Source organism: Klebsiella sp. 141203 (assembly GCF_032601985.1).
Taxonomy (GTDB): Bacteria; Pseudomonadota; Gammaproteobacteria; order Enterobacterales; family Enterobacteriaceae; genus Klebsiella; species Klebsiella aerogenes.
Genome location: NZ_JAQIRL010000001.1, coordinates 797,250 through 1,258,622, shown reverse-complemented (window position 1 = coordinate 1,258,622; position 461,373 = coordinate 797,250). Strand labels below are relative to the sequence as shown.

The 461,373-nt window shown below is 52.4% G+C and carries 416 protein-coding genes, 9 tRNA genes, 11 pseudogenes, 2 riboswitches and 1 other annotated feature (2 of these 439 running past the window's edge); of the genes and pseudogenes, 263 read left to right on the top strand and 173 right to left on the bottom strand.

The genetic code is table 11. The features are described from left to right. The 4 genes from dusC to PGR29_RS06040 form a co-directional block, all read left to right on the top strand. Positions 1-568, top strand: the 3' portion of a protein-coding gene (gene dusC, locus PGR29_RS06055; RefSeq protein ID WP_316424241.1) for a tRNA dihydrouridine(16) synthase DusC. It extends 365 nt beyond the left edge of the window; 568 of the gene's 933 nt are visible here — the last part of the coding sequence; its start codon lies beyond the left edge, outside the window; the stop codon is at positions 566-568. 209 nt (positions 569-777) lie between these two features. After that, positions 778-1,611 (top strand): transcriptional antiterminator BglG, encoded by an 834-nt coding sequence (gene bglG / locus PGR29_RS06050; protein ID WP_032712035.1) that lies wholly within the window; start codon positions 778-780, stop codon positions 1,609-1,611. A 28-nt stretch (positions 1,612-1,639) separates the two neighbouring features. After that, a complete protein-coding gene (bglF, locus tag PGR29_RS06045) occupies positions 1,640-3,607 on the top strand; it encodes a PTS beta-glucoside transporter subunit IIABC (RefSeq protein WP_213794387.1) in 1,968 nt (655 codons plus the stop codon). A gap of 15 nt (positions 3,608-3,622) precedes the next feature. Beyond that, on the top strand, positions 3,623-5,017 hold the full coding sequence (locus tag PGR29_RS06040) for a glycoside hydrolase family 1 protein (protein WP_087860170.1): 1,395 nt from the start codon (positions 3,623-3,625) through the stop codon (positions 5,015-5,017). 38 nt (positions 5,018-5,055) lie between these two features. On the opposite strand, the gene PGR29_RS06035 is transcribed toward PGR29_RS06040, so the two are convergent. Beyond that, positions 5,056-5,790 (bottom strand): class I SAM-dependent methyltransferase, encoded by a 735-nt coding sequence (locus PGR29_RS06035; RefSeq protein WP_113374370.1) that lies wholly within the window; start codon positions 5,788-5,790, stop codon positions 5,056-5,058. Between the two features lie 124 nt (positions 5,791-5,914). Here PGR29_RS06035 and mdtQ point away from each other — a divergent pair, with 124 nt between their 5' ends. Continuing rightward, entirely contained in the window at positions 5,915-7,354 is a 1,440-nt protein-coding gene (gene mdtQ, locus PGR29_RS06030; RefSeq protein WP_113374371.1) for a multidrug resistance outer membrane protein MdtQ, read from the top strand. Between the two features lie 27 nt (positions 7,355-7,381). Here the strand turns inward: mdtQ and PGR29_RS06025 are convergent, their stop codons facing one another. Next, positions 7,382-7,975: a DedA family protein gene (locus PGR29_RS06025; protein WP_087860173.1), complete on the bottom strand. Its 594-nt coding sequence runs from the start codon at positions 7,973-7,975 to the stop codon at positions 7,382-7,384. Between the two features lie 154 nt (positions 7,976-8,129). Here PGR29_RS06025 and PGR29_RS06020 point away from each other — a divergent pair, with 154 nt between their 5' ends. Both PGR29_RS06020 and pbpG read left to right on the top strand, forming a co-directional pair. Continuing rightward, complete coding sequence (locus tag PGR29_RS06020) at positions 8,130-8,717, top strand: Yip1 family protein (protein WP_087860174.1); 588 nt, start codon at positions 8,130-8,132, stop codon at positions 8,715-8,717. A 174-nt stretch (positions 8,718-8,891) separates the two neighbouring features. Continuing rightward, positions 8,892-9,842 (top strand): D-alanyl-D-alanine endopeptidase, encoded by a 951-nt coding sequence (gene pbpG / locus PGR29_RS06015; protein WP_161799877.1) that lies wholly within the window; start codon positions 8,892-8,894, stop codon positions 9,840-9,842. 43 nt (positions 9,843-9,885) lie between these two features. Here the strand turns inward: pbpG and PGR29_RS06010 are convergent, their stop codons facing one another. Both PGR29_RS06010 and dld read right to left on the bottom strand, forming a co-directional pair. Next, positions 9,886-10,440 carry a GNAT family N-acetyltransferase gene (locus PGR29_RS06010; protein WP_015365736.1) on the bottom strand — a complete coding sequence of 185 codons (555 nt, stop codon included), beginning with the start codon at positions 10,438-10,440 and terminating at the stop codon, positions 9,886-9,888. A 91-nt stretch (positions 10,441-10,531) separates the two neighbouring features. Next, positions 10,532-12,265 carry a D-lactate dehydrogenase gene (gene dld / locus PGR29_RS06005; RefSeq protein WP_113374372.1) on the bottom strand — a complete coding sequence of 578 codons (1,734 nt, stop codon included), beginning with the start codon at positions 12,263-12,265 and terminating at the stop codon, positions 10,532-10,534. 201 nt (positions 12,266-12,466) lie between these two features. Here dld and bglX point away from each other — a divergent pair, with 201 nt between their 5' ends. The 5 genes from bglX (at position 12,467) to PGR29_RS05980 (ending at position 18,654) form a co-directional block, all read left to right on the top strand. Next, positions 12,467-14,764: a beta-glucosidase BglX gene (gene bglX / locus PGR29_RS06000; protein WP_316424239.1), complete on the top strand. Its 2,298-nt coding sequence runs from the start codon at positions 12,467-12,469 to the stop codon at positions 14,762-14,764. 146 nt (positions 14,765-14,910) lie between these two features. Beyond that, complete coding sequence (osmF, locus tag PGR29_RS05995) at positions 14,911-15,828, top strand: glycine betaine ABC transporter substrate-binding protein OsmF (protein ID WP_045391246.1); 918 nt, start codon at positions 14,911-14,913, stop codon at positions 15,826-15,828. A gap of 6 nt (positions 15,829-15,834) precedes the next feature. Then, positions 15,835-16,992 (top strand): ABC transporter permease, encoded by a 1,158-nt coding sequence (locus PGR29_RS05990; protein ID WP_316424238.1) that lies wholly within the window; start codon positions 15,835-15,837, stop codon positions 16,990-16,992. Beyond that, positions 16,985-17,920: an ABC transporter ATP-binding protein gene (locus tag PGR29_RS05985; RefSeq protein ID WP_113374375.1), complete on the top strand. Its 936-nt coding sequence runs from the start codon at positions 16,985-16,987 to the stop codon at positions 17,918-17,920. The genes PGR29_RS05990 and PGR29_RS05985 overlap by 8 nt, the downstream gene beginning before the upstream one ends. Next, positions 17,917-18,654 carry an ABC transporter permease gene (locus PGR29_RS05980; protein ID WP_087860180.1) on the top strand — a complete coding sequence of 246 codons (738 nt, stop codon included), beginning with the start codon at positions 17,917-17,919 and terminating at the stop codon, positions 18,652-18,654. Before PGR29_RS05985 ends, PGR29_RS05980 begins: the two co-directional genes overlap by 4 nt. Here PGR29_RS05980 and PGR29_RS05975 read toward each other — a convergent pair. Together PGR29_RS05975 and PGR29_RS05970 are read right to left on the bottom strand one after the other, a co-directional pair. Next, entirely contained in the window at positions 18,629-18,742 is a 114-nt protein-coding gene (locus tag PGR29_RS05975) for a protein YohO (RefSeq protein WP_015365743.1), read from the bottom strand. The two genes, PGR29_RS05980 and PGR29_RS05975, sit on opposite strands and share 26 nt — an antisense overlap. 59 nt (positions 18,743-18,801) lie before the next feature. Continuing rightward, complete coding sequence (locus tag PGR29_RS05970; protein ID WP_087860181.1) at positions 18,802-19,533, bottom strand: MerR family transcriptional regulator; 732 nt, start codon at positions 19,531-19,533, stop codon at positions 18,802-18,804. Positions 19,534-19,732: 199 nt separating this feature from the next. Here PGR29_RS05970 and PGR29_RS05965 point away from each other — a divergent pair, with 199 nt between their 5' ends. The 3 genes from PGR29_RS05965 to PGR29_RS05955 are packed head-to-tail and all read left to right on the top strand — an operon-like array spanning position 19,733 to position 22,655. Further along, a complete protein-coding gene (locus tag PGR29_RS05965) occupies positions 19,733-21,421 on the top strand; it encodes a sensor histidine kinase (RefSeq protein WP_087860182.1) in 1,689 nt (562 codons plus the stop codon). Then, positions 21,415-22,134: a two-component system response regulator BtsR gene (gene btsR, locus PGR29_RS05960; protein ID WP_087860183.1), complete on the top strand. Its 720-nt coding sequence runs from the start codon at positions 21,415-21,417 to the stop codon at positions 22,132-22,134. Before PGR29_RS05965 ends, btsR begins: the two co-directional genes overlap by 7 nt. A gap of 53 nt (positions 22,135-22,187) precedes the next feature. Further along, the gene (locus PGR29_RS05955; protein ID WP_015706088.1) at positions 22,188-22,655 is read left to right on the top strand and encodes a DUF1456 family protein; all 468 of its coding nucleotides are present in this window, start codon (positions 22,188-22,190) and stop codon (positions 22,653-22,655) included. 43 nt (positions 22,656-22,698) lie between these two features. Here the strand turns inward: PGR29_RS05955 and PGR29_RS05950 are convergent, their stop codons facing one another. After that, positions 22,699-23,163, bottom strand: coding sequence for a YehR family lipoprotein (locus tag PGR29_RS05950; RefSeq protein ID WP_015365748.1), 465 nt, complete (start codon positions 23,161-23,163; stop codon positions 22,699-22,701). Positions 23,164-23,302: 139 nt separating this feature from the next. Next, positions 23,303-25,336, bottom strand: a complete 2,034-nt coding sequence (gene metG, locus PGR29_RS05945) for a methionine--tRNA ligase (RefSeq protein WP_045377042.1) — start codon at positions 25,334-25,336, stop codon at positions 23,303-23,305. Between the two features lie 151 nt (positions 25,337-25,487). On the opposite strand from metG, the gene apbC reads away from it, so the two are divergent. Beyond that, positions 25,488-26,597, top strand: a complete 1,110-nt coding sequence (apbC, locus tag PGR29_RS05940; protein WP_015365751.1) for an iron-sulfur cluster carrier protein ApbC — start codon at positions 25,488-25,490, stop codon at positions 26,595-26,597. Here the strand turns inward: apbC and PGR29_RS05935 are convergent. Both PGR29_RS05935 and PGR29_RS05930 read right to left on the bottom strand, forming a co-directional pair. Then, on the bottom strand, positions 26,594-27,046 hold the full coding sequence (locus PGR29_RS05935; protein WP_316424342.1) for a GNAT family N-acetyltransferase: 453 nt from the start codon (positions 27,044-27,046) through the stop codon (positions 26,594-26,596). The genes apbC and PGR29_RS05935 overlap by 4 nt on opposite strands. After that, positions 27,039-27,356 (bottom strand): RcnB family protein, encoded by a 318-nt coding sequence (locus PGR29_RS05930; protein WP_087860184.1) that lies wholly within the window; start codon positions 27,354-27,356, stop codon positions 27,039-27,041. The genes PGR29_RS05935 and PGR29_RS05930 overlap by 8 nt, the downstream gene beginning before the upstream one ends. A gap of 183 nt (positions 27,357-27,539) precedes the next feature. On the opposite strand from PGR29_RS05930, the gene PGR29_RS05925 reads away from it, so the two are divergent. Next, complete coding sequence (locus tag PGR29_RS05925; protein WP_087860186.1) at positions 27,540-28,439, top strand: LysR family transcriptional regulator; 900 nt, start codon at positions 27,540-27,542, stop codon at positions 28,437-28,439. Here the strand turns inward: PGR29_RS05925 and PGR29_RS05920 are convergent. Together PGR29_RS05920 and PGR29_RS05915 are read right to left on the bottom strand one after the other, a co-directional pair. After that, positions 28,429-29,772, bottom strand: a complete 1,344-nt coding sequence (locus tag PGR29_RS05920; protein ID WP_045364254.1) for an NCS2 family permease — start codon at positions 29,770-29,772, stop codon at positions 28,429-28,431. The two genes, PGR29_RS05925 and PGR29_RS05920, sit on opposite strands and share 11 nt — an antisense overlap. A 2-nt stretch (positions 29,773-29,774) precedes the next feature. Next, complete coding sequence (locus tag PGR29_RS05915; RefSeq protein WP_316424237.1) at positions 29,775-31,586, bottom strand: adenine deaminase; 1,812 nt, start codon at positions 31,584-31,586, stop codon at positions 29,775-29,777. Between the two features lie 124 nt (positions 31,587-31,710). Between PGR29_RS05915 and PGR29_RS05910 the strand changes: the two genes are divergently transcribed. Further along, the gene (locus PGR29_RS05910; protein ID WP_316424236.1) at positions 31,711-32,622 is read left to right on the top strand and encodes a LysR family transcriptional regulator; all 912 of its coding nucleotides are present in this window, start codon (positions 31,711-31,713) and stop codon (positions 32,620-32,622) included. On the opposite strand, the gene PGR29_RS05905 is transcribed toward PGR29_RS05910, so the two are convergent. Together PGR29_RS05905 and PGR29_RS05900 are read right to left on the bottom strand one after the other, a co-directional pair. After that, positions 32,619-33,041, bottom strand: coding sequence for a universal stress protein (locus PGR29_RS05905; protein ID WP_113374381.1), 423 nt, complete (start codon positions 33,039-33,041; stop codon positions 32,619-32,621). The two genes, PGR29_RS05910 and PGR29_RS05905, sit on opposite strands and share 4 nt — an antisense overlap. Positions 33,042-33,182: 141 nt before the next feature. Further along, positions 33,183-35,159 carry an alkyl/aryl-sulfatase gene (locus PGR29_RS05900; protein ID WP_113374382.1) on the bottom strand — a complete coding sequence of 659 codons (1,977 nt, stop codon included), beginning with the start codon at positions 35,157-35,159 and terminating at the stop codon, positions 33,183-33,185. A 214-nt stretch (positions 35,160-35,373) separates the two neighbouring features. Between PGR29_RS05900 and PGR29_RS05895 the strand changes: the two genes are divergently transcribed. After that, on the top strand, positions 35,374-36,009 hold the full coding sequence (locus PGR29_RS05895) for a helix-turn-helix domain-containing protein (RefSeq protein ID WP_113374383.1): 636 nt from the start codon (positions 35,374-35,376) through the stop codon (positions 36,007-36,009). Between the two features lie 45 nt (positions 36,010-36,054). Here the strand turns inward: PGR29_RS05895 and PGR29_RS05890 are convergent, their stop codons facing one another. Further along, on the bottom strand, positions 36,055-38,031 hold the full coding sequence (locus PGR29_RS05890; RefSeq protein ID WP_316424234.1) for an alkyl/aryl-sulfatase: 1,977 nt from the start codon (positions 38,029-38,031) through the stop codon (positions 36,055-36,057). A gap of 282 nt (positions 38,032-38,313) precedes the next feature. Then, positions 38,314-38,739: a hypothetical protein gene (locus PGR29_RS05885; RefSeq protein ID WP_087860192.1), complete on the bottom strand. Its 426-nt coding sequence runs from the start codon at positions 38,737-38,739 to the stop codon at positions 38,314-38,316. Positions 38,740-39,051: 312 nt separating this feature from the next. Between PGR29_RS05885 and PGR29_RS05880 the strand changes: the two genes are divergently transcribed. From PGR29_RS05880 to fbaB, 5 genes are all read left to right on the top strand, one after another. After that, the gene (locus PGR29_RS05880) at positions 39,052-39,510 is read left to right on the top strand and encodes an STM2901 family protein (protein ID WP_087860204.1); all 459 of its coding nucleotides are present in this window, start codon (positions 39,052-39,054) and stop codon (positions 39,508-39,510) included. Beyond that, positions 39,504-39,833 carry a DUF1493 family protein gene (locus tag PGR29_RS05875; protein ID WP_316424233.1) on the top strand — a complete coding sequence of 110 codons (330 nt, stop codon included), beginning with the start codon at positions 39,504-39,506 and terminating at the stop codon, positions 39,831-39,833. The genes PGR29_RS05880 and PGR29_RS05875 overlap by 7 nt, the downstream gene beginning before the upstream one ends. 106 nt (positions 39,834-39,939) lie before the next feature. Then, a riboswitch (TPP riboswitch) is annotated at positions 39,940-40,036 on the top strand. A 34-nt stretch (positions 40,037-40,070) separates the two neighbouring features. After that, positions 40,071-40,844, top strand: a complete 774-nt coding sequence (thiM, locus tag PGR29_RS05870; protein WP_087860193.1) for a hydroxyethylthiazole kinase — start codon at positions 40,071-40,073, stop codon at positions 40,842-40,844. Then, positions 40,841-41,641, top strand: coding sequence for a bifunctional hydroxymethylpyrimidine kinase/phosphomethylpyrimidine kinase (gene thiD, locus PGR29_RS05865; RefSeq protein ID WP_087860194.1), 801 nt, complete (start codon positions 40,841-40,843; stop codon positions 41,639-41,641). The genes thiM and thiD overlap by 4 nt, the downstream gene beginning before the upstream one ends. A 148-nt stretch (positions 41,642-41,789) precedes the next feature. After that, the gene (fbaB, locus tag PGR29_RS05860) at positions 41,790-42,842 is read left to right on the top strand and encodes a class I fructose-bisphosphate aldolase (protein WP_087860195.1); all 1,053 of its coding nucleotides are present in this window, start codon (positions 41,790-41,792) and stop codon (positions 42,840-42,842) included. Between the two features lie 62 nt (positions 42,843-42,904). Here fbaB and PGR29_RS05855 read toward each other — a convergent pair whose 3' ends face one another. From PGR29_RS05855 to PGR29_RS05845, 3 genes are all read right to left on the bottom strand, one after another. Continuing rightward, positions 42,905-44,188 carry an RbtT/DalT/CsbX family MFS transporter gene (locus tag PGR29_RS05855; protein WP_316424232.1) on the bottom strand — a complete coding sequence of 428 codons (1,284 nt, stop codon included), beginning with the start codon at positions 44,186-44,188 and terminating at the stop codon, positions 42,905-42,907. 82 nt (positions 44,189-44,270) lie between these two features. Beyond that, a complete protein-coding gene (locus PGR29_RS05850) occupies positions 44,271-45,878 on the bottom strand; it encodes an FGGY-family carbohydrate kinase (protein ID WP_316424231.1) in 1,608 nt (535 codons plus the stop codon). Between the two features lie 32 nt (positions 45,879-45,910). Further along, positions 45,911-46,660 (bottom strand): SDR family oxidoreductase, encoded by a 750-nt coding sequence (locus PGR29_RS05845; RefSeq protein ID WP_045398225.1) that lies wholly within the window; start codon positions 46,658-46,660, stop codon positions 45,911-45,913. 288 nt (positions 46,661-46,948) lie between these two features. Between PGR29_RS05845 and PGR29_RS05840 the strand changes: the two genes are divergently transcribed. Then, positions 46,949-47,962, top strand: coding sequence for a LacI family DNA-binding transcriptional regulator (locus PGR29_RS05840; RefSeq protein WP_087859656.1), 1,014 nt, complete (start codon positions 46,949-46,951; stop codon positions 47,960-47,962). 13 nt (positions 47,963-47,975) lie between these two features. Here PGR29_RS05840 and PGR29_RS05835 read toward each other — a convergent pair whose 3' ends face one another. Next, a complete protein-coding gene (locus tag PGR29_RS05835; RefSeq protein WP_113375075.1) occupies positions 47,976-48,917 on the bottom strand; it encodes a sugar-binding transcriptional regulator in 942 nt (313 codons plus the stop codon). Between the two features lie 196 nt (positions 48,918-49,113). On the opposite strand from PGR29_RS05835, the gene dalD reads away from it, so the two are divergent. The 3 genes from dalD to PGR29_RS05820 all read left to right on the top strand — a co-directional run bounded on the left by dalD (position 49,114) and on the right by PGR29_RS05820 (position 53,296). Continuing rightward, positions 49,114-50,499 carry a D-arabinitol 4-dehydrogenase gene (dalD, locus tag PGR29_RS05830; RefSeq protein WP_316424230.1) on the top strand — a complete coding sequence of 462 codons (1,386 nt, stop codon included), beginning with the start codon at positions 49,114-49,116 and terminating at the stop codon, positions 50,497-50,499. Beyond that, on the top strand, positions 50,490-51,953 hold the full coding sequence (gene xylB / locus PGR29_RS05825; RefSeq protein WP_316424229.1) for a xylulokinase: 1,464 nt from the start codon (positions 50,490-50,492) through the stop codon (positions 51,951-51,953). Before dalD ends, xylB begins: the two co-directional genes overlap by 10 nt. A 65-nt stretch (positions 51,954-52,018) precedes the next feature. Beyond that, the gene (locus PGR29_RS05820; RefSeq protein WP_316424228.1) at positions 52,019-53,296 is read left to right on the top strand and encodes an RbtT/DalT/CsbX family MFS transporter; all 1,278 of its coding nucleotides are present in this window, start codon (positions 52,019-52,021) and stop codon (positions 53,294-53,296) included. A gap of 34 nt (positions 53,297-53,330) precedes the next feature. On the opposite strand, the gene yegS is transcribed toward PGR29_RS05820, so the two are convergent. The 11 genes from yegS to PGR29_RS05765 all read right to left on the bottom strand — a co-directional run bounded on the left by yegS (position 53,331) and on the right by PGR29_RS05765 (position 71,234). Then, positions 53,331-54,224, bottom strand: a complete 894-nt coding sequence (gene yegS / locus PGR29_RS05815; protein WP_047078109.1) for a lipid kinase YegS — start codon at positions 54,222-54,224, stop codon at positions 53,331-53,333. Between the two features lie 257 nt (positions 54,225-54,481). Then, a complete protein-coding gene (gene yegQ / locus PGR29_RS05810) occupies positions 54,482-55,843 on the bottom strand; it encodes a tRNA 5-hydroxyuridine modification protein YegQ (protein WP_032714942.1) in 1,362 nt (453 codons plus the stop codon). A gap of 116 nt (positions 55,844-55,959) precedes the next feature. Continuing rightward, on the bottom strand, positions 55,960-58,071 hold the full coding sequence (locus PGR29_RS05805) for a DUF4034 domain-containing protein (protein WP_316424227.1): 2,112 nt from the start codon (positions 58,069-58,071) through the stop codon (positions 55,960-55,962). Between the two features lie 11 nt (positions 58,072-58,082). Then, positions 58,083-58,799, bottom strand: coding sequence for a DUF1266 domain-containing protein (locus PGR29_RS05800; protein ID WP_316424226.1), 717 nt, complete (start codon positions 58,797-58,799; stop codon positions 58,083-58,085). Then, complete coding sequence (locus tag PGR29_RS05795; protein ID WP_316424225.1) at positions 58,799-59,998, bottom strand: cytoplasmic protein; 1,200 nt, start codon at positions 59,996-59,998, stop codon at positions 58,799-58,801. The genes PGR29_RS05800 and PGR29_RS05795 overlap by 1 nt, the downstream gene beginning before the upstream one ends. 204 nt (positions 59,999-60,202) lie before the next feature. Beyond that, complete coding sequence (gene baeR / locus PGR29_RS05790; RefSeq protein WP_087860434.1) at positions 60,203-60,925, bottom strand: two-component system response regulator BaeR; 723 nt, start codon at positions 60,923-60,925, stop codon at positions 60,203-60,205. Next, positions 60,922-62,376: a two-component system sensor histidine kinase BaeS gene (gene baeS / locus PGR29_RS05785; protein WP_213794955.1), complete on the bottom strand. Its 1,455-nt coding sequence runs from the start codon at positions 62,374-62,376 to the stop codon at positions 60,922-60,924. Before baeS ends, baeR begins: the two co-directional genes overlap by 4 nt. After that, positions 62,373-63,788 carry an MFS transporter gene (locus tag PGR29_RS05780; protein ID WP_113373482.1) on the bottom strand — a complete coding sequence of 472 codons (1,416 nt, stop codon included), beginning with the start codon at positions 63,786-63,788 and terminating at the stop codon, positions 62,373-62,375. The genes baeS and PGR29_RS05780 overlap by 4 nt, the downstream gene beginning before the upstream one ends. A 1-nt stretch (position 63,789) precedes the next feature. Next, positions 63,790-66,867, bottom strand: coding sequence for a multidrug efflux RND transporter permease subunit MdtC (gene mdtC / locus PGR29_RS05775; protein WP_316424223.1), 3,078 nt, complete (start codon positions 66,865-66,867; stop codon positions 63,790-63,792). Continuing rightward, the gene (locus PGR29_RS05770) at positions 66,868-69,990 is read right to left on the bottom strand and encodes an MdtB/MuxB family multidrug efflux RND transporter permease subunit (protein WP_213794953.1); all 3,123 of its coding nucleotides are present in this window, start codon (positions 69,988-69,990) and stop codon (positions 66,868-66,870) included. After that, positions 69,990-71,234, bottom strand: coding sequence for an MdtA/MuxA family multidrug efflux RND transporter periplasmic adaptor subunit (locus PGR29_RS05765; protein ID WP_308958649.1), 1,245 nt, complete (start codon positions 71,232-71,234; stop codon positions 69,990-69,992). Before PGR29_RS05765 ends, PGR29_RS05770 begins: the two co-directional genes overlap by 1 nt. Positions 71,235-71,487: 253 nt before the next feature. Between PGR29_RS05765 and PGR29_RS05760 the strand changes: the two genes are divergently transcribed. Further along, positions 71,488-71,547 carry a type I toxin-antitoxin system Ibs family toxin gene (locus PGR29_RS05760; protein WP_113373696.1) on the top strand — a complete coding sequence of 20 codons (60 nt, stop codon included), beginning with the start codon at positions 71,488-71,490 and terminating at the stop codon, positions 71,545-71,547. Between the two features lie 102 nt (positions 71,548-71,649). On the opposite strand, the gene yegD is transcribed toward PGR29_RS05760, so the two are convergent. Continuing rightward, on the bottom strand, positions 71,650-73,002 hold the full coding sequence (yegD, locus tag PGR29_RS05755; RefSeq protein ID WP_316424222.1) for a molecular chaperone: 1,353 nt from the start codon (positions 73,000-73,002) through the stop codon (positions 71,650-71,652). Between the two features lie 135 nt (positions 73,003-73,137). On the opposite strand from yegD, the gene alkA reads away from it, so the two are divergent. The 4 genes from alkA to asmA all read left to right on the top strand — a co-directional run bounded on the left by alkA (position 73,138) and on the right by asmA (position 77,289). Next, the gene (alkA, locus tag PGR29_RS05750) at positions 73,138-73,986 is read left to right on the top strand and encodes a DNA-3-methyladenine glycosylase 2 (protein ID WP_316424221.1); all 849 of its coding nucleotides are present in this window, start codon (positions 73,138-73,140) and stop codon (positions 73,984-73,986) included. 114 nt (positions 73,987-74,100) lie between these two features. After that, complete coding sequence (gene udk / locus PGR29_RS05745) at positions 74,101-74,742, top strand: uridine kinase (RefSeq protein ID WP_271031453.1); 642 nt, start codon at positions 74,101-74,103, stop codon at positions 74,740-74,742. Positions 74,743-74,832: 90 nt separating this feature from the next. Next, positions 74,833-75,414: a dCTP deaminase gene (gene dcd / locus PGR29_RS05740; protein ID WP_015365790.1), complete on the top strand. Its 582-nt coding sequence runs from the start codon at positions 74,833-74,835 to the stop codon at positions 75,412-75,414. Positions 75,415-75,441: 27 nt separating this feature from the next. Continuing rightward, positions 75,442-77,289, top strand: a complete 1,848-nt coding sequence (asmA, locus tag PGR29_RS05735; RefSeq protein ID WP_316424220.1) for an outer membrane assembly protein AsmA — start codon at positions 75,442-75,444, stop codon at positions 77,287-77,289. Positions 77,290-77,337: 48 nt separating this feature from the next. Here the strand turns inward: asmA and PGR29_RS05730 are convergent, their stop codons facing one another. Continuing rightward, the gene (locus PGR29_RS05730; protein WP_316424219.1) at positions 77,338-78,924 is read right to left on the bottom strand and encodes a TerC family protein; all 1,587 of its coding nucleotides are present in this window, start codon (positions 78,922-78,924) and stop codon (positions 77,338-77,340) included. An 854-nt stretch (positions 78,925-79,778) separates the two neighbouring features. On the opposite strand from PGR29_RS05730, the gene galF reads away from it, so the two are divergent. The 23 genes from galF (at position 79,779) to ugd (ending at position 112,989) form a co-directional block, all read left to right on the top strand. After that, positions 79,779-80,669 (top strand): UTP--glucose-1-phosphate uridylyltransferase GalF, encoded by an 891-nt coding sequence (galF, locus tag PGR29_RS05725; RefSeq protein WP_015706060.1) that lies wholly within the window; start codon positions 79,779-79,781, stop codon positions 80,667-80,669. Between the two features lie 448 nt (positions 80,670-81,117). Continuing rightward, entirely contained in the window at positions 81,118-81,747 is a 630-nt protein-coding gene (locus PGR29_RS05720) for a phosphatase PAP2 family protein (protein ID WP_316424218.1), read from the top strand. Between the two features lie 919 nt (positions 81,748-82,666). Beyond that, a complete protein-coding gene (locus tag PGR29_RS05715; RefSeq protein WP_316424217.1) occupies positions 82,667-84,106 on the top strand; it encodes a capsule assembly Wzi family protein in 1,440 nt (479 codons plus the stop codon). Between the two features lie 110 nt (positions 84,107-84,216). Beyond that, positions 84,217-85,353, top strand: a complete 1,137-nt coding sequence (locus tag PGR29_RS05710; protein WP_316424216.1) for a polysaccharide export protein — start codon at positions 84,217-84,219, stop codon at positions 85,351-85,353. A 2-nt stretch (positions 85,354-85,355) separates the two neighbouring features. Then, positions 85,356-85,790, top strand: a complete 435-nt coding sequence (locus tag PGR29_RS05705; protein ID WP_072057560.1) for a protein tyrosine phosphatase — start codon at positions 85,356-85,358, stop codon at positions 85,788-85,790. Between the two features lie 16 nt (positions 85,791-85,806). Then, a complete protein-coding gene (locus tag PGR29_RS05700; protein WP_316424215.1) occupies positions 85,807-87,960 on the top strand; it encodes a polysaccharide biosynthesis tyrosine autokinase in 2,154 nt (717 codons plus the stop codon). 91 nt (positions 87,961-88,051) lie between these two features. Continuing rightward, positions 88,052-89,482, top strand: coding sequence for an undecaprenyl-phosphate galactose phosphotransferase WbaP (gene wbaP / locus PGR29_RS05695; RefSeq protein ID WP_316424214.1), 1,431 nt, complete (start codon positions 88,052-88,054; stop codon positions 89,480-89,482). A 20-nt stretch (positions 89,483-89,502) separates the two neighbouring features. Then, entirely contained in the window at positions 89,503-90,867 is a 1,365-nt protein-coding gene (locus PGR29_RS05690; RefSeq protein ID WP_316424213.1) for a right-handed parallel beta-helix repeat-containing protein, read from the top strand. Between the two features lie 37 nt (positions 90,868-90,904). Beyond that, positions 90,905-92,131 carry a hypothetical protein gene (locus tag PGR29_RS05685; RefSeq protein WP_316424212.1) on the top strand — a complete coding sequence of 409 codons (1,227 nt, stop codon included), beginning with the start codon at positions 90,905-90,907 and terminating at the stop codon, positions 92,129-92,131. Then, complete coding sequence (locus PGR29_RS05680) at positions 92,124-93,170, top strand: glycosyltransferase family 4 protein (RefSeq protein ID WP_316424211.1); 1,047 nt, start codon at positions 92,124-92,126, stop codon at positions 93,168-93,170. The genes PGR29_RS05685 and PGR29_RS05680 overlap by 8 nt, the downstream gene beginning before the upstream one ends. A gap of 13 nt (positions 93,171-93,183) precedes the next feature. Beyond that, positions 93,184-94,167, top strand: a complete 984-nt coding sequence (locus PGR29_RS05675) for a glycosyltransferase family 4 protein (RefSeq protein ID WP_316424210.1) — start codon at positions 93,184-93,186, stop codon at positions 94,165-94,167. Between the two features lie 60 nt (positions 94,168-94,227). Continuing rightward, a complete protein-coding gene (locus PGR29_RS05670; RefSeq protein ID WP_316424209.1) occupies positions 94,228-95,769 on the top strand; it encodes a lipopolysaccharide biosynthesis protein in 1,542 nt (513 codons plus the stop codon). Between the two features lies 1 nt (position 95,770). Next, on the top strand, positions 95,771-96,760 hold the full coding sequence (locus tag PGR29_RS05665; RefSeq protein WP_049047040.1) for a polysaccharide pyruvyl transferase family protein: 990 nt from the start codon (positions 95,771-95,773) through the stop codon (positions 96,758-96,760). A gap of 55 nt (positions 96,761-96,815) precedes the next feature. Then, on the top strand, positions 96,816-98,234 hold the full coding sequence (locus tag PGR29_RS05660) for a mannose-1-phosphate guanylyltransferase/mannose-6-phosphate isomerase (RefSeq protein ID WP_113373495.1): 1,419 nt from the start codon (positions 96,816-96,818) through the stop codon (positions 98,232-98,234). Positions 98,235-98,250: 16 nt separating this feature from the next. Then, the gene (gene cpsG / locus PGR29_RS05655) at positions 98,251-99,624 is read left to right on the top strand and encodes a phosphomannomutase CpsG (RefSeq protein WP_316424208.1); all 1,374 of its coding nucleotides are present in this window, start codon (positions 98,251-98,253) and stop codon (positions 99,622-99,624) included. Positions 99,625-99,708: 84 nt separating this feature from the next. Beyond that, positions 99,709-100,860, top strand: a complete 1,152-nt coding sequence (locus PGR29_RS05650) for a glycosyltransferase family 4 protein (protein ID WP_316424207.1) — start codon at positions 99,709-99,711, stop codon at positions 100,858-100,860. Between the two features lie 219 nt (positions 100,861-101,079). Further along, entirely contained in the window at positions 101,080-102,486 is a 1,407-nt protein-coding gene (gene gndA, locus PGR29_RS05645) for an NADP-dependent phosphogluconate dehydrogenase (RefSeq protein ID WP_316424206.1), read from the top strand. A 156-nt stretch (positions 102,487-102,642) separates the two neighbouring features. Beyond that, positions 102,643-103,704, top strand: a complete 1,062-nt coding sequence (locus tag PGR29_RS05640; RefSeq protein ID WP_316424204.1) for a glycosyltransferase family 4 protein — start codon at positions 102,643-102,645, stop codon at positions 103,702-103,704. Between the two features lie 510 nt (positions 103,705-104,214). Further along, positions 104,215-106,809 carry a beta strand repeat-containing protein gene (locus PGR29_RS05635; RefSeq protein WP_316424203.1) on the top strand — a complete coding sequence of 865 codons (2,595 nt, stop codon included), beginning with the start codon at positions 104,215-104,217 and terminating at the stop codon, positions 106,807-106,809. 254 nt (positions 106,810-107,063) lie between these two features. Next, positions 107,064-108,839 carry a type I secretion system permease/ATPase gene (locus PGR29_RS05630; RefSeq protein ID WP_316424202.1) on the top strand — a complete coding sequence of 592 codons (1,776 nt, stop codon included), beginning with the start codon at positions 107,064-107,066 and terminating at the stop codon, positions 108,837-108,839. Between the two features lie 52 nt (positions 108,840-108,891). Further along, positions 108,892-110,223: an HlyD family type I secretion periplasmic adaptor subunit gene (locus PGR29_RS05625; RefSeq protein WP_087860461.1), complete on the top strand. Its 1,332-nt coding sequence runs from the start codon at positions 108,892-108,894 to the stop codon at positions 110,221-110,223. Positions 110,224-110,246: 23 nt separating this feature from the next. Beyond that, entirely contained in the window at positions 110,247-111,599 is a 1,353-nt protein-coding gene (locus PGR29_RS05620; protein ID WP_410477023.1) for a TolC family outer membrane protein, read from the top strand. A gap of 223 nt (positions 111,600-111,822) precedes the next feature. Next, the gene (gene ugd, locus PGR29_RS05615; RefSeq protein ID WP_113373500.1) at positions 111,823-112,989 is read left to right on the top strand and encodes a UDP-glucose 6-dehydrogenase; all 1,167 of its coding nucleotides are present in this window, start codon (positions 111,823-111,825) and stop codon (positions 112,987-112,989) included. Between the two features lie 258 nt (positions 112,990-113,247). Here the strand turns inward: ugd and PGR29_RS05610 are convergent, their stop codons facing one another. Then, positions 113,248-114,252: an NAD-dependent epimerase gene (locus tag PGR29_RS05610; RefSeq protein WP_087860463.1), complete on the bottom strand. Its 1,005-nt coding sequence runs from the start codon at positions 114,250-114,252 to the stop codon at positions 113,248-113,250. Positions 114,253-115,217: 965 nt separating this feature from the next. On the opposite strand from PGR29_RS05610, the gene PGR29_RS05605 reads away from it, so the two are divergent. From PGR29_RS05605 to PGR29_RS05570, 8 genes are all read left to right on the top strand, one after another. After that, positions 115,218-115,985: an ABC transporter permease gene (locus PGR29_RS05605; protein ID WP_087860464.1), complete on the top strand. Its 768-nt coding sequence runs from the start codon at positions 115,218-115,220 to the stop codon at positions 115,983-115,985. After that, complete coding sequence (locus PGR29_RS05600; protein ID WP_045391802.1) at positions 115,985-116,725, top strand: ABC transporter ATP-binding protein; 741 nt, start codon at positions 115,985-115,987, stop codon at positions 116,723-116,725. The genes PGR29_RS05605 and PGR29_RS05600 overlap by 1 nt, the downstream gene beginning before the upstream one ends. A gap of 11 nt (positions 116,726-116,736) precedes the next feature. Next, on the top strand, positions 116,737-117,888 hold the full coding sequence (gene glf / locus PGR29_RS05595) for a UDP-galactopyranose mutase (protein WP_113373501.1): 1,152 nt from the start codon (positions 116,737-116,739) through the stop codon (positions 117,886-117,888). Further along, complete coding sequence (locus PGR29_RS05590) at positions 117,885-118,775, top strand: glycosyltransferase (protein WP_316424199.1); 891 nt, start codon at positions 117,885-117,887, stop codon at positions 118,773-118,775. Before glf ends, PGR29_RS05590 begins: the two co-directional genes overlap by 4 nt. 6 nt (positions 118,776-118,781) lie before the next feature. Beyond that, complete coding sequence (locus PGR29_RS05585) at positions 118,782-119,918, top strand: glycosyltransferase family 4 protein (RefSeq protein WP_087860467.1); 1,137 nt, start codon at positions 118,782-118,784, stop codon at positions 119,916-119,918. A 23-nt stretch (positions 119,919-119,941) separates the two neighbouring features. Beyond that, positions 119,942-121,696 (top strand): glycosyltransferase family 2 protein, encoded by a 1,755-nt coding sequence (locus PGR29_RS05580; RefSeq protein ID WP_316424198.1) that lies wholly within the window; start codon positions 119,942-119,944, stop codon positions 121,694-121,696. A 166-nt stretch (positions 121,697-121,862) separates the two neighbouring features. Beyond that, positions 121,863-123,032, top strand: a complete 1,170-nt coding sequence (locus PGR29_RS05575; protein ID WP_087860469.1) for a glycosyltransferase family 2 protein — start codon at positions 121,863-121,865, stop codon at positions 123,030-123,032. Between the two features lie 4 nt (positions 123,033-123,036). Continuing rightward, entirely contained in the window at positions 123,037-124,521 is a 1,485-nt protein-coding gene (locus tag PGR29_RS05570; protein WP_271031461.1) for a glycosyltransferase, read from the top strand. A gap of 49 nt (positions 124,522-124,570) precedes the next feature. Here the strand turns inward: PGR29_RS05570 and PGR29_RS05565 are convergent, their stop codons facing one another. Further along, positions 124,571-125,704 (bottom strand): acyltransferase family protein, encoded by a 1,134-nt coding sequence (locus PGR29_RS05565; RefSeq protein WP_113373507.1) that lies wholly within the window; start codon positions 125,702-125,704, stop codon positions 124,571-124,573. 341 nt (positions 125,705-126,045) lie between these two features. Between PGR29_RS05565 and PGR29_RS05560 the strand changes: the two genes are divergently transcribed. Next, positions 126,046-127,650 carry a phosphoethanolamine transferase gene (locus tag PGR29_RS05560; RefSeq protein WP_316424197.1) on the top strand — a complete coding sequence of 535 codons (1,605 nt, stop codon included), beginning with the start codon at positions 126,046-126,048 and terminating at the stop codon, positions 127,648-127,650. A gap of 78 nt (positions 127,651-127,728) precedes the next feature. Here PGR29_RS05560 and hisIE read toward each other — a convergent pair whose 3' ends face one another. The 9 genes from hisIE to hisL all read right to left on the bottom strand — a co-directional run bounded on the left by hisIE (position 127,729) and on the right by hisL (position 134,965). Further along, entirely contained in the window at positions 127,729-128,325 is a 597-nt protein-coding gene (gene hisIE, locus PGR29_RS05555; RefSeq protein ID WP_316424196.1) for a bifunctional phosphoribosyl-AMP cyclohydrolase/phosphoribosyl-ATP diphosphatase HisIE, read from the bottom strand. After that, positions 128,319-129,095: an imidazole glycerol phosphate synthase subunit HisF gene (gene hisF / locus PGR29_RS05550; RefSeq protein ID WP_015365818.1), complete on the bottom strand. Its 777-nt coding sequence runs from the start codon at positions 129,093-129,095 to the stop codon at positions 128,319-128,321. The genes hisIE and hisF overlap by 7 nt, the downstream gene beginning before the upstream one ends. Then, positions 129,077-129,814: a 1-(5-phosphoribosyl)-5-[(5-phosphoribosylamino)methylideneamino]imidazole-4-carboxamide isomerase gene (gene hisA, locus PGR29_RS05545; protein WP_213315679.1), complete on the bottom strand. Its 738-nt coding sequence runs from the start codon at positions 129,812-129,814 to the stop codon at positions 129,077-129,079. The genes hisF and hisA overlap by 19 nt, the downstream gene beginning before the upstream one ends. Further along, the gene (hisH, locus tag PGR29_RS05540) at positions 129,814-130,404 is read right to left on the bottom strand and encodes an imidazole glycerol phosphate synthase subunit HisH (protein WP_087860475.1); all 591 of its coding nucleotides are present in this window, start codon (positions 130,402-130,404) and stop codon (positions 129,814-129,816) included. The genes hisA and hisH overlap by 1 nt, the downstream gene beginning before the upstream one ends. Then, entirely contained in the window at positions 130,404-131,471 is a 1,068-nt protein-coding gene (gene hisB, locus PGR29_RS05535; RefSeq protein WP_087860476.1) for a bifunctional histidinol-phosphatase/imidazoleglycerol-phosphate dehydratase HisB, read from the bottom strand. The genes hisH and hisB overlap by 1 nt, the downstream gene beginning before the upstream one ends. Further along, positions 131,468-132,529 (bottom strand): histidinol-phosphate transaminase, encoded by a 1,062-nt coding sequence (hisC, locus tag PGR29_RS05530; protein ID WP_316424194.1) that lies wholly within the window; start codon positions 132,527-132,529, stop codon positions 131,468-131,470. Before hisC ends, hisB begins: the two co-directional genes overlap by 4 nt. Beyond that, positions 132,526-133,830, bottom strand: a complete 1,305-nt coding sequence (hisD, locus tag PGR29_RS05525; protein ID WP_316424193.1) for a histidinol dehydrogenase — start codon at positions 133,828-133,830, stop codon at positions 132,526-132,528. Before hisD ends, hisC begins: the two co-directional genes overlap by 4 nt. 39 nt (positions 133,831-133,869) lie before the next feature. Then, positions 133,870-134,769, bottom strand: coding sequence for an ATP phosphoribosyltransferase (hisG, locus tag PGR29_RS05520; protein WP_045379285.1), 900 nt, complete (start codon positions 134,767-134,769; stop codon positions 133,870-133,872). Positions 134,770-134,816: 47 nt separating this feature from the next. Beyond that, positions 134,817-134,939, bottom strand: a sequence feature (His leader region). Continuing rightward, the gene (gene hisL, locus PGR29_RS05515) at positions 134,915-134,965 is read right to left on the bottom strand and encodes a his operon leader peptide (RefSeq protein WP_009654477.1); all 51 of its coding nucleotides are present in this window, start codon (positions 134,963-134,965) and stop codon (positions 134,915-134,917) included. Its footprint overlaps the feature before it by 25 nt. A 176-nt stretch (positions 134,966-135,141) precedes the next feature. On the opposite strand from hisL, the gene PGR29_RS05510 reads away from it, so the two are divergent. From PGR29_RS05510 to plaP, 4 genes are all read left to right on the top strand, one after another. Continuing rightward, the gene (locus PGR29_RS05510; RefSeq protein WP_045379289.1) at positions 135,142-135,966 is read left to right on the top strand and encodes an SDR family oxidoreductase; all 825 of its coding nucleotides are present in this window, start codon (positions 135,142-135,144) and stop codon (positions 135,964-135,966) included. A 36-nt stretch (positions 135,967-136,002) separates the two neighbouring features. Beyond that, positions 136,003-136,884 (top strand): LysR family transcriptional regulator, encoded by an 882-nt coding sequence (locus PGR29_RS05505; RefSeq protein ID WP_213794933.1) that lies wholly within the window; start codon positions 136,003-136,005, stop codon positions 136,882-136,884. 236 nt (positions 136,885-137,120) lie between these two features. Next, positions 137,121-137,183 (top strand): membrane protein YoeI, encoded by a 63-nt coding sequence (yoeI, locus tag PGR29_RS24910; RefSeq protein ID WP_096335043.1) that lies wholly within the window; start codon positions 137,121-137,123, stop codon positions 137,181-137,183. Then, entirely contained in the window at positions 137,173-138,531 is a 1,359-nt protein-coding gene (gene plaP / locus PGR29_RS05500; RefSeq protein ID WP_015365827.1) for a putrescine/proton symporter PlaP, read from the top strand. The genes yoeI and plaP overlap by 11 nt, the downstream gene beginning before the upstream one ends. A gap of 113 nt (positions 138,532-138,644) precedes the next feature. On the opposite strand, the gene PGR29_RS05495 is transcribed toward plaP, so the two are convergent. Continuing rightward, complete coding sequence (locus tag PGR29_RS05495; protein WP_015365828.1) at positions 138,645-138,956, bottom strand: ArsR/SmtB family transcription factor; 312 nt, start codon at positions 138,954-138,956, stop codon at positions 138,645-138,647. 238 nt (positions 138,957-139,194) lie between these two features. Here PGR29_RS05495 and fusA point away from each other — a divergent pair, with 238 nt between their 5' ends. Next, positions 139,195-141,297 (top strand): elongation factor G, encoded by a 2,103-nt coding sequence (gene fusA / locus PGR29_RS05490; RefSeq protein WP_316424192.1) that lies wholly within the window; start codon positions 139,195-139,197, stop codon positions 141,295-141,297. 38 nt (positions 141,298-141,335) lie between these two features. Here the strand turns inward: fusA and sbcB are convergent, their stop codons facing one another. Beyond that, positions 141,336-142,757: an exodeoxyribonuclease I gene (gene sbcB / locus PGR29_RS05485; RefSeq protein WP_316424191.1), complete on the bottom strand. Its 1,422-nt coding sequence runs from the start codon at positions 142,755-142,757 to the stop codon at positions 141,336-141,338. A 155-nt stretch (positions 142,758-142,912) separates the two neighbouring features. Beyond that, positions 142,913-144,061: an acyltransferase family protein gene (locus PGR29_RS05480; protein WP_316424341.1), complete on the bottom strand. Its 1,149-nt coding sequence runs from the start codon at positions 144,059-144,061 to the stop codon at positions 142,913-142,915. A 406-nt stretch (positions 144,062-144,467) separates the two neighbouring features. On the opposite strand from PGR29_RS05480, the gene dacD reads away from it, so the two are divergent. The 7 genes from dacD to cobT all read left to right on the top strand — a co-directional run bounded on the left by dacD (position 144,468) and on the right by cobT (position 150,446). Beyond that, a complete protein-coding gene (gene dacD / locus PGR29_RS05475) occupies positions 144,468-145,634 on the top strand; it encodes a serine-type D-Ala-D-Ala carboxypeptidase DacD (RefSeq protein WP_316424190.1) in 1,167 nt (388 codons plus the stop codon). Positions 145,635-145,785: 151 nt separating this feature from the next. After that, positions 145,786-146,259: a DNA gyrase inhibitor SbmC gene (gene sbmC / locus PGR29_RS05470; RefSeq protein ID WP_113373519.1), complete on the top strand. Its 474-nt coding sequence runs from the start codon at positions 145,786-145,788 to the stop codon at positions 146,257-146,259. A gap of 98 nt (positions 146,260-146,357) precedes the next feature. Further along, positions 146,358-147,416, top strand: coding sequence for an FUSC family protein (locus PGR29_RS05465; protein WP_045391654.1), 1,059 nt, complete (start codon positions 146,358-146,360; stop codon positions 147,414-147,416). 168 nt (positions 147,417-147,584) lie between these two features. Then, on the top strand, positions 147,585-147,908 hold the full coding sequence (locus PGR29_RS05460; protein ID WP_015365834.1) for a DUF496 family protein: 324 nt from the start codon (positions 147,585-147,587) through the stop codon (positions 147,906-147,908). Between the two features lie 172 nt (positions 147,909-148,080). Beyond that, positions 148,081-148,623, top strand: coding sequence for a bifunctional adenosylcobinamide kinase/adenosylcobinamide-phosphate guanylyltransferase (gene cobU / locus PGR29_RS05455; protein ID WP_308958549.1), 543 nt, complete (start codon positions 148,081-148,083; stop codon positions 148,621-148,623). Then, a complete protein-coding gene (gene cobS / locus PGR29_RS05450; RefSeq protein WP_113373520.1) occupies positions 148,620-149,360 on the top strand; it encodes an adenosylcobinamide-GDP ribazoletransferase in 741 nt (246 codons plus the stop codon). Before cobU ends, cobS begins: the two co-directional genes overlap by 4 nt. A gap of 27 nt (positions 149,361-149,387) precedes the next feature. Beyond that, the gene (cobT, locus tag PGR29_RS05445) at positions 149,388-150,446 is read left to right on the top strand and encodes a nicotinate-nucleotide--dimethylbenzimidazole phosphoribosyltransferase (RefSeq protein ID WP_316424189.1); all 1,059 of its coding nucleotides are present in this window, start codon (positions 149,388-149,390) and stop codon (positions 150,444-150,446) included. 38 nt (positions 150,447-150,484) lie between these two features. Here cobT and PGR29_RS05440 read toward each other — a convergent pair whose 3' ends face one another. Further along, positions 150,485-151,594 (bottom strand): adenosylhomocysteinase, encoded by a 1,110-nt coding sequence (locus PGR29_RS05440; protein WP_087860485.1) that lies wholly within the window; start codon positions 151,592-151,594, stop codon positions 150,485-150,487. Positions 151,595-151,793: 199 nt separating this feature from the next. Between PGR29_RS05440 and PGR29_RS05435 the strand changes: the two genes are divergently transcribed. Then, positions 151,794-152,531 (top strand): HPP family protein, encoded by a 738-nt coding sequence (locus PGR29_RS05435; protein WP_316424188.1) that lies wholly within the window; start codon positions 151,794-151,796, stop codon positions 152,529-152,531. Positions 152,532-152,536: 5 nt separating this feature from the next. On the opposite strand, the gene PGR29_RS05430 is transcribed toward PGR29_RS05435, so the two are convergent. Then, on the bottom strand, positions 152,537-153,277 hold the full coding sequence (locus PGR29_RS05430; protein ID WP_316424187.1) for a lipoyl protein ligase domain-containing protein: 741 nt from the start codon (positions 153,275-153,277) through the stop codon (positions 152,537-152,539). Positions 153,278-153,290: 13 nt separating this feature from the next. After that, positions 153,291-154,610 carry a shikimate transporter gene (gene shiA, locus PGR29_RS05425; protein ID WP_113373524.1) on the bottom strand — a complete coding sequence of 440 codons (1,320 nt, stop codon included), beginning with the start codon at positions 154,608-154,610 and terminating at the stop codon, positions 153,291-153,293. Positions 154,611-154,897: 287 nt separating this feature from the next. Here shiA and PGR29_RS05420 point away from each other — a divergent pair, with 287 nt between their 5' ends. The 4 genes from PGR29_RS05420 to PGR29_RS05405 all read left to right on the top strand — a co-directional run bounded on the left by PGR29_RS05420 (position 154,898) and on the right by PGR29_RS05405 (position 158,217). Next, entirely contained in the window at positions 154,898-155,395 is a 498-nt protein-coding gene (locus PGR29_RS05420) for a molybdopterin-dependent oxidoreductase (protein WP_087860488.1), read from the top strand. A 10-nt stretch (positions 155,396-155,405) separates the two neighbouring features. Further along, a complete protein-coding gene (locus PGR29_RS05415) occupies positions 155,406-157,322 on the top strand; it encodes a putative bifunctional diguanylate cyclase/phosphodiesterase (RefSeq protein ID WP_113373525.1) in 1,917 nt (638 codons plus the stop codon). Between the two features lie 214 nt (positions 157,323-157,536). Continuing rightward, positions 157,537-157,869: a DUF1971 domain-containing protein gene (locus tag PGR29_RS05410; protein WP_087860660.1), complete on the top strand. Its 333-nt coding sequence runs from the start codon at positions 157,537-157,539 to the stop codon at positions 157,867-157,869. Between the two features lie 9 nt (positions 157,870-157,878). Beyond that, positions 157,879-158,217 carry a DUF1869 domain-containing protein gene (locus tag PGR29_RS05405; RefSeq protein ID WP_113373526.1) on the top strand — a complete coding sequence of 113 codons (339 nt, stop codon included), beginning with the start codon at positions 157,879-157,881 and terminating at the stop codon, positions 158,215-158,217. A 47-nt stretch (positions 158,218-158,264) separates the two neighbouring features. On the opposite strand, the gene PGR29_RS05400 is transcribed toward PGR29_RS05405, so the two are convergent. Beyond that, positions 158,265-159,155 (bottom strand): LysR substrate-binding domain-containing protein, encoded by an 891-nt coding sequence (locus tag PGR29_RS05400; RefSeq protein WP_087860491.1) that lies wholly within the window; start codon positions 159,153-159,155, stop codon positions 158,265-158,267. Positions 159,156-159,286: 131 nt separating this feature from the next. Between PGR29_RS05400 and PGR29_RS05395 the strand changes: the two genes are divergently transcribed. From PGR29_RS05395 to PGR29_RS05380, 4 genes are all read left to right on the top strand, one after another. Next, positions 159,287-159,859 (top strand): hypothetical protein, encoded by a 573-nt coding sequence (locus PGR29_RS05395; protein WP_213316846.1) that lies wholly within the window; start codon positions 159,287-159,289, stop codon positions 159,857-159,859. A 271-nt stretch (positions 159,860-160,130) separates the two neighbouring features. Continuing rightward, positions 160,131-161,141 carry a LacI family DNA-binding transcriptional regulator gene (locus PGR29_RS05390; RefSeq protein WP_213316847.1) on the top strand — a complete coding sequence of 337 codons (1,011 nt, stop codon included), beginning with the start codon at positions 160,131-160,133 and terminating at the stop codon, positions 161,139-161,141. A 94-nt stretch (positions 161,142-161,235) separates the two neighbouring features. Further along, positions 161,236-162,669 (top strand): glycoside-pentoside-hexuronide (GPH):cation symporter, encoded by a 1,434-nt coding sequence (locus tag PGR29_RS05385; RefSeq protein WP_113373529.1) that lies wholly within the window; start codon positions 161,236-161,238, stop codon positions 162,667-162,669. Positions 162,670-162,777: 108 nt separating this feature from the next. Continuing rightward, positions 162,778-164,133: a right-handed parallel beta-helix repeat-containing protein gene (locus PGR29_RS05380; protein ID WP_213794508.1), complete on the top strand. Its 1,356-nt coding sequence runs from the start codon at positions 162,778-162,780 to the stop codon at positions 164,131-164,133. A gap of 564 nt (positions 164,134-164,697) precedes the next feature. Here the strand turns inward: PGR29_RS05380 and PGR29_RS05375 are convergent. Together PGR29_RS05375 and PGR29_RS05370 are read right to left on the bottom strand one after the other, a co-directional pair. Beyond that, complete coding sequence (locus PGR29_RS05375) at positions 164,698-165,264, bottom strand: RHS repeat-associated core domain-containing protein (protein ID WP_316424186.1); 567 nt, start codon at positions 165,262-165,264, stop codon at positions 164,698-164,700. Between the two features lie 91 nt (positions 165,265-165,355). Next, positions 165,356-165,529 (bottom strand): hypothetical protein, encoded by a 174-nt coding sequence (locus tag PGR29_RS05370; RefSeq protein ID WP_316424185.1) that lies wholly within the window; start codon positions 165,527-165,529, stop codon positions 165,356-165,358. A 47-nt stretch (positions 165,530-165,576) separates the two neighbouring features. On the opposite strand from PGR29_RS05370, the pseudogene PGR29_RS05365 reads away from it, so the two are divergent. Then, positions 165,577-165,681 (top strand): annotated as a pseudogene (locus tag PGR29_RS05365) (DUF520 family protein); the annotation flags it as partial. Between the two features lie 57 nt (positions 165,682-165,738). Here PGR29_RS05365 and PGR29_RS05360 read toward each other — a convergent pair. The 7 genes and pseudogenes from PGR29_RS05360 to PGR29_RS05330 form a co-directional block, all read right to left on the bottom strand. Next, the gene (locus PGR29_RS05360; RefSeq protein WP_316424184.1) at positions 165,739-167,469 is read right to left on the bottom strand and encodes a hypothetical protein; all 1,731 of its coding nucleotides are present in this window, start codon (positions 167,467-167,469) and stop codon (positions 165,739-165,741) included. A gap of 56 nt (positions 167,470-167,525) precedes the next feature. Beyond that, complete coding sequence (locus PGR29_RS05355) at positions 167,526-169,220, bottom strand: hypothetical protein (RefSeq protein WP_316424340.1); 1,695 nt, start codon at positions 169,218-169,220, stop codon at positions 167,526-167,528. Positions 169,221-169,885: 665 nt separating this feature from the next. Continuing rightward, positions 169,886-170,044 (bottom strand): annotated as a pseudogene (locus PGR29_RS05350) (IS630 family transposase); the annotation flags it as partial. Then, positions 170,029-170,454, bottom strand: a pseudogene (locus PGR29_RS05345) (tyrosine-type recombinase/integrase); the annotation flags it as partial. The pseudogenes PGR29_RS05350 and PGR29_RS05345, both read right to left, overlap by 16 nt. Before the next feature lie 167 nt (positions 170,455-170,621). Then, positions 170,622-170,697, bottom strand: a tRNA-Asn gene (locus PGR29_RS05340). Positions 170,698-170,971: 274 nt separating this feature from the next. Then, positions 170,972-171,613: a hypothetical protein gene (locus PGR29_RS05335; RefSeq protein ID WP_316424183.1), complete on the bottom strand. Its 642-nt coding sequence runs from the start codon at positions 171,611-171,613 to the stop codon at positions 170,972-170,974. Between the two features lie 247 nt (positions 171,614-171,860). Further along, a tRNA-Asn gene (locus PGR29_RS05330) sits at positions 171,861-171,936 on the bottom strand. A gap of 5 nt (positions 171,937-171,941) precedes the next feature. Between PGR29_RS05330 and PGR29_RS24905 the strand changes: the two genes are divergently transcribed. The 3 genes from PGR29_RS24905 to PGR29_RS05320 all read left to right on the top strand — a co-directional run bounded on the left by PGR29_RS24905 (position 171,942) and on the right by PGR29_RS05320 (position 173,768). Next, positions 171,942-172,034 carry a DUF5951 family protein gene (locus PGR29_RS24905; RefSeq protein WP_373431808.1) on the top strand — a complete coding sequence of 31 codons (93 nt, stop codon included), beginning with the start codon at positions 171,942-171,944 and terminating at the stop codon, positions 172,032-172,034. 95 nt (positions 172,035-172,129) lie between these two features. Further along, positions 172,130-173,569 (top strand): EmmdR/YeeO family multidrug/toxin efflux MATE transporter, encoded by a 1,440-nt coding sequence (locus PGR29_RS05325; RefSeq protein WP_316424182.1) that lies wholly within the window; start codon positions 172,130-172,132, stop codon positions 173,567-173,569. Between the two features lie 123 nt (positions 173,570-173,692). Further along, positions 173,693-173,768, top strand: a tRNA-Asn gene (locus PGR29_RS05320). A 92-nt stretch (positions 173,769-173,860) separates the two neighbouring features. Here PGR29_RS05320 and PGR29_RS05315 read toward each other — a convergent pair. Both PGR29_RS05315 and PGR29_RS05310 read right to left on the bottom strand, forming a co-directional pair. After that, on the bottom strand, positions 173,861-175,315 hold the full coding sequence (locus PGR29_RS05315; RefSeq protein WP_015365878.1) for an AMP nucleosidase: 1,455 nt from the start codon (positions 175,313-175,315) through the stop codon (positions 173,861-173,863). Between the two features lie 128 nt (positions 175,316-175,443). Further along, on the bottom strand, positions 175,444-175,683 hold the full coding sequence (locus tag PGR29_RS05310; RefSeq protein WP_087860499.1) for a histidine kinase: 240 nt from the start codon (positions 175,681-175,683) through the stop codon (positions 175,444-175,446). A gap of 148 nt (positions 175,684-175,831) precedes the next feature. Between PGR29_RS05310 and PGR29_RS05305 the strand changes: the two genes are divergently transcribed. Then, positions 175,832-177,409, top strand: coding sequence for an alpha/beta hydrolase (locus PGR29_RS05305; RefSeq protein ID WP_410477022.1), 1,578 nt, complete (start codon positions 175,832-175,834; stop codon positions 177,407-177,409). Here the strand turns inward: PGR29_RS05305 and PGR29_RS05300 are convergent. The 3 genes from PGR29_RS05300 to PGR29_RS05290 form a co-directional block, all read right to left on the bottom strand. Next, positions 177,320-178,252, bottom strand: a complete 933-nt coding sequence (locus tag PGR29_RS05300) for a nucleoside recognition domain-containing protein (RefSeq protein ID WP_316424181.1) — start codon at positions 178,250-178,252, stop codon at positions 177,320-177,322. The two genes, PGR29_RS05305 and PGR29_RS05300, sit on opposite strands and share 90 nt — an antisense overlap. A 67-nt stretch (positions 178,253-178,319) precedes the next feature. Beyond that, positions 178,320-179,033 (bottom strand): 4'-phosphopantetheinyl transferase family protein, encoded by a 714-nt coding sequence (locus PGR29_RS05295; protein WP_213316853.1) that lies wholly within the window; start codon positions 179,031-179,033, stop codon positions 178,320-178,322. 116 nt (positions 179,034-179,149) lie between these two features. Beyond that, a tRNA-Asn gene (locus tag PGR29_RS05290) sits at positions 179,150-179,225 on the bottom strand. 315 nt (positions 179,226-179,540) lie between these two features. On the opposite strand from PGR29_RS05290, the gene nac reads away from it, so the two are divergent. The 3 genes from nac (at position 179,541) to ldtA (ending at position 182,533) form a co-directional block, all read left to right on the top strand. After that, positions 179,541-180,458 (top strand): nitrogen assimilation transcriptional regulator NAC, encoded by a 918-nt coding sequence (gene nac, locus PGR29_RS05285; protein WP_087860503.1) that lies wholly within the window; start codon positions 179,541-179,543, stop codon positions 180,456-180,458. A gap of 106 nt (positions 180,459-180,564) precedes the next feature. Further along, positions 180,565-181,515, top strand: a complete 951-nt coding sequence (cbl, locus tag PGR29_RS05280; RefSeq protein WP_213316920.1) for an HTH-type transcriptional regulator Cbl — start codon at positions 180,565-180,567, stop codon at positions 181,513-181,515. A gap of 76 nt (positions 181,516-181,591) precedes the next feature. After that, complete coding sequence (gene ldtA / locus PGR29_RS05275; RefSeq protein WP_316424180.1) at positions 181,592-182,533, top strand: L,D-transpeptidase; 942 nt, start codon at positions 181,592-181,594, stop codon at positions 182,531-182,533. A gap of 53 nt (positions 182,534-182,586) precedes the next feature. Here ldtA and PGR29_RS05270 read toward each other — a convergent pair. Beyond that, positions 182,587-182,662: transfer RNA gene (locus PGR29_RS05270), tRNA-Asn, on the bottom strand. A gap of 100 nt (positions 182,663-182,762) precedes the next feature. Beyond that, positions 182,763-183,563 (bottom strand): DgsA anti-repressor MtfA, encoded by an 801-nt coding sequence (gene mtfA / locus PGR29_RS05265; protein ID WP_316424179.1) that lies wholly within the window; start codon positions 183,561-183,563, stop codon positions 182,763-182,765. Between the two features lie 90 nt (positions 183,564-183,653). Here mtfA and PGR29_RS05260 point away from each other — a divergent pair. Beyond that, a tRNA-Ser gene (locus PGR29_RS05260) sits at positions 183,654-183,743 on the top strand. Positions 183,744-184,329: 586 nt separating this feature from the next. Here the strand turns inward: PGR29_RS05260 and PGR29_RS05255 are convergent. Further along, positions 184,330-186,078 (bottom strand): glycosyltransferase, encoded by a 1,749-nt coding sequence (locus PGR29_RS05255; protein ID WP_087860505.1) that lies wholly within the window; start codon positions 186,076-186,078, stop codon positions 184,330-184,332. A 912-nt stretch (positions 186,079-186,990) separates the two neighbouring features. Then, the gene (gene ompC, locus PGR29_RS05250; RefSeq protein WP_213794517.1) at positions 186,991-188,133 is read right to left on the bottom strand and encodes a porin OmpC; all 1,143 of its coding nucleotides are present in this window, start codon (positions 188,131-188,133) and stop codon (positions 186,991-186,993) included. A 550-nt stretch (positions 188,134-188,683) separates the two neighbouring features. On the opposite strand from ompC, the gene drpB reads away from it, so the two are divergent. From drpB to PGR29_RS05230, 4 genes are read left to right on the top strand one after another with little or no spacing between them, the layout of a single operon-like run. After that, complete coding sequence (drpB, locus tag PGR29_RS05245; RefSeq protein WP_213316858.1) at positions 188,684-188,965, top strand: cell division protein DrpB; 282 nt, start codon at positions 188,684-188,686, stop codon at positions 188,963-188,965. 42 nt (positions 188,966-189,007) lie between these two features. Further along, positions 189,008-189,703, top strand: a complete 696-nt coding sequence (locus tag PGR29_RS05240; protein ID WP_271031480.1) for a phosphohydrolase — start codon at positions 189,008-189,010, stop codon at positions 189,701-189,703. A gap of 57 nt (positions 189,704-189,760) precedes the next feature. Further along, the gene (locus PGR29_RS05235) at positions 189,761-191,185 is read left to right on the top strand and encodes a DNA cytosine methyltransferase (protein WP_087860509.1); all 1,425 of its coding nucleotides are present in this window, start codon (positions 189,761-189,763) and stop codon (positions 191,183-191,185) included. Next, positions 191,166-191,651, top strand: coding sequence for a very short patch repair endonuclease (locus PGR29_RS05230; RefSeq protein ID WP_271031481.1), 486 nt, complete (start codon positions 191,166-191,168; stop codon positions 191,649-191,651). Before PGR29_RS05235 ends, PGR29_RS05230 begins: the two co-directional genes overlap by 20 nt. On the opposite strand, the gene yedA is transcribed toward PGR29_RS05230, so the two are convergent. After that, complete coding sequence (gene yedA / locus PGR29_RS05225) at positions 191,626-192,537, bottom strand: drug/metabolite exporter YedA (protein WP_271031482.1); 912 nt, start codon at positions 192,535-192,537, stop codon at positions 191,626-191,628. The genes PGR29_RS05230 and yedA overlap by 26 nt on opposite strands. 183 nt (positions 192,538-192,720) lie before the next feature. Here yedA and PGR29_RS05220 point away from each other — a divergent pair, with 183 nt between their 5' ends. The 3 genes from PGR29_RS05220 to dgcQ all read left to right on the top strand — a co-directional run bounded on the left by PGR29_RS05220 (position 192,721) and on the right by dgcQ (position 195,655). Continuing rightward, a complete protein-coding gene (locus PGR29_RS05220; protein ID WP_316424178.1) occupies positions 192,721-193,632 on the top strand; it encodes a DUF808 family protein in 912 nt (303 codons plus the stop codon). Positions 193,633-193,708: 76 nt separating this feature from the next. Beyond that, positions 193,709-193,888, top strand: coding sequence for a YodC family protein (locus PGR29_RS05215; RefSeq protein WP_316424177.1), 180 nt, complete (start codon positions 193,709-193,711; stop codon positions 193,886-193,888). A 99-nt stretch (positions 193,889-193,987) separates the two neighbouring features. Further along, on the top strand, positions 193,988-195,655 hold the full coding sequence (gene dgcQ, locus PGR29_RS05210) for a cellulose biosynthesis regulator diguanylate cyclase DgcQ (protein ID WP_213316859.1): 1,668 nt from the start codon (positions 193,988-193,990) through the stop codon (positions 195,653-195,655). A 326-nt stretch (positions 195,656-195,981) separates the two neighbouring features. Here the strand turns inward: dgcQ and yodD are convergent, their stop codons facing one another. Then, the gene (gene yodD, locus PGR29_RS05205; protein ID WP_087860514.1) at positions 195,982-196,209 is read right to left on the bottom strand and encodes a YodD family peroxide/acid resistance protein; all 228 of its coding nucleotides are present in this window, start codon (positions 196,207-196,209) and stop codon (positions 195,982-195,984) included. Positions 196,210-196,343: 134 nt separating this feature from the next. Between yodD and dsrB the strand changes: the two genes are divergently transcribed. Further along, positions 196,344-196,532, top strand: coding sequence for a protein DsrB (gene dsrB / locus PGR29_RS05200; protein WP_015365898.1), 189 nt, complete (start codon positions 196,344-196,346; stop codon positions 196,530-196,532). Positions 196,533-196,574: 42 nt separating this feature from the next. Here the strand turns inward: dsrB and rcsA are convergent, their stop codons facing one another. Then, complete coding sequence (gene rcsA, locus PGR29_RS05195) at positions 196,575-197,207, bottom strand: transcriptional regulator RcsA (RefSeq protein ID WP_087860515.1); 633 nt, start codon at positions 197,205-197,207, stop codon at positions 196,575-196,577. 455 nt (positions 197,208-197,662) lie between these two features. On the opposite strand from rcsA, the gene yedD reads away from it, so the two are divergent. Next, positions 197,663-198,082 (top strand): lipoprotein YedD, encoded by a 420-nt coding sequence (yedD, locus tag PGR29_RS05190; protein WP_162750162.1) that lies wholly within the window; start codon positions 197,663-197,665, stop codon positions 198,080-198,082. Between the two features lie 38 nt (positions 198,083-198,120). Here yedD and amyA read toward each other — a convergent pair whose 3' ends face one another. Continuing rightward, complete coding sequence (gene amyA / locus PGR29_RS05185) at positions 198,121-199,608, bottom strand: alpha-amylase (protein WP_213794522.1); 1,488 nt, start codon at positions 199,606-199,608, stop codon at positions 198,121-198,123. Positions 199,609-199,809: 201 nt separating this feature from the next. Here amyA and tcyJ point away from each other — a divergent pair, with 201 nt between their 5' ends. From tcyJ to tcyN, 4 genes are all read left to right on the top strand, one after another. Continuing rightward, positions 199,810-200,610 carry a cystine ABC transporter substrate-binding protein gene (gene tcyJ / locus PGR29_RS05180; RefSeq protein ID WP_045376245.1) on the top strand — a complete coding sequence of 267 codons (801 nt, stop codon included), beginning with the start codon at positions 199,810-199,812 and terminating at the stop codon, positions 200,608-200,610. A 94-nt stretch (positions 200,611-200,704) separates the two neighbouring features. Then, the gene (gene dcyD / locus PGR29_RS05175; protein ID WP_087860518.1) at positions 200,705-201,691 is read left to right on the top strand and encodes a D-cysteine desulfhydrase; all 987 of its coding nucleotides are present in this window, start codon (positions 200,705-200,707) and stop codon (positions 201,689-201,691) included. 14 nt (positions 201,692-201,705) lie between these two features. Then, complete coding sequence (tcyL, locus tag PGR29_RS05170; RefSeq protein WP_015705981.1) at positions 201,706-202,374, top strand: cystine ABC transporter permease; 669 nt, start codon at positions 201,706-201,708, stop codon at positions 202,372-202,374. Continuing rightward, complete coding sequence (gene tcyN, locus PGR29_RS05165) at positions 202,371-203,123, top strand: L-cystine ABC transporter ATP-binding protein TcyN (protein WP_113373554.1); 753 nt, start codon at positions 202,371-202,373, stop codon at positions 203,121-203,123. Before tcyL ends, tcyN begins: the two co-directional genes overlap by 4 nt. Positions 203,124-203,126: 3 nt before the next feature. On the opposite strand, the gene PGR29_RS05160 is transcribed toward tcyN, so the two are convergent. Beyond that, on the bottom strand, positions 203,127-204,485 hold the full coding sequence (locus PGR29_RS05160; RefSeq protein ID WP_410477027.1) for a CoA transferase: 1,359 nt from the start codon (positions 204,483-204,485) through the stop codon (positions 203,127-203,129). Between the two features lie 145 nt (positions 204,486-204,630). Between PGR29_RS05160 and sdiA the strand changes: the two genes are divergently transcribed. After that, complete coding sequence (gene sdiA / locus PGR29_RS05155; RefSeq protein WP_087860520.1) at positions 204,631-205,353, top strand: transcriptional regulator SdiA; 723 nt, start codon at positions 204,631-204,633, stop codon at positions 205,351-205,353. 68 nt (positions 205,354-205,421) lie between these two features. Here the strand turns inward: sdiA and PGR29_RS05150 are convergent, their stop codons facing one another. Next, a complete protein-coding gene (locus PGR29_RS05150; protein WP_015365908.1) occupies positions 205,422-205,646 on the bottom strand; it encodes a DUF2594 family protein in 225 nt (74 codons plus the stop codon). A gap of 465 nt (positions 205,647-206,111) precedes the next feature. Here PGR29_RS05150 and uvrY point away from each other — a divergent pair, with 465 nt between their 5' ends. The 8 genes from uvrY to PGR29_RS05110 all read left to right on the top strand — a co-directional run bounded on the left by uvrY (position 206,112) and on the right by PGR29_RS05110 (position 211,297). Then, entirely contained in the window at positions 206,112-206,768 is a 657-nt protein-coding gene (uvrY, locus tag PGR29_RS05145; RefSeq protein ID WP_087860521.1) for a UvrY/SirA/GacA family response regulator transcription factor, read from the top strand. Beyond that, complete coding sequence (gene uvrC, locus PGR29_RS05140) at positions 206,765-208,597, top strand: excinuclease ABC subunit UvrC (RefSeq protein ID WP_316424175.1); 1,833 nt, start codon at positions 206,765-206,767, stop codon at positions 208,595-208,597. The genes uvrY and uvrC overlap by 4 nt, the downstream gene beginning before the upstream one ends. A 57-nt stretch (positions 208,598-208,654) precedes the next feature. Continuing rightward, entirely contained in the window at positions 208,655-209,203 is a 549-nt protein-coding gene (gene pgsA, locus PGR29_RS05135; protein ID WP_045390257.1) for a CDP-diacylglycerol--glycerol-3-phosphate 3-phosphatidyltransferase, read from the top strand. Between the two features lie 151 nt (positions 209,204-209,354). Then, positions 209,355-209,430 (top strand) — tRNA-Gly (locus PGR29_RS05130). 40 nt (positions 209,431-209,470) lie between these two features. Further along, positions 209,471-209,544 (top strand) — tRNA-Cys (locus tag PGR29_RS05125). Between the two features lie 13 nt (positions 209,545-209,557). After that, positions 209,558-209,644 (top strand) — tRNA-Leu (locus tag PGR29_RS05120). A 298-nt stretch (positions 209,645-209,942) separates the two neighbouring features. Next, positions 209,943-210,509 carry a DUF805 domain-containing protein gene (locus PGR29_RS05115; RefSeq protein ID WP_087860523.1) on the top strand — a complete coding sequence of 189 codons (567 nt, stop codon included), beginning with the start codon at positions 209,943-209,945 and terminating at the stop codon, positions 210,507-210,509. A gap of 119 nt (positions 210,510-210,628) precedes the next feature. Further along, complete coding sequence (locus PGR29_RS05110; protein ID WP_015705973.1) at positions 210,629-211,297, top strand: YecA family protein; 669 nt, start codon at positions 210,629-210,631, stop codon at positions 211,295-211,297. A gap of 25 nt (positions 211,298-211,322) precedes the next feature. On the opposite strand, the gene tyrP is transcribed toward PGR29_RS05110, so the two are convergent. Beyond that, positions 211,323-212,534, bottom strand: a complete 1,212-nt coding sequence (tyrP, locus tag PGR29_RS05105; protein ID WP_113373557.1) for a tyrosine transporter TyrP — start codon at positions 212,532-212,534, stop codon at positions 211,323-211,325. Between the two features lie 191 nt (positions 212,535-212,725). Between tyrP and PGR29_RS05100 the strand changes: the two genes are divergently transcribed. Continuing rightward, positions 212,726-212,965, top strand: coding sequence for a YecH family metal-binding protein (locus PGR29_RS05100; RefSeq protein ID WP_047037243.1), 240 nt, complete (start codon positions 212,726-212,728; stop codon positions 212,963-212,965). Between the two features lie 35 nt (positions 212,966-213,000). On the opposite strand, the gene ftnA is transcribed toward PGR29_RS05100, so the two are convergent. Then, the gene (gene ftnA, locus PGR29_RS05095) at positions 213,001-213,498 is read right to left on the bottom strand and encodes a non-heme ferritin (protein WP_015365960.1); all 498 of its coding nucleotides are present in this window, start codon (positions 213,496-213,498) and stop codon (positions 213,001-213,003) included. Between the two features lie 384 nt (positions 213,499-213,882). Here ftnA and PGR29_RS05090 point away from each other — a divergent pair, with 384 nt between their 5' ends. Further along, complete coding sequence (locus PGR29_RS05090; protein WP_113373558.1) at positions 213,883-214,521, top strand: RpiB/LacA/LacB family sugar-phosphate isomerase; 639 nt, start codon at positions 213,883-213,885, stop codon at positions 214,519-214,521. A 44-nt stretch (positions 214,522-214,565) separates the two neighbouring features. Here PGR29_RS05090 and PGR29_RS05085 read toward each other — a convergent pair whose 3' ends face one another. Beyond that, positions 214,566-215,990, bottom strand: coding sequence for an MFS transporter (locus PGR29_RS05085; protein ID WP_087860663.1), 1,425 nt, complete (start codon positions 215,988-215,990; stop codon positions 214,566-214,568). A gap of 127 nt (positions 215,991-216,117) precedes the next feature. Here PGR29_RS05085 and PGR29_RS05080 point away from each other — a divergent pair, with 127 nt between their 5' ends. Then, positions 216,118-216,369: a DUF2766 family protein gene (locus tag PGR29_RS05080; protein WP_015365964.1), complete on the top strand. Its 252-nt coding sequence runs from the start codon at positions 216,118-216,120 to the stop codon at positions 216,367-216,369. Positions 216,370-216,425: 56 nt separating this feature from the next. Here the strand turns inward: PGR29_RS05080 and PGR29_RS05075 are convergent, their stop codons facing one another. Then, positions 216,426-216,929, bottom strand: coding sequence for a non-heme ferritin-like protein (locus PGR29_RS05075; RefSeq protein ID WP_032711938.1), 504 nt, complete (start codon positions 216,927-216,929; stop codon positions 216,426-216,428). Positions 216,930-217,706: 777 nt separating this feature from the next. Between PGR29_RS05075 and PGR29_RS05070 the strand changes: the two genes are divergently transcribed. From PGR29_RS05070 to otsA, 5 genes are all read left to right on the top strand, one after another. Further along, positions 217,707-218,687: an arabinose ABC transporter substrate-binding protein gene (locus PGR29_RS05070; RefSeq protein WP_087860664.1), complete on the top strand. Its 981-nt coding sequence runs from the start codon at positions 217,707-217,709 to the stop codon at positions 218,685-218,687. A gap of 61 nt (positions 218,688-218,748) precedes the next feature. Next, the gene (araG, locus tag PGR29_RS05065) at positions 218,749-220,263 is read left to right on the top strand and encodes an L-arabinose ABC transporter ATP-binding protein AraG (RefSeq protein WP_087860526.1); all 1,515 of its coding nucleotides are present in this window, start codon (positions 218,749-218,751) and stop codon (positions 220,261-220,263) included. 14 nt (positions 220,264-220,277) lie between these two features. Continuing rightward, positions 220,278-221,258, top strand: a complete 981-nt coding sequence (gene araH / locus PGR29_RS05060; protein WP_045390289.1) for an L-arabinose ABC transporter permease AraH — start codon at positions 220,278-220,280, stop codon at positions 221,256-221,258. Positions 221,259-221,419: 161 nt separating this feature from the next. Continuing rightward, positions 221,420-222,223 (top strand): trehalose-phosphatase, encoded by an 804-nt coding sequence (otsB, locus tag PGR29_RS05055; RefSeq protein ID WP_316424173.1) that lies wholly within the window; start codon positions 221,420-221,422, stop codon positions 222,221-222,223. Further along, positions 222,198-223,613 (top strand): alpha,alpha-trehalose-phosphate synthase, encoded by a 1,416-nt coding sequence (otsA, locus tag PGR29_RS05050; protein WP_113373561.1) that lies wholly within the window; start codon positions 222,198-222,200, stop codon positions 223,611-223,613. The genes otsB and otsA overlap by 26 nt, the downstream gene beginning before the upstream one ends. Before the next feature lie 28 nt (positions 223,614-223,641). Here the strand turns inward: otsA and uspC are convergent, their stop codons facing one another. Beyond that, complete coding sequence (uspC, locus tag PGR29_RS05045; protein ID WP_113373562.1) at positions 223,642-224,064, bottom strand: universal stress protein UspC; 423 nt, start codon at positions 224,062-224,064, stop codon at positions 223,642-223,644. 358 nt (positions 224,065-224,422) lie between these two features. Between uspC and PGR29_RS05040 the strand changes: the two genes are divergently transcribed. Together PGR29_RS05040 and PGR29_RS05035 are read left to right on the top strand one after the other, a co-directional pair. Beyond that, positions 224,423-226,006, top strand: a complete 1,584-nt coding sequence (locus tag PGR29_RS05040; protein WP_032714837.1) for an MFS transporter — start codon at positions 224,423-224,425, stop codon at positions 226,004-226,006. A 4-nt stretch (positions 226,007-226,010) separates the two neighbouring features. Continuing rightward, a complete protein-coding gene (locus tag PGR29_RS05035; protein WP_316424172.1) occupies positions 226,011-227,150 on the top strand; it encodes a glycoside hydrolase family 88/105 protein in 1,140 nt (379 codons plus the stop codon). Between the two features lie 79 nt (positions 227,151-227,229). Here the strand turns inward: PGR29_RS05035 and argS are convergent, their stop codons facing one another. Next, on the bottom strand, positions 227,230-228,963 hold the full coding sequence (argS, locus tag PGR29_RS05030) for an arginine--tRNA ligase (protein WP_113373564.1): 1,734 nt from the start codon (positions 228,961-228,963) through the stop codon (positions 227,230-227,232). Positions 228,964-229,192: 229 nt separating this feature from the next. Between argS and PGR29_RS05025 the strand changes: the two genes are divergently transcribed. Together PGR29_RS05025 and cutC are read left to right on the top strand one after the other, a co-directional pair. After that, positions 229,193-229,762, top strand: a complete 570-nt coding sequence (locus tag PGR29_RS05025) for a VOC family protein (RefSeq protein ID WP_087860533.1) — start codon at positions 229,193-229,195, stop codon at positions 229,760-229,762. Positions 229,763-229,841: 79 nt separating this feature from the next. Further along, positions 229,842-230,582, top strand: coding sequence for a copper homeostasis protein CutC (cutC, locus tag PGR29_RS05020; RefSeq protein ID WP_316424171.1), 741 nt, complete (start codon positions 229,842-229,844; stop codon positions 230,580-230,582). Positions 230,583-230,713: 131 nt separating this feature from the next. Here the strand turns inward: cutC and cmoB are convergent, their stop codons facing one another. The 4 genes and pseudogenes from cmoB to PGR29_RS05000 form a co-directional block, all read right to left on the bottom strand. Next, positions 230,714-231,730: a tRNA 5-methoxyuridine(34)/uridine 5-oxyacetic acid(34) synthase CmoB gene (gene cmoB, locus PGR29_RS05015; protein WP_316424170.1), complete on the bottom strand. Its 1,017-nt coding sequence runs from the start codon at positions 231,728-231,730 to the stop codon at positions 230,714-230,716. Next, positions 231,727-232,470: a carboxy-S-adenosyl-L-methionine synthase CmoA gene (gene cmoA, locus PGR29_RS05010; RefSeq protein ID WP_316424168.1), complete on the bottom strand. Its 744-nt coding sequence runs from the start codon at positions 232,468-232,470 to the stop codon at positions 231,727-231,729. Before cmoA ends, cmoB begins: the two co-directional genes overlap by 4 nt. Before the next feature lie 39 nt (positions 232,471-232,509). After that, positions 232,510-232,905, bottom strand: a complete 396-nt coding sequence (locus PGR29_RS05005; RefSeq protein WP_015365982.1) for an MAPEG family protein — start codon at positions 232,903-232,905, stop codon at positions 232,510-232,512. Between the two features lie 53 nt (positions 232,906-232,958). Continuing rightward, a pseudogene (locus PGR29_RS05000) lies at positions 232,959-233,306 on the bottom strand (DUF72 domain-containing protein); the annotation flags it as partial. 52 nt (positions 233,307-233,358) lie between these two features. Between PGR29_RS05000 and PGR29_RS04995 the strand changes: the two are divergent. The 12 genes from PGR29_RS04995 to PGR29_RS04940 all read left to right on the top strand — a co-directional run bounded on the left by PGR29_RS04995 (position 233,359) and on the right by PGR29_RS04940 (position 243,906). After that, positions 233,359-234,984, top strand: coding sequence for a recombinase family protein (locus tag PGR29_RS04995; RefSeq protein ID WP_316424167.1), 1,626 nt, complete (start codon positions 233,359-233,361; stop codon positions 234,982-234,984). 67 nt (positions 234,985-235,051) lie between these two features. Beyond that, positions 235,052-235,948, top strand: a complete 897-nt coding sequence (locus PGR29_RS04990) for an abortive phage resistance protein (RefSeq protein WP_316424166.1) — start codon at positions 235,052-235,054, stop codon at positions 235,946-235,948. Positions 235,949-236,031: 83 nt separating this feature from the next. Further along, the gene (locus PGR29_RS04985) at positions 236,032-236,841 is read left to right on the top strand and encodes a hypothetical protein (RefSeq protein ID WP_316424165.1); all 810 of its coding nucleotides are present in this window, start codon (positions 236,032-236,034) and stop codon (positions 236,839-236,841) included. Between the two features lie 424 nt (positions 236,842-237,265). After that, the gene (locus tag PGR29_RS04980; RefSeq protein ID WP_316424164.1) at positions 237,266-237,820 is read left to right on the top strand and encodes a recombinase family protein; all 555 of its coding nucleotides are present in this window, start codon (positions 237,266-237,268) and stop codon (positions 237,818-237,820) included. Positions 237,821-238,729: 909 nt separating this feature from the next. Continuing rightward, on the top strand, positions 238,730-239,314 hold the full coding sequence (locus tag PGR29_RS04975; protein WP_316424163.1) for a hypothetical protein: 585 nt from the start codon (positions 238,730-238,732) through the stop codon (positions 239,312-239,314). A 121-nt stretch (positions 239,315-239,435) separates the two neighbouring features. Beyond that, complete coding sequence (locus PGR29_RS04970) at positions 239,436-239,582, top strand: hypothetical protein (protein ID WP_316424162.1); 147 nt, start codon at positions 239,436-239,438, stop codon at positions 239,580-239,582. Continuing rightward, positions 239,579-239,854: a hypothetical protein gene (locus PGR29_RS04965; protein ID WP_316424161.1), complete on the top strand. Its 276-nt coding sequence runs from the start codon at positions 239,579-239,581 to the stop codon at positions 239,852-239,854. Before PGR29_RS04970 ends, PGR29_RS04965 begins: the two co-directional genes overlap by 4 nt. After that, the gene (locus tag PGR29_RS04960) at positions 239,847-241,934 is read left to right on the top strand and encodes a tape measure protein (RefSeq protein WP_316424160.1); all 2,088 of its coding nucleotides are present in this window, start codon (positions 239,847-239,849) and stop codon (positions 241,932-241,934) included. Before PGR29_RS04965 ends, PGR29_RS04960 begins: the two co-directional genes overlap by 8 nt. A gap of 610 nt (positions 241,935-242,544) precedes the next feature. After that, a complete protein-coding gene (locus tag PGR29_RS04955) occupies positions 242,545-243,120 on the top strand; it encodes a hypothetical protein (protein WP_316424159.1) in 576 nt (191 codons plus the stop codon). Further along, entirely contained in the window at positions 243,120-243,380 is a 261-nt protein-coding gene (locus tag PGR29_RS04950) for a hypothetical protein (RefSeq protein WP_316424157.1), read from the top strand. The genes PGR29_RS04955 and PGR29_RS04950 overlap by 1 nt, the downstream gene beginning before the upstream one ends. A gap of 3 nt (positions 243,381-243,383) precedes the next feature. Further along, complete coding sequence (locus PGR29_RS04945) at positions 243,384-243,575, top strand: hypothetical protein (RefSeq protein ID WP_316424156.1); 192 nt, start codon at positions 243,384-243,386, stop codon at positions 243,573-243,575. Beyond that, the gene (locus PGR29_RS04940; RefSeq protein ID WP_316424155.1) at positions 243,568-243,906 is read left to right on the top strand and encodes a hypothetical protein; all 339 of its coding nucleotides are present in this window, start codon (positions 243,568-243,570) and stop codon (positions 243,904-243,906) included. Before PGR29_RS04945 ends, PGR29_RS04940 begins: the two co-directional genes overlap by 8 nt. Positions 243,907-243,942: 36 nt before the next feature. On the opposite strand, the pseudogene PGR29_RS04935 reads toward PGR29_RS04940, so the two are convergent. Next, positions 243,943-244,437: pseudogene (locus tag PGR29_RS04935) on the bottom strand (DUF72 domain-containing protein); the annotation flags it as partial. Beyond that, complete coding sequence (locus tag PGR29_RS04930) at positions 244,434-245,000, bottom strand: hydrolase (protein WP_316424154.1); 567 nt, start codon at positions 244,998-245,000, stop codon at positions 244,434-244,436. The gene PGR29_RS04930 and the pseudogene PGR29_RS04935, both read right to left, overlap by 4 nt. Before the next feature lie 266 nt (positions 245,001-245,266). Here PGR29_RS04930 and aspS point away from each other — a divergent pair, with 266 nt between their 5' ends. From aspS to ruvB, 6 genes are all read left to right on the top strand, one after another. After that, on the top strand, positions 245,267-247,054 hold the full coding sequence (gene aspS / locus PGR29_RS04925) for an aspartate--tRNA ligase (protein WP_020078458.1): 1,788 nt from the start codon (positions 245,267-245,269) through the stop codon (positions 247,052-247,054). Position 247,055: 1 nt separating this feature from the next. Next, entirely contained in the window at positions 247,056-247,499 is a 444-nt protein-coding gene (nudB, locus tag PGR29_RS04920; RefSeq protein ID WP_015365986.1) for a dihydroneopterin triphosphate diphosphatase, read from the top strand. Positions 247,500-247,548: 49 nt separating this feature from the next. Next, positions 247,549-248,289, top strand: coding sequence for a YebC/PmpR family DNA-binding transcriptional regulator (locus PGR29_RS04915; RefSeq protein WP_015365987.1), 741 nt, complete (start codon positions 247,549-247,551; stop codon positions 248,287-248,289). Positions 248,290-248,334: 45 nt separating this feature from the next. Beyond that, positions 248,335-248,856, top strand: coding sequence for a crossover junction endodeoxyribonuclease RuvC (gene ruvC, locus PGR29_RS04910; RefSeq protein ID WP_015365988.1), 522 nt, complete (start codon positions 248,335-248,337; stop codon positions 248,854-248,856). An 81-nt stretch (positions 248,857-248,937) separates the two neighbouring features. After that, the gene (ruvA, locus tag PGR29_RS04905; protein ID WP_015365989.1) at positions 248,938-249,549 is read left to right on the top strand and encodes a Holliday junction branch migration protein RuvA; all 612 of its coding nucleotides are present in this window, start codon (positions 248,938-248,940) and stop codon (positions 249,547-249,549) included. 8 nt (positions 249,550-249,557) lie between these two features. Further along, positions 249,558-250,568 carry a Holliday junction branch migration DNA helicase RuvB gene (gene ruvB, locus PGR29_RS04900; protein WP_015365990.1) on the top strand — a complete coding sequence of 337 codons (1,011 nt, stop codon included), beginning with the start codon at positions 249,558-249,560 and terminating at the stop codon, positions 250,566-250,568. 39 nt (positions 250,569-250,607) lie between these two features. Here the strand turns inward: ruvB and znuB are convergent, their stop codons facing one another. Together znuB and znuC are read right to left on the bottom strand one after the other, a co-directional pair. Further along, complete coding sequence (gene znuB, locus PGR29_RS04895; protein ID WP_045390315.1) at positions 250,608-251,393, bottom strand: zinc ABC transporter permease subunit ZnuB; 786 nt, start codon at positions 251,391-251,393, stop codon at positions 250,608-250,610. After that, positions 251,393-252,145, bottom strand: a complete 753-nt coding sequence (gene znuC / locus PGR29_RS04890) for a zinc ABC transporter ATP-binding protein ZnuC (protein WP_015705955.1) — start codon at positions 252,143-252,145, stop codon at positions 251,393-251,395. Before znuC ends, znuB begins: the two co-directional genes overlap by 1 nt. A 78-nt stretch (positions 252,146-252,223) precedes the next feature. Between znuC and znuA the strand changes: the two genes are divergently transcribed. The 3 genes from znuA (at position 252,224) to lpxM (ending at position 255,601) form a co-directional block, all read left to right on the top strand. Further along, positions 252,224-253,168: a zinc ABC transporter substrate-binding protein ZnuA gene (znuA, locus tag PGR29_RS04885; protein WP_087860665.1), complete on the top strand. Its 945-nt coding sequence runs from the start codon at positions 252,224-252,226 to the stop codon at positions 253,166-253,168. Between the two features lie 15 nt (positions 253,169-253,183). Further along, positions 253,184-254,503 (top strand): murein DD-endopeptidase MepM, encoded by a 1,320-nt coding sequence (gene mepM, locus PGR29_RS04880; RefSeq protein WP_045376156.1) that lies wholly within the window; start codon positions 253,184-253,186, stop codon positions 254,501-254,503. 126 nt (positions 254,504-254,629) lie between these two features. Beyond that, entirely contained in the window at positions 254,630-255,601 is a 972-nt protein-coding gene (gene lpxM, locus PGR29_RS04875) for a lauroyl-Kdo(2)-lipid IV(A) myristoyltransferase (RefSeq protein WP_045376153.1), read from the top strand. 99 nt (positions 255,602-255,700) lie between these two features. On the opposite strand, the gene pyk is transcribed toward lpxM, so the two are convergent. Both pyk and PGR29_RS04865 read right to left on the bottom strand, forming a co-directional pair. Beyond that, positions 255,701-257,143: a pyruvate kinase gene (gene pyk / locus PGR29_RS04870; RefSeq protein WP_015365996.1), complete on the bottom strand. Its 1,443-nt coding sequence runs from the start codon at positions 257,141-257,143 to the stop codon at positions 255,701-255,703. Positions 257,144-257,268: 125 nt separating this feature from the next. Further along, positions 257,269-258,173 (bottom strand): annotated as a pseudogene (locus PGR29_RS04865) (MurR/RpiR family transcriptional regulator). Positions 258,174-258,492: 319 nt separating this feature from the next. Here PGR29_RS04865 and zwf point away from each other — a divergent pair. The 3 genes from zwf (at position 258,493) to PGR29_RS04850 (ending at position 262,682) form a co-directional block, all read left to right on the top strand. After that, complete coding sequence (zwf, locus tag PGR29_RS04860; protein ID WP_045390321.1) at positions 258,493-259,968, top strand: glucose-6-phosphate dehydrogenase; 1,476 nt, start codon at positions 258,493-258,495, stop codon at positions 259,966-259,968. 222 nt (positions 259,969-260,190) lie between these two features. Further along, positions 260,191-262,002, top strand: a complete 1,812-nt coding sequence (gene edd, locus PGR29_RS04855) for a phosphogluconate dehydratase (RefSeq protein WP_213794538.1) — start codon at positions 260,191-260,193, stop codon at positions 262,000-262,002. Positions 262,003-262,040: 38 nt separating this feature from the next. Beyond that, positions 262,041-262,682, top strand: coding sequence for a bifunctional 4-hydroxy-2-oxoglutarate aldolase/2-dehydro-3-deoxy-phosphogluconate aldolase (locus PGR29_RS04850; protein ID WP_015366001.1), 642 nt, complete (start codon positions 262,041-262,043; stop codon positions 262,680-262,682). Between the two features lie 52 nt (positions 262,683-262,734). Here PGR29_RS04850 and purT read toward each other — a convergent pair whose 3' ends face one another. Beyond that, positions 262,735-263,913, bottom strand: a complete 1,179-nt coding sequence (gene purT / locus PGR29_RS04845) for a formate-dependent phosphoribosylglycinamide formyltransferase (protein WP_316424153.1) — start codon at positions 263,911-263,913, stop codon at positions 262,735-262,737. A gap of 136 nt (positions 263,914-264,049) precedes the next feature. On the opposite strand from purT, the gene PGR29_RS04840 reads away from it, so the two are divergent. The 3 genes from PGR29_RS04840 to ptrB all read left to right on the top strand — a co-directional run bounded on the left by PGR29_RS04840 (position 264,050) and on the right by ptrB (position 267,363). Continuing rightward, entirely contained in the window at positions 264,050-264,403 is a 354-nt protein-coding gene (locus tag PGR29_RS04840; RefSeq protein ID WP_113373571.1) for a YebG family protein, read from the top strand. A gap of 105 nt (positions 264,404-264,508) precedes the next feature. Continuing rightward, positions 264,509-265,180 (top strand): tellurite resistance TerB family protein, encoded by a 672-nt coding sequence (locus PGR29_RS04835; RefSeq protein WP_316424152.1) that lies wholly within the window; start codon positions 264,509-264,511, stop codon positions 265,178-265,180. A gap of 122 nt (positions 265,181-265,302) precedes the next feature. Next, positions 265,303-267,363 (top strand): oligopeptidase B, encoded by a 2,061-nt coding sequence (gene ptrB, locus PGR29_RS04830; protein WP_316424151.1) that lies wholly within the window; start codon positions 265,303-265,305, stop codon positions 267,361-267,363. Positions 267,364-267,365: 2 nt separating this feature from the next. Here the strand turns inward: ptrB and exoX are convergent, their stop codons facing one another. Together exoX and PGR29_RS04820 are read right to left on the bottom strand one after the other, a co-directional pair. Next, on the bottom strand, positions 267,366-268,025 hold the full coding sequence (gene exoX, locus PGR29_RS04825) for an exodeoxyribonuclease X (RefSeq protein ID WP_316424150.1): 660 nt from the start codon (positions 268,023-268,025) through the stop codon (positions 267,366-267,368). Between the two features lie 79 nt (positions 268,026-268,104). Beyond that, positions 268,105-268,335 carry a DNA polymerase III subunit theta gene (locus tag PGR29_RS04820; protein ID WP_015366007.1) on the bottom strand — a complete coding sequence of 77 codons (231 nt, stop codon included), beginning with the start codon at positions 268,333-268,335 and terminating at the stop codon, positions 268,105-268,107. Positions 268,336-268,469: 134 nt separating this feature from the next. On the opposite strand from PGR29_RS04820, the gene yobA reads away from it, so the two are divergent. Genes yobA through PGR29_RS04805 form a run of 3 tightly spaced genes read left to right on the top strand, consistent with a single transcriptional unit; the run spans position 268,470 to position 270,072 of the window. Continuing rightward, entirely contained in the window at positions 268,470-268,844 is a 375-nt protein-coding gene (yobA, locus tag PGR29_RS04815; protein ID WP_087860547.1) for a CopC domain-containing protein YobA, read from the top strand. A 3-nt stretch (positions 268,845-268,847) separates the two neighbouring features. Further along, entirely contained in the window at positions 268,848-269,717 is an 870-nt protein-coding gene (gene copD / locus PGR29_RS04810; RefSeq protein ID WP_213316876.1) for a copper homeostasis membrane protein CopD, read from the top strand. A 13-nt stretch (positions 269,718-269,730) separates the two neighbouring features. Beyond that, complete coding sequence (locus PGR29_RS04805; protein ID WP_087860549.1) at positions 269,731-270,072, top strand: YebY family protein; 342 nt, start codon at positions 269,731-269,733, stop codon at positions 270,070-270,072. Positions 270,073-270,540: 468 nt separating this feature from the next. Here PGR29_RS04805 and PGR29_RS04800 read toward each other — a convergent pair whose 3' ends face one another. From PGR29_RS04800 to PGR29_RS04790, 3 genes are all read right to left on the bottom strand, one after another. Further along, positions 270,541-271,635 (bottom strand): acyltransferase family protein, encoded by a 1,095-nt coding sequence (locus PGR29_RS04800; RefSeq protein ID WP_316424149.1) that lies wholly within the window; start codon positions 271,633-271,635, stop codon positions 270,541-270,543. Between the two features lie 784 nt (positions 271,636-272,419). Then, on the bottom strand, positions 272,420-272,563 hold the full coding sequence (locus PGR29_RS04795; protein WP_316424148.1) for an Ecr family regulatory small membrane protein: 144 nt from the start codon (positions 272,561-272,563) through the stop codon (positions 272,420-272,422). 117 nt (positions 272,564-272,680) lie between these two features. Beyond that, positions 272,681-273,649 carry a VirK/YbjX family protein gene (locus PGR29_RS04790; protein ID WP_162750163.1) on the bottom strand — a complete coding sequence of 323 codons (969 nt, stop codon included), beginning with the start codon at positions 273,647-273,649 and terminating at the stop codon, positions 272,681-272,683. Positions 273,650-273,795: 146 nt separating this feature from the next. Between PGR29_RS04790 and pphA the strand changes: the two genes are divergently transcribed. Then, positions 273,796-274,449, top strand: coding sequence for a protein-serine/threonine phosphatase (pphA, locus tag PGR29_RS04785; RefSeq protein WP_316424147.1), 654 nt, complete (start codon positions 273,796-273,798; stop codon positions 274,447-274,449). On the opposite strand, the gene PGR29_RS04780 is transcribed toward pphA, so the two are convergent. The 5 genes from PGR29_RS04780 to yebS form a co-directional block, all read right to left on the bottom strand. Then, on the bottom strand, positions 274,446-274,637 hold the full coding sequence (locus tag PGR29_RS04780; protein ID WP_045376105.1) for a YebW family protein: 192 nt from the start codon (positions 274,635-274,637) through the stop codon (positions 274,446-274,448). The genes pphA and PGR29_RS04780 overlap by 4 nt on opposite strands. Before the next feature lie 101 nt (positions 274,638-274,738). Next, on the bottom strand, positions 274,739-274,978 hold the full coding sequence (locus PGR29_RS04775) for a YebV family protein (RefSeq protein ID WP_316424146.1): 240 nt from the start codon (positions 274,976-274,978) through the stop codon (positions 274,739-274,741). Positions 274,979-275,090: 112 nt separating this feature from the next. Continuing rightward, positions 275,091-276,524 (bottom strand): 16S rRNA (cytosine(1407)-C(5))-methyltransferase RsmF, encoded by a 1,434-nt coding sequence (gene rsmF, locus PGR29_RS04770; protein WP_213794544.1) that lies wholly within the window; start codon positions 276,522-276,524, stop codon positions 275,091-275,093. Positions 276,525-276,612: 88 nt separating this feature from the next. Then, positions 276,613-279,246 (bottom strand): PqiB family protein, encoded by a 2,634-nt coding sequence (locus PGR29_RS04765; RefSeq protein WP_213794545.1) that lies wholly within the window; start codon positions 279,244-279,246, stop codon positions 276,613-276,615. Next, positions 279,215-280,498 (bottom strand): membrane integrity lipid transport subunit YebS, encoded by a 1,284-nt coding sequence (yebS, locus tag PGR29_RS04760; RefSeq protein WP_015705937.1) that lies wholly within the window; start codon positions 280,496-280,498, stop codon positions 279,215-279,217. The genes PGR29_RS04765 and yebS overlap by 32 nt, the downstream gene beginning before the upstream one ends. A 133-nt stretch (positions 280,499-280,631) precedes the next feature. Between yebS and PGR29_RS04755 the strand changes: the two are divergent. From PGR29_RS04755 to htpX, 4 genes and pseudogenes are all read left to right on the top strand, one after another. Further along, positions 280,632-281,145 (top strand): annotated as a pseudogene (locus tag PGR29_RS04755) (GAF domain-containing protein). 81 nt (positions 281,146-281,226) lie between these two features. Further along, a complete protein-coding gene (proQ, locus tag PGR29_RS04750) occupies positions 281,227-281,910 on the top strand; it encodes an RNA chaperone ProQ (protein ID WP_316424145.1) in 684 nt (227 codons plus the stop codon). A gap of 19 nt (positions 281,911-281,929) precedes the next feature. Then, the gene (gene prc, locus PGR29_RS04745; protein ID WP_316424144.1) at positions 281,930-283,978 is read left to right on the top strand and encodes a carboxy terminal-processing peptidase; all 2,049 of its coding nucleotides are present in this window, start codon (positions 281,930-281,932) and stop codon (positions 283,976-283,978) included. Positions 283,979-284,212: 234 nt separating this feature from the next. Beyond that, positions 284,213-285,097: a protease HtpX gene (htpX, locus tag PGR29_RS04740; RefSeq protein ID WP_087860560.1), complete on the top strand. Its 885-nt coding sequence runs from the start codon at positions 284,213-284,215 to the stop codon at positions 285,095-285,097. A 70-nt stretch (positions 285,098-285,167) separates the two neighbouring features. Here htpX and PGR29_RS04735 read toward each other — a convergent pair whose 3' ends face one another. Next, on the bottom strand, positions 285,168-286,538 hold the full coding sequence (locus tag PGR29_RS04735) for an MFS transporter (protein WP_087860561.1): 1,371 nt from the start codon (positions 286,536-286,538) through the stop codon (positions 285,168-285,170). Positions 286,539-286,715: 177 nt separating this feature from the next. Here PGR29_RS04735 and kdgR point away from each other — a divergent pair, with 177 nt between their 5' ends. After that, positions 286,716-287,507: a DNA-binding transcriptional regulator KdgR gene (gene kdgR / locus PGR29_RS04730; protein WP_316424143.1), complete on the top strand. Its 792-nt coding sequence runs from the start codon at positions 286,716-286,718 to the stop codon at positions 287,505-287,507. A gap of 43 nt (positions 287,508-287,550) precedes the next feature. Here the strand turns inward: kdgR and PGR29_RS04725 are convergent, their stop codons facing one another. Next, the gene (locus tag PGR29_RS04725) at positions 287,551-287,790 is read right to left on the bottom strand and encodes a YobH family protein (protein ID WP_015705933.1); all 240 of its coding nucleotides are present in this window, start codon (positions 287,788-287,790) and stop codon (positions 287,551-287,553) included. 159 nt (positions 287,791-287,949) lie between these two features. Here PGR29_RS04725 and mgrB point away from each other — a divergent pair, with 159 nt between their 5' ends. From mgrB to rlmA, 6 genes and pseudogenes are all read left to right on the top strand, one after another. Beyond that, on the top strand, positions 287,950-288,093 hold the full coding sequence (gene mgrB, locus PGR29_RS04720; protein ID WP_015366032.1) for a PhoP/PhoQ regulator MgrB: 144 nt from the start codon (positions 287,950-287,952) through the stop codon (positions 288,091-288,093). A gap of 74 nt (positions 288,094-288,167) precedes the next feature. Further along, complete coding sequence (locus PGR29_RS04715) at positions 288,168-288,458, top strand: YebO family protein (protein ID WP_087860564.1); 291 nt, start codon at positions 288,168-288,170, stop codon at positions 288,456-288,458. Positions 288,459-289,098: 640 nt separating this feature from the next. Further along, positions 289,099-289,243, top strand: a pseudogene (locus tag PGR29_RS04710) (DUF2627 domain-containing protein). Positions 289,244-289,255: 12 nt separating this feature from the next. After that, positions 289,256-289,465: a transcription antiterminator/RNA stability regulator CspE gene (gene cspE / locus PGR29_RS04705; protein WP_001062678.1), complete on the top strand. Its 210-nt coding sequence runs from the start codon at positions 289,256-289,258 to the stop codon at positions 289,463-289,465. A gap of 190 nt (positions 289,466-289,655) precedes the next feature. Beyond that, positions 289,656-291,401 (top strand): peptidoglycan glycosyltransferase FtsI, encoded by a 1,746-nt coding sequence (ftsI, locus tag PGR29_RS04700; RefSeq protein WP_213316883.1) that lies wholly within the window; start codon positions 289,656-289,658, stop codon positions 291,399-291,401. A gap of 61 nt (positions 291,402-291,462) precedes the next feature. Then, entirely contained in the window at positions 291,463-292,257 is a 795-nt protein-coding gene (gene rlmA, locus PGR29_RS04695) for a 23S rRNA (guanine(745)-N(1))-methyltransferase (RefSeq protein ID WP_213316884.1), read from the top strand. A 3-nt stretch (positions 292,258-292,260) separates the two neighbouring features. Here the strand turns inward: rlmA and mntP are convergent, their stop codons facing one another. The 5 genes from mntP to manX form a co-directional block, all read right to left on the bottom strand. After that, complete coding sequence (gene mntP / locus PGR29_RS04690; RefSeq protein WP_015366036.1) at positions 292,261-292,827, bottom strand: manganese efflux pump MntP; 567 nt, start codon at positions 292,825-292,827, stop codon at positions 292,261-292,263. 61 nt (positions 292,828-292,888) lie between these two features. Next, positions 292,889-293,038, bottom strand: a riboswitch (yybP-ykoY riboswitch). Positions 293,039-293,237: 199 nt separating this feature from the next. Further along, on the bottom strand, positions 293,238-293,696 hold the full coding sequence (locus PGR29_RS04685; protein ID WP_316424142.1) for a DUF986 family protein: 459 nt from the start codon (positions 293,694-293,696) through the stop codon (positions 293,238-293,240). 96 nt (positions 293,697-293,792) lie between these two features. Continuing rightward, positions 293,793-294,644: a PTS mannose transporter subunit IID gene (locus tag PGR29_RS04680; protein WP_015366038.1), complete on the bottom strand. Its 852-nt coding sequence runs from the start codon at positions 294,642-294,644 to the stop codon at positions 293,793-293,795. 12 nt (positions 294,645-294,656) lie between these two features. Continuing rightward, a complete protein-coding gene (locus PGR29_RS04675) occupies positions 294,657-295,457 on the bottom strand; it encodes a PTS mannose/fructose/sorbose transporter subunit IIC (protein WP_015366039.1) in 801 nt (266 codons plus the stop codon). A gap of 55 nt (positions 295,458-295,512) precedes the next feature. After that, positions 295,513-296,478, bottom strand: a complete 966-nt coding sequence (gene manX / locus PGR29_RS04670; protein WP_087860567.1) for a PTS mannose transporter subunit IIAB — start codon at positions 296,476-296,478, stop codon at positions 295,513-295,515. Positions 296,479-296,923: 445 nt separating this feature from the next. Here manX and yoaE point away from each other — a divergent pair, with 445 nt between their 5' ends. Further along, complete coding sequence (gene yoaE, locus PGR29_RS04665; protein WP_316424140.1) at positions 296,924-298,483, top strand: CNNM family cation transport protein YoaE; 1,560 nt, start codon at positions 296,924-296,926, stop codon at positions 298,481-298,483. 16 nt (positions 298,484-298,499) lie between these two features. On the opposite strand, the gene PGR29_RS04660 is transcribed toward yoaE, so the two are convergent. The 4 genes from PGR29_RS04660 to pabB form a co-directional block, all read right to left on the bottom strand. Next, entirely contained in the window at positions 298,500-300,095 is a 1,596-nt protein-coding gene (locus PGR29_RS04660; RefSeq protein ID WP_308958432.1) for an EAL domain-containing protein, read from the bottom strand. Between the two features lie 130 nt (positions 300,096-300,225). After that, positions 300,226-301,590, bottom strand: a complete 1,365-nt coding sequence (gene sdaA, locus PGR29_RS04655) for an L-serine ammonia-lyase (RefSeq protein WP_015705929.1) — start codon at positions 301,588-301,590, stop codon at positions 300,226-300,228. 163 nt (positions 301,591-301,753) lie between these two features. Continuing rightward, positions 301,754-302,332, bottom strand: coding sequence for a CoA pyrophosphatase (locus tag PGR29_RS04650; RefSeq protein WP_087860569.1), 579 nt, complete (start codon positions 302,330-302,332; stop codon positions 301,754-301,756). A gap of 3 nt (positions 302,333-302,335) precedes the next feature. Further along, entirely contained in the window at positions 302,336-303,691 is a 1,356-nt protein-coding gene (gene pabB, locus PGR29_RS04645) for an aminodeoxychorismate synthase component 1 (protein WP_316424139.1), read from the bottom strand. 85 nt (positions 303,692-303,776) lie between these two features. Here pabB and PGR29_RS04640 point away from each other — a divergent pair, with 85 nt between their 5' ends. After that, positions 303,777-303,962: a YoaH family protein gene (locus PGR29_RS04640; RefSeq protein ID WP_045376054.1), complete on the top strand. Its 186-nt coding sequence runs from the start codon at positions 303,777-303,779 to the stop codon at positions 303,960-303,962. Here the strand turns inward: PGR29_RS04640 and PGR29_RS04635 are convergent, their stop codons facing one another. Continuing rightward, positions 303,963-304,307, bottom strand: coding sequence for a RidA family protein (locus PGR29_RS04635; RefSeq protein ID WP_113373586.1), 345 nt, complete (start codon positions 304,305-304,307; stop codon positions 303,963-303,965). It abuts the gene before it with no gap. Between the two features lie 131 nt (positions 304,308-304,438). On the opposite strand from PGR29_RS04635, the gene PGR29_RS04630 reads away from it, so the two are divergent. From PGR29_RS04630 to rnd, 5 genes are all read left to right on the top strand, one after another. Beyond that, positions 304,439-306,349, top strand: a complete 1,911-nt coding sequence (locus PGR29_RS04630; protein WP_087860571.1) for an ATP-dependent DNA helicase — start codon at positions 304,439-304,441, stop codon at positions 306,347-306,349. A 145-nt stretch (positions 306,350-306,494) separates the two neighbouring features. Next, complete coding sequence (tsaB, locus tag PGR29_RS04625; RefSeq protein ID WP_087860572.1) at positions 306,495-307,190, top strand: tRNA (adenosine(37)-N6)-threonylcarbamoyltransferase complex dimerization subunit type 1 TsaB; 696 nt, start codon at positions 306,495-306,497, stop codon at positions 307,188-307,190. A 38-nt stretch (positions 307,191-307,228) separates the two neighbouring features. Next, entirely contained in the window at positions 307,229-307,810 is a 582-nt protein-coding gene (locus PGR29_RS04620) for a Slp family lipoprotein (protein WP_045390409.1), read from the top strand. A gap of 208 nt (positions 307,811-308,018) precedes the next feature. Continuing rightward, entirely contained in the window at positions 308,019-309,704 is a 1,686-nt protein-coding gene (gene fadD / locus PGR29_RS04615) for a long-chain-fatty-acid--CoA ligase FadD (protein WP_087860573.1), read from the top strand. A gap of 242 nt (positions 309,705-309,946) precedes the next feature. Further along, a complete protein-coding gene (gene rnd / locus PGR29_RS04610) occupies positions 309,947-311,062 on the top strand; it encodes a ribonuclease D (RefSeq protein WP_162750170.1) in 1,116 nt (371 codons plus the stop codon). A gap of 95 nt (positions 311,063-311,157) precedes the next feature. On the opposite strand, the gene minE is transcribed toward rnd, so the two are convergent. Genes minE through minC form a run of 3 tightly spaced genes read right to left on the bottom strand, consistent with a single transcriptional unit; the run spans position 311,158 to position 312,968 of the window. Further along, positions 311,158-311,427, bottom strand: a complete 270-nt coding sequence (gene minE / locus PGR29_RS04605; protein WP_015366053.1) for a cell division topological specificity factor MinE — start codon at positions 311,425-311,427, stop codon at positions 311,158-311,160. A 3-nt stretch (positions 311,428-311,430) separates the two neighbouring features. Then, positions 311,431-312,243 carry a septum site-determining protein MinD gene (minD, locus tag PGR29_RS04600; protein WP_015366054.1) on the bottom strand — a complete coding sequence of 271 codons (813 nt, stop codon included), beginning with the start codon at positions 312,241-312,243 and terminating at the stop codon, positions 311,431-311,433. 23 nt (positions 312,244-312,266) lie between these two features. Beyond that, on the bottom strand, positions 312,267-312,968 hold the full coding sequence (gene minC, locus PGR29_RS04595; protein WP_087860575.1) for a septum site-determining protein MinC: 702 nt from the start codon (positions 312,966-312,968) through the stop codon (positions 312,267-312,269). Between the two features lie 126 nt (positions 312,969-313,094). On the opposite strand from minC, the gene PGR29_RS04590 reads away from it, so the two are divergent. The 3 genes from PGR29_RS04590 to PGR29_RS04580 all read left to right on the top strand — a co-directional run bounded on the left by PGR29_RS04590 (position 313,095) and on the right by PGR29_RS04580 (position 314,593). After that, positions 313,095-313,376, top strand: a complete 282-nt coding sequence (locus tag PGR29_RS04590) for a YcgL domain-containing protein (protein ID WP_026612271.1) — start codon at positions 313,095-313,097, stop codon at positions 313,374-313,376. A 17-nt stretch (positions 313,377-313,393) separates the two neighbouring features. Further along, the gene (locus PGR29_RS04585; RefSeq protein WP_087860576.1) at positions 313,394-314,053 is read left to right on the top strand and encodes a fumarylacetoacetate hydrolase family protein; all 660 of its coding nucleotides are present in this window, start codon (positions 313,394-313,396) and stop codon (positions 314,051-314,053) included. Between the two features lie 93 nt (positions 314,054-314,146). After that, on the top strand, positions 314,147-314,593 hold the full coding sequence (locus PGR29_RS04580) for a YcgN family cysteine cluster protein (protein ID WP_015366058.1): 447 nt from the start codon (positions 314,147-314,149) through the stop codon (positions 314,591-314,593). Between the two features lie 520 nt (positions 314,594-315,113). On the opposite strand, the gene PGR29_RS04575 is transcribed toward PGR29_RS04580, so the two are convergent. The 3 genes from PGR29_RS04575 to nhaB form a co-directional block, all read right to left on the bottom strand. Then, a complete protein-coding gene (locus PGR29_RS04575) occupies positions 315,114-315,458 on the bottom strand; it encodes a DUF1971 domain-containing protein (protein ID WP_087860627.1) in 345 nt (114 codons plus the stop codon). Between the two features lie 120 nt (positions 315,459-315,578). Further along, positions 315,579-316,109, bottom strand: a complete 531-nt coding sequence (gene dsbB, locus PGR29_RS04570; RefSeq protein ID WP_015705844.1) for a disulfide bond formation protein DsbB — start codon at positions 316,107-316,109, stop codon at positions 315,579-315,581. A 131-nt stretch (positions 316,110-316,240) separates the two neighbouring features. After that, positions 316,241-317,791: a sodium/proton antiporter NhaB gene (gene nhaB / locus PGR29_RS04565; protein ID WP_087860628.1), complete on the bottom strand. Its 1,551-nt coding sequence runs from the start codon at positions 317,789-317,791 to the stop codon at positions 316,241-316,243. Between the two features lie 235 nt (positions 317,792-318,026). On the opposite strand from nhaB, the gene fadR reads away from it, so the two are divergent. Then, positions 318,027-318,746 (top strand): fatty acid metabolism transcriptional regulator FadR, encoded by a 720-nt coding sequence (gene fadR, locus PGR29_RS04560; RefSeq protein WP_045390428.1) that lies wholly within the window; start codon positions 318,027-318,029, stop codon positions 318,744-318,746. Between the two features lie 53 nt (positions 318,747-318,799). On the opposite strand, the gene PGR29_RS04555 is transcribed toward fadR, so the two are convergent. Continuing rightward, the gene (locus PGR29_RS04555; protein WP_015705842.1) at positions 318,800-320,332 is read right to left on the bottom strand and encodes a SpoVR family protein; all 1,533 of its coding nucleotides are present in this window, start codon (positions 320,330-320,332) and stop codon (positions 318,800-318,802) included. 321 nt (positions 320,333-320,653) lie between these two features. Between PGR29_RS04555 and PGR29_RS04550 the strand changes: the two genes are divergently transcribed. Further along, entirely contained in the window at positions 320,654-321,952 is a 1,299-nt protein-coding gene (locus tag PGR29_RS04550) for a D-amino acid dehydrogenase (RefSeq protein ID WP_087860629.1), read from the top strand. A gap of 9 nt (positions 321,953-321,961) precedes the next feature. Next, positions 321,962-323,032, top strand: coding sequence for a catabolic alanine racemase DadX (gene dadX, locus PGR29_RS04545; RefSeq protein WP_316424138.1), 1,071 nt, complete (start codon positions 321,962-321,964; stop codon positions 323,030-323,032). A gap of 16 nt (positions 323,033-323,048) precedes the next feature. Here the strand turns inward: dadX and PGR29_RS04540 are convergent, their stop codons facing one another. Next, positions 323,049-324,782, bottom strand: coding sequence for a potassium/proton antiporter (locus PGR29_RS04540; protein WP_015366069.1), 1,734 nt, complete (start codon positions 324,780-324,782; stop codon positions 323,049-323,051). A gap of 90 nt (positions 324,783-324,872) precedes the next feature. Further along, on the bottom strand, positions 324,873-325,787 hold the full coding sequence (gene ldcA, locus PGR29_RS04535; protein WP_316424137.1) for a muramoyltetrapeptide carboxypeptidase: 915 nt from the start codon (positions 325,785-325,787) through the stop codon (positions 324,873-324,875). Positions 325,788-325,882: 95 nt separating this feature from the next. On the opposite strand from ldcA, the gene emtA reads away from it, so the two are divergent. Then, positions 325,883-326,494 carry a membrane-bound lytic murein transglycosylase EmtA gene (gene emtA / locus PGR29_RS04530; protein ID WP_015366071.1) on the top strand — a complete coding sequence of 204 codons (612 nt, stop codon included), beginning with the start codon at positions 325,883-325,885 and terminating at the stop codon, positions 326,492-326,494. Positions 326,495-326,540: 46 nt separating this feature from the next. On the opposite strand, the gene PGR29_RS04525 is transcribed toward emtA, so the two are convergent. From PGR29_RS04525 to PGR29_RS04515, 3 genes are all read right to left on the bottom strand, one after another. Next, positions 326,541-328,661 (bottom strand): TonB-dependent siderophore receptor, encoded by a 2,121-nt coding sequence (locus tag PGR29_RS04525; protein WP_316424136.1) that lies wholly within the window; start codon positions 328,659-328,661, stop codon positions 326,541-326,543. A gap of 222 nt (positions 328,662-328,883) precedes the next feature. Then, positions 328,884-330,617, bottom strand: coding sequence for an alpha,alpha-trehalase (locus PGR29_RS04520; RefSeq protein WP_316424135.1), 1,734 nt, complete (start codon positions 330,615-330,617; stop codon positions 328,884-328,886). Between the two features lie 122 nt (positions 330,618-330,739). Beyond that, positions 330,740-331,510 carry an AraC family transcriptional regulator gene (locus PGR29_RS04515; RefSeq protein ID WP_308958632.1) on the bottom strand — a complete coding sequence of 257 codons (771 nt, stop codon included), beginning with the start codon at positions 331,508-331,510 and terminating at the stop codon, positions 330,740-330,742. Between the two features lie 91 nt (positions 331,511-331,601). Here PGR29_RS04515 and PGR29_RS04510 point away from each other — a divergent pair, with 91 nt between their 5' ends. The 7 genes from PGR29_RS04510 (at position 331,602) to tdcG (ending at position 341,723) form a co-directional block, all read left to right on the top strand. Further along, positions 331,602-332,747, top strand: a complete 1,146-nt coding sequence (locus PGR29_RS04510; RefSeq protein WP_316424133.1) for an MFS transporter — start codon at positions 331,602-331,604, stop codon at positions 332,745-332,747. Positions 332,748-333,331: 584 nt separating this feature from the next. Continuing rightward, positions 333,332-334,270 (top strand): transcriptional regulator TdcA, encoded by a 939-nt coding sequence (tdcA, locus tag PGR29_RS04505; protein WP_087860638.1) that lies wholly within the window; start codon positions 333,332-333,334, stop codon positions 334,268-334,270. A gap of 94 nt (positions 334,271-334,364) precedes the next feature. Beyond that, complete coding sequence (tdcB, locus tag PGR29_RS04500) at positions 334,365-335,354, top strand: bifunctional threonine ammonia-lyase/L-serine ammonia-lyase TdcB (protein WP_015366079.1); 990 nt, start codon at positions 334,365-334,367, stop codon at positions 335,352-335,354. Between the two features lie 21 nt (positions 335,355-335,375). Beyond that, positions 335,376-336,707 (top strand): threonine/serine transporter TdcC, encoded by a 1,332-nt coding sequence (gene tdcC, locus PGR29_RS04495; protein ID WP_045390456.1) that lies wholly within the window; start codon positions 335,376-335,378, stop codon positions 336,705-336,707. Between the two features lie 28 nt (positions 336,708-336,735). Further along, complete coding sequence (gene tdcD, locus PGR29_RS04490; protein WP_113373600.1) at positions 336,736-337,944, top strand: propionate kinase; 1,209 nt, start codon at positions 336,736-336,738, stop codon at positions 337,942-337,944. Between the two features lie 32 nt (positions 337,945-337,976). Then, a complete protein-coding gene (pflB, locus tag PGR29_RS04485) occupies positions 337,977-340,271 on the top strand; it encodes a formate C-acetyltransferase (RefSeq protein ID WP_316424131.1) in 2,295 nt (764 codons plus the stop codon). A gap of 87 nt (positions 340,272-340,358) precedes the next feature. Then, positions 340,359-341,723 carry an L-serine ammonia-lyase gene (gene tdcG, locus PGR29_RS04480; protein WP_316424130.1) on the top strand — a complete coding sequence of 455 codons (1,365 nt, stop codon included), beginning with the start codon at positions 340,359-340,361 and terminating at the stop codon, positions 341,721-341,723. A 4-nt stretch (positions 341,724-341,727) separates the two neighbouring features. Here the strand turns inward: tdcG and PGR29_RS04475 are convergent, their stop codons facing one another. Continuing rightward, a complete protein-coding gene (locus PGR29_RS04475) occupies positions 341,728-342,414 on the bottom strand; it encodes an RluA family pseudouridine synthase (protein ID WP_316424129.1) in 687 nt (228 codons plus the stop codon). Between the two features lie 178 nt (positions 342,415-342,592). Here PGR29_RS04475 and PGR29_RS04470 point away from each other — a divergent pair, with 178 nt between their 5' ends. The 26 genes from PGR29_RS04470 (at position 342,593) to tssJ (ending at position 371,406) form a co-directional block, all read left to right on the top strand. Further along, on the top strand, positions 342,593-343,162 hold the full coding sequence (locus PGR29_RS04470; protein WP_316424128.1) for a tyrosine-protein phosphatase: 570 nt from the start codon (positions 342,593-342,595) through the stop codon (positions 343,160-343,162). Between the two features lie 303 nt (positions 343,163-343,465). Further along, a complete protein-coding gene (locus PGR29_RS04465; protein ID WP_316424127.1) occupies positions 343,466-344,248 on the top strand; it encodes an ABC transporter ATP-binding protein in 783 nt (260 codons plus the stop codon). Positions 344,249-344,263: 15 nt separating this feature from the next. Continuing rightward, positions 344,264-345,220, top strand: coding sequence for an ABC transporter substrate-binding protein (locus PGR29_RS04460; RefSeq protein ID WP_316424126.1), 957 nt, complete (start codon positions 344,264-344,266; stop codon positions 345,218-345,220). Further along, entirely contained in the window at positions 345,217-346,224 is a 1,008-nt protein-coding gene (locus PGR29_RS04455; RefSeq protein ID WP_316424125.1) for a FecCD family ABC transporter permease, read from the top strand. Before PGR29_RS04460 ends, PGR29_RS04455 begins: the two co-directional genes overlap by 4 nt. 477 nt (positions 346,225-346,701) lie before the next feature. Further along, the gene (locus PGR29_RS04450) at positions 346,702-346,926 is read left to right on the top strand and encodes a hypothetical protein (protein WP_228306513.1); all 225 of its coding nucleotides are present in this window, start codon (positions 346,702-346,704) and stop codon (positions 346,924-346,926) included. Positions 346,927-346,996: 70 nt separating this feature from the next. Next, positions 346,997-348,340: a type VI secretion system baseplate subunit TssK gene (tssK, locus tag PGR29_RS04445; RefSeq protein ID WP_316424124.1), complete on the top strand. Its 1,344-nt coding sequence runs from the start codon at positions 346,997-346,999 to the stop codon at positions 348,338-348,340. Further along, positions 348,337-349,002 (top strand): type VI secretion system protein TssL, short form, encoded by a 666-nt coding sequence (gene tssL / locus PGR29_RS04440; RefSeq protein ID WP_316424123.1) that lies wholly within the window; start codon positions 348,337-348,339, stop codon positions 349,000-349,002. Before tssK ends, tssL begins: the two co-directional genes overlap by 4 nt. Continuing rightward, entirely contained in the window at positions 348,999-350,678 is a 1,680-nt protein-coding gene (locus PGR29_RS04435; protein WP_316424122.1) for an OmpA family protein, read from the top strand. The genes tssL and PGR29_RS04435 overlap by 4 nt, the downstream gene beginning before the upstream one ends. Before the next feature lie 200 nt (positions 350,679-350,878). Further along, entirely contained in the window at positions 350,879-353,257 is a 2,379-nt protein-coding gene (locus tag PGR29_RS04430; RefSeq protein WP_316424121.1) for a type VI secretion system Vgr family protein, read from the top strand. Between the two features lie 39 nt (positions 353,258-353,296). Then, complete coding sequence (locus PGR29_RS04425; RefSeq protein WP_087860650.1) at positions 353,297-353,554, top strand: PAAR domain-containing protein; 258 nt, start codon at positions 353,297-353,299, stop codon at positions 353,552-353,554. Further along, positions 353,551-354,711, top strand: a complete 1,161-nt coding sequence (locus tag PGR29_RS04420) for a hypothetical protein (protein ID WP_316424120.1) — start codon at positions 353,551-353,553, stop codon at positions 354,709-354,711. The genes PGR29_RS04425 and PGR29_RS04420 overlap by 4 nt, the downstream gene beginning before the upstream one ends. 2 nt (positions 354,712-354,713) lie before the next feature. Next, positions 354,714-355,472, top strand: a complete 759-nt coding sequence (locus PGR29_RS04415; RefSeq protein ID WP_316424119.1) for a DUF4123 domain-containing protein — start codon at positions 354,714-354,716, stop codon at positions 355,470-355,472. A gap of 56 nt (positions 355,473-355,528) precedes the next feature. Then, positions 355,529-356,098, top strand: coding sequence for a DUF3304 domain-containing protein (locus PGR29_RS04410; protein ID WP_316424118.1), 570 nt, complete (start codon positions 355,529-355,531; stop codon positions 356,096-356,098). Then, positions 356,071-356,220 carry a hypothetical protein gene (locus PGR29_RS04405; RefSeq protein ID WP_155956335.1) on the top strand — a complete coding sequence of 50 codons (150 nt, stop codon included), beginning with the start codon at positions 356,071-356,073 and terminating at the stop codon, positions 356,218-356,220. Before PGR29_RS04410 ends, PGR29_RS04405 begins: the two co-directional genes overlap by 28 nt. A 120-nt stretch (positions 356,221-356,340) precedes the next feature. Then, the gene (locus PGR29_RS04400) at positions 356,341-356,910 is read left to right on the top strand and encodes a DUF3304 domain-containing protein (protein WP_316424116.1); all 570 of its coding nucleotides are present in this window, start codon (positions 356,341-356,343) and stop codon (positions 356,908-356,910) included. Next, complete coding sequence (locus tag PGR29_RS04395; protein WP_316424115.1) at positions 356,883-357,230, top strand: hypothetical protein; 348 nt, start codon at positions 356,883-356,885, stop codon at positions 357,228-357,230. Before PGR29_RS04400 ends, PGR29_RS04395 begins: the two co-directional genes overlap by 28 nt. Before the next feature lie 183 nt (positions 357,231-357,413). Continuing rightward, on the top strand, positions 357,414-357,983 hold the full coding sequence (locus tag PGR29_RS04390) for a DUF3304 domain-containing protein (RefSeq protein ID WP_316424114.1): 570 nt from the start codon (positions 357,414-357,416) through the stop codon (positions 357,981-357,983). After that, positions 357,956-358,306, top strand: a complete 351-nt coding sequence (locus PGR29_RS04385) for a hypothetical protein (RefSeq protein WP_316424113.1) — start codon at positions 357,956-357,958, stop codon at positions 358,304-358,306. Before PGR29_RS04390 ends, PGR29_RS04385 begins: the two co-directional genes overlap by 28 nt. Before the next feature lie 178 nt (positions 358,307-358,484). Then, entirely contained in the window at positions 358,485-359,054 is a 570-nt protein-coding gene (locus PGR29_RS04380; protein WP_289578610.1) for a DUF3304 domain-containing protein, read from the top strand. Next, the gene (locus tag PGR29_RS04375) at positions 359,027-361,420 is read left to right on the top strand and encodes a phospholipase effector Tle1 domain-containing protein (protein ID WP_316424112.1); all 2,394 of its coding nucleotides are present in this window, start codon (positions 359,027-359,029) and stop codon (positions 361,418-361,420) included. Before PGR29_RS04380 ends, PGR29_RS04375 begins: the two co-directional genes overlap by 28 nt. Before the next feature lie 116 nt (positions 361,421-361,536). Continuing rightward, positions 361,537-362,109: a DUF3304 domain-containing protein gene (locus PGR29_RS04370; protein WP_316424111.1), complete on the top strand. Its 573-nt coding sequence runs from the start codon at positions 361,537-361,539 to the stop codon at positions 362,107-362,109. Further along, the gene (locus PGR29_RS04365; RefSeq protein ID WP_316424110.1) at positions 362,082-364,526 is read left to right on the top strand and encodes a T6SS phospholipase effector Tle1-like catalytic domain-containing protein; all 2,445 of its coding nucleotides are present in this window, start codon (positions 362,082-362,084) and stop codon (positions 364,524-364,526) included. The genes PGR29_RS04370 and PGR29_RS04365 overlap by 28 nt, the downstream gene beginning before the upstream one ends. Positions 364,527-364,623: 97 nt before the next feature. After that, a complete protein-coding gene (locus PGR29_RS04360; RefSeq protein WP_316424109.1) occupies positions 364,624-368,007 on the top strand; it encodes an ImcF-related family protein in 3,384 nt (1,127 codons plus the stop codon). Positions 368,008-368,079: 72 nt separating this feature from the next. Beyond that, entirely contained in the window at positions 368,080-369,840 is a 1,761-nt protein-coding gene (gene tssF / locus PGR29_RS04355; protein ID WP_316424108.1) for a type VI secretion system baseplate subunit TssF, read from the top strand. Beyond that, on the top strand, positions 369,804-370,889 hold the full coding sequence (gene tssG / locus PGR29_RS04350; RefSeq protein WP_316424107.1) for a type VI secretion system baseplate subunit TssG: 1,086 nt from the start codon (positions 369,804-369,806) through the stop codon (positions 370,887-370,889). Before tssF ends, tssG begins: the two co-directional genes overlap by 37 nt. Then, positions 370,867-371,406, top strand: a complete 540-nt coding sequence (tssJ, locus tag PGR29_RS04345) for a type VI secretion system lipoprotein TssJ (protein WP_045413530.1) — start codon at positions 370,867-370,869, stop codon at positions 371,404-371,406. The genes tssG and tssJ overlap by 23 nt, the downstream gene beginning before the upstream one ends. A 94-nt stretch (positions 371,407-371,500) precedes the next feature. On the opposite strand, the gene PGR29_RS04340 is transcribed toward tssJ, so the two are convergent. Both PGR29_RS04340 and PGR29_RS04335 read right to left on the bottom strand, forming a co-directional pair. After that, positions 371,501-372,766 carry a Y-family DNA polymerase gene (locus PGR29_RS04340; protein ID WP_316424338.1) on the bottom strand — a complete coding sequence of 422 codons (1,266 nt, stop codon included), beginning with the start codon at positions 372,764-372,766 and terminating at the stop codon, positions 371,501-371,503. Between the two features lie 2 nt (positions 372,767-372,768). Next, on the bottom strand, positions 372,769-373,188 hold the full coding sequence (locus PGR29_RS04335; protein WP_015705808.1) for a translesion error-prone DNA polymerase V autoproteolytic subunit: 420 nt from the start codon (positions 373,186-373,188) through the stop codon (positions 372,769-372,771). A 652-nt stretch (positions 373,189-373,840) separates the two neighbouring features. On the opposite strand from PGR29_RS04335, the gene PGR29_RS04330 reads away from it, so the two are divergent. From PGR29_RS04330 to PGR29_RS24900, 9 genes and pseudogenes are all read left to right on the top strand, one after another. Beyond that, the gene (locus PGR29_RS04330; protein ID WP_045389741.1) at positions 373,841-376,057 is read left to right on the top strand and encodes a type VI secretion system Vgr family protein; all 2,217 of its coding nucleotides are present in this window, start codon (positions 373,841-373,843) and stop codon (positions 376,055-376,057) included. Positions 376,058-376,069: 12 nt separating this feature from the next. Further along, a complete protein-coding gene (locus PGR29_RS04325) occupies positions 376,070-377,623 on the top strand; it encodes a hypothetical protein (protein ID WP_316424106.1) in 1,554 nt (517 codons plus the stop codon). Then, positions 377,620-377,748, top strand: a complete 129-nt coding sequence (locus tag PGR29_RS04320) for a hypothetical protein (protein WP_080961905.1) — start codon at positions 377,620-377,622, stop codon at positions 377,746-377,748. The genes PGR29_RS04325 and PGR29_RS04320 overlap by 4 nt, the downstream gene beginning before the upstream one ends. Positions 377,749-377,758: 10 nt before the next feature. Then, a complete protein-coding gene (locus PGR29_RS04315) occupies positions 377,759-381,865 on the top strand; it encodes an RHS repeat-associated core domain-containing protein (RefSeq protein ID WP_316424105.1) in 4,107 nt (1,368 codons plus the stop codon). A gap of 1 nt (position 381,866) precedes the next feature. Further along, entirely contained in the window at positions 381,867-382,334 is a 468-nt protein-coding gene (locus tag PGR29_RS04310) for a hypothetical protein (protein ID WP_047045164.1), read from the top strand. Positions 382,335-382,461: 127 nt separating this feature from the next. Then, a pseudogene (locus tag PGR29_RS04305) lies at positions 382,462-382,545 on the top strand (RHS repeat-associated core domain-containing protein); the annotation flags it as partial. Then, on the top strand, positions 382,531-382,929 hold the full coding sequence (locus tag PGR29_RS04300) for an HNH endonuclease (protein WP_072048046.1): 399 nt from the start codon (positions 382,531-382,533) through the stop codon (positions 382,927-382,929). The pseudogene PGR29_RS04305 and the gene PGR29_RS04300, both read left to right, overlap by 15 nt. 16 nt (positions 382,930-382,945) lie before the next feature. Then, on the top strand, positions 382,946-383,467 hold the full coding sequence (locus PGR29_RS04295) for an SMI1/KNR4 family protein (RefSeq protein WP_316424104.1): 522 nt from the start codon (positions 382,946-382,948) through the stop codon (positions 383,465-383,467). A gap of 626 nt (positions 383,468-384,093) precedes the next feature. Further along, positions 384,094-384,230 (top strand): annotated as a pseudogene (locus tag PGR29_RS24900) (sugar-binding protein); the annotation flags it as partial. 16 nt (positions 384,231-384,246) lie between these two features. On the opposite strand, the gene PGR29_RS04290 reads toward PGR29_RS24900, so the two are convergent. Beyond that, the gene (locus PGR29_RS04290; protein WP_213794996.1) at positions 384,247-385,275 is read right to left on the bottom strand and encodes a diguanylate cyclase domain-containing protein; all 1,029 of its coding nucleotides are present in this window, start codon (positions 385,273-385,275) and stop codon (positions 384,247-384,249) included. Positions 385,276-385,490: 215 nt separating this feature from the next. Here PGR29_RS04290 and PGR29_RS04285 point away from each other — a divergent pair, with 215 nt between their 5' ends. Further along, entirely contained in the window at positions 385,491-385,901 is a 411-nt protein-coding gene (locus PGR29_RS04285) for a Spy/CpxP family protein refolding chaperone (protein ID WP_213794997.1), read from the top strand. A 76-nt stretch (positions 385,902-385,977) separates the two neighbouring features. After that, positions 385,978-386,406 (top strand): glycine zipper 2TM domain-containing protein, encoded by a 429-nt coding sequence (locus PGR29_RS04280; RefSeq protein WP_015705797.1) that lies wholly within the window; start codon positions 385,978-385,980, stop codon positions 386,404-386,406. 43 nt (positions 386,407-386,449) lie between these two features. On the opposite strand, the gene PGR29_RS04275 is transcribed toward PGR29_RS04280, so the two are convergent. Both PGR29_RS04275 and PGR29_RS04270 read right to left on the bottom strand, forming a co-directional pair. Beyond that, a complete protein-coding gene (locus PGR29_RS04275) occupies positions 386,450-388,234 on the bottom strand; it encodes a diguanylate cyclase (protein WP_113373625.1) in 1,785 nt (594 codons plus the stop codon). Between the two features lie 74 nt (positions 388,235-388,308). After that, a complete protein-coding gene (locus tag PGR29_RS04270; protein WP_087859313.1) occupies positions 388,309-389,496 on the bottom strand; it encodes an HD-GYP domain-containing protein in 1,188 nt (395 codons plus the stop codon). A 925-nt stretch (positions 389,497-390,421) separates the two neighbouring features. On the opposite strand from PGR29_RS04270, the gene lpxP reads away from it, so the two are divergent. The 3 genes from lpxP (at position 390,422) to PGR29_RS04255 (ending at position 392,444) form a co-directional block, all read left to right on the top strand. Continuing rightward, positions 390,422-391,336, top strand: coding sequence for a kdo(2)-lipid IV(A) palmitoleoyltransferase (gene lpxP, locus PGR29_RS04265; RefSeq protein WP_087859314.1), 915 nt, complete (start codon positions 390,422-390,424; stop codon positions 391,334-391,336). A 91-nt stretch (positions 391,337-391,427) separates the two neighbouring features. Beyond that, positions 391,428-392,066 carry a leucine efflux protein LeuE gene (gene leuE / locus PGR29_RS04260; RefSeq protein WP_087859315.1) on the top strand — a complete coding sequence of 213 codons (639 nt, stop codon included), beginning with the start codon at positions 391,428-391,430 and terminating at the stop codon, positions 392,064-392,066. Positions 392,067-392,180: 114 nt separating this feature from the next. Further along, positions 392,181-392,444, top strand: coding sequence for a DUF2534 family protein (locus PGR29_RS04255; protein WP_015366132.1), 264 nt, complete (start codon positions 392,181-392,183; stop codon positions 392,442-392,444). Between the two features lie 46 nt (positions 392,445-392,490). Here PGR29_RS04255 and PGR29_RS04250 read toward each other — a convergent pair whose 3' ends face one another. The 4 genes from PGR29_RS04250 to PGR29_RS04235 all read right to left on the bottom strand — a co-directional run bounded on the left by PGR29_RS04250 (position 392,491) and on the right by PGR29_RS04235 (position 393,992). Continuing rightward, positions 392,491-392,613: a hypothetical protein gene (locus tag PGR29_RS04250; protein WP_015366133.1), complete on the bottom strand. Its 123-nt coding sequence runs from the start codon at positions 392,611-392,613 to the stop codon at positions 392,491-392,493. Between the two features lie 133 nt (positions 392,614-392,746). Continuing rightward, entirely contained in the window at positions 392,747-392,821 is a 75-nt protein-coding gene (gene yoaJ, locus PGR29_RS04245) for a protein YoaJ (protein WP_100279139.1), read from the bottom strand. After that, complete coding sequence (locus PGR29_RS04240) at positions 392,818-392,922, bottom strand: YoaK family small membrane protein (RefSeq protein WP_045374857.1); 105 nt, start codon at positions 392,920-392,922, stop codon at positions 392,818-392,820. Before PGR29_RS04240 ends, yoaJ begins: the two co-directional genes overlap by 4 nt. A 47-nt stretch (positions 392,923-392,969) precedes the next feature. Beyond that, positions 392,970-393,992, bottom strand: coding sequence for a sensor domain-containing diguanylate cyclase (locus PGR29_RS04235; RefSeq protein WP_271032357.1), 1,023 nt, complete (start codon positions 393,990-393,992; stop codon positions 392,970-392,972). A gap of 292 nt (positions 393,993-394,284) precedes the next feature. Between PGR29_RS04235 and PGR29_RS04230 the strand changes: the two genes are divergently transcribed. Next, on the top strand, positions 394,285-394,533 hold the full coding sequence (locus PGR29_RS04230; protein WP_015366135.1) for a putative hemolysin: 249 nt from the start codon (positions 394,285-394,287) through the stop codon (positions 394,531-394,533). Positions 394,534-394,543: 10 nt separating this feature from the next. Here the strand turns inward: PGR29_RS04230 and PGR29_RS04225 are convergent, their stop codons facing one another. Further along, the gene (locus tag PGR29_RS04225) at positions 394,544-394,891 is read right to left on the bottom strand and encodes a DUF488 domain-containing protein (protein WP_087859627.1); all 348 of its coding nucleotides are present in this window, start codon (positions 394,889-394,891) and stop codon (positions 394,544-394,546) included. 140 nt (positions 394,892-395,031) lie between these two features. Between PGR29_RS04225 and PGR29_RS04220 the strand changes: the two genes are divergently transcribed. Next, complete coding sequence (locus PGR29_RS04220) at positions 395,032-395,724, top strand: CTP synthase C-terminal region-related (seleno)protein (protein WP_113373626.1); 693 nt, start codon at positions 395,032-395,034, stop codon at positions 395,722-395,724. 33 nt (positions 395,725-395,757) lie between these two features. Here the strand turns inward: PGR29_RS04220 and PGR29_RS04215 are convergent, their stop codons facing one another. Then, positions 395,758-396,939: a CynX/NimT family MFS transporter gene (locus tag PGR29_RS04215; protein ID WP_087859318.1), complete on the bottom strand. Its 1,182-nt coding sequence runs from the start codon at positions 396,937-396,939 to the stop codon at positions 395,758-395,760. A gap of 97 nt (positions 396,940-397,036) precedes the next feature. Here PGR29_RS04215 and PGR29_RS04210 point away from each other — a divergent pair, with 97 nt between their 5' ends. Continuing rightward, positions 397,037-397,831, top strand: coding sequence for an AraC family transcriptional regulator (locus PGR29_RS04210; protein ID WP_162750167.1), 795 nt, complete (start codon positions 397,037-397,039; stop codon positions 397,829-397,831). On the opposite strand, the gene PGR29_RS04205 is transcribed toward PGR29_RS04210, so the two are convergent. From PGR29_RS04205 to yeaG, 6 genes are all read right to left on the bottom strand, one after another. Then, positions 397,815-398,261, bottom strand: coding sequence for a DUF441 domain-containing protein (locus PGR29_RS04205; protein WP_045393296.1), 447 nt, complete (start codon positions 398,259-398,261; stop codon positions 397,815-397,817). The two genes, PGR29_RS04210 and PGR29_RS04205, sit on opposite strands and share 17 nt — an antisense overlap. 138 nt (positions 398,262-398,399) lie before the next feature. Next, positions 398,400-398,900 carry a YbaK/prolyl-tRNA synthetase associated domain-containing protein gene (locus PGR29_RS04200; RefSeq protein ID WP_308958960.1) on the bottom strand — a complete coding sequence of 167 codons (501 nt, stop codon included), beginning with the start codon at positions 398,898-398,900 and terminating at the stop codon, positions 398,400-398,402. A gap of 63 nt (positions 398,901-398,963) precedes the next feature. Further along, positions 398,964-400,451 carry a diguanylate cyclase DgcJ gene (gene dgcJ / locus PGR29_RS04195; protein WP_271032359.1) on the bottom strand — a complete coding sequence of 496 codons (1,488 nt, stop codon included), beginning with the start codon at positions 400,449-400,451 and terminating at the stop codon, positions 398,964-398,966. A gap of 205 nt (positions 400,452-400,656) precedes the next feature. Further along, positions 400,657-400,875 (bottom strand): cold-shock protein, encoded by a 219-nt coding sequence (locus tag PGR29_RS04190; RefSeq protein ID WP_087859322.1) that lies wholly within the window; start codon positions 400,873-400,875, stop codon positions 400,657-400,659. Between the two features lie 642 nt (positions 400,876-401,517). Then, entirely contained in the window at positions 401,518-402,801 is a 1,284-nt protein-coding gene (locus PGR29_RS04185) for a YeaH/YhbH family protein (protein WP_087859323.1), read from the bottom strand. Positions 402,802-402,918: 117 nt separating this feature from the next. Beyond that, positions 402,919-404,853 carry a protein kinase YeaG gene (gene yeaG, locus PGR29_RS04180; protein ID WP_015366145.1) on the bottom strand — a complete coding sequence of 645 codons (1,935 nt, stop codon included), beginning with the start codon at positions 404,851-404,853 and terminating at the stop codon, positions 402,919-402,921. A 427-nt stretch (positions 404,854-405,280) separates the two neighbouring features. Here yeaG and PGR29_RS04175 point away from each other — a divergent pair, with 427 nt between their 5' ends. Then, entirely contained in the window at positions 405,281-406,027 is a 747-nt protein-coding gene (locus PGR29_RS04175) for a MipA/OmpV family protein (protein WP_087859324.1), read from the top strand. Between the two features lie 227 nt (positions 406,028-406,254). Here PGR29_RS04175 and PGR29_RS04170 read toward each other — a convergent pair whose 3' ends face one another. Next, positions 406,255-407,139 carry a D-hexose-6-phosphate mutarotase gene (locus tag PGR29_RS04170; protein ID WP_087859325.1) on the bottom strand — a complete coding sequence of 295 codons (885 nt, stop codon included), beginning with the start codon at positions 407,137-407,139 and terminating at the stop codon, positions 406,255-406,257. 71 nt (positions 407,140-407,210) lie between these two features. After that, positions 407,211-408,206: a glyceraldehyde-3-phosphate dehydrogenase gene (gene gapA, locus PGR29_RS04165; RefSeq protein WP_004203784.1), complete on the bottom strand. Its 996-nt coding sequence runs from the start codon at positions 408,204-408,206 to the stop codon at positions 407,211-407,213. 338 nt (positions 408,207-408,544) lie between these two features. On the opposite strand from gapA, the gene msrB reads away from it, so the two are divergent. Together msrB and PGR29_RS04155 are read left to right on the top strand one after the other, a co-directional pair. Next, positions 408,545-408,958 carry a peptide-methionine (R)-S-oxide reductase MsrB gene (gene msrB, locus PGR29_RS04160; protein WP_045393286.1) on the top strand — a complete coding sequence of 138 codons (414 nt, stop codon included), beginning with the start codon at positions 408,545-408,547 and terminating at the stop codon, positions 408,956-408,958. Positions 408,959-408,999: 41 nt separating this feature from the next. Next, complete coding sequence (locus PGR29_RS04155; RefSeq protein WP_015366149.1) at positions 409,000-409,278, top strand: YeaC family protein; 279 nt, start codon at positions 409,000-409,002, stop codon at positions 409,276-409,278. A 79-nt stretch (positions 409,279-409,357) separates the two neighbouring features. On the opposite strand, the gene PGR29_RS04150 is transcribed toward PGR29_RS04155, so the two are convergent. From PGR29_RS04150 to sppA, 4 genes are all read right to left on the bottom strand, one after another. Then, the gene (locus PGR29_RS04150) at positions 409,358-410,614 is read right to left on the bottom strand and encodes a glycoside hydrolase family 18 protein (protein WP_308959101.1); all 1,257 of its coding nucleotides are present in this window, start codon (positions 410,612-410,614) and stop codon (positions 409,358-409,360) included. 172 nt (positions 410,615-410,786) lie between these two features. After that, on the bottom strand, positions 410,787-411,428 hold the full coding sequence (gene pncA, locus PGR29_RS04145; RefSeq protein ID WP_213795006.1) for a bifunctional nicotinamidase/pyrazinamidase: 642 nt from the start codon (positions 411,426-411,428) through the stop codon (positions 410,787-410,789). Between the two features lie 10 nt (positions 411,429-411,438). After that, complete coding sequence (gene ansA, locus PGR29_RS04140; protein ID WP_045393280.1) at positions 411,439-412,455, bottom strand: asparaginase; 1,017 nt, start codon at positions 412,453-412,455, stop codon at positions 411,439-411,441. Positions 412,456-412,595: 140 nt separating this feature from the next. Continuing rightward, on the bottom strand, positions 412,596-414,449 hold the full coding sequence (gene sppA, locus PGR29_RS04135) for a signal peptide peptidase SppA (protein WP_087859327.1): 1,854 nt from the start codon (positions 414,447-414,449) through the stop codon (positions 412,596-412,598). 164 nt (positions 414,450-414,613) lie between these two features. Between sppA and PGR29_RS04130 the strand changes: the two genes are divergently transcribed. Continuing rightward, positions 414,614-415,165, top strand: a complete 552-nt coding sequence (locus PGR29_RS04130; RefSeq protein WP_316424103.1) for an NAD(P)H nitroreductase — start codon at positions 414,614-414,616, stop codon at positions 415,163-415,165. A gap of 116 nt (positions 415,166-415,281) precedes the next feature. Here the strand turns inward: PGR29_RS04130 and phoC are convergent, their stop codons facing one another. Further along, positions 415,282-416,028, bottom strand: coding sequence for an acid phosphatase PhoC (gene phoC / locus PGR29_RS04125; RefSeq protein ID WP_015705781.1), 747 nt, complete (start codon positions 416,026-416,028; stop codon positions 415,282-415,284). A gap of 226 nt (positions 416,029-416,254) precedes the next feature. On the opposite strand from phoC, the gene selD reads away from it, so the two are divergent. From selD to PGR29_RS04105, 4 genes are all read left to right on the top strand, one after another. Then, a complete protein-coding gene (gene selD, locus PGR29_RS04120; protein ID WP_032708315.1) occupies positions 416,255-417,298 on the top strand; it encodes a selenide, water dikinase SelD in 1,044 nt (347 codons plus the stop codon). Between the two features lie 4 nt (positions 417,299-417,302). Further along, entirely contained in the window at positions 417,303-419,252 is a 1,950-nt protein-coding gene (locus tag PGR29_RS04115; RefSeq protein ID WP_316424102.1) for a DNA topoisomerase III, read from the top strand. A 299-nt stretch (positions 419,253-419,551) separates the two neighbouring features. Next, on the top strand, positions 419,552-421,252 hold the full coding sequence (locus tag PGR29_RS04110; protein ID WP_316424101.1) for a molecular chaperone HscC: 1,701 nt from the start codon (positions 419,552-419,554) through the stop codon (positions 421,250-421,252). Continuing rightward, entirely contained in the window at positions 421,249-423,720 is a 2,472-nt protein-coding gene (locus PGR29_RS04105) for a J domain-containing protein (protein ID WP_316424100.1), read from the top strand. The genes PGR29_RS04110 and PGR29_RS04105 overlap by 4 nt, the downstream gene beginning before the upstream one ends. Positions 423,721-423,785: 65 nt before the next feature. Here the strand turns inward: PGR29_RS04105 and gdhA are convergent, their stop codons facing one another. Both gdhA and PGR29_RS04095 read right to left on the bottom strand, forming a co-directional pair. Beyond that, positions 423,786-425,129 carry an NADP-specific glutamate dehydrogenase gene (gdhA, locus tag PGR29_RS04100; RefSeq protein ID WP_015705776.1) on the bottom strand — a complete coding sequence of 448 codons (1,344 nt, stop codon included), beginning with the start codon at positions 425,127-425,129 and terminating at the stop codon, positions 423,786-423,788. Between the two features lie 191 nt (positions 425,130-425,320). Further along, complete coding sequence (locus PGR29_RS04095) at positions 425,321-425,719, bottom strand: pyrimidine (deoxy)nucleoside triphosphate diphosphatase (RefSeq protein ID WP_087859332.1); 399 nt, start codon at positions 425,717-425,719, stop codon at positions 425,321-425,323. Positions 425,720-425,819: 100 nt separating this feature from the next. On the opposite strand from PGR29_RS04095, the gene PGR29_RS04090 reads away from it, so the two are divergent. Further along, the gene (locus PGR29_RS04090) at positions 425,820-426,452 is read left to right on the top strand and encodes a CDP-alcohol phosphatidyltransferase family protein (RefSeq protein WP_087859333.1); all 633 of its coding nucleotides are present in this window, start codon (positions 425,820-425,822) and stop codon (positions 426,450-426,452) included. A 5-nt stretch (positions 426,453-426,457) separates the two neighbouring features. On the opposite strand, the gene PGR29_RS04085 is transcribed toward PGR29_RS04090, so the two are convergent. From PGR29_RS04085 to xthA, 8 genes are all read right to left on the bottom strand, one after another. After that, positions 426,458-427,765 carry a rhodanese-like domain-containing protein gene (locus PGR29_RS04085; RefSeq protein WP_113373632.1) on the bottom strand — a complete coding sequence of 436 codons (1,308 nt, stop codon included), beginning with the start codon at positions 427,763-427,765 and terminating at the stop codon, positions 426,458-426,460. Between the two features lie 75 nt (positions 427,766-427,840). Further along, the gene (locus tag PGR29_RS04080; RefSeq protein ID WP_113373633.1) at positions 427,841-428,485 is read right to left on the bottom strand and encodes an ATP-binding cassette domain-containing protein; all 645 of its coding nucleotides are present in this window, start codon (positions 428,483-428,485) and stop codon (positions 427,841-427,843) included. After that, positions 428,485-430,017: a thiamine ABC transporter permease gene (locus PGR29_RS04075; protein WP_113373634.1), complete on the bottom strand. Its 1,533-nt coding sequence runs from the start codon at positions 430,015-430,017 to the stop codon at positions 428,485-428,487. The genes PGR29_RS04080 and PGR29_RS04075 overlap by 1 nt, the downstream gene beginning before the upstream one ends. Next, the gene (locus tag PGR29_RS04070; protein ID WP_316424099.1) at positions 429,990-431,168 is read right to left on the bottom strand and encodes an ABC transporter substrate-binding protein; all 1,179 of its coding nucleotides are present in this window, start codon (positions 431,166-431,168) and stop codon (positions 429,990-429,992) included. Before PGR29_RS04070 ends, PGR29_RS04075 begins: the two co-directional genes overlap by 28 nt. Positions 431,169-431,177: 9 nt before the next feature. Next, positions 431,178-431,741, bottom strand: coding sequence for a carboxymuconolactone decarboxylase family protein (locus tag PGR29_RS04065; protein ID WP_015366168.1), 564 nt, complete (start codon positions 431,739-431,741; stop codon positions 431,178-431,180). Continuing rightward, the gene (locus PGR29_RS04060; protein WP_183269065.1) at positions 431,738-432,448 is read right to left on the bottom strand and encodes a TVP38/TMEM64 family protein; all 711 of its coding nucleotides are present in this window, start codon (positions 432,446-432,448) and stop codon (positions 431,738-431,740) included. The genes PGR29_RS04065 and PGR29_RS04060 overlap by 4 nt, the downstream gene beginning before the upstream one ends. Further along, positions 432,435-433,055, bottom strand: a complete 621-nt coding sequence (locus PGR29_RS04055) for a TVP38/TMEM64 family protein (protein WP_162750171.1) — start codon at positions 433,053-433,055, stop codon at positions 432,435-432,437. The genes PGR29_RS04060 and PGR29_RS04055 overlap by 14 nt, the downstream gene beginning before the upstream one ends. Positions 433,056-433,292: 237 nt before the next feature. Continuing rightward, on the bottom strand, positions 433,293-434,099 hold the full coding sequence (xthA, locus tag PGR29_RS04050) for an exodeoxyribonuclease III (protein ID WP_045393250.1): 807 nt from the start codon (positions 434,097-434,099) through the stop codon (positions 433,293-433,295). A 446-nt stretch (positions 434,100-434,545) separates the two neighbouring features. Here xthA and astC point away from each other — a divergent pair, with 446 nt between their 5' ends. From astC to spy, 5 genes are all read left to right on the top strand, one after another. Further along, on the top strand, positions 434,546-435,766 hold the full coding sequence (gene astC, locus PGR29_RS04045; RefSeq protein WP_113373638.1) for a succinylornithine/acetylornithine transaminase: 1,221 nt from the start codon (positions 434,546-434,548) through the stop codon (positions 435,764-435,766). Further along, positions 435,763-436,797, top strand: a complete 1,035-nt coding sequence (gene astA, locus PGR29_RS04040) for an arginine N-succinyltransferase (RefSeq protein ID WP_113373639.1) — start codon at positions 435,763-435,765, stop codon at positions 436,795-436,797. The genes astC and astA overlap by 4 nt, the downstream gene beginning before the upstream one ends. Then, on the top strand, positions 436,794-438,269 hold the full coding sequence (gene astD / locus PGR29_RS04035) for a succinylglutamate-semialdehyde dehydrogenase (RefSeq protein WP_316424097.1): 1,476 nt from the start codon (positions 436,794-436,796) through the stop codon (positions 438,267-438,269). The genes astA and astD overlap by 4 nt, the downstream gene beginning before the upstream one ends. A gap of 72 nt (positions 438,270-438,341) precedes the next feature. Continuing rightward, entirely contained in the window at positions 438,342-439,304 is a 963-nt protein-coding gene (gene astE / locus PGR29_RS04030; protein ID WP_113373641.1) for a succinylglutamate desuccinylase, read from the top strand. A gap of 367 nt (positions 439,305-439,671) precedes the next feature. Further along, positions 439,672-440,154, top strand: coding sequence for an ATP-independent periplasmic protein-refolding chaperone Spy (spy, locus tag PGR29_RS04025; RefSeq protein WP_015366179.1), 483 nt, complete (start codon positions 439,672-439,674; stop codon positions 440,152-440,154). Positions 440,155-440,245: 91 nt separating this feature from the next. On the opposite strand, the gene cho is transcribed toward spy, so the two are convergent. Both cho and nadE read right to left on the bottom strand, forming a co-directional pair. Further along, positions 440,246-441,109 (bottom strand): excinuclease Cho, encoded by an 864-nt coding sequence (gene cho, locus PGR29_RS04020; protein ID WP_316424096.1) that lies wholly within the window; start codon positions 441,107-441,109, stop codon positions 440,246-440,248. 101 nt (positions 441,110-441,210) lie between these two features. Next, complete coding sequence (gene nadE / locus PGR29_RS04015; protein ID WP_045393234.1) at positions 441,211-442,038, bottom strand: ammonia-dependent NAD(+) synthetase; 828 nt, start codon at positions 442,036-442,038, stop codon at positions 441,211-441,213. 295 nt (positions 442,039-442,333) lie between these two features. Between nadE and osmE the strand changes: the two genes are divergently transcribed. From osmE to chbG, 8 genes and pseudogenes are all read left to right on the top strand, one after another. Further along, the gene (gene osmE, locus PGR29_RS04010) at positions 442,334-442,672 is read left to right on the top strand and encodes an osmotically-inducible lipoprotein OsmE (protein WP_045393231.1); all 339 of its coding nucleotides are present in this window, start codon (positions 442,334-442,336) and stop codon (positions 442,670-442,672) included. A 260-nt stretch (positions 442,673-442,932) separates the two neighbouring features. Then, positions 442,933-443,268, top strand: a complete 336-nt coding sequence (gene chbB, locus PGR29_RS04005; protein ID WP_308958488.1) for a PTS N,N'-diacetylchitobiose transporter subunit IIB — start codon at positions 442,933-442,935, stop codon at positions 443,266-443,268. 70 nt (positions 443,269-443,338) lie between these two features. Further along, positions 443,339-443,404: pseudogene (locus PGR29_RS04000) on the top strand (hypothetical protein); the annotation flags it as partial. Between the two features lie 11 nt (positions 443,405-443,415). Further along, complete coding sequence (chbC, locus tag PGR29_RS03995; RefSeq protein ID WP_015366184.1) at positions 443,416-444,774, top strand: PTS N,N'-diacetylchitobiose transporter subunit IIC; 1,359 nt, start codon at positions 443,416-443,418, stop codon at positions 444,772-444,774. Between the two features lie 52 nt (positions 444,775-444,826). Beyond that, positions 444,827-445,174, top strand: coding sequence for a PTS N,N'-diacetylchitobiose transporter subunit IIA (gene chbA, locus PGR29_RS03990; protein WP_015366185.1), 348 nt, complete (start codon positions 444,827-444,829; stop codon positions 445,172-445,174). A 12-nt stretch (positions 445,175-445,186) separates the two neighbouring features. Further along, positions 445,187-446,026: a transcriptional regulator ChbR gene (gene chbR, locus PGR29_RS03985; protein ID WP_045393229.1), complete on the top strand. Its 840-nt coding sequence runs from the start codon at positions 445,187-445,189 to the stop codon at positions 446,024-446,026. 102 nt (positions 446,027-446,128) lie between these two features. Further along, positions 446,129-447,475, top strand: a complete 1,347-nt coding sequence (locus PGR29_RS03980) for a 6-phospho-beta-glucosidase (RefSeq protein WP_087859349.1) — start codon at positions 446,129-446,131, stop codon at positions 447,473-447,475. Between the two features lie 12 nt (positions 447,476-447,487). After that, on the top strand, positions 447,488-448,246 hold the full coding sequence (gene chbG / locus PGR29_RS03975; protein ID WP_316424095.1) for a chitin disaccharide deacetylase: 759 nt from the start codon (positions 447,488-447,490) through the stop codon (positions 448,244-448,246). A 41-nt stretch (positions 448,247-448,287) separates the two neighbouring features. Here chbG and katE read toward each other — a convergent pair whose 3' ends face one another. Then, positions 448,288-450,546, bottom strand: coding sequence for a catalase HPII (gene katE / locus PGR29_RS03970; protein WP_047066967.1), 2,259 nt, complete (start codon positions 450,544-450,546; stop codon positions 448,288-448,290). A 205-nt stretch (positions 450,547-450,751) separates the two neighbouring features. On the opposite strand from katE, the gene cedA reads away from it, so the two are divergent. Beyond that, complete coding sequence (gene cedA / locus PGR29_RS03965) at positions 450,752-450,991, top strand: cell division activator CedA (protein WP_259678455.1); 240 nt, start codon at positions 450,752-450,754, stop codon at positions 450,989-450,991. Positions 450,992-451,047: 56 nt separating this feature from the next. Here the strand turns inward: cedA and PGR29_RS03960 are convergent, their stop codons facing one another. The 3 genes from PGR29_RS03960 to hxpB all read right to left on the bottom strand — a co-directional run bounded on the left by PGR29_RS03960 (position 451,048) and on the right by hxpB (position 453,959). Then, positions 451,048-452,439, bottom strand: a complete 1,392-nt coding sequence (locus tag PGR29_RS03960) for an L-cystine transporter (protein ID WP_015366191.1) — start codon at positions 452,437-452,439, stop codon at positions 451,048-451,050. Positions 452,440-452,572: 133 nt separating this feature from the next. Further along, positions 452,573-453,163 (bottom strand): metal-dependent hydrolase, encoded by a 591-nt coding sequence (locus PGR29_RS03955; protein WP_015705758.1) that lies wholly within the window; start codon positions 453,161-453,163, stop codon positions 452,573-452,575. A 127-nt stretch (positions 453,164-453,290) separates the two neighbouring features. Then, positions 453,291-453,959: a hexitol phosphatase HxpB gene (gene hxpB, locus PGR29_RS03950; RefSeq protein WP_087859353.1), complete on the bottom strand. Its 669-nt coding sequence runs from the start codon at positions 453,957-453,959 to the stop codon at positions 453,291-453,293. Between the two features lie 151 nt (positions 453,960-454,110). Between hxpB and PGR29_RS03945 the strand changes: the two genes are divergently transcribed. After that, positions 454,111-454,647 (top strand): YniB family protein, encoded by a 537-nt coding sequence (locus tag PGR29_RS03945; protein ID WP_267985309.1) that lies wholly within the window; start codon positions 454,111-454,113, stop codon positions 454,645-454,647. Positions 454,648-454,680: 33 nt separating this feature from the next. Here PGR29_RS03945 and yciA read toward each other — a convergent pair whose 3' ends face one another. The 4 genes from yciA to PGR29_RS03925 all read right to left on the bottom strand — a co-directional run bounded on the left by yciA (position 454,681) and on the right by PGR29_RS03925 (position 457,030). Beyond that, positions 454,681-455,079 carry an acyl-CoA thioester hydrolase YciA gene (gene yciA / locus PGR29_RS03940; RefSeq protein ID WP_015705756.1) on the bottom strand — a complete coding sequence of 133 codons (399 nt, stop codon included), beginning with the start codon at positions 455,077-455,079 and terminating at the stop codon, positions 454,681-454,683. Between the two features lie 175 nt (positions 455,080-455,254). Beyond that, positions 455,255-455,794, bottom strand: coding sequence for a septation protein A (locus PGR29_RS03935; protein WP_015366196.1), 540 nt, complete (start codon positions 455,792-455,794; stop codon positions 455,255-455,257). 51 nt (positions 455,795-455,845) lie between these two features. Further along, positions 455,846-456,589 carry a YciC family protein gene (locus PGR29_RS03930; protein ID WP_045387665.1) on the bottom strand — a complete coding sequence of 248 codons (744 nt, stop codon included), beginning with the start codon at positions 456,587-456,589 and terminating at the stop codon, positions 455,846-455,848. Between the two features lie 27 nt (positions 456,590-456,616). Further along, complete coding sequence (locus tag PGR29_RS03925) at positions 456,617-457,030, bottom strand: YkgJ family cysteine cluster protein (protein WP_045393211.1); 414 nt, start codon at positions 457,028-457,030, stop codon at positions 456,617-456,619. A 269-nt stretch (positions 457,031-457,299) separates the two neighbouring features. Here PGR29_RS03925 and ompW point away from each other — a divergent pair, with 269 nt between their 5' ends. After that, complete coding sequence (gene ompW / locus PGR29_RS03920) at positions 457,300-457,938, top strand: outer membrane protein OmpW (RefSeq protein ID WP_316424093.1); 639 nt, start codon at positions 457,300-457,302, stop codon at positions 457,936-457,938. Positions 457,939-457,980: 42 nt separating this feature from the next. Here ompW and PGR29_RS03915 read toward each other — a convergent pair whose 3' ends face one another. After that, positions 457,981-458,916, bottom strand: coding sequence for a LysR family transcriptional regulator (locus tag PGR29_RS03915; RefSeq protein WP_316424092.1), 936 nt, complete (start codon positions 458,914-458,916; stop codon positions 457,981-457,983). Between the two features lie 135 nt (positions 458,917-459,051). On the opposite strand from PGR29_RS03915, the gene PGR29_RS03910 reads away from it, so the two are divergent. The 3 genes from PGR29_RS03910 to PGR29_RS03900 are packed head-to-tail and all read left to right on the top strand — an operon-like array spanning position 459,052 to position 460,848. Continuing rightward, a complete protein-coding gene (locus PGR29_RS03910) occupies positions 459,052-459,315 on the top strand; it encodes a hypothetical protein (protein WP_316424091.1) in 264 nt (87 codons plus the stop codon). 36 nt (positions 459,316-459,351) lie between these two features. Next, positions 459,352-459,702: a DUF3302 domain-containing protein gene (locus tag PGR29_RS03905; protein ID WP_213796007.1), complete on the top strand. Its 351-nt coding sequence runs from the start codon at positions 459,352-459,354 to the stop codon at positions 459,700-459,702. A gap of 9 nt (positions 459,703-459,711) precedes the next feature. Continuing rightward, positions 459,712-460,848: an HlyD family secretion protein gene (locus PGR29_RS03900; RefSeq protein ID WP_213794823.1), complete on the top strand. Its 1,137-nt coding sequence runs from the start codon at positions 459,712-459,714 to the stop codon at positions 460,846-460,848. A gap of 175 nt (positions 460,849-461,023) precedes the next feature. Here PGR29_RS03900 and PGR29_RS03895 read toward each other — a convergent pair whose 3' ends face one another. Then, positions 461,024-461,373 carry the 3' end of a quinone oxidoreductase family protein gene (locus PGR29_RS03895; protein WP_316424090.1) on the bottom strand. Its footprint extends 598 nt past the window's final position, so only the last 350 of its 948 coding nucleotides appear in the window; the start codon falls outside the window, past its right edge — the gene reads right to left on this strand; the stop codon is at positions 461,024-461,026.

Genomic DNA, 461,373 nt, shown 5'->3' with positions numbered 1-461,373 from the left:
GGCGAAAGCCATGCGCGAAGCGGTTCCCGATCACCTGCCGGTGACGGTGAAAGTTCGCCTCGGCTGGGACAGCGGCGAACGGCGCTTCGAAATCGCCGACGCGGTCCAGCAGGCGGGCGCCAGCGAGCTGGTGGTGCATGGCCGCACCAAAGAGGATGGTTACAAAGCTGAACGCATCAACTGGCAGGCCATCGGCGAAATCCGCCAGCGCCTGACTATTCCGGTGGTTGCTAACGGCGAAATCTGGGACTGGCAAAGCGCGCAGGAGTGCATGGCTGCTACCGGCTGTGATTCGGTGATGATTGGCCGCGGCGCGCTCAACGTGCCGAATCTCAGTCGGGTAATCAAATACAATGAACCGCGTATGCCGTGGCCGCAGGTGGTTGAGTTACTTAAAAAATATACCCAGCTGGAAAAGCAGGGGGATACCGGTTTATATCACGTGGCGCGCATTAAGCAGTGGCTGGGCTATTTACGCAAGGAATATACTGAAGCGCTTGGCGTCTTTAATGAAATTCGCACCTTGCAAACCTCAGCAGAGATAGCGCACGCCATTGCTCGTTATTAGATAAGATGTGTTAATCCGTACGCACTTTATTAATTAGCACTCATTCCTGCACGATGCGACGCGAGCTGTATCACGTTTTTATTCCCTCGCGCTTGAGTCGCCGCAAGAAGTTGATACAGTGCAAACGTTGGATTGCTACTGCTTCGGCAGGCGAAACCTGATTACCTGGCATTTGTCGGGGGTCAGGTTTTTTTGTTTCTGGGGTTCATATGCTAATCGCCAAAGTACTTAATAATAACGTGGTGGTAGTGGTCAACGAGCAGCAGCGCGAACAGGTGGTGATGGGGCGAGGGCTGGCCTTTCAAAAGCGCGTGGGCGACTCGTTGGACGAAAGTAAAATTGAAAAAGTCTTCGCCTTACAAAGCGATGAACTGGTTGGCCGCTTAGGCGAATTACTCAGTCAGATACCGTTAGAAGTGATGACCACCTGCGATCGTATCATCGAGCTGGCCCGCGGGCGGTTGGGAAAGTTACAGGAAAGTTTGTACATCACCTTAACTGACCACTGTCACTTTGCCATCGAGCGGCAGAAAAACGGCGTCGCGATTCGCAACGTGCTGCTGTGGGAGATTAAACGGCTGTATCCGAAGGAGTTCGAACTGGGGCAGGAGGCGAGGGCCATCATCGCCCGCCGGCTGGGCGTCGAGCTTGCCGAGGATGAAGCCGGGTTTATCGCTTTGCATCTGGTGACGGCGCAGCTCAACAGCGAAATGCCGGAAGTGATGCACGTGACGCGGGTGATGCAGGAGATCCTGCAACTGGTGAAGTACCAGCTGCAGCTTAACTACGATGAAGAGTCGCTCAGCTACCAGCGCTTTGTGACCCATCTGAAGTTTTTCGCCCAGCGCATGTTAACGCGAACGGTAGTGCAGGATGACGACGTTACGCTGCACAGTGCGGTGAAAGATAACTACGCCAAAGCGTGGAAGTGCGCGGAAACGGTGGCGAAGCACCTGCAAAAGAATTATCAACGGGCGCTGACCACCGAAGAGATTATGTTTCTTGCCATTCATATCGAGCGGGTAAGAAAAGAGGGGCGTTAATTCCCCCACAAAACTGGATTGTTACTGCATGATGCAGGCAAAACCTGAGCGCGACGCCAACCGGCGTGGTTCTCGGGTTTTTTTATTTTTAATACTCAGTCGCCGGTTGTCTGTGGGCAGCGGCAGTAAGGAAAAGAGCATGGAATATAAAGCACTCGCGCAGGATATTCTTCACCGCGTCGGCGGCAAAGAGAATATTGTGAGTCTGGTTCACTGCGCGACACGTCTGCGTTTTAAATTGAAAGATAATGCTAAGGCCGATGCCGAAGGGCTGAAGGCGAACCCCGGCGTGATCATGGTGGTAGAAAGCGGCGGCCAGTTTCAGGTGGTCATCGGTAACCATGTTCACGATGTCTGGCTGGCAGTACGCCAGCAGGCGGGATTAAGCGACGACAGCGAACCGGTGCCGCAGGAGAAAGCGGCGAAAAGCTCGATATTAAGTCAGCTCATCGATATCATTTCCGGCATCTTTACCCCTTTTATTGGCGTAATGGCGGCGACGGGTCTGCTGAAAGGACTGCTGGCGCTGGCGCTAACCTGCGGATGGCTCACGCCGCAACAGGGGACCTATAAAATCTGGTTTGCCGCCAGTGATGCGCTGTTCTTTTTCTTCCCGCTGTTTCTTGGCTACACCGCTGGCAAAAAGTTTGGCGGCAACCCGTTCATCTCAATGGTGATCGGCGGCGCATTAACCCACCCGCTGATGATTCAGGCCTTTGAAGCCAGCCAGACGGGGGCACCAGTGGAACACTTCCTCGGTATACCGGTGACCTATATCAATTATAGCTCCTCGGTGATCCCGATTATCCTCGCCTCCTGGGTCTGCTGCTGGCTGGAACGTAAGAGTAATGCGGTGCTGCCGTCCGCGATGAAGAACTTTTTTACTCCGGCAATCTGTCTTGCGGTGGTTGTGCCGCTGACCTTTCTGGTGATAGGCCCGCTGGCGACCTGGCTGAGCCACATGATTGCCAATGGCTATCAGGTTATCTACGTTTTTGCCCCATGGCTGGCAGGCGCGGTGCTGGGCGCGCTATGGCAGGTATGCGTTATCTTCGGCCTGCACTGGGGGCTGATACCGCTGATGATCAATAACATGACCGTGTTGGGGCATGATTCTATGCTGCCGATCATTCTGCCGGCGGTGATAGCCCAGGTAGGCGCCGTGCTGGGGATACTGCTGGCCACGCGCGATTCGCGTCAGCGGATGCTGGCAGGTTCCGCGTTTTCCGCCGGGCTGTTTGGCATCACTGAGCCTGCCATTTATGGCCTGACCCTTCCGTTACGTCGCCCGTTTATTTTTGGTTGTATCGCCGGCGCGATTGGCGGCGCGATTACCGCCTTCAGTAATAGCTACGCCTATTCCTTTGGGGTGCCGAACATTTTCTTTCCGGCGCAGATGATCCCGCCCGGCGGCATTGATTTTAGCGTGTGGGGGGGATTAATCGGCACCGGCGTGGCTTTCATTCTCGCCTGCGTATTGACCTTCTTCGCCGGCTTGCCGCGCAGCCAGGCGGAACGCGCGGTCGTCGTCGCCTCTGCGGCGGAAAACGATATTCTGGCGCCGATGTCCGGCAGCGTGCTGGCCCTCGATCAGGTGCCGGATAGCACCTTCGCCAGCGGCCTGCTGGGCAAAGGCGTGGCTATTATTCCGGCGGTGGGCAAGGTCATTGCCCCGTTTTCTGGCGAGGTCGCCTCGCTGTTTCAGACTAAACATGCCATCGGCCTGCTGAGCGACAGCGGCATTGAACTATTGATTCACGTCGGTATTGATACCGTCAAACTCGACGGCGTACCGTTTACCGCCCATGTCAAAGAGGGGGATAAAGTTCAGGCCGGCGATTTGCTGCTGGAGTTCGATCGTCAGGCCATTCTGGACGCCGGTTACGACCTGGCGACCCCGATTATTATCAGCAACAGCGATGATTACCGTAGCGTTGAGATGGTGTCCGCGAGCGTCGTGGATGCCGGCCAGCCGCTGTTGTCCGTCAGCCATTAATCACAGGAGAGAGCGATGAAAACATTCCCGCAGGGCTTTTTATGGGGCGGCGCCACCGCGGCAAATCAGGTCGAAGGCGCATATCTGGAAGATGGCAAAGGTTTATCCACCTCCGACGTGCAGCCGCAGGGGGTATTCGGCGACGTCGTGGAGCGCGTCGCGGGCGACAGCGGTATTAAAGATGTGGCGATCGATTTTTACCATCGTTATCCGCAGGATATCGCGCTGTTTGCTGAGATGGGCTTCAACTGTCTGCGGGTCTCGATCGCCTGGACGCGTATCTTCCCGAATGGCGATGACGCCGAGCCGAACGAAGCCGGGCTGGCCTTCTACGACAAACTGTTTGCCGAGATGGCCGCGCACAACATCACTCCGCTGGTGACGCTATCGCACTATGAGATGCCGTGGGCGCTGGTGAAAAACTATGGCGGTTGGGGCAGCCGCAAGGTGATTGGCTTTTTCGAGCGCTATGCCAGGACGGTGTTCAGCCGCTATAAAAATCAGATCAAACTGTGGCTCACTTTTAACGAAATTAATATGTCGCTGCACGCGCCAATGACCGGCGTCGGCCTGCCGGCCGGTAGCAGCAAAGGCGAAGTCTATCAGGCTATCCACCATCAGCTGGTGGCCAGCGCGCTGGCGGTCAAAGCCTGTCACGAACTGGTACCACAGGGGAAGATTGGCAATATGTTGCTCGGCGGGCTGATGTATCCGCTGAGCTGCAAGCCGGAAGATGTCTTTGAAACGCTGCAGCAAAACCGCAGCTGGCAGTTCTTTGGCGACGTCCAGTGCCGTGGCGCCTATCCGGGCTACATGCAGCGCTATTTCCGCGAAAACGATATTACGCTGACCATCACCGACGGTGACCGGGAAGCGCTGAAAGAGACCGTCGATTTTATCTCCTTTAGCTACTATATGACCGGCTGCGTCACCGCTGATGAAGCGCTGAACCAGCAGGCGCGCGGCAACATTCTCAGCATGGTACCGAACCCGCATCTGGCAAGCTCGGAGTGGGGCTGGCAGATAGACCCGCTGGGGCTGCGTACGCTGTTGAATGTACTGTGGGACCGCTATCAGAAGCCGTTGTTTATCGTTGAAAATGGTCTGGGGGCGAAGGATAAAATTGAAGCCGACGGCAGCATCAACGATGACTATCGCATCAGCTATCTCAACGATCACCTGGTGCAGGCGCGCGAAGCCATTGCTGACGGCGTTGAACTGATGGGCTTTACCAGCTGGGGGCCAATCGATCTGGTTAGCGCGTCGAAGGCCGAGATGTCCAAGCGCTACGGTTTTATCTATGTCGATCGTGACGATCGCGGGCAGGGGACGCTCGAACGGCGTAAGAAGAAAAGTTTTGCCTGGTATCAGGCGGTGATTGCCAGCAACGGCGGTAGCCTGCAGGAATAAGCCATTCGGCGGCCCGGTTGATCCGGGCCGCATGCCGTTTAAGCCGGTTTACGGGCGCGCAGTAAAAAGATCATCGGACGCTCTTTCTCTTCCTCCAGCGCCGGTTGGGCGGCGATTTGTTCGGCGCTCGGGCCCCATTCATCAAGCTGCTCCAGCACAAAACCGGCCGCGATGAGCGCATTAATCCAGCTTGAGAGTTTGCGATGCTGTTTAATCACCCCGTCGGCAAACCAGTTGCTGATGCGTTCGCCTTCCTGCTGATAGTGGCTCACCGGCCAGCGTTTCCGCCCCTGTTCATCCACCTGCCAGCCTTGCTGCAGCGGCGCGGTATAGATGGGATGTTCGGCGGAGAAGACCAGCGTACCGCCGGGAACCAGCGCCTGATAGAGCGTGGCGAACAGCGGCGCGACATCCGGTAAATAGTGCAGCGCCAGCGAACTGTAGACCAGATCGCAGCTATTCGCGGGCAGCGTCAGGGTTTGCAGGTCGGCGCAGCGATATTCGATAGTCTCGCCGGTGGTCATCTCCCGCGCCCGCTCCAGCATCCGGCTGGAGAGATCGAAACCGATTATCTGTTTTGCTCCTTGTTGCTGCGCCCAGCGACAAAACCAGCCGTATCCGCAGCCGAGATCGACCACGCGCTGGCCGTCTAACTGTGGCAGCAGGCGCTGAATTGCCGGCCACTCCGGCGCGCCGTCAAGCCCCTTCACCGAACGGTCAAGGGTGGCGTAACCGGCAAAGAAACCGGGATCGTCATAAATGTTCTGACTCATTGCAACTCCAATAATAACTTTGTTTATTTTTAGCTGACTCATTGTCAATGCACACGCTTTACTTAACGAACGTCATTCAATTAATTTATGATGACCAACCTTTATAAGTAACCCGACCTGAAGAATGAACCTTACATTGAGCAAAAGCGTGCTGGCGGCACTGCCACTGGCCATCGCGCTGGCTGGCTGCGCGCCATCGCATGACATTGGCGGCCCTTTAAAGCAGCAAACTCCGGCATCTCATGTTTCGATGGATCTGCCCGCCGCCGTAAAAAATGGCTGGCCGCATACCGACTGGTGGAAAGATTACCACGATGCCCAGTTGGATAATCTGATTCAGCGCGCGTTAGCCAATGCTCCGGATATGCAAATTGCCGCGCAGCGCATCAAACTGGCCGAAGCGCAGGCGCGAATGTCGCAGGCAAATCTCGGCCCGGAGATGGATTTTTCCGCCGATATCGAACGGCAGAAAATGTCCGCGGAAGGCCTGATGGGACCGTTCGCCACCGATACCGACGGCAACACCGGCCCCTGGTACACCAACGGTACCTTTGGCCTGACCGCCGGTTGGGATCTGGATCTGTGGGGGAAAAACCGTGCGTTGGTGAAAGCGCGTATCGGCGAAGTGAAAGCCCAGGTCGCCGAGCAGGCGCAGACCCGCGAGCTGCTGGCCAGCAGCGTGGCGCGACTGTACTGGCAGTGGCAGACCGAAGCGGCGGTGAAAACGGTGCTGCAGCAGGTCAAAAGCGAACAGAATAATATTGTGAGCGTGGATACCGCGCTCTATCAGCGTGGTATCACTAACTCCGCCGAAGGGGCGGAGAACGACATTAACGTCAGCAAAACCGATCAGCAGCTGGCCGATGTGGCGGGTAATATGAAAGAGATTGAAGCGCGGCTGATGGCGTTAACCAATAGCCAGAGCCAGTCGCTCAATCTGCGTGCGGCGCCGCTGCCCGCGGTCAGCGCGCAGATGCCGAGCCAACTGGGCTATGAACTGCTGGCCCGCCGTCCGGATCTGCAGGAAGCCCACTGGTATATTGAATCCTCGCTAAGCGAAATTGATGCGGCGAAAGCGGCGTTTTATCCGGATATCAACCTGATGGCGTTCCTGCAACAGGATGCGCTGCATTTAAGCGATCTGTTCCGTCATTCGGCGCAGCAGATGGGCGTCACCGCCGGACTGACGCTGCCTATCTTTGATAGCGGCAGGCTGAATGCCAATCTTGATATCGCCAGCGCGCAGAACGGCCTGTCGATCGCTAAATACAACAAGGCCGTAGTCGATGCGGTGAACCAGGTAGCGAAAACCGCAAGCCAGGTAGAGACGCTGATGGAGAAAAACCAGCAGCAGCAGCAGGTGGAGAAAGACGCGCAGCGGGTGGTCAATCTCGCCCAGGCGCGAATGAACGCCGGTATTTTACCCGGCTCCCGCGTGAGTATGGCGAAGCTGCCTGCGCTACAGGAGCGAATCACCGCGCTGCGCCTGCACGGCCAGTGGCTGGACGCCAGCATTCAGCTGACTTCCGCGCTGGGCGGCGGTTATCACCAGACGACGAAATAACGGCGTCAATAGCGGCGCGCGCCGCCGCTATTGATTATCATCCTCTGTATCTTCCGCTTTTCTTTTCGCTTCCCGGCGTTTCAGCCACAGATGGGCTCCGACCACCAGCGCCACTACGAGAATCAGCCAGATCCAGTGTTTGATGTGCTGATCGAGATGATGCAGCCACGGGCCGATCGCCTCGCCGCCGAGATAACCCAGGGTGGTAAAAATCAGCGCCCAAACGATGGCGCCGAAAATATTCAGCGGCAGAAAAATTTTCGGCGGCAAGCGGCTGGCGCCGATCAAAACCGGGCCGATAACCCTAAAGCCGTACATAAAGCGGGTGCCGATAACGAACAGATAGGGATGGCGTTGAATCAGGCGCTGCGCTTTACGGATCCGCGCCTTCTGCCGCGAAAAGCGGCGCAGTAGCTTACCGCCGAACTGGCGTCCGAGGAAATACAACAGCTGATCGCCGATCATGCCGCCTAAGGCCACGGCGATGACCACCAACGAAAACTTCAATAGACCCTGATGCGCCGCCACGCCGCCAAGGATGGTGATGGTTTCACCTTCTGCGATGCTGCCGATAACCAGCGCCGCGTAGCCGTATTGGGAAATCAGGTGATTGATATCCATATAAACATAAACTCCTACTCTTACCAGTCCCTTAATCATACACCTTGATCATTAAAACGCGCTGAAGCGGATTTTTATCGCTGTACACAAAATAATCTACAGAGTGAATTATACTTGGATCAGTGCTGTACGAAGCCGTGACAAGGGGGACGCTATGAACCATGTCTGGGGACTCTTCTCTCATCCTAATCAAGAGATGAGCGTGATCAAGAGTGAAAATGAGACCGTTTCGCATCACTACACGCACCATGTGCTGGTGATGGCGGCGGTTCCGGTTATCTGCGCCTTTATCGGTACGACGCAGCTCGGCTGGAACTTCGGCGACGGTACGGTGATTAAGCTCTCGCTGATGACCGGGTTGGTATTAGCGGTACTGTTTTACGCCGTGATGCTGGCCGGGGTGGCGGTGATGGGGCGGGTGATCTGGTGGATGGCCAGAAGCTATCCGCAACAACCGTCGCTGAAACGCTGTATGGTCTTTGCCGGCTACGTCGCGACGCCGCTTTTTTTAAGCGGGATCGTGGCGCTCTATCCGCTGGTATGGCTGTGTGCGCTGATAGGCACCATCGCGCTGTTTTACACCGGTTATCTGTTGTATCTGGGGATTCCGACCTTCCTGAGTATTAATAAGGAAGAGGGGCTCAGCTTCGCCAGCTCGACTCTGGCTATCGGGGTGCTGGTGCTGGAAGTGCTGCTGGCGATTACCGTCGTGCTGTGGGGTTACGGGTACCGACTCTTCTAATCAAATGCATTGCCGGCAGAAATGAATAATTATGTCGGCAATGCAGCATTTACTCACGATTCTTATTGGCCTCAGGGCGTTATGACGCGGTATGATGGCGTTTGCCAGCGGCGTAGCTCACTTTACGCCGCGGCGTACGTTCTATAGCGTGCAAAAATACTTTTCAGAATGCCCATGATGCCGAATTTTCGAATTTCTTTGCTCAGCCTGACTTTGCTGCTGGCTGTGCCTTTTGCGCCCCAGGCGATAGCAAAAACCAGTGCGGTAACCGCCGCTTCACAGCCGGATATCGCTTCCGGTAGCGCGATGATCGTCGATCTGGCGACCAAGAAAATCATTTACGCCAGCCAGCCCGATTTGGTGCGCCCGATGGCGTCTATTACCAAAGTGATGACCGCCATGGTAGTGCTGGATGCGCATTTACCGCTGGACGAAATGCTGACCGTTGATATCAGCCAGACGCCGGAGATGAAAGGCATATATTCCCGCGTGCGTCTTAACAGCCAAATTAGCCGCCGCAATATGCTGCTGCTGGCGCTGATGTCCTCGGAGAACCGCGCCGCTGCCAGCCTGGCGCACCACTATCCTGGCGGTTATAACGCTTTTATCCGCGCGATGAACGCCAAAGCGCAGGCGCTGGGGATGACCCATACACGCTATGTTGAGCCGACCGGCCTGTCGGTGCATAACGTCTCCACGGCGCGCGATCTGACTAAGCTGCTGATCGCCAGCGAACAATACCCGCTGATCGGCCAGCTAAGCACCACCAAAGAAGATACCGCCACTTTTGCGCATCCGGCTTATACCTTGCCGTTCCGCAATACCAACCACCTGGTGTATCGCGATAACTGGAATATTCAGTTGACCAAAACCGGCTTTACCAACGCCGCCGGCCACTGCCTGATTATGCGCACGGTGATTAACCAACGCCCGGTGGCGCTGGTGGTAATGGACGCGTTTGGCAAATATACCCACTTTGCCGACGCCAGCCGTTTACGGACCTGGATTGAAACCGGCAAGGTGATGCCGGTTCCGGCATCCGCATTGAGTTATAAAAAGCAGCGTGAAGCGCAGATGGCGGAAGCAATGCTGAAAGGCGGCACGCAGACCGCACAGAACGATTAATTTGTCCTTCCCCGGATTACGCCGTAATCCGGGAATTTTGATATCACTCTGGTAACGTCCAGTCGCCGTCGCCAAGCTGGCGCTGCATGATTAGGGTATCGCGCCAGTCTCCCATCTTATAGCCGACGCTGCGCAGCTGTCCGGCAACGGTAAAGCCAAATTTCTTATGAATGGCAATCGAGCCGGCGTTGTTATGTCCGTCGCCGATAATCGCCAGCATCTGCCGCCACGGCCCCTGTTCACATTGCGCAATGAGCCGCGTCAGTAGCGCGCTGCCGATGCCGCGCCCGCCCATGCCTGACTCAACGTAAATCGACTCTTCCAGCGTATAGCGGTACGCCGGGCGAGGGCGGTAAAAGGTGGCGTAGCAGTAGCCGACGATGGTGCCGCGCCACAGCGCGACCAGCCAGGGAAGCCCGTTATCGCGTACAGTTTTGATTCGCTTACGCATTTCGTCGACGGTAGGCGGGATCTCTTCAAATGAGGCGCGGCCGTTAAGCACGTGCCAGACGTACAGCGCGGCAATCGCATGCGCGTCATCAGGCAGCGCTTCGCGGATCTCTAAGTCGGCGTCTTGTAACTTATCCTTGGCGGACATGGGGGCTCCTCAAGCTAATTGGCCGGAGAGTCTTTTTCTCCGGCCTGCAGCGTAATACAGAAGCCCGGCGGCTGAATAGTCCTGGTGACGATTATTGTGCTTTCGTTGGCTTCTGCGCCTCGCCCCAGTATTTTTGTTTGCTGGTTTTGCCGATACCCGGATTCATGCTGTTGGTGGGATCGTTCTGGCGATAGAAGCGCTTTAAACTCTCCGCCGCTTCATACAGATGGCCGACGTTGTGCTCCGCCGGGTACTGCGCGCCGCGCGCTTTCAACAGATCCAGCATTTTTTCCTTCAGTTCGTGTGCATCGACCCCTTTCTTCACGATGTAATCCTGGTGGAAGACGTGACACATAAAGTGGCCATAGTAGAGCTTGTAGACTAGCTGGCTATCGATTTCCGCAGGCAGATGTTCGAACCATTCGGTGTCATTGCGGCGCAGGGCGATGTCCAGCGCCAGAATATCTTCCACTTCGTCGGCATGTACCGCCTGATAGCGGATCGCCGCGCCGGCGGCGGCGAAGCGGTGCAGGAATGCCTTGCTGCCTTCTTCCGCGGTACAGGCAAAGAAATCGCCTTCGGCCTGCTGGAAATACTCCGTAAGCCACTTCTGCGCTTCTTCGATGCCGTCGCCGGCCATCTTCAGCAGCAGATGATGTTCGTACTTATCGCGCCAGGTTTTCATACGCTCCGGCAGGTGCGCCGGGAAGGCATGACCGAGCTTCTGCATAAAGCGGTCGGTGAAGTGCGGCTTGAACAGGGAGACTTTTTCCAGCATCGCGTCGGTGCGCCCCTTCATGGTGAAGAAGAACGGCATTTTGTCGGTGCCGAGCTTATCGATCATCAGGAAAGTGTCTTTGCCATATTTTTCGGCGATATCGTAAATATCGCGGTGCATATATTCGCCGGCCACCGGCAGATTATTGAATTCAGCGAGGATGTGACGGCGGATTTCGGTGAGCACTTCCGGCTGATTGGTGCCGATATAGAACACCTGCTGGCGTTTTTCCGCCGGAAAAGTATCGAGACGAACGGCGAAGACCGCCAGTTTACCGGCGCAGCCGGAGGATTCGAACAGGCGGTCCGGGTCGGCGTTATAGCGAGCCGGGGTATCGGCGTTGACATCGCGCACGCGGGTGACGTAATCGTGATCGTGGGCGTGACGGCCATCATGCTGCACGTCGGCATCGTTGATACGATCATCGTCGAGGCGGCTCAGGATTTGTTCCGGCGTCGCGCCTAAATCGATTCCCAGATGGTTGACTAATTTCAGCTTGCCGTCGGCGTCAATCTGCGCAAACAGCGACATTTCGGTATAGGCAGGCCCGCGCTGCACCAGTGAACCGCCGGAATTGTTACAGATACCGCCGATAACCGATGCGCCGATGCAAGAAGAGCCGATCACCGAGTGCGGTTCGCGGCCCAGCGGTTTTAGCGCTTTTTCCAGTGAATAGAGGGTGGTGCCAGGGTAGGCCAGCACCTGCTCGCCCTTATCCAGCAGGTGCAGCTTGTCCAGACGCAGCGTGCTGATAATGACAATTTCACGATCGTAATCATTGCCGCTCGGGGTGGAGCCTTCAGTGAGGCCGGTATTCGCCGCCTGCATCAGGATAATTTTGTCAGCCTGGACGCAGGCGCTGAGAACTCGCCATAGTTCAAGCAGGGTACCGGGGAACACCACCGCCAGCGCATCGCCGTGGCCGGAGCGGAAACCTTTTCGGTAACGCTGGGTTTTCGCCGGATCGGTTAACAGATGCGAGGAGCCAACCAGCCGCGCCAGTTCCGCCAAAAAGGGAGGGTTATTTATTGTTGTTGCAGATGACATGATTCACTCCTTGTGGGCACAGGAAAGCTATATCGCTGTTAGCATACCGCTTTGTATGACAATTTGGTGCATGAATGTTTCTATAAATCAGATAAGAACCTTAGCATTCTACGGGCGCGTTGTTTATATATATGGCAAACTGCGGTTTTTGCTGCGTTTTCGCTGGGCTATTAGCACCGAATCAAAGAGGGATACATAATAATGAAATGGTTGTGTACTGTTGGCGTCGCCGTGAGCCTGGCGCTGCAACCCGCGCTGGCCGATGAGCTGTTTGGTAACCATCCGCTGACGCCTGAGGCGCGAGATGCGTTTGTTAGCGAACTGCTGAAAAAAATGACGGTCGATGAAAAAATCGGTCAGCTGCGCCTAATCAGCGTCGGCCCGGATAACCCGAAAGAGGCGATCCGGGAAATGATCAAAGACGGTCAGGTAGGGGCGATTTTTAATACCGTAACCCGGCCTGATATCCGCGTGATGCAGGATCAGGTGATGCAGCTAAGCCGCCTGAAGATCCCGCTGTTTTTCGCCTACGATGTGCTGCACGGCCAGCGTACCGTCTTCCCGATAAGCCTCGGCCTGGCCTCCTCTTTTAATCTCGACGCGGTGAGTACCGTCGGGCGTATCTCGGCCTACGAAGCGGCTGACGATGGTCTTAATATGACCTGGGCGCCGATGGTCGATGTCTCTCGCGATCCGCGCTGGGGCCGCGCCTCTGAAGGGTTTGGCGAAGACACTTACCTGACCACCGTGATGGGTAAAGCGATGGTGGAGTCGATGCAGGGTAAGAGCCCGGCAGACCGCTATTCGGTGATGACCAGCGTTAAACACTTCGCCGCCTACGGCGCGGTTGAAGGCGGTAAAGAGTACAACACCGTCGATATGAGCCCGCAGCGCCTGTTCAATGACTACATGCCGCCGTATAAAGCCGGTCTCGATGCCGGCAGCGGCGCGGTGATGGTGGCGCTAAACTCGCTCAACGGTACCCCGGCCACTTCCGATTCCTGGCTGCTGAAAGACGTCCTGCGCGACCAGTGGGGCTTCAAAGGCATCACCGTTTCCGACCATGGCGCCATCAAAGAGCTGATTAAACACGGCGTCGCCTCCGACCCGGAAGACGCGGTGCGCGTCGCGCTGAAGTCCGGTATCAACATGAGCATGAGCGATGAGTACTACAGCAAATATCTGCCGGGGCTGGTGAAATCCGGCAAGGTGACGATGGCTGAGTTGGATGACGCTACCCGCCACGTGCTCAACGTCAAGTATGACATGGGGCTGTTCAACGATCCGTACAGCCATCTGGGGCCGAAAGCGTCCGATCCGCAGGATACCAACGCCGAAAGCCGTCTGCATCGTAAAGAGGCGCGCGAAGTGGCGCGAGAAAGCCTGGTGCTGCTGAAAAATCGTCTCGATACGTTGCCGCTGAAAAAATCCGGCACCATCGCGGTGGTGGGCGCGCTGGCGGATAGCAAGCGCGACATGATGGGCAGTTGGTCGGCGGCGGGCGTGGCCGATCAGTCGGTCACCGTGCTGACCGGCATCAAAGAAGCGCTGGGCGATAAAGGCAAAGTGATTTATGCCAAAGGCGCTAACGTTACCGACGATAAAGGCATTGTCGATTTCCTTAACCTGTATGAGAAAGCAGTGCAAGTCGACCCGCGCTCGCCGCAGGAGATGATCGATGAAGCCGTGGCGGCGGCGAAACAGTCCGACGTGGTCGTTGCGGTAGTGGGCGAAGCGCAGGGCATGGCGCATGAGGCTTCCAGCCGTACCGATATCACCCTGCCGCAAAGTCAGCGCGATCTGATTAGCGCGCTGAAAGCGACCGGTAAACCGCTGGTGCTGGTGCTGATGAACGGCCGTCCGCTGGCGCTGGTGAAAGAGGATCAGCAGGCTGATGCGCTGCTGGAGACCTGGTTTGCCGGTACTGAAGGCGGGCATGCAATCGCCGATGTGCTGTTTGGCGATTACAACCCGTCCGGTAAGCTGCCGATGTCCTTCCCGCGTTCGGTGGGGCAGATCCCGACCTATTACAGCCATCTGAATACCGGCCGTCCGTACAATCCGGAAAAACCCAATAAATACACCTCGCGTTATTTCGATCAAGCGAACGGCCCGCTGTATCCATTTGGCTATGGCCTGAGCTACACCACCTTTAGCGTTTCCGATGTCAAAATGTCGGCGCCAACGCTGCCGCGCGACGGCAGCGTGACCGCCAGCGTGCAGGTGACCAACACCGGCAAACGCGAAGGGGCGACGGTGATCCAGCTTTATCTGCAGGACGTGACCGCGTCGATGAGCCGGCCGGTGAAAATGCTGCGCGGCTTTAAGAAGGTGAATCTCAAGCCGGGCGAGACGCAAACCGTTAGCTTCCCGATTGATGTTGAAGCGCTGAAGTTCTGGAACCAGCAGATGAAATACGTTGCCGAACCGGGCAAATTTAACGTCTTTATCGGCGTCGATTCCGCCCGCGTTAAGCAGAGCGAATTTGAGCTGCTGTAGTCGCGAGCCCTGTAAAAAGGGATAAACCGGGTGTTACACCTGAAAGGCCGATTAATCGGCCTTTTCTTTTTCGTTAAATGGCCAAATGGACTACGCTTTTCTCTTAAGCTTCTGTAAGCGAAGCGTATAAAAATGAGGGAAGCGGGATGATGATGGCAATGAAATGGTCAGGTGTAATGGCGCTTGCAGCCCTGCTTAGCCTGCCGCTGCAGGCGGCGGAACCGGTGAAGGTGGGCTCGAAAATTGATACAGAAGGGGCGCTGCTCGGCAATATCATTTTGCAGGTGCTGGAAAGCCATGGGGTGAAAACGGTCAATAAAGTCCAGCTTGGCACCACGCCGGTGGTTCGCGGAGCGATTACCGCTGGTGAACTGGATATCTATCCGGAATATACCGGCAACGGTGCTTTCTTCTTTAAAGATGAAAATGACCCGGCGTGGAAAAACGCCAAACAGGGCTATGAAAAAGTTAAGAAGCTGGACGCGGAAAAAAACAAGCTGATCTGGCTGACCCCGGCTCCCGCCAATAATACCTGGACTATCGCGGTGCGACAGGAGGTGGCAGAGCAAAATCATCTTACTTCTTTGGCCGATCTTAGCGCCTATCTACAGAAGGGCGGCGATTTTAAACTGGCGGCTTCCGCGGAGTTTATTGAGCGCGCCGATGCCCTGCCGGCATTTGAAAAAGCTTACGGATTTAAGCTTAATCAGAATCAGCTGTTGTCGCTGGCGGGCGGCGATACCGCAGTGACGATCAAAGCGGCGGCACAGCAAACCTCCGGCGTTAACGCGGCGATGGCCTATGGTACCGATGGGCCGGTGGCGGCGCTGGGGTTACAAACCCTGAGCGATCCAAAAGGCGTACAGCCCATTTACGCGCCGGCGCCGGTTGTGCGCGACGCGGTGCTGAAGGCGTATCCGCAGATGGCGCAGTGGCTGGAGCCGGTGTTCGCCAGCCTCGATGAAAAAACGTTGCAGAAATTAAACGCCAGCATTGCCGTTGAAGGGCGTGACGCGAAGAGCGTGGCCGCCGATTACCTGCAACAAAAAGGGCTGCTGAAGTAAGGACTGGTGACTATTCGTTGTTATAACCGCGTGGCGCTGCTGCTCACGCTACTGCTGTTGGCCGTGGCGGCGCTGCCGTTTGTCACTTATGCCCCTAACCGTCTGCTCTCCGGGGAAGCGCGTTGGCTTTGGACGCAGATGCCGTGGCTGGCGGCGGCGCAGCTGGCGGGGGGGCTGCTGTTATTGCTAATGTGTTGGCTCCCCGGTCGTCTGGCGTTGCTCGGTAGTCTGCTTATTGCCGATTTACTCCTGCCTTTACTAATGTGGGGCGCCGGGCATGTCGCGCTACAACTGGTCCAACAGGGTTCCCCGCTGGCGCGTACTTCTCCCGGTAGCGGATTATGGCTTGCTCTCGCGCTATGCCTGCTGATTGCCAGCGATATTATTCGCCGTTTGACGCCGCGAGCGCTGTGGCGTTGGTTGCTGAATGCGCAGCTTTGGCTGCTACCGTGCCTGCTGCTGTGGCATGGGTCGCTCGATCAACTCTCTTTGCTGAAAGAATATGCTAACCGTGAGGATGTCTTTAATGACGCGCTGCGTCAGCACCTGTGGTTGTTGTTCGGGACGTTGCTGCCCGGATTATTATTGGGTCTATCGATAGGCTTCGCCCTCTGGCGGCGACCGCACTGGCAGGCGCCGGTATTCACCTTCCTTAATGTGATTCAAACTATTCCCTCGGTGGCGCTATTCGGTTTGTTGATTGCGCCGTTGGCCGGGTTGACGCGCCATTTTCCGTGGCTGGGGGATATTGGCATTTCCGGAACCGGTCTGGCGCCGGCGCTGATCGCGCTGGTGCTGTACGCGCTATTGCCGCTGGTGCGTGGGGTGGTGACCGGGCTGCAACAGGTACCGCGCGAGGCGCTGGAAAGCGCGACCGCGATGGGAATGAGCGGCGGACAGCGTTTCCGCCAGGTCCAAATGCCGTTGGCGCTACCAATTCTGCTGCGCAGCTTGCGGGTGGTCAGCGTGCAGACCGTCGGTATGGCGGTGGTGGCGGCGCTGATAGGCGCGGGCGGCTTCGGCGCTTTGGTGTTTCAGGGGCTCCTCAGCAGCGCGCTGGATTTGGTGCTGCTGGGGGTCATTCCGACGATTGCGCTGGCGGTGGTAGTGGACGCCGTGTTTGCGCTATGGGGCGCGTTGCTAAAAGGAGAGGCGCATGATTGAGTTCGACGGGGTGAATAAAGCCTTTGCCGGGCAGCCGGCGGTAAAGGATCTCAACCTGCATCTGCGCGAGGGGGCGTTTTCGGTGTTGATAGGGACGTCCGGCTCCGGAAAATCGACCACTCTGAAGATGATTAATCAACTCGTGGAACAGGATAGCGGAGTGATACGCTTCGCCGGCGAGGATATCCGCCGACAGCCGCTGCTGACGCTACGTCGCCGTATGGGGTACGCCATTCAGTCTATCGGCCTGTTTCCACACTGGACGGTGGCGCAGAATATCGCCACCGTGCCGCAGCTGCAAAAGTGGCCGCGCGGAAAAATTAACGAGCGGATTGATGAACTCATGGCGTTACTTGGCCTGGAACCTCTGCTGCGCGATCGCTACCCGCATCAGCTTTCCGGCGGCCAGCAGCAGCGCGTTGGCGTGGCGCGGGCGCTGGCGGCCAACCCGGAGGTGCTGTTAATGGATGAGCCATTTGGCGCGCTGGATCCGGTCACCCGCGAAGCGTTGCAGCAGGAGATGCTGCGCATTCATCGTCTGTTTGGGCGCACGATCGTGCTCGTCACCCATGATATCGACGAAGCGCTACGCCTGGCGGATCATCTGGTGCTGATGGACGGCGGCGAAGTGGTGCAGCAGGGGGAGCCGTTACAAATGCTGCTGCAGCCGAAAAACGCTTTTGTTGAAACCTTTTTTGGCCGTAGCGAACTGGGCGTTCGGTTGCTCTCGCTACGCGGCGTTGGGGATTACCTGCGCCGGGATGAACGGCTGACGGGCGATGCGCTGAACGTCTCGATGACGTTGCGCGAGGCGCTGTCGCAGTTTGTGGCCCACCGCCGCGACGTTTTGCCGGTGGTCGATGAACAGGGCGAAGCGTGTGGTACGTTGCACTTTGCAGACCTGCTACACGATAGGGGCACGACGTGAAGGCGCTTCGCGATCCGCTGCTGTGGCTGGTGGCGCTGTTTATCGCGCTGCTGCTGGCATTGCCCCACAGCGCGCCGCTGTTTAGCTGGCTGTTTCCGGAGCTGCCGCGCCCGGTGTATCAGCAGGAGAGTTTTCTGGCGCTGACGCTGGCCCACTTTTGGCTGGTGGCGCTCTCCAGTATTGCCGCGACGGTTATCGGCGTGGGGGCGGGGGTTCTCGTCACCCGACCCGCCGGACGAGAGTTTCGCCCACTGGTGGAAACCATCGCCGCCATGGGACAGACATTTCCGCCGGTAGCGGTACTGGCGATCGCGGTTCCGGTGATGGGGTTCGGCTGGCAGCCAGCGCTTATTGCGCTGGCGCTATACGGAATATTGCCCGTGCTGCAGGGAACGCTGGCTGGATTAAGTTCGATATCGCCTGGGGTATTGAATATTGCCGAGGGGATGGGGATGAGCGGTTGGCAGCGGTTGTGTAAGGTGGAGCTGCCGCTGGCGGCGCCGGTAATGCTGGCCGGGATCCGCACCTCGACCATCGTCAATATTGGTACGGCAACCATTGCCTCAACGGTGGGCGCCAACACGCTCGGCACGCCGATAATTATCGGCCTCAGCGGTTTTAATACCGCTTATGTGCTGCAGGGGGCGCTGCTGGTGGCGCTCGCCGCGATCATTATCGACCGCTTTTTTGAACGGCTGAACCAGTGGATCAGCCGACACCACCGCGAACAATAAACGAGTAACCCGCCAGCATGACGCCGCCGATCCCGCCAATGGCCATGCATAAGAAGAGGGTAATGACCGCGATTTTCGCAGGCTTCATGATAGGCTCCTTTTGTTAACGGTGGGATTATACGGTGAAGCGCAGGTGTTAATGAAACATTAATTGCTATTTAGCCAGATCAGATTTTCCCGCTGTTCCCATTCGCGGAGCTGCGCTGCCTGCGGGCTACCCGGCGGCGCGGGGCACCACACCAGCAGGGTACTGTCGGGAAATAGCTGCGGGCGGATCTGACTAAGCGAATGCGCGACAATATCCACCCGCCAGCCCTGCTCGCAGGCGATCCACCCTTCCAGCCACAATTGAGTGGTGTCATCGGTATTCCAACCCACCACCACCGCGTGATGACCGGGGCGCTTCCAGGCGTGGGCGAGACATTGGGCGATGTGGTTGATTAAGATACCATCGAGTAGGCTACGCAGCGCCAGTAAAGTCGGCTGAGGGCTTAGCAGGCGGTGACGAAGCGGATTAAGCAGATGATGCACCAGCATCTGTGCGCTATAGCTGTGGCTGCGCTCTTTGAGCCATAGCCGCACCCGTTGGTAATGACCTTCCTGCAGAAAACCGAGCAAAATTTCCTGCTGTTCGCGCCAGCCGTCTTCGACATCCGCTTCGCGATCGGGCAGCAGATTTTTTACCTTGCCGACCTGAACGCCGGCATCAATCCAGCGCTTAATTTCGCGGATGCGATCGATTTCACTGTCATTGAATAAACGATGGCCGCCATCGGTGCGTTGCGGCTTGATAAGTTCATAACGTCGCTGCCAGGCTCGCAGCGTCACGGGGTTGATATCACAAAGCTGAGCCACTTCGCCTATCGTATACAGCGCCATTTTCTCCTCCCGCCGTGTTCTCCTTATTTAACTGTAGAAGGGGTTTATCAATTGTTCATTTTTTGCGCTTTACGGCGACGGCGAGACGGTGAGAAGTGTGATCGTCACCATGATTTATCATTTTCTTGTATCGCTTCAAAGAAAGTTATAAGCGGTCAGTGTATGTTACGCGCTTTCAAAGGTTGTGTGGTTGGCGGGTATGTACGAGTTCGATCTGGTATTGCTGCTGCTCCAGCAGATGTGCGTGTTTCTGGTCATCGCCTGGCTGATGAGTAAAACGCGGCTGTTCATCCCCCTGATGCAGGTCACCGTGCGTCTGCCGCATAAGTTGCTGTGCTATGTCACCTTCTCGATTTTTTGCATTATGGGGACCTATTTCGGTCTACATATCGAAGACTCTATTGCTAATACACGCGCTATTGGCGCAGTGATGGGCGGCCTGCTCGGCGGCCCGGTGGTCGGCGGTCTGGTGGGGTTGACCGGAGGCCTGCATCGCTATTCGCTGGGCGGAATGACGGCGCTAAGCTGTATGGTGTCGACCATTGTTGAAGGGCTGCTCGGTGGCCTGGTGCACAGCATTCTGATTAAACGCGGACGTCCGGATAAAGTTTTCAGCCCGCTCACCGCCGGGGCGATAACCTTTTTCGCTGAACTGGTACAGATGCTGATAATCCTGCTGATTGCGCGGCCATTCCAGGATGCGCTGCACCTGGTGCAGAGTATTGCCGCGCCAATGATGGTTACCAATACCGTCGGCGCCGCTCTGTTTATGCGTATCCTGCTGGATAAACGGGCGATGTTTGAGAAATACACTTCGGCTTTTTCCGCCACCGCGCTAAAGGTGGCAGCCTCCACCGAGGGGATCCTGCGCCAGGGATTCAACGAAGAGAACAGTATGAAGGTCGCTCAGGTGCTGATTCAGGAACTTGATATCGGCGCTGTGGCGATTACCGACCGTGACAGGCTGCTGGCGTTTACCGGTATCGGCGACGATCATCATCTACCAGGTAAACCTATCTCCTCTTCCTATACACAAAAGGCGATTGATACCGGCGAAGTGGTTTATGCCGACGGCAACGAGGTGCCATACCGCTGCTCAATTCATCCTGGCTGTAAACTGGGCTCGACGCTGGTCATTCCGCTGCGCGGTGAGAATCAACGGGTCATTGGCACCATCAAGCTGTATGAAGCGAAAAACCGCCTGTTTAGCTCGATTAACCGCACGTTGGGGGAGGGGATAGCGCAACTGCTGTCGGCGCAGATCCTCGCTGGCCAGTATGAACGGCAGAAAGCGTTGCTGACCCAGTCGGAAATTAAGCTGCTACACGCCCAGGTCAACCCGCACTTTCTGTTTAACGCCCTTAACACCCTTAAGGCGGTGATCCGTCGCGATAGCGATCAGGCCGGACAGCTGGTGCAGTATCTATCGACCTTCTTTCGCAAAAATCTGAAGCGACCAACGGAGATCGTCACCCTGGCGGACGAAATTGAACATGTGAATGCCTATCTGCAAATTGAGAAGGCGCGATTCCAGGATAATTTGCAGATACGCATGCAGGTGCCTGCGTCGCTTGAGCACCTGCAACTACCGGCATTTACGTTACAGCCGATAGTTGAAAACGCAATCAAGCACGGTACTTCTCAGCATCTTGGCGTAGGCGAAATTACCATTCGCGCCAGTCAGCATGAGCGTTGGCTACAGCTGGACGTGGAAGACAATGCCGGGCTGTATCGGGATAACCCTAATGCCAGCGGGCTTGGGATGAGTCTGGTGGACAGACGACTGCGCACGCGCTTCGGCGCCGACTGCGGAATTAGCGTCACTTGCGAAGCGGAACAATATACCCGCATCACGCTGCGACTGCCTGTGGAGGAGAATGCATGCTAAAAGTTTTAATCGTCGATGATGAGCCGCTGGCGCGGGAAAATCTGCGCATCCTGCTGGAGGCGCAAAGCGATATTGATATCGTCGGCGAATGCGGCAACGCCGTCGAGGCGATTGGCGCAGTGCATAAGCTGCGCCCGGACGTGCTGTTTCTGGATATTCAAATGCCGCGTATCAGTGGGCTGGAGATGGTTGGCATGCTCGATCCAGAACATCGCCCCTATATCGTCTTTTTAACGGCCTTCGATGAGTATGCGGTGAAGGCCTTTGAAGAGCACGCCTTCGATTATCTGCTCAAGCCTATCGAAAACGCCCGGCTGGAGAAAACCCTGAGTCGCCTGCGCCACGAGCGCAGCCTGCAGGATGTATCACTGTTGGATGATGCCCAGCAGGCGCTGAAGTATATTCCCTGTACCGGCCACAGCCGCATCTGGCTGCTGCAGATGGAGGATGTGGCTTTTGTGAGCAGCCGAATGAGCGGGATTTACGTCACCGATAGTGAAGGTAAAGAAGGCTTTACCGAACTGACTTTGCGTACGCTGGAAAGCCGTACGCCGCTGTTGCGCTGCCACCGTCAATATCTCGTTAACATGGCGCATTTGAAGGAGATCCGCCTTGAGGAGAATGGGCAGGCGGAATTGTTAATGCGCGCCGGACAAACGGTGCCGGTCAGCCGCCGCTATCTGAAAAGCCTGAAAGAGGCGATTGGTCTGTAAAAACGCGGAATCATGGTAGACTTAGCGCCAGCATTTTTCATCATGAAGGCATTATGATCAGTAACGATATTTTACGTAGCCTGCGCTACACCCTGAAAACGAATAATAACGGTCTGGTACGCATCTTTGCGCTGGCGGATGCGCCGGTGAGCGCGGAACAACTGGTACCCTGGCTGAAAAAAGAAGACGAAGAAGGGTTTGCGCGCTGCCCGGATGTCGTACTGTCGAATTTCCTCAACGGTCTGATTTACGACAAGCGCGGCAAAGACGAGTCGGCGCCGCCGCTGGCGGTTGAGCGCCGGGTGAATAACAATATCGTACTGAAAAAATTGCGTATCGCCTTTTCGCTGAAGACCGACGACATTCTGGCGATCCTGACTCAGCAAAAATTCCGCGTGTCGATGCCGGAAATTACCGCCATGATGCGCGCGCCGGACCACAAAAACTACCGCGAATGCGGCGATCAGTTTTTGCGCTATTTCCTGCGCGGTCTTACCGAGCGCGAGCACGCCAAAGGCTAAGCGCCAGACGTGACCCGGGCCTGCGCCCGGGCCCTGTCTCTCTTTACTTCTTCACTTCTTTAAAACCCTGCGATTCCAGCAGCTTAGTTGACACGGATAGCGAAACAAACTGCTGTGAGCAGTCGGTGAACATCGAGCCCGGCAGTTTGCACAGCTCGCTGATTTTCGCTTTGCTGAAATCCACGGTCAGATGCTCAAGCGCGTAGGAATCTTTATAGTCGATGGTCTGCTCAACGCCCTGTAGATTACGATACACGCTGCTAATCGGCTCAATAATGGCCCGCGCCTGTTCTTTATTTTCGGCGCCGATCGATTTATAGGGAATAGTGTTGTCGGCATCCTGACGCAGTACTTTGTCGCCATCATAGTGGTAGGTAAAGCTGAGTTCGACGCCGTTAGTATTCAGCGCAAAGGTTTTACTCTCTTCTTTTTTATTATCGCAGCCGGCGAGCGCCGCCAGCAGAACGGATACGGCCAGCACGCCAGCCATCTTGCGGTTAAATTTCATCACGATTCCCTATGTTGAGTGGTATTGCGCGTCCAGAGAGGAACAGACAGTAATGATTATTATGGCGATTACGCATTGTCGCAACAGAAGGCGTGAAGGGAATAAAAAAAGCGCTGCTGGAGCAGCGCTTTTGCGAGGTTTATTTAACCTGCTGACCCGGCTGTGCGCCGCTGTCAGGGCTTAACAGGAAGATATCTTTCCCGCCGGGGCCGGCGGCCATCACCATCCCTTCGGAGATGCCGAAGCGCATTTTACGCGGCGCCAGGTTAGCGACCATCACCGTCAGGCGGCCAATCAGCGCCTGCGGATCCGGGTAGGCGGAGCGGATGCCGGAGAAGACGTTGCGCTTCTCGCCACCAAGATCCAGCGTCAGGCGCAGCAGCTTATCGGAACCGTCGACGAACTCGGCGTTTTCAATCAGCGCGATACGCATATCCACTTTGGCGAAATCGTCAAAGGAGATAGTTTCCTGGATCGGATCATCGGCCAGTGGACCGGTGACCGGCGCGGCGGCGGCTTTAACTTCTTCTTTAGAGGCTTCCACCAGCGCTTCGACCTGTTTCATTTCAATGCGGTTGTACAGTGCCTTAAAGGCGTTAACCTTGTGCGCCAGCAGCGGCTGCTGGATGGCGTCCCAGCTCAGCTCGGTGTTGAGGAACGCTTCAGCGCGCGCGCTCAGCCCCGGCAGAACCGGCTTCAGCCAGGTCATCAGCACGCGGAACATGTTCAGCCCCATGGTGCAGATTGCCTGCAGGTCGGCGTCGCGGCCTTCCTGTTTTGCCACCACCCACGGCGCCTGCTCGTCGACATAGCGGTTAGCGACGTCGGCCAGCGCCATAATTTCGCGGATTGCTTTACCGAACTCGCGGCTTTCCCACGCTTCGCCGATAGCGGCAGCCGCATCGGTGAAGGTTTTATACAGCGCCGGGTCAGCCAGCTCAGCGGAGAGCATGCCGTCAAAGCGTTTATTGATAAAGCCGGCGTTACGTGAGGCCAGGTTGACCACTTTGTTAACGATATCGGCGTTAACGCGCTGGATAAAGTCTTCCAGGTTCAGGTCGATATCATCGATGCGCGAAGAGAGCTTAGCGGTGTAGTAATAGCGCAGACTGTCGGCATCAAAATGGTTCAGCCAGGTGCTGGCTTTGATAAAGGTGCCGCGAGATTTGGACATCTTGGCGCCGTTTACCGTGACATAGCCGTGAACGAACAGATTGGTCGGCTTACGGAAGTTGCTGCCTTCCAGCATGGCCGGCCAGAACAGGCTGTGGAAGTAAACAATGTCTTTACCGATGAAGTGATACAGCTCGGCGCTGGAATCTTTCTTCCAGTATTCATCGAAGCTGGTCGTGTCGCCGCGTTTATCGCACAGATTCTTAAAGGAACCCATGTAACCGATCGGCGCATCCAGCCAGACGTAGAAGTATTTGCCCGGTGCATTCGGAATTTCAAAACCAAAGTACGGCGCATCACGGGAAATATCCCACTGTTGCAGACCGGATTCGAACCACTCCTGCATTTTGTTCGCCACCTGCTCCTGCAGCGCGCCGCTGCGGGTCCACGCCTGCAGCATTTCGCTAAAGGACGGCAGGTCGAAGAAGAAGTGCTCAGATTCACGCATTACCGGCGTCGCGCCGGACACCACGGATTTCGGGTCGATAAGCTCCGTCGGGCTGTAGGTCGCGCCGCAGACTTCGCAGTTATCGCCGTACTGGTCCGGGGATTTACACTTCGGACAGGTACCTTTGACGAAACGGTCCGGCAGGAACATGCCTTTTTCCGGGTCGTAGAGCTGAGAGATGGTGCGGTTTTTAATAAAGCCGTTTTCTTTCAGACGGGTATAGATAAGCTCCGACAGCTCGCGGTTCTCGTCGCTGTGCGTCGAGTGGTAGTTGTCGTAGCTGATATCGAAACCGGCAAAATCGGTCTGATGCTCCTGACTCATCTCGCCAATCATCTGCTCCGGGGTGATGCCAAGCTGCTGCGCTTTCAGCATAATCGGGGTGCCGTGGGCGTCGTCGGCGCAGATGAAGTTGACTTCGTGGCCGCGCATTCGCTGGTAACGGACCCAGACATCAGCCTGGATGTGCTCCAGCATGTGGCCGAGGTGGATAGAGCCGTTGGCGTACGGCAGCGCGCACGTTACCAGAATTTTTTTCGCGACTTGAGTCATAGTGGGCATTACATCTTCTGTTGTAAAAAGGGCTTTTGATGTTACCTGAAAGGCAATAATTTGGTAAGCCCAAAGCTTATTGTGGGGGAATTATTCCCTTTCAGGTAAACTTAACGGACAAGAATCAACTCACAATAACAAAGGAGTCGGGATGAGTTCGCAATCCCAGGCCAAATCCCCCGAACGTCTACGCGCGATGGTCGCCGGGACCCTGGCTAATTTCCAGCACCCAACCCTGAAACATAACCTCACCACGCTAAAGGCGCTGCACCATGTCGCCTGGCTTGACGATACCGTGCATATCGAGATCCAAATGCCGTTCGTCTGGACCCGCGCGTTTGAGGCGTTGAAGGAGCAATGCAGCGCCGAGCTGCTGCGTATCACCGGCGCGAAAGCCATCGACTGGAAGCTCTCTCACAGTATCGCCACCCTGAAGCGGGTGAAAAACCAACCGGGTATTAATGGCGTGAAAAACATCATCGCCGTCAGTTCCGGTAAAGGCGGGGTGGGCAAATCCTCTACCGCCGTCAACCTCGCGCTGGCGCTGGCGGCGGAAGGGGCCAAAGTGGGTATCCTTGATGCCGACATCTATGGTCCGTCGATTCCGACCATGCTTGGCGCGGAAGACAGCCGCCCGACATCACCGGACGGCACCCATATGGCGCCGATTATGAAGTATGGCCTGGCGACGAACTCCATCGGATATCTGGTGACCGATGACAACGCCATGGTGTGGCGCGGCCCGATGGCCAGCAAGGCGCTGATGCAGATGCTGCAGGAGACGCTGTGGCCGGATCTGGATTACCTGGTGCTGGATATGCCGCCGGGAACTGGCGACATCCAGCTGACCCTGGCGCAGAACATTCCGGTAACCGGCGCGGTGGTGGTGACGACGCCGCAGGACATCGCGCTGATCGACGCCAAAAAAGGCATCGTGATGTTTGAGAAAGTAGAAGTGCCGGTCGTAGGCATCGTGGAAAACATGAGCATGCATATCTGCAGCAACTGTGGCCACCACGAACCTATCTTTGGCACCGGCGGCGCCGAGAAGCTGGCGGCGAAGTACCACACTCAGTTGCTAGGCCAGTTGCCATTGCATATCACGCTGCGTGAAGATCTGGATAAAGGCACGCCGACGGTTATTGCGCGTCCGGAAAGCGAGTTTACCGATATCTACCGCCAGCTGGCGGGACGCGTGGCGGCGCAGATGTACTGGCAGGGCGAAGTTATCCCGAGCGAGATCGCCTTCCGCGCCGTTTAAGGCTGGGTGTAACGCATCAGCCAATAATCTCCGTCAGGAGACGCGCCCTGTGCTTCGAGTTTCCAGCCGTGATGCTGGTAGAAGCGCAGGGCGTTTTCATTTCGCGACAGACATTTCAGCGTACCGCTGTGCTTAAATGAGCGCTGAACCTGTTCCAGCAGCAGACTACCGACGCCTTTTCCCTGCCACTGCGGATCCACGAACAGGTTATGCAGGAAGTTGTCGATAACCCACACCGAGGCGAATCCTGCCAGCGTATCGCCGCATTCGGCGACCCATAGCTGCTCGTCTTGTACCACCGCATCAAAATCTTCCAGCCGCCATTGATCGCTGTTAAGCCATGTCCACGAGGCCATACGCGCGTCAAGGAATAGCTGGCGCAGGCGAGGATAGTCGCTGTCGTGACCGGGGCGAATGCGCAGTTGCGGCTGCGTCGATGACTTAGCGATGATAGAAAATCTCGCCGTCATACACCTTCAGGATCTTGCCTTCGGTGTCGGTGATCAGGACGTAGTTGCCGCCCATGTAGGTCCAGTGGCTGCCGGCATCCGGCGCAGGCAGGTTACGCTGTTGCCACTGCTTGATGTTGTACTCAGGAGTGAGGTACATCGCCGGCACGGTATCGCCAATATGAAATTGGGTAAAATCAGCGGTGAATTCTTTCATCGCATACTGTTCAATCCCGGAGGCCGGCGCCGCCCAGCTTGCGCTGGCGCTGGCAAGAAGTACGCCCAGAAGCATCATTTTTGTTTTACGCATATTTTCCTCAATATTACCTGGACTCAAAATAGCAGCCTCGTATCATTCCTGAAGCGCTGCTGAAATGGCAAGCACTGGTTTTTTAAAAAGTGTAAGCAAAACACGGCTGAAGTCTTGTGCCGCTTGCGTTGTTGCGCGGTAAATCGCTATTTTGGGAGCATTCTGAAGCTTTGGAGAATTGGCATGTTCAGGCTGGAAGATCTGACCTTATTTGTCCGCGCGGCGGCGTTAGGTAGTTTTAGCGAGGCGGCACGAGAAGCGGGGCAGCAGCCTGCGCAGGTAAGCGCAGCGATCAAACGCCTGGAAACGACGCTTAATATTCGCCTTTTTGCTCGTTCGACCCGTAGCCTGCGCCTGACCCCGGAGGGCGAAACCTGGCTCCCCTATGCCACCCAGATGCTCGATACCCTTCAGGCCGGGCTACAGAAAATTCAGACGCCAGGGGATGAAGTACGCGGCACGCTGCAAATCGCCGTGCCATCCGATCTAGGGCGTAACCTGCTGCTCAAGGTATTTTGCGCTTTTCGCGAACGTCATCCGGCGCTGCGCCTGCGGCTGCACTTTTCCGATCATCTGACCGACGTGTTTAAAGATCCGGTGGATGTCGCTTTTCGCTACGGCTACCACGAAGACGCTTCGTTTATCTCGCTGCCCGTCGCGCCGGAAAACCGTCGGGTGTTGGTTGCTTCACCGCAGTGGATTGCCCGCCACGGTCAAATCAGTAGCCTCGAGGAATTATCCCGGCACAGCGCGCTGTTGTACGTATTACGTGGCCGACCTTTTGATCGCTGGCCGCTGATTTCAGGTAATGAAGTGCATACCGTGGAGATGAACGGCGCGATTATGAGTGATGATGCGGAGGTGATCCGTCGGCTGGCGGTAGCCGGTGAGGGAATCGCTTATAAATCGTTTCTCGATGTCAGCGACGATCTGCGAGAAGGGCGTCTGGTGCGGCTGCTGCCGGACTATCAGGGCGATTTAACGCCGCTGAATATGATTTGTCCGCACCGCAAGCAGCTCTCTGCCGCGGTGCGTTTGTTATATCAAGAGGTGAAATCACATTGTGAAGCGCTTAGTGCTTAACTAAGGTCGCGAAGTAATAGATTAGCGGGATCGCCAGCACCCACAGGCCAATCGGAATTTCACGCCACTTGCCGGCGATCGCTTTGATGACAATGTAAAACAGCAGCCCGCCGGCGATACCGGTGCCGAAGCTGTTGGCGATGAGCGTAATCATCACCATCATTAACACCGGCAGACCGTCGGTGAAGTTCCCCAGATCGACTTTGCGCAGGCCGCTGAACATATTCAGGCCAATCAGAATTAACGCCGGCGCGGTGGCCTCTTTAGGGATCATGAGCGCCACCGGCGTAAACAGCAGCATCAACAGGAACATCACCGCCGCCGCCAGCGCAGTGAGGCCGGTCTTGCCGCCGGCTTCCGCCGCCGCGGATGATTCAATCAGCGCCGTGGCCGCCGGAATACCGACCCACGGGCCCAGCGCGGCGGCAATCGAATCGACCATAAACGGGCGATTAATCTGCGGCATGTTGCCTTCTTCATCCAGCAAGCCCGCCTCGCCGCCGACCGCCAGGGTCGTACCCATGGTCGAGAAAAACTCGGACGCGAAAAAGACGAACAGGAACGGCAGGAAGGCGATATTTAATGCCCCCAACAGATCGATTTGCCCGAACACCGGAGCCAGCGAGTGCGGAACGTCAATAAAGCTACCAGGTAGCTTTGTCACGCCGAACGGAATACCCACCAGGGTGGCGAACAGAATGGCCCACAGTATCGCGCCTGGTACTTTACGCGCCTGTAGCGCTATCGCCAGAAACAGGCCGCACAGCGCCACCAGCGCGCCGGGGGCAAGAAAATCACCGAGCATCAGGGCGTTGGTTTTGGCATTCGCCAACACCAGCCCGGCATTGCGAAAGCCAAGAACGGCAACGAATAACCCGATCGAAGCCGTGAGCCCCAGCTTAATTGACTGCGGTACCGAGCGGGTGACCACTTCGCGCAGGCCGAATTGGGTCAACAGGAAGAAGAGGATCCCCGACCAGCAGGCAATCCCGAGGCCAATCTGCCAGCCAATACCTTCGCTGCCCGCCAGCGTCACCCCCACCAGTACCGAGCCGCCAATGCCCGGACCGACGATAAACGGCAGGTTGGCATAAAACGCCATTAATAACGAACCGGCGACAAAGACCAGGATGGTGCCCGTGGTGGCGGCGCCTTTATCCATTCCGCCAATCGCCAGCAGTCCTGGAATGACCACCAGTAAATAGGCGGCGGCGAGAAAGCCGGTGATCCCGGCCAGGCATTCGGTGCGTAGCGAACCGCCCCGTGCGCGAAGCGCAAAGCGGCGCTCCAGCCAGTGGCTACGGGCAGAAGTATGAAGTGTGTTATCGGCCATGCTCAGGCTCCCTGAGGATTATTGTTGTGATGAGTTGGCGCCGGAGTCTCCCGGCAGGCTATCAACGGGTCAACTATCTGGCGACTGCCGCCGTCGGTGAGACCCAAATCGGTTAGATGCGGCCCGGCATTACAGGCGAGGCAGGTGCCTTCAATCGCCTTAAATACCCGGTATGGCGGCTCCCAGTCGGCGACTTTACTGCTTAAATCTCGCAGCTCGCGGAACTGCCGCGCCAGCTCGGCGGCGGGAAGATCGGAGAGCATACCGGCAATCGGCATCGCCACATGGGCCAGGATCTCGCCCTGTTGCGCCAGCGCCATTCCGCCGCCGGAAGCGATCAGCTGATTTGCCGCTAAGGCCATATCATGAGCATCGCGCCCGAGCACGACCAGGTTATGTGAGTCATGCGAGTAGCTGGTGGCAATGGCGCCGCGCAGCTCCCCCCAGCCTTCAAGCAGGGCGATTTGCGGCGTTGCCTGATGGCGGCCGTGGCGGTGCTTAACCCAAATCAGGCTAAAGCCCGGGGGCAGTTGTACTTCTCCGTCGCGGATCTGTACTTCCACTTCTCCCCATTTCGTGAAGCGCGCGCCGCTGATGTGGCGCAGGCGGGCGACGCCATGGCAAATGCCCTTAATTCGCAGAATAAAGTCTTCAGCGGCGAGGGGCGCTAACTGCAAAGTATCACGCGGCGGCGTCACGCCGGGCGCGGCGGCAAGCGGTGTTAGCAGGTGACCGTTACGAGCGATAAGTTTGCCGCCGACATAGACCTCCTGAGCCTCGAGTTTCTCCAGCGAATCAAACACCACCAGATCCGCGCGTCGTCCCGCGGCAATTAGCCCAAGATCGTTGCGCTGCAGGCGAATAGCGGCATTAAGGGTGGCGAAACGTAGCACATCGACCGTTGGCAAACCGTGTTCAATCAACAGGTTGAGCAGGGCGATAATGCCGCCTTTCTCCAGCAGCATATCCGGCGGTACGTCATCGGTGCAGACGGTGATTTGCGAGGAGAGATGCGGCAGCGTTTTTAACGCCGTAACGATCTCGGGCAATAGATAGGGGTGCGAGCCGCGAATTTCGATAGTCAACCCGGCGCGCAGTTTTTCCAGCGCATCGGCCGCTGAAGTCAGTTCATGATCGGAGGTGACGCCGGCGGCGAGATATGCCTGTAAATCGGCGCCGCTGAGCCCACGGGCATGGCCCTCAATCAGTTTGCCGCTGTTAAGCCCGGCCTGGACAATCTCCTGCATCCGTTCGCTACCGTTCAGCACGCCATGCATATCCATCACTTCCGCCACGCCGCGAACTTCCGGCCAGCCGAGCATGGTTTCCATTTCAGCGCCGGCGAAATCAGCGCCGGACATTTCGAGACCTGGCGTAGAGGGGACGCTGGATGGCGCGGCCACCATCACCTGTAGCGGCAGGTGGCGACTGGCATCAACCGCGTAGCGCACGCCATCGACGCCGAGCACGTTGGCCAGCTCATGCGGATCCCAGAACACCGCGGTGGTACCCTGCGTCAGGACGATTTCGGCATAACGCTCGGGCGGCAGATGCGAACTTTCAAGATGTACATGGGTGTCCATCAAGCCGGGCGACAGATAGCCGCCTTGCAGCGAGCGCACTTCATGGGCGTCGGCGCGGCTGCCGCGCGGATGTACGCTGGCAATCATTTCACCAACGATACCGACGTCAGCGTCGCGGATTTCGCCAGTGGCCATATCGACGATCTGCGTATCGATAAGCAACAGATCAAACGGGGATTCGCCGCGCGCGGCCTGTACGGCGCGACGACGTGCTTCTGCATTGCTGGACATAACAACTCCACCACAAGGATAATGCGGATACTCTAGGGGCACAGCAAACGTTTGCCCAGATGAATAAATTTATCGCCCGATAAGCTCGGGTTATTCTGTATGACCACCGGTAGCGAACCTGACAATGAACGAACCCTGGCAACGTCTGCCCGCGCTCTCGCTGAAGCAACTGCAGTATTTTGTGACCCTGGCTCAGTTGCGCCATTTTACCGATACTGCCAATCGGCTGGCGATTAGCCAACCGGCGCTCAGCAGCGCGCTGCGGCAGATTGAAACCGTGATCGGCGGCAAGCTGGTCAATCGTACCGCCTCGGCGGTCACTCTGACGGAACTGGGGGCGGCGATTTTACCCCATGCCCAGCGGATACTGAGCGTGGCCCAGGCATCTTTTTTTGATATGCAACAGATCGTGGAAGCCGGCGGCGATGGCACGGTGCGTATCGGGCTGGTACCGTCGGTGAGCTCGCTGCTGTTTCCGCTGCTACCGCAGACCTTGGCGCAGGCCTTTCCGCGTCTGCGCATCGAATTTCATGACCAGACCAACGATGCGTTAATGCAGGCGCTGCAAAGCGGTGAGATTGATTTTGGTATCGGCGCGATCGACAGTTCGCTACCAGCTGAGCTACTGGTTTATCCGCTACGCGAGGATCCGTTCGTGGCGGTACTGCACCGCGACGATCCGCTCGCTGCGCAGCCAAATTTACCGTGGAAACAGTTGGTGGGCCGTGATATTGCCGTTTTTTCAAAGGGGAATATCCAGCGGCTGGTGTCGGCGCTGGTGGAAAGCCAGCGTTTGACCTTAACGACGCGTTACCAGGTAGACTATATCGAAACCCTTTATGGACTGGTGCGTTCGCGGCTGGCGGTGGCTATTCTCCCGGCGCTGTATACGACCTATCTGCACGATCCGGCGTTAAAGGTGGCGCAACTGCAGCAGCCGGCGCTGACGCGGACGGTGGCTCTGATGCGTGGGCCGCAGGCGCTACCGCCATCAATCGAAGAGTGTTTTTCTCTGTTACAGTCCGCATTGCGCTAGGGTAGGTGTTTTATGAGTACGTCCACTGTCAAATGGTTGATGTACTCCAGCGAGTGCGAGGACAGCATCCCCAGCAGCCGGTTATGGTGTCCGGCGATAATTAAATCGATATGGCGTTGTCGTACGCACTCTTCGACATCAGCAAAACGGCGGGTTGTCACCAGCGATAGCGTCTGTACCGGCAGGGCGACGGTCGTCGCTAGCTCGTTGAGCAGGGCTTTGGCCTGAATGACCTCTTGCGATACTTCATCATTCTGCAGGCTGTCGGATACGTAATTAAGCGCCCGGTAGTCGGTGCTGATGTGGGCGATGGTAATCCGCATCCCGTTTTCCTGCGCCATCCTGGCGGCGTGTTGTAGCAACGGAACACCATCAAGGCTGCTATTAATCAGTACCAGCGCATGGTGATAAACGGTCATATATACCTCCGCGCAATAAAACAGTCCTGAACTCATTTTGGGCCTGCGGCGAGGGGAACGCAAATCAGAACATGCGAGGCGAATGGATAAAAAAATCCCCCGCGGCCTACCAGGGCGCGAGGGAGATTCAGCGATTATCGCTTACGGGGTGACAATGTTGAACCAGAATTCAAATTTGTCCATGTAGCTCAGCATTTCATCGAGCTTAGCGCCATTGCCGCTAATCTTGACGTCGCCCTTATCTTCAGCCTGCTTCAGCGTTTCCTGTTTCAAAATGATCTTGTTCAGGGTATCGCGATTCAGAGTAATGCTGGCGTCGGCATCGTCCGCTACCGCATTCGCGGTGTGGTTAAGTACGCCATTTTCCAGTTCCAGCTTGTACTTACCGCCGTCTTTACCGAGATCGATGTTGAAGACCGCTTTTGCCGCGCCGGCTTTCTGGCCGTTGATATGTACGCCCAGGTAGTCGAAGAACATTTCTGGGGTCATCGCGCGCACGGTATCCGGACTGGCGGTGTTAGGCGTCGGGAGTTTCTGTACGCCGTTACGCAGTTCCTGTGCGCCGGTCAGGTAGAAGTTGCGCCAGGTACCGGCTTCCGCCTGGTAACCTAACTGCTCCAGGGCATCCGCTTCGAGGTTACGCGCATCGGCATTCTGCGGGTCGGCGAAGACGATTTTACTGGTCACCTGTGCGACCCAGCGGTAGTTCCCCTGCTGATAGTCGGCTTTGGCTTTCTGCATGATGGCATCGGCGCCGCCCATGTATTCAACGAACTTCTTCGCAGCCTGTTGCGGCGGCAGCTCGTCGAGAGTTGCCGGGTTGCCATCGAACCAGCCGAGGTAGTAAACGTAGGTCGCTTTCACATCGTGGCTGACGGAGCCGTAATAACCGCGGCTCGACCACTGTTTCTCCAGCGATTCCGGCAGCTTGAAGTTAGCGGCGATTTCATCGCGGGTCAGCCCTTCGTTGGCCATACGCAGGGTCTGGTCGTTGATGTAACGGTACATGTCGCGCTGGCCTTTCATCAGCTTGATAATGTTGTCGTTACCCCAGGTCGGCCAGTGGTGCTGGGCGATAATGACTTCAGCATCGTTGCCCCAGCGGTCGATCGCGGCGTTAATATATTTTGACCACGCCAGCGGATCGCGGATCTTCGCGCCGCGCAGTGAGTAAGTGTTGTGCAGGGTATGGGTAACATCCTCTGCCGCTTCAATCATTTTCTTCTCTTTGACATACCACAGCATTTCCGACGGCGCTTCGGAACCCGGCGCCATCATGAAGTCGTAGGTCAGGCCATCAATCACTTCCTGCTGGCCGGTTTTGGTGATGTAGTTGGTCGGCTGGAGCAGCGTCACGGTACCCGCCGAGGTGGTGGTGCCAAGACCGGCGCCGACCTGGCCTTTGGCGTCAGGCTTCAGCAGGTTGCCGTACATATAGCTGGCGCGACGGCTCATCGCGGTACCGGCCATAATGTTCTCGGAAACCGCTTCTTCCATGAATCCTGCCGGGGCGTAGATTTTTACTTTGCCGGCCTTCACGTCGGCTTCATCAACCACGCCACGAATGCCGCCGTAGTGGTCAACATGGCTGTGGGTGAACAGGACGGCGACAACCGGCTTTTTACCACGGTTGGCGTAGTAGAGATCCATCGCTTCTTTCGCCGGCTCGGCGCTCAGCAGCGGGTCGATAACGGTGATCCCTTTCTCGCCTTCGATGATGGTCATGTTGGAGAGATCGAGATTACGGATCTGATAAACCCCGTCGGTGACTTTGAACAGGCCGCCGATATTAATCAGCTGCGACTGGCGCCACAGGCTTGGGTTAACGGTATCCGGGGCTTTTTCACCTTCTTTGACGAAGTCATATTTTGCCGGGTCCCAGATAACGTTGCCTTGCTCGCCTTTAATCATGGTCTGCGGTAGCGCGGCGATAAAGCCTTTATGCGCGTTATCGAAATCAGTTTTATCGGCAAACGGCAGTTTATTGTACAGCGCGTTATTTGCCTGCTGAGTTGCCGGAGTGGCGTCCTGCTGCTGAGCAGCTGCGAAGGCGGAAAGCGACAGCGAAGTTAAAACACCGGCTAGAGCCAGATGTTTAGCGATCTGATTTAATTTCATTGCATGGCCTCTTAGATTATTTGTTCCGCTATCAATGTTTAATATCAGCGGATAATTCAAATGCGGACTAATTACTGGCCATTTTAAAGCGAATACTTTGCGTTGATAGTCCCATATGGGACTGGTCATTAGTGAGAAAATAATCATCTCGAATCCGCCATCACTTCGCTGCTATACTCGATACCACGGCAGACGGCGCAGCAAGGGGCATAGCGTGAATTTTCAGGATATCCATAGCTATTATCAACAACTCAACATTGATGCCTTTTTTCCGCAAATAATGGCACAAGGGGAGACCCTGACGGTTGCGGCAAATAAAAAATTAGCAATTCAGCCTGGATATATTTATTTTTGCGCTGAAGGTTCGCTATCAATATTAATGCCGGAGAACGGCCTTCATATTGGTAATTCCATTGAGTATATGCCGATTGGGCTTATGGAAAGATATTGCCCGCTGGCGAAGTTTGAATATATCGGCAGCGCGGCGGTGAAGCTGGTTAAAGTCACTTATGAGATCTTTGACCAAATCTTTTTACACGGCGGTCCTGAACGCGTGCAGGAGCTGGCGACCATTCTTACCTATATGTCGATTTTTACTATCGATCTTCATAACGAACGCCGGCAGATGACCAGCTACCAGACTATCAGACCGATGCTGTTTCGCTATCTCTATCGCCAGAGTACCCATCAGGGGGAAAACGAAGGCCTGGCGCTGTTTATTATTAAGCGCACTAATCTGTCGCGCACGCATGTTTTTCGGGTGCTGGCGGATCTGAAAGCCGGGGGCTATATCACGATGAAGCGCGGCAAACTGGTTTCCATCGACCGACCATTGCCGGAAGCTTACTAGCAAAGAGGGAAAACTCCCGCGACCGAGCGCCGCGGGAGCAGGGTATTATGGCGTAACGATGTCGAACCAGAATTCGAACTTGTCCATATAGCCCAGCATTTCATTGAGCTTATCGGCGTTACCGGTGATTTTCGCGTCGCCGTTATCGACGGCCTGCTTCAGCGTCTCCTCTTTGAGGATGATCTTATTCAGGGTGGCGCGGTTGAGGGCAACAGTGGTATCGGCATCTTTCGCTTCCGCGTTGGCGGTATGGTTCAGTACGCCGTTTTCCAGCTCCAGCTTATACTTGCCGCCGTCGCTGCCGAGATCGATATTAAAGACCGATTTCGCGTTACCCGCTTTCTCGCCATTGATATGTACCGCCAGATAGTCGAAGAACATTTCCGGGGTCATCGCGCGCACGGTATCCGGGCTGGCGGTGTTCGGGGTTGGCCCTTTCACCACGCCGTTACGCAGTTCCTGCGCGCCGGTGAGGTAGAAGTTACGCCACGGGCCGGATTCCGCCTGGTAGCCTAACTGTTCAAGGGCATCTGCTTCCAGATTACGCGCATCCTGGTTTTTCGGATCGGCGAAGACGATTTTGCTGACGACCTGGGCTACCCAGCGGTAGTTACCCCGGTCGTAATCCTCTTTCGCTTTCTTCATGATGGCATCGGCGCCGCCCATGTAATCGACGAATTTCTTCGCCGCTTCTTCCGGCGGCAGTTCGTCGAGGGTGGCCGGGTTGCCGTCGAACCAGCCGAGATACAGCACGTAGGTGGCTTTCACGTCGTGGCTAACAGAGCCGTAATAACCGCGGTTAGCCCAGGTGTTGGCAAGGCTATCCGGTAGTTTGAATTTAGCGGCGATTTCATCGCGAGTCAGCCCTTCGTTAGCCATACGCAGAGTCTGGTCGTTAATGTAACGATACAGGTCACGCTGGCTCTTCAGCAGGTTGACTACGTTTTCGTTGCCCCAGGTCGGCCAGTGGTGCTGAGCCATAATAATCTCGGCCTTGTCGCCCCAGCGTACGATCGCTTCGTTGATGTACTTCGACCACGGTAGCGGTTCGCGGATTTTCGCGCCGCGCAGTGAATAGGTATTGTGCAGGGTGTGTGTCACGTCTTCCGCGGATTCAATCAGTTTTTTCTCTTCGATGAACCACAGCATTTCCGACGGCGCTTCCGAACCTGGCGCCAGCATGAAGTCATAGGTCAGACCGTCAATGATTTCTTTCTGTCCGTCTTTTTCAATGATATTGGTTGGGGCAATCAGGGTCACGGTACCCGCCGAGGTGGTGGTGCCAAGGCCGGCGCCCACCTGTCCGGTAGCCGACGGTTTCAGCAGGTTGCCGTACATATAGCTGGCGCGGCGGCTCATGACATTACCGGCCATAATGTTTTCCGCTACAGCCGCTTCCATAAAGCCGGCCGGCGCGTAGATTTTTACTTTGCCGGATTTCACATCCGCTTCATCAACCACGCCGCGCACGCCGCCGTAGTGGTCAACGTGGCTGTGGGTGTAGATAACGGCGACAACGGGTTTCTTACCGCGGTTTTTGTAATACAGATCCATGCCCACTTTTGCGGTTTCCGCTGATACCAGCGGGTCAACGACGGTAATGCCTTCTTTACCTTCGATGATGGTCATGTTGGAAAGGTCCAGATTTCGGATCTGGTAGACGCCGTCGGTCACCTCAAACAGACCGCTGATGTTAATCAGCTGCGACTGGCGCCACAGGCTCGGGTTGACGGTATCCGGGGCTTTTTCACCTTCTTTAATGAAAGAGTACTGCTGCGGGTCCCACACGACGTTACCCTGTTCGCCTTTAATCACTTCGGTCGGTAGTGCGGCAATAAAACCTTTATGAGCATTGGTAAAATCGGTGTTGTCGGAGAAGGGGAGTTGGTTATAGAGGGCGTCGTTGGCTTGTTTGGTGGCGGCGGTCGCTTCTTTTGCCGCGACTTCCGCCCATGCTGACAAGCTAATCGATGATAGCAAGCCGGCAATGGCTAATCCTTTCACTATAGGGGTCAATTTCATTGGAATCCTCTTACCTTAATGGCGATTCACTCGTTAATTCCGATCTGACATGGTGTTACAACTTGTAACGCTTCTTTGAACTATAACCAATTGTTTACATTGAGCAAGTTAATGATTACAAAAAAAATACATTAGTTAAAAAACTACTCTCTCGTAGGTAAAATGAGATTTATCCAATGGGATTAATGCCGCTTATTTAGCGCGGCGTTTGACGTGTCTGTTATTGCGGGGAAGGGGGAAAAGCAGCCCTTAGGCCGCTTTTAAATTAACAAGGAAGAGACGCTATTTGGCGTAGCCTAAAAATTTACCGTCCTGCATGACGGCAATTTTTCCGGATTGATAGACAATAAAAACGTATAAACCCTGCGAATAGGTTTTCGCGTCAGCATTGCTTTCGTCTAAGGCCGCGGGTTTGCCATCAACTGTCAGCCCGGTTGAGTTTGTGACCAGCTTCATGCCATTGAAGACTTTAACTTTTTTGCTGGACTGCGCTTTCTGCACGGGATATAAAGCCTGCGCATTTTCCAGCGCCTGTTTCTCCGCTGCGGCGTTCACCGCAGCCTGTTTGTTTTGTTCCGCAATATAACAGGCATCTTTACTGATCCCCTGTGCTTCGCACTCGGCCATACGCTGCGCCGGTGAACTGCAACCGGTCGCGATGGCTGCGCTGAGTACCAGCAGCAGCATAGAAACGTGTTTCACTTTCATCATTAACGACCTTAGTGTCGAAATTATTTTTAACATGTTATGCAACAAACTAACTGCAGCGGCGACTACTGCGGTTACTGTGTTCGCTTAGTTCGTGACGCGTAGTAACTATGTCGTATGGTTATTAAGTGAATTGTGATCTAAATCAACCTCCGCACGGATAGCTAAAATTTTGTGTAATCGCTTACATGGCGCAGGAAAAAGGGGCGTCTCTGTGGCAAAAGTACAAGGATGATACAACGACGCGTAATGACGGTATGCAAATCAGCCATTATGATGGCGCTTTCTGCAAGGATCATAAGGGATTATGAAGTGGATACTGTTGAGGAAATAAATGGAACATACTTTTTTGCGGGGCGTTCAAACCTTACCGCCTCAGAACTATTTTTCATGATCTTTGTCTTCAATACTGCTGATCAATTTGGTATCAAAGATGTTGCCTCTGTATATGCACTGTATGCGGGTATAAATGATCAGGCGACACGGGCTAAACCCGGATCGGCAATTCCTGGAACATCCAGACTATCGAAAGGTGCCAGACGAGTATTTGGCAATAGAATGTTCCCATTTGGGTTAAAAATGCCTACATGGATTGGCGGTTATACTCCATGGACTGTAAAAAGGAGGATGGTGAGGAAAATTGGAACGTGGGTGGGACGGACTATTCCCCTCATTGGTGAAGTGATCATTGTGGCTGATGTATCGCAGATCATTTACAACACGATCATTGAATACAATACCATCGCGCGGGGCAACGATAAGCTATGGTAGAAGATATCGAAAAACGCGTCATCAAGTTGTTCACTATTCGTAGTGGGACCTATATCCTCAGGAACAAGAAATACGCTACATACACGGCAGACTCGAGTATTCATTTTGATGTCCAGTTAGATCAAGATGACGTTGAAGAGTTAGTTGAAGACTATGCAAAAGAGTTCAACGTCGACATGTCGAATTTCCATCTTGAAACGTACTATCCCGAAGTCAATTTTTCATGGAATCTATTTAAAAAGCCTGAACCAGTAGATGTTCCAGAGTTCACCATTGATATGTTTATCCAGTCTGCCAAAGCCGGGAGATGGCTGTACGATTAAGGGACATATCGCCGGGAGACATACCGCTTTTACCGTTTACAAGCCTTACCGCTGGCATTACTATCCTGATTAGAGATTAACGGAACGTTAGTCGCCATTTTTTGTACCAAATGACTCGGGGTGCCCTTCTTTGTGAAGGCTGAGAAATACCCGTACCACCTGATCTGGATAATGCCAGCGTAGGGAAGTCAGAGACCGCATGGTCTGCGCTGCTTCCTCATCTGGCGGGAGCAAACCATGCATCAACCGCTAAACCCGGCGCATATCGCGCACCTACAACAGCTTTTCCGCACCTCTTCGCCGCTTGTTCACTGTATGACCAATGATGTGGTCCAGACTTTCACTGCCAACGTGCTGCTGGCTATCGGCGCCTCGCCGGCGATGGTGATTGACCCTACGGAAGCCGCGCAGTTTGCCGCCATCGCCGATGCGCTATTGATTAACGTCGGGACCTTAACCGTTGAGCGCGCCAACGCGATGCGCGCGGCGGCGCAGAGCGCCCGGCAGGCTGGAAAACCCTGGACGCTGGATCCGGTTGCCGTCGGTGCGCTGACGCTGCGTACCGATTTTTGCCATGAGCTACTGGAACTGCGGCCTGCGGCGATTCGCGGCAACGCCTCGGAAATCATGGCGCTGGCGGGGAGCAGCGGCGGCGGGCGCGGCGTCGATACCACCGACAGCGCGGCCGCCGCGTTACCCGCCGCCCAGGCGCTGGCCCGTAAGCTTAATACCGTGGTCGCGGTGACGGGCGAGGTGGATTACATCAGCGACGGCGAGCGCACGCTTACCGTGAGCGGCGGTGATGTCTTGATGACGCGGGTGGTCGGGACCGGCTGCGCGTTATCCGCAGTTGTGGCGGCAAGCGCCGCGATGCCCGGCGATCGGCTGCAAAACGTGGCTGCCGCCTGCGGCCTGCTGAAAATGGCGGGAGGTGAAGCGGCGCGACACGGCGGCCCCGGCAGTTTTATCCCGGCATTCCTCGACGCGTTATACGCGGGGGTGTCGGCATGAAGCGGATTAACGCCTTAACCATCGCCGGCACCGACCCCAGCGGCGGCGCCGGGATCCAGGCCGACCTCAAAACATTTTCCGCGCTCGGCGCTTACGGCTGCTCGGTCATCACCGCGCTGGTGGCGCAGAATACTCGCGGCGTGCAGTCGGTGTATCGTATCGAACCTGACTTCGTGGCGGCGCAGCTGGATTCGGTGTTTAGCGACGTGCGAATCGATACCACGAAAATCGGCATGCTGGCGGAAACCGATATCGTTGAAGCGGTGGCGGAGCGTCTTGCTCGCTACCAGATTGCCAACGTGGTGCTGGATACCGTGATGCTGGCGAAAAGCGGCGATCCGCTGTTATCCCATTCAGCCATTGCGACGCTGCGTCAGCGCCTGCTGCCCCACGTTTCACTGATCACCCCGAATTTGCCGGAGGCCGCGGCACTGCTCGATGCGCCGCATGCGCAAAGCGAGCGCGAGATGTTGGAGCAAGGCAGGGCGCTATTGGCGTTAGGCTGCGGGGCGGTATTAATGAAAGGCGGACATCTGGACGACGCCGAAAGCCCGGACTGGTTGTTCACCCGTGAAGGGGAACAGCGCTTTACCGCGCCGCGCGTGCTGACCAAAAACACCCACGGTACCGGCTGTACGTTATCTGCCGCGCTGGCGGCGCTGCGTCCGCGCTATGCCGATTGGGGACAAACGGTCGCCGAAGCGAAGGGCTGGCTGTCGGCGGCGCTGGCGCAGGCCGATTCGCTGGAAGTGGGGCACGGTATCGGCCCGGTGCATCATTTCCACGCCTGGTGGTAAATGGCAGTGAAACGAGACAGCAGAATCTACTGAAAAAACGCGCTCCCGGCTGGAAAATATGCTAACTCGGTACCAGGCTTAACCTGCCCATAATTTTTGGGTTGGGATAAAACATGCTGGCTGCGGCCAGCACTTACGGGAGATAGCTATGACTGATATTACGCAGTTGCTTGGCAAAGATGCCGACAGCCTTTTACAGCACCGTTGTATGACTATTCCAGCCGACCAACTCTATTTACCGGGAGCGGATTACGTCGACCGGGTGATGGTGGATAACAACCGCCCGCCTGCGGTGCTGCGTAATATGCAGACCCTCTACAATAACGGGCGCCTGGCGGGAACGGGGTACCTTTCCATTCTGCCGGTCGACCAGGGCGTAGAGCACTCGGCGGGCGCGTCGTTCGCCGCCAACCCGCTCTACTTCGATCCGAAGAATATCGTGGAACTCGCCATCGAAGCCGGCTGTAACTGCGTGGCTTCTACCTATGGCGTACTGGCCTCGGTATCGCGCCGCTACGCGCACCGCATTCCATTCCTCGTCAAGCTCAACCATAACGAAACGCTGAGCTACCCGACCGAGTATGACCAGACCCTGTACGCCAGCGTCGAACAGGCGTTCAACATGGGCGCGGTTGCGGTTGGCGCGACGATCTATTTCGGCTCCGAACAGTCGCGTCGGCAGATTGAAGAGATCTCCGCCGCCTTTGAACGCGCGCACGAGCTCGGCCTGGTCACCGTGCTGTGGGCCTATCTGCGCAACCCGGCATTCAAAAAAGATGGCGTCGATTACCACGTGTCCGCTGACCTGACCGGCCAGGCAAACCATCTGGCCGCCACCATTGGCGCTGATATCGTGAAGCAGAAAATGGCCGAGAATAATGGCGGCTATAAGGCGGTGAACTTCGGTTATACCGACGATCGCGTCTACAGCAAGCTGACCAGCGATAACCCGATCGATCTGGTGCGCTATCAGCTGGCGAACTGCTATATGGGCCGCGCCGGGTTGATTAACTCCGGCGGCGCGGCGGGCGGCGAAACCGATCTCGCCGATGCGGTGCGCACGGCGGTGATCAATAAACGCGCCGGCGGCATGGGGTTGATCCTCGGTCGTAAAGCCTTTAAGAAATCGATGAGCGAAGGCGTGAAGCTGATCAATGCGGTGCAGGATGTCTATCTGGACGGCAAAGTCACCATCGCGTAAGGCAAAAATCCGGGCGCGAGGCCCGGATTGATATTTTACTTACCCCGGTCTCCGGGGTTTTTTTATGATTTTACTGCGCTGACGTTCAGCGGTTCAGCCGCTTCGCTGGTAGCAAAACCGGGCTGCTCAACGCGAATAAACGGGCACAGACAAAACGCCAGCAGATAGAGCGCGGTATAGGCCACCACCACGCCGATGGTGCTGAAGTGCGGCAGCAGCACCACCGCAATCGCCGGCGCGAGGAAGTTCGACAGCCCGGCCGACAGGTTATAAACCGAAATCGCCGCCCCTTTATGATTTGGCTCCAGCGCCGGGAATACCGCCGCCATCGGCACAAACGCCGCGACGAAAATCCCCAGCGCAATTGCCGGCACCAGCGCCATGGCGAAGTTATGGCCGAAGTGCTGCGGCAGGTAGTAAAACGCCAGGCTCGACAGCGCCATGCCGATGCAGCCGAACCAGCGCACCACTTTCATCCAGCCCATTTTCTCCGCCACAATCCCCCAGAAGACGTTGGAGAAGATGGTGGTGAAGAAGAACGCCGCCCACACCTGCAGCCATTCGGAAGTGGTGAAACCGAGTTCATCGACGAACATCATCGGCATGACCACCGCGAAGCCGAACAGCGACAGGGTGTTGATAATGCGCACGATGCTGGAGAGCATAATGCTGCGGTTGGTGTAGATAAGGGTCACCGCGCGCCCCAGCTCGGAGAACTTCTCGCGGGTGGTGAGATTCTGCATATGGCGCGGGGTTTCGGTGTTACGCAGCGCCGCCAGGGCAATCAGCCCGCCGGTGACACAGAACGCCAGCGCCAGCCACAGGGTGCCCATCTCGCCAATGTGCGGGATGGTGAAGCTCGGGATATAGCTGCCGAACACGCCGATACCGACGGAGTAGACCGCCCAGAACCAGCCCAGGGCCGAGCTGGAGCTGTCGCTGCGGACGTTATGGATAATGGCGACGATAAACGAGTAGAGGAACAGCGGATAGGCCAGACCGCGGATACCGTAAAACAGCAGAATTAAGGCATAGTTGGCGCGGCCAAGGCCGAAAACGAGGAACAGAACGTGGAACACGCACCACAGCACGAAACCAATAAACATGGTTTTACGCGGGGTGATGATTTCCGCGACCACGCCGGAGACCCAGGCCGAGAGGGCGGCGGCGAGGCCGTAGAGGGTGAAGGCGAAAGAGGCCTGCGCCGGGCTGAAGCCCAGCTCCTTGATGTAGTGCGAGAGGAAGGCGAGTTCAAAACCGTCGCCGGTCATAAACACGGCGATGGCGACGTATCCCCAGATAAGGTTCAGCGGCAGACCGAACCACTGTTTGTTATTAACGGACATGTTAACCTCGATTTCAGGATGCAGAGGAGCGGCTCCGCTGTATAACAGCGGAGCATTATTGTTATTAAATTAAAGAGGTATGTTATTCGCGGATTAGCCGACCGGCCTGTTGTAGCGCTTTGTAGGCCTCATACCTGCGTTGATGCAGCGGACTAAACGCCGTCTCGCTGCGATAGGTTTTATCCACTCTGCTGAACCGCTTCATGGCGTCCGGTAGCGAGGCGGCGACGTTGCCCGCGACGGCGCCGAGGATGGCGGAGCCCAGCAATACGGGTTCGCTGCTGGCGGTGCTGACCACGGTCACGCCGCAGGCGTCGGCCAACAGTTGGCGTACCAGCGGGTGCTGCCCCGCGCCGCCGCTGATAACGATATTTTCGCTCTCAATACCACTGGCGCGTTGGGCATCGAGGATCTGCCGCAGGCCGTAGCCAATTCCGCATAATCCGGCGACGTACAGCGCGGTCAGGTTATCAAGATCCCGCTCCATCCCCAGCCCGGCAATCAGCGCTTTCGCGTGGGGGTCGGCAAGCGGCGCGCGATTGCCGAGAAACTCCGGTACGACATGCAGTCCATCTGCCAGCTGCACCGCCTCCGAAGGCGAGGCAACCTGCGCCAGCACGCGATCCGCCAGCCAGACCGGTAGAGGAACGGCGGCGGCTTTAGCCTGTTCACGCGCTTCGGCCGCCGCCGGATGGAAGCTCAGTAACTGGTCGATAGCCGCGCCGGCGGCGCTTTGTCCACCTTCGTTCAGCCAGTAACCCGGTACCATCGCCGAATAGTAAGGCCCCCAGACCCCTGGAACGAACACCGCTTTCTCGGTGGTGGTCATGGTGCAGGAGGAGGTGCCGAAGACGTAGGCCATATTATTCACCGCGCCGTTGAGTACGCCGACGGTGCCGATGCCGCCTGCGTGGGCGTCGATCATCCCGACCGCCACCGGCGTACCGACAGGCAGGCCCATCTCTTCAGCCGCCGCCGCGGTTAACCCATCACCACAGGGCGTACCCGGATCGACAATGCGCTGGCCGATACGAGCGAAGTCTTCCTCCGCCAGCTCTGCGAGGCCAATCTGGCGAAAGTAGTCGGCATCCCAGCGTTTTTCATGGGCCAGATAGGTCCATTTACAGGTGACGGTACAGACGGATCGGGCCAGATCGCCGGTCGCGCGCCAGGTGAGATAGTCGGCCAGGTCGAAGAAATGACGCGCGGCGGCAAAGATCTGCGGGCGGTTTTCTTTCAACCACAGCAGCTTCGGTGTTTCCATTTCCGGAGAGATAGTCCCGCCGACGTACTGCAGCACCGGATGGCGGGTGGCATTGATGCGTTCCGCCTGTTCGGTGGCGCGGTGATCCATCCAGACGATAATATTGCGATCTGCCTCTTCGCTGGGCCCGACGGCCAGCGGCGCGTCATTCTCCCCGATTACCACCAGCGAGCAGGTGGCGTCGAAGCCGATACCGGCAACCGAGTGCGGAGAGACGGCGGCCTTTACGACCGCGCGTTTGATGCAGTCGCAAACCGCCTGCCAGATTTCGCGGCTGGATTGTTCCACCACGCTGCCGGCGCTGCGGAAGAGGGTGATCTCCCGGGTGGCGTGGGCCAGCAGTTCGCCGCTGAGGTTAAATACCCCGGCGCGCACGCTGCCGGAGCCGACATCGACGCCGATAATGGTTTGAGTCTCGCCATTCATAAAATCGTCCTTTTAGTCACCGATACCGGGGGTTATAAATCAACGCTGTTAGGCAGAATAACCAGGTCGCGTACGGTGACGTTTTTCGAACGGGTGACCATAAACAGCACCGATTCGGCAACTTCGATAGGCTGCATCAGGCTGCCGTTAGCCAGCGCTTCTTCCATTTTCTCTTTCGGCCAGTCATCGAGCAGGGCGGTGACCACCGGGCCCGGCAGTACCGCGCCGACGCGGACGCCGTGCTGGGAAACCTGGCGGCGGGTAGTATGAACAAACGCCTGTACGGCGAATTTTGAGGCGGTATAGATAGGTTCCCAGATAACCGGCACCACGCCGGCGATGGAGCTGGTGAAAATAATATCACCGGATTTTTGCGCGATCATATGCGGCAGCACGCTACGTACGCAGCGGAAGGCGGCGTTAGTATTGAGGTGCAGCACGCGATCCCAGACGTCCGGGTCGCCCTCGGCGACCGGGCCGCCGATGTAAGCGCCGGCGTTGGCGTGGAAGATATCGAGACGTCCGGCAAGTTGCAGGATGCCGTCAATGATCTTATCCACCTGATCGCCCTGCATCAGATCGACCTGTAAAGCAAAAGCGTTTTCGCCAAGCTCTGCCACAATCTTGTTGAGCTTTTCGCCTTCACGGTCGATCAGAACCACCTTCGCGCCCGCGCCAAGCAGGGTTTTCGCGCATTCAAGACCAATGCCGGAAGCGGCGCCGGTGACCGCGGCGACTTTGCCGCTAAGAGAAGTATTCATAGAGGATACGGAGTGGTTCATTTTATAATCCTTCATGTTGTCTGTTTTGCTCATCAAGCGGGACTCGACGAGGTTGAGGAGCGGTTACCTGCTACAACAATCTGGCCTGTCAGAGCAGGAGTAACTAAGTTAAGCTATTGAATATCAGCACCATTTACTTCAATTTGCTGATGTCTGAACGATTATTGAGTGTATACGCTAGCGAGCGTCATGGTTGCTCAATCGATGAAGCTAATGTTGCGCCAGCTTCATCGATTGAGCAAGTGGGGAAATTAACAGCGAAATGAATTTGTGACGCAAGTTGGGAAAATGAAAAAAATCACTATCTACGATCTGGCGGAATTATCCGGCGTTTCGGCAAGCGCGGTGAGCGCGATCCTCAATGGCAACTGGAAAAAACGCCGTATCAGCGCCAAACTTGCGGAAAAAGTGACGCGCATTGCGCAAGAGCAGGGCTACGCGATTAATCGCCAGGCCAGCATGTTGCGTAGTAAAAAATCGCATGTCATCGGGATGATTGTCCCCAAATACGACAACCGCTATTTTGGTTCAGTGGCGGAAGGCTTTGAAGAGATGGCGCGTGAGCGCGGCCTGCTGCCGATTATTACCTGTACTCGCCGTCGACCCGAGCTGGAAATCGAAGCGGTGAAAGCGATGCTCTCCTGGCAGGTGGACTGGGTGGTGGCGACCGGGGCGACTAATCCGGATAAAATTACCGAGCTATGTCAGCAGGCGGGGGTGCCGACGGTTAACCTTGACCTGCCGGGCTCCACCGCGCCGTCGGTGATCTCAGATAACTACGCGGGCGCCCGCGCGTTGACCGATAAAATTCTTGATAACAGTCTCAATCGCCACGGCAAACTGGCGCCGCTGTATTTTGTCGGCGGGCGCAGCAGCGACCACAACACTCTGGAGCGTTTACGCGGATTTCGCGATGCTCATGCGGCGCGCGGCATGAGCGTGCCGGAAGAAAACATTCTTTCTCCGGGCTATTCAAAAGGCAAAGTGGAAGCCTGTATGCAGGCGCGTTTTAAAAGCGCCGATGAACATCTGCAGGGGTTCTTCGTTAACTCGACCATCTCGCTGGAAGGGGTGGTGAGATGGCTGGCGCAGTTGGGGCTGACCGGCGTCGAGCAGCCGCCGATGGGCTGTTTTGACTGGGACCCATTTGTTTATCTATTGGGTCACGATATTGACATGGTGCAGCAGAACGTCCCGGCGATGCTGGAAGCGGTATTCAATATCATCGACGCAGGCGAAGCCAGCCAGCAGCGGGTAGAGATCCCGCCGCTGCTGATTAGCAGCCGCGAGCATCTGGCGTGAAAAACCGCTGGCGCTAGCGCGTCAGCAGCCAGCGGGCGGTATGTTCATCGGTCACCAGGCCGTTAATCCAGCCGCCTTTTAACGCCGCGAGGATCGCCGGGCGCTTGTTCTCGCCACAGGCGACGGCTATCCGCGGGCACTGGTTTTGGCGGATATCGTAGCTGGTGATCAGGCGATTAATTTCGCTGTCGACGACGGAGCCGTCGGCATCGATAAAGCGGCCGAGGATCTCGCCGATGCCCCCGCGCGCCGTCAGTTCATCCAGTTGGACTTTATTAATAAACCCGTCTTTGAAGATCGGGCTTTGGGTACCCAATGGGCCGATACCGACGAAAATAACGTCCGCCTGCTGCGCTGCGGCAGAAACGTTGCTGAACAGGCGGCTGCCGCACCACATCTCATGTTCCTGACGGGTTTGCGCATAGCGCGGCGCGGGCCACTGGTAGTAGTTGGCCTGAATTTTCCGCGCCAGCAGCAACGGCACATCATCGTAGTAGTTGCATTTTCCTTCATCGTTCATTGCGCTAATCAGCGCCACGCAGCGGCTGTTCGGGCTATCGAAATCAATGCGCTGGATGGTTTTTTTCAGCGTTAATCCAGAACCAATGCCGATTATTTTGGCGTTATCGCTCTGCAGGTAGCGGGCCATCAACTGATAACAACCGAAGGAAACGCTATCCAGCGTGCTCTCTTCGTTGTAGGTCGGCACGATATTGCACTCGATGAGTTGATACTTTTCCTGCAACAACTGCGCATAATCGAGGCAGTTCGCCACCGGATGATGCAAGCCAATCGACACAATCCCTTCTTCTTTCGCCGCGGCGATAAGGCGCTGGACCACCGGCCTTGAGGTGCCAAGATGGCTGGCGATTTCGCTCTGATTCTGACCGGCAATGTAGTACATCCATGCGGCGCGGACCTTCTGATCCAGCCTGATGTCGTCTTCTTTACTCACGGTGTCCTGCCTTAAATACGCGGGCGCAGTAGCGCAGATACCCGCATTTTGGCTGCGGTTTTCAAAACAGGCAAGCTTTTGCTCTATTTTGGTCATTTGTAATTTTAATGGGTAATTGCTCTTTTGTGATCCGTAGCTCTTATTTGATTCAAATGATCATCTACAGTGAGCCGCATCACCTCAAGGAGAGCAGAACATGAATACGCAATTCACATGGCTTCACATTGGTCTCGGTTCTTTCCATCGCGCGCATCAGGCGTGGTACCTGCATCGACTGCGGGTTTCCGGCGATTCGCGCTGGCATATCGCGGCGGGAAATATTCGTAACGACGCCGAGCACGTGGTGCAGGCGCTGGCGGAGCAGAGAGGACGCTACGTCCTCGAGACGGTGAGCCCGGAAGGGGAGCGCGAATATGAAGAGATCGCCTCAATTCAAAAATTACTGCCGTGGCAGGCGGGACTGCAGCCGCTGATTGATGAAGGCGCGAACCCGCAGACTAAAGTCATTGCTTTCACGGTGACGGAAGGGGGTTATTACCTCAATACGCAGCATCGCCTGGAAACCAGCAACGCCGATCTGCAGGCCGATTTGCAGGGAGATTGCAAAACCATTTATGGCACCATCACCCGGATTCTTGAAAAACGCATCGCCGACGATGCGGGTCCGCTGACGCTGCTCAACTGTGACAACGTGCGCCACAACGGCGAACGTTTCCATGATGGACTGGTGGAATTTCTGCAACTGACCGGTAAACAGCAGGTTATTGACTGGCTGGCGGAGAACGCGACCTGCCCAAACACGATGGTCGATCGTATCACGCCGCGCCCGGCCGCCGATCTGGCGCCACGTATCAAAGCGCAAACCGGCATCGATGATAAAGCGCCGGTGATGGGCGAAACCTTTATTCAATGGGTAGTAGAAGATAATTTCCGCGCTGAGCGCCCGGCGCTTGAGACGGTGGGCGTGGAGATGGTGGCGTCGGTTATCCCCTATGAAGAGGCGAAGATTCGCATTCTTAACGCGTCACATAGCTGTATTGCCTGGGCGGGAACCCTGTTGGGCCAGCAATATATTCACGAGAGTACGCTTACCGATGCCATCTACGCCATTGCTGAGCGTTACGTCAGCGAAGATGTGATCCCGTGTCTGGGTGATAACGGCATCGACCTGGCAACCTATCGCGACGTGGTACTCAAGCGTTTTACCAACCCCTATATCCAGGACACCAACCAGCGGGTGGCAGCCGATGGATTCTCAAAAATCCCGGCGATGATTGCCCCAACCCTGCAGGAGTGCTACCAGCGCGGCGTGCGCCCGCAGGCTACCGCTATGTTGCCGGCGCTGTTCTTCGTCTTTATGCAGCAGTGGCATAAAGGGGCTTTACCGTATCAGTACCAGGACGGAATTCTTGATGAATCGGCGGTACACGCCATGTTTAATTCGCCTGACCCGATCACCCAGTACGCCGGTGATAAAGCCCTGTTTGGCGAGCTGGCGGAATCGGCGGATTTCCACGCGCTGCTGCGTGAGCAAATCGCCGCCGTCTACGCGCTGACCCAGCAGGAGGCGCCATGTATTTAGGTATCGATCTCGGCACTTCGGAAGTTAAAGCGCTGGTGCTGGATGAAAACAATGCGGTCGTCGCCAGCCATAGCGCGCCATTGACCATTCAACGGCCGCATCCGCAGTGGTCTGAACAATCGCCGCAGGCGTGGTGGGAAGCGACAGAATATCTGATTGCCACTCTGCGCGAGAAGTGCGCGAGCCATTGGTCGGCGATTAAAGCCATCGGCCTTTCCGGGCAGATGCACGGGGCCGTACTGCTGGATGCCAGCGGCGAAGTGATTCGCCCGGCGATTTTATGGAACGATACCCGCTGCGCGCAGGAGTGCGCCGAGCTTGAAGAGATGGCGCCAGAGCTGCATAAGGTGGCTGGTAATCTGGCAATGCCGGGGTTTACCGCGCCGAAACTGCTGTGGGTGCGGCGTCACGAACCGCAGCATTTCGCCCGTACCGCCTGCGTACTGCTGCCGAAGGATTTTCTGCGCTACAAGATGACCGGCAAAAAAGTCTCCGATATGTCGGATGCCGCCGGCACCCTGTGGCTGGATGTCGCGCGACGGGACTGGTCCGACGCGCTGCTGCAAAAGTGCGGCCTGACGCGGCAACAAATGCCGGAACTGGTGGAAGGATGCGACGTTTCCGCCACCCTGGCGGCAGACATTGCCGAACGCTGGGGGCTTAATCCTTCGGTGCTGGTGGCGGGGGGCGGCGGCGATAATGCAGTCAGCGCGATTGGCGTTGGCGCGGTGTCGCCGGGAGACGCTTTTATCTCGCTGGGTACCTCCGGCGTGCTGTTTGTCGTCACCGACAGCTATCGTCCGGCGCCGCAGTCGGCGGTGCATGCTTTCTGTCATGTGCTACCGAACCTGTGGCATCAGATGAGCGTGATGCTCAGCGCCGCCAGCTGTCTGCAGTGGTTCTGTCGTCTGACCGGTACCACCGAAGTGGCGCTACTGGAGGAGATTGCCCAGTTAAGCGCAGACGAAAAAGCCAATGCGCCATACTTCCTGCCTTATCTTTCCGGCGAGCGTACCCCGCATAACGATCCTCTGGCGCGCGGTATGTTCTGGGGAATGACCCATGCCAGCCTGCGCGCTCAACTGGGATATGCGGTGCTGGAGGGAGTGAGCTTCGGTATTGCTGACGGCCTGCGCGTGTTGCAGGAGAGCGGAACCCGTATCGACCAGTGCTCACTGGTTGGCGGCGGCGCCCGCAGTCCGTTCTGGGCGCAACTGCTGGCGGATATCCTGGCGATGCCGGTGGTGACGCATAAAGGTGGGGAAACCGGCGGCGCGCTCGGAGCAGCGCGTCTGGCCTGCCTGGCGGCGGGCAAACCGCTGGCAAGTGTTTGCCATAAGCCGGAAATCTGGCAAACCTGGCAGGCGGATCCGCAGCGTCATCAGGCGCTGATGCCGCGTTACGCCCATTTCCAGTCTCTGTACCTCAACGACCGACATTTTCGACAGCAATAAGACATATGACGCTCCGGCGAAACTGCCGGAGTGATTCTCCTGCACCCTACAACAACGAGGTCACCATGTCCGTTAATCACAAACAGTGGATGGGTCTGCCGCTGAATCTTATCTGGGGATACGTCGCCATCGCCGTGTTTATGACCGGCGACGGTTTTGAACTCGCCTTCCTCTCGCACTACATCAAGGAGCTGGGCTTCAGCCCGGCGCAGGCCTCTTTCGCCTTCACCCTCTACGGCCTCGCCGCCGCCCTCTCGGCCTGGGTTTCCGGCGTGGTCGCGGAAATTATCACCCCGCGTAAAACCATGTTTATCGGTTTCGTGCTGTGGTGCGTGTTCCACGTTCTGTTCCTCGTTTTCGGCCTTGGCCGCGCCAACTATGCCTTAATTCTGCTGTTTTACGGTATCCGCGGTCTGGCCTATCCGCTGTTCCTCTACTCGTTTATCGTCGCCATTATCCATAACGTCCGCAGCGACAGCTCCAGCTCGGCGCTGGGCTGGTTCTGGGCGGTCTACTCCGTCGGTATCGGCGTGTTCGGCAGCTATATCCCGAGCTTCACCATCCCGCACATTGGCGAGATGGGCACCCTGTGGCTGGCGCTGGCGTTCTGTGTCACCGGCGGGCTGATTGCCCTGGCGGCGCTGCGTAACACCGAAACCCCGCGCCATATGCAGAATCTCACCACCCGCGAGAAGTTCTCCGAGCTGGGGCGCGCGGTGACCCTTATCTACACCAACCGCAGCATTATGCTCTCCAGCATCGTGCGCATTATCAACACCCTGTCGCTGTTCGGCTTCGCGGTGGTCATGCCGATGATGTTCGTCGATGAGCTTGGCTTCACCACTTCCGAATGGCTGCAGGTGTGGGCGGCGTTCTTCTTCACCACCATCTTCTCCAACGTCTTCTGGGGGATTGTGGCGGAGAAAATGGGCTGGATGAAAGTGGTGCGCTGGTTCGGCTGCATCGGCATGGCGCTGTCGAGCCTGGCGTTTTACTACCTGCCGCAGCACTTCGGCCATAACTTCGCCATGGCGCTGGTGCCGGCGATTGCGCTGGGGATTTTCGTCGCGGCGTTTGTGCCGATGGCGGCGGTGTTCCCGGCGCTGGAGCCAAATCATAAAGGGGCGGCGATTTCGGTTTATAACCTGTCGGCCGGGCTGTCGAATTTCCTCGCGCCGGCAATTGCGGTGGTGCTGCTGCCGCACTTCAGCACCATCGGCGTGGTGGTGGCTTATACCGCGCTCTATCTGCTGGCGTTTTGTCTGTGCCCGTTTATTCGCGTTGAGCAGCCGGGCTTTGCCCGTAAGGCAAGCGGCGTCAGGGAAGGGGTAGAATATTCATAACGTTGTCAGGGCGGGTATATCCCGCCCTGATGTTTTAACGCAGTAGCATACAGTCCGGCGGCAGACGGCAGCGTAGCGCCTCGCCGAGGATTTCCATCCGGAAAGATTTGCCGCTTAGCGGTTCGCCATCAAGGTTGAAGGTCATTTCATGGGCGGCGGTGACTTCAAACCACGGCGATACGCCGTCGATCAGGTTTGGCGAATTATCGGGATTAGCGAGAGTACTGAACAATGCCGGTAACAGCTCTTCGCCGGTAAAAATACGCAGATGCAGTAGCCCGTCGTTAATTAATGCTTCAGGGCACAGTTGCTGACCGCCGCCGGCCTGACGGCCATTGCCGATGCCGATAACCAGCGCATCGCCCTGCCAGTGAAAGTTCTCGCCGCGAATTTCGCAGCGGTCCGGCTTCAGGGTATCCATGCGCGTCAGGCCATGAATCAGATAGGAGACGCCACCGAGCGCGGCTTTTAGTTTTTCCGGCGTTTCGGTGGTGATGCGGGTACCAAAGCCGCCAGTGGCCATATTGATAAACCCGGCCTCGTTGTTAACGCGTACCACATCAATAGGGACATCGCGCCCGGCTATCGCCAGCTTCAGCGCGCTGGCTAAATCCTGCGGGATGCCGACGCTGGTGGCGAAATCATTGGCTGTGCCGAGGGGGAGTATTCCCAGCGCCATATTGCTGCCGCGCTGGACCAGCGCGGTGGCGACTTCATTAATTGTGCCATCGCCGCCGCCGGCAATTACCGTCGCCACCTTGAGCGTTTCGGCTTCCTCGACAAAACGAATCGCATCGCCTTTCTCCCAGGTCACGCGGACGTGTATCTCGATACCTTCTTCGCGCAGGAGGTTAACGGCTTCGCGCAGTTGGGGTTCATTTGCGCCTTTACCGTTGAGAATTAATAAGCTGGCTGGAAATTGGGTCATCCTTTATCGCCTCATTCTTAGTCGTCATCCTCAGTGTATCGCATGAATGGCGTCATGGAATAAGAAAGTCGGGAAAATGGGATGCATAAAAAATAAGCCCGCGTAAGGGAGATTACGCAGGCTAAGGAGGTGGTTCCTGGTACAGCTAGCATTTATGGGTTATGTTTTTCAGCGAAATGGATGATACCTGCTTCGAACGTAACGGTATGTGATCCGATTCTAATATCCATACATAGTGAAAAAATAACGCCAATAAACTAATTTTTATGCGGATTGCGCGTCGACTCGCCGTTGAAATTACGCATCAGCAAACCATACTCCAGCGCCATATCCTCCGGCAGCGGCAGCCAGACGATATAACCGTCTCCCGGCGCGACCGGCATTGCTTCGCCTTTGGCGTTCTCCATATGTTCGAGCGTAAAGTTGACGTTGCCTTGCGGAGTCATGACCTCCAGGCTGTCGCCGACCGAGAACTTATTTTTCACCGCCACTTCGGCCAAATTACCGTTACGCTTGCCGGTGAATTCGCCGACAAACTGCTGGCGTTCGGAAACCGAATAGCCGTATTCATAATTCTGATAGTCGTCGTGGGTGTGGCGACGCAGGAAGCCTTCGGTATAGCCGCGGTGGGCCAGACCTTCCAGCGTCTCCAGCAGACTGGTGTCGAACGGTTTACCGGCGGCGGCGTCGTCAATCGCTTTACGGTACACCTGGGCGGTGCGCGCGCAGTAGTAGAAGGATTTGGTGCGGCCTTCAATTTTCAGCGAGTGCACGCCCATCTGGGTCAGGCGCTCCACGTGGGCGATTGCGCGGAGATCTTTAGAGTTCATGATGTAGGTGCCGTGTTCGTCTTCGAAGGCGGTCATGTACTCGCCCGGACGTTTGGCTTCCTCAATCATAAATACCTGGTCGGTTGGCGCGCCGATACCGAGAGTGGGTTCAACGTTCTGCACCGGGATAGGCTCATGCTTGTGGACGATATTACCCACATCATCTTCTTTGCCTTCCTGGACGTTGTACTCCCAGCGGCAGGCGTTGGTGCAGGTACCCTGGTTAGGGTCACGTTTGTTGATATAGCCGGAGAGCAGGCAGCGGCCGGAGTAGGCCATGCACAGCGCGCCATGGACGAAAATCTCGATTTCCATTTCCGGCACCTGGCTGCGAATTTCGGCGATCTCGTCCAGCGACAGCTCGCGGGACAGGATCACGCGGGTTAGTCCCATTTGCTGCCAGAATTTCACCGTCGCCCAGTTGACGGCGTTAGCCTGTACCGAAAGGTGTATCGGCATATCAGGGAAGTTCTCGCGCACCAGCATGATTAAACCAGGATCGGACATAATCAGCGCGTCCGGGCCCATCTCCACTACCGGTTTGAGATCGCGAATGAACGTTTTCAACTTGGCGTTATGCGGCGCGATGTTAACCACTACGTAGAATTTTTTCCCCAGCTCGTGGGCCTCATTGATGCCGAGCTGCAGGTTTTCGTGGTTAAATTCATTGTTGCGCACGCGCAGTGAGTAACGCGGCTGGCCGGCGTAGACCGCATCGGCGCCATAAGCGAAAGCGTAACGCATATTTTTCAGCGTTCCCGCCGGGGAAAGGAGTTCCGGTTTAAACATGATGTTCTCGTTCTGATGACAGGTCAGACTCGCCGCACCAGGTACGGCGATTCGGGGGAGTGTCCCCACATTAAGGGCGGGCATTGTAGCGCCGTGGAAAGAGGGAGTAAACCACCTTACACCATGGTGTTGACTTGTCCCGGTAGCTCGGTGTCCGGAATGCGGAAGGTGTACCAGGCAAAGCGAAGACGTTTGCTTAAACTAGAAAAATGCAGATGGTAAAGGCAATCCTCAATGATTTCACTATGTGGGTATAACGTGACAGCAAAATGTGTCCAGCGCGCACTAAGCTTCATGTTGAATAATGACTTATCAAGCTTATTACCGTACAGGCGCGACAGGGTGACCATCGCTTCCAGCGTGCCTTTATTGGCCTCTTCCCGCACCAGCTCTAAATGCTCATGCGCCAGCGTAATATCCTTCACTTCAAAAATATTTAGCAGAAATAATCCCCGGGCCGCTTTATGGCCAAACTGATGCGCGAGCCAGAGATGATCGAGCAGCGCTTTTTCATAAACGGAACGTTTTTCTGCTTCGAATTCTTGTTTGCTCAGTCTCTGATAGCAGATGGCAATGTTGAAATGGATATTTTGCAGATCGTCTTCGAACTCGGTATATCCCCCATTCACGATTAGGCTGTGCGGGTGACTATCGCGCAGCTCAATCTGTTCCTGCAGTATCTCCGCCGCGTGCTGAAAGTAATTCAGGGCGGTAACAGGATCGTAAGGTAGCAGACTATCTTCGGCTTTATCGATGTACTCAAGACCCAGCAGATTCAGTGCGGCGGGTATATTTCTTTGAGCTCCCAGTTCCGCCAGCGGCACGAAATGCTGCGGAAGCCCTAGCCAATGGAAATCTTTAATTACGTCCTGCCAGTTATGGTTGTATTCGATATCGGCAACACTATCCAGCCAGGCTGCGCCTTGTGTTTCATCTTTTTCATACCCGAATAATCCCACATACTGAAAGTAGCCACGATAGATTTTCGGTGCACAGTGCTCTGATTGCTGCGTATTCTGGCAGAGGAAATTATAAATCCACCTGCTGTCCGGGAAATCACGTAGCGCAAACTTTATTGCATAGGCGGTGAAGTAATTGTTGAGCTTAACTTTTTCCGCGATCGAACGCTGAAGGATTCGCCAGAGTGCGTCATTATCTTCCAGATCGCTATAGCAAACCTGCAGCCATTCTAGCGCGTTATGACGAGACTCCGGCAGATGCGCTCGCTGGGCAATGTCCTCGGCTTTGGCGATAATGCGTTCTCGTTCTGATGGAGAGTCGACCTCTTTGATCTCCAGGTCGCGGTGAATATCCCACCAGATCAATAGCTCCAGATGCTCGCGTTCCGCGGCGGAAAGATGATCGCACTCAGGTAATGCCAAAAAGTGGCGGATCTCTTCATGTGAGCCGCCCCAGCGTGGCATGCGAAACGGTATATATTCATCCAGCACGTAGAAAGCGGTTGGGAAAATAGTCAGGCAAGTCGCGAGCCAAATGGTTTGTGCATCAGCGTCATCGCGTTCAGTCAGTAAAAACGGACGCGGTAGAGGGGGGCAAATTGCGTCCGCAAACGACAGCCCGGAATGCGCCATCAACGCGTCCATCTCCTGAGGTGACTGGCGATGATATTCGACAAGTTCTACCATCAATGGCTGTCCTGAAACCTCTGCTCCTCTCAGAAATTCAACCAGCCAGTCCGGCTGGCCGAAGACCTTGGAGTTGGTGCTGGTCAACGCGGCAGCCATCCATTGGCGTGGTTCGCAGTCGATTGCATTGAGGGCGGCAATTACCATCCGTTCGTTACAGGCGGCGGCGCAGATCCACATTGCCTGGGTGGTTTCTTTCGCCCAGCCGTAGCTGCGGTAGAGCCAGGCACGGTGGTTCCAGTATTGCGCTTCTGCAAGCCAGGCATGCGTGGAGCGAGGGCGGGCGCGCTGCCAGTTTTTGATCAGTGCTAACCCTTCCGGCCCGGCCTCGACCAGCGCGTCCATATCATAAAAATGGTTACACATCTGCGTCCAGGCAAGGAAATAACGCTTTTCCGCTTCACGGCTGGTAAAACTATCCGCCAGCGCTTGCATATAAAGCGTATCAAGTTCGTCATATCGCGCATCGCGTAGCAAGCCGGAAATATCTGCGATGGACCATTCGCGTTGTCCGTTATTAAGCGGCATCGTATAATTACACATCTCAAGCATGGCCTTGGCCAAACGGTCGTCCTTTTCCATAACTACTCCTTTTACATTGGGTCGAAAATTTTGAATTCATTCCATGGTAGTTGTCGCCAGCGGCTGAAAGGGTCTTTCAGAAAATGAGTGGCTTCCTGTAAATCACGTCCAACCATTGACGTTGGTATATCATTCAGCTTTAGCCATACCTGACGGGCACGAACGTAGGCGGTGGTATAATCTTCCCAGGAATGAAAACAGTCCTGTGCACGCTGGGCGTTAAGTAGCAGCACCAACCATGCCTGATTTTCGTCACACCAGCCGAGCCCCGCGATACAGCGGGTGAGAAAGGCTGTGCGCATACAGTCAAACGCCAATGCGTCGCGAACCTGGCCCAGAATCGCAAGATGGTGGTAGAACGTGCGTGGTGAATTGCCTATGCCCGAGGGCCAGCGGCGCAAAATATCCGCAACCTGCTGGCGCAGCGCTATATCGTTGAGGTTTTCGTGCAGATTGAGTTCTTTTCTGACCTGCTGAGCCAAATGCTGGCGTTGGTCATCATCAAGGGTAAACTTCAGCGTTACGCCTTTCGAAGGAAGGCCATTTCGTTGGGCAAGAATATCGGCCAGAGATAACGCCCATTGTCGCCGTCGGGTATCATGCCGGAGATCTTTCAGGCGATCCTGTTTTTTCTCCTCGTCGAGGCGGGCGGCAATCTGCGGCTTATTTTTTATGTAATTCAGCCAGCCAAAAAATATTGTGGAAATAATGAGAACGATCCAGAACATTAGTGTTTATCTCCACAGAAAGAAAGGTAACGCGTGGTTTGCAGTGTCAGACTTTCAATTACGAAGGGGATATTGCTGGTGTTTTTGCCGGCAAGCGTAGGGTGCCATTCGTGCTGTGGAAACAGCATTTCCGCCGCGGTCGCCACGTTGGGATCAATCATCTGAAGATAACGCAGCGCATCCGGTGCGCTGTGTAACAGCAACCACTGCAAAGCTACCGGTGGAGCAGGAAAGTGTTTCATTAAATGAAAATTATCATGCAGGACGTTAAGCAAAAAGTTGAAATCATGAATATCGGTAATGAATTTCCAACCAGAATATTCCGGCGTATTTTCATACACAATTCCCATACCTTCGCAATCTTTGTGGCGTTCATGATGAGGATTGATAAGACTGATAAGAGATAAAACATCTGCGACATATTTCTTAATAGGATAACAATTCTGTTTACCTTTAATCTGCTCAATGCTTAGTCCGTCATTATTCACAATCAGGCTTATTGTGACATGAGGAATATTGTGGTTGTCGCGCAGGCTAAACAGGCGCAGCATGCCTTGCTCAATTTGCCTGGCATAATATTCGCCATATCCCCCGGAAAGCGTTCCTTTATCATCGAATTGCCCAACGCAATGCTGCATATGCCAGGATTCATACGCCATTTCACTGCGCAGGTCGGCGTGGGTCGCATCAAGTTCGACAAACCTGCCGTTTTGGACTGATAGCACTAGCTTTAGCGCCTCACTGTTGGAAGGATACCAGCCCTGTTCACGCAGATGCTGCATTTTCAGGTGTTCCGCATCGCGCATAGCCAGCAAGGTAAAACAGTTAATGCGCTGTAGCTTAGCCTCTAAGCGTGTGCCTTTTTGCCGGGAAAGAAACTCCAGAATGTCTCTTTCCATTCCTAGCAGTTGTGGATGCTGGGGGTTAAGGTAATAAAAGCGTTCTTCGCTATCCAGTTTTGGAATCAGCCAGGTGGGTATTTCGCTATGAGTGCCGAAATAGATGGTGTAATCCTCAGCGGAACGTACCGAATATACAGGCGAGAAATCGCCAATCGTCCATCTATAAAAATGATTAGTCAACCAGCTTTGAATATTATCATTATCACCACGCTGTTGGCTGCGGGAAATAATGGCGGATTTGATATGTGGTGCATTTATAATATTTCGTGGTTTATATTTTTTATGAATATTACTCATGGCATTCCTTGCGCAGTTGAGTAGTGATGAAAGGAATATACTATACCACGGACTGTTCCAGTTATTATCTGATTATAACGTAGAGGGCGTGGAAATATTGTGTCTGCGCCGTGAGGTGTTTTTTGGGCTACAGATTCATACACGTTGGTGAACCGGTAACCCTTTCATTGTAGCGAGGAGGAGGCAAACGCAGAGAGGAGCTCTCTATGCCATTCTACAGGCGTCGGCTTCCCAGCGATAGCCGACGCCGTAGACGGCGCGAATAAACGACTGCTCGGCATCCAGCGATTCCAGCTTACGGCGCAGGTTTTTAATATGGCTATCTATGGTGCGGTCGGTCACCACGCGATAATCGTCGTACAGATGATTGAGCAGTTGTTCGCGGGAGAAGACTTTACCCGGCTCCTGCGACAGCGTTTTTAATAGCCGAAACTCGGCGGGAGTCAAGTCCAGCAATTTTTCGCGCCACGAGGCCTGGAAGCGGCTCTCATCAACGATAAGCGGGCTTTGCGCATCCAGCGCCTGCAGAACGCGCTGTGGCTTGCAGCGACGCAGGATCGTTTTCACGCGAGCCACGACTTCACGCGGACTATACGGTTTGCAGATATAGTCGTCGGCGCCGATCTCCAACCCTAGCAGGCGATCGATCTCCTCGATTTTGGCGGTGACCATCACGATTGGCACATCGGAAAAACGACGGATCTCACGGCACAGGGTCAGGCCGTCGGTGCCGGGCAGCATTAAATCCAGCAGGATTAAATGCGGGGGCGTCTGGCGGACATAGGGCAGTACGCGATCGCCATGCGCAATGAGCGTTGGCGCATAGCTCGCGGCCTGCAAATAGTCGATTAACAACTGACCGAGTTTAGGCTCGTCTTCCACGATTAAAATACGCGGCGTGTTTTCATCAATGGGTAATTCGCTCATACGTCCCTCGATAAATCCTGTTCCAGAGGTAATTCTACTTTAATGCTAACCCCGCCAAAAGGCGAATGGCTGGCGTTCAGGCTGCCGCCGTGGGCCGCGACAATGTTCATACAGATTGCCAGCCCAAGGCCGGATCCGCCGCTGGCGCGGTTACGCGAACCTTCGGTGCGGTAAAAACGCTCGCACAGCCGCGCCAGCTGCTCGTCGCTAACGCCGGGGCCGCTATCGGCGAAATCGAGTATTAATCTGCGGCCGTTTTGTTTGGCGCTAATCAGCAGGCGTCCGCCGTGGTCGGTATAGCGCAGGCTGTTTTCCAGCAGGTTATTGAACAACTGCATCAGCCGATCGCGATCGCCGAACACGACAGCGTTATCCGGCAGCGAGACGCCGATAGTTAACCCGCGGCTGGCGAAACGTTCACGGAACGCCCCTGCGGCGACCTCCAGCAGCGCAATTAAATCCACCGACTCTTTCTGGTAGGCTAACGCGCCTTCATCGGACATCGACAACTGATGCAGATCGTCCACCAGCTTGGTGAGCGTGCCGACTTCCGCCTGCAGCGAAGAGATCGAATCCGGGGTGAATTTTCGCACTCCATCCTGAATGGCCTCCAGTTCACCGCGCAGGACCGCTAACGGCGTGCGGAGTTCATGCGAAATATCGGCCATTAAATCGCGGCGCATCTGTTGGTTACGCTCAAGCGTACTGGCGAGCTGGTTGAAATCCTGCGCCAGACGACCCAGTTCATCCCCGCCGGTGACCGTGACGCGGGTAGAGAAATCGCCCGCCGCCAGCTTATGGGTGCCTTCCACCAGCCGTTTGACCGGCGCCAGCAGCCCGCGGGCCAGCGGGAAAGTAGCCAGAGCGGCGAGGAGGGTGGCGAGGGCGACGATCAGCCAACTGGTGCGTTTTTGCTGGCGGTCGAAATTGATATCCGTGTTGCGCGTGAGCCGCTCGACCGGCGAGGCGATCACCGCCCCAACGGTCACGCCGTCGACGACAATGTTGCGCCGGGTGCCGTCCTGCGGTACCGGCGCCCGCGGGCCTACCAGCACGCGCCCTTGTTGATCGACAACCCAAAATTGCGTGCGCCAGCCGTGCGGCGGCATATCGGGCCGCGGGCCAGGCCCGGGCATTGGCCCTGGCTCGCCATGCGGGCCCGGACCACCCGGTGGACGTTCGTCGTTATCGCGCTCGAAGGTGCGCAGTAACTGGAAGATAAACCGATCGTTATTGCGCAAAAACTTCCAGTCGCCGTGCTGCTCGTACTGTTCACTGAGCGCATCGCCGAGCATCGTTAATCGCTGTTCATTACCGCGTTTTATATAGTCGATAAAGCCGCGCTCAAAGCTGATGCGCACCGCCCAGTGCATGCTAATCAGCAGCACGATACAGGTGGCGAAAATAGCCAGGAACAGCTTACCGGTGATACCCGGGCGCCAAAGTTTCACGATTCACTCCTTTTGCGTCGGCGGATGACGGTGTTGCTGCCGACATCGTTCGGTACACGGGAAAAGATAAGTGCCGGGAGGGCGATAATCACCGCCATACTCAGATAGGTGTAGAGGAAAACCTGATGAACGGCTGGCGCATCGGCGCTGATATGCTGCTGGCCGTACATACCCAGCAAAAGCCCGGCGATGGTCACGCCGATACTCATCGAGAGCTGCATAACCATTGAGAGCAGGCTGTTGCCGCTGCTGGCCAACTCATCAGGCAGGTCTTTTAGCGTCAGGGTATTCATTGATGAGAAACGGCTGGAGTTAATCATACCCTGCAGAAACAGCACCAGCGGCAGCAGCCAGTACCAGCCGGCCAGAGCGACGGCCATGAACAATAAACTCACCAGCGCCAGGCCGAGGGTTGCGAAAACCAGTACGCGGCGATAGCCAAAGCGGTTTACTACCTGCACCACGATGCGTTTCATCCCCATGCTGCCCAGCACCATCGGGATCATCATCAGCCCGGCGTGGAACGGCGAGAAGCCGAGGCCAATTTGCAGGAATACCGGAGTCATAAACGGTAACATCCCGCTACCGATACGCCCGGCAAAGCTGCCGCCAAGACCGAGCGAGAAGGTTTTATTGCGAAACAGATTGAGGCTGAACAATGCGTTAACGTTGCCGCGGGCGTGCCACAAATAAAAAATTATGGCCATCAGGCCACCGGCGACCAGCGCGGCGAGCAGCAGCGGCGAGATACCTAGCCCTTTTTTACCGTCGAGCGCCAGCGTCAGGGTGGCCATTCCCACCGCCAGCAGAATAAAACCAAGGATATCAAAGCGCCGGGTCTGCAGGGTGTAGTTCGGCATCAGGCATAATGTGGCGATAGCGCCGATGATGCCAACCGGGATGTTGATCAAGAAAATCCAGTGCCAGGAAGCATATTCGACCAGTACCCCGCCAAGCGCCGGGCCGAGCAGGGGGCCAACCTGGCCGGGCAGGGTGACGAAGGTCATCGCCGCCATATACTGATCGCGCGGAACGATTTTCATCACCGTTAGCCGCCCGACCGGTACCATCATCGCGCCGCCGACGCCTTGCAGCACGCGGGACATCACCAACTGATCGAGGGTGGTTGCCTGGGCGCAGAACAGCGAGCCGACGGTAAACAACACAATGGCGCTGAAAAAAATATTGCGCACGCCAACCCGGTCCGCCAGCCAGCCGCTGGCCGGTAGCATGACTGCCACCGTTAGCACATACGAGACCACCACCATATGCATGTGCAGCGGGCTCTCCCCAAGGCTTTTGGCCATCGAGGGGAGGGCGGTGTTGACGATGGTGGTATCCAGCGACTGCATAAAGAAGCCGAAGGCCACAATCCATAACTGCCAGCGTACGCTGGCGGGCAGATCTGTCATCTTATTCGTTTACCGGTTGAGCAGACTTGCGCGTAAAACGCAGCCGCAGACGATCAAAGAACAAATAGACCACCGGGGTAGTGTACAGCGTCAGCAGCTGGCTCATGACCAGACCGCCGACGATGGTGATCCCCAACGGCTGCCGCAGCTCTGAACCATCCCCGCCCGACAGCACCAGCGGTAGCGCGCCGAACAGCGCCGCCAGGGTGGTCATCATGATCGGGCGAAAACGTAGTAGGCAGGCCTGGAAGATGGCTTCTTCCGGCGCCAGATTGCCGTTGCGCTGCGCTTCAAGGGCGAAATCGACCATCATGATGGCGTTTTTCTTCACGATGCCAATTAATAGCATGATCCCTATCAGGGCGATTAGGCTGAATGGGGCACCGAACAACTCCAGCGCCAGCAGCGCGCCAACCCCCGCTGACGGAAGGGTAGAGAGGATCGTTAGCGGATGCACGTAGCTTTCGTAGAGGATCCCCAGCACGATATACACCGTAGCGATGGCGGCGATAATCAGGATCACCTGTGAGTTCATCGTCTGCTGGAATACCTGCGCGGTGCCGGCAAAGGATCCACGGACGTTCGACGGCACGCCAAGCTGGGTCATCGCCCGGTCAATGGCGTCGCTGGCTTCCGACAGCGATTTGCCGGTCGGCAGGTTGAAGGAGATGGTCGAGGCGGCCGATAGCCCCTGGTGGTTGACCGAAAGCGGCGCGTTCGCCGGTTGCCATTTGGCGAAATACGACAGCGGAATAGGTTTCCCGTCTTTACTGATGACAAACATATGCTCCAGCGCGCTAACGTCCTGGGTATAAAGCGGATCGACTTCCATTACCACTTTGTACTGGTTGAGCGGCTGGTAGATGGTCGAGATTTGCCGTTGGCCGAAAGCGTTGTTTAACAGGCTGTTGGCATCCTGCACGCTGACGCCCAGGCGTGACATGGTGTCGCGGTCGTAGACCAGATCCATCTCCGCGCCGTTATCCTGTTGGTCCGAGTTAACGTCGGCCAGTTCCGGCAGCGCCGCCAGCGCCTTGCGGATTTTCGGCTCCCATTCACGCAGCGCCGACAGATCGTCCGATAACAGGGTGTACTGGTAGCTGGCGTTCGACTGACGCCCGCCAACGCGGATATCCTGCACCGCCATCAGGAACAGATTCGCGCCGGGCTCTTTCGCCAGCTTTTTTCGCAGCCGGTCGATGATTTGCTGCGCCGTTTCGTGGCGCTGGTCGCGTGGTTTCAGGGTGATAAACATCATACCGCTATTCACCCGCGAGCCGCCGGTAAAGCCGGTCACGTTATCGACAGCCGGATCCTCGCGGATGATCTTCATAAAGTCCTGCAGTTTGCCGCGCATCGCCTGGAAGGAAATACTCTGATCCGCCTGAATTCCGCCCATCAGCACCCCGGTGTCCTGCTCCGGGAAGAAGGTTTTCGGAATGGCGATATACAGCCACACGCTGAGCGCCATCGTACCGAGCAGTACCAGGCCAGTCAGGCGACTATGCTTCAGCACCCATTTTAACGATTTGCCATAGCCCCCCTGAATAGTGACCAGCAGACGGCCAAAGCCGCGATTCCGCGTTGGTTCATGAGGTTTGCCGCTTTTCAGCAGCCAGCCGCACATCATTGGCGTCAGCGTGAGCGACACGGCGAGCGAAATACCGATCGCTACCGATAGCGTGACGGCGAACTCGCGCAACAGGCGCCCCGGCAGGCCACCCATCAGCAGCAGCGGTAAGAACACCGCCACCAGCGACAGGCTCATCGACAGCACGGTAAAGCCGACTTCACGGCTGCCTTGTAACGCGGCCTGCAGCGGCTTCATTCCCGCCTCAAGATGGCGGGAAATATTCTCCAGCACCACGATGGCGTCATCGACAACGAAACCGGTGGCGATGGTCAGCGCCATTAGCGACAGATTATTGAGGCTGAAACCGCATAAATACATGGCGGCGAAGGTACCAATTAAGGACACCGGTACGGCGACGGCCGGGATAAGCGTTGCGCGCCCGGAGCGCAAAAACAGGAAGACCACCAGAATCACCAGCGCGACCGAGATCACCAGCGTTTGTTCGACCTCTTCCAGCGAAGCGCGGATAGTGGGCGAACGATCCTGGGCGATTTGCAAATCAATGGCGGCCGGGATAGTACGCTGTAGCTCAGGAAGGCGGGCGCGGATGCTGTCGACCGTCTGAATAATGTTGGCTTCCGGCAGCTTGCGAATCATTAACAGGATCGCTGGTTTGGCGTTGGTCATCCCGGCGTTACGCACATCCTGCACTGAATCCGTCACTTTTGCCACGTCGCCAAGGCGTACCGCCGCGCCGTTGTTGTAGTGGACGATCACCGGCAAATATTCCGCCGCGGTTTTCAGTTCATCATTGGTCTGCACCTGCCAGCGATGGGTTTCATCTTCCAGCGCGCCCTGCGGGCGACGCACGTTGGCGTTATCAATGGCGCTGCGCACGGCATCCAGTGAGACGCCCTGGTTAAATAGCGCCTGCGGGTTAAGATCGACGCGCACCGCCGGCAGTGAGCTGCCGCCGACGTCGACATCGCCGACGCCGTCAATCTGCGCGATGGTTTGCGCCAGCTGGGTTGACGCGAAATCGTACAACTCGCCCTGCGAATAGGTATCCGAGGTGAGCGTCAGGATCATGATCGGCGCATCGGACGGGTTAGCTTTGCGATACGTGGGGCGGCTGGGCATCCCGCTCGGCAGCAGGCTTTGCGCGGCATTAATCGCCGCCTGCACGTCGCGGGCGGCGCCGTTAATATCGCGATCGAAATTAAACTCCATGATGATGCGGGTACTGCCAAGCGAGCTCGACGAGGTCATTTCATTGACCCCGGCAATGCGCCCCAGCGAGCGTTCCAGCGGTGTTGCCACCGATGAGGCCATGGTTTCCGGCGAGGCGCCGGGCAGCGAGGCGCTAATCATGATCACCGGGAAATCCACCTGCGGCAGCGGCGCGACCGGCAGCAGGCGGAATCCGAGGATCCCACACAGGGTAATCGCCAGCGAGATAAGAATCGTCGCCACCGGACGATAAATGAAGAGAGCGAAAAACTTCACTTACGCCTCCTCTTCACGGCGCGGGAAGCGGCTCTTCATATACAGCGATAACCGATCGAACAGCAGATAAATGACCGGCGTGGTGAATAACGTCAGTACCTGGCTGAGCATCAGGCCACCGACCATACCGATGCCCAGTGGACGGCGCAATTCGGCGCCGACGCCGGTACTAAGCATCAACGGTAGCGCGCCAAGCAGGGCGGCGAGGGTGGTCATCAGAATTGGACGGAAGCGCAGCAGGCAGGCCTGATAAATGGCTTCGCGCGGCGGCATTCCCTGTTCGCGCTCGGCGGCGAGGGCAAAGTCAATCATCATGATGGCGTTTTTCTTCACGATACCAATCAGCAGAATGATGCCGATGATGGCAATCACGTCCAGCTCGCTACCGGCCAGCCATAGCGCCAGCAGCGCCCCGACGCCCGCGGTCGGCAGGGTTGAAAGAATGGTGATGGGATGAATGAAGCTTTCGTACAGTACGCCGAGGACGATATACATGGCGACGACCGCCGCGACGACCAGCCAGACGGTGCTACCGAGCGCCGACTGGAACGCGAGGGAACTGCCCTGGAACTGGGTGCGGATGTCGGTTGGGAAATCCAGCGACTGCTCGGCTGACAAAATAGCCTCTACCGCTTCGCCGAGGGAGTAGTTATTCGGCACGTTGAATGAAATGGTGGTCACCGGGAACTGATCGAGATGGTTAACCGACAGCGGGGTAAAGCGTTGCTCGACGCTGGCGATGGATTTCAGCGGCACGATGCCGCCGTCGCTGCTGGTGAGGCGGATATTATCCAGCGCCGCCAGCCCCGGCGTCGCCTGGGTGTCGTGCTCCAGTACCACGCGATATTGGTTGGCCTGGGTATAAATTGTCGAGATCAGCCGTTGGCCAAAGGCGTTATACAGCGCGTTATCGACATCCGCCATGGAAATACCCAGCCGGCTGGCGCTATCGCGATCGACATTAATATAAGCCGCGAGCCCTTTATCCTGCCAGTCGCTGCTGACGTCGGCAAGCTGGGGTAAGGATTGCAGGCGCGACAGCAATTGCGGCACCCAGTTGCTCAGCGCATCAAGCGAGTTAGCCTGCAGGGTAAACTGATACTGAGTTCGGCTGACTGTGGTATCGATAGTCAGATCCTGCGTTGGCTGGAGATAGAGCTCAATACCAGGGACGCTTGCCACCGATTGCTGTAGACGACTGATGACCGTTTGCACGCGATCGTCGCGTTCATCCAGTGGTTTAAGGTTAATCTGCAGACGCGCGCTGTTCAGCGCCGGATTGGTGCCATCAACGCCGACGAACGACGTCAGGCTTTCAACCGCCGGATCTTTCAGAATCAGATCGGATACCTGCTGCTGGCGTTGCGCCATACTGGCGAACGACACCGACTGCGGGGCCTGTAAGGTGCCCTGAATAATGCCGTTATCCTGGATTGGGAAGAAGCCTTTCGGGATAAAGACCCACAGCAGAATCGATAACGCCAGGGTGCTTAACGCTACGCTCAACGTTAGCCATGGGTGGTTCAGTACCCGGCTTAGCCAGCGGCCATAGACGGCAATCACCCGCTCGAAGAAACGCTCGCTGGCCCGCGAAAAGCGGTTTTGTTTGCGCAGCGATTCGTGGCTTAACATCCGCGCGCACATCATTGGCGTCAGGGTCAGCGAGACCACCGCTGAAATCAGAATCGCCACCGCGAGGGTAATGGCGAATTCGCGGAACAATCGCCCAACGATATCACCCATAAACAGCAGCGGGATCAGTACGGCAATCAGCGAGAAGGTTAATGAAATAATCGTGAAGCCGATTTCCCCCGCGCCTTTCAGCGCGGCGGCGAGCGGTTTTTCACCTTTTTCGATATAGCGGGAGATGTTTTCAATGACCACGATGGCGTCATCGACTACGAAACCGGTAGCGATGGTCAATGCCATTAGCGTCAGGTTGTTAATCGAAAAATCGAGGAACACCATGACCGCGAAGGTGCCGACCAGCGACAGCGGCACGGCGACGCCGGGGATGATTGTCGCCGGGACATTGCGTAAGAAGAGATAAATGATCATCACCACCAGCGCGATGGCCAGCAGCAATTCGAACTGGGTATCGCTGACCGACGCGCGAATATTGGTGGTGCGGTCAGAAAGCACCTGTACCTTAACGGATTTAGGCAGGCTCTCGGTCAGTTGCGGTAGCATCTGGCGGATGCTGTCGGCGGTGGCGATGATGTTCGCTCCCGGCTGGCGCTGGACGTTCATTACGATCGCCCGCTGCTTATTGGCCCACGCCCCCAGCCAGGCGTTCTCGGCGCCCTGTTCGATGGTCGCGACATCGCCAAGACGGATCGGCGCGCCGTTCTGATAGGCGATAATCAGCCGACGGTAATCTTCTGCCGACTGCATCTGATCGTTGGCGGAAAGGGTGACCGCGCGGGCCGGGCCGTCAAGACTACCTTTCGCTGAATTCACGTTGGCGCTGGTAATAGCGGTACGCACGGTTTCGCTGGTCAAACCTAACGCGGCGATCGCCTGGGCATTGAGCTTAACGCGTACCGCAGGACGCTGGCCGCCGGCAAGCGTCACCAGACCGACGCCGGAAACCTGAGAAATCTTCTGCGCCACCCGAGTTTCCACCATATCTTCGACCTGCGTCATCGGCATCGCGCTGGAGGTGACGGCCAGGGTCATGATCGGCGGATCCGCCGGATTCACTTTGCTGTAAACCGGCGGGTTGGGTAAATCAGACGGCAGCAGATTGGTCGCGGCGTTGATGGCCGCCTGCACTTCCTGTTCGGCGACATCCAGCGCCAGGGTCAGCTGGAACTGCAGGGTGATGACCGACGCGCCGCCCGAACTTTGCGAGGACATCTGCTTAAGGCCGGACATCTGGCCAAACTGGCGTTCCAGCGGCGCGGTAATCGATGACGTCACCACATCCGGGCTGGCGCCGGGGTAGAGTGTCACCACCTGAATGGTTGGGTAGTCAACTTCCGGCAGCGCGGAGACCGGCAGGAAGCGATAGCCGATAATCCCGGCCAGCAGAATGGCGACCATTAGTAGCGTTGTCGCCACCGGACGCATAATAAACAGCCTGGAGGGGCCGCCCGTACTGCTCGGGGGTAAGACTTGCATCAGGCGCCCGCTCCGTTTTTACCACTCTGGCGGGCGGCAGGTTGTTCCGGCGCGGCGCTGTGAGCATCGACGACTTCGACCTTAGCGCCTTCGGTCAGGCGGTCGATACCATCGGTCACCACCCGGTCTCCCGCTGACAGTCCGGCGTTAATCACCACTTTTTGGCTATCCTGAATACCCGGCGTAACCGTATGTTTGCTGACTTTATTCTCACTGTTCAGCACCCATACGAAGTGCCCCTCATTGCCCATTTGTAGCGCGGCGGTGGGGATCACGACCGCATCCTGCTCGGTATCCACCAGCATTCTGGCGTTGACGAACTGATTCGGGAACAATGCGTCATCGAGGTTATTAAAGCGGGCCTTAAGCTTAATAGTGCCGGTAGTGGCATCGATTTGGTTATCGAGGCTCAGCAGGCTGCCTGTACTGATCTTCTGTTTATTGGTTCGGTCCCAGGCCTCGACGCTCAGCGTTTTACCAGCTTTCTGCGCCTGTACCACGGTGGCGATATCGCTTTCCGGCAGGGTAAAGACCAAATCGATAGGGTGAGTTTGCGTGAGAACGACAATACCGGTGGTGTCGCCACTGGAAATTTGGTTGCCGATATCGACCTGCTTCAGGCCCACGCGCCCGTCAATCGGCGCGGTGATGCGGGTCCAGTCCAGCTGCAGTTGCGCACTGGCGACGGCGGCCTGATCGGCTTTAACCGTACCGGCGGATTCGACCACCAGTGACTGCTGGGTATCCAGCTCCTGACGGGAGATAAGATTTGTTTTCACCAGTTGTTGATAGCGGGCGAGATCGCGGCGTGCGTTTGCGAGGGTGGCGTTATCTTTGGCAAGCTGCCCCTGCGCCTGGGCCAGCGCCACCTTGAACTGGCTGGGATCGATTTGCGCCAGCAGATCGCCGGCTTTGACCTGCTGACCTTCCTGGAAATGAATACTCAGTAACTGGCCGTCAACCCGACTGCGCACTGTGACGGTATTCGCCGCGGTGATGGTCCCAAGACCAGTAAGGTAGCGGGGGACGGCTTCGCTGGTGGCGGTTGCCGCCTGCACCGGGGCCAGCGTTGCCCCAAAACGCCCGTGACGCGCCCCGGCAGGCGCTTTTGCTCCTTGCTGACTTGCGCCAGCGGCACCTGCGGTTGTCTCTTCGGAGCGATCGTGCCAGAACCAATAGGCGGCTCCCGCCGCCAAAATTACCGTCAGGACTATTCCCCAACGAAGTGTGTTACTGCTTTTCATTGTTTTGCTATCTCATCCTGAAGCTTTCGCTGAATGATACTAGTTTAGTAACGGAACGCCCCGCAAAAATGGAGGAATTATGAAAAGAGCGTATGGAAAGGTCTGAATTGGCGGGCTTTCACGAGGAGGCTCGCAAAGCCGAACGCTGAAAAGAAATGTGTCAGACGCGGCATGGTAACGTCAGCTTGATTTAGCGGAGGCTAAATACAGGAAAGCCCCTCCTGAGGAAGGGGCCTTAAATAAGGAAAGGGTTATGATGAATCTGGTCATCATACTGATAGTGCTGTTACTGATAAGTTTCCCGACTTACTAACAGTGTATCAGGGGGAGGAGAAATCCTCCCTTACCCTTCATCCTGCAAATTAGGACGAAAAAGCGGCAAAGTCAACTCAGGTTACCGAATGGCGCTCGCGTTTCAGGCGAAAACCACCTGCGCCCAGCGGGCAAGCCCGGCGGTAACGGAACCAAAATCATCGCCGCCGGCGATCGGTATCCCCGGCAGCTGCGCGGCCAGCGCGTTCTTAATTAACGGCGATCGTGCGCTACCGCCGGTGAGATAGATAACGTCCGGGGTTTCTTGACTGCTTTCCAGCGCTAACTTTACCTGCTCCATAATGCGAGCCAGCGGTTGATTGAGCGCCTCTTCCAGCCCCTGCTGGCTGATAGCGGTTGCCAGCTCATCGCTGATAAACGGCAGTTCGGCGTTGAAATCCGGCTGAGCGGAAAGGGCGATTTTGCTCTCTTCCGCGCTGCGCACCAGGCGATAGCTCAGACGCTGTCGCCAGACTTTAAGCAGCAGTGCGACCTTGTCGGCATCACGAGCGTCGCGCAGCAGGTCATTAAGCATACGACCGTTGGCGGCGCTGTAAAAATCGCTCTGCGCCGGGACGTCGTTAATCGCCACCGCATTCCACCAGGGCAGTACAGGCAGCGCGATGCCTTTTTCCGTTTCGCCGCCCATGCCGAGTAACGGCATCAGGCATTTGAAGGCCAGGGCGATATCGAGATCGTTACCGCCGATACGGCAGCCGCTGTGGCCGAGCAGGCTATCCTGACGTTCGGCTTTCTGCCGCCACTGTGGCCCCATCAACAGCAGCGAGCAGTCGGTGGTACCGCCGCCGATATCGACGACCAGCACGCGTTTTTCGTCGTCGAGCGTGGCTTCAAAATCTAACCCCGCTGCAACGGGTTCAAACTGAAACACGACATCGTTGAAGCCAGCGCGTTTCGCTGCCCGCTCAAGGATTCCTTGGGCTTGCGCGTTAGCGTCATCGCCGCCAAGACCCTGAAAGTTAATCGGTCGACCAATGACCGCCTGGGTAATCTGCTCGCTAAGCTGAGACTGCGCCTGCTGTTTAATATGCAGCATCATCGCGCAGACCAGATCTTCAAATAAAGCGACCTGCTGGGGTTTAAGACCATTAGCGCCAAGAAACGACTTTGGCGACTTAACGAAGTAGACCTCTTCCGGATCGTCAACGTATTGATGCAGAGAGGCGAGTCCGAACTGAACGCTGTTGCTGAGGACTTCGATATCTTCATCACGGTTATAATTAATGGCGCGTCGTAGCAGCGCCTGGTTTTCCGCGCCGTCGGCCGGGACATTGTGATGGCGGTAAAGCCATTCGCTGACCGCTTCGCGCGTCGGGGCGCAAAGCATCGACGGCAGCAATGGGCTACCGTTTTCCAGCGTTAAAAGCCGTGGGCTGCCACCCTGCATAACGGCAACCGAACAGTTGGCGGTACCATAGTCAAAACCAATAAACATAACCGGAAAATCCCCATGCCAGTGAAGAAGGGGGGCGACTTTAGCGGATTGCCGCCATGCCGACAACTGGAATTTAAAAGCAAGGCGCATCTGGCGCAGAGCATCTATGCTTGTTGCGATTAATAAGGAGAGTGCATGACATTATTACCCTGGCAACCCCCCTATGACTGGCGATGGATGTTCGCGTTTCTTAGCGCGCGTGCGGTGGCGGGAATTGAAACCTTCCATGAAGATGAATATACCCGCAGCTTTAGTATCGATGGACATCGTGGATTGATCTCGGTTAAAGCGGATGAATGCGGCCAGGGTTTCCGGGTGACGCTCTCTCGCGGACTATTACCGGTAGCAGACCAGTGTCTGGCGCGCGTAACGCAACTGTTGGATTTGGCCTGCGACCCGCAGGAGGTTTCGCAAACCTTAGGCAAACTGGCGCAGCCGCGACCAGGACTTCGCTTGCCGGGGGCGCTGGATGCGTTCGAACAGGCGGTGCGTGCGGTGCTCGGTCAACTGGTGAGTGTAGCGATGGCAGCGAAGCTGACGGCAAAAGTGGTCGCGGTCTATGGAGAAGCGTTAAGTGAAGCGCCAGGCTATGTTGTCTTCCCTGAGCCACAGAAACTAGCGCAAGCCGACCCTTTGGCGCTCAAGGCGTTGGGGATGCCGCTTCGCCGCGCGGAGGCATTGATTCACCTTGGCAAAGCGGCATTGAGCGGTGAATTGCCGCTATCGGCGCCTGCTGATATTGCAACCGGTATGAAGCAGTTGCAGAGCCTGCCTGGCATTGGTCGTTGGACGGCAAATTACTACGCGCTGCGCGGTTGGCAGGCAAAAGATATTTTTCTGCCCGATGACTATCTGATTAAACAGCGTTTTCCTGGAATGACGCCTGCGCGTATTGCCCGCTATGCCAGCCGCTGGCAGCCCTGGCGCTCCTATGCTTTATTGCATATCTGGTATACCGAAGGCTGGACACCGGACGAGGAATAGGCGTACAGGGCGCATATCACTGGTATCGCCGCCCTGAAATCCCTATAATTGCCGCGTTTGACGGTCAACCGTCACCCTCCATCTACATCCAGGTTAATCGGGTCGCAAAAATTTATGACTGATACGTCTCATCAGTGCGTCATTATAGGCATCGCCGGCGCATCGGCTTCGGGCAAAAGCCTTATCGCCAGCACACTTTATCGTGAATTACGTGAACAAGTTGGCGATGAGCATATTGGCGTTATTCCAGAAGACAGCTATTACAAAGATCAAAGCCATCTGTCGATGGAAGAGCGTGTAAAAACCAACTATGACCATCCGAGCTCGATGGACCATAGCTTGCTGTTCCAGCATTTGCAGACGCTGAAAAGCGGCCAGCCAATTGAATTACCCGTGTATAGCTATGTTGAACATACGCGTATGCCGGAAACTATTCATATTCAACCGAAGAAAGTGATCATTCTGGAGGGGATCCTGCTGTTGACGGATGCCAGACTGCGCAATGAATTAAACTTCTCTATTTTCGTCGATACCCCGCTGGATATCTGTCTGATGCGCCGCATCAAGCGTGATGTTAATGAACGTGGCCGTTCCATGGACTCGGTGATGGCGCAGTATCAGAAGACGGTGCGGCCAATGTTCCTGCAATTTATTGAACCTTCCAAGCAATATGCTGACATTATTGTCCCGCGCGGCGGTAAAAACCGTATTGCCATCGATATTCTGAAGGCCAAAATCAGTCAGTTCTTTGAATAACACGTACTAATTGTGTAACGTGCAAAGAGAATCCCAATTGCCCTTATTCCCGGAAAGCGTAAGGGCTAGATGCCTTAAAGGAGAAAGCTCATGCGTCTGTGTGACCGAGATATAGAAGCCTGGTTGGATGAAGGGCGCCTGGCAATCAGCCCGCGCCCGCCGGTGGATCGAATTAACGGCGCCACCGTTGACGTTCGCTTAGGCAATAAATTCCGTACTTTCCGCGGTCATACGGCGCCATTTATTGACCTGAGCGGCCCGAAGGCGGAAGTGAGCGCGGCGCTGGACCGGGTCATGAGCGAAGAGATCGTATTGCCGGAAGGCGAGGCTTTCTATCTTCATCCTGGAGAATTAGCGCTGGCAGTGACTTATGAGTCTGTAACGCTTCCGGCAGACCTCGTCGGCTGGCTTGATGGCCGTTCGTCGCTGGCGCGTCTCGGACTCATGGTTCACGTCACTGCGCACCGTATTGATCCTGGCTGGTCTGGCTGCATCGTGCTGGAATTCTATAATTCCGGCAAGCTGCCATTGGCGTTGCGCCCGGGAATGCCCATCGGCGCGCTAAGCTTCGAGCCGCTTTCGGGCCCGGCGGCTCGGCCATATAACCGCCGTGAAGACGCTAAATATCGCGACCAGCAGGGCGCGGTGGCTAGTCGAATTGACAAGGATTGATAAAGTTAGCGGCTTATCGAGGATGCCATGAGACGAATTCTGACCACGCTGATGATCTTGTTGACCGTCATTGTCGCGGGGCTCGCTGCGCTGGTGCTGCTGGTCAACCCTAATGACTTCCGCAACTATATGGTGCAGGAAGTGGCGGAGCGTAGCGGCTATCAACTGAAGCTTGACGGGCCGCTGCGTTGGCATGTTTGGCCGCAGCTGAGTATTCTCTCCGGCCGTATGGCGCTGACGGCGCCAGGCGCTTCCGAACCGGTGGTGCGTGCCGATAACATGCGGCTGGATGTTGCGCTGATGCCGCTACTTTCTCACCAACTGCAGGTGAAGCAGGTGATGTTGAAAGGCGCGGTCATTCAGCTTACCGCGAAAACGGAAGCGGTGCGAAACCAGAACGCGCCGGTGGTGCCGCATGACAATACGTTGCCGCAGGCGCCGCAAGATCGCGGATGGTCATACGATGTCCGTAAACTGCAGGTGGCCGATAGTGTCCTGTTCTTCCAGCATGAAAATGGCGAACAGGTCACCGTGCGCGATATACGCTTACAAATGGAGCAGGATGACAACCATCTGGCGACGGTTGATTTCTCCGGCAGGGTCAATCGCGATCAACGTGACTTAGCGTTGTCGTTTACAGCCCAGGTCCAGGGCGGCGATTATCCTCACTCTCTGAAAGCGGATTTTTCGCAGCTCAACTGGCAGGTACGTGGTGCGGAGTTGCCGCCGGACGGCCTGAGCGGGCAAGGAAGTTTGCAAGCCAGCTGGATTGAAGAGGCGAAAAAACTCAATTTCGACAATCTCAATCTCACTGCTAATGGCAGCGCAATTACCGGTAGCGGTAGCGTTGTGCTGGGGGATAAACCTGACTGGCTGCTAAATCTGAAGGCAACCACTCTGAATCTGGATAGTTTGCTTGCGCAAAGCGCGGCGGCTAATGAAGGCAATGCCGATCAGCGTGGACAAAGCCAGCCGAGACAGTTGCGCCCTGTGATTGCCGATAGCGATATCCAGCAGGATTATCATAGTCTGCTTGGCTTTAACGGCCAGCTGGCGATTTCGGCGGACCAGGTGCAGTGGCGTGGTATGCGATTCAGCCAGGTGAAGAGTGATATCACTAACCAGCAGGGGCTGCTGACGGTGAAACAACTGCAGGGTAGTCTGGGGGAAGGGCATCTCTCGTTACCTGGGGTGCTGGATGTCAGAGGCAACACTGCGCATGCTGCTTTCCAACCGCAACTGGATAATGTAGAAATCGGTACCATCTTGCAGGCGTTTAACTACCCGATTAGCCTGACGGGGAAATTATCCCTGAATGGGGATTTCTCCGGGCCGCGCATTGATGCAGATGACTTCCGTCGCAACTGGCGTGGACAGGCGCAGCTGCAAATGAAGGATACGCGTACCGAAGGGCTCAACTTCCAGCAGCTAGTACAGCAGGCTGTAGCGAGGAGCACCAATGTTCAGGCGCAGGAAAACTTCGATAACGCAACTCAGCTTGACGCACTAAGCAGTGATTTAACCCTGAACAATGGCCAGATAACGCTTAACGACTTGCAGGGACAGTCGGCAATGATGGCGTTGAATGGACAAGGCAATCTGAATCTGCTCGCAGAGGATTGCGACATGCATTTCAACGTGCGGGTGTTAGGTGGCTGGAAAGGCGAAAGCAAGCTTATTGATCGCCTCAAGCAGACGGCAATTCCGCTGCGCATTTATGGTAAGTGGCAGTCGTTAAGCTATAGCCTGCAGGTAGATCAGATCCTGCGCAAGCAGTTGCAGGATGAAGCTAGACAGCGTTTGAATGAGTGGGCGGAACGCAATAGTAATAGCCAGAACGGCAAAGACGTGAAGAAACTACTCGATAAGCTGTAATCATCAGCCGCCGCGAGTTGCTCGCGGCGGCTGAGCCCTCAACTTCATTTACACTTCATAATCTAATTCATCTTCTACTTCAACCGGCGGGATAATCTGTACTTTCTGCACCCTATGGCTTTCAACTTCCAGTGTACGCAGGGTATAACCGCCGATTTTCACTTCCTCGCCAGCGGCAGGAATATGCTGCAAATACTCCATCAGTAACCCGGCAATCGTGTGGTACTCACGCTTATCATCCAACGGCAGTGGAACGTACTGCACCAGATCTTCCAGCGGCATATGGCCGTTAGCGGTCCAACTGCCATCGGCATTTTTGTGAATATCATGACGAGCATCGATCTCTTCCACTTCATTAGGCAGATTACCCGCAATGGTTTCCATAACATCGCTGATGGTTACAAGCCCTTCAACGGAGCCAAATTCGTCAACCACAAAAGCAAAGTGCGTCCGCGCCAGGCGGAACTGCTCCAGCGCCGGGAGCAACGGCAAGGTCTCCGGGAAAATAAGTGGTTGGCGCAGCAAAATGTGTAAATCGAGCGGCTCATTACGTAACGACTGCTGTAGCAAGTCGATAACATGAACAACTCCTAAAAGATCTTCATTGTCGTTGCCGCCGGTGACGACAATTCGGGTATGCTGGTTTTTCTCCAGCAGTGCGCGAACTTCCTCTTCGGGCGCACTTAAGTCGATGTGCTCGATATCATGACGTGAAGTCATAATGCTGCTGACGGTGCGTTGATTCAGATTCAGGACGCGCTCAATCATTAAGCGTTCCTGCGGATTAAACAGCGGGTTTTCTCCCTGGTCGGCGACCATGGTTGCCGTCTCAGCATCAAGCTCAGCGTTCTCTTTACGCCCGCTTAGTAGATTCATCACCGCCTCAGTCGTCCGCTGCCGCATGGTGAGGTTGGCTGTGAGGAAGCGTCGGCGATTGAAGATGGCTAACTGGTTGAACGATTCGATCATTACCGAGAAACCGATGGCGGCATACAGATAGCCTTTCGGGATTGGGAAGCCAAATCCTTCGGCGATCAGGCTAAAACCGATCATCAGCAAAAAGCTCAGGCACAGAATGACAATCGTGGGGTGGCTGTTGACAAAGCGGGTAAGGGCTTTGCTGGCCATTAACATCAGCGTAATGGCGATAATGACCGCGGCCATCATCACCGCCAGATGATCAACCATACCCACTGCGGTAATGACCGAATCCAGCGAGAAAATGGCATCAAGCACGACTATTTGCGTCACCACGCCCCAGAACTTCGCGCCTTTACGCTGGGTGGGGTTATTGCTGTCTTTTCCTTCCAGCCGCTCATTAAGCTCTACGGTGGCTTTAAACAACAGGAACAACCCGCCGAATAACATAATTAAATCACGGGCGCTGAAGCCTAAGTCATGCCAGTTGAAGAGCGGTGTGGTGAGGGTGACTAACCAGGAAATTGACGCCAGCAGAACCAGACGCATCACCATTGCCAACAACAGACCGGTAACGCGTGCACGATCGCGCTGAGCAGGGGGGAGCTTTTCGGCAAGGATCGCAATAAATACCAGGTTATCTATCCCCAGAACCAGTTCGATAACCACAAGCGTAATGAGACCAGCCCAGATTGAGGGATCGGCAATCCATTCCATAATCACTAAGAACCTTTACAACCTAATCGAATCATCTACCGATCATGGATAAGCGCCAGGTAAAATGCAACGTTTTATCGCAGCAATGGGCAGTGGGTTGGGATACAAACGAAAGTTATAACGTAATAAACGATGGTTAAATATCGGGCGTTTAAGATCTATCTGGGCTGTTTCGGAATTAATTAGAAATCCATGCAATTACTGTGCGGTAATAGCAAGGATAAGGAAGAGTTATTAACTACGGGCAATGCCAAAATATTGCCGTATTTTTCACCAAAATGTTATTAAGGGGAATATTCCTACTGAATTCCGTAGCTTGTCAGGACTCGGGTTTAATAAGACCCTTAAGATGGCTCATTGTTGCATAAAAGCAGCAGTATCAGCGATGGTCAACGGGTTAATCCGCGGGTAAGAAGGTTAGTCAGAGAAGCTTTTGTCCAAAGTTTAGACGATTTTACTGATTGCTATCGGCAAATTGCTATTTCGCGTGGGATTTGACTTTTCCTGAAGTGGCTCATCACTGTCATTTTTAAGAATGATGGTGTTAAATCCGCAAAGACAGTAGCTTATCATCAGGAGAGTTTGTCAATTATTATTGTTAAATAACAATGTATTAAACGTTGTTTTTGCTCTATTTCCTCAAGCGGCGATTGGCCAGGACAAAAGTGTGAGAATTTTCTTAAAGCTACCTGTCAGCTAGCATTTTTTGCGTGTATTCTTGGACTAAGAGAGTAATTTAGGATTTTGGTTAAAGTCGTGCACGGTACGATGCTGTACCATCACAAACAAATGCCAGTGACATCAACGTTCTGACAAAAATTCGAAAGTTTATAACCATATAGGTGGATGAAATAATGGTGAGTTTGAAAGCAATTATTCCGGTAGCAGGGTTAGGGATGCATATGTTGCCTGCGACCAAAGCGATACCGAAAGAGATGCTGCCGATCGTTGATAAGCCGATGGTTCAGTATATCGTCGATGAGATTGTCGCCGCCGGAATCAAAGAAATTGTGCTGGTCACCCATTCATCTAAGAATGCTGTTGAAAACCATTTCGATACCTCCTATGAGCTGGAAGCGCTGCTGGAGCAACGTGTTAAGCGCCAATTATTAGCCGAAGTGCAGGCGATTTGTCCGCCAGGCGTAACAATAATGAACGTTCGACAAGGCCAGCAACTGGGCCTGGGTCACTCTATCCTCTGTGCGCGTCCGGCGGTTGGCAATAATCCATTTGTTGTGGTGTTACCGGATATCATTCTTGATGGCGCAAGCGCGGATCCACTGCGTTATAACCTCGCGGCAATGGTAGCGCGGTTTAATGAAACCGGGCGCAGCCAGGTTCTGGCCAAACGTATGCCAGGCGATCTCTCCGAGTATTCCGTCATTCAAACCAAAGATGGCTTGAAAGTGGAAGGGGAGATTGGCCGTATTGTTGAATTTATTGAAAAACCAGACGAACCGCAAACGCTCGACTCCGACCTGATGGCCGTTGGCCGTTATGTGCTATCCGCTGATATCTGGGAAGAACTTGAGCGTACTGAACCTGGCGCATGGGGTCGTATTCAGCTGACAGACGCTATTGCTGCCCTGGCGAAGAAACAGTCTGTCGATGCCATGTTGATGACCGGCGAGAGCTACGATTGCGGCAAAAAAATGGGTTACATGCAGGCGTTTGTAAGCTACGGCTTACGTAACCATAAAGAAGGAACCAAATTCCGCGAGAGCATCAAAAAGCTGCTGGCGTGAAACTAAACGGTTAATACGAGCGAGAGCTGGCGTGCTGGTGACATCACGATGTTGAGAGCCACGCCAGCATTATAAGATCCAACTGAAATGAAACCGAGATTCTTATTTATTCGGTTCATTAATTGCAATGAAGAATTTTCATCTCAGTTGAATCTTATTGAGTACGTAGATGTAACGGCTTATCGGTGATTGTCGCGCGTGGGGCTGTCATTTGGTCAGATGAGTCAAAAAATTGCTTAACTGAGAGTTGTTTAGTGCGCTCTTTCTTAAACAAGCGCACTGCAGCACAGTTAGAGATGCGAAATAAAACTTGACTGAGATCATGTTTAGCCATTAAACAACGGTGATGTATGCATATAAACGTGATGTTAATGGATGAATATGCCCATAAGGAATTCATGGATAAGGTACAGGGAAAAGGGATGTATCGTCAGAGGATGAAGCGTAAATGAACTGGCAATTTGTCTCTTTTTTTGGCGATAGTACCGTGTTACTGCCCAGCGCGGTGGTGCTGTTCGCGGTGCTGGTGCTTCGTAAAGCATCCCGGACGCTGGCCTGGCAATGGGCGTTGCTATTTGGGATTACGGGAACTGTCGTGTGCATTTCAAAGCTGGCTTTTATGGGCTGGGGAATTGGCATACGTGAAATCGATTTTACTGGTTTCAGCGGACATACCGCGCTCTCTACCGCATTTTGGCCAATACTCATATGGCTGTTAACTTCCCGTGCTTCATCATCCCTTCGCGGGGGGGCCGTACTTTTGGGCTTTGTTCTTGCGGGCATTGTTGGTTATTCCCGTTTGATGATTCATGCACATTCGGTATCTGAAGTAGTGAGTGGATTTATCTTGGGCGCTTGCGGAAGTTTGACTTTTCTGCTGTTGCAATGGCGTACGCCGGCCTCACGCTCTGCGCAGATTTCATGGATGGGGGCGTTGAGCGTGGTCATCATCCCGCTCATATTATTAAACACTGGGGTTAAAGCGCCGACGCAGTCGTTGTTAGGCGAGGTTGCAACCATGATCGGACCATTTGAGAAGCCATTCACCAGAGCCGATCTACATAAGCATATATATTAATCATACTGGTTCGATAAGTTTACAAATTAACTGCTGTAGTGATTAGTATGATAAATAGCTTGTCCATCTATAACATGGGGATTTTAGAATCGTGACTTTCATAATGGTGAAACATAATAATGATAACAGACTATCTGGAAGCACGGTTCAGCATGTTATTACGAGTAAGATGATTCTTAAATGAAAAGAGAATAACGGAAATCAGAGTTGTCGTTCTGGAACCCAAAAAAGAAGTGGGTAATGATAGCTATCATATTTTGTAGTTGACTACTGTATGGTTATTTTTTTCTTAAACAAAGGTTTTATTTTTATCCCTTTAAAATCATGCGGTTACAAGGTGTTGTGCTTTGAGTGGTAATAATCTTGCCGGTTGCTGAGAGATTCCATTAAATAATCTTATTAACAGATGAATCCTTGCCGGTAAAAATGAAAAATATCGCTTTATCCGCTTTGTAGGGGTGAATTTATACTCCCAATTAAGAGAAGAATCTCGTAAACTCGAGGCGGTAAAAAATAATTGCTGTGGTTAATTCACCAACAGTCAATGTAAAGAAAATTGCTGGGTTAGAGGTACAGTGCGTTGGTAGCTGTTAAGCCAAGGGCGGTAGCGTATCCTGACACTCACGGTACCCAGCGTTTTGAATACTCATCCTACGCTTAGCGACGTTGTCAGACTTCTGATCATGTGCACATTATTGAGGCCATGAAAGTAGCCTTAGCAACCAATATCGCTTACATTATGAATGCGTTAAGTTCACATCCGTTTGCAGCAAACCGCTCGTGCTTGAGGAGTTGTCCATCGAGGCAATGGATCGCTGTTGTAAAAAAAGGCTTGTCGAACTCATAAGCTCCTGATTCTTAAAAATCCCCATTGCCGTACCCACCTGGTGGGAAGGGACTCGTAAATGGAACTTGAACAATGATAAAAATTGCTCGTATCGCACTTGCTTTGGGTCTGGTTGCATCAGTTAGCTCGCAGGTATATGCAGCAGGGTTGGTGCAAAATGATAATGAACTTCGTAACGACCTGGCATGGTTATCCGATCGCGGAGTCATTCATCTAAGTCTCTCCACCTGGCCGCTCAGCCAGGAAGAAATTACCCGAGCGCTGAAAAAAGCAAAACCTTCATATTCCTCTGAACAAGTTGTTCTTGCGCGCATCAATCAACGCCTTTCTAATTTGAAGGCGGATTTTCGCGTAAGTGGCTATACGTCGACTGACCAACCAGGAACACCGCAGGGATTTGGCCAAAGTCAACCAGCGGATAACTCCTTGTCTCTTGCCTTCAACAACAGCGGTGAGTGGTGGGATGTACATCTACAGGGGAATGTCGAAGGCGGGGAGCGAATTAGCAATGGATCACGTTTTAATGCCAACGGCGCTTATGGCGCAGTCAAGTTCTGGAACCAGTGGTTATCATTTGGGCAGGTGCCTCAGTGGTGGGGCCCTGGTTATGAAGGTAGTCTGATTCGTGGCGATGCGGCCAGACCGATGACCGGTTTTTTAATGCAACGTGCTGAGCAAGCTGCTCCTGAGACATGGTGGCTGCGCTGGATTGGTCCGTGGCAGTACCAGATTTCCGCTAGCCAGATGAACCAATACACGGCCGTACCTCATACCAAAATTATCGGTGGCCGTTTTACCTTTACCCCGTTCCAGTCACTTGAGCTTGGCGCTTCAAGAATAATGCAGTGGGGGGGGGAGGGACGCCCTCAGTCGTTTAGCAACTTCTGGGATGGGTTCACCGGTAAAGACAACACCTCAGCCAACGACCCAAATGAACCGGGCAACCAACTTGCCGGTTTTGATTTTAAGTTTAAGCTCGAACCTACCCTGGGCTGGCCGGTGAGTTTCTATGGCCAAATGATTGGCGAAGATGAGTCAGGATTCTTACCTTCGGCGAATATGTATCTTGGTGGTATTGAAGGCCACCACGGCTGGGGTAAAGATGCGATTAACTGGTATGTGGAAGCGCATGATACCCGTACGAATATGAGTCGCACCAATTACAGTTATACCCATCACATCTATAAAGATGGTTATTATCAGCAAGGCTATCCACTTGGTGACGCGATGGGGGGGGATGGCCAGTTGTTTGCAGGCAAAGTTGAGTTGGTGACTGAAGATAATCAACGCTGGAGTACCCGTCTGGTGTACGCGAAAGTGAACCCGGAAAATCAGACTATCAATAAAGCGTTTCCTAATTCAGTCACCTTAAAAGGGATACAGTTGGGCTGGAGTGGCGATGTCTATAAATCTGTTCGATTGAATACTAATCTTTGGTATACCAATGCCGATAACAGCGATAGTGACGATGTTGGCGCCAGTGCAGGGATAGAGATTCCATTTAGTTTATAGGCTGGATGCTGAGAAGAGGGTAAGGATTACTGATTGTAAATTGTTAATCGGTAAAACTCAGACAGCAAATCAGTAATTGAAAAAATTTGGTTTATTGATGATGTGACATTATGAAGAAAAAAATTGTTAGGGTTTCAGCAGTGGCATTGGCAATTAGCTTTTTGACGGGGTGTACTATTGTTCCGGGTCAGGGGCTGAACAGCTTACGCAAAAATGTAGTTGAACTTCCGGATAGCGATTATGACCTGGACAAGTTGGTGAACGTATATCCAATGACGCCGAGTTTGGTGGAGCAGCTTAGACCTGAGACTGTGTTGGCTCGCCCAAACCCCCAATTAGATAACTTATTGAAAAATTATGAGTACCGTATTGGGGTGGGGGACGTACTAATGGTCACGGTATGGGATCATCCGGAGTTAACTACACCAGCTGGCCAGTATCGTAGTGCAAGTGACACAGGCAACTGGGTAAATTCTGACGGCTCAATATTTTATCCTTATATAGGTAAAGTTCAGGTAGCAGGAAAACCGTTGAGTCAAGTTAGACAAGAAATAGCGAGCAGATTGACAACATACATCGAGAGTCCACAAGTTGACATCAGCGTGGCAGCTTTCCGCTCTCAAAAAGCATATGTTACAGGTGAAGTGGTTAAATCAGGTCAACAACCGATAACCAATATACCGCTGACAGTTATGGACGCAATAAATAACGCGGGCGGGTTAGCACCTGATGCTGATTGGAGAAATGTAGTCCTGACACATAATGGTAAAGATACTAAGATTTCATTATATGCTTTGATGCAAAAAGGAGATTTAACTCAAAACCACTTACTATATCCGGGTGATATTTTGTTTGTACCAAGAAATGATGATCTCAAGGTATTTGTAATGGGAGAAGTGGGCAAGCAAAGCACCATGAAAATGGATCGAAGTGGCATGACGCTTGCAGAAGCTCTAGGAAATGCAGAAGGAATTTCCCAAGCAATGAGCGATGCAACAGGAGTATTTGTAGTTCGCCAGCTTAAAGGTGATAAGCAGGGTAAAATTGCTAATATTTACCAACTTAATGCTCAAGATGCATCCGCAATGGTATTAGGTACTGAATTCCAATTACAGCCATATGACATTGTTTATGTTACAACAGCTCCGCTGGTTAGATGGAACCGCGTTATTTCACAATTGGTACCAACAATTAGTGGTGTTCATGATATGACTGAAACTGTTAGATATATCAAAACGTGGCCATAATAATGTTTGATTCCATATTAGTGATCTGTACAGGTAACATTTGTCGCTCTCCAATAGGAGAGCGAATACTACGTAGTATTTTTCCAGACAAAAAAATTGATTCAGCTGGTGTTGGTGCATTGGTAGGTCATGCAGCAGATAATTCAGCGATAAGGGTAGCTAGTAACCATGGCATATCCCTTGAAGGACATAAAGCAATACAATTTACTAGTGCTTTGGGTCGACAATACGATCTGCTACTTGTAATGGAAACTGAGCATTTAGAACAAGTTAGTCGAATTGCACCAGAGGTTAGAGGCAAGACAATGCTACTTGGACATTGGCTGCAAGGAAAAGAAATCCCCGATCCTTATCGCAAAAGTGATGAGGCATTTGAGTCGGTGTATCGATTAATAGACCAAAGCTGCCAGCACTGGGCAGAGAAACTAGGTAGATAATTCAGGAATTTTCTGCATGGCATCATTAAATAACAATACTTCGCAAGATAGTAACGACATTGATTTCGGGCGGCTGATTGGTGAGTTGATTGACCATAAAAAACTCATCATTGCTGTTACTGCTGGTTTTACAGTACTGGCGGTCTTGTACTCACTGTTAGCTACTCCAATATATCAAGCAAATGCTTTAATTCAAGTTGAGCAAAAACAAGGGAATGCACTTTTAGACAGTCTCAGTCAGATGTTGCCCGATAGTCAACCTCAGTCTGCACCTGAAATAGCATTACTACAATCGCGAATGATTCTTGGCAAATCTGTTGATGATTTAAATCTTCAAGCTCAGACAGAGCAGATTTACTTTCCCGTGTTTGGGAAAGGTTTATCCAGAATACTAGGTGAAAAACGAGGCAAAATAAATGTATCCAGGCTGTATTTGCCAAAAAGCCTGAAAGGCGATACACCTGAAATCATACTGACAGTTAAGGATAAAAATAATTACCAAATTGAAAGTGGTGATTTGGTCATTAATGGAATTGTTGGTAAGTTGATTGAAGATAAAGGAATATCATTATTAGTTCAATCAATTGACGCAGAACCGGGAACACAATTTAAAATAAGATACTTACCACGACTTTTAGCAATAAGTAATCTTCAAGATTCCTTTAGCGTTGTCGATCAAGGCAAAGATACCGGGATGCTTAATTTGACATTAACCGGAGATGATCCTGAGCTTATTGCTCACATGTTAGATAATATTAGTCAAAATTATCTAACACAGAATGTTGATCGGCAAGCAGCACAAGATGCAAAGAGTTTAGAGTTTTTGAGTAATCAGTTGCCGACTGTTCGCTCTGATTTAGATGCTGCTGAGGATAAATTAAATGCATACAGGAAACAAAAAGACTCAGTTGATTTGTCTATGGAGGCAAAATCAGTACTTGATCAAATTGTAAATGTCGATAACCAATTGAATACATTGACATTTAAAGAGGCTGAAATTTCGCAGTTATATACGAAAGAGCATCCTACATATAAAGCATTGATGGAAAAACGTAAAACTCTGCAACAAGAAAAAGGAAAACTAAGTAAGCGCGTAAGCGCGATGCCATCAACTCAACAAGAAGTACTCCGATTAAGCCGTGATGTTGAGTCAGGGCGAGCTGTGTATATGCAGTTACTCAACCGGCAACAGGAGTTAAGTATTGCTAAATCGAGTGCTATTGGTAATGTCCGTATAATTGATCAGGCAATAACAGAACCGAGTCCGGTAAAACCCAAAAAAATCCTTGTTATCGTAATCGGAATTATATTGGGGTTATTTATTTCGGTAGGGCTTGTATTGATTCGTGTCGTCTTACGTAGAGGAATCGAATCTCCTGAACAATTAGAAGAACTCGGTGTAAATGTTTATGCAAGTGTACCGGTTTCTGAATGGTTAACAAAACAAAATAGCGGAAAAATTAAGCGCAATAAAAATCAATCCAGCACTTTACTTGCTGTAGAGAATCCAGCTGATTTGGCTGTTGAGGCTATCCGTAGTTTACGTACCAGTCTTCACTTTGCAATGATGGAAGCAAAGAATAATGTTCTTATGATTTCTGGTGCTAGCCCTAATGCAGGTAAAACTTTTATTAGTACTAATTTAGCTGCAATAATTGCTTTAACAGGAAAAAAAGTTCTCTTTGTGGATGCTGATTTACGTAAGGGCTATGTACACAAAATGTTGGGTAAACAGCATGCCAAGGGACTTTCTGAGATATTATCTGGTCAAGAATCAATTGAAAAAGTCATCGAACGAGTTCCCGGTGGCGAATTTGATTATATCGGCCGTGGACAAATACCTCCGAATCCTGCTGAATTGCTAATGCATACCCGTTTCTCTGACATGATCGAATGGGCATCAAGTAATTATGACCTTGTAATTGTCGACACACCACCAATTCTTGCAGTTACCGATGCTGCAATCATTGGTCGCTACGCAGGAACGACATTGCTGGTTGCTCGTTTCGAGGCTAATACTACGAAAGAAATCTCAGTAAGTGTTAAGCGATTTGAACAAAGTGGTGTCAATATTAAAGGTTGTATATTGAATGGTGTGTTAAAGAAAGCTAGTAGCTATTATGGTTATGGATATAATCATTATGGTTATTCATATTCAAATAAAGAATAATAAATTTTTATGATATTAAAGGTGAGCAATATAGCTCACCTTAAATATTGTCATATACAATTTAAATCTCTATGTGTACACAGAGGGAGCTATGACGCACTTTTCTAAAAATATAACTTGCAGCGTAATCCTCGCGCTTGCCGATTTTTTTGGCTTTGTTCTCTCTTTATATCTTTCCTTAGGAATTCTTTCAGTTACGCTAAGTCACTTTGAAGAACGCGTGCCAGAAGAACAAATATCCGGGTGGGTTGCTTTACATTGGCTGCTGGGAGTATGTTGCATATGCTGGTATGGAGTACGACTCAGACATTATTTTTATCGGAAAACATTTTGGTTTGAATTAAAAGAAATATTGCGGACATTAATAATTTTTGCTGTTATAGAGATCGCTGTCATTGCATTTGCTAAATGGTATTTTTCAAGATATGTATGGTTGCTGACATGGTTATTTGCCCTTGCTTTAGTTCCATTGTCAAGAATCGCTGCAAAATGGATACTCAAAAAGATTGGGCTATGGCTAAGGGATACTTGGATTGTTGGCAGTGGTAAAAATGCATTAGATGCATATAATGCGATACAAAGTGAAAAAAACCTTGGTTTAAATATTGTTGGTTTTATTTCAGATGGTGAGCAACAGGATTTAATAAAAGAAAAGTTAAAAAATGCAAATGTTTTGAAGCCAGAAGAAAACTGGCTGAATAGCATTGATAAAAGAACACAGTTCATTGTAGCAGTAGAAGCAAATCAAGGCGATGTACGAAATGCTTGGTTAAGAGATTTCATGATTAAAGGATACCGATTCGTATCGGTTATTCCAACGTTACGGGGTGTACCACTCGACAGTACGGATATGTCATTTATTTTTAGTCATGAGGTAATGATATTCCGAGTTCAACAAAATTTAGCGAAGCTTTCGTCAAGAATACTTAAACGAACTTTTGATATTTTAGGGTCAATAAGTATTATAGTGATATTGTCACCACTTCTGATATATATCAGCCGCAAGGTTAAAAAGGATGGTGGGCCGGCAATTTATGGTCATGAACGAGTAGGGAAAGACGGTAAATCCTTTAAATGCTTGAAATTTCGTTCAATGGTTGTTAATTCAAAGCAGGTTTTGGAAGAGTTACTCCTTACAGATGCTGATGCTAAAGCGGAATGGGATGCAACATTTAAGTTAAAAAATGATCCACGAATTACCAAGATTGGTCAATTCCTGAGGAAAACGAGTTTGGATGAGTTACCTCAGTTGTTTAATGTTTTAAAAGGTGAGATGAGCCTGGTTGGCCCCAGACCAATTATCACTGCTGAGTTAGAAAGATATAACGATGAAGTGGAGTACTACCTTCTGAGCAAACCAGGAATGACTGGATTATGGCAGGTAAGTGGTAGAAGTGATGTTGACTATGACACACGAGTATATCTCGATGCTTGGTATGTTAAAAACTGGTCAATGTGGAATGATATAGCCATATTATTCAAAACAATTACAGTTGTTTTGAAAAAAGATGGTGCTTATTAATAATTACTGTGGGTGTGAACATGAATAGAAGAGCATTCTTGTTATCAACAATTTCTAGTGTAGCATTAAGCAGTCAGTTTGCACGCGCAGTAACAATAAATAATACTAAAAAAAATTTATCAGAATTATTTAAAGGTCAAAATAGTAAGAAAATTGTAATCCCTTCTGGAGATTATTACTTTGATGGAACATCTATTAACATTAGCTCGATGTCAGAAATAATTTTCTCAGATGGGGCTAATATTTATATTAATACACAAAAAAGTAATAATAGCACTGCGATATTTAATATTAAAGATGCTAAAAATATACAGATTTCAGGAGGGACCTTCATTGCTGAAGACGATATGATGGTAGTAGTACAGTGTATAGACTATGTTAAAGATATCACTGTAAAAAAAATCAAATGTATAGGGTGTAGGATTTTTGCTTCCAAAATGACACAAAGATATTCTGATATTCTTATCGGAAAAATAAGTCAGGATATAAATGTGTCATCTTGTAGCGCTAATGCAAAACAAATAAAAACTAATCATGCCTGTATTGAACTTAGTTATATAAATGGAGGGCGGTGTAGTAATAATATAATCTCAGCTTTCTATCATGGAGTTATGTTCTGGGGGGGGGATTCGGATCCCGTTAAAGATGGTGAGCCGAATAATGAAAGAAAATGTACGGAATTAGTAATTAATAATAATATAATTCGTGATGTTAGATTAGGGGGAATTTGGGGGTCAATGGGGGATCGTGTAAACATTGCTGCAAATTATGTAGAAAACGGCGGTGATGTGGGTATCGATTTTGAAGGTTGTAACAATAGCATTGCTAAAAATAATATTGTCAAAAATTTTAAGCATGGCTGTTTAGCTACTTTTTTTATATGCGATAATATTATATTTAAAAATAATCTTGCACTTAACACTGGTGTTTATGGCAAATCGATTGCTGCCATATTTAATGCTAGTCAAAGACCTCTTAATAAAAATATTAACTTTATCGGTAATGTGTTTGTTAGTGAAGGTTTGATTTCGTATTTCAAACAAAATGGTGCGGCTGATTATTTAAATGTTAGAAATAATTATTTTGGCAATGTGGTTGTTGATTTTACTAGCAATAATAATGGCGATATTGACATTTCCGATAATAAGTTTAAATATGATACTGTAATTGATGAACTGGCTAGCACAATCAAGGTTGGAAATGTTAAGAAGCCGAATGCAAGCATAACAATTGCTAATAATTCGTTCATAAATGTTCCATCAAAAAATTTTAAAGCTATACAGTTTTTTAAGACTGAGATAAATAAGAAATTGAGTGTAAAAACGAATAACAATGTATTAAATGATATTTTAATAAATAAAGAGCAAATATCATATCAAAATTGATTTTTTGAAATTAAGAATATAAAAATGGATAAGAAATATGAGTAGGTTAAAAGATGCACTGCTTTTCATAACATTTGCGATCCCCAAAGCAGGTGCTAAAATCGGAGGGTTCCCACTATATATTTCCCTGTTGAGTAGTATGTATTTTATGTTCATGGGAGCCCTGCATGCACTGACAAGACCGAAAGAACTTTTACTCGCATTAATACCATTAATATTATTATTGCTTTCATTTTTAATAAATCAATCTTCATACAATGCATTGTTTTTTTCGGGGTCACCATTTTTACCATTGTCATCTCAAATAGCATATATTAGTTCGATGTTTGCTTTTTTTTGTTATTATGGCGCTCTTGGTATCAACAATGCTGACAATTGGAAACGTTATTTAAAATTAATTTTTTACATCCTTGTTATTTATGCTTTAATGCAAAAGATAATTGGTGACTATACTGTGGTTATTCCTGGTATTACAGCCAATTTCCAGGATGCAGTAACGCCAAACTTTCTTGCAGACAAAAACAATATGATTTGGGGGATACATTATCTAAAAGCCACATCCACATATCAAAACGGTAATGTATTTGGCGCCAATCTATTATTAATTGGTTTCGCTGTTATTGCAAATTTAAGAAATGAGTTAAAGGGGACAATTGTCCCATTGGCTTTACTTGGAATAGTCGTATTATTGACAGCCTCAGCATCTATATATCTTGGTATGATTGGCGCGCTTTTATGGATGTTTTTTACCGCAGAAAAAAAATCACCAATGGCATTGATAATAATGCTACTTGTAATCGTAGCCTCGGTAGTCATGTTTTTAATTTTATTAAATACCGATAATATTTTTTCAAAAATAATTTATGAAAGATTGGTTAACCGTGACCTAAGTCAAGGGAGCGGAAGAATTGAAAAGATTATATATTATATCGATATTATTACAGAGCACCCATTAATACTGCTAAATGGTATGTTATCTTACAACAGAACGTTTTATGAGATTTATGAAGTTCTCCCAGCTTCAATAGCGCAAATTTTTGGTGTGCCAATGATGTTATATTTCTTGAGTTTTATTTTTCTTAAATTAAAACCGTTGTTAAGATCGCCTTATATTCTGCCATTTGTCGCATATTTTTGCGCTGCATTATCAGATGGTGCTTTTTGGCTGCCCCCGACTGCAACAAATCTATTTATCATGATGGGGTTGTGTACGGTTTGGTTTAACCAAGATTATAAAAATAAAACTGAAGGTGCAAATGATTAATAAATTTAAAACAGCGGTTGTATTTACTGCATCAATCGTGGGTGGTCATGAATTAATGACCATAGCTCATATAAAAAGATTCCTTAATAAAGGGATTGATTTATCATGTTTTGTACCAGATGATAATTCACAATTAAAAAAAATCCTTGCGAATCAAGGTGTGGAATATAATACGCATGCGATTTGTCATAAAAGATTAGAAATCCTTCACTCTTTTTTTAATCTCAAATATAGAACACTGGCAAGGAATTTCTTAAAAAAAATAAGTACTGATTATGACTATATTATCATTGTTCAAGGTGATATTGAGTTAGGCTCTGTTTTCTTAAATGAAGGGGTTAGGGTTTGTAGGGAACAAATAATTAGCTATATCCCTTACACACATAGTTTTTCTTTAATGGGAAGTAAGCTTTCCTTGATTAAAGATATTCTATCAAGAAGTGTTTATAAAAAATGCGACAAATATATCTCTATTAGTAATATATTTGCTAGTGAGCTTACAAAAAGAAACCCAAATGCTGCTGTTAGAGTGTTGCGTAATGTTATAGTTAATTTTAACCCTGAAAATATAAGAGGGAGTGGTTACACTTACCGTCCCAAGGAAAATGAATTTGTTTTGCTTATGGCTGGAAGGGTCTATTTTCGGCAAAAAGGACAACACTTACTAGTTGGCGCTTTAAAAAAAATTAATGTCAAGAAAAATATAAGAGTTAAGGTTATTGGTGATGGTCCAGACCTTAACAAAATGAAAGAGATGTCAGACGCATTGAGTTCTAATGTGACTTTTGAATACATGGGCTGGAAGAATAATATATGGGACCATACCAAAGATGTGGATGCATTAGTTTTACCTTCATTGTATGAAGGGGTACCGCTTGTAATGCTTGAAGCAATTAAGGCAAATGTCTCCATTATAGCTCCTGCTCGTGATGGTATGCGTGATTATATACCTCAGGGTTATTTATATAAAACTGGTAGTGAAGAAGAAGAAATAGAAGCATTATCGCAAAAGTTAAAAGAAATTATAAGTAGCAACTAACCAATGGATATTTATGAAAAACATTCTAATTGATGACCGATGGTCAGGTTCAGGCGGAATCGGAACATTTGCTGAAGAAATTAATAAAATAACAAATTATAAAAGTGCGGGTTTCACTGGCAAACCATTCAGCCCTGTTGATTGCATAAAAACATCATTAAAGATGTTGAAGATGCGTGATGGTATTGTTTTTTTTCCAGGTTATATTCCCCCGTTATTTACCAGGGTACCATATGTATTTACAATCCATGATTTGAATCATTTGGAACGTCCTGAAAACTCCAGCTTGTTAAAAAAAATATTTTATAAGGTTGTCATAAAAAGAGGGTGTCAAAAAGCTAAGTATATTTTTACTGTTTCCGAGTTTTCTCGACAAAAAATCATTCAATGGTCCGGAGTTCCTGCTGAAAAGGTTGTAAATGTCGGTAATGGAGTATCCAACGATTTCAGACCTGATGGGAAAAAGAAAGAGTTTGGCTATCCTTATTATTTATGTGTCAGCAACAGAAAAAGCCATAAGAATGAGGTTGGAACGATTCAGGCCTTTGCCAGAGCAGATATCCCTAAAAGCGTAAAACTTGTTTTTACTGGGAAGAAAACAGATGAGTTAGCGACTCTCATTGAAATCAATGAACTTACTGATAGAGTTGTATTTACTGGATTCGTTAAAACCGAAGAATTACCTGAGTTATACCGTGGTGCAGAAGGACTGATTTTTGTCTCCTTCTATGAAGGTTTTGGTCTTCCGGTCATTGAGGCAATGGCCAGTGGTGTGCCCGTTATTACTTCCAAAACAACCTCCCTCGGAGAGGTCGCTGGCGATGCAGCACTGGTGGTCGACCCTGAGAATATACAGCAAATAGCAACAGCAATATCTAAATTACATTCTGATATTGAACTTAAAACCCAACTTATTAGAAAAGGCTCTAAACAGGTCGGTAAATATTCGTGGAGTGCTACCGCTGAACTTGTTAATACGTATCTAACAAGTAATTAAGAGTATAGAAATCGTAAAACAAGAATTAATTTTTCTGTGTTGACGATAATGTTGGTAAAAATGAGTGAAAAATACGCTACAAATAAAAAAATAGTTGCAAAGAACACATTCATGCTTTATGGCAGGATGCTACTGATAATGTTTGCAACTTTTTATACCTCACGCTTGGTTTTAAATGCGCTTGGGGTTTATGACTTTGGGCTTTACAGTGTCATTGGCAGTATTATCGTTTTATTTTCGTTCATTCAAAACGTGTCGGCTTTGGCAACTCAAAGGTTCTTGTCAGTTGGTTTAGGTAGAAGGGATTTTTCCTGGACTAAAAGAGTATTTTCGACAAGTATATTGGTCCATTTTATAATATGCGGTGCTGTTTTATTCCTCGCTGAAACAATTGGCTTATGGTTCTTAATCTATAAATTAAGAGTTCCTGCTGAGCGTATGACAGAAATATTTTGGGTGTATCAACTATCTGTCGTATCTCTCCTCGTTCAGATAATGCAAACACCATTTATCGCAGCTTTAATCGCTACTGAAAAAATGGATTTGTTTGCAAAAATAGGGATATTTGATGCCATTCAGCGTTGGGGGATGGTGTATTTATTTACCTTATTTGATTTCGACTCGAAATTGATATGGTATGCTGCGTTCTTGCTTTTTGGATATATTTCAGTGTATTTTGTCTATTTTGTTAACTGTATTAGAAAAATAGATATATGCACTGTAAAGGTGAGTTTCAAAGAAAATAAAGAACTGCTTAAAGAAATATTAACCTTCTCGAGTTGGTCCATGATGGGCTCATTGAGTTTAGTTGGGCTTTCTCAAGGTATCGCTCTGCTGACATATTTCTTTGTAGGTGTAGTGGCGAATGGTTCTGTTTGGTTAGCGGAGCAGGTATTGATTGCATTTAACCGTGTCATAGGTACTTTGCAAACCGCATTTAATCCTCAACTGATAAAGCAGCATTCAACTGGAAATCATGAAGAGGTTTCCTCTCTTCTGTCTTTATCATGTAAGTTGACTGGCTTTATCGTACTCATTGCAGCGGTACCTGCTTTTGTAGATGCGCCTTTTGTTATTAACCTATGGTTGAAACAAGTTCCAGAACATTTGGTGGTGTTGGTAAGAATTGTCATACTGTATGTCATCGTTGATTCTCTTTCAGGACCTTTCGTTACAGTAGCATATGCAGTGGGGAAATTGCGTAACTATCAATTAATAGCATCATTGATAATGCTTTTAACTTTAGTAGTTACATATGCTCTTTACTCATTAGGGTTTGCATTGGTCGTGGCGGTTTCGAGTCGTATACTTTGTGCAGTTGCAATGCTTATATTCAGGGTTCTGTATGTGGAAAAGGTAACAGGATTAAATAGTAAAATATTTTTTCTTAATATTTTTCCGCGATTATTATCTGTTTCTTTAATATCATTTGCAATTTCATTTTATATCAACACCGTTCTTCCTGTAGGTTTTTTAGGATTACTGCTTCTAATATCCTTAAACACAATTGCAGTGACTATACTCTTTTTCTATTTGGTGCTAATTAGTTCAGAAAGAAAATATTTAATATCTTTAATAAAGAAAAAATTAGGTAGGAAATAACATGCAAGTAAACAATACTCAATATGGCGTCCTGACATACGAAAGTGACATCTATGTCAAAAGAAACTGGATCAATCTGGGTGATTATGTACAAAGTACAGCAGCACGCCAGTTTTTACCTTGCGTGAATGAGTATATACCACGAGATCATATGAATACTTATAGTGGTAATAAAGTAAAAATGATCATGAATGCGTGGTACATGGATATACCAGAAAACTTTCCACCATCTGAAGATATAACTCCTTTATATGTATCAATCCATATTAACTCTACTATTGTAGACAAAATTTTCACACCTGCGAGTATCGAGCATTTTAAAAAGCATGCACCTATAGGTTGCCGTGATTTTTACACACGTGACTTGCTTATTTCAAAAGGAATTGATGCATATTATTCAGGTTGCATGACCCTTACTTTGGGGAATAAATATAAACGAGATAATGTAACGGATGATGTTTATTTTATTGATGTAATGTATGACTCAATGTCATTACCAGAGTTAATTAGCCAACCGTTACGTTTTGGTAAGCGCTTACTAAATGGTCGTGCATTTGAATTTAATCATAGAAGTAAAGTCCTTAATCAGTTTTTTGATAGTGAATTACTTAAGCATGCTAAATATGAAAAACAGATCATCCCGTACCTTTCTGCGGATGAAGGTTTTAAATTAGCTGATGAATTTCTTAGGAAATTAGCTAATGCAAAACTGGTTGTAACATCCAGGATCCATACAGCTCTTCCGTGCCTGGCTATGGGGACTCCAGTTATTTTTGTAAATGGTGGCTTTAAAAATAAAGTTGATAACTGCCGTTTCGATGGATTGTTTGACTTCTTTAATAGAATTGACGTCGATATGAACGCCAATGCGACTGCTAATTTTGAATTTGATGGTAAGAAAATTGGAATGAATACCATTATTAAAAATAAAACTTTGCATGAGCAATATGCTAATGAATTAGCTGATAAATGCAAAAGTTTTGTTGTTTAATTTAATTCTTAATGTCTCTATGTCGAACTGTTAATATACTAAATGAGGTTAAGTCATGATTCTCCCAGTGATAATGGCTGGAGGTACTGGAAGTCGTTTATGGCCGATGTCGCGAGAGCTATATCCGAAACAGTTTTTACGTTTACACGGCGAGCTATCGATGCTTCAGGAGACTATTACTCGCCTTAATGGTTTAGAGACTAAAGAACCTATTGTAATTTGTAACGAACAACATCGTTTTTTAGTCGCTGAACAACTACGTCAAATCGAGAAGCTCTCTAATAATATTATTCTTGAGCCCATTGGGCGTAATACGGCTCCAGCTATAGCTCTTGCCGCGTTACACGCAGTTGCACATGATGATGACCCATTGCTCCTTGTTTTGGCTGCAGACCACGTTATTGAGAATAATGAAGCTTTTCAAGCTGCAATCAACAGTGCTGTAGTTTATGCAAATCAAGGAAAGCTTGTAACATTTGGGATTGTTCCTACTGGTCCCGAAACGGGTTATGGTTATATCCAGCGGGGTAGCGAAGAACATTTTGATGATCATGTAGCTTATGATGTAAAACGTTTCGTTGAAAAACCCAATTTGCCTACAGCACAGGAATATCTAGACAGCGGTGAATATTACTGGAATAGCGGCATGTTCATGTTTCGAGCAAGTCGCTTTCTACAAGAGTTGGATGAGTTCCGTCCAGATATTCTCAGTTCATGTAAACAGGCAATGCAGACTGTGCATACCGATTCTTTACGTGACTTTATTCGTGTTGACAAAGATGCTTTCTCTGCTTGTCCTGATGAGTCAGTTGATTATGCAGTGATGGAAAAAACGCAGTCTGCATCTGTGGTACCATTGGATGCTGGTTGGAATGATGTGGGTTCATGGTCCGCATTGTGGGAAGTTAACGACAAGGATGGTAAAGGGAATTCACTATCAGGGGATGTTTTTGTCCATGATTCTTCTAATTGTTATATAAATAGCGAAGAACAACTTGTAGCTGCGGTTGGGGTTAATAATCTGGTAGTAGTTAGTACCAAAGATGCTGTGCTCGTTATTGATAAATCCCAAGTGCAGGACGTTAAACGCGTAGTTGAACATCTTAAAATGACTTCGCGCCGTGAGTATAGAATCCACCGCGAATCCTATAGCCCTTGGGGGCATAGTGATAAAGTTGTTAATACAACTAAATATCATATTAACAAAGTCACAGTTAAACCGGGCGGTAAGTTTTCATTACAAATGCATCATCACCGTGCCGAGCACTGGATTATATTATCAGGAACAGCGAAGATTACCTTAAACGATCGTGAGTTTTTACTTACTGAAAACCAGTCAACATTTATTCCTGCAGGTTCGACTCATATGCTGGAAAATCCAGGAAAAATAGCTCTTGAAATCCTTGAGATTCAGTCTGGTTCATATTTAGGTGAAGATGATATTGTTCGTCTAAAAGATCATTATGGAATTTGATTAAATGGGGAAAATGATGGAATTATTAACCTGCTTTAAAGCGTATGACATTCGCGGCAAGTTAGGCTCTGAACTTACGGAGGACATCGCATATCGTATTGGTCGTGCCTATGGTGAGTATCTTAAGCCTAAAAAAATGGTTGTTGGAGGCGATGTTAGACTAACTAGTGAATCCCTTAAACTTTCCCTTGCCAAAGGATTACAGGATGCTGGTACTGATGTTCTTGACATCGGATTATCAGGTACAGAGGAGATTTACTTTGCTACGTCCTATCTCGGTGTTGATGGGGGAGTGGAAGTAACAGCCAGTCATAACCCAATTGATTATAATGGCATGAAACTCGTGCGTGAGAACTCAAAGCCAATCAGTGGTGATACTGGGCTAAGGGAGATCCAGCGTCTGGCCGAAGAGAATAATTTTGCTATAAACTCATCACAGCCTAAAGGTACTTATCAATCGATTTCAGTATTAGATGCATATATTGATAAATTACTGAGCTATATTAATCTTAATAATATTAATAGAACGCTAAAATTAGTTGTTAATTCTGGAAACGGCGCAGCTGGCCACGTTATAGATGCCCTTGAGAAGCAATTTAAAAAACAGAATGTTCCTGTTGAATTTATAAAGGTGCATCATGAACCTGATGGTACCTTTCCAAATGGTATACCTAATCCATTATTACCTGAGTGCCGAAAAGATACCACTGATGCTGTCATAAAGAATAAAGCTGATATGGGGATTGCATTTGATGGTGATTTCGATCGATGCTTCCTATTCGATAATATGGGTAACTTTATTGAAGGATACTATATTGTTGGTCTTTTGGCTGATGCATTCCTTGAAAAGAATCCAGGATCTCGTATTATTCATGATCCGCGTTTAAGCTGGAATACAATTGATATTGTAAATAAAGCGGGCGGCATTCCCGTGATGTCCAAAACAGGTCATGCTTTCATTAAAGAACGTATGCGCGCAGAAGATGCGATATACGGTGGCGAAATGAGTGCTCACCATTATTTCCGCGATTTTGCCTATTGCGATAGCGGGATGATCCCATGGCTCCTTGTTGCCGAGTTGCTATGTATCAAAGATAAAACGCTGAACCAATTAGTTAATACGCGGATGCAAGCTTACCCAGCTTCTGGAGAAATCAACAGCTCCCTTAGCGATCCACAGTCTGCGATCAAACGGGTTCTTGAACGCTATCAGGGGGAAGCCCTTGATATCAACCATACTGATGGTATAAGCCTTGAGTTTGCGGAATGGCGCTTCAATCTACGTAGTTCTAACACTGAGCCTGTAGTTCGCCTAAATGTAGAGTCCAGAGGTGATGTTACTTTAATGGAAAACAAAACTGCAGAGATTTTGGCATTATTAAGGGCTTAAATTTTAAATTCCTAAAGGTGCTTTGCAATCATGGAGCACCTTATATATTTTGCATGTTGAATTATAAATATACGATGGGTTTTTATGCGCGATTTAAATGTTGGTATTGTTGCTGATTGGTTTATAACTTATGCTGGTTCAGAAAAAGTTGTTGCTGAACTTATTAAATCCTATCCAGAATCGCACTTGTATTCTGTTGTGGATTTTCTCTCCTCTGAAAATAAAAAACACTTTCAGAATAAAGAAATAACCACAACATTCATTCAACGCCTACCGAAAGCGAAGAAAAAATATCAAACATATCTTCCTTTGATGCCAATAGCAATTGAGCAACTTGATGTATCAAAGCACGATGTCATTCTTTCAAGCAGCCATGCTGTTGCTAAAGGGGTTTTAACTGGTCCTGATCAACTCCATATTAGTTATGTTCATTCCCCTATAAGATATGCTTGGGATCTTCAGCATCAGTATCTTCGAGAAGCAGGTTTAGATCATGGCTTAAAGGGAATGATTGCAAAATTGATTCTGCATAAAATGCGTATGTGGGATTATCGAACTGCAAATGGCGTTGATCATTTCATTGCTAACTCTCAATTCATCGCGCGCCGGATTAAAAAAGTTTATGGGCGTGAAGCTGATGTCATTTATCCGCCTGTTGACGTCAATCGCTTCCTTCTGAATGAAGATAAAGAAGATTATTTCTTTACAGCATCACGGCTTGTCCCTTATAAGCGTATTGATCTGATTGTTGAGGCTTTCAGTCACATGCCAGATCGTAAACTCGTCGTCGTTGGTGATGGCCCGGAGATGCAAAAGATAAAGTCTAAAGCCACGGCTAACATTGAAATTCTGGGTTATCAATCAAATGAGATCATGCAAGAGCATATGAGGAATGCTAAAGCATTTGTTTTTGCTGCAGAAGAAGATTTTGGAATTACTCCAGTTGAAGCACAGTCTTGTGGGACGCCTGTAATTGCGTTTGGAAAAGGTGGTTCACTTGAAACAGTAAGACCATTTGGTGTAGATAATCCAACAGGTATCCTTTTTGACAAACAGGATGTAGCTTCTGTCATTGATGCTGTGCAAAAGTTTGAAACGATGCAAGATCAAATTCTTCCAAATGATTGCCGCGCACATGCGTTAAAATTTTCTACCGAGCGCTTTAACCAGGAAATTGCTGAATACGTTAATTCTAAATATTCGGAGTTTATTGAAACTAAAAAAATCAATTATTAATAAATGCAGAAAAACTAAACAATTTCATATCGGTTGGCTTTTATTGCGTTAATGGTGTTGTATGTAAGAGTAGAATGCCATAGTTTTCAATTGGTTATGTTTTTTATTCTTCATTTGTTAACATTTTTACACTATACGTCATACGGGCTTTGAGCTAATATAAACATCACATTTAAACTGCGAACGTGTCGCAGTGACCACACCAGACAGGAGTAAGTAATGTCCAAGCAACAGATAGGGGTTGTTGGTATGGCGGTGATGGGCCGAAACCTTGCGCTCAACATCGAAAGTCGTGGCTATACCGTCTCTGTTTTCAACCGCTCCCGTGAAAAGACTGAAGAAGTTATTGCTGAAAATCCAGGCAAAAAATTAGTCCCTTATTTCACAGTGAAAGAGTTTGTTGAATCTCTGGAAACCCCTCGACGTATCCTGTTGATGGTTAAAGCCGGTGCCGGCACTGATAGTGCAATTGAATCGTTGAAGCCATACCTGGAAAAAGGTGACATCATAATTGATGGGGGTAATACATTCTTCCAGGATACTATCCGCCGTAATCGCGAACTCTCTGCTGAAGGGTTCAACTTTATCGGGACAGGTGTATCCGGCGGAGAAGAAGGGGCATTGAAAGGCCCTTCAATTATGCCTGGTGGTCAACAAGAAGCTTATGAACTGGTTGCGCCAATTCTTAAACAAATTGCGGCTGTAGCGGAAGACGGTGAGCCTTGCGTAACCTACATCGGGGCTGATGGCGCGGGCCATTATGTTAAGATGGTTCACAATGGTATCGAATACGGCGATATGCAACTAATCGCTGAAGCCTATGCATTGTTGAAGGGTGGTTTAAATCTTTCCAACCAGGAATTAGCGGAAACTTTCACCAAATGGAATGAAGGTGAATTAAGTAGTTATCTCATTGATATTACAAAAGATATCTTCACAAAGAAAGATGAGGCAGGTAACTATTTGGTTGATGTCATTCTTGACGAGGCCGCGAATAAAGGCACTGGTAAGTGGACAAGCCAGAGCTCTCTTGATTTAGGTGAACCATTGTCCCTTATTACGGAATCAGTTTTCGCTCGCTATATCTCGTCCCTTAAAGAGCAGCGTGTTGCAGCGTCTAAAGTATTGACGGGCCCACAAGCTAAACTTGCCGGTGATAAAACAGCATTTGTTGAGAAAGTCCGTAGAGCATTATATTTAGGTAAGATCGTTTCTTATGCTCAAGGTTTTTCTCAGTTGCGAGCAGCCTCGAATGAGTATCATTGGGATCTTAACTACGGAGAAATTGCTAAAATTTTCCGTGCAGGGTGCATCATCCGCGCTCAGTTCCTCCAGAAGATCACCGATGCATATAATCAGGATGCAAAAATTGCTAATCTGTTATTAGCTCCTTACTTCAAACAGATTGCTGATGATTATCAGCAGGCATTACGTGATGTTGTAGCTTATGCGGTGCAAAATGGTATCCCTGTTCCGACATTCTCAGCCGCCATCGCTTATTATGACAGTTATCGCTCTGCAGTATTGCCAGCAAATCTAATTCAGGCTCAGCGTGATTACTTCGGCGCACATACTTATAAGCGCATTGACAAAGACGGTGTGTTCCATACTGAATGGATTAACTAAGCCAGTAAAGTTTTACTTTCTAAGCCCTGTTTTTACAGGGCTTTTTTTTTACCTATGACTAATCAGTTATTACATTTTCTTCGAAAATGGTTTTTTTAAATTTATAATCCTGTCATAATAAGTTTCTTATAATAATAAACCTCAAGTAGGTCGCTAATGATTTATGTTAATGGTCGTTTTCTTACTCAAAAACTTACCGGTGTGCAGCGATTTGCTTATGAAATGAGTCTTAGGTTATCAAAATTGAGACATGATGTTGTGGTATTGGTGCCTGATATGTCAGCCATTGATAAAAGCTATAACATTTCAAATTTTAGTATTAAAGAAATCAAGGGGGGGAGAGGTCATTTTTGGGAACAATTTACATTACCGCTTTTTCTAAAAAAACAAAAAGATTGCGTGCTAGTCAATTTATGCAATAGTGGCCCTTTGTTTTTCAAAAGGCAGATTGTAACGCAACATGATATTACTTATATACGTTATCCTGAAAGTTTTTCATTCGGTTTCAGGCTGTTATACTCATTGTTCACTCCTGTTTTACTAAAGAATTCAAAATTAATAGTGACTGTCAGTGATTTTTCGAAAAGTGAGCTATTAAATTATTATAATTGTGATGCGAGTAAAATTCACATTATCCCGAATGCTGTAAGTAATGTTTTTTTTAAACCAGATGATAGTATGGTTAGGGACAATGAAATATGTGGAGGTGATTACTTTTTGACCGTGTCTTCGGTTAATCATCATAAAAATATTCATGGTCTTATTGAAACTGTACTATCTGCAGATTTAAATATAAATTTGAAGATAATAGGTGACAGGAACACGGTATTTAATTGTGTAAATATCAAAACTGATGACCCAAGAATAGATTTTTTGGGGCGTGTACCTGATGAAGAATTAATTGCTTTATACAGAGGCGCAAAGGCTTTTATTTTTCCATCATATTATGAAGGGTTCGGTATACCTCCACTGGAAGCCCAGTCATGCTCTTGTCCGGTTATTTCCTCAAATAGAGCGTCTCTTCAAGAGACTTTGGGGGATAGTGTGTTGTACTTTGACCCAGACTCAAAATATGAGCTTATCAAAGCGATCATTAAATTAAATAATAACGTTGACGAACGCAACCTGTTGATTGATAAGGGTAAGTCTAATGTAGAGAGGTATTCATGGGAACGTTCTGCTGAAAAGCTGAATATACTTATTGCTAAAATTTATTAATTATACACTATGGTTCGTATTGAACTTAATTAACTGCCAACCAATTTATTTTACTCATGATAATGTTAATTGTTTTAGCTAATTAACATTTATTGTTAACTCCACTTGCTTTGACCTCAAACTGCCAGCATTTGCTAATCCTGCCCCTTTTTTTACTTTTACCACACCTGCTTTTGACGGTACCCTTAAAATTTCCGTTATTCTATCAATATCTATAATATCCTTGTTTTATGTAATGGTATCTGCCGTTGCTAATACACGTTTATCTTTTTGTCTTTTTACCTACTGAATTTAGTGGGGAGTGAGGCAGTGAGATTTTAATTCATACCTGCATAACTTATGGAAACTATTCGTATTTTATTTTTTTATTCTAGCGTGTTGACGGTGTGATTTTTTTAGACTTTTCTTATTAAGGGGAAGGTGCATCTATGCTGATGCAAACGCTTCCAATGAACTCCCAATAACTCTGGGCCTGGATTGCTCCTGATACGAAATTTTGAGGATTCTTAAATGGTTACTCAAGTGCTACTCACACAAAAAGCAGTTGCAGCTATACAATTTGCAATTCTTGGGAAAAACACCTATACGACGGCTTCCACCTATGATGCCGTAGCAGGCCAGTTTCGTACGGGGGCGATTAGCCAAGAACAATATATTTCTAACCTGTTAGCATCCACAGCGGGTCAGACTTTGTATTCTGGCAAAACCGATCTTGAGATAGTTAAACTTGTCTATGCGTCCATTTGGGGAAGCACCCCAGCAGATAGTGTCGCCCAAACTTTTTTAACAGGCTCAAATTTAAACGCGGCTCTTAATAATGTAATTAATGGTGTTCTGAATTATACAGGATTCGATTCTGCGACGCTAACAGCACAAAATAGCTTTGATAATGCGCTGAATAAAGTCATGTACAAAGACTATGGCTCAGCGAACTGGAATACATGGAGCGTCGCTCTAAGTAGTAAGGAGCAAGTCGAAGCTGCGTACATTTCTTTAGTGGGACGTTCAGTTGACATGGGCGGGCTTGGCGACTGGACTAATTATCTTGCCACCGGTGGTAATACATATAGTTCATTACTGACAAAATTAATTGCTTCTTCTGAGTTTCAAAGCAAAGGTTCTAATTTAACTGGCGATGCCTTTATCACGCATGTTTATCAGGGAATTTACGGCGTCGCCCCTAGTGCAGCGGTTTTAGCGCAATACAGCGCTCTCGGCACCAATAAGGCAACCATTACCCAGGCAATTATCAACGATTTACGCGGTTCTACGGCTACAGATGCGGCAACTGTAACCAATCAGCATGCCTTTGAATATCAGATTGGTACCGGGTTACTTTATAAAACTAGCGCTGTCCTCAGCGCCAGCGCTACAGGCGGCAACGCCACTGGTACAGTCAATACCAATGCTAGCCATCAGCTCACTAATGCTGAAACTGCGGTTCTGACTAACGCGCAACTCAATGCTAACGTGGCGAGCACCGTTAACCTCAAATTCGCCGATCATTTGGCAAATCTAGAAATTAATGGTTCAAGCGCAGCCACTGTTAACCTGTCCGATAATGGGGTGAACCCTGGGGTAGACATCGTTGTTAACAACGGTAGCGTGATCCTCAATGCCAGTTCCGGCGCTGATGATGTTCTTGTTAGTAACCTTGTTAATATGACCACCGCCACGGCTAAGTTTAACCTCGGAACGGGTAACGATACGCTGAAGTGGGCCGGTAACTCTACTGGCGGGGCAAATACGGTGAGCACATCTGTCACCGCTGATGGTGGAGCTGGGATTGATACCATTTCGGCTAACTTTATTACGAAAAATGTCGTTATGGGTGGGAATATTGTTACCCGAACTGCAGTTATCACTTCCAACTCTTCGCAGTTCAGTAATTTCGAAAAGCTGGATCTTGCTGGCTATGTAGGGCAGGCAACTGTTAGTGCAAGTTCTACCGCTCAGGCCCATACATTTGACTTTGGCGTATTAACGGGTAATGCAACCACCGAATCGAGTTTGACTGGTACTCTTGGGACAAATATCACCCAGGCCGGAACTTCAACAGTCGGCTCGCAGGGATTTGTGTTATCGGGCCTGGCAAGTAATGTCCATGTGATTAATGCGGCAGGTGGCAATTCCGCGCAACTTGAAGTCACAGGTAACGCGACTGCGGCAAGTAGTGTCGATATTACGTTCCGTCCAGGTATCACCGATCATTTCAATGTTAACTTCACCGCAACCAGTAATAGCGATATCAACGCAGGCTCGCTGGCACTAAACAGCAGTGGCGCCACTGCGTTGACAACCCTGAATGTCGGCTCGGGTGGTACCGGTAGTTTCGCTAACGCCATCAGCTTGGCGGGAACCGGTAGCCAACTACAAACTATCAATGTCACCGGCGATCATTTGCTTAATCTGACGGTAGGCACAGGTTACGGCAACCTGGAGACTATCAATGCTTCGGCAAATTCCGCAGGATTGAATCTGGATGCTAATGTGGGGGGAACTGGTAAAGGAATCCTTTATCAACTTCTGACTATTCTTCCTGCTGCTGGTGTGACAACAACGATTATTAATCTGTTGGGGTTAGGTGGTGGGCATAACTTATCGGTTCAAGGAACTAGCGTTGCGGATACCTTTAAGGTTCTCGGTAACACCATTGTTTCAGGTGGTGACGGTGCGAACCTTTACCAATTGAAAGCAAGCACCGTCAACTCTGGTGTGACCATTTCAGATTTTAATAGCGGTAAAGATAGCATTTTTGACACTGCTTCAGGTCTGACTATTAACAATGATGCCACGCATACCCAGGTAGCTGATTATGGTGTACGTACGACTGATGTTGTTGACGCGTTGTTAGGTACATTAGTTGGTGGTGTGGTTGGCGGCGTTGTCGGTCTGTTAGGGCAAATCCTTGGTATCGGTGGTAACGGTGATCTCACTGCTAAGGTGGGGGTAGCGTCGGTTGTCTGGACTGATAACTCCCACGAGGCTAGTAACTACCTGATTGTTGATAACAACAACAACCATACTCTGGATGCGAACGATACAGTAGTGTATCTCAACGGGCAAACCCATCAGCAGTTGGTTGATACTTTACACTACGCTTAAGCAGCGTGATGTGATGGCTGTTTTATAAAAAAGGGGGAGGATGCTCTTCCCCCTTTTTATTGTGATCTCTGTCGTATTTTTATTAACATTAATTTTCGCATGGATTATGAAAAAATATTTTTTTTGGTAGCTTGATATTTTAGTGTTTTCCTATCTATATATTATAAATATCTCCAGCCTGAGTTGTTGGGATCTGATTGCTCTACTGTCGGTAGAGGTGTGGCTGAAGGTACACAAAAATAAGGGAAAAAGCAGTGGAGCACTATTTACCGCGCAATGAAATTGCGGACGTAATACGCACTCGCAGTAAAATATTCTGGACAGTCGGTGTTTTTACCGCATTCATTAATATCTTAATGTTAGTACCTTCGATTTATATGCTCCAGGTTTATGACCGGGTGCTACCCTCTGGTAATGAAATCACTCTGCTGATGCTAACCCTTATCATGCTGGCCATGTTTGGTATGATGGCATTGCTGGAGTATGTCCGTAGCATGGTGGTCATACGGATTGGCGCGCAGCTAGATATGCGTTTAAATACACGTGTTTATACCGCAGCATACGAAGATAATCTCAAAAATAAATCTGCTGATGCCGGGCAAATGCTTAACGATCTTACTAATATGCGTCAGTTTTTGACCGGCAGCGCGCTTTTTGCTTTTTTTGATGCGCCCTGGTTCCCGATCTATTTGTTGGTCATTTTTCTGTTTAATCCCTGGTTAGGGTTGTTTGCATTAATTGGCTCATTAATATTGATAGCGCTGGCCGTGGTGAATGAAATAGTATCAAAAGAACCATTGGCTGAAGCGAGTAAGCTTGCGTTGCAATCAGGAAGTCTTGCCAGTACTAACTTGCGCAATGCGGAAGTTATAGAAGCATTAGGAATGTTGCCAAACATCAAGGGACGATGGTTTAGTTTACATCAACGATTTCTGAACAGTCAGCGAGTCGCGAGTGAACGAGCTTCCCGTATCAATTCTATTACGAAATTTGTGCGTCTTTCCTTGCAATCTTTGGTGCTCGGGCTGGGGGGCTGGCTGGCTATCGATGGTCATATTACTCCTGGAATGATGATCGCCGGTTCTATTTTGATGGGGAGGACGCTTGCTCCGATAGAACAAGTGATTAACGTCTGGAAAAGCTGGAGCTCGGCAAAACTATCTTATCGCCGGTTGGTTAAATTACTGGATAGTAACCCACCCCGTGGCACCGGGATGTCTCTGCCGAAACCTGAAGGGGTACTGAGCGTAGAAAATGTATCGGCGAAACCGCCGGGCGCACAGGGTGAACCGGTATTGCACGCTGTGTCATTTAATTTACAGGCGGGTGATGTGCTTGGCATTATTGGCCCTAGTGCATCCGGAAAATCGACCCTGGCACGATTATTAGTTGGGATTTGGCCGGTAAGTGAAGGAATTGTTCGGTTGGATGGCGCTGATATTTATCAGTGGAATAAAGATGAACTGGGGCCGCATATTGGCTATTTACCTCAAGACATTGAATTGTTCGCTGGAACCATAGCGGAGAACATAGCGAGATTTAATGACGTCGATGCTGAGAAAGTGATTGCTGCCGCGAAACTGGCAGGGGTACACGAACTGATTTTACGTTTCCCACATGGCTATGACTCAGTGATTGGCAACGGCGGGAGCGGACTTTCTGGAGGTCAAAAGCAACGTATTGGGCTTGCAAGGGCCTTGTATGGCGATCCCTCGTTGATTGTTCTTGATGAACCGAATTCTAATCTGGATGACGCTGGCGAATTGGCCCTTAATAAGGCTATTGCCTTTCTTCGGGAGCGGCAAAAAACGGTGGTACTGATTACGCATCGAACTAACTTGCTTTCAATGACCAGTAAGTTGTTACTATTGGTCAATGGTAAGGTTAACGCGTTTGGTACCACCCAACAGGTACTTCAGGCTTTGAATAATGCTCAGAGGACTCAGGCAGCACAGCAACAGGCAATGCATGCAGTTAATAGTGAATCGCATGACGGCAACGGGGTTACCCCTAAAACACAAATAAACTAAATAACGGCTTGCCAGATAAAAGCTGCAACTATCTGTTGTTAAAGGGGGGAATATGTCTTCTCAAATGAATCAGTCTTTTAGTGGCGATGTGCCATCAGATTCTACTGATGAGCGGAAATATACGCGTTTTGGTTGGTTGGTGATCGCGATTGGTTTATGCGGTTTCCTGTTATGGGCAGCTTTCGCTCCTCTGGATAAAGGCGTTGCCTCTCAAGGGTCGGTAACTGTTTCAGGAAACCGTAAAACTATTCAATCTCCAACCAGTGGTATTATCAGCAATATCGCGGTTAAAGAAGGGGATAAGGTCAAGGCCGGGCAGGTACTGGTTCAAATGAGCCAGGTGCAGGCACAGGCGCAGGTGGACTCCCTGAAGATCCAATATTACACAACACTGGCAACAGAGGGGCGTTTGTTAGCTGAAAGAGATAATCTGGATGCAATTAAATTCTCTGACGTTTTCAATGCTATCAAAGATAAGCCTCGTGCTGCGGAAATAATTGCCTTGCAGCAACAGCTTTTTATTTCTCGCCGACAGGCATTACGTAGTGAAGTCGATGGTTTTAGGCAGTCAATTGACGGTATCCGTTTCCAGCTCAAGGGATTACAGGATTCCCGGGCGAACAAACAGATTCAACTAAACAGCATCCGTGAGCAGATGACAAGTATGAAACAGCTTTCTGCGGAAGGGTATTTGCCGCGCAACCGTTATCTGGAGGCTCAACGTCAGTTTGCAGAGATCAGTAGCAGTATCGATGAGACGATAGGCAGGATCGGACAGCTACAAAAGCAACTGTTGGAGTCGCAGCAGCGTATCGACCAGCGGTATGCGGACTATCAGCGTGAAGTGAGAACACAGTTAGCGCAAACGCAAATGGATGTAAATGATTATAAAAACAAACTGGATATGGCTAATTTTGAGCTAGGGAATACCGAAATTATTTCGCCAGTTGATGGTACCGTCGTTGGACTGAATATATTTACCCAAGGCGGCGTGGTGGGGGCTGGAGATCACCTTATGGATGTGGTTCCCAGTGAAGCTGCGTTGGTTGTTGATGCTCAATTGAAAGTACAACTAATCGATAAAGTATATACCGGGCTCCCCGTTGAGCTTATGTTTACTGCTTTTAACCAAAACAGGACGCCTAAAATACCTGGTACGGTGACGCTTGTTTCTGCCGACCGTTTAATCGATAAAGCAAATGGGGAAGCTTATTATCAGATGCAGGTAACGGTCACTCCGGAAGGAATCAAAATGCTCCAGGGTGAGGAAATCAAACCAGGGATGCCAGTTGAGGTGTTCGTAAGGACGGGGTCCCGTTCGCTGTTAAGTTATCTGTTTAAACCAATTTTGGATCGTGCGCGTACTTCATTGACCGAGGAATAATCGTGATTTTCATGAAAAGGAAGATGATTAATCTCACCCTTAGTTCGATAGTGTGGGGGGTATCCTCACCGGTGTATGCATTGGGCATTCTGGACGCCTATTCGCTAGCGCTGGAAAAAGACCCGACATTTCAGGCGGCGATTAAAGAAAAGGAAGCCGGGGATGAAGCAAAAAATATTGGACGAGCAGGGTTATTACCAAAAGTCTCTCTCAATTATCAGAATGCGCCACGTAATTGGCAGACTCAAAAATATCAGACGAGTGATATTTTTGGCAATGTTAGCGATGTGACTAAACGACAGCAGTACCGCAGTTATGCGGGTTCCGTGACCCTAACGCAACCTCTATTTGATTATGAGGCTTATGCGAAATATAAAACCGGAGTCGCACAAAGTTTGATGGCTGACGAAAAATATCGCAGTAAATACCTCGATCTTGCAGTCCGGGTCATTTCGGCTTACGTCAGTGTTGCATACGCCAAAGATCAAATTGCACTAGCTGAGGCGCAAAAGGCAGCCTATAAAGAACAACTTGCGTTGAATGATCGCCTGATGTCCGCTGGTGAGGGCACTGTGACGGACGTTGCTGAGACTCAGGCACGGTATAGTCTTGCTGAAGCTCAGGTCATCGAGGCTCGAGATGTCTTAGACTCAGCTCAGCGGGAGCTTGAAGTCATCATCGGAATTCCTCTCGATCAGTTAGATGCATTGCAGACGTTACGGCAGGGTAAATTCCAGGTCTCACCGCTACGTTTTACAGCATTCGATGATTGGCAAAAGCTAGCCATGGAACGAAATCCACAACTAGCTTCATCACGTCATGGCGTGGATGCCGCGCGTTATGATGTTGAACGTAACCGGGCTGGTTTTATGCCACAAGTTCAGCTATATGCATCACACTCGGAAAATGATTCAAGCAGCGACAATACGGTAAATCAGAAATATCGAACCGACAGTGTTGGGGTTCAGGTATCAATGCCAATTTATTCTGGCGGGGGAGTTGCAGCCTCGACGAGGCAGGCTGCGGCGCGTTATGGGCAGGCTAAGTATGAACTGGACGCCCAGGTCGGTTCGATTATGAACGACCTTCGTAAACAGTTTAATCAGTGTATTAGTAGCCAGGCTAAGCTCAGGGCCTATGAATTGGCTGTAAAATCGGCGACGACGCAGGTAGAGGCTACACGGCAAAGTGTGCTCGCCGGGCAGAGGGTGAACGTTGATGTGCTTAATGCGGAGCAGCAACTCTATGCTGCACAGCGAGATTTAGCAGAAGCTAAATACACTTATATTAAGGCCTGGATTACGTTGCTTGGAGATTCAGGTACGCTGAGCGAAAAAGATATTATGCAAGTTGCGGGGTACTTCCATCGTTCTTGAGTGAAACTGTGAAGTTCGAAACAGAAAGAGTGTAAAATAGTTTGTTTTTTGCATCTCCGAAACCCGTATCGATACTACGCTTCAATCTGTATGCTCACATGAAGGGGACTTTTAAGACCCGTCCCCGTCTTGACTTCACTATTCGCAAAGAGTAAAACGCCAGCAGTATCCATCATTACTGTGGCGATTTGCCATCACCCGTTAACTGTAGAAGTGTTGCTCTATGAAAATTACTATTTCCGGTACAGGCTATGTTGGTTTATCGAATGGTGTTCTGATTGCCCAGAACCATGAAGTGGTCGCTTTGGATATCATTCAGGCCAAAGTAGATTTGCTTAACCAGAAAATTTCACCTATAGCAGATAATGAGATCCAACAATATTTAACGGAAAAAAAGCTTAATTTTCGTGCAACAACAGACAAACTCGATGCGTATCATGACGCTGATTACGTTATTATAGCTACGCCGACAGATTATGATCCCAAGACAAATTACTTCAATACGTCTTCTGTTGAGGCTGTCATCCGTGATGTGACTGCTATCAATCCGAAAGCTGTTATGGTTATAAAATCAACGGTCCCAGTTGGTTTCACTCGCGGCATAAAAGAGCGCCTTGGAATTGAAAATATCATTTTCTCGCCGGAGTTTCTCCGCGAGGGACGGGCTTTGTACGATAATTTATATCCATCGCGAATTGTCATTGGTGAGCGTTCTGCTCGTGCTGAGCGATTCGCAGACCTATTGAAAGAAGGTGCGATTAAGAAAGACATTCCGACCCTTTTTACTGATTCAACTGAAGCTGAAGCTATTAAGCTCTTTGCTAATACTTACTTAGCACTACGTGTTGCCTATTTTAATGAGTTAGACAGCTACGCTGAAAGCCAGGGGCTAAACAGTAAACAAATTATTGAGGGTGTATGTCTGGATCCGCGAATTGGTAATCATTACAACAATCCCTCTTTTGGCTATGGTGGGTACTGCTTACCGAAAGATACCAAACAGTTGCTGGCGAATTATGAGTCGGTACCCAATAATATTATTTCGGCAATTGTTGATGCAAATCGCACGCGGAAAGATTTTATTGCAGACTCCATCCTGGCGAAAAATCCGAAGGTTGTTGGTGTGTATCGGTTAATTATGAAGAGCGGCTCTGATAATTTCCGTGCTTCCTCTATTCAAGGTATAATGAAAAGAATAAAAGCGAAAGGTATACCTGTAATTATTTACGAGCCAGTGATGAAGGAAGATGAATTTTTTAACTCGCGTGTTATTCGCGACCTTGATGTTTTTAAGCAGGAGTCGGATGTAATTATTTCTAACCGCATGGCAGAAGAATTGGCGGATGTGAAAGATAAAGTGTATACGCGAGACCTATTTGGTAACGATTAAATTCTAATAACGGCAGGTGGTTTGCAAAATTACCTGCCTTAATTTTTATGATGAGAAAAAAGCAGCATCATTATGTGCTGAAATAAAATACTAATGCTACCGTGGCATTTACGAGACTATCTCTGTATTCTACATCGAAAGATATCCCTGTCGAATTAGAAGTATATAACGTTGAGGAAACTACTACTCTGATTACACTATGGGCTGTTAATATACCGCAATCGGTGGATTGCGGTAAAAACAGAAGATAAGAAATTATCAAATTGCGTAGTAGTCTTTATACCACTCCACGAAGTTTTTCACGCCTTGCTTGACCGTAGTTTGCGGCCTGAAACCAACCAGATCATACAGCGGTTGAGTTTCAGCGCTTGTTTCCAGAACATCGCCTGGCTGCATCGGCATCATGTTTTTCTTAGCTTCCATACCCATAGCTTCTTCAAGCGCGGTGATGTAGTCCATTAGTTCAACCGGCGAGCTATTGCCAATGTTATAGACCCGATAGGGGGCAGAACTGGTGGCCGGAGACCCGGTTTCTACCGTCCAGTCCGGATTTGGCTGCGGAATGACATCCTGAACACGAACAACAGCTTCAACTATATCGTCAATATAGGTGAAGTCTCTTTTCATTTTTCCGTAGTTGTATACGTCGATGCTTTGACCTTCGAGCATGGCTTTTGTGAACTTGAATAATGCCATATCCGGACGTCCCCATGGGCCATAGACGGTAAAAAACCGCAGACCGGTTGTTGGAATTCCATAGAGATGCGCATAAGTATGCGCCATCAATTCATTAGCTTTTTTGGTTGCCGCGTAAAGCGATACTGGGTGATCTACCGAATCATCGGTTGAGAACGGCATCTTACGATTTAAACCATAAACGGAACTGGATGACGCGTAGACCAGATGCTCGATTTTAGTATGGCGACACCCCTCAAGGATATTCAGGAACCCCATCAGGTTGGCGTCAGCATAAGCGTGCGGGTTTTCCAGTGAGTAGCGTACGCCGGCTTGCGCGGCAAGGTGGATTACGCGATTAAATTTCTCTCTAGAAAAAAGCTGCTCCATGTTAACCCGATCGGCGAGATCAATTTTGTGAAAACTGAACAAAGGCGTTTTCAGAAGATCCAGGCGGGCTTGTTTGAGGCTCACATCGTAGTAGTCATTCATGTTGTCGATCCCGACAACCTCATGACCAGCTTCCAGCAGGCGTTTACATACATGGAAGCCGATGAAGCCAGCAGCGCCAGTGACTAAAAATTTCATTTATATCCTCCAGGATCATGATGTCCCACTACTTATAGGCGCCTATTTTACACAGGGGGGAGGTAACGATCATCTTGTTTACTGGTTGGCTTGGAAAGGATGGGGAGAATAACATTTAAAGCTAAACCGCCCGGTAAAGCGCACGCCATGTCCAATTATGAGAGTGAAAATTATTCTCATTGGTGAGCAAGTTTTCTAAGTTGTAACAAACGTTTAAATGGCATTGTACTTACCTGGTGTATGAATCTTCTTTGCCAGTCAATCCTGCTTTTTCGCTTTTAATCTTATAGGCCGGGAGTATACTATGCTGCTGTTTCATTCATATGGTATTCGCTTGAGAAGCTCACATTGCAACTTTCTGATTTTATTACCATAATAGACAAGTATACCACTAACATTAATGATGCTGCCGAATGGGGCAACTCACTTAAAGTTAAGCATCTCCGTTGCCAGGTCCGTTGTCTGAAATGAGACTAACCTGATGGCAAGTTGCCTCTAAAGCAGAGAGAGTGACCGCACTCAGATTGAGCTCAAGAATGATGCTTGAGATAGAGCGAGATCATAGGCTCTTGCGGTAGCATTTAGATTACAATGCATTGAAGTTTATGAAGATTTATAAAATTATAGACTTGTTCTGCGCGCTTTGGTTGCGATAGCCAATGGCGGTAGCGTGTCTCTGATTGGTGAGGTAGATGGCTGAAGCAGGTCAAAATGAGAAAGCTAATCATTTGTGGCCGTATAGTTCCCCCCGTAACATACTCTAAATGATGGTGTATAGTACGCTATTATGTGGAACTGCGTATGGTTGCTGAGAAGGGTTTATCCATACAGTGGGTTAAAAGGCAACGGCCGCTTTTGGTGACTATATAATAATTATGTTGATATTATAGCTATGCACTATTTTCTCCGAGGTAATAAAGGTGAGTATGGTTGCGTGGTCGATTTCAAAAAAATGAGTGCAAATAATGAAGTTTAAATTAGGATATTTATTTGATCTACTTGTTGTGATAACTAATAAAGATTTAAAAGTTCGCTATAAAAGTAGCATCTTTGGATATTTATGGTCTATTGCAAACCCTTTATTATTTGCGATGATTTACTATTTTATTTTTAAAATGGTAATGAGAGTACAAATTCCAAATTATACCGTTTTTCTAATCACTGGATTGTTCCCATGGCAATGGTTTGCAAGTTCAGCAACCAATTCATTGTATTCATTTATCTCCAACGCGCAGATTATTAAGAAAACAGTATTTCCACGCTCGGTTATCCCTTTGAGCAATGTAATGATGGAAGGGTTACATTTCTTGTGTACAATTCCTGTAATTGCAGTATTTCTTTATATTTATGGTATGTCGCCATCGCTTAGTTGGTTCTGGGGCATTCCGCTACTGGCGATCGGTCAAATTATTTTTACATTTGGATTTGCTCTAATTTTCTCAACGCTAAATTTGTTTTTCCGTGACCTGGAGCGATTTGTCGCTTTAGGTATTATGTTGATGTTCTACTGTACCCCGATACTCTATAATTCCGATATGATCCCGCAACAATTTACCTGGATCATTGATTATAATCCACTGGCTAGCATGATTATGGCCTGGCGAGATCTGCTTATGAATGGCAACCTGGATTATGTGCATATCACTTATCTATACTCATCAGGCATGGTTGTATTGCTGCTAGGGGTGTGGGTCTTTAATAAATTAAAATATCGATTTGCAGAGATTTTGTGATGACAGCTGTTATTGAATTTTGCAATGTAACAAAAGAGTATCCTCTATATCATCATATTGGCTCTGGCATTAAAGATCTGTTTTTTCATCCGCGTCGGGCCTTTAATTTGCTAAAAGGTCGCAAATATCTGGCGATCGAAAACGTGTCATTCACCGTTAATAAGGGTGAATCAGTTGCATTGATTGGACGCAATGGCGCAGGCAAAAGTACTACCCTTGGTCTCGTTGCTGGTGTGCTAAAGCCAAGTAAGGGCGAGGTTAAAGTTGTCGGACGCGTGGCTTCGATGCTGGAGTTGGGAGGCGGTTTTCATCCGGAACTGACCGGGCGCGAAAATATCAAACTTAATGCCACCTTACTGGGGTTACGCAGAGCAGAAGTAAACAAGCGGCTTGATAAAATTATCGAGTTCTCAGAGCTAGGCGAGTTTATTGATGAGCCTATTCGCGTATACTCCAGTGGCATGCTGGCGAAACTGGGCTTTTCAGTAATTAGTCAGGTTGATCCAGATGTATTGATTATCGACGAAGTCCTTGCGGTTGGTGATATCGCATTTCAACGCAAATGCATTGAAACAATCAATGAGTTCAGAAAACGTGGGGTAACAATCCTGTTTGTTAGCCACAGCATGAAAGATGTCATGCAGATTTGCGATAAAGTTGTGTGGGTTGAAAATCATCGGTTGAAAGCGATCGGTGAGGCAAGCTCAATTGTTGATGAATATGTAGCCTCAATGGCTTGATGGAAAAACTAATGCAGAAGAATGTACTTATTGTCGGCGCAGGATTTTCAGGCGCGGTTATTGGTCGCTTATTGGCTGAAGCTGGTCATCAGGTGACGATTATTGACAGCCGGCCGCATGTTGCTGGTAACTGCTATAGTGAGCGGGATAGTGAAACCAATGTTATGGTTCATACTTATGGCCCTCATATTTTCCATACTGACAATGCTGAAGTTTGGGAGTACATCAACCAATACACGGAAATGATGCCGTATGTGAACCGGGTGAAGACGACGGTCAATGGGCAAGTCTTTTCCTTACCAATCAACTTACACACAATTAATCAGTTCTTCCATACTACGTGCTCCCCAACCGAAGCGCGTAAATTAATTGATGAGAAGAGTGATAAAACGATAGAAGAACCTGCAACATTTGAAGAGCAGGCACTGCGTTTTGTCGGCAAAGAACTATATGAAGCCTTTTTTAAAGGTTACACCATCAAACAGTGGGGAATGTCTCCGTCGGAGCTCCCGGCTTCAATTCTTAAGCGTCTGCCTGTACGATTCAATTATGATGATAACTACTTTAATCATAAATATCAGGGAATGCCAAAAGACGGCTATACGGTAATCGTTGATAAGATATTAGATCACAAAAATATTACTGTGGCTTTAAACACCCAGTATGATGAGACCACTCGTGGCGAATATGATCATGTATTTTATAGTGGCGCGCTGGATGGTTTTTATAAATACGATATGGGGCGCCTGGGCTATCGTACCCTGGATTTCGATGCTTTCCGAACCGAAGGTGATTATCAGGGATGTGCGGTAATGAATTATGGTGAGCAAAAAGTACCTTACACCCGTATTACTGAGCATAAATACTTTGCTCCATGGGAGAGTCACGAGAAATCAATCTGCTACCGCGAATTTAGTCGAGCATGTGAGCCTGAGGATATTCCATACTACCCAATTCGACAGGTAGGTGAGATGGCCATGCTGCAAAATTATCTCGATCGCGCTGAAAAAGAAGCAAATATTACCTTTGTTGGTCGTCTGGGGACATACCGCTATCTTGATATGGACGTAACTATTGCTGAAGCTCTGGAAACGGGAAGAACTTATCTTAAGTCATTAGAACAGAATTCAGTGATGCCTGTATTTACGGTTAAAGTCAGATGAATGTAGCTGCTCTAATCGTCACTTATAATCGGTTAGAAAAGTTAAAAACAACAATTGAGGCAACGCTGGCGTTGCCTTTTCAGTATATAGTTGTGGTTAACAATGCATCAACCGATGATACTCAAGCCTATCTTGATTCTGTTTGCGATGAGCGAGTTAAAGTTTTACATCGAGAGGTGAATGATGGTGGGGCTGGCGGTTTTAAATACGGAGCGCAATGGATAACGCAAAATTTGAACACTGATTGGGTTCTGTTTTACGATGACGATGCATATCCGAATCATAATTTTGGCGTTGCGTTTCAGACCCTTGACCTATCAATTGAAAATGTTTATGTCTGCACGGTGGTGGATACTTCAGGCAATTACTGTAAAATGAATATACCCTGGAAGAAAATTCCTAATGGCATTTTGGGTAATATAGCTTACAGAACTAATCCTGCACGTTTTATTCCTGACGGCCATAAACAAGAGACCGTGGTGAGTGTTTCATTTGTAGGGATGTTGATTAGTCAGGAAACACTAAAGAAATCTATATCGTTTATATATGATGAGCTTTTTATCTATTATGACGATGTTTACTTTGGTCATCATCTGGTTCTACAGCATACACCTATTATATACCTTCCTGAATTATGTATTGTCCATGATATTGATACTACGAATAAATTAATTGCGCCATGGAAATTATATTATTTAAGCAGAAACCTTATCTTGTCCCGTAAAATATTCCAGGATGATTCGCCTTTCACCTTGTTTGATGTTTCATTAAGATTATTGAAGTATATATTCACAGCATTGAAACATGACAAGCGGAAAGAATGTATGATTAATGTCTATAATGGAATCAAGGATGGTTTCTGGAAGCCAAAAGGTAGAGGTGCATAATCCGCTATGAAGAAGAAGTTATGCTATTTTGTAAACTCTGCCTGGTATTTTGAGCTTCATTGGCTAGAAAGAGGAATTGCTGCTTTAGATAATGGATATGATGTCTATGTTGTTGCTAATTTTTTAGATGATGCAATTTCAGATAGACTTTCTGCATTAGGATTTCACTGTATCAATAGTCAAATTAATGAGAAAAGCATCAATCCATTTGCTTTTATCAAAGGCTTTTTAAATGCCTCGAAGATATTGAAAACGATTAATCCTGATATCCTTCATTGTATTACGATTAAACCCGGTATTATAAGTTGCCTGTGGGCAAAATATCATAAAACTAAACTTGTTTATAGTTTTGTAGGTTTAGGGCGGGTATTTGAAAGTGAGCAACTCATTTTTAAAATATTACGTTGGCTGGTGCTTAGATTGTATCGATACTTGTTCTCAAATGTCGATTGTAAAATCATATTTGAACACCGAGAAGATAAAAGAAAAATACTTTCTCTGCTAGGAATCAAAGAGGAGAAGGCAAAGGTCATTGACGGCGCTGGTGTTAATACCAGTTATTTTTCTTACCAGCAAGAGCCGAAATTGACACATGGAACAATACTTTTTGCCAGCCGCATGCTACACAGTAAAGGATTACTTGACCTCATTAAGGCGAAAAGAATCCTAAAGTTAGAAGGGATAGATTGTACCATCCACGTAGCAGGTATTATCGTTGAGAATGACGACGATGGAATTACCTTGGGGCAAATAGAAAAATGGCACGCAGCGGGAGATATTGTCTGGTTAGGTACTCGAGATGATATTAGAGAATTGATTGCTGGGGCAAATATTGTTGCTCTTCCTTCTGTATATCCCGAAGGTGTACCACGAATTCTGCTTGAGGCTGGTGCCGTGGGTAGAGCTTGTGTTGTCTATGATAATGGTGGGTGTAACTCACTAATTAAAGACGGCTATAATGGTTATATAGTTGAACGCAAAAATGTCAAAGAACTGGCCGCGAGAATTAAAGCATTGATAAATGAAGATGATGACAGACAGAAAATGGGTATCAATGCCAGGGAAAATATTGTCAATCATTATACATCAGAAATTGTTATTGATAAAACATTACAAGTATATGAAGAACTGTTCCAGCGCTGAAAAATAAAGATACGGTTAGGTCTATGAATAATAGTATTTCGTTACAGTCATCAGTATTCCCTGATATACACCACCGTGAAATTAGCGCTCTGTATTTTTTATCTGATAATGTATCTACATGTGTTAATGATGCAGGGTACGTTAGGGTATTTAAAAATCAAGAAGTTTGTTTTGATACTTTTTATAATTCATTTGATCTCCAAAAATGGTCTAAATACACAACGGTTAATCAGCTTGGTTTTAAAATTGATGTTGTTGGTAGAGGTATTGCCACTATTTTCTTCAAAAACCATGATGTATTAAAGAAAGTCTTTCAGCGCGAAGTTGAAGGGGCAGTCACAATAGATAATCTAGAATTAAGTGAATGTCTTGACGGTAGGCTTTATTTTTACTGGTCGTCAATTGATGATAGTGAAATCAGATGTTTTTCTTTTACTACATATGGGGCAGTAGAGGATTTTGGTAAGTTAGCGATTGTCATCACTACTTATAATCGACAGGCAGCATTATTATCGACATTGTCGAGATTTGAGGAGAACTTATTTGCCGATAGTGTCGGTCAGTCAAAATTTCATGTATATGTTATAGATAATGGGTGCAATTTAGATTTAGAACCAGGACCTAATGTTACCTATATAAAAAATAAAAACATGGGGGGGGCCGGTGGTTTCACCCGCGGTTTATTTGAGGTGAAAAAGAACAATAAAGAAACTTATTGTATCTTTATGGATGATGACGCATCCTGTGAAATTGAAAGTATCAAAAGAGCATATTGGTTCATGTGTTTTTCAAAAAACGATGAACAGATGATTGCAGGCAGTATGCTATATGAGGATAAACCCCAGACAGTATACGAGGCCGGCGCTATTTATCCTTACAAGCAGATACGAATGCGGCCCTTAAAAAACGGTGTTGATGTTTCAACACCAGGCGGGCTTGATGTGTTTAATCAAGAGGACGGACAGGCCAATTATGCCGCATGGTGGTTCTGCGCTTTTAAAGTATCAGCGGCAAAACACTATGCTTTTCCATTCTTTGTCCGTGGCGATGACATTTTATTCGGGGTAATGCACGCCTACCCGATCGTGACTCTCAATGGCATTGCATCATGGCAGATGAATTTTAATCAAAAATATAGTGCATTAGTTGAATATTTAAGCGTCAGAGGGTTGCTGGTCCCGGCGTTTGTATACCCGTCGCCAAAGAAAAGAAGACAGATAGCTTTTTGGATATTAGCAAAAGTGCTTTTACTATGCTTTTCCTACCGATATTCTTCGGCCGAGGCTATCATCGAAGCTTATTTAGATGTGATGAAAGGTGGTGATTTTTGGATTGACGATCCTGATGCTGAAAAAGCTCGTAGACGGATTAGTGAGTTGTCGAAAGATGAACGCCCTGGAGAAGTAGCGGATGGCAAGGCCGTGAAAAGAACGGACCGTAATGGACCTGAGCCTAAATGGGCTAAGATACTCAGGCTGTTTCTTCTTAATGGTCATTTGGTTCCTAACTTTATCACGTCTGGAAATAGTGTACGAATACCGAACACAGAAATTCATCCGACAAAACAGGTTTTTTTGAATACTGAAGTTTACTATGAAACTACTGACGGTAGTTTTATCGTACTGAAACAAAATAAATTACGCTGCGCTAGATTGATAATTAAAACACTATGGGTCATTAGCAAAGGGTACTTTACTTATAATGCTGTTGCAGAAGAGTATGGAAATAAGATTTCATACTTTACATCTGAGACTTTTTGGAAGAAATACTTTATTTAAATATTGACTGCTTTGGTCTTTATTCTTAATGATAATGTTGTTACAGTTAATTATTTCTTCTTACGGGTAAGAATCAGAGTTATATTTATACGAAAGATATAAATTTTGATTTGGTTAGGTTATAAAAACTAGCCTGAAGTTAAATATATTCATACAAGAGACAGTAATGAGCGACATGATAGTTTGTGATACTCGACAATCGAAGGTTATACCAAAATTGTCTATTATTGTACCAGTCTATAATACCTCTGGTTTTGTGGAGAAGACTTTATCTTCATTTGATAAAAATGGTAATGATCAAATAGAAATTATCATTGTAAATGATGGTAGTACTGACAATAGTGTCGAAGTTGTTCAGCAGTGGCTTGATACCTATAAAGGTAATGCAGTTTTCATATCGCAGGAAAATAAAGGACTATCAGAGGCCAGAAACACGGCCTTACGCTATGCGAATGGCCAATATATTTCTTTCTGCGATAGCGATGATTGGTTAAATGAAAAAGCTGTTCTGGATTCGCTGAAGTTTGCTGAGTCTGACGATCTTGATATTGTATTATATCGTTCATACGTGTATGACAACCAAACTAAAGACTCCTACCCATTCTATGATGCGGCGACGTGGGATTATATTTTAGGCGGTGAACTTAAGAAGACTGTTAATATTGCAGCATATCCGCAAATTCTCAGCCTTGAACCAAATACGAACAACCGTATCCTTAAGAAAGAGTTTTTTGACAAGTATATAACTATCTTCCCAGTGGGTATTCATTTTGAAGATGTTACCCCGCATATTGTAAGTCTGGTTAACGCAACAAAAATTGGTATGATAGATACTGTCGGCTATTTTTACCGAGTTAATCGCGAAGGGAAGATTACAGATCAAAAAAGCGAAAAGCGATTTGATATCATTAAGACAGCGAAAGAGTTATTGCAAAAGCCTGAAGTTACGGGCCTCAATGCTTATCAGCAATATTGTGTGATGTCGCTAATATTCAAAATGATTTTCTGGTGTGGACGATATACAACTCTGAGCGACAGACGGCGTTACTTCCAGCAAGGTGTGGATCTATTTTCGGCATCGAATCCGGTTGTGCGTTCGCGTTTAAAAACATCCTTAGGCTTTGCGGAACGTAACAGAGAGTTCATTCTCATGTTGGCGTTTTTCAATGGTGCTACGGATTTCCTCACTGAGTACAGTACTGGTAAGCAAACGCTGTCAACAAAATTTAAATTGTTGAAGGCTATTTCAACTGCAAACATTGATGTCAATAAATTGATCTTCAAAAAAGCTTTGCGTTTTGCAAAAAACAAGTTCGGAAAACGGGTAGTGGGTTAACAAAATGATCAATAGAACACAATTGAATGCATATCTAAATAAACTACCTTCAGCAATTAGCCATGATGAGCTAGCACAACATAAGCATATTATCGAGCGCAGTTTTTTTGGCGTAGATTTCTTTTCTTGCGAAAGTGATGTTCTGGCTTTTGTGGGGACTTATACTGGTCTTGAAATTCTGGTCGCATTTTATAACAGCAAGCCGCGCGCGATTATTGTTGTTGAATCTAATGCAAGCAAATTTAAGCGTATTCAGGAACTATTAAACAAAAACCCTGAACTGAAAGATCGTGTCTACCTGTTTGATAATTTCTCGAACCCCGAAATTAATGAATTGATTGGAGAGCGGCACGTTAGTGTACGTATTTCTCTTCCGGCCTTTAGTCGGGCAGCTTTGGAATATGTCACTGCGCAGTGGAAACTTGACCATATTTGTGGTGAATTCAACCAATATGATATTGATCCATTGATTGTTTATCGCCAATGCGCGCGTGCGGCGGATACTTTTTACTGGCGTATCCAGGATCAACACCAACCTCTTACGGGTAGCCGCCAGAAGTATGAGTATGAAGTTTCAGTCGTCGTACCTGCATATAATATCAGCGCCTATATCGACCAGTGCATAGAGTCACTGGCAAATCAGTCAATTGAGAATATTGAGATTTTAGTCGTCGATGATGGTACGCCGGATGATTCCGGTGAGAAAGCTGACGCCTGGGCGGCGAAATACCCAGGTAGAGTGAAAGTCATCCATAAAGTAAACGGTGGTTGCGCGACAGCGCGAAATGCCGGCGTTAGCCAGGCCAAAGGTCAATATATTGGTTTTGTTGACGGTGATGATTGGTGCGATCTTCAGATGTATGAAGATTTGTTCCGTGCCGCGGTGATGAAAAATGCTGATATTTCCCAGTGTGGTTATAAAGAAGCTTACGAGACTGGTGAAATAGTCAAGTTCCCACTGGACATCAATCTCACTCGCCTGGATTTGTTACGCGAACGCCCAACGATGTGGCGTCGTATTTACTCTGCCGACATGCTGAAAAACAAAGGCATTTCTTTCCCTGAGCATATTCGCCGGTTTGATGATTTACCTTTCCAGTTCGAGACTTTTTTAAACGCTAAGATTATTGCTAATATACCTTTTGATTATTACTATTATCGTCAAGGGCGCTTAGGTCAGGATATTTCTGTGCGGGATGACCGACTTTATGTTCATTTCCCTATTTTTGATTGGATCTACAGTCGTAACTCAGATACGTTCAACTATGATGAAGAACGTAAATTATTTGAGTTAGAACTCGATGTCCATTTCTGGGCGTGGAGTGTGATTGAAGCCAAATTCAAGGATGAGTATTTTAAACAGGTCCTGGCACAAATTTTCGTATCCAAAAAGATTCTGTCAAAATTTGATATGCTGGTAATAGCCAAAAATAAAGGAAGAGAAAGATTTATGTTTTATTTAAAGCTACTAAAAGCTAAAACATTTTAACTTTTCTGTTTTACTAAAAGCCGCGAAAGATTTCTTTCGCGGCTTTTTTTTACAATTCGCTGGCTCTCATATTCAACTTGTCGCCAACTAAGGATGCGATTTTGGTTGAAGGTTTATCAACAAATGTATAGCCCAGCCATGAGATAAGCACGCAACATAATAAACTGACTAATGTGCTTATTATACTGGCAAATTGGTTAGTAATACCTGCATCATGTAAATAAACAAATAATGCCGTTCCAATACTCATGATAATAGGGATATGAAACACATATAAGGAAAATGATATCTTACCCAAAAAAGTAAATACAGGTCTGGACAGATAATTTGAAAGTATTGATGATGTATTTGCTATTAATAATAAAACTACTGCTGCGATTGAATGACAGAATGTGGCTAAACCTTCTTTACTAAAACCAGTGAGTTCATTTAAGAAGTTAATTTCAATTGTCCACGGATTTTCTGTTGCAAGAACAATTGTCAATATACTGGCTGGAAGAAAAAACTTAGGTTCAAGCTTTATGTTATATACCAAAATAGTACCGCCAATGATAAATAGTATCAAATAGCAGCCAAGTGTCGGTTCAATCAGATAGATAAGTATTGCTGATATAATGATGTGGGCACCTTTTTTTTTGACAAAAAATAATGCGGCATAGAGATACAAAAAGAGTGATCCCATTAACTCTATTTTAATCGTCCAGAGGGGGCCATTATAGGATGTATCACCTATGTAAGCAGAATACAGACCATTGTATATAGCGCCAGTTAGTGTGAGTTCTGATTGATAGTTAGATTTTAACCACTCGTGTCCACCTACGATCGCCGCCATGTCGACATTATGGAAACCAATCGTATTTTGTAAAACAACAGCCAGAATGACTGAAGCGAGTACCAGTGGGGTAAGTCTAAAGTATCTTTTTATAAAACTTTCTTTAAGATAAGAAATGTCGTTTTGCCGCTTATAAAAGCCAATGAGCAACACATAGCCACTCATCACGAAAAATAGACAAACTGAGAAGTTCCCATCCAATATTCTTCGATATATCTGCCACCATACTGAGTTTTGCGAATATAATCCATTTGGCGATACCAGCACCCCCATAAATACATCCATATGGTAAAGCACGACGACAAGCGACGCGACTCCGCGGAGTCCGTCGAGATGTTTATAATGTTGCAAGTGAGACCCCGTAGCCTGTTTGGCTTTATTTTTGTTGTGATTCCATAATCAACGCGTCAAGTAGGAGAACCTGACGGTATTTGTTTATATTACCACACTGATGTTAACTGATAGTTATTTTTTTGTTGTTGTGATCGGTTTCACGATTGTGGATTTAACATTAAATTTGCTTAAGTATGTGAAATTAAGCCCGGAGTGCAGTTCCCATCATGCCGAATAAATTATTTTTAAACGCTTTCATTATCCAGGATCAATGGAGTGATATTTGTCAGTGAGATTCAGTGTGTTAAAATAGCAACATTACAATGCACAATAATAAGTTGCTTTATTTCGGAGTTTGCATGAGCGCTTTTTTTAGATGTTTAGAGTATTTAAAAACCAGACGTTTTTTATATTTTATACTGTTTTTTCTGTCCCTTGTGTTGTGTTGGTTTGAACCTACAAACATATTTTTTACCACTTTTTTCTCTGTCTTTATTTTCTTGCGTTTGATTTTTTGTATTCGTAATAAAATAATTAGAAATAGTCTGGTTGTTTTTGTTTCATTGATCACATTCCTGACTTATTTTATCTATCAAAAATATGGTGGACTATCTACCAGTATGGTTATGTCAACCTTCGGGGTAGGCCTATCCGTTTCATTAGGTACAGTGCAAACGTTTGGTCTCAAATTCCTTGTGGGTTTCCTTTTCATACTTTTTGCGCTCTCACTGTTATCGATTAAAATACCGAAGGCACGCTACTCTGTTAAAGAGCGTGTTGTTTTGACTATTAGTCTTATTCTTATTCTTTCAAAGCCCGTGATCGATGGTGTTAGTTTTTGGGGTACAAAATTCTTTATGAACAATCTCGAATATTCACCAACTTTTATTTCGCAGCCATACATCGATCAGTACAAGATTTTTTTTGGACCTCTTGTTTCCTCAGTGTCGATTATCGCTGAAAATATAGTTGATGATGTTAAATACAAAAAAATAGAGCATAAAGAATATCCTGCTTATATTAAAAAAGAGACGGAAGGTAGAAAGAACATTATTTATGTCATCGGCGAATCATCGAACCCTGGGCGCTATGGCATTTATGGCTATGGAAAAGATACTACGCCAAACTTATCGCAGATGGATAGAGATGGACAAATATGTGTCGTTAATAACGTTCACTCACCGGCTGCGCAAACACGACTTGCAGTACCGATGCTGGTTTCTTTTGAAACGCCCTTGCAGCGTGGCAACTTGTTTAAATTTAAGAATCTTATCGAGATGGCACAATTGCAGGGCTATCACACGTACTGGTTCGACTCTCAGATGCAAAACAACATGTGGAACAAGCCTTTCGGTTATCTGGCAAAATATGCTGAAGTACTGCAAACTCCGGAAGATAATAATACCCGTTTCCCAGTTAACGAGGGGCAGGATGAAAAGTTATTACCGGCAATCAAGCATTATTTTAAGCAATCGCAAGAGAGAAATTTTTACGTCATTCATTTGATGGGTAACCATTTGCCTTATTCTGACCGTAGAGGGGAAGAGGACAACCCAATGGTTGATGACTATGATGCGTCTATTTATAGCGTCGATGATACCTTAAAGAGTATTTTTACCCTTGCTGATACCTATCTTAAAGATTACAAGTTAGTTTATGTATCAGACCATGGGGAAGTTGTTGGTCAGGGGCATGGTTTCCCATCCAGCGATAATGAGATGTATAAAATTCCATTGTTGATGAATGATACCTCCTGGTGTGCGAAGGCTGAAAAATTGCGCAGCAACAACCACTACTTCTCATCTGATTTAACCAAATTTCTAGTGTTAGAAATGATGGGCTATGCTGTTTCTGATGAGCATATGAAAGACGCGGTAAAAAATTCTGATTTTGTGCTGAATGAAAAAGAAGACGCTATTCGTTTCTCTGAATTAAGGGATGTGCCCTTACCGCAACATCCTTAATAGACGGTTAAAACATTGACTCTGGTTTAAATGGTCATCACATTAAACCAGAGTCTATTTTATGCAGGTAATGTTTTACTAATGTCGAGACTTAAGATTATCGATCACTTCCCCTAAATTCAGTCCCTGATCCTGCAGCAGCACCAGCAGGTGATACATCAGGTCAGAAGCCTCATTCTTCAGCTCAAACGTATCATGCACCGTTGCTGCAAGCGCGGTCTCCACGCCTTCTTCACCTACTTTTTGCGCAATACGTTTGGTGCCGCTGGCATACAGTTTCGCGGTGTATGAGCTCTCCGGGTCAGCATGTTTGCGTTCGGCCAGCAGTTGTTCCAGTTGATAGAGGAACAGCCATCGGTGTCCGGTTTCCCCAAAGCAGCTTGAAGTCCCTTTGTGGCAGGTCGGGCCTATCGGGTTGACCAACACTAATAGGGTATCGTTATCGCAATCGGGGGTAATGCTGACCACATTAAGAAAGTTGCCGGAGGTTTCACCCTTTGTCCACAGGCGCTGTTTGGTGCGCGAGTAGAAGGTCACTTTGCCGCTTTCTTGCGTTTTCGCCAGCGCGTCTTCATTCATATATCCCAGCATTAACACTTCGCCAGATTCAGCGTGCTGTATGATGGCCGGCATCATGCCGTCGGTTTTTTGCCAATCGAGCTGTTCACTCAACATACCCTGATCTCCACGCCCTGGGCTGCCAGGAACGTTTTTAATTCGCCAATATTAATAATCTGTTTATGGAACACGGAAGCGGCGAGGGCGCCATCGACGTTGGCGTCGCGGAAGGCCTCAAGGAAGTGCTCCATGGTTCCGGCGCCGCCGGAGGCAATTAACGGAACGTTACATACTTCACGGACCTTTCTGAGCTGATCCAGATCGTAACCGTTGCGCACGCCGTCCTGGTTCATCATGTTGAGGACGATTTCTCCTGCTCCGCGCTTTTGTACTTCCTGCACCCAATCCAGCGTCTCCCATTGGGTGACGCGAGTCCGGCTCTCATCGCCGGTGTACTGATTAACGTGATATTTACCGGTTTGTTCATCAAACCAGGTATCGATACCTACCACGATGCACTGCACGCCAAAGCGATCGGCGAGGCGGGTGATTAACGTTGGATCCGCAAGCGCAGGCGAGTTAATTGAAATTTTGTCGGCGCCGAAGGAGAGGATCTGCGCCGCGTCTTCCAGCGACTTAATCCCGCCGGCGACGCAGAAGGGAATATCAATGACTTCCGCCACGCGCGAAACCCAACTTTTATCGACTACCCGGCCATCGCTGGAGGCGGTGATATCGTAGAACACCAGTTCATCCGCGCCTTCATCGGCATAGCGTTTTGCCAGCGGCACAATATCACCGATAATTTCGTGATTGCGGAACTGTACGCCTTTCACTACCTGGCCGTCGCGGACGTCGAGGCAGGGGATTATCCGTTTTGCCAGCATTGGATAGCCTCCGTTACGTTGAATTTACCTTCCAGCAGCGCGCGGCCGACGATCACGCCGCGAACGCCGGTTCCGCGCAGCGCGGCAATATCGTTGAGACCGCCGATCCCGCCGGAAGACTGGAACGCCACCTGCGGATAACGCGCGCAGACTTCTTCATACAGTGAGACGTTGGAACCCGCGAGAGTGCCATCGCGGGAGATATCGGTACACAGCACATGTTGCAAGCCGACCGGCAGATAGCTTTCCACCAGCTCTTCCAGAGTGACGCCAGAGTTTTCCTGCCAGCCGCTCACCGCCACCTGTTTATTGCCATCGGCATCAATGCGTACGTCCAGCGCCAGTACCAGATGCTCGGGGCCAAAGCGTTTAAACCAGGTTTTGACCACCTCCGGCGATTTTACCGCCGTTGAACCGACCACCACGCGCGCCACGCCGGCGTCAAGCAGTGCGGCAACGTCTTCTTCCGTACGTACGCCGCCGCCGACCTGCACCGGTACCGTAACGCCGGCGACCAGGGTCTTAAGCAGCGGAATCTGACGTTTTGCCGGGTCTTTTGCCCCGGTCAGATCAACCAGGTGCAATACTTCCGCGCCCTGGTCTGCATAGGATTGCAGGCGTGGTAACGGATCGTTGCCATAGTCGCGCTGCTGGCCGTAGTCGCCCTGATGCAGGCGCACCACGGTACCGTCAATTAAATCTAAAGCTGGAATGATCATTACATCTCCAGGAAATTTTTCAGCAGCTGCGCACCGGCGCTACCTGAGCGCTCAGGGTGGAACTGTACGCCAAAGAAGTTATCTTTCTGTACCGCCGCGGTGAAGGCCTCGCCGTAGTTGCATTGGGCGATAGTGTACGGATTGACCGGCATGGCGTAGCTATGGACGAAATAGAAATAGGCGCCTTCTTCAATGCCGCGGAACAGACGATCGCCGGCTTTGGCATACACCCGGTTCCATCCCATATGCGGCAGCGGCAATCCGTGGTCGGTCATTTTCGGCACGTCTTCATCAATAATGCCCAGTAACTCAACGCCGTTATTCTCTTCGCTGCGCGCACCGAGTAACTGCATGCCGAGACAGATCCCCAGCACCGGCTGGGTACAGGCTTTAATTAAGTCAATGAGCTCGCGTTCGCGCAGCTGATCCATCGCAGCCTGCGCTGTGCCGACGCCGGGCAGAAAAAGTTTATCGGCGCGCAGAACAACATCCGGCTCGCGGCTGACCACTGGCTCATAGCCGTGGCGGCTCACCGCAGATTTCACCGAGTTGAGGTTGGCGCACCCGGTATCGAGGATCACCACGTTCATCACAATACCCCTTTTGAAGATGGCAAGGTGTCGCCCTGGACCCGAATGGCCTGGCGCAGTGTACGACCGAAGGCTTTGAACAGGCTCTCGACGCGGTGATGATCGTTTTTACCTTTGGTTTTCAGGTGCAGCGTCACCGCCATGGTATAGGAGAGCGAGCGGAAGAAGTGTTCGACCATCTCGGTGCTCAGGTCGCCGACACGCTGATAGGTGAAGTCAGCTTTATATTCGAGGTGCGGACGGCCAGAGATATCCAGCGCACAGCGCGCCAGGCACTCATCCATCGGCAGCACAAAGCCAAAGCGGTTAATGCCGCGCTTATCACCCAGCGCCAGCTTCAGCGCTTCGCCTAACGCCAGGCCGGTATCTTCTACGGTGTGGTGATCGTCGATGTAAAGATCGCCGCCGACGTTAATCTCCAGGCGAAAGCCGCCGTGGGTGGCAATCTGATCGAGCATGTGGTCGAAGAAACCAACGCCGGTGTGGATCTTGCTGCCGCCTTCACGGTCCAGCCAGACTTTAACGTCAACCTGAGTCTCTTTGGTGATACGTTCAACGTGAGCGTAGCGATCGCGACGGGTCAGCTGTTCGCAGATGGTCGGCCAGTTTAGCGTTTCACTGTTATAGCGCAGGCCGGTGATGCCCATGTTATCCGCTAACTCTATATCAGTGGCGCGATCGCCGATGACGTAACTGTGGGCTTTATCCATCACGCCGTCTTCCAGCCACGGCAATACCAGCTGGGTCTTCGGCTTGCGGCAGTCGCAGTTATCGCCAGGCATGTGCGGGCAGATCAGGACGGATTCAAAGTTAACGCCCTGCGAGGAGAAGACCTGCATCATCAGGTTGTGCGGGCCGTCGAACTCATTTTGCGGCAGGCTATCGGTACCAAGCCCGTCCTGGTTGGTGATCATCACCAGCTTGTAGCCTTCCTGCTGCAGCTTAAGCAGCGCCGGGATCACCTGCGGCTCGAAGGCCAGTTTTTCAAACCGGTCTACCTGAAAATCAACCGGCGGTTCGGAGATAAGCGTACCGTCACGGTCAATAAAGAGAAACTTCTGGGTCATACATTCTCCGCAGTCAAAGCGTCAATCACGCGCTGGCTCTCTGCACGGGTACCGATAGTGATACGCAAACAGCCGCTTAATGAGGGTTGTTTATTTTGGTCACGTAAGATAATGCCCTGATCCCACAAAGATTTAAACACCGCGCTGGAGGCGGTTATCCGCGCCAGCAGGTAGTTGGTCTCGGAATCGAACACCTGTTCGACGCAGGCGATGCCGCGCAGCGCATTGACCAGGTAAGCGCGTTCATCAAGGATCTGCGCTACTCGCGCGCGCATGGCGGCGATTCCTGCCGGGCTCAGCGCCTGGGCGGCGATATCGGCGACCGGCGTCGATAGCGGATAAGGCGCGATGACTTTCAGCAGGACATTAATCACCTCTGCGTTAGCCAGCGTAAAACCGCAGCGCAGTCCGGCCAGCGCAAAAGCCTTCGATAAGGTGCGCAGGATAACCAGGTTCGGGTATTCATTTAGCCAACCGGCGAGCGACGCCTGCGGACAGAACTCAATATAGGCTTCATCCGCTACCACGATCGCTTTACCGCACGTCATTTCCAACAGGGCGCGGAAATCTTGTGGATTGATTATCTGCCCGGTTGGATTATTTGGGCTGCAGACAAACACCACTTTCACGCCGGTGAGATTCGCTTCGATAGCAGGCAAATCGAGCTGCCAGTCGGCGAGCGTCGGCACCGTGCGGCACTCAACGCCGATGGTTTCGGCGCTGACGCTGTACATGCCGTAGGTTGGGGGACAATAAAGGACCGCGTCCTCACCCGGCTCGCAAAAGGCGCGAATCAGCAACTCGATACCTTCGTCAGCACCGCGGCTCACCAGTACCTGCTCTGGTTTTACGCCAGCATATTGCGCGTAGTTTTCGATAACCGCTTTCGGCTGTGGTTCCGGGTAGCGGTTTAACGTCTGTTCGGTCAACTGGAATTCCACAGCGGTGGGGAATTCGTTGGCGTTCAGCCACACGTCGCCTTTTCCCCCAAGACGGCGGGCGGATTGATACGGCGTCAGCGCGCGAATATTGGCGCGGGCTAAGTCTTCAATGCTCATGCTTGCTCCTTAAGGGCGGCCACGCGTAGCGTCACGGCGTTTTTGTGGGCGGTCAGCAGTTCGGCTGCAGCCAGGATCTCGATAGTCGGGGCGAGGGCGGCAAAGCCTTCACGCGTCAGTTCCTGTACTGTCATTCGTTTCTGGAAATCCGCCAGACCGAGGCTGGAACAGGTCGCGGTGTACCCATAAGTTGGCAGCACGTGGTTGGTGCCGGAGGCGTAATCACCTGCCGATTCTGGCGACCAGTCGCCGAGGAATACCGAACCGGCGCTGGTGATACCGTCAACCAGTTCACGGGCGTTGCGGGTCTGGATAATCAGGTGCTCCGGCCCGTACTGATTTGAGATCTCTACACATTGCGCGAGATCGCGGGCGACAATGATACGGCTGGCGGAAAGCGCTTCACGTGCGGTTTCGGCACGCGGCAGGGCAGCTAGCTGACGTTCAACCGCTGCGGCGACCCGGGAGCCCATGTCGGCGTCAGGGGTCAGCAAGATAACCTGGGAATCCGGGCCATGTTCCGCCTGGGAGAGTAAATCGGAGGCGACGAAATCCGGCGTCGCACCGCCGTCGGCGATCACCAGAACTTCCGACGGGCCGGCAGGCATATCGATAGCCGCGCCGTCGAGGCGCTGGCTGACCTGGCGTTTGGCCTCGGTGACGAAGGCGTTGCCGGGGCCAAAGATTTTAGCGACTTTTGCCACCGATTCGGTACCGAAGGCCATTGCCGCGATAGCCTGCGCGCCGCCGACGTTAAAGATATTACGCACGCCGCACAGCTGCGCCGCATAAAGGATTTCATCGGCAATCGGCGGCGGCGAACACAGTACCACTTCCTGACAGCCGGCAATGCGCGCTGGCGTTGCCAGCATCAGCACCGTTGAAAACAGCGGCGCCGAGCCGCCCGGAATATATAAGCCGACAGAGGCGATAGGGCGGGTAAGCTGCTGGCAGCGTACGCCGGGCTGGGTTTCAACATCGACAACCTGCAACTGCTGCGCGTTATGAAAGGTCTCGATATTGTTGACCGCTACCGCCATCGCTTGTTTGAGTTCGTCGCTGAGGCGCGCGCCGGCAGCGGCAATTTCTTCGTCAGACACTTTCAGCGCCGTGACGGTGGTTTTATCGAATTTGGCGCTATATTCGCGTAAAGCGGCATCGCCATTCTCTTTAACGTTGCCGAGGATCCCGGCTACCGTTTTGCTGATGCTCTCGGAAGCTGAAATCGCCGGGCGCATTAATAGTTGTCGCTGTTGTGCGGCGCTGCAGCTATTCCAGTCGATAATGGTAGTGAAGCTCATGGTCATTTCCCCTGTTTGTCCCGTATGCGGATTGCTGGATTACTCCATCATCTTCTCGATCGGCAGCACCAGGATGGAGCTGGCGCCCAGCGCTTTCAGTTTTTCCATGGTTTCCCAAAACAGGGTTTCGCTGCTGACCATGTGCATCGCTACCCGCTGTTTGTCGCCCGCCAGCGGCAGAATAGTTGGCCGCTCGGCGCCCGGCAGCAGTGCCACCACTTCTTCCAGCCGTTCGGTCGGCGCGTGCATCATGATGTATTTCGATTCGCGGGCCTGGATAACCCCCTGAATACGGGTCAGCAGACGGTCGATCAGCTGCTGTTTCGCATCGTCCATCTCACCGTCGCGCTGGATCAGGCAGGCTTTGGAACGATAAATAACTTCAACTTCGCGCAGACCGTTGGCTTCAAGGGTTGCGCCGGTAGAAACGAGATCGCAGATGGCATCGGCAAGGCCAGCGCGCGGCGCGACTTCGACAGAACCGTTCAGCAGACAGGATTTAAAGGAGATACCTTTCTGATCGAGATAGCGTTTTAACAGGTGCGGGTAAGAGGTGGCGATGCGTTTGCCGTCCAGCGCCGCCGGGCCATTCCAGTTTTCATCCACCGGTGTCGCCAGTGACAGGCGGCATCCGCCAAAATCGAGACGGCGCAGGGTGAAATAGCGCGGGTCTTCGCCCTGCGCGCGGCGGCTCAGCAGCTCTTCTTCCAGCACGTTCTCGCCGATAATTCCAAGGTCGACAACGCCGTCCATCACCAGCCCCGGAATATCGTCATCGCGAACGCGCAGAATATCGATCGGCATGTTTTCCGCAAGGGCGATCAGACGCTGGGTGTGCAGGTTGACTTTAATGCCGCAGCGGCCGAGCAGTTCGCGTGAATCCTCACTCAAACGGCCGGATTTCTGAATAGCTATGCGTAAACGGGTGTTGTCTAACATTGTTGTTTTCCTCTGAATACCTGTCTGAATCTGTCCGAATTCGGTCCAAAAAAAAGCCCCCGGAAGTGAATCTTCCGGGGGCTCTCTTTGCGTTCATGCACCACTGGAAGATCCAAACGTCTTCCAGCACACATCGCCTGAAAGACTAGTCAGGATGATGGTGATGGTGGTGGTTTTTAAATTGAACGCTGTTCATAAAATTCTCTTTGAATGACTATGCATTTGATGTCTTTTAACCTAAACCAGTTGCGGCGCATAAAGCAAGTCCTTTTTTCCATCATTAATTCATTTCATATTCGCCGAACAAATTGTCAGGTCTCGCAGGCTAGCGTAGCCTAGTATCAGCACAGCGAATGAGTCAGGAGCCAGGGTATGAAAAAGGTCGCGATTGTCGGGTTAGGATGGCTGGGCATGCCGCTTGCGTTGTCATTGCGGGCGCGCGGTTGGCATGTCACCGGCAGTAAAACGACGCAGGACGGCGTAGAGGCGGCGCGGATGTGCGGAATTGAAGGGTATCCGCTGCGCCTTGAACCCCAGTTGATCTGTGATGCAGAGGATCTGGACGCGATGATGAACGTCGATGCGCTGGTCATCACGTTACCTGCGCGGCGCACGGGGCCCGGGGAAGATTTTTATCTACAGGCGGTGCAGGAGATTGTCGATACCGCGCTCTCGCGGCATATTCCACGCATTATTTTTACCAGTTCGACTTCGGTTTATGGCAATACCGAAGGGACGATGAAGGAAAATTCGCCACGCAATCCACAAACCGCCAGCGGCAGGGTTCTGAAAGAGCTGGAGGACTGGCTGCATGCGTTGCCGGGGACCTCGGTGGATATTCTGCGTCTTGCCGGACTGGTTGGACCATCGCGCCATCCGGGCCGTTTCTTTGCCGGTAAATCGGCCCCGGATGGCCAGCACGGGGTCAATCTGGTGCATCTGCAGGACGTTATTGCCGCAATTGAGTTATTGCTTCAGGCTCCGAAAGGCGGACACATCTATAATATATGTGCGCCGCAGCATCCGGCGCGCGGCGTCTTTTATCCGCAGATGGCCCGTGAACTTGGGCTGCCGTTACCGGTATTTACCGATAACCCGGAGGGGGGTAAAGGCAAAATCATTGATGGCAACCGGATATGCTATGAGCTTGGCTTTGAATACCAGTACCCCGATCCGCTGGTGATGCCGATGGAGTAACCGCCAGCAGACGATCGCGTACCGTAAGGGGGGGCGATGAAACCACTGCTGGATGTTCTCGTTATTCTTGATGCCTTAGATAAAGAGGGGAGCTTTGCCGCGGCCTCGGCAAAGCTCTATAAAACCCCTTCGGCGCTGAGCTATACCATCCATAAATTAGAAAGCGATCTGAATATCCAACTGCTGGATCGCAGCGGTCATCGGGCGCGCTTTACTTGCACCGGGCAGATGCTGCTGGAGAAGGGGCGTGAGCTACTCCATACCGCTCGCGAACTTGAGCTGCAGGCCATCAGGCTACATCAGGGCTGGGAAAATACTCTGACCATCAGTGTCGATATGACTTTCCCTTTCTCTCTTTTATCTTCCTTGATGGAACAGTTTTATCAACAGCACAACGTGACCCGTTTGCAGTTCACCGCTGCTGGCGGTTGGGATGCTCTGGCGGCAGGCGAGGTCGACATGGTGCTGGGCGCGCTTAACGAGCCGCCAACGCTGGTGGGTTATGGTTTTCGTCTGCTTGGCGAACTGGATCTGTGTTTTGTAGTCGAGGTTAATCATCCGTTGGCGCAGGCTAAGGAACCGTTGAGTTTGCGAGTGTTACAGCGATACCGGACGATTATTTGCGCTGCCGCTTTACCGCCGGGCGAAAAGCAGGAGACGGTGACGGTTTTTGATATGAACGGCCTGTTGGAGCTGGTATGCGCCGGCATGGGCTGGGCCTACCTGCCGCGTTATCTGGCTGAGCCCTGGCTTGAGAAGGGAAAATTGGTCGAGAAACGCATTACCACACCCGCGCGGTTGCATCGGGCATGGATTGGCTGGAATGAAGACGTTTTTGGCCTTGCCGCGCAATGGTGGTTACAAGCGATATTAGCAAATAGTGCTATTCGTCAGATCTACAATACTAAAATAGTATGAATATTAGTCGGTTAGAATTCTTAGCCTATTAATAAACCCTACAACATCTTGTCATTAAGCCAGAAGTTGTTGCAAAATACGCAGCCTGAAAACCAGAGACTAGCCGACGCTTTTTTTAAAGTGTCGGTTATTTTTTTGGTCGAAAGACACATCATTCAATACCAAGAGGCCGGGCTTCGTACCGGATAGATATTTACTAAAAACCGACAGTCGTTGTCGCTGAGGAATAGAAAGAAATGGGGCAATTTTTTGCTTACGCGCTGGCCTTCACCGTAAAAGGGGATAACTATGTCGCATAACGCTACTCCAAATACCTCTCGCGTGGAATTACGTAAAACGCTTACGTTAGTTCCGGTTGTAATGATGGGCCTGGCCTATATGCAGCCGATGACGCTGTTCGATACGTTTGGTATCGTCTCTGGTATGACCGACGGTCACGTGCCGACGGCCTACGCCTTTGCGTTAATCGCTATTCTTTTTACTGCGCTGAGCTACGGGAAGCTGGTACGCCGTTATCCTTCCGCGGGTTCCGCGTATACCTACGCCCAGAAATCCATTAGCCCGACCGTAGGCTTCATGGTGGGTTGGTCCTCTCTGCTCGACTACCTGTTCGCGCCGATGATCAACATCCTGCTGGCGAAAATCTACTTTGAAGCGCTGGTGCCTTCGATTCCATCGTGGGTGTTTGTTATCGCGCTGGTCGCGTTCATGACCGCCTTTAACCTGCGCAGCATCAAGTCCGTCGCCAACTTCAATACCGTTATCGTGGTGTTGCAGGTGGTGCTGATTGCCGTGATCCTCGGCATGGTGGTGTATGGCGTATTTGAAGGCGAGGGCGCCGGTACGCTGGCCAGCAGCCGTCCGTTCTGGTCCGGCGATGCGCACGTTATCCCGATGATTACCGGGGCGACGATACTCTGCTTCTCATTTACCGGCTTTGACGGCATCAGCAATCTGTCTGAAGAGACCAAGGATGCTGAACGCGTTATTCCGCGCGCTATCTTCCTGACTGCGCTGATTGGCGGCCTGATCTTCATTTTTGCCACCTACTTCCTGCAGCTGTACTTCCCGGATATCTCGCGCTTTAAGGATCCGGATGCCTCACAGCCTGAAATTATGCTGTATGTGGCAGGTAAAGCCTTCCAGGTAGGCGCGCTGATCTTCTCCACCATCACCGTGCTGGCTTCCGGTATGGCGGCGCACGCTGGCGTTGCGCGTCTGATGTACGTGATGGGCCGTGATGGCGTATTCCCGAAAAGCTTCTTCGGCTACGTTCACCCGACCTGGCGCACCCCGGCGATGAACATCATCCTGGTTGGCGCGATCGCGCTGCTGGCGATTAACTTTGACCTGGTGATGGCGACTGCGCTGATTAACTTTGGCGCGCTGGTGGCGTTTACCTTCGTTAACCTGTCGGTTATCTCCCAGTTCTGGATCCGCGAGAAACGCAACAAGACGCTGAAGGACCACTTCCAGTATCTGTTCCTGCCGATGTGCGGCGCTCTGACCGTTGGCGCGCTGTGGGTTAACCTGGAAGAGAGCTCGATGATCCTGGGTCTGATCTGGGCCGGTATCGGTCTGATTTACCTGGCGTGCGTAACCAAAAGCTTCCGCAACCCGGTACCGCAGTACGAAGACGTTGCGTAATTACGCTTTATGATAAGAAAAGCCGGAGGGAGACCTCCGGCTTTTTTGTTTCTGGCGTCCGCTGGTTTTTCCCCCGCTGGCGGCGGTCGCCTTACCGGGGGGACAGGGATGGCTTACTTCTCCTGTCGCATCACATTAAGCAGTGTATCCAACAGTCCTGGAAAACGGGCATCCAAATCGTCGCGGCGTAGCGAAATGAGATTTTCACGCCCCTGTGGCCGCTGCCAGATCACGCCGCTGTCGCGCAGCACCCGCCAGTGGTGAGTCATGGTGGATTTAGCGATATCTTCTTTGCGCAGCGCGTTACAGCTCTGCTCGCTGCCGTCGGAGAGCGTGCGAATGATTTCCAGCCGCAAGGGGTTGCCGAGGGCAAAAAGAACATTTTCGAGGCGAATTTGTTCACGTTCGGGGTGATTGGCGATCATAATATTCCTGTGTCGGCGGTTGTGCTGTTCACGCGAACAGCAACCCGTATCGGCGGCTGGCGGCTACTATACCCAAACTCCTTTTCTTGCGCCACGCGCGCCGTCGCAAGCTGTCCGATAGCAGTGATAGTGAAAATAGTTCGAATATACTCGTACAATTGTACTATTATAGATGCCGTAAACCTAACCGCGGCAGATTTAGCCGCTCATTGACAGTCAAAATGACTAAGGACGCATCATGCCCCGACCCATCCCCCTCGAACGTTATCGCAACATCGGTATCTCCGCGCATATCGATGCCGGCAAAACCACCACCACTGAGCGCATTCTGTTTTACACCGGGATGAGCCATAAGCTGGGTGAAGTACACGATGGCGCGGCAACTACCGACTGGATGGCGCAGGAGCAGGAGCGTGGGATTACCATTACTTCCGCAGCGGTAAGCTGCTTCTGGCCCGGGATGGACCGCAGCTTTGAGCCCCATCGTATCAATATCATTGATACCCCGGGGCACGTGGACTTTACCATCGAAGTAGAACGCTCGATGCGCGTGCTGGACGGCGCGGTGATGGTCTATGACTCGGTCGGCGGCGTACAGCCGCAGTCAGAGACCGTCTGGCGGCAGGCCAACAAGTATCACGTTCCGCGACTGGCGTTCGTGAACAAAATGGACCGCCCGGGCGCCGATTTCTTCCGTGTGGTGCAAATGATGATCGATCGCCTGAAGGCCAACCCGGTGCCGATTGTGATCCCAATTGGCGCCGAAGAGCATTTCACCGGCGTCGTTGACCTGATAAAGATGCGGGCCATTCTGTGGGATGATGCCACGCAGGGGATGACGTTCAGCTATGCGCCTGTGCCTGATGACCTGCTGGCGACGGCCCGGCAGTGGCGGGAAAAAATGGTTTCGGCCGCGGCGGAAGCCAGTGATGAGCTGATGGATAAATATCTCGAAAGCGGCGAACTGAGCGAAGCGGAAATTGTGGCCGGGCTACGTAAACGCACGGTCGACGGCGAAATCCAGCCGGTGCTCTGCGGCAGCGCCTTTAAAAATAAAGGCGTGCAGCGGATGCTCGATGCGGTCGTTGAGTTAATGCCGTCGCCGCTGGATATTCCGGCGATTCAGGGCATTGATGACAAGGGGCAACCGGCGGAACGTCACCCGAGCGACGATGAGCCGCTGTCGGCGCTGGCGTTTAAACTCATGACCGATCCCTACGTCGGCCAGTTGACCTTTATTCGCGTCTATTCCGGAACGTTGAAAAAAGGCGATGCGGTCTTTAACCCGGTGAAGGGCAAGAAAGAGCGTATCGGGCGCATCGTGCTGATGCATGCCAACGATCGCCACGAAGTCGACGAGCTGCATGCCGGTGATATTGCCGCCTGCGTTGGTTTAAAAGATGTCACGACGGGTGATACGCTGTGCGATCCGGATGCGGTCATCACTCTCGAGCGTATGGAGTTCCCGGAACCGGTTATTTCGCTGGCGATTGAACCGAAGACCAAGGCCGACCAGGAGAAAATGGGCATTGCGCTACAGCGGTTGGCTTCCGAGGATCCGTCCTTCCGCCTGCATACCGATGAAGAGTCCGGGCAGACGATTATCTCCGGGATGGGGGAGTTGCATCTGGAGATTATCGTCGACCGTATGAAACGCGAGTTTGGCGTTGAGGCAAATATTGGCCGTCCGCAGGTTACCTATCGGGAAACCATCCGTAAAACGGTGAAGGATGTGGAAGGGAAATTTGTGCGGCAGTCCGGCGGTAAGGGGCAGTATGGGCACGTCGTGCTGACCCTGGAGCCTCTGGCTGCGGGTAGCGGCTTTGTGTTTGAAGATGCCACCAAAGGCGGGGTGGTACCGCGTGAATACATCCCTTCTGTGGAAAAAGGGCTGCGTGAAGCGATGGGCGCCGGCGTGCTGGCGGGCTATCCGGTTGTCGACGTTAAAGCGACCCTGACGTTTGGTTCGTATCATGACGTCGATTCGTCCGAGATGGCTTTCCGTATGGCGGCGATTTTCGGCTTTAAGGAAGGGGCGCGAAAAGCGGACCCGGTGATCCTGGAGCCGGTGATGCACGTCGAAGTGGAGACGCCGGAAGAGTACGCCGGCAATATTATGGGCGATCTCTCTTCCCGTCGCGGAATGGTGCAGGGGATGGAGGAGCGTTTCGGTAGCCAGATTATTCGTGCCGATGTGCCGCTGGCCGAAATGTTCGGTTATTCCACCACGCTGCGCTCGATGTCGCAGGGCCGTGCGACCTATAGCATGGAGTTCCATCATTACGCGGAAGCGCCGCGTAACGTGGCCGACGACATCATCGCCAGCCGCGCGAAAAGTTAAGTCAGTACTCCCGGGCTACGGTGACGGCCTGGCCCGGGTTAAACGATTTCCTGCGCATATTGCCACAGCGCCTTCAACAGGGCCTGTTTTTCACTATCGTCAGCATACTGTTGATACATCACCTGCAGTTCATCGGCATAGGCCTGCAAAAATTCCGGCGTAAAGACGTTACGGCGGTGCTCTAACCAGCGCTGCTGTTCGTTTTCATCAAGCGTACCGGGGAAGTTACGCGCGCGGTAGTTAAACAGCAGGCGTTCAATGCGTTTATCAGCAAAGGTAATATCCAGCGCCGGCAGATTACGGGGTTCGGTTTCCAGCACAATCTTCATCGCCGCGCGATCGGCATCGCTAAAGAATCCGTTGTACAGTTGGGCGTCAACATTATCCGATGGCACGAACGGCTCGGCTTCGGCATACAGGGCCACCACTTTCTCACGAACCTGCGGATTTGCGCGTAGCAGTTGGGCGTTCTCCAGGCAGCGCTGAATATTGATACCTAAACGGTCGGCATCCTGCGGACGCAACGTATTGGCCTGCGCCAGCACCGGGCATTTATTTAAATGAACGAGCTTAATCGGCACTGCCGGTAAATCGCCGAGTTCGTCTTTCGGGGTGTACAAACGCTCGCGCAGAGTATCAGCCTCAAGCTCCAGTAGCGGTGACATATCCCCCGCCAGATCAACCATTATCACCGCATTGCGGTTATCCGGATGCCAGGCCAGCGGCGCGACCAGGCTAGTGTTGCCGCGGGCGGCGCCGAACATACCGGAAACGTGGACCAGTGGTTTCAACTGCGGCACGTCGATTAACGTCGCCAGCTTGCGTTTATTTCGATGACTGTACAGATAGTCAAACAGGCGCGGCTGATGGGTCTTCACCAGTTTCGCCATCGCAATAGTGGCGTACACATCGGCCATCGCATCGTGGGCATTGCTATGCTCTATGCCATTCGCGACGGTCAGATGCTCAAGGCGGAAGCTTGGCAGACCGTCTTCATTTTCAGGCCAGTTGATACCTTCCGGGCGCAGGGCATAGCAGGCGCGCATCACATCCAGCAGGTCCCAGCGCGAATTATCATGCTGCCAGCTCCAGGCGTACGGATCGTAGAAGTTGCGGTAAAAAATATTACGGCTGACTTCATCATCAAAGCGGACATTGTTGTAGCCGACGATACAGGTTTTCGGCACCGTGAACAGATCGTTGATGCGGCGGGCGAAAGCGGCCTCGTTGTCGCCTTTGGCCAGCGCTTCCTGTGGCGTAATTCCGGTAATCATCACCGCCTGTGGTTGCGGCAGGTAGTCGTCGGCAGGCTTGCAGTAGAAGACTTCCGGTTCGCCAATGACATTCAGATCGCTATCGGTGCGGATGGCGGCGAACTGCGCCGGCCGGTCGAGCGAAGGACTGGTACCGAAGGTTTCGTAGTCGTGGAAGAGGAAGGATTGTTGTTCGCCGTCAGCCATAATTGAAATGTAATCGCTTTGATAATCTATTTGATAGGCTAATTTTCACCTATAAGCATTGAAGGCGCAACTAAAGTTTGTATTGGATTTTAATGTCGTGGCGCTATTATTTTAAAATAATATCGCCACGTACTCTCTTTGGCTATAGGTATTGTTTAAGCCGTTTCGTTAACCTTAATGCTATTAGGTTTTATAATTTTACGCCCCAATGCAATGCCTCTTTTTTCAATGTATTTGTATAGGTTTATAGCAATGATATAAGTTATTGGTAAAATTATCACTGCAGCAATAACAAAACGGATCAATGCAGGAAGTTGCACATAGGTCTGATGTTGAACAAGCCATCCGATCAACGGAATAACAATCATTAAATGCAACAGATATACCGAATAAGATACGTCGCCGAGGAACTGGCTGAAGCGGGCGGAAAGTAGCTTTCTGCCCAGGAAGACAATACCTTTTAGTGGCGATTTCTCACTATGTGGCATCAGAAGAGTCGACATCCCAAGGATTATCATAATCTCAATGATCATCCTGATAGGTGAAGTAAAGTAACCCATTAAAAATGCAGCGAGTGGGGAAAGCAATGCAACCATAACATAAATCTTACTGTTCTCTGCTACGGCTTTATAGAGCAACATTCCTGATATAAATAAAGGTAGTTTGAATAAAATCATTGAGGGCATAGGGAATGCGGCGAAATATCCAGGAAAAATAAATGCTGCCATTACGCACATTACAATCACTGCCAGGCAAGTCCTAATGAAACCAATCCCCAAAACCAGCATCATGATAAACGGGAACAGGGCATAGTATTGCATTTCAAGCCCAATACTCCAGTCAGGAAGAACTGTCCTGAATGAATAATATGGAAGGAAACCAAAGGTGAATGAGATGTGCGTTAACACGTTCGCCATTGAAGAGTCGGTATATCTCGCGGTCTCCGTTTGCGTTTCAGGCCATGCCAGCGCGATAGCATCCCGGTAATGGCCAAAGGTTTCACCGAAAATAAATGCCACAATTAGAAGGACATAGTAAAGCGGGGCGATTCGGAAAAAGCGCCTTGTCCAAAATGAAGTTACCGTTTTCACGGACGTCCAGGGTTCGACATGCTGCCTCTCTATGTAATTCTTGGCCATCAAGTAGCCGGACAGCAAAATGAAAAGATCGACACCAAAATCCGGGTTACTCAGGATAGGGATGTTGCATCGTGTCAAAATACAAATGTGACCGAGCAGGACCCACAAGGAAGCATAGCCTCGCAAGCCATCAAGCTCAGGAGACCAGTTTTTATTTTGATGCATTTTTCCACCATCATTGAGTAATAACATGTAAAAGATCTTCCAATACCTACTATAATATGAAACAAATGTCTAACGCCAGTATGGCTTGTACATGATTTTAGGAGTTCACTGAGTAATGGTTGTGATCCAAAATTTTAGTAGGTAATACATTCGTACTTCTTTCCGATTTCTTTCATGAAAGCTTTTTATTCAATAAAAAGACAATAATTTATCCTTATTGATTGCATGGTGATTGTTGGCGCTTTATTGCTCTATTAACAACAATAGAGACTAGCTTCTGTGCATGGCGTCTTTGAATAACATTAGATAAAAAGATCATGTCATATTTTCTTGCAATTTAACCCTGATCTCTCAGGCGAACTTCCGTAAAAAGGACGGCGAATCTGTAAATCTTGAGGATATGCCGTTGAAAGGCCGTTTTTTATTTGCTGTAACTTTGCTCGCTTCGAGCGTTTCTTGCGCATTTGCTGCCGCTGATTTGCCCGTCACCGTGACGCCGCCCTCGATCCAGGCCGGTTCCTGGGTGCTGATGGACTACACTACCGGTCAAATCCTGACCGCCGGTAACGAACACCAACAGCGTAACCCCGCCAGCCTAACCAAACTGATGACCGGTTACGTCGTCGACCGGGCCATAGACAGCCACCGCATTACCTTTGATGATATGGTCACCGTCGGTAAGGATGCCTGGGCCAAGGGCAATCCGGTGTTTAACGGTTCTTCGCTGATGTTCCTTAAAGCGGGCGATCGCGTCAGCGTTCGCGATCTTAGCCGCGGTCTGATCGTCGACTCCGGTAATGACGCCTGCGTCGCGCTCGCTGACTATGTTGCCGGCGGCCAACCGCAATTTGTCGCGTTGATGAATAGCTACGTTGAAAAATTGCATTTGAAAGATACCCATTTTGAAACCGTTCATGGACTCGACGCGCCAGGCCAGCATAGCTCCGCCTATGATTTAGCGGTGTTGTCGCGGGCCATCATTCACGGCGAGCCGGATGTCTATCATATGTATAGCGAAAAAAGCCTGACGTGGAACGGCATTACCCAGCAGAACCGTAACGGTTTGCTGTGGGACAAAACCATGAATGTCGATGGTCTGAAAACCGGCCATACCTCCGGAGCGGGCTTCAACCTTATTGCCTCGGCGGTCGATGGGCAGCGTCGTTTGATTGCCGTGGTGATGGGAGCCGATAGTCCAAAAGGGCGAGAAGAGCAGGTGGCTAAGCTGTTGCACTGGGGTCAACAGAACTTTGACACCGTGCAAGTGTTGCAAAAAGGTAAGCAGGTCGGCGTCGAACATATCTGGTATGGCGACAAAGAGCAGATCAAGCTCGGCACCGATCGGGACTTCTGGCTCGCGATCCCGAAATCAGAAGTTCCGCGTATCAAAGCAAAATATGTACTGGATACTAAGGATCTGGAAGCGCCGCTCGCCGCTAACCAACGCGTGGGCGAAATCTCGCTTTACGATGGCGACAAAGTGGTCGGGCATTGGCCGCTGGTGACCCTGGAAAGCGTAGGCAAGGGCGGGATGTTTTCCCGCCTGAGCGATTATCTGCATCACGGCATTTAATCTCGTTACCCTCTGGCCCGCCGCACTCCGCGGCGGGCTTCATTCATTTCGCGCTTGTGGCGACTCTGTGAATCCGCGTACATACTGTTGTTCATCTGGCTGCTAAATTTAGTGTATATTTATACAGTATTTTATCAACACTGGAGGCGCTATGAACTACAGCATTCAATCTCTCTCTCCCCGCAAGATTGCCGGGTTTCATATGGTTGGCCCCTGGGAGCAGACCGTAAAACAGGGGTTTGAACAACTGGCGGCGTGGGTCAGTCACCACCAGGTGCCGGCGCAGGAGTGGGTCGCGGTTTATTACGATAATCCGCAGCAGGTACCGGCGGAAAAACTGCGTTGTGACACCGTTGTTACCGTGGCCGATGATTACGTCATCCCGCCTAATAGCGAAGGGGTGATCCTCACCGCAATTGCCGGTGGCGACTACGCCTGCGCCAGCGCGCGGGTCATTAACCATGATTTCTCCACGCCCTGGCTGCAGTTCTTTGACAGCCTGCTGCAGAGCAGCGAGTTCGAAATCGCGGATAAGCCCTGTTTTGAAATTTATCTTAACGATGGCAACCAGGATGGTCACTGGGATATTGAGATGTATGTGGCGGTGAACCGTATCGGCTCGTAAGTCGTTATCCCTTATCTTGACAAGGTTTTTTACATTAGCGCAGTGCGCTTGCGAAAAAAGCGGCTACAATTGGCCTTTTCTGTTTGCCGGAGCAGGCCGTGCGCGCTGATAAATCACTTAAGCCATTTGAGATCCGTCTGTATCGTCATTACCGAATTGTGCACGGTATCCGCATCGCGCTGGCTTTTGTCCTGACCTTCCTGCTGGTGCGTCTGCTGAACGTGCCGGAGGGCACCTGGCCTCTGATCACCCTGGTGGTGGTGATGGGGCCTATCTCTTTCTGGGGCAATGTGGTGCCGCGGGCCTTCGAACGTATTGGCGGCACTATCCTCGGTTCGGTACTGGGGCTGGTGGCGCTCAAACTCGAACTTATCTCACTGCCAATCATGGTGCTGTGGTGCGCGGTGGCGATGTTCCTTTGCGGCTGGCTGGCGCTCGGCAAGCGGCCCTACCAGGCGCTGCTGATTGGCATTACGCTGGCGGTGGTGGTCGGCGCGCCGCCGGGTGATATGAACACCGCGCTGTGGCGAAGCGGCGATGTCATCTTCGGCTCACTGTTGGCGATGCTGTTTACCGGTATCTGGCCGCAGCGGGCGTTTTTGCACTGGCGCATCCAGATGGCGAATTACGTCACAACGTTTAATCGGCTGTATCAGGCCGGTTTTTCGCCGAATCTGGTTGAGCGCCCGCGGCTGGAAAAACATCTTCAGAAAGCGCTCAATGACGTGGTGAAAATGCGTGGGTTGATAACCCCGGCCAGCAAAGAAACGCATATTCAGAAAGCAATCTTCGAAGCCATTCAGACCGTCAGCCGTAATCTGGTATGCATGCTGGAACTGCAAATCAACGCTTATTGGGCCTCTCGTCAGGGCCATTTTGTGATGCTCAACGCCCAGACTTTGCGCGAAACCCAACGGATGACCCAGCAAACGTTGCTGACTATCGCCCATGCCCTGTATGAGGGAAACCCGCAGCCGGTACGCGCCAACACCGAGAAGCTCAACGAGATTGTGGTCGAGTTGCGACAGCTTATCAAAGAGCATCAGGACGATAATCTGTCGGAAACGCCGATTCACGGCTATGTTTGGCTGACCATTGAGCTGGCGCGCCAGCTTGAGCTGCTGTCGCACCTTATTTGCCGCGCGCTGCGCAAATAAAAGACAGATACGTGCGCGAAGTGAACAGGTTGCTTCGATTCAGCAGCATTTAGGGTTATGATAAACGCAAAGGAAAAAACATTGTCATCAGCGACTGCTAGCAGTTATGTTAGCCCTATAGGGCAGTCGCTTTAGCGAATCCGAATCTCAAATATTAGGGGTGTAAAAATGGAAACAACTAAGCCTTCTTTCCAGGACGTTCTGGAGTTTGTTCGTCTGTTCCGTCGTAAGAACAAGCTGCAGCGTGAAATTCAGGACGTTGAGAAAAAGATCCGTGATAACCAGAAGCGTGTCCTGCTGCTGGACAACCTCAGCGACTACATCAAGCCGGGTATGAGCGTTGAAGCCATTCAGGGTATCATCGCCAGCATGAAAACCGATTATGAAGACCGCGTTGACGATTACATCATCAAAAACGCCGAGCTGTCGAAAGAGCGTCGCGACATCTCTAAAAAACTCAAAGTGATGGGTGAAGCCAAAGTCGGCGAATAAACCACTCATTAGTTCCGGCGGCATTGCTGGCCGCCGGGCTTTTCCGTCTTCCTGCCTTAAACCTCCGTATAAGCATCGCCCTTTAAGCCGACAGTTTGTTATACTGCCGCCGTGAACTTATTGATACCGGAAGGGTTTATCACATGCTGTCCCAGATTCAGGTACCGCCGCGATGATACTGATTACCGGCGGCGCGCGTAGCGGCAAAAGCCGTCACGCCGAATCTTTACTCCAATCCTGCACGTCGGTGCTCTATATCGCCACTTCAGCCGTTATTGACGATGAAATGGCCGCACGCATTCAACATCACCGCAATAGCCGACCGCCGCACTGGCGTACAGCGGAGCGCAGCCGTGACCTGACGCCACTCATTACCCCCGATAACGCACCCGATGAAGCTATTTTGCTTGAGTGCGTTACTACACTGGTCACCAATATTCTGTTCGCTGAAGGTGGGGAAACGGATCCTGATGAATGGGATTACGCTGCGTTGGAAAGGATAGTCACGCAAGAAATCACTCAGCTGATTGCTGCCTGCCGTGCCTGCCCGTCGCCGGTGCTGCTGGTCACCAATGAGGTGGGGCTGGGAATCGTGCCGGACAACCGGCTGGCGCGGCATTTTCGCGATATTGCCGGGCGTGTGAATCAGATGCTGGCCGCGGCTGCCGATGAGGTGTGGCTGGTTGTTTCAGGGATAGGAGTCAAAATCAAATGATTAAATCGTTCTTTGCCACGCTTTCCTTTATGAGCCGCATACCGGTTCCGGCCCGCTGGTCGCAGGGGCTGGAAATCGATCAATATGAGCGCGGGATCGTGACTTTCCCACTGGTGGGGTTACTACTTGGCGCGATTGCCGGGCTGGTGATGCTGGCGCTTCATGCCTGGTGCGGCCTGCCGTTGGCCGCGCTGTTCGCCGTACTGGCGCTGGCGCTGCTGACCGGCGGTTTTCATCTTGATGGCCTGGCGGATACCTGCGATGGGATCTTCTCAGCCCGTCGCCGCGAGCGGATGCTGGAGATCATGCGTGATAGTCGGCTGGGGACGCACGGCGGGCTGGCGCTGATCTTTGTGCTGGTGGCAAAGGTATTGGTCATTAGCGAACTGGCGCTGCGCGGTACCTCGATGCTAGCGGCGCTGGCTGCCGCCTGCGCTGTGGCGCGTGGGATGTCGGTGCTGCTAATGTACCGCCAGCGTTATGCCCGGGAGCAGGGGCTTGGTAACGTATTTATTGGCAAGGTGACTTTCCGGCAGACCGTCATTACCCTGGCGCTATCCTTGGCGCTGGCAACGCTGCTGCTGGGCGTGCAGGGCCTGCTGGCTGCGGTTATAACGCTGCTGGTGGTGTCGGCGCTTGGTCAGGCGCTGAAGCGCACGCTGGGCGGGCAAACCGGCGATACGCTGGGAGCGGCCATTGAACTGGGCGAAGTTATCTTTTTACTGGCGTTGCTATAGAGCACACACCGCGCTGACAGGAAGCATATGGATACAATAAGTGAATGGTTAGCGGCCATCCCGCGGCCGGACGAAAGCGCGATGTCGCGGGCTCGTCAGCATATTGACGGCTTGTTGAAACCGCCCGGCAGCCTGGGGCGTCTGGAATCGCTGGCGATTCAGCTGGCCGGTATGCCGGGGCTACAGGGCGCATTACGTTTTCCACGCAAAACTATCGTGGTCATGTGCGCCGACCACGGCGTCTGGCATGAAGGTGTTACCGTCTCGCCACAGGCGGTGACCGCGATTCAGGCGGTCAATATGACCCGTAAGAATACCGGCGTTTGCGTGCTGGCAGCTCAGGCCGGGGCTGATGTTCAGGTAGTTGACATCGGTATTGACGCCGAACCGATCCCTGGGCTGGTAAATATGAAAGTGGCGCGCGGCAGCGGTAATATTGCCTGTACCGCGGCGATGAGTCGCGAGCAGGCTGAAACGCTGCTGCTGGCGAGCATGCGCTACACCCGTCAGCTTGCGGAGCAGGGCGTGCGTCTGTTCGGCGTGGGCGAATTAGGAATGGCTAACACGACCCCCGCTGCGGCAGTAGTCAGCGTGCTGACCGATCATGATGCCGGCGATGTTGTGGGCATCGGCGCGAACCTTCCAATATCGCAGCTGGCGCACAAGGCGGAAGTGGTACGCCGGGCGATAGCGGTCAACCAGCCTTCACCCGAAGATGGCCTCGACGTGCTGGCAAAAGTGGGCGGTTTTGACTTGCTCGGGATGGCCGGGGTCATGCTGGGCGCCGCTTCCTGCGGATTGCCGGTAATACTCGATGGCTTTTTATCGTACGCGTCGGCACTGGCGGCCTGCCGGATCGCGCCACAGTTGCATCCGTACCTGATTCCGTCGCATCTGTCGGCGGAGAAGGGGGCACGTATTGCGCTGGAGCACCTGCAGTTGCAACCTTATCTGGAGATGGGCATGCGCTTAGGCGAGGGCAGCGGCGCGGCGTTAGCCATGCATCTGGTGGAGGCGGCAGGAGCGATGTTCAACGACATGGGGACGCTGGCTGAGAGCAATATCGTGCTGCCGGAAAACCGTTAACCGGCTTCGGGGCGCCGACCGGCCCCCCGAAATAGTGCTTACAGCGCCTGCTGCCACACGCTTTGCGGCAGCAGATAAACATCCGCTTTAGCCTGCATACCGTCGGTAACGATATGACGAATGCCGCTGGCCATCACCGCAAGGGTGACATCAAACGCATTCAGGCTATCGCCAAAACCGGCGGTAAGGTTGAGCATTGAGCCATCGGCCATCAGATAGATTGTTTTCCCCGGCATCCGATAAGCATTGATATAGGGCATAACCTCTTCATGCGGGAACTGGCGCAGGTGTTCGCAATCAATCTCTTCCGCCACGTGTCCGACGTTGAGAATAAACACGCCATCTTTAGCGCTATCCAGCGCCAGGCTGTTGACCACTTTCTTGCCGCCGGTGGCGGTGGCGACGACATCGGCTGATGCGATTGCATCCTGTAAATCTACGACATGCCAGCCGTCATAAGCGGCCTGTAAACGGCGCGCCGGATCGATTTCCGCCACCATAACCTGGCCGCCGAAGGCTTTTGCCGCCGCGGCAACGCCTTGCCCGACCAGACCGTAGCCGATCACCAGTACTTTTTTCTCATGTAGGGTAAGGTGAGTGGTCTGGAAGAAAGTGTGCCAGGCCGTCAGGCCGACCATATGGCGGTTATGTAGCCCTTCTTTGACCGGCAGATCATCCCAGTTAAAGATAGGGTAGCCGGGGCGAATATCACCGAGGCGATTGACGCCGGAGCCGGTGGCTTCAAGGCCGGCGACGACATTGCCGAACTCGCCGCGCTGGTGGAGCAGGGTGGTAATATCCGCGCCCATCTCGCACAGGTGGGTTGGTTGCCAGGCGATGGCTTTTTCCCATGATTGTTGCCAGTCAGCATCGCTCATATTGCGCCAGGCGCAGGCTTCCGCGCCGCGCTCCACCAGCCAGGAAACAACCTCATCCTGTACGGTGGTTGGATTACAGGTGGTCAAAAAGACTTTCGCCCCTTTCTCAAGGAGCCCCTGCACCAGCGGGATCATTTTCATATCGAGATGCATACAGCAGGCCAGGCGCACTTCGCTGAGGTCGGGAAGGGCCGCCACCTGACGCAGGGTGCGCGGCATATTCTGGCTAGCCCATGCCACTTCTTTCGTTAAATTTGTCTTATTATTCACCGTATTGTGACCTTTAATCCGTAGAGTGGGTTTAACCCCAGTGGGGAAGATGATTCTAACGCAGGGTGTATAAATCACATAACCCACACTGCCCGGTAAAGTTGCAAATAATAGGCATCATAAATACATGGTTGTTAATGAATGGTTAAATAAAGACAATGAAACATCATTTATTCCTATGATGTGAGCGATTCGTTCGATGTTACGCGTTTTACAGCGCCCGCTATTTTCCCGCGCGCGTATTTTTCTCGGCCGTTTAAAACCTCATGCCTTACCCGTTGCTAAAAAGCATATTTTATTGGGCTCAATCGGCGCCGGAACGGGACTTGCGGTGACCAGTATGTTCAGCCACTGGCTGCTGGGCGAGGTGAATCTGTGGTTTATTGCGCCGATGGGGGCCTCGGCGGTATTGCTATTCGGCGTGCCCAGCAGCCCGCTTGCTCAGCCCTGGTCTATCGTTGGCGGCAACGTGCTTTCGGCGCTGATCGGCGTCACTGTCGGACTACTGGTGCCGGATACGGCAATCGCCTGCGGCCTGGCGGCGGCGCTGGCGATTGCCGGGATGTACTTTTTGCGTTGTCTGCATCCACCAGGCGGCGCGGTGGCGCTCACGGCCATTCTTGGCGGCGCCAGCGTACACAGTGAAGGCTACCAGTTTGTGCTGACGCCGGTATTATTGAACTCCATGATGTTGGCGCTGCTGGCGATCGTCTTCAACAATCTGGTCGGGCGCCGCTATCCGCATCCGCTGGCGGCGGAAGAGGTGAAGCCGAATGTAGTGCCGATGGGGATTGCAGTCACTCGCGAAGATATTCACGCCGCGCTGATGGAAGGGCAGTTCCTTGATATCGGCGAGGACGATGTGCAGGAACTACTGGAGAATATTGAACAGCAGGCCCGGCTGCGTCTCGCCGCCGGTCAAAAAGCGCGCCAGTGATGCTATTAAGGCACCCGTTGCAATGCCTTAGCTAGCGCCAGCCTGAATCGCTCGATGAGGTCGGGTTCACCAGGCAATAATTCGGCGAGCGTAATCGTTTTGTCCGCGCGGTAGACCTTACCGCTGCTGAGCAGCGCCTCAATATCATTGGCCACCTGATGTGCGGCCTGCAGATCGGCATCCAGTAATATCACGGCGTGAGCCAGGACGATGTGCACCTGGCTTTCGGCTATGGGCCGCCAGTATTGAGCGGTACCGGCAATCTTGCGGGCGTCTTCCCCCTCGCCGCAGGCGAGGTTATAGCGCCCGTCGCAGAAAGAACCGCTGACGGCCTGAAAATGGCTTTCGACGCCAAGGGTCGCCAGCGTGCGTTGCAATATTCCACACAACAACAGATAGATAGGTTCGGCGGCTTCGCCTAACGGCTGGGTTACCGGCCAGGCAAGACTCAGGTTGAGGATCCCCGGCCCCTGCGGCACCAGCCCACCGCCGGAGCGACGCATCCACACCGGCCAGCCGCGGGCGGCAAAGGATTCACTGACGGCGGCCAGATTGGCGAATTTCCGGTAACTGCCGGGCACCACGAACCCTTGCGGCGCCTGCCAGAGCTGAGCGACGGCTTCACCTCGGCGCGCGCGCTCGAACAGAGGCAGTTCGGCAAGCGTGGGATCATCGCAGCGGACAATCGGTAATTCGTCGGCGTTGAACCCGGCAGGCCAGCAGTCTGTGTTCTGTTGTGTTATCACGAAGCCTCCCTTGTTATGTCGGATGCCGGTTTTTCATCAACATCGCCGTGACGGCAGAGATCAGGCAGCCGACCGTCAGATAAATCGCCACGCTGTGCCACGAGCCGCCAGAGAAGGTGACCAGCGCGGCGGCGATAAATGGCGTAAAACCGCCGCCGACCACGCTGGCCACCTGGTATCCGACGCCTGCGCCGCTGTAGCGATAGCTGGCGCCAAACATTTCGGTAAACATCGGTTGCTGCACGCAAACCACCATATCATGGGCGATGTTGGCCAGCATCAGGGCAAAAAATAGGATCCAGAACAGCGAGTGCTGCTCCAGCGCCATAAAGAAGGGGAAGCCGCTTAATGTTCCGATCAGCGCCCCGGTAATATAGATACGTCGGCGGCCAAACCTATCTGCCAGCCAAGCAAAGCAGGGAATGGTAAAACAGCTAATGCCGCCCACCAGCAACCCAATATTGAGGAACAGTTCACGCGGCAGGCCGAGGTTTTGTGTCGAGTAGTTGAGGGCGAATGCGGTCACGATATACATCGTTAAAAGTTCACACAGGCGCAGGGCGATGATTAATAAGAAGGCACCCGGATGGCGTACCAACGCTTCCAGTACCGGCAGGCGTTTTTTCACCGCGGCGGGCGTTTTCTGCACCTGCTGCTCAAACTCTGCCGACTCGGCCATGCCGTTGCGGATCCACAATGCCGCCAGTACCAGCACTACGCTAAACAGGAACGGCAGGCGCCAGCCCCAACTAAGGAACTGCTCATCGGTGGTGAAACTGCTGATAAGCGATACCAGCCCAGTAGAGAGCAGCAGCCCGACGCCGTAACCCACCTGCACGCCGCTGCTATAGAACGCTTTTTTGTTTTTCGGCGCGCTTTCAACCGACAGCAACGCCGCGCCGCCCCATTCGCCGCCGACGGCGAAGCCCTGTACTGCGCGCAAAATCACCAGCAAAACCGGCGCCCACCAGCCAATCTGGTTAAAGGAAGGCAGGAGCCCGATACAGGCGGTGGCGATCCCCATCATCCACACGGTCATCATCAGCATGCGCTTACGACCTAAGCGGTCGCCGAAATGGCCGAAGATCACGCCGCCGAGCGGGCGGAAGAGGAAGCCGACGCCGAAGGTCGCGAAGGCTGCCAGCGTGCCCATTGCCGGGCCAATTTGTGGGAAAAATTCGCGGTTGAACACCAGTGCGGCGGTAATGCCGTACAGCAGAAAATCGTACCAGTCGACGACGGCGCCGGCAAAGCTGCCCCATGCCGCACGACGAGCGCGATGAAGAGAGGCAACCCCGTTGCCGGAGTCGGGAGAAATAAGCGTTGAGTCCATGCCTGTCCTGTTTGTTGCTAACTTGTTATTATTTGAATGAGACGCTTTCTTATCTACGCGCCGTTAGGGAGATTACCGTGCATAAGCGCAACTGAAAAGTTTTTTACCTGCCGGAAAGACAATAAAGTAAAAAATGTCTAAATCGAACATTTAATTTTCACCACTGGCGTGGGTTAACTGTTGACCATTACTGCTATTTTATTTTTGTTGCCCCATTGGGACGGCTTTTAAGAATTCACGTAAATGGTTTACAATTACTATCTCCAACGCTGGATATGGTGGGTGATATGCGTCTAATTTTTGCAGTTTTATTTTATGTTTTAGTTTTACCTAATGCTTTCGCAGAAAAACTGCCTGCGCCAACGGGCAAACCCGTTTTAACCATTTCAGGAAAGATTACCAATACAAACGAAGGCGATACTGCCGTATTTGACGTCGCCGCGTTAGAAAAGTTGGGCAATGAGACAGTGATCACAACCACTCCCTGGTATTCAGGAAAAGTGCGCTTTGATGGTATTTCACTTAGCAAACTTATGGACTTAGTGGGTGCGCAAGGTAAGACGGCGAAGGTGATGGCCCTTAACGATTATACGACCGAGGTGCCGGTGGATGATTTTCATAAATTCCCGGTGATCCTCGCGCTGAAGATGAATGGTGAATATATGCGCATTCGTGACAAAGGGCCCCTTTTTATTGTTTATCCCTACGATAGTAGCGCGGAGTTGCAGAACCAAATCTATTATTCCCGCTCGGCATGGCAGGTTTCAAAGATTATAATTGAGTAAGGCTCTGATCTTGAATCGAATACTCACTGCCATTATTTTGTCGCTTTTTATCGTCACCGGATACATTACCTATCTGGTGCATGAGCGGCAGAGTGAGCTGCAAAAATTAACACGTTATACCGACTCGTGGTCTGTGTCCCAGATGGTCTCTGAATACATGCGTCTGGAGGCTCGTTTAAGCGCCCTGGCGCTGAACGTGAAGGGGACCGACCGTGATGAGGTACGCCTGCGCCTGGAAATAATGATGAGCCAGATTGAATTGCTGCAGCAGGGCGATCTTGGTCAGTTCATCAGAAAAAGCGAGCAGCGGCAGGCGACGGTCACCAGTCTGATTCAGATCCTCGATCAACTCGACAGGCAACTGGATTCCATGACGCCTGAGCAGATGATGACTCTGCTATACACGATGAGTAAGTTGGATGGCCCAATGACCTCACTGGCCTCCATGACCCTGGCGCAGGACTTTGATGTCGTTAATCTTACGCATGATAAGATTCAGCATCTCTATTACATCTATTCGGTGATTTCAATCTTGCTGATTACGATGTGTATCACTCTTGGCCTATTGATGCTTCGACAAAATAACAACTTGCGTCGCGCGCATGTGCGAATGAAGCTGTTAGCTAATGATTTACAGCTGTCGAAAGAGAAACTTCAGGTACAGAACCGCCGTTTGCAGTATGACGCTTATCACGATTCGTTAACAGGTATGCCTAATCGCCTCTCTTTCTGGCAGAGGCTACAGGAAGTGGTTAATCACGTGAAACCTTATAATGGTTGCGCAGTGGTTATGTTGTTTGACCTCGATAATTTTAAAGATGTTAATGATACCTTAGGACATGATGCCGGCGATAAGTTGCTTCAGGAGCTCGCCAGCCGTTTGTCGTTCTTTCGTAAAACATCAGAGACGCTGTACCGCCTTGGTGGCGATGAGTTTGCCCTGGTATCGCAGGATCTGAGCGAAGAAATGGCGCTGGAGCGGGCGGATGTGATCCGCGAAAAAATCAGCCAACCGTACTATATCTACGATTCGTTAATTAACATTGGCGCTTGCATCGGCATCGTTATCTCCGATGGTGAAAGTCGTACTGATTACTTATACAAATGTGCCGATTTAGCGTTGTATGAAGCGAAAAAGTCGGGCGCGGGCAACGTGGAGATTTTTCGTCCCGGCATGTTACAACGTTTACAGGAAAACAAATCCTTTGAGGACGATCTGCTACATGCACTGGAAAACGACCAGTTCAAGGTTTACTACCAGCCGATCGCCGACACGGTATCGCGTGAAATCTACGGTTACGAAGCGTTGGTGCGCTGGTTTCATCCACTGCGCGGTATGGTGCCGCCTACAGAATTTATCCCGGTGGCGGAGAAAACCGGCCTGATTAACCCACTTGGCGAGTGGGTGCTGAAGACTGCCTGCGAGGAGGCGGCCCGCTGGGAGCAACCGCTGAAGGTTTCGGTAAACGTCTCACCGATTCAACTTATCAATACCTCACTCACAGACACGGTGGCGGCGGTGCTAAAGAAGACCGGTCTCGACCCGCGGCGCCTTGATCTTGAGATTACGGAATCTGATGTATTTAACGAGAATACGCGCTCGCTGGAGATCCTCAGCCAGTTGCGCGAGCAGGGGATTCAGATCTCAATTGACGATTTTGGTACCGGCTATTCGTCATTGTCGCGGCTGAGTTATTTCCCTTTTGATAAGATCAAAATTGACCGCTCGTTTGTGGTCAATATTCCTATGCAAAAAGATGACCTCGATATCGTGCGCCTGATCATCAGTATGGGGAAAAGTTTACATATGCGCATTGTCGCCGAAGGTGTTGAAACCGAGGAACAGTTAACTTCGCTGCAACAATTGGGTTGCGATCTCGTTCAGGGATATTTAATCGGGAAGCCGGGGCTTTTAAATAACAACTGAAAAAAGATAATCTTCGGTCTTTAAACTGTCGCCTGTGAACTATCACAGGCGCTTTTTTATATTTTAAATAAACCTAATCCGTAATGGGTATAAATAGTGGTAGATAAAATAGGATCAAAAAAATAATACCCTTAGCAATTAAAAGGGGTATATGATATGCAATATATCGTTTCATTCGCGGCGCTATTTCACGGCGCGGAAAGAGAGGCAAATCATGCAGCGAATCATTATACCTACCCATTATGTTCAGACCCGCTCCACCCCCATGTGGACCAAGGAGACCGCTCCCGCGTCCATCTGGAAGCGCCATCTTGATGCCGGTACGCGACAGGGCGTCTATCCGCGTTTATCGGTGATGCAGGGTGCAATACGCTATTATGGTTATGCCGATGAAACGAGCCCAGACCCTGTTGAAACGATGACTATTGAAGCGGGGCAGTTTGGTGTCTTCCCTGCGGAAAAATGGCACTGCATTGAGGCATTAACTGACGATACCGTATTTAATGTCGATTTTTACGTCGACCCTAAAATTCTGATTGAGGGATAAGCTGAGTCTATGAACAGTGAAAATAAAGGTTACTCATTAGCGATAACCAATAACAACAATAATGAAAAAAAAGAGAAAATTTATCTGAAGCCGATGGCGCTTTATGTCCCTGATATTGCGGTTCAGGCAGTAGCGGAATTGCTTCAGGATCTTTCTGCCGATAACGCACAGGGCAAAGGGTTCAGCCTGATGGTGACTAACAATAATAATGGTGTATCGGTAGATAAAGATTTCGCCTCAATCGAGGCGCTTCAGGATCCACTGCATGCCGCTGACGCGGTGAAAGAGCTTATCAATATTGTGCGCGGTTATGAATCTGACGAAGAGACTAACGTCTGCGGCTGGTAACACACCGTCTGGCAGATATCGTCCGATATCTGCCTCTTTCTCCGGTTTCAACTCATCGCTATCTGCTGCAGTAGCCAGTCCCGCAACGCGCTGATATCGTCGCGCTGTGCTAACTCTTGTGTCGCCACCAGATAATAGTTTGCTCCCGGTAAGGACATCTCAAATGGTGCCGCTAATACCCCGCGTTGCAACAGATCGCGCGCCAGCAGCTCGCTGGCAATCACTACGCCTTGTCCTGCTACCGCCGCCTGTAGCGCATGCGTCTCATCGCTGAAGGTTAACCCAGCATCGATATTCAGCTGCGGTGGCCCGTAGCGACGCTGCCAGTTTTCCCAGCCCGGCGAATCAGCCGGAACGTGACGATGTTCAACGTGGAACAGGGTTGCGTGATGCAAATCCTCCAGCCGTGTAATACCCAGCGTTGGGCTAGCGACGACGATAAAGCGGTCTTCATGTAGCAAGGTACAGTGCAGTTCGCGCTCCGGCGTTTCACGATAGCGAATCGCGACGTCAACGCTGCGCTGGTTGAGATCCACCCGCTCGACGCTGGTATGCAGCCGCAGGTCAATAGCGGGGAATTCCGCTTTAAATGCTGCCAGCCGTGGTACCAGCCAGTGAGTTAGAAAGTTGGAGGTGGTGGTGACGGTGAGTGACGGCGGCTGGTGTGAGCGAACAATTTGCGTAGTCGCTTCTTCCAGCGCGCTAAAGGCGCGTTGAGTCCCTGCATAGAGAATTTCACCGCTGTCGGTAAGGCTGACTCCCAGGGCATTGCGTTCACAGACGCGGCACTCCAGCACAGATTCCAGTAGTTTTATCTGGTGGCTCACTGCGGTAGCGCTCACCCCAAGCATATCGGCGGCGCGTTTAAAACTGCGACAGCGGGCAACGGCATGAAAGGCGCGTAGCGCGCCCAGCGGCGGGAGGCGGGTTTTTCTCATGGCTGAGTTTTTCTCATCTATTGCTGAAATTTATGCGTTTGCCGTACTTATTATACAGGGGATAGCCTACTGATATGTGAAATAGACACTGAATTAAATTCATCAGTGTTTGCGATTATCAGGAGTGAATAATGAATATCTACCGTAATCAGCGAGCTGGTGGGGCAACCACTTGCGAGGCCCCGCTCACGCAAACTATCGCGCTAAGTGGCGTATTCGCGGCGGGGGCGCTGCTATTGAGCGTTTCCTCCATGATTGGCACTCTCGGTACTCTGGCGTCGCTGCTGACGCTGACGGCAGCTTTTGCTGTTGGCTATGCAATCGCGCGTTGGCAGCCGTGGCCAGCGCATTATAGCGTTAGGGTATCGTGCTACGCCTTTGTGCTGTCCGCTATGGGCTGGTTAATGTTACTGGTGCTGTGGAATAGCGGACACGGTTGGCTATCTCAAATTCCGGGGATCGCCTTTGGTGGATTAGGTGCGGGTATTGTCTGGAAAAACAATGCTACAGCAAGATACTCGTCGGGCATGATGGCGAACATCCCGATGACAGCAGGTATCGTTATTATTATCCTGGCGACTCTGCTAACCAATCACTATGCGGATTCGGGAAAGGGAGGTTTTGTCTACGCACTGGCGGTCCTGGTAGATCTGGCATTGCTGGGAGCGGTGCTGATGAAAATTAGACAGCAGGAAATGTCGTAAATCGGCCCGTTATTTACCATAGCAAATCCTACCTATCATCTACGCAAGCGTAACACCACGACGACTTTGGTTCTGGCGTGGCGCCCGTTATCCTCTGTTTGTCAGTGAATCCATTAAATATTAGTCGTGAACGCTTAGTTATTTTAGTGACAGCAGAATTGAGAGAAAAAGCGGGGATTTATGTAACGCGGCAACATGTGAAGTGGCTTACATTTTTGACTTCCATCACACTTTATAGTTACGTCATTCTTGGTCGACGCAGTTATTTACTATGGCATCCATTAAAGACGTAGCAATAAAAGCTGGAGTATCTACCGCTACGGTCTCACGCGTGCTGAATAATCATCCCAGCGTGGCGCCAGAAACTCGCAAAGCAGTTCGTGAGGCAATGGATTTCTTATGCTATGTGCCTAGCAAGAGTGCGTTTCAATTGAGTGGGAAATGTTCTGGGCTGATTGCAGTTGTTCTGCCAAACCTTGTCAACCCACATTTTTGTGAACTGCTGGCGACATTTGAAGAGGAGGCAAGATACATCGGTAAAACGGTTATCGTCAAAACTCATCAGAATCAACCGCAGCTAGATAAGCAAATAATATATACGCTTATTAGTATGGGTATTGACAGTTTGCTATGGGTGCCAACAGAAGCCGAAAGCGAACTTGCAGAATGGCTCATCGCGACTAATATCCCCGTTGCAGTGGTTACACTGGTGTCGCGATTTTTCAATTCTGTTTCTATCGATCAAAGCAAAGGGGCGGAAGTTATAGCCGAGCATTTTATTCAGACCGGTCATACCACGTTTGGATTTGTAGCGCAGGAAGGCGCGGATAACCGAAAGGTTTTTTCATGGGCAAAACGAATTACCGGACAGGGATTGACTATAGATAAAGAGAATCAGTTTTGGATAGCGAAAGGCGAGGGTGAGAAAACATCAGGGCATATTAGTATACTCGATGATATTATTGTCAGGCTAGCCGAGAGAATAAATCATTGCTCATCTCTCTGGGTCTATAACGATGTGGCTGCTAGTTATATTATTGATGGCTTGAAAGAAAAAGGAATATCTGTGCCTGAAGATATTGCCATCGCTAGTTTTGATAATACTTTACTGGCACAAACTAAAAAAATTACTAGTGTGGCACAACCGATAAGTGAAATCGCCCATCTGGCATTTCAAATGATTAACAACGAAACAAAACAAGAAAGTATTGAAATGCACGAAATTGTCTCTCGTTTAATTATACGGGAGAGTAGCGTGAGTATTAATATTACTTTGCTTTAATCTACATACGCCATTATCAACTTATAAATATAAATTAACATTGGTTTACTAACCTCTGTTGAACACTTATGACTGTATACTCTAGAGGTCTTCTATGTCTGCAAACTCAATCGAAAGGCAAGGTGTTTACGGCAAACTGCGTTTAAAAGAAAAAATTGGTTATGGAATGGGAGATGCTGGTTCTTGTATGATTTGGAGTGTACTGGCGTTATATCTAACATGGTTCTACACGGATGTTTATGGTTTAGCTCCCGGTGTTGTCGGTACCTTGTTTCTGGTCATTCGTATTTTTGATGCCTTTAGCGACCCGGTTATGGGGGCGATTTGCGATCGTACTCGTAGCCGATGGGGTAAATTCCGACCATGGTTATTATGGATGGCATTGCCATTTGGTTTGGGAGCAGTACTGATGTTCACAACACCCGATTTAAGCATGAATGGAAAAATTGTTTATGCCTGGGTGACATATCTTGTGATGTCATTGATTTATACTGCTATCAATATTCCATATTGCTCAGTAGCTGGTGTGATCACGCTAAATCAGAAAGAGCGTTTAGGCTGTTTGTCATGGCGATTTTTCCTCAATGGATTGGCGACGCTAATAGTCTCCTCTTCAATTTTACCCTTAACAGACTGGTTAGGTAACGGTAACAGAGCGGCTGGTTTTCAGTTGACTATGGTAATCATGGGAGGTGCTGCGACACTAATGTTCTTCTTTTGTTTTGCCAGTATCAAAGAACGTGTTACTGCAATTAAAGTTAATGACTCTTTAATAAATGATCTAAAAGATATCATCAAAAACGATCAATGGTTATTGATGATTTTTATTACTTTCCTTAATGTTTTTCCGGCATTTATTCGTGGTGCAGTGACTATTTATTATGCTACCTATGTTATGCAAGCCTCCGTCGGATTTACTACGTTTTTTTTGGCTCTTGGCGTTGCATGTAACATGCTAGGTAGTGTTATAGCGAAACCACTCACCGATCGTTTTGATAAAATTAAGCTGTTCCGTTCGATTAATATCGTTCTTGGCTTCCTTTCTTTAGCTCTATGGTTTGTCGATCCCAGGTCTTTGCTACCACTACTTACACTTTTTATCATCATTAACATCCTGCATTTGATTCAATCAGGGCCAATATTATGGGCCATGATGTCCGACGTTGATGACTACGGAGACTGGAAATACGGTAAACGCCTTACCGGTATTTCATTTGCTGGTAATTTGTTTATGTTAAAAATGGGTTTGGCAGTTGCTGGTGCGATTGTTGCGTGGATATTATCATTGACGGGTTACATCGCTAATAAACCTCAACAAAACACAGAGACTATCGAAGGTATCATTATTATGTTTTCTTTACTGCCAATGATTACCTATTTTATTAGCGCATTCGTAGTTAGATACTTTAAATTGAATAACCACTTTCTTGAACAAATTAAAGTGGAACTCGCTAAGCGTGAACTCAATAACGGTTCTTCACCGCATCATGACATCGAGCGAGATAGGACCGCAGTGGTTAACCATTAGTTAAAATTCTCCTGAAAGAAATTAGGGGTATTATTAATTATTATAATATTCAGAGGTCAATAGAACCGTAATATCTACCTATCCTAATAATGTAGAGGAAAATAACGCATGTCGAGTGAAAATTATTATGATGTAACAGAGTGGAGTGAAGGTAATCCTTTTGAAGATATCGGTTTAGTGATTAATAGTATTATTGCCGATATTAAAAATCGGCAAACAGACACAGATGTCAATGATGGTGGAAAACCGGGGGCTGTTATCTATATCCCGCCTGGAGACTATCATTTGCTCACTCAGGTAGTAATAGACATCAGTTACTTGAAAGTTAAAGGAGACGGACATGGGTTTACCTCTTCAAGTATCCGTTTTAATACTCCGGAAAGTGATTGGGCAAGCTGGCATGAATTGTGGCCAGGCGGTAGTCGTATACTTGTTGATATAACACCATCATCTACGACTCCGGAAGCGGAAGGGGCGGCTTTTTATATTGAGCGTAGCGGTGACCCAAGAATAAGCTCAGTTGAGTTCGCGGATTTTTGCATTGATGGGTTACATTTTGTGGATGACGGTTCGGGAAGTAACGATCCTGAAAACACCTATCTCAATGGTAAAACGGGTATTTATATTGCCAGTGCGCAGGACTCATTCCGCATTAGTGGAATGGGATTCGTATATCTTGAACACGGCATCACTATATATAATGCCGATGCATTGGCGATACATAATAACTTTATTGCTGAGTGCGGTAATTGTATAGAACTCCGTGGGTCGGGACAGGCTTCAAAAATAACCGATAATTTGATAGGTGCCGGTTATAGAGGATATTCCATTTATGCAGAGAACTTTGGTGGCCTTCTGGTTACAGCAAACAACATTTTTCCCCGCGGTAAAAGCAGTATTCACTTTTCTGGTGTCCTCCGTTCTGCAGTTAGCAGCAACAGATTTCATTCATTCTATCCAGGGATGCTGGTTTTTGAGAATAGCTGTTCAGAAAACCTGGTGACGGCAAACCACTTTTTCCGTGAACATGAGCCTTGGGAACCTATGCAGCCGTATAGTAATGGTTTAGATGACTTGTATGGGTTGCTATATATAGAAGGTGAGAATAATTCGATTATTGCTAACCATATTTCTGAATCGATTGATAAACAGTATATCGTTCCTGCTGGCGCGACACCTGTCATAATACGGTTGGCATCAGGAGATAGTAACTATATTTCTGACAATCATATTGTTGCTACCACCGATACATCATTGTTAAAAGGTCATGCAGAATCTTGTTTCTCTGCACAAGTTAGAGCGCTGCTGGCATTAGAGGGGTTGGAAGTTCTCGACGTGACGACCGTACAGGTCGACGCAGCATCTCAACGTAATATCATACTTGATTCCGGAAGCGACGCTCAGGTTGTGCTTGATAAAGCGGTCAACGCGTTTAGAGCGACGCCGGTACCCGGCTTGTCATAATAGAAAAGCAAAAAGCCTGCTCGTAAGCAGGCTTTTCTAAATCTGGCTTCTCTGACTGGATGCGATATCTAATATATCTCTTTGAATTTTAATTAATTTGGTTTTAAATATTAAAACGCGACCCTCAATAAGGCCCAAATGTTATTGCTGTTATTAAATGTGATATATATCACGTTTGTGATTGTTGTTCTGACCGTAGGTAGATATGGCGGTTGGCTCCGTTCCAGGAGGACGACAGACCAATCCCTCCGTAAAAACAGCATTTACCGCCTTAACCGCAGCCACCGTGCCAGCTATAGTGTATCCGCTGCCCGCCAAGCGCTGGCAGCAGCCGTCTTGCAACCTCGGATGCCATCTCCCAAGAAATTCATCGTTGTATCAGGAAATATAGGCCATGCCGTTTGACTGGAAAGATCTTATCATACCTATTATGACCGTCACTGAGGTCTTAGGGGACATAATCATGTATGAGCTTTCTTTGGGTCTTGTGCTTTAGGGCCTTCTGTTCCTGGACACCCCTCCAATCCCAGTGGATCCACCCACCCCAGCGGATCATGTACATAACTATAGGTATTCAAACCGAATCGAAATCGGATCCTGACTGATATACCTCCCCGCTAACGGATTATAGTACCGGTAGCGGTTATAATGCAGCCCTGATTCTTCATCGGCATACTGCCCCTGCAAACGCAGTGGTTGGCAGTTACCCGCCTGCATTTCTCTATGGCCGTAGGCGCGATATATGGCACTCCACACTACGTTGCCGTCCTCGTCCAGCAGCTCCTGCGGTATACCGATATGGTCGTTGACGTAGTAGCTGACGGTTCTGCCGACGCCGCGTCCTTTAAGCTGAGCCAGAGGGCGGAAGCTGCAGCCCGGCTCGTACCGATAGCTGGTGCAGTCAAAGTCGGTGGCTTTCGTGTGCCGGTTAAACATGAGGCTGGGAGTAAAATCCGCGTGCGCTTCGTCACACTCGGTGACCATCCGGTCGTCCTGCCAGAAGAACAGGATGGATTTACCGGTTTCCTCGTCGGTCTTGCGGATGCGCCTGTCGAAGACGTCATACTCATAGCGCCATGAGTGGCGCGGAAAGCCTCCATCATCATAGTGGCGCACGTCGGTAAAGCGCATCAGCCGGTGCTCGCAGTTCCATTCAAATCGGTGCTCCCGGCACTGCGCCTTGCCCCAGCGGTCAGCGATGAGATTGCCGAACTCGTCGTACTCATAGTGGTGGTCTGCCCTGTAGCAGCAGTCGGTCGCCTTTGACTTTCGCCTGATGCTCGCCACCTTCGGGCGGTATGTTCATGCCCAGTAGGTTGTCGTCGCCGTCAAAGCTGAACTCCTCGTACAGGGCGTTCCAGCACGGGTCTTCCGGCAGGTGGTGTTGGGTCAACATTAATATCTTACGGTAATCTCTGTGGGGTTGGATTCGGATTTATGTTAGTGCGTGTGACCGGTAAATTCCGCGACGATCTGCAGGCAGCGATGGCGCTGGTGCGCGGCGACAATCTGGGCCAGCCGTTCCAGTTCAAAAACTTCCGCGATTGATTTTTCCCGCCGGCCGCCTTCCCGCATGTGAGAAAGGTGGCCGGGCGGGTAAATCGATTAAGGCGTGGCTTTTTTAGGCTCTGCGGCCTTGTTATACAACGCCTGAATCAGCGCCTGCTGTTCCGCTCCCGGTATGATACCCAATCTGTGAAAAATATTCCCAATCTGATAAAGCTGCTGATTACCGGTGTCGTCCTGGCGGGTAATCGACGCCTGCGTGGTTAATTTTTTCAGCGTAAAGGTAATATGTTCCTGACACTCGGGCGTGTTTTCAGCACAAATCTGGCGTAACAGCATCAGGTTTTTATTATCGACCCTATCTGCGTTAATCATCAATTCCCTTGCCTGACTCCACTGTTTTGCATTCATGTAGTGGTCGAGCATCGCCTCCTCTTCGAGAGAGGGAACGTGCTGGTGTAATACCCGTTTGGCATTCACCGTGTCGTTGCCATAGCCGTAAAGCTCCGCAAGTCTTTGAAAGGAACGCGACATATCTTCATCAGGCCAGGCTTTTTCTTGGCTGAGGTAAATTGCTTCGGCGCTGACGGCTAATTTTTCCGCTGCCTCAGGATGACCAATTTCTTTGAGTACATCACCCATTTCATTTGTTGCATCTTCCCATTCGGCGAACGTCAGGGTTTGCGCCTCGGCGGAGAGGGTTGCGATATGCTTTTCCGCCACAGCATTCTGCTTATGCTGAAAGAGATTCTTCAGCGCTTTGATTTTGTACTCGTAGCAATACCTGTCGTCGTAGCAGGTATATTCCGGCGCGCTCATCAGCAAATCGATACGCTTATTCATCTGCGCAACATCATCAAGCTTGCTTAATAAATCAATCAGCTCCATTTCAATGCGCGGCGAAGGGGCAAAATTGAATATTTTATCGACCTGCGTCACATAGGTTGAAAGCGTCTCCTGATAATTCTGTGTCAGCTCGTTTTTCTTATAAAAAGAGAGCAATCCCGGTAATGAATACTGGAAATAGCTTCCTTTATTGCCGGTTGCTTTGCGCAATCTCGCAGACAATGCCATCGCCTTCTCTTTATTACCTGTGGCGTAATAGATCTCCATCAGGTCGAGATACTCCTGATAACGGTAGGCTTCAACACTCGGTTGTTGAGCAATAGCCGTATCAAACATTTTCAGCGCTCTATCTGCGTAAACCAACGCCTTTGCGGTGTCGCCCTTGGCATGGTACTGCTTTGCAATAATAAGCAGCATTTTTAGCTGAATATAAGGAACAACAATTTTATCAGCGTAATTTTCATTATAAATGGCGGCGGTTTTATCAGGCTCTGAGTGCCAGGATTCTAAAACCGTGGCTAAATAAAAATTCCTCGCGTCGGCATTTTTGCTAAGAAGGGCTAAGGCTTTTTCAGGCTGTTTGCGATTAACCCAGCCATCAACGTAGCTCTCGTAGGCGGTAATGCTCGACGGTTTATCGAGACCAATTTTGGACAGGAAAACCATCGCGGCATCCGGGCTATTATTTTCAGCGATCCACGAGGCCTCATGGTTTAGCGAAAACTTCGCATCAATCGACAGTGTGTCCAGCTTTTTCAGTAATGCATCCGCACGGCTCATCGGGCCGTACATAAACAGTTCCCTGTGTAATTCAAACCAGGCTGCCTGCGATTTAAAAGTGGTGCTTTCATTTAAAGGGACGGCATTTTGCAGTTTCTGTTCGACAACTGACCAGACATCAGGCGATTGCTGACTTTGTGCAACGCTCTGATAAGAGTAAAAAACCGTGGCGGCTGTGAGTAATGTGGCGAATTTAAATTTCATAGCAACGTGTATCCTTTCAGTTCCGTTTGAATAGCCTCTTTACAGCAAAGTCATATTTACTTAGTTTGAGGCGTTAATTCCTTTAAGGCTGCCAGTGCAGGTTTGACGCCGCCTTTTACCGCTGCTGTAAGATGAAGTTTGGCTTTGTTGAGGTCTTTCTCAACACCATCACCATTCCTGTACATGAGTCCAAGGTTATAGTGCGCCTGAGCATTTCCTTGGTCAGCGGATTTTTTAATCCACTTATAGGCTTCCGGCAGGTTTTTCGGCATTCCTTCGCCGATAAGATTTAAATATCCCACTTCTAACTGCGCATCACTTTCTCCAAGCTCTGCCGCTTTGAATAAATAGGAGAGATATTTTTTGCTATCTTGCGTTACGCCATCACCGTCGTTGTACGCATAGGCCAAAAAGAGAAGCGCGCCGGGATGATTTTGCTCTGCGGACTGAGTTAACCATTTCATCGCCACATCGTAGTTTGTGCATTCAAACTCATACTTACCTAAATGATATTGCGCAGTGCTGTCACCCTGCTTTGCCTTATTGGTGACGTCAGTCGGCGCATATAGCTTTGAAAGCTCTTCATCGTTGTGGTAACAACTGATGTATTTTATGCCGTCTTCATCATAGGCTTCTTCTGTACCTTCCTTGTCGCCATCGACATAGGGCAGCGCACTTAAGACCTTACCCGTACGATCGTTAAACTCTCTTTTCAGGCCGTTTCTTTCATCATTAGCAAACATAACCTCTTCAACAAGTTTGCCGGTACGTTCGCTCCAGCGGCGATCGGCTCCCTGCTTTTTATCGTCTTTATATTCGGTGGTATAGGTGAGTTTGCCCTGTTCATTCCAGTGCTTAGCGTCCCCATTCAGCATACCGTTTTTATAGGGATAGACTGATTCGCGGTGACCATTTTCGTACCACTTTTCGAAATCCCCGTCTAACACATTATGTTTATACATTTTGGATGAGGCAGGCTTTCCGTTGCTGAACCATTCTTTGACCGCACCATGTTTACGGCCTTCACTATCAAAAGATGATTCTTCTTTGGGATGCCCATTTCCATACCAGCTCTTAGCAGAAAGCTGCTTGCCATTTTTATAGGTCGCTTTAGAAAGGAGTTTGCCCTCTTCACTGTATTGTTCGAACGTTCCGTTGTTTTCACCTTGGTTATTTCTGTGGTAAACACCACGAATTTTACCGGTAGAATAATATTCCGTACTGGTGCCGACAATGGTGCCTTTACTGTATGAATATTTCTCCTTTATTTTCCCATCAGGGAAGTATTCAAATGCCGGGCCCTCCAGTTTCTGATTTAAATAGCTGTGTTTTTGTTTTAAAATACCGTTATCATAAAAATGTGGACATTCGCCGTCTTTAATTTTACCTTGGGCAAAGTAACGTTTGCTTTCAACGGCTCCGTTTTCATGGTATACGATGTATTCCCCTTCGGGTTGACCATCTTTAAACGTCAGCGTTTCTGCTATTTTGTCTTTTTCATCAAAGTAAGTTTCAGCTTTTCCGTCACGCTTATTTTGCGCATTATAATGATAAATACTTTTGAGATTGCCGCTTTCATAGAAAGATTTAAATACAGAAACACGTTGTCGGTTAGCGAAGTTTTCTTCGTTGGTATAGCCTTCAAAGGCTATCTGTTTACTCTGCATCACCTCCCCTGTTACTTCTGAGGATTCCAGATACCAGCCGGTGACTTTCCATAATTTTTTCTCTTTGTCATAGGGGAGGGGCATATGGACTACTGTTGTTGCCTGACGTTTAACCGTCGGTTGCAGTTCATCATCCAGCCACAAGTCAGACGATCTTTTCATGTATTTGGCACCGCACAGCGCTTCGGTACATAGCTCGATTCCAGTCAGCATGGGCGTGCCGCCAGCATCGCACTGATCGACCGTCAGGTAAAAATAACGGTCATCGAGAATAGCCGGTCTTAAACTGCGTATTTTATTAATATATTCTTCTGTCGTCAGTCCCATTGATTCTGCGCGCGCAGAAAGGGTGTTAGTATTACAGGGTGTTTTATCTTTAAAATAATAACGGTCGGCGAGTAAAAGTTTCAGATCACTGCTAATGGCGGTTTTATTAAAATCGATATTTTGAATTTGTGCGATGAAATTAACGGGTTTGGATTCTGTACTGGGGGATTGTTTTGCACATATATTCGCGCAATATAATGAAACTATAATTGTTATGAATATTTTCTTCAAGATGATCTCCTTGTATGAATAGTAACTCCCTGAAACTTATTGCATGCTATAGAAATAAATAGTTAATGTAAAGGGTGCGAGGAGTATATTCTGGCAGGAGAGAGTTTGCTTCAGTTACCAGTAAGAATAATTTAAGTATTACGAGCGCGTTGTTTTTAATTTGATAACAACTCGCTGATGATTATTAACGATTATATACCCAATAAACCCCAAGATGCGGGAGTGAGCACCTGAAAGTGATCTTTAATTCCTGATGTCAGTGAGTCCGCTATATCCGGCAGCGTCTGGTTAAAAAAGACAGATATTGTGTCCCTGAACTCTCGCGTACTGCTGAAGTAGCGATCTGAACGATAAGGCTGTCTTCGATATCCGGGAAAACATATATTTCCAGCCTGCGCTTGATAGTCGCGGCATAATGCGCAGACCAGCGTCGGTGATCGGCGTGCCAGTTCATGGCGATCTGGCGGAAGGTATGTCCGTTTTTCTTTTTCTGCTGCGCGATCTTCTTATCAGCGGCAGGAGCGGCCCCTTCACGCACTCTGGCGCGTGCGGCGTCGCATAGATGACGCGCTTTGAACAGGGAAACATCCGGGTAGGGGCCAAAGGCCAGCTTCTTTTCTTTCCCGCCAATGCGGTACTTCATATACCAGAGTTTTGAGCCGTTGGGTTTGATCAGCAGGTAGAGTCCTGAACTGTCGGTAATCTTGAAGGATTTCTCGGTGGGTTTGATCTTGCGGATAGCGGTATCGGTTAATGCCACAGGTGGGGGCTCCATTCTCTCAACGGACCGTGAGGCCCCCGATTAAGCCCCCAAAAACTATGGATGTCAAGAAACCCGGCATACCTTCTCAGGTCAACCGGGTAAAAATAAGTTCTTGTTTTTTTTTAATGTCTCCGGACTCGCTGGGATGTCCCGAAACTAAAATCTGGCTCCTCTGACTGGACTCGAACCAGTGACATACGGATTAACAGTCCGCCGTTCTACCGACTGAACTACAGAGGAATCGTGTGAACGGGGCGCATGTTAGCGAGTGAGTAACGGGATGTCAAAGGAGATTGCGCCATTTGCGATTGTTCGCTGGTAAAATCATCAGTAGTAGAGGTTTTTTCAGCACTGAAGCGAAAATTTAAGCAATAAAAAGGTGAGGGGAGCACTAGCAGATCCGAAAAACTCTGCCTTCAGTGCTTGCTGCAAAGAGTCATTTGAACGGTGAATGTACAATCGTCATCCGGTTACACCTGTTTACAACGCAGGTGTAACTTTAGAAGTGAATGGATTATTTTTCATCGGGTTCTGCATTTAGCAGCCAGGGCTGCAAATGACCATTTTTAATTCTGGTCAAATAATCTTCAATTAAACTCTTGGTTTGCGGGGTGAGGGTATAAAATTCATATAACGTACAAGCTATATTAGATTGTAAATCTATAGTGCCGGAGATATCTTCAGGAATAAAGTACATTTGGCGGTTTGTCATGGTTCTAATGTATAATCTTTTGCCAATAATAGGATTGTCGCCGAATAAATTAACGCCAATTTCCATGGCGCCGTCTATAGGGAAATATAAAACGTACCACTGTGTTTTGTTATGGTTGTTAATTAAAGATTCAACCATTTCGGTAGCAGATAGCCGTTTCAAATTATCAACACAACGCAGAATGTATCGGCGCATTACAAACTGTTTTAGTAGCGCCATGAACATCCCGGATAAAAATAAAAGGGTAAATGTCGATGCTATTACTACTAAAAACCATAGTCCTGTTGATAAAGCCGAAAAGGAAGATGCGATAACTAAACTTATTATGAGCGAAACGATAAACATTAAGCTTTGTAATTTATATTTGTCTTTTGCTAATTTGAATAAGAAATAAGTCAGGAAAAATCCAGCCAGGCAATAAAAAAATAATAATGATCTATCCATGTATTTAATCCTGGTATGTATGTGTTAACAATATTTTCTCAAAGCATCTAAATATTTCAGACTAACTTGATTCTATGCTACCACGAAGACAGTAAACCTTGCTATTCCTGTTGGCGCGTAAACGCACCAGGCAATATTCATTTCGACTTTGCTCAGCAGGTTTTGTCGTTATGTTTGATGTCTGTGGAACAGAAGAGGGTAGAAAGCAAAAAAGCAGACGTCGCTGAACGTCTGCTTTTCTTAAAATTGGCTCCTCTGACTGGACTCGAACCAGTGACATACGGATTAACAGTCCGCCGTTCTACCGACTGAACTACAGAGGAATCGTGTGGAATGGTATCTTAGCGGCGAAAAAATTTTTGTCAAATATCAATTCAGTTGTGGCGAGCCGCTTGCTGCATCTATCGACAATTTGTCGTAATTGCCAACAAATTACCAGGAAAAATACTTTGCAGGATTAGCAGTTCTCAATCATCATTTGAAATGTTGTTTCAACTCTTCTCACTAAGGTCTCCCTTGAACGTCACTTCAGCAGTACGCCAGGCCGTAGCGCGCACGTCCTGGTTTAAAAAACGCAAGAGCTATCGGGTGCTCTACTGGCGTGAAATTAGTCCCCTTGCCGTACCGATCCTGTTGGAAAATGCCTGCGTGTTGTTGATGGGGGTTCTGAGTACTTTCCTTGTTAGCTGGCTCGGTAAAGAAGCGATGGCCGGGGTGGGCTTAGCCGATAGCTTTAATATGGTCATTATGTCGTTTTTTGCCGCGATTGACCTGGGCACCACCGTGGTGGTGGCCTTCAGCCTCGGTAAGCGCGATAGAAAGCGGGCGAGGGCGGCCGCGCGTCAATCGCTGGCGATCATGACCTTGTTCTCGATCGTGCTGGCGGCGATTATTCACGCCTTTGGTGAGCAGATTATCGATATCGTTGCCGGCGACGCCACGGTTCAGGTTAAGGCACTGGCCCTAACCTATCTTGAGCTGACAGTGCTGAGCTATCCGGCGGCGGCGATTGCCTTAATTGGTAGCGGCGCGCTTCGCGGCGCGGGGACCACCAAAATCCCGCTGTTAATTAACGGTGGGATGAATATTCTCAATATTATTATCAGCAGTATCCTGATTTACGGCCTCTTCTCCTGGCCGGGGCTTGGCTTTGTCGGCGCCGGGCTGGGGCTGACTATTGCCCGCTATATTGGCGCATTGGCAACCATCTGGGTTCTGATGACAGGTTTTAACCCGGCGCTGCGCATTTCGCTGAAGAGCTACTTTAAGCCGTTTAACTTTGCCATTATCTGGGAGGTGATGGGCATTGGCATCCCGGCGAGCATCGAATCGGTACTGTTTAATGGCGGCAAGCTGCTGACGCAGATGTTTGTTGCCGGGATGGGGACCAACGTCATCGCCGGGAACTTTATTGCCTTCTCGGTGGCTTCGTTAATTAACCTGCCGGGTAACGCGTTGGGTTCGGCCTCAACTATTATTACCGGAAAACGACTGGGGAAAGGGCAGGTCGGCCAGGCGGAACGTCAGGCCTGGTTCGTGTTCTGGTTGTCGACTATTATCCTGACGCTTATTGCCTGGGGCACCGCACCGTTCGCCGGCTTGATCGCTTCGTTCTACACCAGCGAAGAAGACGTAAAAGTGGTGGTTAAAGAGTTATTGTGGCTCAATGCCCTGTTTATGCCAATTTGGTCGCTTTCCTGGACCTTGCCCTGTGCCTTTAAAGGCGCACGCGACGTGCGTTACACCATGTGGGTTTCGATGCTGGGTATGTGGGGATGCCGGGTGGTTGCTGGCTATACGCTGGGGATCATGCTGGGCATGGGCGTCATCGGTGTCTGGCTGGGTATGGTGCTTGACTGGGCGGTGCGCGGCCTGTTGTTCTATCGCCGGATGATCACCGGGCGTTGGCTGAGGAAGTACCCGCGATTAAAGGCTCGGCTGGAAGAAAAGTCATGAATATCCTAAAAAAGTGTTACTTTTTAGTCGAAGTGAAGAATAAATCGGCAAACGGTCGCTATTATTAAAAACATCTTTGACATGGCTGAGCGTGGTCGTTAGTATTCGCCCCGTTCACACGATTCCTCTGTAGTTCAGTCGGTAGAACGGCGGACTGTTAATCCGTATGTCACTGGTTCGAGTCCAGTCAGAGGAGCCAAATTTAAAAAGCCTGCTTTCGAGCAGGCTTTTTGCTTTTCTGTATCCGTACAATTTTGCCCTAGGCAAATAGCGCGCAGGGCTTGACCGGGATTAACGGAACGGTGGTTCGTTGAAGGTACGCAGCTTGCGGGAGTGCATGTGGTCACCCTCGGCGCGCAGCAGATCGATGGCGCGGATCCCTATCTGCAGATGCTCGGAAATCGCCCCTTCATAGAAGCGGTTCGCTTGTCCCGGCAGCTTGATTTCACCGTGTAGCGGTTTATCGGAGACGCACAGCAGCGTGCCGTAAGGTACGCGGAAACGATAGCCCTGTGCGGCAATAGTGGCGCTTTCCATATCGATGGCCACCGCACGGCTTAGGTTAAAGCGCAACGCCGAGGCGGAATAACGCAATTCCCAGTTGCGGTCATCGGTGGTCACCACCGTACCGGTACGCAGACGCTGTTTGACCTCTTCGCCCGGCATGCCGCTAACCTGTTTAGTGGCGTCATACAGCGCACGCTGCACTTCGGCGATACTCGGGATGGGAATATCCGGCGGTAGCACCGCATCCAGCACGTGGTCGTCACGTAAATAGGCATGCGCCAGTACATAGTCGCCTATCGACTGGCTTTCACGCAGGCCGCCACAGTGGCCAATCATCAGCCAGACGTCAGGGCGCAGCACCGCGAGGTGATCGCAAATATTTTTGGCATTGGCCGGGCCGACGCCGATGTTGATCAACGTAATACCCTGACCGTCGTTAGTGATCAGGTGCCAGGCCGGCATCTGGTGCTTTTTCCACGCCAGATCGGAAATCGCCTCTTCCGGGGCCTCAGTGTCGGCGGTGATCCAAATCCCGCCTGCACAGGAGAGGGCAATGTACGGGCTATCCGGATCGAGGATCTGGCTACAGCCCCAGCTGACGAACTCATCGACGTAACGCGTGTAGTTGGTAAACAAGACATACGGCTGGAAGTGCTCAACCGGCGTGCCGGTGTAGTGCTTCAGGCGCGCAAGTGAAAAATCGACGCGGCGGGCGTCAAAATGCGACAGCGGATAATACTCGGTGGCGTGGAACAGGCCATCGGCGGTTTCATCGCCAATCTGCGACAGTTCGGTGGTCGGAAAATAACGCGTTAATCCGGCGCTCATCGAGCGATCCAGCGTCAGCGCAGAGCCATCAATCACGTAAGGGAAGGGAATTTCGTGCTGCGAATTGCCGACGCTAATATGCGCGCCGTAATCCTGATATAGCAGAGTTAATTGTTCCAGCAGATAAGCGCGAAAGAGTTTTGGATTGGTAATGGTGGTGGTGTAGCAGCCTGCATGGGTGAATCGCCCCCAGGCTCGGGTTTTTAAGGCTTTGTGCTCGGCGCCATCCCACGAGACAGACAATTGAGGATAGACGAATAAGCCTTCAGCACGGGCTATTTCATCAGGAAGGATATTGTGGTGAATGTACTCGCCAATGGCCTTACGCAACGCGTTAACCGCTCTTTCATACTGCGCTTCCAACTGGGAAAGCGCCTGCTCCGGGGTCAGACTGACGGCCTTCTGGTTCATCATTCGCTCCTTGTTTCAGGTCTGCTGATACTGTTGATAGTATGCTACAGCGTGAAAATGGCGAAGGAAAATTACAGGCCCGGGTAAATAGTCAAACTCGTTGATAATAAAAGCTTAGCCGCGCAGGGTCAGGCAGTCTGTGCCCAGCGTTCGGCGCTAAAATTACTTGCGCTTACCACTCTTAATGTCGCCGCGTCGTTATTGTTGATGTAATAAAGTGCATTAGGACCAGGCGTTAGCTTATCACCTTCCTGTAGTCTGCATCGGCTTTCGATTTCAGCAATTACCACGATCTGGCCACTCTGTAGAACCACGCAAGTTGTTGCTGTAGAGGCATTTTTCCGTACTTTCTTGACCCACCACTCCATGTTTTCACCCAGGCTTGTTACACTCAGAATGATAATTGACGCGTTAGTGCTTTAAAGACAACTGAAACTACCCATTGGTTTAATTTACGTTTAGCTGAAGTTGTTAAATCTTAACTCTGCGATGCAGCGGGACAGGCAAATACCACCTATGGCTTTGATGCGATTTAACAAGCTTCTGAATCAATCTGGATTAAGGATAGTCTCGCTGGCGAAAAAAGCGCTGGCAGCGGCGGTTATTGTAGCGGTGGTATTTTTCATCGGACGAATATATGAATCGGAACGTGGCCCTGCATTGCAGCGCTGGCATACCTGGTCTGGGGATGAGATGACCGCTGATGAAATCGACCGCGCCAGTTTTGCCAGCTATCTCAAACGGGAAGATAAGATATTTGCCGATTTGCGGCGTGAGGTCAGCGACCAACTGCCTGCCGCTGACAAAACGCCGATAAATCGCTTTTATCGCGACAGCCTGGTCTATCCGCAACGTTTTACGCCAGACTGGAATCGCTCCTTTATATTACTGCCATCCGGCAAACCGCGTGGTGCGGTGGTGTTGCTGCATGGATTAACCGACTCCCCCTACAGCGTGCGCTATCTGGCGGAAGAGTATCAACGGCAAGGTTTTGTCGCGGTGGCGCCGCGCTTACCCGGCCACGGTACCGCGCCGGGCGCATTAACCCGCGTTGATTGGCAGCAATGGCTGGCGACAACCCGCCTGGCGGTTCGGGAAGCGATGCGACGTGCCGGTGGGGATGTGCCGCTGCATCTGGTGGGATATTCTAACGGCGGCGCGCTGGCGCTGAAGTATGCGCTCGATGAATTGACCGATAAATCGCTGGTCAGGCCGCAGCAGATAATACTGTTATCGCCGATGATTGGCGTAACCGCTTTTGCCCGGTTCGCCGGACTGGCTGGACTGCCTTCGATATTTCCCGCCTTTGCGCGCGCGGCGTGGCTAAACGTCGTTCCGGAGTTTAATCCCTATAAATACAATTCCTTTCCGGTAAAGGCAGCGCGCCAGTCGTGGCTGCTGACCCAGGCCTTGCAAAAACAGATTATCCAGGCGGCGCAGAGCCAGCGCTTAGCCTCTATCGCGCCGGTGTTAACTTTTCAGTCGGTGATTGATTCTACAGTCAGTACCCGGGCGGTGGTTGATTCATTATACCGCTATTTGCCGGACAACGGCAGCGAACTGGTGATTTTCGATATTAATCAGGCGGCGAACCTGCGGGCGCTGTTTCGCCCGGCGACTTATTCGGCGGTGAATACCTTGTTACCTCCGGCGCCGCGTCCGTACTCCACGACGATCGTGACGAATGCGACTCCGCACACCCTCGATACCGTCGCGCGCCTGACGCTGGCGGGGCACACTGCCGAGAGAACGCAGGCGCTGCATCTGGCCTGGCCGCAGGATATGTACTCGCTTTCGCATGTCGCGGTGCCGTTCCCCATCACCGATTCGCTGTATGGCCGCGAGCCGACGGAGAAAAACCTTAGCGGTATTAGCCTTGGCACCATTTCGCTACGCGGCGAGACCGCGACGCTGAGCGTCGGCCTTGATACGTTAATGCGCGCCACCTCTAACCCATTTTTCCCCTACCTGCTGCAGCGGGTTAATCAGCGTCTGCCGTCGTTCTCAGAAACACAGGGTGTGCAGTACCGTGCGCAGCGCAATACCGATGAGGGCGGCAGGGGCGACGAAGCGGAAAAGACGCACAAATCTTGAGCTGACGCCAAGGAAAATGCCGATGCCTGGTAGGTCGAAGGTCTGGATGAGCAGCCCTGCGGAGGCGTTAATCTGACTGAGCGTCACTTTACCCTGCTGCGCCAGCTCGGAGATAACCCCGAAATAGGCGGTGCCGCCCGCCACACATTTCACCAGCGCGGGCAGGACGAAGTTTTCGGGGATATGTAGCCATAGCAGCAGCGGCATCAGTACGCGCTGCAGCATCTCGATGACGCCGGCCGCCTGCATCAGGCCGACGATGGTCAACGATAAAATCAGCATCGGCACGGCGCCAAGCGCCAGACGGATAGCGTCGGCGCCGGCGCTATTGATCACCGCAATCAGCCCGTGATTATTTTGTTCGCTTTCCGGGAGCGCTTCTGCCCGGCTGCTCTCGACAATGGATAACTTACGCCCGGTGGCGTACCAGCAGACCGCTGCGGCGCAGAGCCCACCGATAATAGAAATGGCGATCGCGGCCAGCCAGTGCAGGCCGAACGGCGTTAAGGGATAGAAAACGTTGCCCTGACCCATGGCGAAGACCATCGCCAGGGTGGCGGCCATTTGTCGGTCAGAGACGCCGCGTTTATCCATAATTGCCAGTGTGGCAAGTGGGGCCGCAAAGCTGACGAAATTTATCTGAATCAGCGCGAAGGCGCTCATACCGGTCAGCCCAAAGGGCTTCAGCAGCGGCGCCAGCCAGCGCACGATGATGTCGAGAATTCCGCGGACTTCGAGATATTTCATTATGATCAGCATGACGACCATAATGGGTAACAAGGTATAAAGCGCTACGTCGACGGAGGATTTTCCCGCTGACATAATGATGCCGATGACATCCATTTATCTATCACTGTATGCAGGTCAAATAGTTAGCGTCATCATAATCCCGAAGTGGCGAAATGAACAGCTAGCGCAGACAGGTAAGAACAGTGCCTTCACTGAAGTAATACTCGCCGCTGAACTGGCTACCTGCGGGGAAGGCGTCGCTGAGGGTTTTATTAAGGCGCAACGTGAAACGCTGATTTGCCGGGTCGAGAGCGACCATGGCGGCGGCATCGAAATCAAACATCTGCTGCACGCGCGGATAAAGCGCTTTGAACAGGCTTTCTTTGGCTGAGAAAGCCAGCAGCAGTGCCCATTCCTTATCCAGGCCGCAGCAGGAAAGCTGCGCCTGTTCCGTTCTTGAGACAAACATATCGGCGCTTTCCAGCATGATCTCCGGTTGCAGATGCTCGATATCGACCCCTGGATGCAGGCCGTCGTCCTCGGCGCTAACCACCGCGATGGCGATATCTTCGCTATGTGAGACGCTTCCTCGCCAGCCTGCCGGCCAAATTGGCGCGCGGTCCGCGGCGATTAACACCGGCTCTAAGCAGCCGGATTGTCGCAGCAAATAGTGCGCGCAATAGCGCCCGGCCAGATATTCGGCTTTACGTTTGGCGACGGCGCCAGTAAGAGAAGGCGGGAGCGGGATGGCGTACTGGCTAAAAAGAGCGTCCTGTAGTTGCGACCTGGCGAAACGTACCCGACAAAATTTTAACGCCGGGTCAGCGCGAAGATAGCCGCACTCGGCATGCTGAATAAAGGGTTGATCGTGAAAGGTGTCGGTAACGATAAACATGCAGGCTCATCAGGCAAAACAAGTATGGCGCTACCATATCGCAGGTGATGAACGAAGCAGAAGAGTTATGTGAAATATAAAGCAAAAAGCCTGCTCGAAAGCAGGCTTTTTAAATTTGGCTCCTCTGACTGGACTCGAACCAGTGACATACGGATTAACAGTCCGCCGTTCTACCGACTGAACTACAGAGGAATCGTGTGAACGGGGCGCATATTATCGATGACTTGCGGTGTTGTCAAAGGCTGATTCGCCATAAAACGTTCGACTGCTGACAATTTCAACAATCAAAAGCCTTTTATGGCAAAGCTCGCTGGAAATGCACCACGATGGTGCATTTATACCCCTAATGGGGCATATCATGCGCTCATGGAAGCCACCTGTATTATCACAAACCCTTATTTTGCCGCACCGGAAGGGCAATGGCCCAACGACGTAAAACCTGGCAAGCATCTTGCAAAATCCCTGTAACTTAATGGCCAGTAGTGGCATTCCCTTACAGGAGGCAAAATGAACTTAAGACGACTGAAGTATTTTGTGAAAATCGTCGATATCGGCAGTCTGACCCAGGCCGCTGAAGTCTTGCATATCGCACAACCGGCGCTGAGCCAGCAGGTAGCGACCCTGGAAGGTGAACTGGAGCAGAAACTGCTGATCCGCACCAAACGCGGCGTTACACCAACCGAAGCGGGGAAGATTCTCTATACCCACGCGCGGACCATTTTACGCCAGTGTGAGCAGGCGCATCTGGCAGTACATAACGTTGGCCAGACGCTGAGCGGGCAGGTGGCAATTGGCCTTGCGCCGGGAACGGCGGCTTCGGCGATCACCATGCCGCTGTTGCAAACGGTACGTAATGAACTGCCCGAGGTGAACGTATATCTGCAGGAGTGCAGCGGCAGCGTATTGAATGACAAGCTGCTTGGCGGTCAGCTGGACATGGCGGTGCTGTATGAACGTTCGCCGGTGGCGGGCGTGGTCAGCCAGCCGCTGCTGAAAGAGGATTTGTATCTGGTCGGCACGCAAAACTGTCCGGGACAAAGCGTTGATCTTTCAGCCGTTGCGGAAATGAGCCTGTTCTTACCCCGCGACTATAGCGCCGTTTGCGCACGAGTTACGGAGGCTTTCACCTTACGCCGCCTGTCGGCTAAAGTGATTGGCGAGATCGAATCCATCACCACGTTAACTGCGGCAATCGCCAGCGGTATGGGCGTCACCGTACTGCCGGAATCGGCGGCGCGCGCGCTGTGTGGGACGGCTAATGGCTGGATGGCGCGCATCAGCACGCCGTCGATGAGCCTGTCGCTATCGCTGAATACTTCGGCGCGCGGCGGCTTATCTCCTCAAGCGCAGGCGGTCAAAGATATCCTGCTGTCGCTGGTCAGTCGTCCGTCCCTGGAGAATCGTGAATTACAGCTGGTCAGTTAGGTTATATTCTTTTAAGGAATAAGTTGCTGGTTTTTATTATTTGTTTGCCGGGTAAACAGACTTTAACAATAGACATTATGTTATGTCTGAAGACCTGGGGGAAAAGGTGAATTTCCAGCAACTTAAAATTATTCGCGAGGCGGCCCGTCGGGATTACAACCTGACGGAAGTCGCTAACATGCTGTACACCTCGCAATCTGGCGTCAGCCGCCATATTCGTGAGCTGGAAGAAGAGCTGGGGATAGAAATCTTTATCCGCCGCGGTAAACGCTTGCTGGGGATGACCGAGCCCGGTAAAGCTCTGCTCTCTATTGCCGAAAGGATCCTCAACGAAGCCAGCAATGTTCGCCGGCTTGCCGATCTTTTTACCAACGACGCTTCAGGCGTATTAACCATTGCCACCACGCATACTCAGGCACGTTATAGCCTGCCACCGGTGATTAAAGGTTTTCGCGAACTGTTCCCCGATGTGCGGCTGGAGTTAGTGCAGGGGACGCCGCAGGAGATCGAAGCGCTGCTGCACAACGGCGGGGCGGATATTGGTATCGCCAGCGAGCGCTTAAGTAACGACCCGACGCTGGTGGCATTCCCCTGGTTCCGCTGGCACCACAGTTTATTAGTACCGAAAGATCATCCGCTGATTGAGGTTACGCCGCTGACTCTCGAGGCGATTGCGCGCTGGCCGTTAATTACCTACCGCCAGGGCATTACCGGGCGTTCGCGTATTGATGAAGCCTTCACCCGTAAAGGACTGATGCCGGATATCGTTCTCAGCGCCCAGGATTCCGATGTCATTAAAACATACGTGGAGCTGGGGTTAGGGGTGGGGCTGGTGGCGGAGCAATCCGGCGATGCTCGCGAAGCGGATACTTTTACCCGGCTGGAAACACGCCATCTTTTTGATGCCAATACCGTTTGGTTGGGGTTAAAACGCGGTCAGTTACAGCGTAACTACGTCTGGCGTTTCATTGAACTGTGCAATGCCGGGTTGTCATTGGATGAGATTAAGCGCCAGGCGATGGAGCCGGAGGAAGTGGCTATCGATTATCAAATCTGAGTGCGGGCAGCAGGCAAGCGGGAGGCGTCAAAGCAGCTATAATTCATTCACGTGAGTCGCGACTGAGGAAGGGAAAATGATGGTGCGGCGTATGAAGTTGCTTTGCTCTCTGGTGATGATGTTGGCCAGCTACAGCGCATTGGCGGTAAGTTATCCGTTGCCGCCGGAAGGGAGTCGTCTGGTTGGCAGTCCGATTAAAATCAGCGTGCCTGAGCGTAATACCCAGCCGTTGGAAACCTTTGCCGCGCAGTACGGGCAGGGGCTGAGCAACATGCTGGAGGCTAACCCCGGCGTCGATGTCTATTTACCCAAATCCGGAACTTCGTTGATTATTCCGCAGCAATTGATCCTGCCTGCTACCGTGCGTAGCGGTATCGTGATAAACGTCGCCGAGATGCGGCTTTATTATTATCCGCCTGAGGGCACTACCGTCGAGGTGCTACCGATCGGTATTGGCCAGGCGGGGCGCGAGACGCCGCGTAACTGGGTAACGGCCGTGGAACGTAAGCAGGAAGGGCCTACCTGGGTACCGACGGCGAATACCCGTCGTGAGTACGCTAAAGAAGGTAAAACCCTGCCGGCGATGGTACCCGCCGGGCCAGATAATCCAATGGGGCTGTATGCTATCTACATCGGCAGGCTGTATGCCATTCATGGAACTAATGCCAATTTTGGCATTGGCCTGCGGGTGAGCCAGGGCTGTATTCGCCTGCGCAACGATGACATTAAATACTTGTTCGATAATGTACCGGTCGGCACGCGAGTACAGATTATCGATCAGCCGGTGAAGTACACCACCGAGCCGGACGGCAGCCGCTGGCTGGAAGTGCATGAACCGTTGTCGCGTAATCGTTCGGAATTTGAGTCAGACCGCAAAGTGCCGCTGCCGTATACCCCGGCAATACGCGAGTTTGTGCAGGGAGCTGGCGTGAACGTCGGGCGCGCGGATTCAGCGTTACAGAGACGTTCCGGGATGCCGGTGAATATTAGTAGCTCAGCGGTGGAAGCCAGTTTTTAACGGCATGAAGGCTAAAAAGCAAAAAGCCTGCTTAAAAGCAGGCTTTTTAAATTTGGCTCCTCTGACTGGACTCGAACCAGTGACATACGGATTAACAGTCCGCCGTTCTACCGACTGAACTACAGAGGAATCGTGTGAACGAGGCGCATACTACTGGCCTCGCATTTTGGTGTCAACACTAAATTTAACCAGCTGATTCAATTGGCGAAATTTAGTTCAAAGCGTGTTTTTAATGAACAACCCGCACGTCGTCTTTATCCAGCAGATCGTTTTGCCGTAAACGTTGTAGCGGATCCTGACGATAGAACTGGCAGAACCGCTGCCATAGCGCCGGGAAACGGGGGGCGAATAGCTCTGGGGCGCTAAAGAAATATTCAGATAGCACCGCAAAGCACTCTGCCGGGTCGGTTGCCGCATAGGCATCAATGCTGGCGGCGCTTTCGCCGACCAAATCGATCTCATCCTGAATGTTGTTCATCGCCGCATGTAGGTCGTGCTCCCAACCAGCGACTTCACGCAAGGGAATGAAAGGAACCCCGCTGGCGCGATCGCCGTTGCGCGAATCCAGCTTGTGCGCGACCTCATGCACGATCAGGTTAAAACCGGAGGCATCGAAAGAGTCCTGAATATCTAACCAGTTAAGGATAATGGGACCCTGCTGCCAGCTTTGCCCGGATTGCACAACGCGTTGATTATGCACCAGGCCGATGTCATCTTCCCATTCGTCATCAACGACAAAGGGGGCAGGGTAGATCAAGACTTCATGGAAGCCATCTAACCATTCAAGGCCGAGTTCAAGTACCGGCAGGCAAAAGAGTAGTGCGATACGCGCGCTGTGTAGTGGGGTTAACTCAAATCCCTGTAACGGCACCAGACGTTTTTGCTGTAAAAAACGAGCTGCCATTTGGCACAGCTGCTGCTGTTCCTGTTGAGTGAGGTTTGCTAAAACCGGAATGGCAACCGCTTGTTGCCACGGGATTTCGCCATTACCTGTCTGTTCTTCTGCTTTCCACGGCCATTTAAACATCATATCGCTCGCAAAGTCGTCACTTGAACTCAATTTAAGGGACTGGAGCTATTAAAATGCCAAAGAACCTGGCATTATAGCAACCTCAACAGCGGAGAGATGCCGGAGCGGCTGAACGGACCGGTCTCGAAAACCGGAGTAGGGGCAACTCTACCGGGGGTTCAAATCCCCCTCTCTCCGCCACTATTCAATCACTTACGCCAATTCCCTTCAACGACATCCATCACACTTGGTATACTGTTGGTATATTCCGTTGCTATATTTTTATCAATAATCATCTTCTGAATCCTCGATAATTGCTACACCGGGTGTGGGCGGAACGTTGCCTATCTTTGCTCGAACTTTCCTGTTATGAAATGCCTTTCGCTTTCAAGATTATTTTGAGTTTACGCCCTAACCATTCAATAGCACCTCCGTGATCCTTTTCACGGCAATCCTAAGAGGCTTCAGTATGGGGAGCAGGTTTGCCGGCAGGCACATGAAAGAGTGTGGTCAGTAGCCCACCTACCGGTATAGAGGTGGTGATGATGAACACATCTCGTCCCGAATCGCCTTGAGAGGCAGTTTACAGTAGCAAAGTTCCATCTGGAGTGGTGCGGTGATAATAGTTCTGCAAAAAGTTATTCACGGAATTTACTGTCGTAAATAGACGATCTTGATAAGTCAGTGTGACGGAATGAATGGATTAACATAAAAAGTTGCAGGTTATCGAAGCTTCAATCCCTGCAACTACAAAATTACCTGATGTATCGATAGCCAGTAAGAAAATTTATTGGCGAATGAGTATACTCCTCCAGAATTCTTCTGTTGTGAGCTTGTTAGTCACTTCTGAGTATTTTTTTCTCTGTGTTCTCGATGCAAGGATTATCTTTAAGGTATTAAACAATATCTCAATAAAACCTGATGCCTGCTGTTTTTTTGATGCCTCAGCAATATAGCCTGTTTTATTGCCGCGGTCGTAATAAAAAACCTTTTTGTACCTGAAAATCTGTCTCAGTGACACGCCTGATGTCTTTTCCTGATAAATGATTTTGTTTTTTGAAGGCGCCAGAAATCCATTTAACGTAATAATTCTGAAAAGTCGCCGTGATTTTGTTTCGAAATTACACTTAAACTCTACGCTGTTATCTGGAGGAGATATCGGTTTCATTTTTTCATTAAAAGTTATAGCATTTAATGCTTCACGAACATCCTTCATGTCTGCATTATTTTTCCAAAAGTCGGGATCGCCATAGACATGTTTGAAAGCTAAATTGATGGCGGCTGCACTACCATATTGATGAGCAAGCAGGCTTTTCAGATGAAAGGAAATATATGTGCCAATTATGTCTTTAACTGGTCGGCCAAAAAATAACATATTTACAAGATGATTGCGCGTATCAAGGTAGGCCGTCAACGGTGAGGTCTTAGAAGAGAAATCTTCCTCCGCATAACAAGCAATGCCATTTGTTGTTAATATATCAAAGTCGTTCATCATGCCGAATAAGATATCATCACCGCGAACAAAAAAAGGAAATGCAAAACTCTTGACGTGATTTATCGGGAATGCAAAGAACCACCACGCGCCATAGTTAGGAAATTGCATGAGGGTTTCTGTTTTTACCAAGGATTCCACATCATTTAACCGCCACCCTGAGTAAATTGGATGACATACCCTATCAAAAAATGCACCTTTTTCAACTAAAGCATCGGGGCGCACACCGGTAAATAATGAACCAGAAACCGCAGCGTTGTCGTTTAATGCATAACTCAGTACAGAGTATGTCTTTTTGATGCATTCGGCTTCGCAACTTGCATCATCATCCATGAATAATGTGTGGGTGAAATCACCTTCATCAATGTAATGAAGTAGACCTCTCATAAATCCACCCGCACCACCAGTATTCTTATTGGGAATAACCCTAATCCCATTAGCCTCGCGAGCCGTTATATTCTTTGAGTTATCAATAACGGTAAAGTCAATGAGTCCGCGATAGTCATCATTTTCTAGTATTTCTCGCTTTATTCTCATCATTGAGGGGATGACATATTTTTTTCTGTCAAAATGTGTTATTGATATTCCGAGCTTTACTTTTCTGCGGGGAGATTGATTGGTAAACCATTCGCCGCTATTAAGGGAGACAATCCCATTTATCGGAGTTATTTCTATATATATAATGCCGCGATTGAGAGTGTCAGCCAAATCCAGAGTGAATATTTCTTGAGACAGGCTATTCAGCGACACGGTTGCTGATGCCAGTTCATATCTTGACATTTCTTCTGTAATAAGCAAGGCGCTGATTTTTGCTAAGCCAGTGCCTGATGCATTGAATGCAAGATCGTGTATTCCGCATTTTTCTTTCCAGAGAATAGTGGAAAAACCATTGTAATAGGTATCAAAAGAAATTTTCCCTCCGGGAAATACGGTAATAATATTTTCCGAAAATGAAAAAAGGCTCCCTCTGATGTACATGCTTTCAGATGCACCAAACCTGGCGTTTGGCATAACCAACCGCTGTAAGCATTTTGCTGTTTCCATTATTCCTCTTTTTATTATGTAATGCCTGGTGAAATTTAATAGGATGGTTGACAACTAACCGAGATTATTATTGGCGATGCTGCCCGTGGCTATCGCAACCAAATGGCATACCTGAACAATATTATTGACCATCCGTATTAGTCGCTAGTGTTATCGCAATTTTAAGAGAAAACGAATCCCATAACTTTCTTCGCTTGCCATGGGATTTTACATGGCATAGCCCTTATCCATGTTAGTTTGAGACGTTTTCCTGCATCGCGGCTGAAATTTAATGTCTCTTGTCATACATGTATTTGCTAACTTTAGAACAACAATCATCACAGAGACGATCCTTCTCAGCCATTAACCTTTCGAAAAACCTAAGCTTCTTACCGCAGCGCATGCAGTATTTACATTTAAATAATTTCACTGTGTAACTATACCAATTTGTTGTTTTTTCAATCAATGCATTTCAGACAGCTAAACCTGCTGTAGTCATGCTCTCATAAGGGTTTTTACGTGTTGTGAAGCGACACGACAAAGCTCCTCACGCTATAAGCTAGCTCGGTTATTACCTGTTTAAGAGTCACAAAATGTCCTTCCCTGTGAAGGGGATATTTTAAAGGCGTATTTTTCATGTGGATAATTGTTATGACAGATCGATTTTGTTAAATCGATCGGTTAAAACGATCGTTTTTGTAAGGGTATTCCGTTCTGGTACTGGAGTGGGGGGAGATGTAGGGAGTGTAAGAGAGAGGGTCACCCGGCAACCGTAGGGCAAATATCCTGCCTTCTGTGCCAGAGTATTATTGAGCCATTCCCATGACAAAAGTTTGAATTACTTCAGTGGATTGATATATGCCGACGCCGCGAAAAGCCGATCGTTAAAACGAAAAAAGCCTGCACGTGGCAGGCTTTGATAATGAGGGGATGTTAGAACTGGTAGACCAGGCCCAGCGCGACTACGTCATCTGTCGCAATGCCGTTGGCGCGGTAGAAGTAGTCGTCTTCGTCCAGCAGGTTGATTTTGTAATCAACGTAGGTAGACATGTTTTTGTTGAAGTAGTAAGTCATACCCACATCAACGTATTTAACCAGGTCTTTGTCGCCGCTGTTGTACAGGTCTTTACCTTTAGACTGCAGATAAGCGACAGATGGACGCAGCGGTAAATCGAAATCGTCGAACTGATACTGGGCAACAACTTCGAAGTTCTGAGTCTTGTTGGCAATACCGCCGCCAAGATAGCTGGTGGATTTACCGAAGGAAGTCATGTTGCGGGTTTCCGCGTACATTGCGGCCAGGTAGATGTTGTTAGCATCGTATTTCGCGCCCACGGTCCAGGCATCGGCTTTATCGCCGCCGGCGTAAGCGCTGTTGGCCGCTGCGGCCACCTGATTGTTGGTACGGTCTGAAGAAGCATATGCCGCGCCGAAGCTGATGCCCATGCCGAGATCGTAGGAAGAGGAGATACCGAAACCGTCGCCATTTTCACGCGCCAGTTTACGACCACCGCCGTTATTGGTGCCTTCGCCGGAGCCAGCGTTTTCGTTATTACCCTGATACTGCAGGGCAAAGCTCAGACCATCAACCAGGCCGAAGAAATCGCTGTTACGATAGGTCGCCACGCCGTTGGTACGGCCAAGCATGAAGACGTCAGTTTGGGTGTAGCTGTCGCCGCCGAATTCCGGCAGTACGTCGGTCCACGCTTCGACATCATAGATAACGCCGTAGTTACGGCCGTAGTCCAGAGAACCGTAGTCAGCAAATTTCAGACCCGCGAAGCCCAGACGGGTCCAGGAGTTAGCGCCTTCACCTTCAGTGGTGTTAGCCTGAATGTTGTATTCCCACTGGCCGTAGCCGGTCAGCTGATCGTTGATCTGCGTTTCGCCTTTCACGCCTAAACGCGCGTAGGTTTGGTCGCCATCTTCAGAAGCGTCGTCGGAGAAATAGTGCAGACCGTCAACTTTTCCGTAGAGGTCAAGCTTGTTGCCGTTTTTGTTATAAATTTCCGCAGAGTGCGCCGCGCCTGCTGCTAATAACGCTGGCAGCATAATAGCCAATACTTTTCTTTTCATTATGTATTCCCTTTAATCATAATTAATATGAATTGTCTAATTCCCTGTGGAATGACGAATTGATACTAGCCGCTTAAGTTCATTTTTAATTAAATAAAAAATGTAATAAAAGTATATTAAAATATTTCAAAATATTTATTTTATATTCAATATATGTATTTTCTATTCTTTGGGTAATATATATTCTCGTGGATTATTGATGTTTTATTTTGTTTTTTAATGTCAGTCGGTTTTTAATTTCCGGTGATAATGATATCTATGCTATAAATGACATTACAATATCATCGCTTATAATGTGATAAGTTATATTATTAAATAATTTTGTTTGATAATGAATATCGTTGGATTTCATCAAATCGTCTTATTTAAAAGCATGGCGATATCCGTAGTATATAAAGGTGCTGACCCTAACCAACATTCGTGGATGGCAAAACACGCCCGGCACCATACTCATGCTTCCAGATAAGCACGATAATTGTATAATGTGATGTGTGTCACAGATGTGTGGTTGGCGATGATGCGCTGTGGTTGATATAGGGAGAAGGATTTAATGGACGCTAAAGCGAAACGGGGCCCCGGTGGAAAGCTGGCGTTATGGGCTTTTTACGCCTTTTGCGGTTATTTTGTGTGGGCGATGGTACGGTACTGGTGGATAGTGGGTCGCATTCAAAGCGTCCCCGGCGTCAGCATTGATGGCGAATTGGGGTCAACGGCGGGCAAATGGATTGGCGCGCTGCTGGGTTTTTTGGTGCTGGGAGGAGTGGGGGCAATCCTTGGGGCGATAGCCTGGTACACGCGTCCCCCTATTCAGGTACATGAACAGCGCGATTAAAGTTGCTATGCTCGAGGCTAGTCCAGGCATCAGGAAACGCTCATGTTATTAGCTGAATGGCAACAACGATTTGAAAACTGGTTAAATACGCATCATGCGCAGGAGGATGCGGCTCATGACATTTCGCACTTTCGCCGCGTCTGGAGTACCGCGCAGCAGCTGGTCGGCGATAGCGGCGCTGACGAGTTGGTTATCCTGACGGCCTGCTACTTTCACGATATTGTCAGCCTGGCTAAAAACCATCCTCAGCGTCATAAGTCTTCGCGGATGGCGGCAGAGAAAACGAGGTCTATCCTGCAAAGCGCTTTCCCCGACTTTCCCGCCGACCGTTATCCTGCAGTTATGCATGCTATTGAAGCGCATAGCTTTAGTGCGGCTATATTACCGCAAAGTGTAGAGGCGAAAATTGTCCAGGATGCGGACCGACTGGAAGCGCTGGGGGCGATTGGTCTGGCTCGTGTTTTTGCCGTTTCCGGCGCGCTAAACACTATCTTGTTTGATGCTGACGATCCCTTTGCTGACCAGCGCGATCTAGATGACAAGAAATTTGCCCTCGACCATTTTCAGTGCAAATTGTTACGCCTGCCCGAGACCATGCAAACGGAGCAGGGGAGAGCGCTGGCGGTGCATAATGCCCAATTTCTGGTGCAATTTATGGCGAAGCTGGGCGCCGAACTGCGTGGCGACCCGTTGTCGTTGGATGAAGCGGTTTTGCGCCGCTTTGCGCCTGCGGTTTAAATCCGTTGCGACTATTTGTGGTACTCTCTGCAAAAATTGTCCGTGCTGGTTGAGGTTATGCCGCAAAAATTATCCAAAGAAAATCTCCTGTCTGAGCCGTCAGGGGAACACGCGCAGGCGTTATTGCGCCAGCTGATGACGATCTATGATGTCAAAACCCTGGTCGCGCAGCTGCTAGCGGTTGGCGATCAGCACTGGAGCCCGGCGATACTCAAACGGGTGGCGACGGTGAGTCATGCGGCAAGCAGGTTAACGAACGCGGAGTGCGCTTTTCTGGCGAGCCTGTTACCGTCTCCGCCGCGCCATCATCCAGACTATACGTTTCGTTTTATCGATCTCTTCGCCGGCATTGGCGGTATTCGCCACGGCTTTGAAGCTATTGGCGGGCAGTGCGTATTTACCAGCGAGTGGAATAAACACGCTGTACGTACCTATAAAGCTAACTGGTATTGCGATCCGCTGCAGCACAGCTTTAACGCCGATATCCGAGAAATTACCCTCAGCCAGCGCACCGATATCAGTGATGAAGAGGCGGCGAAGTCTATCCGCGAGGCGATCCCGCAACATGATGTACTGCTCGCGGGCTTCCCCTGCCAGCCCTTTTCCCTGGCCGGGGTATCAAAGAAGAATGCCATGGGGCGCGCCCATGGTTTTGCCTGTGAAACTCAGGGAACACTTTTTTTTGATGTTGTCAGAATTATTGCCGCCCGTCGTCCGCCGATCTTCGTGCTGGAAAACGTCAAGAATCTGAAGAGCCACGATAAAGGCAGAACCTTTCGCATTATCATGCAGACGCTGGATGAGCTTGGTTATGAGGTGGCGGATGCCAATCATGTAGGCGCCGATGACCCCAAGGTTATCGATGGGCGTCATTTCTTACCCCAGCACCGTGAGCGTATTGTGCTGGTGGGTTTTCGTCGCGATTTACAATTGCATGAAGGATTTACGCTGCGCGATATCACCAGTTTGTATCCGCCGCAGCGGCCAACCTTCGGCGAGTTATTGGATCCCACCGTCGATGCTAAATTCATTCTGACGCCGGTTCTGTGGAAGTATCTCTATCGTTACGCGCGTAAACATCAGGCGCGTGGCAACGGTTTCGGTTACGGTCTGGTCGACCCGACCAATCCAGGCAGCGTCGCGCGAACGCTATCTGCGCGCTACTACAAAGATGGCGCTGAGATCCTGGTCGATCGCGGTTGGGATAAACCATTGGGCGAAAAGCATTTTGACGATCCACAAAATCAACTACGCCGCCCGCGGCGTTTAACACCGCGCGAGTGCGCGAGATTGATGGGCTTCGAAGCACCGGGAGAACACCGTTTTCGTATTCCTGTTTCCGATACTCAGGCCTATCGCCAATTCGGTAATTCGGTGGTAGTCCCGGTGTTTGCCGCGGTAGCAAAACTGCTGGCGCCGCGGATTGCCGAAGCGGTAAAACTGCGCGTTGCCGGAGATAGCGATGGCGGACGTTCACGATAAGGCCACTCGTAGTAAAAATATGCGCGCTATCGCAACCCGCGATACGGCAATTGAGAAGCTGTTGGCGGCGCTGCTAACGCAGGCTGGATTCACTTTTCGCGTTCAGGAAGCATCGCTACCCGGGCGGCCTGATTTTCTGCTGCCTGACTACCGCTGCGTTATCTTTACCCATGGCTGCTTTTGGCACCATCATCACTGTTATCTGTTCAAAGTACCGGCGACCCGTACCGATTTCTGGCTGAAAAAGATTGGCGCTAACGTGCGGCGCGATCGCCGTGACCTGGCGATGTTGATAGAACAAGGCTGGCGGGTGCTTATTGTCTGGGAGTGCGCGCTCCGCGGGCAGCAGAAATTAAGCGATGAGGCCTTACGCGATCGTCTGGAGGAGTGGATCTGCGGCGGTGGAAATTGCGCGCAGATCGACACTCAGGGCATCGGTTTTATCGATCCGATTGACAAGGAGTAACGGTTGAGCGGGCAGGGAAGAGATATTTACCTAGCGTCACTAATACGACGGCGAAAATAATCACCACCAGCGCCAGCCACTCGATCATGGAGAGACTTTCACCGCCAAACCCGGTCCCCAGTAGCACGGCGACCACCGGGTTGACATAGGCATAGCTGGTAGCAACCGCCGGCGTCACGTTACGTATCAGATACATATAGGCGTTAATGGCGATAAGCGAGCCAAAAATGGCCAGATAAGCAACGGCCAAAATACCGGACCAGGACGGCATTTGAGTGAGCTTCTCCCCTGAGAACCATGATGCCGCGGAAAGCACAATCCCTGCCGCCAGCATTTCAATCGCGCCAGCCATCATCCCGGTTGGTAATTCAATACGCGAGCCGTAAACCGAGCCAAACGCCCAGCTCAGGGAACCAATCAGAATCAGCAATGCTCCCCAGGGGTTGCCGCTGAGATTGCCGCCGCTATTGAGCATCACAATTCCCGCCAGGCCAATCGCGATACCGAACCATTCCAGCTTGCGCGTGACAATGCCAAAAAAACGGCTGAAGCAGAGCGTAAATAGCGGGACGGTGGCGACCATCACCGCGGCGATACCTGATGGTACATGCTGATGTTCTGCAAGAGTAACGAAGCCATTGCCGACGGCAAGCAACAGGATGCCTATCAGCGCCGCATTAAGTAGCGGTCGTCGGGCCGGGAGTTTATGACCGGTGGCCAGTAAATAGATAAGCAACACGCCGCCGGCAGAGAGAAAGCGGATCCCGGCCATCATCAACGGCGGCCAGCTGGCGACGCCAATAGCGATAGCAAAATAGGTTGACCCCCAAATGATATACAGCGCAAACAGCGCGCCGATAAGGGGGAACAGCTGACGGGTAGACATACTTCCTCGCGACGAAAAGAGATAGAAAGGGAACATATAGTTAACGTGAAAACTAACGTGCTGGCGAGCGCTTTCAATGTGATTTTTTTGTTATATTTTTGTTGACTAATGACATCTCTGGGCGAGAGGGCGCTTTTGCCTCATACTCTATGTTTCATAAACAGAAATTGAAGGAAGCACATTTTGGCGGGAAGTAGTCTTTTAACCTTATTGGACGATATTGCCACGCTGCTGGATGATATCTCCGTCATGGGAAAACTAGCGGCTAAGAAAACGGCGGGCGTACTGGGCGATGATCTTTCTCTCAACGCGCAGCAGGTTACTGGCGTAAGGGCTAACCGCGAGCTCCCGGTGGTGTGGGGGGTAGCAAAAGGCTCGTTTCTGAATAAAGTGATTCTGGTGCCGCTGGCGTTACTTATCAGCGCATTTATTCCCTGGGCCATTACGCCGCTATTGATGCTGGGCGGCGCTTTTCTCTGCTTTGAAGGCTTTGAAAAAGTGCTGCATAACCTGCATGCGCGCAAGAATAAGGAAGACCCGAAACTGCGCCAGCAGCGCCTGGAAACGCTCGCCGCCCAGGACCCGCTGGCCTTTGAACGCGATAAAGTAAAAGGGGCGATCCGTACCGATTTTATCTTATCAGCTGAAATCGTCGCGATAACCTTGGGTATTGTAGCTGATGCGCCCTTGCTTAATCAGATCCTGATTTTATCCGGTATCGCCATTCTTGTGACCGTTGGGGTTTACGGTCTGGTGGGCGTCATTGTCAAGCTGGATGACATGGGCTATTGGCTGGTAGAGAAAAAAAGCGTACTGGCGCAGGGGGTAGGAAAAGCTCTCCTGGCCATCGCGCCGCGGTTGATGAAAATTCTGACTTTCGTCGGTACCCTGGCGATGTTTTTGGTTGGCGGCGGTATTGTGGTTCACGGCGTAGCGCCGCTGCATCATTTCATCGAAAATCTTGCCCATGGACTGAGTGGAATGTTGGCATCCACATTGCCTGTGGTCGCTAATCTGGTGCTAGGATTTATTATTGGCGCTATCGTTTTTGGCGTTGTTAAAGCTATAGCCGCATTACGCGGTAACGTGAAATAAATCCCTGCGCCGGTTACGCAAGATGGGCCGGCGTCGTCTAAGGTGAAACTGTTTCTTCCTGATACCGGAGGCAAAAATGGTCTTGTTGGTCAGTGATGAAGTCAGACGGAAAAGCGGCGGGCCGCGAATGGTCGTCACCGGCATTGCCGGCGACATGGTCGAGTGCCGGTGGTATGACGGTCACGTCGTACAGCGTGAAGCCTTCCGTGAAGATGAGTTGGTCCGCGGCGAAGGGCAACGTTCGCCGCATAATTAGATGTGCAGCGCCCGCTGGTGCGGGCGCTTTTAATATTGATTACGTTCGGACAAGGAGCGTTGATGTTGTTGGTTTCTTTGACCGTACTGCGAGTGAATAATGGATAAGCCGCTGTGGCTAAAAAAGTTCCGTCGCCTCTTCAATCCGGGGCGTGTGGTCAATATCTGTTTCATCGTGGTGCTGTTCTTTTCAACGTTACTCATCTGGCGAGAGATCCGGGTACTGGAAGAAGCGTACGTCGCCAACCAACGTAATAATCTTGAGAATGTGGCCCATGAAATGGATGGGCTGTTGCAATTTAATCTCAACCGGCTGCTCTTTTTTCGCAACAGTATGCAATCGGCGCTGGAGAATCCGCTGGATTTCGCCATCCTGCGCCGGGCCGAGCAGGAGTACATCAGTAAACGGCACGATCCCATCTGGTCAGTCGAGCTAAACAACCGGCGTACTCTGACGGTATACGGAGTCTCCGATTCTTTTGTCGACGCTGATGATCTGTTATCGCGTAACAATCCGCAGGCCAGCAATGAATTGATGGCTACCCTTGAGCTTGGCTATCTTCTGCGTTTGACCAACAATAACCGAATCTTCAGCGAGCGCATGTCCTACGTTTCTCGTAGCGGTTTCTACACCACCACCGATGCTCCGCGCAGCTCCAGCCAGGTGCTGGCGCAGTTTTCGCGAGATACGGGTTCAGCATGGTTTATGCGGCAAACCCAGCGTGATAATCCGGGGCGAGGGATCCTTTGGCAAACCACTCAACAGGAAGACGGATATACGCAACCGCAGGTGGTTACGGCCTCGATTCCCCTGGACTATGAGCACTACTGGCTGGGCGTGCTGGCGATGGATTTTTCCATCCGCGACCTGCAGAATTTTCTCGTCAGTGCGGTAAAAGGAGGGCAAATGGGCGAGTATCAGCTGTATGACAAGCAGCTCAATTTGCTGGCCTCTTCGGCGCCGGATGATGTGCTGACGCCGCTCTCGCCCACGGAACAAGAAAAACTTCGCTATGCGTTGGCCAATGATAACCATGGCGGCATACGCCAGTTAACTCGCTATATCAGTTGGGAAAAGATCCGTAACTTTGACGGCGTACTTTTGCATATTCATACCCTGAAGGAGGGGGTGCGTGGTGATTTCGGGACCATTTCCATCGCCCTGACCCTGATGTGGTTAATGTTTACCCTCATGCTGATCGTGTCCTGGCTGGTTATCCGCCGCATGGTCATCAATATGAGCGTGTTGCAGGCGTCGCTTGAATGGCAGGCCTGGCATGATGCATTAACACGGCTGTTAAATCGCGGTGCCCTGTTTGAGCGAGCGATTGCGGCGGCACGAAGCTGCTGGCGGAATAATCAACCCATATCCGTCATTCAGCTGGATCTGGATTATTTTAAAGGTATTAATGATAAACACGGACACCAGGCCGGGGACCGTGTTCTGACCCTGGTGGGAAGCACCATTATGGGGCAGATTCGCGAGGAGGATATTGCCGGACGCGTTGGCGGGGAAGAGTTCTGTATCGTTTTACCCAATACGCAACTGTCGCAAGCGCGCGCGATTGCTGAGCGTATTCGTCTGCGTATCCATAGCCGGGAGATATTGCTGCACAACAGCGTTAGTTTACGGATCAGCGCCTCATTGGGGGTCAGTAGTAGTGAGACATCAGATGAGTTTAACTTTGAGGAGCTGCAGTCGATTGCCGATCATCGTTTGTATCTGGCAAAGCAGAATGGACGCAACCGGGTATGTTCGGCCGGATAGACTTTGGTAAGGTGAGAACGCTCACCTTATCTGCGGCGTTGATGTTCTTCGGTATAGGAAAATTCTTAAAAAATACACCGCTTCGCCGCACCGTTCGTAACAGAACGATAAGGGGCAGGCCTTGTCACGCCTGGGTTATTAAATTGGTTGTACATATAAGCCGCATTTCTCAATAATTCTCATCATCAATACTTCTTGTCATGCAAAATAATTGAGGATAATGTCTTCCATGCATCGGATTTCCCGGTGTAACGAATTTTCAAGTGCTTCTTGCATTAGCAAGTTTGATCCCGACTCCTGCGAGTCGGGATTTTTTTCACCTATGCTTAGCGATTGGCTTCAGTAACGCTAAAGTCATGAATATCAAGCTCAAAAGCTTCAGCCAGCTCGCGCCAGGTGTGTTCGTTACGACCATCGATACTGACATGGTGCGGATCATCTTCGCTACGATGCACTTCGCTTTCGCTTATCTCATTGATCGCCGCCAGTAGGGCATCGACATTAATGTCAATCCCGTCTGTATTCGTCACACCGCGGTCTTTAGCGGATTTCATCATCACTACCTCGCTCGGCTCTGATAGGGCCTCTTTAAGTATAGACGGTCTATAAAAACGGCAGTCACGCTGGCTGAACGCTGCGTGATGACGGGTTTTGTTCTACACTGGCTCAAAACGAGAGGAGGCGAGTTATGCAGGTAAACGATCGTGTCACGGTAAAGACCGACGGTGGCCCACGTCGTTCGGGGGTAGTACTGGCAATTGAGTCGTTTAGTGAAGGAACCATGTATCTTGTTGCGCTGGAAGACTATCCGCTTGGGATCTGGTTTTTCAACGAAGTGGGGCACCCGGACGGCATTTTTGTTGAGAAAGCTGAGTAGGTCCACAGGCAGAAACTGGCGGGTATCGCCGCCAGTTTGCTATCAGCGCATATTGACGTAAATCCCGGAAGTAATGTTTTCAGCCAACCGAACAATATGGTAAATCACCTGTTTATTATGCGTCTGGATTTTTTTCTTAATATTACCTTTATGTGACGACACGGTTTTTGCTTTGATATTCATCTGTCTTGAAATATGTGAGGTCGCGTGTCCGGCCATCCACATCTGCAGCATATTCGATTCTGCCTGACTGAGCGATAAAGTAGGAATGCGGGTGCGTAACTGGTTTAGATGATTGGCGGTATCGGTTTGCAGACAATTACCCAGAATGTTATCAAGGTCTTTCGGTGTTAGCGATTTTGAACTGATAAGTAGATTCTTGCGCACAAGTAAGTAGTGGTCAAAATGGATGTTTGCCAAAGACATAAAAATAACAAATAAGGTATCAGGGTTGGTGGTAATGATGTCGCGGATAAGTTGATTGCTCTCATCGTGATGTATAAAACAGTCCTCGTTGAGAAACACAACCGCCGGACGCAGTGATTCGCAGCGCTCCTTCAAACTAAGTGCGCTACGCACCTCAATGATATCGCGCTTCTTTATTCCCCGGCTTGCCAGATATCCGGTTAAACCTAGCCGGGTATAGCTGCACAAATCCATGATAATCGTTGACATGACCCATCCTCAATCAACACGTAACGATAATTCATCTGGCGCCTGGCCGTGTGATGAAGTCCATTTTTATAACGCCTGACTTTATGCGGAAAGCATTAGCCAGACTAAACTATTCGCTAATAATACTCATAATTTGCCAGGAATATTCTTAAAGTAAAGCCATGAAAAAAGAATAAACAGTTCCTGACAGTAATAATGCCCGGCGCTGGGCCATGGCGTCGCCACGATTTCAATTTATTTTCGGATTATCCTTATGGGGCGACCGCCAATTAAATTGGTGCTGTCTGTATTTTATTCAAAAAATGTATTTTCCATTCATGTTTAATACGGCTAATAATAATCGATAAGCGTAAATGCTGAGATTAGCGGCGAGCCTAAGCAACCTGGGTATCGCGTAGGGGTGGCGGCCTTAACGCTTTAATGCCACAATACTTTTTTATCGGTTTGTGGGATGGATGATGAAAAAGATTGTTATGGCTGGCGCGTTGCTTGCTTTGTCCGGATGCGCACAGGTTGATTCCTATCAGGCAGTGGTTAAAGCGCCAGCGCCTGCAGGATTGGAAGGGTTCTGGCAATCGAAGGGCCCGCAAAGCGCGATGGTTAGCCCTGAGGCGATAGCGACGTTGATCGTCACCAAAGACGGGGATACCCTCGATTGCCGTCAGTGGCAACGGGTGATTGCTGAACCGGGAAAATTAATGAACCGCGACGATCAGGTTTATAATGTGACCAGCAGCCTTGATATTTATCCTATTGAACGTAATGGAAACACGCTGGAATACGATCGAATGACGTTGACCCGCGTCGAACGCTTAACGCCGGAGTGCGAACAGGCCTGGAAAAAGAATCAGGCGGCGAGTAAAACCGCACAGTAATCTATTTTGACGGGCCGGCGAAAGCCGGCCCGTTTGCTTTACAGTACCTCTTCAATGACCCACACGCTGACGCTGCCGGCATTACAGGTAAATACGGCATTGCCCTCGTCATCGGTTTCAATTATCTCCTGGCGATTATTAAGAAAATCCGTCCAGCGTTTATTGGCGTAATTTTCGCCAAGCGGGAGCGTTTTCTCGCCGTCATCGCCGTTAGATAGCACCACTACGCAGCCAGGATGTTCATCGGTACCGCTGCGGCTGAAGGCAATACAGTTAGGATGATCGAACCACAGAGTTTGTACGCCGTGAGCAAAACGCTGACGTGCGTCGATGAGTTCATGAAGTTGCTCGATAACCGGCATTTCGATGGCGTAAGTCTGGCCATCTCCGCCGGTATCTTCATAACTGGCGCCGAACAGATCGGCGTAAAATACCGAGGGAACCCCGTTTTCACGCAGTAAAATCAGCGCATAGGCTAGCGGCTTAAACCAGGCTTCGACCGGCGCTTCCAGCGCCTGAAGCGGTTGGGTGTCATGATTCGTGACCAACGTAACCGCATGGAAGGGATCGGCTTCAACCAGCGTGCCGGTGAATATTTGACTCATGTCGTAATCGCGCCCCTGACGTGAGGCTTCGTGGAATTTCATCTGCAGCGGCGCATCGAACAGCATGGTATTACCGTCAACAAGGTCGATATACTGCTGTAGTTTATCCACTTCGTGCGACCAGTATTCGGCAACAATAAAGAGTGGTTTTTCGCTGGAGCTCTGTACGTGCTCAATCCACTCTTTATAAAACCATGCCGGAATATGCTTGACGGCATCAAGGCGAAAACCATCGCAGCCAGTTTGTTCAATGACCCAGCGGGCCCAGTATTTTATCTCCTCGGTGACGGCATGGTTCCGGAAATCGATGTTTTCGCCCATGAGATAGTCGAAGTTGCCCATTTCATCGTCGACCTGATCGTTCCAGCCGTCGCCGGTGTAGTCATTAACCACTTTGAATACGCCATCTTCATCGGGGTTTTCGATATGGTCGATGCCGCTAAAACATTTATAGTCCCAGATGAATTGTGAATATTGTCCACCACGGGCCGGGAAGGTATAGCGAGTCCAGGCTTCACATTCGATGATCTCTTCCGCAATTTTTGTTCGATCCTGTTCATCAACGCGTTGTACGCGAATGCGCTCTTTCTCATCGGCCCCCATCTTATGGTTTACGACGACATCAAGTAGGACGGCAATTTGATGCTCTTTAAGCGCATGTATCGCCGCTAACAACTGAGCCTTATCGCCATATTTGGTGGCAACCGATCCTTTCTGATCGAATTCACCAAGGTCGAAAAGATCGTAACTATCGTAGCCAACCGAATAACCGCCGGAAGCGCCCTTATAGGCTGGCGGCAACCAAATCATATTAATGCCGATTTCATTGAGATTTGGCGCAAGGGCTTCTACTTCCCGCCATAGCTCACCACCTTCCGGGTAATACCAGTGAAAACATTGCAACAACGTGGGGTTTTTCATCTTCCATGCTCCTGGCGTCATCAAGCTGACCTTTGCAGTATGGGAGATAACTGGCAAATATGAATAATTTCGTTGCTTTTTCGCTATACCCTAAATGGCTGCATATATAATAAATTGGCATAAGATGTAGCGGATAGATGTTGGTAGGCTGCTGCTAAACGCCTTACACTACAGGAAAATCTCATCATATTCGGGGTATCTATGAAATTAGCACTTCTGGGTCGCCAGGCGCTGATGGGCGCAATGGCCGTAGCATTGATGGCTGGTGTAAGCGTGAAAACCTTTGCCGCTGAAAATCTGCTTAATCAGGTCAAAGAGCGCGGCACGCTGCGCGTTGGCCTGGAAGGCACATACCCGCCGTTTAGTTATCAAGGCGATGATGGAAAATTGACCGGTTTTGAAGTCGAGTTTGCCAATGAACTGGCGAAACACATCGGTGTGAAAGCAGACCTCAAACCCACCAAATGGGACGGTATGCTGGCTTCTCTTGATTCTAAACGTATTGATGTGGTGATTAACCAGGTCACTATTTCCGACCAGCGTAAGAAAAAATACGACTTCTCCACCCCGTATACTATTTCTGGTATTCAGGCGCTGGTGAAGAAGGGTAACGAAGGCGTAATTAAAACCGCGGCGGACCTGAAAGGCAAAAAAGTCGGCGTTGGCTTGGGCACCAATTATGAAGAGTGGCTGCGCCAGAATGTACAGGGCGTTGATATTCGTACCTATGATGATGACCCGACAAAATACCAGGACCTGCGCGTAGGCCGTATTGACGCTATTTTGGTCGACCGCCTGGCAGCGTTGGATTTGGTGAAGAAAACCAACAATACCCTGGCTGTAACCGGTGAAGCATTCTCCCGTCAGGAATCCGGCGTGGCGCTGCGTAAAGGTAATGAAGATCTGCTGAAAGCGGTGGACACGGCCATTGCAGATATGCAGAAAGATGGCAGCCTGAAGGCGCTTTCAGAAAAATGGTTTGGTGCAGACGTCACTAAGTAACGTCTGCAGATGAAAAAAGGCGCTGATAATGGCGCCTTTTTTTATTTAGCGCGCAACTGCGTGCATAATAAGGATAACTGAGTCTGGAGGTGCCATGTCACTACAAAATTTAACGCGTTTCCCGCGCCTGGAATTTATTGGCGCGCCGACGCCACTGGAATATCTACCGCGCCTGTCCGATCATCTCGGGCGGGATATTTTTATTAAACGTGATGATGTGACTCCAATGGCGATGGGCGGTAATAAACTGCGCAAGCTGGAGTTTCTCGCCGCTGATGCGCTACGCGAAGGCGCTGATACGCTGATTACCGCAGGAGCCATACAGTCTAACCATGTGCGTCAGACGGCGGCCGTCGCCGCGAAACTGGGCCTGCACTGCGTCGCGCTGTTGGAAAATCCGATAGGCACTCGTGCTGAAAATTATCTGACCAACGGTAACCGCCTGTTGCTGGATTTGTTCAATACCCAGGTCGAAATGTGTGATGCGTTGACCGATCCTAATGCGCAGCTTGAAGAGCTGGCAACCCGGATTGAAGCGCAGGGATACCGTCCTTATGTCATTCCGGTCGGCGGTTCAAACGCCCTTGGCGCGCTGGGTTATGTCGAAAGTGCCCTCGAGATCGCCCAGCAATGCGAAGGGGCGGTGGAAATCTCGTCGGTAGTGGTCGCCTCCGGTAGCGCAGGCACCCACGCCGGGCTGGCGGTAGGCCTGGAACAGCTGATGCCGAACGCGGAATTAATTGGGGTGACCGTGTCACGCAGCGTTGCCGACCAGTTACCTAAAGTGGTTGCGCTGCAGCAGGCCGTTGCTAACAGCCTTGAACTGCAGGCCAAAGCGGAAATTACTTTGTGGGATGATTATTTCGCGCCAGGCTACGGTACGCCCAATGAAGAAGGCATGGAAGCGGTCAAACTGCTGGCACAACTGGAAGGTATCCTGCTGGATCCGGTTTATACCGGAAAGGCCATGGCCGGGCTGATTGACGGCATTAATCAGAATCGCTTTAAGGATGAGGGGCCGATTCTGTTTATCCATACTGGCGGCGCGCCAGCGCTGTTTGCTTATCATCCGCACGTCTAATGTAGAAAAACAGAATGCAAGAAAGTATCCAACTGGTCATTGACTCCGCGCCTTATCTGTTAAAGGGCGCGGTTTTTACGTTACAGCTGAGCATCGGCGGCATGTTCTTCGGCCTGCTGCTGGGCTTTATCCTCGCATTGATGCGCATGTCGTCAATCTGGCCGGTCAGATGGCTGGCGCGGATGTATATCTCTATTTTCCGCGGAACCCCGCTGATTGCCCAACTGTTTATGATCTATTACGGCTTACCGCAGTTTGGCATTGAGCTGGACCCGATCCCGGCGGCAATGATTGGCCTGTCGTTGAATACCGCGGCCTATGCGGCGGAAACGCTGCGAGCGGCAATTGCCTCTATAGATAAAGGGCAGTGGGAAGCGGCAGCGAGTATTGGCATGACGCCGTGGCAGACTTTGCGGCGGGCTATTTTACCGCAGGCTGCCCGCGTGGCGCTGCCGCCGCTCTCTAACAGCTTTATTAGCCTTGTCAAAGATACTTCGCTGGCGGCGACGATTCAGGTACCGGAACTGTTCCGTCAGGCGCAGTTAATTACCTCGCGTACGCTGGAGGTCTTTACGATGTATCTGGCCGCCTCGCTTATCTATTGGGTGATGGCGACTGTGCTATCGACGTTGCAGAATTATTTTGAAAATCAGCTGAATCGCCAGGAGCGTGATCCAAAATGAGTGCGATTGAAGTCAAAAAACTGGTGAAGAAATTCCACGGGCAGACCGTGCTCCACGGTATCGATCTCGAGGTTCAGGAAGGGGAGGTGGTGGCGATTATCGGTCCGAGCGGATCCGGTAAGACCACGCTGTTGCGCAGCATTAATCTGCTTGAACACCCCGAAAGCGGTACCATTCGCGTGGGCGATGTGACAATCGATACTTCGCGTAGTATTAGCCAGCAAAAAGGGCTAATCCGCCGTCTGCGTCAGCATGTTGGCTTTGTGTTCCAGAACTTCAATCTATTTCCACACCGTACGGTGCTGGAAAATATTATTGAAGGACCGGTTATCGTAAAAGGCGAAGATAAGAACGAGGCCATTTCTTTGGCGCGTCAGCTACTGGCAAAGGTGGGACTATCAGGAAAAGAGAATAGCTATCCGCGTCGTTTATCTGGCGGTCAGCAGCAGCGTGTGGCAATTGCCCGTGCGTTAGCAATGCGTCCGGACGTTATTCTTTTTGACGAGCCGACTTCTGCGTTGGATCCTGAGTTAGTGGGTGAAGTACTCAACACCATACGCCAGCTGGCGCAGGAGAAGCGGACTATGGTTATTGTTACCCATGAGATGAGTTTCGCTCGTGATGTCGCCGACCGCGCCATATTCATGGATCAGGGACGTATCGTCGAACAAGGTAAGGCCAGAGAGCTATTTGCTAACCCGCAGCAGCCGCGTACTCGTCAGTTCCTTGAGAAATTTTTAATGCAGTAAATTTTACCATTCTGGCGCGGCCGACCCTAACCGGCAGGGCGGTCGTGACCAGATAATTGGCGTACCTGCCAGGCGGATGGGGAATGTTAGCCGTTCAGCCAGACCAAATGTCGACCACTCCATCGCAGATTGAAAATCACGACGTTGCAGCGGCGCGAAAGGCATCTCATGTCGTGCGCCTGGCCACTCCATCAGGCTGGCGGCGACGCGAGCCAAAGACAGCCGCGCATGATAACCTTTGCCGCTCTCTATGCGTTGCTCTATCCCTTTTAGTACTGCTGCAGCCATCAGATAGCCCGTCGCGTGGTCTAACGCCTGTACCGGAAGCGGGATGGGTTTATCCGCGTCGCGCCAGCGTTGACCGGCATGAGCGATACCACAGCCCATTTGTACCAGGCTGTCGAAACCGCGTCGGTTTCTCCATGGCCCCTCCCATCCCCAGGCATTTAGTGAAACATCAACAATTCCCGGCGATAGTGCGGCTCGGGTATGACAATCAAGACCTAGCGCATCCAACGCATCAGCGCGGTAACCGTGAACAATGACGTCGGCTTGCGAGATTAACGTGATTAAACGTTGCTTATCGGTTTGTGTTTTTATATTCAATCGGGCGCAGCGCTTACCCAGCGTAATCTCTTCTTCGAGCGTTGATTCTTGCCAGTCGACAGGATCAATACGTAATACATCAGCGCCTAACCCTGCGAGAAAACGAGTTGCGACGGGGCCGGCAATAATCCGGGTTAAATCCAGTACCTTGATACCGAGCAAAGGACGTGAGCGGGGGAGGGACCAGGCAACCGACGGCCCCGGCGGTGAATCGGCTTCTATCAGCAGCGGTTGCCGACTGACGGCGATGCCCTGCGGATGTGCTCGCCACTCTTCCGCGCTGCGCATCGCCGCCGCGCAACCGCCATTTTCCACCACCGCTTGTTCCAGCGCATGCGAGCGCCATTGAAGAACTTGTTGAGCAAGTGTTTGTCGCGTCGCATGTTGTCCCAGAATCTGCGCCACGGCGAGTCTGTGATAGGGGGCATTCGTATGCAGTCGGATCCATCCATCTTCGGTTTGATAATCTCCCGCTAATGGATCCCAAAGCTGCTGTGCTGGACGATTATGCGGCTTGGCGCTGGCTGAAAACCAATATGACGCCAGCCGGCGATCCACTATGGGCGTGGCGGATGTTGAACATAAGCGGGCAAGGTAAGCGGCGGCGATCCCCATAGAGGCGGCAGCAAAATCACTGACTGCAAAGCAAGAAGATAAAGCCCCTGGGCGGCGGAAATCGATTGGCGGGACAGCGCTTGCGCTAAAGTCTTGCCACATCCGGGAAAAGAGCTGCATAGACGAGGACGGCGAGAGCATATTTTCCTCCTGAGTTCGATAAATAATCGTCATCGAAAATCGAATAATGCGATGCCTACGTTATTTTATACATATAAATAAGATTTATGTGTTAGTTTTATGTATTTATAATAATGATTATCAATCAGGGGTTATTTGGTAGGTTATGAGGGACATTGATTTTTTCAGCTGGCGGCGGGAAATGCTGCAACAATTCCAGTCAACTCATGATGGGGATTCGGTTTATAACCTGCTCCAGCAGCAAACAGAGGCTCTGGAATACGACTACTACGCACTCTGTGTGCGCCATCCGGTGCCTTTTACGCGCCCGAGACTCACGCTGCAATCAACTTATCCTCAGGCCTGGATGTCTCATTATCAGGCAGAGAATTATTTTGCTGTTGATCCCGTATTGCGCAGAGAAAATTTTCTTCGTGGGCATTTACCGTGGAATGACCAGCTCTTTTGTGATACGCCGGAATTATGGAACGGCGCGCGCGATCATGGTTTAAATAAAGGTGTGACGCAGTGTCTTACCTTACCAAATCATGCGCTGGGATTCTTATCGGTTTCTGCAAAAAATACGCAACCGGGTCCTTATCAGGAGGACGAATTAGAATTACGCCTGAGAACGCTCACCGAACTTAGCCTGCTGGCGTTGCTGCGCCTGGAGGATGAGATGGTAATGCCGCCGGAGATGAAGTTTAGCCGACGCGAGCTGGAGATTCTCAAATGGACCGCGGAAGGGAAAACTTCGGCCGAGGTGGCGATGATATTGTCTATTTCAGAAAATACGGTCAATTTTCATCAGAAGAATATGCAGCGCAAATTTAACGCGCCCAACAAAACGCAAATCGCCTGTTATGCCGTCGCAACAGGATTAATTTGAGCGAATCATTCGTTCTGCGTGTCAGACGTGAAACCGGCTGTCAGTGATAACTTTCAGCCGGTCCTTTCTTACTGACGGTAAGCTTGTTTAATTTGCTTAACGGTGCTGGAGAATACGGCAGCCTGAGCCTCATCTTCCATCTGCGCGATTTGTTTTTCCATTTTAATAATCACGCGGCCTGCGTCCGCCTGGCCCATAGCCTGAAGCATTAGCGTCAGTAGCGCTTTCAGGCAGGAGACTTCCTGCGCCAGTTGCTGATTATTTTCTGCAGTGGAAAAATCTGGTGTGCTCATCGATATCCTCGTTTGCTATCGGCGCTGTTGCGCAATACTAAATGTTAAGGCGGCGCAGTATACCACAAGCAGTAGAAAAAAAAGGAGCGTGTGATTTATGTTCCTGGCTTCGGGCGCTGAGCGGTTAAATTTACTGAATAATATCTGTTCATCTTAACGGTCGTCGTTAATTTTTGCCGCGGTTTTTGGGATAAGTTAATTATTGTTACATCCTTCGAAACGTATTTATCTGCGGGCTGTTCTGTTGCTTTTTTTGCTCCTTCTGTAGGGCGAATGTTAAAAAAGAAACATAATCCAACTATATGTTCTGTATAGGTTTCCACCTGGTGTGGAGACAAATTGCCATAAATGGGAGAGAAATCTTCTCCAGGACACTTTTTGGGCTTTTAAAGTTACGATAAAACCCGGTAATATATGTGAGATAAACTATCAGTAGCGTTATCCCTAATTCTGGAGATTATTCCTTTGATCAACGTACTTCTTGTTGATGACCACGAACTAGTGCGCGCAGGGATACGACGCATTCTGGAAGATATAAAAGGGATTAAAGTTGTCGGTGAGGCCTGCTGCGGCGAGGATGCCGTGAAGTGGTGCCGTGCGAATCCTGTGGACGTGGTCCTGATGGATATGAACATGCCGGGTATCGGGGGGCTTGAAGCAACGCGTAAAATTGCGCGCGCTATTGTCGATACCAAAGTGATCATGTTGACCGTACATACTGAGAATCCGCTGCCTGCGAAGGTCATGCAAGCTGGCGCCGCCGGTTACTTAAGTAAAGGCGCAGCCCCGCAGGAAGTGGTCAATGCGATTCGTTGCGTTGCTTCGGGTCAGCGTTACATCGCTTCCGACATCGCCCAACAGATGGCGCTCAGTCAAATTGAACCGGAAAAAACGGAATCGCCGTTTGCCAGTTTGTCTGAACGCGAATTGCAGATTATGCTGATGATCACCAAGGGCCAAAAGGTCAATGAGATCTCAGAACAGTTAAACCTGAGTCCCAAGACGGTGAATAGCTATCGTTACCGAATGTTCAGTAAACTAAACATTCATGGTGACGTGGAACTAACTCACCTGGCAATTCGCCATGGCCTGTGCAATGCGGAGTCGTTAGCAAGTCAGTGAGTGATGTTTTTGACGCAAAAGCTTTCCTCAAGACGGTTACCAGCCAACCGGGCGTTTATCGTATGTATGATGCCGGCGGTACCGTCATTTATGTTGGTAAAGCTAAAGACCTGAAAAAGCGGCTTAGCAGCTATTTTCGCAGCAACCTGGCTTCGCGTAAAACCGAGGCTCTGGTGGCGCTGATCGCGCAAATTGACGTAACCGTTACCCATACCGAAACGGAAGCGTTATTGCTTGAGCATAACTACATCAAGCTATATCAACCACGTTACAACGTGCTGCTGCGCGACGATAAATCTTATCCTTTTATTTTTCTCAGCGGCGACACCCATCCGCGACTGGCGATGCACCGCGGTGCTAAACACGCCAAAGGCGAATATTTTGGTCCGTTCCCTAACGGTTACGCAGTTCGCGAAACGCTCGCGCTGTTGCAAAAAATCTTCCCCATTCGCCAGTGTGAAAACAGCGTCTATCGCAACCGTTCGCGTCCTTGTCTGCAATATCAAATCGGTCGTTGTTTAGGGCCGTGCGTCGCCGGGCTGGTGAGTGAAGAAGTGTATGAGCAGCAGGTAGAATACGTAAGGCTGTTTCTCGCGGGCAAAGACGACCAGGTATTGACGCAACTGATTTCCCGGATGGAAAAGGCCAGCCAGGCGCTGGAATTTGAAGAAGCCGCCCGTATTCGCGATCAGATCCAGGCGGTACGCCGGGTGACTGAGAAACAGTTCGTTTCCAATACCGGCGACGATCTGGATGTTATCGGTGTGGCTTTTGATGCCGGAATGGCCTGCGTGCATGTGCTGTTTATTCGCCAGGGCAAGGTGCTTGGTAGCCGCAGTTATTTCCCGAAAGTTCCGGGTGGTACCGAGTTGGGTGAGGTCGTGGAAACCTTCGTGGGGCAGTTCTACCTGCAGGGCAGCCAGATGCGAACCTTACCGGGGGAAATTTTACTCGATTTCAACCTGGGCGATAAAACCCTGCTTGCCGATTCGCTTTCCGAACTGGCCGGTCGTCGGGTGAATGTGCAGACCAAACCCCGCGGCGATCGCGCGCGCTATTTGAAACTGGCGCGCACCAACGCCGCCGTCGCGCTGACCACCAGGCTTTCACAGCAATCAACGGTCAGCCAACGTTTGCAGGCGTTGGCAACGTTGCTGAAACTGCCAGCTGTAAAGCGGATGGAGTGTTTTGATATCAGCCACACCATGGGGGAGCAAACCGTCGCTTCCTGTGTGGTGTTCGATAGCAATGGTCCGCTGCGGGCAGAATACCGCCGCTACAATATTACCGGTATTACCCCTGGTGATGATTACGCGGCAATGAATCAGGTGTTACGCCGCCGCTACGGTAAAGCTATAGAAGAGAACAAAATCCCTGACGTTATCCTGATCGACGGTGGTAAAGGCCAGCTTGGCCAGGCCAAAGCCGTTTTTGCCGAACTGGACGTAGCGTGGGATAAAAATCATCCTCTGCTACTGGGGGTGGCGAAGGGGAGCGATCGTAAAGCCGGGTTGGAGACCTTATTCTTTGAACCAGAAGGCGAGGGCTTTAGTCTGCCGCCGGATTCTCCTGCTTTACATGTTATCCAGCACATTCGCGATGAATCGCACGATCATGCTATCTCAGGGCACCGTAAAAAACGGGCGAAAGTGAAAAGTACCAGTACTCTTGAGACGATTGAAGGCGTTGGCCCGAAACGCCGACAGATGTTGTTGAAGTATATGGGCGGTCTGCAGGGTTTGCAGAAGGCCAGTGTAGAAGAAATTGCGCAAGTACCGGGTATATCTCACGGACTGGCAGAAAAGATCTTCTACTCGTTGAAACATTAGGGGCTCTGTAGCACCATAGGGCTAATTTACACTTACAACATATAGTTACCTGTTACCATGCAATTTAATATTCCGACGTTGCTCACTCTGTTTCGCGTTATTCTGATACCGTTTTTCGTGCTGGCGTTTTATCTGCCTTTCAGCTGGGCACCTTTCGTTTGCGCGTTAATTTTCTTTGTGGCTGCCGTTACCGACTGGTTCGATGGCTATCTGGCGCGTCGCTGGAACCAAAGCACGCGTTTTGGCGCTTTCCTTGATCCAGTGGCGGATAAAGTAATGGTGGCGATTGCCATGGTGCTGGTTGCCGAACACTACCACACCTGGTGGGTGACATTGCCGGCAGCGACGATGATCGCGCGTGAAATTATTATTTCTGCTCTGCGCGAGTGGATGGCAGAGCTGGGTAAACGCAGCAGCGTAGCCGTATCATGGATTGGTAAAGTGAAAACGACAGCTCAGATGGCGGCGCTGGTCTGGATGCTGTGGCGGCCGAATATGTGGGTGGAGTGGGCAGGTATCGTTCTGTTCATGGTTGCTGCGGTGTTGACGCTGTGGTCAATGCTGCAATATTTGAACGCTGCGCGCGGCGATTTGCTTGAACAGTGATCGTTTCGACGCAAATTTCAGCAAACGAGACGAAGTTGCGAAAAATACCGTTGACTCACCGCGTGAGATAAGTAGAATGCAACGCATCGAACGGCGGCACAGTCTTCCAGACGATAACAAAATCAAGTGATTACCTAATCTACTTGATGATGCGGGAATAGCTCAGTTGGTAGAGCACGACCTTGCCAAGGTCGGGGTCGCGAGTTCGAGTCTCGTTTCCCGCTCCAAATTGAAAGCATCGGCAGTAGCGGGTGTTTAGGTATTAAAGGCGCGTTAGCAAAGCGGTTATGTAGCGGATTGCAAATCCGTCTAGTCCGGTTCGACTCCGGAACGCGCCTCCACTTTATATCCCGAGCCCGGATGGTGGAATCGGTAGACACAAGGGATTTAAAATCCCTCGGCGTTCGCGCTGTGTGGGTTCAAGTCCCACTCCGGGTACCATTGGGATAAAGTAGAATAATCAAAGCAATAAGCAGTGTCGTGAAACCACCTCCGGGTGGTTTTTTCATTTCTGAATTGTCCTTTTTTGACATCCTTCCCACCAGCCGAGTTAGGCTTTGAGCGCTATAAATCGGTCATGAATACGCTGAAATCTACCGCGTTTCCCTTACCTATTTTTATCAGGAAATTTGCAAACCATTTAAGGTAATATATCACTGACGTTAATGTTAACGCTGTATTGATATCCTTTGGGTATGTGACGCCTTAATGGCAATGATAATTATATATGAGGGATCTTATGGCCACGTTGCTTGAAAGCTACGGGAACTGTTTTCGAAAATACGCCACTTTCCGCGGCCGCTCCGCGCGCCAGGAATATGTGGTTTTTACCATTGCTAACTTTATATTGTCCGCGATCCTGGGATTGATCCCCGTCGTTGGCGGTATCTTCGGGTTAATTATTATCATTCCGGGGATCGCGGTTGCGGTGCGTCGTTTGCACGATCTCAACAAATCCGGCTGGTGGTTGCTGGCGCCGTACGGCATTATGCTAATTGGCCTGATTGGCATTGCCGCCACTGTCGAAGAGGGCAGAGCCGCAGTATGGGTATGGGTGATCGCGCTGGGTGGCCTGGCCGCGTTGATAATGTCGATTTGGATGATTTTCACCCGTGGCACCATTGGCAGTAATCGCTTTGGTGATGAACAGAACGATGACAACAGCGGCGGTAATACGATGGGCAAGAGTTCTGCCGCGGATGATGTCAGAGAGCGCCTGGCACAGGCTAAGAAAATGCTCGATGAGGGCGTTATAAGCGCAAGTGAATACGAAGTGATGCGTGCTAATATCATTAAAGATATGTAATTGATGCGCCGCCGGGTCTGCCGGCGTTAATAAATTCACCTGTGTGAGCGAGAGCGGGTGGTTTTCTCCTCCCATTTTCGCTACTGTAAGCGCCATTTTTCTACCATCATGAGCCTGTAATGAAAACCGGACCCCTGAACGAAAGTGAACTTGAGTGGCTGGATGAGATCCTGTCGAAATATGCCACTGAAGGCGCCATCCTTGATGTCTCTGAACTTGACGGTCTGTTGACGGCTATCTTATCCGGGCCGAGTGAAATCGAACCCGCGCAGTGGCTGCTGGCTATCTGGGGTGGAGCGGATAACGTGCCGCGCTGGGCTAACGATCGTGAACGCGATCGTTTCGTCAACCTGACGCTGCAGCATATGAGCGACATCGCCGAACGTCTGGCCGACTACCCGGAGCAATTTGACCCCCTGTTCGGTACCCGCGAGTTTGAAGGCCAGGAGCTGACCATCGTTGAAGAGTGGTGCTTTGGCTATATGCGTGGCGTTGCGCTGTGCGACTGGTCGACGTTACCTGCAGAACTGCAGCCACAGCTCGATGCCATTGCGCTGCACGGAACGGAAGAACGTTTCGAAGCGCTCGATACGCTGACCGCGGATGAATTTGTCGAAAGCGTTGATAGCATCAAGCCCGCTGCGCTGGCTTTATATAATTACTGGATGGAAAATGCTCAGCCGACGGCCGTGCAGCAACCGGTAAGAAATGAGACCAAGGTGGGGCGTAATGATCCTTGCCCCTGCGGCAGCGGCAAAAAGTATAAGCAGTGTTGCTTAGCTAAATAAAAAAGGGGCCAAATGGCCCCTTTTGTTATCCCACCGCGGGGAGTAATCCCGCCACAATGCCGAATTGAATGGCCACAATCGCCACTCCACAGCCCAATACCAGCCATAGCGCAATCGAGCCGCCCGGTACACGCCATGTCGCCTGCGGGTGCAGTTTTCGGCTCTTCATTACCAACAATGATGGCAGCATCAGCGCCAGTACGGCGAGCGCCACGCCGGCGTACCCCAGCGCCATCACGAAACCTTGCGGATAAAACAGGGCGAACGCCAGCGGCGGCAGGAAAGTGATGACGCCGCTCTGAACACGCCCGGCAGGCGTATTTTTACGTTGGAACAAATCAGCAAGGTAATCAAACAAACCCAGTGCGACGCCGAGGAAAGACGTCGCCAGGGCGAAATCGGCAAACAGATGTACCGCCACCTCTACATGCGGCGAGGCGACAACATCGCGGATCGCTGCCAGCAGGCCGTTCAGGCCGGAGTTCTTCGCCAGCACGGCGGTAAAGGCCGGAGAGTCAATGCTGCCAAGCGTGGCGAGTTGCCAGAAGATGTAGGCTACCAGCGGAATAAAGCTACCGATGATAAACACGCGGCGCAGTTTGCGAATATCGCCATTCAGGTAGCTAACGATGCTGGGAATACTACCGTGAAAACCAAACGAGGTGAAAATCACCGGAATAGCGGATAGCGCCAGGCCCTGCTGTAGCGGCAGCGTCAGAAGATTTATCTGGTGAATATGGGGCAGCAGCAGCACCAGCATCACCGCGAGGAAGATAATTTTGGCGCTAAATAAAAAGCGGTTAAACAGATCGACCAGAGAAGTACCGATGCACACCACCGCGCCGCCAATGCCGGTAAAGAGCAATACGCCAGCAGAAGGCGGTAGGCTCCAGTTCAGCCACTGATTAAGACTGGAGGCCAGCAGCTCTCCAGCGCCGCTGATGTAGGCCGCCGTTAGCGCATACATCAGAAACAGCATACAGAAACCGGTAATCCATTGACCGTAACGGCCGAGATAGCGCGCCGCCAGTGAGCCTAATCCCATATCCGCAGGGACATGTTGATAAACCTCCAGCAGCAGCAGGGCGGTGTAGCACATCAGCGCCCACAGCGAGATCAGTAATACCAGGGTGACGCCAAAACCGACTCCCGCTGAAGCGAGCGGCATCGCCAACATACCGGCGCCAATGGTGGTACCGGCAACGATTAAAATACTACCCAGAGTGCGGTTCTTCACGCTTTTCTCTATCTATGAAGGAATGAACGAATAATTATGTCGCGCAGAGTATGTGAAATGAGTGATTTCGTCAAATGATGGTTACAAGTGGTGTAATTATATCTTTACATTTATGGGGGCAGAAAAGGCTGCGTTGGCGCAAAGCCGCCAGGCGCATGCTGATATATGCTGCACGCTTTACAGGAGGAGTTATGTCATCTATTCATGGTCATGAAGTACTGCAGATGATGATCGCATCGGGCGAGTCGTACAGCGTTGCCAGTCTCGAAGCGGCCATTAAGAGACAATTTGGCGAAGATGCCCGCTTTCACACCTGTTCGGCGCAGGATCTGGACGCGGCGCAACTGGTGACGTTTTTGCAGCGGAAAGGAAAATTCATCGCAGTTGAAGAGGGTTTCAATACCAGCGAGAGTAAAATTTGCCGTCATTGAGCGCGCGGCGGCCGGGGAGGCCGCCCCTGTGGGAATTAGTTTTGCGTATCGAGGGTTGCCAGTTCTTTATCGATAAAGTACAAGCCTTCACCGCTTTTACCGGCAAGGGTCAGTTTATCAATAACAGATTTGAATAATTTCTCTTCTTCATGCTGTTCTGCTACGTACCATTGCAGGAAATTAAAGGTCGGGTAATCCTGGTTGGTCATTGCCGCATGCGCCAGTTCATTAATTTTTTGCGTAATTAACTGTTCATGTTCATAGGTCTGGCGGAACAGTTCATCCAGCGAAGCATATTCGGCAAACGGCGAACTAATGGCATTAATGCGCGGCAGGCTGCCGGTATCGGTCAAATAGTCGAACAGGCGCTGCATGTGCGTCATTTCTTCCTGCGCGTGGCGGCGGAGAAAGGCGGCTGCACCTTCAAAGCTATGGTAGCTGCACCATGCGCTCATCTGCTGATAAAGCAAAGAAGAATAAAGCTCAAGATTCATTTGCTCATTAAGTTTTTCGATCATTTCTGCTTTCAGCATGGCGTCCACTCCGGAAATAAAGATTAAATCATATTGTGCCATCACTATAATTTGTTAGTAATTTATTTGCAAAAAGTAAATTAAAAAAATCAATTAGTAAAAATGCAAATGGGAATAAAACGCATTGGCAATATAATAATAAATGAGAATGGTTTTAATTTGATATTTATTTCGTAAATTATCGCGCAAAGAGAAACTACAAATATTAAGTGGTGTGAACATGGAACGGTAGGGTCGGGCCGAGTGAGGCTGGAAGTGTGAAGCGTCATGCTTTTTATAAAACACCTTTTCATAAAGTTTGAAAAAGCATTTATGAAGTAGTAGAGTCCTGATAACGCTAACACATATCGGGCAGCGCCCGGACAGTATTCAGGAGAGTTCAGCATGAAAATCGCACTGATGATGGAAAACAGCCAGGCCAGCAAAAATGCTATCATTCTCAACGAGCTTAATGCCGTTGCCGATGAAAAAGGCTTCCCGGTTTACAACGTAGGAATGAGCGATGAACAGGATCATCATCTCACCTATATCCATCTGGGTATCATGGCCAGCATCCTGCTGAATTCCAAAGCGGTCGATTTTGTGGTGACCGGTTGTGGAACCGGGCAGGGGGCGCTGATGTCGTTGAACATCCATCCCGGAGTAGTCTGTGGTTATTGTATTGACCCGGCGGATGCCTTCCTGTTTGCCCAAATCAACAACGGTAACGCGTTGTCGCTGCCTTTTGCTAAAGGCTTTGGCTGGGGGGCGGAGCTTAACGTGCGCTTTATCTTCGAGAAGGCCTTCACCGGCCGTAATGGCGAGGGCTATCCGCCGGAACGTAAAGAGCCGCAGGTTCGCAATGCTGGGATTCTGAATAAAGTGAAAGCGGCGGTGGTGAAAGAAAATTATCTTGATACCTTACGAGCTATCGATCCGGAACTGGTAAAAACCGCCGTTTCCGGGCCGCGGTTCCAGCAATGCTTCTTCGAAAACTGCCAGGATAAAGAAATCGAAGCTTTCGTACGCCAGATTATAGGCTAATAGGGCTTTTCAAACAGGCCTGCATCAATATGCGGGCCTGTTTGTTATGGTCGTGCTTTACTGGATACCGTGCTACCGGCATCTCGCGTAAGTCGCAGCGTATCAATCATCCCTATCAAACAGATCAGCGCGATAAAGACAAACGCCAAACGGAAATCAATTCCCGGTAGCGTCGTCAGGTTAAACCACTCGCTCAACTGTTCACCGATGCGAATGCCGATAGCGCCGAGAGTGATTCCGAGCCCAACCGCCAGCTGTGAAGCGGTGCTGAACAGCGTATTGGCATAACTCATCTGGGCGGAAGGAACGTCGGCAAAAGCGAGCGTACTGACGCCGGTAAATTGGATGGAACGGAACACCCCGCCAAGATAGAGGATCAACATTATCAGCCATACCGGCGTTTGCGGCGTTAACAGCGCGCAGGCAAGTAGCGAGGCGACATTCAGCGCACCGTTAATCAGCAATAAGCGGCGAAACCCCAACCAGCGGATGAGCGGCGTAGTTGCGGGCTTGATAGTGAGATTGCCGACAAAAACGGCCAGCACCAGTAGCCCGGAATGAAAAGCATCCATACCGAACCCTACCTGGAATAGTAGCGGAAGCAGAAACGGGACGGCGCTTATCGAGGCGCGAAATAGTGAACCGCCGTACATGGTTACCCGGAAAGTAGGAACCCGCAGAGCGTCCAACCGTACCATTGGCCAGGCGGCGCGGCGGAAATGACGTAGCGCAAAAGCCATACATCCAATACCCGTCGCCAATAGCGCCAGCGTTTGCCAGCTTTGCGGCTGTTGGTCGCCGAGTCGTTCCATCGCCGCCACCAGGCTTATCATTGCCAATGATGTCGCCACAAAACCGGGTAGATCGAAAGGGCGACGTTCTTCTTCACGGATATTGGGAATGATGCGTAGCGAAAGCGCCATCGCCAGTAGCCCGAGCGGAACGTTAATAAAAAAGATCCAGTGCCAGCTGGCGTAACTGGTAATGAAGCCCCCGAGCGGCGGGCCGATTATCGGTGCGACCAACGCCGGCCAGGTTAGCGTGGCGATTGCTTTGATGAGCTGATCTTTGGGCGTGGTGCGCAACACCGCCAGTCGCCCGACGGGGACCATTAGCGCGCCGCCGACGCCCTGTAGAATGCGCATTGTCACAAAGCTTTCGAGGTTGCGCGATAAACCGCAGAAAACGGAGGCGAGGGTAAAAATGGCGAGTGCCAGCGTAAACACTTTCCGCGCGCCGAAGCGGTCAGCAATCCAGCCGCTGGCCGGGATCAGCACCGCGAGGGTGATCAGGTAGGCGCTGATGCCAATATTGAGCGCGACCGCCGCTACGCCAAACTCCTTCGCCATATCAGGCAGGGCGGTAGCGATGACCGTGCCATCGAGAAACTCCATAAAGAAAGCGCCAGCCACCAATAATGCCGGGGCGGAAAAAGCGCCTTTTTTCGGCGTAATTGTTGTTGTACCCATTGATTCGTTGCCATAGCAAAGTGAATAAGTATCTTTGCGGTACGTTTTCTTTTCGCCGCTCCCGCACATGTTTTTTTATCTGGTGCGATTTAGGTTACTATTACGCTCCTGAAAATAGGAGTAAAAAATGTCTCAACCTTTCACTGAACAAGATGAGTTGGTATCCGATGTCGTCGCATGCCAGCTGGTCATCAAACAGATCCTCGATGTGATTGACGTTATCGCCCCGGTCGAGGTGCGCGAAAAAATGGCGACGCAGTTAAAAGCGATTGATTTTGCGAGTAACCCTGCTTCGGCGGATCCGGTGACGCTGCGCGCAGTGCAAAAAGCAATTGCGCTGATTGAGCTGAAGTTTACCCCGCAGGGTGAAGCGCACTAGATTATCTCTGAGAAGTTGATTGCCTGGCCGTTCCAGTCTGAAACGGCCAGATTCAATTAGTGCTGTTGAGGCGAGATGAGATTGAGAAGTCGGCGGTCCGTTTGCTCCATACCGAGCCCGGCTTTATCAGCAGTCCGTATTTCTTCAAGAACGGTTTGTAGTAACAGCCCATCTTGCTGCTGCTCTTTCTCCAGCAGCGTCAAAAAACGCCACGTCGTGTCATCGCGCTGCGCTTTGGCTTCCTGCGCCAGACCGGACAGCATGCTGCTACGTTGCTGATACTCTTCAAGGGTTTTGGCAAACACTTCTTCAAGCGTTGTGCATTGCGGGGGATAGCTTTCATCGGCTTTGACAATTGGCCAGGCGCCGGCCTTTTTCATATAGTCAAAAACCTGCATCATTAACGTCACGCTTGATTGAGCTCGGGTACGCAAGAAGGTAGCGGTGCCGTTGAGACGCTGCTGCGCGCACCATTCGCCTAAATGTAGATAAACATTTGATGCGTGAAACTCGAGATTAATCTGGGTATTTAATTTCTGAACCATTCCTGGAACTGCCATAACAATATCCTTATTTATCCGCATGGGAAGTATGACGCGCTACCATCGCCTCACAGGCGAGTTTTGCAAGCGCAACGCAATAGGCAGGAAATAAAAACGGTGCATTCCATTTGCACGTGACTATTTATTTATATCTGCCGATACATCAAGAATACCCTTAGATGTCGAATAAGAAAACTCTCAACATGCGTTATTTACGATTTGTTACAACATCAGTTTTACTGCTTGTTTTTATTGTCTTTTTTGTGGTTTTTAAATCGTAACACATTGAATTTAAATGGTTATATTTAATAGTTCGTAGAGCTAGTTAATTTGTATTAATGAAGGTGATTTAACGGTAAATTCATATATCGATCATAGCTTATTCATTATTCGGAAATAGCGAGATGATAATGAACTTGTGATAGATCATTTTTTGTTAGAAGTGGAAGAATAACGTATAAGCTGACGGAGAATAGAAGGGTAGAGTAGCCCGGGATGGCGTTAGCGAACCCACAAGGATAAGTCTGCTGGTGATATGGACTATTGTGCCACACATAACGCTAATTGTCTGACAATTAGCGTTTTTTTTATGTCATTTTTTGCTGAATTTATGTACGCAATTACTGTAATTCTGCGGTGTGATGACGCTCTCGTATGGATAAATAATTTCCAGTTAAAACTATTTTAACAACGGCAATGTTGATTGCGTTTTTTCTAATGCCTTGTTTTAAGACTGATAAAAAATTTAAGTCCGATTTTTCCCTACAGAAAAGCGAATTAAAGCTGGAGTTTACCATGCACAAATTTACTAAAGCGCTGGCGGCCATTGGTCTCGCGGCGGTTATGTCACAATCAGCTATGGCTGAAACCCTCAAGCTCGGTTTCCTGGTGAAGCAGCCAGAGGAGCCCTGGTTCCAGACCGAGTGGAAATTTGCTGATAAAGCCGGCAAGGATTTGGGCTTTGAGGTGATTAAAATCGCGGTGCCAGATGGTGAAAAAACGCTTAATGCAATCGACAGCCTCGCCGCCAGCGGCGCGAAGGGATTTGTCATCTGCACCCCGGACCCAAAACTGGGGGCGGCGATTGTTGCCAAGGCTCGCGGCTATGACATGAAAGTTATCACCGTCGACGATCAGTTTGTTAATGCCAAAGGTAAGCCGATGGAGAGCGTGCCGCTGGTTATGATGGCCGCCAGCGAAATCGGCGCTCGTCAGGGGCAGGAATTGTATAAAGAGATGCAAAAACGCGGCTGGGACGTGAAAGATACCGGCGTGATGGCGATTACCGCCGATGAACTGGATACTGCCCGCCGCCGCACCACCGGCTCGATTGACGCACTGAAAGCAGCGGGGTTCCCGGAAAAACAGATCTATCGCGTGCCAACCAAATCCAATGATATCCCAGGTGCCTTCGATGCTGGCAACTCCATGCTGGTTCAGCATCCGCAGGTGAAACACTGGTTAATTGTTGGTATGAACGATAACACCGTGCTGGGCGGCGTACGGGCAACTGAAGGCCAGGGCTTTAAAGCGCCGGATGTTATCGGCATCGGTATTAACGGCGTCGACGCGGTGAACGAGCTTTCGAAAGCCCAGCCGACAGGGTTCTATGGTTCTCTGCTGCCAAGCCCGGATATCCATGGCTATAAAACTAGTGAGATGCTCTACAACTGGGTGACCAAAGGTACCGAGCCGCCGAAATTTACCGCCGTGACGGACGTGGTGCTGATTACCCGCGACAACTTTAAGCAAGAGTTGGCTAAGAAAGGGCTGTAAGGCCGGGTTCATTCTGCCTCCCGCGCTGGCGGGAGGTTATGCGTAGTTGAGCGGAGTCGTTATGCAACAATCTACCCCTTATCTCTCATTTCGCGGTATCACCATGACGTTCCCGGGCGTTAAAGCACTGTCTGACATTAGCTTTGACTGCTATCGCGGGCAGATCCATGCGCTGATGGGTGAAAACGGCGCCGGGAAGTCCACTCTCTTAAAAATTCTCAGCGGTAATTACATTCCAACCGCCGGGCATTTGCAAATTGATAGCCAGCAAATGGCATTCACGAATACTACCGCTGCGCTGAATGCTGGCGTAGCGATTATTTATCAGGAACTTCATCTGATCCCGGAAATGACCGTGGCGGAGAATATCTATCTGGGCCAGTTGCCGCATAAAGGCGGCATTGTGAACCGGTCATTGCTGAACTATGAAGCGCGGCTGCAGCTGGAGCATCTGGGGCTGGATATCGACCCGGAAACGCCGCTGAAGTATTTGTCGATCGGCCAGTGGCAGATGGTAGAGATCGCCAAGGCGCTGGCGCGTAACGCGAAGATCATCGCTTTCGATGAACCTACCAGCTCACTCTCTGCACGCGAAATCGACAATTTGTTTCGCGTCATCCGCGAACTGCGTGAAGAAGGGCGGGTGATTATTTACGTCTCGCACCGTATGGAGGAAATTTTCGCCCTCAGCGATGCCATTACCGTGTTTAAAGATGGCCGCTACGTGCGCACCTTCGATGACATGCGGCTGGTGGATCACGATGCCCTCGTGCAAGCGATGGTAGGGCGCAATCTTGGCGATATCTACGGCTGGAAAGCGCGTGAATATGGCAGCGAGCGGTTACGACTGGATCAGGTTAAAGCGCCAGGCGTCAGAATGCCGATCAGTTTATCGGTACGCAGCGGCGAAATCGTCGGCTTGTTCGGTCTGGTCGGGGCCGGACGCAGTGAATTAATGAAAGGGCTGTTTGGCGGCAGCAGAATTACCGGCGGTCAGGTCTATATCGACGGTCAGGCGATAAACATTCGCAAACCCGCGCAGGCGATTCAGGCGGGAATGATGCTGTGTCCGGAGGATCGCAAAGCCGAGGGCATCATTCCGGTACATTCGGTGCGCGACAACATCAATATCAGCGCGCGACGTAAGCATATTCATGCCGGCTGCCTGATTAACAACGCCTGGGAAGCGAGTAATGCCGAACAGCATATCAAATCGCTCAATATCAAAACCCCAGGAGCTGAACAGTTAATTATGAATCTATCCGGTGGTAATCAGCAGAAGGCTATTCTTGGTCGCTGGTTGTCGGAAGAGATGAAGGTCATCCTGCTTGATGAACCGACCCGCGGCATCGATGTTGGCGCAAAGCATGAAATCTACAACGTTATCTATGCGCTGGCGGCTTCTGGCGTGGCGGTCGTTTTTGCCTCCAGCGACCTGCCAGAGGTGCTCGGCGTCGCTGACCGCATCGTCGTCATGCGCGAAGGTGAAGTGGCCGGTGAATTGCTGCATGAAGACGCGAATGAACAGCAGGCGCTGAGCCTTGCGATGCCTAAAGTCAGCCAGGCCGTAGCCTGATTAAGGAGTGAATGATGTCATCTGTAACTACGCCCAGCGCCGCACGATCCTCTTTCAGCTTCGGCCGAATCTGGGATCAGTTTGGTATGCTGGTGGTCTTCGCCGTGTTGTTCATCGGCTGCGTGATCTTTGTTCCTAACTTTGCCTCTTTCGTCAATATGAAAGGGCTGGGGCTGGCGATTTCCATGTCGGGAATGGTGGCCTGCGGTATGTTGTTCTGCCTGGCCTCCGGGGATTTTGATTTGTCAGTCGCTTCGGTCATTGCCTGTGCCGGTGTGACGACAGCAGTCGTTATTAATCTCACCGAAAGTCTGTGGATTGGTATTGCCGCCGGATTACTATTGGGGGCGGTCAGCGGGCTGGTGAATGGTTTTGTTATTGCGCGTTTGAAAATCAACGCGCTAATCACAACTCTGGCTACCATGCAAATCGTCCGCGGGCTGGCCTATATTATTTCCGATGGTAAAGCGGTTGGCATTGAGGATGAACGTTTCTTCACCCTGGGTTATGCCAACTGGCTTGGTCTGCCGGCGCCTATCTGGCTGACGGTTGCCTGCCTGATCGTCTTTGGGCTGCTACTGAATAAAACCACCTTTGGCCGCAACACGCTGGCCATAGGGGGCAATGAAGAGGCGGCGCGCCTGGCGGGGGTGCCGGTTGTTCGTACCAAGATCATCATCTTTGTTCTTTCAGGTCTGGTATCGGCGGCGGCGGGGATTATCCTGGCTTCGCGCATGACCAGCGGGCAGCCTATGACCTCAATTGGTTATGAACTGATTGTGATCTCGGCCTGTGTCCTGGGCGGCGTCTCGCTAAAAGGCGGGATCGGTAAGATCTCTTATGTGGTGGCCGGGATCCTGATCCTGGGTACCGTGGAGAATGCGATGAACCTGCTGAACATCTCGCCATTCTCGCAATATGTGGTCCGCGGGGTAATATTGCTGGCAGCGGTTATCTTCGACCGTTACAAGCAAAAAGCGAAACGTTCGCATTAATTGCGCGCAACTTTTAAGTCTACTCCTAATGTCCCGCCGGCGCCCGCTGCGCTGGCGGTGACTATCAAAAATGGCGAGGCTGGTCACACTGTCTATACTTACATGGCTAACAATTAGTTAACAACCAGCATAACGCTGGCCATGATAAGGAGGAACACAGGGTGGCTGACCAGATATCTGTACCGCCTGAGCTAACCGGAAACCACGCTTTTTTTCTGGATCTTGACGGCACGCTTGCCGATATCAAACCTCATCCCGATCAGGTTGTTATCCCCGAAGACGTCCTTCAGATGTTGCGATTACTGGCACAGCAGCAACATGACGCTGTGGCATTGATTTCAGGGCGCTCACTCGCAGAGCTCGATGCACTTACCCGTCACTGGCGATTACCGCTTGCCGGCGTCCACGGGGCTGAACGCCGCGATATCAATGGAAAAAGACATGACGTATCACTACCGCCGGCGCTCAGCCGTGAAGTCGGCGAAGCATTAACGTCGGCGCTCCAGACGTTGCCTGGCAGTGAACTGGAAGATAAAGGCATCGCTTTTGCGCTGCACTATCGCCAGGCGCCACAACACCAGAGCGCCATCCTGGCATTGGCGCAGGAAATCGTACATCGTTATCCGATTCTGGCCATTCAGCAAGGGAAGTGTGTCGTAGAGATCAAGCCGCGTGGCATCAACAAAGGTGAAGCGATTGCCGCGTTTATGCGGGAAGCGCCTTTTGCGGGACGAACGCCGGTATTTATCGGCGATGACCTGACTGATGAGGCGGGTTTTACTATGGTTAATCAATTAGGCGGAATATCGATAAAAGTTGGACAAGGCGACACACAGGCGCGCTGGCGGCTGGCAAATGTTGCCGCCGTACATCAGTGGTTACGTCATGTCGTCGACAATACGCAATGCCTGGATGTATTCACTAACGGGAGGGATGACCATGGGTCGTTTAGTCGTAGTATCTAACCGTATTGCAACGCCGAATGATAAAAAGGCCAGCGCAGGCGGCCTGGCGGTGGGCATTTTAGGTGCGCTGAAGGCGAGCGGCGGCACGTGGTTTGGTTGGAGTGGGGAAATCGGCGATGATAACCAGCCGTTGAAGAAGGTGAGTAAGGGGGATATTTCCTGGGCCTCATTCAACCTGAGCGAAGAAGACCACGAACTCTACTACAATCAATTTTCCAATGCGGTGCTATGGCCCGCTTTTCACTATCGTCTCGACTTAGTCAATTTTCAGCGTCCGGCCTGGGATGGCTATTTACGCGTTAACGCTGCCGTGGCGCAAAAGCTGCTGCCGCTGCTAGCCGACGACGATATGATTTGGGTTCATGATTATCATCTGTTGCCATTTGCCAGCGAATTACGCAAAAACGGTGTGAAGAACCGCATCGGCTTTTTCCTGCATATTCCGTTCCCGACGCCTGAAATATTCAACGCCTTACCTCCACATGCGGAGCTTCTTGAACAGCTTTGTGATTATGATTTGCTCGGCTTTCAGACCGAAAATGACCGACAGGCATTTGTTGATTGCGTCGCCCAGCAAACCACCTTATGCGAAGTGGGGCATCAGCAATACCGCGCCTGGGGCAAGACGTTCCGTACTGCCGTCTATCCGATAAGCATTGAGCCTCAGGAGGTCGCGCGCAGCGCCAGCGGGCCGTTGCCGCCGAAGTTGGCTCAATTGAAAGCTGAACTAAAAGGCGTTAAGAATATTTTTTCCGTTGAGCGGCTGGATTACTCCAAGGGGTTGCCGGAGCGTTTTCAGGCTTACGAGGCGCTATTGGAAAACTACCCCCAGCATCGTGGGAAAATTCGCTATACCCAGATAGCGCCCACTTCGCGGGGTGATGTTCAGGCGTATCAGGATATCCGCCATCAGCTGGAAACGGCCGCCGGACGAATCAACGGCCACTATGGTCAACTGGGGTGGACGCCGCTGTATTATCTGAATCAGCATTTCGATCGCAAACTGCTCATGAAGGTATTTCGTTATTCCGACGTGGGGCTTGTCACGCCGCTGCGCGACGGCATGAACCTCGTAGCCAAGGAGTTTGTCGCCGCACAGGATCCCGCAAACCCAGGGGTGCTGGTGTTATCGCAGTTCGCTGGCGCGGCTAATGAACTGACTTCCGCGCTCATCGTCAACCCCTACGATCGCGATGAAGTGGCGGCGGCGCTGGATCGCGCACTTACGATGCCGCTTGCGGAGCGAATTATTCGCCATGGCAAAATGCTCAAGGCGATCGAGAGTAATGATATTGATAACTGGCAGGCGCAGTTTGTTGCCGATCTAAAGCGGGTAAAGTCGCATGAAGATAGCTGCCAGCAGCCAACCGTAGTTACTCCCTCCGCGTAGTCAAAACGGCTGATGCTTCGGCATCAGCTTATTCCAGGGAAACCAACAGCACATCGACTCCGCTGCTGCCGACGATATTCTTCGCTGAACAGGTCGCGCGGGAAAACAGGCTCTGGTTATGGTTGCCGCAGATCACCAGGTCGACGTGATGCTGACGACAAAAATCCTTCACGTGATGACAAAGCTCGCCGCTGGCGATAGTCATTTTGCTGATGGGATACTCCGCCTGGGCGGCGAGTTCATTAAGAAAGCTACGTGTCTCCTCCTGCATAATCTCACGCAAATTCTCCATCATCGGCGCGGCGAACTGATTATACATCTCCGGATCTGTCGCCAGCGTGATCAGGCTGACCTGCGCATTGAACGGACGTGCTATAGACACCGCTTTATTGACCAACATGCGGCTTTCCGGCGTTGGGGCGACGGCGACTAACAGATGAGAGTAGGGCATCTAGCCTCCTTGAGATACGCAACGGGACCTTTCTACTTTCTTTACTCCTAATTCCATTTTTCCACAAGGGGTATTCGCGCGGTTGAAAACGCCTTTCTGCGAACGTGTGGTATCAGATTCTGGCAGCTGACTCGCAAAAATGATTCCCTCTTTTGCTTTAAAAGAAACGCTGTTTTATAAATCGGTGACGCATGTTGCCCGGCCCTTTGTTTTTTTGCCACTGAATGATTGGTACTGGCAAAAATGCAAAGGTAAGCCGGTTTTCATGATCTTACTGTAGCCATGTATCCGCAAAACTTCGGTATAGCCCGTGGTAAGACCGAAGTTATCTAATAAAAAAGAGACAGGATTTACGGCGATGAAAACACGAAAAATCGGTTTGGCTAATTATCTCGCCTATGGTTCCGGCGATTTTCTCGGCGCGGGAACCACCGCGCTAACCGCAGCATGGCTACTCTATTTTTACACCACCTTCTGTGGGCTATCGCCCATTGAGGCGACGCTCATTTTCGCCACCGCGCGCGTGCTCGACGCGGTCGTCAGCCCGCTGATGGGCTTCTTAACCGATAACTTTGGCTCTACCTGGCTGGGTAAGCGGTTCGGCAGACGCAAATTTTTTATTTTGCTCGGGATTCCCTGCGTTTTTAGCTACTCAATGATGTGGGTAGGCGATATGGGATTCTGGTACTACCTCGCAACTTATCTGCTGTTTGATATTGTCTATACCATGATTCTGGTGCCTTACGAGACGCTGGTGCCGGAGATGACCGATGATTTCAAACAGAAAACCAAATTTTCCGGCGCGCGTATTTCCATGGCGCAAATGTCGGCGATTTTAGCCTCGTTTTTACCGGGGATCCTGCTCACCCAACTAGGTAAAGATAACGCCAGCTCATTTTTTTACGCAAGCCTGGTCTTTTCGGTGCTGTGCGCGCTAATGCTGACCTTCGTCTGGTTTTTCACCTGGGAACGCCCGCGGGAAGCGTGGTCTGAAGCGGCGCTACGCGCGGAAGAAGAAAAGCGCAACTTAACCCTCGCGCAGAGTCTTAATCGCCTGTTTATTGAACTCAGCTCTACGCTGCGCATTAAAATCTTCCGCCAGCATCTTGGTATGTATCTGGGCGGCTATATCGCGCAGGACGTGTTCAACGCCGTGTTTACCTATTACGTGGTCTTTGTGCTGATGCAGGACGCCTCTGTCGCCTCTAACCTGCTCGGCACGATGGCTATCTTCCAGTTCATCGCGGTTATCGCCATGATCCCGCTCTGCATCCGCTTTGGCCCGGCGCCTTCATACCGCATGGTAGTGGTGTTGTTTGGTTTGAGCTCTCTCTCTTATGCCGTGCTCTATTACGCGGGGCTGAGCGACGTCTATTCATTATTACTGCTCATTTCCGCGATCGCGGGCCTGGGGCGCGGCGGCATTAATTACGTGCCGTGGAATACCTACACCTATATTGCCGACGTCGACGAAGTCATTACCGGCCAGCGTCGGGAGGGCATTTTCGCCGGTATTATGACGCTGACCCGCAAAGCATCCCAGGCGGGGGCGGTGATGCTGGTTGGTATCATCATGCAATTATCGGGCTTTGTTTCCGGGCAAAAAATTCAGCCGGAAGGCGTTAGTCACACCATTCTGTTGATCCTTAGCGTCGGTACTTTAGTGGTGCTGGCCTGCGGCTTCCTGGTCTCCCTGCGCTTTAAACTCAACTTACATACGCACAGTGTGCTCCGCGCCGAGACGCTGGTGATGCGTGATATCGGTTACGCACAGCCCGAGCAGGCGACGGCGGAAAACCGTGCGGTAGTTGAGATGCTGGCGGGAATGCCTTACGACTGCCTGTGGGGTAATAACAACATTGGCTACCTGAATCGCAATAAACCTGCCGCCCCGGCGCTGAATCAGGGCGGCACTTTGAATTCGACATATACCAGAGGTTAAGAACATGAAAGTTTGGCCGGTCAAACATAGCCCATTATTGCGTCAGCCTGAGCGCTTTATCGCTCGCAGTGAGCTTCAGGCATTGATCCGTAATGTGACGCAAAACCTGGTGAATATTAAGGATGAAAGCGGGCAGTTTTTACTTCGGCTGGACGACGGGCGGGTCATCGATACCAAAGGCTGGGCCGGTTGGGAATGGACCCACGGCGTTGGGCTGTACGGCATCTACCAGTATTATCAACAAACCGGCGATATCGCGATGCGCGATATCATTGACGGCTGGTTCGCCGACCGCTTCGCCGAAGGGGCTACCACCAAAAACGTCAATACCATGGCGCCGTTTCTGACGCTGGCTTATCGCTATGAAGAGACCGGGCGCCAGGAGTATCTACCGTGGCTCGATAGCTGGGCCGAGTGGGCGATGCATGAGATGCCGCGCACCGAGCAGGGGGGCATGCAGCACATTACCCTGGCGGAAGAGAACCATCAGCAGATGTGGGATGACACGCTGATGATGACGGTGCTGCCGCTAGCCAAAATCGGTAAATTACTAAATCGTCCGCAGTACATTGAAGAAGCAACCTATCAGTTTTTGCTGCACGTACAGAACCTGATGGATAAAGAGACTGGCCTGTGGTTCCACGGCTGGAATTACGACGGTCGACACAACTTTGCGCGTGCGCGCTGGGCGCGAGGTAACAGCTGGCTCACCATCGTTATCCCGGACTTCCTTGAGCTGGTGGATTTGCCAGAGGGCAGTGCGGTACGCCGCTATCTGCTACAGGTGCTGAATGCGCAAATTGCCGCGTTAGCGAAATGTCAGGATGAGAGCGGGCTTTGGCATACCCTGCTCGACGATCCGCATTCCTATCTTGAAGCGTCGGCGACGGCGGGCTTCGCTTACGGCATCCTGAAAGCGATACGCAAGCGTTATGTCGGGGCGGAGTACACCGAGGTTGCCGAAAAGGCGATACGCGGGATTGTGCAAAATATTTCACCAGAGGGGGAACTGCTGCAAACCTCGTTTGGTACCGGAATGGGCTCCGATCTCGATTTTTACCGGCAAATTCCGCTCACCTCGATGCCGTACGGCCAGGCGATGGCGATTCTTTGTCTGACGGAGTATCTGCGCAAATATTTCTGATAGCGGCATTGATTCCCCGGCCGCGCTGTGCGGACCGGGGCGACGAATAAAACAAACCCGGCTTTCACCGGGTTTGTTTTTACATCCGCTCTACGGTCTCAATACCCAGAGTATCGAGGCCCAACTTCAGCGTCTTCGCCGTCAGCAGCGCCAGTTTCAGGCGGCTATTACGGGCCTCTTCGCTTTCGGCGCTGAGGATCGGGCAGTGTTCGTAGAAACCAGAGAACAGACCGGCCAGATCGTACAGGTAGGCGCACATTACGTGCGGAGTACCTTCACGGGCGACGACGGCCAGCGTTTCTTCGAACTGCAGCAGGCGGGCAGCCAACTGCGCTTCACGATCTTCACTAATAACTACCGGCGCGGCAGCCAGCGCGCTTTCGTCGATACCGGCTTTACGGAACACCGACAGCACACGGGTATAGGCATACTGCATGTAAGGCGCGGTATTACCTTCGAACGCCAGCATGTTATCCCAGTCGAAAATGTAATCGGTAGTGCGGTTTTTCGACAGATCGGCATATTTCACCGCGCCGATACCCACCGCATTGGCCAGTTTTTCCAGCTCATCGGCCGGCATATCCGGGTTCTTCTCGGCCACCAGGCGGCGTGCGCGCTCCAGCGCTTCGTCCAGCAGATCGGCCAGTTTTACGGTACCGCCGGCGCGTGTTTTGAACGGTTTACCGTCTTTACCGAGCATCATGCCGAACATGTGATGTTCCAGCGGTACGGACTCCGGTACATAGCCGGCTTTACGGACAATAGTCCATGCCTGCATCAGATGCTGATGCTGACGAGAGTCGATGTAGTAGAGCACGCGGTCGGCATGCAGCGTTTCATAACGGTATTTTGCGCAGGCGATATCGGTAGTGGTGTAGAGGTAGCCGCCATCCTTTTTCTGGATGATGACGCCCATCGGTTCGCCTTCTTTGTTTTTGTATTCATCAAGGAAGACCACGGTCGCGCCTTCGCTCTCGACGGCCATGCCTTTTGCTTTCAGATCGGCAACGATCCCCGGCAGCATCGGGTTGTACAGGCTTTCACCCATCACATCATCGCGGGTCAGAGTGACATTCAGGCGATCGTAGGTGATCTGGTTTTGCGACATGGTGATGTCGACCAGTTTGCGCCACATCTGCAGGAAGTACTCGTCGCCGCCCTGCAGCTTAACCACATAGCTACGCGCGCGCTCGGCGAAGGCTTCGTCTTCGTCATAGTGCTTTTTCGCTTCGCGGTAGAAACCTTCGAGGTCGGCCAGCGCCATTTCGCCGGCGTTTTCCTGCTGCTGCTTTTCCAGATAAGCGATGAGCATCCCGAACTGGGTACCCCAGTCACCGACGTGGTTGGCGCGGATAACGCGATGGCCGAGGAATTCCAGAGTACGTACCGAGGCATCGCCGATGATGGTTGAACGCAGATGGCCGACGTGCATCTCTTTCGCCACGTTCGGCGCGGAGTAGTCAACAACGATAGTCTGCGGCTGTGGTTTCGCCACGCCCAGGCGCTCGGACTGCAGCGCGAGATTGACGTTTTCCGCCAGGAAAGCTGGATCGAGGAAAATATTGATAAAGCCCGGTCCGGCGATTTCGACTTTATTGGCAATGCCGTTCAGATCGAGATGAGACAGTACCTGCTCTGCAAGTTGTCGCGGCGCCATGCCCAGTTTTTTGGCCACCGCCATCACGCCATTGGCCTGATAGTCGCCGAACTGAACTTTTGCTGACTGGCGGACCTGAGGTTCGCAATCGGCAGGCGCGCCTGCCGCGATCAGGGCCTGGCTGACTTTTTCTGAGAGAAGAGCCTGAATATTCACCGGAATACCTTACTTTTAAGGCGCGAGAACCCCTGTGGGGCGGCGCCGGAACATGGACAAATTAAGGCGGGAGTATACTGCATTTGCGCCCAGCCGTCAGCACCACGCGCAAGTTGAAAATCAGCACGCTTAATGAATAACCATTCGTCATCCCGGCGCGCGGATTGGCGGTTGGTCGGGGCGGCGAAACAGGATAAATTAGCCTTTTTAGCGATCACCGAGGCGCAAGATGGCGAACTGGCAGCAAATTGATGAACTGAATGATATTTCGGCGGATTTACCGCGTTTTAGCGATGCGCTGCAAGCGCTGGCCGAACGGTTGGGATTGGAGCTTGCGCCGCTGGACGCCGACCATATTTCGCTGCGTTGTCATCAAAATACGACGGCGGAGCGCTGGCGGCAGGGGCTGGAGCGTTGCGGCACGTTACTATCGGAAAATATCATTAATGGCCGCCCCATTTGCTTATTTAAGCTTGCCGAACCTATCTGTGTCGCCCACTGGCGCTTTACGGTTGTGGAGTTGCCCTGGCCGGGTGAAAAACGTTACCCGCACGAAGGCTGGGAGCATATCGAAATCGTTCTGCCGGGCGAGCCGGAGACGCTGAATGCCCGCGCCCTGGCGCTACTTTCTGATGATGGACTCAGCCAGCCGGGGATTTTTGTGAAAACCAGTGCGCCGAAAGGGGAGCGTGAACGTTTGCCGAACCCGACGCTGGCGGTCACGGACGGCAAAGTGACCATTAAATTCCATCCCTGGTCGATCGAGCAAATCGTCGCCAGCGAGCGATCCGATACTTAACAGTGTGAAGCGGCGCGGCGTCTGTGAGGATAAATCGTGACATGCTGTGTTGCCCGTAATGAAAATGGAGAAGGGAACGATGTTGCTGGAAGTCTGCTGCTATAGCATGGAGTGCGCGCTGGAGGCGCAGCGTTGCGGCGCCGATCGCATTGAACTGTGCGCCGCGCCGCAGGAGGGCGGATTAACGCCGTCGCTGGGCGTGCTGCGTTCGGCGCGAGCGAGTATCTCGATTCCGGTTCATCCGATTATTCGCCCGCGCGGCGGCGATTTTTGTTATACCGAGGGCGAATTTGCCGCCATGCTGGATGATGTGGCGACGGTCAGAGATCTGGGTTTTGCGGGTCTGGTGATTGGCGTGCTCGATGCTGACGGCCAGGTGGATATCGCCCGCATGCAAAAAATTATGGCGGCGGCGGGGCCGCTGGCGGTGACCTTCCATCGGGCCTTTGATATGTGTGCCGACCCGCGTCAGGCCTGGCATTCGCTTGCTGAACTGGGCGTTGCTCGGATCCTCACTTCCGGTCAACGGCCAACGGCGGAACAAGGTCTTGCAAAAATTATGGAACTAATTGCCCTGGGTGATACTCCAATCATTATGGCCGGAGCGGGAGTGCGGGCTGCCAATATGCAACAATTTCTGCAGGCAGGCCTCAAAGAGGTGCATAGTTCCGCGGGGCAGTGGTTGCCATCGCCGATGCGCTTTCGTAATCCGGGGTTATCGATGTCCACCGACGCAGATGCCGATGAATATTGCCGCTATGCCGTTAACGGCGAGGCGGTGGCGGAAATGAAACAGATTATTTCTGCCGCGCGGGGTTAACCCGCGGAGCTGACCGTTTTTTGCTGCACATCATGTCGCCCAATATGATGATTGCCCGTACCAGGCCCCTGCAATTTCAACAGGGGCCTTTTTTTATCCCGCGAGCGCCACCAGTGGTCGGCTGAGGTGAATTACGCCCTGGCCGCGGCCGCTTTTTTGGCCAGCGATTGCTGCGTTTCTGGTTTAGTGGCGACGATCACCGCACGCAGCGGAGCGGGGTAACCTTCCAGCGTTTTGCTGCTGTCACGCGGATCGAGGAAATCGGCGAGTGATTCCGTCGTCATCCATTCGGTGCGGCGCTGCTCTTCGCTGGTGGTCACACAGGTGTCAACAATGCGCACATCGATGAATCCGCACTTCTCCAGCCACTGTTTCAGCGCGGCTGCGGAAGGAATGAAATAAACGTTACGCATTTGCGCGTAGCGGTCACCGGGCACCAGCACCGTATTTTCATCGCCTTCAACGACCAGCGTCTCCAGTACCAGCTCGCCGCCGGGGGCTAGCTGATCTTTGAGCTGCCACAGATGATCCAGCGGGGAACGGCGGTGATACAGCACGCCCATCGAAAAGACGGTATCAAAAGCTTCCAGCGCCGGCAGTTGTTCGATGCCGAGCGGCAGCAGGTGCGCGCGCTGATCGTTGCCGATGAGTTTACGCACTGCTTCAAACTGGCATAAGAACAGCTGAGTTGGGTCGATACCGACCGCCAGATGCGCGCCGGCGCCGATCATTCGCCACATGTGATAACCACTGCCGCAGCCGACATCAAGAATAGTACGACCGGTGAGATCGGAAAGATGCGGCAGCACGCGTTCCCATTTCAGGTCGGAACGCCATTCGGTATCGATATTAATGCCATACAGCGAATAAGGGCCTTTACGCCACGGCATCAGGTTTCGCAGCAGATTTTCAATTCGCAGCTGGTGGCCTTCGCTGAGTGGCGTTTCGCTTTCCGCCGTGACGCTATGCAATAGATCAAGACGCCAGGGCGACAGTTCGGGCAGAAACTCAACGGCGCGTTCCCATTCACGAAACTTGCCGTGTAGCGCTTCGCGTTGCCAGGCCGCGACCTGAGCGGGCAAGGTTTCCAGCCAGTGGGAGAGCGGCCCTTTCGCGATCAACTGATAAAAATTACTGAAGTCGATCATGACCGATCCCCGGACTTTACCGCCACCAACGAACCAAAGTTAAAACACTGGAACCACAGTTCGGCATGTTCAAACCCGGCCTGGCGCAGACGCGCTTTGTGGGTTTCCACCGAATCCGTCAGCATCACGTTTTCCAGCATGCTGCGTTTCTGGCTGATTTCCAGTTCGCTATAGCCATTGGCGCGCTTGAAGTCATGGTGCATGTTGAACAGCAGTTCGCCGACGTTGGCGTCTTCGAAGCTAAATTTTTCGGAAAGCACCAGCGCGCCGCCAGGATTTAGCCCCTGATAGACTTTATCAAGGATCGCCTGACGTTCGCTTGGTTCGAGGAACTGAATAGTGAAGTTCAAGACGACCATCGAAGCATTTTCAATGGCGATATGGCGAATATCGCCCTCAATAACCTCAACCGGCGTCGGTGCTTTATAGGCATCAATATGACGACGGCAGCGTTCTACCATCGCCGGGGAGTTATCAATGGCGATAATTTTGCATCCCGGATGCGCGATATTGCGACGCACGGAAAGCGTCGCGGCGCCGAGCGAGCAGCCGAGATCGTAAACCTGTGTATTTGGCTGAACAAAACGCTCAGCCAGCATGCCGATCATTGAAATAATATTGGAGTAACCAGGAACGGAGCGCTGGATCATATCCGGGAAGACTTCGGCTACCCGTTCATCAAAGGTCCAGTCGCCGAGACTGGCAATCGGCGCGGAAAAAAGCGTATCGCGGTGAGACATAACGTTAAACCCGAAAAAACGAAAACGGCGTATTGTGCGCTAACGCAGGGAGAAAACCAACTCCCAGGGCATATACCACAGGTTAGCCAGCACCATCAGCAACAGCGAGCACCAGGTAGCGCTCATTCCGGAACGCCGCCAGCGGAACAGGCGATGATGGAAACCATAGGAGTGCATCAGGCGTCCGGCAATCAGCAAGATACCGCAAACGTGCACCATCCAGGTTAGCGCGCCGTTCATTTCCATGAACAGCAGCAAGATAAGCCCAATGGGGACGTATTCCACCGCATTGCCATGAACGCGAATGGCGACCTGTAGTTCGCTAAAACCACCGTCTCCATAGCCGACGCGATACTGCATGCGCAGACGTACCACGTCGAAGGAAAACTTGATTAACAATAACGCACCCAAAACCGCATACAGCGCGCTGACCATACCCAAAACTCCCTTTAATTATGTCAGGTGGCTCCGACTATCATAGCAGGATATCAGAAAAGCGAGGATTGCTGCGGAATTGACGGCGCGGCGCCGACGCCCGGCAGCACCGCGCGTAGATCTTCCCATAAGGTATCTACCAGTTCAGGCGCCTGGGCGATATCCGGGGTATGCAGAAACAGCCACGGCGTGGCCGACTGATGCCACTTTGGCAGCGTCTGTAGCCAGACGCGAAATAATTCGCGATTCTGCGCCATATCATCGCTGCCGATAAAACGCACCATCGGCTGCTCCGCGGTCATGACCGCGTGAACCGGCACTTTGGGTTTCTTTTTCTGCGCGTCGATCATCGCCGGGTTACGCGCGACGGCGCTATGTACCGGGCGGCTATCGAGGATTACACCTTTCTTATGATACACTTGTTCAATCTCTTCTCAACTCATCATAAACCCCATGCCAAAAGCAATATCATACATACGATTTTCTACAAAAATTCAATCGGTTGGTGATTCTACTAAACGTCAAGGAAAGTATATAAACGATTGGTTGAAACGCAATCCTGATTACTATTTAGACGAATCATTACGCTTTCAGGATTTGGGTATCAGCGGCTTCTCTGGTGCTAATGCTAAGTCAGGGGCTTTCGGTGAATTTCTAGCCGCTGTGGAATCTGGCTACATTGAAGCGGGTTCAGTCTTACTTGTCGAATCTCTGGACAGGGTTTCACGACAGGACATCGACACAGCAGGGGAACAGCTTAGAAAGATTCTCAGGTCTGGCGTTGAAGTGGTGACCCTTGTTGATAATGAGTGGTACACGAAAGAAAGCCTGAAAGATTCACTTTCCATGATTAAAGCCATGTTGGTGATGGAAAGAGCACATGAAGAATCAGCGATGAAATCAACCCGTTTAAGGTCTGTATGGGCTGCTAAGAGGGAACGTGCAGCTAACGGTGAAATCATGTCTAAGCGCTGTGCAGCATGGTTAAAAGTATCTGAAGACCGTTCACACTTTGAATTCATCCCAGAGAATGTGAAAGCTGTTCAGCGTGTGTTTCAGCTACGGTTAGAAGGTAAATCACATGCCAAAATTGCTAAACAGATGAATGAAGAGGGCTTCTACACTCTCAACCAATTCAACCCAGTTAAAGGTGGCTGGTCTCAATCGTCTATCACAGAGTTATTAAGTAATCAGGCTGTGATAGGCGTCAAGGTTCCTTCTAAATCAATGGTTGTAAAGGGTGTATCTGAAATACCCGATTATTACCCTGCAATTATCAGTGAACAGCAATTTCACGCTGTACAGCAGCTTAAACAGGGGGCAGGGCGTAAACCTTCCTCTGACCTACCTTTGCTAACAAATCTCTTCAAGGGCGTTCTCAGGTGCTCTGAGTGTGGGTTTATCATCATTGTTTCGGGTGTCACTGCTAAACGGTCAGGTAACTACAGATGCTCTATGAAGTATGAAGGGCGTTGTAATGCTAAAGGGTTCAGCAGATTACAAACTGATAAAGCCCTTGTTCAGGGGCTTCTGTATAACACTAACCGTCTTTCACTGAATCGTGATAACGGCTCTGCTATTGGTGCTCTTCAAAGTGAGTTAGAACAGCTTCAGAAACAGCGTGAGAGGCTCATTAAGCTGGCTATGCTGGCAGATGATACCGAATCAATGGCTAAGGACTTGAAAGTTCTTAATGGTCAGATTAAGGATGCTGAAAAGTCCGTTTCAGAGGTTCACCAGCGAGAGCAATCAAGCCAGCTTGAAACAATCAGCCACCTTGATTTAACCGTGAAGAAAGACCGTATAGAGGCTCAAATCATCATCAAACGGATAATTAAAGAAATCCGACTTAACACGGCTGGAAAAAAGTGTGATGTCTTCTTACACAACGGCTTGAAGCTGCTTAACTTCCCACTTGATAGGGTGGTTGATGGTGCTCAGTGGATGGAGATTTTACCGCTGATTGATGGTGATGAATTCGACTTTGAAGGGTTCACTACCAAGCCGCGACACTTAGCGTTCGAAGAGGCTCCAGAGTGGGTGAAAGAGATGGAAGAGCAATCTAATCAACTTCTGTGAAAAGTTTACTTACATTTAGGTTTGTAACGGCTAAAATGTCAGTGATTGACTAAGTGAGAGGCTGGCTATGAACTCCCCGGTTTTACAATTGCAAGCATTAGCTGAAGACCCAAAAACAGAAATTCTAGCTGTATTACTTAAGGCGAAATCTATCGCTGTAAAATTGAATCTGCTTGATTTAATTACGTGGGTTGAGCATGAAATCAATGGCTATCCCAATAAATCTGATGTTCCTGAATATCGTACAGGGCATGGAATTGTTAAAGGATTTAATTATGTCCAGGGTAGATATTTGCCTCTCGATTTAAACGGTATGACAGCAGAGATGATAGACAAGATAACTACCTATACTCTTTATGAATCAATATCATCAATGGATAAGCGGGATAATAAAGGTGAGATGATTAGACTGCCTCTTAATCCGCGTCAGGTTGAAATACTATTAGGGGCGGGGAAAGGTGGCATGGAATTATGTTGGTTTTTTAGCTCTAATAAACTAGAGCATATTGTCACCACTGTAAGAAATAAAATTCTTGATTGGTCTCTAGAGTTGGAGAAGCAAAACATATTTGGTGAAGACCTGCGTTTCAATCAGCAAGAAAAAGAGGTGGCTCCTGTGACTGTTAAATATATTTTCAACGATGTGTTTACAAATAATGGTGTGTTTGCTCATCAAGTTGAGGGTGACGTAAACCAGCAGAATACGATAACATCAGGCGATTTCTCATCTCTGGCTGATTATCTCGAAAAGTTGGGTGTTGAGAAGTCCGACATCAGGGAGCTTGAGGGAATTATATCTGATTCACCTGTTCCTGAATCATCTGAAAATTTAGGTGCTGGAATTGGTGGTTGGGTGGGTAATATGATTGGCAAGGCTTATGCTGGTGGCTTAAACATAGCTGGCGCTGCGGCTCCGGCAATTCTTACAAATGCAATTTGCCATTTCTTTAACATACCTGTTTGAATGTGTTAATAATGATTAAAGGTGGTCTTATGTACGTAAGACAGGCCTTTTTATATATGGCAATTTTATAAAGCGAGGATGCTATGAGTGAAATTACTAAAGAGCCAGTAGAACAGGTCAAGCAAGCATTTAAAGACAGGATTTCAAGCCCTTTATGGGGTTATGTGTTTTTCTCATGGCTTGGCTTCAACTGGCAAAATATTGCTAAGTTATTTATGAGCAAAAGAGATGTTGAAGTAAGGATTGCCGAAATAACCTCTCAGGGGTGGTTTTTTGTTCACTACATCGTATTACCAGTGATTGTTGGTGCTGCTCTGGCTGCCGCTTCCCCCTATCTTCAGCAATGGCTGGCTGCGGCACACAAAAAGGCAGAAGATAAGAGGAATGCTGATACTCTCGCAGAAGATTTAAGGCTGCTTGATGTAGATATGGTCAAAAAAAGGAAGTCTATTGAACTTGCAAATGTTGAAGAGTTAACTAATAAAAGTGAGCAAGCTAAAGTTGATAGGCAAGATGAGAGGAATAAAAACAGGCTTGAATTTCAAAAGCTGAGGGGGGTTAAAATATCTAAGGCAATAGACGACATTGAAAAGTCATTTAATGATGCTAATGATAAACTTCAGGATAAGTTGAATGAAATAAAAGTTGCTGATGAAACATATAAACTCAAAATGCAGACTCTTGAAAACTTAGCAGAAGGTTTGAACAAGGTTGCTGAACTATATCACACATATCGGGATGTCAATTCAAAGGAGGAATTTGCATCCTTTTTGTCCGAAATTAAGAAGGGTGATTATTTTGGCTCAGCACAGCTTAACAGTCAGTTTGAGGCAATGGCCCAAAGAGAAATATTGTTAGAAGCTCTTAGCAGAACAAAAAATGCTAAGGGTTAACAATACACCCTGAAGATTTATTACCAGTGTTGCAAGGTCGCTATGGTTAGCCAGATTCCCTTTTCGATTTCTGAAATTTCCACAGTGACCCCTTCAATAACGTGTGAATGCTGAATGATAGCCGTTTAGATGGCTAAATTAACAGTAAAAAACAGTCTCTCCGAATGGTGTTAAAACCCCTATCAACACCAGTGATTTCAATAGCTCTAGCCTATTAACTGTTTTAGTTCCGAAAAGAGATAAGAATCAGTATTTATATAACCTGTTTCAATGGTTTGGATTGTCTCAAAAGGAAGTGGTTTTGATACTACTGAAAAGGGTCTCTAAAGGTGAGATTAGGTTGTCTCAAAAGGTTGATTTAGGTTTTTGATACATGTATTATTTTGAGACTAGGTTTTGAGACAACTTTCAGGGAATCACCATAATGTCATCTGTAATCGCTTACGTCCGTGTATCAACTTCTGACCAGACTATTGAGAACCAGAAGAAACAAATCAATGAGGCTGGCTATCAGGTAGGCAAGTGGTTCTCTGATGAGGCTGTATCAGGTGGCATTAAGGCTACAGAGCGTAAAGGGTTCGGTGACCTGCTGAATTATGTCCGTGAAGGTGACACGCTAATTGTTATCGCTATTGACCGCTTAGGCCGTAACACCATTGATGTTCTCTCAACAGTTGAGACTTTACAGGCCAAAGGAGTGAAGGTTATCAGTCTCCGTGAAGGATTCGACCTGTCTACACCAGTTGGTAAGGCTATGCTCACTATGATGGCTGGATTGGCTTCTTTAGAGAAAGATTTGATAGCAGAGCGCAGAACAGCAGGGATTAAACGTGCTCAATCTGAAGGTGTCCATTGTGGCAGACCAATTAAAGCAACCTCTGAACAGGTTCAGGAACTAATTGGACAGGGGATGTCGCCAAAGCAGGTACAGGATGAGTTACAGATTAGTAAGGCAACTTTCTATCGACTGAACAAGTAACAATTAGATAGTGATTCACAATGCCCCTTTATTGGGGCTTTTTTTATGTCTGGCGTTTATCAGGATCCCTGTAACGCATTCTAAGCAGTCTTTATATCAACCTATGGGTTAGGGTTGCTATCATTAAATAATCGCTTAGAACGCCGTACAGGCTCAGATATGTTCATTTTTTGCCATTGGCATGGAATCTTTGAAAAAGGGCGCTACTAAGCAGAGAGATTCAGACTATCCAATATCTTCAAAGTTGCTCTAGATATGCTGAAAGTTCCCGGTAAAGCAGAAATAAAAAAGGTCTGGAAATTTTTTAGAAAAATAATATTTGTGAAAATTCATCCACCAGCTTCAAGCCTCTTTCACGGATCCCGATATGGTTTACTGTCAAGGCTACAAGGTGGAACCAGAATCACCGATGAGCGAAGCAAGGTGAGGTTAGAAGGGCTTTCTTTAAAGAACTCTTAAAAGATACTCAGAGACAAGAAGATGAAAAACAAAGAACAAAAAGAATCTGTTAAGAGGCTTTAGGGTAGCATAAAAAACAATCAATTACAATCGGTTGATGTAAATAAATCATGGTGATTCAGGGCGTTAGCCCTCTTAAAATTCCTTTTCAATCAATCTGTACAACCCCCTTTTAACGCGGTTCAACGGTTCCCCTTTGGGCGGGAGAACCTACCGCAAACACCCTATACCAGCCCTGCATACGCAGCCTCTGAAAAGTAACCCTTCCCAAGCGCCTGAAAGGTATCCTTCCAGTTATATATACCGGACTTCAATGTCATTGATTTATAGGGAGTTTTTCATTGGCTGAAATCTAAAAGCGTCTGTCACAAATTGTTAATAATGTTGACAAAATGTTAAATATGGGTTAGTATGGTTTATTAGATAACGAATTGAGGTATCCACTATGTAATGTACAAAGCTAAAGTATTCAATGGAGTCAAGACTCCGGCTGGAAAGCCAATCACAGGCAAAGGCTTCTTCTCAGATGACCACGATTTAATAGATACCCCCGAATACCGCGAATCTCTTAAAAACACCCTCATCGAATTAGGTTACACCAGCTTCAATAAACCATTACCCGCAAGCAATAAACCTTACCGCAGAAGAGGAACACCCCGTAAGGCTATGGAGAATACACTTCAGCAATATTTTGTTGATAAAGACTCAGTAAGTAACCTTCCTTCAAAAGTTGAGGATGTATTCACAGGCTGCGTTAATAGCTGTCCAGATAAGCTATCCCCATTTTTCTGCTTTAATTTAATGAAGCGATTAAGCGTTGTTACAGCAGCCGCTGTAGAGGATGAAACAGGTTTTAGTAAAAGCTGGTGTAATGATATTGCTCAGGCATTACAGTTAGCAATCACAATGATTGAACATTGCCATGATAAAGGCGAAATTCAGGTAATGTTTAACAGTGACTACGAAAACGATGAATTAGATTCTGACAGGGAATTAGAAGACATCCTTGATTTACACATTCAAAAGGCAGCATAAAATGAATCACACTTTAACACATATCGGTGAACCAGCTTACCAGCAATTAAAAGCACTGGCTGAACACTTTGAAGTAAGTATTCCACAAGTCATAACTCTGATTATCAAAGGGGTCATTTAAATGAACAAGACAAAAGCAGTCCGAATTAAAAAGACAGATAATCAACTTGTGAAGCTGACAGCCGTCACCGCTGAAACAACAATCAGAAAGACTCTGGAAGGGATGATTCTGAAATCCTATGTGAAACACATTGAGGTGACTAAATGAAAAACCGATTTATCCGAATGCTGAATAACCCTGTGCCGCATCCTGATTTAACTGATGCAATCTTTAATTCAGTGAGTGAGCCACAGTTATGCTTAACAGTCCTTAAAACTCTTCATGAAATTAATCAGGTGACCATTGCTACATTCTTCAGTGGTCAAGGGTTATCACTAATGGGTGCTGCACTGATTTATGAAATGGTACTGAAAGCACATGATGCAATGACAGATTTAATCTGGAATGAATACGAGGTAACCAATATGACTAATGGCTAACTATACCGTAGATGAGTTTATCATCCAATTAGGCTTTAACGAGAACGTTTCAAAGAACCTTCAAAAACTCGAAAACAGAACATTAAAAGTAGCTGAACGAATTGAATCACGATTAAACAAAGCATTTATCCCAAAGGGTAATTTTAACGGTGTGATTCAATCCGCCAATACCGCTTCAAAGAATATCAATAAAGCATTCTCAAAGAGCATGAATTTTGATGAAGCTGGTAAATCCTCTGTGAAGTCTGTAGAGAATGCTGCTAAGGCTTCTGCAAAGCGCATTAAAGACATGTATCAGGACGCTTACGGGGCTAAAGGAAAAGGCCGCTCAAATCCACCAGCCGGAAAGCCACAAGGTAGAGGCTCAGATTTAACAGCCGCTAATTCAATCCGGTCACTTGCTAATACCCAGTTCTATTCAAATCTAACGAGGCGTTTAGAGGGTATGGGTTCAACTGGGCAAGCAAGGGCGATGAAATTACGCCAGCAGATTCATAGCTTAAGAGATGATGCTTTAGCCAATCCTTCAGCCAGCCTGAACCAGTTCCGTTTAGCATTACGTGCAGCCACTGACAGCGCGTCTAAATGGGCTTCTAATAACCGCAAGCAGGTATCTAATGCAGAAGGGTTATCAAGCTCCTTCGGTCGTCTGGTAAGCGTTTCAGCGGCCTTATACGGGACATTTGAAGCAGTCCGTAAGGTGGTTGAAACAGGTGTAGCCCGTGAAGGTGTGAATCTCTCCGCTGAAGCTGTCTTTAAAGGCCAATCGAAAGACGCTAAAACGTTCGCCGCTCAGTTCTCTGACCAAATCGGACAGGGTGTTACAGAGACCTTGAAACAGTACACTGGCTTTGCTGCTGGTGCTCAAAACGCACTCGGTTATCAGGGTACACAGGACTTCTATAAGAACGCTGCAACGTTTGGTCGTATCAGGGGGCTTGATGCTGAACAGCTTAAAGGCATCATGACAGCATTCACACAGATGGCCTCTAAAGGTCGTGTACAGGCTGAAGAACTCAGAGGCCAGTTAGGTGACCGTTTACCGGGTGCTGAACAGATGTTCGCTGATGCTTTGGGTGTGAACACTCAGCAGCTTGACGCACTGATGAAAAATGGCAAGTTACTTTCTAAAGACGTTCTTCCTCGCGTTTCTGAACAGATGAAGAAGATGGCTGATGAGGCAGGGGGATTAGACCGTGTATCACAGATGGCTGTAACTGGTATCGGACGTGTTAAAGCAGCTATGGAGAATGACCTTAACAAAGCTTTCACCAGCTCTGAAAAGGGGCTGGGTCAGTTTAACGCTTCTGTAGCTAACATGCTCAACGATGCTTCACCAATCGCAGAGGCTTTAGGTCACGTCCTCGGAGCGGTTGCCTCTATGACATCTGGAGCGGTTGACCATGTAGATGAGTGGAGCCGTAAACTCTCAGCGTTAATTCTCAGAACTTCAGCATGGTACGATGACTTATCAGACGGTCAAAAGAAACTGGTTGATTCTGCTGAACAGTTCGCTATCGGTGCTGCTGGTGTGTTGGTACTGGTGAAATCAATTGCTGGAGTAGCTAACAAGCTGAAATGGCTAAGTGCTCTGTTGGGTGGTGGTGCTGAAGCTGGTGCGGCTGCTGGTGCAGGTGGAATGCTCAAGGGTGCATCCCGTTTAGCTGGGCCTGTTGGTGTCGCTCTGGTTGCGCATGATACTGTAGACGCTTCAGGAGTTGAACAGAAGTACCCAACCGCTTTAGGGACTGATAACCCGATTGCAAAGGCTCTTAACTGGCTAACCAATCCGTCTAAAGTGTTGGGTGCTCAGGATGGTGACTCAATCACTAACAGCCCGTTCACACGTGCTATGGGTTCATTGGGTGACTGGCTTCAGGGTAACAATGCGCTGAACGGTCAGGCTAATACATTTGCTGTACCGTCTATGTATAACCCTGCTCAGACAACTATCCGTAATGACCAAAGAATCAATATCAGTGTGAATATGGATAGCAAGAAAATTGGAACATTCCAGACACAAGTTTTAACTGGTGGCTTTGAAGACCTGAATATTAACGCTGAACACTTGGGCGATTAATAGCTGTTTGGATTTTACAGATTGGAGTTATCATGTGATAATTGCTTTATCTGGTTTGCTTAATCAAAAATCAACTGGTCAACAGGGTCAAGAGGTTTTGATAAGCAATGTAAAAGGGACTCTTCGGAGTCCTTTTTTATTTGTATTGAAAAGGTTTGATTATGAATGAAGGCATATTACAAGGTAACAGGGAAGACCTGTCACACTATCCATACTGAATTAAGAAAGATTGGTGACCTAATAAATCCAATCCCTAATAAGAAGTATCACATTCCTAAGTTGATGACTAAGGCAAGGCGTTTATTGTTGATTGCATCTATCTGTGAAAGAATTAAAAATAACTGTTGACAATTTGTTAATGTATGAAAGAATGGTTATATGAGTTAGTAATATTTCATTATCCAGCATTCCCCGATTTATTATCTGACTCCTCAGTTTCCTTCTGTTTATCTTCTTAGGCATCCATCCCGAATGAGTGACGGGAAATTCCTCTTGAGAAGATGAACAACCTAATTTGAAAACATTGAACCGTGTCCCGTAACATTAAGTTGGGGGGATGCGGTTTTCTGCTTTCTGAAATCCAAGCAAACCAGACTAAGAGTAAATTTAAATGACTACTTTAAATCAAGCTGTAAAAATTGAATCACCCGTTGCAAGTATCAGCCACCTGTTACCGTTCGAACAGAAACAGCATATTGAAAAGCTGTATTTTCCGAGAGTACAAAAGGCTTCTGAAAAGATGTCTAAAGTTGAATCTGAATATCAGGATGCTGTAGAATCTCGCTCAGTGCTTATTCAACAAAAGACCGCTGAAAATCTGGCTAATCCTTCAGAACGTCACGGATTCATTGTGAAGCAGGTTTATCCAACTAACCAGCAACAAATGATTCAAGGCATGGCTGATGCTGGCTATATGGTTCACCGTGTATCTGTTGGAATGGTTACCTTTATTCGTATGCCTAAGAACGCTAAAGATAATCCTCTACAGGAAATTACAGATAAAGCTACAGCAGAGGCTGAATCAACCATTGATAAAATGATTGAACGTCTGAAGGTAAAAGCTTCTGAAGCTGTACACCAGCGTAATAAGATTGTGATTGAGGCCCGTAAAGCTCTGGATGCTGTAAAAGACTTTACCGATTATCTGAGCGTTATTGTAACTGACTCTGAAGAGGTAACCGAATAATGAGTATTCCAATGAAAGGGCTATCAAAGCGTGGCAGCTATAATCATCTTACTGACTCAATGGAATTCAAATATTTGAACGGGAAAAATGAAATCAGTGAAGCAACTTATAAGTTACTTGCTTCAGGTAATAAGCCTAAACCAACAGTGAAGCCAGCCAAAGCAGTCACCACGTATAAGGTGAAGCCTAAGCCAACAATTGAACAGCAAAGAGATGCAGCCTTGAAAGAGGCTATTAAGCAGATGGTAAGCGGGGGCTGATAAATGGAAGATACGATTAACGCACCGATTAATTATTATGACTCTGAAAAGCGTCTAATCGTTGGTCACAATCTGGTTGGTAAAATTCACCCTCATTTGATGAGTAAATTAATTAGACGTTCAAACGATGGTTCAACCCGTTGCCAGCAAGCCCGAATCACCAGCTACTTAGAGGGGTTACTGACTAATGGCTAATACTTTCACTAACTCTGATAAGCCGTGTATTCATTGCGGCTCACTTATCCGTTATGTCTCATCCGGTAGCTGTGTTGAATGCTCAAAGAGCCGTAGACAGCCGCCTAAGCCTAAGCCACAGATTGCACGTGTAACCGCTTCAGCAGCAAGAGCACCGTTCCATTCAGAGGGTGGAGATAACTCAACCAATGTGATTGTGAAGCTGTCGGACAAGGCTCTCAACCGTCTTGATGAGATTGGTTACTCGTTGGTTCAGAAATACCGTTTGGCAGGCTACACGCAAGAACGAATCCGAATGATTGCTCTGTCTCATCTGCTTGAAGCCGCTTAATCCCCCGCTACAAAACCCCATCTTTAGAGTGTATCAATAGAAAGGTCTCTTCAGGATCACGCGGTTGGCGTTGCGCTGGTGTAGCCCGCGATTAAGTTGCTGTTCGGCATCGCCTTTGGCAAAAAACTCGGGATGGCGAACTTCAACGCCGTAAGTGAAGTTTTTCGGTAGCGTATCGAGAAAATGCCACAGGGCAGGGAGGTCGCGCGGGCCGAAGGTGGCGGGCAACTGCAACCAGTATTGGCCGATGCGCGATTCCAGCGGCGCCAGACGGGTAAAAAACTCGTGGCTTAAATCGTCGCAGTCGCGCAGCGCCGCCTGATGTGAAATCGTGGCCGGGAATTTAAAACAGAAGCGAAAAGCATCGTGAGTTTGTTGATACCAGCGATCGACAATCTCGGCCTTTGGTAAGGCATACAGGGTGGTATTACCCTCCACGCAGTTAAAATGGCGGGCATACTCTTCAAGGCTGGTGATGCCAAGGCGCACCCATTTAGGGTGCGACCATTGCGGAAGCCCGATATAAATCATAAGGCGGCGAGAATGTCCTCGGTGCTGCGCACGCGGGCGATGCGCGGGAAGATATGCGTCATACTGCCCTGATGCTGTTCGGCGGAAGCGGCGCTGCACGCATCCTCGGCAATGACCAGATTAAAACCGAGTTCCCAGCCATTGCGGGCGGTGGATTCCACGCCGATATTGGTGGAGATACCGCAAAGAATAATGGTGTCGATACCGCGGCGGCGAAGCTGCAGTTCAAGATCGGTGCCGTAGAACGCGCCCCATTGGCGTTTCGTCACTTCAATATCGCTATCTTGTTTGCCAAGCGTTGGCGGATAGATCCACCAGTTTTCAGGCAACTTCGCGGCGCCAGCCTGGGCATCCACCGGCTGTTTTAACGCTTCAGCGAAATCGGCGGACCAGCCGACGCGAACCATGATGACGGGCGAATCCTGTTGACGACATTTTTCAGCCAGCTTTGCCGCGCGCGCCACCACCTCGTCGGCGCGGTGCGGGCCGCCGGCAAAGGGTAAAATGCCTTCTTGCAGGTCAATAACGACCAGCGCGGTTTTTTTCGCATTGAGTTCTAACATGGTATCCCCGTATCTTGTTCTGTTGTCAGGCCGCTACAATACCGTTGCTAATTCGGCTCAAGGGTAACAAATTTTGTTAATTTATGTGAGCACAAGCAATAAGCGCGCAGCAAAGCAGCGTACAAACTGCGTCGGGCTTATCGTCAGACAGAATTTCCAGTATAATAGCCGCCTTTTTTCATTCAGTAGTGACATTCAGCAAAGCTGCGACCTCGTCGCCTGCAAGGCAGGCAACATCCGCCTGCGGCTAAGTTAAGGGATATCTCATGCGTACAGAATATTGCGGACAGCTACGTCAGTCCCACGTGGGGCAGCAAGTGACCCTGTGTGGTTGGGTCAACCGTCGTCGTGATCTCGGTAGCCTTATCTTTATCGATATGCGCGACCGTGAAGGCATCGTGCAGGTGTTTTTCGATCCGGATCGTGCGGATGCATTAAAACTGGCTTCCGAACTGCGTAATGAGTTCTGCATCCAAATCACCGGTACCGTGCGTGCGCGCGAAGAGCGCAACGTTAACCGCGAGATGGCCACCGGCGAAATCGAAGTGCTGGCGTCTGACCTGACCATCATCAACCGCGCGGAAGCGCTGCCGCTGGACTCCAACCACGTCAACACCGAAGAAGCGCGCCTGAAATACCGCTACCTGGACCTGCGTCGTCCGGAAATGGCTCAGCGCCTGAAAACCCGCGCAAAAATCACCAGCTTCGTGCGCCGCTTCATGGACGATCACGGGTTCCTCGATATCGAAACCCCGATGCTGACCAAAGCCACGCCGGAAGGCGCGCGTGACTATCTGGTGCCGTCGCGCGTACACAAAGGTAAATTCTACGCGCTACCGCAGTCTCCGCAGCTGTTCAAACAGCTCCTGATGATGTCCGGTTTCGATCGTTACTATCAGATAGTCAAATGCTTCCGCGACGAAGACCTGCGTGCCGACCGTCAGCCTGAATTTACCCAGATTGATGTTGAAACCTCGTTCATGACCGCGCCGCAGGTGCGTGAAGTGATGGAAGATCTGGTACGCAAGCTGTGGCAGGACGTGAAGGGCGTAGACCTCGGTCAATTCCCGGTGATGACCTTTGCTGAAGCAGAGCGTCGTTACGGTTCCGATAAGCCGGACCTGCGTAACCCGATGGAGCTGGTAGACGTAGCCGATCTGGTGAAAGCGGTAGAATTCGCCGTCTTCTCCGGCCCGGCTAACGACGCCAAAGGCCGCGTTGCTGCCTTACGCGTGCCGGGCGGCGCGGCGCTGACCCGTAAACAGATTGATGAATACGGCAAATTCGTGCAGATCTACGGTGCGAAAGGGTTGGCCTATATTAAAGTGACCGAGCGTGCGAAGGGCCTTGAAGGCATCAATAGCCCGGTGGCGAAATTCCTCAACGCCGAAATCGTTGAAGCTATCCTTGAGCGCACCGGTGCGCAGGACGGCGACATGATCTTCTTCGGCGCTGACAACAAGAAAGTGGTTGCCGATGCCCTCGGCGCGCTGCGTCTGAAGCTGGGCAAAGACCTGAATCTCACCGACGAGACCAAATGGGCGCCGCTGTGGGTTATCGACTTCCCGATGTTCGAAGACGACGGCGAAGGCGGCCTGACTGCGATGCACCACCCGTTCACCTCGCCGAAAGATATGACCGCCGCTGAGCTGAAAGCCGCGCCGGAAGACGCTGTGGCTAACGCCTACGACATGGTCATCAATGGCTACGAAGTCGGTGGTGGTTCGGTGCGTATCCACAGCGGTGAAATGCAGCAAACCGTGTTTGGTATTCTGGGCATTAACGAACAAGAACAGCGTGAAAAATTCGGCTTCCTGCTGGATGCGCTGAAATACGGTACGCCGCCGCACGCCGGCCTGGCGTTTGGCCTCGATCGCCTGACCATGCTGCTGACCGGTACCGATAACATCCGTGACGTTATCGCCTTCCCGAAAACCACGGCTGCCGCGTGCCTGATGACCGAAGCGCCGAGCTTCGCGAATCCTGCCGCGTTAGGCGAACTGGGGATTCAGGTTGTGGCGAAAGAGGCAAAAGAGTCTCCGGAGAACAACTAAGATGTCATTCAAGCTGCCCGTCTCCGTTCTGGTGGTGATTTACGCCGAAGATACGAAGCGGGTGCTGATGTTGCAGCGACGCGACGATCCCGCTTTCTGGCAGTCGGTTACCGGCAGCCTGGAAGAGGGGGAAACCGCGTTGCAGGCCGCCGCGCGCGAAGTAAAGGAAGAGGTCGCCATTGACGTTGCTCGCGAGCAACTGGCCTTAATTGACTGTCAGCGTACGGTGGAGTTCGAGATATTTTCTCACTTACGTCATCGCTATGCGCCGGGCGTCGAGCGCAATACGGAATTCTGGTTCCGTCTTGCGCTGCCCCATGAGCGCCAGATTGTTTTCACTGAACATCTGGATTACCGCTGGGTTAGCGCGTCGGATGCCGCCGCGCTAACTAAATCGTGGAGCAACCGGCAGGCGATTGAAGAATTTGTAATTAACGCCGGGTAACTTCCCGCGGCGTTTGTCGCGGAAAGACGGCTTTTTTGGAGAGTTTTTTATGGCAGGTCATAGTAAATGGGCCAACACCAAACACCGCAAAGCGGCGCAAGATGCCAAGCGCGGTAAGATCTTTACTAAAATCATCCGCGAGCTGGTCACCGCTGCGCGTCTGGGCGGCGGCGATCCGGCATCCAACCCGCGTCTGCGCGCGGCGGTAGATAAAGCGCTGTCCAACAACATGACTCGCGACACCCTGAACCGCGCTATCGCGCGCGGCGTCGGCGGTGATGAAGACGCGAACATGGAAACCATCATTTATGAAGGTTACGGCCCGGGCGGCACTGCGGTAATGGTTGAATGTCTGAGTGACAACCGTAACCGTACCGTCGCCGAAGTGCGCCACGCCTTTACCAAAACTGGTGGTAACCTCGGAACCGACGGCTCCGTGGCCTATCTGTTCAGCAAAAAAGGCGTGATCTCCTTCGAGAAAGGCGACGAAGACACCATCATGGAAGCTGCGCTGGAAGCGGGTGCTGAAGACGTAGTTACCTATGACGACGGCGCCATTGACGTTTACACCGCCTGGGAAGAGATGGGCGCGGTACGTGATGCGCTGGAAGCTGCAGGCCTGAAAGCTGACGCTGCTGAAGTCTCAATGATCCCATCGACTAAAGCGGATATGGATGCGGAAACCGCGCCGAAGCTGCTGCGTCTTATTGATATGCTGGAAGACTGCGACGACGTGCAGGAAGTGTATCATAACGGCGAAATCTCCGATGAGGTTGCCGCAACGCTGTGATGCCGGTAGCCGGTATCGCGGGTGAGTTAATACTGGAGGCGCGTGATGGCCATTATTCTCGGCATTGACCCGGGGTCACGCGTGACCGGTTATGGCGTGATTCGCCAGGTCGGGCGGCAGTTGAGCTATCTTGGCAGCGGATGCATCCGCACCAAAGTAGACGATCTGCCGTCGCGGCTGAAGCTGATTTACGCCGGCGTCACCGAAATTATTACCCAGTTCCAGCCTGACTATTTCGCTATCGAGCAGGTCTTTATGGCGAAAAATGCCGATTCGGCGTTGAAACTTGGGCAGGCACGCGGGGTGGCGATTGTCGCGGCGACGAACCAGGACCTGCCGGTCTTTGAGTACGCTGCCCGCCAGGTTAAGCAAACCGTCGTCGGCATCGGTAGCGCGGAAAAGAGCCAGGTACAGCATATGGTGCGTACTTTGCTGAAACTTCCGGCAAATCCGCAGGCGGATGCGGCGGATGCATTGGCCATCGCCATCACCCATTGCCACCTCAGTCAGAACCTGGCTCAGATTAGCGAGACCCGGCTCAATCTGGCGCGAGGGCGGTTACGATAATCACAAATCAGGCTGGATATTCATCCAGCCTTTTTTTATGATAACGCATTAAACTTTCGGCCCTTTATTCAGGAGCGCTACGTGATAGGCAGACTCAGAGGCATCATTCTCGAAAAGCAACCCCCGCTGGTATTACTGGAAACCGGGGGCGTAGGTTATGAAGTCCATATGCCGATGACCTGCTTCTACGAGCTACCGGAAGCCGGGCAGGAAGCCATCGTCTTCACCCATTTTGTGGTACGCGAAGACGCGCAGCTGCTCTACGGCTTTAACAACAAGCAGGAACGCACCCTGTTTAAAGAGCTTATCAAAACCAACGGCGTCGGGCCGAAGCTGGCGCTGGCTATCCTTTCCGGCATGTCGGCGCAGCAGTTCGTGAATGCCGTTGAGCGTGAAGAAGTCGCCTCGCTGGTGAAACTGCCGGGTATTGGCAAGAAAACCGCTGAGCGTTTAATTGTCGAAATGAAAGACCGCTTTAAAGGCCTGCATGGCGACCTGTTTACTCCGGCCGCCGATCTGGTGCTGACGACGCCTGCCGGCCCAACTGCCGACGACGCGGAGCAAGAAGCGGTTGCCGCGCTGGTGGCGCTGGGCTATAAACCACAAGAGGCCAGCCGGATGGTGAGCAAAATCGCCCGTCCGGACGCTAATAGTGAAACGCTAATCCGCGAAGCGCTGCGCGCGGCGTTGTGAGGTAAGGGATGATTGAAGCAGATCGGCTGGTATCAGGCGACAGCATTGGTTTCGAAGAGGCCGCTGACCGCGCTATCCGCCCCAAATTGCTCGCAGAGTACGTCGGCCAGCCGCAGGTGCGTTCGCAGATGGAGATCTTTATCCAGGCGGCGAAACTGCGCGGCGATGCGCTCGATCACCTGCTGATTTTTGGCCCGCCGGGTTTGGGGAAAACCACGCTTGCCAATATCGTCGCCAACGAAATGGGCGTGAATCTGCGCACCACCTCCGGCCCGGTGTTGGAAAAGGCCGGAGACCTGGCGGCAATGCTGACCAACCTTGAGCCGCATGATGTCCTGTTTATTGATGAGATCCACCGCCTTTCGCCAGTAGTGGAAGAGGTACTGTATCCGGCGATGGAAGATTACCAGCTGGATATCATGATTGGCGAAGGCCCGGCCGCACGCTCGATTAAAATCGATCTGCCGCCGTTTACCCTGATTGGCGCGACCACCCGCGCTGGTTCATTGACTTCGCCGCTGCGCGACCGCTTTGGTATCGTACAGCGCCTCGAGTTTTATCAGGTGCCGGACCTGCAGCACATTGTTGGCCGCAGCGCCCGTCATATGGGGCTGGAGATGAGCGAAGAAGGGGCGCTGGAAGTCGCCCGTCGCGCGCGCGGTACGCCGCGTATCGCCAACCGCCTGCTGCGCCGGGTGCGCGACTTCGCCGAAGTCCGTCACGATGGCACTATCTCCGCTGAGATCGCCGCTCAGGCGCTGGATATGCTCAACGTGGATGCCGAAGGGTTTGATTATATGGATCGCAAGCTGCTATTGGCGGTAATCGACAAATTCTTCGGTGGGCCGGTCGGCCTCGATAATCTCGCGGCGGCTATCGGCGAGGAGCGCGAAACCATTGAAGACGTGCTGGAGCCGTACTTAATTCAGCAGGGGTTCCTGCAGCGCACGCCGCGTGGCCGAATGGCGACGGTGCGCGCCTGGAATCACTTCGGTATTACCCCGCCGGAAATGCCCTGATGAAACCCGGTAGCTTTCCGCTACCGGGTAGCCTCTCAATCAACTCGCCGCTTTCTTCGTCATACTCAGAACAAACAGCGCCGCTGCGCACAGCACAACCGAAGGGCCTGCAGGGGTATCGTAGAACGCCGAGAAGGTTAATCCCCCGGTTACCGCCAGCATACCCACGCCAACGGCTACTGCGGCCATCTGTTCCGGCGTGCGGGCAAAGCGGCGGGCGGTAGCGGCCGGGATTATCAACAGCGAAGTGATGATCAGCGCGCCGACGAATTTCATTGCCACGCCGATAGTCAATGCCGTCACCAGCATCAGCAACAGTTTAACCCGCTGCAACTTCACGCCGTCAACAAACGCTAAATCAGGGCTGATAGTCATCGCCAGCAGGTTACGCCATTGCCAGAGCAATATCGCGACCACCACCACTACGCCTAATGCAATGGAGATTAAATCCTGTGGGGTTACGGCTAACAGATCGCCAAACAGATAGGCCATCAGGTCGACGCGAACGTTCGACATCAGGCTCACCACCACCAGACCGAGCGACAGCGCGCTGTGGGCCATAATACCCAGCAGGGTATCGACCGCCAGGTGAGGGCGTTTTTCCAGCCACACCAGGCCGCCCGCCAGCAGCAGCGTGACCACGATAACCGCATAAAACGGATTCACGTTGAGCAGCAGACCAAACGCCACCCCAAGCAGCGAAGCATGCGCCAGCGTATCGCCAAAGTAGGACATTCTCCGCCAGACCACGAACGAACCCAGGGGGCCTGCCGCGCAGGCGAGCATCATGCCGGCTAACCAGCCGGGTAACAGTAATTCAATCATTAGCGACCATTTCCCCGACGCAGTACAATCCGCCCCTGCAGGTCGTGGCGGTGATTATGTTGGTGACGATAAATGCCAAGCTGTTCCGCGCCGCGCGGGCCGAACATGGAGATAAATTCCGGATGCATCGAGACCACTTCCGGGGTTCCGGAGCAGCAAATATGCTGGTTCAGGCACAGCACTTCATCGGTTTTGGCCATGACGAGGTGCAGATCGTGGGAAACCATTAAGACCGCGCAGTTCAGCTCCTGACGCAGTTGGTTTATTAAATCATACAGCGCCACCTGCCCATTGACGTCGACGCCCTGGGTAGGTTCATCCAGCACCAGCAGTTGCGGTTGATTCAGCAGGGCTCGCGCCAGCAACACGCGCTGGGTTTCGCCGCCGGAGAGCTTTTGCATTGGCGCATCGATTAGATGCCCGGCCTGCACGCGCTGCAGCGCCGGCATAATATCCTGTTTGCGGGTACCGGGACGTAGGCGCATAAAGCGGCTGACCGTCAGCGGCATGGTCGCATCAAGATGCAGTTTTTGCGGCACATAGCCGATACGCAGATTTTTCTCGCGCTGGATAGCACCTTCTGTCGGCGTCACCAGGCCGAGCACCACGCGCACCAGCGTCGATTTCCCGGCGCCGTTTGGGCCAAGAAGTGTTAAAATTTTGCCTGGTTTTAGCGTTAGCGAAATGTCAGACAACACGCGCCGCTGGCCGTAGACGACCGCGACTTTTTCCAGCGTTACAAGATTCGTCATGTCAAATTAGGGGTTGCACTAGCGATTGAATGTTATAATATCACATCACTTTCGCTCATTACGATGATTAGTCGCATTATGTTACATAAAAATACGCTTCTTTGCGCTGGACTTAGCGCCGCTTTTTTGTTCGCTCATGCCCCGGTGGCTCATGCTGCCGTCGTCGCTTCCATGAAACCCCTTGGCTTTATCGCTTCCGCTATCGCCGATGGCGTAACGGATACCCAGGTTTTGCTACCTGACGGTGCTTCCGAGCATGATTATTCCCTGCGCCCATCTGATGTAAAACGCTTACAGAACGCAGACTTAGTGGTGTGGATTGGTCCAGAAATGGAAGCATTCATGGACAAGTCAACGCAAAGCATTGCGGAGCAGAAAAAGGTCACTATCGCGCAGTTGGATGGGGTGAAACCGTTGCTCATCAAAGGGACGGATGATGACGATGACGAACATGGTCACGAACATGCTAATGGCGAAAAAAGTGACGGCGATCACCATCACGGCATTTACAATATGCATCTGTGGCTCTCCCCAGAGATAGCGCGGCTCTCAGCGGTTGCAATCCACGATAAATTATTGGAACTTATGCCGCAGAGTCGAGCCAAACTTGACGCCAACCTGAAGGAATTTGAGGCAAAATTAGCCGCAACCGACAAACAGGTGAGTAACGAGCTGGCGCCGGTGAAAGGTAAGGGATATTTCGTTTTTCATGACGCCTATGGCTACTACGAAAAACATTACGGTTTGACCTCATTGGGGCATTTTACCGTCAACCCTGAAATCCAGCCTGGTGCGCAGCGTTTACACGAAATAAGAACACAGTTGGTTGAGCAAAAAGCGACTTGCGTTTTTGCTGAGCCACAATTCAGGCCAGCGGTTATCGAAGCTGTTGCCAGGGGGACCTCCGTGCGCATGGGAACCCTGGATCCACTTGGAATCGGAATTAAACTGGGTAAAGACAGTTACCCACAATTCCTGAGCCAGTTGGGGCATCAGTATTCAAGCTGCCTGAAAGGAGATTAACGAGGAAGTGAATACGTGCAACAGATAGCCCGCGCTGTCACTCAGGCATTCAACAACTTGCCGCGACCTCATCGCGTTATGCTGGGGTCGTTGAGCGTTCTAACATTAGCGGTCGCCGTCTGGCGGCCCTACATCTACCACCCGGAATCAGCCCCGATAGTCAGAACGATTGAGCTGGAAAAAAGCGAAATCCGCTCTTTGTTGCCGGAAGCTTCCGAACCCATCGATCAGGCGCCGCAGGAAGAGGAAGCTATCCCGCAGGACGAGCTCGACGATAAATCCGATAGCGACTCCGGCGGCCATGAATATGTGGTTTCTACCGGCGATACGCTGAGCAGTATTCTTAATCAGTACGGTATTGATATGGGCGATATCGCTCAACTCTCCTCTGCTGATAAAGAGCTGCGTAATCTTAAAATTGGTCAACAGCTCTCCTGGACGCTAACCGCTGATGGCGATCTACAAAGCTTGACGTGGGAGATGTCGCGCCGTGAGACGCGTACTTATAACCGCGTCGCCAATGGTTTTAAAATGAGCAGCGAGCTGCAGAAAGGGGATTGGGTCAACAACGTCCTGAAAGGCACCGTTGGCGCCAGCTTCGTTTCCAGCGCTCGTGATGCTGGCCTCACCAGTACGGAAATCAGCGCGGTCATCAAAGCGATGCAGTGGCAGATGGACTTCCGTAAGCTGAAAAAAGGCGATGAATTCTCGGTTCTGATGTCGCGTGAAATGCTGGATGGCAAGCGCGAGCAGAGCCAGCTGTTAGGCGTGCGTTTACGTTCCGATGGCAAAGACTATTACGCGATCCGTGCCGAAGATGGCAAATTCTACGATCGCAACGGTACGGGTCTGGCGAAGGGCTTCCTGCGCTTCCCGACCTCGCGTCAGTTCCGCGTGTCGTCTAACTTCAACCCGCGTCGCCTGAATCCGGTGACCGGTCGCGTCGCGCCGCATCGCGGCGTTGACTTCGCTATGCCGCAGGGCACGCCGGTGCTTTCCGTCGGCGATGGTGAAGTGGTGGTGGCGAAACGCAGCGGCGCGGCAGGCTACTATGTTGCCGTGCGTCATGGCCGCACCTATACCACCCGTTATATGCACCTGCGTAAGCTGCTGGTGAAACCGGGGCAGAAAGTGAAACGCGGCGACCGTATCGCGCTGTCGGGCAATACCGGACGTTCTACTGGCCCGCACCTGCACTATGAAGTCTGGATCAACCAGCAGGCGGTTAACCCGCTGACGGCAAAACTGCCGCGTACCGAAGGTTTAACCGGTTCCGACCGTACCGATTACCTGGCGCAGGCCAAAGAGGTTATCCCGCAGCTGCGCTTTGATTAGTCTGAATTATCTTCACTGAAAGCCGGTGCCCGCTATGCGCCGGCTTTTTCTTTTGTGCGATGAGTGACGTATCGCTAAACTAAGCCATTATCTTTATTGATTGAGCAGACCTTCTGCGGACCGGGCATGGAAACGAAAAAAAATAACATTGAATTTATCCCCAAATTTGAGAAATCTTTTTTACTGCCGCGCTACTGGGGCGCGTGGCTGGGCGTTTTCGCCTTCGCCGGAATCGCGCTGACGCCTCCCTCTTTCCGCGACCCCATTCTCGGCAAACTGGGGCGTTTTGTAGGCCGTCTGGCAAAAAGCTCCCGCCGTCGGGCGCAGATTAACCTGCTGTACTGCTTCCCGGAAAAAAGCGAACAAGAGCGTGAAGCTATCATTGATGCGATGTATATGTCGGCTCCGCAGGCAATGGTGATGATGGCCGAACTCGGCATGCGCGATCCGCAGCGCGTGATGTCCCGCGTTGACTGGCAGGGGAAAGAGATCATTGACGAGATGCGCCGTAATAATGAAAAGGTCATCTTTTTAGTGCCGCACGCCTGGGGCGTGGATATTCCGGCGATGCTGATGGCTTCAGGCGGGCAAAAAATGGCGGCGATGTTCCATAACCAGGGAAATCCGGTCTTTGATTACGTCTGGAACACCGTACGCCGTCGTTTTGGCGGGCGCATGCACGCGCGTAACGATGGTATCAAGCCGTTTATTCAATCGGTGCGCCAGGGCTACTGGGGCTATTATCTGCCCGACCAGGATCACGGCGCCGAGCATAGCGAATTTGTCGATTTCTTTGCGACTTACAAAGCGACGCTCCCGGCGATTGGCCGTCTGATGAAAGTCTGCCGTGCGCGCGTAGTGCCGCTGTTCCCGGTGTATGACGGTAAAACGCATCGTCTGACGGTACTGGTACGCCCGCCGATGGACGACCTGCTGGAAGCCGATGACACGACGATTGCGCGCCGTATGAACGAAGAGGTTGAGATTTTCGTCAGGCCGCACACCGAACAGTATACCTGGATCCTGAAACTGCTGAAGACGCGTAAGCCGGGCGAAACTGAGCCTTATAAGCGCAAAGAACTGTTTCCGAAGAAGTAAGCTGTATGCTGCGCTGAGCGGGGCTATGGCGCCTGCATTTACCAGAATAACAAGCATAAAAAAGCCTCCATAAGGAGGCTTTCCCATCACTGAAGGCGATTACTCGACGGTCAGAATACGGGTGGTGTTGGTGCTGCCAATGGTGCTCATCACGTCGCCCTGGGTGACGACCACCAGGTCGCCGGAGACCAGATAGCCTTTATCACGCAGCAGGTTAACCGCATCGTGCGCGGCGGCAACGCCGTCGTTATGGCTATCGAAATGCACCGGCGTCACGCCACGATAGAGCGCCGTCAGGTTCAGGGTGCGCTCGTGACGGGAGAGGGCGAAAATCGGCAGGCCGGAACTGATACGCGAAGTCATCAGCGCGGTGCGGCCGGACTCGGTCATGGTGATAATCGCGGTAATGCCTTTCAGGTGGTTGGCCGCATACATCGCCGACATGGCAATCGCTTCTTCGACATTGTCGAACTGGACGTCAAGACGGTGTTTGGAAACGTTGAGACTTGGGATCTTCTCTGCGCCCAGGCACACGCGCGCCATCGCGGCGACGGTTTCTGACGGATACTGGCCGGCAGCGGTTTCTGCGGACAGCATTACGGCATCGGTACCGTCCAGCACGGCGTTCGCCACGTCCATGACTTCCGCACGGGTCGGCATTGGATTGGTGATCATCGATTCCATCATCTGCGTGGCGGTGATGACCGAGCGGTTAAGCTGGCGAGCGCGGCGAATCAGCGCCTTCTGGATACCCACCAGTTCCGGATCGCCGATTTCCACACCGAGATCGCCGCGAGCCACCATCACCACGTCGGAGGCGAGAATAACGTCGTCCATGGCATCCTGATCGCAGACCGCTTCCGCACGTTCGACTTTGGCGACGATTTTCGCATCGCAGCCAGCGTCACGGGCCAGACGGCGAGCGTAGTTCAGGTCTTCGCCGCAACGCGGGAAGGAGACCGCCAGGTAATCAACGCCAATTTTTGCGGCGGTAACGATGTCGGCTTTGTCTTTATCGGTTAATGCTTCTGCAGATAGCCCGCCGCCGAGTTTGTTGATACCTTTATTGTTAGATAGCGGGCCACCAACGGTAACTTCGGTGAAAACTTTCATCCCCTGTACTTCCAGGACCTTCAGCTGCACGCGACCATCGTCGAGCAGCAGGATATCGCCTGGCACGACGTCCGCCGGCAGGCCTTTATAGTCGATGCCGACTTTTTCTTTATCGCCTTCACCTTTACCCAGGTTGGCGTCGAGCAGGAATTTGTCGCCAATGTTAAGGAAAATTTTGCCTTCTTTGAAGGTAGAGACGCGGATTTTCGGCCCCTGCAGGTCGCCGAGAATCGCTACGTGACGGCCCAGTTTTGCTGCAATTTCACGGACTTTGTCTGCGCGGAGCTGGTGATCTTCCGGGGTACCGTGAGAGAAGTTCATGCGTACGACGTTAGCGCCCGCGGCGATAACCTTTTCGAGGTTGTTATCGCGGTCAGTTGCCGGACCTAAGGTCGTTACGATTTTGGTTCTGCGAAGCCTTCTGGACATGTAATACTCCGTTGACTAAAACAACTTTGGTGTTGCGTGAACATGGATTCGGTAGCGCCAAATCCGCTAACGGGCGGAACTGCTACGCTGCCGAGACATAATTGGTCTCTGACTTATAATGACTATTATTGTTTATCACTACTCATGAGTAGTTCTTTATCAAAGCGCGATTCCTTCAGCGCTTCCTTGACCCTCTTCAAGTTATCTCTGAATTTTGCTCCGCGGCGCAGGGTGAAGCCGGTCGCCAGCACATCAATTACCGTGAGCTGGGCCAGACGCGACACCATTGGCATATAAATATCGGTGTCTTCCGGGACGTCCAGAGTAATGGCCAGCGTCGACTCCCGCGCCAGCGGGGTGCCGGCTGAAGTAATGGCAATGACCATGGCATCGTTTTCACGCGCCAGCTGCGCCAGTTCAACCAGGCTTTTGGTGCGCCCGGTGTGTGAAATGATGACCACCACGTCATCATCGTTACAATTCATACAGCTCATGCGCTGCAGGACAATATCGTCGGAGTAGATGACCGGGACGTTAAAACGGAAAAATTTATTCATCGCGTCATGCGCGACGGCGGCTGAAGACCCCAGGCCGAAGAAGGAAATTTTCTTCGCCTGGGTAAGCAGATCCACTGCCCGGTTGACCGCCGACATATCCAGCGCGTGATGCACCTGATCGAGGCTGGCCATTGCTGATTCGAAAATTTTCGCCGTATAGGATTCGACGCTGTCGTCTTCATCGACATTACGGTTAACATAGAGGGTACCGTGTGCCAGACTTTGTGCCAGATGCAGTTTAAAATCGGGGAAGCCCCGGGTTTCCAGGCTGCGACAAAATCGGTTTACGGTCGGCTCGCTGACGCCGGCTTCCAGCGCCAGGGCCGCAATGCTTGAGTGAATGGCCTGCGCCGGGGTGGCAAGAATGACTTCCGCCACTTTGCGTTCAGATTTGCTAAGGTTTTCCAGTCGGGACTGGATTTTTTCCAGCATGTTCATTGTTTACAGGCGCTCATCAATGGAAACGATTTCATTAATGGGTGAAATCATCAGGCGTTTTAGCAAGAATATACCCCTCCGCAATCAGAAGCGGTGAGGAATGACGAGAAAAAATGTCGTTTTTTTTCATTACATGATCAGAGTCGTATTTTACTAACTGAAAACCAGACGAAACAACGAACATTCTTAGCCTGATGCCCAATTTGTCGGCGAACGCTTTTCCTCTATGTGCGGTAACGTCGGGAAAGCACCGCCAAGGGTTTCAGGAAATTCGTAAACACAGTACAGTGCAGCGTAAGAAAATTACAAATTTAGCCTGGCATAAGCACCAGACTATCAACTGAGGAGAATGACATGGCGGTAACGCAAACGGCCCAGGCATGCGATCTGGTCATTTTCGGCGCGAAAGGTGACCTCGCGCGCCGTAAACTGTTGCCTTCCCTGTATCAGCTTGAAAAGGCTGGCCAGATTAACCCTGAAACCCGCATCATCGGCGTAGGTCGCGCCGATTGGGATAAAGACGCTTACACTAAAGTCGTGCGTGAAGCGTTAGAAACCTTCATGAAAGAGAAAATCGACGAAGGTCTATGGGATACCCTGAGCGGTCGTCTGGACTTCTGTAACCTTGATGTCAACGATACCAGCGGTTTTACGCGTCTGGGCGAAATGCTGGATCAGGAAAACCGCGTCACCATTAACTACTTCGCGATGCCGCCCAGCACATTCGGCGCTATCTGCAAAGGTCTGGGCGAAGCGAAGCTGAATGCCAAGCCCGCGCGGGTGGTGATGGAAAAACCGCTCGGAACCTCGCTGGAAACCTCGCGTGAAATCAATGACCAGGTGGGTGAGTATTTCGAAGAGTGCCAGGTTTACCGTATCGACCATTACCTGGGCAAAGAGACGGTACTGAACCTGTTGGCGCTGCGCTTTGCTAACTCCTTGTTCGTCAATAACTGGGACTGCCGCACCATTGACCACGTTGAAATCACCGTGGCGGAAGAAGTGGGTATTGAAGGCCGCTGGGGTTATTTCGATCAAGCCGGGCAGATGCGCGACATGATCCAGAACCATCTGCTGCAGATCCTGTGCATGATCGCCATGTCGCCGCCGTCCGATCTGACTGCCGACAGCATCCGCGATGAAAAAGTGAAAGTGCTGAAATCGCTGCGCCGTATCGATCGCTCGAACGTGCGTGAGAAAACCGTCCGCGGTCAGTACACCGCCGGGTTTGCGCAAGGCAAAAAAGTACCGGGCTATCTGGAAGAAGAGGGCGCTAACAAATCCAGTAATACGGAGACCTTTGTGGCCATCCGCGTGGATATCGATAACTGGCGCTGGGCTGGGGTTCCGTTTTACCTGCGTACCGGTAAACGCCTGCCGACGAAATGCTCCGAAGTGGTGGTTTACTTCAAAACTCCGGAACTGAACCTGTTCAAAGAGACCTGGCAGGAGCTGCCGCAGAACAAATTGACCATTCGTCTGCAGCCGGATGAAGGTGTTGATATTCAGGTGCTTAACAAAGTTCCAGGCCTCGATCACAAGCATAATCTGCAGATCACCAAGCTGGATCTGAGCTACTCCGAAACCTTCAATCAAACTCACCTGGCGGATGCCTACGAACGCCTGCTGTTGGAAACCATGCGCGGTATCCAGGCGCTGTTCGTGCGTCGCGATGAAGTAGAAGAAGCGTGGAAGTGGGTAGACTCCATAACCGGCGCATGGGCGGCCGACGGCGACGCGCCGAAGCCTTATCAGGCAGGGACCTGGGGCCCGGTGGCGTCGGTGGCGATGATCACCCGCGATGGCCGTTCCTGGAACGAATTCGAGTAAGTGTATCGTTAATCCGGGAGAGTTATTTTACCGGTAACATGATCTGGCGCAGTCTGGCGCATAATTTTTAATCTTTTAAGCCCCGGGAGGATTCACCCCCGGGGCTTTTTTTATTACACTGCTCGTAGACATTTTGCCCCTGAGCCCCAGTGGTGGTGCCATTTACACCATTCTTCGACGTCATCGCGCGGTGGCCGGACAGATAAATTTTGAGGAGCCTCTATGAATTCGACAATGTTACGGGTAACAAATCGCATTATCGAACGGTCGCGCGAAACCCGCTCAGCCTACCTCGCACGGATTAATCAAGCCAAAAGCGATACCGTCCATCGTTCACAGTTGGCCTGCGGCAACCTGGCGCACGGTTTTGCCGCCTGTCAGTCAGAAGATAAAGCGTCGCTGAAGAGCATGTTGCGCAACAACATCGCTATTATCACCTCCTATAACGATATGTTGTCCGCTCACCAGCCTTATGAACATTATCCGGATATCATCCGTAAAGCCTTGCACTCCGCCAATGCGGTAGGGCAAGTGGCTGGTGGCGTGCCGGCAATGTGTGACGGCGTGACGCAGGGCCAGGATGGCATGGAGCTGTCGCTGCTGAGCCGCGAAGTGATTGCCATGTCTGCCGCCATCGGCCTGTCGCACAATATGTTCGATGGCGCGTTGTATCTTGGCGTATGCGATAAAATTGTTCCCGGACTGACCATGGCGGCGCTCTCCTTCGGCCATCTGCCGTCGGTGTTTATTCCGTCTGGTCCGATGGCCAGCGGCCTGCCGAACAAAGAAAAAGTGCGCATTCGTCAGCTGTACGCCGAAGGTAAAGTTGACCGTATGGCGCTGCTTGAATCCGAAGCCGCCTCTTATCATGCCCCGGGCACCTGTACCTTCTACGGTACCGCCAACACCAACCAGATGGTGGTTGAGTTTATGGGCATGCAGCTGCCAGGTTCCTCGTTTGTTCATCCGGACGCCCCGTTGCGCGAAGCGCTGACCAGCGCCGCAGCTCGTCAGGTGACGCGCATGACCGGCAACGGCAATGAGTGGATGCCGCTGGGTAAAATGATTGACGAAAAAGTGGTGGTCAACGGTATCGTTGCGCTGCTGGCGACCGGCGGCTCCACCAACCATACGATGCACCTGGTGGCGATGGCGCGCGCGGCGGGCATTATCATTAACTGGGATGATTTCTCCGATCTTTCTGATGTGGTGCCGCTGCTGGCGCGTCTGTATCCAAACGGTCCGGCGGACATTAACCACTTCCAGGCGGCAGGCGGCGTGCCGGTACTGGTGCGCGAGCTGCTGAAAGGCGGATTGCTGCATGAAGATGTCAATACCGTCGCCGGCTTCGGCTTGTCGCGTTACACCATGGAACCATGGCTGAATAACGGCGAACTGGACTGGCGTGAAGGGGCGACCGCGCCGCTTGACGATCAGGTCATCGCTACCTTCGAGAAACCGTTCTCCCGCCATGGCGGTACCAAAGTGCTGAGCGGTAACCTCGGTCGTGCGGTAATGAAAACCTCCGCAGTGCCGGTTGAGAACCAGATTATCGAAGCGCCAGCGGTCGTCTTTGAGAGCCAGCACGACGTGCTACCCGCGTTTGAAGCGGGGCTGCTGGATAAAGATTGCGTAGTCGTCGTACGCCATCAGGGGCCGAAAGCGAACGGCATGCCAGAATTACATAAACTTATGCCGCCACTTGGTGTATTATTGGACCGCCGTTTCAAAATTGCGCTGGTCACCGATGGCCGACTTTCCGGCGCATCAGGCAAGGTACCGTCAGCCATCCATGTAACTCCTGAAGCCTACGATGGCGGGCTGCTGGCGAAAGTGCGCGATGGCGACATCATTCGCGTTAACGGGCAGACCGGCGAGTTGACCCTGCTGGTCGATGAAGCCGAACTGGCCGCCCGCCAGCCGCATATTCCTGACCTGAGAAGCTCGCGGGTCGGTACCGGCCGCGAGATGTTCGGCGCGCTGCGCGAGAAGCTCTCCGGAGCCGAGCAGGGCGCAACCTGCATCACTTTTTAAGACGATTCGATTTGTAGATCTGGCGAGAGAAAACTCTGATGAAAAACTGGAAAACAACTGCAGAAGCAATCCTGACTAACGGCCCGGTCGTACCGGTTATCGTGGTGAAAAAGCTGGAACACGCGGTGCCGATGGCGAAAGCGCTGGTTGCAGGCGGTGTACGCGTTCTGGAAGTCACGCTGCGCACCGAGTGCGCGCTGGAAGCTATCCGCGCTATCGCCAAAGAAGTGCCGGAGGCGATTGTCGGCGCCGGCACCGTGACCAACGTTGAGCAACTGAAAGCCGTTACTGAAGCAGGCGCGCAGTTCGCTATTAGCCCGGGCCTGACCGAATCCCTGCTGAAAGCGGCGACCGGCGAAGGCACTATCCCGCTGATCCCGGGTATTAGCACCGTATCCGAGCTGATGCTGGGCATGCAGTATGGCCTGAAAGAGTTCAAATTCTTCCCGGCGGAAGCGAACGGCGGCGTGAAAGCGCTGCAGGCGATTGCGGGTCCATTCGGCCACATTCGTTTTTGCCCGACCGGCGGCATCTCTCCGGCGAATTACCGCGACTATCTGGCGCTTAACAGCGTGCTGTGCATCGGCGGCTCCTGGCTGGTTCCAGCCGACGCGCTGGAAAACGGCGACTACGATCGCATCACCAAACTGGCCCGCGAAGCGGTAGAAGGCGCGAAATAATTTCTGCGCCTTAAATGACAGAAGCCCGGCGGCGTGAGCGACCGGGCTTTTTTTATCCCTTCACGACAACCGCGGCGGCGGCGGTTTTGGCGCGGCTGATGGCTTCATCGACGTTATCAGCAACCGCCAGCGTAACGCCCAGGCGACGCGCGCCGGCGATTTCCGGTTTACCGAACAGACGCAACTGCAGACCCGCGCCGACGGCGGCCTGCAGATTGCTAAAGGTCACGTTCTCACTGGTTAGCTGCGGTAAAATCACCGCCGATGCCGCCGGGCCATACTGGCGGATGGCGCCGATCGGCAGGCTAAGGAAGGCGCGAACGTGCAGGGCGAATTCCGATAGATCCTGCGAGATCAGAGTGACCATACCGGTATCGTGTGGGCGAGGGGAGACTTCGCTGAAGATCACCTCATCGCCGCAAACGAACAATTCAACGCCGAAGAGCCCATATCCACCCAGCGCCAGCACCACTTTGCGGGCGATCTCCTGCGCGCGTTGCAGCGCGAGATCGCTCATCTGTTGGGGCTGCCAGGATTCACGGTAGTCGCCATCTTCCTGACGATGGCCTACCGGGGCGCAAAAGTGGACGCCGTCGACGGCGCTGACGGTGAGCAGCGTAATTTCAAAATCAAAATTTACCACTCCTTCGACGATGACGCGTCCGGCGCCTGCGCGCCCGCCCTGTTGAGCGTATTGCCAGGCGGCGCTGAGCTGCTCAGCCGAGCGGATAAAGCTTTGGCCTTTACCCGAGGAGCTCATCACCGGCTTAACGATACAAGGCAAACCAATTTCGTCGACGGCAGCGCGGAACCCCTCTTCACTGTCGGCAAAACGATAGGCAGAGGTGGGAATTTGCAGCTCTTCGGCCGCGAGGCGGCGAATGCCTTCGCGATTCATGGTGAGTTTTGCGGCTCTCGCCGTCGGCACTACTTTTTGCCCGGCCTGCTCCAGCTCAACAAGCGTGTCGGTGGCAATGGCTTCGATCTCCGGCACGATATAATCCGGTTTTTCTAAGGCGATCAGTTCACGCAGCGCGTCGCCGTGCAGCATGTTGATGACGTGAGAACGATGGGCCACCTGCATCGCCGGCGCATCGGGATAGCGGTCGACGGCTATGGTTTCAATACCCAACCGCTGGCATTCAATGGCGACTTCTTTTCCGAGCTCGCCGGAACCTAACAACATTACCTTCGTGGCCGCGGGGCGCAGCGCGGTACCTAATAAAGTCATAACCTACTCTCAGCGTAAACAGAACATGCCGCGCATTATAAACGAAAACGTTTGCGTCTGTCTTTACACGCGTAAGTTGAGAACAGCGGCGAAATTTGATATACTGTATATAAATACAGTATAAAGAGGCTGCACAATGGCGGTTGAAATCAAATACGTCGTGATCCGTGAAGGTGAGGAAAAAATGTCTTTTGCCAGCAAAAAAGAGGCCGATGCTTACGACAAAATGCTCGATTTGGCAGAGGTGCTCAATGACTGGCTGGTCGCGTGCCCGCTGGAATTAGATGAAGCTCAGCGTGACAATATGTCGATGTGGCTGGCCGAGCGCAAAGACGCCTTACACCACATTCTGAAGTCAGGGAAATTGCCGGAAGCAGAAGATCATGCTGATGCGGCGGCAGAAATGCCGGAGTCGGCAATTGCCGAGGCTGAGTCCTCTTCCGCCGAAGAAGGCGCCGCAAAAAAGCCGCGGAAAGTGAAAGCTGCCTGATAACCGGGCGCAACGGAAATTTTCGCATCTTTAGCCAGCCATAACATTTCCTGACGTCTCGTCGTTTAGGCTGATGGCATCGCATCTCGCGCTATGAGGAATGTTATGGCTAACTGGCTTAATCAACTTCAGTCCCTGCTGGGTCAGCAGGGCAATCCCGTCTCCGCTGAAAAGTCTTCATCCGCTAAAAATCTGCTGCCTGGCGCCTTGGGTGGCCTTGCGGGCTTATTGGTCGCCAGCAAATCATCGCGCAAGCTGCTGGCGAAATATGGCACCGGCGCGCTGCTGGTTGGCGGCGGCGCGGTGGCAGGCAGCGTGCTGTGGAATAAGTATCAGCAAAAAATGCGCGGCCAGCAGGCGGATATCGTGACACAGACATCAACAGCGTCTGCCCAGGAACCGGTTGTGCTTGATGCGCGCAGCGAGCGGCAGATTACCGCGCTAGTCTTTGCCGCCAAAAGCGACGGTCATATTGACGAGCGTGAACGTCAGCATATAGAAGAGCAGTTGCGAGCGGCGAACATCGACGTGCAGGGCCGGGTGTTGATCGACAGGGTTTTAACCCAGCCGCTCGACCCGCAGCGGCTGGCGCAAAGCGTGCGCGATGGGCAAGAAGCGCTGGAAATTTACTACCTCAGCTGTGCGGTAATTGATATCGACCATTTTATGGAGCGCAGCTACCTGGATGCGCTCGGTGACGCGCTCAAACTGCCTGAAGATGTCCGCGAAGAGATAGAACGCGATGTTCAGGCGCAAAAGCAGGCGCTTGATTCTTAAAAGAGAGCGTTCCGCTTGCATCGCTGGCCACTTTTGCCACCCTTATAGACACGACATCGTTCAGGGCGCACGATGCCCTGAGTGATTTTGTGATTCCATAATAAGACGCAGAAGAATAACGCATGCTACCGAAAGCCAAACGGATCCCCCACGCCATGACGCTACATGGCGACACTCGCATCGATAATTACTACTGGCTGCGCGATGACGAACGCGCGCGCCCGGAAGTGCTGGATTATCTCCATCAGGAAAATGACTACGGTAAAAAGGTGATGGACTCGCAAAGCAGCCTGCAGGAGCGGGTGCTGAAAGAAATCATCGATCGCATTCCGCAGCGGGAGGTCTCCGCACCTTATAGCAAAAATGGCTACCGCTATCGTCAGGTCTATGAACCCGGCTGTGAATACGCGATTTACCAACGTCAGTCAGTGCTCAAAGAAGAGTGGGATGAATGGGAGATTTTGCTCGACGCCAACCAGCGGGCGGCGAAAAGCGAATTCTACACTCTCGGCGGATTAGGCATCGCGCCGAACAACCAGCTGATGGCGGTGGCGGAAGATTATCTTTCACGGCGTCAGTACGGCTTACGTTTTAAGGATCTGAACAGCGGCGAATGGTCGGCTGAAATCCTGGAAAACGTCACGCCAGGATTCGCCTGGAGCAACGACTCGCGCTTCTTGTGGTATGTGCGCAAACATCCGACGACGCTGCTGCCTTATCAGGTCTGGCGGCATGCCATTGGCACCACCGCAGATAACGATGTCCTGGTCTACGAAGAGAAAGACGACACGTTTTACGTCAGCGTGCATAAGACTACCTCCCAGCAGTTTGTGGTGATTTATCTTGCCAGCGCCACCACCAGCGAAGTGTTATTACTTAACCCGGAGCTTCCCGATGCGGCACCGGTGTGTTTTTTGCCACGACGTAAGGATCATGAATATAGCCTCGACCATTATCAGCACGCGTTTTATCTGCGTTCTAATCGCGAGGGCAAAAACTTCGGGCTTTACCGCACCGTGCTCCGCGATGAAGACCAGTGGCAGACGCTGATCCCAGCGCGTCCTGACGTGATGCTCGAAGGCTTTACTCTATTCACCGACTGGCTGGTGGTTGAGGAGCGTCAGCGTGGCTTGACCAGCCTGCGGCAAATCAACCGTAAAACGCGAGAAGTGGTAGGTATCGCCTTTGACGATCCCGCCTACGTCACCTGGCTTGCCTATAATCCGGAACCGGAGACCTCGCGGCTACGCTATGGTTATTCATCAATGACTACTCCGGATACGCTGTTTGAGCTGGATATGGATACCGGCGAGCGGCGGGTTATCAAACAACAGGAAGTGCAGGGCTTTGACGCTGCCTGTTATCGCAGCGAACATCTGTGGGTGACAGCGCGTGACGGCGTGGAGGTGCCGGTATCGCTGGTCTATCACCGCGAACACTTTCGTAAAGGGGCCAACCCGCTACTGGTGTACGGCTATGGCTCTTACGGCGCCAGCATGGACGCCGATTTTAGCGCCAGCCGTCTGAGCCTGCTGGATCGCGGTTTTGTCTTTGCAATAGCCCATATTCGCGGCGGCGGCGAACTTGGCCAGCGGTGGTATGAAGACGGCAAATTCCTCAACAAAAAGAATACCTTTAACGATTATCTGGACGTCTGCGATGCGCTGCTGGCGCAGGGATATGGCGACCCTAAATTATGTTATGGCATGGGCGGCAGCGCCGGCGGCATGCTGATGGGCGTGGCGATTAACCAACGACCGGAGTTGTTCCATGGCGTAGTGGCGCAGGTGCCGTTTGTTGACGTACTGACCACCATGCTCGACGAATCTATTCCGCTCACTACCGGTGAGTTTGAGGAGTGGGGAAACCCGCAGGACGAAACCTATTATCACTATATGAAGAGCTATAGCCCCTATGATGGCGTATCTGCCCAGGCTTATCCGCATATGCTAGTGACCACCGGGCTGCATGATTCGCAGGTGCAATATTGGGAGCCCGCGAAGTGGGTGGCGAAGCTACGCGAGCTGAAAACCGACGACAATCTGCTGCTGCTATGTACCGATATGGATTCCGGGCATGGCGGCAAGTCGGGACGGTTTAAAAGCTACGAGGGCGTGGCATTGGAATACGCCTTTTTAATCGCCCTCGCGCAGGGGACTTTGCCCGGCAAGGTGGAAGTGTAGCGTTACTCGCCGAGATAGTGTTTAAGGGTCAGACGCAGTTCCGGGCTCATCCGGTCCAGGTTATTGAACAGCCAACGTAAATAGCCTGGATCGTTTTCCGCCACTTCCGACACCGCTTTGCCGCGATATTTGCCGAAGGTAAAGGTAGTCAGCAGCGCCGGGCGGCCGGTAATGTTGGCCATTTCATCCGGCGACCAGCCGGAGACCTGCATAATATCCAGCAGTAAGGCGGCGGTGATATAGCAGTCGTACAGCGCGCGGTGGTGATGCAAACCCGACGGGGTAGCTACGCTCAGCTTGCGCGACTTATACAACCCCATATTGCTGTACTTAATCCCCGGCCACAGGCGGCGCGCCAGCTTCATAGTACAAATCCACTCGCCGTTCATTTCCGGTAATACCCGGCGATCGAAACTGGCGTTATGGGCGACATACCATGGGCTGCCCTGGTAGTGCGGCACGATTTCTTCAATCCAGGGCTTATCGGCCACCATCTCTTCAGTAATGCGATGGATTGCCATTGCCTGCGGGCTGATTGGGCGGTCAGGGCGCACCAGATGACTCATGGGATTCGTTATCTGGCCGTCGATGATATCGACGGAGGCAATTTCAACTATGCCGCCCTGTAAACCGCAGGTTTCGGTATCGATTACGCGCAGCATGGCTTACTCCTCGCCAAAAACACCAGCGTAATAGAATGCGCGGCGGTTGCCAATGGGCAGAATCTCAAGGAATGAGCAATCATTTCGCTTTCGGTTCATACGGCAGGCGGGAAAGTGACACGGATGCCAGACGGTGCGCGATCAGTCGTTCACGAAACCAGTCGCGCAGGTGAGCGGGTTGCTCTCGTTCGACGAGATCGGCAACGACGGGCATATTGTAGCGTTCTTTAAAAGCGACGCCGGCCGCTGCGAGGTCAACGTTGACCTTGTCCATTTCATCTTGCGAAATTTTTGCCAGATTATTTGCCATCAGTACCTCCTTCATTACGGCGCAAAAGTTACTAAGCGTGACGCTGAAAGGCAAGTCCCGGATGCTTAGCTCGACTCTGCTATTATACAGGGTTATTCTCTGTCCAACATACATAACAAAAAGGAATGACGTTAATGCGAAACATCGCCGGACGCGCGCTATACGCCGCCGTATTTCTCAGCGCTATGTTGACCACCGCCAGCGCTTTTGCCCATGCCCATCTCCAGCAACAAATCCCGGCGGCCGATTCGACGGTCTCAACGTCGCCGCAGGCGCTCACCTTAACCTTCAGCGAAGGGGTGGAAACCACTTTCAGCGGCGTGACCCTCAGCGGCCCGCAGAATAAACCAGTGGCTACCGGCAAATTGGCCCGCAGCGACGGTAATAAAGCGCAATTAACGCTGCCGCTGAATGAACCGCTGGCGGCGGGCGAGTACACCGTAGAGTGGCATGTGGTCTCCGTTGACGGCCATAAGACCAAAGGGCAATACCACTTCAGCGTGAAATAAACCATGCTGTCGGGAATATATGTCGGCCTGCGGTTTGTCCACTTCATCTCATTGATGACGGCCTTCGGTTGCGCGCTGTACGGCGCATGGTGGGCGCCAGTCTCGCTGCGTCGCCTGTTGATGCAGCGTTTTTATCCACTGCTGCGCTACCTGCTAATGATTAGCGCTATTTCAGCCACTTTGATGCTGATGGCGCAGGGCGGGTTGATGGGGGATGGCTGGAACGATGTCTGGCAACCTGCAATCTGGCGCGCTGTTATCGGGACGCAGTTTGGCGGCGTCTGGCTGTGGCAGATGGTACTGGCGTGGATTGCGCTGACTGTCGCGTGGATCAAACCGCGTCGCCCGGCGCGTCTGTTGTTGCTGCTATTTTGCGCGCAGTTGTTGTTAATGGCAGGCGTGGGGCATGCGGCGATGCATGATGGTTGGACTGGCGCATTACAGCGTACTAATCACGCGCTACATCTGTTTTGCGTCGCTGCCTGGGCCGGTGGGCTGCTGCCATTTGTCTACTGCCTGCGGCTGGCGCGCGGGCGCTGGCGTCAGGTAGCCATAACCGCCATGATGCGCTTTTCACGTTACGGGCATTTGGCCGTGGCTGGCGCGATTGCCAGCGGGATTGGCAATACGCTGTTGATACAGGGGCGGCTGATTGGCGATTCACCGTGGGGAGTGATGTTGTTGTTCAAATGTGCGCTGGTCGCTGGGATGGTAGCAATTGCGCTGGTGAACAGGTATGTTCTGGTACCGCGAATGTCAGGTAACGGCTCGTGGGCGGAACGAACTATTTTACGCACTACACAGCTGGAAATGGCGCTTGCCGCGCTGGCAGTACTAGCCGTCAGCCTGTTCGCGACCTGGCAACCTAATTGAATTAACTGGCTAAATGATGAAAAAAATCGTTCTGACAATGTTGTTACTGGCAAGCTCAGGCGCCGCGTTGGCGGCGCCACAGGTGATTACCGTGAGCCGTTTTGAAGTGGGTAAGGACAACTGGGCGTTCACCCGTGAAGAAGTCATGTTAACCTGCCGCCCGGGTAATGCGCTGTACGCCATCAACCCGAGCACCCTGGTGCAGTATCCGCTGAATGATGTCGCCGAGCAGGAAGTGAAGGCCGGTAAGACTACCGCACAGCCGATTTCCATCATTCAGGCTGACGATCCGCAGCATCCGGGGCAAAAAATGAGCCTGGCGCCATTTATCGAACGAGCGCAAAAGCTTTGTTGATAATGACCTATATCACTTTGTTTTAAAGGTAAAAAAACCGCCGGCGTTTGGTAAGAGAACGCGGCGGTTTTTTGTTATTTGTCAGCAATTTTTCAACCACTTTTGTCGCGGACTGGAAAACCTGTCACAGTCATCTATTCTTATAAGGCAAGGCGACTTAGCCTGCATTAATGCCAACTTTTAGCGCACGGCTCTCTCCCAAGAGCCATTTCCCTGGACCGAATACAGGAATCGTGTTCGGTCTCTTTTTATCTGTTATTCAGCGAGTTACACACATCCCGCTGAGAGTGCTCAAACGGCCGAATGCTGAACTTTCTACCTTATATCACAACCAAAACCAGCTTAACATTATTTTTACATAAAAATTGCCGTCCTGCCGTTACGGCAACTCCGATACCCAAAATGCGGTTTTAGTGAAATGGCGCAACTTTGATGTGTGAAGGATCAAAGAGAGGGACAACCCCCTTTTTATACGGCCAACTTTGTCTCATGCGCTTTAACAGAATGTCTTTTTATATAGTATTTAAACACTTTCATCGCGGGTAATTCTATGAGTCGATATGATAAATAAGAGAAGACGAAAGTCAGGCTGAGTATAGCCGCGACTTTTATAACCCCTGGGATATCACTCCAAATCCAGTTGGTATGAATTCTGATGTACTGGTTAATTGCATAATGAATCAGATACATCGAATATGAAATATTGCCCAGGAAATGCAGGAACTTATTTTTGAACATTGCATTCCCGGCTTCAAAGTATAATGCTGTGAAGAATATTAAAAATGCACCGTAAAAAATACCAGCCTTGAATATTAATCCATGACCGCCATTGACATATAACATCGTCAAATATATTATTGATAATATAATTAAGGCTTGTTCAACGAGTTTGCTTCTATATTTTACAAGCCATCCTCTTAGTTCGAAAAGAGCCATCCCAGCAATGAATTCCCATGTGATTGTGGTACTAATAATTTTGAGTGGAACCTGATACCAATGTTGTACTAATATATTTGCAGACACATATCGGTTGAACTCAAAAGCGCCATTATATGTGATCTGAGATATGACTGTTAATGCTATTAAGAACAGGGAGCATAGCACGGATCTGTATTTGTGCGATACTTTCATAGCTACTGAAAATACAATATAAAAATAAATTTCATAGGTTAACGTCCATGGAGTCCCCATCAGGTTAAAGTCATACGCAGGAGCGGGGGCGGAGTAATTTTTATGAAACAGAAGTAATGATTTAATCATGGTCGATAGGTTAGCGTCGCGAAAAACGGTAACGCAATAGAATACCCAAACAATAAAAAGGCAAGGGTAAATTCGAACAAGTCTTTTCCCCAGGAATAAAACCGTATTTTCATTACCATGTCTTGTAGCATAGGCAATAATAAACCCACTAATTATAAAAAATATATCCACACCAATCCTTCCGGCATCGAATAAATGCCCCCATTCATCCCCCATATACCAGGAAATGTGAAGTAGTACGACTAATAATGCTGCTATGCCGCGAAGATAATGTATTGATAATATTTCTTGCTTGCTGTTCATTTAATCAACAACCTGAGGGGGGGATTTCCGCAGATGTTACCACTTACAATGCAGGCTCTCAGCATAAATAAGAGGGGGTGGTGATCTACAAGTATTAGCAATTATTGCACTCTGTTTTTATTTTTCATTATTATCAATTGGTTATGGATTTTTTGTTTTAGATGTTCATTTTTTTTGTTACTTTTTCAGAAAATATTTAATATAAATAGATGCGGTGTTTTAGCTCTTTATATATTATTCCTGTATGGGTTGTTTGTTGGTATTTTAGGTGTGAATGATTTATTGACGGATTTAGAGATTAAATTAGCTATAACGCTCATATTTATATGCCAACCTAAACGTCAGGTTAACTTGCAGCCACCGATCATCAGATGTCAGTTATCCCGATATGGCGGCCAGATCATATCAGCTCCTCTACCCCGGTGGAGCATGGGGTAAAAGGTTGCTAAAAGTGTGTTACATCGTAGCTCTATCGCATGGGGACCGTTGAGAACGCAGCCATTCTACCGGTTGCAATTCACGGTATTGCTAGCGTGTTGTTGTAAAAAGGCAGAGGGTGTGTAAAAACACAACAGAAAGAAGACACCTGCACACAACCAGACCCATAGTGCAGGTGAAAGATGGGTCTACATCGGAAGTCAGTAGTATACCTATTTGTATGATAAATTAAATGAGGCAATGATGTAATGTTATGCAATTAATGCGGTTCTTAGAGGGGTGAAGAGGTTTTGCCGCTAATTGATAAAGATAGAAATAAATCCATGGACGGTCAGCATGTTGGCATTTATTCCGGGGCGATTAACGTAGGATAGAGTAAGGTTTCCAGATAGCTGACCAATACCCATATCTCGTCACTGAAAATAAACCATAGGGCACTGCCTAAAATAAGCAGGATAACCAGCAGCAGGAAAATCTCAGTTTTACTCATAGGTCAATGGCCAACTTAAACCAATTATCAACAGGCCACGATATTAACCAAAGAATGTACAAATGAAAACGCCGTTATTAAAAACGGCGAATCTTTTTCGTAATAAGACGTGAATATTTATTTTACACTTAGCAGATTAGCCACCTGTACGGCCATCTCATCCATGAACTGGAAACGGCGGCGATATTCGGCGCGCTTTTTACTGGCGATACTCTCCAGCGATTTTCTTTCCAGCTTCAGCGGTAGGCGCCAGCGATAACTATCGTCACGCACGCCTTCAATTGATTGCCAGAACTCATCGTAGCTGGCGTGGAAGTGCCGGCCTTTACTTAAACGATAGCGCAGCGCGCGAAACACATGACCATTATCGCTGACGCCGTAAATAGCCTGAATATTGCTTCGGGCGGCCAGCAGCCAGATGAACTCCAACAGCAGGCGTTTGGGAAACAGACCGTAGCAGGCGCGGGTTGCGTGTTTAATGACGTCATGGGAAACATGCCGACGCGGCCCCTGCAGGCCGCCGATGACCAGTTGCCACTGCCCTTGATGGCGGACTACGCTAAACGTGGCGCTGGCCAACAGTTGCTGCTGGCTATCGCGAAGCCAAAGAGTCGTTTCACCTTCTCGTTCGGCTTTGCCGGCTGACGAGGCAAAGAGCGTGAAGGCCGCATCATCTTTAGCGGACAGGGTCAGTAACGGTCGTTCTGACGGCGATATCATGGCCGTTGCCAATCGGTTCTCGCCCAGCGAGTCGACGTACTGATAGTGGCTAATGATAGCCTGGGAACGCTGACGGGCGTTAAGGTCGCGCACTAAATACTGGCGATGTACTTTACCTGGCAGCGTAGCCTGCGCCGCCAGCAGTTGGCGGAAATCACCACGCGCAGAAAGGGTGTCCAGCATCTCGCGGGTCGGCTGATAGAACAGTGCCGTACGCAGCAAGAATTTGAGCCGATAATTGCGTTTTTGCCAGATTGGCGCAGGCGTGATACGCCCCATTACGAGATCGGCAATCAAATTTGAGCGTTGCTGAAGTGTGCATGATGAATGCAGGCTATTGTCCGTCACGATGTCATACCTCGTCATTATTTTATTTTTATTTTACGGATCTCGCGGGACAAGCTTAATGCTTCGCCAGACTATATTTACGCCTTGTTTAACGTTGATTGACGTATGTATTTCTAACCACGCCTTCAGTCATATTTTGTATAATTAACTGAGGGGGTGGAAATATGTATCAGCGCGTAGAAGGTAGCGCCTGGCGTAATATCTGGCTGGTGGGCGATCTACATGGTTGTTTTGATTTATTAATGTCCCAGCTGCGGCAGCGTAAATTTGATCCCTGGCAGGATCTTCTGATCTCTGTTGGCGATCTGATTGACCGTGGGCCGCAAAGCGTGAAATGTCTGGGCTTGCTGCATTGCCGGTGGTTCAGAGCGGTGCGCGGCAACCATGAGCAAATGGCGCTGGATGCGCTGGCGAGCGGGGAAATGGCGCTGTGGACGATGAACGGCGGCGGCTGGTATCCAACCGCCTCACAGGAACAGAAACGGTTGGCTGATTTGCTGTTTAACCGCTGCCGGGATGTGCCGTTAATCATTGAACTCCGCAGCCAGGATACCACCCACGTGATTGCCCATGCCGACTATCCCGCCAGCGTTTATCGTTGGCAGTTGCCCGTGGACGAGCATCAGGTGCTCTGGGGCCGCCAGCGTTTAACCGATCATCTGGCGGGACGGCACGGAGAGATAGCCGGGGCGGATCACTTTTGGTTTGGCCATACGCCGCTTAAACGCCGTTACGATAGCGATAACCAACACTACATTGATACCGGCGCGGTGTTTGGCGGAGAGCTAACGCTGGTGCGGCTGCAGTCGGCTGTTTAAAAGTCGCTATATTCCGTCGCCGGACGCCAGAAGCCGTCGATAAAATCTTCTACCGGGAAACAGCCTCCCTGGCGAATTCGTTGGTCGTCCATAGCGACGAGGCATTGTCGTTCGCTATCATAGACATCCACTACGATGTCTTCGCACCCGCCGTCCAGATAGCAAATGAATAATACTAAGGCAAACATCCCGCCCTCATTAGCGAATGAACATAAGGTAAGTGTAGGGGAAGTTAGCGCAGCGGGGGAGGGATATAAATAACCCGTCTCAGGCGACGGGTTCATTTGAGTCAGACAAGACGCATGACCCAGGCATCGGATTGGCGGTCGTAGTGTTTACGGTAAAGCACAGAATGTTCGCCATTAAGAATGGCGGGAACGCTGGTTTCGGCATCCCAGGCGTCTAATTGCATGCATAAGTCAGGATCGGATTTGCAAGGAATGCTTAACGTTCGCTCACCCTGTGACTCGCCATGCAGCTCGGCGTCGTCGATTTCAAACGCGCCGATTCGTACGTTAGTTTTACTCATCATTCACCCCGTTTGTCTGCTGAGTTGTGGTACGACCAGTTAGGCCGTCATTTTTCAGCGTAGACAACGGGGAGTAAATCGCCAGTCAAAAAGTGCGCTTTTTGGCGCGCGGTCACGACTTTCCGGCGAAAAGTTTGCCGTCGCGCACCAGTTCGCGAGGGTAACTGTTTTTCAACCGCGAGCCCACGCGCTTGGCGAGTCCTAATGGCGCGCCCTGGAAAGTGACAATCACTTCATCCTGCCGCGGCGGCGCCTCGGGATAGACATCGCGCCCACGATACCACTCTTCCGCTTCCGCTAAGGTGAGCTCAAACGGCTCCTCTGGCGCAGCAAGCGCGATCGCTGCTTCATGCTGCCAGCGGTAGCCTTTGTTATGCGTTTCAGCGAGGCGAATTCCGATGCGCGAAAAACGAACCCTGCCGATTAACGCTTCCAGTTCTTGCGGGAACAGCCAGATTTCTTTATCGCGTTGCCATAAACGAAGATGCTCTGCCCATTGCAGGCCAACGGCGTTGGCGGCTGCGGTGACAGCCGCTGCCTCACGTCCTTTCATCGGTGCGAAAGGGAACTTGCCCACTTTATAACCTGGCGCAGGTAGGGGATCGATAGAGGTGGTTTTACGCAGGCGGGCAACGAAAAAACCCTCACAATCAAAAATCTGCGGGAACACGTGCAGGAAACCTTCGTCGGTGAGCGCTTCGTGAGCCTGCGGGAAGAGTGAATCCAGGGTCATGACTTCAACCGCCTGCGGGTAGGTTTGCAGCAGCCAGTTAACCACTTCCTCGTTTTCTTCACGGTTCAGCGTACAGGTGGAGTAGACGAGGGTACCGCCAGGACGCAGAGCGTGAAATGCGCTGTCAATGAGTTCTCTTTGCGTGCCGGCAATCTCCTGATTACTTTCTGGAGACCAGTTTTTTAGCGCGTCGGGATCTTTACGCACTACTCCTTCGCCCGAGCAGGGGGCATCGAGCAAAATCGCGTCGAAGCACTCAGGCAGAGCGGCGCCGAAGACGCGCCCATCGAAGTGGGTGAGGGCTACGTTATTAATGCCGCAGCGGCTGATATTGGCGTGCAGCACTTTCACCCGGCTGGCGGAGAATTCGTTTGCCAGGATCCCGCCGCGATTGCCCATCCGGGCGGCGATTTGCGTCGTTTTGGAACCTGGCGCGGCGGCGACATCCATCACTCGCTCCGGCATTTCGCCATCGGCGAACAGCGCCGCTACCGGCAGCATCGAGCTCGCTTCCTGAATATAAAATAGCCCGCTCAGATGCTCGGCGGTGCTGCCCAGCGGGAGTACATCGTCATCATCACGCTCGATCCAGAAACCCTCTGCGCACCACGGGACCGGCGTTAACTGCCAGCCGTAAGGGGCGACCAGTTGCAGAAAATCAGCGACCGTAATCTTCAACGTATTGACGCGAATACTGCGGCGCAGCGGGCGCTGGCAGGCGGCGATGAAGTCATCGAACGAAAGATGCGTTGGCATTGCCGCACGCATTTGAGCGAGGAAGAGTTCCGGGAGAAAGACAGCGTTTTGAGCCACGAGCAGCGCACCACAAGCAAAAAAGGGGGCGCAGTTTACCATAAACGCCCCGGAGCGGGACACCGGGGCGTTCAGGCATTGGAGAGAATTAATTAGGCAGCGCCGTTCCCCAATCGCGCCACTCTTTTGGCTCGCTTTCCAGCAGCAAGAAGTGTTTGCCATCCTGCGCTTTCGGCGCCAGCGGCGTTCCCGGCGGGGTGGCAAAGGCGATACCGCCGCGGATAAACTGGTTGAAGGTACCTGTTTTCACCACTCCGCCAATCAGACCGAAGTCGAGGCTATAGCCGGAAGCCAGCCAGAACACCGAGTTATTGCGCACTAAGTACTGATAACGCTTACTGATACGCAGCTTAACCATAACGCGGTCGGACATCGAGCCCAGCGTCAGCCCGGTCACGGTACCCACTTCCAGGCCGCGGAACAGCACCGGCGTACCAATATCGAGCGAACCGGCTTCCGGCACTTCGACGATAATGCTCAGGCCGTCGATGTAGCGCGAATCGGTGATGGTGGTGTCCTGAATCTCGAAGTCGCGGCGCGGCGAACCACGGCCAGGTTCAACATTGATATACGACTGGAAGATCGTGTCCAGATGTTCAACGCCGGCGGCAGAGATCTGCGGCGTAATCACCGAGAAGCGGGTACCGGCACGGGCAAAGGTGCCGACATATTCCGGATAAAGCACCGCTTTCGCCTGAACTTCATTTTTTGCCGTAATCAACTCCAGCGACTGGATCTGGCCGATGTCGATACCGAGATAGCGAATCGGCATGCCCGCCGCCATTTTACCCGCATCGAAAGCGTGCAGCGTAATCTGGCCGCCCACCGCGCGGGCGGCGGTTTCGGAGGCGTACAAGATACGCTTATTGTTCAAGCGCGCGTTGGCGCTGCTGCCGTTGAGGTTATCAAAGCTGATGGCGCCTTTCAGCGCGCGAGCCAGCGGCGACGCCTGCACGGTTAGCCCATTACCGTCGAGTTTTACCTTCGCGCCGCCTTCCGCCCAGAAAACGCTGTTATTGGTCAACAAATGGCGATATTCCGGTTTGATATGCAGATCGATATCGAAAGCGTTGCTGCGCGGTTTCACCGAGATGATCTCGCCGACGGCGAATTTGCGATACAACACTACCGAGCCTGCCTGCACATCGGGCAGCGTTTCCGCGGAAAGACTCAGCGTGGTGGTCGGGATTTCACTGAGGCTATTTTCCTGCGCTTTTTCCAGGTTGGCATACAGCGGATAGCTGTTGTGCATTTCCCCTTTTTCACCGGGGATGATGCGGATCCCGCCATCAACCCATTCGCTGGCGCTGGCGCCAAGTACCTGCACGCCATCCAGCCCAACTTTCACATCAAGGCGGCTGTTGACGACAAATTTGCTATCGCCGCGTACCAGATTGCGATACTCCGGCGAAATGGCGACCTGGAAAGTGACACCCTCTGCGGTGAGCTTGCGTTCCAGCACCTGGCCGACCTTAACGCCGTGTAGCATCAGCGGCTGGCCGGCAGAAATGCCATAGCTTTCCGGCGCCGATAGCGTCACGGTGGCGACGTTGGGCTCTTCCAGTAGCGCTTTATCGGCTGCCATAACCATAAAGTGATTTCGCGGTTCGCCGTCACCAGGGACCAGCTCGAAGGTGTTGCCGGTGAGTAGAGCGCTAACGCTTGGGTTATCCAGCGAGATTTTCGGCTTCTTCATTTGAATCAGCGTCTTATCCCGAAGCAGGGTGACCACGCTCGGGTCGACGGTCATCTCACCGGTAACTTTACCGCCGGGATTGAGATTGAGTTTGGTTAACTGACCTACTTCCAGCCCCTGGTACATCAGCGGCGTAGAGCCCGCCTTCAACCCATCGCCGTCGGGTAGCTCCAACGTCACCAGCACCCCGCGCTGGCTGTGCGCCAGATCCTCATAGAGGTTGTATTCGTCGTTTTGCGCCGCCGCTTTGGAGTCGTCAGGCGAGTCAAAGGCAATGGCGCCGTTAACTAACGCGGAGAGGTTTTCCAACTGGACTTTGGCGCCGCTCAGGCTGACGTCGGCTTTAATCCCGGAGACGTTCCAGAACCGACTGCCTTTTTTAACAAGATTGGTGAAGCGACGCTCGATTAATACATCAATCGTCACCCCCTGATTGTTGGCGTTGAGCGTGTAGTCATACACCCGGCCAACCGGAATTTTACGGAAATAGACCAGCGAGCCGCTGTTCAGCGAACCGAGATCTGGCGCCTGCAGATGAATCATCAGTTCGCCGTTGTTGATGCGATATTTTGGCTGAGTATCCAGGGCGACGAAGTGATCTTCCGGTTCGCCTTTACCTGGCATCATGCCGATATAGTTACCGCCGACCAGCGCATCCAGCCCGGAAACGCCGGCCAATGAAGCCTTTGGCGTCACCAGCCAGAACTGGGTGTCTTTGCGCAGCGCGTCTTTCATATCACTCTTCACGCTGGCGGAAACTTCGATCTTGCTGAGGTCCTTACTCAAAGAGATATCCTGTACCGTACCAACCTCTACCCCTTGATAGCGGATAGGCGTACGCCCCGGAACAATCCCGTTTGCGGACTGGAAATCGATGGTAATCGTCGTTCCCCGGCCTTCAAAGCTGGTCCAGATAAGCCATCCGGCAATCATCAGCGCGATGACCGGCAACAACCAGAATGGCGAGATACGGCGTTTGGTTTTTATTTTGGCTTCAGTCGGCGAAGCGGGCGTTTCCTGACTCATGAGCGTCCCAAAGTAAGCGGCTGTCCAGCCATTCAACTGCAAGGATAGTTAAAATTACCGCGCCGCCGAAATACACCGCCGCCGGCCCCATGGTAAAAGCCAGGAGCTGATCGCGGTTTATCAACGACATGGTTAATGAGATAACAAACAGATCCAACATCGACCAGCGGCCGATCCAGGTAATCAGCCGCAGCAGCAGGATACGCGTACGTAGCCCCTGTTCGCACTTGAATTGTATGCTGACCAGCAGGGTAAATAACACTATAACTTTGGTGAATGGTACCAAAATACTGGCGATGAACACTACGCCGGCGATTGCGATGTTGCTGTTGGCGAGTGAAATGATCCCCGAAAGAATCGTATCTTCCTGGCGCGCGCCATTGACGTAGATTATCGAAATCGGTAGCAGGTTGGCCGGCAGCAGGAAAACCAGCGACGCAATCAGGGCCGCCCAGCTACGCTGTAGGCTTTGCGGCCGGCGATGATGCAGCGAGGTATGGCACCGGCGGCAGCGGCCGCGGGAGTCGCGATAACCGGTATAGTGACAGCCGGTGCAAACCTGAAGATTGGTGTCGTAGCGCATGGCCGGGCGTTCGGGATAAAAACGCTCCCACAACTCTTCCACGTTCATGTGAATGAGCGTCAGGATGCTGAGTAGGGTCAGTGCGATAAAGGCGATCAAGCCGATGCCGGGCTGCAGGAAGGCATAGTCCTGGACTTTTATGGAGGCGACGCCGATACCGACCAGATAAATGTCCAGCATCACCCACTCTTTCAGTTTGCCGAGCATCAGCAGCACCGGCCGCAGGTTCATCCCCAGCACGTTACCAAGCCAAAGGTAGGCAATGGAAACTACCAGCAGAACGGGCGCAACCACCGCGCAGAAGAGCACCATCGCGGCGGTAATGGGATCGCCCTGGTTGGTCATCTGCCAGATCCCCTGCAAAACGTTGGCGTCAATACGCACGCCGAGCAGATGCAAACGCAGCAGCGGCTCGCTCCAGGCGAACGGCATCAGCAACATCATCGTAAACGCCATACTGGCGAGCCGGGAGAGGGACCAATCGCGGCCGTCACGGACCTTCGCGTTGCACCGCGGGCACCAGGCGCATTGATTTCTTTTCACAACCGGTATGCGGAACAGCATGTCGCACTGCGTACAGCGCTGATAGTGCGCATGCGGCGTTGGCGAACTGACCGAATGAACGGTAATCTTCTTCGTCGGCGTGATTGAGGGTGTTTTTATCAGCATTTATTACGTTCGGGAATGAATGTATCCCACTATATTAACCCAGGAATGAATTCATCTTGAGCCCGAAGGCATTTAATGCTTATTTTAGTAGGCATCTGCAGATGAGATAGTAAGACAACTAAGTGATTAAAAAATGAACAAAACAGAATTCTACGCGGATCTGAACCGCGATTTTCAGGCGCTTATGGCAGGCGAAACCAGTTTTTTGGCAATGATCTCAAATACCAGCGCGTTGTTGTTTGAACGGCTGGAAGAGGTCAACTGGGCCGGGTTTTATCTCCTGGAAGGCGACACGCTGGTGCTGGGGCCGTTCCAGGGTAAGCTGGCCTGTGTACGTATTCCGGTCGGTCGCGGCGTTTGTGGTTCCGCCGTGGCGCAGAACCGCGTCCAGCGCGTGGAAGATGTCCATGCGTTTGACGGCCATATTGCCTGTGACGCCGCCAGCAATTCGGAAATCGTCTTTCCGTTGCAGGTAAACAATCAGATTATTGGCGTACTGGATATCGATAGCACGGCGTATTCCCGCTTCACCGCAGAAGACGAACAGGGGCTTGCAGAGCTGGTCTCGCGCCTTGAAACGCTGATTGCGGCGACCGATTATCAAAAAATCTTTGCCCACGTCGCAGGATAATCAACGGATAACGTAGCATTTAGCGATGACGTCATTATAATGACGCCTGTTCATGCCTGCGGCTTGTTGGCTACGTCCGTTGTAATCAGGAAATTTCATGGAAAATCAACCTAAGTTGAATAGCAGTAAAGAAGTAATCGCGTTTCTGGCCGAACGTTTTCCTCAGTGTTTCAGCGCTGAAGGCGAAGCGCGCCCCCTGAAAATCGGTATTTTTCAGGATCTTGTAGAGCGAGTTGGCGGAGAGATGAATCTCAGCAAAACCCAACTGCGCGCTGCCTTACGTCTTTATACTTCGAGCTGGCGTTATCTGTATGGCGTGAAAGCGGGAGCGATTCGCGTCGATCTCGACGGCAACCCGTGCGGCGAACTGGAAGAGCAACACGTTGCTCACGCCCGTCAGCAGCTCGAAGAAGCCAAAGCTCGCGTTCAGGCGCAGCGCGCCAGCCAGCAGGCTAAGAAGCGCGAAGCCGCTGCCGCGGCAGGCCAGCAGGAAGAAGGGGTACGTCGCGAGCGTAAACCGCGTCCTCAGCCGCAGGCTCGCCGTAAAGAAGGTAGTGAACAGCGTAAGCCGCGTCCTGCAGCTGCCAAAGCACCGCGTGAAGAGCAACGCCTTACCCCGGTGTCTGACGTCTCTGTATTAAGCGTCGGTCAGGCTCTGAAGGTGAAAGCAGGCAACAACGCAATGGACGCCACCGTTGTGGAAATCACCAAAGATGGCGTTCGTGTACAGCTGACTTCTGGTATGTCAATGATTGTACGCGCAGAACACCTGGTGTTCTGAAACGGAGGCCGGGCCAGGCATGAACAAACTTTTTAAGCTCACCGCGCTTGCGGGCCTGCTAGCAATAGCAGGCCATGCCTTCGCCGTGGACGATATCACCCGAGTCGATCAAATTCCCGTGCTGAAAGAAGAGCCGCAGCACGCGACGGTGAGTGAGCGCGTTACCTCGCGCTTTACCCGTTCCCATTATCGGCAGTTTGATCTCGACAACGCCTTTTCGGCAAAGATTTTTGACCGCTATCTGAATCTGCTGGATTACAGCCATAACGTGCTGCTGGCCAGCGATGTTTCTCAGTATGCGGCGCAAAAAAATAAAATCGGCGACGAACTGCGCAGCGGTAAACTGGACGTTTTCTACGACCTGTATAACCTCGCGCAGAAACGTCGCTTTGAGCGTTACCAGTACGCTTTAAAGGTACTGGATCGTCCGATGAATTTTACCGGCAACGACAACTTCAACCTCGATCGCAGCAAAGCGCCGTGGCCGAAGGATGAAGCCGAGCTTAACGCGCTTTGGGACGCCAAGGTGAAGTTCGATGAACTGAGCCTGAAGCTGGCGGGTAAAGACGATAAAGAAATTCGTGAAACCCTGACCCGGCGTTATAAGTTTGCGATTCGTCGCCTGGCCCAAACCAACAGCGAAGACGTCTTCTCGCTGGCGATGACCGCTTTCGCGCGCGAAATCGACCCGCATACCAACTATCTCTCCCCGCGTAACACCGAACAGTTCAATACTGAAATGAGCCTGTCTCTGGAAGGTATTGGCGCGGTGCTGCAGATGGACGACGACTACACGGTGATCAATTCACTGGTTGCCGGCGGTCCGGCGGCGAAGAGCAAAGCGATTAGCGTTGGCGACCGCATCGTCGGCGTCGGTCAGCCGGGTAAGAGCATGGTTGATGTTATCGGCTGGCGGCTGGACGATGTTGTCGCGCTGATCAAAGGACCGAAGGGCAGCAAAGTTCGCCTGGAAGTTCTGCCGGCTGGCAAAGGGGCAAAAACCCGTATTGTTACTCTGACCCGCGAGCGTATTCGTCTTGAGGACCGCGCGGTTAAGATGTCGGTTAAAACCGTCGGTAAAGAAAAAGTCGGCGTGCTGGATATCCCGGGGTTCTACGTTGGTCTGACTGATGATGTCAAAGTGCAACTGCAGAAGCTGGAAAAACAGAATGTCAGCAGTATCGTCATCGATCTGCGCAGTAACGGCGGTGGGGCGCTGACGGAGGCGGTTTCGCTCTCCGGTCTGTTTATCCCATCCGGCCCGGTGGTGCAGGTGCGTGATAACAACGGTAAGGTCCGCGAAGATAGCGATACCGACGGTGTGGTTTACTATAAAGGCCCGCTGGTGGTCTTAGTCGATCGCTTCAGCGCCTCGGCATCGGAAATTTTTGCCGCCGCGATGCAGGACTATGGCCGTGCGCTGATCGTCGGCGAGCAGACCTTTGGTAAAGGTACCGTTCAGCAGTATCGTTCGCTAAATCGTATCTACGATCAAATGCTGCGCCCGGAATGGCCGGCGTTAGGTTCCGTGCAGTACACCATCCAGAAGTTCTACCGCATTAACGGCGGCAGCACTCAGCGTAAAGGTGTTACTCCGGACATCATGATGCCAACCGGTAAAGAAGATCGCGATACCGGCGAGCAGTATGAAGATAACGCGCTGCCGTGGGATAGTATCGATCCGGCGACCTACGTGAAGTCGGGCGAAATGAAACCGTTCGAACCAGAACTGCTTAAGCGCCATGAAGACCGTATCGCGAAAGATCCGGAATTCCAGTACATCATTAAGGATATTGCGCGCTTTAACGCCATGAAAGACAAGCGCAATATCGTTTCTCTGAACTACGCACAGCGTGAGAAAGAGAATGAAGAAGATGATGCAATTCGTCTGGCGCGGGTGAACGATCGCCTGAAACGCGAAGGCAAGCCGCTGCTCAAAAAGATTGACGATCTGCCGAAGGATTATCAGGAACCGGATCCATATCTTGATGAGACCGTGCATATTGCGATTGACCTGGCGCAACAGGAAAAAGCTCAGCCTCCGGTAGAGCCGCCGGTAAGCAAATAACTCCTCAACGGGCACAAGTGATTGTGCCCGTTTCTTTTTCTCTCTTCATCTGTCCTTCGACTTTATTCAACAAAATTGTCAACACTCTCATAGGGTGTCAGCGATATGCTACAAAATGTAAAGTTGTGTCTTTCTCGTGACTTAGCAGGGCCTGATAGTTGAAAATTAGCATCTGACCCATACGATATGGGTATCGCATAGTGCGTTTTGTTAAATCGAGGTAAAAAGAATATTATGATGCGAATCGCGCTTTTCCTGCTGACTAACCTGGCAGTCATGGTGGTGTTTGGCCTGGTGCTTAGCCTGACGGGGATCCAGTCGAGCAGCATGACCGGCCTGCTGATCATGGCGCTGCTGTTTGGTTTCGGCGGCTCGATCGTTTCGCTGCTGATGTCGAAATGGATGGCGCTGAAGTCGGTTGGTGGGGAAGTTATCGAACAGCCGCGTAACGAAACTGAACGTTGGCTGATGAGTACCGTCGCGCAGCAGGCGCAGCAGGCGGGCATCGGCATGCCGCAGGTGGCGATTTATCACGCCCCGGACATTAACGCCTTCGCCACCGGCGCGCGCCGCGACGCTTCTCTGGTCGCCGTGAGCACCGGCTTGCTGCAGAATATGAGCCGTGACGAAGCGGAAGCCGTTATCGCTCACGAAATCAGCCATATTGCCAATGGCGACATGGTCACCATGACGCTGATTCAGGGGGTAGTGAACACCTTCGTTATCTTTATCTCCCGCGTTATCGCGCAGATTGCGGCTGGTTTCCTCGGCGGTAATCGTGAAGATGAAGGCGAAAGCAGCAATGGTAACCCGCTTATCTACTTTGCGGTCGCAACCGTACTGGAACTGGTGTTCGGTATTCTCGCCAGCATCATTACCATGTGGTTCTCGCGCTACCGTGAATTCCACGCCGATGCTGGTTCCGCCAAATTGGTCGGTCGTGAGAAAATGATTGCTGCCTTGCAGCGCTTGAAAACCAGCTATGAACCGCAGGAAGCCAGCAGCATGATGGCGTTCTGTATCAACGGTAAAGCGAAGTCGATGAGCGAACTGTTCATGACCCATCCGCCGTTGGACAAACGCATTGAAGCGCTGCGTAGCGGAGAATATCTGAAATAATCTGGCGTACAAACGCTGAAAATAAAAATCCGCAGCTTTCGGGCTGCGGATTTTTTTTGGCCGCGCGCTATCAGGCGGCGCGCGGTTGAGTTACGCGTAGCCCGCTGATGGCGGCGGCAATGACCGCCAGGGAGCCGGCCAGCAGAAGCGCGGTGTGGGTGCCGCTATCGCCTGCCAGGTTAAACAGCAGGGCGACCAGCGCGGCGCCGCTACTTTGTCCCAGTAACCGTGCGGTCCCCAACATGCCGCTGGCGCCGCCGCTGCGATGGCCTGGCGCGGAGGAGACAATGGTATGGTTGTTTGGTGACTGGAACAGCCCGAAGCCTGCGCCGCACAGCGCCATCCGCCAGATAATATCGAGATCGGAAGGGGAAGAGGGTAATAGCGCAAGACCAAACAGGCCACAGGCCATGATCAGCAGCCCCATTGCCCCCAGTAGCCCGGCATGAACTTTCTCTATCAAGTAACCCGCCAGAGGGGCCATCACCATGGTCGCCAATGGCCACGGCGTTAACAGCAGCCCCGTCTCTACTTCACTGCGTCCGATAACGGTTTGCAGGAAAAAAGGCAGGGAGACCATCGCCAGCATCTGAGCGCAAAAAGAACAGATCGAGGTACAGATAGAGAGCGAAAAGATCGGAATTCGCAGTAAATCAACCGGTAACAGTGGTACCGGCATGCGTAACTGCCGGCGCACAAAGAAGAAGCCGATAATCAGCATGGCGATGACTTCCGCGAGCACCAGATAACCGGATTGCCCCTGGGCAAAGCCGCCGAGCGCCGTGATGAGCAGCCCGAAGGTGAGGGCGTTCATTATCGCGCTCGGCAGATCGAAACGGGTAATTTTGCTGGCAGTGCTGTTGGGTGGCAAAAAACGCATGGCGAGGAAGATAGAAATAATCCCCAGCGGTACGTTGATTAAAAACAGCCATTGCCAGGAAGCAAGCGAAAGAATAGCGGCGGCAATGGTTGGCCCCGCGGCGGAGGAGACGGCAACGACGAAAGAGTTGATGCCCATTCCGCGCCCTAGTTGTCTCTTCGGATAGATAAGGCGAATCAGCGCCGTGTTGACGCTCATCAGCGCCGCGCCGCCTAAACCTTGAGCCACTCGCGCCAGCGTCAACATTTCAAGGCTTCGGGAGAGTGCGCAAATCAGCGAGGTGATAGTGAATACCACCAGACCGATTTTATAGATGCGCCGATAGCCAACCATATCGCCAAGAAACGATAGTGGTAGCAGGGCGATGACGATGGCTATTTGGTAGGCGTTGACTATCCAGATTGACGATGCCGGCGAGGCATTAAGGTCGGTGGCAATCGTCGGTAGGGCGACGTTGGCGATAGCGCCGTCGAGTACGGCCATTGTCAGGCCTAACACAATCGTCAGAATGGCGCCGTAGCGCTGCGGTACCGGCAGGCCATCCAAAATTTTTTTATCCATGTGAAGTTTAAGTCTTAGAGGAAACTATTTTCTGATTAATGATTTTAGCATTGATTATTCAACCATAAGTCGCAGATTTGTAACCAACTCGCAGAACAACGATTGCGACGGTCATAATGTGAATTTATAATAAAAAACAGTTCTGAATTTTATAAAACAGTTACGATGAGGTGAACAATGGCAGCTGCTGATATGGATAAACAGCCAGATTCTGTCTCTTCAGTATTAAAAGTTTTTGGCATCCTGCAGGCTTTGGGCGAAGAGCGTGAGATTGGTATCACCGAATTGTCACAGCGTGTGATGATGTCTAAAAGCACGGTGTATCGTTTTTTACAGACGATGAAGTCACTGGGCTATGTTGCACAGGAAGGCGAGTCTGAGAAATATTCTTTAACGTTGAAGTTATTCGAGCTTGGCGCGCGGGCGTTGCAGAACGTTGACCTGATCCGCAGCGCGGATATCCAGATGCGTGAAATTTCTCGCCTGACCAAAGAGACGATTCACCTCGGCGCGCTGGATGAAGACAGCATCGTTTATATCCACAAAATTGATTCCATGTATAACCTGCGGATGTATTCGCGTATCGGCCGACGTAATCCGCTGTATAGCACCGCCATTGGCAAAGTGCTGCTGGCGTGGCGCGACCGGGCGGAAGTCGAGCAAATCATGGAAGGAGTGGAGTACAAACGTAGCACCGAGCGCACCATTACTGATACCAGCGAGCTATTGAAAGTGCTGGACCGGGTGCGCGAACAGGGCTATGGCGAAGACAATGAGGAGCAGGAAGAAGGATTACGCTGTATTGCGGTGCCGGTCTTCGACCGCTTCGGCGTGGTAATTGCCGGCTTGAGTATTTCCTTCCCGACGCTACGCTTCTCTGAAGAACGTTTGCACGAGTATGTGGCGATGCTGCATGCCGCCGCGCGTAAGATTTCCGAGCAGATGGGTTTTAACAATTATCCGTTCTGATAGTCAGAGAGAGCTACAGCGCGATGCTGTAGCTCCAGTTGTTTTAACCCTGATCGATAACCTTGACGCTTTTACGCAGAATCGGGCAGTTGGTAATACCGATAATACCGCTATCAGAGTGAACATATTGTGCGGTGGTGATGCCTTGAGCCGTCAGGTATTTGCACTGTAGTCCCAACCCGCCAGCATTCTGATTGCTGCCAATTAACACGCCATAACCGCTTAATAATACGCCAATCCAGACGATTGCTAGTATGACAATAGAGCGAATGATCAATCGCATTGTTGCCTCGTTATTTGTATGATCCTGACGTTTATTCTGGCATGAACATTATTTGATACAAGTCTATGATTCCTAAACTCGCCTTTCGTATTACAGTTAGCCGCGGTTTAAGAAGGCCATGTTATCCTGGCCACATCTGATTATGGTACGGAGAGTGGAGTGAAAAAATTACGCTGGGTTTTGCTGATCGTTGTCATAGCGGGTTGTTTACTGCTGTGGACTCAGATGCTTAACGTAATGTGCGATCAGGATGTACAATTTTTCAGCGGTATTTGCGCTATTAACAAGTTCATCCCCTGGTAAGACATTTTTGTGCCGACGGATTTTCTTCTGCCGCGTGGGTGGTAGAATGAACGCCTTCTCTTTGAGGTGGTGAAATGAGTGAGTTACTGAATCCTGGGATTGTAAGTCTGGCGTCTCTGGCGCTTTCCGTTGTACTGCTGCTTGTAGGGCTGCTGCTGTGGTTCTTTGTGAATCGTGCCAGTTCACGTAGCAATGAGCAAATTGAACTGCTGCAGTCGCTGCTTGATCAACAAAAGCGGCAGAACGCGCTGCTGCGCCGTCTCTGTGAAGCCAATGAGCCGGAGAAAGAAGAGGTTGTTGAACCTTCAGCGGCTGAGAAGGAGAAAAACGACGACGATTTCATTCGTCTCGTTGCTGAACGTTAAGTTGATGAACAGGTGTGCACATCCTGTGCGCGCCTGTGAGTGTCATAAAATTTTGCTATAACTTATTCTTATGTAATCTCTTATTCCACGCCAAACCGTTTCCGTTTAATAGATTAAACACCTACGCTCTATTTCACATATTGAATAATCTTTTGAGCTAATCAAAAAAAGTAATAACGAAACGTTTCTATTGCCTGATGGCAATACTTTGTCATTAATGTTTCATTATTAACGTCTATTTTAGCGAATATTTGTGTCGTCATGAGTTAGCGTTTTAATTAACACTATGACAGAGACAGTTAAGGCGATTTCCTCTTGTTCTTCAGACTCATTTGCGCATCATTATGCACATTACGCCGCAACGCCCCCTTAAATATGGCAGTTCGTATACGTACGTACCTGGACGAACAGAAGTTGTTGAGCTATGGTAAAAAAGTTGCATTTATCAGGCATACGTTATTGTTTGTTTTGTGACAATGCAAAGATAAGCCAGGCGCGGCAAAGACGCATAAATGTGCAGGCGATCAAATGATTTCCTGATAATTTGTGCGAACGATCGTGACACGTTTAAAAATGGCTTGCCATTATTTACGTTGTGTGTGATAACACGTTTCGGGTTAAACGAGGTACAGTTCTGTTTATGTGTGGCATTTTCAGTAAAGAAGTCCTGAGTAAACACGTTGTCGTTGAATACCGCTTCTCTGCCGAACCTTATATTAGTGCCTCATGCAGTTATGTGTCAGTTTTATCTATGTAAGCACCTGCGGGTGAAGAAAACAGTTTAAGGAATTTTGCAAATGGCAAAGATTAAAGGTCAAGTTAAGTGGTTCAACGAGTCTAAAGGTTTTGGCTTCATTACTCCGGCTGATGGCAGCAAAGACGTGTTCGTACACTTCTCTGCAATCCAGGGTAACGGCTTCAAAACTCTGGCTGAAGGCCAGAACGTTGAGTTCGAAATTCAGGACGGCCAGAAAGGTCCGGCTGCAGTTAACGTAACTGCTATCTGATTCAAGACCACTCATCTTGTAAGAAAGCCTCGCTATAGCGGGGCTTTTTAGCATCTGTTGCAAAGTATTTCCAATTTTTCCCCTCCGACGCGCTTTGTTGCAAAACATCACCCTTATTAGCACTGTTTAGCAGTCTGTTTTGCCAATTTTCTGTTAAATCAGGTGGTTGCAAAATAATGCTGGAGCTACGGTGCAAAAGAATAAAAGTAAGTCGGTCACAAATTTTCTCCCTATCCGTTTTGGGTTGCTGTGTGTGGCGATTTTGGGATGTCTTGGATTTCTGCTGGCGAGGGTAGGTTGGCTGCAAATCGTCTCTCCGGATAATCTGGTTAAACAAGAGGATATGCGTTCGCTGCGTGAAGAACCCATCGCCGTGATGCGCGGAACTATTAGCGATCGTGAAGGACGCCCGCTGGCGGTGAGCGTGCCGGTAAGCGCTATCTGGATAGATCCGCAGACCATGCTGGAAAAGGGCGGTGTCGGCTATGGTCCGCGCTGGCAGGCAATGGCGGAAGCGTTGCATATCGATCTTATTGAACTCTCTCATCGGGTGCAGTCGCATCCGCATGCTCGCTTTCTTTATCTGGCGCGCCAGGTGAATCCGGAACAGGCCGACTGGATCGATAAATTGCACCTGCCGGGCGTTTATTTGCGCGATGAGTCCCGCCGTTTCTATCCCGCCGGGCACGTCGCGGCGAACCTGCTGGGCTTTACCAATGTAGATAATCAGGGCATCGAAGGGGTTGAGAAAAGCTTTAACAAACAGCTAATGGGAACGCCCGGGCGCCGGCTGGTGCGTAAAGACCGTCACGGCCATGTGATCGAGAATATCACCGAGCAGGCCGCCGTTCCGGCGCATAATCTGCAGCTTAGTATTGACGAGCGCCTGCAAACGGTCACGGAGGATGCGCTGGATAATGCCGTGCGTTGGAACAAGGCGGAATCAGGCGCGGCGGTGTTGATCAAGATTGATACTGGCGAAATCCTGTCGATGGCCAGCTACCCGGATTTTAACCCTAATAACCGCGACAGCGCCCAGCTCGATGATTTTCGAAATCGCGCTATCAGCGATACCTTTGAGCCGGGTTCAACGGTTAAACCGCTGGTGATTATGACCGCGCTGCAGCAGGGGATTGTGCAGCCGGATAGCGTAGTCGATACCCATCCCTTTACGCTTGATGGCCATCGCATTCGCGACGTGGGTTATTATCCCGAGCTGACGCTCACCGGTATTCTGCAAAAGTCGAGCGATACCGGGGTTTCGCACCTCTCGCTGGCGATGCCGGTGCAGCATCTTATTGATACTTACAAGGCCTTTGGCTTTGGCGACCCGACCGGGCTTGGCTTGACCGGTGAAAGCTCCGGGCTGATGCCGCATCGTCGCTATTGGGGCGAGCTGGATCGTGCCACCTTCGCCTTTGGCTATGGACTGATGGTTACGCCGCTACAGCTGGCGCATGTCTATGCGACGATCGGCGGTTACGGTATTGAGCGCCCGCTGTCGATAACCCGTATCGATCCGCCGGTTATCGGGACGCGAGTTATGCCGCAAGAGATCGTCCATGAGGTTGAACATATGATGGAGAGCGTGGCGTTACCGGGGGGCGGCGGGACAAAAGCGGCGGTACGTGATTATCGTATCGCGGTAAAAACGGGTACGGCGAAGAAAATTGGCCCTGACGGTAAATACATCGATAAATACGTCGCCTATACCGCCGGCGTGGCGCCGGCCAGTCAGCCGAAGTATGCCTTGGTGGTGGTGATAAACGATCCCAGTAACGGCAAATACTACGGCGGGGCGGTATCTGCCCCGGTATTCAGTCAGATTATGGGCGACGTACTGCGTCTGGAAAACGTGATGCCCGACGGTATGCCGCAAGGCTCTGAGAATCTTATCGTCATGCATAACCGCGAGGATCTGCCTCCCGCGTTGTAACAGTGGTCTGCGAGGGCGAATAGCGCTACACTTTCGCCCTTTCAGCGCCACCGGAGTTATCATGTCTTACACCTGCCCACTATGCCACGCGCCGCTTAGCCGCAGCGCAAATAGCTATATTTGCCCGCAGCGGCACCAGTTCGATCTGGCAAAGGAAGGGTATGTCAATTTACTGCCGGTGCAGTTCAAACGTTCACGCGATCCGGGCGATAGCGCTGAGATGATGCAGGCGCGCCGCGCCTTCCTCGATGGCGGATATTATCAGCCGCTGCGTGAGGCGATTTGCAGCTATCTGCGGGCTTTCGCGCCGGGCGAGCTGCTGGATATCGGCTGCGGAGAGGGATACTACACGCATGCTTTCGCCGCCATTGCCGCACGCAGTTTCGGCCTCGATGTCTCAAAATCGGCGATCCGCGCCGCCGCTAAACGTTACCCACAGGTCGAATTCTGCGTGGCTTCCAGCCAACGGTTGCCTTTTGCCGATCAATCTCTGGATGCCGTCGTGCGTATTTATGCGCCCTGTAACGCCGATGAACTGGCGCGTGTAGTAAAGGCAGGCGGTTGGGTGATTACCGCCACCCCTGGGCCGCGCCATCTGATGGAACTGAAAGGGCTAATCTACGATGAAGTTCGTCTGCATGAACAGAACCGGGAAGCGATGCCGGGCTTTACGCTGCGTCATGAGCAGCAGTTAGCTTATCCGATGCAGTTGAGCGGCGCGCAGGCGGAAGCATTACTACAGATGACGCCGTTTGCATGGCGAGCGAAACCGGAAGTCAGGGAGTCGTTACGCCAGCAGGAAATCTTTGGCTGCCAGACCGATTTCATGATTCACTGCTGGCAGCGCGAGGGGTAAGGGCTACGGCGCGAAATGGCCCCACAGAATCTGCGCGCCGATACCGATTAGCACGATACCGCCAAGAATTTCGGCCCGTTTGCCGAGCAGCGGGCCGATAAAGCGGCCAACCATAATTCCCAGCGTTGACATGGTAAAGGTGGCGCAGCCGATAGCCAGCGCGGTGGCGATAATATTGACCTGCAGGAAAGCAAGCCCCACGCCAACGGCCATCGCGTCAAGACTGGTAGCGAATGCGGTGGTCACCAGCAGCCAGAAGCCGTGGCGACGCGGCGCTTCACATTCATCGTCATCGCCGCCGCGAAAACCTTCAATGACCATACGCCCGCCGAGAAACACCAGCAGCACGAACGCGATCCAGTGGTTCCACTCCAGCACAAACTGGCTGGCCAACATGCCCAGGCCCCAGCCGACCAGCGGCGTCAGGGTTTCGATCGCGCCGAATATAAGACCGGTGCGTAGCGCTTCGGAGAACTTAGGTTTATGCAGGGTGGCGCCTTTACCGATAGAAGCGGCAAACGCGTCCATCGACATACCAAAGGCAAGAAGGATAGTAGCAGAAATATTCATGAGCGTGTCCTGACCGGGGAATATCCATATGACACATCGCTGCCCCCAGTAAATATACGCGGAGCTTGAGCATAACGTACAGCAGTGATGTATCTATGGTCTCGCCTGATTGAACGACCGCTCAACCCGTACGTGCCACGTTTTGCAACGAGTATGTTGACACGTACATTTTCCACTTGCGGAAAATCGGCTACTCCCCAACGACGGGCGCAACCTTAACATATTTTTAGAAGATAAAACAATCACAGAAAAATAATATTAGCAACAATAAATGATAACGATTTTCATTTAAAATATTAAGTGAAGGATTGGTTAAATAATATAACGGGGTGAGGGGAGTAAATATAGCCATGGCTATATATTCCGACAGCGATGAATGGCGGAAATATAGCGCAGGCTATATCTTTAACTCATTGACTGGTAACGAGTAGTTTGTATATTTTTTCCAGATCGTCGATATTTCGTACGCGGATAAGCAGGCGCCGCTGCTCTAATTGCATCACCAGTACGCCGTCTTCCGACAAATTCATTGCTTTAATGCGCGGATATTCAATCCACACGTTGGCAAAGAAAAAACCGCTCTTTTTGAACAGAATTCGCGGCGTACGGATCCAGAACAGATATAACCCCATTAATGCCAGCGCAGATAATAACCAGGTGGTGATTATTTCGCCGTGGCTGGCAATATTGTTGTAGATGAGAATCACCGTCAGGCCGACGAAAATCATCCCGTCGACGCGTCCACGACGCAGCAGGGGGATTGACAGCAGGGTGGGGCCATTGCGGCGCGGCATGATGAATTGGTCGTAGATAGCGAAAGCCACCAGGGCGACGATAAACAGAATGAGCACCAGCTCCGTGATTGCCATTGATCCTCCAGGCAGCGTGGACCTGCGTACAGGTACACGTTTTTACGCTAAAAAAAAAGCCGGGGACAAAACTGCCCCCGGCCTACTACGTGACGATTATTGACCCAGCAGGCCGACCGCATAGCCGGCGATACCGATGACGAAGAAGCCAACGATGATCCACAGCGGGTTGACTTTCTTACGCAGCAGCCACATACAAGCGAAGGTCAGCAGCAGCGGCACCAGTCCCGGCATCAGCTGGTCAAGGATGGTCTGCACGGTGGTCACACGAGTCTGGCCATCCTGACCAGTGATCGTGGAAACCACCAGGGGAATATTGACATGCGTCCATTTGTTAACCAGGGCCCCCATGACAAACAGGCCGAGGATTGATGCCCCCTCGGTCAGTTTCTGCAGGAAGCCGCCGCCCATATCCTTAACGATGTCCACGCCTTTCCGATAGCCGTATGCTACGCCGTAGTAGCGGGTCAGCAGACGCACGGCATTGAACAGGATGAAGAACAGTAGCGGACCAAGCAGGCTACCGCTCATCGCGATACCGGCGCCGAGCGCGGCGAATACCGGACGCACGGTACCCCAGAAGATCGGGTCGCCGACGCCTGCCAGCGGCCCCATCAAACCGACTTTGATACCGTTGATTGCGCCATCGTCGATTTCCGCGCCGTTAGCACGCTGTTCTTCCATCGCCAGCGTTACGCCGAGTACCGGCGCCGCGACGTATGGATGGGTGTTGAAGAACTCAAGGTGACGCTTAATAGCCTGCTTACGCGCATCGTTGTTCTCCGGGTACAGGCGACGGATTGCCGGAACCATAGAGAAGCAGAAGCCCAGCGCCTGCATACGTTCGAAGTTCCATGAACCCTGGAACAGGTTAGAACGAATGAACACGCCACGAATATCACTCTGAGTGAGTTTTTTCTCGGTGGTATTTTTAGTCATATCAACCATTTCGCTCACCTGTTAGTCCAGTTCGTTATCGAGATCGTTGTTACCAGCCGCCTGAGCCGGGGCACCCGCTACGCGGTTATATTTCGGGCTCAGCTGAATGTAGAGAATGGCCATGACGGCACCAATCACACCCAGCGCAACCAGGTTGAAATTGGTGAAGGCCGCGGTGACGAAACCGAGATAGAAGAACGGCATCAGGTAGCCCGCGCGCATCATGTTGATGACCATCGCGTAACCGACGACGACGATCATGCCGCCTGCGATATTCAGACCGCCAGTCACCACTTCCGGAATGGCGTTCAGCAGACCCTGAACTTCGCTGGTGCCGACAGAGATGGCTACGATAACCGCCGGGATGGCGATACGCATCGCCTGCAGGAACAGCGAGGAAACGTGCAGCCAGGAGATGGCCGTCAGGTTACCGTTTTCAGCGGCTTTATCCGCCGCGTGCTGGAAGGCAACGGTGATGGTACGAACGATAATGGTCAGAACCTGGCCTGCCGCCGCCAGCGGGATAGCCAGCGCGATACCGGCGCCAATGCTTTGGTGGCCAGCGATAACCAGTACGGTAGAAATAATGGATGCTAGCGCGGCATCAGGCGCAACCGCCGCACCGATGTTCATCCAGCCGAGGGCGATCATTTCCAGCGTACCGCCGATGATGATACCGGTTTTCATGTCACCGAGAACGGCGCCGATTAACGTACAGGCGACCAGAGGACGGTGGAACTGAAATTCATCAAGTACCGACTCCATACCCGCAATACACGCGACGATGAACACCAGCACAATCTGAAGAAGGGTAATCTCCATTGTACTTCTCCTGTTGATAAAGTCTTAAAGTGAAAATTGGCTCACGAGCGCCGGGTTATTTATCCACCTTGGCGATCAAATCCATCATTTTCAGTTTCTGGTCGGTGGAAACTTTGCGCGCTTCCAGTTCAATACCGCGGGCATTCAGTTTTTTGAATGCTTCGATATCGGTTTCATCGACCGAAATCGCGTTATTCACCTGCGTTTTACCCTGACGGAAAGCCATACCGCCAATGTTGACGCTGGTAATTTTCACGCCGCCTTCAACAATACGTTCAACGTCCGTTGGGTTAGTGAACAGCAGCATGACGCGCTCGCCGGCGTATTTCGGGTTGTTGTAGACGCGAATCATTTTCGCGACATCAACAACGTGAGCGGTCACGCCCGGAGGAGCCACCTGGGTCAGCAGCGTTTTACGCACCGTATCGGCGGCAACTTCATCACTGACCACGATAATGCGGGTGACGTTGGTCTCTTTGGTCCAGCGGGTCGCAACCTGGCCGTGGATAAGACGGTCATCGATACGCGCCAGGCCAATCACCATGTAATCATTTGGCCCCATCGGTTTAGCGGGTGCCGCCGCTTTCGGCGCTGCGGCCTGTACCGGCGCCGCTTTTTCAACCGGTTTGGCTTTCAGCGCTTTCACGCCTTCGCTACCGGTTTCCACCGCCAGCGCCACCAGCTCATCAAACGACGGATCGTCATCGCGGGCCATGAAGGTTTCAACCAGCATCGGGACGTTGACGCCAGCGATCACTTCATAGTTTTCTTTATCAACAACAATGCGGCTTGCCGCGTTGAATGGACTACCGCCCCACGTATCGACGAGGAACAGCACGCCTTTTGTGGTATCCAGTTTTGCCAGCTGTGCATTGTACTTTTCGATTAGCGTTTCGGCATTTTCGCCGGGAACGAAATCGATCCAGCCAACGTTTTCCTGCTCGCCCAACAGCATTTCTGCGGTTTTCAGCAGTTGTTCTGCAGCCCAACCATGTGTGCCTATTACAATAGCAATCGTCACTTGCTACCTCCGTTATTATGGTGAATGCATCATCTGGTCTGATACATCCTGAATCACTCTTGTGGAAAAATCGATTCAGTAAGGGTGTAAGATCTAAATTAATTACTACCGCGAATTATTTTAGATAGTGAAAAAATAATTAATGTGATGGAGCTCCGTAAATTACGCTTCAATAATCAATAATTTCGCAGCGCAAAAAATAGCCTTGGCTATTGCAAAGACAGGTAAATTTTTGCCAATTCTGCGCTATATTTTGCTATGTTTAGTTTCCGTTTAATTACTCAGGAGTATAGGGCATAGCCCGCCGTATGGACCGTCATCGACGTCTTTTCACCCTCAGGCACTCGTCTGCCGCCTCAACCACACACGCTTTTTTACCAGCAACTATTGTTTCGCCGGTGCATGACATCGCGATGACTACCGCTGTCGTTAACGGGAGCCGCTCATGGAATTCTTAATGGATCCCACCATCTGGGCTGGCCTGCTGACGTTGGTAGTCCTCGAAATTGTTCTGGGTATCGATAACCTGGTCTTTATCGCCATCCTTGCCGATAAACTGCCGCCAAAACAGCGTGATAAGGCTCGTATCATCGGCCTGTCGCTGGCGCTGATTATGCGCCTGGGACTGCTCTCGGTTATCTCGTGGATGGTCACGTTGACCAAGCCTTTGATAAGCATAGGCGATTTTTCGTTCTCCGGGCGCGATCTGATCATGCTGGTCGGCGGTATCTTCCTGCTATTCAAGGCGACGACAGAACTTCATGAACGACTGGAAAACCGCCAGCATGATGCCGGTCACGGCAAAGGCTATGCCAGCTTCTGGGTGGTAGTGCTACAAATTGTGGTGCTGGATGCCGTCTTCTCGCTTGATGCGGTGATTACCGCCGTCGGCATGGTGAACCATTTGCCGGTGATGATGGCTGCGGTCGTTATTGCGATGATCCTGATGCTGCTGGCCTCGAAGCCGTTAACCCGCTTCGTGAACCAACATCCGACGGTTGTCGTGCTGTGTCTGAGCTTCCTGCTGATGATCGGTCTGAGTCTGGTGGCAGAAGGCTTTGGCTTCCATATTCCGAAGGGTTACCTGTACGCGGCGATTGGCTTCTCGATTACCATTGAATTCTTTAACCAGGTGGCGCGGCGTAACTTTATCCGCCACCAGTCGACGTTGCCGCTGCGTGCGCGTACCGCTGATGCGATTCTGCGCTTGATGGGCGGTCGCAAACAGGCGGCTGTCGCGCACGATAGCGATAGCCCGGCGGCAGTGCCGGTGCCGGAAGGGGCGTTTGCTGAAGAAGAGCGCTATATGATTAACGGCGTGCTGACCCTGGCGCAGCGCTCATTGCGCAGTATCATGACTCCGCGAGGCGAAATTAGCTGGGTGGATGCTGAGCAGAGCGAAGACGAAATTCGTCGCCAGCTGCTTTCGTCTCCGCACAGCATGTTCCCGGTTTGCCGCGGCGAACTTGATGAAATCATCGGTATTGTACGCGCCAAAGAGATGCTGGTGGCGCTGGAAGCGGGCGAGAACGTTGCCGCGATGGCATCCGCTTCCCCGGCGATTGTGGTGCCGGAAACGCTGGATCCGATCAATCTGCTGGGCGTGCTGCGCCGGGCGCGCGGCAGTTTTGTCATCGTCACCAACGAATTTGGCGTGGTGCAGGGTCTGGTGACGCCGCTGGACGTCCTGGAAGCCATCGCTGGTGAGTTCCCGGACGCCGACGAAACGCCGGAAATTGTGCTGGATGGCGAAGGTTGGCTAATCAAAGGTTCAACCGACCTTCATGCGCTGCAGCAGGCGCTGGGGCTGGACGACCTGGTCAACGAAGACGATGATATCGCGACCGTTGCCGGGTTGGTTATCTCCGCGAACGGTCATATCCCGCGGGTAGGCGATGTTGTCGAACTGCCGCCGCTGCAGTTCACCATCGTTGAAGCGAATGATTACCGCGTCGATCTGGTACGGGTTATTAAAACCGTCCACGATAACGACGAAGAAGAGTAATGCCGAACCCGCCGGGCTAAACCTGGCCGGCGGGTTGTTTTTTACTCCCAGTCGCCGCCAGACGGTGCTTCTCTTCCGCCAGCCAGCGCGGAAAATCCTCTACCGGTAACGGGCGGGCATAATAATATCCCTGTAGTAAATCCACGCCGTGGCTGCGCATGTAAATCTTTTGCTCCTGAGTTTCCACCCCTTCGGCAATGGTGACGATTTTGAGCCGGTGCGCCAGGGCGATAATCATATCGGTCACCGTCGCGTTGACGCCGTCAATACCAATGGCGCCGGTATAAGATTTATCAATTTTCAGTACATCCGGGCGGAGTTTTTCCAGCCAGGACAAAGAACTGTTGCCGGTGCCGAAGTCATCAATGGCCAGCTGGACGCCTTTAAAATGCAGGTGCTCCGCCATGTGATGATCGCCCTCACGCAGGACATCGCGTTCAGTCAGCTCGACCACCAACTGCTGTACCGGATTAGCGCTGAACCAATAGGTGTGCAGATCGCGCAGCAGCTCGCCGTTGCTGAAATGACGCGCCGCCACGTTAATACCAATATGAAAATTGGCATCCTGCGGGAAATAATGCAGCCGACGGGCGGTTTCAGCGATGACGTAGCGGGTGAGGGGGACTATCAGGTTGTAGCCTTCAGCAATAGGGATAAAAACATCCGGCGAGATATTTCCGCGGCGCGGATTGTTCCAGCGCAGCAAAATTTCCACGCCGCAACATTCCTGAGTACGTAAATCCTGCAGCGGCTGGCACCATACCTCGAACTCGTGGGCGGCGATACCCAGGGTTATTTCGCGCGAGAAAGTCATTCGTCCTGCGGTCGTCAGCCAGGCGATACCGGTCATCAACAGGCTGAACATCAGCGCCAGCGGTAATTCAGCGGGCAGCTCTTCTAAGGCCACCGCGGAGGCTCCCGGGCCGCTGATGTTGATGGTAAAGGGGAACTGGCTGGAACTTTGCCGGTAAATTATCGGCAGACCCGGCAACTGATGACTTTCGACGACGCCGACATCGCTGAGAAAACTCTTGTTGCCGACCGTGAGGCTGATGTCGCTTATGAGCGATGATTTTTCTTTGAGAATCAATTCGCCAAGCAGCTCGATATTGATAATTAACAACGCGCCGTCGGCGCCGCTCACGGTGGAGGGATACCACTGGATCAGTACCGGCGTGCCTTTGAGCAGCGAGTTATCGGTTGAAAAGGCCAGCAGCGGCTTTACCGTCGGCAGCGTGGGCTGTAGCTGATGAATGGCCACATGGCGCGGGCCAAAAATGCTGGAGCAGTAGGCCATCCCGGACTGAACAAGGATGATTGAGCGCACGGTCTGTAGCGTGGCTGCGGTTTTACGCAGTTCAAGATGTACATCCTGACAGGGTTTGCCGACCATACTTAGCAGGGTAGCGTGTTTTGCCGCCAGCGGTTGCAGGATATTGTCCATCGCGATCACCATATTGCGGGTCACCGTCTGGATGCGCTGTTGATTTTGGCTACGCTGTGAAATAAATCGGATTGTCAGGGTGACGGCAAGCGTCAGAAATGCAACGGCCAGGCACACCAGAATGCGCTTGCGGCGGTACGTCGAAATGACCTTCTGTGCATTTTGCATGCGAGGCGCCCTGTCGGCTAAATAGAGGAATAAGAGTAACAGCCGGCTTAAAGCAAGTGTAGTGGGTAAGATAAGTTGGTGGGAGAAAAAGAAAAATGCGCCCGGAAAGGGCGCATTTCACAGACGTGTTTTAGTCACACTGGACTTTGATCGCCAGGCCGCCGCGAGAGGTTTCGCGATATTTGGCGTTCATGTCTTTACCCGTTTCGTACATGGTCTCGATAACTTTATCGAGAGAGACGCGCGGTTCGCTGGTGCGGCGCATCGCCATACGCGCGGCGTTAATCGCCTTCACGGAGGCGATAGCGTTTCGCTCGATGCACGGCACCTGAACCTGGCCGGCGACCGGGTCGCAGGTCAGGCCGAGGTTATGTTCCATGCCGATTTCCGCCGCCACGCAAACCTGCTCCGGGCTGGCGCCGAGCAGTTCAGCCAGCCCCGCCGCCGCCATTGAACAGGCCACGCCGACTTCGCCCTGACAGCCGACTTCGGCGCCGGAAATGGACGCGTTCATCTTGTACAGCGCGCCAATCGCGCCGGAGGCCATAAAGTAGCGAATATAGATATCCGGGCTGACGGATTCGATAAAGTGATCGTAGTAGGCGAGCACTGCCGGAACGATACCACAGGCGCCGTTGGTCGGCGCGGTAACGACGCGGCCGCCTGCGGCGTTCTCTTCATTGACCGCCAGCGCGAACATGTTCACCCAGTCGACAACATTCATCGGGTCGTTAGACAGTTTATCGCTGGCGACCAGCAGACGACGCAGCGCCGAAGCGCGTCGCGGCACGCGCAGCGGCCCCGGCAGCACGCCTTCGGTGTTCATGCCGCGATCGATACAGGCGCGCATGGTTTGCCAGACGTTTTCGAAATAGGCTTCGATCTCTTGCTTGCTGTGCAGCGCCAGTTCGTTTTGCATCACCATGCCGGAGAGCGACAGACCGGTTTCTTTGCAGTAGCCCAGCATTTCCTGCGCCGATTTAAACGGATACGGAACCTGCAGTTCGCTCGCGTCTTCTTTGCCGAAATGCTCTTCGTCGACGATAAAACCGCCGCCGATTGAATAGTAAGTCTTGCTGTAAATTTCTTTCTCGCCGGCCCACGCATGGATAGTCATGCCGTTTTCGTGCAGCGGCAGGTTGTCGCTACGAAAACGCATGCCGTCATCCGCCGGGAAGTCGACTTCGTGTTGCCCGTTTGCCAGCAGCAGACGGCCGCGGGTTTCTACGTCGCGGATAAATGCCGGGATCGCGTCAATATCGACCGTCGCAGGCAGATTGCCCGCCAGTCCCATGATAATGGCGATGTCCGTATGGTGGCCTTTGCCGGTTAATGAAAGCGACCCATAGACGTCAACGGCGACGCGCGTCACTTCATTAAGCAATCCCTTTTCGACCAGGTCATCGACGAACTGTTTACCGGCCTTCATCGGCCCTACAGTATGGGAAGATGAGGGACCAATCCCCACCTTGAACATGTCGAATATACTAATCACGATAACACTCCTGACAGGGTTACCGCGGTTGCGGTAACGATGTAATAACTGCGCATAGTGTAAGAGGGAACCGGGTTGTCAGCTTAACTATTCACATGAATTAAACTAATGGATAACCTTGGTTTTACTAATAGTGCGAGCGGCTTCTCATTACTTATTATAGCTAAGGACGGGTGCCGATTTGCAGCGCCAGCTCGCGAATAATGCCGGCGGTCATTCCCCAGACAAAATAATGTTGGTACCACGATAGCCAGACGCGATGTGAATTACCGCGCCGATGGATGTCCAACGGGTGGTAGCGACCCAGGCGCAGCGCTTCTTCAAGCGGCATTTCAAACACCGCAGACACCTCGTCCTGACTGGCATGATAGTGCAGGTTCGGGGGGATTATGCCGACAACCGGCGTCACCTGAAAGCCGGTGACGCTGTCGACCGGCGGCAGCACGCCGATCACTTCAACGGCTTCCGGCGGGATCGCCACTTCTTCCTGCGCCTCGCGCAGCGCGGCGGCGATTAACGTTGCGTCGGTGTTATCAACTGCGCCGCCGGGGAAGGCGACCTGGCCCGCGTGCTTGCGCAGCAGCGGCGAACGCTGGGTCAGCAACAGTCCCGGCTGCGGGCGACGGACAATCGGCACCAGTACCGCCGCCTGGCGCTGGTTCAGCGACTGCGGCGAGGGCTGCGGGCGCAGCAGCTGAAAACGGGAAAGAAAGTCGTCCAGGTCGAGGGCGTTAGCCGCCATGTTCTAGCTCTCCAGTTGATGCAGAATACGGTTAACTTTATCAAAAGTTTCCTGATATTCCGCTGCCTCTTCGCTGTCCGCCACGATACCGCCGCCCGCGGAACAGTACAGCTGACCCTGCCAGGCGGTGATCGTACGGATAGTAATACTGGTATCCATATTGCCGCACAGGCTGAGATAACCAATGCTGCCGCACCATGCGTTGCGTCGCTGCGGTTCAAGTTCATCGATAATCTCCATAGCGCGAACTTTTGGCGCGCCGGTAATAGAGCCGCCAGGGAAGGCCGCGCGCAGCAGATCGCTGGCATCAAGCGTAGCAGGCAATCGTGCGGTGATGGTGCTCACCAGGTGATGCACCGCCGGGAAAGGTTCAACCACAAACAGTTCCGGTACGCGAACGCTGCCCGGCACGGCGACGCGGCCGATATCATTGCGCATCAGATCGACAATCATCAGGTTTTCTGCGCGATCTTTCGGTGAGTGGGCAAGCGTTACCGCCTGGCGCGCATCTTCTTGCGGAGAGTCGAGTCGCGGCAGCGTGCCTTTAATGGGGCGCGTCTGGATGTCGCCCTGATACAATTGAATAAATCGCTCCGGAGACAGGCTTAAAATCGCCCCTTCCGCCAGGCGAATGAAGGCGCTGAACGGCGCGCGGTTAACGGCATTAAGCTTACAAAATGCCTGCCATTCGTCGCCGCGATAGCGGGCCTGGAAACGCTGCGCCAGGTTGACCTGATAACAGTCGCCGCTGCGCAGATACGCCTGCACCTGGCGGAATTTTTCGCCGTACTGCTGACGGCTCATATTTGATTGCCAACTGGAGGTCAGGGAGAAAGATTCAGCCGGCTGGCGCGTTTGCGATTCCAGCCACTGCAGGCGCTGTTGCGGATTGTCGTAGCTCAGTAGCGATACCTGCTGGCGTTGATGATCGACGATCAGCGCCCAGTCATAAATGCCGACCGCCATCTCCGGCAGAGCAATATCAGCCTGCGCTTGCGCGGGAAGACGTTCAAAGCGGCGGCCAAGATCGTAGCCGAATAACCCCAACGCGCCGCCGAGAAACGGCAGGTTTTCATCGGCCTGCGGCGTTAACTGACAGCGATCCAACTGCTGTTGCAGCAGCTGCAGCGGATCGTCCTGCGAGACAAATTCGCCTTCACCGTCGTTGACCCAGGTTTGCTCGCCGCGGGTAACCAGCGTCGCGCGCGGTTCGGCGACGATAATATCGAAACGGCTATACGGATGATCGGCAAAGCCGGAGTGCAGCAGCATCGCCCACGGCATCGCGCTTAACGGCGCGAAATAGCGTTCGGCGGCATCCGCACGCCAGGGCAGGGTAATAATAGCGGGGGACAACATTAACCTCGATCCTAATGTGCCGCCCACTGGCGAAATGGCGGACGGCGTGAAATAATTACGCCCCACAATGTAGCAGGAGTGAGTGATGTTTGCAGGTTTACCTTCGCTGAGCCATGAGCAACAGCAAAAAGCGGTCGAACGTATTCAGGAATTGATGGCGCAGGGGATGAGCAGCGGCCAGGCAATCGCCCTGGTGGCCGATGAACTGCGCGCCACGCATACCGGCGACCGGATAGTAGCGCGCTTCGAAGATGACGAAGAAGACGAGTAACTACGCCGCGGCGATGATTTTAATCTCAACTTTATACTGCGGCTTCATCAGGGTCGCCTGTACGGTACAGCGCACCGGCGCGTGACCGGCAACCACCCAGGCGTCCCAGGCTCTATTCATCGCCGCAAAATCATCTTTATTGGCCAGGAAAATGGTGGCATCAAGAATACGTGACTTATTGCTGCCCTGTTTTTCCAGCACCGCGTCAATTTGCGCCAGGGTGTTGGCGGTCTGTTCAAACGCGTCGGCGTCGAGGTTTTCCGGCACCCCGGTGTAGTAAATGGTTTGGTTGTGAATGACCACATCAGACCAGCGGGCTTCGGCATCAATACGCGTAATTGTCATTTATCTTTCCTCGTTGTTCTATCCATTTGGCTGCGGCAAGACTGCCATAATGTTCCGTCCGCGTCACTACCCGGGCTGGCGAAACGCCGTCCTCCCTGACATAATCACTGTCCAAATAACCAGGGGGCAACGTGATCGACGATTTTGCAGCAGACGGCCAGCTGGCCATGGCGATACCGGGATTTAAGCCGCGCGAGCCGCAGCGCCAGATGGCGGTAGCGGTGAGTGAGGCCATTGAAGCCTCCCGGCCGCTGGTGGTGGAAGCAGGGACCGGCACCGGTAAAACCTACGCGTATCTGGCGCCCGCGCTGCGTGCGAAGAAAAAGGTGATCATCTCCACGGGTTCGAAAGCGCTGCAGGATCAGCTCTACAGCCGCGATCTACCGACCGTTGCTAAAGCGCTTAAATTCACTGGCAAACTGGCGTTGTTAAAAGGGCGCTCAAACTACCTGTGCCTTGAACGCCTTGAGCAGCAGGCGCTGGCGGGCGGCGATCTGCCGGTACAAACGTTAAGTGACGTTATTCTTCTGCGCTCCTGGTCTAATCAGACGCAGGATGGCGATATCAGCACCTGCGCCAGCGTCGCCGAAGATTCTCAGGCCTGGCCGCTGGTCACCAGCACCAACGATAACTGTCTCGGCAGCGACTGCCCGTTATACAAAGATTGTTTTGTGGTTAAAGCGCGTAAGAAGGCGATGGATGCTGACGTGGTGGTGGTCAACCATCACCTGTTTCTTGCCGATATGGTGGTAAAAGAGAGCGGCTTTGCCGAACTGATCCCCGAAGCGGAAGTGATGATCTTCGATGAAGCCCATCAGTTGCCGGATATCGCCAGCCAGTATTTTGGCCAGTCGCTCTCCAGCCGCCAGCTGCTGGATTTGGCCAAAGACATTACCATTGCCTACCGTACCGAACTGAAAGATACCCAACAGCTGCAAAAATGCGCCGATCGTCTGGCGCAAAGCGCGCAGGATTTTCGGCTGCAGTTGGGCGATCCGGGCTATCGCGGCAACCTGCGCGAACTGCTGGCGGATAGCCACATTCAGCGCGCGCTGCTGCTGCTCGATGACGCGCTTGAACTGTGTTACGACGTCGCCAAACTCTCCCTTGGCCGTTCGGCGCTGCTCGACGCCGCCTTTGAGCGCGCGACGCTCTACCGTGGCCGCCTGAAGCGGCTCAAGGAGATCAATCAGCCTGGCTATAGCTACTGGTATGAATGCACGTCGCGTCATTTTACCCTCGCCTTGACGCCGTTAACGGTGGCAGAGAAGTTTAAAGAGGTAATGGCGCAAAAATCGGGGAGCTGGATCTTTACCTCGGCGACGCTGTCGGTGAATGACGATCTCCACCACTTTACCGCTCGTCTCGGCATTGATGACGCGCAGACGCTGCTGTTGCCCAGCCCATTTGATTATCAGCATCAGGCGCTGCTCTGCGTACCGCGTAACCTACCGCTACCGAATCAGCCTGGCGCTGCCCGTCATCTGGCGGCAATGTTGAAACCCTTGATTGAGGCCAACGATGGGCGCTGCTTCATGCTCTGCACCTCGCATGCCATGATGCGCGATCTGGCTGAGCAGTTCCGCGCCACCATGACGCTGCCGGTACTGCTGCAGGGAGAGACCAGCAAAGGCCAACTGCTGCAGCAGTTTGTTAGCGCCGGCAATGCGCTATTAGTGGCGACCAGTAGCTTCTGGGAAGGAGTTGACGTGCGCGGCGACGCGCTGTCGCTGGTGATTATCGATAAGCTGCCGTTTACCTCGCCGGACGATCCGCTGCTCAAAGCGCGAATGGAAGATTGCCGCCTGCGCGGCGGCGACCCGTTCGATGAAGTTCAGTTGCCGGATGCCGTCATTACCCTCAAACAAGGCGTGGGGCGCCTGATCCGCGATATTGACGATCGCGGCGTTCTGGTTATCTGTGACAACCGGCTGGTGATGCGCCCCTATGGCGCCGTGTTCCTGGCCAGCCTGCCACCCGCGCCGCGGACCCGTGATATCCGCCGGGCGGTACGCTTTCTCGCCGTGCCGCCGGCAAGGTAATCCGTCGCAAAATGTGGTAAGCTGCGCGCCATTTTGTTAATCAGCTATCCCCAATGGATTTCGGGCGGTGCGGCGGCGGTGACTCCGTCAGCCGATGAATTTACCGCCCTAAAACCTGGATTATGTAACGAGAGCGTGACCACCCATGCGAATTTTGGCTATCGATACCGCCACGGAGGCGTGCTCCGCGGCGCTGTGGAATGATGGCGCCCTGAGCGCCCATTTTGAAATTTGTCCCCGCGAACACACCCAACGTATCCTGCCTCTGGTGCAGGAGGTCCTCACTGAAAGCGGCACTACGCTGAATGAACTTGACGCGCTGGCCTTTGGCCGCGGTCCGGGCAGCTTTACCGGCGTACGTATTGGTATCGGCATTGCGCAAGGACTGGCGCTGGGCGCTGAGCTGCCGATGATCGGCGTTTCTACGCTGGCGACGATGGCGCAGGGCGCGTGGCGCAAAACCGGCGCTACTCGCGTGCTGGCAGCCATCGACGCGCGTATGGGAGAAGTGTACTGGGCTGAGTATCAGCGCGACGAAAATGGCGTCTGGCACGGTGAAGAAACTGAAGCGGTTCTCAAACCGGCTGCGGTTGCCGAACGCCTGGCGCTGCTTTCTGGCGAATGGGCTACCGTCGGCACCGGCTGGCAGGCGTGGCCGGATCTGGCGAAAGAGAGCGGGCTGATTTTAAGCAGCGGCGAGATTGAACTGCCGGCGGCTGAAGATATGCTGCCGCTGGCCATTCATCTGTTGGCGGCAGGAAAAACCGTGGCCGTTGAGCATGCGGAACCAGTTTATTTGCGAAACGAAGTGGCGTGGAAGAAACTTCCTGGCCGCGAGTGAATCTCAGTAGAGAGAAGACTGAGAGAAGGAGTCGCATCATGGCGGGTCAAAAACAGGGCGTCCGTTGGCTGTTAGCCGCGGCGGTTGCCGTTGCGCTAAGCGGTTGCGTGTCGGTGCCGGATGTTATTAAAGGCACCAGCCCTACGCCGCAGCAGGATTTAGTGCGGGTGATGAACGCGCCGCAGCTGTATATCGGCCAGGAAGCGCGTTTTGGCGGTAAGGTCGTCAACGTGCAGAATCAGCAGGGGAAAACCCGCTTAGAAATTGCCACCGTACCGCTGGATAGCGGCGCGCGGCCGGAACTGGGCGAACCTTCACGCGGCCGTATCCTCGCCGACGTGAGCGGTTTCCTTGACCCGGTCGATTTCCGCGGCCAGCTAGTAACCGTGGTTGGGCCGATTAGCGGCGTTGTCGACGGTAAAGTTGGCGCAACGCCGTATAAATTCATGTTGATGAATGCCACCGGCTATAAACGCTGGAACGTGGTGCAGCAGGTGGTGATGCCGCCGCAGCCCATTGACCCGTGGATGCTCGGCCCGCGCCCATGGGGCTACGGATACGGCGGCTGGGGTTGGTATAACCCGGGCCCGGCAGAGGTCAGAAACGTCGTAACGGAATGATTTTGTTGTTTTTATAATGGAATAGAAACAGCGGCTAGCCCGCTGTTTCGTGTTTTTTAGTCTCATAAGAAAAATAAATAGTGACGCGCTTCGCAACCTGAAAAACGCCTAATTAATAAACTGGTACGCTGAGTTAATATAATGTTAACAAAATGTTTGTTGATCAGGGGCTGTGATGACGACGAATAACTATTTCAGAGGTGAAGCAGTGAAAAAGGTTTGGCTAAACCGTTATCCCGCCGATGTTCCAGCGGAGATAAATCCTGACCGCTATCAATCCCTGGTTGAATTGTTTGAGCACGCCACTACCCGTTATGCCGATCAGCCGGCATTTATCAACATGGGCGAGGTGATGACCTACCGTAAGCTGGAAGAGCGCAGCCGCGCTTTCGCCGCTTATCTCCAGCAAGGATTAGGGCTACAGAAGGGCGATCGCGTCGCGCTGATGATGCCTAACTTGCTGCAATATCCGGTGGCGCTGTTTGGGATCCTGCGTGCCGGAATGATTGCCGTCAACGTTAACCCGCTGTATACCCCGCGCGAACTGGAGCACCAGCTCAATGACAGCGGCGCGGCGGCGATTGTGATCGTTTCCAACTTCGCACATACCCTGGAGAAAGTAGTCGATAAAACCCAGGTAAAACACGTCATCCTGACGCGAATGGGCGACCAGCTCTCTACCGCCAAAGGGACGTTAGTCAACTTTGTGGTGAAGTACATTAAGCGGCTGGTGCCGAAATATCATCTACCGGACGCCATCTCATTTCGTAGCGCCCTGCAGCATGGCTACCGTATGCAGTACGTGAAGCCGGAAATCGTCGCGGACGATCTTGCCTTCCTGCAGTACACCGGCGGTACCACCGGCGTGGCGAAAGGGGCGATGCTGACCCACCGCAATATGCTGGCTAACCTTGAACAGGTGAATGCGACCTACGGTCCGCTACTGCACCGTGGTAAAGAGCTGGTAGTGACCGCGCTGCCGCTGTACCACATCTTCGCCTTGACCATGAACTGCCTGCTGTTTATCGAACTCGGCGGGCAGAACCTGCTGATTACCAATCCGCGCGACATTCCGGGCCTGGTAAAAGAGCTGGCAAAATATCCCTTCACCGCGATGACCGGGGTGAATACCTTGTTTAACGCGCTCTTGAACAATAAAGAATTCCAGCAGCTTGATTTCTCTTCGCTGCATCTTTCCGCCGGCGGCGGCATGCCGGTGCAGCAGGTGGTAGCGGAGCGCTGGGTGAAACTGACGGGTCAGTATCTGCTGGAGGGCTACGGCCTGACGGAGTGCTCGCCGCTGGTGAGCGTCAACCCGCATGATATCGACTACCACAGCGGAAGCATCGGCCTGCCGGTGCCGTCGACCGAAGCTAAGCTGGTCGATGATGACGATAATGAAGTCGCGCCGGGTGAGCCGGGCGAGCTTTGCATCAAAGGGCCGCAGGTGATGTTGGGCTACTGGCAGCGTCCGGATGCCACCGATGAAATCATTAAAGATGGCTGGCTCCATACCGGCGATATCGCGGTGATGGATGATGAAGGCTTCCTGCGCATCGTCGATCGCAAAAAAGACATGATTCTGGTTTCCGGTTTTAACGTCTATCCGAATGAAATCGAAGATGTTGTGATGCAGCACGCCGGCGTACAGGAAGTGGCCGCCGTCGGCGTACCGTCCGGCAGTAGCGGCGAAGCGGTAAAAATTTTCGTGGTGAAGAAAGATGCCGCGTTAACCGAAGAAGCGCTGATTACTTTCTGCCGTCGCCATTTGACCGGCTACAAAGTACCGAAGCTGGTGGAGTTTCGTGACGAGCTACCGAAATCCAACGTCGGAAAAATTTTACGACGAGAACTGCGTGACGAAGCCCGTGCTAAAGTAGACAATAAAGGCTAAGTAACGAGTGAGTCGCCAGGCGCCGGCGAAGCCGGCGTCAAGATTACTGACAAAGAAGGAAAAAGCGTGGTTTTTCCTTCTTTGTGGTTATCAGCCGAAAATCAATACATTGATTTTCCTTGTTATTTGTCTGGTGCAATCTGCAAGCCCAACGATTGCATGAGGTTTGTCATTAATCTCGCGCCGGCTAAGCCGGCGTTTTTTATGGGCGCAAGTTAAGAGAGTATGATTTGAACTATCAGATGATCACCACCGACGATGGCCTGCGCGCTATCTGTGAAGCGGCAAGCACGGCACCCGCGGTTGCGCTGGATACCGAGTTTGTTCGCACCCGCACCTACTACCCGCAGCTTGGTTTGCTGCAGCTGTTCGACGGCAAACAGGTTTCTCTGATCGATCCGTTGACCATCAACGACTGGGCGCCGATGCGCGAGCTGCTGCTCAACCAGGATGTCACCAAATACCTGCATGCGGGCAGCGAAGATTTAGAAGTCTTCCTCAACGCGTTCAACCTGATGCCGCAGCCGCTTATCGACACCCAGATTCTGGCCGCCTTCTGCGGGCGCCCGATGTCGTGGGGCTTCGCTTCAATGGTTGAAGAGTATTCCGGCGTTGCGCTGGACAAAAGCGAATCACGCACCGATTGGCTGGCCCGTCCGTTGACCGAGCGTCAGTGCGAATATGCGGCCGCCGATGTCTGGTATCTGTTGCCGATAGCCAGCAAATTAATGGCGGAAACCGACCACGCGGGCTGGCTGCCGGCCGCGTTAAACGAGTGCCACCTGATGCAGCAGCGCCGTCAGGAAGTCCTTGACCCGGCGGATGCGTGGCGGGAAATCGGTAACGCCTGGCAACTGCGTACGCGTCAGCTGGGCTGCCTGCAGTTGCTGGCGGAGTGGCGTCTGCGCAAAGCGCGCGAGCGTAACCTGGCGGTGAACTTTGTGGTACGCGAAGAGCATCTATGGAGCGTGGCGCGCTATATGCCGACCAGCCTCGGCGAACTTGATAGCCTCGGTTTATCCGGGAGCGAAATTCGCTTCCATGGTAAGACGCTGATTAGCCTGGTTGAGAAAGCGCAGGCCTTGCCGGAATCGGCGCTGCCTGAGCCGCTGCAAAACCTGATCGATATGCCGGGGTACCGCAAAGCCTTTAAAGATATTAAAGCGCTGGTACAGGAAGTGAGCGCCGAGAAGGGGGTGAGCGCCGAACTGCTGGCGTCGCGCCGCCAGATCAACCAACTGCTGAACTGGCACTGGCAGCTGAAAACGAAAAACGGCGAGCCAGAGCTGGTTTCCGGCTGGCGTGGTGAATTGATGGCCGATCGTCTGAAAGCGCTGCTCAACGACTATCCTCGCTAGCGCCGGGCGCTATTCAGGCCATAAAAAACCGGCCGCGCGTGGCGTGGCCGGTTTTTTTAATCCTACGGCGAGATGCCGTTAATAAGACAACAGGGTCAGGGTTTCGACTCTTCAGCTTCTGGCAGGGTCACGTTCAGCTCGAGAATCGAAATATCACCATCGCGCTGTTCCAGCTGTACGCTGACCATCTCAGGATCTATCTGTACGTATTTACAGATGACCTCCAGGATATCTTTGCGCAGCTGCGGCAGGTAATGTGGCTCCGCGTCGCCGCGGCGGCGCTCCGCGACGATGATTTGCAGGCGTTCTTTCGCAATGTTAGCCGTGTTCTTTTTTCGCGAGAGAAAAAAGTCGAGTAATGCCATAATTTATCCTCCGAACAGGCGTTTGAGGAAACCTTTCTTCTCTTCTTCTATGAAGCGGAAAGGACGTTCTTCTCCGAGCAGACGATCCACAGTATCCGCATAGGCTTTACCCGCATCTGAAACGGTATCCAGAATGACCGGCTCGCCCTGGTTCGATGCGCGCAGCACGGACTGATCTTCCGGAATCACGCCCACCAGATTGATGCGCAGAATTTCCAGCACGTCTTCCATGCTCAGCATGTCGCCTTTGTTCACGCGGCCTGGGTTGTAGCGCGTCAGCAGCAGGTGCTCTTTGATCGGCTCGTCGCCATTTTCCGCGCGGCGGGATTTGGAGGCCAGAATGCCAAGGATACGGTCGGAGTCGCGCACGGAGGAGACTTCCGGGTTAGTGGTGATGATGGCTTCGTCAGCGAAGTACAGCGCCATCAGCGCGCCAGTTTCGATGCCCGCAGGGGAGTCGCAGACAATAAAATCGAAATCCATCTTTTTCAGTTCTTCAAGAACTTTATCTACGCCTTCGCGGGTCAGCGCGTCTTTATCACGGGTCTGAGAAGCCGGAAGGATATAGAGATTTTCAGTACGCTTATCTTTGATTAGCGCCTGATTGAGAGTGGCATCGCCCTGGATAACGTTGACGAAGTCATAAACCACCCGACGCTCGCATCCCATAATCAGGTCGAGGTTACGCAGGCCGATATCGAAGTCGATAACGACAGTTTTCTTTCCCTTCTGGGCCAAACCAGTAGCGATGGCCGCGCTGGAGGTGGTCTTACCAACGCCCCCTTTACCCGAAGTCACAACAATAATGCGTGCCATAGAAATTCCTTGTTAAAAAGGGATTAATTGAACGGTTGAATTGTCAAAGCGCCGTCGCCTAAACGCAGGCGCGCCGCTTTGCCATAAAATTCAGCTGGGATGTTATCGCTCAGCCAATATTCCCCTGCGATGGACACCAGTTCCGCCGCGAGGTTAGTACAAAATATTTGGGCATCTCTGTCGCCGCTTGCGCCAGCCAGCGCACGTCCCCGCATCATGCCATACACATGGATGTTACCATCAGCGATAAGTTCCGCGCCGGCACTCACATGGTTTGTAACAATTAGATCACAGTGTGGCGCATAAATGCGCTGACCGGAACGTACCGGCAGATCAATCAAACGCGTTTTTGTGATCGGCGTAGCAACTGGTGGCGGTGCGACGGGTTCCGGCGGCGGCGCCTGACGAACGATTTTCTCTTTTCCTTCCGTCAGTAGCGGGATCCCGGCGCGGTCGATTTCCGTTTTCAGGCGGGAAATTTTACACCCGCTCACGCCCATGATGCGTAAACCGGTGGCGACGATAGCTTCATGCATCGGGCGCCAGTCGACACTCTCTTCAATACTGCTGATGTTGACCACCACCGGCGCATGACGTAAAAAAGCGGGAGCCTGGGCGATTTTGTCTTCTAACGCCTGACGAATAACCTCGGGATTTGCATCGTGCAAATGAACGACAGATAAGGTGAAGCTACTGCCCTTAAGTTCGATTGGCGTATTTGACATCCTGGCCTTACTCAATTTGCTGTTTATCATCCGCCGAAGTGCGGTGATATTCCGAAGACTAAAAGGCATGTTATAGTCACTCATATATTGAGGCAAGTGACCACGGGTCTAATTCCGAGTAAATCTATGTTTTGTGTGATCTATCGAAGTACTAAACGTGAACAAACCTATTTATATGTCGAAAAAAAGGACGATTTCTCACGCGTCCCGCCGGAACTGATGGCAAGCTTCGGCACCCCGCAGATGACCATGCTGTTGCCGCTCGACGGGCGCAAGACGCTGGCTAACGCTGACCTCGAGAAAGTAAAACAAGCGCTCGTCGATCAGGGCTATTACCTTCAACTTCCTCCCCCTCCTGAGAATTTACTTAAGAAACACCTCGCGGAACAGGGGAATAAATCCGATTAACCCATTGAGGGAAAATAATGTACCAACATCATAACTGGCAGGGTGAGTTACTGGATTATCCAGTGAGCAAAGTGGTTTGCGTTGGCAGTAATTACGCAAAACATATTAAGGAAATGGGCAGCGCGATGCCGGAGGAACCGGTGCTGTTTATTAAACCTGAAACGGCGCTATGTGATATCCGCCAGCCGTTGGTACTGCCTGAAGGATTGGGATCGGTGCACCATGAGGTTGAACTGGCGGTGCTGATCGGCAGTACGTTGCGCCAGGCCAGCGAAGATCACGTGCGTAAGGCGATTGCCGGTTATGGCGTGGCGTTGGATCTCACCCTGCGTGATATTCAGGGCAAGATGAAAAAGGCCGGACAACCGTGGGAGAAAGCCAAGGGGTTCGATAACGCTTGTCCAATCTCTGGTTTTATCCCTGCTGCCGAGTTCAGCGGCGATCCGCAAAATACGCCGCTAAGCCTGAAGATTAATGGTGAAGTTCGCCAGCAGGGGACGACCGCCGATATGATTCATAAGATCGTACCGCTGATTGCCTATATGTCGCGCTTCTTTACGCTGAAAGCGGGCGATATCATTCTGACCGGGACTCCGGACGGGGTCGGGCCGCTCGCCAGCGGAGATGAGTTGGAAGTCGGCTTCAATGGTTTGACGTTATCCACCCGCGTGCTGTAACGTCCGCTTGCCGCCTTTTGGGGCGGCAAAACTTGCATCGTCGTGCCAGACTGGTTATAAGGTGCACCCTGAATTGTAATGACGGACATCCCAATGAGCGAACAACCTTTCTGGCAACAAAAAACACTGGATGAAATGACCGACGCGGAGTGGGAATCACTGTGCGACGGCTGCGGACAGTGCTGCCTGCATAAGCTAATGGATGAAGATACCGACGAGATTTACTTCACCAACGTCGCCTGCCGTCAGCTCAACATTAAAACCTGCCAGTGCCGTAACTACGAGCGTCGCTTCGAGTACGAACCGGACTGCATCAAACTCACGCGTGATAATCTGCCGACCTTCGAATGGCTGCCTCACACCTGCGCCTATCGCCTGCTGGCGGAAGGTAAAGCGCTGCCGCACTGGCATCCGCTGCTGACCGGTTCTAAGGTGGCGATGCACGGCGAACGTATTTCCGTGCGCCATATTGCGGTTAAAGAGTCTACCGTCGTCGACTGGCAGGACCATATTTTAAACAAACCAGACTGGGCGCAGTAAACGCGTCAAAACACTGAACCGGGCATTCCCTGCCTGCGCGGCCCGGTTCTTTATTCGCATTAATATCCCATCATTCTCAATGCCAGCCAGATAATTCCTGCCCACAATAAAGCGCATGGAAAAATAACAACACTAAGAGAACGCCAGCCGTTTCTACTCATCGGAAACCCCACATTTAAGTCATCATCACCAGGTGCGTTTGGCATTTCATCATCGGCGCGGGGGCGGGGAACTTTAGGAATATTTGTAAAGCAGATGTAGATAAAAATAGACCCGGCGCGATGGCCGGGCTGAGGGGGCGTTGACGAGCTGCCAGGTCTCCCCGGCGCGATGGCTGCTTGCGGCGATCAGATGGGCAGGAAACTCATCATTAAATACGCCACGACAATGCAGATTAGCGTCATATACCAGACTATGCTCATGGTGACTTATCCCTTTTCAGACTCAAGAAAGACGAGCCTTTCGGGTAACGACTTTAAACATCCAGATGTCGATGATCAACCGCTTGCGCATCAGGGGATTAGCTTTTCTTTGCGTGGAACAGGCCGTCTTCGCCGTGGGCTTCATCTTCAACCCAGAAGTTAATGTTGAACTGGGCATCATCGCTGAGCTCGATACGATGCCAATATTGCGGCGGGCTGGTGGCGAACTGCCCGGCGTTAATGACGACTTTCACCTCCGGCTCGGTAGCCTGCTCGTCATGAAAACCGTAGTAGGTTACCGTTCCTTCCATAACGCACAGCTGGCCGAAAACGTTAGCGGCAGTATTGTGATGGGTGAGCAGAGCCGCCGGAACATTTTCTTTAGTGAAGAACGGAGTGGAGCGTTTAACTTTCCAGTTAGCTGGGATTCGCAGATGAGACATGGTGAGCTCCTTAGTGGATGCAAATAAGATGCATTTAATATGCAACTTTAAAGGGGCGTCGTCAACTTACAGGCATAAAAAAACGCCCCCGGAGGAGCGTTTACCATTTGGCCGGGTCACTTAACGGCCGAAAAGATCGCGTTTTTTAGCTTTAAATGGCTGAGCGATCAATACCAGCAGTCCGATAACCAGATAAGCGGCAAAGATGCCTACCAGCCACTGCGGCATTTCCAGCGTCAGGAATTCCCACTGGCGCACGGAACAGTCGCCGGTGGCGACGAATACCTGCGGCAACCATTTATCCAGAGGCAGCCACGTCGGGAAACGCGCAGCGAAATCGCAGGTCTGGAACGGGGAAGGATGCAGCTGAATCATGGTGTGCTCCCATGCTAGCTGCAGACCGCGCAGGGCGCTGTATAGCCAGATCAGCAGCGCGACATAGCGCAGCGGGGTTTTCGGCGCGATAGCGCCCACCAGACCGGCGCCCATGATGCCAAACAGGGCGCAGCGTTCATAAATACACAACACGCAGGGCTGCAGCAGCATCACGTGCTGGAACCACAGCGCCACTAATTCAAGTATAAAAGCGGTTAACGCCATCAAGAGCCAGGCGCCGCGTCCCCTTGAGCACTGGTTTAAGTATTGCAACATAATCATTTCCCTGGAACATGCTAAATCATGGCAGTGTAAACGAAAACTACCGCGACGCCATCCGCTAGTCGGAAAATATTACGTAAATGAATATTCGTTACCCGGGCGAACCCGGGTAACGGGCCGGGCAATTACGGCAGTATCGGCGTGGTCAACCAGCCGTGGCTGAGCATCCACTGGGTGGCCGGCATTAACAGGGTTTCGACGCACAGCAGGCCGACCAGCGTTAGCACGATGGTATAAGGCAGCGCCATCCACACCATTCTGCCATAAGAGAGGCGGATCAGCGGCGCCAGCGCCGAGGTCAACAGGAACAGAAACGCGGCCTGGCCGTTGGGGGTGGCGACGGAAGGCAGGTTGGTACCAGTGTTAATGGCGACCGCCAGCATTTCAAACTGCTGCAGGCTGATAACGCCATGTTCCAGCGCCGCTTTTGCTTCGTTGATATACACCGTACCGACAAAGACGTTATCGGAGATGGACGACAGCAGGCCGTTAAACAGATAGAACAGCGATAGCTGGGCATGCGGCGATGCCTGCAGGACGAACTCAATCACTGGAGCAAACAGATGCTGATCGATAATCACCGCCACGATGGCGAAAAAGACCGTCAGCAGAGCGGTAAATGGCAGCGCTTCGGTAAAGGCTTTACCGATGGCGTGTTCGTCGGTCACACCGGAGAAGGTGGTTGCCAGCACAATGACAGAGAGGCCAATCAGGCCAACTTCCGCCAGATGCAGGGCGAGGGCGGTAATCAGCCACACGCCGATGATCCCTTGAGCGATAAGGCGCATCCGATCCTGGCGGCTGCGGCTTTGGCGGCTACGGTCGTCGAAATCCTGCAGGACTTTGCGTACCGGGACTGGCAGCGGCTCGCCGTAGCCAAACAGGCGGAATTTTTCCAGCAGCAGGCAGGTCAACAGGCCGCAAGCCAGTACCGGCAGCGTGACCGGCGACATGCGAATGAAAAATTCGCCGAAGTGCCAGCCGGCGGCTTTGGCGATAATCAGGTTCTGCGGCTCGCCGACCATGGTCATCACGCCGCCGAGCGCGGTACCGACGCCGGCGTGCATCATCAGGCTGCGTAAAAAGCTGCGGAACTGTTCGAGCACGTCGCGGTAATGCTGATCGATATGGCTGTCATCAAGCATGTCGTTATCATCAGGGCGCGCGGAGGCGACGCGATGATAGATACCATAGAAACCGACCGCCACGCTAATGACTACCGCCACGACGGTGAGCGCGTCGAGGAAGGCGGAGAGAAAAGCGGCGGCAACGCAGAAGGCCAGCGACAGCAGCATCTTGCTGCGGATCCCCAGCAAAAGGCGGGTAAAAATAAACAGCAAGAGCTGCTTCATGAAATAGATCCCGGCCACCATAAACATCAGCAGCAGCAGGACTTCGAGATTATTGGCTATTTCTTCGCGAATATGTTCGGGGCTGGTCATACCGATCACCACCGCTTCTATCGCCAGCAGGCCGCCTGGTAGAAGAGGGTAGCATTTGAGCGCCATCGCCAGGGTAAAGATAAACTCCACCACTAACAGCCAACCGGCAACAAACGGTTGAAGATAAAACGCCAGCGGGTTAACCACCAGGAAGATAATCAGGAGAAGCTTGTACCAGTCTGGCGACTGGCCAAGAAAATTGCGCCACAGGGCGCGGCCATAAGACATTTCCACGACAGAGGTCCTTCCGTCAAACAATATGATTTTATGCGTAACTATTGCAAGATTACCAGTTGAGCAAAAAGGGAAGCAACTTTCTTCGCGGCGCATTACAGGTAATGGAAGGCGTTAAGCAAAAGCTGAAAATGAAACGGCGATCCCCTTTTAATTACTTTCAGATGCTATCTGGCGTATGGCTGCTCTGGTATGATGAGTGCAAATTGCAACGCTGTGTAATGGAAATCTTACTATGGTCATTAAGGCGCAAAGCCCTGCGGGTTTCGCGGAAGAGTACATCATTGAAAGTATCTGGAATAACCGTTTCCCGCCTGGATCCATTCTCCCTGCTGAACGTGAACTTTCTGAACTGATTGGTGTGACCCGAACCACTCTGCGCGAAGTGTTGCAACGTCTGGCCCGTGATGGCTGGTTGACTATCCAGCACGGTAAACCGACGAAAGTGAACAACTTCTGGGAAACCTCCGGACTGAATATCCTTGAGACGCTGGCGCGCCTCGACCACGATAGCGTGCCGCAGCTGATTGATAACTTGCTGTCGGTGCGTACCAATATCTCAACGATTTTTATTCGTACCGCCTTCCGCCAGCACCCGGACAAAGCGCTGGAGGTACTGGCTACCGCGCGTGAAGTTGAAGATCATGCCGATGCTTTCGCCGAACTGGACTACAACATCTTCCGTGGTCTGGCGTTTGCCTCCGGCAACCCGATCTACGGTCTGATCCTCAACGGCATGAAGGGGCTATATACCCGCATCGGCCGTCACTATTTTGCTAACCCGGAAGCGCGGAGCCTGGCGCTGGGCTTCTATCACCAGTTGGCGAAAGTGTGTGAAGAGAGTCAGCACGATAAAGTGTACGAAATCGTCCGTGCCTATGGCCACAACAGCGGCGAGATCTGGCACCGGATGCAAAAAACGCTGCCCGGCGATTTAGCCATCAATATGCGCTAAGCACGGCCCATAATATAAAAAATGCCCGGATAATCCGGGCATTTTTTTCAGCCTTACAGCGCGTTCTGCCGCGGCGGCGTGCGATCCAAAAGCTCAACGCTGCCGTCGGCATTCTGTTGTTCAAGGATCACGTCAAAGCCCCACAGGCGGTGAACGTGTTTGAGCACTTCGCGGCGGCTCTTATCCAGCGGCACGCGGTTATGCGGCACATAGCGCAGCGTCAGCGAACGATCGCCGCGCAGGTCAACGTTCCAGACCTGAATATTCGGCTCGAGGTTGCTGAGGTTGTACTGCGCCGACAGCTTAGAACGAATTTCCCGATAACCTTCCTCATTATGAATGGCGGAAATTTCCAGGTAATTGTTGTGGTCGTCATCGAGTACCGTGAATAAGCGGAAATCGCGCATCACCTTCGGCGACAAGAACTGGCTGATAAAGCTCTCATCTTTAAAATCGCGCATGGCGAAATGCAGCGTCTCCAGCCAATCGGAGCCGGCGATATCCGGGAACCAGTAGCGATCCTCTTCCGTAGGCGACTGGCAGATACGCTTAATATCCTGGAACATGGCGAAACCCAGCGCGTAGGGGTTGATCCCGCTGTACCACGGGCTGTTGTAGGGCGGCTGGAACACCACGTTGGTGTGGCTGTGCAGGAACTCCAGCATAAAGCGCTCAGTTACTTTTCCTTCATCATACAGATGATTGAGGATGGTGTAGTGCCAGAACGTCGCCCAGCCCTCGTTCATAACCTGAGTCTGCTTTTGCGGATAAAAATACTGGCTGACTTTACGAACGATACGCAGGATCTCGCGCTGCCACGACTCAAGCAGCGGCGCGTTCTTCTCCATAAAGTACAGCAGGTTCTCCTGCGGTTCGGAAGGATAGCGGCGGCTTGCCTCGATGGCTTTTTCCTCTTCCCGTTTTGGCAGGGTGCGCCACAGCATGTTCACCTGGCTTTGCAGATACTCTTCTCGGCTTTTCTGCCGTGCCTTCTCCTCCTGCAGCGAAATTTTCTGCGGACGTTTGTAGCGGTCGACGCCGTAGTTCATCAGCGCATGGCAGGAGTCGAGCAATTTTTCGACTTCATCGACGCCGTAGCGCTCTTCACATTCGGTAATGTATTTACGCGCGAATATAAGGTAGTCGATGATTGAGCTGGCATCGGTCCAACTGCGGAACAGATAGTTGTTTTTAAAGAAGGAGTTATGCCCATAACAGGCGTGCGCCATCACCAGCGCCTGCATGGTAATCGTGTTCTCCTCCATTAAATAAGCGATACAAGGGTTGGAGTTAATGACTATCTCATAGGCCAGACCTTGCTGGCCGTGTTTATACGCCTGCTCGGTTTCGATAAATTTTTTGCCGAACGACCAGTGCGGATAATTGATCGGCATCCCGACGCTGGAATAGGCGTCCATCATCTGTTCGGAGGTGATCACCTCGATTTGATGCGGATAGGTATCGAGACGATACAGTTTCGCCACCCGATCGACCTCGGCGAGATAGGTTTCCAGCAATTCAAAAGTCCAGTCGGGTCCATCGCTTAACCGGGTGGTGTCCCTGTTCATGGAATCAATCGTAGCCATTAGCGCGCCCTCGTTGTTGGTGGTTCTCTCTTTGTGGAGAACCTCTTATCAAGCATAGAACACGCCATAACAAACTGCGTCTGCGGGTAATTTCTTTTCTTCGCGATTTCGCAATCCTAAAGGCCTGGATTTAACATTTACTTAGCATTTTATGCTGAGGAAAAATAAAGCGCAGCACGAGATCGTAAATCTCTGGTGTCAGTGCTGGTGCGGTTTGGTGTGAGATAAGTCACCATAAATAAAGCGTATGTTGAATAATATTTTCATCTGGGTTATCAATTTGTAATTAGATGATTGTTCTTTAACTATTACGGAGTGGCTATGCGAGTCGTCATACTGGGAAGTGGGGTGGTTGGGGTAGCGAGCGCCTGGTATTTAAGCCAGGCGGGACATGAGGTGACAGTTATCGACCGTCAGCCAGGGCCCGCTGAAGAAACCAGCGCCGCCAACGCCGGGCAGATCTCTCCCGGCTACGCGGCGCCGTGGGCGGCGCCGGGCGTGCCGCTGAAGGCGATTAAATGGATGTTCCAGCGCCATGCGCCATTGGCGATTGGCCTTGACGGCACGCAGTTCCAGCTCAAGTGGATGTGGCAGATGCTGCGTAACTGCGATACCCGCCACTATATGGAAAACAAAGGGCGTATGGTGCGCCTGGCGGAATATAGCCGCGATTGCCTGAAAGCGCTGCGTGAAACCACCGGTATCCAGTATGAAGGCCGCCAGGGGGGCACCCTGCAGCTTTTCCGCACCGAAAAACAGTATGAGAACGCCACTCGTGATATCGCCGTGCTGGAAGAGGCCGGCGTGCCGTATCAACTGCTGGAAGCCAACCGCCTGCTGGAAGTTGAACCGGCGCTGGCGGAAGTCAGTCATAAACTGACCGGCGGCCTGCGCCTGCCAAACGATGAAACCGGCGATTGCCAACTCTTCACCACCCGTCTGGCGGCGATGGCCGAGGCGGCAGGGGTGACTTTCCGCTTTAATACCTCCGTCGATGCGCTGCTTTACGAAGGCGATCAAATCGCCGGTGTGAAATGCGGCGAGGAAATTATTAAGGGCGACGCCTACGTGATGGCGTTTGGTTCTTACTCCACCGCGATGCTCAAAGGGCTGGTGGATATCCCGGTCTATCCGCTGAAAGGCTACTCGTTGACTATTCCGATTGCCGAAGAGAGCGGCGCGCCGGTATCGACTATCCTTGATGAGACTTACAAAATCGCGATTACCCGTTTCGATAAGCGTATTCGCGTTGGCGGGATGGCGGAAATTGTCGGCTTTAATAAAGAGCTGCTGAAGCCGCGCCGCGAGACGCTGGAGATGGTGGTTCGCGATCTGTTCCCGCGCGGCGGCTACGTTGAGCAGGCCACCTTCTGGACCGGCCTGCGGCCGATGACGCCGGATGGTACGCCAGTGGTTGGCCGTACGCCGTACAAAAACCTGTGGCTGAACACCGGGCACGGTACGCTGGGCTGGACCATGGCCTGCGGGTCCGGGCAGCTTCTGAGCGACCTGATCTCCGGACGTACGCCGGCGATCCCTTATGATGATCTGGCCGTGGCGCGTTACAGCCCGGGCTTTACGCCGGCTCGCGCTCAGCATCTGCACGGCGTGCATAACTAAGGAGCCTCCATGTCTCGTCCGGTAAAAGCCAGCATTGATCTGTCGGCTTTACGTCAGAATTTACAGATTGTTCGCCGCGCCGCCCCTGGGGCACGCGTTTGGGCGGTGGTCAAGGCGAATGCCTATGGCCACGGCCTGGCGCGGATGTGGCAGGCGCTAAACGCCGCAGATGGATACGCATTGCTCAATCTCGAAGAGGCAATCTTGCTGCGGGAAAAGGGCTGGAAAGGACCGATTCTACTGCTGGAAGGGTTCTTTCACGCCGATGAACTGGCGCTGCTTGATAAGTATCGTCTGACCACCAGCGTACACAGCAACTGGCAAATTAAAGCCCTGCAGCAGGCTAAACTGCATGCGCCGCTGGATATCTATCTTAAAGTGAATGGCGGTATGAATAGGCTGGGCTTTATGCCCGAGCGAGTGCATACCGTCTGGCAACAGCTGCGATCGCTCGCCAACGTCGGTGAAATGACGCTGATGTCGCATTTCGCTGATGCGGAAAACCCGGAGGGCATCGTGGAGCCCATGCGCCGTATCGAGCAGGCGGCGGAGGGGCTGGACTGCCCGCGTTCGTTGTCGAACTCAGCGGCAACGCTGTGGCATCCGGAAGCGCACTTTGATTGGGTGCGTCCGGGAATTGTGCTGTATGGCGCATCGCCGTCGGGTCAGTGGCGAGATATTGCCAATAGCGGCTTGAAAGCGGCGATGACCCTCAGCAGTGAAGTGATTGCCGTACAGACGCTGAAAAGCGGCGAACGGGTGGGCTATGGTGGGCTATATCAGGCATCCGGCGAGCAGCGCATCGGCATTGTCGCCTGCGGTTATGCCGACGGCTATCCGCGCGTCGCCCCGAGCGGCACGCCGGTGCTGGTCGACGGCGTACGCACCACCACCGTCGGGCGTGTTTCGATGGATATGTTGGCGGTAGATCTGACGCCTTGCCCGCATGCGGGTATTGGCGCGCCGGTCGAGTTATGGGGACAGGAGATTAAGATTGACGATGTCGCTGCGGCCAGCGGCACCGTCGGTTATGAATTAATGTGCGCCCTGGCGCCGCGTGTGCCGGTAGTGACAGTGTAACTTTGTGTGAGGCGGGTCACTCCGCCTCATCTTCCGCGACCCGCACACCCACCTTCAGTACGTGGTCGTCCTCTTTTTCGGCGACCGTCCACACCATACCGGCAAACTCCACCTGATCGCCGACGACCGGCGCGGCGCCCAACAGCTGCTGAATCACATCGCCCAGCGACTGCTGATGCTCGCGAAACTCTTCACCGCCGTCGAGGCCATAAATCTGCGCCACATCGGCGAATTTAGCTTCCGCATCAAGGATGAAGTCGCCAAAGAACCGCTGATCGAGCGAGACCGGCGGCGACTGGCTGAACATTTTACCCAGCGCCGGCAGATCGCGCTCGCGGCCGATAACGCAAAGAATATCGCCATCCATCAGCCGCGTGCTGCCGGTAGGATGCAGCAGTACGTTGTCGCGGAAGAGTGCGGCGATACGCGTCTCCGGCGGCATGTGGAGATCGCGCAACGCTGCGCCAACGCACCATTTATCATCACCCAACTGGTACACAAATTGCTCCCACGGATTTTCCGGATGGATATCCAAACCGACGCGAGAGATAGGCCAGCCGACCGGCGGTACCACGACCTTCGCTTTTTTCGCCGCCCAGGACAGTGAGGTTCCCTGTAATAGCAGTGAAATCAGCACCACGAAGAAGGCGACGTTAAAGAACAGCCGCGCGTTCTCAAGCCCGGCCATCATCGGGAAAACGGCGAGGATAATCGGCACCGCGCCGCGCAATCCGACCCAGCTGATAAACACCCGCTCGCGCAGATTAAAACCGCGGAACGGCAGCAGGCCGGCGAATACCGACAGCGGACGCGCGATGAAGATCATCCACATAGACAGCAGTAGCGCCGGAATCGCTATCGGCCACAGGTCGGACGGCGTCACCAGCAGGCCGAGGACGAGGAACATGGCGATTTGCGCCAGCCACGCCAGGCCGTCAAAGTTTTGCAGAATGCCGTGGCGGTTGCGAATAGGTTTATTACCGAGCAGGAAACCGCAGAGATAGACCGCGAGGATACCGCTCCCATTCAGGGAGGTGGTGACGGCGAAAATCATGATCCCGCCGCTTAGCGCCAGCAGGGGATAGAGCCCAGTAGGCAGGACGATGCGATTAATCATCTGCAGCAGCAGATAACCGCCGCCGAGACCAATAGCGATGCCCAGGCCAAACTGTTGAATGATATGCACCACAAACATCCAGCTCAGTCCTGCTTCGTGCTGTTGGATCATCTCAATCAGGGTAATGGTGAGGAATACCGCCATCGGGTCGTTACTGCCGGATTCAATTTCGAGGGTCGAGCCTACGCGCTCGTTAAGCCCTTTACCGCCGAGCAGCGAGAACACCGCCGCCGCATCGGTGGAGCCGACGATGGCGCCAATCAGCAGCCCTTCGATTAAATCGAGCTTGAACAGCCATGCCGCCATCATTCCGGTGAGGGCGGAGGTAATCAGCACGCCGACCGTCGCCAGCGACAGCGCGGGCCAGAGCGCGACGCGAAACGAACTGGCCTGGGTGCGCATCCCGCCGTCCAGCAGGATCACCGCCAGCGCGAGGTTACTCACCATATAGGCGAAAGGATAGTTATCGAAAGGAATGCCGCCGATACCGTCAACGCCTGCCAGCATACCGATGGCGAGGAAGATAACCAGAATCGGGATGCCGAGGCGCGAGGAGAAAGAACTCAATAAAATACTGCAGGTTACTAAAACAGAACCCAGGATAAACAGACTAATGACCGCAGCGGCGTCCAATGTTCACGTACTCCTTGTCAGCGTGAAGGGGTGAAAATTACACCATTTTAACAATCCGCGCGTTTTCAGGATACTCGCGGAGAGGAATTTTTATTCCGCCAGCACCGGATGGCCGCTTATCGTTAACGTTGCGACAGAGGCGTTGTTGACCAGCCGTGCCTGTGCGCCGAGAGGCAAAGTCACGGTGCGCTGTTCATGACCGAATTCGAGTCCGGTCAGCAGCGGGATGGCGAGTTGCTGACGTAGCCACGCGTAGACGGTGGGTAGATCGTAACCGTCGTCGTAGTCGTTGGGCTGCGCGCCGGTAAAGCTGCCGAGCACAATGGCCCGTTGGCGGGCAAGGATCCCGCTGTTGAGCAACTGTAGCAGCATACGCTCCACGCGGAACGGGTGTTCGTTGATATCCTCAAGCACCAGAATACCGCCATCAATCTGCGGTAGCCACGGCGTGCCGATGAGCGACGTGACCATCGCCAGATTGCCGCCCCACAGGGTGCCTTCGGCGCGGCAGGCCGGGCCATCGCTTTGCCATTCGAGGGTAAACTCCGGTTCGCGCAGCGCCTGCCAGAAGTGATGTTCAGTAAACGCATTCAGGGTTGCTGCGCCGAAATTGCCCGCTAACATCGGCCCGCTGAAGCTGATAGCGTTGGCTTTAGCCAACAGTCCCATCTGGATGGCGGTGAAATCACTGTGGCCGCAGATAAGCAGCGGATCCTGACGCTGGCGCGCGGACAAGGCCTGCCAGTCGATATGCGATAGTAACCGGGTGGCGCCATAGCCGCCGCGCACCGCCAGCACGATGCGGTTTTTTCCCTTAAGGGCCGCAAGTTGGTTAATATCGGCCAGGCGTTCGCTGTCGCTGCCGGCGAAACGCTGCTGTCGACGGGAGATCGCCTGTTGGTTCAGTACCTGATGACCGGCCTCCTGCAGACGGGCCACGCCAAGGGCCGCAGCCTGTTGATTGATACAGTAACCGGAAGGGGCGACCAGATAAAACTGAGACATGGCAATTCCTTGCAAAGAATGAAAGGGTTATCATGCCGCCTGGAACGTTTATTGTCATCTCCGTGCGGCAAACTTCAGCCAATAAGGATAGATGTGTGAAATTGAGATGGTTTGTTTTTTTATTTGTATTGTTGGCCGGTTGTAGCTCAAAGCACGATTACACCAATCCGCCGTGGAACCCGGAAGTCCCGGTGAAGCGGTCGATGCAGTGGATGCCGATTAGCGAAAAAGCCGGCGCCGCGTGGGGAGTAGACCCGCAGCTGATAACGGCGATCATCGCGATTGAGTCCGGCGGTAATCCCTCGGTGGTCAGTAAATCCGGCGCGGTAGGGCTGATGCAGTTGAAGCCGTCGACCTCCGGGCGCGATGTCTATCAACGGATGGGCTGGCGTGGCCAGCCTTCGGTAAGCGAGCTGAAGAATCCGGAACGCAATATCTCGATGGGCGCCGCTTACCTGAGCATTCTGGAAAACGGCCCGCTGGCGGGAATTAAGGACCCGCAGGTGATGCGCTATGCGGTCGTGGTCTCTTATGCCAACGGCGCGGGCGCGCTGCTGCGCACCTTCTCGTCGAATCGCCAGGACGCCATCGACGAGATTAACGATCTCGATGCCGATGAGTTCTTTGAACACGTGGCGAAAAAGCATCCAGCCCCACAGGCGCCGCGCTATATCTGGAAACTGCAGAAAGCGCTGGACGCGATGTAATTCCTCACCTTGCGTTGCCTCCGGGATGTTCCCGGAGGCAACGTTGTCAGAAATCGTAACCTAAGGTAGCCGTGACGCTGCGTTCAGCCCCCCAGTAACAGTTGCCGGTGCCGTAGCAGCCGGAAAGATATTCACGATCGCCGATATTATTCGCGTTAACCTGAATGTAGGCGCCTTTCATCGCTGTCGACCACGCTCCGAGGTCGGCGCGCGCCATCGCATCTATCAGGGTGACCGAAGGTAAACGTTCGGTATTGGCGTCATCGGCCCACTGCTTACCGATATAGCGCACGCCCGCGCCAAGGGTAATGCCCGCCGGCAATTGATAGCGCGCCCAGAACGAGGCCATCTGATCTGGCGACAGCTGCGGCGTATTACTATCGGTGCCGTCTTTCGTGTCCTGGAAGCGCAGGCGATTCCAGGTATAAGAGGCAATAGTGCTCAATTGCGGTGTAATTTGATTATGCGCTTCCAGCTCTACGCCCTGCGAATGCACTTTTCCGGCGGGAATATAGGTGGCGGTGGCGATGTTCGGATCGCGGGTGGCGACATCCTTTTGCATCAAGTCGTAAATCGCGATGCTATACAAATCGCTGCTGCCCGGCGGCTGGAATTTCAGGCCGGCTTCCACCTGTTCGGCGGTGGTGGGTTTTAATAACGTGCCGTCGGCGCCCGGCAGCATCGCCGGGGTAATCGCCTGGCTGTAGCTTAAGTAGGGCGAAAGACCGTTATCGAGCGCGTACAGCAGCGAGGCGCGGCCGCTGATGTGATCGTCGGAGCGGCGGTTTGACGTGCCTGAGGTGTCGCTTACCTGCTGTGAAACGATGCGGTCGTAGCGCCCGGAAACATCAAGATGCCAGCGGTTCCACACCATTTCATCCTGCAGATAAAGCCCGGTCTGGTAATAACGGCGATTATTATTATCGCTGTAGGTGATGGTATGCCCGGTTTGCGGCGTATAGCCGGTAAACGGATTGAGCGGCGCCGCGCCGCCAGCGCCGGTCCACAAATCGTTGCGGAAGCGATGATACTCAGCGCCGAGGATCAGCGTATGCGCCAGTTCACCGGTGGCGAAATCGGCGCGCAGGCGGTTATCGGTTGACCAGGCGTCCAGCGACCCGCGGGAACCGCTGTAGCCGCGGGAAAGCATGTCGCTGTCACCTACCCAGCCAACCTGATAAACCTGATCCAGCGAGACATTCGTATGGGTATAGCTGCCCGCGGAGTAGGCCGACCAGACATCGCTAAACTGGTGATTGAACTCGTAGCTGTAGATCTGTTCGCGGCGCTGGTAGCCATCACCCGGATCGCCTTCATTAGTGCTGGGTGAAAGTTTACGGCCGTTGTGCGCGTAACGGGTGCCATCCAGCGGCAGAGAGCCGTGGTAGCCTCCGGAGGGATCTTTTTGCAGGTAGGCGCGCAACAGCAGCGAAGTATCGCTATCCGGTTGCCACAGCAAGGAAGGCGAAATCGCGTAGCGCTCTTCGCGGGTATGGTCATACTGCGTATCGCTGCTGCGGGTCATGCCGATGAGCCGCCAGGCCCACTGGTCATTGATAGCGTTGGTATAGTCAAAAGCCGCGCCCTTAGTATTTTGCGTACCACCGGTCAGGCGGAAGTGACCCTGCTGGCTGAACTGCGGCCGTTTGGAGGTCAAATTGACCACCCCGCCCGGCACACTCTGGCCGTAAAGGGCGGAAGAGGGGCCACGGATGACGTCGACGCGCTCAATAAACCATGGGTCGATCTGCAGTACGTTATGGCTGCCGCCGTCGCTCATCAGGCGCATGCCGTCAAGGAACAGGTTATCGACATCGCCGCCGTGGTAGCCGCGCAGCGAGATAGTATCAAAGCGCGTCGCGCCGCCGCCAAAACTGGAATAAACCCCCGGCGTATACTGTAGCGCCTGGCTTACGGTATTGGCGCCCTGATCGGCGATTTGCTGGCGGGTGATCACCGATACCGACTGGGCGGTAGTTATCAACGGCTGATCGGTTTTCGTGGCGCCGGTTGACGTTTTGGCGCTATAGCCTTGAGTCTGCGCGCTGGCGGAGTCGTCAGGCTTTGCGGTAACGATTAGAGTATCTTCCGCCTGCGCGGCGAGAGGGAAGGCGGCCGCGAGGGCGCATACCAGCGCGGAGCGTTTGAAGTCAACAGAGGAGATCATGCCATAATCCTGAATAGCGCGGTCTGGCACTCCTGTGCGCCGCCGCGGAAATAAACGAAATGCTTTTTCGTTAAAAATAATGCGAATTATTATCGTTTGCTTTTGCATGATCAAGCAAAATAGTCCTCCTCAGAGCAAGAAGACATTTTGCTGGCTGTCGAGCGGATGATGGGGTGATGTCGATGGTAATAGCGCGGCGAAGATATCGCCGCGCGCAGGGGATTATTGGGCTTTTTTCTCCAGAGCCGCCACGGCATCGTTCGCGGCTGGCTGCTTACCGGCAGCGCTTTCTGCCGGCGTCGGACGGGTCGCCGGCAGGGCATCACATGGTTTTTCCTGCGGGCAAAGCAGGTCGAGCATTTTCAACGTCACGCCATTGGTCCAGCCAAAGCCGTCCTGCAGGGGATACTCTCCGCCGCCGCCGCCGGTACCCGTTGAACTCACGTCATATTTCTCTACCAGCTTCTGCTTGCTGTCATAGGTGTGCTGTACGTTGCTGAGGAAGCGCCAGGTGACCTCCATGGCCACTTTTTTCTGACCGTAGTTCTGCAGACCCTCCACCGCTACCCACTGCAGCGGGGCCCAGCCGTTTGGCGCGTCCCATTGCTGGCCGCTATTGACCGTGGTGGTGGTGAGTCCGCCAGGCTTCAGCAGGCGGCTTTCCGCCGCCGCGGCGACTTTCGCGGCGCGTTCGCTGGAGGCCGCTTTGACGTACAGCGGGAACAGCGCCGCGGCGGTCAGCTGATTCCGGACTTTATGGCTCTTCAGATCGTAATCGGCATACCAGCCTTCTTTATCGTTCCACAGATATTTTTCCAGCGCTTTCTGGCGGGCGTTCGCTAACGCATCGTACTGCCCGGCTTTGGCGCTGTCGCCAGCGGCCTTACTGGCGCGGGCGATGGTTTTCTCCATGTGGAACATCAGCGCATTGAGATCGACCGGAATGATGCTGGTGGTGCGGATAGTCCCCAATTGCTGCGGATTATCCATCCAGCGAGAACTGAAGTCCCATCCAGAGGCCGCGGCGGAACGTAGGTCGCGATAGATTTCGGTGGCCGGGCGGTTAGGATTGTTTTTGGCGGTGGTAACATCGTCCAGCCAGGATTCCGGGCGAGGCGTATCGTTATCATCCCAGTAGCGGTTAAGCAGCGCGCCATCTTCCAGACGCACCACGCGTTTATTGGCGTTGCCGGGCGTCAGCGCCTCGGCGCCTTCCATCCAGTAGCGATACTCTTTTTCCATCTGCGGCAGCCAGGTCTTTAGCGCCCGATCGCCATCGTGGCTGGCCAGCAGCTCAACCATAAAGGAGAAGAACGGCGGCTGCGAACGACTCAGGTAGTAGCTGCGGTTGCCGTTTGGAATATGGCCCCAACGGTCTATTTCGGCGGCGAAGTTGGCCACCATGTCTTCCACTTTATCCCAGTGCCCGCTTTCGGCGAGACCCAGCATGGTGAAATAGCTGTCCCAGTAATAGACTTCGCGGAAGCGTCCACCGGGCACCACATAAGGTTTCGGCAGCGGCAGCAGCGAATCCCATTTTTCTACCTCGACGGTGCTGCGGGTTAATACCGGCCATAGCCCATCGATGTGTTGACGCAATGTTTGCCCTTTCGGCGGCACGTATTGATCGTTATCACGCGGCAGGGTGAAGTTGATCTCGACGAAATGGCGCAGATCGAAGCTGGCCTGGCTTTTTTGCATCCGATAGTCGGCAAGGATCGTTAGCGGATCGCTATTCGGTACCGCATCGGCGAAGGTTTTTTGGTCAGCGAAGAGTTTCGCGCTTTGCACGTCGTTAAATAGCGGGCCTAAAAGTTCATCAGGCGATTGCGGCACCGGGGCGGGGTTTTCATCAGCCTGAACGGCAAATGTCGCCAGGCTTAACATTGCGCCTCCCAGCGCCAGTTGAATGAGGTATGTCAGGGTTTCCGGGCGACGTAGAACCGATCTCGTCATCGATAATTCTCCATTTTGCGTTTTGCTGACTTCGCGCCACTGCGAACGGCCATCAGAAAACCTTAGCCGAATATCGGCCGCTTCGCGTGTTGGAGTTAACATTTTGGCCGAAAACAGAATATTTACCTGGTGAAGTATTGTCCCGGCGTTTTGCCGGTCTGGGTACGGAAGAAGTAGATAAAGGCGCTATCGCTGGCAAACTCCAGCGCCTGGGCGACATCCGTGATGCGCTGGCCGCAAGACAGCAATTCTACAGCTTTCATTAGCCGCCACTGTTGGCGCCATTGTTGATATGACATGCCGGTTTCGCGCTGAAACAGGCGGCTGATGGTCTTTTCTCCGGCGCCGCATTGCGCAGCCAGTTGCTGAAGTAGCGGTGGTTGCGCATTGCCGTTGAGATGACGCAGGCGTTTATCCTGCGGCAGCGTTAGCATCATCGGTTCCTGTTTTGCCGCGCCGATTTCCGCCACGCAGAGCGCCGCCAGATGCCGGGCCGGGCTCTGTCGCCAGTCGGTATCCCACGGGCTGGCGCTAATGCGTTCGAGCAACTCGCGCAGCAGCGGCGTAACGTTGAGAATCGCAGGCTGACGGGGCAGCTGCGGGTATGAGGTAGTGGCGAACCACACCGAACGGTAATCAACGATGTACTGCATTTCGGCGCGGTGGGTGACGCCTGCGGGGATCCACGCCGCGCGGGTTGGCGGCAACATACACAATAGCGCGCCATCGTTTAACGTCAGCCGGATACAACCCTGACGGGTAAATAGCATCTGCCCCATTTGATGATGATGCAGACCATCGTCATGATCGCCGTTAAGGGTCGCTTGCACGCCAATCAGCGGCGTATTGAGCGTATCAGGGTCAAAGGATGCATCCGCGCTGAGCCATGCCATGATGTCTGATTCTCGATGTTAAAAGTCATTATATTTATAATCGCCGATTATACCGCTCCCTACAATGGCGCCTCTGATAAGGGAGGTGGATATGTTAAGTCGTTCGGCGATGGCGCTGGTTACCGCACTACTCATGTTTCCGCAAATCGCGGAAACCATCTATAGCCCGGCGCTGACTGATATCAGCGCACATTTTTCCGTTAGCGCCGCCGATGCGGCGCAGACGCTGGCGGTCTATTTCATCGGCTTTGCCATCGGCGTGCTGTTCTGGGGCTGGTTCAGCGACCGGCGTGGACGGCGGCCGGCGTTATTGCTCGGTCTGGCGGTGTATACCGCAGGCTGTATGCTGGCGCTGGCGGCGCCAAATTTTAGCGTGCTGCTGGCGGCTCGCATCGTAGCGGCTTTCGGCGCGGCTATCGGGTCGGTGGTTGGGCAAACGGTATTGCGCGATGCGTTTGATGGCCGGCAGTTGGCGGCCATCTTTTCCTTCGTCGGCATGGCGCTGGCTATCAGCCCGGCCATTGGCGTTTATCTTGGCGGCGTACTGGCGGGGTGGTGGGGAATGTATGGCGTCTTCGGGGCGTTGGCGCTGCTGGCGGCGGCATTATTGCTGCTGTGCGCAGTGGTAATGCCTGAAACCCGGCCGCCGCGAACAGGGGATCAGACGCTCTGGCCGTTAATGCTGCGCATGCTGGCGGATGCGAAAATCCGTTTAGCGGTAGTGTTAGTTGCGGTATTGAATATCGGTTTGTTCAGCTATTACAGCCAGGGACCTTTCCTTTTTGCCCGGCAGGGACTGGATGCGCAGGCTTTTGGCTATAGCGGTATGGCGCTGGCGGCAGGGGCGTTAGCCGGCGCGCAGGGGAATCGTCTGTTGCTACGACGTGGAGCCGCTCAGCGGCACATTTTTATCTGTGCCGGTCTGCTGTTACTGCTCTCCAGCGCAGGCGTCGGCCTGTTAACGCATTCATTGTTCTTTTTACTGCCGATGATGGGGGTGGCGGCGGCATATGCCATGGCGATCCCCGTGGTGTTGGGTACGGCGCTTAGCGACTACGCCGAATGTCGTGGTAGCGCCGGCGCGCTTTTTGGCCTGGCCTATTATTTGATTATCGGCTTGGGGCTGGCATTTGTGGGGTGGGGGGAATCGTTGGGTATCACGCTGGCAATCTGCGCGGTGGTTAGCGCGCTAACCGGTTGGCGTTATCTGCGGCACATGCTTGATGAGTTTTCCTGATTTGTGATGATTAGCACAAATCACTATTTAGTAGCTCTGTGGTTAGATGAAAAATCGACATTGATTTTAATCAAGGAATTACCTGCTATAAAATAGCCAAAAAATGAAGTTAAAATAATGTTTAAAATGATGGGTTATTGTTTGTTTTTGTTTTCAATTAAATTAATGAAACATATCTTTACATACAAATAACGTGAAAAATTGTGACCTCATCCCGTAATGAATCGAAATAAATACAGTTTTCTCATTTTATTTGATTGTTTACACCTGAGGTTTAATCAGAAAATAATGTGAAATACCTCATTTTATTGCTTGAAAATTACCCTTTTTCTGCTCATTTTTAGCTTAAAAATTAACCTTTTTTATCCCCATAAATATTTTTTATCCCCTCATATTTCTTTGACTAAAATCATGCTTAATTTCATGTTTTTGCTTTTATGTTATTGATTTTAATTGTTTTATTTTGTTTTATGGATAAGGTTGATTATAGGTGGAAGGGCTTTGTGAGTAGTCTCACACAACCAGCGGATCATCATTTGATACACTTCCCGCCGTCAACAAAGTCATTAACGTGGATAACCAATATGAATACTATTCCGCTCCCTAAAACTCAGCACCTGGTTGTATTCCAGGAGGTGATCAGAAGTGGTTCGATTGGTTCAGCAGCGAAAGAATTAGGATTAACTCAACCTGCAGTCAGTAAAACAATTAATGATATTGAAGACTATTTCGGCACTGAGCTCATTGTCCGTAAAAATACCGGTGTTACGTTGACTGAAGCCGGACAGGTGCTGTTGAGCTGGTCGGAATCGATTACCCGCGAAATGAAAAATATGGTTAACGAAATGCACAGTATGACCTGCAGCACCGTCGTTGACGTCTCTTTCGGTTTCCCGTCGCTGATCGGCTTCACTTTTATGTCGGACATGATCCATAAATTCAAAAAGTTATTTCCAAAAGCACAGGTCTCGATGTACGAAGCGCAGCTTTCTTCGTTCCTGCCGGCGATCCGCGATGGCCGTCTCGATTTCGCCATCGGCACGCTGAGCGATGAAATGAAGCTGCACGATCTACATGTCGAACCGCTATTTGAATCAGAGTTCGTGCTGGTGGCCAGCAAATCGCGAACGCGTAGCGGCAGTGCCACGCTGGCATCGTTACAACACGAACAGTGGGTATTGCCGCAAACCAATATGGGTTACTACAGTGAACTCCTCGCCACGCTTCAACGCAGCGGCATCAACAATGAAAACATCGTTAAAACAGACTCTGTCGTTACTATTTATAATCTTGTTCTCAATGCTGATTTCCTGACGGTTATTCCTTGTGATATGACCGCACCATTTGGCTCTAATCAATTTATTACTATTCCTGTCGAGGACGCGTTACCCGTAGCGCATTATGCTGCGGTATGGTCGAAGAATTATCGCATAAAAAGCGCGGCCTCGGCGTTAGTCGAATTAGCGAAAGAATATTCAGCCCATAGCGGTTGCCGACGACGACAATTAATCAGTGTGGATTGATTGTCTATTTATATTAATCGAAACGCAAGCTGCGATTTATTTATCAATCGCTGCCCATTAACGCTATTTTTTAATTCCAGGTTAAGAGGTTCTCATGCATATTACATACGATCTTCCGGTTGCTATTGAAGATATCCTCGAAGCGAAGAAAAGATTGGCAGGTAAAATATATAAAACGGGGATGCCGCGTTCGAATTATTTCAGCGAACGATGCAAAGGCGAAATCTTCCTTAAGTTTGAAAATATGCAGCGCACCGGTTCTTTTAAAATTCGCGGCGCGTTTAATAAACTCAGCTCGCTGACCGATGCTGAAAAGCGCAAAGGCGTGGTGGCGTGTTCCGCCGGTAACCATGCGCAGGGCGTTTCACTCTCCTGCGCTATGCTCGGCATTGACGGCAAAGTGGTAATGCCGAAGGGCGCGCCAAAATCAAAAGTGGCCGCCACCTGCGACTATTCGGCGGAAGTGGTGCTACATGGCGATAATTTTAACGACACCATCGCCAAAGTCAGTGAAATTGTCGAAATGGAAGGGCGTATATTTATTCCTCCCTACGATGACCCGAAAGTGATAGCCGGCCAGGGGACGATTGGTCTGGAGATCATGGAGGATTTATATGATGTCGATAACGTTATTGTGCCGATTGGCGGCGGCGGTTTAATTGCCGGCATCGCGGTGGCGATTAAATCGATTAACCCGACTATTCGTATTATTGGCGTGCAGTCGGAAAATGTTCACGGCATGGCCGCCTCGTATTACGCCGGAGAAATTACCAATCATCGCACTAATGCCACCCTGGCTGACGGTTGCGACGTTTCTCGTCCAGGGAATATTACCTATCAAATCGTGCGTGAATTAGTGGACGATATTGTGCTGGTCAGCGAAGACGAAATTCGCAACAGTATGGTCGCACTTATTCAACGCAATAAAGTCATTACCGAAGGGGCCGGGGCGTTAGCCTGTGCCGCATTATTAAGCGGTAAACTGGACAGCTATATTCAAAACCGAAAAACCGTCAGCATTATTTCCGGCGGCAATATCGACCTGTCTCGCGTATCGCAAATTACTGGTTTAGTTGACGCTTAATCTTTTTGATGAGGAAAGGATATGAGTACTACAGATAGCATTGTATCCAGCCAGACAAAAGAGTCGTCCTGGCGCAAATCGGACACCACCTGGACCCTGGGCTTATTCGGCACCGCCATTGGCGCCGGGGTATTATTCTTCCCGATCCGCGCCGGTTTCGGCGGCCTGATCCCCATCTTACTGATGTTAGTGCTGGCCTACCCGATCGCCTTCTATTGCCATCGGGCGCTGGCCCGGCTGTGCCTTTCCGGCTCAAATCCTTCCGGCAATATCACTGAAACGGTAGAGGAGCACTTTGGTAAAACCGGCGGGGTGGTGATTACTTTCCTTTATTTCTTCGCGATTTGCCCGCTACTGTGGATTTACGGCGTGACGATCACTAATACCTTTATGACCTTCTGGGAAAACCAGCTGCAGCTGCCGGCGCTGAACCGCGGTTTTGTCGCGCTGTTCCTGCTGCTGCTGATGGCGTTTGTCATCTGGTTCGGTAAAGATCTGATGGTGAAGGTAATGAGCTATCTGGTATGGCCGTTTATCGCCAGCCTGGTGCTGATTTCGCTGTCGCTGATCCCTTACTGGAACTCTGCGGTTATCGATCAGGTGAATTTAAGCGAGATCTCGCTGACCGGTCACGATGGTATTTTGGTGACCGTCTGGCTGGGTATTTCGATTATGGTGTTCTCGTTTAACTTCTCGCCAATTGTCTCTTCATTCGTGGTCTCCAAGCGCGAAGAGTATGAAAAAGACTTTGGTCGCGAGTTCACCGAGCGCAAATGTTCACAGATTATCTCTCGCGCCAGCATGCTGATGGTGGCCGTGGTAATGTTCTTCGCCTTCAGCTGCCTGTTTACCCTGTCGCCGCAGAATATGGCGGATGCCAAAGCGCAGAATATCCCGGTTCTCTCTTACCTGGCGAACCACTTCGCCTCGCTATCCGGCACCAAATCCACCTTTGCTACGGTGCTTGAATATGGCGCGTCAATCATCGCGCTGGTGGCGATTTTCAAATCCTTCTTCGGCCACTATCTCGGCACCCTGGAAGGCCTAAACGGTCTGGTGCTGAAGTTTGGCTACAAAGGCGATAAAACCCGCGTTTCCAGCGGCAAGCTCAACACCATCAGCATGATTTTTATCATGGGCTCAACGTGGATCGTCGCTTACGCCAACCCGAACATTCTCGACCTGATTGAAGCGATGGGCGCGCCGATTATTGCCTCGCTGCTGTGCCTGCTGCCGATGTACGCCATCCGTAAAGCGCCATCGTTGGCGAAATATCGCGGCCGCCTGGACAACGTTTTCGTCACGGTAATCGGTCTGCTGACCATTCTGAACATCGTTTACAAACTGTTTTAATTAAGCTCAGGACGAGCGGAGTGATGACATGAATGAATATCCGGTAGTACTGGTCATTAACTGCGGCTCGTCTTCAATTAAATTTTCAGTACTGGATGCCGCCAGCTGTGAAGTATTAATGGCTGGTATTGCAGATGGCATTAATTCTGAAAATGCGTTCCTGTCAATAAATGGGGGAGAGCCGGCTAAGCTGGCTCACCGCAGTTATGAAGGTGCATTGAAGGCGATCGCATTTGAATTAGAAAAACGCGATTTAATGGATAGCGTGGCGTTAATTGGCCACCGTATCGCGCACGGCGGCAGCATATTTACCGAATCGGCGATCATTACCGATGAAGTTATCGACAATATTCGCCAGGTGTCGCCGCTGGCGCCGCTGCATAATTACGCCAATCTCAGCGGTATTGAATCAGCGCAGCAGTTATTCCCGGGCGTACAGCAGGTGGCGGTCTTTGATACCAGCTTTCATCAGACGCTGGCGCCAGAGGCATTTCTTTACGGCCTGCCGTGGGACTATTACCAGCGATTGGGCGTGCGTCGCTACGGTTTCCACGGCACTTCGCACCGTTATGTGTCTCAGCGCGCGCTGGCGCTGCTTGATTTACCCGAGCAGGATAGCGGGCTGGTCATTGCCCATCTTGGCAACGGCGCGTCGATTTGCGCGGTACGCAACGGCCGCAGCGTCGACACCTCGATGGGCATGACGCCGCTGGAAGGCCTGATGATGGGCACCCGCAGCGGGGATGTCGATTTTGGCGCGATGGCGTGGATTGCCGGCGAAACTAACCAGACGCTCAGCGATCTGGAGCGCGTGGTGAATAAGGAGTCCGGCCTGCTGGGGATATCCGGATTGTCATCCGACCTGCGGGTGCTGGAAAAAGCCTGGCATGAGGGGCATGAACGCGCGCGGTTGGCGATTAAAACCTTCGTGCATCGTATTGCCCGCCACATTGCCGGCCATGCCGCCTCGCTACGCCGCCTTGACGCGATTATTTTTACCGGCGGTATCGGCGAAAATTCGGTATTAATCCGCCAACTGGTGATTGAGCATTTAGCGGTATTCGGCGTCAGCCTGAATGATGCGCTAAATAAACAACCCAACTCCGCCGGTGAACGCGTTATTTCTTCCCGCGAGGCACGCGTGATATCTGCAGTCATCCCCACCAATGAAGAGAAGATGATTGCGCTCGATGCTATTCATTTAGGCAAAATTAACACATCCCTGGAATTTGCTTAATTACGTTGTGGTCCTGTAGAGAGATTATTTTCATGAAGGTAAATATCGATACCAGCGATATGCTGTACGCCGAAGCATGGCACGGATTTAACGGTACGGACTGGAAAGAAGAAATTAATGTCCGTGATTTTATTCAGCACAACTATACGCCATATACCGGGGATGAATCGTTCCTTGCGGAGGCGACGCCGGCGACGACCGCGCTGTGGGAAAAAGTGATGGCCGGCATTCGCGTAGAGAACGCTACCCACGCGCCGGTTGATTTTGATATCAATATCGCCACCACCATTACCGCCCATGATGCCGGCTATATTGAGCAAGCGTTGGAGAAAATTGTCGGTCTGCAAACGGATAAACCGCTCAAGCGCGCGCTGCATCCGTTTGGCGGCATTAACATGATTAAAAGCTCGTTTGATGCCTATGGCCGGGAAATGGATAGTCAGTTTGAATATCTGTTTAGCGAGCTGCGTAAAACCCACAATCAGGGGGTATTTGACGCCTATTCGCCGGATATGCTGCGCTGCCGTAAATCCGGCGTGTTGACCGGGCTGCCGGACGGCTATGGCCGCGGGCGTATCATTGGCGACTACCGCCGGGTGGCGCTATACGGCATCCGCTATCTGGTGCGTGAACGTGAGCTGCAGTTTGCCGATCTGCAGGCAACGCTCGAGCGCGGGCAGGATCTGGAAGCCACTATTCGTCTGCGTGAAGAGCTGGCGGAGCACCGCCGCGCGCTGCTGCAAATGCAGGAGATGGCGGCGAAATACGGCTGCGATATCTCCCGCCCGGCGCGCAACGCCCAGGAAGCGGTACAGTGGTTATACTTCGCCTATCTGGCGGCGGTGAAATCGCAAAACGGCGGCGCGATGTCGCTGGGGCGTACCGCCTCTTTCCTCGATATCTATATCGAACGCGACTTCCACGCCGGGATCCTCAATGAACAACAGGCGCAGGAGCTGATCGACCACTTCATTATGAAGATCCGCATGGTGCGTTTCCTGCGTACGCCGGAATTCGATACGCTGTTCTCCGGCGATCCCATCTGGGCAACCGAGGTGATTGGCGGGATGGGGCTGGATGGCCGCACGCTGGTGACTAAAAACTCCTTCCGCTATCTGCATACGCTGCACACCATGGGCCCGGCGCCGGAACCCAATCTTACCGTATTGTGGTCGGAAGCGCTGCCGATTGCCTTTAAGAAATACGCCGCCCAGGTCTCGATCGTCACCTCCTCGTTGCAGTATGAAAACGACGACCTGATGCGCGCCGATTTCAACAGTGATGATTACGCCATTGCCTGCTGCGTCAGCCCGATGGTTATCGGCAAACAGATGCAGTTCTTCGGCGCTCGCGCCAACCTCGCCAAAACGCTGCTGTACGCAATCAACGGTGGGGTGGATGAGAAACTCAAAATCCAGGTCGGGCCGAAAACCGCGCCGCTGATGGACGACGTGCTGGATTACGACAAAGTGATGGCCAGCCTCGATCATTTCATGGATTGGCTGGCGGTGCAGTATATCAGCGCGCTGAACATCATTCATTACATGCATGATAAATACAGTTATGAAGCCTCGCTGATGGCGCTGCACGACCGCGACGTATACCGCACCATGGCCTGCGGGATTGCCGGGTTGTCGGTGGCGGCGGATTCGCTTTCGGCAATTAAGCACGCGAAGGTGAAACCCATCCGCGACGACAGCGGCCTGGCGATCGATTTTGAGATTGAAGGCGATTATCCGCAGTACGGCAATAACGATCAGCGCGTCGATAGTATTGCCTGCGATCTCGTTGAACGCTTTATGAAGAAAATTAAGGTGTTGCCGACGTACCGTAACGCGGTGCCCACGCAGTCGATCCTGACGATTACCTCAAACGTGGTGTACGGCCAGAAAACCGGTAATACCCCGGATGGCCGCCGCGCCGGTACACCGTTTGCGCCGGGGGCAAATCCGATGCATGGCCGCGATCGCAAAGGGGCGGTCGCTTCGTTGACTTCCGTGGCGAAGTTGCCGTTCACCTACGCGAAGGATGGAATCTCTTATACCTTCTCGATCGTCCCGGCGGCGTTAGGCAAAGAGGCGAGCGTCCGGCAAACCAACCTCGTTGGTCTGCTTGACGGTTACTTCCACCACGAAGAGCGGATCGAGGGCGGCCAGCATCTGAACGTCAACGTGATGAACCGCGAAATGTTGCTGGATGCCATTGCTCATCCGGAAAATTATCCGAACCTGACCATCCGCGTCTCTGGCTATGCGGTGCGCTTTAATGCGCTGACCCATGAACAGCAGCAGGATGTCATTTCGCGAACCTTCACCCAGGCGCTGTAACGCAACGGGGCGACGATCATGGTCGCCCCATTTTTTATCATCGGTGTGAAACCTGGTCTTCACTGCACGGTAAACCGAGGTGTAGATATGATTAGCGCTTTCGATATTTTCAAAATTGGTATTGGCCCTTCGAGTTCCCATACGGTGGGGCCGATGAATGCAGGAAAAAGTTTTATCACTGAGCTGGCGAGCAGCGGCGACCTGACGCAGACTTCGCGCATTGTCGTCGATCTGTACGGTTCGCTATCGCTGACCGGCAAAGGGCATGCGACCGATGTCGCCATCATCATGGGGCTGGCGGGCAATAGTCCGCAGGATGTCGATATTGACGCCATCCCGGCTTTTATTCAGCAGGTGACCGCGAGCGGCCGTCTGCCGGTGGCGAAGGGGAGTCGGCAGGTCGATTTCCCGCTGCCGGAGAGCATCGTATTTCATGATAGCGCGCTGGCCCGCCATGAGAACGGTATGCGTATCAGCGCCTGGGATCATCAGCAGCCGCTACTCAGCAAAACCTATTACTCAATTGGCGGCGGGTTTATCGTTGAGGAAGCGCGTTTTGGCCAGACTCACGATGTCGCAACGCTGGTCCCCTTTGATTTCCGCTCCGCCCATCAACTGCTTCAGCTGTGCGAGCATAATGGTCTTTCCATCTCTGGCCTGATGATGCAAAACGAACTGGCGCTGCGCGATAAGGGGCAAATCGATGCTGGTTTCGCCGCCATTTACGCGGTGATGCGTAACGGTATTGAGCGGGGAATGAATACCGAGGGCGTGCTGCCGGGGCCGCTCAACGTGCCGCGCCGGGCGGCGGCGCTGCGCCGACAGCTGGTGGCCAGCGACAGCCTCTCCCGCGATCCGATGAACGTCATCGACTGGATCAATATGTTCGCGCTGGCGGTGAGCGAAGAGAATGCCGCCGGTGGCCGGGTCGTCACTGCGCCTACCAATGGCGCATGCGGGATTATCCCCGCGGTTCTGGCCTATTACGACAAGTTTCGCCGTCCGGTCAATGCCAACTCGATTGCTCGCTATCTGCTGGCTGCGGCGGCTATCGGTTCACTGTATAAGATGAATGCCTCTATATCTGGCGCAGAAGTTGGCTGCCAGGGAGAAATTGGCGTGGCTTGTTCCATGGCGGCGGCGGGGCTGACGGAACTCCTTGGCGGCAGCCCGGCGCAGGTATGCAACGCCGCGGAGATTGCGATGGAACATAACCTCGGTCTGACCTGCGACCCGGTGGCCGGGCAGGTGCAAATCCCCTGCATTGAACGCAATGCTATCAATGCGGTGAAGGCGGTTAACGCCGCGCGGATGGCGCTCCGCCGAACCAGCGAGCCGCGGGTCTGTCTCGACAAGGTCATTGAGACGATGTATGAAACTGGCAAAGACATGAACGATAAATATCGTGAAACTTCGCGCGGCGGGCTGGCGATAAAAGTGATTTGCGACTGACGAATCAGAAAGGAGTGGGCTGGCGCGCCGCTATCGCTTCACCGCTGACCGGATGGTGAAAATGCAGTTCGCTGGCGTGGAGCATCAGTCGTGAGGCCTGATGTGCCGCCAGCCCTCCGTAGAGATCGCAGCCGAGAATCGGATAGCCGAGATGCTGGCAGTGGATGCGTAGCTGATGGGTGCGTCCGGTTTCCGGTTGCAATCGTACGCGAGTTACCGCCAGCGAATCACTGGCTGTTGGCAACCATTCTCGTGATAGCACCTGAAAGCGCGAGCGCGCCGGTTTACCGTTACGCGCGCTAATCGCCATCCGTGGAAACAGCGCCGGATCTTTGGCAATCGGCGCGTCTATCACCCCTTCATCTTCCTCTGGATGCCCACACAACAGGGCGTGATAAACCTTGCTTACCGCCCGCTGGCTGAACTGCTGACACAGCGCGGCGTTGATCGTTTTGTTACGCGCCACCACCATCAGCCCGGACGTCCCGAAATCGAGCCGATGCACCAGCGTGCACCCCGGAAAATCCTGCACCAGGCGATGATGGACTGAATCCAGGTTGTGCGGGTTCTTCCCCGACAGGCTGAGCAGACCGCTGGGTTTGTCGATCAACAACAAGTGTTCGTCCTCGTAGAGGATGTTAATCTGCGCGGAACAAGGTGGGGCGATAAAGGTATCAATTACGGTAGGCATGGGCAGGCGCTGCTTAAGGGTGAGGGCGGATGATAGCGAAATTACCGGCCACAGGCGAATGAATTTGATGGCTATCAAAGGAGATTGGAACGGTTAACAATTCGGATTGCGCTCACGGATATTATTAGATATTCAACTATCAGCGTAAATATTCCGCGGTAAATGAAAAGGATTATTCATGATATTGCTAATTAAGGACGGCATTTATTCTTGCGTTAAATGGTTACTATTATTAATTAGCCTGACCGCAGGATTATCCGCTGCGGCAAGCGAAAATCTGCCGGATAATTTTTATCGCGTCACGCCTGAGTTGTATCGTTCGGCGCAACCCAATCGACTGCAGATGCAGAGCCTGGAGCGTATAGGAATACGCTCAGTGTTAAATTTGCGCCAGTGGCACAGCGATGCTCACGAAGCGCAGGGCACGGGGCTTATTTTGTATAGGGTGCCGATGAACGCGGCTGCGATTAACGACGATGATGTGGTGATTGCGCTGAGCTTTTTACATCGTGCGGTAAAACCGGCGCTGGTACACTGCTGGCACGGCAGCGATCGTACCGGGATGATTGTCGCGCTCTACCAACTGCTGTTTAGCCATGCGACAAAGTCAGAAGTGCTGGCGGAACTGCACCGCCCGGAATATGGCTATCACCAACAGTATTATCCCGACATTGCCCGCTATATTGAGTCGATCGATGTAGAACAATTGCGAGCACGGGTGCTGAGTTTATCCGCAGGAAAATTTTAGCGAGCCGTCATTTTTAACGCACAAATTATCGTCATAAAGATTGTTATCGCCATATAGCCAAACCATAGTGCGGCAGTTATCCCTGTGATTATGGTGAGGAATAGTTATTGTTATGTTTAATGAGTAAATAAGAGCTGCCAACAGGCGATACAGCGAAAAAAAACTGATCGAAAATTTAATTTGTCATTATTTTAGTGTGGGTATATTCCTTGAATCGTTAGTAAAATCCACAGGCGCGGAATTGCAGTTGATAGGCGAACGTGGTACAACAATTGTTATGTTATAACATAACCAGCGAGTCATATGAACGAACCTGCGATCCTGCACGTTGACGGGATAAGTCTTAACGCCCGGCGTGGTACAACGATACTTGATGATATCCAGTTCACGCTCCATACCGGCGAAAAGCTGGCGGTCATTGGCCCCAACGGCAGTGGTAAATCAAGCCTGCTGCGGACGATCATTGGCGACGCTCGCCCGGATAAAGGAACGCTGTACTGGCAGGGGTGTCCACTACGGCAACTGTCGCCACAAGCGCGTGCGCGGAAAATTGCTTTCCTGTCACAAAACGATACCCCTGATTTGCGCCTGACGGTGGAAGAGTATGTTCAATTGGGGCGTTTACCGTATCGTGAATCACCCTCCTCGGCACAGGGACGGCGCATCGTGGATAGCGTGATTAGCGATACGGGGCTGCAGCCTTTACGCCATCGCCCGCTGGGAAACCTCTCCGGCGGTCAGCGTCAGCGCGCCGCGCTCGCCCGCGCGCTGGCGCAATCACCCGCATTACTCCTGCTGGATGAACCGACCAATCACCTCGATCCGCTGGCGAGAAGCGAGTTGCTTACCCTGGTAAAGCGCACAGAGGTTGCGGTGATTGCGGTGTTACACGATCTTGCCGCGGCTGAAGCCTTTGCCGACCGAATGCTGGTTATCCACCACGGCAAGCAGATGATTTGCGACGTACCCGAGGCTGCGCTGCACCCCAACGTAAGCTATCCGGTTTTTGGCATGACCAGTTTTCGCGTGGCGCATCCCGTTAGCGGTAAAGCGCTACGCATTTTTGAAGTTCCTCATCGCGCTTAATGACCTCGAGTAAATATGAACAGACTTTTAACTATTTTATGGCTGCTGTTAAGTAGCCCGTTCGCGTTAGCTAATCCCTTTCCCGTTACCGTGGACAGCTGCGGTAAACCCATCACCTTTAATCAACCCCCACAGCGTGCGGTGATTAACGATCTTAATATGGCGGAAATGGCCTTTGCGCTCGATCTCCAGGATCGGATTGTGGGGCTAACCGGCATCACCGGCTGGTATAAACTAACACCACAGTTCAAAGCAGCGATGGGGGCCATCCCCGAGCTGGCGCCTAAATACCCGTCGCTGGAAACGCTGCTGGCGGTCCGGCCGGACTTTTTCTTCGCCGGCTGGAACTACGGCATGAAAATTGGCGGCGATGTGACGCCGCAGACGCTGGCGCCATATGGAATTAACACGCTGGTATTGAGTGAAAGTTGCGTACAGGCCGGCGGGCAGGCAAAGAAAGCCGACATGAGTTTGCTTTACAACGATGAACTCAAGTTGGGTAAGATTTTTGGCAAGCAACAACAGGCCGAGGCGTTGGTGGAAGGGTGGAAACGTCGGCTGGCGAATCTGCCAGCAAGGGCAGCGGATATGCAGCCGCAGCGGGTCTTCGTCTATGACTCCGGCGAAGATAAACCTTTTACCAGCGGCAAGTACGGGATGCCGACGGCCATTATCGAGGCGGCCGGGGGACGCAACGTGATGGATACTCTGGACGCGAACTGGACCACGACGACGTGGGAGGCGGTGGCGGCCAGCGAACCACAGGTGATTATTCTGCTCGATTACCAAACCGGCACGGGAACCGAGGCGCTGCAGCACGTGCTGGAATCTCATCCACTGATGAAATTGACGCCCGCCGTCCGGCAGCAGCGTTATCTTAAGCTACAGTATGCTGAATTGACTCCGGGTCCGGCGAATATTGCGGCGGTTGAGAAGCTGGCGCATCACTTATACGCCACGGACGTGAAATGAAGCCGTCAGTGCAACGTTTTCTTCTGTGGACGGCGCTGGCATCCGTCGTTTTATGCGGCATGATGATAGCGAGTCTGCAGTGGGGAAGTGTGGAACTCTCATGGCAACAAGTGATATCAGCGTTAGGGATATCATCCGCTCCCGTTCCCGAGATTTTGAAAACTATCGTCATTGACTTACGCCTACCACGGAGCCTGCTGGCGGCGTTGACCGGCGCAGGACTGGCGATCGCCGGCTTGCTGTTACAGACCACAACACGTAATGAACTGGCCGATCCATTTTTGTTTGGTCTCTCTTCAGGCGCTTCCGCCGGCGCGGTGCTGGTGATCACCCGCTTCGGCGATGTACTGGGGGCGTTTACGCTGCCGGTCTCGGCCTTCGTCGGCGGGATATTATCCGCGCTGGCGGTGATGATATTGTTTCGCGTCAATCAGCTAAGGCGGGCGGAACAGTTAATTATCTGCGGCCTGGCGGTGTCGTTTCTTTTCAGCGCGCTGACCAGCTATCTGGTCTTTTCCGGCGACCAGCGAGCGGCCGGTTCGTTGCTATTCTGGTCATTGGGCGGTCTGGGACTGGCGCGATGGGACAACTTGTTCATTCCATTATTGAGCCTGGGGTTGTTGAGCGGATTTACCCTGCGTCGCTGGCGGGCGTTGGATGCACTGCTGGCGGGGGAGCAGACGGCCTGCTCGCTGGGCGTCGATGTGCAGCGTTTGAGAAGCGAAACCTTTCTCTGCTGCGCGTTGGCTACCGCTTTACTGGTCTCTTTAACCGGGGTCATTGGTTTTGTCGGCCTGATGGTTCCTTATCTGGCGCGTCGGGTCGTTGGCGTCAGGCACCGGCTGGCCGTACCAATGTGCGGTCTGCTGGGCGCGATATTGCTCATTGGCGGCGATATACTTAGTCGAAGTCTGATAGCGAATCAAGAATTACCGATTGGTATTATTACTGCCGGGCTTGGCGGCGCGTTTATTGTTAGTCTGCTAATGCGGGCAACACGATAAGCCGAGCCACCGGAAAATAGCGGTTGACCCATTATTGCGCGCAAATAATGGGTTCTATTATTTAAATGAATGTGACTCGCCGATTATAAAGGTACTCTCCGCCGTTGAAGGGGGAACTTTTCTGGATAGAGCGCTTTTGGTCGAGGTGGATTTTTTTAAATGATTCGCCAAAAATATAATTGGACAGAAATTTTTTTCAGGCCACGATTGTTGCGGCATGGCGGTAAGTAATGATTTAAATCAATGAAACAGACATCATTGGCGCATGACCCGTTAGTTGGTAAGTTCCTGGTTTAATTCCCTGCTCAAAACGCATGAGGCCACGCGATATATTGAGATATTGCAATTGTTGGTTATTTTATTCGTTATTCCCGTGATGAATATTCTTGATATCAATCTAAATATAGTTCATTAATTCGGGTGGTTAACGGTAACCAGTGATTCATTCTGATGTGGTTCAGATATATAAGGGGTGTAATGAACAGCGCTTTCCCAGGTGAGCGACTCAATACCCGTATTCCTTCACTGTTGTCACTGCATATCGAAATTGAACAGAGGGCCGTCAAACTGACGCTTAAATCCCAGGCCGTTAGTCGTTCCGGTAATATTAAAGCCCACCCAATATTCGTTCAAGAAAAAATAAATACCAATAACAATAATTCAAGTTTTTCTGTTTCTGAGTGCCGTTCGCCAGTGAGTTAGCAAGGTGAAATTAAATTTGGAGTTTAAGAACACCTTATTAGAGAAGCGAGAGTAACGCACAGGAGGTGCGATGAAGACATTACGACCACTGTGGGGCAGGGGTCAGATGATCTCCCCACAACATTTTCAACAACAGGTGAACCAGGCGGCCTGGCAAAGCGAATGTATCGCCCGTCTGGGAGTGATGAATCCCTGGGGCGTCATCCGCGTCGAATTTGACGCCGCTCTGCTAAAGCAAGGGACACTGAAAGCCAGCCACCTGTACGTACGCTTTCCTGATGGAACGCTAATTGACAGTGATAATGCTGATGCGCTGCCTGAAGCCATGGTATTGCCGCAAGCGGACTGCCATGAATTAACGGTGGTGCTGGCGCTGCCCCATGAGCATGGCAACGGCGGCAACTGCTTGCAGGTGGAGCAACGTGCAGAGCGTCCGGTACGTTGGCGCCAGGCCTGGCGAGAAGTGCGCAACAGATATGGCGAAGACAGTCGACAAATTGCGGTGATGCTTGCGCAACTGACGCTGCGCACTGCGGATGACGATAACGGCGATTATCAAACCGTCGCCCTCGCCAGGCTACGTCGCGACAGTCAGGAGTGCTGGTCGCTGGATGAGGACTTTATCCCACCGCTACTGAAAGTGTTGGCCAGCCGCTGGCTGCACGAACAAACGGAACAATTGACGAATCAACTGCGCACGCGCCTGCAACGCCTGATGGCCATGCGCCGGGAGAGCAACGCCAGGATGGCGGATTTTGCGGTGGCGGATGTATCACTGTTCTGGTTGCTGAACGCGCTCAACAGCGCGGAGCCGGTGTTGAGCCATTTTCTGCGTCATCCCCAGGTACATCCGGAACGGCTGTATGAAGCGCTGGCCAGCCTGGCGGGCAGCTTGCTGACTTTCTCCCTTGACCACACCACGGCGGATATCCCGCTCTATCGCCATCAGGCGCTGACCGAAGTCTTTCCACCGCTATTCAAATTACTCGGCGTACTGCTCGAAGCCAGCCTGCCATCCCGGGTTGTGGCGATTGAAATGACGCACGATGACCGGCGTAAGCGCTGGCATGCCCGCCTGCACGATCCAAGGTTGCGCGAAGAAGCCGATTTTTATCTCTCGGTGCGTTCCGCGCTGCCTGCGTCGCAACTGCTGGAGCAATTTCCGCAACAGTGTAAAACCGGCAGCCCCGATGAGGTTGACCGGGTGGTCAACGGTTCGCAGCCCGGCATTCCGCTGAAAGCCATGAGCCATGTTCCCGCCGCTATTCCGCTGCGCCTTGAGAATCAGTATTTCACCCTTGATATGACTCATCCGGCGGCGCAGGCGATGCTGGCGGAAGGGAGTTGCGTCTTTTACGTGCCCGGCCTGCTGGGCGATCCTGAACTCGAACTGTATGCGGTGCTGCGCTCATGACCCAGGATATCAATATTGATGCTCTGCTGGCGGATAGCTGGCTAACGGTGACGGAACTGCGTCTTGGCGCCAAACTGGCCGAGGGGGAGGGGAAACTTCTTTGGCAGCGTTGTGTAGATAACATTGAACAGGTGATGGCGCAGCTGGTCGCCGCTGATGTCAGCGAGACGAACCGCCAGCACATCCTCTATGCGTGGTGCGCGCTGCTGGATGAAACCGCGAAAGGCCGCAAAGAGGAAGATGACGCCTGTATCGCCTGGTACGACCGGCCGCTTGAGGTCAAATATTTTGGCGGCATGGAAGCCGGAGATGCGCTCTATGAGCGTATACGCCAGACGTTGCGCGAACCGGCGCCGGATATAGCTGTACTGACCTGTTTTCATCGGGTACTGGCGCTGGGCTTTAAGGGGCGCTATAGCCTCAATGATCCGGCGCGCGCAGCGCTTGTCAGCGCGCTTGGCGAGCGTGTACCGCCGTTTGCGTGCGACCCGCATCTGCCGATACTGGCCTCCCTCTCCGGGCGCCGAGGCATGGCTGACTGGCTGCGCCGTTGGCCGGTTTGCCTTGGATTGTCGCTGGCGGCGGTAGCCGCGTTGTGGTTGGGGTTGAACTACTGGCTGGATGCCCTGGTGGCGGCGTTGCGACTGGGAGGCGGACAATGAGCGCGGGCTATCCGCGCCTGCTATGGCTGTGGGGCGGGCTGCTGGCGGTGTTAATGATCCTGCTGTTTCTGCCGTTATCCACCGGTGGCCGGGTGCTGGCTGTTGGGTTGACGGCGGCGGGCGTAGCGGCCGGGCTGGTCTACGTCGGGCGCCAACAACGTGAGCGACCTGCGGATGCCGACTGGCTGGTTGAGCTACCGTCGGCGCCGTATCGACAGCCGGTTGTGCTGGTCTGCGGCGACACGGCGGACTGGCCGGGAGAAGGGGCGGTTTACCGTACGGCGCAGGGTTGCTGGCTGAGAGTCGCCACCGCCGCGTTGCAGCAGACGGCGCGTTATTTGCAGCGTGAGCGGCCGGCGCTCATCGCCCAGCTGGCAGTGATGTACTGCGTGCAGCCGCAACAACATGATGATGACGCGGCGCTGACGGCCCGGCTTCGCGAGCTGCGCTGGCAGCTTGCTCAGGTGCGGCGTGATACCCGTCGGGCGATACCGTTACTGCTGAACAGCACCCTGTTCGGCACATCGCTGGAACCGTTATGGCAGACAGCGCGTGCCGAAGAGACGATGCAGATGTGGCTGCCTGACGGCGTGCCGTGCAGCAGCGCAAGTTGGCTGATGCAGGCTGATGGCGCTCATCGCCTGGCGGCGCTGGTGAGGATGAATGCGTTTGCCCGCTTTATGCAGCAGATAGCGTTGAGCGTACTGACGGCGGCCACCGACGATGTTCCCCCGATCGCTCCGGCGGTGGTACTGTATCATTTCACGCCAGCCGGGGCGCCTGCCGTGGCGGATAATCTATGGCAGCGTTGGCTGTCTGAGCATACTTCCCTCAACTCACTACCGGGCTGGTTGCCGAAAATTGCTGCCGATGCGCGGAAACTTCCTGATTTTATTTTGCCGATACTGCCGCAGGGCGGCGGCATTACGCCGAAAAGCCGTGCTCTGCGGCGGGCATTCTGTCTGTTCTCCCTCGCGGCTCTGATTGCGCTGTGTTGCAGCGCATGGAACAACCATCAACTCCTCCAGCGGGTTGGTTTTGATGTTCAGCGTTATGAACGGACGGCGATGGACGACCATGCAGCAAAAGCCCGCGCCGTACAGATTTTACGCCAGGATGCGGCGCAACTGGACGCCTTCGCGCGTGACGGCGCGCCGCTGGCGCTCAGTCTTGGGCTCTATCGCGGCGAGCGTCTGCGCCAGCCGTTACTGGAAGCGATTCGCTCCTACGTCCCCCCGCCTCCGCCGAAAGCGGTAGAAAAAATCGTGCCGAAAATTATCCGCCTCGACAGCATGTCTCTTTTCGATACCGGCAAGTGGACGCTGAAACCGGGCTCCACAAAGCTGCTGGTGAACTCGCTGGTGGGGATAAAGGCCAGGCCAGGTTGGCTTATCGTCATCGCCGGGCATACCGACAGCGTGGGTGATGATAAATCCAACCAGACACTCTCTCTGAAGCGTGCCGAATCGGTGCGCAACTGGATGCGCGACACCGGTGACGTGCCGGAAAGTTGTTTTGCGGTACAGGGCTATGGCGAAAGCCGTCCTGTCTCCGGCAACGAGACGCAACAAGGCCGGGCGCTCAACCGCCGGGTTGAAATTAGCCTGGTGCCGCAGGCTGATGCCTGCCGTGTTGCGACAAGCTCCGCTTCATCCCCGGCGGATGGCGCTTTCTAAACCGACCATCTCATGACGCTCTGCGCGGACAGGTTTTCCTGTCCGTCGTTTTTGTTGCCGGGTACCGGGGTCAACACAACCTGCCCAACCTTGTGCGCTTTTGGGCTCCTTATCAACAGGAAACAGCGACGGGCGGTAGCGTGGCTGAAAGCGATGGAAGGGAGATAAAGAGAATGGCGTTTGATACAGGAAAATAAACCATGAATGACATAAAGCCTTTGTTTTTCAACCACAGTCATCATCTTTTACAGGTGCATGGTTGTCACTCCTTGCTGGACGTTCTGTGCTTCGAAGGCGAGGAAAACTTAAGCGAGCCTTTCCGCTATACCATTGAATTTACCAGCAGCGATCGTGCCATCACCCCGCAGCAGATGTTGCTGAAAAATGCCTCGTTGACCTTGCAGGCGCCGGTTGACCAGGGATTTGGCATTAAGATCCAGCAACCGGTGCGCGTTGTGCAGGGAGTGATCACCGCTTTTGAACGGCTTTCCACCTCAAAAGAGGAAACGCGCTACGCCTTGACGTTACAGCCGCGTCTGGCGCTACTGTCGAAGAGCCATCAGAATCGGATTTATCAGGACATGTCGGCGCCGCAGATTGTGGAGCACATCCTCAGAACCCGTCACCAGATGCGCGGTGAAGATTTTGTCTTTCAACTGGCGCATGAATATCCGCGGCGTGAACAGGTGATGCAATACGGTGAGGACGATCTGACTTTTATCTCCCGCCTGTTGGGCGAGGTGGGGATCTGGTTTCGTTTTATCGCCGATACCCGGCTCAATATTGATGTAGCGGAGTTCTACGACGACCAGCAACACTACGAGGCGGGGTTGGTATTGCCCTCGGTCGCCCCCTCCGGGCAGCATGACGGCGGGAGCGAATCGGTGTGGGATTTACAAAGCCGACACCGCGTGGTTGAGCGTTCGGTCTTCACCCGTGACTACAACTATCGTAACGCGCCGGAGGATATGAATCTCAATGTCAATGTCAGCCGGGGCGATAGTACCACCTACGGTGAAGCCTATCACTGGGCGGACAACTACCTGACGCCAGGTAATCGCTATCAGCATACTCCGGACCCGGAGAGCGGGGCCTTTTATGCCCGTATTCGCCATGAGCGCTATCTCAACCAGCAGACGCGGCTGAACGGAGAAACAAACTGCGCGGCGTTGGCTCCCGGACAGCAGCTAAAAGTGAGCGGCGGCGAGGAGGTGACGGACCTCTGGCGCCAGGGCGTGGCGATCACCGCTATTCACTGTCGCGCCCGCCGCGACCGCAGCTTCGAAGTGACATTTCAGGCCATTCCCAGTGTTGAGACCTACTGCTTTCGCCCGGCAATCATCAGCAAACCCAAGATGGCCGGGACGTTACCTGCGCGCGTCACCAGCACCAAAATCAACGATCTCTACGGCCATATCGATCGCGACGGACGTTATCGGGTGAACTTATTGTTCGACCGCGATCGCCTGCAGCCGGGCGAGGAAAGCCTGTGGGTGCGCCAGGCGCGCCCTTACGCCGGTGAAACTTTTGGCCTGCATCTGCCGTTGTTAGCGGGCACCGAAGTGGCGATCGCTTTTGAGCAGGGCGATCCCGATAGGCCCTATATTGCCGGCGCCCTGCACGATTCCACGCACCAGGACCACGTGACGCTTTACAACTACAAGCGCAACGTGCTGCGCACGCCGGCGAATAACAAGATTCGCCTTGATGATACACGGGGCAAAGAGCACGTTAAGGTCAGCACCGAATATGGCGGCAAGAGCCAACTCAACCTCGGCCACCTGGTGGATCATCAGAACACGCCGCGCGGTGAAGGGTTTGAGTTACGCACCGATAGCTACGGCGCGATCCGCGCAGGCAAGGGGATATTTATCACCGCCGATGAACAGCTGAAAGCGATGGGCGCGACCGTGGAAATGGATCCCGCGAGTCAATTGCTCGGCAGTGCCGTTGTTCAGCTCAACGACTGGCAGGAGATAGCCCGCACCCACTACAACACCCCGCCGGATGTCAGCACGTTAAAGCAGTTCGTCGGCAACGCCGTCAACCTGGCGAGCCCCGTCCTGCTGATGAGCGCGCCGAAGGGCATCGGCATCGTGACGGCGGAAACGACGCTGCTGCAGAGTGGTAAAGGACTGTATCTGCAAAGCGCCAGCGATATTGCGCTGGCCAGCGGCAATCGGCTGTCGGTGAATACCAAAAACGCTATCTCGCTGCTGTCCCACCGCGAAGGGATGCGTATGGTATCAGTGAAAGGTCCGCTGGCGATAGAGTCGCACGGCGATACCCTGGCGCTCACTTCACTGAAGGATATTACCGTTCAATCAACGCAGGGACATCTGCAGCTTACCGCCAAAAATGGCATCACCCTGGGCTGCGGCGGCGGCTACATTCGCCTGACGCCGCAGGGAGAAATCCATCTTCACAGCCCCGGTCTGCTCAGTTTTAAAGGCACGCATAAGATGCAGGGGCCGGCCGGCGAGACGTTTCCGCTTCCCGACCTTCCCACATCGATTTGTAAAGATTGCCTGATTCATGCGCAAGAACTGGCTCAGACCTTTGTTCCGCGTGCCGCCTGACAATCGCCCATTGATATAACTTACCCGGAGGAACAGACCTTGAAACCCATTATTCGGCAGGGTGATACCTTGCGTGAGCATGGCGGTACGGTGATCGGCGGCCATTATCTCTGTTTTGGTAAAGGCATTGCCTGCAAAGGCGACCAGGTGAGCTGCAATGAACATGGCCTGACGGTCATAGCCGAAGGAAGCTCTCTGTATGAAGTGGATGGTTCTCCGGTGGCTCTTGACGGGCATCGTTGCGCCTGCGGCTGTACGCTGGTGAGCTCACGCCCTGATTGCGACGTCGCGTTATGAGACAGCTCACCGACTATCTGCCTTACAAAACCGCCACGCCGCCCCGCAACGGACGGTGGTTATCCATCGGCGCGGGGCTGACGCTGATTAGCGGTGGAGGCGCGGCGTTAATGCCTGGCGAAGCGCGTGGCGGGGCGTTAATTACCGTCGCAATCGTTGGCGCCATACTTTTGGTTTTCATCATCTGGATGTTGCGTCTGCTTTATTACCGCCTGTCGGTCCACTATACCCAGTACTACCAGCAGTTGATCGATTTCGATCATCAGACGTGGTGGGCCCGGCATCAATATAGCGTTGGGCTGGTGGAAACGGTGCTGCTGGGGCCGGTGGGGTGTGAACCCGAGCACTGGCATGCGCTGCTGAAGCGAGAACATCAGACGCCAAAAGAGAAACTGGAGGCCGGTGCGCGGGCGCTGCGGCTGATTCACTCGGATATCGTTGATATCGACCTGCGCGAACAGCAGCTGGCCAGGATGCTGGCGCAACAATGGCTGGCGCAGCGAGGCGAACATCAACTTCCCTGCCTGAGCGGCTGTTACTGGCAGGGCAGCGAACCGGCATGGCGAGAATTTTGCGCCGAGCTGCGCAAGCGCTGTCCTACCGCTCAGTTGCCGCATATGGCTGAACCCTGGCAGGGCGAGGCCAGCTTATCGGAGATTACCGCACGAATGAATGCGGCCGGCGACGGGTGTTTCATTCTGGTGGCGGGGTGCCAGTCGGTAGCGGCGACGGCTGATACCGCAAGACCGGCGGGTGAATCCGCCGTGCTGTGGTTACTGGCCCGGGAGGGGGAGGCGCGGCTGACCCGCGGCGAGGTTTATGAAGGCGCCGCGCTGGAAAATATCCAGCAGGTCTGTCAGCGGGCGATGCAGCAAAGCGGGGCCGAACGTCCGCCCGATCCCTGTATCGCATTTACACAGCCGCAAATCCCGGAACTGGCGCAAAGCGGCTGGAACAGTAACCAGCTGCTGCAGGATGAAAACTGGGGGGAGACGGGGCAGATGGAGCAGCTCATCACGATTACGCTGGCGGCGATATTTGCCTGTCGCTTTCATCAGTCTTGCGGCTGGATCGCCCGCGATCCGCGTCATCCTCTCTCACTGGGCATCGTCATCGCAGCAGTCCCGGCACCGCAACCTCAAGACAAGAAGGAATGAACATGTCGTTAATGAATCAGGAATGGATTAGCAAGCTGGAACAATTTGCGCGAAAACTCGCGCTGCGCGACGTCTATCTCATTGCCGATCAAGGTGTTTTAAGCAATCCGTTGTTGGATGGCTTAAATAGACTTTCTCCTCCGGTGCAGTGGTTCTCGCTCTATCAGGGGCAACCGGAAGAGCCGCTGCTGGAGATGGCGCCTTTATTGATGCGGCTGGAGCCAGCTTGCTGGCAGCATCGTCAATGGATCGCCGATCTGATCGCCGCATTTTCCTACAAGCCGGGTCTGCTGATCTTCCTCTCACCACTGAGTTTTTCAACGCTCGCCGCCCACTTGCGCAATCTGGCCGACGGCGCATGGGAAGACCGTTCTGGTCTGGTGCGTTATTACGATACCCGCATGTTCCCGTTGTTGATGCAGCATGTGCTCACTGAAGAACAAAAAGCATGGTTTTTAGAACCGGTTTATCTCTGGAGCTACCGCGATAGAGACAACAAGATCTGCTGGCTGGAAGGCGAATGTTCGCCAGTTCTGGCAGCGATCCCGGAGGCGATCAAGATTAATTTCAGCGATGAGCAAATGATGAAACTGGATGTCGCTATCGATGCCCAGCGATTTACGGTTTCTGAAAAATTCAGCACCTTTTTTGCCACCCAGGAGGACAAATTTAACACTCTTTGGCAGCTCGGCTGGCAGGCGCATCAGCAGAATTTTGTCGGCGATTTAGCGTCCTGGTTTGAAAGCCACTTTAAGGAATAAAACATCCTCCCTTTTGATAATCAATAGGTGATGATCAGTTCTGTAAGGACACATCAATGATAAAGCATACCCGTATTTTGCCCGGCGGGCTGGCGGTGCTGACCACCGGTTTTCTCTGCCTGCTGACGGCCTGCCGCGACTACAATCGCGACGGCATGAGCGGCGCTGATATAAATGTCTATAACCACGGCCCAGACGCCATTGTTTCGATGCAGGTGAACGGTTACGGCGGGCCAAGAGCTAATCCCTACGGCGGCGGCGGCGGCTTCTGCTGCGTCATGGTGCCTGATGTCTGGCGCCCGGGTTTGACGGCTAAAATCACCTGGACTTCCGATCCTAACTCCTGGATGAAATCAAGTGAGATGCCAGATGATTATGAGACTCACTATCAGAAACATGGGCCGATTATCGTCCCTATCGAACGCTGGGAAGAGGATCAGGCCTGTGGCTTTGATGTACATATTTTTCCCTGCGATAAGGTGCGGATAGTGCGTTCCTGTCATATGCGTGACTCTCCCGAATATCCGGTACAACCTGAACCTGACGAAGAAAAAAAAGCAGATAACGTTATTTTCAAACATATTAAGGAGGACGTTATATGTCCGACACCGCAGACTCCACGCTGAATGCCCTGAAGGCGCTAATTGCCGCCTTTCAGACCGGCGCCACTCCGGTCACGGTTAAAACCTCCACTGTGGAAGCATCTGGAAAACCGGTATTAATGTCTGTAGCGGCCAATTTTATTTGAACGCTATAAATATCATTACCATAAATATCCGGGAGGCTTATATATTAATAAAAATACAATTCTGTAATTACGTCATCTCTTAATAACGACGCATTTAATTTCTTTTGTAAGGACACATCAATGATAAAGCATATCCGTATTTTGCCCAGCGGGCTGGCGGTGCTGGCCGCCGTTATTCTCTGCCTGCTGACGGCCTGCCGCGACCACAGTCGTGACGGCATGAGCGGTGCTGACATAGCCGTCTTAAACCATGGTCCGGACGCCATTGTTTCGATGCAGGTCAATGGTTATGGGGGACCGGGGGCTAATCCCTACGGCGGCGGCAGTGGCTTCTGCTGCGTGATGGTGCCAGATGTCTGGCGGCCGGGCCTGACGGCAAAAATCACCTGGACCTCCGATCCTAACGCATGGATGAAATCCAGTGAAATGCCCGATGATTATGAAACTCACTATCAGAAACATGGGCCGATTACTGTCCCTATCGAACGTTGGGATAAAGAACAAGGATGCGGCTTTGATGTGCATATTTTCCCCTGTGATAAGGTGCGGATAGTGCGTTCCTGCTATGGTCGAGCGGCCCCTGAATATCCGATACAGCCTGAGGCTGACGGACTAAAAAAAGCGCAAAACGTGCTTATAAATCATGTTAAGGAGGAGATCGTATGTCCGACACCGCAGACTCCACGCTGAATGCCCTGAAGGCGCTTAATGCGGCCTTTCAGATCGGCGCCACCCCGGTCGCTGTTAAAACCTCCACCGCAGAAGCGGCCAGTTTACCGCCACACTTTCCCGGGCCGGATGATAAAAAGGGGAAAGCGCCAGCGGATGACTCCACCCAGCAGAAAATCGAATACAACGAGCGCGGCCGCCTGCCGGCGAGCAGAACGCAGACCGAAGGCAACTATGCCAGGCAGTACCTGGAGGGGTATGTCGAGGAGTCCGATCATCAATCGGACAAAAAAAACGGAACCGGGCTGCCCCGCCAGCCTGCATACACAATTCGCTGCTGACTAATATTGCCCGGCTCTGGCCTATGAGAAACCGGTATTGATATTTGCAGCGGCCCATTTTATTTGACCGCTACAAATATCATTATCAGTTATATATGGAGGTTCATCTATTAGCATAAATACAGTTATTCAATTACGTCATTTATTAATAAGTCATCACTTTATATTTGTAAGGACACATTAATGATAAAGCATATCCGTATTTTGCCCGGTGGGCTGGCGGTGCTGGTCGCCGCTTTTCTCTGCCTGCTGACGGCCTGCCGCGACCACAGTCGCGACGGCATGAGTGCCGCTGATATAGCCGTCTTAAACCACGGTCCGGACGCCATTGTTTCGATGCAGGTGAACGGCTACGGGGGACCAAGGGCCAATCCCTACGGCGGCGGCGGCGGCTTCTGCTGCGTGATGGTGCCCAACGACTGGCGACCGGGCCTGACGGCAAAAATCACCTGGACCTCCGACCCTAACTCCTGGATGAAATCGAGTGAGATGCCCGATGATTATGAAACTCACTATCAGAAACATGGGCCGATTACCGTACCTATCGAACGCTGGGAGAAGGGGCAGGCCTGCGGTTTTGACGTGCATATTTTCCCCTGCGATAAGGTGCGGATAGTCCGTTCCTGCTACGGTCGCGCAGATCCGAAATACCCTATACTTCCTCATCCTGATGAGGATAAAAAAGCAGATAATATTATTTTTAAACATATCAAGGAGGAAGTTGTATGTCCGACGCCGCAGACTCCACGTTAAGTGCCCTGAAGGCGCTTATTGCCGCCTTTCAGACCGGCGCCACTCCGGTCACGGTTAAAACCTCCACCGCAGAAGCGGCCAGCTTACCGCCAAAGTTTCCCGGGCCGGATGATAAAAAAGAGAAAACGCCGGCGGATAAATCCACTCAGCAGAAAACCGAATACAACGAGCGCGGCCGCCTGCCGGCGAGCAGAACGCTGACCGAAGGCAACTACGCCAGGCAGTACCTGGAGGGATATGTCGGGGAGTCCGATCATCAATCGGACAAAAAAACGGAACCGGGCTGCCCCGCCAGCCTGCATACACAATTCGCTGCTGACTAATATTGCCGGCTCTGGCCTATGAGAAACCGGTATTGATATTTGCAGCGGCCCATTTTATTTGACCGCTACAAATATCATTATCAGTTATATATGGAGGTTCATCTATTAGCATAAATACAGTTATTTAATTACGTCATTTATTAATAACTCATCAATTTATATTTGTAAGGACACATCAATGATAAAGCATATCCGTATTTTGCCCGGCGGGCTGGCGGTGCTGGCTGCCGTTATTCTCTGCCTGCTGACGGCCTGTCGCGACCACAGTCGCGACGGCATGAGCGCTGCTGATATAGCCGTTTTAAACCACGGCCCGGACGCCATCGTTTCGGTGCAGGTGAATGGCTACGGCGGGCCAGGCGCCAATTCTTACGGCGGCGGCGGCGGCTTCTGCTGTGTGATGGTGCCAGACGTCTGGCGGCCGGGACTGACGGCAAAAATCACATGGACCTCCGATCCTAACGCATGGATAGATCCGAAACATATCCCTGATGATCATACGAGTCACTACCTGCACCATGGACCGATTACCGTGCCGATTGAGCGCTGGGAGAAAGGACAGGCTTGTGGTTTTGATATCCATATTTTCCCTTGCGATAAAGTGCGGATAGTGCGTTCCTGCTACGGTCGAGCAGCCCCTGAATATCCGATACAGCCTGAGACTGACGGACTAAAAAAAGCGCAAAACGTGCTTATAAATCATATTAAGGAGGAGGTCGTATGTCCGACACCGCAGACTCCACGCTGAATGCCCTGAAAGCACTTATTGCCGCCTTTCAGACCGGCGCCACCCCGGTCGCTGTAAAAACCTCCACTGCGGAAGCGGCCAGCTTACCGCCAAAGTTTCCCGGGCCGGATGACAAAAAGCCGGCGGATAAAACCACACAGCAGAAAACCCAATACAACGAGCGTGGCCGCCTGCCGGCGAGCAGAACGCAGACCGAAGGCAACTATGCCAGGCAATACCTGGAGGGGTATGTTAAAGAGTCCGATCATCAATCGGATAAAAAAACGGAACCGGGCTGCCCCGCCAGCCTGCATATCAGCCTGTTCTTTGACGGTACCTGCTGTAATGAAGAAGGGGCTGATGAAGTGTACGGCTCCCGCAATCCGCCGCTGACTAATATCGGCAGACTCTACCATGCGGCAAACTGGAGTGGACAGTTGCCACCAGCGGAGGATGACGGATTCTTTTGTTACTACTTTCCCGGCTGCGGAGCGCGTTTTCCGCAGATAGGCGAAGAGCACTACTCGCTGGACGGCGAACTGTTTGCCAACGGCGGTGAGGATCGTATCAACCAGGCGCTGCTTAAAACCTACAGCAGCATTTGCTATGCGGTGAAAAAGGAAAGGATAGAAGACAGCGAACTGACCGGATACCGGAACAGTATGGCCACCGTCTGGCCCTTCTCGCGGCTGACCCAGAAGTTCAACCGTAAAAGCGCGCTTGACAAATTCTGCGACGACCATCTGGGGGCTGTGGTCAACCAGTGGCCGAGGCAGCCGACGCGGCTGCATATCCAGCGCTCGCAGCGGCGCATCGCCAAAATCAAGCTGTTTGTCTACGGCTACTGCCGGGGGGCCGCCGCCGCCCGCGCCTTCGCCCGCGGGCTGGAGTCGCTGCTCGATGACGCTAAAATGCCGCTCGATGCGACAAATATGCTGCCGGCGGGGACGGTGGTTCCGGGGGGAGCCACGCTGCTGGGCATTCCCATCAGTATCGAGTTTATGGGGCTACTGGATTCGGTCTCCGCGGTTGGCGTGCCGCATATTCTGCCGTCGGCCACCGGGCATCTGGGCTGGGCGGCCAACAGCCTGCGGCTGCCGACCACCAAAGGTTTTTTAAAAAGCTGCTACCACTTTGTCGCCGGCCACGAGCAGCACGGCGACCTGCCGCTGGACTCTATCCGCGGTCCGGACGGTAAATACCCGGCGGGAGCGGTGGAGGTGGTCTACCCCGGAATGCATGCCGATGTCGGCGGCGACTGTAAGCCTGCGGAGCTCGGCAAAGTGCAGACCGACGCCCGCAACCTGCTGTCAAAGATTGTGCTGCATGATATGTATGCCGCCGCCTTTGATGCCGGGGCGCCGTTAAGTGTTCCGCGTGATGTTCTACCCGGAGGTGCTAAGAACAAAACCTACCGGGTAATGCAAGGGGATGTCGCTGACCAATTCAAAATCTCCGCCCAGGCCATCGCCCTGTTTAACGCCTGGCAGCAGGCCGGGGCGCAGCAGGCGGGGGCGAAGACCGAAACGCCGGCCGTCAATGAGGCGGAGGTGGTGGCCATCGCCGTGGCTCAGGGCCGGGATCCGGTTGCCGCGCTGAAGGCGGCTCACGACAAGGCGGATAGCGATAAGGCGAAAGCCGCAGCCGCCGCCGCGAAGCTGCCGGAGAACGGTCCGCTGGGCAAACTGCCGGATCCGGTGTATGTGCCGCTGAAGGCCAAAGCGCTGGAGGTGATGCTGGCGGACCAGCTGAGCTGGATCACCGCCTGGCGTACCGAGCGCTTTGCCAGCCCGCAATACGCCGATAAGTATTATCAGCGCAAGCCTTTTTATCAGCAGGCGCTGAATGAGCAGGTCAGCGCGCTGCCGTCGGCGGCGGCGCCCGCGGAAAGCGAAGGGCCGCGTGAAGTGCCGTTTATCGATAAGGATCGTCTGGATCGCGCGGTGTGGGGCTATGACTTTGCCCATACCGGTATCGTTGCGCTGCTGGGCCAGGTGCTGCTGGATGTGATCCCCACCACGCAGACCAACCAGCTTGGCGGTCCGCTGGTGGCGGCGCAGGAGTCGGAATATATCCAGATCAAGAAAAGCGGCGATGCCCGGCGGGCGGCGCTGATGGGCTCGCCGACGATGCTGGATTTTTACGATAACTACGTGCATGACACGCTGGCTAAATATAATCACGACCCGCTGCATTCCTCGTTTTCCCACGGTTATTTTGCGTCGCGGACGATTTACGATAACGATGACGATACGTGGGATTCGGTGAAACAATTTGGCCAGCGGGTAAAAGCGATTATAGATATTAATGTTGGCGATATATTAGTGCAGGCGCGAACGGATATGAAAATACAGCTGAAGATATTTGCAGCGGCCCATTTTATTTGACCGCTACAAATATCATTATCAGTTATATATGGAGGTTCATCTATTAGCATAAATACAAGCATTTAATGACGTCATTTATTAATAAGTCATCACTTTATATTTGTAAGGACACATCAATGATAAAGCATATCCGTATTTTGCCCGGCGGGCTGGCGGTGCTGGCCGCCGCTTTTCTCTGCCTGCTGACAGCCTGTCGCGACCACAGTCGTGACGGCATGAGCGGCGCTGATTTAAATCTCTATAACCACGGTCCGGACGCCATCGTTTCGGTGCAGGTGAACGGCTACGGCGGGCCTGGGGCCAATTCCTACGGCGGTGGCGGCGGCTTCTGCTGCGTGATGGTGCCAGATGTCTGGCGCCCGGGATTAACGGCAAAAATCACCTGGACCTCCGATCCTAACGCTTGGATAGACCCGAAGCACATCCCTGATGATCATGCGAGTCATTACCAGCGGCATGGGCCGATTACCGTGCCCATTGAACGCTGGGAAAAAGGTCAGGGATGTGGCTTTGATGTACATATTTTCCCCTGCGATAAGGTGCGGATAGTCCGTTCCTGCATACCACCTGGACAGCCGGGATATCCGGTACCCCAGTCGCCGACAGACTGGAAGCAAAGAGCTCAGAAAATACTTATCAAACATATTAAGGAGGAAGTTGTATGTCCGACGCCTCAGACTCTCCGCTGAATGCCCTGAAGGCGCTTATTGCGGCTTTTCAGACCGGCGCCACCCCGGTCGCTGTTAAAACCTCCACCGCAGAAGCGGCCAGTTTACCGCCAAAGTTTCCCGGGTTGGATGATGAAAAAGGGAAAACGTCAGCGGATAACTCCACGCAGCAGAAAACCGAATACAACGAGCGCGGCCGTCTGCCGGCGAGCAGAACGCAGACCGAAGGCAACTACGCCAGGCAATACCTGGAGGGATATATCGGGGAGTCCGATCATCAATCGGATAAAAAAACGGAACCGGGCTGCCCCGCCAGCCTGCATATCAGCCTGTTCTTTGACGGTACCTGCTGTAATGAAGAAGGGGCTGATGAAGTGTACGGCTCCCGCAATCCGCCGCTGACCAATATTGGCCGCCTCTACCATGCGGCAAACTGGAAAGAGCAGGATGAAACTGCGGAAAACGACGGCTACTTCAGTTACTACTTCCCTGGCTGTGGGGCGCGATTTCCGGAGATTGGCGAGAACGAATACTCGCTGGACGGCGAGCTGTTTGCCAACGGCGGCGAAGACCGTATCAACCAGGCGCTGCTTAAAACCTACAGCAGCATTTGCTATGCGGTGAAAAAGGAAAGGATAGAAGACAGCGAACTGACCAGATACCGGAACAGTATGGCCACCGTCTGGCCCTTCTCGCGGCTGACCCAGAAGTTCAACCGTAAAAGCGCGCTGGATGAGTTCTGCAACAAGCATCTGGATGCCGTGGTTAACCAGTGGCCGTGGCAGCCGACGCGTATGGCTATCCAGCGCTCGCAGCGGCGTATCGCCAAAATCAAGCTGTTCGTCTACGGCTACTGCCGGGGGGCCGCCACCGCCCGCGCCTTTGCCCGCGGGCTGGAGTCGCTGCTCGATGACGCCAGAATGCCGCTCGATGCGACAAATATGCTGCCGGCGGGGACGGTGGTTCCGGGGGGACCCACGCTGCTGGGTATCCCCATCAGTATCGAGTTTATGGGGCTGCTGGATACGGTCTCCGCGGTTGGCGTGCCGCATATCCTGCCGTCGGCCACCGGGCATCTGGGCTGGGCGGCCAACAGCCTGCGGCTGCCGACCACCAAAGGCTTCTTAAAAAGCTGCTACCACTTTGTCGCCGGCCACGAGCAGCACGGCGACCTGCCGCTGGACTCCATTCGCGGTCCGGACGGTAAATACCCGGCCGGGGCGGTGGAGGTGGTCTATCCCGGGATGCATGCCGATGTCGGCGGCGACTGTAAGCCCACCGAACTCGGCAAAGTGCAGACCGATGCCGCCAGCCTGCTGTCAAAGGTTGTGCTGCACGATATGTATGCCGCCGCTTTTGATGCCGGGGCGCCGCTGAGCGTGCCTCCTGAGGTATTACCCGGCGGCGCCAAAGAGAAAACTTATCGAATGATGTCTGTTTATGTATTGGAGCAATTCAAAATCTCCGCCCAGGCCATCGCCCTGTTTAACGCCTGGCAGCAGGCCGGGGCGCAGCAGGCGGGGGCGAAGACCGAAACGTCGGCCGTCAACGAGGCGGAGGTGGTGGCCATCGCCGTGGCTCAGGGCCGGGATCCGGTTGCCGCGCTGAAGGCGGCTCACGACAAGGCGGATAGCGATAAGGCGAAAGCCGCGGCCGCCGCCGCGAAGCCGCCGGAGAACGGCCCGCTGGGCAAGCTGCCGGATCCGGTGTATGTGCCGCTGAAGGCCAAAGCGCTGGAGGTGATGCTGGCGGACCAGCTGAGCTGGATCACCGCCTGGCGCACCGAGCGCTTTGCCAGCCCGCAATACGCCGATAAGTATTATCAGCGTAAGCCTTTTTATCAGCAGGCGCTGAATGAGCAGGTCAGCGCGCTGCCCTCGGCGGCGGCGCCCGCGGAAAGCAAAGGACCGCGAGAAGTGCCGTTTATCGATAAGGACCGTCTGGATCGCGCGGCGTGGGGCTATGACTTTGCCCATACCGGTATCGTGGCGCTGCTGGGCCAGGTGCTGCTGGATGTGATCCCCACCACGCAGACCAACCAGCTTGGCGGTCCGCTGGTGGCGGCGCAGGAGTCAGAATATATCCAGATCAAGAAAAGCGGCGATGCCCGGCGGGCGGCGCTGATGGGCTCGCCGACGATGCTGGATTTTTACGATAACTACGTGCATGACACGCTGGCCAAATATAATCATGATCCGCTGCATTCCTCGTTTTCCCACGGTTATTTTGCGTCGCGGACGATTTACGATAACGATGACGATACGTGGGATTCGGTGAAACAATTTGGCCAGCGGGTAAAAGCGATTATAGATATTAATGTCGGCGATATATTAGTGCAGGCGCGAACGGATATGAAAGATCTGAATACGGTATCGGGCGTGTTGGGTAAAATATATCGCGATATAAAAAGCGAGGCTTTTAAAATACTGCTGCCTTAATTCGTTATCGCCATATTCATTATATCCGCTAAGTATCCTTAATAACGCTATACGGGCGTGATGATGCACGCCCGTGGCTAAGGGAATCATCAATTTTATGTTCAAGGAAAAAAATGCCGCGGTAATGACCGTAGCGGCTACCGCGACCCTGTGTCTTGCCGTCTGGACAATTGTGGTCCTGCTGAGCGGTCTGGGATGGTGGAACTGGCACGCCAACCGCACGCTGCAGTGGACGGCGATCCGCGAGATATTGACCGTCTGTGGCCTGATCTGGGCGTATGGTCTCTGTCTCTGGATACTGGGCTTTATTGCTTTCCACCTGTTTATCAGGCAAAAAGCCGATGGGCAACAGCGTCAGACGCGGACTTTTATTAGCCAGCAGACAAAACCGGCGCAGCCGTTTGCGTCCTTAAAGCACTTTCTCCGTCGCCGCTACGGCCGATTGTGGCGCAATAAGGTCCGCCTGCTGTGGGTCGCTGGCGAGGCGGCGCAGATTGCCGCCATCGTTCCCGGCCTTGCGCATCAGCAATGGCTGGAGGGCCGCGGTACGGTGCTAATTCGCGGCGGTAGCCTGTCGGCGAAGGTGGATAACGAGCGGCTCAGCGCCCTGCGTCGGCTGCGCGGCCGCCGACCGCTGGATGGTATCGTGCTGGCGCTGGACAATGCTCAGGCCACCGCCGCGAACCTGGACGGGTATTTGCGTACGCTGGAGCTGGTAGCGCAGGTCCTGCGCTACCAGCCGCCGGTCTATCTGTGGCAACTCCACGACAGCGACTGGCCGCAGGATACGCGCATTACCCAGACGCTGGGGGCGTTGTTCCCGCCGCGGGCCGTCCCGCAGGATGTTGAACGGCAGCTTCGCGCCATTCTGCCCGCCATGCTGGCGCAGGGGACCCAGCAGTTGTGCGCTGATTCGTCCCACGATTACCTGCTGCGTGTCGCTAAATGGCTGAAGGAGGGCGGTATCAGCGGCTGGAAGACGCTACTGACGCCGTGGCTTTCCGGGTATCTGCAACAGATCCCGCTCCGCGGTCTGTTGTTCAGCCCCTCGTTAAAGGCGGAAGAGGCGGCGGACAATGGGCTCTATCCCCACCATTGGTCAGCCCCGGCCGTCTGGCAGGGGATCATCGCAGACTGCGGCCGCGCGCGAGGCGTGCCGGTGGGGGTGGCGTGGCGCCGCTCCCTCGGCGTCGGCCTGCTGGCGCTGTTTGGCTTGTGGGCGGCGGGAAGCCTGCTCTCTTTTATCGTCAACCGCCAGCAAATTGTCAGCGCCACCCAGCGGGTACAGCTGCTGCGGCAGCCCGTCGTTAACGACCAACAGCTGATCGATTTGCAGGTGCTGCGTAACGATATCGGCCGTCTACAGAATCAGCTCGCCAACGGCGCGCCCTGGTATCAGCGCTTTGGTCTTAATCATAATGCGCCGCTTTCTGCCGCGCTGCTGCCGTGGTATGGGCGGGCTAACCAGCGTCTGATCCGCGACGCGGCGGCAGAAGCGCTCACCCGGCAACTGACGGTGTTGGTCAACCTGCCGCCGCGCAGCCCGCAGCGGGCGCAGCTGGCGAAAGCGGGTTATGACCAGTTAAAGGCCTATCTGATGATGGCGCGTCCGGACAAAGCCGATGCGGCGTTTTACCGCCAGACAATGACCGCCGCGCAGCAGACGCGTCAGGGAGTCGCCCCGGCGCTATGGCAGAGTATCGCCCCTGATTTATGGGCCTTCTATATGCGTAACTTGCCGTCGCAGCCGACGTGGAAAATCACCCCGGACGCCGCACTGGTGACGCAAGCGCGTCAGGTGCTGCTGGCGCAAATCGGGCGGCGCAACGCCGAAAGCACGCTTTACGAGAACATGCTGCTGCAGGTGCGCCGTAACTATGCCGACATGACGCTGGAAGACATGACGCCGCAGACCAATGCCAGCCGGTTGTTTACCACGGAAGAGGTGGTGCCGGGGATGTTTACCCGCCAGGCGTGGGAGGGCGGCGTGCGCGAGGCGATCGATAAGGCGGTGGCGGCCAGGCGCGATGAGATCGACTGGGTGCTGAGCGATAGCCGCCAGACCGTCAGCGGCGATGTCTCCCCGGAGGCGTTGAAACAGCGGCTGACCGATCGTTATTTCACCGATTTCGCCGGGGCGTGGCTGGGCTTTCTCAATAGCCTTCGCTTAAATCCGGCGCGCAATATTGCCGATGTGACCGATCAACTGACGTTGGCGGGCGACGTTCGTCAGTCGCCGCTGATTGCGTTGATGAATACCCTTGCCTGGCAGGGGCAGACCGGGCAGCAGCGTGAGGGCGTGGCGGATTCACTGGTGAAATCGGCAAAAAATCTACTCGATAAGGACCAGCAGCCGTTTATCGATCAGCAGGCCGGCGGCGCGCGCGGCCCGCTGGAGAGTACCTTTGGGCCGCTGCTGGCGCTGATGGGCAAAAATCCCTCTCAGAGCGTGGTCGCAGCAGACAGCACCCTCAGTTTACAGACCTGGTTGACACGCTTGACCCGCGTACGCCTGCGGCTCCAGCAGGTGGCAAACGCCCCCGACCCGCAGGCGATGATGCAGCAGCTGGCGCAGACCGTGTTTCAGGGTAAAAGCGTCGATCTGACCGACACCCAGGAGTACGGCAGCCTGGTGGCGGCCAGCCTCGGCGAAGAGTGGAGCGGTTTCGGCCAGACCATGTTCGTCCAGCCGCTGACGCAGGCCTGGGAAACGGTGCTGCAGCCATCGGCGGCCAGCCTGAACGAGGCGTGGCAGCGTTCTGTGGTCGCCAACTGGCATTCGGCTTTTGACGGCCGCTATCCGTTTGCCGCGGGCAAAAACGATGTCTCGCTACCGATGCTGGCGGCATTCATCCGTCGCGATAGCGGGCGGATCGACCAGTTTCTCGCCCGACAGCTGGGCGGCGTACTCAACCGGGAGGGCAGCCGCTGGGTGGCCGATAGCACGCACAGTCAGGGGCTAACTTTCAATCCGGCCTTCCTGAAGGCGATTAATCAACTGAGTTCCTTGTCCGATATCCTGTTTACCGACGGCAGCCAGGGAATGGGGTTTGAACTACAGGGGGTAGCGACGCCGGGCATTGTTGAAACGCAACTCACCCTCGACGGCCAGAATCTGCACTACTTTAACCAGCTTGCCGAATGGAAAAGTTTCCGCTGGCCGGGGACTATCAACAAACCCGGCGCGATGCTGAGCTGGAGCTCAACGGCGGCGGGCGCCCGGCTATTGGCGAACGACAGCGGCCCGTGGGGCACGCTGCGTATGCTGGAGAGAATGAAGCGCCAGCAGATCGGCGATGGGCTGTTTCGCCTGACGGTCAATACGCCGGATAACCGGCAACTACAGTGGCTGCTGCGTACCGAACTCGGCGATGGCCCGCTGGCGTTGCTGAAACTGCGAAACTTCACGTTACCGACACAGATTTTCATCGTGGAGGCTCCCCGAGCAGAACCGTTTGCTGACGGTGACGTAGAGGAATAAGGGCCGACATTCACGCTGCAAGCGCTGCTTTACAAGCGGCGAGTTTTCCAATTCTGACATTTGAGATATTCCATGGACGATTTAACTCTGCGTTATTTTGACGCTGAAATGCGCTACCTGCGCGAAGCTGGCGAGGAGTTTGCCCGCGCCCATCCCGATCGCGCCGCGGCGTTAAACCTCGATAAAGCCGGCGCCCGCGATCCCTATGTTGAGCGCCTGTTCGAAGGTTTTGCTTTCCTGATGGGGCGGCTGCGCGAAAAGCTCGACGACGACCTGCCGGAGCTGACCGGCGGGCTGGTGAGTATGATTTGGCCGCATTATCTCCGTACTATTCCGTCGCTGGCTATGGTGGAATTCAGCGTCGACTGGCGGGAGATGAAAGAGCCGCAGCGGCTGAAGAAGGGAACGGAAGTGATCTCCCGGCCCATCGGCGAGACGGGCACCCGCTGCCGTTACACCACGACCCAGCCGCTAACCTTACAGCCGCTCGCGCTCTCCCGCGCCAGTATCAGGACGCTGGCAGATGGCCGCCAGGCGATTTGTCTGCGTTTTGACTGTAGCGCGCTGGTGGACTGGCGGGCGCTCGACCTGAGCCGTATTCCGTTGTATCTGAATGCCGACGCGCCATTGGCCTGCGCGCTACATGAAGCGCTGACCCTGAATGTGGCGCGCATCGGCATACGTCTGGCGGGGGAGGCCGATAGCAGGCCGCTGGCGGCCCATTTTGCCGTTTGCGGTTTTGGCCATGATGATGCGCTGCTACCCCAAAGCGGCGGGTTCAGCGGCTACCAGTTGCTGCTGGAGTATTTCAGCTTTCGTGAAAAGTTTATGTCGGTCGCGCTGTGCGGGCTGGAGAATATGACGTTTCCTGATGCGCCGGGATGGTTTGAGATCGAGGTCGTGCTGGATCAACCGTGGCCGCAGGAGTATGCGTTGTCAGAGAAACATCTGCGTTTACACTGCAGCCCGGTTATTAACCTGTTCCCGCTGGAGTCGGACCCGCTGCATCTGGATTCACTACAAAGTGAGTATCTGCTGCGCCCCATGCGCGTCCAGGATGGACACACCGAAATCTATTCGGTGGAGTCCGTCACCTCTTCACGTCTTTCCGGCACCCAAGTGTATGTGCCGTTTACCAGTTTTCGCCACAAAGGCGGCATGTTGCGCCATGATGCGCCGGAATATTATTACCACACGCGCGTTAAACGTGGTCCGTCCGGGCTGCATGATACCTGGCTGACGCTGGGCGGCGAGGCGTTTGACCAGCATCGCGTGCCGCAGAATGAAACCCTGTCATTGAGCCTGATCGGCACCAACGGCCAGTTGCCGCGGCGGGCGCTGCAAAGCACGCTGCTGGACACGGTGGTCAAATCCACGACGTCGCGCCTCCAGGTGCGCAATCTCAGCGCGCCGACGTTGCCGTGTTATCCACCGGATCGGGATCGTTTTCACTGGCGGGTGCTGAGCCATCTCGGCAGCAGCTTCCTGTGGATGATGGATAACGCCGAAGTGTTGCGCGGCGCGCTGGCGTTGTATGACTGGACGGACAACGAAATGAACCGCCGTCGCCTGCAGGCGATCGTCGACGTGAGCCACTGTGAGGTGGAGCGTTTTGCCGAGGGGCATTTTCTACGCGGCGTGCAGATAGAAGTGACGCTCGACGGTAACGGCTTCGCCGGGCACGGCGACATCTGCCTGTTTGGCGAGATGCTCAACCGCTTCTTTGCCCTGTATACCGACATCCATCTGTTTAATCGTTTGATTCTGATACTGCAACCTACCGGAGAGCGTCTCGAATGGCAGGAGAACCACAAACGCCGCATTCCCGGCTGAGCCCGCGGCTTGAGCGGGATATTCAGCGCATCAACTTTTACCGCTTCTGCCAGCTACTGGAAAAATCGCGACCTGGCGCGCCGGCATTAGGCAGCACGCTGAACCCGGCGGATGATCCGGTACGCTTTCGCCCGCATCCGGGGATGGGTTTTCCGGTCAGCGAGCTCAAAGCGGTGGAGTATGATGAGGCGCATCCCGACGCGCCGCCGACGCTGCGCACCACCTTTATGGGGCTATACGGTGTTGATTCGCCGTTGCCTACCGCCTGGCTGGATGATATTGCGCAGCAAAGAGAAGGGCATGAGGCGCAGGAAGCATTTCTCGATATTTTTAACCACCGCATTCTGAGCCAGTTTTATCGCATCTGGCGCAAATACTCGTATCCGGCAACCTTTGAAGACGGCGGTTGCGACCGTACTTCGCAGAGCCTGCTGGGGCTGATCGGGCTGGGCATTCCCGGCACCGCTCAGCATATTGCCGCGCCGGTATCTCGCTTTCTGGCATTACTCAGCGTGATGCGCCTGCCCGCGCGTACCGAAGAGGGAATTCAGGCGCTGGTACGCTTGTTGGCGCCCCATACGCGGGCGGAAGCGTCGCCGCACTGCCCACGGACGGTGTACCCGGCGCAGCCGCTGGGTTTTTACGGCGATAACGATTTCCTGCTTGATGGCTACACGGTGCTGGGCGATGAAACGACCGAGATTGCCAGCCAGTTGCTGATCGCGCTGTATACCGATGATATCGCCGAGGCCGCAGGCTGGATGCCGGAAGGGCAAATCTATGCGGACTTTTTGGTTCTGCTGCGGGTTTATCTCGGCTGGCGCTATAAGGCCAAAATCACCTTAACGCTTCCCACGCCGCTGTTACCCGCGCCGGTACTTGGCGAAACGCCGTTTATGCTCGGCATCACCGGCGTTCTGGGCATGGAGGGGGACGCGGTTCCGCCGGATTTACCGGCCACGTTTACCACGGAACTGGGCGGCTACCGCGGCATGCCGCTTGCACCATTATCACAAGGAAACCAACGTGTTGCATATCACTTCGCTTAAACTATCCGCACTGATTCTTCTGCCGTTCATGCTGGCGGGTTGCGGGCTAACACAGAAAATCAGCGACGGCGCTTCGTCCGCCGTAAAGTCAGTATTTTATCGCCAGGTGAAAACGCTGCGTTTGGATTTTAGCGCGCGCAATGCGTTAAACACCGATAACCGCGAGGATAACAGCGCCTCCCAGCCGGTGATGGTACGGGTCTATGTGCTGAAAGATCGCAAGACTTTCGATAAGACGGTTTACCAGCAGCTGGCGGCGGAGGGGGAGGAGATATTAAAAGACGACCAACTGGCCAGCCGCAGCCTGGTGCTCAAACCGGGAACGGAGATGAGTCTCACCATGCCGCTGGATGAACAGGCGCAGTATGTTGCCGTGGTGGCGCTGTTCCGGGCGCCGGATCTGACGAAAAACGACTGGAAGCTGGTGCTTGCCCGTGAGGATCTTGACCCGGACCGCGCGCGCGTCATTGAGGCCAGCCATCATCAACTTGTTCTGCAACCGCGGAAGGACAAGTGAGAAACGCGCTGCGCAATTTTATATTCAATAAATAACCTGACGGACGCCATGATGGCCAAACCTGATTTTATTTAAGGTTTGGCCTGTCGGGGAATCATTTAACCGTGGGCAGATCGCTATATCGGGTAGTGTATCGCGGGGAGAGCATTTCCCGCTTCATCTGCCACGGTTGCTGGATACCCTGGCCGGCGAAGTAAAGCGTTCCACGTCCGTCCTCAGCATTCAGGCGGTCCAGCACCTCCATCAGTTTTTGGCTATTTTTTCGCGGCGCATTTTCGTCAAACAGATTAAGTTGCGCGACGCCCTGGCTATAAAAATCGCCCAGCATCACCCCGGCTTTCTGGAACCGGCAGCCACTTTGCCAGATGGCATCCAGACAACGCGTCGCGGCGGCGATAATATCCCTGCTGTCCTGCGTTGGGGTAAGCAGGGCCACCGAGGCATTATTGGCGTAATACCGTTCGTCAGGCGCGAAGGGCGACGTTTTTACAAAGACGGAGATAAACCGGCAGTATTGATGTTCCTGACGAAGTTTCTCTGCAGCCCGGGAGGCGTAACTACAGATGGCCTGGCGCATTTCCTCGTACTCGGTGATGCGATGGCCGAACGAACGGGAACAGATAATCTCTTGCTTTACCGGGACAAACTCTTCCAGCTCGAGGCAGGGCTCGCCGCGTAATTCACGGACGGTTCTTTCCAGTACGACATTAAAGTGTTTTCTGATGAATCGGATATCCGTGTCAGCCAGCTGCAATACCGTCCGGATCCCCATCGTTTCAAGCCTCTTCGCGATGCGTCGACCCACCCCCCAAACCTCTTCCACCGGTAGCGCCGCCATCAATTTTCTTTGCCGCTCCGCATTCGACAGGTCAACCACGCCTCCTGTCTGCTGTTGCCAGCGTTTTGCCGCATGATTCGCCAGTTTAGCCAGCGTTTTTGTCTGGGCTATTCCGACGCCCACCGTCAGGTGCGTGCGTTGCCGCACCGTGGCTCTGAGCTCATGTCCAAACTCGGTAAGAACGCGGCAGTTACGCACGCCGGTAAGATCGCAAAAAACTTCATCAATGGAGTATTTTTCACAGCGAGGCGACATCTCTTCAAGCGTCGTCATTACCCGGTTGGACATATCGGCGTAGAGTTCATAGTTACTACTGAAGCAAACCACGCCATAATGCCTGAAGATATCTTTTTGTTTAAAGTACGGTTCACCCATTTTCACAAACGGTTTGGCTTCCGCAGAACGTGAAATCACACACCCGTCATTATTGGACAAAACAACCACCGGGCGGCCGCGTAAGTCCGGGCGAAAGACGGTTTCACAAGAAGCATAGAACGAGTTCACATCACACAGGGCAAACACGATCAGCCCGCCGATTTCACGATGTAGGTCACCACGCCAAAAATTTCCAGACACTCTTCACTGCCTGGCATAATCGGCTGGTAGGCGGGATTATCAGGTTTGAGCATGACAACAGGATGTAACTGGAGGCGCTTAACCGTGAATTCCCCATCCACCGCGGCAATAACGATGCTGCCATGGACGGCCTTGCGGGAGCTATCCACCACCAGTAAATCACCATCGCCAATGCCAGCGCCAATCATTGAGTCACCGCTTGATTTCACAAAGTAGGTGGCGCCTGGATGCTGAATCAGCAGTTCATTCAGGTCGATACGCCGTTCAACATAATCCTGCGCGGGGCTAGGAAAACCGCAGGGAACAAGGTCGCTGAACAGAGGTAATGCCACGATCTGGCGTAGCTCGGTTAGTGTGAAAAACTGCATGATGATCACCGATTATCTTTACTGTATGTATATACAGTATTGTAGATCGATGGCAGAGATCAAGAGGGTCGTACCTTATCAAAACCTGCGCCAGCGCCCGGCAGGCGGGGGGTTATGCCTGAAGCCGATTGATAAACAATAGATTACCTCATCGCTAATATTAGCGACTGCGCCGTTTAGCTGGCGAAAATAGCGTGACGATTTTATGTAAAAACAATCTGAATATGACTGAGGTAAAGGATCTGATATTAACGAGGCAGGGGATGTCTGCGCGATTAACGCGCAGGGATTGCTCACCGGCCGACCGTATGCAAGAGCAGGCCGGTGAGCAAATGGCTGTGATGGCAGTTCGCAGCCGCGGTTATTTTAAAGCGTCCTGGCCGGTTTAAACATATTTCTTCGCGCCAGGAGACTATTTTCAGACTTACCTCATTACCGTTTCTAATAAGTCAAACCAGTAATTAATGCCTGTTAAGAAAGCTCCACTACTAATAATGACGGTATAAAGATGAACAAAAGCACAGAGTTGAATAATTAAGAGTATTCCTGGGTGAAATCTCGGGCAGAGAGATGACTTCTGATAAATATTCAGGATAATTTATCAATCTTAAGGAATTAGCCCCGCGGCTGCCTGCACCATAAAGGAATCCATATGGTTAATCGGATATCGATCCTGTCATCTGTCGACAGCTCCTCGTTATTATTCTGGAAATTCAGCGGGCAGGAGAAACTGTCCGAACCTTTCCACTTTCAGGTCGATTTACTCAGCCAGGATTTTGCTATCGACCGTCAGGCCATGCTCGGCAAAAACATGACGGTGGCGGTTCCCGGCCAATGGGGACAGGAGCGTTATCTTTCCGGCAAAATCACCGCCGTAACCGTGCGCGCCGAAGATCTTGGCGAGACGCGCTACGCCGTCTATCAGACCACGCTGGAACCCGATTTCTGGCCGATGATGCGCGACCGCAACTTCCGTATTTTCCAGCAGCAGCGGGTGCCGGATATCGTGGCCAAACTGTTTAGCGAGCATAACGTTAAGTTTGAGGACAAACTTACGCGTAGCTACCGGCAGTGGGATTATTGTGTACAGTACGCGGAAAGCAGCTTCCATTTCATCAGCCGTTTGCTGGAGCTGGAAGGTATTAGCTATCTGTTCCGCCACGATAAAGACGGCCATACCCTGGTGCTGATGGATGACTATCAGCAGGCTGAATCCTTCCCCGGTTATGAAACTATTCCCTGGCATGCGCAGCCGGGCGGCGGCGCGGTCGGCGAAGAGGGCATCAGCCAGCTGATGGCGAGCCACGTCGTCACGCCGGGGCTTTACAGCACCGATGACTATGATTTTCGCAAGCCCCACGCCTGGATGCTGCAAACGCTGCAGAATCCGGTCTCGCCGACACCGGGCAAAATCGACGTTTACGACTGGCCGGGGCGCTTTATGGAGCACGGCGACGGCGAAGCCTACGCCCGTATTCGTCAGCAGTCCTGGCAGGCCGAACAGCAGCAAACTCAGGGTATCGCCACCGCGACCGGTATCGTCCCGGGACACACGTTTACCCTGACGCATGCGCCTAACATGGCTGATAACGCTAAATGGCTGGTGGTGGGCGCCCGCTATGATTTTGAAGAGAATCAGTATGCCTCCGGCGGCGGAAATACCGCGCAGCACCGCATCGCATTCACCGTTATTCCCGCCGCGACGCCATTTGTCCCCGCGTCAAGGACCGACTGGCCGCGCACCTACGGGCCGCAAACCGCCCGCGTGGTAGGGCCGAAAGGAGAATCGATCTGGACCGATAAATATGGCCGGATTAAGGTGAAATTCCACTGGGACCGCGAAAGCCAGGGCGATGAAAATAGCTCCTGTTGGGTGCGCGTTTCCAGCGCCTGGGCCGGCCAGGGTTACGGCGGGGTGCAGATCCCACGCGTCGGTGATGAAGTGGTGGTGGACTTTATTAACGGCGAGCCGGACCGGCCGATTGTCATTGGCCGCGTCTATAACGAAGCCAGTATGCCGCCGTGGGCGCTACCGGCGGCAGCCACGCAGATGGGCTTTATGAGCCGCTCAAAGGATGGTTCGCCGGACAACGCCAACGCCCTGCGTTTTGAAGATAAACCCGGCGAAGAGCAGCTCTGGCTGCACGCTGAGCGCAACATGGATACTGAAGTCGAAAACGACGAGACCCATGATGTCGGCAATAACCGCACCAAAACCGTCGGCAAAGACGAAACCAGCCATATCAAACAGAACCGCACCCGCACGGTGGATGGCAATGAAAGCGTTACCGTCGGCAAAGATCGCAGCAAAACCATCAATGGTAATGAAACCACCACCGTTGAGCAGAACCGTACCGAAAGCGTGAAGGGGAATGAGACCCTAAGCGTTGAGCAGAACCGCGATGAAACCATCAGCGGCAACCATACCACCACGGTGAAAAGCGACCATACCGCGACCGTCGAAGGCAAGCAGTCACTGACGGTAGTTCAGGATCGCACCCGTCAGGTACAGGGTAACGAAAGCGTCAGCGTCCAGCAAAATCGTAACGTGCAGGTCACCGGCAATCAGACGCTGGGAGTGACCGGCAATCACGATATTTCCGTGACCGGTAAGCAAACGCAGACCATCACCAGTAAGCAAGAGGTGACGATCGGCGCCGGGCGTACCCTGAGCATCACCGGCGGTGATACCCGCTTTACGCAAGGGAGCGTAACCGACAGCGCTACCGATACCGTACATATCAACGTGGGCGAAAGCGGCATTCTGATAAGTAACGGCAGCGTGGAGATTACCGCTGGCGGGTCGACGATCACCATTAACGCCGCTGGCGTGATGGTGAATGGTAAAAAGATTGAGCTCAATGCCTGACAGGGAAAGGGAATGAACGCGGCGAAGAATCCGACCGAAAAAGTAATGAGCGAGCTTGAGCTTAGCTGGCTGGACGCCAGCGAGCAGGCGGAGCAGATCCGCTTATTTATCTGGCGGACGCCTGCCGGCGGCGAGTCGCTGCTTGATGGTTTTATCGCGCTGCAGCAGCATCCTGAAGGCCGCTCGCTGCCGGATCTGCTGCTGGGGTTAACCACGCCGTTTGAGACCGGCTATGGCTACAGCGACGCGCTCGGGCGCGAGTTTGTGGAACACTACGAAGCGACGCCGGATGCCGACATATGGGATGCCGAACGCTTTCTTCCGACCTATAGTCCGGCGCAGTTGCGGCAGTTGCTGCAGGATTTTGCGACGACATTTCATGACGATTTACGTTATCTGGTGTTGGTGCTGAAACCCTCCGCCGTCAGCGATGAAAAGGCGTTGAACCGCTGGTTGAACGGCTGGCTGGCGCAGGAGGCGTGCAACGCCAGACTGTTACTTATCGACACCCTTGAGCAACCGATCTGGCAGCCGTTGTATGAGGCGCATCCGCGCAGGGTACGGCTGCTGACCGATGATGTCGACAGTATGAAAGTGATGCATCAAACCGCGCGCGGACAGAGCGATCCGAATCCCGATCGCCTGCTGTTTCGCCGCTATCTGGCTGACGCCATGCTGCTGCTGGAAAAAGGCAGCGCCGCGCAGGTGGCCGCGCGCGGCGGTATGGCGCTCGGCGTCGCCCAGCGCTGCGGTTGGGCCGAGCAGCAGGCGATGATGCATAACCTGATCGCCGGCGGTTGGCTGAAAGGTAACGATCATCAACGGGCCGTCGATCACTACCGCCAGGCGCAAAACATCAGCGGCGAAATTGCCGACCCGGCGCTTAAAGGACAACTGCGTACCCAAAGCACTTTTGGCGAGGCCGGCGCCTGGTTCGCGCGCAAAGAGTATCTCCAGGCGGCGAAAGGCTATCGCCGGGCGGCGGGCGAAGCGCAAACCATTCCACACCCGGTATTTGCCGTAGAAGGCTGGCGGATGTCCGGTTTTTGTCTCAACCTCGCGGGACACCGGGCAAAAGCGATGGAGGAGTATGCCCACGCTATCCAGGCGGCGGAGCCGATCCCACGGCAAGAGCGCGCCCAGACCACGCTGCCGCTGGCATTCCAGGATCTGCTGCGCATCCATGATAAACGACGGACCGAGGCGCTTGAGGCCTGCGCGACACGCTGGCAAAGCGAAAAACAGCGCTTAATCCAGCAGGCGGAAGACCGCTTGCCGCGGGAACCCGTCGTCGAACAGGTAAAACGCGTGGACCGGCAGTTACAGCTACAGCTGGAAGCCGCGTTCGCGCTGATCCGCGAAGCGCGGGAAAAACTGATCCGCGGCGGCGATGACAGCTTTCGCCGCGTGATCCGCCTGGCGCGGGAGACGCTGCATCCGCACTGGAACGGCCTGCCGGAGATCGCCCACCCCTTTGATGCCCCGCCGGGTGAATGGCAAAGCCTGCCAGCTTGGGGAAATACCGATGCATCATCCACTGAAACTGCAGGGAGCAACCCGCTATGAAGACCCGGATTATTATTATTGTTGCCGTGACGCTGCTGGCAATTCTGTTTTTAAGCTTCTCGGACGGCGGTTTCGCCACCGAAGTGCGTACCTTCCTGCGCGCGTTGCTGCGCGCCATGTTCTGAGGCGCGTCTGATGCATTCCGGCGCTCACTTCGACCCGCAGCTTGGCCTGGATATCCATACTTATCCCTGGCCGCTGCCGACGCCGCATATTGGCATCGTTTTCGACGTGTTTGATTATCTGCCGCTGCTGGGGACTACCGTGCACGTCAACAGCATCAAACGCGCCAGCGCGGGGACCGGCGGTATTGCGGTACATATCCCGGTCGGCGGGGTGTGGGTGCCGCCGCTGCGCGCGCCTGGCGGCCCGCAGATGGAAGACGAGCTGTTTATGGGCAGTAAAACCGTCGCCGTCGACGGCGAGCCGTTTTCCCGCATCGGCATGCCGGTACTGAGCTGTAACATCCTCGGAATGGTGCCGCCGTTCCGCCTGAAGCGGCTGAGTAAACCAAAGCCGCTCTCGCTGACGCTGCCGCTGACGTTTAACCTCGCGATTCCCAACAATGTGATTGTTGGCGGGCCGCCAACAATCAACCTGATGGCGCTGCTGATGCGCGCCGGGTTAAGCGGGTTGGGCAAGGGGTTGAAGAAAGTTAAAAAAACGCCGCAGTGGCGGCTGTTTATGCGGCGGTTTAAAAAGCTGCGCCAGAAGCTGTTTCGCAACATGGATCCCGGCGTCCTGAAATGCCGGGTGCTACGCGCCGAACCGGTTGATATCCGCGACGGTAGCGTGAGCCTGGAACATGAGGATTTTCTGTTACCCGGCCGCCTGCCGCTGGCGTGGACGCGAAGCTACTCGTCGGCGGATCTCGATGAAGAAGGGCTGTGCGGTTACGGCTGGTCAACCCCGGCGGACACCCGCCTTGAAATACTGGCCGATGAAGGCGTCGCGGTGCTGACTCAGCCGGAAGGGATGACGCTGTTTGCGGCGCTGCCGCAGTCCGACGGCCGCGAGCAGGGTATTGTCGGCCTGCCGGACGGCAGCCGCCTGTGGCGGGAAACCCGCAATGGCGAATGCTTCTGGCATGTTGAGCAGGAAGGGAGCGCGCGGCTGCAGTTTCGCGGTAAACGCGGGCCGCTGGCGATTTACCGGCTGGCGGACCGTAACGGTAACGGCTGGCAGTTCGACTGGCAGGGGCGCGAGCTTGAGCGTATTCGCGAGTTCAGCACGCGCGGCATGAGTGGCAGGGAGATTCTCGTCACCTGGCAGGATGGCCGCCTGCGGGCGCTACGCCTGCGCAACGCGCTGGATGACGAGATCACGCCGCTGACCCGCTATGAATACGATAGCGATAATCAATTGAGCGCGGAGATCGATGCGCTTTCGCATCCGCGGCGCTTCTACTATCAACAGCGCCATATGACCAGCCATGTCGACCGTAACGGCCAGGGCTTCCACTACCAGTTCAATGACGAGTGGCGGGTGGTTCACGCCTGGGGCGACGGCGGCGTATGGGATTACCATTTCGCCTGGCACGACTTGCTCAACGAAGTGGAAATCACCGATTCCAACGGCCATGTAACGTCTGTCAGCTTTGATGATAACGGCCTGCCGGTTTCGGAGATCGATCCGACCGGCGGCAATACCGTCTTCCACTACGATGATTTTGGCCGCACCGTCGAACTCATTGAGCCGGACGGCAGCACGCGTCGTTGGGAGTATGATGAACAGGGGCGAATGATCGCCGAACATCTGCCGGACGGTAGCCAGATTCAGGCGGCCTACAATGAAGACGGCGATGTGCTGGCGCTGATTGATGAGAAAGGCGCCTGCTGGCGTTCGGACTATGACGAACGCGGCAACCTGCTGGCGGGAACGGACCCTACCGGCGTCACCTCGCGCTATCAGTATGATGAGTACGGGCAGCTGAGCGCGGCGGACGTGCCGGGTTCCGGGCAGAGTCGCTATCGCTATGATCGGTTTGGTTTTTTGCAGGCGCTGAGCCAGGCCGGCGCGGGAACCACTCAACTGCGGCATTCCGCGCGCGGCACCCTGCAGGAGCGTATTGACGCCAGCGGCGGCAGTAGCCGTTTCCACTGGGACAGCAAGGATCGGCTGGTGGCGATGGTCAATCCGCAGGGTGGCGAAATTCGCGTCGCTTACGACCGGGAAGATTCACCGCTTCACTTCACCGATGAAGCCGGCCAGATAACCCGTTTTCGTTATAACCGCACAGGAATGCTGGCCGCCTGCGAGACGCCGGATGGCGCGACGCTTGGCTATCAGTACGACCTGGAAGATCGCCTGCTGGCGGTGATCAACCAGAACGGTCAGCGCTGGCAGCTGGACCGCGACGCGCTGGGGCGCATCGCCGCGGAGACCGATTACTGGGGACAGGTAACCCGTTATGGCTGGGATAAAGGCAACCGGCTGATCAGCCGTGAGGATCCGCTGGGGCGGCTGGTGCGCTACGGTTACGACCGCGGCGGGCGGCTAAGCGAGCGGCGCAGCGGCAATACCCTGCAGGCGAAGTATCATTACGATCCCTGCGGGCGGATGGTGCTGTGTGAGAATCCGTGGCGGCGGCTGGCGTGGCGCTATGATGACGCCGGGCGGGTGCTGCTGGAGGAGCAGGACGGTTTTCAGCTGCATTACGGCTATAACGAGCGCGGCCTGCTGGTCTCACGACGCAGCGACAGCGGTCATCAGGTGCGTTACGCCATGGATGAGTATGACCGGCTGAGCCAGATCCAGCTGAATGACGATGCGCCGATCGTGCTGGGTTACGATGAGGCCGGGCGGCGGGTCAGCGAGCAGCTGTCGGCGGAGGTGACGCGTCATTTCACCTACGACCGGCTCGGCCAGCTGACGTCGCAGCAGGTGTTGCAGAATGATTTACCGCTGTTCGCTAGCGGCTTCAGCTGGGATAGGCTGGGTAACCTGACCCGGCGCGATGACAGCCTGTGGGGCAGCGATCGTTACGCTTACGATCCGGTGGGGCGCTTGACGGCCCATACCGCGCCGGACGGTACGCTGCGGCAGTTTGTGCAGGATGCGGCGGGCAGCCACCTGCAGACGCAGACCCGGGCGGTGAATGAGAGCGCCGGAGGCTGGTTCCGCGAGGGGCAGCAGCGCGGGGTGCGTTATGTATTCGATCGCGCGGGCGAGCTGCGACAGCGGCGCGATGTCCGGCATAACGGCGAGAAAGAGGATTTCAGCTGGGACGATAACCGCCAACTGGTGGCGGTGCGCAAGGGCGAGCGGCTGGTGCGTTACGGCTATGACGGGCTGGGGCGCCGGGTGTTCAAGCAGACGGCGGAAGAGACGCGCTGGTTCTACTGGCAGGGCGACGCGCTGGCGGGGGAAACGGTCACTATCACCCGCGAACCGCTGGCGGCACAGAGCATTTTTGATACCGGCAGCCGGCTGCAGCGGCAGAAAGCGCAGGCCGCGCTGTTCGGCAGTATGCGCGAGTACGTGTACTATCCGGGAAGTTTTCAGCCGCTGGCGCTGCTGACGCAGGAAGCGGGCAGGAAGGAGAGCTGGCACTATCATTGTGACCCGAACGGCGCGCCGGTCCGCCTGACGTCATTACAGGGCGAGATAGTGTGGTCAGAGAAGACGGGCGTATGGGGAGAGAAAGGGGAGGTCTACGCCGATCGTATCAGCAACCCGCTGCGTTTCCAGGGACAGTATTTTGACGCTGAAACGGGGCTGCACTATAATCGACATCGTTACTATGATCCTGAAATTGCGGGATTTATTAGTCAGGATCCGATTGGATTAGCCGGCGGGCTGAATGTTTATCAGTATGCGCCGAACCCATTAAGCTGGATCGATCCGCTGGGACTAAAATGTGGCTTCGCGGAAAAGGACAATATAACCCAAAGGTGGGTAAATAAATTAACAGGTAAAACTCCGGCTGAAATAGACTCCCTTTTAACATCTAAAGGTTGGACGAAGATCTATCCACAAGCTGGTAGGCCTGAGGCTATTCAACATATACAATATGTGAAAACGACAAAATCTGGTACAACATATAAATTAGATTATCATCCTGGTGGTAACGCAAAACAACAAAATATTCATGGAAATGATTACTGGAAGGTTTATAGGACTAATAGTGAAGGTGAGGATATCGTATATGGACGTATAGGTCATGGTGGTTTTGAAAATTATGATCTAATAAAGGACTCTCCTGTTTATGTCGACGGTGTATTAGTAAATGGTGGGATGTAAAATGTTTGATTTTTCTGCAGAAATAAAATCATTTCATTCGTTAGGCGATGTGCTGTTAAATACAAATATATCTGTCTATCTTGCTGAAATGTATGCTGACCATTGTGTTGAGTACAAAGAGTATCTTCTACCTGATGCGAGTAAGAGATTTGCCTATGTATTGGATGATACTTTAACTATATCAACCGAACCTGATGGAAATATATTTTCTATTGGATGCAATCAAAATTACAAAGGGTTATACAAAAACTTATTATATGCCGGTCAAGAATTTGGTGAGATAAAAAAACTCACTTATCGGCAAAGAATATTTAATGGTTCCATTATTATAGACGAGGATTTTGGCATTCAATTTATATTACCCTCACCATTTGATGAGATAGCTGACAGTATAGATAACATTCCGTCCGACTTGAAATTGAATGAAATATATATAGGGGATTTTTCATTTTGGAATCCATGTAAATAACAAAGCAAAGCCGGGTAATAAATTAACTCTTCCCGGCCTTTATAGCAACGCTGCGCTTTGGGAACTCTATCTTAGAGCTTAGATTGGTGCGGGTTGACGGTACGATTGGCCCAGGGGATAGGATTGTTCGTCTGATCCGATTGGATTAGCCGGTGGGCTGAATGTTTATCAGTATGCGCCGAACCCGCTGGGATGGGTGGATCCGTGGGGGCTGACTGGAAAACCGTTAAACTCACCTGATATAAGCAAGTGGCTTAATAAAGGGGGAACGGTTTGGCAAGAAGTTGAAAGCAAAGTTTGGGTATACCAAGATAGTGCTGGCAATGTTGTTCGCTATCCAGAAGGGTTTCCAGATTTTACACCATATGAAAGGCAGAGTGTTAATGTTCCAGACTTAAGGGGAGATCATAGTAAGTCACCTGGAGGAGATTTTGGTAAAGCAGATGCATTAGCGCCAAAAGGCCAGGCGAATTATGATCTTAATACGTGGCATCATCATCAAAATGGCATCACAATGCAGGAAGTGCCCAAAAATATTCATCGCCGGTTCACCCATAGAGGCGGTGTATCTAAAATAAAAAGCAACTGTCAATAATATCAGGAGTTATAGAATGCCTATTTTGACTGGATTAAGTATTGATAAACAAGATATTAGTTATCTGGAGGGACATTTCTCTGTTGCTTTTCCTGATGATTACAAAGATTTTTTAAAAAAATACAATGGATATAGAATCGTGGCACCTGACTATTGCGATCTACCATTCGACAAAGTTGATAATGATTTTATTTCATTCGATGTGCTTCTTGGTTATAAGACTAGTAATAGTAATTTTGATATAGTTGAAATTAATGAAGAGTTACTAGATGAAATATCGTTTATTGATGGTGCACTAATAATTGGCATGGATCCAAGTGACAATGGCTATGTCCTGATAACTAAAAATAATTTGGCCGGAGTTTATTACTGGGACCGGACTTGCCTACATGCTGAGGATAATAAACAAAGCTATGATATTAGTGATGATGATGATTTAAATCATCTTTATCTTATAAATAAAACCTTTTCAGATTTTTTTGGAAGTATAATGAATTTAACAGCCAATAAAGGAATGAAGTTATCTACGGGATTGTAATGATACTCTTAATTTAAGGATGTACTTCTTTAATACCCTGTATGGTTAATTATCATGCAGGGTTCAATAATAAAATGGATTGCACATCTATAATGCCAAGTATTAAAAAGTAAGAAATGGAATCATAGGATTTAGGGAGTCTTGCTTCCTGACAGATATAAACATTCTGGAGATTTTATTGGCCCAGAAGAAAAATCTCAGTATTTCCAGTAAAGGAGTATTGCACTATGAAAGAACTCGAAAATCCAAGAATTGAATCCGAAGTTAACTCCTTTGTTGAAAAAGGAAATGCGTTGCGTAATGACAAAAAATATGCTCAGGCTTAAGAGCAATATGAAAAAGCCTGGAATATTTTGCCTGAACCAAAACCAGAATGGCAAGTTGCTAACTGGATTACCGCAAATATATTCAGCGCTTATTTTGACCTTGGTGATTACAATGAGGCAAAAAAAGGGGCGAAATGACGTTGCAAACGAGAGTAAGAAATATTTCTTTAAATGATAAAAATCCTCGCTACTGTGTGGGTTTTGCAATGCGAAAGCCCTTTGAGCAAATGGTATAATGCCGGGAAAAAGGATTCCAGCCGGCGGCACAGGCATTTTTTTGATTCCGGCAGCCGGCAGCATGCGCCGGTCCGCCTGACGTCATTGCAGGGCGAGATAGTGTGGTCTGAGAAGACGGGCGTATGGGGAGAAAAAGGGGGGGCTACGCCGAACGTATCAGCAACCCGCTGCGTTTTCAGGGCCAGTATTTCGACGCTGAACGGCTGAATACCTTCTTTACCTCTTTCGCGGCGTCCCCTTCTTACTACTGTACATCGCTTTATCCGCACTGTTCAGCAATGTATCGGCATCCGCGGCATCGTGAGGGAAAAGCGCAATGCCGATGCTGCCGGAAATCGTAATAACATGCTCGTGGATCAAAAATGACTGAGTCAGCGCATTGCTGATTTTTTCCGCCGTTTGTCGGGGGAGCGGATCGTTTACCTTTAATCCGGGGAGCAGGGCGATAAACTCGTCGCCGCCGAGGCGGGCTACCGTATCACCTTCTCGTAAAACGCTTTGCAGACGGAATGCTACCAGCCGCAGCAGTTCGTCACCCACGGCGTGGCCGTAAACATCATTCACCGGCTTAAAGCGGTCGAGATCGATAAAGAGCAGCGCCACCTCTGTCTCATTGGCGATAGCCTGAGTAATCGCCAGCTCCAGGCGATTAACCAACAGCCTGCGGTTTGGCAATCCGGTCAGCGCGTCGAAGTTGGCGTGCAGCCAGACCACCTGCTCCCGCTGTTTGCGGTCGGTGATATCGCGAATAAACGCGGAGAAAATCTGCTTGCCTGATTGTTGATGCGGCCAGATTGACAGTTCGATAGGGAACTTGCCTTTAGTGCGATGCAGGGCGGTAATTTCGATGGTGCGATTAAGGATATTCGACGGCTGAGCCGCCTGAAAGCGCATTAAACCACGTGCGTGCTGCTCGCGAAACTCTTCCGGCACGATCATCTCGCCCAGGTTGTTGCCGATAGCTTCCCCAGCGGACCAGCCGAACATTCTTTCCGCGGCCTGGTTCCAGTTAATCACTACGCCCGCATGATTGATGGTAATCACCGCATCTTGTGCGGTCTCAACCAGCTGTCGATGGTTCTCCTCGCTTTCTGCCAGCGCTCGCTGCATCGACTCAATCTCGCTGATACTCTCTTGCAGCTCACGATGCATTTCCGCAAGCGAAAGCGAGAAAAAGCGAATACGCTCTTCTACTGACATATTTTTCATTTCGGCGTAGAGATCGCTGGCGCTACGTGGTGGCATAAGGCGTTCCTGATGAATCGATGAGAATATTCAACCAATATAACAATAAGTGTAGTTAAAAAAAGATCCGCTGCTGACATCTCCGCTATTTTATCTATTAAATAAAATCTATTGTAAATTTGTCCAGATTTAAATTTAACGCTTAGTTACAGATGGATCATATTCCGGAGGTAATAATCCGCACTCTTTATAAAGCGTATTAAGGACAATTTATCGTGAATACTTTCTTGCGTAACACCCTGGCCGCCGTGTTGATGACCGCGGGTCTTTCCATTGCCGCTCAGGCCGCGACGAAAACCGAAGTACCGCCGTTATCCCAGGACCCGGTGGTGCAACATCTCAAGCTGAGCAACGATCAGGTCAGCAAAATTCAGGCCCTGCGTCAGGAGCTCGAAACAAACCTCAAAAAAATCAAAATTGGTGGTTACCAGGATGGTGCGCTGGTTGATGTGATCCAATCCGGTAAATGGGACGATGCGAAAGTAAAACAGCAGCTAGCCGCTTTTGCGCAATTGGATCAGCAGACGCGTTATTACCGCGTGAAATATTACTTCGGCATTAATCAGGTGCTGACGGCTGAACAGCGCGAGCAGGTAAAAAAAGATCTGCAGCAGGCACTCAACTAAGCGATGTCCTAATGCTCCGCAGCCCGGCGGAGCATTGATAGTTGACTTTCCGCAATGAAAAGACAAGGGTGTCATCATGAAGAAGTTTCTCTTTATTGCGCTGGGAATGGCCGCGTTGTTTAGCCAGGCTGGCGTCGCCGGGACTAAAACGTTGGTTGATTATGGCGTCGTACAGGAAAGCCATATTATTAGCACTCCGCATCAGCGCCAGCCGCTTCGCACGCTGGCGGCAGGAACGCTGGGCGGCGTGGTCGGCCATCAGTTCGGCAACGGCAAAGGGCAGACGGCGATGACCGCCGCAGGCGCTCTGGCCGGTGCTGGCGCCTCTCGCTATCACCAGGATCGGCAGCAGGGCGCTCAGCAGGTCGAACTGTTAATCAAAACCAGTAGCGGTCAGGTGATACAGGTGCTACAGGGTTACGACGGTCGGCTTATCTTCAATAAGGGAGATAAGGTGCGCATCCTGACGTCGGGAAATGATACCCGGGTGGACAAATCGGTGTAATGCGCCAAGCGGGAGCCGATACACTCCCGTTTGGGGTGACATGTTATGCCGATTTCAGCATATCAAAGCGGATAATTCGCGAGCGTCCCAGCTCTTTCGCCCGATACAACGCGGCATCTGCGGCACGTAGCAGGCTGTCGCTTTGTGCGTGTTGCGGATAGCTGGCGATACCAATAGAGACATTCACCTGGCCTATATCCGTCAGCCCGCAGCGTAAGGTCATATTTCTCACGTTGTTGTAGATTTCAGTCGCGCAGGTTTCCGCTCTGGCCTCATCGCTGCCGGAAAGCAGCACCAAAAACTCTTCGCCGCCATAGCGGAATGCCATGCCAATATCGCGAACCGCGCGCTGGATGATCGCCGCGACGTTTTTAATCACCAGATCGCCCGCCTCATGGCCGTAATTATCGTTAACCGCCTTAAAGTGATCGATATCAATCATCAGGCAGCTCAGCGGGCTGTTGTTGCGTACCGCGAGATTCATCTGCGTATGCAGCGCTTCCTCAAGATGATGGCGGTTTCGCAACCCGGTCAGAGAATCAAACAACGCTTTTTCCAGCAGAGCGTTGCGCAGACGCTGATTGGACAACGCCAGACCCAGCGCTTCCGCCATGAGTTCAAGATAGGCGCGGGAAGGGGCTGTCTCACTGGTGACATTACGGAAAGAGAGCAGGCCAATGGCTTCACCCTGCGCGATCAGTGGAACGCATAATGATTGCTCGTTGCATTCTTGCGGCAGATGATAGCAGGCGATGTCCGGTTCGCCGTTAACCGGCGGATGGCTGAGGCCTCGGCGTACTGCCCAGCAGTTATCGGGATAAAACACGGCCTCCTCGTCAGGTGGCGAAAGCCACTGCGCGACGCAGCGCATCTGCCAGGGATCGGTATCCAGAATATACAGCCGGCCAGGAACGTCAGGCGCGATATTGGGGGCGAAAAGTTCAGCGACCTTCACCACATCCTCAAATGACTCACATCCCTGCAAGCGTTGAGTCATGCGCGCCAGCAGTTCACGAACGGCCCAGTCGGCATCGCGTTGTTGTTCAAGGCGCTGGCGGGCAAGGCCATTTTCGCGAAAGATGCGGATCGCCTGCGCCATATCGCCAATTTCATCGATCTGTTTGAAGTGCGGTGGTTCGACGGCATAATCCTGCGATGCCAGACGTTGTACCACATCGCTGAGTCGTACCACAGGGGTGAGCACCCGGCGTTTGAGAATAAAGCCGAGAACAAATAAAAACATCAAGGCGGTCAGGCCAACCATCGCTTCCGAAAGCGTCCGCCAGAGGCGCGATTTTTCAGTCGCCTGCTGCATGGCGTTGTTCGTTCGGCCTTCCAGCAGCAGGCGGAAATGATCGATTTGCGTTTGCACACGCTCCAACTCCTGCTCATAAGGCTTACCGTAAACCTGCAAAATCGCCTCTTTCTCTTCGCCGCGAGCGACGCGATCGATGGCGGTCTGCTGTTCATCTTGTAATTCATCGGCAATACGCAGACCGTCGCGCAACAGCGCCAGCTCCTGCTGGCTGGCGCCAATGTCTTTTAGTTTAAGCAACCGATTTTCAATTGATTTGAGAGTTTGGATCTGCTGACGATACTGTTGCAGCGTCTCTGGTTGTTTTTCGATGACGTACAGTCGCGCGAGGTCTGAAAGCTCCCACGCGTCGCTTTCTATCTCATCGGCAAGACGAACGAACGTATCCCGTTGTTGTACTGCCTGGCGTTCAGCGCGATCGGCGCCGGAAGCCATTAGCATCGCAATACCGGATGCAATGGTCAGCCCTACGGTGATCCCGTAGGCCCAGTTAGTCATGGTGGCGATTCTCACCGAGTATTTCCTTGCAGGCAGATGAATGAGCGATTCGTATTTTTATTATAGAACCACGCCGCCAATCAGAAGATTCAAAGGCGCGGTATGCGGGTGACGAGGTGATGTAGCGCCTGGGCATGCTGGCGCAAAACAAGATACACATCGTTATCCAGAGCGCCATTTATAACATCAGCTTCGATAAGATGTAACGCCTCTTGATACGGCATTCCGAGCCGATAAGGGCGATCCTCAACAAGCGCGGTAAAGATATCCGCAACGGCGATAATTCTGTCTGGAAGGTGTAAATAACGATGATTTAAATGAAGTGGATAGCCGCTGCCATCGAGTTTTTCATGGTGATTAGCGGCCCAATCGATGATTTCCGCCAGATCGGTGAAATCTCGTAATATTTCACCGGTCATATAGCTATGTTCGCGGATCAATAGCGCTTCGTCATCGCTAAGTTCAGCCTGTTTTTCGAGGATCGCCAGTGGAATATATATTTTGCCGATATCATGCAAATAGCCGGCAATTTCAATTTTGCGGCATACCAGCGGCGGTAAATTCATATAGACGGCGAGGGCATAAGAAATTTCGCCAACCATAATGCTGTGGCTGGCGGTGAAACTACTGTAAGTATCGACAATTTTCGCGATCAGCAAACAAATATCTTTCAGACCATCGATGTCAATAAATACGTCATTAATCGGTCCCACAATTTCCAGCAGCCGCTGAATATGTTCTGCTTGCATATGGCGCCAGAAGGTAGGGTGTTGCGCCAGTTCACACAGGGTATCGCACAGTGGCGGATCGATATCGCGATAGTCATCGACAAAGCGGGCGATGAGCGCTTTTTGTTGGTCCGGGGCAACGACGCCTTGCGTAGGAAGGAGCCGTTCAAAGCAGTCCGCAAAATAGACGATATGCTGCTCCAGATTACCTTTGCGAGTAGGGCTAAAGTGGTGATCGCCAATAATGGGGCTAATAAGAGTAAAAGTATCCAGGCCGGCAAGCATCTGTACGCCGCGGATTTGGTGTGGGTCATAAAGATTATCTATCGCATTCAGTGAGTCAATGCGCCGCTTATCGCCAAGTACGCCGATATCATGCAGCAGCGCGGCCAGAAAGACGGTTTTTTGCTGGGGAGCTGGAAGATCCAACGCCAGTGATAATTTGTAGCTTATCAGCGCCGTGCGCTGTAAATGCAGATCCAGCCTCGGGTTGATGGCATTAATGACGCGCGTGATCAGCATTAAAGCCGACTTTAAGGCAATACGCATTTTTTTCTCCGTCCATGCAATCCGCTGTTGCCGTTAATCCTGTGGCATCCGAAAGTGCGCTCAAACGCCTCCCGGACGCGGCGCGAGTGAAGCGACGCATATCTGAGGCTTCATCCACGCTCCGTAAACAATTCATTTTAGCTCACATAGTCGCTTTCATTCTGGTAATCACATGATGAATCACTTCACAGTTTGATTCATATCTAGTTGCGGTGAGGAGTGATGGCTTTTACATCACCTTTCAGGAGACGGTGAGCGCGGACTGGACAATGCCCAAATCCGCGATAATGTTTTGTCAGTCTCAATTTTGTGAGATGGCATCGGCAATGCCGCATTATTGCCTGGAGTGCATCGAAGAGTAATCAAGAGGGGATGAGGTCGATATTCCTGCGAACGTGACTACTAGCTGCAAAGCTATACTTTTGTCAGTATTTATCAGTAAGCATAAATAATCCTGTTCTTATTTATATTTATTAATTACTAACATTTTAATCGGCCAGCGCGGTATGTGAATATTATTATCTACAGTGATTGTTTATATTGAACGCATTTGAGGTATGTATGTTTTTTGGTCGTTACTGTTCGGGGCTTGATGCGCTGGGAGGCAGCGTCAGTAGCGGCCTGCGTGAATCCACGCTTGTAAAATCGCCAGATGGCAGTTTAAGTCCATTCCTATATCAGAAAAAATCATTAGCGCGAAAATGATTATCAGTGTGAATATGAATGAACGGACCTCAATTCTGCTTTACAATTTGTAACATCTGTGAATCTATTATGTATTTTAGCGTTAAGTGTAATTTTTTCTTGCTGCCGTGAATTTACCAGGATTACTATTGTCTGACTTGCTGTATCGCCTAATGACGGATGAAGGGACTCGTTTTTTCCTTAAGCGTTACCCTATATTTTAATGTTTACAGGAAAAACCATGTCTTGCGCCTTTAAAAAACATCTATTGCTTCCCCGTTATTGGGTGACCTGGTTTGGCCTGGCCATTCTTTGGTTAATCGTCCAACTCCCTTATCCCGTGTTACATACGCTCGGCACCAGCGCAGGGCGGCTATCGCGTCGCTTTCTGAAACGTCGGGAACACATCGCCCGGCGTAACATTGAGCTATGCTTCCCGGAAATGTCCAGCGCTGCCCGCGAAAAGCTGCTGGAAGAGAACTTTATGTCCCTCGGCATGGGGCTTATCGAAACGGGTATGGCGTGGTTCTGGAGCGATGAACGCGTTAAAAAATGGTTTGACGTCGAAGGCATCGCTAATCTGAACGCTGCGCTTAGCGCCGATAAAGGCGTGATGGTTGTTGGCATTCACTTTATGTCACTGGAGCTGGGTGGCCGCGCAATGGGCTTGTGTCGTCCGATGATGGCGACGTATCGCCCGCACAATAGCCCGCTTATGGAGTGGGTGCAGACTCGCGCTCGTCTGCGCTCGAATAAAGCGATGATCGACCGTCGTAATCTCTCCGGGCTGGTACATGCGTTGAAATCCGGTGAGGCGGTGTGGTTTGCGCCGGATCAGGATTACGGCCCGAAGGGCAGCGTTTTTGCGCCGTTCTTCTCGGTACCACAGGCGGCGACGACTAATGGTACTTGGGTGTTGTCGCGCCTCTCCGGTTCGAAAATGCTGAGTATCAGTATGGTGCGCAAGCTGGATCGTAAAGGCTACAGCCTGCATATCAGTGAAGTTATGAATGATTATCCCGGCGAAGATAAACAGATTGCCGCCAGCTATATCAACAAGGTCATTGAACGCGAAATTCTGCGTGCGCCGGAGCAGTACCTGTGGGTGCATCGCCGGTTCAAAACCCGCCCGCTTGGCGAAACTTCGGTATATTAGTACCACAGTTGCGCTCCACGCTTTCAAAATGACCGCAGTTGCGTTAACGTGAGCCGGATCATACTTTTTGTTGAAAGCGAAGGAGTGCAGCGTGTTCGCTGAGTTTGGTGTTTTGAATTATCTGACCTACCTGGTCGGGGCTATTTTTATCATTCTCGTACCTGGTCCCAATACCTTTTTTGTACTGAAAACCGGTATCGCGCACGGCGTTAAGAAAGGATACCTTGCCGCCGCCGGCGTGTTTATCGGCGACGCGGTTCTGATGTTCCTGGCATTTGCTGGCGTTGCGACGCTTATCAAAACGACGCCGGTGCTGTTTAATATTGTGCGCTATCTTGGCGCGATTTATCTGCTTTGGCTGGGCGCTAAAATGCTCTACTCGGTATTTAAACAGCGCGAGGGGCATGATGCCGCCGATGCTGAGCCGGGGAGCGCGATCCTCAAACGCTCGTTAACCCTGAGCCTGACCAACCCGAAAGCGATCCTTTTCTATGTCTCTTTTTTCGTCCAGTTCATTGACGTTAATGCGACATCGCCGGGCGTCGCGTTCTTTATCCTGGCGCTGACGCTGGAGATCATTAGCTTTGTCTACATGAGCTTCCTTATCCTGTCTGGCTCGTTTGTTACGCGCTATGTGAAAACCAAAAAGAAACTGGCGAAATTGGGCAACAGCCTGATCGGCCTGGTCTTTGTTGGCTTTGCCGCACGCCTTGCGACGCTGCAGTCCTGATCCCGGAATCGGTTTGCCAGCGATAATCGCTGTGTTGTAACAAAAACCCTTCAATTTTTATTGCATTGGTGTTACATATACAGCCGATTATCGCTCACAGAGAAGGGAACCCGGATGATTCTGCAAAAAATCCTCAGTAATAAAAACGGCAAGAAGTTTCTGTTGTCGATGGCGACGGTATTTGCTATTGCGCTTGCCGTCGTGGGCCGCGCAACGTTCGGTGGCGTGGTGAGCGAGTACAACATGCCGTACTCGGAGTGGACAACCTCGATGTTCTTCCTGCAAGGCGCGATGGTGATGGTTTACAGTACCGTGTTCACCGTATTATTTGCTATCCCGCTGGGCTTTCTGTTTTTAGGCTCTGACCGTCAGGACTAAAAGCAACAAGGCGAACACTAGTTCGCCTTTTGCGTGATCCCGTCTGTCACCATCCTCGATCATGATGATGATGGTGGTGGTGCCGATGATGGTAACCATCATCCACGATACATCCCGATAACAGCGTGCACAGCGCAATAATCAACGGTAACACCATCGGTTTTTTCATTACTCACTTCTCCAGTTAATGCCCGCTTTGCTGCATAAATACAGCGAAGCGGCTGATGAAATGAGTGTATCGTCCTAACTTATTGAGTAGATAAGACAACTCTGCAATAGCGGGGCGGCGGGAAAAATTGAGATTACCACCAGCCCAATTCGGTGCCGGCAACCACCACGATGGCGACGATAATCATAATGATGGTCGTCTTTTTCATGATGCCCCCCCTGGCGCCGCATAGCCGCCAACAAAAAACCAGCCCAGAAAGACCACGGCGACGATGAAAATCACCACCGGAAAAAGAATACCCAATTTCATGCTTAGTTCCTGTCTCTTAACGTTATGTTATCTATCATACTGGAAAGTTATGCTTTCTGGTCAATATCGAAAATGGTCAGCTTGCGGCGTGAGTTTTTGTCGTGATACATGGCTTCATCCGCTGCGCGCAGCGCCTGCTCAACGTCCATATTTTGCGGATCGACTTCGATCACTCCAAAGCTGGCGCCAGGGTATTCTATACCGTGTCCGGCCAGACGGTAACGCCCGGTAAGCTGCTGGCGTAGGTGGGCAATAAATGCCTCCTGCTCAGATGATTCAAGCGCCGGGCCGATGATTAAAAATTCATCGCCGCCGAGGCGGCCAACGGTATCTTCGTTACGTACGTTGGCACTTAATCGTTCACCTATCTGGATGAGAAAACTGTCGCCGCAGGGGTGGCCCAGTTTATCGTTAATCGCTTTAAAATCGTCGAGGTCGATAAAAATAAGCAGGAGCCTGCGCTGCTGGGCGCGAGCTTGAGTAAACAGCGTTTTAAGATGTTTAAACAACGCGCGGCGGTTAGCCAGACCGGTCAGCTCATCGGTATAGGAGTGCATCTCCAGCGCCGCATTCGCGCTGCGCAGCTGCTGAACCAGCGTCTCTTTCTCCACGTAATGGGAGATCAGGCTGGCGAACAGGATCATTACCTGCTCACCTTCAAGATTATAGGGCTGTTTGACGCGGCTGGTGGCGCACAACGTACCATATAACGAACCATCGGCAAGATGGACAGGAATACTAAAGAACGTGGCGATCCCGAGTTCCTGCGCGGCGGTGCAGGAGCGCCAGCGTTGGCCAACCTCGTTGCAAAATATACAGTTATCATCGATTGCGCGTTTGCAGAGCGACTCGTCCCAGGGAACGGAAAAGCCTTCCGGGATCTGCATTTCGCTGCTGTTGTGGGCATACATGACTAACTGGCGCTGCGCTTCTAAATCAATCCGTGTCAGATAGGTGGACTCCATACGAGTCACCAGCTCCAGCATTTCCAGCAGTTGTCGCACCAACGTTTCGAGCGTTCGTTCGGTAGCAAGCGTCTGTGAGACGCGGGCAAGAATGAAGTCTGACATGAATGAAACGGCCCCCGGAGGTTAGCGCAGTACTGCGAGCTGGCGCAGCGAACAGCTAATAACAAACAAATTTATAACGAATGTATCACATTTAGCAGGGGGATATCTGCTATCGCGACGGTAAAAAAAAGCCCCATCGGGGGCGATGGGGCAAAACTCATTGATTATGGAATGATCTGTTCTCTGGTCAATTCGAGAACGAGCGCTACTCTAAAGGGCAAAAGTGTAGTTAAAATGGAGAAACCGTGGAGATTCAGGGCGAAAGGTCGCTTTGAATAAAACAGGAGTAATTATGAAGTGGATAGTAATGATGTTGCCGCTGATGCTAGCGGGCTGCGCTCAGTCACAACAGCCTGATGCGCCGCCGCCGCCAAATTCGATCGGTATGGCCAATCCGGCCGCCGTCTATTGCGACCAGAAGGGCGGTAAGCAGGTTCCGGTCCAGACGCCTCAGGGCGTACGCACCGACTGTAAACTTCCCAGTGGCGAAACGCTTGATGAATGGGAACTGTGGCGGCGCGATCATCCGGCGAAGAAATAATTCGCCGCCGCTAAATTAAGCTCTTCAGCCACTCCGCCAGCACCAGCGCATGATTTTGTTGCGTATCTTTTGCCGCATAGAGCAGGGTTAATGGCTGCTGGTTGGCCAATTTGGCGAGCCGTAGACCTTCATCGCGATGGGTTTCCAGTTCTTCGCGGTACTGCTGGCGGAAGTGAGAGAAGTCAATCGCTTCTCCGTGCAGAGCCTTGCGTAAATCGCTGGAAGGCGTCAGGCTTTTACACCATTCGTCATAATGCAAATCCTCTTTTTTTATCCCCCGTGGCCACAGGCGATCGACCAGCACGCGGTAACCGTCGCTGGCCTCTGTAGGGTCATAAACGCGTTTACATTGAATCATCATTATTCTCCCGTCGTTATGTCATTCTGGCGGCAAGCCCGTGCAGCGCGCCGCTAAATAACCATTGTGTTCCGCGAATGATATCGCTAATCTGAGGTTCCTTGTGTTGCCCGATAATCCTCAGACATAAGGATCCTGCTATGAACACCCCTTTGCGCATTGCCCTTGTTGGCGATTACAACCCTGACGTGATTGCCCATAAGGCTATTCCGCTGGCTATTGATGATGCTGCCGCGGTCCTGGAACAACCGGTGAGCTATGACTGGTTAGCCACCAGCGAGATTGTCAGCGCAGACCAGCTCACCGATTATGACGCCATCTGGGTGGTTCCCGCCAGCCCGTATAAAAACGCCGATGGCGCATTCATCGCCATTCGCTATGCCCGCGAAAATAGCATTCCGTTCCTCGGCACCTGTGGCGGTTTCCAGCACGCGATTATCGAATATGCCCGTAATGTTATGGGATGGCAGGATGCGGCGCACGCCGAAACCGATAGCGAAGGGCGAATGGTCATTGCGCCATTAAGCTGTTCGCTGGTGGAAAAATCAGATGCTATCGAACTGCGCGCGAACACGCTGATCGCCCGCGCTTATGGCCGGGACAGTATTGAAGAGGGATATCATTGTAACTACGGTATTGCCGAAAGCTTTGCCCATGAACTGGAGCAGGGCGCGCTGCGGGTAACCGGGTGGGATGAGAACGGCGAGATCCGCGCCGTGGAGTTAACCACCCATCCGTTCTTCGTCGCCACGCTGTTCCAGCACGAGCGCAACGCGCTGGAAGGGCGTCCGGCGCCGCTGGTACAGGCTTTCCTGCACGCGGCCCGGCAATAAAAAATCGGCAGCCCTGGCTGCCGACTCTTGTGATTAATGAATTTCCCGCGCCCTGCCGGCAAGGGCGCCGAACAGCGCCATGACCACTGCGATGAGTGCGACGATGATTAACGGTATATGCCAGTCGCCGTAAGCATCATGGATTTTACCGATGAGCGGCGGTCCGCAGGCGGCCAGCAGATAACCAATAGTCTGCGCCATGCCGGAAAGCGCCGCGGCCTGATGCGCTGAGCTGGCGCGTAGACCAATAAACGTCAGGCCAAGGATCATGGTGGCGCCGGATCCGAAGCCAAAAATCAATGTCCAGATCACCGCCTGACCGGGCAGTAACCACAATCCCAGCGTGCTTACCACGCACATTAAGGCTACCAGAACGGCGATGCCGCGCTGATCTTTTAGCCTGTGGAGTACCAGCGGGATGGCCAGGCCCGGCGCGGCGGTTGCCAGCTGCAGCAGGCCATGTAGCGAGCCAGCCTGCGCTTCGCTATAGCCCATACTCTGCAGGATTGCGGGCAGCCAACCAACGATAACGTAATAGACCAGTGAATTAATCCCAAGGAACAGCGTGACCTGCCAGGCCAGCGCCGAACGCCAGATCCCCCGATTGTGCGCAGCGCCCGATCCGGTCATCGGCGTGGAAGCCTGACGACGGGCCTGCGGCAGCCAGAGTAATAGCGCCAGCAGTGGGAAAACCATCAGTAGCAGCAGCGCGCCGCGCCAGCCAAACCCCGCCAGCGCCAGCGGCACCACCATCGCGGAACCTGCCGCCGCCGCCGCGCCCATGGTAATGGAGTAGGCGCCGGTCATCCGGGCGACATGGCCGGAAAAATCACGCTTAATTAACCCTGGCAACAGCACGTTACCCAGCGCGATGCCGCAGCCAATGAGCGCTGTACCGATATATAGCCAGGCTGCTGAGGGGAGGGAACGTAATCCGATCCCGAGGCAAATAATCACCATCGCCAGCAGCAGGCTACGCTCAATGCCGAAACGGCGGGCGACGCCGGCCGCCAGCGGAGAGACCAGCCCGAAGGCCAGCAGCGGCAGGGTCGTGAGCAGCCCGGTTTGCGCCGTCGTCAGTTGGTATTCAGCGCGTATCGCATCCAGCAGTGGGGCGATACCGGTGAAAGTTACCCGTAGCGTGGCGGCGATAAATAAAATTCCGACAATCAGCAGCAGTTTGTTGCCGTTGGCAGAGGAAGAAACAGGACTCATAACATTCTCAGACTAATAAACAGGGTCGTAACAATAGCCTGTTTAACGGCTGTTTGAATCAAGCTAAAATGACAGATTATCGCTAATATCGGACAATTTGATGATTGGACTGGGTTTAGACGGCTATGAACCAGATAGCGGCCATGAAGCGGCGCTGGCGTTTCGCATTCAGGTGGTGGACGACGAGCAGTTTATTCCGCGTCATCAGCACCGCAAAGGTCAGCTGATCCTCGCGTTGCACGGCGCTTTAACCTGCGAAGTGGATAACGCCATGTGGATGGTGCCGCCGCTGTATGCGGTGTGGGTACCGGGTCAACTCCCGCACAGCAATCGCGCAACGCCAGGAGCGCAGGTGTGCTTTTTGTTCATTGAGCCGGGGGCGGCGCCGATGCCTGAGCATTGCTGCACGTTAAAAATCTCACCGCTGGTGCGAGAGTTGATTATGACCCTTGCCGAACGCGGCAGGGAGGCGCTTGACACGTCGCCTACGCAGCGCCTGGTGCAGGTATTATTTGATGAGCTACCGCAACAACCGCAGGAACATCTGCAGCTGCCGGTTTCAGGACATCCGAAGATCCGCCGGATGGCCGACACCATGGCCCGCGATCCGGCGCACTGGCAGACGCTCTCGCAGTGGGCGGCGGCGTTCGCCATGAGCGAACGCAATCTGGCACGGCTGGTGGTGCGGGAGACCGGGCTTAGCTTTCGCCGCTGGCGGCACCAGCTGCAGCTGATCCTGGCGCTGCAGATGCTGGTGCGCGGACAGACGGTACAGCAAACCGCCCAGACGCTCGGTTATGATTCAACAACCGCCTTTATCACCATGTTTAAAAAAGGATTAGGGCAAACGCCTGGCCGCTACCACGCCAGTTTATCTAAGCCTTTCCGATAAAAAGCGAAATAATGCCGGCGGCGATAAGCGGCCCGACCGGGACACCGCGAAACAGCGCAACGCCCAGTACGGTACCCACCAGCAGCCCGGCGACCAGCTGAGGCTGCGAACCCATTAGCGCGACGCCACGTCCGCCGAGCCACGAGACGAACACGCCCACGGCAATCGCCAGCAGTGACTTCCAGTTCACAAAAGAGTGGATCAGCGTTGAGGGCGGTAGCGTTCCGCTGGCGATGGGAGCCATCACGCCGATGGTCAAAATGATGATACCGATGGTCAGCCCCTGCTTTTCAATCCAGGGAAAGAAAACATTAAGCGGCGTCACCCGCACGATGATGAGCACCAGTATTGAGATAGCGACCGTGGTGTTATGACTGATAAAGCCGAGCGCCGCCAGCCCCAGCAAGATAAACAGGGTTGTATCGAACATTCCAGAGGTCCTTGCCAAAATAAAAAAGAAACCTGCTTACTCTACGCATAATCGCGTGAATAAACAGGCTTTTAATTTATTTACTGCAAATCAGTCTACCAGCGCCGCCCGCGAATCTTGTCGCACACTGGCGATGTGCTAAATGACGCGACGGAACGCTGCCAGCTCAGGGCGGGCGATACGCAGATAGTCGTCGGTATTCATAATGATCGATTTTTCCAGCAGGCCGGCATTAAAGGCTATCTCGGTAAAACGTTCGAACAGCATCGGGTCGGCGACCAGTTTTAGCTTAGGGTGAAAGCTAAAGGGCGGAATGGCGCCAAATACGCAGGCGGTAAGAGCATCGACCTCCGCCGGGCTGGCGAGCGACGCTTTACTGCCGCCAATATGCTGCGCCAGACGGGATAAATCGGCCTGCTGATCGGCGGCAAGGATAGCCAGTACGTGCTGGTTTATCCCATTACCTTTCACTGTACAGACCAGCGCTTTGGCGCCCTGTCCCAACGCGGTACCGCGGATTGCTGATACGGCTTCACATTTGCCAACGGCTTCATGTTCCATGACCCGATAGCGAGCCTGCTGCTCATCAAGGAGGCGGCATAACCGCTGGTGTATGTCGGCTGTCTCTGGCGATTGCATATTGCGATGGTTCCTCTGCTGAAAAGGGCAAGCTTAACTCCGCGCGGCGGCAATGAAAACTTATCAGCGAATGCCGGGGATTTTTTTCTGCTTTTTGTTTATATACAGGCGCGCATCGGCTGCTTTCATTGCTTCACCGAGTGAGTGTTCTGGCGCGAGATGTTCCGCTCCCCAGGAGAAATCGACGCGCTGTTGATGGTCATGAATCGCCAGATATTGCCGGATCCTCGCCGGGATATTTTCCGCTTCATCTTCCGGATAATCGATCAGAATTAGAAAGAACTCATCGCCTCCTAAGCGCACGCCATAATCGCTGCTGCGAATAGAAGCGGAAATAGCCTGCGCCAGAAGAATAATCGCTTCGTCGCCGGCGTTATGCCCCCAGGTATCGTTGATCTTTTTCAGTCCATCGCAGTCAAGGGCCATTGTAACGACGTTAACCCCTTGCGCGGTAAGTCGTTGCAGGCGTGATTCCAGCATCGGGGTAAGGATCTTACGATTATAAAGGCCGGTCATGGTATCGCTGATATTCTCTTTCGACACCGAGTTGTAGTGGCGGAAATGAACCCGCACCAGGTGCAGTAACGCGGCGGTTGAGAGTAAATAAAACAGGAAGAGTTTCCACGAGCTGAGCAGAAAATACATAATATCAAGAGATAAGGTTATCCGTAAGTTTTCTGCTACCTGATGGGTGTAATGGGCGTAATTCAACAGATGTGTTTTACTATTATGTACCTCAATGAGCGCGCCGGTATCGGAGTCCTTCAAGGTAATATCCAGATAGCGCCACACCAAAGGTCGGTCGCTGGTGTATAACAAGGCCTCAATCTCTTGCGCGGTCACATCGACCATCACTACGCCTTTGAGTTTATCCTTGAAATACACTGGCGTTAAAAACGATAAAATATTCTTTCCCGTCATCGCATCAACATACACGGTCGAGATGAGCGAACGACCCTGTTCTAAACCATCAAGGCTGGCCTGGCTAATACCCAGTTTACTGTCCTGAAGAAAATTCCAGTTCTGTATCGGATTGCTTTTAATTCTGACGGGCGCATAAAAGTAGATGTATTTATTTACCAGATCTATGTAATAGCGAAAGCGTTTTTCTGATTTGAGCGTCGCAGGAACCTCTGGCTGCCAGCTATCATTTCTGGCAACCGCGCGATCGAATGCCTGGAGCGCAGGAATATCGCCACGCCATTTGCCGCAGTCGGCATGTGCGGCGCTTAGGGTGCCATGCAATTGGGGATAGGTATAGCCGGCGATATTCAAACCACTGACATCCCCGTTGTGTTGTACGCTATTACAGACCTGTTCTAACTCTGTTTGGTTTGGGGGAGTATCCAGCTTGCGCAGAAACTGAGAGATGATGAGTTGATTCTGATACTTATCATAGAGAAAGGTCGATTCTCCTTTTTCTATGATGTATCGCATATAGCCTGACATATCGCGATGGGTAGCGATTAATTCGTATACGAGAAATGAAGACGTCAACACCACGACGCCTGCGGAAATAACATGTCGCAGTAATTTATTCTGTAATTTCATGATGTTTGCATTCGTCCTACTCGTTTAGCTGATTTTATCATAGTGGATAAACTGGCTACCAGAGCGTGGGTGAACGAACGGCTGGTCAGAAAACTATGCTGACAGATAGTTCAGGAGTGGAGAATAGGGCAAGGCAGGCTGGACTAAAAAGCGGCACTCTTCATGACGCGTGTCTGAAGAGTGCGCAGGACTGGCCTAAGGCCACTCATGAGGCGGCGGAAGCAAACATTTTGCCACTTCCGGCGAGCTGTGACATGACAGGCTGATAAACATCGATAGATTCGATATTGTCAAAAGTCACCATGTCGGATTTACAAAAAATGCATTTCGCGCCGAAGGGATTTTTTTCGCTCACATCAAAATGTGAGGTTCTGTACTGTGACCCATGGCAGCACGGGCATCGGAAATGAATATTGTTAATCATAATTTTATCCTTTTATATTATTATGTTTTTTTACATTTTGTCACTCATCCACAGATTATAAATACGTAAAGTTTCTGGTGAGCTGAGCTTCAAAACGGAAATATCTTTAATGTTACTACTAAAAATAGCATGTCTGACAAATCATGTTATCAATTTATGCCATTTTGTGGTGATTTGAATGAGATGCTTCTTATTTATCTACTCAGGTCAAAGCCGTCATCGTTATCGTAAATCAGAAGTTCGCATCAAATTTAGCCGGCGTTTAACCGTCTTACTAAGCCATTACTCTTATTAGTCATCTTCTATCCAGTTTTTTAATGTATCAAAGCATACAGGATTTGATTTGCAGAAGAATCTTAATACTATTGGAGAGACTCAGGAAAGGTGGTATCAGCGATAGCGCCTGGAGGTGTGAGTAACTGCTTGGGTAATATCTTTCTGTCTTTCAAATCGACGTAGCCATTAACGCATAGTAGAAAAAATAGTGCAACATTTATTTTAGCCATCCAGAGGCCCAATGCGTAAAGGATTAATTCGGTAATTATCTAAATGTAAATGAGCGGAGCCTGAACCTGGCTATTTATGTGTTTGTGGTACAGAAAAATCAGCCAGAATGGGTATTTATCTGGCTGATTGATGAGGCTAAGTATTGCTGGTGGTGCCTTGTTTATGGAACAGTTCGCGGAACACCGGGTAAATATCTTCCTGATCGCGAATATGCTGCATAGCAAAATTCTCAAATGTTGCCTGCAGATGTTCATACTCGCGCCACAGAGTCTGGTGGGCGCGGCGGGTGATTTCGATATAGCTGTAGTAACGAACCACCGGCAGTATTTTCTTCGCCAGCAGTTCATGACACAGCGGCGAGTCGTCTGCCCAGTTATCGCCATCCGACGCCTGCGCGGCGTAAATATTCCACTGCGCCGGGTCATAGCGGGCTTTAACAACCTCATCCATCAACTTCAGGGCGCTTGAAACAATCGTGCCGCCGGTCTCCTGGGAATAGAAAAACTCATGTTCATCCACCTCTTTCGCCTGGGTGTGGTGGCGGATATAGACCACTTCAACGTTTTTATAGGTCCGGCTGAGGAACAAATACAGCAGAATGTAAAAACGTTTCGCCATGTCTTTTGTGGACTGGTCCATTGAACCAGAAACATCCATCAGGCAGAACATCACCGCCTGGCTTGAAGGCTCCGGTCGTTTCTCATAGTTTTTATAGCGTAAATCAAACGTGTCGATAAACGGCACGCGCTCAATTTTAGCCCGCAGTTCCGCAATCTCTTTACGTAGCCGCTCCTCTTCCAGCAGCTGCGCTGGTTCGCTTTTGGCAATGGTATCGAGACAGTCTTCCAATGCCCGCAGTTCGCGCCGCTTACCGGCGGTCATCGCGGTTCGCCGCGCCAGCGAATTCTGTAATGAACGCACCACGCTGATATTGGCCGGCACGCCGTTGGCGGTAAAACCCGCACGATGGGTTTTGAACTCGTTCAACTGGCGTTGCTGGTTTTTCTTCAGGTTGGGAAGGGCCAGATCTTCAAACAGCAGGTCAAGATATTCATCTTTGGAAATCTGAAAGACGAATTCATCCTGGCCCTCGCCATCGGCGCTGGCTTGCCCCTGACCACCGCCGCCTCCACCGCCGCCGCCCTGTGGGCGTTCAATGCGGTCGTTCTGCACAAAGTGATCGTTGCCGGGATGGACGCGATTACGTAGCCCGCCGCGCCCCTGATGAAACATTGGCTCGTTAATATCGTCCGTCGGAATGGAGACGGATTCACCGCTGTCGATATCGGTCACCGAACGTTTATTGATGGCTTCGGAGATCGACTGCTTTATCTGCGCCTTGTAACGGCGCAGAAAGCGCTGACGATTGACAGCGCTTTTGTTCTTCCCGTTCAGGCGTCGGTCTATGAACCAGGTCATATGCCCTCCTGTACTGCATTTGCCAACTGTACCCTGATGTTGCTTAGGGTATATGTCTTTCGTTATACGAGCAGTGGTGCAGAAACCCGGCAGCCGCGGCTACCGGGTTTGTCGCTATCAGGACGATTTACGTACCCGCAGGTACCATTCGCACAGCAGGCGCACCTGTTTACGGGTATAGCCTTTTTCCATCATGCGATCGACAAAGTCATCGTGTTTTTTCTGCTCGTCGGTAGACGTTTTGGCATTGAACGAAATGACCGGCAACAGCTCCTCGGTATTGGAGAACATTTTCTTCTCAATAACCGTGCGCAGTTTCTCATAGCTGGTCCAGTTCGGATTACGTCCGCTGTTATTCGCTCTGGCGCGCAGCACGAAGTTGACGATTTCGTTACGGAAATCTTTCGGGTTGCTGATCCCGGCGGGTTTCTCGATTTTCTCCAGTTCCGAATTCAGCGACTCACGGTCGAACAGTTGCCCGGTATCCGGATCGCGGTACTCCTGATCCTGAATCCAGAAATCCGCATAAGTGACATATCTGTCAAAAATGTTCTGTCCATATTCGGAATAAGACTCAAGATAAGCAGTCTGGATCTCTTTACCGATAAACTCGGCGTATTTCGGGATCAGATAGCCTTTGAGGAATTCCAGATAACGTTCGGCCTGCTCCTGCGGGAACTGTTCGCGTTCGATTTGCTGTTCCAGTACGTAGAACAGATGGACCGGGTTAGCCGCCACTTCGGCATGATCGAAGTTAAACACCCTTGAGAGAATTTTAAAGGCAAAACGGGTAGAGAGACCGTTCATCCCTTCGTCAACGCCGGCGTAATCACGATACTCCTGGTAGGATTTCGCTTTCGGATCGGTATCTTTCAAGCTTTCGCCGTCATAGACGCGCATCTTCGAGTAGATGCTCGAGTTTTCCGGCTCTTTCAGGCGCGACAGGATTGAGAAGCGCGACAGCGTTTCGAGCGTTCCAGGGGCGCATGGCGCATGGGTCAGCTCACTGTTATTCAACAATTTTTCATAAATACGGATCTCTTCCGAGATGCGCAAGCAATAAGGCACTTTGACGATATAGACACGGTCAAGGAACGCCTCGTTGTTTTTGTTATTACGGAAGGTCACCCACTCGGATTCGTTGGAGTGCGCGAGGATAATACCGTTGAACGGCAGGGCGGAGATACCCTCGGTTCCGTTATAGTTGCCTTCCTGGGTCGCCGTCAGCAGGGGGTGCAATACTTTAATCGGCGCTTTAAACATCTCGACGAATTCCATGATCCCCTGGTTGGCGCGGCACAGCGCGCCGGAGTAACCATAGGCATCCGGATCGTTTTGCGCATAGTGTTCCAGTTTACGGATATCCACTTTCCCCACCAGCGCCGAAATGTCCTGGTTATTTTCATCACCGGGTTCCGTTTTGGCGATGGCAATCTGTTCGAGGATTGACGGCCACACTTTCACGACGCGGAATTTAGTGATATCACCGCCGAACTCGTGCAGGCGTTTAGCCGCCCACGGCGACATTATTGTGCCGAGATAACGGTTAGGAATGCCGTATTCTTTATTGAGGATCTGCGCGTCCTCCTGCGGGTTAAACAGGCACAGCGGATGATCGTTGACCGGGCTGCGTTCGCCGTTGGCGCTCAGCACGTAGATTGGCACTCGCTGCATCAGCGATTTCAGACGTTCCGCCAGCGAGGATTTACCGCCGCCGACCGGCCCCAGCAAATACAGAATCTGTTTTTTCTCTTCCAGACCCTGCGCAGCATGTTTCAGATAGGAAACAATCTGCTCGATGGCATCTTCCATACCATAGAACTCTTCAAACGCCGGATAGCGTGCGACAACCCGGTTTGAAAAGAGGCGGGACAGCCGCGGCTCCAGGGCCGTATCGACCATGACTGGTTCACCAATGGCCGTCAATAGCCGCTCTGCCGCGTTGGCATAAGCACTGCGATCTTGCCGGCAGATGGTAAGAAACTCCTGCAGTGTGAACTCTTCGTCCTTGGCAGCTTCATAGCGCTGGCGATAGTGATCGAATATATTCATGGCATGCCGTCCTTTCGTTTTTTAGCACAGGTTGAGAGCCGTTCATATGAATAGTAGGGGCCCCCGGAAGGAGCAGGCTGAACGACATCCTTTACTTATCAGCAACCCTCGTGCCAGGTTACAGAAGCGATTTGGATAACGTGCTCTGCGACTACACCTTCTAAATTTAAGCGTAGATGCATTTAGAAAACTTGCATGCCGCTAAAACTCAATTTCAATGACATATCAATAACTCATCCGGAAACCAGGCAATTTTTCGCATATCTTGCCAAAGCCTTTCATTAATCTGTCATGAAGTCGCAAAAGGGCGGTCATTAAGCAGTGGGAAATTGTTCGGTTTAGTGTAAGAGCAAGTAAAGCATTTGAGGCATGACCTCTACGACGTTAAACTGCACGCGCTAATTATTTGACAACAGGAATATGGATCGTGACTAAAATCAAACTTCTGGCACTGGGTGTGTTCATCGCGACGTCAGCTAGCGCAGTGCACGCTGACGGGAAGTTAACGCTGGGGGCCGGCGTGGGCGTCGTCGAGCATCCTTATAAACAATATGATGCAGATGTTTACCCAGTACCTGTCATTAGTTATGAAAGTGAAAACTTCTGGTTCCACGGTTTGGGTGGTGGCTACTACCTGTGGAATGATACCAACGACAAACTGTCCGTGACCGCTTACTGGTCGCCAATGTATTTCAAGCCGGGCGACAGCGACAATTCGCAGATGCGCAAGCTGGATCGCCGCAAATCCACCATGATGGCGGGTTTAAGCTACGTTCATAACACTCAGTACGGATTCCTGCGTACGACGCTGGCCGGCGATACGCTGGACAACAGCAACGGCATCACCTGGGATTTGGCATGGCTGTATCGTTATACCAACGGCAACCTGACCCTGACGCCGGGTATTGGCGTGGAGTGGAACAGCGACAATCAAAACGAATACTACTACGGCGTCTCGAAGCATGAGTCGAATCGTAGCGGCATGCGCAGCTACGATCCTGACAGCAGCTGGAACCCGTATCTGGAGCTGGCGGCGAACTATCGTTTCCTCGGCGACTGGAGCGTTTACGGTATTGCCCGTTACACTCGTCTGTCTGACGAAATCACCGATAGCCCGATGGTGGACAAATCCTGGAGCGGCCTGATTTCGACGGGGATCACCTACTCCTTCTGATAGTGCACTTCCACAGACTTTTTTATGCATCAAAACAGGGCGTTATGCCCTGTTTTGCTATACGGTGGTGCGGAAGTGGCGACCTCCCACGACAATTCGCGATTATGCCGGGTGGCGGCTACGCCTTACCCAGCCTACGGGTCGAGCCCACTGTCGCCTGGAAAACACGGTGTTAAGTAGGCCGGATAAGCGAAGCGCCATCCGCTCACGCCAGACGCTTGTCGGTCTTAACGCTTCACAACGCGAATGGTCTGCGCCAGGCGAGTGGGTTTCTCTTCGCTGGCTTTCTGCGGCGCGGTAACGCAGCAGGTTTCCACGCACACGAAAGTTTTGTAGCCGTCATCCGGCATATCACCCATGCTGACGGAAAGCGCCGGGCCCGGGTTCCAGGCAACGACGTTACCGTGATGGCGATGGATCACGTCGATGTTGCGCTTCAGCACGTCATCATGAATCACGCTGCACGCTTCGGCATTCAGATAAACGCGGTCGGTGCGGTCCGGGAAGGTCTGGATGCCGTCTTTCAGCACGCCTTCTTCGGCATTCAGCACTTTATCAACATAGCGGTCGCCAAGGCCGCTAACTTTCACCGCCGCGATATCGCCAACGTTGAAGTAGGTGTGCAGGGCGGATGTGGTTTCAAACTCGCCGTGGGCTTCCAGTTCGATCTCGCAGGTCTTACCCAGCTTGAAGCGCGCATACAGCGTAAAGTCGTGCGGCCAGTATTTGCGGGTTTCGTCACTGCTCTGCAGTTCGAAGGTCAGCATCACGCCGTTTTCATCTTCGTCCTGGCATTTTAGCGCCCACGGCAGGTTGCGTGCGAAACCGTGCGACGGTAGCCCCTGCTGCGCTGACGGGCCGAACCATGGCCAGCAGATTGGTACGCCGCCGCGCAGGGCGACGCCGTTTTTAAATGGGGTATTGTTGCTTAACCACAAAACTTCTTCTTCACCGGCCGGCTGCCAGGAGAGCAGGTGAGCGCCCTGTAGGGCGACGGAAGCTTTTACCTGCGGGTGGTCAACGACGATAAGTTCAAGATCGTCCAGCTTACGGCGGGAGAATGCAGGAGAAAGTTGTTCAATCACCGGGAGAGCAAAAATTTTATTAATCATTACGCCATCCTCTTTCAGGCAAAAAAAAGAGCGACCGAAGCCGCTCTTATTGATTACTTATTCATCTCAACTTATTTGGAGATGTGAGCAATCAGGTCCAGAACTTTGTTGGAGTAACCAGTTTCGTTGTCGTACCAGGAAACCAGTTTCACGAAGTTGTCGTTCAGTGCGATACCAGCTTTAGCATCGAACACGGAAGTGCAAACTTCGCCGTTGAAATCGGTAGATACAACGTCGTCTTCGGTGTAACCCAGAACGCCTTTCATTGCGCCTTCAGAAGCCGCTTTGATTGCTTTCTTGATTTCTTCGTAGGACGCTGCTTTTTCCAGACGAACGGTCAGGTCAACAACGGATACGTTCGGAGTCGGAACGCGGAACGCCATACCGGTCAGTTTGCCGTTCAGTTCTGGCAGTACTTTACCTACCGCTTTAGCAGCGCCGGTAGAGGACGGGATGATGTTCTGAGCTGCGCCGCGGCCGCCGCGCCAGTCTTTGTGAGACGGGCCATCAACGGTTTTCTGAGTGGCGGTAGTCGCGTGAACGGTAGTCATCAGGCCTTCAACGATACCGAAGTTGTCGTTGATGACTTTAGCCAGCGGAGCCAGGCAGTTGGTGGTGCAGGATGCGTTAGAAACGATGTCCTGGCCTGCGTAAGTGTCGAAGTTAGCGCCGCGAACGAACATCGGAGTGTTGTCTTTGGACGGGCCAGTCAGAACGACTTTTTTCGCGCCAGCGGTGATGTGTTTACGAGCGGTTTCGTCGGTCAGGAAGATACCGGTTGCTTCAGCAACAACGTCAACACCAACTTCGTCCCATTTCAGGTTAGCCGGGTCACGTTCAGCGGTAACACGGATTTTTTTACCGTTAACGACCAGATGACCGTCTTTCACTTCAACGGTGCCGTCGAAACGACCGTGAGTGGAGTCATACTTCAGCATGTAAGCCATGTACTCTGCGTCTAACAGGTCGTTGATTGCAACGATCTCGATGTCAGAACGTTTCTGAGCAGCACGGAAAACAATGCGACCGATACGGCCAAAACCGTTGATACCTACTTTGATAGTCATATATTCCACCAGCTATTTGTTAGTGAATAAAAGGTTGCCTGTAAAATTACAAAAACCTTACGCAGCGTCAAGCGGAATCGTGTCAATCATTGCGACAAATCAATCCTGAGCAGACCTTTGCGCGATTGATTTGCCTCACTCTCCCTTTGAGCCCAATTCCATATGGGGACTGCGTCCGGAATTTTAAAGGTCATATAAGATAAAAATGTGATTAGCATCACAATTATCTGGCTGCCTGATGGCATCGGATAAGTTTAGAACAAAAGTACAGGTTTCATTGTTAATGTTTTGTTAGAATCGACGGGTAAAGTTGCCCTTTCAAAGCGAGAAGTAATCACATGGCTAATAAACCATCTCCTGACGAGCTCAAACAAGAATTGAGCGAGATGCAGTTTTATGTGACGCAGAATCACGGTACCGAACCGCCGTTTACCGGACGGCTGCTACATAATAAAAAAGACGGCATCTACCACTGCCTGGTCTGCGATGCGCCGCTGTTTCACTCACAATCCAAGTATGACTCCGGCTGTGGCTGGCCGAGCTTCTATGAGCCGGTGAGCGACGACGCGATTCGTTATCTCAATGATTACTCGCACGGGATGCAGCGTACGGAAATTCGCTGCGGCAATTGCGATGCGCACCTGGGGCATGTCTTCCCGGATGGCCCGCAGCCGACCGGCGAGCGTTTTTGCGTCAATTCGGCCTCTTTAAGCTTCACCGATGACCAAAACGGCGAACGAACTAAAGGCTAAGAAACGATTCAGCAAATTATTCCAAGACGGATGAGCAGATGATGGATATCGAGCAAATTATTGCCAGTATGACGCCGGAACTGTACCAACGTTTAGCCACCGCGGTGGAGTTAGGAAAATGGCCGGACGGCGTTGCGCTGACCCCGGAACAAAAAGAAAACAGCATGCAGCTGGTGATGTTGTGGCAGGCGCGCAACAACACGGATGCGCAGCACATGACCATCGACACCAACGGTCAGATGGTGATGAAGAGTAAACAGCAATTGAAAGAGGATTTCGGTATCGTGCCGAAGCCGATTGCAACGTTCAAACCGCAGTAACCTGCCGTACTGAGCGCCCGGTCTAGCCGGGCGGCTCTTCATGTCACCCCGGTTGCGCAGGGCTTCCGGGGCTCATGCTTTATTGCGTCTTAATGCCTAACGACTCGGCCAACTGGCGGGCAAGCTGGTTTTTATCATCAGCGCCATACTCCCAGAACATACCGCCTGCTAACCCTTTGCTCTTGATGTAATCGGCTTTGATCGCCACCGAACGAGGGTTCTCGTAGGACAGGGCGAACAGCGCTTTGCCATCGGCAGAATTTACCGATAACCACGGCACCTTCGCTTCGTCATCCCAGTGCTCAGTAAAGCGTTTCTGCGGATCGTTGAGCAGTTTGGCAACAATATCGTTGTATTTCACATAGGTATCTTTGCTCAGGTCATAACCCAGCGATTTAAACAACTCGATCTGCTGCGCCCCGAAGTAAGGTTGAGTGGCCGGGTTTTTCTGCGCATCAGGCTTACTCCAGTCAATGCCAGGCTCGACGGCACGTTTCGGGACCCGGCCATAGAAACCAATCCCGAGATTCAGCTGACTCGGTTTCAGACCCGCTGCCAGATAGTTATTCACCACAAAATCGGCGCTGTATTTATCCGCTGCGGCTACGGTCGGCCAGTGGCGGGAGTCATAGAGATTTGAGTTAAAATATTGCGTGCCGTAGGCCATGTCGTAGGTCATCAGATTGATGTAATCCAGCTGCGGGGCGACCGCTTTCACGTCGACCCAGCTTTTTGGACTTTCAACATTGGCGCCTACGGCGATGGTCACCAGTTTCTTAGTGCCGACGGCGGCACGTAGTTCTTTCAGCAACGCGGTAAAGTTATCGCGATCCGCCGGCTGGCTGGCCACCAATCCCCAGGCGCCGTTAACCGGAAACTCCCAGTCAAGGTCGATGCCATCAAGGCCATACTGGTTAATGACCTGCTGGACCGAACGGATAAACACCGCCCGGCTTTCCGGCGTGGCCGCCGCGCCGGAAAATCCACGCGCGCCCCAGCCGCCGACGGAGAGCAGGACTTTTAGATCCGGGTTTTGCTGACGTAGCGCCGGCAGTTTTTGTAAATCCGCCTGTACTTTCGGCGACAGCCAGATTTGATGGAGATGGTCAGGGTCTTTCAGCGCGTCGTTGGTCTCGTCTTTTTCATCGTTGTAGATAAGGCCGAACGAGTAGTTAAGATGGGTTATTTGTCGGACATCAAGCTTGTCGATATCGCCGCCGGGGCCTGCGGTGACGTCGCCGCCGCCGTTAAAGTAGCCGACCGACATATAAGATTGCGCGGAAACGACAGAGGCGCAGAGCAGGGGGAATGCTGCCAGCAAGGGCAAAAGTTTCATCGGAGTTCCTCTTTGACAATAATAAATAAGCACACGCCACGGAAATGGCGTGGCGAAAAAACAGCCTGTCCACAGTATCAGCCCTTATCCGGGGAAACTGCGAGACAGCTCAATTTATCGAGGTTAACGAGGCGGTAAATACCGCCCGGCGTGAGGTGCGCCGGGCGTGAGGTCAGGGCTGAGTTTCCAGCCAGTCATCGAGGGTGTAGAGCGTGGCTCCGGCGGCGGCCATTTCCATAAAGGCAACGGCGCTGTCCTGCGGCTGCAGGTTGACGCCGCGACAGCCGTCGGTGATAACGTTAACGGTGTAGCCCAAATCCAGCGCATCGAGCACGGTAAATTTAACGCAGTAATCCGTCGCGAGGCCGAGAATGTTCAGCTCCGTCACGCCGTGCGCGCGTAGCCAGCCATCCAGTTCGGTTTTCTGCCGGTGACCGTTGTCGAAAAACGCGCTGTAGCTGTCGATTGCCGGGTTTTGCCCTTTATGAAACACGGCGTTGATGGCCTGCTGTTTCAGTAACGGGTGCAGCGCGGCGCCATCGCTATGCTGCACGCAGTGATCCGGCCAGAAAGTCTGCGGCAGGCCATCGAGCTCTCCCTGGGCATAGGGCTCGGCCTGATGCTGACTGGCAAAGCTACCATGGTTGGCCGGATGCCAGTCCTGGCTTGCGATGATGGCGTCGCCGCGCGCCAGACTCCAGTCGATCAGCTGATTTGCGATATCAATGGTGCTGTCGCCATCGGGGACGGCGAGTGCGCCGCCGGCGCAGAAATCGTTTTGCAGGTCGACCAATAGCAGCGCGCGGTGGCTCATGGCTTGCTCCTTACTCATCGGGGGTCAATTCGCCGCGCAGGTTTTGCTGCATGGCGTTTCGAATGGCCGCACCATCAAGGTTCTGACTGAGCAGATAGTGTAGCTTGGTCAGCGTCGCTTCCACGGTCATATCAAAACCGCTAATGACTCCGGCCTGCGCCAGCGCGTTGCCCGTGGCATAGCCACCCATATTCACCTTACCCGACATGCATTGCGTCAGGTTCACCACCACAATGCCGCGCTGGCTGGCTTCCGCCAGGACCTGAATAAACTCGCCGTTCTGCGGCGCATTGCCTACGCCATAGGAGCGCAGGATCAGCGCTTTCACCGGCTGACGCAGGAAATTACGCACCACATCGGCAGAAATCCCAGGATAGATAGTAACCACGCCGATAGGCTGCGGCGTAATCGGGTGGACGATCAACTCGCCATTTCCGTGCGGCGCCGGCGGGGTACCGAGACGGCGGATATGGATGCCGGCTTCCAGCAGCGGCGCCAGGTTTGGCGAAGCAAAGGCATCAAAACCGTCTGCGTGGGCCTTGGTCGTGCGGTTGCCGCGATACAGACGATTATTGAAGAACAGCGAAACTTCGTTGATGGGATAGTTGGCGGCGACGTACAGCGCATTGAGCAAGTTGATTTGCCCATCGGAACGCAGCTCGGCTAGCGGGATTTGTGACCCTGTCACAATGACCGGCTTACCTAAGTTTTCCAGCATGAACGACAGCGCCGAAGCGGTGAAGGCCATGGTATCGGTGCCGTGCAGGATAACAAAACCATCGTACTGGTCGTAGTGGTCGCGAATGTCGTCAGCGATATGCTGCCAGTCTTCCGGCGTCATATCAGACGAGTCCATTAACGGCGCATATTCATGAATAGTGAAGTCCGGCATCTCCGGACGGTGGAACTCGGGCATCAGCGCTAGCTGGCGCTGCAGGTGGCCGGAAACGGGGATATAACCGTGATCGGAGCGCTGCATACCGATGGTCCCACCGGTGTAGGCAACGTAAATCGATTTCTTTTGCATAGCATCGCTTAGGTTGGACGTGAACAGGCGCAGTATAAAGTGGCAGGCAAAAAAATAAAGCGCTAACCCTGGGAGTTGCAGAGAAGCGCTTGAATTTAATGTCGTTGAAACGCTGCCCCACTGTGGGGGCAGACGGGGAATTAACGAATATTGGCGCAGGTCAGACAGAAGGCATAGCGGTTCTGCGGATCGTTAAATGCCGCCAGTTTATCGCTTTCCGTTTTCACAACGTCTGCTGCAGCCGCAACCGGCGCAGGCAGATATGCCTGAATCGCGGCCGGCAGAGCAGCGCGCACCGAACCGGTCAGACTATCCATCACCATCGCGAAGAACGTTGGTTCTTCCTGATACCAGGTGATATGCCACTGTTTCAGTTTCGCCAGCTCCGCGGCTTTCGCCACCGCGTCGTCGAAATCGCCGAGGCTATCTACCAGGCCGTTGGCTTTGGCGTCTTCACCGGTCCAGACGTGGCCTTGTGCGATTTGGTCAATCTTCTCCGGCGTGCTCTTACGCGCGTTGGCGACCAGAGTGATAAAGCGCTTATAACCGTTCTCGATGCTCATCTGGATCAGCTGCTGAACTTCCGGCGGCAACGATTTGGTGGTCGAGACATCGGCCAGCGGCGAGGTGGCGACGCCATCGGTATGGACGCCAATTGAACCGAGCGTATTTTCCACCGTGTTAATCACGCCGAAGATACCGATGGAGCCGGTGAGGGTGCTCGGGTTCGCCACGATGTAATCCGCCGGGGTGGAGATCCAGTAACCGCCGGATGCCGCCATGCCGCCCATTGAGACCACCACCGGTTTACCCGCCGCTTTCGCCGCCGCCAGCTCTTCGCGAATCACTTCCGAGGCGCTGACGCTGCCGCCAGGGCTGTTGACGCGCAGAACGATCGCTTTCACTTTCGGATCCAGGCGCGCGTCGCGGATTTGCGCCGCGGTGGTGTCGCCGCCGACGTTACCCGGCGTTTCTTCACCATCCATGATGGCGCCGTTCGCAAAGATAACCGCTACCGCTGAACCCTGTTCAGCAGGCGCTTTGACGTTGTAATCGTAGTAGCTAATGGCGCGATAGTTGTTATCCGCTTTGCTCCAGCCAAACTGCTTAGTCAGCGCTTTTTCCACTTCCGTCGAAGTGGCCAGCTCGTCGACCAGCTTGTTATCCAGCGCGTATTTCGCGGTATCGCCATCGACTTTACGCAGGCCGTCGATCACGCCCTGAGCGCCGGGGAACAGCTGCTGCGCGGTGATCTGGCGGTTAGCGGCAATAGTGTTGAGATAGTTCTGCCACAGTTCGCCAATCCAACGGCTGTCCGCTTCACGCGCAGCCGGCGACATGTCGTCGCGAATAAACGGCTCGACGGCGGATTTGTAGGTACCGACGCGGAAAACGTGGGTCGAGACTTTCAGTTTATCCAGCAGCGATTTGTAGTACAGACCGTTGGTGGCAAAGCCGTGCAGGTCGACTTCACCCTGCGGCGAGAGCCAAATTTTATTGGCGAAGCTCGCCAGGTAGTATTGCCCCTGGGTGTAGCTGCTGCCGACGGCATATACCGGTTTACCGCTGTCGCGGAACTCGCGTAGCGCTTTACCGATGTACTGCATTGAGGGCTGATCGCCGCCGACGAAGTTTTTCAGATCCAGTACGATACCGGTGATATTACGGTCGTCTTTCGCCTGGCGAATCGTCTGTACGATATCGAACAGCGAGTTCTCCTGCAGACGATCGGAACTGGCGCCGAACAGCTGGCGGCCGATGACTCCCAGTTTGCTGCTGGCGGAAGGTTTATCAACGACCACGCCGGTGATGTTCATCAGCAGCGCGCCGCGCGCGGTATGTTCCGCGGTGCTGCTGCTAAACTGCGCCCAGATGCCGACGCAAATCAGCACCAGTGCCAGGAACACCAGGTTCAGCGCGAATTGGCGAATGAAATTGAGTATTCGCCATGTCCATTTAAAAAATCCGGCAAGAAATCGCCAAAGGGTTCGCATGTATTCTCCCTAATATTTTGATGATGGGTCAGCCGCAGGGGCTGCCGCGTCTGGCTATCCTAAAGAGAGTGCCGACGCTTGTCAGCAGGAATCACCCATCGGGCTGTAACAAAATCCATGCGCATGTTAATTTTATGCAAAATGACATCACAGGAGTTACAAAGATGGATGCTCTCGAACTACTGATAAATCGCCGCAGCGCGTCGCGCCTGACCGACCCGGCTCCGGCTGGCGAACAGCTGGAAAATATCCTTCACGCGGGGATGCGCGCGCCGGATCACGGCACGTTACAGCCGTGGCGGTTCTTTATTATTGCCGATGATGGCCGCGAACGCTTTAGCCAACTGCTGGAAAAAGGGGCGATGGCCGCCGGGCAGGATGAAAAAGCCATTGAAAAAGCACGTAATGCGCCGTTCCGCGCACCGCTGATTATCGCGGTGGTCGCACGCTGTGAAGAACATCCGAAGGTACCGCTGTGGGAACAGGAAATGTCCGCAGGATGTGCGGTGATGGCGATGCAAATGGCCGCAGTGGCGCAGGGCTATAACGGTATCTGGCGTAGCGGCGCGTTAACCGAGAGTCCGGTTGTCCGCGAAGGCTTTGGCTGCCGCGAGCAGGACAAAATTGTCGGTTTTCTCTACCTCGGCACGCCGCAGTTAAAAGCATCGACCACGTTTGCGCGTCCGGATACCGCGCCGTTCGTCACGCGCTTCTGAGTCAGCGCTTGTTCCGCCGGGCGCGTTGTTGCTTACCGGGGCTACAGCGCTGTGCGATTTAGTAGCCCGGAGAAGGCGCGTTAAGCGCCGCCTCCGGGAGTTCAACGGCGATGACGTTACTTCTGCGTTTTGGCGAATTCATCTTTGGCTTTCTGTAACTGCTGCTGGAAGGCCGGGTTGGTGTGCAGGGTCGCCACTACCGCCGAGCCGACAATACGCGCCGCATCGACGTCGCTCTGCCAATGATAGCCGCAGATAACCCGGCTTTCGCCCAGCTCATAGCCGCGCTTAAGAATTTCGTTTTGCCGCTGCGGATTGATCTCCGCCAGTACCAGCGCGGTTGCCCAACCGATAGAGGTGTGGCCGGAAGGGTAAGAGCCATTTTTCGACAGCTTGTCCTGCTCGGTGGTGTTACAGGTTGAAACGCCGTAGAACGCAAACGGGCGAATGCGCATATATTTCTCTTTCGCGCTGCGGGTGGCCAGATCGCCGGCATCCTCAATCATATTCGTCAGCAGCTTATGCAACTGCGGCGCGTCTTTTTCGGTGATGGGCGAACCAAAGGCGCTGGAGAAGGCATTCGCCACGCCGCCGGCGCTAAGGTTGGCATCTTCAGCCGCCAGTTTACCGCGTTCGGTATTGCGCAGCAGTCGTCCTTTCTCATACATCGCCTGATCGTTTAAAAATGCGATGCTGCCAACTTCCGGCGGCGGCGGCAACAGCGCCAGGCTATCGATGGCCTGGGCATTTTTCAGATAATAGAGATCGGGTTTAGTGGTTGCATCGTTGCCGGCAGGGACCAGTGCGAAAGCGTTAACGGAAAACAGGCTGGCGAGGCAGAGGGCGAGAACGCGCTTTTTCATCTACATTTCCTTACGGTGTTATATGTCCAGAACAATGGTTTTGTTTTTAGTCACATTTTTGTCATCTGTAAGTAAAAGTTAAAATCACATTGAAAAAATTGTTCGGTATCGCAAAAACGCATATTTGTCTGCTTAATGAGCAACCACTCGCGATTTCGGACTGTCGCACTTATCACCTTGCCGTTTGGGCGCTACCATAGCGGGATTGCAATGACAGGAGATGTCCATGAGCGAGCAAGCTATTCGTTTAACGCAATACAGCCACGGAGCCGGTTGCGGTTGTAAAATTTCCCCTAAGGTGCTGGAAACCATTCTGCATAGCGAGCAGGCGAAGTTTGTCGACCCGAACCTGCTTGTCGGCAACGAAACCAGCGACGATGCGGCGGTCTACGATCTGGGTAACGGGACGTCGATCATCAGCACCACCGATTTTTTCATGCCGATCGTCGATAATCCTTTTGATTTTGGCCGTATCGCGGCGACTAACGCCATCAGCGATATTTTCGCCATGGGCGGCAAACCGATTATGGCGATTGCGATACTTGGCTGGCCAATCAACACGCTGGCGCCGGAGATTGCTCGCGAAGTGGTTGAAGGCGGGCGTTTTGCCTGCCAGCAGGCTGGGATTGCGCTGGCGGGCGGTCACTCTATCGATGCGCCGGAACCGATTTTCGGGCTCGCGGTGACCGGCGTGGTACCAACCGAACGTATCAAGAAAAACAGCACCGCGCAGGCGGGCTGCAAGCTGTATCTGACCAAACCTCTGGGTATTGGCGTGCTGACTACCGCCGAGAAGAAATCGCTGCTGAAGCCGGAACATCAGGGGCTGGCGACGGAGACCATGTGTCAGATGAACCTTGCCGGCGCCGCATTTGCCAATATCGAAGGGGTAAAAGCGATGACGGACGTCACCGGTTTTGGCCTGCTGGGGCATCTCAGCGAAGTCTGCCGTGGCGCGGGCGTTCAGGCGCAGCTAAACTACGCCGATATTCCTAAACTGCCGGGTGTTGAAGCCTATATCGCCGCCGGAGCGGTGCCGGGCGGCACCGGACGCAACTTTGCCAGCTACGGCCACTTGATGGGCGAGATGCCGGCGGCATGGCGCGATCTGCTGTGCGATCCGCAAACTTCCGGCGGCCTGCTGCTGGCGGTAACGCCGGAAGCTGAAGCCGAAGTCCAGGCCGCTGCCGCGGAATTTGGCATCAAGCTTGCCGCCATTGGCGAGCTGGTAACCGCCCGCGGCGGGCGTCCAATGATCGAGATCCGTTGATTAGATGCGGTTGTTTATTGCAGAAAAACCGAGTCTCGGTCGCGCTATCGCCGATGTGTTGCCTAAACCGCATCGTAAAGGCGATGGCTTTATTGAGTGCGGCAACGGGCAGGTGGTCACCTGGTGTATCGGCCACCTGCTGGAGCAGGCGCAGCCGGATGTTTACGACGGCCGCTATGCGCGCTGGAACCTGCTCGACCTTCCTATCGTACCGGAAAAGTGGCAACTGCAACCAAAACCGTCGGTCACGAAACAGCTGAACGTCATCAAGCGCCTGCTTGGCGAGGCGCAGGAAGTGGTTCACGCGGGAGACCCGGATAGAGAAGGGCAACTGCTGGTCGATGAAGTGTTGGACTACCTGCAGCTGGCGCCGGAAAAGCGCCAGCAGGTGCAGCGTTGCCTGATTAACGACCTGAACCCACAGGCGGTTGAACGGGCAATTAACCGCCTGCGCGCGAACAGCGAATTTGTCCCGCTGTGCGTATCGGCGCTGGCCCGCGCTCGCGCCGACTGGCTGTACGGCATCAACATGACCCGCGCCTACACCATTCTCGGGCGTAATGCCGGCTATCAGGGGGTGTTGTCGGTTGGCCGCGTACAGACGCCGGTATTGGGGTTGGTGGTACGTCGTGATGAAGAGATAGAGAACTTCGTCGCCAAAGATTTCTTTGACGTCAAAGCGCATATTGTCACGCCAAAAGATGAGCGGTTTATCGCCACCTGGGTGCCAAGCGAAGCCTGCGAACCCTATCAGGATGAAGAGGGGCGTTTACTGCATCGTCCGCTGGCCGAGCATGTGGTTAAACGTATCGAAGGCCAGCCGGCAATCGTGACCGGCTATAACGATAAGCGCGATTCCGAACCGGCGCCGCTACCGTTTTCGCTGTCAGCATTACAGATCGAAGCGGCCAAACGCTTCGGCTTCAGCGCGCAGAACGTGCTGGATATCTGCCAGAAGCTGTATGAGACCCACAAACTGATTACCTATCCGCGTTCGGATAGCCGCTACCTGCCGGAAGAACATTTTGCCGGCCGCCATGCAGTACTGAATGCGATTAGCGTCCATGCGCCGGATCTGCTACCGCAGCCGGTGATGGATCCGGAGATCCGCAACCGCTGTTGGGATGATAAAAAGGTCGATGCGCACCACGCGATTATCCCAACCGCGCGCAGCAGTCAGGTCAAACTCAACGATAACGAAGAGAAAGTCTATAACCTGATCGCTCGTCAGTATCTGATGCAGTTCTGCCCGGATGCGGTATTCCGCAAGTGCCAGATTGACCTTGATATTGCTAACGGCAAATTTGTCGCCAAGGCGCGCTTCCTCGCCGAAGCGGGCTGGCGCGCGCTGCTTGGTAATAAAGAGCGTGACGAAGAGAACGATGGTACGCCGCTGCCGGTGGTCGCGAAAGGCGATGAGCTATTGTGCGAAAAAGGTGAAGTGGTGGAGCGACAGACCCAGCCGCCGCGCCACTTTACCGACGCGACGCTACTGTCGGCGATGACCGGTATTGCCCGCTTTGTGCAAGATAAAGAACTGAAAAAGATCCTCCGCGCGACCGACGGTCTGGGGACGGAAGCGACCCGCGCCGGGATTATAGAGCTGCTGTTTAAGCGCGGTTTCCTGAATAAAAAAGGACGCTATATCCACTCATCGGACGCCGGTCGGGCGCTAATCCATTCCCTGCCGGAAATGGCCGCGCGCCCGGATATGACCGCCCATTGGGAGTCGGTATTGACGCAAATCAGCGAAAAACAGTGCCGCTATCAGGACTTTATGCAGCCGCTGGTAGGGACGCTTTTCCAGCTTATCGATCAGGCGCGGAGGACACCGGTGCGCCAGTTCCGTGGAATTATCTCACCGAACGAGGGTAAGAAAAAGAGCGCACTTCGCAAGCGTACCAGCAGAAAGACGCCACCTGCGCACGATCGAGGGGAAGATACTCCGACATAACCTCCGCCCCCTGCGCATAAGGATTCCAGGGGGCGATTTTAATGTTATGTTGTATATCATATCGCGGATTTTATTTTAAAATAGACCTTTCCTGTAATGAAGGAATAATTAATATATTTTATTATTGAATGATTCCTGTCTTTTTATATGTCTGATGTAGTGGTGTTGATTTGTTTTTCAAATCATACTTTAATAATATTTAAAATGAGTGGGTTTTATTTATACTAGAGCAGTAATCGCAGAGATTTATTCGCAATAGAAAATAAATCTATTCAGGACTGAAAATATCAAGGACGAAAATGATAATTGGTATCGATTTAGGTACAACGAATAGTCTGGCTGCCGTGTGGCAGAATGGTCAAGCGGTGCTCATACCCAATGCACTAGGTAAATATCTTACGCCTAGTGTGGTGAGTGTTGATGAGAACGGTATGGTGTTGGTGGGTGAAGCAGCCCGCGATCTCCAACTGGTGCGGCCGGCCAACTGCGCGGCGAACTTCAAGCGGTTGATGGGGACTGCGCAGACCATTATGCTGGGTAAACAGGCTTTTCGCCCGGAAGAACTCTCTTCACTGGTACTACGCCAGCTAAAAGAAGACGCTGAGAATTTCCTTGGTGAAACGGTAAATGAGGCAGTCATCAGCGTTCCCGCCTATTTTAGCGACGTGCAACGTAAAGCAACGAAAATTGCGGCCAGTATGGCCGGGTTAACCGTCGAGCGTCTGATTAACGAACCGACCGCCGCCGCGCTGGCCTACGGCCTGCACAACCAGGAAGATGAACACCAGTTCCTGGTATTTGATCTGGGTGGCGGCACGTTTGATGTCTCTATCCTTGAGTTGTTCGACAATATTATGGAAGTACGCGCCAGTGCCGGGGACAACTTCCTCGGTGGCGAGGATATTGTCGATATTCTGGTCGAGGCCTTTCGCCAACAGCAGGAATTCATGGAAGAGATCGAATGGCGGGAACCCACGCTACAGCGGCAACTGCGGGTAGAGGCTGAACGGGTTAAAAGAGCTCTGAGCCTGCGTGAAGCCGCGGTTTTCAGCGTGGAAATAAAAGGGCAACACTACCAGTGGCAAATCACCGAAACGGATTTTGAGTTGCTGTTAGAATCTTTTTTCGCCCGTATTCGGGAGCCGCTGGAAATGGCGATTCGTGATGCCCGGTTGGATATCTCTCAGTTAGATCAGGTCGTTCTGGTGGGAGGTTCAACACGGATGCCGCTTATCCGCAAACTTGTCGCGCAACTCTTTGGCCGCCTGCCAGCAATGCATCTTAATCCTGACGAAGTGATAGCCCAGGGGGCGGCGATCCAGGCGGCGCTCAAAGCGCGCAATAGTGAACTTGAGGATGTTGTGGTCACTGATGTCTGTCCCTTCACCTTGGGCGTTAACACCTCAAGGACCTTGGGACACACACGGGAACAGGGATACTTTGCACCAATTATTGAGCGCAATCGCAGTATTCCTTGTAGCCGAATGCGGAAATTTTATACTGTTCATGACGACCAATCCACTGTCGACTTTAAAATTTATCAGGGCGAGAGCCGAATGGTAGAGAATAATATCTTTCTGGCCGAGCTTTCTATTGCCGTACCACCCAAGGCGGCAGGAGAGGTCGAAATAGAAGTTCGTTTTACCTACGATATTAACGGACTGCTTGATGTTGATATTCATGTGCCGTTAACGGGCAATCGCAGCAGTCTGCTGATTGAACAGCATCCCGGAGCGTTGACGGAAGAACAGCTTCAGCAGTCGCTTGCTAAACTCAGCGCGCTGAAAATCCATCCTCGCGATGATCAGGCAAACCAGGCGCTAATGGCGCGTCTGGATCATCTCTATCAGTTGAGCCTTGGTGATACTCGCGAATGGATAAGCGATTGTTCGCGGCAGTTTAGCTACTTGCTGGAAAAGCAGGATAACGATCCGATTGTTGCTTTTCGTGAGCGGCTTAATCACATTCTTGACGACCTTGAGACGGACCGACTGCTATGAACTGTTGGGATATTCTGGGATTAGCGCCGGGAGCGGAGCCACGTGACATTAAGCGCCGTTTTGCGCAATTGGTAAAAATTCACCGTCCGGAGGACGATCCACAGGGCTATCAGCGGCTACGTCAAGCCTATGAAGCGGCGCTGAGCTGGGAAGAGAATGAGGATAATTTTCCGGAAGATGAAGAAGATGATGAGCAAGAGGACGGAGAACGTCATCCGGAGCAGACTTTCTTCCCCCGGCAACGCGGACCTATCCCGCTACGATCCGCTGACGTAGGCCGTGGCGCACTGGGCTGGCAAAATGTGCTGGAACGTCTGTTTCAGGTGAATGAAAGACAGCCTGAAAATGCCAGCAAGCAGCTCGAGGCCGCGTTGGGCGAACTCGAATATCTTGATCTGAAAGCGCGAATACGTTTTGAGGAAGAATTGCTGATCAATCTGCAGCAGCTTACTCGCCCGTTACTGACGTTAGCTGCGGCAAAATTCTTCCGTTGGCATCTGGTTGCCGCCGGGACTCGGGCCGCCATTCAGACTGCGATAAACGAAAGTTGCCTGCTGTATCAAAAATTAGAACAAGAAATAGCACCTCATTTTATTGCCGATATGTCGTGGGCTGAGGAAGTGGAGTGCGGCGATAAAATAAAAAAAATTTATTATTCAATAAGGGATAATGAAGTAAGTAAGACGTGGTTCGATGTCGTACTGCTATTACAGATTGGCAAATTTCAGCTCTCATCCAATTTTTTATGCCAACTCATTGAACTTGTTGAATGGTCATTTAAACCGGATGATAAAGTGCGCATATGGTCTTTGTCCGACCGTTTTCATGCCCTGGCCGCCGTGCATAAACAAAGTTATCGACAGCTCATTGCCGCGATAAACGTGCAGAATAATAATTATACTTCATCGATGGTTGTTAGCAGTTATTTAAAAGCTGCAGAACAGGACCATGCCTTTTCATATAATAAACTGGCGGAAAAATATTATGCTGGCGCGGATGTCGAAAAAGACGACGCTCAGGCGGCATACTGGTATATCCGCGCGGCCGAGTCAGGACATATTTCTGCCCAGCACAATGTTGGAGTCCTCTATCGTGATGGCGTTGGCGTTGAAAAAAATGCGCAAAAAGCATTTGAATGGTATATGCAGGCCGCGCTGCAGGGCGATGACAAGTCGCAATATGCCGTGGGGGTTATGTATGAGACAGGTTCTGGTATCGAGCAGAATCTGACGCTGGCGTTTGAGTGGTATCTGAAGTCCGCAGAACAAGGAAATAGCTGGTCACAGCTTGAACTGGCAAAGATGTTATGTGGCGGCGGGACTGGCGTTGAAGAGGATCTGGCAAAGGCTTTTGCCTGGTGCGTTAAAAGCGCCGGGAGTGGGTATGACGCCGCGCAAAGTCAATTGGGGATCATGTACTTTCATGGCTGGGGTGTCGCGCAGGATTACCACCTGGCCAAGGAGTGGTATCTCAAGGCGGCGGGACAGGGAGAAAATACCGCTCAACATAATCTGAGTATTCTCTACCGCGACGGACTGGGAGTTGAAAAAGATCTCCAAAAATCGTTTGAATGGTGTTACCAATCGGCCATCCAGGGTTTTGTTAATGCGCAAAATGAACTTGGACATAAATATTATTATGGGCAGGGTATTCCGCAGAATTACATTCTGGCATATGAATGGTTTAGTAAAGCTGCTGGACAAAATGATTGTTGTGCGCAATTTTATCTCGGTGAGATTCATCGCTTTGGTTATATTCCCGATAGTGATTATCAGCAGGCGCTTTATTGGTTAAATCTGGCGGCGGAACATAACTATAGTCATGCGCAATATGCTTTAGGAATGATGTATTTTGATGGAGCTGGCGTAGAAAAAAATACGCAGACGGCGTTTCACTATTTTCATGCTGCTGCATTACAGGGGAACGCAGCAGCACAAAATAGCCTGGCCATTATGTTTGAGGACGGTAATGGCGTGACTCAGGATTTCCATCAGGCTAGCAAATGGTACATGCTTGCAGGTGAACAAGGTTTGAATGACGGCCAGTTTAATCTTGCGCTGTTGTATAAAAATCATCTCGCGGATCACCGCCAGGCCGTCTACTGGTTCACACAGTCCTATGAGCAAGGTGAGGATCTTGACGCGGCATTTATGCTTCATAAGATCTTTCAGGAAGGCGGTAAAGGAGTTGAGAAGGATGAAGAGCTGTCATTTACCTGGTGCGCCCGGGCGGCGCTCAGAGGACATAAAAAAGCTCAAAATGTGCTCTGTATACTCTATTATTGCGGATGTGGGGTCGAGAAGAGTTACGTTGATGCATGGGCCTGGGCACTTATTTTTGGCCCGGTAGGCATACTGTTAAAAATAAAGAAGTCAATGTCGTCGGAGGAAATTACGCAAGCGCAAGCTCTGGCAAAAGACCTGATAATACAGTATGAACTGGAAAGTACCTTTCACCCGCTATCGTAAAAATGGCGAACCTAAAAAACACCTCATCCGGCAGAGTCTTCAGCGGATGAGGTGTTGCAGGTATTTTAAATCACACCCTGCGCCAGCATGGCGTCAGCGACCTTGACGAAGCCGGCGATATTGGCGCCGCGAACGTAGTTGGTCTGTTTCTCTTCACCGCCGTATTCGACGCAGGCGTGGTGAATATCCAACATAATGTGGTGCAGACGCGCATCCACTTTCTCCGCTTTCCAGCCCATACGCGCGGCGTTTTGCGCCATTTCAAGGCCGGATGTGGCGACGCCGCCAGCGTTGGCTGCTTTACCCGGCGCGAACAGCACGCCAGCGTCGAGGAACAGATCGGTGGCGGCAATGGTGGTGGGCATGTTGGCGCCTTCGGCAACCGCTTTAACGCCATTGGCGATCAGCATTTGCGCGGCATCGACGTCCAGTTCGTTCTGGGTCGCGCACGGCAGCGCGATATCTACCGGCACTGACCACGGCTGCTGGCCTTCGAGGTAGGTCAGACCGAATTCGCGCGCGTAGTCGGCGACGCGGCCGTGGCTACGCTCTTTAATATCGATCAGGCGGGCCAGTTTCTCTTTGGTGAAGCCGGCTTCGTCTACCACCGTACCGTTGGAATCGGAGGCGGTAATGACGCGCGCGCCGAATTCCATGGCTTTCTCAATGGCGAACTGCGCCACGTTGCCGGAGCCGGAGACCGCGACGCGCATCCCTTCGAAGCCAAGACCGTGGCGCTTGAGCATCGCTTCTGTAAAGTAAACCAGACCGTAACCGGTGGCCTCGGGGCGGATGAGACTGCCGCCGAAGGAGAGACCTTTGCCGGTGAAGACGCAGGCGCTATTGTTGGAAAGCTTGCGCATCATGCCGGCCATAAAACCGACTTCGCGGCCGCCAACGCCGATATCGCCCGCCGGCACGTCGGTGTCCGGGCCGAGATGACGATATAGTTCGGTCATCAAAGCCTGGCAGAAGCGCATCACTTCGCCGTCGCTTTTACCTTTCGGGTCGAAATCGCTGCCGCCTTTACCGCCACCCATCGGCAGCGTGGTAAGGGCGTTTTTGAAGGTCTGTTCGAAGCCCAGGAACTTAAGGATCGACAGGTTGACCGACGGGTGGAAGCGCATGCCGCCTTTGTACGGGCCAATCGCGGAGTTGAACTGCACGCGCCAGGCGCGGTTAACCTGAACCTGATTGCGATCGTCAACCCAGACGACGCGGAACTGGATGACGCGCTCCGGTTCGACCAGGCGTTCCAGCAAATTGAGCTGACGATAGCGCGGATTCTGTTCAAGGAACGGCCACAGAGTGGTCATCACTTCGCGGACGGCTTGAGCGAATTCAGTTTGATGCGGGTCGCGCTGTTGAACGCGGGCGAGAAAACTTTCCAGAGTACACGCCTGATCCATAGATGTAATTTCCCCTTACGGTTGTGGTTGCTTGTTATTTTTTATACCCGGCCTTGAAAATGCCGTTTTTCCGACTATAACACCGGAAATCGTTAGGCTGACAAGGAAAAATTGAGCGCGGAGAAAAATTTATAATTCGACAAGGGTCATAACTAAAAACGATGACCCAGGTCGGAGAGGGGGAAGAGAAACTAACCTGCCTGTTGAGCGATAAAGGCATTCAGCAGAGGAATATCCGCTGGCGCCAGATCAAATGCTAATGCTTGCGCCGGGGTACACCAACGCAGTTCGCTATGGTAACGGGCGACGGGTTCACCGCGAAATTCGGCGACCCACCAGGCATGCAGGTGGATCAAACGCCCGGAGACTTCCCGCTGATGGCTGGCGATATAGCGGGTTGGCCTCGCAACAATTGCCAGTTCCTCTTCCAGTTCGCGGGCTAACGCCTGCGGCTGGCTTTCGCCATGTTCGACTTTGCCGCCGGCGAACTCCCACAGCCCCGGTTGGTCGGCGTGCGGCGGGCGCTGCGCCAGGAGAATTTTGCCGTCACGTTCAATAATGGCGGCGACGACATCAATCGTTTTTTGCATAGTTATCCTGAATCATTCAAATACCGGGCTTGCGCATAATGGCGTATTATCTCCGTCTTTCCCCTGTACCGACAACCTTTTAGCCTGATGGAGCGTCACCGTGCTTGATAGCCGCCTGCATCCCCGATTGAAGCCCGTACTGAATGCTATCGCCCGCGTGCTCGACCGTCCGGGGATCTCCCCTGACGGCCTGACGCTTTTCGGTTTTGCTATCGGCGTGCTGGCGCTGCCGTTTCTGGCGCTCGGCTGGTACGGTGCTGCGCTGGCGGCCATTGTGCTGAACCGGTTGCTGGATGGCCTGGATGGCGCGCTGGCGCGGCGGCGTGGTCTCAGCGACGCCGGTGGGTTTTTGGATATTTCGCTCGATTTTTTGTTTTACGCGCTGGTGCCGTTCGGTTTTATTGTTGCCGACCCGGCGCAAAATGCGCTGGCGGGCGGCTGGCTGCTATTTGCATTTATCGGCACCGGCAGCAGCTTCCTGGCATTTGCGACCCTTGCGGCAAAGCATCAGATTGCCAATCCGGGCTATGCGCATAAATCATTTTACTATCTAGGCGGGTTGACTGAAGGAACGGAGACAATCCTGCTATTTGTGCTGTGTTGTCTGTTTCCGGCGCACTTCCCCTGGCTGGCGTGGTGTTTTGGCGCGCTATGTTGGCTGACAACCTTCACCCGTATCTGGAGCGGCTACCTGACGCTGAGGGAGGCGCAAAGCCAGAACCTCCCTCAGTAGTAGGATTATTTGCTGCTGTCCGGGCCACGTTCGCCGGTGGCTACCGGGTTTTGCGGATTACCGCTCCATTCGTACCAGCCGCCGTCGTAAACGGATACGTTTTTCCAGCCCATCGCACGGGCGTACATGAAGGTCTCTGAGGCGCGCCAGCCAGTACCGCAGTAAAATGAGACCTGCTGGTTGGGCAGAATGTTCCACTGTTTCCACATCGCCGCGATATCATCGGCGCTGCGCATCGTGCCGTCCGGATTATGGAAGTCTTCCATATGCGTGGAATCGCTGCCGGCATGACCCCAGCGGGCGCCGGCAATATCGCCCTTCGGCTTGATGTAGCTGTAGCCGCTGGTGGTGCCGATAAATTCCGGCCACGAGCGGACGCTGACCAGCGAAGCATCCTGGCGGTGTAGTAACCCGCGCGCCTGTTCGGTATCGAGCATTAACTGTGGCTGACCGGGGATCGGCGCGCCGAAATCCGGCACCGCTTTTTCTTTGGCTGGCATGCCGCGCTCGACCGGCAGATTCGCGTCGGACCAGCTTTTCCAACCGCCGTCGAGCAGGCGTACATCTTTCACCCCGGCATACAGCATGATCTGCGCGACGCGCGCGGCGGCGTAGACGTCGCGGCCGTACAGAATCACCGTGGTGTCATGGCGAATACCGTGTTTAGCCAGCATCGCTTTTAGCTGTTCATCGGACACTTTGTTCCACAGCGGCTCGCTTTCCACTTCATTGGTATCAATATAACCGGCGCCGGGAATATGATTCAGCAGATAAAACTTCGGCGCGCCCCAGGCCACTTCAAACAGTTTCCAGTCGCCCTGCGGGGCGGCGGTAACGGTTTTACCTTGCTGTAAATCGTGGATCCACTGCGGATACACCAGCTGCTCAAAGTGCGGCAGCTTCTGCAGGCGCTCGCTCTGACTGAAGGCGTCGCTAAGCGTGCTGAGCTTCGTGAATCCGGCTTCTTTCAGGCGTGCCGCAACCCTGGCGTTATCGTCAGCGCCGCCATATAACGCGATTGGCGTATCGGCCTGCAGCTGGTGCTGAGTAGCCCAGGCACGCAGTTGTTCGTCGCTCATTGCGCCAAGCCAGCTAGCAGAGAGGTTTAGCGCCTGCGGTTCATGGCCCTGCGGGCCGTTGGCACTTTGCGGCCAACCGTTATAGAAAGCGCTGAGGCGGGTGTCTATCGCCACGCCGTGCCGCTGTTGCAGCGTTGAAAAGTCCAGCGTTGGCATGGTATCAGCGGCGAAAGTAGAGGAAGCAGCAAGCCCCATGAGCAGGGCGAGTGCGGTCAATTGAGAAACACGTTTCATCGAAATGCCCGACGGTAGAAAGAGGAGGGCTCATTCTCTGCTCCTGATAAGGGAATTTCTTTGCGATAACGCAGGTTAGGCGGAATTTGCCTGCCAGGCGGCAATATTAATACAGCGTCCGCCCGGTGGGAGATCCTGGCTGTCGTGAGTTACCAGGAGCGCCGGGATTGCCAGCCGGTCAATTTCCGCAAACACCCACTGGCGAAAATCGGCGCGAAGTTCTGCATCCAGGCGATTAAAAGGCTCATCCAGCAGCAGCGCTTGCGGCCTCGCCAGCAGAGCGCGCAGAAGGCTGACGCGCGCGCGCTGTCCGCCGGAGAGCGTGGCCGGATCGCGCGAGGCGAAGCCCGGCATACCGGCGCGCGCCAGCGCCTGTTCAACTTCAACCTGGCGCGCCGCGCCGCGGATCTCCGCAGGCAGGGCGAGCTGTAAATTGTTGCCCACGCTGAAGTGGTCAAACAGTAGCGCATCCTGAAACAGGATGCCAATGCGCCGCGCTTCGGTGGCGAGCCTGTCGCAGCGGCGTTCGTTGAGCCATAATTCACCTTTGGCGCGAAAAGTGTCGGCAAGCGCGCCGATCATCCAGGCAAAAAGGGTTGATTTACCGCTGCCGGAAGGGCCCATCAGGGTCAACACTTCGCCGGGGGCGACAGAAAAATTTACTCCACATAACAGCGGTTGGCGGTGGAGGGTTAATGTCAGGTTGTGAACGGTTAGCATTAGCGTAATCCCCGGCGGCGACGGCCTATAAACCAGGCCATCAGCGCAGTAACCATAAAGCAGATCGCCGGTAGCAGCAATTGCCATAACGCTTGCGCGGCAAGCCGCGTGCTGTCGCCGCCGCTGCTCAGCGCTACCGCTTCGCTGGTCAATGTTGGCGTCCGTCCGCCGCCGAGCCACACGGTCGGCAGATATTGCGCGATACTCACCGAAAATCCGACCGCCAGCGCGGTGAGCAGCGGTCGCGCCATTGACGGCAGTTTGACCCACCAAAACAGGCGGCCGCGCCGCCAGCCAAGCGTACGGGCAATCAATAACAGGCGTGGATCAAGATTGCGCCACGCCGGGGAGAGGATAAACAGCATCCATGGCACGACCCATAACAGATGTCCCCATAATACGGTTATCAATTGACCGTCGAGCCAGCCCGCTAGCGCTAATTGATATTGACCATCGGCAAGCGGCAGCGTCGGGATGATTAATGGCAGCCAGAGTCCGTTATATCTGGCGGGACCGAACTCCAGCCACAGCAGACACAGCGCGGCCCCCAGTATCGCCGCGCCTAACGCCAGCCAGAGACTGTTACCGATCGCCTCAGCCGTTGGCTGCGTCCATTGCGAAATGCCAGCCAACAGCAACGCGCAAACCAGACCGCAGGCGGGTACCGCCTGCGCCAGAATATGTCCCGTCGCTGCGTTGGCAGGGGCGGCGCGCTTGCCGCATAGTGCGGGAATAGTTTGCCGCCAGCGGTGCCAGCCTACCGATGCGATGGCCGCGAAGATTAACGTGAAGGCAAGCAGCAGCAGGCTGGCCAGCGCCCCTTTCGCCTGTTGCAGCGGATCGCCCTGATTAAGCCACTGCCACGCCAGTACCGCCAGCGTTGGTGGATTTCCAGGACCGATCACCAAAGCGACATCCACCGCCGACAGACTCCAGGCGACGGTCGCCAGCAGAACAAGGCTCATCGATGGCAGCAGCGCCGGTACAACAATCCACTGCAGACATTGCCTGCGGTTGTAGCCGAGGGTTTTCATGACTACGGTTTGGGCTGCCAGCTGTTTTTCGCCCAGTACGCCATACGCCACCCACAGTAAAAAAGCGCTCTCTTTGACCGCCATTGTCAGGCCCAGACCGATACCGTAGCGATCGGCCGGTGGGCTCAAGGCGGGAAACAGACGATACAGCCAGCCGCCTTCGGCAAATAGCAGCAGGGCGGCGGTGACGAAAGCGACATGGGGTACGGCCAGCAGCAGCGGTAATCTTCTCGCCAGGCGCTGCCAGCCGGCGGCTGGCCATAACGCGCCAATCACCGTCAGGGTGATGAACAGCGCGCCGCCCACCGCCAGTAGCGTAGAAACTAGCGTCGCCGCCAGCGCCTGCGGCAACTGCGGATCGCTAAATAGCGCCCGCCAGGCCGCGGCGTCGACGGCAGGTATCGCCATCAGCGCGGCGGCGGGAAGCAGGGGGAGGTAGATAAGCGCTATCGCTCCCCACGTCAGCGCAATTAGTGGGTACCGTAGCGGCGCAACCATTCCTGCTCCAGCGCGTCAACCCAGGCGGCGTGCGGTTCTGCCAGCATCGGCGGCGTCGCTTTCGGTTGTACGGCGTACAATGCGGCGCGCTGGGCGTCGTTGAGTTTTTCGGGATCGAGTACGCTGGGATCGCCCCAGATTTGCGGGTCGGCTTTGCGTAACTGAGCCTGTGGCGACAGCAGGAAGTTGGCAACCACCTGTGCGCCAGCCGTCGCGCGGGCGTTGGCGGGGATAGCGACAAAATGCACGTTGCCGAGCATCCCTTGTTTAAAACCAAAGCTATAACTGTCTTGTGGGAGTTCGCCGCTGTCGGCTTTTTGCTGCGCATGCAGCGGATTGAAGGTCAGTGATAGTTGTAGCGTGCCTTGCGTCAGCATCGCGTCCATCCGCGCCGGCGACAGCGGAAAATCGCGGCCCTGGCGCCAGAGCTGCGGGTGTAGCCTGTCGAGATAGGCCCAAAGCGGCGCGGTCACCGCGGCGAAACTTGCCGCCTCCGGCGGCTGGCGCAGGGCCTCCGGCCGATCGGTTAGCGCAACCAGCAACTGCTCAAGGAAAGCGGTGCCGGTAAAATCCGGCGGCCGTGGATAGGTGACGCTACCTGGATGCGCTGTGGCGAAAGCCAGTAGCGCCTGTGCGCTGTCCGGTGGTTGAGCCAGCTGCGATCGGCGGGCGATAAAAGTCAGCTGCGCGCCGCCCCACGGGGATTCCGCGCCGTCGGTGGCGATGGAGAAATCTTCCCGAACCGGTTTTCGCGTATCGACGTAGCGCCAGTTAGGCAGCTTTTCAGCCCAGCCGCTGCGCAGTAAATTCGCCTGCTTCAACGTGCGGAAATTCTCGCCATTAACCCACAATAAATCGATTGAACCGCCGCGTGAACGACCGGCACGCGCCTCGGTCTGAATACGCTTAACCGCATCGGCGGCATCGGCGATATGTACAATACGCAGATCGACGGCGTAATCGCGTTTCACCTCGGCGCTGACCCAGTCGAGGTAGCGGTTAACCGCCGGGTCGCCGCCCCAGGCGTTAAACCACACCGTCTGGCCACGCGCCTGCTGGCTGATGCTCTGCCAGTTCTCGTCGGCGCTGGCGAGAGTCGGGGCCAGCAGCAGCGCGGCAAGCCAAATTAAACAATAACGCAGACTGCGCATATTGACTCCTTAGGGATGAGTGTCAGAAACATCGGGCTTTGGAATTTGGCACAGGCCCTGCGCCGGGATCGCCAGCGCGGAATTAAAGCGCGCGGATAAATTTTGCAAGCCGATCAGCGCGGTTAGCTCGGTTAACGCCTGGGCATCGAACTGCTGCGCCAGCCGGGCGCGCAACGCATCATCGACGGCGGGCGGCGTCATGCTCGCCGCTTCGGCATATTCCAGCGCTAACCGTTCGCTATCGCTGAATAATCCGCTGTTGCGCCAGTCGTTAACCGCCAATAGCTTTTCGCTGCCGCCGGCGCGCTGCGCCAGTTTCATACTGGTGATATCAATGCAAAATTCACAGTGACACAACTGGGCGATACGGGCGCTCACCAACGAGCGTAGCAGCGGATCGAGCGGCGAGCGCCGGCGTTCCAGATATCCGACAAACATTGAGACCAGATAAAACGCCAGCGGGATGCGCCCCCACCAGCGGATAGGGCTGAGTACCGCGCCATAATGGCGACGGTGTAGCCACGCCTGCGGGCGCAGGATCAATGGAATCGACGTTAACGGCGGTAGATTCATGGCGATTTCCTGTTGTGATGCGCAACGTATTGCGCTTTGACTATCGCGACTACGATAGCTAAAGCGAACAAAATAGATAAACCGCTGAGCAGCCAGAACCGCCCCCCCGTCAGCAGGCTTCCGGCCCACGAGTAGACGATAGTCGCCGGTAATTGGCCGACGCCGGTGGCAACCATAAAATGGCGAAAGCGGATTGAGGTTAGGCCAGCGGCATAGCTCACCGGATCGAAAGGGACGAAGGGCAGCAGGCGGCAAACCAGGATGGTGTGCTTGCCGTAGCGCCTAAAAAAGCCATCTACGCTCTGTAATACCGTCTTGCCGGTCAGTTTTTCTACCACTTCACGGCCCAGTACGCGGGCAATAAAAAAACACAGCGCCGCGCCAGCCATCGCGCTGACCCATGACAACACGCCGCCCCATAGTGCGCCGAACAGCGAAGCATTGGCGAAGGTAATTAAAAATGCCGGCAGCGGCGCGACAATCGCCTGCAGGATCATCAGCCCGAAAGAGACCAGCGCCGCCAGCGGGCCATAAGCGTGAATAAAACGCTCCAGCGCCTGCTGATCGAGAGTGGCAAACGCGCTAAGGCTATGTTGCACAAAGGAGCGTACGCCCGGTATTAACCACCAGCCGATGAACGCCGCCAGCGCCAGCAGGACGATAGCGCCGCGTGAGAGCCACAGCCGTTTTCTGTTATCCATTTTCATCGCTTACCGCGGATGTTGCGACACTAATGCGTTTATAGCGGCCATACCGCCTGGCGGCCTGGGTTAATACAAAAAGCGCTAGGCCGGCGATGCTGAGTTTGCCAATAAAGGCCAGGGTGATGCCATCGCGGGCCAGTTCGCTGGCCATAAAAGTATAAATAAACAATCCCGGTAGGGTGGCGATGGTGGAGATAAACGTAAAGGACCAGAAGGGGATCGCCGTCAGCCCATAGGCATAGTTCTGCAGATTATAAGGAAACAGCGGCACCAGCCTGGTGAAAATCAGAAAATCGCAGCCGCTGCGGGCAATGCCGCGCTCGAACGCCTGAAAAACGGCATGGTGACCGCAATAGCGCTGCAGCGCTTCGCGGCCCAGCCAGCGGGCCAGCAGGAACGACAGCGATGAGGCGACAGTCGCGGCGATAAGCGAAAGTAGCGTGCCCAACCAGGGGCCGAATATCATACCGCCGACGATGACTAACGCGCTGCCTGGCATCAGACATAAGGTGGCGATGATAAACAGCAGGATATAAAGCGCATAGCCTGCGCTACCGCTGTGCAGAATAAGTAATTGAAGATCGTGAAGGTGGCTGAGCAGTCGCGTCAGCCCGGCGTGATGAACAAGCCATGCCAGCAGGGCAAACAGGAGTACGGCAAACAGCAGTTTATAGCGTGTTGGATAACGGCTTCTTTTGCATAGGGGTCTCCTGTCTTCGTTTTGCCCGGCAGGAAACGCCGGGTGCGCGCGACAGTATAGTAAATTGCCGTGAGCGACAATGTATACCGTTCACTTTATTGATTTTGCTCAGGATAGCGGGGTTCCGCGCCGGAGCCCCAAGAAGCATTACGGCTTAAAGGTTGCCCATACCGGCGCATGATCGGAAGGCTTTTCCATCCCGCGGATGTCGTAATCGATGCCGGTTTCGACGCAGCGCTGAGCCAGCGGCGAGCTTGCCAGCAACAGGTCGATACGCAGACCGCGGTTGTCATCAAAACCTTTAGAGCGGTAATCGAACCATGAGAAGCGCTCATTATTATCCGGGTTGGCGTGACGCCAGGTATCCACCAGGCCCCAGCCCAGCAGACGATCCATCCATTCACGCTCTTCCGGCAGGAAGGAACACTTACCGGTGCGCAGCCAGCGTTTGCGGTTCTCTTCACCAATGCCGATATCAAGATCGGTAGGGCTAATATTCATATCGCCCATGATAAGCACCGGATTTTCTTTGTTCAGCTCGGTATCGAGGTAGTTCTGCAGATTCTGATAAAACGCCGCTTTCGCCGGGAACTTGGTCTCGTGGTCGCGGCTCTCTCCTTGCGGGAAATAGCCGTTAATTACCGTGACATTGCCAAACGGTGAGGGGATTTCCGCCATGATGATGCGGCGTTGCGCATCTTCGCCGTCGCCCGGGAAGCCGCGACGCACGGCTATCGGAGTCTCTTTGGTCAGCAGCGCGACGCCGTAATGGCCTTTTTGCCCATGGTAAAAGACGTTGTAACCCAGCTTCGCCACCTCTTCGAGAGGAAACATATCGTCGTGTACTTTGGTTTCCTGGAGGCCGATAACATCGGGCTGATGTTTATCGACGATGGCGGCCAGTTGATGGGGGCGGGCACGCAGGCCGTTGATATTAAAAGAGATGAATTTCATAGTCGCTGCCACTGTGCAAGGTGAATAGTGCAAGGATGTTAGCAGAATTTCATCATGGTGGCTGCCGGCAGGTGGTTAATTCTGCCGATTACTGCGGTTGGCGAGCGAATCGCACAAATTATGCACCGCTTTGGCGCATGTCGCGCCAAAAAAGCGCAGATATCTACGATAAATTTCGTAGAGGATCACAATTACAGAATTATATCTTATCGCTGCATAACTTCTCGTCGTTTTCCTCTATCCATCGCCGTTTATTTGATGATTATTCACTAAATATGCATTTTTATTGAATAATTAGTGTCTGTAACTCATTGATATCACGTGATTGAGCTCAATTTATGCATTTTTGCCTCTGGCTGGCACGATGCGTGCAATCTACATTTACAGCGTAATAACTCATAAATTTTAACATTGTGCTTACTTTTAATTTACCGGAAGAGGTCGATATGTCTCAGTCAATTACGCGTAGCAATTTTGATCAATGGATGATGCCGGTATATGCGCCGGCGGCTTTTATTCCGGTACGCGGCGAAGGTTCACGGTTGTGGGATCAGCAGGGGAAAGAGTATATCGATTTTGCCGGCGGTATCGCGGTGAATGCGCTGGGACACGCTAACCCACAGTTAGTAAAAGCGCTGACCGAGCAGGCGGGAAAATTCTGGCATACCGGTAACGGCTACACCAACGAACCGGCGCTACGCCTTGCCAAACAGCTTATCGACGCCACCTTTGCCGACCGCGTTTTCTTCTGTAACTCCGGCGCCGAAGCCAACGAAGCGGCGCTGAAACTGGCGCGTAAATACGCCCACGATCATTACGGCAGCCACAAAAGCGGCATTGTCGCGTTCAAAAACGCCTTCCACGGGCGCACATTGTTCACCGTGTCCGCTGGCGGCCAGCCTTCCTATTCGCAGGATTTTGCGCCGCTGCCGCCGCAGATCCAACATGCTACCTATAACGACCTCGACTCGGCGCGCGCGATGATTAATGACGACACCTGCGCGGTGATCGTCGAGCCGATGCAGGGCGAGGGCGGCGTGGTGCCGGCGAAAGCGGAATTTTTGCGCGGCCTGCGCGAACTGTGCGACCAGCACAACGCGCTACTGATTTTTGATGAGGTACAAAGCGGCGTCGGGCGTACCGGCGAATTGTATGCCTATATGCACTACGCCGTGACGCCGGACGTCCTGTCGACGGCGAAAGCGCTGGGAGGCGGCTTCCCGATCGGCGCGCTGTTGGCGACGGAAAAATGCGCCAGCGTGATGACCGTCGGCACCCATGGCACGACCTACGGCGGCAACCCACTCGCCACCGCTGTTGCCGGGGAGCTGCTGTCTATCGTCAATACCCCAGCGCTTTTGAACGGCGTTAAACAGCGTCACCAGTGGTTTAGCGAACGCCTGAGCGCGATTAACGCCAAATACGGCCTGTTCAAGGAAATTCGCGGATTGGGGCTGCTGATTGGTTGTGTACTGAACGACGAATATGCCGGGAAAGCTAAAGCCATTAGTACCCAGGCGGCGGAAGATGGGCTGATGGTACTGATTGCCGGGGCAAACGTCGTTCGCTTCGCTCCGGCCCTTAACGTGAGCGAGGAAGAGGTGAACACCGGTCTCGATCGCTTTGAGCTGGCTTGCCGTCACTTCCTTGCGGGAGTTTCATCATGATGGTGATCCGACCGGTTGAAAAAGCCGATTTGCCGGGGCTGATGGCCCTGGCGGGGGAAACCGGCGGCGGCCTGACGTCGCTGCCGGCGGACGAACCCACGCTGGCTGCCCGCATTGAACGCTCCCAGCGCACCTGGCGCGGCGAACTGCCGAAAAGCGAGCAGGGCTATGTCTTTGTGCTGGAAGATAGCGTCAGCGGCGCGGTCGTTGGGATCTGCGCGATTGAAGTCGCCGTTGGCCTCAACGATCCCTGGTACAACTATCGGGTCGGCACGCAGGTACATGCATCAAAAGAGCTCAACGTTTATCACGCGCTGCCAACGCTGTTCCTTAGCAACGATCACACCGGCTGTAGCGAACTCTGCACGCTGTTTCTCGATCCTGCATGGCGTAAAGAGGGCAATGGCTACCTGTTGTCGAAATCGCGACTGCTGTTTATGGCCGGTTTCCGCGACCACTTTAATGACAAAGTGGTCGCCGAGATGCGCGGCGTGATTGATGAGCATGGCTATTCTCCGTTCTGGGAAAGCCTCGGCAAGCGCTTCTTCGCGATTGAATTTTCCCGCGCCGATTATCTCTCCGGCACCGGTAAAAAAGCGTTTATCGCCGCATTAATGCCAAAACATCCGTTATATATCGACTTTCTTTCCGATGAAGCGCGGGCGGTCATCGGCCAGGTTCATCCGCAAACGGCGCCTGCGCGTGCGGTACTGGAAAAAGAAGGCTTCCGTTTTAACAACTACATCGACATTTTTGACGGCGGCCCGACGCTGGAGTGCGAAATCGACCGGGTGCGGGCGATACGCAAAAGCCGCCTGCTGACGGTGGAAGAAGGGCAGCCTGTGCCGGGAGAGTGGCCGCAGTGTCTGGTCACCAACGAGCAGTATCAGCAGTTCCGCGCCATTTTGGTCCATGCCGATCCGGATAGCGAAACGTTGCTGCTGAGCGCGCGTGAGCTGGATACGCTGAAATGCCACCCAGGCGATCGCGTACGGATGGTCCGCCTGATCCCGGAGGAGAAAACATCATGAGTTTATGGATTAACGGCGAATGGCAAAGCGGGCGCGGCCTGCAGCGCAGTAAATATAACCCGGTCAACCAGGCGCTGCTGTGGCAGGGGAATGACGCCGACGCCGGGCAGGTCGCACAGGCGGTTAGCGCCGCGCGTCAGGCTTTCCCCGCCTGGGCCTGCCTGCCATTTAGCGCGCGTCAGGCGATCGTCGAGAAGTTTGCGGCGCTGCTTGAAGAGAACAAAAGCCAGCTGACGGCGATTATTGCCGCCGAGACCGGTAAACCGCGCTGGGAGGCGGCCACGGAAATTACCGCCATGATAAATAAGGTGGCAATCTCAGTGCGCGCCTATCATAGCCGCACCGGCGAGAGCGAGACGGCGATGGCCGACGGCGCCGCCACGCTGCGCCACCGTCCCCACGGGGTACTGGCGGTGTTTGGGCCGTATAACTTCCCGGGCCATTTACCTAACGGACATATCGTGCCGGCGCTACTCGCTGGTAATACTGTCGTCTTTAAGCCTAGCGAGCTTACGCCGCAAAGCGGCGAAGCGGTGGTTAAGCTATGGGCGGAGGCGGGCTTACCCGCTGGGGTCTTGAATCTACTGCAGGGCGCTCGGGAGACCGGCGAGGCGCTGAGCGGGCAGGCGGATATCGATGGACTGTTGTTCACCGGCAGCTCCGCGACCGGCTTCCAACTGCATCGCCAACTGGCCGGGCAGCCGCAAAAAATCCTCGCTCTCGAAATGGGCGGCAACAACCCGCTGATTGTTGACGAACCGCAGGATATTGACGCTGCGGTCCACCTGACCATCCAGTCGGCATTTATCACCGCCGGGCAGCGTTGTACCTGCGCGCGCCGCCTGTTGGTGAAGCGCGGCGCGGCGGGCGATGCGTTTTTGCAGCGTTTAGTGACGGTGTCACAACGTCTTATTCCCGGCGAGTGGGATGCGCAGCCGCAGCCGTTCCTGGGCGGACTGGTATCGCCGCAGGCCGCGCAAAAGGTGCATCAGGCCTGGCTTGGGCATGTGGCGAGCGGCGGACAGACGTTACTTGAGCCGCGTCTGTTGCGCGACGGTACCTCGCTGCTGACGCCGGGGATCATCGACATGAGCAACGTGCAGCAGGTGGCGGATGAAGAAGTTTTTGGCCCGCTGTTGTGCGTGTGGCGCTATGACGATTTCACGCAAGCGATCGCGATGGCTAACGCCACCCGGTTCGGTCTCTCCTGCGGATTGATTTCTGCCGAGCGCGACAAATTTGAGCGCCTGTTGCTGGAGGCCCGCGCCGGGATCGTCAACTGGAACAAGCCGCTCACCGGCGCCGCCAGTACCGCGCCGTTTGGCGGAACCGGCGCTTCGGGAAATCATCGTCCAGGCGCCTGGTACGCCGCCGATTATTGCGCCTGGCCGATGGCCAGCCTGGAATCTGCCGAACTGACGCTGCCGGAGACGCTCAGTCCGGGTCTGGATTTTTCATCGCAGGCAAGCTGATGAAGGCATGCGAGGCCAGACTGTCGGCCTCGCGTGCTTTCCTCGATCCGTTTCAGTAATAGAGGAGGCGTCGTGGACGACTTTCTGGCATTAACTCTGGCGGGGCGCTGGCCGCATCAATTTCATGGCGAAACCGCCCATTTTCGTTGGCACTGGATCGATTGCGGCATCCTGCTGTTGACCCCGCATGCGCGCTGCGAACGTTCACTGGTGCTTTCGTGCGGTATTCACGGCAATGAAACCGCGCCGGTGGAGATGGTTAACGCTTTGCTTCAGCAGTTATTTAGTGGCGAACTGCCGCTGCGCTGGCGTGTGCTGGTGATATTCGGCAACCCGCCGGCGCTGCGGCAAAATAAACGCTATCTCGAAAGCGATATGAACCGCATGTTCGGCGAGCGATGGCGCAAATTCGCCCCCGGTGGTGAAACAGTGCGGGCGCGGCAGTTGGAAGGCGCTGTGACGCGTTTCTTTAGCGATAGCCATGGCGTGCGCTGGCATCTGGATATGCATACCGCTATTCGCGGCTCGCTGCATCCGCGCTTTGGCGTATTGCCGGCACGCGAGGAGCCGTGGAGTGAAGATTTTCTCAGCTGGCTTGGCGCGGCCGGGCTGGAGGCGCTGGTGTTTCATCAACAACCGGCGGGAACCTTTACCCACTTTAGTTGCGAACGTTTTGCCGCGCTGGCCTGTACGCTGGAGTTGGGTAAAGCGCTGCCTTTTGGCGACAACGATTTAACCCAGTTCTCAGCGACGCGGCGGGCGTTAAGTAGACTGTTAGTGGGCGATTTAGCCGTGGAAGAGGCGCCTGCGCCGCTGCGCTACCGGGTGGTGCAGCAGATCACGCGCCACAGCGACCAGTTCCGGTTGCATATGTCAGGGGAAACGCTCAATTTTACGCCGTTCAGCGCCGGGACGCTGCTGGCGGAGGATGGCGAAACGCGCTATGTCGTCGAAAAGGCGCAAGAGTACGTGCTGTTTCCCAACCCCGGCGTGGCGCCAGGGCTACGGGCTGGGCTGATGCTGGAACGGTTGTAATTCCCTTTCTTAACTATTCACAGCCGTTGTTGTTCGCGGTTGTGAATATCGAGTGAAATATCGCTGTACGCCGATCTTATTTATTTGTGCCATTGATATGGTTTGCGGATTATTCCTGGTTAAATGCTTTGTTTTTAATCTCTACTGTTTTATAATCTTCACAGTTTCCTTATAAAACAGCTTGTTATTTATTTTTTGTTGCATATCCCTCCTCATTTTCCTTATTTTCTCCACAATTGGTGAGAAAATGTTTTTTACACTTTCATTGTTTTACGCTTGCACTGACTAATTGACGATAAAGCGCGTAAAGTTAATCTCGTCAACACGGCAATGCGCCGTCAGAATAACTGATAGTAAGGACATAACCATGAAGAAGATTACTGCTCTGTTTGTTGCCTCTACTCTGGCTCTGGGTGCTGCTAACCTGGCTCACGCGGCCGATACTACCGCTACCACCCAAACCGACAGCAAACCGATGATGCACCATAAAGGTATGCCGGGTCATCACGATATGATGTTCAAAGACCTGAACCTGACCGATGCGCAAAAACAGCAGGTTCGCGACATCATGAAAAGCCAGCGCCAGAACATGAAACGTCCGTCCCTTGACGAACGTCGCGCCATGCACGACCTGATCGCCAGCGATACTTTCGACAAAGCGAAAGCCAGCGCGCAGATTGATAAAATGGAAGCGCAGCATAAAGAGATGATGCTTTCCCGTATGGAAACCCAGAACAAGATTTACAACATCCTGACGCCAGAACAGAAAAAACAGTTCAATGCGAATTTTGAGAAGCATCTGACAGAACGTAAAGCGCCGGAAGGTAAAATGCCTGCACCTGCTGAGTAATCAGCGCCAAGAATGAAGACCGCCGGTCTTGCCCAATCATTGCCATTAAGGCTTTGGGCAGGGCCGGCGGTTTTTTACGTTTACGATATCATTAGCCAAGCGGGTGCAACTGATACTCACCGCTGAGCAAAGGCTTACAAAGGATCTTGTAGCCATCGTGATCGAAACCGGCTGGCAGTGTGGTGAGTTCAGCGGCCTGCGTCAGTGAATCCACCGCGCCCAGCCACAGCCAGTTACGAATGATGTGATACTGAACCATATCCGGACCGCGCTCTTCCAGCGCCACCGGACCCGCCCACGGCCAGCACACCAGCTGAAGTTTACTCATTTGCGCCAGCAGCCGCTGGTTATGATCTTCGACGCTCTCTTTACCACAGCAGGCGCCGGCGCAGCGCCCCAGTGCGGAACGAAAACAGGCGCGCCCGCGACTCAGCGGCTCCAGCCCCAGAATGCCATAGCACAGACGGTGCTCATCGGCGATGGTTTGTAGCGCCTGTAATGCCGCGCGGCGGTTAGCGAACAGGCCGTAGAGGTGCTGTTGATGGGAGAAATCGACTTCTCGCGCATACACAATTTGCGGTTTACCCGCCTCCAGCAGCCAGGAGCAGAGCTGCTTATTACGCCGCAGTCGTTTATTAAACAGCGGCTGCTGTTCTTTAATCAACCGCGCTTCAAGTAACAGCGCGCCTAATTCCCCGGCGGTGCGTTGCCAGCTGATGCGCCGCGCCTGCCGCAGCATGGAGGCTTCGTCAGCGGTACGCAAGTGCGACAGCACCCGGCTGCGGATATTCACGCTCTTACCGATATAAAGCGGCAATGTTTCGCTTTCACCATGAAACTGATATACCCCCGGCAGCTTTGGCAAGGCCTCCAGCCATGGGCGCAAATGTTCGGGATACTCATAGATTGCCGCCGCCTCGAATTCCAGACGCGGGGCTGATTGCTTTCTGGCCACAACAACTCCTGATACTGTTTATGTATCCAGTGTAGCAGGCGAATTTTGCGGCGAAAAGGACAAAAAATAACCCCGGCGCTGGCCGGGGTGTTGGGGAATAGTTACTTCTTCCAGAAATCGTCGAAAACGGTAATTGGCGGGCGGCGCTTATGCTCGGTTTTCAGATACCAGCCTTCGATGGTTTTGGCGATGTTCTCGTCCAGGGTTTTGCCTTCCAGATAGTCATCAATGTTTTCGTAGGTCACGCCTAGCGCGACTTCATCCGGCAGAGAAGGGCGGTCATCTTCGAGATCGGCGGTCGGCTGCTTCATATAAAGGTGCTCAGGACAGCCCAACTGCGCCAATAGCTGTTTGCCCTGACGTTTATTGAGGCGGAAGATAGGGTTAATATCGGTTCCGCCATCGCCGTATTTCGTAAAGAAGCCGGTGATCGCTTCTGCGGCATGATCAGTTCCCACGACCACGCCTTTGGTCATGCCGGCGATACTGTATTGCGCTTTCATTCGCTCACGGGCTTTCTCGTTGCCGCGAACAAAATCGCTCAGCTCAATACCCGCTTCTCGCAACGCCTGCTCGCTGGCCAGCACAGCGCCTTTGATATTGACGGTCAGCACGCGGTCAGGTTGGATAAATTCGATGGCATCCTGGCAATCCTGCTCATCGGCCTGGACGCCATAGGGCAGGCGCACGGCGATAAATTGCAGGCTCCGATCGCCGCTTTCAGCGCGCAGCTCATCGATCGCCATCTGACAGAGTTTGCCGGTAAGGGTCGAATCCTGACCGCCGCTAATCCCGAGCACCAGTGATTTAATGAACGGATAGGTCTGCAGATAGGATTTCAGGAAATCCACGCTGCGGCGAATTTCGCCTTCGACATCAATCTGCGGCTTCGCGCCCAGCGCCTGAATAATTTGTTGTTGAAGCGTCATTACGCCCTCCGGAAAGTGAGCCTGTATGGCAACCAGCATGGTCTAAAACTACCTCTTTGCTGCTGAAACGACAAGGCTGGTACCGCTGACTGACGGAAAAGAAGGCAGCCAATGTCATAGTCTTTACTTATGGTGTGTCAGGAAGTCCGTAGAGGAGTTCGTTCCGTCGCTGTTTTTTTGCACATATCTGGTTACCAGAAAAGTTCTGAATTTACATGAATTCGACGTTTGGCTTGAAAAATAACGCTTTTTATTCCAGGCTTAAAACACGCCGATTACATAATGAGGACGGAATATGAACAAAAAATTAGCAGGATTGATGGGCGCAGCGGCAGTATTAACCATGCTGGCAGGGTGTACGGCCTATGACCGCACCAAAGACCAGTTCACACAGCCAGTTGTTAAGGATGTCAAAAAAGGCATGACCCGCAGCCAGGTTATGCAGATTGCCGGTAAACCGTCGTCTGAAGTCACCATGATCCACGCGCGCGGAACCTGCCAGACTTATATCCTGGGTCAACGGGATGGTAAAATTGAAACCTACTTTGTCGCGCTGGACGAAACCGGTCACGTGATGAACTCTGGCTACCAGACCTGCGCCGAGTACGACACCGATCCACGTAACAGCAAATAACTACGCGTCATAAGCTGAGAGCTACGAAAGCCCGACCATTGGTCGGGCTTTTTTATGGCGGCTAATGCTTATTTAATTGCGCGAATTATTTGGGGGAAATGTGAGGGTAGTCAAAACGCGAGGTCAATGAGAGACAATTCTGTTCAACAGGGAATTATCCTGCCGCCAAATGTTGCCGTATACTCAATGCATAAACAAAACTAACCGAAAGTTACCAGTCTTACCGGCTCTCAGCCAGTGCTGAAGCCCAGGTCCTACACATTGAGGAAGCGTTCATGGAAAAGAAACATATCTATCTGTTCTGCTCGGCTGGCATGTCCACTTCATTACTGGTCTCCAAAATGCGCGCCCAGGCGGAAAAGTATGAGGTCCCGGTTATTATTGAAGCGTATCCTGAAACGCTGGCCGGCGAAAAAGGTCCGGAAGCGGATGTCGTATTATTAGGGCCACAAATTGCTTATATGTTGCCGGAAATTCAACGGCTACTGCCGAACAAACCGGTAGAGGTAATTGATTCGATTCTGTACGGTAAAGTTGATGGCTTAGGTGTATTGAAAGCGGCCGTCGCGGCCATTAAGAAAGCTGCTGCACAATAATTTTATTTTTTAAACTCGCGATATTCTGGCGTCTGGTAGTTAATTAATACTAGCCGCCACGATATTCAACAGTTTATTTTCCCGTCAAAGAGTAATTTCATACATCATCGCCGTAATATTTTATTGCGGCTTTTAAGGGTATTTACTATGAGTAAAGTGATCGATTCGCTTGAAAAGGTACTCCTTCCTTTTGCAGTTAAAATAGGAAAGCAACCGCACATTAATGCGATTAAAAACGGCTTTATTAAATTAATGCCGCTGACCCTCGCCGGGGCCATGTTCGTATTAATCAACAACGTTTTTCTGAGCTTTGGTGAAGGTTCTTTCTTTTATTCAATGGGGATTCGTCTGGATGCCTCCACCATTGAAACCTTAAACGGCTTTAAAGCCATCGGCGGTAATGTCTACAACGGTACATTGGGCATTATGTCGCTGATGGCACCGTTCTTTATCGGCGCCGCGCTGGCCGAGGAGCGTAAAGTCGACCCCATGGCAGCAGGTCTGCTGGCGGTTGCCGCCTTTATGACCGTCACGCCTTATAGCGTGGGTGAAGCCTACGCCGTCGGCGCCAACTGGCTCGGCGGGCAGAACATCATCTCCGGGATGATTATCGGCCTGGTGGTGGCGGAACTGTTCACCTTTGTTATTCGCCGTAACTGGGTCATCAAACTGCCGGATAGCGTACCGTCATCGGTATCACGTTCCTTCTCGGCGCTGATCCCGGGTTTCCTGATTTTGTCAGTCTTCGGCATTATTTCGTGGATTCTGTCAAACTACGGCAGCAACTTCCATCAGATCATCATGGACTCCATCTCCACGCCGCTGGCGGCGATGGGCAGCGTCGTTGGCTGGGCGTACGTTATCTTTAACTCCCTGCTGTGGTTCTTCGGGGTGCACGGCTCGCTAGCGCTGACTGCGCTGGATAACGGTATTATGACGCCGTGGGCGCTGGAAAACATCGCGCTGTATAACCAGTATGGTTCTGTCGACGCGGCCATCGAAGCCGGCAAACAGTTCCACTTCTGGGCGAAGCCGATGCTCGACTCCTACATCCTGCTGGGTGGTTCCGGTGCGACGCTGGGTCTGATTATCGCCATCTTCATCGCTTCTCGCCGCGCCGATCATCGTCAGGTCGCTAAGCTGGCGCTGCCGTCAGGCATCTTCCAGATTAACGAACCGATTCTGTTCGGTCTGCCGATCATCATGAACCCGGTTATGTTCATCCCGTTCGTGCTGGTACAACCGATTCTGGCCGCGATTACGCTGGCCGCTTACAGCCTCGGCATTATCCCACCGGTGACCAACCTGGCGCCTTGGACGATGCCAACCGGTTTGGGCGCTTTCTTTAACAGTAACGGTAGCGTTGCTGCCCTGCTGGTCGCGCTCTTCAACCTTTGTGTCGCTACTGCCGTGTACCTGCCGTTCGTCATCCTGTCGAACAAAGCGCAGAGCACCATCGAGCAGGAAGAGAGCGAAGAAGATATTGCTAACGCACTGAAATTCTGATGTCGAGCGGTACGGGTTCACCCCGTACCGCCTGAGAAACGAGGGAAATATTATGTTTGATCTGGATAACATCGACGCGGTAGAAACCCCGGAAAATGACCTCGAAGAGGTGGTGATGGGGCTGATTATCAACTCCGGGCAGGCGCGTAGCCTGGCTTATGCGGCGCTGAAGCAGGCAAAGCAGGGGGATTTCGCCGCCGCGAAATCGATGATGGAGCAATCGCGGATGGCGCTGAGCGAAGCGCATCGCGTCCAGACCCAGCTGATTGAAAGTGATGAAGGCGAGGGCAAGATGAAGGTAAGTCTGGTGCTGGTTCATGCGCAGGATCATCTGATGACCTCAATGCTGGCCCGTGAACTGGTGGCCGAATTGATCGAGCTGCATGAGAAGGTACAATAGGCTATCCGAACGATGAGGCAGCCGAAAATGATGACCACCGAGATCAGTACCGCCAGGGAACAACAGCTCTTCAACGGGAAAAACTTTCATGTGGTCATCTATAACAAAACGGAGAGCGTGAGCGGGCTTCACCAGCATGATTACTACGAATTCACTATCGTTTTAACCGGGCGCTATTATCAGGAAATTAATGGCAAACGGGTGTTGCTGGAGCGCGGGGACTTTGTCTTCATCCCAATGGGGTCGCACCATCAGAGCTTTTACGAGTTTGGTGCGACGCGCATTCTTAACGTTGGCATCAGCAGACGCTTCTTTGAGAAACATTATCTGCCACTGCTGCCGTTCGGTCTGGTCGCCTCTCAGGTCTATGCGGTGCAAAGCGCCTTTCTCAGTTATATCGAGTCGGTTATTGCTTCACTGAATTTTCGCGAGACTGAATTTGACGAGTTTATTGAACTGGTCTCGTTTTACACCATTAACCGCTTACGTCATTATCGTGAAGAGCCCGTTGAAGATGTGATTCCTCACTGGCTGAAAAATACCGTAGAGGATATGCACGATAAAAATAAATTTGGCGAAAGCGCGCTGGAAAATATGGTGCAATTGTCCGGGAAAACGCAAGAATATTTAACCCGGGCGACCCAGCGCTATTATGGTAAGACGCCGATGCAGATCATTAATGATATCCGCATCAATTTCGCGAAAAAACAGCTGGAAATCACCAACTATTCGGTCACTGATATTGCGTATGAATCAGGATATAGCAGCCCAAGTCTGTTTATTAAAACTTTCAAGAAGCTGACCTCATTCACGCCAAGCAGTTATCGTAAACAGCTGACCAATATTAATTAACTCGCAGCGGTATTTACCGCGCGGTTTATTCATTCAAGTTAACCGTCCGCATTTATGCGGAGAGCGGTCTACGTCTACGCGTAGCGCCTAAGGGAGAAAGATATGAGCCAGAAATTAAAAGTCGTGACTATCGGCGGCGGTAGCAGCTATACCCCGGAATTACTGGAAGGTTTTCTCAAACGCTATCATGAGCTGCCGGTAACGGAACTGTGGCTGGTGGACGTGGAAGAAGGGCAGGAGAAGCTCGATATCATCCATGCGCTGTGCCAGCGGATGGTAGAAAAAGCCGGCGTGCCGATGAAAGTCTACAAAACGCTGGATCGCCGCGCGGCGCTGGAAGGGGCGGATTTCGTTACCACGCAGCTGCGCGTTGGCCAGCTGAAAGCGCGTGAAAAAGATGAACGTATCCCGCTAAGCCACGGCTATCTGGGCCAGGAAACCAACGGTGCGGGCGGTCTGTTTAAAGGTCTGCGTACCATCCCGGTGATTTTCGATATCGTCAAAGATGTGCAGGAAATTTGCCCCGACGCGTGGATCATTAACTTTACCAACCCGGCGGGTATGGTCACCGAGGCGGTTTACCGCCACACCAACTTCAAGCGCTTTATCGGCGTGTGCAACATTCCAATCGGTATGAAGATGTTTATTACCGATGTGCTGCAACTGAATCCGAGCGATGAGCTGAATATCGATCTGTTCGGTCTTAACCACCTGGTATTTGTTCGCGATGTACTGGTCAATGGCGTGTCGCGCTTCGATGAACTGCTGGACGGTGTGGCTTCAGGCCGCCTGACCGCGAACTCGGTGAAAAATATCTTCGATCTGCCGTTTAGCGAAGGATTGATTCGCTCACTGCGCCTGATCCCATGCTCGTATCTGCTTTATTACTTCAAGCCGAAAGAGATGCTGGCGATTGAGATGGGTGAGTACTACAAAGGCGGCGCGCGCGCTCAGGTGGTGCAGAAGGTTGAAAAGCAGCTGTTCGAACTTTACAAAAATCCGGATCTGAACATTAAGCCGAAGGAGCTTGAGCAGCGTGGCGGCGCTTACTACTCTGATGCCGCCTGCGAGGTGATTAACGCCATCTACAATGATAAGCAGGCCGAGCACTATGTGAATATTCCGCACCATGGCCATGTTGATAATATTCCGGCCGACTGGGCGGTAGAAATGACCTGTACGCTGGGCCGCGACGGCGCGAAACCCACGCCGCGAATCACGCATTTTGATGAAAAAGTGCTGGGACTGATTTATACCATCAAAGGCTTTGAAGTGGCGGCCAGCCAGGCGGCAATGAGCGGCGAGCTCAATGATGTGCTGCTGGCGCTCAATTTAAGCCCGCTGATTCATTCGGATCGCGATGCCGAGCAGCTGGCGCGGGAGATGATCCTCGCCCATGAGAAGTGGCTGCCGAATTTTGCAGCGACTATCGAAAAACTGAAACAGTAATGGGAGCGGCCGATGGAACGCGTATTGATCGTTAACGCCGATGATTATGGCCTGAGCAAAGGGCAGAATTACGGCATTATCGAAGCCTGCAAGAATGGACTGGTGACGTCGACTACGACGTTGGTCAACGGCGCGGCTATCGGCCACGCCGCCCAATTAAGCCGCAGCCTGCCCGAGCTGGCGGTGGGCATGCACTTTGTGTTGACGCTGGGCGAGCCATTATCGGTGATGCCGGGGTTAACCCGCGACGGGCGGTTGGGCAAATGGATTTGGCAGATGGCGGAAGAGGACAGCCTACCGCTGGATGAGATCGCCCACGAACTGGAGTGTCAGTACCGGCGTTTTATCGAACTGTTTGGTTGCGAACCAACGCATATCGACAGTCACCACCATGTGCATATGATTGCGCAGATCTACCCCATCGTCGCCGCCTTTGCGCGCGAAAAGGGCGTCGCTTTGCGTATCGATCGTCAGGTGGCGGCGCTGAATGGCCTCGACCAGGATGCGGCGCGCAGTAGCGATGGCTTCAGCAGTGAATTTTACGGTGAAGCGGTTTCACAAGCGCTGTTCCTGCAAACGCTGGATGCATCGCTCGAACGGCAAGAAAACTCGCTGGAAGTGATGTGTCATCCGGCATTTGTCGATAACACCATTATGGGCAGCGCTTACTGCTATCCGCGGCTGACCGAACTGGACGTGCTGACGTCCGGCGAACTGAAATACGCGATCGCGGAACGCGGCTACCGGCTGGGAAACTATCGCGACGTATAATGAGAGGAAAGCCCGGCAGCCATGAACTGCCGGGCTTTTTACTATGCGGGTATGGCCGCAACTTTACTGCTTCTTGACCAGACGCGATGCGCGGCCAGTAGCGTCAGCAGCTTATCGACGCTAAGCGTATTAATCGCGTCGCATTCGATAACCCCTTCTTCACCCGCAGCGGGCACCTGTAGCAGCGAACTAAACTGCCGCGCATCGCCCGCCAGTAAAATGGGCTTCAGATGCTTATAGGCTTCCAGCAGGTAGTAGCGAGCATCGCCGTTATCGCTGATGCTGCTCAGGTCGCCGCCGGGAACAATAACCGCATCAACCGTCAACGATGGCGAGCCGGCGAAGGTTCCGGCGATCGGTAGCTGCGATCCATCATCGGCGCTGACTTCGCCCATACGCGAATAGAGCAGTTTGCTGTGGACGCCTCTGGCCTGCAGCGCCTGCAACAGGTTGAGTACATCCTGCGCGCAGGTCTTCTCATTGAGTAATACCGCGACAATTCGCCCTTTTACATCGCCATCGCCATCGGCGTAAAGACTGAGGGTAGGATCTTTCTCCACGCCGTTAACCGGCGCTGGTGGAGCAATATTCCGCTGCTCATCGCTGAGTTCGATACCGAGATTGTTGGCTACCGCTTCCGCCAGCCCGATATCAATATGCGCCAGATGATCGACCACCCGCTCGCGGATCCAGACTCTCACCACTTTGCTCAGCTCAAAACTAAAGCCGCCGATAATGTGCTGTTGCTCGATCGGCGTCTGGCTGAGCCAGAACAGGCGAGGTTGGGCGTAGTATTCGCCGAAGGAGGGACTACGGTTACGGATTTTCTCGCCATCAACGCGTTCCGCCAGCGATTCAAAGCCGCCGCGTTTCGGCGCCGGCGGCGTTTCGCGAGGCCAGTTATCGTTGATAGAGTTAGGCTCATAGTTTGCCGGATTGGTATCAATCTCCATTCGGTGCATGCCGTCACGCTGGAAATTATGATACGGGCAGGTGGGGCGGTTAATTGGAATTTCGTGGAAATTTGGCCCGCCGAGGCGGCTAATTTGCGTATCGGTATAGGAGAAAAGTCGCCCTTGCAGCAGCGGGTCGTTACTAAAATCGATACCCGGCACAATATGACCAGGATGGAATGCCGCCTGTTCGTTCTCAGCGAAGAAGTTGTCGGGGTTACGGTTAAGCACCATTTTGCCGACTCGTTGTACGGGTACCAGCGCTTCCGGAATGAGCTTGGTCGGATCCAGTAGATCGAAGTCGAAATCGAACTCGTTTTCCTCCGGAATTAACTGCAAGCCGAGCTCAAACTCCGGATAATCGCCAGCCTCAATGGCTTCCCATAAATCGCGGCGATGGAAGTCCGGATCGCGGCCGGTCAATTTCTGCGCCTCATCCCACACCAGCGATGCTTTACCGGCCACCGGTTTCCAGTGGAAGCGCACAAAGGTGGCTTTGCCTTCGGCGTTGATCAGGCGGAAGGTATGAATGCCGAAACCTTCCATCGTACGATAACTGCGCGGTAAGCCGCGGTCTGACATGGCCCACATCACGTTATGCAGCGTTTCCGGCTGTAGCGAAACATAATCCCAGAAGGTGTCATGAGCGCTTTGTCCCTGTGGGATTGCCCAGTGCGGTTCAGGTTTCACCGCATGGACAAAGTCGGGAAATTTAATCGCATCCTGGATAAAGAAAATTGGCGTGTTGTTGCCCACCAGATCGAAAATGCCCTCTTCGGTATAGAATTTGGTGGCGAAGCCGCGGATATCGCGCACGGTATCGGCTGAACCCGCGCCGCCCTGAACGGTAGAGAAGCGGACAAAAACGGGGGTGATTTTTTCCGGTGCGGACAGAAAATCGGCTTTGGTAATCTCTTTCAGGCTTTTGTAAGGCTGGAAATAGCCGTGTGCGGCGGAACCGCGAGCATGAACGATACGCTCGGGAATGCGTTCATGGTCAAAATGGGTAATTTTCTCACGTAAGATAAAATCTTCCAGCAACGTTGGCCCGCGGTTGCCGGCGCGCAACGAGTTTTGATCGTCGGCGATGCGTACCCCCTGATTGGTGGTCAGCGGAAAGTTTTCACCACCTTTACGCTGCGGCTCGAGGGTATCTAATTTTATGCTGTGGGTATCCGGCGCTTTCAGGCTACCCGGCGCCGTCGGTTCCTCCCCGGGCGCGGTTGGCTGGGGAGTAGGGCGCCACTCGCGATCTTCTGGCGCCAGTGAATCGAGGCCCGGTTTTGCTTCATCGCTATCGTGTACCGGAGCCTGTCGGCTGTGTGGGTCGTGGTGCTTTTCTGACATCTGCTCGTCTCCTGCTTTCATTGCTAAAAGTGGTTGTTGCTAAACCAAAACCCTTCTAACTATAGAACATTGTGCTGAGGATGCCGCTCTTAAAGGAATGGAGTTATCCTAAAATGCGCATCGTGCCAGGAGGGGCGACGAAAAGGGGGGCGATCGGCTATGATAGGGGTTTATGTTCCCGCTTTGCTTAGTGAATCCATCTGTTATGAAAACATTGCGCCAACAAAATCGCCCTGTCATTAGCTACGTGCCGCGCGTCGAGCCTGCGCCGCCGGATCATGCCGTTAAAATGGACCATTTTCGCGATGTCTGGATATTGCGGGGCAAGTATGTCGCCTTTGTACTGATGGGCGAGCGTTTCCGCCGTTCTCCGGCGTTCACCGTGCCGGAATCGGCGCAGCGTTGGGCTAATCAGATACGCCAGGATGGTGAAATAGAGGCTTGAGCTTGTAGGCAAAAAAAAGCCGCTGAATTTCAGCGGCTTTTTTGTGGCTGTTAACATTAGCGATGCGCCAGCTCGGCGTCTTCTTCGCTATCGAGGATAGCTTTATCCGTCTGGCGCAGCCACTGGCTGGTCAGCGTGCCGGCGGTCATTGAGCCGTTAACGTTAAGGGCGGTACGGCCCATATCAATCAGCGGCTCGACGGAAATCAACAGTGCGACCAACGTGACCGGCAGACCCATCGCCGGCAGCACGATCAATGCCGCGAAGGTGGCGCCGCCGCCAACGCCGGCTACGCCCGCGGAGCTCACGGTGACGATACCCACGAGGGTGGCAATCCACATTGGATCCAACGGGTTGATGCCAACGGTCGGGGCTACCATTACCGCCAGCATTGCCGGATAGATACCGGCGCAGCCGTTCTGACCAATCGTCGCGCCGAATGAGGCGGAGAAGCTGGCAATAGATTCTGGTACACCCAGACGGCGCGTCTGCGCTTCCACGTTCAGCGGAATAGAAGCCGCGCTGGAACGGCTGGTGAAGGCGAAGGTAATCACCGGCCAGACTTTACGGAAATACTTCAGCGGACTGACGCCATTGACGGCTAACAGCAGACCGTGCACCACAAACATGATGCCCAACGCGATGTAAGAAGCCACGACGAAACCGCCGAGCTTGATAATGTCGTGCAGGTTGGAGCCGGCAACCACTTTGGTCATCAGCGCCAGCACGCCGTATGGGGTCAGCTGCATCACCAGACGCACCAGCTTCATCACCCAGCCCTGCAGCGTGTCGATGGCGGTCAGAACGCGTTGACCTTTCTCCACATCGTCTTTCAGCAGCTTCAGCGCCGCAACGCCAAGGAACGCCGAGAAGATAACGATGCTGATGATAGAAGTCGGGTTCGCGCCTGTCAGATCGGCAAACGGGTTCTTCGGCACAAACGACAGGATCAGCTGCGGAACGCTCAGATCTGATACTTTACCGACATAGTTGCTTTGGATGGCGTTCAGACGGGCGGTTTCCGCGCTGCCCTGCACCAGGCCTTCAGCGGTGAGGCCAAACAGGTTGGTCACCAGCACGCCGACCAGCGCGGCGATGAGAGTGGTGAACAACAGCGTACCGATACTCAGGAAACTGATTTTACCCAGCTGTGAAGCATTGTGCAGACGAGCCACCGCGCTCAGAATTGAGGCGAAGACCAGCGGCATGACGATCATCTGCAGCAGCTGCACATAACCGTTACCGACGATATTGAACCACTGAATAGAATCTTTCAGAACCTGGCTGTCGGAGCCGTAAACCAGCTGCAGGCCGAGACCAAAGATAACGCCGATAACGAGACCGACCAGTACTTTTTTAGCGAGGCTCCACTGTTTGTGGCGGGTTTGAGCCAGCGCAAACAGTAAAACCGCGAACACGACAACGTTCGCTATTAATGGAAAATTCATCCCCGTTCTCCTGATATCTTGTTACCTGGGTTGGTCTGAAACCAACTCTTATGGCGCCAAGAGTAGCAGAAGGCCTTATTGCTTTCTTATACTCAAATGGAATGGGTTATAACCAAAAAACCATTTAGCGTATTTATCGTTCAGCCTGATGGTTAATAAAGCGATTAAAGGTTATTTGCAGCGAATTAATCATATTTGATGACCAGCGCACGGCGCTATTTTCGGCCATGCTCTGCGGCATCCAGACGGCGTAAATGAACAGCGCCATGCACAGCGCGCGTTCTAGCTGATTGCCTTTGCGCGGCGCGAGGATTGGTAGGCGGAACCGCCAGCGGCACGGCCACAGCAGCGGTACGCCAGCCGGGGTGAGCATATCGGCAAGTATATGACTGAGGTAGCCCAGCACTAAACCCTGCAGCGCATCCGCTGGGATAATCCAGCTCTCAGGTACTTTCAGGTAGAACAGCGCCAGCGCGCCGAATACCGCCAGCAGACTGTGGGTAAAACCGCGGTGGCCAAAGGCGCGCGCTACCGGTTTCGAGACCCAGCTTAAGCGCTGCCCGAGGAAAGATTTTGGATGGTCGATGTCGGGCAGCAGGCAGGTTAGCACGGCGGAAGGAACGATATGCCACCAGTCCCCCTGCGCCAGCACGGGGGTTAGTTCTGCATTTTTTGCAAATACCGCACAGGCGATAGAAAAGAAGAGGTGGCCTTCCGCCGTCATGATAAAAACCCTAAACTGTCAATTCATACAGTATAGGGTTTTTATACAGTATACGGAAGAGGTGACGGTGTAACTCTTTGTCACAAGGTTGACATATTTTGACGACACCCATGCCTGCGCACGTCGCTTAGCCGCGCAGGTCCGCTACCGTCAGCTGCTGCAGAGACGCCAGTTTCACATCGGCCAGTACGAAGCGCGGATCGCGGCTGTTTTCTGCTTCCGGAACGACAATCGAACGCATACGCGCCGCTTTGCTGGCAATCATACCGTTAACTGAATCCTCCAGCGCCACGCAGGCCATCGGCGCGACGCCAAGCTTAGCGGCGCAATCGAGATAGACCTGGGGGTGCGGTTTACTGTATGGCAGGTGCTCGGCGGAAGCCAGCGCGTCAAACTGGTCGCGCAGTTCAAACATCTCCAGCACTTTTTCCAGCATATGCAGCGGCGACGCGGAAGCGAGGCCGATTTTTAGTCCTTCGGCCTTACACAATGCCACGGCTTCACGCACGCCGGGCAGCAGCGGCCGTGACTCCTCGACCAGTTGAATGGCCCTGCGGATAATGCTGGCGGTTACCTCAGCGCGATCCGGGCCTCGCCAGGGCTGTTGCGCAAACCACAAATCAACCACCAGGTCGATGCGCAGCCCCAGCAGGTCCGGTAATTCATCACGGCGGCTAATATCCACTCCGAGGCTGTCCAGTACCTCCAGCTCTGCGCGGTCCCATAGCGGCTCTGAATCGATAAGCAGGCCATCCATATCGAAAATAGCGGCAAGAATCTGGCGCTTCGCTGACATAAGTTCCTCTCCATTGGCGTAAGTAGATAACGAAATTGTCCATATGGTATATCATACCGCGCTTAAGCAGGCGAAATTCGCTGACGAAGATAGACTTATACCTGACTCTAGGTCGGCATGAAGAGTCTGGCGTTTTAAACAAGGGGAACTCATGACGTATCAACAAGCTGGACGCATTGCGGTCATTAAACGCATTTTGGGATGGGTCATCTTCATTCCAGCCGTGCTGTCTACGCTGATTTCCGTACTGAAATTTATGTACGAGCATAGCGAAAAGAAACCGGGTATTGATGCGGTGATGATGGACTTCGCCCACCTGATGATTGAGATGGTGCGTTTTAATACGCCGTTCCTGAATTTCTTCTGGTACAACTCGCCGCTGCCGGAGTTCAAACATGCGTTGAACATCGGTTTCTGGATTATCTACGCGCTGGTGTTTGTCGGCATGGCGTTGCAGGCTTCCGGCGCGCGAATGGCCCGCCAGGCGAAGTTTCTACGCGAAGGTGTGGAAGATCAGTTGATTCTGGAACAGGCTAAAGGAGCGGAAGGCCTTTCTCGTGAGCAGCTTGCCGAACGTATTGTCGTACCGCGTCATACGATCCTGAAGCAGTATTTCACGCTGTACGTACTGCCGATTGTGGTGATTGTGATTGGCTATGTTTTCTTCTCACTGCTTGGCTTCCTGTAAATAGACAAACGGCCCGGATAACCGGGCCATTTATCATTCGGCAGGCAGCGCTCGCGGCTTGCCTTCATTGTCTACCGCCACATAAATAAACAGGGCTTCCGTCGCCTTGTAGCGCTGGCCCAGTGGTTCCGTCGATACTTTTTTCACCCATACCTCAATATTAATGGTGATTGAGGTGTTGCCGCGTTTTACGCAGCGGGCATAGCAGCACACGACATCGCCAACGGCGACCGGGCGTAAAAAAGTCATACCATCAACACGGACGGTCACAACACGGCCGCGGGCAATCTCTTTGGCCATAATCGCGCCGCCGATATCCATCTGCGACATCAGCCAGCCGCCAAAAATATCGCCGTTCGCGTTGGTATCCGCCGGCATGGCCAGGGTGCGTAAAACCAATTCGCCCTTCGGGGCGAGATCTGTTGTTGTCATTCTATACTCTGTACTAGTCAAAGAAGATCAGGCGCGATGCTACTATGAAAACGGCGCAGAGAGAATAGGGGAATACGCCCGTCGGTACGGTTAAAACGGGGTTTTGGAAAAGGTCGGGACGCGAGTTGATAAAAGAAGGCGGTACGCGCCGGCCAGCGCGTACCGTTGAGAGGGATTAGTGCTTATCGTCCTGCGGCATGTGGCGGTAGATATAGACGCCGCTCAACAGGGTAAAGACCAGGGTCAATGCCGTTAAACCGAAGACTTTGAAGTTGACCCAGATATTTTGCGGCAGCCAGAACGCGATGTAGATATTAGCCAGCCCGCAGAGAATAAAGAACAGCGCCCAGGCCAGATTCAGCCGCGACCACACCTGCTGCGGCAGCGTCAGCTCTTTACCAAGCATGCGTTGGATCAGCGGCTTTTTCATTACCCACTGGCTGAACAGCAGGGCGCCGGCAAACAGGGCGTAGATGACGGTCACTTTCCACTTAATAAATTCATCGTTGTGGAAGAAGATTGTCAGCCCGCCGAATACGGCGACCAGCACAAAAGTGATCAATGCCATCTTTTCAACTTTACGATAGCGCACCCAGCTATAAATGAGGACTACCGCGGTGGCGACGATCAGCGCGGTGGTTGCGGCGTAGATATCGTAAATCTTATAAAAAGCGAAGAAGACTACGAGCGGTAAAAAATCGAGAAACTGCTTCATACATCAATTCCGTCGTTCAGGAAGGGCCGGAATGCCCGGCCCTGATTAAAGTTAGTTGCGAATAAGCATATACAAGCGGAACAAATAGATCAGCAACAGCGCAGAGAACAGATTGCTGATGGTATTAATGACCACGGCGGCAACGTTGGGCGACAGCGTTGCAAAGCTTGAAGCAAGCAGCAGCAGCGCCGTTTTTGCCAGCAGCCAGCCGAGTACCGCTGGCGCCACCAGGCGCATATTCGCCCACGCCAGACGCATACTGCCGCGCATTGCGCTAAAGATGCCGATTTTATCCTGCACCAGCATCACCGGCGCGAACGCCAGAACAATCGCCAGCAGCACGCCCGGCACCAGCACCAGCATCATCCCCATCTGTACCACGAAAGTGGTGAACAGAATAAGCAGCAACAGCTTCGGCAGAACCGGCGCCGCCGCGCCGATCGCCCGCAGCGCGCTGACGCGATGCCCGGCGGAGATCAGCTGAATCAGCAACAGTACGCCGCCGACGAGGATGGCATTCCCCACCAGGCCCGAGAAGGTTGAGGCCGCCGACGCGCGCAGCAGGATCTGCTGCTGTTCCGGCGTCATGTTCTGCACCAGCTCAAACAAGCCGGCGCTGCCCACGAGGTTATCGCCCTCGCTGAGAATCGATAACTGCTCGTCGCTGGGCGAAAAGGCATGGCCAATGACTACCGTGATGAACGCGCATAACAACGCAATCAGCAGAATAGTAACGAACTGATTACGAAAAAAATTCCCCGTGTCACGGTAGACGGACTTCGCCGTGATAGACATGCATTCTCCTTGAGTCTTGCAGGTGTTTTAACTAGCCGGGGATTGTACCGCAAAACGTGGTTGGGTAGCAGTCTCTGCCGAGGTCACGGTAGGTATATCTTTGTAAAGAGTTCCCAGCGGCGGCAGGCCGTAGCGGGCACGGGCGCGATCGCACGCTTCGTTGAGTTCGCCGCCTTCGCCTGACATGGCAAACTCGCGGCAGGGGGAAGGCCGCTGGTGATAGATGGAGCAGTGTACCGATTCGCCGATTTCACCGCTTAAGGCGGTACAGCGGCTTTGCCGCTGATTGGTACCGCTCATGCAGCGCAGAAAAGGGGTAAGGGGTTCGGTGAGCTGTGTGGGTACCACGCCGCCGGCGTCGTCGGCTTCAGCCCAGTAGAAGGAGACTCGAAAATACGCACAACAGGCACCGCACGTCATGCACGGGTTGATTTCACTCATAATTACACCTGAAAAAAACGCATCAACACAAATTGTCGGCAATTAAATTAGCTATCCGCACGATCGGCGACAAGAGGGGCAAGCAAAAATTTTTCTCATGGGTAAAAATTGATGTAAAGACGAATCAGTACGTTACTAACTGCTGCAAAAATTAATCTGGATCAATAAATGTTAAATCTAATGGCCTGGTGTGATCTAAAACAGATCAAAGCTAACTCATTGTAGGTATATTTGCAGCCGCTGATAAAAACCATAATGGGGACATGGATATGAAGAAAATAGCAGCGGCGGCATTGATCTTAGGTACGCTTTCTGGTGGTAGCGCCTGGGCGCATGAAGCGGGGGAATTTTTTATTCGCGCGGGCTCGGCGACGGTTCGCCCCACTGAGGGTTCTGACAACGTGCTGGGTAGCCTCGGCGGTTTTAACGTCAGTAATAACACCCAGTTAGGTTTAACCTTTACCTATATGGCGACCGACAATATCGGTATCGAACTGCTGGCGGCAACGCCGTTCCGCCACAAGGTCGGTACCGGGCCGACCGGCACTATCGCCACCGTACACCAGTTGCCGCCGACGCTGATGGCGCAGTGGTACTTTGGCGATGCGCAAAGCAAAGTGCGCCCGTATATCGGCGCCGGTATTAACTATACGACCTTCTTTAACAATGATTTCAACAATACCGGTAAGGACGCCGGGCTTTCCGACCTGAGTCTGAAAGATTCATGGGGCGCGGCAGGACAGGTTGGTCTGGATTATCTGATTGACCGCAACTGGCTGCTGAACATGTCGGTCTGGTACATGGATATCGACACCGATGTGAAATTTAAAGCTAACGGCGTTGACCAGAAAGTCAGTACCCGTCTGGATCCGTGGGTGTTTATGTTCTCTGCCGGTTATCGCTTCTAATGCTTTAAAAAAACTGGCCGCCTGCGGCCAGTTTTATCCTCTTCAGACCAGCCGATGGGCGTGCAGTTTGGCGCTTTCCATAATGCTATCCATTATCACCTGCACGCGATGCGGCAACACGCCGCGCTGACGATAAATCAACCACGCCTGCATATTCACGCCGCGTTCCCGTGGCAGACATGGCTGTAACGTACCGGCCTCTAATTCCGCCGCGACGGAGTAAAAAGGGGCATATACGATGCCCAGTCCCTGTTTAGCAAGCTCGATTGCCGGCAAAATGTTATCGCATACGCTGGAACCGTTGACCTCTACCTGAATACTCTCACCCGCGGCGTTATAGCAATGCCAACTGTTGCGGATCCCGCCCAACGTACGCAAAGTGATACAGCGGTGCTGCGCAAGCTCATCAACATCGTGCAGAGGCGACTGCGCAATATAATCCGCGCAGGCAAACAGCCCCATGCGAAAGCGGGTGAGAGGCCTTGCGATCAGGCTTTCGTCCTGCGGTTGGAAAAAGCTAATCAGCAGATCGCAATCGCTATCGAAAAGCGTCCCGTGTTTCTGTTCGCGCTCGTCGGGATTGCGGGTGAGAAGATTGACGGTTAATTCCGGCGCCGAGCGCAGCACCGGCGGCAAAAGGTATCGGGCAAGGAAAGCCTGAATGCCGATTGGCGCGCCGAGCGTCACCATGCCGTTAAGGCTGCGTTTCCAGGTACCGGACATATCAAGCAGGTCATTATGCCTATCCAGCAGGATGTCCGCCCGGCGCAGGAACTGCTCGCCAAACTCGCTCAGAATTAACGCTCGAGGGTGGCGGATAAAGATTTCCAGCCCCAGGCGCCGTTCCAGCGCGTTCAGCGCCCGCGACACGTTCGACTGCGGCATGTCCAGTAGCTGGGCGGCTTTGCTAACGCTTGCCGTTTCGGCAATCATGCGGACGATACGGAGTTCGTCAATACGCAGGTCTTTTTCTTTCATGAGATGGCTTCTTTCGGTTTGCTATATCAAAAATGATATATATCTTTGCTGTCATTGTCATATGACTTCTGGTCAGTCGCTGGGTATTATTTGCGAAGATTATTTGTTACAGCCGAAAATACAGAGAAATAATCGATGAAAATAACAAGAATGGCTGCGTTATCTGTGATGTTGCTGCTGGCGGCGTGCGCTACCAGCGTAACCGAAGAAGAAAAAAAGATTGAATATGACGATATTATCAAAGGGCTATCGGTCTCGGGAGAAGAGATTTTATATCGGAAAGATAAAAGTACTGATTTTTACCGTTATCAATATTTGGTCTATCAGTCGGCAAACTATCATTCTCGACTAAGCCCCAATATTAAATCGAGTGGTATTGCTAATTATAAAACAGCGTAGTCAGCACTGTTTTACCGTTTATTGTCAGGAACCATTATGTTTCTTAACTACTTTGCCTTAGGCGTATTAATAGCCGTGTTTTTGATTTTATTTTACGGCATTATTATTATTCATGATATTCCCTATTTATTGGCCAAGAAACGCCAGCATCCTCACCAGGATGCAATTCATGTCGCCGGCTGGGTGAGCCTGTTTACCCTGCATGCGATTTGGCCGCTGTTGTGGATCTGGGCCACGCTGTATCGCCCCGAGCGCGGGTGGGGAATGGCGCATAAAGGCGAAGATAGCGCCGAAATGCATCAGCGAATCAGGCAACTTGAAAGCGAGCTCAAGCGTCTGCAGGAGCAACAGATAACTGTAACGACAAACTCGTCAAATAACCGCTGAGGCCAGTGTATGGATTTACTCATTATTCTTAGCTATGTGGCGTTGGCCTATGGCGTATTTAAAATTTTTCGTATCCCGGTAAATAAATGGACGGTACCCACGGCGGTCCTTGGCGGCGTGTTTATTGTCGGTGCGCTAATTCTGACTATGAATTATAATCACCCGTACACCGACCGGGCGCAAAAAATAGCTCTGTCGATCCCGATTGTGCCGCAGGTGTCGGGGGCCATCGTAGAAGTTACCGATAAAACGAATGTGTTATTACGCAAAGGCGAGGTGCTGTTTCGCCTTGATGATAGCCGTTATCGTGCGCGGCTGAATAAACTGGAGGCGGATCTCAGTGCCGCCGAAGCGGATATCAGAACCCGGAAAGCGGCATTAAGTGAATCCGCCGCTAACGTTCAACGGATGACGGCGGAATATGAACGTTCCCGGCAGGATTATCAGCGCTATGCGAAAGGCGCGACGATGCCGGTTAACCCTTTTTCCGAGCAGGATGTGAATCACGCCGAGCAGCAATATCAGGCGCAATCCGCGGCCCTGCGGGCGGCTAAAGCCCAGTATCAACAGGAGTTAGAAAGACTTTCTGCGCGTTTCAATGGCGAGGATGCGCAAATCGCCAGCCTGAAATCGCAGATTGCCGAAGCGCGTTATGACCTTGAACAGACGGTTTTCCGCGCGCCCAGCAATGGTTATGTCACCCAGGTGCTGGCGCGACCGGGAACCACGGCAGTTCGTCTGCCGTTCAAACCGGTGATGATTTTTATTCCGCAGCAGAAACGGCAGGTGGTGGCGGTATTTCGCCAGAACGCTATCCTGCGCCTGGAGCAGGGCGACGAGGCAGAGGTGGTGTTCAATGGTCTACCGGGGCAGGTGTATGCCGGCAAGGTCACAAAGGTATTGCCAACCATTCCCGATGGCAGCTACCAGGCCAGCGGCGCATTACAGGGTTTAAGCGCCACGCCCGGTCGGGAAGGGGTGTATGTAATGATTGACCTGGCGGCGAGCCGCGATCTTGCCCATTTACCGGATGGGGTCAGTGCCCAGGCGGCGGTGTATACCGACCATTTTGCCCACGTGTCGGTGATGCGTAAGGTGCTGTTACGGATGACCAGCTGGCTGCATTATCTGTATCTCGACCATTAAATGCCGAAGTTGACCCAAAAAAAAGCCCGCGATAAACGCGGGCAAAAATACTGGAAGCAATGTGAGCAATGTCGTACCGAATACCTGAGTTGTTCACTCAACCATTCGGTAATGAGAAAGATAATATTTCTCATTTAAGATATCAACCCCAGAGTTTGTGCGGAGGCACATTTTTTTAATCAAGAGTGAAAACCGTACGTTTCTGGCTGTTATCACGCGGCCAGGCCGCAGCGACATCGCGGAGCGGCAGCGGCGTGGTGGCGATGGTAAAATGACCGGGCACTGCAGCCTGCAGCATCTCCCCGGTTGCCGCCAGCAGTTGCGACATGGTCAGGCTGCCGATGCCGCTGCCCATGAGCTGTAGCGGCGCGGCGCGCAGAACCGCGCCGTTTAACGCGATATCCGCCCCTGCAAGGGAACCTACCTGCACATAACGTACCGGCTTATCGCCGGGGGCGTATTTCGCCAACGCAGGCAGCAGCAACTCTGCGCTGCGGCCCCACAAATAATCCACGATCACATCAA

Coding starts and splice junctions, on each gene's coding strand:
- bglG (WP_032712035.1), top strand. CDS start 778: ATGCTAATCGCCAAAGTACTTAATAATAACGTGGTGGTAGTGGTCAAC.
- bglF (WP_213794387.1), top strand. CDS start 1,640: ATGATGCAGGCAAAACCTGAGCGCGACGCCAACCGGCGTGGTTCTCGG.
- PGR29_RS06040 (WP_087860170.1), top strand. CDS start 3,623: ATGAAAACATTCCCGCAGGGCTTTTTATGGGGCGGCGCCACCGCGGCA.
- PGR29_RS06035 (WP_113374370.1), bottom strand. CDS start 5,790: ATGAGTCAGAACATTTATGACGATCCCGGTTTCTTTGCCGGTTACGCC.
- mdtQ (WP_113374371.1), top strand. CDS start 5,915: ATGAACCTTACATTGAGCAAAAGCGTGCTGGCGGCACTGCCACTGGCC.
- PGR29_RS06025 (WP_087860173.1), bottom strand. CDS start 7,975: ATGGATATCAATCACCTGATTTCCCAATACGGCTACGCGGCGCTGGTT.
- PGR29_RS06020 (WP_087860174.1), top strand. CDS start 8,130: ATGAACCATGTCTGGGGACTCTTCTCTCATCCTAATCAAGAGATGAGC.
- pbpG (WP_161799877.1), top strand. CDS start 8,892: ATGATGCCGAATTTTCGAATTTCTTTGCTCAGCCTGACTTTGCTGCTG.
- PGR29_RS06010 (WP_015365736.1), bottom strand. CDS start 10,440: ATGTCCGCCAAGGATAAGTTACAAGACGCCGACTTAGAGATCCGCGAA.
- dld (WP_113374372.1), bottom strand. CDS start 12,265: ATGTCATCTGCAACAACAATAAATAACCCTCCCTTTTTGGCGGAACTG.
- bglX (WP_316424239.1), top strand. CDS start 12,467: ATGAAATGGTTGTGTACTGTTGGCGTCGCCGTGAGCCTGGCGCTGCAA.
- osmF (WP_045391246.1), top strand. CDS start 14,911: ATGATGATGGCAATGAAATGGTCAGGTGTAATGGCGCTTGCAGCCCTG.
- PGR29_RS05985 (WP_113374375.1), top strand. CDS start 16,985: ATGATTGAGTTCGACGGGGTGAATAAAGCCTTTGCCGGGCAGCCGGCG.
- PGR29_RS05975 (WP_015365743.1), bottom strand. CDS start 18,742: ATGAAGCCTGCGAAAATCGCGGTCATTACCCTCTTCTTATGCATGGCC.
- PGR29_RS05970 (WP_087860181.1), bottom strand. CDS start 19,533: ATGGCGCTGTATACGATAGGCGAAGTGGCTCAGCTTTGTGATATCAAC.
- PGR29_RS05965 (WP_087860182.1), top strand. CDS start 19,733: ATGTACGAGTTCGATCTGGTATTGCTGCTGCTCCAGCAGATGTGCGTG.
- btsR (WP_087860183.1), top strand. CDS start 21,415: ATGCTAAAAGTTTTAATCGTCGATGATGAGCCGCTGGCGCGGGAAAAT.
- PGR29_RS05955 (WP_015706088.1), top strand. CDS start 22,188: ATGATCAGTAACGATATTTTACGTAGCCTGCGCTACACCCTGAAAACG.
- PGR29_RS05950 (WP_015365748.1), bottom strand. CDS start 23,163: ATGAAATTTAACCGCAAGATGGCTGGCGTGCTGGCCGTATCCGTTCTG.
- metG (WP_045377042.1), bottom strand. CDS start 25,336: ATGACTCAAGTCGCGAAAAAAATTCTGGTAACGTGCGCGCTGCCGTAC.
- apbC (WP_015365751.1), top strand. CDS start 25,488: ATGAGTTCGCAATCCCAGGCCAAATCCCCCGAACGTCTACGCGCGATG.
- PGR29_RS05930 (WP_087860184.1), bottom strand. CDS start 27,356: ATGCGTAAAACAAAAATGATGCTTCTGGGCGTACTTCTTGCCAGCGCC.
- PGR29_RS05925 (WP_087860186.1), top strand. CDS start 27,540: ATGTTCAGGCTGGAAGATCTGACCTTATTTGTCCGCGCGGCGGCGTTA.
- PGR29_RS05920 (WP_045364254.1), bottom strand. CDS start 29,772: ATGGCCGATAACACACTTCATACTTCTGCCCGTAGCCACTGGCTGGAG.
- PGR29_RS05915 (WP_316424237.1), bottom strand. CDS start 31,586: ATGTCCAGCAATGCAGAAGCACGTCGTCGCGCCGTACAGGCCGCGCGC.
- PGR29_RS05910 (WP_316424236.1), top strand. CDS start 31,711: ATGAACGAACCCTGGCAACGTCTGCCCGCGCTCTCGCTGAAGCAACTG.
- PGR29_RS05905 (WP_113374381.1), bottom strand. CDS start 33,041: ATGACCGTTTATCACCATGCGCTGGTACTGATTAATAGCAGCCTTGAT.
- PGR29_RS05900 (WP_113374382.1), bottom strand. CDS start 35,159: ATGAAATTAAATCAGATCGCTAAACATCTGGCTCTAGCCGGTGTTTTA.
- PGR29_RS05890 (WP_316424234.1), bottom strand. CDS start 38,031: ATGAAATTGACCCCTATAGTGAAAGGATTAGCCATTGCCGGCTTGCTA.
- PGR29_RS05885 (WP_087860192.1), bottom strand. CDS start 38,739: ATGAAAGTGAAACACGTTTCTATGCTGCTGCTGGTACTCAGCGCAGCC.
- PGR29_RS05875 (WP_316424233.1), top strand. CDS start 39,504: ATGGTAGAAGATATCGAAAAACGCGTCATCAAGTTGTTCACTATTCGT.
- thiM (WP_087860193.1), top strand. CDS start 40,071: ATGCATCAACCGCTAAACCCGGCGCATATCGCGCACCTACAACAGCTT.
- thiD (WP_087860194.1), top strand. CDS start 40,841: ATGAAGCGGATTAACGCCTTAACCATCGCCGGCACCGACCCCAGCGGC.
- fbaB (WP_087860195.1), top strand. CDS start 41,790: ATGACTGATATTACGCAGTTGCTTGGCAAAGATGCCGACAGCCTTTTA.
- PGR29_RS05855 (WP_316424232.1), bottom strand. CDS start 44,188: ATGTCCGTTAATAACAAACAGTGGTTCGGTCTGCCGCTGAACCTTATC.
- PGR29_RS05850 (WP_316424231.1), bottom strand. CDS start 45,878: ATGAATGGCGAGACTCAAACCATTATCGGCGTCGATGTCGGCTCCGGC.
- PGR29_RS05845 (WP_045398225.1), bottom strand. CDS start 46,660: ATGAACCACTCCGTATCCTCTATGAATACTTCTCTTAGCGGCAAAGTC.
- PGR29_RS05840 (WP_087859656.1), top strand. CDS start 46,949: ATGAAAAAAATCACTATCTACGATCTGGCGGAATTATCCGGCGTTTCG.
- dalD (WP_316424230.1), top strand. CDS start 49,114: ATGAATACGCAATTCACATGGCTTCACATTGGTCTCGGTTCTTTCCAT.
- xylB (WP_316424229.1), top strand. CDS start 50,490: ATGTATTTAGGTATCGATCTCGGCACTTCGGAAGTTAAAGCGCTGGTG.
- PGR29_RS05820 (WP_316424228.1), top strand. CDS start 52,019: ATGTCCGTTAATCACAAACAGTGGATGGGTCTGCCGCTGAATCTTATC.
- yegS (WP_047078109.1), bottom strand. CDS start 54,224: ATGACCCAATTTCCAGCCAGCTTATTAATTCTCAACGGTAAAGGCGCA.
- yegQ (WP_032714942.1), bottom strand. CDS start 55,843: ATGTTTAAACCGGAACTCCTTTCCCCGGCGGGAACGCTGAAAAATATG.
- PGR29_RS05805 (WP_316424227.1), bottom strand. CDS start 58,071: ATGGAAAAGGACGACCGTTTGGCCAAGGCCATGCTTGAGATGTGTAAT.
- PGR29_RS05800 (WP_316424226.1), bottom strand. CDS start 58,799: ATGTTCTGGATCGTTCTCATTATTTCCACAATATTTTTTGGCTGGCTG.
- PGR29_RS05795 (WP_316424225.1), bottom strand. CDS start 59,998: ATGAGTAATATTCATAAAAAATATAAACCACGAAATATTATAAATGCA.
- baeR (WP_087860434.1), bottom strand. CDS start 60,925: ATGAGCGAATTACCCATTGATGAAAACACGCCGCGTATTTTAATCGTG.
- PGR29_RS05780 (WP_113373482.1), bottom strand. CDS start 63,788: ATGACAGATCTGCCCGCCAGCGTACGCTGGCAGTTATGGATTGTGGCC.
- PGR29_RS05770 (WP_213794953.1), bottom strand. CDS start 69,990: ATGCAAGTCTTACCCCCGAGCAGTACGGGCGGCCCCTCCAGGCTGTTT.
- PGR29_RS05765 (WP_308958649.1), bottom strand. CDS start 71,234: ATGAAAAGCAGTAACACACTTCGTTGGGGAATAGTCCTGACGGTAATT.
- yegD (WP_316424222.1), bottom strand. CDS start 73,002: ATGTTTATTGGTTTTGACTATGGTACCGCCAACTGTTCGGTTGCCGTT.
- alkA (WP_316424221.1), top strand. CDS start 73,138: ATGACATTATTACCCTGGCAACCCCCCTATGACTGGCGATGGATGTTC.
- udk (WP_271031453.1), top strand. CDS start 74,101: ATGACTGATACGTCTCATCAGTGCGTCATTATAGGCATCGCCGGCGCA.
- dcd (WP_015365790.1), top strand. CDS start 74,833: ATGCGTCTGTGTGACCGAGATATAGAAGCCTGGTTGGATGAAGGGCGC.
- asmA (WP_316424220.1), top strand. CDS start 75,442: ATGAGACGAATTCTGACCACGCTGATGATCTTGTTGACCGTCATTGTC.
- PGR29_RS05730 (WP_316424219.1), bottom strand. CDS start 78,924: ATGGAATGGATTGCCGATCCCTCAATCTGGGCTGGTCTCATTACGCTT.
- galF (WP_015706060.1), top strand. CDS start 79,779: ATGGTGAGTTTGAAAGCAATTATTCCGGTAGCAGGGTTAGGGATGCAT.
- PGR29_RS05720 (WP_316424218.1), top strand. CDS start 81,118: ATGAACTGGCAATTTGTCTCTTTTTTTGGCGATAGTACCGTGTTACTG.
- PGR29_RS05715 (WP_316424217.1), top strand. CDS start 82,667: ATGATAAAAATTGCTCGTATCGCACTTGCTTTGGGTCTGGTTGCATCA.
- PGR29_RS05710 (WP_316424216.1), top strand. CDS start 84,217: ATGAAGAAAAAAATTGTTAGGGTTTCAGCAGTGGCATTGGCAATTAGC.
- PGR29_RS05705 (WP_072057560.1), top strand. CDS start 85,356: ATGTTTGATTCCATATTAGTGATCTGTACAGGTAACATTTGTCGCTCT.
- PGR29_RS05700 (WP_316424215.1), top strand. CDS start 85,807: ATGGCATCATTAAATAACAATACTTCGCAAGATAGTAACGACATTGAT.
- wbaP (WP_316424214.1), top strand. CDS start 88,052: ATGACGCACTTTTCTAAAAATATAACTTGCAGCGTAATCCTCGCGCTT.
- PGR29_RS05690 (WP_316424213.1), top strand. CDS start 89,503: ATGAATAGAAGAGCATTCTTGTTATCAACAATTTCTAGTGTAGCATTA.
- PGR29_RS05685 (WP_316424212.1), top strand. CDS start 90,905: ATGAGTAGGTTAAAAGATGCACTGCTTTTCATAACATTTGCGATCCCC.
- PGR29_RS05680 (WP_316424211.1), top strand. CDS start 92,124: ATGATTAATAAATTTAAAACAGCGGTTGTATTTACTGCATCAATCGTG.
- PGR29_RS05675 (WP_316424210.1), top strand. CDS start 93,184: ATGAAAAACATTCTAATTGATGACCGATGGTCAGGTTCAGGCGGAATC.
- PGR29_RS05670 (WP_316424209.1), top strand. CDS start 94,228: ATGAGTGAAAAATACGCTACAAATAAAAAAATAGTTGCAAAGAACACA.
- PGR29_RS05665 (WP_049047040.1), top strand. CDS start 95,771: ATGCAAGTAAACAATACTCAATATGGCGTCCTGACATACGAAAGTGAC.
- PGR29_RS05660 (WP_113373495.1), top strand. CDS start 96,816: ATGATTCTCCCAGTGATAATGGCTGGAGGTACTGGAAGTCGTTTATGG.
- cpsG (WP_316424208.1), top strand. CDS start 98,251: ATGGAATTATTAACCTGCTTTAAAGCGTATGACATTCGCGGCAAGTTA.
- PGR29_RS05650 (WP_316424207.1), top strand. CDS start 99,709: ATGCGCGATTTAAATGTTGGTATTGTTGCTGATTGGTTTATAACTTAT.
- gndA (WP_316424206.1), top strand. CDS start 101,080: ATGTCCAAGCAACAGATAGGGGTTGTTGGTATGGCGGTGATGGGCCGA.
- PGR29_RS05640 (WP_316424204.1), top strand. CDS start 102,643: ATGATTTATGTTAATGGTCGTTTTCTTACTCAAAAACTTACCGGTGTG.
- PGR29_RS05635 (WP_316424203.1), top strand. CDS start 104,215: ATGGTTACTCAAGTGCTACTCACACAAAAAGCAGTTGCAGCTATACAA.
- PGR29_RS05625 (WP_087860461.1), top strand. CDS start 108,892: ATGTCTTCTCAAATGAATCAGTCTTTTAGTGGCGATGTGCCATCAGAT.
- PGR29_RS05620 (WP_410477023.1), top strand. CDS start 110,247: ATGATTAATCTCACCCTTAGTTCGATAGTGTGGGGGGTATCCTCACCG.
- ugd (WP_113373500.1), top strand. CDS start 111,823: ATGAAAATTACTATTTCCGGTACAGGCTATGTTGGTTTATCGAATGGT.
- PGR29_RS05610 (WP_087860463.1), bottom strand. CDS start 114,252: ATGAAATTTTTAGTCACTGGCGCTGCTGGCTTCATCGGCTTCCATGTA.
- PGR29_RS05605 (WP_087860464.1), top strand. CDS start 115,218: ATGAAGTTTAAATTAGGATATTTATTTGATCTACTTGTTGTGATAACT.
- PGR29_RS05600 (WP_045391802.1), top strand. CDS start 115,985: ATGACAGCTGTTATTGAATTTTGCAATGTAACAAAAGAGTATCCTCTA.
- glf (WP_113373501.1), top strand. CDS start 116,737: ATGCAGAAGAATGTACTTATTGTCGGCGCAGGATTTTCAGGCGCGGTT.
- PGR29_RS05590 (WP_316424199.1), top strand. CDS start 117,885: ATGAATGTAGCTGCTCTAATCGTCACTTATAATCGGTTAGAAAAGTTA.
- PGR29_RS05585 (WP_087860467.1), top strand. CDS start 118,782: ATGAAGAAGAAGTTATGCTATTTTGTAAACTCTGCCTGGTATTTTGAG.
- PGR29_RS05580 (WP_316424198.1), top strand. CDS start 119,942: ATGAATAATAGTATTTCGTTACAGTCATCAGTATTCCCTGATATACAC.
- PGR29_RS05575 (WP_087860469.1), top strand. CDS start 121,863: ATGAGCGACATGATAGTTTGTGATACTCGACAATCGAAGGTTATACCA.
- PGR29_RS05570 (WP_271031461.1), top strand. CDS start 123,037: ATGATCAATAGAACACAATTGAATGCATATCTAAATAAACTACCTTCA.
- PGR29_RS05560 (WP_316424197.1), top strand. CDS start 126,046: ATGAGCGCTTTTTTTAGATGTTTAGAGTATTTAAAAACCAGACGTTTT.
- hisIE (WP_316424196.1), bottom strand. CDS start 128,325: ATGTTGAGTGAACAGCTCGATTGGCAAAAAACCGACGGCATGATGCCG.
- hisF (WP_015365818.1), bottom strand. CDS start 129,095: ATGCTGGCAAAACGGATAATCCCCTGCCTCGACGTCCGCGACGGCCAG.
- hisA (WP_213315679.1), bottom strand. CDS start 129,814: ATGATCATTCCAGCTTTAGATTTAATTGACGGTACCGTGGTGCGCCTG.
- hisH (WP_087860475.1), bottom strand. CDS start 130,404: ATGAACGTGGTGATCCTCGATACCGGGTGCGCCAACCTCAACTCGGTG.
- hisB (WP_087860476.1), bottom strand. CDS start 131,471: ATGACCCAGAAGTTTCTCTTTATTGACCGTGACGGTACGCTTATCTCC.
- hisC (WP_316424194.1), bottom strand. CDS start 132,529: ATGAGCATTGAAGACTTAGCCCGCGCCAATATTCGCGCGCTGACGCCG.
- hisD (WP_316424193.1), bottom strand. CDS start 133,830: ATGAGCTTCACTACCATTATCGACTGGAATAGCTGCAGCGCCGCACAA.
- hisG (WP_045379285.1), bottom strand. CDS start 134,769: ATGTTAGACAACACCCGTTTACGCATAGCTATTCAGAAATCCGGCCGT.
- PGR29_RS05510 (WP_045379289.1), top strand. CDS start 135,142: ATGAAAAAGGTCGCGATTGTCGGGTTAGGATGGCTGGGCATGCCGCTT.
- PGR29_RS05505 (WP_213794933.1), top strand. CDS start 136,003: ATGAAACCACTGCTGGATGTTCTCGTTATTCTTGATGCCTTAGATAAA.
- plaP (WP_015365827.1), top strand. CDS start 137,173: ATGTCGCATAACGCTACTCCAAATACCTCTCGCGTGGAATTACGTAAA.
- PGR29_RS05495 (WP_015365828.1), bottom strand. CDS start 138,956: ATGATCGCCAATCACCCCGAACGTGAACAAATTCGCCTCGAAAATGTT.
- fusA (WP_316424192.1), top strand. CDS start 139,195: ATGCCCCGACCCATCCCCCTCGAACGTTATCGCAACATCGGTATCTCC.
- sbcB (WP_316424191.1), bottom strand. CDS start 142,757: ATGGCTGACGGCGAACAACAATCCTTCCTCTTCCACGACTACGAAACC.
- PGR29_RS05480 (WP_316424341.1), bottom strand. CDS start 144,061: ATGCATCAAAATAAAAACTGGTCTCCTGAGCTTGATGGCTTGCGAGGC.
- sbmC (WP_113373519.1), top strand. CDS start 145,786: ATGAACTACAGCATTCAATCTCTCTCTCCCCGCAAGATTGCCGGGTTT.
- PGR29_RS05460 (WP_015365834.1), top strand. CDS start 147,585: ATGGAAACAACTAAGCCTTCTTTCCAGGACGTTCTGGAGTTTGTTCGT.
- cobU (WP_308958549.1), top strand. CDS start 148,081: ATGATACTGATTACCGGCGGCGCGCGTAGCGGCAAAAGCCGTCACGCC.
- cobS (WP_113373520.1), top strand. CDS start 148,620: ATGATTAAATCGTTCTTTGCCACGCTTTCCTTTATGAGCCGCATACCG.
- cobT (WP_316424189.1), top strand. CDS start 149,388: ATGGATACAATAAGTGAATGGTTAGCGGCCATCCCGCGGCCGGACGAA.
- PGR29_RS05435 (WP_316424188.1), top strand. CDS start 151,794: ATGTTACGCGTTTTACAGCGCCCGCTATTTTCCCGCGCGCGTATTTTT.
- shiA (WP_113373524.1), bottom strand. CDS start 154,610: ATGGACTCAACGCTTATTTCTCCCGACTCCGGCAACGGGGTTGCCTCT.
- PGR29_RS05420 (WP_087860488.1), top strand. CDS start 154,898: ATGCGTCTAATTTTTGCAGTTTTATTTTATGTTTTAGTTTTACCTAAT.
- PGR29_RS05410 (WP_087860660.1), top strand. CDS start 157,537: ATGCAGCGAATCATTATACCTACCCATTATGTTCAGACCCGCTCCACC.
- PGR29_RS05405 (WP_113373526.1), top strand. CDS start 157,879: ATGAACAGTGAAAATAAAGGTTACTCATTAGCGATAACCAATAACAAC.
- PGR29_RS05400 (WP_087860491.1), bottom strand. CDS start 159,155: ATGAGAAAAACCCGCCTCCCGCCGCTGGGCGCGCTACGCGCCTTTCAT.
- PGR29_RS05395 (WP_213316846.1), top strand. CDS start 159,287: ATGAATATCTACCGTAATCAGCGAGCTGGTGGGGCAACCACTTGCGAG.
- PGR29_RS05390 (WP_213316847.1), top strand. CDS start 160,131: ATGGCATCCATTAAAGACGTAGCAATAAAAGCTGGAGTATCTACCGCT.
- PGR29_RS05385 (WP_113373529.1), top strand. CDS start 161,236: ATGTCTGCAAACTCAATCGAAAGGCAAGGTGTTTACGGCAAACTGCGT.
- PGR29_RS05380 (WP_213794508.1), top strand. CDS start 162,778: ATGTCGAGTGAAAATTATTATGATGTAACAGAGTGGAGTGAAGGTAAT.
- PGR29_RS05375 (WP_316424186.1), bottom strand. CDS start 165,264: ATGCGCTTTACCGACGTGCGCCACTATGATGATGGAGGCTTTCCGCGC.
- PGR29_RS05370 (WP_316424185.1), bottom strand. CDS start 165,529: ATGTTGACCCAACACCACCTGCCGGAAGACCCGTGCTGGAACGCCCTG.
- PGR29_RS05360 (WP_316424184.1), bottom strand. CDS start 167,469: ATGAAATTTAAATTCGCCACATTACTCACAGCCGCCACGGTTTTTTAC.
- PGR29_RS05355 (WP_316424340.1), bottom strand. CDS start 169,220: ATGCCCCTCCCCTATGACAAAGAGAAAAAATTATGGAAAGTCACCGGC.
- PGR29_RS05335 (WP_316424183.1), bottom strand. CDS start 171,613: ATGGATAGATCATTATTATTTTTTTATTGCCTGGCTGGATTTTTCCTG.
- PGR29_RS05315 (WP_015365878.1), bottom strand. CDS start 175,315: ATGAACCAGAAGGCCGTCAGTCTGACCCCGGAGCAGGCGCTTTCCCAG.
- PGR29_RS05310 (WP_087860499.1), bottom strand. CDS start 175,683: ATGGAGTGGTGGGTCAAGAAAGTACGGAAAAATGCCTCTACAGCAACA.
- PGR29_RS05305 (WP_410477022.1), top strand. CDS start 175,832: ATGGCTTTGATGCGATTTAACAAGCTTCTGAATCAATCTGGATTAAGG.
- PGR29_RS05300 (WP_316424181.1), bottom strand. CDS start 178,252: ATGGATGTCATCGGCATCATTATGTCAGCGGGAAAATCCTCCGTCGAC.
- PGR29_RS05295 (WP_213316853.1), bottom strand. CDS start 179,033: ATGTTTATCGTTACCGACACCTTTCACGATCAACCCTTTATTCAGCAT.
- nac (WP_087860503.1), top strand. CDS start 179,541: ATGAACTTAAGACGACTGAAGTATTTTGTGAAAATCGTCGATATCGGC.
- ldtA (WP_316424180.1), top strand. CDS start 181,592: ATGATGGTGCGGCGTATGAAGTTGCTTTGCTCTCTGGTGATGATGTTG.
- mtfA (WP_316424179.1), bottom strand. CDS start 183,563: ATGATGTTTAAATGGCCGTGGAAAGCAGAAGAACAGACAGGTAATGGC.
- PGR29_RS05255 (WP_087860505.1), bottom strand. CDS start 186,078: ATGGAAACAGCAAAATGCTTACAGCGGTTGGTTATGCCAAACGCCAGG.
- ompC (WP_213794517.1), bottom strand. CDS start 188,133: ATGAAAAGAAAAGTATTGGCTATTATGCTGCCAGCGTTATTAGCAGCA.
- drpB (WP_213316858.1), top strand. CDS start 188,684: ATGGACGCTAAAGCGAAACGGGGCCCCGGTGGAAAGCTGGCGTTATGG.
- PGR29_RS05240 (WP_271031480.1), top strand. CDS start 189,008: ATGTTATTAGCTGAATGGCAACAACGATTTGAAAACTGGTTAAATACG.
- PGR29_RS05235 (WP_087860509.1), top strand. CDS start 189,761: ATGCCGCAAAAATTATCCAAAGAAAATCTCCTGTCTGAGCCGTCAGGG.
- PGR29_RS05230 (WP_271031481.1), top strand. CDS start 191,166: ATGGCGGACGTTCACGATAAGGCCACTCGTAGTAAAAATATGCGCGCT.
- yedA (WP_271031482.1), bottom strand. CDS start 192,537: ATGTCTACCCGTCAGCTGTTCCCCCTTATCGGCGCGCTGTTTGCGCTG.
- PGR29_RS05215 (WP_316424177.1), top strand. CDS start 193,709: ATGGTCTTGTTGGTCAGTGATGAAGTCAGACGGAAAAGCGGCGGGCCG.
- dgcQ (WP_213316859.1), top strand. CDS start 193,988: ATGGATAAGCCGCTGTGGCTAAAAAAGTTCCGTCGCCTCTTCAATCCG.
- yodD (WP_087860514.1), bottom strand. CDS start 196,209: ATGAAATCCGCTAAAGACCGCGGTGTGACGAATACAGACGGGATTGAC.
- dsrB (WP_015365898.1), top strand. CDS start 196,344: ATGCAGGTAAACGATCGTGTCACGGTAAAGACCGACGGTGGCCCACGT.
- rcsA (WP_087860515.1), bottom strand. CDS start 197,207: ATGTCAACGATTATCATGGATTTGTGCAGCTATACCCGGCTAGGTTTA.
- yedD (WP_162750162.1), top strand. CDS start 197,663: ATGATGAAAAAGATTGTTATGGCTGGCGCGTTGCTTGCTTTGTCCGGA.
- amyA (WP_213794522.1), bottom strand. CDS start 199,608: ATGAAAAACCCCACGTTGTTGCAATGTTTTCACTGGTATTACCCGGAA.
- tcyJ (WP_045376245.1), top strand. CDS start 199,810: ATGAAATTAGCACTTCTGGGTCGCCAGGCGCTGATGGGCGCAATGGCC.
- dcyD (WP_087860518.1), top strand. CDS start 200,705: ATGTCACTACAAAATTTAACGCGTTTCCCGCGCCTGGAATTTATTGGC.
- tcyL (WP_015705981.1), top strand. CDS start 201,706: ATGCAAGAAAGTATCCAACTGGTCATTGACTCCGCGCCTTATCTGTTA.
- tcyN (WP_113373554.1), top strand. CDS start 202,371: ATGAGTGCGATTGAAGTCAAAAAACTGGTGAAGAAATTCCACGGGCAG.
- PGR29_RS05160 (WP_410477027.1), bottom strand. CDS start 204,485: ATGCTCTCGCCGTCCTCGTCTATGCAGCTCTTTTCCCGGATGTGGCAA.
- sdiA (WP_087860520.1), top strand. CDS start 204,631: ATGAGGGACATTGATTTTTTCAGCTGGCGGCGGGAAATGCTGCAACAA.
- PGR29_RS05150 (WP_015365908.1), bottom strand. CDS start 205,646: ATGAGCACACCAGATTTTTCCACTGCAGAAAATAATCAGCAACTGGCG.
- pgsA (WP_045390257.1), top strand. CDS start 208,655: ATGCAATTTAATATTCCGACGTTGCTCACTCTGTTTCGCGTTATTCTG.
- PGR29_RS05115 (WP_087860523.1), top strand. CDS start 209,943: ATGGCCACGTTGCTTGAAAGCTACGGGAACTGTTTTCGAAAATACGCC.
- PGR29_RS05110 (WP_015705973.1), top strand. CDS start 210,629: ATGAAAACCGGACCCCTGAACGAAAGTGAACTTGAGTGGCTGGATGAG.
- PGR29_RS05100 (WP_047037243.1), top strand. CDS start 212,726: ATGTCATCTATTCATGGTCATGAAGTACTGCAGATGATGATCGCATCG.
- ftnA (WP_015365960.1), bottom strand. CDS start 213,498: ATGCTGAAAGCAGAAATGATCGAAAAACTTAATGAGCAAATGAATCTT.
- PGR29_RS05090 (WP_113373558.1), top strand. CDS start 213,883: ATGAAAATCGCACTGATGATGGAAAACAGCCAGGCCAGCAAAAATGCT.
- PGR29_RS05085 (WP_087860663.1), bottom strand. CDS start 215,990: ATGGGTACAACAACAATTACGCCGAAAAAAGGCGCTTTTTCCGCCCCG.
- PGR29_RS05080 (WP_015365964.1), top strand. CDS start 216,118: ATGTCTCAACCTTTCACTGAACAAGATGAGTTGGTATCCGATGTCGTC.
- PGR29_RS05075 (WP_032711938.1), bottom strand. CDS start 216,929: ATGGCAGTTCCAGGAATGGTTCAGAAATTAAATACCCAGATTAATCTC.
- PGR29_RS05070 (WP_087860664.1), top strand. CDS start 217,707: ATGCACAAATTTACTAAAGCGCTGGCGGCCATTGGTCTCGCGGCGGTT.
- araG (WP_087860526.1), top strand. CDS start 218,749: ATGCAACAATCTACCCCTTATCTCTCATTTCGCGGTATCACCATGACG.
- araH (WP_045390289.1), top strand. CDS start 220,278: ATGTCATCTGTAACTACGCCCAGCGCCGCACGATCCTCTTTCAGCTTC.
- otsA (WP_113373561.1), top strand. CDS start 222,198: ATGGGTCGTTTAGTCGTAGTATCTAACCGTATTGCAACGCCGAATGAT.
- uspC (WP_113373562.1), bottom strand. CDS start 224,064: ATGCCCTACTCTCATCTGTTAGTCGCCGTCGCCCCAACGCCGGAAAGC.
- PGR29_RS05040 (WP_032714837.1), top strand. CDS start 224,423: ATGAAAACACGAAAAATCGGTTTGGCTAATTATCTCGCCTATGGTTCC.
- PGR29_RS05035 (WP_316424172.1), top strand. CDS start 226,011: ATGAAAGTTTGGCCGGTCAAACATAGCCCATTATTGCGTCAGCCTGAG.
- PGR29_RS05025 (WP_087860533.1), top strand. CDS start 229,193: ATGGCGAACTGGCAGCAAATTGATGAACTGAATGATATTTCGGCGGAT.
- cutC (WP_316424171.1), top strand. CDS start 229,842: ATGTTGCTGGAAGTCTGCTGCTATAGCATGGAGTGCGCGCTGGAGGCG.
- cmoB (WP_316424170.1), bottom strand. CDS start 231,730: ATGATCGACTTCAGTAATTTTTATCAGTTGATCGCGAAAGGGCCGCTC.
- cmoA (WP_316424168.1), bottom strand. CDS start 232,470: ATGTCTCACCGCGATACGCTTTTTTCCGCGCCGATTGCCAGTCTCGGC.
- PGR29_RS05005 (WP_015365982.1), bottom strand. CDS start 232,905: ATGGTCAGCGCGCTGTATGCGGTTTTGGGTGCGTTATTGTTAATCAAG.
- PGR29_RS04995 (WP_316424167.1), top strand. CDS start 233,359: ATGCCAAAAGCAATATCATACATACGATTTTCTACAAAAATTCAATCG.
- PGR29_RS04990 (WP_316424166.1), top strand. CDS start 235,052: ATGAACTCCCCGGTTTTACAATTGCAAGCATTAGCTGAAGACCCAAAA.
- PGR29_RS04985 (WP_316424165.1), top strand. CDS start 236,032: ATGAGTGAAATTACTAAAGAGCCAGTAGAACAGGTCAAGCAAGCATTT.
- PGR29_RS04980 (WP_316424164.1), top strand. CDS start 237,266: ATGTCATCTGTAATCGCTTACGTCCGTGTATCAACTTCTGACCAGACT.
- PGR29_RS04975 (WP_316424163.1), top strand. CDS start 238,730: ATGTACAAAGCTAAAGTATTCAATGGAGTCAAGACTCCGGCTGGAAAG.
- PGR29_RS04970 (WP_316424162.1), top strand. CDS start 239,436: ATGAACAAGACAAAAGCAGTCCGAATTAAAAAGACAGATAATCAACTT.
- PGR29_RS04965 (WP_316424161.1), top strand. CDS start 239,579: ATGAAAAACCGATTTATCCGAATGCTGAATAACCCTGTGCCGCATCCT.
- PGR29_RS04960 (WP_316424160.1), top strand. CDS start 239,847: ATGGCTAACTATACCGTAGATGAGTTTATCATCCAATTAGGCTTTAAC.
- PGR29_RS04955 (WP_316424159.1), top strand. CDS start 242,545: ATGACTACTTTAAATCAAGCTGTAAAAATTGAATCACCCGTTGCAAGT.
- PGR29_RS04950 (WP_316424157.1), top strand. CDS start 243,120: ATGAGTATTCCAATGAAAGGGCTATCAAAGCGTGGCAGCTATAATCAT.
- PGR29_RS04945 (WP_316424156.1), top strand. CDS start 243,384: ATGGAAGATACGATTAACGCACCGATTAATTATTATGACTCTGAAAAG.
- PGR29_RS04940 (WP_316424155.1), top strand. CDS start 243,568: ATGGCTAATACTTTCACTAACTCTGATAAGCCGTGTATTCATTGCGGC.
- PGR29_RS04930 (WP_316424154.1), bottom strand. CDS start 245,000: ATGTTAGAACTCAATGCGAAAAAAACCGCGCTGGTCGTTATTGACCTG.
- aspS (WP_020078458.1), top strand. CDS start 245,267: ATGCGTACAGAATATTGCGGACAGCTACGTCAGTCCCACGTGGGGCAG.
- nudB (WP_015365986.1), top strand. CDS start 247,056: ATGTCATTCAAGCTGCCCGTCTCCGTTCTGGTGGTGATTTACGCCGAA.
- PGR29_RS04915 (WP_015365987.1), top strand. CDS start 247,549: ATGGCAGGTCATAGTAAATGGGCCAACACCAAACACCGCAAAGCGGCG.
- ruvC (WP_015365988.1), top strand. CDS start 248,335: ATGGCCATTATTCTCGGCATTGACCCGGGGTCACGCGTGACCGGTTAT.
- ruvB (WP_015365990.1), top strand. CDS start 249,558: ATGATTGAAGCAGATCGGCTGGTATCAGGCGACAGCATTGGTTTCGAA.
- znuB (WP_045390315.1), bottom strand. CDS start 251,393: ATGATTGAATTACTGTTACCCGGCTGGTTAGCCGGCATGATGCTCGCC.
- znuC (WP_015705955.1), bottom strand. CDS start 252,145: ATGACGAATCTTGTAACGCTGGAAAAAGTCGCGGTCGTCTACGGCCAG.
- znuA (WP_087860665.1), top strand. CDS start 252,224: ATGTTACATAAAAATACGCTTCTTTGCGCTGGACTTAGCGCCGCTTTT.
- lpxM (WP_045376153.1), top strand. CDS start 254,630: ATGGAAACGAAAAAAAATAACATTGAATTTATCCCCAAATTTGAGAAA.
- pyk (WP_015365996.1), bottom strand. CDS start 257,143: ATGTCCAGAAGGCTTCGCAGAACCAAAATCGTAACGACCTTAGGTCCG.
- zwf (WP_045390321.1), top strand. CDS start 258,493: ATGGCGGTAACGCAAACGGCCCAGGCATGCGATCTGGTCATTTTCGGC.
- edd (WP_213794538.1), top strand. CDS start 260,191: ATGAATTCGACAATGTTACGGGTAACAAATCGCATTATCGAACGGTCG.
- PGR29_RS04850 (WP_015366001.1), top strand. CDS start 262,041: ATGAAAAACTGGAAAACAACTGCAGAAGCAATCCTGACTAACGGCCCG.
- purT (WP_316424153.1), bottom strand. CDS start 263,913: ATGACTTTATTAGGTACCGCGCTGCGCCCCGCGGCCACGAAGGTAATG.
- PGR29_RS04840 (WP_113373571.1), top strand. CDS start 264,050: ATGGCGGTTGAAATCAAATACGTCGTGATCCGTGAAGGTGAGGAAAAA.
- PGR29_RS04835 (WP_316424152.1), top strand. CDS start 264,509: ATGGCTAACTGGCTTAATCAACTTCAGTCCCTGCTGGGTCAGCAGGGC.
- ptrB (WP_316424151.1), top strand. CDS start 265,303: ATGCTACCGAAAGCCAAACGGATCCCCCACGCCATGACGCTACATGGC.
- exoX (WP_316424150.1), bottom strand. CDS start 268,025: ATGCTGCGCGTAATCGATACCGAAACCTGCGGTTTACAGGGCGGCATA.
- PGR29_RS04820 (WP_015366007.1), bottom strand. CDS start 268,335: ATGGCAAATAATCTGGCAAAAATTTCGCAAGATGAAATGGACAAGGTC.
- yobA (WP_087860547.1), top strand. CDS start 268,470: ATGCGAAACATCGCCGGACGCGCGCTATACGCCGCCGTATTTCTCAGC.
- copD (WP_213316876.1), top strand. CDS start 268,848: ATGCTGTCGGGAATATATGTCGGCCTGCGGTTTGTCCACTTCATCTCA.
- PGR29_RS04805 (WP_087860549.1), top strand. CDS start 269,731: ATGATGAAAAAAATCGTTCTGACAATGTTGTTACTGGCAAGCTCAGGC.
- PGR29_RS04800 (WP_316424149.1), bottom strand. CDS start 271,635: ATGAACAGCAAGCAAGAAATATTATCAATACATTATCTTCGCGGCATA.
- PGR29_RS04795 (WP_316424148.1), bottom strand. CDS start 272,563: ATGAGTAAAACTGAGATTTTCCTGCTGCTGGTTATCCTGCTTATTTTA.
- PGR29_RS04790 (WP_162750163.1), bottom strand. CDS start 273,649: ATGACGAGGTATGACATCGTGACGGACAATAGCCTGCATTCATCATGC.
- pphA (WP_316424147.1), top strand. CDS start 273,796: ATGTATCAGCGCGTAGAAGGTAGCGCCTGGCGTAATATCTGGCTGGTG.
- PGR29_RS04780 (WP_045376105.1), bottom strand. CDS start 274,637: ATGTTTGCCTTAGTATTATTCATTTGCTATCTGGACGGCGGGTGCGAA.
- PGR29_RS04775 (WP_316424146.1), bottom strand. CDS start 274,978: ATGAGTAAAACTAACGTACGAATCGGCGCGTTTGAAATCGACGACGCC.
- PGR29_RS04765 (WP_213794545.1), bottom strand. CDS start 279,246: ATGAGTCAGGAAACGCCCGCTTCGCCGACTGAAGCCAAAATAAAAACC.
- yebS (WP_015705937.1), bottom strand. CDS start 280,498: ATGCTGATAAAAACACCCTCAATCACGCCGACGAAGAAGATTACCGTT.
- proQ (WP_316424145.1), top strand. CDS start 281,227: ATGGAAAATCAACCTAAGTTGAATAGCAGTAAAGAAGTAATCGCGTTT.
- prc (WP_316424144.1), top strand. CDS start 281,930: ATGAACAAACTTTTTAAGCTCACCGCGCTTGCGGGCCTGCTAGCAATA.
- htpX (WP_087860560.1), top strand. CDS start 284,213: ATGATGCGAATCGCGCTTTTCCTGCTGACTAACCTGGCAGTCATGGTG.
- PGR29_RS04735 (WP_087860561.1), bottom strand. CDS start 286,538: ATGGATAAAAAAATTTTGGATGGCCTGCCGGTACCGCAGCGCTACGGC.
- kdgR (WP_316424143.1), top strand. CDS start 286,716: ATGGCAGCTGCTGATATGGATAAACAGCCAGATTCTGTCTCTTCAGTA.
- PGR29_RS04725 (WP_015705933.1), bottom strand. CDS start 287,790: ATGCGATTGATCATTCGCTCTATTGTCATACTAGCAATCGTCTGGATT.
- PGR29_RS04715 (WP_087860564.1), top strand. CDS start 288,168: ATGAGTGAGTTACTGAATCCTGGGATTGTAAGTCTGGCGTCTCTGGCG.
- cspE (WP_001062678.1), top strand. CDS start 289,256: ATGGCAAAGATTAAAGGTCAAGTTAAGTGGTTCAACGAGTCTAAAGGT.
- rlmA (WP_213316884.1), top strand. CDS start 291,463: ATGTCTTACACCTGCCCACTATGCCACGCGCCGCTTAGCCGCAGCGCA.
- mntP (WP_015366036.1), bottom strand. CDS start 292,827: ATGAATATTTCTGCTACTATCCTTCTTGCCTTTGGTATGTCGATGGAC.
- PGR29_RS04685 (WP_316424142.1), bottom strand. CDS start 293,696: ATGGCAATCACGGAGCTGGTGCTCATTCTGTTTATCGTCGCCCTGGTG.
- PGR29_RS04680 (WP_015366038.1), bottom strand. CDS start 294,644: ATGGTTGATATGACTAAAAATACCACCGAGAAAAAACTCACTCAGAGT.
- PGR29_RS04675 (WP_015366039.1), bottom strand. CDS start 295,457: ATGGAGATTACCCTTCTTCAGATTGTGCTGGTGTTCATCGTCGCGTGT.
- yoaE (WP_316424140.1), top strand. CDS start 296,924: ATGGAATTCTTAATGGATCCCACCATCTGGGCTGGCCTGCTGACGTTG.
- PGR29_RS04660 (WP_308958432.1), bottom strand. CDS start 300,095: ATGCAAAATGCACAGAAGGTCATTTCGACGTACCGCCGCAAGCGCATT.
- PGR29_RS04650 (WP_087860569.1), bottom strand. CDS start 302,332: ATGGCGGCTAACGCCCTCGACCTGGACGACTTTCTTTCCCGTTTTCAG.
- pabB (WP_316424139.1), bottom strand. CDS start 303,691: ATGTTGTCCCCCGCTATTATTACCCTGCCCTGGCGTGCGGATGCCGCC.
- PGR29_RS04640 (WP_045376054.1), top strand. CDS start 303,777: ATGTTTGCAGGTTTACCTTCGCTGAGCCATGAGCAACAGCAAAAAGCG.
- PGR29_RS04635 (WP_113373586.1), bottom strand. CDS start 304,307: ATGACAATTACGCGTATTGATGCCGAAGCCCGCTGGTCTGATGTGGTC.
- tsaB (WP_087860572.1), top strand. CDS start 306,495: ATGCGAATTTTGGCTATCGATACCGCCACGGAGGCGTGCTCCGCGGCG.
- PGR29_RS04620 (WP_045390409.1), top strand. CDS start 307,229: ATGGCGGGTCAAAAACAGGGCGTCCGTTGGCTGTTAGCCGCGGCGGTT.
- rnd (WP_162750170.1), top strand. CDS start 309,947: ATGATCACCACCGACGATGGCCTGCGCGCTATCTGTGAAGCGGCAAGC.
- minE (WP_015366053.1), bottom strand. CDS start 311,427: ATGGCATTACTCGACTTTTTTCTCTCGCGAAAAAAGAACACGGCTAAC.
- minD (WP_015366054.1), bottom strand. CDS start 312,243: ATGGCACGCATTATTGTTGTGACTTCGGGTAAAGGGGGCGTTGGTAAG.
- minC (WP_087860575.1), bottom strand. CDS start 312,968: ATGTCAAATACGCCAATCGAACTTAAGGGCAGTAGCTTCACCTTATCT.
- PGR29_RS04590 (WP_026612271.1), top strand. CDS start 313,095: ATGTTTTGTGTGATCTATCGAAGTACTAAACGTGAACAAACCTATTTA.
- PGR29_RS04585 (WP_087860576.1), top strand. CDS start 313,394: ATGTACCAACATCATAACTGGCAGGGTGAGTTACTGGATTATCCAGTG.
- PGR29_RS04580 (WP_015366058.1), top strand. CDS start 314,147: ATGAGCGAACAACCTTTCTGGCAACAAAAAACACTGGATGAAATGACC.
- PGR29_RS04575 (WP_087860627.1), bottom strand. CDS start 315,458: ATGTCTCATCTGCGAATCCCAGCTAACTGGAAAGTTAAACGCTCCACT.
- dsbB (WP_015705844.1), bottom strand. CDS start 316,109: ATGTTGCAATACTTAAACCAGTGCTCAAGGGGACGCGGCGCCTGGCTC.
- fadR (WP_045390428.1), top strand. CDS start 318,027: ATGGTCATTAAGGCGCAAAGCCCTGCGGGTTTCGCGGAAGAGTACATC.
- PGR29_RS04555 (WP_015705842.1), bottom strand. CDS start 320,332: ATGGCTACGATTGATTCCATGAACAGGGACACCACCCGGTTAAGCGAT.
- PGR29_RS04550 (WP_087860629.1), top strand. CDS start 320,654: ATGCGAGTCGTCATACTGGGAAGTGGGGTGGTTGGGGTAGCGAGCGCC.
- dadX (WP_316424138.1), top strand. CDS start 321,962: ATGTCTCGTCCGGTAAAAGCCAGCATTGATCTGTCGGCTTTACGTCAG.
- ldcA (WP_316424137.1), bottom strand. CDS start 325,787: ATGTCTCAGTTTTATCTGGTCGCCCCTTCCGGTTACTGTATCAATCAA.
- PGR29_RS04525 (WP_316424136.1), bottom strand. CDS start 328,661: ATGATCTCCTCTGTTGACTTCAAACGCTCCGCGCTGGTATGCGCCCTC.
- PGR29_RS04520 (WP_316424135.1), bottom strand. CDS start 330,617: ATGACGAGATCGGTTCTACGTCGCCCGGAAACCCTGACATACCTCATT.
- PGR29_RS04515 (WP_308958632.1), bottom strand. CDS start 331,510: ATGGCATGGCTCAGCGCGGATGCATCCTTTGACCCTGATACGCTCAAT.
- PGR29_RS04510 (WP_316424133.1), top strand. CDS start 331,602: ATGTTAAGTCGTTCGGCGATGGCGCTGGTTACCGCACTACTCATGTTT.
- tdcA (WP_087860638.1), top strand. CDS start 333,332: ATGAATACTATTCCGCTCCCTAAAACTCAGCACCTGGTTGTATTCCAG.
- tdcB (WP_015366079.1), top strand. CDS start 334,365: ATGCATATTACATACGATCTTCCGGTTGCTATTGAAGATATCCTCGAA.
- tdcC (WP_045390456.1), top strand. CDS start 335,376: ATGAGTACTACAGATAGCATTGTATCCAGCCAGACAAAAGAGTCGTCC.
- tdcD (WP_113373600.1), top strand. CDS start 336,736: ATGAATGAATATCCGGTAGTACTGGTCATTAACTGCGGCTCGTCTTCA.
- pflB (WP_316424131.1), top strand. CDS start 337,977: ATGAAGGTAAATATCGATACCAGCGATATGCTGTACGCCGAAGCATGG.
- tdcG (WP_316424130.1), top strand. CDS start 340,359: ATGATTAGCGCTTTCGATATTTTCAAAATTGGTATTGGCCCTTCGAGT.
- PGR29_RS04475 (WP_316424129.1), bottom strand. CDS start 342,414: ATGCCTACCGTAATTGATACCTTTATCGCCCCACCTTGTTCCGCGCAG.
- PGR29_RS04470 (WP_316424128.1), top strand. CDS start 342,593: ATGATATTGCTAATTAAGGACGGCATTTATTCTTGCGTTAAATGGTTA.
- PGR29_RS04465 (WP_316424127.1), top strand. CDS start 343,466: ATGAACGAACCTGCGATCCTGCACGTTGACGGGATAAGTCTTAACGCC.
- PGR29_RS04460 (WP_316424126.1), top strand. CDS start 344,264: ATGAACAGACTTTTAACTATTTTATGGCTGCTGTTAAGTAGCCCGTTC.
- PGR29_RS04455 (WP_316424125.1), top strand. CDS start 345,217: ATGAAGCCGTCAGTGCAACGTTTTCTTCTGTGGACGGCGCTGGCATCC.
- PGR29_RS04450 (WP_228306513.1), top strand. CDS start 346,702: ATGAACAGCGCTTTCCCAGGTGAGCGACTCAATACCCGTATTCCTTCA.
- tssK (WP_316424124.1), top strand. CDS start 346,997: ATGAAGACATTACGACCACTGTGGGGCAGGGGTCAGATGATCTCCCCA.
- tssL (WP_316424123.1), top strand. CDS start 348,337: ATGACCCAGGATATCAATATTGATGCTCTGCTGGCGGATAGCTGGCTA.
- PGR29_RS04435 (WP_316424122.1), top strand. CDS start 348,999: ATGAGCGCGGGCTATCCGCGCCTGCTATGGCTGTGGGGCGGGCTGCTG.
- PGR29_RS04430 (WP_316424121.1), top strand. CDS start 350,879: ATGAATGACATAAAGCCTTTGTTTTTCAACCACAGTCATCATCTTTTA.
- PGR29_RS04420 (WP_316424120.1), top strand. CDS start 353,551: ATGAGACAGCTCACCGACTATCTGCCTTACAAAACCGCCACGCCGCCC.
- PGR29_RS04415 (WP_316424119.1), top strand. CDS start 354,714: ATGTCGTTAATGAATCAGGAATGGATTAGCAAGCTGGAACAATTTGCG.
- PGR29_RS04410 (WP_316424118.1), top strand. CDS start 355,529: ATGATAAAGCATACCCGTATTTTGCCCGGCGGGCTGGCGGTGCTGACC.
- PGR29_RS04405 (WP_155956335.1), top strand. CDS start 356,071: ATGTCCGACACCGCAGACTCCACGCTGAATGCCCTGAAGGCGCTAATT.
- PGR29_RS04400 (WP_316424116.1), top strand. CDS start 356,341: ATGATAAAGCATATCCGTATTTTGCCCAGCGGGCTGGCGGTGCTGGCC.
- PGR29_RS04395 (WP_316424115.1), top strand. CDS start 356,883: ATGTCCGACACCGCAGACTCCACGCTGAATGCCCTGAAGGCGCTTAAT.
- PGR29_RS04390 (WP_316424114.1), top strand. CDS start 357,414: ATGATAAAGCATATCCGTATTTTGCCCGGTGGGCTGGCGGTGCTGGTC.
- PGR29_RS04385 (WP_316424113.1), top strand. CDS start 357,956: ATGTCCGACGCCGCAGACTCCACGTTAAGTGCCCTGAAGGCGCTTATT.
- PGR29_RS04380 (WP_289578610.1), top strand. CDS start 358,485: ATGATAAAGCATATCCGTATTTTGCCCGGCGGGCTGGCGGTGCTGGCT.
- PGR29_RS04375 (WP_316424112.1), top strand. CDS start 359,027: ATGTCCGACACCGCAGACTCCACGCTGAATGCCCTGAAAGCACTTATT.
- PGR29_RS04370 (WP_316424111.1), top strand. CDS start 361,537: ATGATAAAGCATATCCGTATTTTGCCCGGCGGGCTGGCGGTGCTGGCC.
- PGR29_RS04365 (WP_316424110.1), top strand. CDS start 362,082: ATGTCCGACGCCTCAGACTCTCCGCTGAATGCCCTGAAGGCGCTTATT.
- PGR29_RS04360 (WP_316424109.1), top strand. CDS start 364,624: ATGTTCAAGGAAAAAAATGCCGCGGTAATGACCGTAGCGGCTACCGCG.
- tssF (WP_316424108.1), top strand. CDS start 368,080: ATGGACGATTTAACTCTGCGTTATTTTGACGCTGAAATGCGCTACCTG.
- tssG (WP_316424107.1), top strand. CDS start 369,804: ATGGCAGGAGAACCACAAACGCCGCATTCCCGGCTGAGCCCGCGGCTT.
- PGR29_RS04335 (WP_015705808.1), bottom strand. CDS start 373,188: ATGCAGTTTTTCACACTAACCGAGCTACGCCAGATCGTGGCATTACCT.
- PGR29_RS04330 (WP_045389741.1), top strand. CDS start 373,841: ATGGTTAATCGGATATCGATCCTGTCATCTGTCGACAGCTCCTCGTTA.
- PGR29_RS04325 (WP_316424106.1), top strand. CDS start 376,070: ATGAACGCGGCGAAGAATCCGACCGAAAAAGTAATGAGCGAGCTTGAG.
- PGR29_RS04320 (WP_080961905.1), top strand. CDS start 377,620: ATGAAGACCCGGATTATTATTATTGTTGCCGTGACGCTGCTGGCAATT.
- PGR29_RS04315 (WP_316424105.1), top strand. CDS start 377,759: ATGCATTCCGGCGCTCACTTCGACCCGCAGCTTGGCCTGGATATCCAT.
- PGR29_RS04310 (WP_047045164.1), top strand. CDS start 381,867: ATGTTTGATTTTTCTGCAGAAATAAAATCATTTCATTCGTTAGGCGAT.
- PGR29_RS04295 (WP_316424104.1), top strand. CDS start 382,946: ATGCCTATTTTGACTGGATTAAGTATTGATAAACAAGATATTAGTTAT.
- PGR29_RS04290 (WP_213794996.1), bottom strand. CDS start 385,275: ATGCCACCACGTAGCGCCAGCGATCTCTACGCCGAAATGAAAAATATG.
- PGR29_RS04280 (WP_015705797.1), top strand. CDS start 385,978: ATGAAGAAGTTTCTCTTTATTGCGCTGGGAATGGCCGCGTTGTTTAGC.
- PGR29_RS04270 (WP_087859313.1), bottom strand. CDS start 389,496: ATGCGTATTGCCTTAAAGTCGGCTTTAATGCTGATCACGCGCGTCATT.
- lpxP (WP_087859314.1), top strand. CDS start 390,422: ATGTCTTGCGCCTTTAAAAAACATCTATTGCTTCCCCGTTATTGGGTG.
- PGR29_RS04255 (WP_015366132.1), top strand. CDS start 392,181: ATGATTCTGCAAAAAATCCTCAGTAATAAAAACGGCAAGAAGTTTCTG.
- PGR29_RS04250 (WP_015366133.1), bottom strand. CDS start 392,613: ATGAAAAAACCGATGGTGTTACCGTTGATTATTGCGCTGTGCACGCTG.
- PGR29_RS04240 (WP_045374857.1), bottom strand. CDS start 392,922: ATGAAATTGGGTATTCTTTTTCCGGTGGTGATTTTCATCGTCGCCGTG.
- PGR29_RS04235 (WP_271032357.1), bottom strand. CDS start 393,992: ATGTCAGACTTCATTCTTGCCCGCGTCTCACAGACGCTTGCTACCGAA.
- PGR29_RS04230 (WP_015366135.1), top strand. CDS start 394,285: ATGAAGTGGATAGTAATGATGTTGCCGCTGATGCTAGCGGGCTGCGCT.
- PGR29_RS04225 (WP_087859627.1), bottom strand. CDS start 394,891: ATGATTCAATGTAAACGCGTTTATGACCCTACAGAGGCCAGCGACGGT.
- PGR29_RS04220 (WP_113373626.1), top strand. CDS start 395,032: ATGAACACCCCTTTGCGCATTGCCCTTGTTGGCGATTACAACCCTGAC.
- PGR29_RS04215 (WP_087859318.1), bottom strand. CDS start 396,939: ATGAGTCCTGTTTCTTCCTCTGCCAACGGCAACAAACTGCTGCTGATT.
- PGR29_RS04205 (WP_045393296.1), bottom strand. CDS start 398,261: ATGTTCGATACAACCCTGTTTATCTTGCTGGGGCTGGCGGCGCTCGGC.
- PGR29_RS04200 (WP_308958960.1), bottom strand. CDS start 398,900: ATGCAATCGCCAGAGACAGCCGACATACACCAGCGGTTATGCCGCCTC.
- dgcJ (WP_271032359.1), bottom strand. CDS start 400,451: ATGAAATTACAGAATAAATTACTGCGACATGTTATTTCCGCAGGCGTC.
- PGR29_RS04190 (WP_087859322.1), bottom strand. CDS start 400,875: ATGATTAACAATATTCATTTCCGATGCCCGTGCTGCCATGGGTCACAG.
- PGR29_RS04185 (WP_087859323.1), bottom strand. CDS start 402,801: ATGACCTGGTTCATAGACCGACGCCTGAACGGGAAGAACAAAAGCGCT.
- yeaG (WP_015366145.1), bottom strand. CDS start 404,853: ATGAATATATTCGATCACTATCGCCAGCGCTATGAAGCTGCCAAGGAC.
- PGR29_RS04170 (WP_087859325.1), bottom strand. CDS start 407,139: ATGATTAATAAAATTTTTGCTCTCCCGGTGATTGAACAACTTTCTCCT.
- gapA (WP_004203784.1), bottom strand. CDS start 408,206: ATGACTATCAAAGTAGGTATCAACGGTTTTGGCCGTATCGGTCGCATT.
- msrB (WP_045393286.1), top strand. CDS start 408,545: ATGGCTAATAAACCATCTCCTGACGAGCTCAAACAAGAATTGAGCGAG.
- PGR29_RS04155 (WP_015366149.1), top strand. CDS start 409,000: ATGGATATCGAGCAAATTATTGCCAGTATGACGCCGGAACTGTACCAA.
- PGR29_RS04150 (WP_308959101.1), bottom strand. CDS start 410,614: ATGAAACTTTTGCCCTTGCTGGCAGCATTCCCCCTGCTCTGCGCCTCT.
- pncA (WP_213795006.1), bottom strand. CDS start 411,428: ATGAGCCACCGCGCGCTGCTATTGGTCGACCTGCAAAACGATTTCTGC.
- ansA (WP_045393280.1), bottom strand. CDS start 412,455: ATGCAAAAGAAATCGATTTACGTTGCCTACACCGGTGGGACCATCGGT.
- sppA (WP_087859327.1), bottom strand. CDS start 414,449: ATGCGAACCCTTTGGCGATTTCTTGCCGGATTTTTTAAATGGACATGG.
- PGR29_RS04130 (WP_316424103.1), top strand. CDS start 414,614: ATGGATGCTCTCGAACTACTGATAAATCGCCGCAGCGCGTCGCGCCTG.
- phoC (WP_015705781.1), bottom strand. CDS start 416,028: ATGAAAAAGCGCGTTCTCGCCCTCTGCCTCGCCAGCCTGTTTTCCGTT.
- selD (WP_032708315.1), top strand. CDS start 416,255: ATGAGCGAGCAAGCTATTCGTTTAACGCAATACAGCCACGGAGCCGGT.
- PGR29_RS04115 (WP_316424102.1), top strand. CDS start 417,303: ATGCGGTTGTTTATTGCAGAAAAACCGAGTCTCGGTCGCGCTATCGCC.
- PGR29_RS04110 (WP_316424101.1), top strand. CDS start 419,552: ATGATAATTGGTATCGATTTAGGTACAACGAATAGTCTGGCTGCCGTG.
- PGR29_RS04105 (WP_316424100.1), top strand. CDS start 421,249: ATGAACTGTTGGGATATTCTGGGATTAGCGCCGGGAGCGGAGCCACGT.
- gdhA (WP_015705776.1), bottom strand. CDS start 425,129: ATGGATCAGGCGTGTACTCTGGAAAGTTTTCTCGCCCGCGTTCAACAG.
- PGR29_RS04095 (WP_087859332.1), bottom strand. CDS start 425,719: ATGCAAAAAACGATTGATGTCGTCGCCGCCATTATTGAACGTGACGGC.
- PGR29_RS04085 (WP_113373632.1), bottom strand. CDS start 427,765: ATGAAACGTGTTTCTCAATTGACCGCACTCGCCCTGCTCATGGGGCTT.
- PGR29_RS04080 (WP_113373633.1), bottom strand. CDS start 428,485: ATGCTAACCGTTCACAACCTGACATTAACCCTCCACCGCCAACCGCTG.
- PGR29_RS04075 (WP_113373634.1), bottom strand. CDS start 430,017: ATGGTTGCGCCGCTACGGTACCCACTAATTGCGCTGACGTGGGGAGCG.
- PGR29_RS04070 (WP_316424099.1), bottom strand. CDS start 431,168: ATGCGCAGTCTGCGTTATTGTTTAATTTGGCTTGCCGCGCTGCTGCTG.
- PGR29_RS04065 (WP_015366168.1), bottom strand. CDS start 431,741: ATGAATCTACCGCCGTTAACGTCGATTCCATTGATCCTGCGCCCGCAG.
- PGR29_RS04060 (WP_183269065.1), bottom strand. CDS start 432,448: ATGAAAATGGATAACAGAAAACGGCTGTGGCTCTCACGCGGCGCTATC.
- xthA (WP_045393250.1), bottom strand. CDS start 434,099: ATGAAATTCATCTCTTTTAATATCAACGGCCTGCGTGCCCGCCCCCAT.
- astC (WP_113373638.1), top strand. CDS start 434,546: ATGTCTCAGTCAATTACGCGTAGCAATTTTGATCAATGGATGATGCCG.
- astA (WP_113373639.1), top strand. CDS start 435,763: ATGATGGTGATCCGACCGGTTGAAAAAGCCGATTTGCCGGGGCTGATG.
- astD (WP_316424097.1), top strand. CDS start 436,794: ATGAGTTTATGGATTAACGGCGAATGGCAAAGCGGGCGCGGCCTGCAG.
- spy (WP_015366179.1), top strand. CDS start 439,672: ATGAAGAAGATTACTGCTCTGTTTGTTGCCTCTACTCTGGCTCTGGGT.
- nadE (WP_045393234.1), bottom strand. CDS start 442,038: ATGACGCTTCAACAACAAATTATTCAGGCGCTGGGCGCGAAGCCGCAG.
- osmE (WP_045393231.1), top strand. CDS start 442,334: ATGAACAAAAAATTAGCAGGATTGATGGGCGCAGCGGCAGTATTAACC.
- chbC (WP_015366184.1), top strand. CDS start 443,416: ATGAGTAAAGTGATCGATTCGCTTGAAAAGGTACTCCTTCCTTTTGCA.
- chbA (WP_015366185.1), top strand. CDS start 444,827: ATGTTTGATCTGGATAACATCGACGCGGTAGAAACCCCGGAAAATGAC.
- chbR (WP_045393229.1), top strand. CDS start 445,187: ATGAGGCAGCCGAAAATGATGACCACCGAGATCAGTACCGCCAGGGAA.
- PGR29_RS03980 (WP_087859349.1), top strand. CDS start 446,129: ATGAGCCAGAAATTAAAAGTCGTGACTATCGGCGGCGGTAGCAGCTAT.
- chbG (WP_316424095.1), top strand. CDS start 447,488: ATGGAACGCGTATTGATCGTTAACGCCGATGATTATGGCCTGAGCAAA.
- katE (WP_047066967.1), bottom strand. CDS start 450,546: ATGTCAGAAAAGCACCACGACCCACACAGCCGACAGGCTCCGGTACAC.
- cedA (WP_259678455.1), top strand. CDS start 450,752: ATGAAAACATTGCGCCAACAAAATCGCCCTGTCATTAGCTACGTGCCG.
- PGR29_RS03960 (WP_015366191.1), bottom strand. CDS start 452,439: ATGAATTTTCCATTAATAGCGAACGTTGTCGTGTTCGCGGTTTTACTG.
- PGR29_RS03955 (WP_015705758.1), bottom strand. CDS start 453,163: ATGACGGCGGAAGGCCACCTCTTCTTTTCTATCGCCTGTGCGGTATTT.
- hxpB (WP_087859353.1), bottom strand. CDS start 453,959: ATGTCAGCGAAGCGCCAGATTCTTGCCGCTATTTTCGATATGGATGGC.
- PGR29_RS03945 (WP_267985309.1), top strand. CDS start 454,111: ATGACGTATCAACAAGCTGGACGCATTGCGGTCATTAAACGCATTTTG.
- yciA (WP_015705756.1), bottom strand. CDS start 455,079: ATGACAACAACAGATCTCGCCCCGAAGGGCGAATTGGTTTTACGCACC.
- PGR29_RS03935 (WP_015366196.1), bottom strand. CDS start 455,794: ATGAAGCAGTTTCTCGATTTTTTACCGCTCGTAGTCTTCTTCGCTTTT.
- PGR29_RS03930 (WP_045387665.1), bottom strand. CDS start 456,589: ATGTCTATCACGGCGAAGTCCGTCTACCGTGACACGGGGAATTTTTTT.
- PGR29_RS03925 (WP_045393211.1), bottom strand. CDS start 457,030: ATGAGTGAAATCAACCCGTGCATGACGTGCGGTGCCTGTTGTGCGTAT.
- ompW (WP_316424093.1), top strand. CDS start 457,300: ATGAAGAAAATAGCAGCGGCGGCATTGATCTTAGGTACGCTTTCTGGT.
- PGR29_RS03915 (WP_316424092.1), bottom strand. CDS start 458,916: ATGAAAGAAAAAGACCTGCGTATTGACGAACTCCGTATCGTCCGCATG.
- PGR29_RS03910 (WP_316424091.1), top strand. CDS start 459,052: ATGAAAATAACAAGAATGGCTGCGTTATCTGTGATGTTGCTGCTGGCG.
- PGR29_RS03905 (WP_213796007.1), top strand. CDS start 459,352: ATGTTTCTTAACTACTTTGCCTTAGGCGTATTAATAGCCGTGTTTTTG.
- PGR29_RS03900 (WP_213794823.1), top strand. CDS start 459,712: ATGGATTTACTCATTATTCTTAGCTATGTGGCGTTGGCCTATGGCGTA.